This is a genomic window from Pseudoxanthomonas suwonensis 11-1 (genome assembly GCF_000185965.1).
Classification (GTDB): domain Bacteria; phylum Pseudomonadota; class Gammaproteobacteria; order Xanthomonadales; family Xanthomonadaceae; genus Pseudoxanthomonas; species Pseudoxanthomonas suwonensis_A.
The window spans coordinates 2,738,112-3,185,497 of record NC_014924.1; the positions used below are offsets into that span (position 1 = coordinate 2,738,112).

Consider the following 447,386-nt stretch of genomic DNA (forward strand, 5'->3'; position numbering starts at 1 on the left):
GCGCACGCCCTCGCGGCGGATCTCGGCGGTGTCGCCCTCTTCCAGGAAGATCACCCGGCGGGTGGCGGAGATGATCGCGGAGACGTCGGAGGCCAGGAAGTTCTCGCCCTCGCCCAGGCCGACCAGCAGCGGGCAGCCCATGCGCGCGCCGACCAGGCGGTCGGGCTCGCGGCGGCTGACCACGGCCAGGGCGTAGGCGCCGGTCAGTTCCTTGACCGCCGCCTGCAGCGCGACCAGCAGGTCCTGGCCGGACGACATGTGGTGGTGGATCAGGTGGGCGATGACCTCGGTGTCGGTCTGCGACTCGAACACGTAGCCCAGCGAGGTAAGGCGCGCACGCTGCTCCTCGTGGTTCTCGATGATGCCGTTGTGGACCAGGGCCAGCTCGCCGTGGCTGATGTGCGGGTGCGCATTGGCCTCGGTCACGCCGCCATGGGTCGCCCAGCGGGTGTGGCCGATGCCCAGCACCCCGTGGAAGTCCTCGTGGACCGCGGCATGCTCCATCTCCGCCACGCGGCCGGTGCGGCGCACGCGGCGCACGCTGTCCGGATCCACGACGGCGATGCCGGAGGAGTCATAGCCACGGTATTCCAGCCGCTTGAGGCCCTCGACCAGGACCGGAACCACATCGCGATCCGCGATCGCGCCAACGATGCCGCACATGCCGTTCTTCCAAGCGGTGACAGGTCCGCGATTCTACCGGAGCGCACGGGCGGGCCGGCGGACGCGACACCAGGACGCACAGTCGGCGGTCAGGCGGGCGCGGGCCGGCGGGAACGGCAGGAACGGCGATGGCGCCGGTGGCCCGCCCTCCCCTCCCGGCCCAGGAGAGCCGGCGGAGGGGGTCGAGGCCCTGGCGGCCTGCAGCGGGCCTGTTGGGGCCCGGGTGCGCAATGCGCAGGGCCGCAGCCCTGCGGACCGCCCTTTCGCGCAAGGCAGGAAGCCTTGCGGGCGGAGCTCCGGGCCTTGCGTGCAAAGAAAGAAGCTTCGCGGTTGGAGCTCCGGGCTTCGCGCGCAAGGCAAAAAGCCTTGCGTTTGAAGCGTCCGGCTTTGCGCGCAGAGCTAAAAGCCTTGTACCTGGAGCTCCATGCCTTGCGTGTGCAAGGCAGATAGCCTCGCGCTCGGAGCTCCGGGCTTTGCGTGCAAGGCAAAAGGCTCCGCGATTGGAGCCCGGGGCTTTGCGCGCAAGGCAGGAAGCCTTGCACCCGGAGCTCCAAGCTTTGCGTGCAAGGCAGGAAGCCTTGCGGTTGGAGTTCCGGGCTTTGCACGCAAGGAAGAGCCTCGCGGGGCAGGACTTCCAGCCCCCACCGGTGTCCGGCCTGGGGCCCGGATGGTGTCCGCCCAGGTGTCCGGCGGACACAGCGGACACTCCGCACCCGTCGCGAACCCTTTCCAATCAAAGGCTTGGAGTTGGCACGGGACCTGCAACAGGGAACCCGGACACCAACACGACCACCCGCGCCCACATGATCCCCGACACCTCCGCCCAGGACCGCCCCCTCTCTTCCGCAGCCGGCAGCCGTCCGGCGTGGCGCCGCTGGCTGCTGCCGGCGGCCGGCGCGGCGGTCGTGCTGGCCCTGGCCGGCTGGGTGGTCTCCGGCTGGAGCGCCGGCTCGCGCTCCTACGACGGCTCGCGGATCCGCATCGCCGAGGTCAAGCGCGGCGACCTGGTCCGCGACATCTCCGCCGACGGCAAGGTGATCACCGCCAACAGCCCGGTGCTGTACGCCATCGCCGGAGGCACCGTGAGCCTGAAGGTGGTGGCCGGCGACGTGGTCGAGAAGGGCCAGGTGCTGGCGGTGATCGACAGCCCCGAGCTGCACAGCAAGCTGGTGCAGGAGGAATCGACCCTGGCCAGCATGGAGGCCGAGGCCAGCCGTGCCCAGCTGGATGCGCGCATCGCCAGCCTCAATGCGCGCAAGGCCCGCGACCAGGCCCTGATCGACCACACCGCAGCCCAGCGCGACCTGGAGCGCTACGAGCGCGCCCATGCCGGCGGCGCGGTCTCCAACAACGAGCTGGCCCGCGCCCAGGACGAGCTGAAGAAGGCCCGGATCGGCCTGGAGGCCGCGCGCAGCGATGCCGGCCTGCAGGAACAGGGCGCGGCGCTGGATGCGCGCAACAAGCGCCTGCTGGCCGACCGCCAGAAGGCGGTGGTCGATGAGCTGCGCCGCCAGGTCGACCTGCTGACCCTGCGCGCCCCGTTCGACGGCCAGGTCGGCCAGGTCCAGGTCTCGCAGGGCACCAACGTGGCGATCAATGCGCCGATCCTGGGCGTGGTCGACCTCAGCGAGTTCGAGGTCGAGATCCGGGTGCCGGAGAGCTTCGCCCGCGACCTGGGCATCGGCGTGCCGGCGCAGGTCACCAGCCAGGGCAAGGCCTGGCCGGCCAAGGTCTCGGCGGTGTCGCCGGAAGTGGTCAACGGCGAGGTCACCGCCCGCCTGCGCTTCGACGGGGGCCAGCAGCCGCCGGGCCTGCGCCAGAACCAGCGCCTGTCCACGCGGATCGTGCTGGACACCAAGAAGGACGTGCTGATGGTCGAGCGCGGTCCGTTCGTCGAGCAGGGCGGTGGCAACTCCGCCTGGGTCGTGGAAGGCCGCAGCGCGGTGCGTCGCCCGGTGCAGACCGGCGTCAGCAGCCTCGGCTACGTGGAGATCGTCGACGGCGCGAAGGAAGGCGACCGCATCGTGGTCTCCGGCTCCGACCAGTTCGGAGATGCAGAAAGGGTCGCAATCAATTGATTGCTCGTGGTTGGTGATTCGGGATTCGTAACAGCAGAAGCAACTGCCACCCGCTCACTCCCGGCCACCAGGCGAATCACCAATCACCAATCACCAATCACCAATCACCAATCACCAATCACCAATCACCAATCCCGAATCACGAATCACCAATCCCGAATCCCGAATCCCGAATCCCGAATCACCAATCACAAGGAACCTCCAATGCTGGAAATGCGCCAGGTCTCCAAGGTCTACCGCACCGCGATGGTCGAAACCCATGCGCTGCGTTCGCTCGACCTGCACGTCCGCGAGGGCGAGTTCGTGGCGGTCACCGGGCCTTCCGGCTCGGGCAAGACCACTTTCCTCAACATCGCCGGCCTGCTCGAGACCTTCAACGACGGCGACTACCTGCTCGATGGCGAGAACGTGCGCGGCATGTCCGACGACGCCCGCAGCAAGCTGCGCAACCGCAAGATCGGCTTCATCTTCCAGGGCTTCAACCTGATCCCCGACCTCAACCTGTTCGACAACGTCGACGTGCCGCTGCGCTACCGGGGCCTGTCGGCGGCCGACCGCAAGGCGCGGATCGAGAAGGCCCTGTCCCAGGTCGGCCTGGCCTCGCGCATGAAGCACTTCCCGGCCGAGCTGTCCGGCGGCCAGCAGCAGCGCGTGGCGATCGCCCGCGCCCTGGCCGGCGAGCCGCGCCTGCTGCTGGCGGACGAACCGACCGGCAACCTCGACTCGCAGATGGCACGCGGGGTGATGGAGCTGCTGGAGCAGATCAACGCAGAGGGCACCACCATCGTCATGGTCACCCACGACCCGGAACTGGCCGCGCGCGCGCAGCGCAACGTGCACATCGTCGACGGCGTGGCCACCGACCTGTCGCTGGAGCCGCGCCACGGCCGCCTGCGGGCCGCCAACGCCTGAGGAGGCCGCCATGTTCGCCTACTACTTCAACCTGGCCCTGCGCAGCTTCCGCCGCGACAAGGCCCTGACCGCGCTGATGGTGCTGGCCATCGCCCTGGGCATCGGCGCGTGCATGACCACGCTGACCGTGTTCCACGTGCTGTCCGGCGACCCGATCCCGACCAAGAGCGACCGCCTGTTCTACGTCCAGCTCGACCCGGCCGAGATGATGGGTTACACCCCCGGCGAGGAACCCTCCGCCCAGGTCACCCGCTACGACGCCGAGGCCCTGCTGCGCGAGAAGCGTGGCCTGCGGCAGGCGATGATGACCGGCGGCAACGTCTCGGTAACGCCCGAGCGTGACGGCCTGCCGCCGTTCCTGGGCACCGCGCGCTACACCAGCGCCGACTTCTTCCCGATGTTCGAGACCCCGATGCAGTACGGCCAGGGCTGGAGCGCCAACGAGGACGAGGCCCATGCGCGGGTCGCGGTGATCTCGAAATCGCTCAACGAGCGCGTGTTCGGCGGCGGCAACAGCGTCGGCAAGCAGCTGCGCCTGGACCAGGCCGACTTCACCGTGGTCGGCGTGATCGACGAATGGCGGCCCACGCCGCGCTTCTACGACATGTACAGCGACCAGTACGGCCAGCTGGAGGACGTGTTCCTGCCCTTCAGCACCTCGCGCGACCTGAAGATGTCCCGCAGCGGCAGCATGGACTGCTGGGGCGACAGCGGCGGCGATGCGACCACGATCAACGCGCCCTGCGTGTGGATCCAGTACTGGGTCGAGCTGGAATCGGCCGGCAAGGCCGGCGAGTACCGCGACTACCTGGTCAACTACTCCGACCAGCAGCGCGCGGCCGGCCGCTACAAGCGCCCGACCAACGTGCGCCTGCGCAACGCGATGGAACTGCTGGAGTTCAATCGGGTCGTGCCTCGGGACGTGGTGATGCAGCTGTGGCTGGGCTTCGGCTTCCTGCTGGTGTGCCTGGTCAACACCGTGGGCCTGCTGCTGGCCAAGTTCCTGCGCCGCGGCAGCGAGATCGGCGTGCGCCGCGCCCTGGGCGCCTCGCGCAAGGCGATCTTCGCCCAGTGCCTGGTCGAGGCCGGCACGGTCGGACTGGCCGGCGGCATCCTCGGCCTGGTGCTGTCGCTGCTCGGCCTGTGGGGCGTGCGCCAGCAGCCGGCCAGCTACGCCGAGCTGGCCCACCTGAACCTGGGCATGCTGCTGCTGACCTTCGTCCTGGCCGTGGTCGCCAGCGTGCTCGCCGGGCTGCTGCCCGCCTGGCGCGCCATGCAGGTCACGCCCGCCATCCAGCTCAAGAGCCAGTAACGGGCCGGCCGGCCCGCGCCCCAACGGAGACCCACATGGACATCCGCCCCATCCTTTCCACCCTGCTGCGGCACCGGACCGCCGCCTCGCTGATCGTCATCGAGGTCGCGCTGACCTGCGCCATCATCTGCAACGCGCTGTTCATGATCAGCGACCGCATCACCGAGGTCCGCGAGACCAGCGGCCTGGTCGAGGACGAGCTGGTGCGCATCCAGATCACCAGCGTCGGCAACGACCCCGAGGAGGACGCGCGCACCCGCAGCGACCTGGCCGCGCTGCGCGCCCTCCCCGGGGTCAAGGCCGCCACGGTCACCAACCAGGTGCCGTTCGTGAACTCGTCCTGGAACAACGGCGTGCGCCTGGACGCCGACCAGCAGCAGGTCACGATGAACGCGGCCATGTACATGGCCGAGGAACAGTTCCTCGAGACCCTGGGCCTGAAGCTGGTCGCCGGCCGTGCGTTCACGCCTGACGAGTACAAGGACGCCGCCAGCCTGATGGCGGGGCTGTCCGAAGGCAGCCTCCCCTCGGCGATCGTCACCCGCAAGATGGCCGAGCGGCTGTGGCCGGGCGAGGACCCGATCGGCAAGGGCTTCTACAGCGGCGACGAGCAGCCCACCCGCGTGGTCGGCGTGGTCGAGCACCTGGTCCGGCCCAGCCAGCTGGGCGGCCCCAGCGCGCGCGAGTACTCGATGATCCTGCCGCTGCGCCCGCACTACAACATCGGCGGCAACTACGTGATCCGCACCGATCCCGACCGCCGCCAGGAGGTGCTGGAGGCGGCCAGGAAGGTGCTGCAGGCCAATGGTGCCGACCGCATCATCCTGGAGGACCAGACCAAGACCTTCGAGGAGCTGCGCTCGGAGTACTACCAAGGTCCGCGCTCGATGGCATGGCTGCTGGGCATCGTCTGCGTCGCCCTGCTGCTGATCACCGCGCTGGGCATCATCGGCCTGGCCAGCTTCTGGGTGCAGCAGCGCACCAAGCAGATCGGCATCCGCCGCGCGCTTGGCGCCACCCGCGGCCAGGTGCTGCGCTACTTCCAGACCGAGAACTTCCTGCTGGCCTCCATCGGCATCGCCCTGGGCATGCTGCTGGCATTCGCCATCAACCAGGTGCTGATGGGCAAGTACGAGCTGGCGCGGCTGCCGCTGTACTACCTCCCCGCCGGCGCGGTGCTGCTGTGGGTACTGGGCCAGCTGGCGGTCTACGCCCCCGCCCGGCGTGCGGCCTCGATCCCGCCGGCCACGGCGACCCGCAGCGTATGAGCCGCCGCGCGCGCCAGCGGACGGCACGCAACGACCGCGCGACCCTCTGGTACGCGGTCGCCGCGGCGGCGGTCGCCGTGGTGTGGCTGGCCTGCGTGTTCCCGGCCTCCACGCCCGGCGCCGCCACCGACCGCCCTGGCGCTCCCCGCCTCGCCGACGCCGGGCACGACCGCGGGTCGGATCGCGGCCACCCGCCGGCCGCGAGCAGGTAGCCTTTGCGGCACGCAAACAGGATCCGTCCCGAATACATGTCCACCATCCTGGTCATCGACGACAACCCGGCCGTCGCCACCGCGCTGGAAGTGCTGTTCTCGCTGCACGACATCGCCACCGTGCATGCCATTGGCCCGGAGGAAGGGCTGGCCCTGCTCGAGCGCGAGCCGGTGGACCTGGTGATCCAGGACATGAACTTCACCGCCGACACCACCTCCGGCGACGAGGGCCGCGAGCTGTTCGCCGCGATCCGCGACCGCCACCCGGACCTGCCGGTGATCCTGCTCACCGCGTGGACCCATCTGGAAAGCGCGGTGGAACTGATCAAGGCCGGTGCCGCCGACTACGTGGCAAAGCCCTGGCAGGACGCCAAGCTGCTGGCCACGGTCAACAACCTGCTGGAGCTGTCCGAGGCGCGGCGCGAGCTGGACCAGCGCCGCCACGGCGAGCGCCGCCGGCGCGAGGACCTCACCCGCCGCTACGACCTGCGTGGCGCGGTATTCGCCGACCCGGCCAGCGAGCGGGTGGTTGCGCTGGCCTGCCAGGTGGCGCGCTCGGAACTGCCGGTGCTGATCACCGGACCCAACGGCAGTGGCAAGGAGAAGATCGCCGAGATCATCCAGGCCAACTCGCCGATGCGCGACGGCCCGTTCGTGACCCTCAACTGCGGCGCGCTGCCGGCCGACCTGATCGAGGCCGAACTGTTTGGCGCCGAAGCCGGCGCCTACACCGGCGCCAACAAGGCGCGCGAGGGCAAGTTCGAGGCCGCCGACGGCGGCACCCTGTTCCTGGACGAGATCGGCAACCTGCCGGCCGCCGGGCAGATGAAGCTGCTGCGGGTGCTGGAGACCGGCCGCTTCGCGCGGCTCGGCTCCAACCGCGAACGCCAGGTGCGGGTACGCGTGGTCAGCGCCACCAATGCCGACCTGCCGGCGATGATCCGCGAGGGCGGGTTCCGCGAAGACCTGTACTACCGGCTCAACACCATCGAGCTGTCGATGCCGCCGCTGGGGGAGCGTCCCGGCGACGTGCTGCCGCTGGCCGAGCACTTCGGCGCCGGCGGCAAGCCGCTGTCGCCGGCGGCGGTCGCGGCGCTGCAGCGCCATTCCTGGCCGGGCAATGTGCGCGAGCTGCGCAACGTGATCCAGCGCGCGCAGCTGCTGGCGACCGGCCCGCGGATCGAGCCGGACGACCTGGCCCTGCCACGCGCGCAGGCCACCCGCCCGGGACCGGCGCGCGAGCCGGAACGCGAGCAGATCGAGGCCGCCCTGCAGCGTGCCGGCGGGGTGATCGCCCAGGCCGCCGCGGAACTGGGCATGAGCCGCCAGGCGCTGTACCGGCGCATGGAGCGCCATGGCCTCAAGAGTCCCTGACGCCCGATGCTCCGCCGCACCCTGACCCTGCGACTCTTCCTGCGGCTGCTGCCGGTACTGGCGCTCGCCGCGGCGCTGCCGTGGGCCTTCGCCTACTGGATCAACCACGGCTGGATGCTGGCCGCGCTGTCGGTCGCGATCCTGCTGGCATTGATGTGGTGGAGCCTGCACCGCGCCCTGGCGCCGCTGCGGGCCCTGTTCCGCGCACTTGCCGGCAGCGTCAATACCTACCGCGACGGCGAGTTCAATTTCGGCGTGCACTGGGAGAGCCGCGACGAGGTCGGCGACCTGGTGCGCGCCCACTCCGCGCTGGGCGAGGTCCTGCGCCAGCAACGCCAGGAACTGGCGCAACGCGAGCTGCTGCTGGACACCATGGTCCAGAACACGCCGGTGGCGATGGTGCTGTGGGCCGAGGGCGGCGATGGCCTGGCGCGGGTGGTCTACGCCAACCTCGCCGCGCGCAAGCTGCTCAACGACGGGCGCAAGCTCGAAGGCCAGCACATGGACCAGGTGCTGGAAGGCCTTCCGGCCGAGCTGTGCGAGGCCGTGGCCCGTGGTGGCGACAGCCTGTTCGGCGTGCGCGGCGAGGACAGCGGAGACGGCCCGGAAGAGGAGGAAGAGGTCTACCACCTCTCCCGCCGCCGCTTCACCCTCAACGGCCGCCGCCACGAACTCCTGCTGCTGCGCCTGCTCACCCCCGAGCTGCGCCGCCAGGAAGTGCAGACCTGGAAGAAGGTGATCCGGGTGATCAGCCACGAGCTCAACAACTCGCTGGCACCGATCGCCTCGCTCGCCCACTCCGGCGCCGAACTGGTGCGGCGCGGGAAGTACGAGCGCCTGGGCGAGGTGTTCGCCACGGTCGAGGACCGTGCCCGCCACCTGGAAGGCTTCATCCGCGGCTACGCACGCTTCGCCAAGCTGCCGCAACCGCAGCTGCAGGCGGTGGACTGGGCCGATTTCCTGGCCCGCCTGCAGCGGCAGATCGGCTTCGAGCTGGACGGCGAGGCGGCCGACCTGCGCGCCCGGATCGACGTGGCGCAGATGGAGCAGGCCATGCTCAACCTGCTGAAGAACGCGCACGAGGCCGGCCAGGAAGCCCAGCCGGCGCAGGACGAGGTGCGCGTGCGCCTGCGCCGCCTGCCCGGCTGGACCCGGCTGGAAGTGCTGGACCGCGGTCCGGGCATGAACGAGGCGGTGCTGCAGAACGCGCTGCTTCCGTTCTATTCCACCAAGCGCAACGGCACCGGCCTGGGCCTGGCCCTGTGCCGCGAGATCATCGAGGCCCATGGCGGCCGCCTGTCGCTGCAGAACCGCTCCGACGGCGGCCTGTGCGTGGCGGTGATGCTGCCGGAGCCGTAGGTCGCGGGCGCTGGTGCGGCCGCGGACGTCGGCATTACCCGGGTTGTCCCAGCCTGCGCTGCATCACCACCCGCAGGCGCATCGGGAAGCCGAGGCCGTGCTCCTCCGCGAGCGTGGCGCGCAGGCCGGGCGTGTATCGCGCCGGCTCCAGCACCTCGAACCCGGCGCTGGCATAGAAGGGCGCGTTCCATGGCACGTCGCGCAACGTGACCAGGGTGATGCGCCCGAAACCTTCCCCTGCCGCGCTGGCGCAGGCACGTTCCAGCAGTGCGCGGCCCATGCCGCGGCGCCCGTGGTCCGGATCCACGTCCATCTGCACCAGGTACGCCTCGCCGTCGACGCACGAGTAGAGCGCGTAACCCACCGCCCGCCCGTCGGACTCCGCAACCCACAGCCGCCCGCGGGCCGCTGCTTCGACATGGTCATCGGCCGCCAGGGTGCTGCGCGCGAACACCGGGTAGGCCTCGTGCCCGCGGAGCAGCTCGCAGGCGCGCCCCCGATGGCGACCAGGGTCGCGGCGTCGGCGGCGCGGCCGGGACGCAGCGACCACCCGGTCACTTCTTCTTTTTCTCCGGCCGCTTCCAGCCTTCGACGATGGACTGGCGCGCGCGGGAAATGGTCAGGGTGTCGGCCGGGGCATTGCGCGTGATCACCGAGCCGGCGCCAATCGTCGCCCCGGCGCCGATCTCCACCGGCGCCACCAGCGAGGAATTGGAACCGACGAAGGCGCCATCGCCGATGACCGTGGCCGACTTGTTCACCCCGTCGTAGTTGCAGGTGATGGTGCCGGCGCCGATGTTCACCGCGGCGCCGATCGTGGCATCGCCCAGATAGGCCAGGTGGTTGGCCTTGCTGCCCACGCCCATCACCGTCTTCTTGGCCTCGACGAAGTTGCCGATGCGCACGCCGTCGGCCAGCACGGTGCCCGGGCGCAGGCGCGCGAACGGGCCGACCTGGGCCGCACCCTCGGTGACCACGCCTTCCAGGTCGCAATGCGCCAGCACCTCGGTGCCCGGGCCCAGGCGCACGTCCTTGAGCCGCACGAACGGGCCGATGCGTACGCCGTCGGCCAGGTCGACCTCGCCTTCCAGCACCACGTTGACGTCGATCTCCACGTCGCGCCCGACCCGCACCGTGCCGCGCTGTTCGACCCGCGCCGGATCGAGCAGGCGGGCGCCGGCCAGGCACAGCTCGCGCGCGCGGCGCAGCTGCCAGGCGCGCTCGAGCTGCGACAGCTGCCAGGGATCGTTGGCGCCCTCGGCCTCGATCGGGTCCTCGACCCGCACGATTTCCGCCGGGTTGTACTCGGCCGCGGCCATCGCGAACACGTCGGTGAGGTAGTACTCGCCCTGCGCGTTCTCGTTGGACAGGCGCGACAGCCAGCGCTTCAGCGCGTCGGACTCGGCGGCGATGATGCCGGTGTTGACGATGCCGATGCGGCGCTGCTCCTCGCTGGCGTCGCGGTGCTCGACGATCTCCGCGACCCGGCCCTGCGGGTCGCGCACGATGCGGCCGTAACCGGTCGGGTCCTCCGGCTCGGCCACCAGCACGCGCAGCAGGCCGTCGGCCTGCAGCAGGCGGCGCAGGGTGTCGGCCGAGGTCAGCGGCACGTCGCCGTACAGCACCAGCACGTCGGCCAGCTCGGGGATCCCGGGCATGGCCTGCTGCACGGCGTGGCCGGTGCCCAGCTGCCGGGCCTGCTCCACCCACACCAGGTCGTCCTGGCCGGCGAAGGCATCGCGCACCGCGTCGCCGCGGTGGCCATGGACCACGTGGATGCCGGCAGGCTGCAGCCGGCGCGCGGTGTCGATCACGTGCGCCAGCATCGGCCGCCCGCCCACCGGCTGCAGCACCTTGGGCAGGTCCGATCTCATGCGCTTGCCCTCGCCGGCGGCAAGGATCACCACGTGCAGGGGCTGGGTCATGGAGCGGCGCTTCTCTATGCGGAAAGCGGTGATTCTATCCCTCCCGGCACGTTGCCCCCACGGTTCACGTGGCGCAAAGGTGCCCGGTTTAGACTCGCGCCCATTCCGCCGACGGATCCACCCGTGCCGATGCTCCTCCTGCGCCAGGGCAGCCAGTACCTCGCCTTCGGCCTGCTGCAGCTGCTGGTCGACTGGGCCATGTTCGTGGCCGCGACCGCGCTCGGGCTGGATGCGGTGCCGGCGAACCTGCTGGGCCGTACCAGCGGCGCCATGATCGGGTTCTGGCTCAACGGCCGCTACACCTTCGCCGGCGAGGAAGGTGCCCGCCTGGGCTGGCAGCGCTTCCGCCGCTTCGGCGTGCTGTGGATCGCCATGACCATCACCAGCACGGTGCTGGTGCACGAGGTCGAACGCCAGCTCGGCCTGCATTCGGCATGGCTGGCCAAGCCGCTGGTCGAAGGCGGCCTGGCGATGGCGACCTTCTTCCTGCTGCGCCGCCTGGTCTACCGCTGAGGCGCGTCAGCGCTCGAGGAAGTTCTTCAGCAGGGCGTGGCCGTGCTGGGTCAGGATCGATTCGGGGTGGAACTGCACGCCCTCGACCGGATGTTCGCGGTGGCGCAGGCCCATGATCTCCTCCATCGATCCGTCCGGGTTCTCGGTCCAGGCGGTGATTTCAAGGCACTCCGGCAGCGAGGACTTCTCCACCACCAGCGAGTGGTAGCGGGTGGCCTCGTAGCCGTCCGGCAGGCCGGCGAACACGCCCTTGCCCTGGTGCCGGATCGGCGAAGTCTTGCCGTGCATGATGTTGCCGGCGCGCACCACCTTGCCGCCGTAGGCCTGGCCGATGCCCTGGTGGCCCAGGCACACGCCCAGGATCGGCGTGGTCGCGCCCAGCCTCTCGATCACCTCCAGCGACACGCCCGCCTCGTTGGGCGTGCACGGACCGGGCGAGATCACGATCTGCTCCGGTGCCAGCTTCCGGATCTGGTCGACGCTCATGGCGTCGTTGCGCACCACCTCCACCTCGGCGCCCAGCGCCTGCAGGTACTGCACGAGGTTGAAGGTGAAGCTGTCGTAGTTGTCGATCATCAGTAGCATTGCGACGGCCTCACTCGACCAGGGTGTAGATGATGTAGACATCCTGGGCGAGCTCGATGCTGCCCTCCTTCAACACCGCCGGGGCCGCGGCGGCGCGGCTTCCGGTCACCGCGATACTGTCCAGTTCGACGCCTCCGCCTGAAGTGGCGTACCGGACGTTGAAGCCCTGGTTGGAGATGTTGTGGACGGTACCGAGGCGCCTGCCGACCGAGGCGGCCATGGCCTCGGCGGTGCCGCGCGCGTCCTCGACAGCGGCCGCCAGCAGCTCCTTGCGCAGCTCGTCGGCGCGGGAGAGCTGAAACCCGCCAGTGCTGAGCTGGAGCTGGGGGGCCGCGGGCAGCGACGAGATCATCGCCTGCAGGTCGGCGAGCCTGCGGAACCTGAGCTTGATCCGGCGCTCGTAGGTGTTGCCGAGGAACACCTGGGTATCGTCCCGGTCGTTGTAGCGGTACTCGGGCTCGACGTCGAGGTTGGAGATATCGATGTCGCGGCCTTCCAGCCCCAGCCCCTGCGCCAGCTCCAGCACGCGCTGGGCCAGCGACTCGATCTGGCGCTGGGTCCTGGCCGCGTCCTTGCTCGTTTCCGACAGGGTGATGTGGAGCGGGAAGATGTCCGGCACCACCTCCGCCTTCGCCTTGCCATGCACGGCGATGAAGGGCGCGCCGCTGATCGATTGGGCCTGCGCACCCAACGCCAGGAACGACAGCAGTAGCGCGGCGATGATTCCTTTCATGCTGGGCCTCCGCGGTGAAGTCTTCATAGTCCCTGCGCCGCCTGCGCCACCGCGCGGAACAGCGCGCGGCCCTTGTTCATGGTCTCGTCCCACTCCTTCTGCGGATCGGAGTCGTAGACGATGCCGGCGCCGGCCTGCACGTGCAGGCGGCCGTCCCTGATCACGGCGGTGCGGATGGCGATGGCGGTGTCGGCATCGCCGTGCCAGCCGATGTAGCCGATGCTGCCGGCGTAGACGTTGCGCTTGATCGGTTCCAGCTCGCGGATCACTTCCAGCGCGCGGATCTTGGGCGCGCCGCTGACGGTGCCGGCCGGGAAGGTGGCGCGCAGCACGTCGGCATAGCTCAGGCCCGGCAGCAGCCGCCCGGTGACCTCGCTGACGATGTGCATGACGTGGCTGTAGCGCTCGATCACGAAGCGCTCGCCGACCTCGACGCTGCCCGGCTCGGACACCCGGCCGACATCGTTGCGACCCAGGTCGATCAGCATCACGTGCTCGGCCAGCTCCTTGGGATCGGCCAGCAGCTCCTGCTCCAGGGCCAGGTCCTCGGCCGGGGTGGCACCGCGCGGACGGGTGCCGGCGATCGGGCGCACGGTCACTTCACCGCCCTGCAGCCGCACCAGGATCTCCGGCGACGAACCGACCACCTGCACTTCGCCGGTATCGAGGAAGTACATGTACGGCGACGGGTTGAGCGCGCGCAGGGCGCGGTACACGTCCACCGGGCGGGCGTTGAACGGCACGCTCAGGCGCTGGCTCAGCACCACCTGGAACACGTCGCCGGAGCGGATGTATTCCTTGGACTTCTCCACCGCCTCGATGAAGCCCTCGCGGGTGAAGCCGGAGACGAAGTGGCTCTCGTCCAGCACGTCGCGGCTGATCGGCGCCGGGTACTGGCCGGGCTGGCGCAGCTTTGCCACCAGCGCGTCCAGCCGCTCCTGCGCCGCTTCCCAGGATCCGGACTGGCGCGGATCGGCATGCACGATCAGGTACAGGCGGCCCTTGAGGTTGTCGAAGACGGCCAGCTCCTCGGACAGCATCAGGTAGATGTCCGGGGTGCCGATCTCGTCGCGCGCGGTGTTGCCGGCCAGGCGCGGCTCGATGTAGCCGATGCACTCGAAGCCGAACCAGCCGACCAGGCCGCCGGTGAAACCGGGCAGGCCTTCCAGCTGCGGTACCGAATAGGAGGCGCGCAGGGCCTCGACCTCGGCGAACGGATCGGCGACCTGGCGGGAGTCGACCACGCGGCCGTCCTCGCGGGTTTCCATGGTGTGGCCACGGAAACTGACGGTGCGGCGCGCCGGCAGGCCGATGATCGAGTAGCGGCCGAAGCGTTCGCCGCCCTCGACCGATTCGAAGAGATAGGTATGCGGGGCGTCTGCGAGCTTCAGGTAGACCGAAAGCGGGGTGTCGAGGTCGGACAGGACCTCGCGGACGACGGGGACGCGGGTATGGCGGGCTTCAGCGGCGTGGCGCTGGAACTGTTCGGACGTGATCAAGGCAGGCTTCCTTCCGGCAATACGGGGCATGGCAAACGACGGCATGGGGCCGCCATCGCCAGGCCTGGCGAGCGGAGGAGCGGTGGAGCCTGATCGTCTGGCCGAACATGCCGCCCACTTTACCCGCAACCGCGGGCGTTCGCAGCCGCCCCGGGGCTCAGGACGGTTGCGCGAGCAACGGGCTTTGCGGCGGCAGGTGCATGCGCAACCGGCCCGGCACGCAGTCGACGCGGAAGCGGCGGGCCTGCAGTGGCTCGCCGTCGAGGTTGAGGGTGAACGGGCCAGCCAGGCCTTGCAGTTCCACCCATGGTAGGCGCGCGCGCACCGCGCTGCGTTCCAGCGCGGCACGCTGGCCATTGCGGACCAGGGTGCCGAGGGTGGCCGCCAGTTCGCCCGACAGCTCGGGGATCACGGTCAGCTCCAGCAGGCCGTCGTTGACCAGCGCCTCCGGGCACAGCTCGCGGCCGCCGCCGGCCTGGCGTCCGTTGCCCAGGCCCAGGGCAATCAGGCCGCCCTCCCAGTCGAAACCGTCGCCGTGCACGCGCACTTCGACCGGCTCGATCCGGCCCAGCTTGGCGATCCCGGTGACCAGGTAGGCCAGGCCGCCGAGCAGGCTCTTCAGGCCCTCGTCGGTCTCCACCGTGACCTCGGTGCCGAAGCCGCCACTGGCGAGGTTGGCGCACCAGTGGACCCGCTCGCCGGTATCGATCCGCAGCAGGTCCACCGGCACGGGCGGCGCCTGCAGCGCCAGTTCCAGCGCCTCCTCCGGAACATCGGGAATCCCGGCGGCGGTGGCGAAGTCGTTGGCCGTGCCCAGCGGCAGCAGGGCCAGCGCCGGCAGCGATGCGGCATCACCCGGCTGCGCGGCCAGGGCCTCCGCAACCTCGCTGAGGGTGCCGTCGCCGCCAGCGGCGACGATGGTGCGCGCCCCGGCCTCCAGTGCCTCGGCCACGTAGCGGGCGGCGTCGCCGTCCTCCCAGGTCACCCGTACCGCCACGGGATGCCCCTGGCCGCGCAGCGCGGCAACGGCCTCGCGGACGGGATCCTCGCCAGCGGACTTGCCGTTGAGGACCAGCCACAGGCCGGGGGAACTCAGGTCGGGAGCAGGCATGCACGCACCACGTGGGGAAACGTGCGAACGCTAGCAACGCGCCGACGGAGCAGGCGTGAAGCCGGCCCGGGACCGGTGGAGGCGCAGGGTTCCGGCGCTCCCCGGGCTACCAGGTACGGCGATGCGGGGCGATCAGCCGCGCGTGGCGGCGACCGCGGCCTTCATCCGGCCGACCACGTCGGCGTAGTGCTCGCGGGTGCGCGGCTCGGCGAAGATCGCCGAGCCGGCGACGAAGGTGTCGGCGCCGGCGGCGGCGATCTGGCCGATGTTGTCGGCCTTGACCCCGCCGTCGATCTCAAGCCGGATCGGCTTGCCGGTCTTGTCGATCATCGCCCGCACCGCGCGCAGCTTGTCCAGGGTCGAGGGAATGAAGGCCTGGCCGCCGAAGCCCGGGTTGACCGACATCAGCATCACCAGGTCCAGGTCCTCCAGCACCCAGTCCAGCGCCTCGACCGGGGTGGCCGGGTTGAGCACCAGGCCGGCCTGGCAGCCGTGCGACCTGATCAGCTGGATCGTGCGGTGGACGTGGCGGCTGGCCTCGGGATGGAAGCTGATGAGGTTGGCGCCGGCGGCGGCGAAGTCCGGGACGATGCGGTCCACCGGCTCGACCATCAGGTGCACGTCGATGAAGGCCTGCACGCCATGCTTGCGCAGCGCCTGGCAGACCATCGGGCCGATGGTGAGGTTGGGCACGTAATGGTTGTCCATCACGTCGAAGTGCACCCAGTCGGCGCCGGCGGCCAGGACGTTGTCGACTTCCTCGCCGAGGCGGGCGAAATCGGCCGAGAGGATGGACGGGGCTATGACGGTGGGCTGCATGGCTCGGCTCGGTCGGGATGCGGGGGCGGCGCGCCTCAGCGGCGCTTGCGCAGGGCGCGGATGCGGTCGTAGGCGGCGTTGATCGCGGCGGCGCGCCGTTCGGCCTGCTCGCGCTGCTCCGGTTCGGCGCCGGCGACGCGGTCTGGGTGGTACTGCGACATCAGCCGGCGGTAGGCCTGGTCGATCTCCGCATCGCTGGCATCGCTGGTCAGGCCCAGCTCGGCATAGGGGTTCTCGCGCCTGCCCAGGCCGAACCAGTCGATATCGAACGCATGGCCAATGAGCAGGCCGATGACCGCGCCGAACAGCGGATTGGGCCGGAACAGCAGCGCTCCGGCGACCAGCCCCAGCAGTTTTCCGTACCAGCGATTCATGCGGCGGCGCGCCCTGGCGGGGTCCACGACGGGAGCGGGCGATTGTACGGCACAGCCGGCCCTGCTCGCCGTACACTGTGCGACCGGCCGCCGCCCGGGTACCGTCCGCGGCGACCCTGTCAACCTGAGCACTGCCCGGAGACTGCGTTGTCCACGACCCTGCTCCAGTCCGATCTTCCCGGCCTGCCGCTGCGCCACCGCGGCAAGGTGCGCGACGTGTTCGACCTGCCCCGCGAATGCATTCCGGAGGCGGCCCTGGCCGCTGCAGGCCCCGGTGCGGTGTCGGCCGACGGCTACCTGCTGATGGTGGCGACCGACCGCCTGTCCGCGTTCGACGTGGTCCTGCCCGACCCGATCCCGGGCAAGGGCGAGATGCTGTGCCAGATCTCCAACTTCTGGTTCGGCAAGACCGCGCACCTGATGCCCAACCACCTGACCGGCATCGACGTGGCCGCGGTCCTGCCCGAGGGCGTGGACCCGGCGCTGTACGCGAAGCGCGCGGTGGTGACCCGCAAGCTCAAGCCGGTACCGGTGGAGGCCATCGCCCGTGGCTACCTGATCGGCAGCGGCTGGAAGGACTATCAGCGCACCGGCAAGGTCAGCGGCATCGCCCTGCCCCCGGGCCTGCGCCAGGCCGAGCAGCTGCCGGAGCCGATCTTCACCCCGTCGACCAAGGCCGCCGTCGGCGACCACGACGAGAACATCGACTTCGACGCCATGGTGCGCGCGGTCGGCGCCGACCTGGCCGAGCGCGTGCGCGACGCCACCCTGCGCCTGTACCGCTTCGCCGCCGCCTACGCGGCCGAGCGCGGCATCCTGCTGGCGGACACCAAGTTCGAGTTCGGCACCGACGCCGACGGTCGCCTGTACATCATGGACGAGATGCTGACCCCGGACTCCTCGCGCTACTGGCCGGCCGACGAGTACCAGGTGGGCACCAGCCCGCCGAGCTACGACAAGCAGATCGTGCGCGACTACCTGGAGACCCTGGACTGGGGCAAGACCCCGCCGGGCCCGACCCTGCCGGCCGAGGTGATCGAGCGCACCCGCGCCCGCTACGCCGAGGCGCTGCAGAAGCTGGCCGGGATCAGCGTCGACTGAACCGCAGGCCGGGCCGCCACGCGCGGCCTGGCCCCGCCCCGCCCGGGCTATGCTCGGGCCCCGGGGACCGTCCTGGTCCGGGAGCATCCATGGAAGCCACCGTCCAGCGGAAGATCGACCGCTACTTCGCCAGCTATTCGGACGACCACCGCGATCCTCTGAACCAGCGGATCCACCTGGTGGCGGTGCCGGCGATCCTGTGGTCGGTGGTCGCCCTGGTGTGGTGCGTGCCCTCGTTCGGCACCTGGACCCGCACCGGGATCTGGGCCGCGCTGGCGATGTTCGGCGCCTGGTCCTTCTACAACCGGCTCTCGCGCCGCCTCGGCCTGGGCATGCTGGCGTTCTTCTTCTTCTGCGGCTGCGTGTGCCGGCTGGTCGAGATACGCCTTGGGCTCAACGCGCTGCTCGCCGGCGCGGCCACGGTGTTCGTGGTCGCCTGGATCGCCCAGTTCATCGGCCACCACCATGAAGGCCGGCGCCCGAGTTTCCTCACCGACCTGGTCTACCTGCTGATCGGCCCGGCCTGGGTCATGGCCAAGGCCTACCGCCGCCTGGGCTGGAAGTACTGAGCGTTCCATCCGGTCCGCGGCTGCGGCCACGCAGCGGCCACCCGGCCCGCTGTTAAACTCCCGGATCCGCCTCGACGGTCAAGACCGCAACGGATGATCCCGTTCCTGGAAGTACTCCTCGCCCTGCCCTTCCTGGCAGCGGCGCTGCTGGCCCTGCTGCGCCCACGATCGCGCGCGGCCGCCGCATGGATCGCCGGAGCAGCCCCATTGCTGGGCCTTGCCGTACTGGGCTGGCTGGCCCCCTCGATCCTGCAGGGCTGGATCGTCCGCGGCGAACACGCCTGGATCCCGCAGATAGGCCTGGACTTCGACCTGCGCCTGGACGGCCTGGCCTGGATGTTCGCCGGCCTGGTGCTGGCGATCGGCGCGCTGGTGGTGCTGTACGCGCACTACTACCTGTCCGCGCGCGACAGCGCGGTGCGCTTCTTCAGCTACCTGCTGCTGTTCATGGGCTCGATGCTGGGCGTGGTGGTGGCCGGCAACCTGCTCCTGCTGCTGGTGTTCTGGGAACTGACCAGCATCAGCTCGTTCCTGCTGATCGGCTTCTGGACCCACCGCCAGGACGCGCGCGAAGGCGCGCGCATGGCCCTGGCCATTACCGGTGGCGGCGGCCTGGCCCTGCTCGGCGGCGTGCTGCTGATCGGGCGCATCGTCGGCAGCTACGACCTGGACGCGGTGCTGGCCTCCGGCGAGCTGATCCGCAACAGCGAGCTCTATCCGTGGGCGCTGGGCCTGGTCCTGGCCGGCGTGTTCACCAAGAGCGCGCAGTTCCCGCTGCACTTCTGGCTGCCGCACGCGATGGCCGCGCCCACCCCGGTGTCGGCCTACCTGCACTCGGCGACCATGGTGAAGGCCGGCGTGTTCCTGCTGGCGCGGCTGCATCCGGCGCTGGCCGGCAGCGACCTGTTCTTCTACGTGGTCAGCGGCATCGGTGCGGCGACCCTGCTGCTGGGTGCCTGGTTCGCGATCTTCCAGCATGACCTCAAGGGCCTGCTGGCCTACTCGACCATCTCCCACCTGGGCCTGATCACCCTGCTGTTCGGCCTGTCCACGCCGATGGCGGTGGTCGCCGGCGTGTTCCACATCCTCAACCACGCCACCTTCAAGGCCTCGCTGTTCATGGCCGCCGGCATCATCGACCACGAGACCGGCACCCGCGACATCCGCCGCCTGGGCAACCTGAGGAAGGCGATGCCCATGACCAGCGCGCTGGCGGTGATCGCCTCGCTGGCGATGGCCGGCATCCCGCTGCTCAACGGCTTCCTGTCCAAGGAAATGTTCTTCACCGAGGCGCTGGACATCCGTGGCCACGGCTACATGCGCCTGGCCATCGCCGTCGCCGCCCTGCTGTACGGCATCTTCGGCGTGGCCTACAGCCTGCGCTTCGTCTACGAGACCTTCTTCGGCAAGGGTCCGCGCAACCTGGACCGCGAGCCGCACGAGCCGCCCCGCTGGATGAAGATCCCGGTCGAGGTGCTGGTGGTGCTGTGCATCGCGGTGGGCGTGTTCCCGGCCTGGACCATCGCCCCGGTGCTGCATGCCGGCGCCGGCGCCATCCTCGGCGCGGACATGCCCGAGTACAGCCTGGCGGTGTGGCACGGGCTCAACGTGCCGCTGCTGATGAGCCTGTGCGGCATCGTCGGCGGCATCGCCCTGTACTTCGGCCTGCGCCGCCTGTTCGACCTGCACGCCATCGTGCGCGGCTCGCTGGGCCGCAACGTGTTCCGCTGGAACATGGAAGCGCTGTACGCGCTGGCCAACCGCTTCACCACCCGGATCGCCAACGGCAGCGTCCAGCGCAGCATGCTGCTGCTGGTGCTGGCGGCCCTGTTCGCCGGCGCCGCCCCGTTCGTGGATTCGCTGGGCGGTGGCGACCTGCCGGCGCTGCGCGCGCCGTCGTCGATGCCGCTGCTGGGCTGGTTCCTGTGGTTCGTGATGGTGGCCTGCACCGCCTGGACCATCCGCCTGTACCGCCAGCGCCTGCTGGCCCTGCTGGTGGTCGGCGGCATCGGCCTGATGGTCAGCATGGCCTTCGTGTTCCTGTCCGCCCCGGACCTGGCCCTGACCCAGCTGCTGGTGGAGATGGTCAGCCTGGCCTTGCTGCTGCTGGGCCTGCACTACCTGCCGCCGCGCTCGCCGCCGGAACGCCGCCCCGCGCGCCGCTACCGCGACATCGGCATCGCCGCCGCCGCCGGCCTCGGCATCGCGCTGCTGGCGTACGCGATGATGACCCGCGACCCGAGCCCCGACGCGGCCAGCGTGGAGATGCTGGCGCGCTCGCTGCCGGAGGCCTACGGCCGCAACGTGGTCAACGTGATCCTGGTCGACTTCCGCGGCTTCGATACCTTCGGCGAGATCACCGTGTTCGGCGTGGCCGCGCTGATCGTGCACGCCCTGCTGCGGCGCGCGCGGATGGCACCGGAAAAGGTCATGTCCGGCGGCCCGGTGAAGCTGCCGGTGCCGGCCGACCTGGCCCAGCTGCTGTTCCCGCTGACCCTGACGGTGTCGGTGTTCCTGTTCCTGCGCGGCCACAACGCGCCCGGCGGTGGCTTCATCGCCGGCCTGGTGCTGGCGGTGCCGCTGCTGATCCAGTACGTGATCCAGGGCGCAGCCTCGGTCGAGTCGCGTTTCGGCTTCGACTACATCCGCTGCATCGGCGTGGGCCTGATCGTGGCCGCGGTCAGCGGTGCGGCCTCGCTGGCGTTCGGCGTGCCGTTCCTTGCCAGCGGCCACCTGGAGCTGGAGCTGCCGCTGGTCGGCACGTTGGAACTGGCCAGCGCCATGGGCTTCGACACCGGCGTGTACCTGGTGGTGTTCGGCGGCGCCATGCTGATCCTGTCGATGCTCGGCACCATCCGGCCCTCGCGCACCACCGTGGCGCGGCAGGGCGTGATCGAACCGGGGCAGCGCTCCACCCGCACCGGGGAACTTGGTTGATGCAAAGGAAGGATTCCTGATGGAACTGGCGATGGCGAGCGCAATCGGCATCCTCACCGCGGCGGGCGTGTACCTGCTGCTGCGGGCGCGCAGCTTCGACGTGATCCTCGGGCTGACCCTGCTGTCCTACGCCACCAACCTGCTGATCTTCTCCAGCGGGCGGCTGGTGACGGGCAAGCCGCCGGTGCTGCGCGATGGCATCCCGGCCGATCCGGCGTACTACACCGACCCGCTGCCGCAGGCCCTGGTGCTGACCGCCATCGTGATCGCGTTCGCCATGACCGCGGTGATCATCGTGCTGGCCATCCGCAGCCGTGCCGACAACCACAGCGACCACATCGACGGCAGCCGCGCCGAGGCCGAGTTCCAGCGCCGCGAGCAGCTGCGCCACGAGGAGTCGCGCCTGGCCGCGCACGCGGCCGAGCTGGTGGCGGGCAACGAATCGGTGCCGGCACGCGGCGCGATGCCGGAGCCCGGCCACGAGGGCCGCGCATGAGCGCGCACCTGCCGCTGCTGCCGATCCTGGTGCCGCTGGTGGCCGCGGCGCTGGCGCTTATGTTCGAGCATCGCCGCTTCGGCATGGCGCCGCAGCGGATCGTGGCCTGGATCTCGATGGCGCTGATGCTGGTGCTGGCGGCGATGCTGGTCGGCCGTGCCGGCAGCGGCGAGATCGGCGTGTACCTGCTCGGCGACTGGCCGGCACGGCTGGGCATCACCCTGCTGGTGGACCGGCTGGCGGCGCTCATGCTGCTGGTGGCGGCGCTGCTGGGCATCGGCTGCCTGCTACACGCCTGCGCCGGCTGGGACCGGCGCGCGCCGCATTTCCATGCCTTCTTCCAGATCCAGATGATGGGCATCAACGGCGCCTTCCTCACCGGCGACGTGTTCAACCTGTTCGTGTTCTTCGAGATCCTGCTGATCGCCTCCTACGGCCTGATGCTCAGCGGCGGCCGCGGCGAGCGAATGCGCGCCGGCCTGCACTACGTGTCCTTCAACATCGCCGCCTCGACCCTGTTCCTGATCGCCCTGGGCCTGGTCTACGGCCTGCTCGGCACCCTCAACATGGCCGAGCTTGCGGTGCGCGTGGCCGAGGCGGCGCCGCAGGACCGTGCCCTGGTCCAGGCCGCCGGCGGCCTGCTGCTGGTGGTGTTCTGCGCCAAGGCCGCGCTGCTGCCGATGTACCTGTGGCTGCCCGAGACCTATACCCACGCGCCGGCGGCGGTGGCGGCGCTGTTCGCGGTGATGACCAAGGTCGGCCTGTACGCGGTGCTGCGTGTCGGCAGCCTGGTGTTCGGCCTGGCCGGGCCGCTGGCCGGTTTCGCCTGGCCGGCGATGCTGGTGCTGGGCGCGATCACCCTGGTGCTGGCGGCGCTGGGCGTACTGGCCGCGCGCCGGCTGCGCTCGCTGGCCGCCTACCTGGTGCTGTCCTCGGCGGCGACCCTGTTCCTGTCCTTCTCCCTGGACACCGCCGGCACAGTCGGTGCCGGCCTGTACTACCTGGCGCACAGCACCTTCGCCGGTGCCGCCCTGTTCCTGCTGGCCGACCTGGTGCGCCGCCGCCGTGGCGCCGCCAGCGACCGCAAGGACGTGGTCGCCGCCCTGCCCGGCTCCGCCGTGCCGGCCGCCCTGTACCTGGTGGCGGCGGTGTCGCTGGCCGGCCTGCCGCCGCTGTCGGGCTTCATCGGCAAGCTGGTGATGCTGGAGGCTGTGCCGGAAGGCCCGCGCACGTTCTGGGTCTGGCTGCTGGTGCTGGGCAGCAGCTTCATGATGCTGGTCGGCCTGGCCCGCGCCGGCACCCGCCTGTTCTGGCGCCAGGAGCTCTGGCCCGACGCCACCGACGCACAGGTCGCGCAGTACGTGCCGCGCGAGCAGATGCGCGAGGCGCCCAGCCGGCCACTGGAAACCGCCGCCATCGTGCTGCTGCTGGGCTATGGCGTGGCCATGGTCCTGGCTGCCTCGCCGATGCTGGAATACACCCGCGCCACCGGCGCGCAGCTGCAGGCGCCGGAAGCCTACGTCGAGCAGGTCCGAGCCGCCGTGCCGCAGTCGAGGGCGCCATGAACGCGAAGAAGAAGCCCCTGTTCCGCCGGATCGTCCCCTCGCTGCCGCTGGCGGCGACGGTGTTCGTGTTCTGGCTGCTGATGAACTCCGAGCTCAGCGTCGGCCAGGCACTGATGGGCCTGCTGCTGGCGCTGGTGATCCCGCCCTTCGCCGCGCGCCTGGACCGCGAGTTCGCCCGCATCGGCCGGATCAGCGGGATCCCGCGGATGTTGTGCGTGCTGGCGCTGGACGTGGTCCGCTCCAACGTCACCGTGGCCCGCCAGGTGCTGGGCCCGGAGGAGGAGATCACCCCCGGCTTCATCTGGCTGCCGCTGGACATCCAGAACCTGCATGGCATCGCCGCCCTGACCAGCATGATCACCCTGACCCCGGGCACGGTCTCGGCCGCGCTGTCGGACGACCGCCGCTACCTGCTGGTGCACGTGCTCAACCTCAAGGACGCGGACACCGTGATCCAGGAGATCAAGACCCGCTACGAGGCGCCGCTGATGGAGATCTTCCCGTGACCCCGCAGGCACTGGTCGGCTGGGCCATCGTCGGCGCCATGCACGTGACCGCCTTCGCCATGCTGCTGGCGCTGTACCGGCTCCTGCGCGGCCCTTCGGTGCCGGACCGCATCCTCGCCCTGGACACGCTGTCGGTGGCCGCGATCGCCCAGCTCATCCTGCTGGGCATGCACCTCAATACCGCGATCTACTTCGAGGCCGCGCTGATCATCGCCATGCTCGGCTTCGTCAGCACCGTGGTGCTGAGCAAGTACGTACTGCGCAGGGACATCGTCGAATGAGCTGGGTCATCGCCATCTTCCTGGTCTTCCTGCTGGCCGCCGGCTCGTTCTTCATCGTGGTCGGCTCGCTGGGCATGGTGAAGCTGTCGGAGTTCTTCAAGCGCCTGCATGCGCCAACCAAGGCCAGCACCCTGGGCGTGGGCTGCGTGCTGCTGGCCTCGGTCGGCTACCACTGGCTGGCCGAGACCGATCCGCAGCCGCGCGAACTGCTGATCACCGCGTTCCTGTTCATCACCGCGCCGATCGGCGCGCACCTGATGGCCAAGGCGGCGCTGTCGCTGCACATGGCCGAACGCCCGGCGCAGCCGGGCAGCGAACCGGTGGGCGAAGGCCGCGGACCCGACGCAGACGCCTGAGCCCCGCTCAGAGCAGCAGCAGCTCCAGCACCACCCAGGCCACGAACACCAGCACCAGCAGCCCGCCCTCGCCGCGCGAGAGGCGACGGTCGCCACGCAGCATCGGCCACGCCAGCAGCGCCAGCACCAGCAGCGCCGGCAGCTCCACCCGCACGAACGAGGCCGGCAGCGCCAGCGGCTGCACCAGGGCCGTGCCGCCGATCACCAGCAGCAGGTTGCACAGGCTGGAGCCGAACACGTGGCCGGCGATCAGGTCGCCCTGGCCACGACGGGCAGCGGCGATGGCCGCGGCGATCTCGGGCAGGGTGGTGCCGATGGCCACCGGCAGCAGGCCGGCCAGCAGCGGGCCCAGGCCCCAGGCCTCGCCCAGTGCCAGGCCGTTGCCGACCACCCAGCGCGCGCCGAACCACAGCAGCGCCAGGCCGATGGCCAGGCGCACCACGTTCTGGGCGGTCATCGTGGAGGTGACCGCATGCTCGGCGAGCGCTTCCCGCACGTCGGGCGCCTCGGCCGCGCCGCGGCGCAGGACGAAGGCCAGCACCGCGACGAATCCCGCCACCAGCACCAGGCCATCGACGCGGCCAATGCGGCCGTCCAGGCCAAGTCCCACCATCACCACGGCCGCCAGCACCACGGCCAGCAGCTGCGGCAGCAGCAGGCGCGCGCGCAGCAGCAGCGGTGCGACCAGCGCGGCCAGGCCCAGGCTCAGGCCAAGGTTGGCGATGGTGCTGCCCATGGCATTGCCCAGCGCCAGGTAGGGCTGGCCGATCCAGACCGCACGCAGGTTGACCACCAGCTCCGGCAACGAGGTGGCGAAGGCCAGCAGCAGGACGCCGGCGGTGAACGGACGCAGGCCCAGCCGTTGCGCCAGGCCGGACACGCCCTTGACCGTCGAATCGCCTCCCAGGGCCAGCATCAGCAGGCCCAGCGCGAACCATCCAAGTGTCGCCGCCATCGCAATCCCTCCCTCCGGAGGACCGATTCTATGCGGCCCGGGCAACCGCCGGGCGCCGCAGCGGGATCAGCTGCAGCCTTCGACGTAGTCGGCCTGCGGCGGCACGCCCACCCGCCAGCGCTGGACCTTGCCCTCGGGCGAGACCTCGAACACCAGCACGGACGGACTGTCGTCCGGCACTACGCGCAGGTACAGCGCGCCCTCGACGTACTTGTGCGGCCGCTCCTCGACCTGGCCGGGATAGAGCGCCTGGATCTCCGCCGCATCCATGCCGATGCGGCCACCGCCCGGAGCGACCGCGCCGGACTGGTCCACGTCCACCCGCACGAAGTGGCCGCCCTCGATCATGAAGGCGGTGCCATGGCCCTGCTCGGGCCGCGGCTGCGGGAACAGGTAGTAGCAGGCCTGCGGATCGTTCGCGTCGGGCTGGCCTTCCAGCTGTCCACGCCAGGCCTGGCGCAGCTCGTCGGCAGTGGCGCCAAACGGTACCGGGCCGAAGCCGTCGAAGCTGGTGGCCAGCGGCACCAGCGCCGAGGCCGCATGCGGGACGGTGGCCGGCGGGATCACCCCGCCTTCGTCGTCCGCATCCACCGCGTGCTGGTGGTCGTCGGCCTGGTCCCAGGCCGGTTCATGCGCCGCGGCTTCCTGTGCGCTGGCGTCGGTGTCCGGTGGCCGGGTGCAGGAGGCAAGCCCCAGGGCCAGCATCAGCAGGCAGGCATCGATCTTCCTGGTCGACGACGACATGGCTCCCCCTGGACACGACTTCATCCACGGAGGCTGCCCGAGCACCTGTCAACGGCGGGCGAAAGTGGCGGGTGACGGCCAGTGCCGCCACCACGCCGCTCCGCGGCCCGGCCCAGTGGCCCGGCCGCGGGATATCCGCGTCAGGCCGGCGGGCTGAAGTGCTTCCGCAGCCCCGTCCAGCACTGCAGGTATCCGCGCTGGCGGTGCGGCGCGTCGATCGCCTGCGCGGTAGGACGCAGCACGGCGCGGGTCTCGAACATGAAGGCCATGGTCCCGCTGATCACGTCCGGCTGGGACAGGTCTGCGCTGGAGGCTTTCTCGAAGGTCGCCGCGTCCGGGCCATGCCCGCTCATGCAGTTGTGCAGCGAGCAGCCGCCGGGCACGAAGCCGTCCGCCTTGGCGTCGTACGCGCCATGCACCAGGCCCATGAACTCGCTGGCCACGTTGCGGTGGAACCACGGCGGACGGAAGGTGTCCTGCGCCACCAGCCAGCGCGGCGGGAAGATCACGAAGTCCATGTTGGCCGTGCCCGGAGTGTCGCTGGGCGAGGTCAGCACGGTGAAGATCGACGGATCCGGGTGGTCGTAGCTGATCGAGCCGATGGTGTTGAACCGGCGCAAGTCGTAGCGCCACGGCACGTGGTTGCCGTGCCAGCCGACCACGTCCAGCGGGCTGTGGTCGATCGGCGCGCGCCACAGGTGTCCCTGGAACTTGGCCACCAGCTCGAAGTCGCCCTCGAGGTCCTCGTACGCGGCCACCGGCGCCTGGAAGTCGCGCGGGTTGGCCAGGCCGTTGGAACCGATCGGCCCCAGGTCCGGCAGGCGCATGTGCGCGCCGAAGTTCTCCAGCACGTAGCCGCGCCCGGCGCCGTCGGGCAGTTCCACCCGGAAGCGGATGCCGCGCGGCACCAGCGCCACCTGCTGCGGCTCGACCTCGATCACGCCCAGCTCGGTGGCGATGCGCAGCCGGCCCTGCTGCGGCACCAGCAGCAGCTCGCCGTCGGCGTCGTAGAAGTAGCGGCCGGCCATGTCGCGGTCGGCCGCGTACAGGTGCACGCCCACGCCCGCCTGCGCCGCCGCCGAGCCATTGCCGGCCACGGTGTACAGGCCTTCGATGAAGTCCGCGGACGCTTCGGGCAGCGGCAGCGGGTCCCAGCGCAGCTGCTCCGGGGTGACCGGGCCATTGCCGAAATCGTTGTGGAAGCGCGGCTGCGCGAACGGCGCGAAGCTGCCATGCACCGAGGCCGGGCGGATGCGGTAGAGCCAGCTGCGCCGGTTCTGCGCGCGCGGCGCGGTGAACGCGGTGCCGGAGATCTGTTCGGCATAGAGCCCATGGGCCACCCGCTGCGGCGAGTTGCGTCCCTCCGGCAGCGTCCCCGGGATCGCCTCGCTGGCGAACTCGTTGCCGAAGCCGGTCATGTACTGCAGTTCAGTCACAGCGTTCATCGTTGTTCGCCCTTGCAAGCCCCTCCCCATCCCGGGGAAGGGCTTTCCCGTCCTGCTGTCAGAGAACCCCGCGCCGCATCTGGTCGCGCTCGATGCTCTCGAACAGCGCCTGGAAGTTGCCCTCGCCGAAGCCTTCGTTGCCCTTGCGCTGGATGATCTCGAAGAAGATCGGGCCGATCGCGTTCTGGGTGAAGATCTGCAGCAGCTTGCGCTTCTTGGTCTCCGGGTCGGCGTCGATCAGGATGCGGTTGCGGCGCAGCCGCTCCACGTCCTCGCCATGCTCGGGGATGCGCTGGTCGATCACGTCGAAATAGGTGTCGGGCGTGTCGAGGAAATCGACGCCGGCCTCGCGCATCTTCTCCACCGTCACGTAGATGTCGTCGGTGAAGCAGGCGATGTGCTGGATGCCCTCGCCGTGGTACGCATCGAGGTACTCGTTGATCTGCGACTTGGGATCGGACGACTCGTTGAGCGGGATGCGCACCATGCCGTCCGGCGCGGTCATGGCCTTGGAGAACAGGCCGGTCTTGGCACCCTTGATGTCGAAGTAGCGGATCTCGCGGAAGTTGAACAGCCGCTCGTAGTAGTCCGCCCACTTGGACATGTTGCCCTGGTACAGGTTGTGGGTCAGGTGGTCGATGAAGGTCAGGCCGAAACCGGCCGGCTTCAGCTGCACGCCTTCCTCGTACACGTAGTCCGGGTCGTGGATCGTGCCCTTGGCGTCGTAGCGGTCGACCAGGTACAGCATGCAGTCGCCGATGCCCTTGATCACCGGCGCGGCCACGGCCTTGCTGAGCTCGTCCTCGGCGCCGAACGCCTCGGCGCCGTTCTTCAGCGCCTGGGTGCGCGCCCAGTCGGCCAGCTTCTTGACCCGGATCGCGAAGCCGCAGGCGCTGGGGCCGTGCTTCTCGGCAAAGCGTGCCGCGAAGGAGTCCGGATCCTCGTTCAGCAGGAAGGTGCAGTCGCCCTGGCGGTAGGTGCTGATCGGCCGGGTGCGGTGGCGCGCCACCTTGGTGAAGCCCAGCTTGCGGAAGTAGTCGTGCAGCTGGCCGGCCTGGCCTGCCGGGGCGGCGAACTCGACGAACTCGAAGCCGTCGATGCCCATCGGGTTCTCGAAAGTGGTCACCGACATGCCCGGGGTCGGGGCGGTGGCGGACGAAAGGACTTGCGGTTGCACGCTCATGATGGCTTCCTGATCGCTCCCCGCCGGGGAACGGGGTCTTTGGGATAGACCCCTTTATAGTTACGTGTGCAACCACATGCAAGGTGCCCTGCCGCAATGACTGCAAATGCCAGCCAAGACGTAACCGGGTCCGCTAATGCAAGGGACGCTGCCGGCCACGCCCAGCTCGAACTGGAACGCTTCCTGCCGTACCGCCTCAGCGTGCTGTCCAACCGGGTCAGCCAGACGATCGCCGACATGTACCAGAAGCGTTTCGGCCTGGCGATCACCGAGTGGCGCGTGATGGCCGTGCTCGGCCGTTTCCCGGATCTTTCCGCCAACGAGGTCGCCGAACGCACCGCCATGGACAAGGTCGCCGTCAGCCGCGCGGTCGCGCGCCTGCTCGAGCGCAGCCTGATCAAGCGCGAGATCCACAGCGACGACCGTCGCCGCTCGGTGCTGTCGCTGTCCGAGGTCGGCTACACCGTCTACGACGAGATCGCGCCGATGGCGCTGTCGGCCGAGGCGCGCCTGGTGGCGGCGCTGGACGACGGCGAGCGCGAGGTGCTCGACCGGTTGCTGACCAAGCTCGCGGGTCCGGGCCTGACCGCCCTGCGCGACGGCAACTGAGCACCACGCGCGGAGGGGACCGCGCGGTAGACGCTGTTGGGGGGATGAAACGGGGGGGGAATCGGCCGATGCCGGTTCAGGGCGCCGGGGGCGCCCAGGTCTCGAGGAATTCCCGGATCTGCTTCACGTCGGCGCGGCCGTCGCGCAGCAGCGCGTCGCCCGCACTGGCGTGGAGCACCCGTGCGTCGGCGTCCAGCACCACCAGGTGCGGCGCCGGCGCCTCCGCCGCGTCGGCGTAGGCCGCCACGAACCCGGCATTGCCGGGCGCACTGCGGTCCACCCGCACCCACACGAACTCCGCGTTGCGCCGCGAGCGCAGGGCGGCATCGCCCTCGATCCCGGCGGCCAGCGCCTCGCAGGGCCCGCAGCCGGGCTGCCCAAACTCCAGCACGATGCGGCGGTTGCCGCGTCGCGCCTCGACCTGCGCGGTTTCCAGGTCATCGGCCGCGCTGCGGGACGGATCGAACGCCGCCCGCAGCCCGGCCAGCGCGGCGACGTCCGCCGCCGCGCGGGTGTTGCCCGACGCCACCTTCTCGCTGGCGTCGTGGGTGTGCGCCTGCTGCGGCGTGGTGTCGACCGGCTGTGCCGGACCGGCCGGGTGCGGGGATTCGAGCCCGCAACCGGCCAGGGCCAGCAGTACCGATGCCGTCATCGCGCCGCGCGCACCCATCACTTCACTCCGTGCATCAGCTTCTGGATCAGCGGCGCGATCAGGAACAGCAGCACGCCGGCGCCCAGCAGCGCCCAGAAGCCGAAGGTGTAGCCGGCCAGCGCCGAAGCGGTGGTCATGCCGCCTTCGCCGCTGACGCTGGAGGCGAAGATGCCCGACAGGTTGTTGCCGATGGCGATCGACAGGAACCAGCCGCCCATGGCCAGGCCGGTCAGCTTGGCCGGTGCCAGCTTGGTGGTCATGGACAGGCCGATCGGCGACAGGCACAGCTCGCCCACCGACTGGATCACGTAGACCATGAACAGGGTCCAGAACGGGATCTTCAGGGTTTCCGGGTCGACCAGGCTGGACAGGGCGAACATCAGCAGCAGGAAGGCCAGGCCGTTGAACACCAGGCCCAGGCCGAACTTGCGCGGGATCGAGGGGTTGGCGCGCCCCATCGCCACCCACAGCCAGGCCAGCACCGGGGCCAGGGTGATGATCGCGATCGAGTTGACCGACTGGAACCAGCCGACCGGGAAGATCCAGCCGCCGAAGTCGCGGTCGACGATGTTCTGGGCCAGGAAATTGAACGAGCTGCCAGCCTGCTCGAAGAACATCCAGAACAGCACGTTGAAGCCGAAGATGATCAGCATCGCGATCACCATGTCGCGCTGCACCTTGCCCTCGCGGATGCCCTCGACCAGCAGCATGATCGCCGGGGCGACGAACAGGGCGATCAGGATCCAGTTCAGCGCGCCTGCCGGGATGGTCAGCAGCCAGTAGTAGACCGGCACGGCGACCAGGGCGCCGACGATGACCATGGCCACGCGGCCCAGGCCGGTGGCATTGGCCGGCGGTGCGCCGATGCCCTTCAACTGGGCGCGGCCGAACCAGAACCACAGCAGGCTGCACAGCATGCCGATGCCCGAGGCGATGAACACCACCTTGTAGGCCGGCAGTTCCGGGGTGCCACCGAACATGCGCTCGGCCAGCCAGCCGGTCAGGATCGGGGCGATGAAGGCACCGAGGTTGATGCCCATGTAGAAGATGGTAAAGCCCGAATCGCGACGGTCATCGCCGGTGGCGTAAACCTTGCCGACCAGGGTCGAGATGATCGGCTTGAACAGGCCGTTGCCGACGATGATGGTCGCAAGGCCCAGCTTCAGCCAGGTGTCGCTGGGGATCATGATCAGGAACAGGCCCAGCGCCATGAAGAAGGCGCCGACCAGGATCGAACGCTGGTAGCCGATCAGCTTGTCGGCCACGTAGCCGCCGAAGATGGCCGCGGCATAGACCAGGGCCAGGTAGGCGCCGTACAGCTCGCTGGCCGGGCCTTCGCCGGTGGCGCTGCCGTTGTGGAACTGGGCCACGATGTACAGCACCAGCGCCCAGCGCATGCCGTAGAAGGCGAAGCGCTCCCAGAACTCGGTCATGAACAGCATCCACAGCGGACGCGGATGACCCAGGGTCTGGGCGAATTCGGGAAGGGAGGGTGGCGTCTGCGGCGGGGCCGCGACCTTGGGCTCGACGACGTCGGCGCTCATTGGGATCCTTGCAGGTACGAACGGGAATGCACGGCGCTGTGCGCCGGAACCGGGCGAGAATCACCGACCGGCACCGCATCGTCAATGCACGGGCGCGCCGAAACCACCCCGTAACCGGCGCGATTCTCCTTTTGAATCAGCATGTTGCATCGGAAACGGCCGCGTATAGCCGGAGCGCCCTTGACGCTGCCTGAAGCGGCCAGGACGGGCGCCCCGCCCGCCCCGTGGCTCAGGTGCCGATGCTGGTGCGGACCTCGAACAGCTCCGGGAAGAAGCTCAGCTCCAGCGCCTCGCGCAGGAAGCCCACCCCGCTGGACCCACCGGTGCCGCGCTTGAAGCCGATGATGCGCATCACCGTGCGCATGTGGCGGAAGCGCCAGGTCTGGAACTGGGTTTCCAGGTCGACCAGGTCCTCGCACAGCGAGTATTCGCGCCAGTAGCGGTCGGTGTCCTCGTAGATGCGTTCGAACACCTGGCGCAGCGCCGGGTCGCTGACGTGCGAGCTGCTCCAGTCGCGGCCCGGCTGCAGGTATCCGGCCGGTATCGCATGGCCGAAACGTGCCAGGTACAGCAGGAACTCCTCGTACAGGCTGGGCCGTTCCAGCTCGGCGCGCAGCGCCACCTGGCCCTGCGGGTCGTGGGCGAACACCTTCACCATGTCCGCGTTCTTGTTGCCGAGCAGGAACTCGATCGCGCGGTACTGCAGCGACTGGAAGCCGGACGACGGACCCAGCAGGTCGCGGAAGCCCATGTACTCCGACGGCGTCATCGTCTCCAGCACCGACCACTGCTCGACCAGCTGGCGCAGCACCTGCTTGCCGCGGGCCATCACCTTGCGGGTCTGCCAGACCTGGTCCTGCTGCAGGAAACCGCGCGCGGCCAGCAGTTCGTGCATCAGCAGCTTCAGCCACAGCTCCGAGACCTGGTGCTGGATGATGAACAGCATCTCGTCGTGGTGAGCGGGATCGGACAGCGGCTTCTGCGCCGACAGCAGCTGGTCCAGTTGCAGGTAGCCTGAATAAGTCATGCGGCCCTGCAGATCCGTGTGGATCCCGGGTTCGAGCGAGCGCTGGTTCTTGTCGAGGGTCATCGGTCGCAACAGCAACGCGCGCGTGCCGCGCAAGGCCGGCAAGGGTAACGCAGCACCATCGCCCGGGTGATGGCTGGCGCTGTCATCGGTTCAGGGGAACTCGCGGCGATGCGGCAAGTCCATGTCCTGCAAGCGTTGTTGCGCTGCACGGCGGGTTTTCGCAAGCAAGTCCGTACCATGTGCAACTTTCCTGTCCGCCATCGCGTGCAAGGGTGACTCCCCCGATGACACTCGCCGCCAGTTTCGAAATCCATTACCTGCAGTACCTCGACGAGGAAGGACGCCAGGTGCGCGAATTCCCGCAGGCGCTGCGCGATCCGGCGGCGCTGCTGCCGCTGTTCAAGCGCATGCTGTTCGTGCGCGCGTTCGACAGCAAGGCCATCGCCCTGCAGCGCACCGGCAAGCTGGGCACCTACGCGCCCAGCCTGGGCCACGAGGCGACCCATGTCGGCATCGGCGCCTCGATGCGCAGCGGCGACGTGTTCGCGCCCAGCTACCGCGAGATCGGCACCATGTTCGAGCGTGGCGTGCGTCCGCGCGACATCCTGATGTACTGGGGTGGCGACGAGCGTGGCAGCGACTTCCCGCGCGACAGCGACGCGGTGGCCGACTTCCCGATCTGCGTGCCGATCTCGACCCAGTGCCTGCACGCGGCCGGCACCGCGCTGGCGTTCAAGCTGCGCGGCCAGCCGCACGTGGCCGTGGCCACCTGCGGCGACGGCGGCACATCCAAGACCGACTTCTACGCCGCGCTGAACTCCGCCGGCGCCTACCAGCTGCCGCTGGTGCTGGGCGTGGTCAACAACGGCTGGGCGATCTCGGTGCCGCGCAGCGCGCAGACCGGTGCCCAGACCCTGGCGCAGAAGGGCATCGCCGGCGGCCTGCACGTGCTGCAGGTCGATGGCAATGACCTGGTCGCCGTGCTCGACGCGATGGGCCAGGCCATGGAGCGCGCGCGCTCCGGCCAGGGCGGCTCGGTGATCGAGTTCCTCACCTACCGCCTGTCCGACCACACCACCGCCGACGACGCGCGCCGCTACCGCGAGGACGCCGAGGTCAAGGCCGCCTGGCAGCGCGAACCGATCGCGCGCCTGCGCACCTGGCTCACCGCCCAGGGCGCGTGGAGCGAGGCCGAGGAAGCCGCGTGGAAGATCGAATGCGAGCGCGAGGTCAACGCCGAGGTCGACGCCTACCTGGCCACCACCGCGCAGCCGGTGGAGGCGATGTTCGACTACCTGTACGCCGATCCGCCGGCGGACCTGCTCGCGCAGCGCGCCGCCGCCCTCGCCCTGGAGCAGCGCCATGGATGACATCCGCAGCCACCGTGCCGACAGCAGCCTGGCCGGTGTCCACGCAGCCGCCGGTGCCGGCGACAGCGCGCCGGCGCCCGCTCCCCGTGGTGGAGACCAGCCGATGAGCCAGACCCCGACCGCGACCCCGATCACCCTGATCGAGGCGATCACCCGCGCCCTGGCCTGGGAGCTGGAGCACGATCCGTCCGTGCTGGTGCTGGGCGAGGACGTGGGCGTGAACGGCGGCGTGTTCCGCGCCACCGCCGGCCTGCAGCAGAAGTTCGGCCCGCAGCGCGTGCTCGACACCCCGCTGGACGAGACCACCATCGCCGGCCTCTCGGTCGGCCTGGCCGCGCAGGGCATGAAGCCGGTGGCCGAGGCCCAGTTCGACGGCTTCGTCTACCCGATGCTCGACCACCTCATCTGCCACGCCGCGCGCCTGCGCAACCGCACCCGTGGCCGCCTGCACTGCCCGATGGTGCTGCGCGTGCCGTGGGGTGGCGGCATCCGCGCGCCGGAGCACCACAGCGAAGCCAACGAGGCGATGTTCACCAACGTCCCGGGACTGCGCGTGGTGATGCCGTCCTCGCCGCAGCGCGCCTACGGCCTGTTGCTGGCCGCGATCCGCGACGAGGACCCGGTGATCTACATGGAGCCCAAGCGCATCTACCGCCAGTACAAGGAACTGGTGGTGGACGACGGCGAGGCGCTGCCGCTGGACGTGTGCTTCGTCCTGCGCGACGGCACCGACGTGACCCTGGTTGCCTGGGGCGCGCAGGTGAAGGAAGCGCTGGAGGCCGCCGAGGCGCTGGAAGCCGAAGGCATCAGCGCCGAGGTCATCGACGTGGCCACCCTGCGTCCGCTGGACTTCGCCACCATCGCCGAGTCCGTCTCGCGCACCGGCCGCTGCGTGATCGTGCAGGAAGCCCCGCGCACCGCCGGCTTCGGCGCCGAGATCGCCGCGCGCCTGGCCGAGGAGTCGATGTACGACCTGGTTGCCCCGGTGCAGCGCGTGACCGGCTGGGATACCCACATCCCGCTGTTCCGCCTGGAAATGAAGTTCCTGCCCAGCGTGGAGCGCATCGTTGCCGCGGCCCGCGCGGCGATGGCCCACGGCTGATCCGGGACCGCGTGCGGCCCCGGCCGCCGCGGTCCGTTACCTTGAAGACCCGGACGGCATGCCGCGGCCCCGAGCCGCGGCGGCACGCCCCCGCCCGTCGATCCGCGTGATCGACCGACCGATCGAGAGAGTTACGCGATGAGCCAGACCAAGACCTTCCACCTGCCCGACCTGGGCGAGGGCCTGCCGGACGCGACCATCGTCGAGTGGTTCGTCAAGGAGGGCGACATCATCCGCCTGGACGAGCCGCTGGTCTCGATGGAGACCGCCAAGGCGGTGGTGGAAGTGCCCTCGCCGGTGTCCGGCAAGGTCCTGCGCCTGGCCGGCAAGGCCGGCGACGTGGTGGTCACCGGCGCGATGCTGGCCGAGTTCGAACCCGATGCCAGCCTGCCACAGCGCGCCGAAGGCCATGACACCGGCCACCACCACGGCGCCCCGGCCAAGCCCGCCAAGGCCACCGCCAGCGACGACTGCGGCGAACTGCCGGTGCAGCCGGCGCCGTCGGAAGCGCGTGGCGGGGACGCCGGCACCGTGGTCGGCGCGATGCAGAGCTCCGACGCCGTGCACGCCGAGCGTGCGATTGCGGTCGGCGGGGTCAAGGCCATGCCTGCGGTACGTGCACTGGCGCGCAAGCTGGGCGTGGACCTGGCCCGCGTCCCCGCCACCGGTCCGGACGGCACCGTCAGCCTCGCCGACGTGAAGCAGGCCGCGGCCGATCCCGCGCGCCTCCTCCCCTCCACCGCCAACACCCAGGGTCGGACGGCGCAGGCGCCAGCTCCGGCCGCCGCTTCGGCGCCCGCTCCCTCCGTGCAGCAGCGCACTCCCGTCTCCGCCGCCGGCCGCCCGATGCGTACCCGTCCGCCGGGCGCCGACGCCGGTGCCGCCGCCAGCGGCCAGCCCGAGCAGCTCAAGGGCGTGCGCCGCAACATGGCGCGGGTGATGGCCGATGCGCACAGCAAGGTCGTGCCGACCACCCTGGTCGACGACGCCGACCTGCACGCCTGGATCGGCAAGCAGGACATCACCGCGCGCCTGGTCCGAGCGATCGTGGCAGCGTGCAAGGCCGTGCCCGCGCTCAATGCCTGGTTCGACGGCGAGGCGCTGGCGGTCACCCGCCATCCGCACGTGGACGTGGGCATCGCCGTGGACACCGACGACGGCCTGTTCGTGCCGGCGCTGCGCAACGCCGACATGCTCGATGCCAACGGCATCCGCGCCGGCATCAACCGCCTGCGCGCGCAGGTCGAAGAGCGCAGCATCGCCGCCAGCGAGCTGTCCGGCTACACCATCTCGCTGTCCAACTTCGGCATGTTCGCCGGCCGCTACGCCACCCCGGTGGTGGTGCCGCCGTGCGTGGCCATCGTCGGCGCCGGCAAGCTCAGCCACGACGTGGTCGCGGTCATGGGCGGCATCGAAGTCCACCGCCGCCTGCCGATCTCGCTGACTTTCGACCACCGCGCAGCCACCGGCGGCGAAGCCGCCCGCTTCCTGCGCGCCCTGCTCGACGACATGGCCCTGCCGAACTAGGGCCAGCGTCACTGCAAGCAAAAAAAAACCGAAAAACCGGGGTCAGAGTGCAATTTCCCAGGCCGGCGCCTACGTGGCAGCCGCGGCGGATGGCAGGAAATTGCACTCTGACCCCGGTTTTCTTTGCTTCGACGGAAATTGCACTCTGACCCCGGTTTTTTGCGGGCGCGCGGGGGTATCTTCGGGGCTGGTCCCGCAGCCGGAGCAAGCCGATGCCGCACCACAGCCGCCTGAGCACCCTGGTCCTGGACTGCCACGTCGACGACCTGCAACCCGCGCTGGAGTTCTGGAGCGCGGCGCTGGGCAAGCCGGTCGCCACTCCTGACGAGGATGGCGATGGCCGCTACGGCGTGCTCGCCACGGACGAGGACGAGCCGATCATCCTGCTGCAGAAGGTCGAGCACGAATCGCGCGTGCACCTGGACATCGAGAGCGACGACATCGATGCCGAGGCCGACCGGCTGGAGCGCCTGGGCGCGCGCAAGGTCGCCTTCGTCAAGCGCTGGTGGGTGATGGAAGCCCCGACCGGGCACCGCTTCTGCGTGGTGCGCCCGCAGCGCGAGCGCTTCGGCAGCCACCTCAACCGTTGGGACTAGCCTGGACCAGCGCCGCTCAGCCGCGGCGGCGGCTGCGGTCCAGCCAGATCTCCAGGCCCTGGGCGTTGAGTTCGATGTCCATGCCCAGCAGCTCCAGCACGCCCGCATCGTCCATCGGCACGCCATGGGCCTGGGCGCGCTCGAGGTAGTACTCCGACAGCGCCGCGACCAGCGCGCGGTGGCGGTCCGGGCCGCCATCGCAGGCCTGGGCCAGCGAGACCATGGCGTCGATCTGCTCGTGCAGGTCCGCGGCCAGGCGGCGGACTTCGGTGACCAGGCCGTAGTGGGTCAGGTACATCAGCTGCGGCGCGGTCTCGAGCATGCGCCGGATCGAGGCCTGCAAGGCCTCCGGCTCGAACTGCACCGGGGAGGACGTCGGCAGGATGAAGGCGCCGGCGGCGCTGTCCAGCTGCCGGTAGGACAGGCCGAAGGTGTCGCCGGCGAACCAGCCGCGGCTGCGCTCGTCCCAGATGCACATGTGGTGGCGGGCATGGCCGGGTGTGTCCAGGCAGCGCAGCGCGCGGCCTGCCAGGTCGATGACGTGGCCATCTCCGGCCACCACCACGCGCTCATCCGGCACCGGCACCAGCTGGCCGTAGTGGCGGGCGAACTCCTCCTCGCCGTACACCGCGGTGGCACCGGCGACCAGGCGCTGCGGATCGACCATATGCGGGGCCGCGCGCGGATGCGCCACCAGCTTCGCTTTGGGCAGCTGCTGCATCAGCAGGCCGGCGCCGCCGGCGTGGTCGAGGTGGGCGTGGGTCAGGACCAGCCAGTCCACCGCCTCCGGCCCGAGCCCGGCATCGGACAGGGCCTGCAGCAGCAAGGGCACGCTGTGGTTGGTGCCGCAGTCCACGAACGCCGCCCTGCCCTGCTCGACCACCAGGTAGGCGGCACCGAAGGAAGGCCGGACGTACCCGGTGTCGAGGGTATGGATGCCGTGGCTGGCCGCCAGCTGCTGCTGCCGCATTTTCGGGACTGCCTGGGGGTGATGCGGGCAGCCTAGTCAGGCCCCATCACCGGCACGATCCGGCTTTGGTCGTAGTGACACCGGCGCCGGGTGCGGCCGGTCACGTTTCGTGCCGGCCCGGCCTGCCTTCTCAGCCCCGGGTCCAGCCCTGGGACAGGCGCATGCGCAGCGGGATGGCCACCGCCAGCACCGCCAGGAAGGCGCCGTAGGCGTAGAGCACCGCCAGCACCTGGCGCCAGATCGGGCCGGCGCCACGCCAGGCCAGGCCCTCGTGGTAGCCCCAGTGCATGCCGGCCACGCTCAGCACCAGCGCCAGCAACAGGACCACCAGGTCGAACCTGCGGCGCGCGGCCGGGCGCGGCGTGCGCGGGAACAGCCAGTACAGGCCGCCGAGGACAGCGAACCAGGGCAGGAACAGCAGCAGCGACAGCCAGGCCATCAGCCGGCCTCCGCCTCGGACAGCTGGCGCAGGGCCTCGATCACCACGTCGACCCCGGCCACGTCCGCGCCCAGGGTGCCCACGCGCTCGCCCATCAGGCCGACCGCGCCCTGCTCCAGCGCATGCAGCGCGTTGATGCCCTCGCGGCGCAGCCGGGCGATGCGCTCGCCAGCCTCGCGCGGGGATCCGGAGCCGTCGCCCTGCAGCAGCACGCGGCCTTCGGCATCGACCAGCTTGAAGTGGAAGCGGCCATCGGCCTCGCGGTACTGCTTGAATTGCGGCAGGCGCGCGGCGGGCTTTTTCTTCTTCTCGACAGACTGCGTGACCGCCACCTGGAAACCACCCAGGCCGACCGCACGCTGCAGGCCGTCCAGCAGCGGCACGGTGGTCTCGCGCGCCTTGCGCGCGCCCTCCTGCAGGATCTCCTCCAGCTGCGCCGGCCTGGCGATCAGCTGCGCGTACTGCTCGCGCATCGGCGCCACAGCGTCCTCGATGCGGGCCACCAGGCGCTGCTTGGCATCGCCCCAGCCAATGCCCTCGGCGAAGGCGTGGCGCATCTCCTCGGCCTGCTCCGGCGTGGCGAAGGCCTGGTACAGCTGGAACACGGCCGAACCCTCGGTGTCCTTGGGCTCGCCGGGCGCGCGCGAGTCGGTGACGATCGACATCACCAGGCGCTTGATCTCCGCCGGCGGCGCGAACAGCGGGATGGTGTTGTCGTAGCTCTTGGACATCTTGCGGCCGTCCAGGCCCGGCAGGGTGGCCACGTTCTCGTCGATCTGCACTTCCGGCAGCACCAACGGCTCGCCGGACTGGCCGGTGGCCTGGCGCCAGGCGTCGCCGTAGAGGTGGTTGAAACGCTGGCCGATGTCGCGCGCCATCTCGATGTGCTGGATCTGGTCGCGGCCCACCGGCACCTTGTGCGCGCCGAAGGCGAGGATGTCGGCGGCCATCAGCACCGGATACATGTACAGCCCGGCGGTGACGCCCGCATCGGCGTCCTCGCCTGCCTCGGTGTTCTTGTCGACCGCGGCCTTGTAGGCGTGCGCGCGGTTGAGCAGCCCCTTGGCGGTGACGCAGGTCAGCAGCCAGGTCAGCTGCGGGATCTCGGGGATGTCCGACTGCCGGTAGAACACGACCTTTTCCGGATCCAGGCCGCAGGCCAGCCAGGTCGCGGCGATCTCCAGGCGCGAGCGGGCCACGCGGCGCGGGTCGTCGGCCTTGATCAGGGCGTGGTAGTCGGCCAGGAAGAAGAAGCTCTCCACCCCGGGCGCGCGCGAGGCGGCGACGGCGGGACGGATGGCACCGGCATAGTTGCCCAGGTGCGGGGTGCCGGTGGTGGTGATGCCGGTGAGGACGCGAACGGTCATGGTGCACGCAGTCGGGGAAACGTGCCGATTCTACCCCTGCCCGGCCTTGGCCACCCGCGCGCCCTTCCTCCCCGGGAAGCGGACAGGAAAAAGCCCGGGCCGGCGGCTCGCCGTGGCCCGGGCCTGGGTCGCCACTGCTTAGTGGTGGTACTTCTGGTCGAGGGTCTTCTCGAAGTCGCGGATCTCGCGCTCGGCGTGATCCTTCTCCCAGCCATAGCGCTCCTGCAGCTTGCCGGCCAGGTACTCGGCATTGCCCTCGGCCACGTCGAACACGTCGTCGGTGAGGTCGCCCCACTTGGCCTTCATCTGGCCCTTAAGCTGCTTCCAGTTACCAGCGATGATGTCGCGGTTCATACGTGCTCCTTGTAGTCGGGGGTTAGGCACCCGGTTTCGTTCCGGGTTGGACACAGCTTCGCAGCGGCGGCGTTCGCCGGCGGTCCAGCCGCCGTCAATGCGAAGTTAGGTGGCTGAACGCTGGCCTGTATTAACGCTGGCCTGTAGTGATTCCTTCCCATGAAGAATCCGCACCGCCTTGCGGCGCGGACAACAAAAGGCGGAGCCATCACTGGCTCCGCCCGCTTGCAACTCCATCTGCGCACTTCCTCTGTGCCCGGCGCTTCCTGGCGCTTACCGGTTCCTCTCGAACTCCTCAGCTCAGCACTTGCCGTCCTTGCAGTCCTGGGCCTTGTCTTCGAGCTTTTCGCCGCCCTTCTGGATGTCCTTGCCGGCGCCGGCCATGGTGTTGCAGGCGGTCAGGGCGGAGATCGAGAACAGGCTGATGAAAGTCAGGGCAACGATGCGCTTCATAGGGGCTCCCATCGGATGTCATGCCCGCACGGCATGTGCGGGGCTGGGCGCCACTTTTCCCGGTCGCCCGTCGTCCCGGCGTGAACCCTTTGCTGACGTTTCAATCACGCATCAGGGTGGACTTGCCGAACAGGCTCTCGACCAGGTCCACCGCCAGCTCGGCCGTCGCGTTGCGCGTATCGAGCACGGGATTGAGCTCGACGATGTCCAGCGAACCCAGGCGGCCGGTGTCGGCGATCATCTCCATCACCAGCTGCGCCTCGCGGTAGTTCACGCCGCCCGGCACGGTGGTACCCACGCCCGGAGCGATGCCCGGATCGAGGAAGTCCACGTCGAAGCTGACATGCAGGTGCGTGCCCTCGTCCACGCCGTCCAGCGCCTGCTGCATCACCGCCTTCATCCCGACCTCGTCGATGTAACGCATGTCGTAGATGTCCAGGCCATGCTGCTTGACCAGGCGCTTCTCCTCCGGATCCACCGAGCGGATGCCGATCTGCCGCACCTGCGCCGGGGTGATCGCCGGGCCTTCGCCATCGAGGCTGACCAGTTCGCGCGGGCCGATACCGCACAGGCAGGCCACCGGCATGCCATGCACGTTGCCCGAGGGCGTGACCTCGCTGGTGTTGAAGTCGGCATGTGCGTCCAGCCACAGCACGCGCAGCTGCTTGCCGGTCTCGCGGCAGTGGCGCGCCACCGCGCTGATCGAACCCATCGCCAGGCAGTGGTCGCCGCCCAGCATCACCGGCATGCGCCCGCGGCGCAGCTCGGCCAGGCTGGCCTGCATCAGGCTGCGATTCCACTGCACCACCTGCTCCAGATGGCGGTACCCGGCGACCGGAGGCTGCCAGGGATTGGGCGGGCCGGACAGGTTGCCGGTGTCCAGCACCTCCACCCCGCGCGCGGCCAGTGCCTCGCCGATCCCGGCGATGCGCAGGGCGTCGGGGCCCAGGGAGGCGCCACGGTGCCCGGCACCAACGTCGGTGGGAACGCCGATCAGGGAAACAGGGGGATAGCTGCGAGGCATTGACGGTATCCGTTGAAACTTTCCCGCAGTCTAGCGGGGAGGCTTCGGGACCACGCGCCGCAGCGCAGCAGACGCTGGTTTCACGGCCAGACTGCTATCCAAGACGCCATGACCACCACCACCTGCCTGCCCCCTGTCGCTCCCGCGGCCCGTGTCCCGGCCGCGGTCGTCCCGGCGGCCACTACGGCCAGCGACGAGCCGCCGCCGTTCAACGTGCCGCTGACCCTGCTGGCCGAGGCCGACGGCCGGACCGACATCCTCCACGGGTTCCACGACCTCCACGGGTTCCACGACGGCGAGGCCTGGTACGCCTACGACCTGCCGTCCCAGGGCCAGTGGCGTGTGGTTGCGTGGCAGGCGGGCTACCGCTGGCCGCCAGGCCTGCCCGATGGCGTGCGCCTGTCGCGTCCGGCGCCGCTGTATGCGGCCTGCGGCCTGCTGCCCTGAGGCAGGCTGGAAGCAGGCGCGCGGAAGATTGGTGCCGCTTGTCCGAATCGAACGGACGACCTACGGTTTACAAGACCGTTGCTCTACCAACTGAGCTAAAGCGGCAGGGGCGGCGATTCTAGCGCAGCCGCTCAGCTGCCGGTGCCGCGCACCCGGCTGCAGTTGATCGCGCGGGCGTCGCCCGCGACCTGGCGGACCTTCGCTTCCTCGGTGGTGGCCAGCAACAGCCACCAGCGCGGCGGCTGGCCGCGTCCCATCTCGCGCAGCTCGGCCGGGAATCCCAGCTGCTGCATCGCGGCCACGCGACGCTCGGCCATGTCGCGGTTGCGGAAGGTGCCCAGCGCCACGGCGTTGGCTTCGGCACCCTGCTGCAGCACCAGCATGTCGTTGAAGCCGGCCTCCTGCAGGCGGGCCACGGTCGCCTGGGCCGCCTCGCGGCTGGCCACCGGCGGCAGCAGCACGCGGTACATCTCGGCCTCGCCCGCGTCCTCCTCCAGGCGCGAACGTTGCAGCAGTGCGCCCAGGCGCGACTGCAGCGCGGCGGCCTCGTCGCGACCGGCGAACGGACCGGTGCGCAGGCAGACGGTCGCAGGCGCGGCTGGCACGGGTGCTGCCAGTGCGGTGCCAGGGGCGGGGGCAGGCGCGGAGGCCGCTGCGGGCACCGGGGCGGGTGCGGGGCGCGATCCGGGATCCAGCGTGCGCACCAGCTCCAGGGTGGCCACGCCGGCCGGCGGTTGCGGGACCGCGGGCGCGGCCGGCTCGGGGCGCAGCAGCCACCAGGTGGCGACGCCGAGATTGAGGACGGCGAGCAGGACGATGAGGGCGCGGACGATCATGACCCCGATTCTAGGGGAGCGCGCCGGCGCGCGGCCGGCCGCCGGTCAGCGCGAGGCGTCCGCTTCGCCGGCCCAGATCGCCAGGCCTTCCAGCACCAGCGACGGACGCAGCCGTGCCTGCGGCAACAGGGGTGCCAGTGCCTCGGCGCCACCGCCGTGCAGCAGAAGCGCCGGGTCGCGGCCCAGCAGCTGCCTGCCCTGTTCCAGCGAACGCAGCACCAGGGCCACGGCGGCACCGTCGCAGCCGGAGGCCAGGGCGTCGTCGGTATCGTCGGCGAATTCGCGGTATTGCCCGCCCTGCGCCGGCAGCTGCGCGGCACGCGCGTGCAGGATCTCGCGCATCAGCGTCGGCGAGGGCGCGATGCGGCCGCCGTGGTGGCGCCCGCTGGCATCGAGCAGGTCGATGGTCAGCGCGGTGCCGATCCCGGCCAGCAGCACGTCGCCGCCGTCCTTGTGCGCGGCCAGCAGGGCCAGGAAGCGGTCCACGCCGAAACGCTGCGGCTGCGGATAGGCCACCTGCACCCCGGCGCACCCGGCCTGGCTGCGGGCGACATGGACCTCGTCGAAGTTCGCGTGCAGCCGCTCCAGCACCGCCGCGGTCAGGGCCTGGCTGGCGACGCTGGCGACGAAGGCGCGGCGCCCGCGCGGCACCGGCGCCTGGTGGATGTCCTCGCCATGCGGCCAGGCCTGCACCTGCCCAGGCGCACCGCCGCTCCACGGCGCGGCCTTGAAGCGCGAGTTGCCGAGATCGAACAGCCAGTCGCTCATTGCCGCCTCACGCTCACTTCGCCGGCGTGTACCCGGCGCTCGCCGTCACCGGTGGAGACGCGCAGGGCGCCGTCGGGGGCCAGGCCAAGCGCGCGCCCCTCGAAATCGCCGCGGCTGTCCAGCACCCGCACCGGATGCCCGGCCAGCGCGTCCAGTGCCGCATAGCGCGGCAGGAACGGCGCCAGGCCCTCCCTGTCGAACAGTTCCAGCGCCTGCAGCAGCGCGTCCAGCACGGCGATGGCCACCGCGTTGCGCGAAGGCACGCGGCCGCCGCCCAGCCGGCCCAGGTCGGTCCAGGGCTGGTCGATATCGTCCGTCGGGCCGAGGTCGACGTTGATGCCGATGCCGATCACCGCGTGCACCGGGCCGCCGTGCTCGCCGCCGCCTTCCACCAGCAGGCCGGCCAGCTTGAGGCCGCCGGCGACCAGGTCGTTGGGCCACTTCAGGCCCACCATCGGATAGCCGCAGGCACGCAGGGCCTCGGCCACCGCGACGCCGGCCACCAGGCTCAGGCCGCCCAGCCGGGCCAGGCCGCCCTGGAAGCCGCGCCGTACCGACATGCAGACCTGCCCACCCAGCGGCGACACCCAGCGCCGGCCGAGGCGGCCGCGGCCGGCGTTCTGGCGCTCGGCCAGCAGGACCTCGGTGCCGGCCTGCAGCGGACGCCGCAGCAGCTCGGTGTTGGTCGAATCCAGGCTCCAGGCCACGTCCAGCGCGTGCAGGCCGGAAGCGGCTGCAGGCGAGAGGCCTGCGCGCAGGCGCACCGGGTCGAGCAGTTCCAGCGGGGCGTCCAGCACGTAGCCACGGCCCGGGCGGGCTTCGATCCGCGCACCGGCCGCGCGCAGTCCCTCGATCCGCTTCCAGACCGCCGCGCGGGTGATGCCCGCGTCGCGCGCCAGTGCGTCGCCCGAGCCCCCCCCCGCTGCCAGCCGCCGCAGCAGCTCCCGATCGTCCACAACCGCTCCATCCATCCTGCAAGGGCGGGATTATCCGGCATCGGCGGCCGCCGCGCCCGTTGCGCGGGGCGGTTCCGCGTTATATTCGACGCCTTGCCGGCCGTCCGGAACGACCCATGCGCCGTTACCTCACGCTCCTGCTGCTGACCTGCCCCACCCTGTGCCTGGCCGCGCCCGGAGTCCCGGAACCGGACCAGAAGCAGGGCGCCTGCGTATACGCCCGCCCGGCCGCGACCGTGGCCGAGCGCGCTGGCGAGGAAGCCCCGCAGGCGCGTCCGGCGGTACCGCCGGTGGCCCGCACCACTCCGCGCCAGGCGACGTCCGGCGGCGGTGGCGGCGATGCCTCCGACGCGGTCGTGCCGCGCGCCCGCAGTGGCCGCTGGCACAGCTTCCTGCCGGGTATGTTCCGCTGATCTCCAGGCTTTCGCGCTGGCTGCGCATCGGCGCGGCACCCATCGACGACGACCTCTGGCAGCAGGCCTGCCAGGCCCTGCCGTGGGCACGCAGGCTCGACGACGCGCGCCTGGCCCGGCTGCGCGGACTGGCCGCGCGTTTCCTGCACGAGAAGACCATCACCCCGCTGGGCGGGCTGGAGCTGGCGGACGGCGACCGGGTGCTGCTGGCGGCGCTGTGCTGCCTGCCGCTGCTGGAGTTCGGCGAGCAGGGCCTGCGCGGCTGGTCGCAGCTGCTCGTCTATCCCGACGCGTTCCGCGTGCGCCGCAGCCACGTGGATGCCGCCGGCGTGCTGCACGAATGGGACGACGAGCTGGCCGGCGAGGCCTGGGACCACGGCCCGCTGGTGCTGTCCTGGGCCGACGTCCGCGCCGACCTCGAGGAGCCGGACGCCGGCTACTGCGTGGCCGTGCACGAGATGGCGCACAAGCTGGACGTGCTCGACGGCGAACTGGACGGCACCCCGCCCCTGCCCGGCGCCTGGCACCGGCAGTGGGCACGCGATTTCCAGCGCGCGTACGACGCCTTCTGCGCGCAGGTAGACGCCGGCGCCGAAACCGCGATCGATCCCTACGCGGCCGAGGCACCGGAAGAGTTCTTCGCGGTGGCCACCGAGTACCACTTCTCCGCGCCCGCGCTGCTCGAGGAAGAGATGCCGGAAGTGGCGGCGCACCTGGCCCGCTTCTACGGCCCCTCGCCCCTGCGCACCGCGTAGCCCCTAACAGCTTGTTGAAATTCTCCCGCGCCAGAGCTTGCTTTCAAGCCCTCTGTTTGCGATATCGACCTCAGCCATAGTGGAGGGCGTGGGATGCGCGGTGCAGACGTCACTCAGGAATCGTTGTTCACGGTCGCCAAGCTCGCCGACTTCGTCCCGGCGGACCATCCGCTCCGATCCATTCGGGAGCTGGCCGATGAGGCGCTCAGGCGCATGAGCGGCCTGTTTTCGGCGCTGTACGCCGATACCGGCCGCGCCTCCATCGCGCCGGAGAAACTGATGCGGGCGCAGCTGCTGCAGCTGTTCTACTCGATCCGGAGCGAGCGGATGCTGATGGAGCAGCTCCACTACAACCTGCTGTTCCGCTGGTTCGTCGGTATCGCGATCGACGAGCCGGTCTGGGATCACTCCGTGTTCTCGAAGAACCGGGATCGCTTGAACGGAAACGAGGTGGCGAGCGAGTTTCTGGCCGAGGTGGTGCGGTTGGCGGAAAAGCGGGGCCTGATGTCGGACGAGCATTTCTCGGTCGACGGCACGCTGCTGCAGGCGTGGGCCTCGCACAAGAGCTTCCGTCCCAAGGATGGGACGCCGAAGGACCCACCGGGTGGTGGGCATCGCAACGCCCAGCCTGATTTCAAGGGTCAGAAGCGTCGCAACGACACGCACGAATCGGCCAGCGATCCGGACGCCAGGCTTTACCGCAAGGGCAATACCGGGGCGCAGCTGAGCTACCAGGCCCATGTGCTCATGGAGCATCGCAGCGGCCTGGTGCGTGCAGCGTGTGTCACGCAGGCCAGCGGCCATGGTGAGCGTGACGCGGCGTTGGCGATGCTTGGTTCGCTGCGCGGCCGACGACGGCGCACGCTGGCCGCGGACAAGGGGTACGACACGGCGGACTTCGTCGCGGGCTGTCGGGCCATGGGTATCACCCCGCACGTTGCGCAGAACACCTCGCACCGCCGCAGCGCCATCGATGGCCGCACTACCCGACACGCCGGGTATGCGATCAGCCTGCGGACGCGCGCCTGGATCGAAACGCACTTCGGATGGCTCAAGGCGGCTGCCGGAATGCGTCAGGTCAAGCAGCGCGGCCTTACGAAGGTCGAGGCGCTGTTTCAGCTGGCGATGGCGGCGAGCAACCTCGTCCGCCTGCCGAAGCTGATCGCCGCGGGGGCCGCGTGATGGCGGCCCCGGCGGGGAAGGTGCGCCTGGAAGCCCGAAAGCGGGCTTGTTTCAGAGCGCGGGACGCGCTTGCGGAGCGCTTGAGCAGCGAGAAATCCGCGCTGCCGACCGAGTCGGGGGCTTCGCCGGGTCGAATTTCAACAGGCTGCTAAGCCCGCAAAGCGAAGCGCATCCGGGCCACGCGCTTACGAATCCCGAATCCCGAATCCCGAATCCCGAATCACCAATCCCGAATCCCGGCCGTCAAAGCCCCGGCGGCAGCGTCACTTCGAACCGGGCGCCGCCCAGTTCCTGGGAACGGGTGACCTGCAGCTCGCCGCGGTAGTCGCGTACCAGGTCCTGCACGATGGACAGGCCGATGCCGTGGCCCTGCACCCGCTCGTCGCCGCGCACGCCACGCTGCAGCACCTTGGCCACGTCCTCCGGGGCGATGCCGGGACCGTCGTCGTCCACCGCCAGCAGCAGGCCGGCACGGCGGTTGGGCGAGGTCACAGGGCCCGGGCGCGCGGTCAGCACCACGCGGTGCTTGGCCCACTTGAAGGCGTTCTCCAGCAGGTTGCCCAGCAGCTCCTGCAGGTCGCCGGCCTCGCCGTAGAAGCGGGCGTCGGCGGCGATGTCGAACTCGCACAGCACGCCCTTGCGCGTGTAGACCTTCTCCAGCCCGCGCACGATCTCCTCGGCGGTGGACTCGATCGGCACCGGTGCCGAGAACAGCTTGTGGCCACCGGAGGCGGCGCGCGCCAGCTGGTAGGAGACCAGGTCGTTCATGCGCCGCAGCTGGGTATCCAGTTCCTGGCGCAGTGGCGTGTCCGCGGCACCGGAGTCGAGCTGGGTACGCAGCACCGCCAGCGGGGTCTTCAGGCTGTGGGCCAGGTCGGCCAGGGTGTTGCGCTGGCGCTCGAGGTTCTCGCGCTCCGAATCGATCAGCGCGTTGATGCTCTCGGTCAGCGGTTCCAGCTCGCGCGGGTGGTGGCCGCTCATGCGCTGCAGCTGGCCGCGCTGGACCCTGGTCAGCTCGGTGATCACCCGCTGCAGCGGGCGCAGGCTCCACTGCAGGATCACCGCCTGCAGCAGCAGCAGGATCAGGCCGGCGCTGCCGAGGTTCATCCACAGCGCGCCGCGGAACACGCGGACCTGGGCATCCAGGGTCTGCGTGTCCTCCATGACGTAGATGGTGTACGGGAATTCGGCGTCCGGCCCGCGCTCGCCCCAGACCAGGCCGATGCCGTAGCGGTAGACCTCGCCGCGGCTGCCGTCGATCTGGGTGACCGGCAGCGGCCCCTCGAAGCGTTCCTCGCGCGGGTTGAGGGTGGCCTCGCCCTCCGGCAGCAGCGGGCCCTCGGCCGACATCGAGGCCCAGCGCCCGTCAGGCAGCACGACCTCGGCGTAGAGGCCGCTGCCGGGGCGGTGGAAACGGGGATCGGGGCCGACCTCGGGGGTGTACAGCGAACCGTCGCGGCCGAAATCGATGTTGTCCGCGTACGCCATGGCGTAGGCCTTCAGCCGCTGGCGCAGGTTGTTCTGCGCGGTCTCGGCGAAGGAGCGGTCCAGGGCGACGCCGGCCAGCATCAGGAATGCGACCAGGCCGATGGAGGCCGCCATCAGCTGGCGGGCCTTCAGCGATCGCGGCCGCCAGGGGCGGAACCGGGGCCTGTTGCTCCCTTCCACGAGACCCCGCTAGCGCGGCTCAGCCGTCGGTGCGCGGGATCGCGAAGCGGTAGCCGCGGCCACGCACGGTCTCGATCGGCTTGAGCTCGCCTTCCGGATCCAGCTTCTTGCGCAGGCGGCCGATGAAGACCTCGAGCACGTTGGAGTCGCGGTCGAAGTCCTGCTGGTAGATGTGCTCGGTGAGGTCGGCCTTCGAGACCAGCTCGCCGGCGTGCATCATCAGGTACTCGAGGACCTTGTACTCGTAGCTGGTCAGGTCGACGTTGCTGCCGCTGACGGTGACCGTCTGCGCGGCGAGGTCCAGCGCGACCGGGCCGCACTCCAGCACCGGCTTGCTCCAGCCCGCGGCGCGGCGCACCAGCGCGTTCAGGCGCGCCAGCAGCTCTTCGACGTGGAACGGCTTGACCAGGTAGTCGTCGGCGCCCTGCTTGAGGCCCTCGACCTTGTCCTGCCAGCTCGAGCGGGCGGTGAGGATCAGCACCGGGAAGTTCTTGCCCTCGTCGCGCAGCGCCTTGATCAGCTCCATGCCCGACATCTTGGGCAGGCCCAGGTCAATGATCGCCACGTCGAACGGGACCTCGCGTCCCATGTAGAGGCCTTCCTCGCCATCCTGCGCGGCATCAACCGCGAAGCCCTCGCGCTTGAGGCGGGCGGCGAGGGTCTCCCGCAGCGGGGCCTCGTCTTCGACCAGAAGGATTCGCATGCACTCTCCCTGAGTTGCAGTCAGTAGGTTGCCGGCAGCTGCCGGCTCCCCATGGTCCAGCGGTTTTAGTGATCGTCGCGTCGCGACGACCTGCGGCTGCGTTCGCCAGGACCGGGGTCATCCATATAGCGGACCCGGCCGCGATCGTCCATGTACTTCACGCGGGTGATGTTGCGGCCCTCGTACGGGACCAGCTCGGCGCCGAGGATCTGGCCGCCGGTGGAACGCTGCACCCAGCGCACCGCCTCGGAAACGCTGCGACGCGATTGGCGCGCCTCCGCGTTGGCATGGGGCTCGCGCGACACCGGCCGCTCGCCATGGGGCGCGGGCCGTTCGCCGCGGGGGACCGGACGTTCGCCACGGGGCGGGCCGCCGCGCTCGCCGATTCCCGGCCCGGCCACGGTCGGCTGGGCAGCTGCCAGGACCGGCAGGCCAGCCAGCAGGAGGACGGTGAGGAGACGGCGCGAGGCAGACATCATTGCAATCCTAACGAACGGCGCGGGTCTTTCATACGGCCTGCACACGCGGGACTGCATGTGCGGCCAAGGCCCTTGGCTGGACTGGCATGGTCGTTAGAAGGCGGTGAATCCGGTCTGAACTTATCCACACCCTCGGCGGGCGCCGTTCAGCCACGAAAACCACTGGTTTTCAGGCCTCCGCGGGAAACGGACCCCGATCAGCCGGCGGCCAGCGCCCCGGCGGTGGCGTCCAGGGCCTGCTCGACCAGGTCCCAGCCGGCGCCCGGGCGGTGGGCGCCCTCGCTGAGCACCTGGCGGAACAGGCGCCCGCCCGGCTGGCCGTGGAACAGGCCCAGGACGTGGCGGGTGATGTGCTTGAGCGCCAGCCCGGAGGCCAGCTGCGCCTCCACGTAGGGGCGCAGCCGGCGCAGCAGGCTTGCCCGGTCGGCCAGCTCGCCGCCGTACAGGGCCACGTCCAGGCGGTGCAGCAGGTAGGGGTCGTGGTAGGCCGCGCGGCCCAGCATCACCCCGTCCACGTGGGCCAGCTGCTCGTGGACCTGGGCCTCGGATGCAATCCCGCCGTTGACCAGGATCTCCAGCCCCGGGCGCTCGCGCTTGAGCCGCCAGGCCCAGTCGTAGCGCAGCGGCGGGACCTCGCGGTTCTCCTTGGGCGAGAGCCCCTGCAGCCAGGCGTTGCGGGCGTGGACCACGAAAGTCCGGCAGCCGGCGGCGGCGACCGCGTCGATGAAGGCCGCGAAGCGCTCGTACTCGTGGTCCTCGTCCACGCCCAGGCGGCATTTCACCGTGACCGGGACATTGCGGCCGCTGGCCGCGGCGCCCTCGATCATCGCCGCCACGCACTCGGCCACCAGGCTCGGCTCGCGCATCAGGCAGGCACCAAAGCGCCCCGCCTGGACCCGGTCCGAGGGGCAGCCGCAGTTGAGGTTGACCTCGTCGTAGCCCCACTCGGCGCCGATGCGGGTGGCATTGGCCAGCGCCCCGGGCTCGCTGCCGCCCAGCTGCAGGGCGACCGGGTGCTCGACCGGATCGAAGCCCAGCAGCCGCCCGCGGTCGCCCAGGACCACGGCGTTGGCGTGGACCATCTCCGTGTACAGCCTCGCATGCGGCGCCAGCAGGCGGTGGAACACCCGGCAGTGGCGGTCCGTCCAGTCCATCATCGGGGCGACGGACAGGCGGGCGGAGGCGGCGTAGGAGGCGGGGACGGCAGGCATGGCAAGAACCGGCGGGGGGCGGGGATTGTCCCCCATCCCCCGCGGCTTGCCCAACCGGATGGCTGAACGGCGCCGGCGTCGACAGTCGCCCCCGCACCCGGCCGGCCCACGGAATACCGGCCGGGTGCGGGACCGCGCTGCCCACCCTGCCCGCTACCAGCGGTACTCGATGCTGGCCGAGTAGAAGCCGCCGTCGGCCGAGACCGGGCCATTGACCGGATACGAGTAGTACTGGCCCGGCTGGGTCAGGACCGCCGGCAGCCTGTCGGGCAGCTGGTTGAACAGGTTGCTGGCGGTCACCGCCAGGCGCAGGTGGTCGTTGAGCTGGAAGCCGATGTCCAGGTCGGTGATCCAGACCGGGTCGAGGGTGTAGGCCACCTCCTCCGAGGCCGGGCGGCCGACCGGGACGCCGTAGCGCTCCAGCGAGCCGTAGCGGGTGAACCGCAGCAGGGTGCTCCAGCGGCCCAGCTCCCAGTCGGCGCTGAGGATCTGCTTGCTCTTGGGTGACAGCAGCAGCAACAGGTTGGAGTTGCCGCGGCTGAACACCGGCACGTCGTAGTCGGCCAGCACCGCCGGCGTGGGCGCCACGCTGCGCAGCTCGCCGCGGGTCCAGTTGCCGGCGGCGGTCCAGCGTACCGAGCCGAAGCGGCCCAGGTCGCTGGAAGCCTCGAACGTCGCCTCCACGCCCTCGTTGCGGGTATTGGCCGCGTTGAGCAGGTAGGAGACCGCGTCGGCGCGCCCGTAGCCCAGCGACTGCAGCAGCGGCAGCGCACCGGGATAGCTGTCGCCGGAGATCGAGGTGGAGGTGGCGATGCGGTTGTCCACGTCGATCCGGTACACGTCCAGCGCCGCGCTGGCGCCGTCCCAGGGCTGGAACACCAGGCCGATGCTGTAATTTTCCGACTCCTCCGGTCTCAGCGGCCGCGCGCCCAGCGCCTGGGCCTGCGGCGAGCCCACCTGCAGGGTGTAGGTCACGCCGGCCGGCGAGTTCTGGGTGAACTTGTGCGCCTGGGCGGCCAGTGCCGGCGCCTGGAAACCGGTGCTGGCGGTGCCGCGCAGCGCCCAGCGCCGGCCCAGCTCCACGCGCGAGGACAGGCGCCAGGTCGAGGCGGTGCCGAAATCCTCGTAGTCCTCGTGGCGGGCGGCCAGGTCCACGGTCCAGCGCTCCACCGGGTTGAGGGACAGGCCGGCGTACACCGCCCAGTTGTCGCGCCCGACCTCGACCGCGTCGTCTGGGCTGAAGCCGGCCAGCGCCTGCGAGTAGCCCACCGCGCGGCTGTACGGCTTGCCGGCGTTGGGGCCGTCCAGGATCAGCCCGCCGCCGTGGGTGTAGGACTGCGGATCGCCGGCCCACTTGCGGTAATCCTCCTGGCGCGCCTCCGCGCCCAGCGACAGTTCCAGCGGACTGGCCAGGCCGACCTCGAAGCCGCGGCGCAGGTCCAGGTTCCAGGTGGTGGCCGCGTAGCGCACCTTGCCCAGGTAGAAGCTGGTCTGGCTGTCCAGGCCGAAGGTCGGGTTGATGGAGTCGTGGATATAGGCGCGGATCGCGTCCTGGCCGTGGGTCACGCTGGTTTCCCACTGCCAGTCGCCGGCCAGGCTGCCGCGCAGGCCGATGGTGCCGCCCACGCTCTGCTCGCGGATCTCCTCCTTCGGCTGGAAGCCGTCCGGATGGATCACGCGCACCACATCGTCGCGCCACACCGGGCGGAAGAACTGCGGCGCCCAGGCCTGGCGGCGGGCGTGGTTGAAGAACGCGAACAGCTCGGTCGATTCGCCCAGCGGCGTACCGGCATTCGCGGTGAAGCCGCGCAGCTCGGACTTGCGCCGGCCGTTGATCGGCCAGCGCCACCTGCCGCGGTCGACCTCGTGTTCGCGCGGGTCCAGCGTGGCGCCTTCCGGGATCTGCGGCCGCCACACCGAGCCTGTGGGCACCACCGGGTTGCCGTCGGCATCGCGCAGGAAGAACAGCGGATAGTCCAGCGGCACGTCGGTGCTGGTGATGGTCGGGTCCTGGTCGTCGTACTGGATCGCGAAGTTGATGTAGCCCTCCTGGCCCAGGCCGAACCCCGCCCTGGCGGTGAGCGTGTGCAGCTCGCCCTCGCCGCCGTCGTTGACGCCGTAGCGGTAGGCCACCTCCCCGCCCTCGGCCTGCTGGCTGGTGATGATGTTGACCACGCCGGCGATGGCGTCCGAGCCGTAGATCGCCGAGGCACCATCGCGCAGCACCTCGAGGCGCTGGATCGCACCGGTCGGGAAGGTGGCCAGGTCCACCGGCGCCTGGCCGGTAAGACCGCCGGCGCCGAACAGCGCGGTGGTATGCCAGCGCTTGCCGTTGACCAGGACCAGGGTGTGGTTGGGACTGAGGCCGCGCAGCTGGCCGACGCGGATCATGCTGCCCAGGTCCGAGGCATTGGCCCGCACGGGGGTGTTCCAGGCCGGCAGGGTGTTGTTGAGCGCCTCGAACAGGTCGGTGCGGGTGGTGCTTTCCAGTTCCTGGGCGCTGATCACGTCGATCGGCGCCGGGCTGTTCTCGATGGTGCGGCCGGTGGCACGCGCGCCGGTCACGGTCAGGCGGTCGAGGGTGGTGGCCACGCCGCTGCCGCTGGCATCCGGCTCGATCTTGGTTTCGGCGTGGGCTGGCGGCAGGAAGAGAAGCGCAGTGATCGAAAGGGCCAGTGCGCTGGCCCGGGGGAGCTTGTTCATTGGGGGCATCCGTGGGGGTGGGCCGTGGCGCCTGGGAGGGGAGCGGCGCCACGGCCCGTCAAAGGGGAGGAAGTGGTCAGCCCTGTGCGGCAGCCTCGGCGGCGCGCAACGCGCGCAGGAAGTTGCCGCCCCAGATCGCGGCGACCTGCTCGCGGGTGTAGCCGCGGCGCAGCAGCTCGGCGGTGACGTTGGCCGCGTCGGCCTCGCTGTCGAAGCCCTCGACGCCGGCGCCGTGGTCGAAGTCGGTGCCGATGCCCACGTGCTCCACGCCGATGCGCCTGGCGATGTAGTCGATGTGGTCGACCAGGTCGGACAGCGTGGCCGGCTGCTCGTTCTTCTTCAGCGCGTCGAGGAAGCGGTCGCGCGTGGCGGTGTCGAGCGCCTCGGATCCCTCGTTGGCGACCGTGAACTGCGCCGGCAGCCCGACCTCGCTGCGCAGTTGGCCGATGCGCTCGCGCCAGGCGTCGTCGGGCCCGCGCAGGTACGGCTTGAACGGCGTCACCAGCACCACCCCGCCCTTGGCCTTGACCAGGTCCAGTTCCTCGTCGGAGAGGTTGCGGCCGTTGTCCACCAGCGCGCGGGCATTGGAATGGGTGGCCACCACCGGCGCGCGACTCAGCTCCAGCACCTGCTTCACCCCGGCGGGGGTGAGCTGGGAGACGTCGATCAGCACGCCGAGATCGTTGAAGCGCGCCACCGCCTGGCGGCCGAGTTCGCTCAGGCCGCCATGGCGTTCGGCCACCCCGTCCTGCGGACGCGAGGAATCGGCGAAGGCGTTGTGCCCGGCATGGGTCAGCCCGGCCACGCGCACGCCGGCCTGGTGGAAGCGGTCGAACGCGGCCAGGTCGGTGCCGAGGATGCGCGCGTTCTGGAAGCCCAGCAGCACCGCGACCTTGCCCTCGCCATGCAGGCGCTCGACGTCGCCGGCGCTGCGCGCCAGTTCGGCCTGGCCGTTGGAGCCGGCGATCCACTCCTGCACCGCCGCCAGTTTGGCGTCGGCATCCTGCCTGGCCTTGGCCAGGCCCTGGGCATCCTCCGGGCCGGGGCCGACCGCGATCGAGAACACGATCGCGTCCACCCCACCCTGGCGCACGCGCTCGAAGCTGGTGCGCTTGCCGTCGCCTTCCAGCCAGTAGCGCTTCGGCGTATCGGGCAGCAGCACGTCGGCATGGCCATCGAGCACCAGCACCTCGCGGTGGACCGCGGCCGGGCCGGCGGAGGCGGTAGCGCCGGGGGACTGGCCAGGCGCGGCGGTGGGCTCCGGGTTGGCGTTCTTCTCGCCGCAGGCGGCCACCGCCAGCGACAGGACCAGGGCGGCGATGGTGCGGGACAGCGGCAGCGGGCGATGCAGGTGCAGTGCGGACATGGGGATTCCCGTGGAGAGGTTTCAGGCAAGGCGATCCCGTGGCTGCCCGCGGCGGGCAACCAGGACGAGCACCAGGGCATGGGGCGCGGCGCGCCCGGGTCAGTGCGTCGGCGCGTGCGCGCGGCTACATCGCGCTTGGGCTGCCGGGACCTGCAGCAAGGCGCGTGGCAGGAACGTAGGCATCAACGTGCGGCCGTGCCCGCGTAGGGATCGGGTTCGGCCAGCAGCTCGTCCAGCAGGGCGTTGAACCTGGCCACGTACTGCTCGTAATACTCGCCGGTCACGGTGCCGGTATAGCCGGTGTAGATCTCGCGGACCTCGCCTCTGCGGTCGATGATGATCGTGGTCGGGAACGCGGCCATGTAGTTCAGGCCCCGCAACCGTTCGGTGGCGAGTTTCTTGTCGGCCAGGCCGCCGTAGACGATGTCGTAGCGGATGTCGAAGAAGTCGCGGAACCGGCCCAGGCGCTGCTGGAAGTACTCGAAGCTGTCCTCCTGCTCGAAGGCCACGGCGATGGCCTCCACGCCGCGCTGCTGGTTCTGCCGGAACCACGGCGCCAGGAACTGTGTCTGGTCGGTGCAGTTCGGGCACCAGGTGCCGATCACCTCGACGATCACCACCTTGCCGCGGTACTTGTCGTCCCTCAGCGAGACCGGACGGCCCTGCAGGTCGGGGAAGCTGAAGTCCAGGGTGCGCTGGCCGTCCTTGAGGTAGGTCAGGCGGTAGGGATCGGGCAGCTCCACCTCGTCGCTGCGGTGGCCCTCGAACTTGGCCACGTTGTAGATGCCGAAGTTGATCGCACCCTGGATCTGGCCGTCCTCGATGGTGCCGCGGATCAGCACCGGGCTGGGGCCGCTGAAGTGCGACAGCCAGAAGCGGTCGCCCTGCACCACGCCTTCCAGCTCGCGGGTGTCGCCGACCACGGTCATGAACACCCCGGTCAGGCGCGTGCCTTCCTGCTTCAGCAGCGCGACCTGGTTCTGGCCGGCACTGCGGTCACGGTTGAGGATGGCCCACTTGCCGTCGAGGCTGGCCTCGCTGCCGATGTCCCTGCCGGGCTGCACGAAGCGCCACTCCCGGCCGTGCTCGGCGACGAAGGCCAGGTCGTTGGCGCCGTTGCGCCTGGGCACCAGGTCCCGGTAGTGGCCCACCAGGCGCCTGCCGCCGGAACCCTCCTCCACCCGTGCCTCAAGCGCGGCGTCATAGGTGTTCATCAGCGCGCGGATGCTGCCGTCGGGCTGGCGCTCCACCACGAAGTGGTCGCGGCGGCTGCCGTTGATCAGGGTCAGGCGCGGAGCTTCACTGTCCAGCCCGGTGAGTTCGAAGTTGAACGGCAACACCTCGCCATTGACGGCGAATTCGCCGCGCCAGCGCCCTTCCGCCGGCTGCGGCGCGGCGGCCAGCGCCTGCGCGGCGCACAGCGCCAGCATCAGGCCAAGGCCGTGGCGGAGGATGGAGCGGTAGGCGTGGCGCATGTCGATTCCCGTGACGGAGGTCGGGCAGCGGGCGGGGTCATGGGCGCGGCGGAACGCGACCTCTGGCTGCCCTGCGAATGTAGGCAGCGCGTGCCGGCGCCTCCAGATGCCAGGGACCTGAAAGTGATGACGATTGCTCCACAGGACATGAGGCGGCGGCATTGGAGTGGCTGGCGGGAGCCGTGCCTCCGGGGGGCGGGAACTGCGGCCCGACATCCCGCCGTCGTCCCGGCGCGCTTCCAGCAGACGAATGCCTGGTCACGCGGGCTCCAGTGCCTTTCGCTCCCATGGCATTGATCCCGGCGATCGGCAGCGCTCGCGGATTGGAAGCGCTGCAGCACCGGAAGTTGCCGGGTCCCGGCCTGCGCCGGGCCGACGGGGGTCGGGTCTACTGGGCGCGGTTACCGCGGCCGTGGCTGTCGGGCAACGGCGCCGGATGGCCCAGGCGAGCTACTGCCGCCCGCTTTCCACGAACTCGCGTTCGCGCTGCTGCAGGGCGCGGCGCAGGGCGGCGTCGGGTTGCAGGTCGCGGCCCCAGCGGCGGTAGCTGTCGGCCATCGACAGGCGCAGCGCGTAATGCGGATCTGCCGCGTTTTCCGCGCGCAGTTCGGCCACCACCCCGGTCCAGCCGCCTTGCCTGCCCAGCCGTGCGCGGGCACGCACCACGCTGCGGCAGTCGCTCTGCAACGCGCGGGCGAGGAAGCAGGCGTACCAGGCGTCGCCGGCGTTCCAGCCGGGCTGGGCGAGCAGGCCACGCACATAGGCGCGCGAGGCGCCGGCGTAGCGCTCCACCTCGGCGGCGAAGGTTTCCGGATAGGTGGAGGCGTAGCGGTCGATATCGGCCAGCTGGCGGTCGAGCCAGGCATCGCCGGTGTCGTAGTGCGGGCGTTCGGACGCCTCGCTTGCCGGCCCAGGCGAGGCCTGCGCGTGGGCGGTGGGCAACACGCCCATGCCCAGGCAGGCGGCCAGCAGCAGGATCGGCAGCGTGGTGCGACTCATGGCCCCATTGTGCCGCGAGGGCGCCACCGCGCGAACCCGGCGGGCCATGGGCTCAGCCGGCCGCCACATCCGCCACGATCCCGGCGATGGCTTCGGGGAGTTCCGCCGCGCTGGCCACGGTCCGCACGCGCGGGTGTTCCTCGGCCAGGCCGTGCTCGGCCTCGTGCGCCCAGGTGATGGCATAGGGCACGTGCACGCCCCAGCCGCCCAGGCGCACCACCGGTTCGATGTCCGAGCGCAGCGAGTTGCCGACCATCACGAACTGCTGCGGCTCGATCCCGAACTCGGCCAGCACCCGCGCATAGGTGGGCGGATCCTTCTCGGACACGATCTCGATGCGCGGGAACAGGTCAGCCAGTCCGGAGCGGGCGATCTTGTCCTCCTGGTGGAACAGGTCGCCCTTGGTCACCAGCACCACCGGCCAGCGCGCGGCCACGGCCTCGACCGCCTCGCGGATGCCGTGCAGCAGTTCGACCGGATGGCCCAGGGTGTCGCGGCCGATGTCCACCACCTGCTGCAGGTCGCGGGCGGAGATGCGGGCATCGGTCAGCTCGATGGCGGCCTCGATCATCGACAGGGTCATGCCCTTTACGCCGTAGCCGAACACCTTGAGGTTGCGGCGCTCGACCTCGAGCAGGTGGCGCAGGGTGCGTGCGTCGTGCAGGTCGATGTAGCGGCCGATGATCTCCTCGTAGCGCTTCTCCGCGGCGCGGTAGTAGTCCTCGCTGCGCCACAGGGTGTCGTCGCCGTCGAAGCCGACCAGGCGGATGTCTTGCATGGGAGGTCCTGTGCGCGGGCGCCGTCACGGCGGGCGTGCAGGATAGCGCGGGCCGGGCCGGCACGAAAAAGGGAAGCGGGCCGTAGCCCGCTTCCCTGGTCACTGCCATGGTCCAGCCTGGCTGAGGCTGTTACGGCGTGGCGCTGCCGCCCTGCTGCTGGTTCTGGATGAAGGTGCGGTACTCCTCGGCGGTCAGTTCGCCGTCGCCGTCGGTATCAGCGGTGGCGAACACGCCCGAGAGCGCGGCATGGGCCTTGGCCTCGTCGCGGCTGATGCTGCCGTTGCCGTCCTTGTCCAGGTCGGCCCAGCTCTGGCCCTGGCCGCTGCCGGACTGCGGTGCCTGCGTGGCGGCGGGGGTGCCACCCTGGGTCGGGGCCGGCTGGCCGGTGGGCTCGGTGCTCTGCGCGAACGCCAGCGGCGCGGCGGCAATCATTCCCAGGAACAGCAGGCCGGTCGGGGTGCGGGTGTTGAGCTTCTTCATGTAGGCGTACTCCGTCGGTGGAAGACGTGACTGCTTGCTGCAGAACACGAGTGCACCTTGCGCCGCTCGCGATGAACCGGAACGCGGCCGAGACCAGGCATCAAACATCGCTTTAACCACCCGCGCGCCGCGGCGTTGTAGCCGCTGGTTAGGGATCCGTGTGGACGGAGTTACATGCGCCTTGGAACGTGCGCCATGCCGCGCTTATGCGGCCTGGTCCGGGCCGTTTCCAGCATCGTGCGGGGCATTCCGGTGGCTGAACAGCCACCAGCCCAGGACCGCGCCGGAGACCGCACCGATCACTTCCAGCATCACCCGGGTGCCGAGGTTGTCGGCGTCGTGGATGCCCTGCAGCGCCAGGCGCGCGTACAGAGGCGACTCCAGCTTGACCATGCCGATGTAGAACAGGTTCCAGGTGTCCAGGCCCGCGGCGATCACGGTGGCGATCACCGCGCCCCAGCCGAGCTGGTGCCCGATCTGCATCCCGGTGCGCCGCCCCAGCCACGACCACAGCCCATACACCAGCACGCCGATGAGGAAGGCGATCAGGCCGGCTTCGAGGCAGCCAAGCAGGCCGGTATGCAGGGGCAGGTTCATCGGACGGGCAGGACCTTGGGGCAAATGGCCGACAAGTCTAGCCGCCACGCGCGTCCGGCGTTCAGTCCCCGCCCTCGCGCCTCGCTGCCAGCGAGGCCTGGCCCCCGGCGTCCACGGCCACGTCCAGCAGGATCGGCTGGCAGCAGACCTGGCAGTCCTCCACGTACTGCTGGTCGCCGGCGCCGGCATCGACCGCGGTGTCGAACGACTCGCCGCACCACGGGCACTGCACGGTCAGCCACTCTTCCATCACATACCTCCGCCATGCGTCCTTCAGCGCACCGGCACGTCGTAGGCGGTGCACGGATCCGGCTCGGGCTGGAAGGTGTAATGCCACCACTCCTGCGGGTAGTTGCGGAAACCCCGCGCCTCCATCGCCGCAAGCAGGCGCTCGCGGTTGGCCTGCTGCTCCGCGCCCACCGGCGCGCCGGTATGCGCAGCCGGGTCGAAGAAGTCGAACGGCGTGCCCATGGACAGCGGCTCGCAGCCGGCATCGCTGCAACGGACCAGGGTCAGGTCCACGGTGGCGCCGCGGCTGTGGCCGGAGGTATCGGCGATGTAGCCGGGCACCAGGCTGTGCTTGTCCACCCGCGGATACCAGCGGGCCTTCTGCCGCGGATCGTCGGGCTCTTCGGCCCAGTCCATGAACGCCTCCACCGCGGTCACCGGGCGGTAGCAGTCGTAGACCAGCAGGCCCAGCCCTTCGGCCTGCAGGTCCAGCTGCACCTGGGCGAGGGCCCCGGCCACCTGCGGCAGCAGCAGGCAGGCGTCGGCCTCGTAGCCGGGCACGGGGGCGCCAGTGAAGTTGTTGGGGCCGGAGTAGCGCGCCTCGACCCGGATGCCGGGCCCCAGCGTGCGCACCTCGGCCAGCCCGGCCTCCGCGGCCGTCTCCGCCGGCGACACCTGCACCTCGCAGGCCATGGCGGCCGGCGCCAGCAGCAGGAGTGCCAGCAGGCGGGAGCGCATGCGGCGGGCCTCAGGGGCAGGCGCGCGCATGGACGAAGGCGAGGTCCTGGTAGTCATAGCTGAAGTCCGCTTCCGGATCGACCTTGGACAGGCGCAGGGTACCGCCCCTGCGCTCCGGCGGGTGCAGCCAGGCCTCCGCGTCGACGCCATCGTCGTCCCAGTCCACCAGCCAGTCCCCGCCCACCCGCATCAGTCGTCCGCGCATGCGTGGCGAGCGCGCCGAGGCGAAACCGATGCCGTCCCCGCGCGGGCACAGCGCCACCTCGCCGAACCAGGGATCGCGCCACACGCCCAGCAGCCCGGCAGCTTCGCGGCGGGTGGCGGGACGGCGCGAGCCGGTGTCGGGCAGCGGCTCGGCCTCGCGCCGCAGCGACCGCTCCTGGTCCAGCAGCGCGGCGTAGTGGGCCACGTCCAGCTTCGGGTCGGGGCGGGTGTAGCGCTTGGCCAGCACCTGGCCGAGCACGGTACGCGCGTCCTCGGCCTCGCCATTGATGAGGATCACGATGCCGGTGCGCAGGTCCGGCAGCAGGATCACCGAGGAATACATCCCGGACAGGGTGCCGGTATGGGCAACCTTCCAGTGGCCGTCCACGTCGGACAGGCGCCAGCCATGGCCGTAGGCGTGGAAGTGGCTGTTGTCCCATTCGCGCATGCGCACGCCGACCGGCATCGGCATGTGGCCGGTCCACGCCGCGCGGCGCTGCTCCGGCGACAGCCAGGGATGGGCTGGATCCAGCCAGGCGCCGATCCAGCGCAGCATGTCGTCCAGGCTGCAGCGGATGCCGCCGGCGGCCATCGAAGTGATGTCGGGGACCTCGCCGCGCTCCGCATCGCGCGCGACGTTGCGCCCGTCCACCCGCCGGTGCGGGCGCGCGATCGGCCCGGCCTCGTCGACGTTCCAGCTGCCGACGCGGCAGCCCTGCATTCCCAGCGGCGCGAACACCTGCTCGCGCACCAGGTCGGCGTAGGGCTTGCCACCCGCGGCCGCGGCGACCTCGCCCGCCACCACGTACAGCAGGTTGTCGTAGGCATAGCCGGAACGGAAGCTGGTCACCGGCTGCAGGTGCGCCAGGCCGGCGATGATGTCGGCGCGGGTGAAGTCGTTGGGCTCCGGCCACAGCATCAGGTCGCCGGCCCCCAGGCCCAGGCCGCTGTTGTGCACCAGCAGGTCGCGCACCTGCATGTGCCGGGTCACCCACGGATCGTGCATCCGGAACCGCGGCAGGTGCCTGGTGACCGGGTCGTCCCAGCGCAGCCTGCCCTGGTCGGCCAGCCGGGCCAGCACCGCCGCGGTCATGGCCTTGCTGTTGGAGGCGATCCTGAACAGCGCGTCCGGCGTCACCGGCTCGCCGCTGCCGGCGGCCAGTTCGCCGCGGGTGACCACCGCCGCGACCTTGCCGTCCTCGACCACGCCGACGGCGATGCCCGGCAGGTCGTAGCGCGCGACCGCCTGGTCGACGGCCTGTTCGACGAAGGCCTGGGCTGGCGCCGGCTGCGACGCCATCGCCGGGATGCAAAAAAAAGCGGCCGCCAGGGCAGCCGCAGGAGGGAGGAAGCGGGACATCGTGTGCTCCTGGGCCAGGCCCGCCCGGATGGACGGGCCCGGCACCGGTACATCAGAAGTTCCAGGTGACCAGCAGCTGGGCGTAGCGCGGCGACTGCCAGCGGGTGCCGGTGCCGAAGGTCGGGCGGTAGTCGCCCGGCTGCTTCTCGTAGCGGGCGCGCACGTTGATCACTTCCTGGTCGTTGAGCAGGTTGTAGACCGACAGGCGCACCTTCAGGTCGGTGCTCTCCACCGGCAGCTGCCAGGTCACGCTGGCGCCGACGTCGTAGATCCACGGCATGCGGCCGAAGGCGCCGCGCGGCGAGTACTCGTACTGGCGCTCGCCATTGGGCGCGTTGCAGTTGGCCACGCAGATCCAGCCGGTGCCGCCGCCGCTGCCCTCGCTGGTGTAGCTGGCGACCGAATCCTCGCCCGGCCAGGAGGTGCCGAAGGCGGTGATCGGGCCACCGGACATGGCGGTCACGGTGCCGCCGAACAGCCACTGCTCGTTGAGGCGGTAGCTGCCACGCAGCTTGACCTGGTGGCGGTGGTCGTTGAACAGGTCGCCGTAGCGCTGGTTGTTGGCCGGGTGGTCCCAGTGCTGGACCATGCCGGTATCGCCGTAGTTGGTGTCGGAGTTGACCGGGCCCTCGTGGTTGCCCGACAGCTTGGACCACAGGTAGGAGGCGTTGAACGCCCACTTGTCGTCCCAGGCGCGGTCGATCTGGAACTCCACGCCCTTGTATGTCCGCTCCGGCTTGAAGTAGCCGATGACCTGGTTGCTGCCGGCCATCATGTAGCCCTCGCGCGAGGTGTCGATCGTCACCCAGCCGTCCTGGGCGCAGCCCATGTCGGTGGTGCCCCACAGGGTGACCTTCTCGCCCGGGTTGGCGATCGGCCACAGGTTGCCGTGGCGCACGCCGCACAGGGCGTTGATGCGCATGTCGTCCACCGCGTGGGTCATGTCGCGGTAGGTGGCGTTGACGCCCCAGGACCAGGCCTGGTTGATCATGCTCTGGAAGCCGAGGATGAACTCGTCCTGGTACATCGCCTCCAGGTCGCGGTCCACGCTCTGGCGCAGGTCGCCGACGCCGATGTTCATGTCGTCGTCGACGCGGCCGATCTGCGCGCCCAGCACCGGGTTCATGTAGGCCGCGCCGGTGACCGGGTTGGTCGCCGGGGACCAGCCCTCCAGCACGTAGTAGGTGTATTCGTCGACCAGGCCGCCGGCGAAGGTGTAGTTGATGATGTTGTTGACCGGCAGGTAGTAGCGGCCGGCGTTGCCGAACAGCTTGGTGCGGCCGTCGCCGCGCACGTCCCAGGAGAAGCCGATGCGCGGGGACACCAGGTCGTCGAGCTTGATGAAGCTCGAACCGGTGGCGGTCTTGTAGTCCAGGCTGTCCACGCGCACGCCGAGGTTCAGCAGCAGGTTCGGGGTGACGCTCCAGTTGTCCTCGATGTACCAGGCATTGGCATCGGTATCGAACACGCCGCCGTCGCGGCGCTCGCGGCCCATGGCAACCTCGGTCACGCCGGCCGGCACGGTGGCGCCATTGCCCAGCACCGCGCCCGGCGTGTAGGAGTAGATGGTGAAGCGCTGCGCCGTCGGGCCCGGGTAGAAGGTCGTGCGGTCGGTGGTCATGGTCTCGGTGTCCAGGCCGAACCGCAGCAGGTGGTCGCCGAGGGTCCACTCGAAGTCCAGGCGGCCGACCTCGCGCTCGTCATGGTGGTCGACCACCGACGCCGAGGAGCTGGGATGGCAGCTGACCAGCGGCCGGCCCATGTCGTTGTAGATCGCGTTGTAGCTGGAATTGATGATCACCTGCGCGCACTGCTCGTCCGACGGCGAGGTGACCACGCTCTTGCTGCGGTTGGTGCCGTACATCGCCTTGGCGACGAAGTTCTCGCCGAAGCGGCCGGTCCAGGTGAGCGAACCGCTCTTGCCGCCGCTTTCGGAGGTGCTCACGCCGCTGAGCGCACCGCGCTCGCGGCCATCCCAGTCGTAGCCGTAGGTGGTGGTGTCGGTCTCGGCCTCGTCGGAGAAGGCCAGCAGCTCCAGCAGGTGGTTCTCGTTGATGTTCCAGTCGAGCTTGGCGCCCCAGAAGCCGTTGTTGGCGTCGCCCTTGTTCCAGCTGGCGCCGGAGCTGAGGGTGTAGCCGGAGTCGACCTTCTGCTGCTCGTACATGGCGAAAATGAACAGCTTGTCGCGGACCAGCGGGCCGGACGCCCAGGCATTGCCCTTGATCAGGTCGCGCTCGTCGCGGCTGGAGCGGTAATCCACCGGCACCGGGTTGCCGGCGCCGTCCACGTCGTAGAAGCGGTGGTCGTCGGCCTTGGAACGGAAGGCCTCCGGCTCGAAGGTGAACTCGACGCCGCCCTTGAGCTCGTTGGTACCCGAGCGGGTCACCGCGTTGATCACGCCGCCGGTGCTGCGGCCGAACTCCACCGAGTAGCCGCCGGTCTTGATCTGGAACTGGTCGAAGAAGGCGAACGGCGCGCTGGAGAAGCTCTGCCGGCGGTAGAAGTCGGTGACGTTGAGGCCGTTGATGTAGACCGAGTTCTCGGCGATCGACGAGCCGCCGAAGGAAATGCCGCCCAGCGAGGAATTACCGCCGATCACGCCCGGCGCCAGCATCGCCACCGAGGCCAGGTCCGGGGCCACCGGCAGGCGCCCGATCTCCTCGCGGTTGACGTTGGTCGCCGTCTCGATCGAGAACACGTCGACGCGGTTGACCACGCGCGACCCGACCACCTCGATCGTATCCAGGTTGGCCACGGCACCGTCGCTGCCGAGGTTGACCGAGGTCGTGCCACCCAGCGACACGCTGACCTCGACCGGCGCGCCTACCGGCTGGCCATCGCGCAGCACCTGCAGGCGGTAGTTGCCGACCGGCAGCTGGCTCAGGCGGTAGCTGCCGTCGTTGCCGGCAGTGACGGTACGGCTCAGGCCGGTCTGCTCGCTGGTCAGCACCAGCTGGTCGCCGGCAGCCGCGCGTCCGGCCACCGCGCCGGTCGCGCTCTGCGCCATCGCCAGCGGAGCCATGCTGCCCATGCACGCGCCCAGCGCAACGGCCAGGGCCGCCTTCCTCAGGATCCTGCTGTTCATCCCCGTGTCTCTCCCACAGTGGTGTTGGTGTGTTCCCCGCCCGTCCGTCCGCCGTCAGGCGGCAGCATCCGCCACTGGAACCGGTAGTCCCACTGGTCGAAATAGAGGTTCCCGCCGCGCCATTCGGCCTCGCCACGCTGCGAGTCCACGGTCTCGGAGCGGAAGTGGGTCTTGGCGGGCACGAAGTCGCGGGCGTAGTCGTCGTTGAAGGCGATGCGGTAGGCGTCCAGGCCGCCCAGGTAGAACCAGCGCAGCGCCGGGTCGTCGCTTTCCAGCCGGCCGGTGGTCACGTCCATCGGCAGCCAGCCGTAGGGGGCCAGGTACAGCCAGCCCCAGTCATGCATGTTGTCGTAGCCGACGTCCTCGTCGGAGTAGGTCCAGCCGGACTGCCAGCGCGCGGGAATGCCGTTGAGCCGCAGCAGGCTGACCAGCAGCAGCGTCTGCTGGCCGCAGTCGGCATGGCCGGCACCGAGGGCGTAGTCGCTGATGTTGGAGATGGTCGAGTACTCGCGCGCGCCGGCCCAGGGAATCCGGTCCACGGCCGCGAACAGCTTCTGCGCGATCCGGTACGGGTTGGTCTCCCCGCCCACCACCTGTCGCGAGAACGCACGCAGCCGCGGGGTGAACACCACGTGCGGCGCGCGCTCGGCCAGGTACGGCGCCAGCGCCGGGTCGTCGCGCTCCACCGGCACCACCTTGTCCGGGTCGACCGGGACATGCCGGGCATGCACGGTCAGCTCGTAGGTGATGGAGAACGCGGTCGGCTTGCCGGCCTCCGCCTTGCCTTCCAGGTAGACCGTGCGCATCGGTGCGTCTTCCGGCGCGACCTGGCCGCCGGCCGGCGAGGTGCCGACCAGGTGGATGCCTTCCTGCTGCCCGGGTATCGCCCGCGGATACGGGATCCAGGCACGTATCGTCTCGCCCGCGGGCACCGCGTCGGCATCGACCACCAGCGACTGGGTCACCTCCAGCCGGCGCGGAGCCACGCTGGTGGCACCGGAGGCCGCTGCGGCCAGCACTTCGGCATGGTGCGGATGCAGGCGTTCGAACGGACCTTCGCTAAATGGCTTCACCGGCGGTGCGCGGCGTGCCGCGGCCTCGGGACTGAGCCGGAACAGGTTGGACACCGCGCGCTTGAACCAGCGGCGCTCCCCGTCGATGTCCATGTGTTCGACCAGCCCGGCGGCATCCCAGGCCTCGAACTCGGCCTCGCGCAGGTCCGGCACCTGCCGCCGCAACTGCGCCAGCACGGCTTCGCGGTCGAGGCTGAAGTCCAGGCGGATGCGGCGCATGCGCTCGCGTTCGAACTCCAGCGCGCGGCGCTCCCCGGCCCCCATGCCGTCCGTGGCCAGCCGCGCGGCGATGCGCGACTCGGCCTCGGCGAAGCGTCCCGCGTCGACCGCGGCAACCACCTGCGGCAGGTCGTCCGGGGTGGCGGCCATCGCGCTCCCCAGCACGAGGCCCAGCAGCAGCCCGGCGCCAGCGAGAGGCAAGCGCCCGCCGCGGACCTGGGTCCGCGCTTTGGCGAGTGCCGCTGGTTGGCGAAAGCTGGCTTCCACGACGACACTTCCCGCGTGCGGTGGTGTTGCCGATGTAACACGCGCTGCGGGCCGGGTCAATAATTTATTCTTGACGCCGCAAATAACTGGAATAACTATTCTTGACGAACACGCCCCAGGGGAGTCGCCCACCATGAAAGTCCGCGACGCGCGGAGCACCCCGGTTCGCAGGCGCCTTGCCTGGGCGGGCCCGATGCTGGCAGCCCTGCTGCTGCCGGCCACCGCCTGGTCCACGCCGGCGCAGGCCGACGCCCCGACGTCGGTCATCGGCGTGCGCCAGTCCCAGCTCGATCCCGGTTACTGGATCGCCCGGCTCGAACAGCCGGACCGCGTCATCCTCGACCGCGAGGGCATCGCCGCGCAGAACGCGCGCATGCGCGCCGAAGACGCTTCGATCCAGGACATCGCCGCCCTGCCCGATCCGCTGCCGCGCGGGTTCGTGCGCGCACAGGTCGAAAAGCTGTCCTCGCCCCCCGCCCGCAGCCTCTACGACGGGCAGGGCAAGGAGGTACCGCCGCGCACCCTCGCCAACCTGCAGCGCGAGCTCGCGCTGGACGCGATCCCCGCCAGCCGTCCGCTGCAGTACGGGCTGGTCGTGCACCGCGCCGCGTTGCGCGCGTTCCCGACCTCGCTGCGGGTGTTCTCCTCGCCCGGCGACACCGATATCGACCGCTTCCAGGAATCGGCGCTGTTCCCGGGCGATGCGGTGGCGGTGCTGCACGAGAGCCGCGACCGCCAATGGCTGTTCGTGGCCTCCGAGCGCTACAGCGCCTGGATCGAGGCGCGCCATGTCGCCCTTGGCAAGCGCGAAGAGGTGCTGGGCTACGCCAGCCGCGCCCCGTACATCGTGGTCACCGGCGCCACGGTCCGCACCACCTACACCCCGGACGAGCCGCGGGTCTCGGCCCTGCAGCTGGACATGGGCCTGCGCCTGCCGCTGCGCACCGGGCTGGATCCGTCGCAGGCCGTGAACGGCCAGCATCCCTACGCGTCGCACGTGGTCGACCTGCCCGCGCGCCGCGCCGACGGCAGCCTGGAGTTCGTGCCGGCGCTGGTCCCGCGCTCGGCGGACGTCGCCGACGACTACCTGCCGCTGACCCCGGCCAACCTCGTCACCCAGGCCTTCAAGTTCCTGGGCGAGCGCTATGGCTGGGGCCATTCCTACGACGCGCGCGACTGCAGCGGCTTCGTCTCCGAGATCTACCGCAGCTTCGGCATGCTGGTCCCGCGCAACACCCGCGACCAGGCGGTGAGCCCGGCGCTGGACCGGATCGCCTTCGAGCCCGGCGACGATGCCGCGCGCCGCCAGGCCGCGGTGCGCGGGCTGCAGGCGGGCGACCTGGTCTACATCCCCGGCCACGTGATGATGGCCATCGGCCACGAGGACGGGATGGCCTACATGATCCACGACACCAGCGGCGGCGGCTGGCGCGGTGCCGACGGCAGCCGCGTGCGCGCCGGCCTCAATGGCGTCTCGGTGACCCCGCTGGACCCGCTGCTGTTCAACGACAACGAGACCTACGTGGACCGCATGACCAGCATCCAGCGGGTCCGCCCGCGTACTTCTCCCTGAGAGCCCAAGTGAAGATCACCGACATCGAACTGCGCATGCTGCGCGTGCCGCTGAAGACCCCGTTCAAGACCGCGCTGCGCACGGTCGACACGGTGGAGGACATCGTGGTCCTGGTGCGCACCGACACCGGCCATACCGGCCATGGCGAGGCACCCGCCACGGCGGTGATCACCGGCGACACCCACGGTTCCATCGCCGAGGCGATCGAGCGCTTCATCAAGCCGCGCCTGATCGGCCAGGAGATCGCCAACCTCAACCGCATCTGCGGCCTGGTCCAGGGCGCGCTGGAGCGCAACACCAGCGCCAAGGCGGCGGTGGAGATCGCGATCTATGACCTCTGGGGCCAGCTGTACGACGCGCCGCTGTACAAGATGCTCGGCGGTGGCGACCCGGTGATCACCACCGACATCACCATCTCGGTGGACCACATCGACAAGATGGTGGCCGACTCGATCTCGGCGGTGGAGCGCGGCTTCGACTCGCTGAAGATCAAGGTGGGCAAGGACATCGGCCTGGACATCGAACGGGTCAAGGCGATCCACGCCGCGGTCGAGGGCCGCGCCCTGCTGCGCCTGGACGCGAACCAGGGGTGGACTGCCAAGCAGGCCGTATACGCCATGCACGCGCTGGAGAACGCCGGCGTGCTGCTGGAACTGCTGGAACAGCCGGTCAAGGCCGCCGACATCGAAGGCCTGAAGTACGTCACCGACCGCGTCCATACCCCGGTGATGGCCGACGAGAGCGTGTTCGGCCCGGAACAGGTGTTCGACCTGATCCAGCGCCGTGCCGCCGACATCATCAACATCAAGCTGATGAAGACCGGCGGCCTGTCCAATGCCATCCGCATCGCCGACATCGCCTCGATCTATGGCATGCAATGCATGATCGGCTGCATGATCGAGTCGGCCATCTCGGTGGCCGCGGCGGTGCACCTGGCGGTGGCCAAGTCCGACGCGATCAGCAAGGTCGACCTCGACGGCCCCTCGCTGGGCCAGTTCAACCCGGTCGAGGGCGGGGTCATCTTCAACGAATCGGAGATCAGCATCACCGACGCGCCGGGCCTGGGCATCCGCGAGATCCAGGGCCTGGAGCCGCTGGCGCGCTGAGCGCCGGTTGCCAGGCCACGGCCCCACGGATGAATATCCCCGCCATGCCGCCACTGGTAAAGATCCGATCCGAACGCGACCAGATGTCGGCCATCGAGCGCCGCATCGCCGATTTCATCCTCGAGAACGCCCACCTGCTGCGCGACTACTCCTCGCAGCAGCTGGCCAGCGCGCTGGGCGTGAGCCAGTCCTCGGTGGTCAAGTTCAGCCAGAAGTTCGGCTTCCGTGGTTACCCGGACCTCAAGTACTCCATCGGCCAGGCCCTGGCCCGCAACGGCGGCGACGCCCCGGCCGGCGCCCCGCCGGAAACCGATGACGCCTACGTCCGCTTGGAGGAAGGCCTGCGCCGGAGCAAGACCGCGGCCGAGGAGGAAACCCGGCTGATCAACCCGCGCGAGCGGATCGAGGCCATCGTCGGCCTGGTCGATGGTGCCGGCAAGGTGTTCGTCTGCGGCCTGGGCGACGACGGCCTGTTCGCGCGCGAGTTCGCCATGCGCCTGTCGCTGCTGGGCGTGCTGACCGTGCACCACGCCGACCCGATCCTGATGATGGCCAACCTCTCGGCGGCGCGGCCCGGCGACGTGCTGCTGCTGTTCTCCGAGTTCGGCCAGCTGCCGCAGCTGTGCCAGCTCAGCCGCCAGTTCCAGGCCTGCGAGGGCAAGGTGGTGTCGATCACCCGGCACACCGCCAACCCGCTGCGCGCGCATGCCGACGCGACCCTGGTGGTGTCCGCGCACGATCCGGCCCCGCACGTGGCCCAGCTGCTGTACCGCTCCTCGCTGCAATACCTGCTCGACTTCCTGTTCGTGCTGCTGTGCCAGGCCAACCCGGACCGGCACCGCCAGCTCAACATCAACCTCGAGCGCATCCAGCACCTGCTCGATTCCTGAAGGCGCCCATGACCCAGTCCCGCAGCCCCCGCCCCCGCCTGCACCCGCTCCTGCGCCTGCTGGCCGTGGCCGCGCTGCTGCTGGCCGGCGCCACCGTGCTGGCGGCGCTGCCGTCCTCGACACCCGGTCCCAACCAGCTGGTGGTGGTGACCACCGCCGACTGGGACGCCACCACCGGCACCCTGCGCTACTACGAGCGCGCCGCACCGGATCAACCATGGCGCGAGCGCGGGGAATTCGCGGTAAGCATCGGCCGCAACGGCGCAGCCTGGGGCGAAGGCCTGCACGCGGCCGCGGACCAGGGCGAGGGTCCGCTCAAGCGCGAGGGCGACGGCCGCAGCCCCGCCGGCATGTTCACCCTCGACACCGCCTTCGGTTACCGGGCCGCCGGCCAGGTCGACACCGCCATGCCCTACCGGCAGATGGATGCCAGCCACTGGTGCATGGATGTGCCGGATTCGCCGCATTACAACCGCATCGTCGATGCCCGCGAGGTCGGCGCAGCCGCGGTGGCCGGCTCGACCGAGCCGATGCGCCTGGACCTGCACGCCAATGGCGACCCGCGCTACCGCCTGGGCCTGGTGATCGGCCACAACCCGGGCAATACGCCCGGCACCGGCAGCTGCATCTTCGCCCACCTGTGGCGCCAGCCCGGCGAGACCACCGCCGGCTGCACCGCCATGGCCGAGGACGACATGCGCCGCCTGCTGGCCTGGCTGGATCCTGCGGCGCAGCCGCGCTTCGTGCTGCTGCCGCGCGCCGCATACGCGCGCCTGGCGCCACGCTGGCAGCTGCCCGAAGCGGGATCGGCCCGATGAAGCTTCCCGGCGCAACCGCGCGCGTCCTGCTGGCGCTGGCTGCCGGCGCCATCGTCGGCCTGGCCCTGGCCCAGGCCAGCGCCGCTGGTGCGGCAACCGCGGCGGCCATCGCCCAGCCGATCGGCAAGCTCTGGCTGAGCGCGTTGCAGATGACCGTGGTGCCGCTGGTGCTGGCCCTGGTGATCCTGGGCGTGGCCAACGCCGCCAATGCCGCCGCCTCCGGCCGGGTGGCGCGGCGGGCGATGTTCGTGTTCGTGGTCCTGCTGTCGCTGTTCTCCGGCTATGCCGCCCTGGCCGCGCCGGCGGTGCTGGCCTGGGTGACACCGGATGCGCAGCTGGCCGCGACCCTGCAGGGCAGCGCCGCCGGGATCGAGGCCGGCGCTGCGCCTTCGCTGGCGCAGTGGGTCGCGAACGTCATTCCCTCCAACGCGATCATGGCCGCGGCCCAGGGCGCGATGCTGCCGCTGGTGGTGTTCGCCCTGTTCTTCGGCTTCGCCCTCACCCGCATCGCCGCCGAGCGCCGCGCCCAGGTCATCGGCCTGTGCCAGGGCATCGCCGACACCATGATCGTGATCGTGCACTGGGTGCTGCTGGCCGCGCCGCTGGGCGTGTTCGCGCTGATGCTGGCGGTGTGCGCGCAGGCGGGCCTGGGCGTGGTCGGGGCGCTGGCCGGCTACATCGGCCTGCAGTGCGGGCTCTACATCGGCGCAATCGCGATCTGCTACGTGCTGGTGGCGCTGTTCGCCGGGCGCTCGCCGCTGGCCTTCGCCAAGGCCACCCTGCCGGCCCAGGTGGTGGCGGCCAGCACCCAGTCCTCGCTGGCCACCCTGCCGGCGATGCTGGAGAGCGCACGCGAGCGCATGGGCATCACGCGCGCGGTGGCAGGCCTGGTCCTGCCAATGGCGGTGACCCTGTTCCGCATCACCAGCCCGATCCAGTACGTGGTCGCCGCCTGCTTCGTGGCCTGGGCCTACGGCATCGAGCTGAGCGCCCTGCAGCTGGCTGCCGGCGCGGCGCTGGCGGTGGTGATCAGCCTGGGCTCGGTCGGCCTGCCCGGCCAGGTCAGCTTCATGGCCACGGTGCTGCCGGTGACCCAGTCCATGGGCCTGCCGGTCGAACCGCTGGGCCTGCTGCTGGCGGTGGACACCATCCCGGACGTGTTCGCGACCACCGGGAATGTCACCGGCGACCTGGCCGCGACCACCATCGTCGCCCGGCACAGTCCCGACGCCATCGACGCCGCGGATACGGACGCAAGCGAGGGCTGAACGACCCGCGGCACCCGCTCACGCGGGTGTCACCGCCGCCGCCCCACCTTCCTGCTTCTGACCGACAGAAGAGGAAGCCGGCGATGAAGCAGCGGCGCATCTACAGCACCCCCAACCTGGCCGCGGCGCAGGCCGCCATCAGTGCGGCACGCGATGCGGGCATCGACCGCGACTGCCTGTCGCTGATCGCGCGCTCCGATATCGAGATGGATGCCGTACCCGACGACCTGCGCGAGGCCAATACCGACATGGTGCCGGCCGCGATGCGTGGCGCCGCCGGCGGTGGCGCGCTGGGTCTGGTCGCGGGCCTGCTGGCGGTGGCCGTGCCGCCGCTGGGCATCACCCTGGCCGGCGCGGCGCTGATGACCGGCGTCGGCGCGGCGGTGGGCAGCTGGTCGTCGGCCCTGATGGGCGCGACCGTGCAGGACCCGGTGCGCCGCAAGTTCGAGGACGCGATCGAAGCCGGCCAGGTGCTGGTGGTGATCGACGGCGAAGAGCAGGCACTTGCGGTGGCCGATGCCGCAATCACCCGGACCGGCGCCACCCAGATGCCGTACGAAGCCTCCACGGCGACCAGCTGAACGCCTAACACCGCGATCACCCGCTGGCGCGGCCTGCTTAACGCCGCGCCCGATAGCTTGGGCACTCCCCCAACCGAAGAGGAGAAACGCCGATGAGCACGCCCGGCTACCAAGTCCCAGGCCGCACCGCCACCGAGCAGTTCCCCGACTCCGGCTACTGGAACCAGCAGTACCGCAGCGAGCCCTACTACCTCGAGGGCGATACCTATGACGACTACTCGGCCGCGTACGAGACCGGCTACGCCTTCCGTCGCCGCGACCCTGCCGCCGAGTTCGCCGCCGCGGAGGACCAGCTGCGTCGCGAATGGGAGGGCCGCAAGGGCAACTCGCGCCTTGACTGGTCGCGTGCGCGCCTGGCGATCCAGCGCGCGTGGGAACGCGGTGCCGATCCACACGGCACCTGATCCTTGCCCAGCAGGTCGCATATACGACCGCCGGCCGGCCCCTCGCCGCCCGGCGGTCGTCGCGTTTACGGGGACAGCAGTTCGAACGCCGCCGGCTCGCCCGTCACCGACGAGGGCGCGACCCACGCATCGAACCAGCCCGGCTCGGCGCCATGGGTGCCATCGGCGCGCGTGAATGCCAGGTCGACGCGTGACAGGCGGAATTCCACCTCGCGCGACTCGCCCGGCTGCAGCAGCAGCTTGATGAAACCCTTGAGCTCGCGCACCGGGCGCACCCGGCTGGCGACGCGGTCGTGCACGTACAGCTGCACCACCTCTTCCACCGCGCGCTCGCCGGCATTGCGCACGGTGGCACGTACCACCACCTCGCCATCCCAGGCCAGCGCCGGCGCGTCCACCGTGGTCGCGCCGTACTCGATGCGGCCATAGGTCAGGCCGTGGCCGAAGGGATAGAGCGCCTGGTGCGGGTATTCGCGCCAGCGCGCCTTGAACTCTTTCATGTCCGCAAGCTCGGGGCGGCCGGTGCGCGGATGGTTGTAGAAGTACGGCTGCTGCCCGGAGTCGTGCGGGAAGCTGACCGGCAGGCGGCCGGAGGGACTGTGGTCGCCAAACAGCACGTCGGCCACGGCATGGCCGGTCTGGCTGCCGAGGAACCAGGTCACCAGGATCGCCTGCGCGTCGCGTACGGCGCCCTGCAGCGCCAGCGCGCGGCCGTTGCGCAGCAGTACCACCACTGGTTTGCCGGTGGCGGCGACCGCATCGGCCAGCGCCTGCTGTACCGGCGGCAGCTCGATCCGCACGCGCGACTGTGCCTCGCCGCTGTAACGCTGCGGCTCACCCAGCGCCAGCACCACCACGTCGGCCTCGCGCGCGGCGGCGACCGCCGCCTCGATGCCGCCCTCCAGTGGCGCCTCCAGGCCGCAGCCATCCACCACCTGCAGCGCGGCGCCCTCCGGCAGCGCTGCACGGATGCCGGCCTCCAGGCTGACGTAGCGGCTGCGGTCGCCGAACAGGGTCCAGCAGCCTTCGATGTTGTCCATGTCGCGCGCGAACGGCCCCATCAGGGCGATGCGTGCGTCGCGACGCAGCGGGAGCACCCCGCCCTCGTTCTTCAGCAGCACCATCGAGCGCCGCGCGGCGTCGCGCGCCAGCGCCTCGTGCGCTGCACGCAGCGAGGTATCGGCCTCGCGCGCCGGATCCAGCGAACGGTAGGGATCGTCGAACAGGCCGATCGCCGCCTTGAGCTGCAGCACCCTGCGCACCGCGGCATCGAGCTGTTCCACCCGCACCCTGCCGGACTCCACCAGCGCCGGCAGGTGCGCGGCGTAGTAGCCGCTCTGCATGCTCATGTCCATGCCGGCGACAAAAGCAAGTTCGGTGGCATGGGCCTCGTCGGCGGCATAGCCGTGGGCCAGCAGCTCCATGTCGGCGGTGTAGTCGGACACGACCACGCCGGGGAAACCCCACTCGTTGCGCAGCACCCCGGTCAGCAGCGCGTGGTTGGCGCTGGCCGGGATGCCGTTGATGTCGTTGAAGGCGGTCATCACCGCCAGCGCGCCGGCATCGACCGCGGCCTTGAACGGCGGCAGGTGCACGTCGCGCAGGGTGCCTTCGGAGATCTCGACGAAGTTGTAGTCCAGGCCCGCGGTCACCGCGCCATAGGCGACGAAATGCTTGGCCGTGGCCAGCAGCGAATCCGGCGCGCGCAGGTCCTGGCCCTGGAAGCCGCGCACCCGGGCGGCGGCGAACTGGCAGCCCAGGTACACATCCTCGCCCGCGCCCTCGGCACCACGGCCCCAGCGCTGGTCGCGGGCGATGTCCACCGCCGGCGCATAGGTCCAGTGGATGCCGGCGGCGGTGGCCTCGATCGCGGTGGCACGCGCGGTGCGCTCGGCCAGGCCGGGCTCGAAGCTCGCGGCCTCGCCCAGCGGGATCGGGAACACGGTGCGCATGCCGTGGATCACGTCCGCGGCCAGCAGCACCGGGATGCCCAGGCGGCTCTCCTCCACCGCCACGCGCTGGATCTCGCGTCCGGCCCCGGCGCCCACGCCGTTGAACAGGGTGCCGACGCGGCCCGCGCGCACCTGCTCCAGGACCTCGGCGGCGTTGCGCACGTTGGTCTCGGGATTCACGTCGGGGGCGAAGGGACGGACCATGTCGGCGAACACGCCGAGCTGGCCTGCCTTCTCCTCCAGCGTCATCCGCTGGATCAGCGATTCGACCCGCGGGTCGGCAGGAAGGGTGTTGGACATCGGTGCAAGCGCTGCGGGGGTGGCGCGATTCTAGCGGAGCGGGCCGCCGGCGCCGTTGACGCCCCTCACGGATGGCACCCAAAAGAAAAGGCGCGGAGCCCGAGGCTCCGCGCCGCTGCGGCAACCAGTCGGTGCCGCTTAATACCTGGAGAGGTAGAGGACTTCGGTATGGACAGGACTTACTTGCCGACCTTCAGGCGGCTGGTGTCGACCTTGCCGACGCCGTCGATTTCCGAGGCGATGCGCTTGGCCTCGTTGACCTGGGCCTGGCTGTCGACGTTGCCGGTCAGGAAGACCACGCCGTCGACGGTGTCGACCTCGATCTTGGTGCCGGACACGTCGCTGTCGGCCAGCAGGCTGGACTTCACCTTGGTGGTGATCCAGGTATCGGTCACCGGCTGGTTGGAATCGGCATCGGCGGCCGGCTTCTTGGACGGATCGTTGTCCTGGGCCATGGCGGCGCCGGAGAACAGCACGGCGGCGAGGGTGGCGGCGAGGATGGAAGCGTTCTTGCGCATGGTGGACCTCCTTGGTGATCGGGGCGCCAGTCTCCGCCAGCGCACCGTTCATCACCGGTGTACGCGGCGCAACGGGTTCGTGATTGGTTCACCGGCCTCAACGGCTTGCGATGGGATGCTGCCGGCGGTCCAATCACCAACTGTCTGCTTCAGGAAAGCCGCATGTCATCCAAACAGTTGAACGTCGCCGTGGTCGGTTACGGCCTGGCAGGACGCGTGTTCCACGCACCACTTGTGGACTCGACGCCGGGGCTGCGCCTGCACAGCATCGTGTCCAGCCGCTCCGGCGAGATCGCCGCCGACCATCCCGGCGTGCGCATCTGCGCCGATGTCGGCGAGGTGCTCGAAGACGGGTCGATCGACCTGGTGGTGGTGGCCACGCCCAACGACAGCCATGCGCCGATCGCGCGCGCCGCGTTGCAGGCCGGCAAGCACGTGGTGGTGGACAAGCCCTTCGCCCTGCACCTTGGCGAGGCACGCGAAGTGGCCGAAGCCGCGCGCCAGGCCGGCAAGGTGCTTTCGGTGTTCCACAACCGCCGCTGGGATGCGGACTTCCTTACCCTGCGTGCCCTGCTCGGGTCCGGTGCGCTGGGCGAGGTGGCCGAGCTGCACTCGCACTTCGACCGCTTCCGCCCGCAGGTGCCCGACCGCTGGCGCGACCGTGCCGGCCCCGGCGGCGGGCTGTGGTACGACCTCGGCCCGCACCTGGCCGACCAGGCGCTGCAGCTGTTCGGTCCGCCCCTGGCGGTCAGCGCCGACCTGGGCATGCAGCGCGACGGCGCCACCGCGGTGGACTACTTCCACGTGCAGCTGCGCTACCCGCGCCTGCGGGTGCTGCTGCACGCCGGCTCGCTGGTACCCGGTGCCGGCCTGCGCTTCGCCGTGCATGGCAGCGGCGGCAGCTGGTTCAAGCACGGGCTGGACCCGCAGGAGGACGCGCTGCGCGCCGGCCAGCGCCCGGGCGACGGAGCGTGGGGCCGCGATCCGCGACCCGGGACCCTGCTGCGCGTCGGCACCGATGGCGCGGTGGCCGCGGATCCGGCCGCGCCGGTACTGGATGGCAACTGGCCGGCCTATTACGCCGGCGTGCGCGACGCGATCCTGCACGGCCGCCAGCCTCCGGTCACCGCGGACAGCGCGCTGCTGGCGATGGCGCTGATCGAGGCCGGCCAGCGCAGCGCCGCGGAGCGCCGCGAGGTCGACTTCGACTGGGCAGGCTGAGCGCGGCTCAGCCCGGGCGGATGCCGTGCCCGCCGAAACCCTGGCGCAGCGCGGCCAGCATCTTGTCGGCGTAGGAATCCTTCTCGCGCGAACGCAGCCGCTCCAGCAGCGACAGGGTGATCACCGGCGCCGACACGTCCAGCTCGATCGCCTCGGCCACGGTCCAGCGCCCCTCGCCCGAATCCGACACGTACGGGGCGATGCCTTCGAGCGTGGGGTTCTGCTCCAGCGCGTCGGCGGCCAGGTCCAGCAGCCAGGAGCGGACCACGCTGCCGTGCTGCCAGATCTTCGCCACCTGGGCCAGGTCCAGGGCCATGGCTTCCTTGCGCTGCATGATCGCGAAGCCTTCGGCGTAGGCCTGCATCATCCCGTACTCGATGCCGTTGTGGACCATCTTGGTGAAGTGGCCGGCGCCGCTCGGGCCGACATGGCCCCAGCCGCGGTCCGGCGCGGGCGCCAGCGTCTCGAACACCGGGCGCAGCAGTGCCACCGCCCCGGCCTCGCCGCCGATCATCAGGCTGTAGCCCTCCTGCAGGCCCCAGACGCCGCCACTGGTGCCGCAGTCCAGGAAATGCACGCCGGCGTCGCTGCAGCGCGCGGCGCGGCGCTCGCTGTCGTGGTAGTTGGAGTTGCCGCCGTCCACCACCACGTCGCCGGGCTGCAGCAGCGGCAGCAGCTGGTCCAGGGTGAGGTCCACCGGCGCGCCGGCCGGGACCATCAGCCAGACCACGCGCGGCACCGGCAGCGCCGCGACCAGTTCCGGCAGCGACTGCACCGTCTCCAGTTCCGCGACCTCGCCGCGCGCCCCGGCGCGGTCGAACCCGACCACCCGGTGGCCGCCGCGGGCCAGCCGCAGCGCCATGTTTCCGCCCATCCTGCCCAGTCCGACCATGCCGATATCCATGGGTCCTCCATGCCGTGGGTAAGGACTCCAGCCTCGCACAGCCGGAGCCCGGCCTCCGTGGAAAGCTCCGTCCCGCGCCGGTCGCCGGGCTAAATCCGGGCCGGGCCGGGCCGCTAACGAGGCGTTACCCCAACCGGGCCCGACGCCCGAGAGCCATGCGCATGTCCTTCCGAGAACGTGGTGCCGCAGGCGGCCAAGCCGTCCCGCGCACCGCCCCCGGCGCCGCCGCCGTTCCCGACGCGGGCAGCGTGCTGCCCGTGTTCGCCCATGGCATGGCCACCCTGCCGGGCGAACTGGGCGACCTCGGCCGGCGCCTGGCCTCGGCCACGGATGCCGCCGACTGGGCGACCGCGGCACGCGTGCTGCGCCAGTTCCTGGACAAGTACCTGCGCGACTTCGCCGCGGCCCTGGACGCGCCCTCGGCTGTGGAAGCCGAACAGCTGCGGGACCTGCTGCGGCAGGCGGTGGGCGTGGCCCTGGCCTCGCTGCTGCGGCCGCTGCCGTCCCTGGCCGACGAATCCACCGCCCTGGCGGCCGACCTCAGGCGCTGGTCGCCGGGCGCGGACCTGTCGCCGCTGGCGGCGCGGGTGCGCGAGCTCTGCCACCAGGTCGGGGTCCACGCCGGCGAGGCCGCCGAGCAGCAGGAGCTGCTGCTGGAGCTGTTCGACCTGCTGCTGGAGAACCTGTTCGAGCTGCTGGAGGACGGCAGCTGGCTGCGCGGCCAGGTCGCCGCGGTACGCGGCCTGCTGTCCGGCAGGCCCGACGCCCAGGCCATGGAGGCCACCCGCCAGGGCCTGCGCGAGCTGGCCTACCAGCAGGGCCTGCTGCGCAAGGGCATCGACCAGACCAAGGACGCCATGCGGGTGATGATGGCCTCCTTCGTCGAGGGCCTGGACGGCATGGCCGCCCACACCGGCGAGTTCCAGGACCGCCTGCAGGCGCACATGGCCGCCATCAGCGAGGCCCGCACCATCGCCGACCTCGGCCACCGCCTGGAGGACGTGCTCGACGACACCCGCCGGCTGCAGGCCCAGGCGCTGCGCTCGCACGAGCAGCTGCAGGCCGCGCGCGCGGACGTGGAGGCGGCCGAGGCGCGGGTGCGCGAGCTGGAGTCCAGGTTGCGCGACATTGGCGAGCTGGCCAGCAGCGATCCGCTCACCGGCGCGCTCAACCGCCGCGGTCTGGAGGAGCTCTATCCACGCCTGCTGGACCAGGCCGAGCGCGAGGGCTGGCCGCTGGCGGTGGCGGTGCTGGACCTGGACGAGTTCCGCAAGCTCAACGGCACACATGGCCACGCCGGCGGCGATGCCGCCCTGCGCCACGTGGTCGAGGTGCTGCGCGAGCGCCTGCGCAAGGACGACGTGCTCGCCCGCTTCGGCGGCGAGGAATTCGTGGTGCTGATGCCGCGCTCCACCCTCGAGCAGGCCGCCGCCCTGCTGCAGCTGCAGCAGCGCGCGCTGGCCGCGCGGCCGCTGCTGCACGAAGGCCGCCGCATCGAGGTGCGCTTCAGCGCCGGTGTGGCCGTGCGCCAGCTCGGCGAGGACCGCGACCACCTGCTCAACCGCGCCGACCGCGCCATGTACCGGGCCAAGCAGGACGGCCGCAACCGCGTGGTCGCGGTGCACTGAGCCTCAGCGCGGGCGCCCGGCCGGGCGCTCGTCGCCGTCGGGGGTGTACGCCGGCGGCGTGTAGAAGTTCACCGTCTTCAGCGCGGTGCGGCCGGTGTTGCGGATCCCATGCTCCTCGCCACGTTCGATCAGCAGCAGGCTGCCCGGACCCAGCCGCTGGCGCTTGCCGCCCACCACCGCCTCGCCGGTGCCCGACACCACGTAAAGCCACTGGTCGGCGCTGCGGTGGCGATTCCCCTCGCCACCCTCGCTGGCACCCGGCTCCAGCACCATCTGCGCCGCCTGTACCCGGCGGTGGTCGAAAAGCACGCGGAACCCGCGGCCGAATCGCAATTTCTGGTGGCGGTGGCTCGCGCCGACCTTGGCCGGGGCGCGGTGAAGCGGCCGTCGCCCACGAATGCGGAAGCGTTCACGCTGCCTTGCACGCCGCCACGGCCCAATCACCGCATCCCCCACCCCCACGGGCCACGCCGATGCCTTTCCGGCTGGGTTTCCAGATCGCCTACCGCTTCGACCAGCCCACGCCCATGGTGGCGATGCTGGACGTGCACGACAGCCACGCCCTGCGCCTGCTTTCCGGGCCGGCGGTATGGACCTCGCCGCAGGTGCCGCTGCATCGCTACCGCGACCGCTTCGGCAACACCTGCACCCGCCTGCTGGCCCCCGCCGGCCTGCTGGTGCTGCGCGGTGACGTGCTGGTGCGCGAAGTCGGGACGGGCGGGCTGGTGCATGAGGGTCCGCGCGGTCCGCTGCCGCAGGAGGACCGACAGTTCCTCCAGCCCAGCCGCCACTGCGAGGTGCGGCCGCTGGCGCGCTACGCGCAGCTGCGCTTCGCCGACCTGCCTTCCGACCGCACCAGGGTGCAGGCGATCTGCGCCCATGTCGCACGCGCGATCGAGTACGACCCGGACAGCACCGACTTCAACCGCACCGCCCTGCGTGCGCTGCAGGAAGGCCGCGGCCTGTCCCGCGACTTCGCCCATGCCGCCATCGCCCTGTGCCGCGGCGTCGGCATCGCCGCCCGCTACTGCACCGGCTACCCGCCGGCCACCGCCGGTGGCCTGCATCCGGAACCGCGCTTCGCCGCCTGGATCGAGGCCTGGGTCGATGGCCGCTGGCAGGCTTTCGACCCGCGTGGCGGCGCGGCCTGCCCCGAGCGCGTGCCGGTCGCACGCGGACGCGATGCCGCCGACGTGGCCACCAGCTGCACCTTCGGCCTGTGCGAGCCGGAGGGGATGGAAGTGTGGTCGCTGGGCGTGGCTGGAACCGAAGCTTCCGGCGCAACGGTGGACGTGGCCACGCTTGCCCTCGCCTCCTGAACCGCGGCACCCGTTTCACGCTTCCTCGCCCTGCCCTTGCCGCTGCCCTTACGCCCGGCATGCGCAGATGGCGGGCACGGCCACTGTGCCCCCACCCCGAGGAGGAAACCCGATGAACAAGACCACCCCGATGTTCGCCCTGGTCCTGGCCGGCAGCTTCGCCTGCGGCAGCGCAATGGCCGGCGACACCGCCGCCGACAATCCGCACAAGCCCAGCAGCACCGCCAAGGTGCAGAAGCTGGACGTCGATGGCGATGGCCGCCTGAGCCTGGCCGAGTTCACCGCCAGCGGGCAGAAGACCGCCGACGACTTCGCCAAGTACGACGTCAACGCCGACGGCTACGTCACCGACGAGGAACTGGAGGTCGGCAAGGAGCGCGGAATGGTCCCGGGCGAGAAGAAGGATGCGCGCGGCAAGGCGCACCCGGTCCCGACCACCAATCCGAAGTCCCCGAACCCCACCGACACCGTCGGCAACTGATTCGCCAGGCCGCGCGTCCCCGCACGGGCGCGCGGCCGCACGGAGGCAGACATGACCCGTCCCAGCAGCCCGCCCGAGACCCACAGCACCCGCGACAAGCGCCCAGCCGCGGACCAGGACAAGCCCCATACCCCGGACAAGTACGCCAACGACGAGGCGCACCACAAGGGGCCGGACATGCCCGACACCGACCCGGAGCGCAACCATGCCGTCCCGGAGGACTACGAGCGCCTCCCGCCGGACCGTCCGCGGCGCTGACCGGAACCTAACTCTTCGCCCGTTACCCTCGCTCCACCTGCGACCCCGGCCGCTGCCAGGAGGAACGCCATGGAGACGATGGAGCTTCACCGTGGGCGCCTGATCGACCACGTCCAGCTGGTGGTCCGTGACCTCGACGCCAGCAAGCGGTTCTATACAGCCATCGCCGGAGTGCTGGGCATCCCGGTCGGTGGCAGTGGCGCGGGATATTTCTGGATCGACGAACTGTTCGTGTCCAGCATCGACAGCGAGGCGGCCGCCGGCGAACCCACCGGCCGCCACCACCTGGCCTTCCAGGGCCGTGACCGCGCCATGGTCGACGCCTTCCATGCCGCCGCGCTCGCCGCCGGTGGCCGTGACAACGGCGCCCCCGCCCTGCGTCCCTACCACCCGGACTACTACGCGGCCTTCGTGCTGGATCCGGACGGCAACAACATCGAGGCCGTGTACCACGGCCCGGCCGAGCGCAGTGATGCTTCGGTCCGCATCCGCTTCGAGGGCTGAGCGCGGGCGACCGCGCCAGCAGGCACAAGCAGGCAAGCGGCCCCGCGCCGCCCATCAGGGAGGATCCCAATGAAAGGCCAGACCGCTCTTCCGCAGGCGCTCTACCAGGCCAACCTCGAACTGCAGGCGCGCATCGCCGACCTGCTGCAGGACAGCAGCCGGCAGTGGCTGGGGTTCGGCCAGCGCCTGGTCGAGGAAGGCGTGCTCGAAGGCAATGCCGGACTCGAAGCCCTGGGCCGGCAGGACTGGCAGAAGCTGGCATCGCTGCCGGTGGATGCGTTCTGGCGCCAGCTGCAGCAGCGCTTCGGCGACCAGCAGGCAGCCGCCCAGGTCTCGGTGGCGGTACAGGCCGCCTTCGCCCGTGGCCTGCAGGATGCGATGCGCGACTGGCGTCGCGACACCGCCGCCGCGCTGGACGAGGCCGGTCTCGGCTTCCCGGTCGACAACCCGATGTGGGGCGCGCTGTTCCAAGGCTGGGACGCGTTCCCGCCCGGGCTGGTGCCCGGTTTCCCCGGCCATGTCCCACCCGCGCCTCCCAAGGCCAGTCCAGCGGGTGGCACGCCGGCCGCACCGCGTGCACGTGCCAGCAAGAGTGCGCCGCGTGCGCGCAAGGCACCGGCGGGCAAGGCCAAGCCTGCGCGGCCGGGCAAGTCCCGGGCCTGATACTTCCTCTGCCCAAGCCCCTCCCCCACCGGGGGAGGGGCTTGCAGGCTCAACGCCCCTTCTTGTTCCCCTGCACTTCCTGCTGCTTGCGCACCCACTGCATCTGCTCGAGGAAGGTGGTGGTCCAATACTTGTCGCGGTTGGCGGCCAGGAAGGCGAGCAGTTCCTCGTGCGCTTCCTTGGACACCGACAGGTAGTCGCCGCCCACGCCGTGGAAGGTGAAACCGACCATCGTGCCCTTGCGCCCGGCCTGCTCGACCAGCGCGATCAGCTGCTTGCCGGTGACCTCGGTGGGCACGGCCGCCGGCACCGCGGCCGGATCCAGCGCATGCATGTCCGGGACCACGTCGCCGCCGACCATCTTGATGCCGGCGAAACGGTCGGCGACGGCCTTGATGTAGTCGCCGTCGGACGCGTTGCGGTCGCCGCACGGCGCGGTGTAGGTACGCGGACCGGTGTAGCCGTCCAGCGCCTGCAGGAATACGTCGGCGACCTCCACCTGCTCCTTCATCTGGGCCACGCTGAGGCGGTCCAGGTCCTGGTGCGGTGGCACGAACTCGCGTCCCGGCCCATGCGCCGAGCAGGGATGGATGATGCTGTGGTTGCCCAGCTCGTGGCCCATGCGCGCCACCGCGCGCCACTCCTCCATCCGCGTCCGCACCGACTCGCGCGCCGGCACGATGTAGAAGGTGCCCTTGAGCCCATGCTTCTGCAGCGCCGGGACCGCGTTGTCCAGCTGCGAGTCCAGCGCGTCGTCGTAGGCCAGGCTCACCGCGGCCTTGCGGCCCTCCGGCCAGGTGAACTTCTGCTTCGCCGCCAGTGGCAGCGCCAGCGATGCCAGGCACAAGGCCAGGCAGATCCTGCTTGCGTGCATTCTTTCCCCTCTCCAGCTACAGGCCACGGCCCTCCCGCGCCTTCGCCGCAAGTCTAGCCGCAGCTGCACGCGCCTCTGCGACACTCCGGGGTATGCTCCGGCGGTCGCTCCAGGAGGCCGTCCCCATGCCCGTCCGTATGTCCCGGAACCTGCTGCGCCTGTGCGCGTTCCTGCTGCCGCTCGCCCCGCTGCCGCTGCTGGCCCAGGCGCCTGCGGAGCTGGCGCTGCCGGAGCCGGCCCTGTTGTGGCAGACCAAGGGCTTCGCCGGGCCGGAGTCGGTCGTGTACGACGCAACGCGCGACCGGCTCTACGTGTCCAACATGGCCAGCACCGGCGATGACGCGACCCCGGGCGACGGCTTCATCAGCCGCCTCGACGGCGAAGGCAGGATCCTCGACCTCAAGTGGGTCGAAGGCCTGCACAACCCGAAGGGCCTGGCCCTGGCCAATGGCCGGCTGTACGTGGGCGACGACGATGCGCTGGTGGAGATCGACCTGGAGGCCGGTGCCATCGTCGCCCGCCACCAGCCGGCCGATGGCGGGCCGGGCCAGTTCAACGACTGCACCGCCGACGACGCCGGCAACATCTACGTCTACAGCCGCCGGCTCGGCACGATCTACCGGCTTTCGGCCGAAGGCTTCGCCCCCTGGGTCGAGGTGGACGTGGAGCACACCGGCCACTTCAACGGCCTGCGCGCCGACGGCACCCGCCTGCTGGCCGGCAGCTGGGAAGTCCCGGCCACCGGCGAGCGCGGCCACCTGAGCACCTACGAGCTGGCCGATGGCAGCGCCGGCCGCATCGGCACCGCGCCGATCGGCCATATCGACGGCATCGAGCCGGACGGCCACGGCGGCTGGACCATCACCGACTTCACCCCGGGCCAACTGCTGCACGTGGCCGCCAACGGCAGCACCACGCCGCTGCTGACGCTGGAGCGCGGCAACGCCGACCACCTGTACGTGCCGGAGAAGCAGCTGCTGGTGATACCGCTGCTGCGCAGCGACCGCGTGCTCGCCTTCCGCTGGTCGCCCCACGCCGAGGGCACGCCCGCCGAGTGATGCCTGGCTAGTCGGCCTCCGCCGGGCGCCGCGGGATGCGCCGGCGCGGTGGCTGCGGCTGGCGCTCGGCCATCTCCCGCACGCGCGTGCCCGCGTTGCGCACCAGGTCCGGCAGCAGGTGGGTCTCGGGCAGCAGGTGCCAGTATTTCTGCGGCATCTCCTGGCGCATCATCCGCGTGTTGAGCCGCGCCGGATTGAAGATGTTGGCGTAGTAGGTGCGCCACAGGCCGTCGTGCGCATCCGCGGCCGGCACCTCGGCGCGCAGTCCGCCGGGACCGGCCCACAGCTGTTCGCCGTCCCAGCGCGCGCTGCGGTACGGGGTGACGATGGTCCAGCGCATGCCGGCGAAGCGGCGGGCGAAGAACGGCGCGACCCGGTCGACGATGCAGTGCTCCGGCTCGAACCAGGCGATGTAGGTCTCCTCCTCGCCCGGCACCGCGCGGAAGCGCACGAAGGCCTTCATCTTGTGGGTGTCGCGGCGCACCGACTTCTCCAGCACCCGGGCGCGGACCACGTCGGCATCGGTGCTGCGCTCGAGCAGGTGGCGTTCGCCGCGACCGATCCGCCACAGCATCCGGTACAGCAGCGCATGCCGCTGCGGATCGCGGTGGCACAGAACGCGCGCGGCCAGGTCCAGGAACGCCGGCGGCACCGTCAGCGGTGCCACCACCTCGGCCGCTGGCGCCTCATCCAGTCCGGGCCACGGCAGCAGCCCGCCTTGGGCATCGCCGTTCCAGTCGACCTGCTCCGGCGCCAGTCCGGCCGCCCAGGCGCGGCGCGCGGCCGCGCGCCAGGCCACCACGTCCCAGCCTGGATCGACGTTGGCGCGGAAACCGCTCACCCGAACAGGTCGGCCTGGCGAGGTTGCGGTGCCAGCTGCGCGCGCAGCCGCGCCGGATCGTCCAGGCGTGCGCGCGGATGGTGGTCCAGCACGCTCACGAACGGCAGCAGCTTCTTCAGCGGCGCACGCAGGCGACCCAGGTCCTCCAGCCGCAGCCGGCCGTGGCGGCGCGCGCTCACCAGCCTGTCCACGTTGCGCGCGCCCAGGCCGGGCACGCGCAGCAGCATCTCGCGCGGCGCGGTGTTGAGGTCCACCGGGAAATGCTGGGGATGGCGCAGCGCCCAGGCCAGCTTGGGATCGATGTCCAGGTCGAGCATGCCGCCGCCGGGCCTGGGGCTCTCCGGCACGATCTCCTCCACGCCAAAGCCGTAGAAGCGCAGCAGCCAGTCGGCCTGGTACAGGCGGTGCTCGCGCTGCAGCGGCGGCGCGCGCGGCGGCAGCTGGGCCGAGGCGTCGGGAATCGGGCTGAAGGCCGAGTAGTAGACCCGGCGCATGCGGAAGTCGCCATACAGCGCGCTGCTGGTGCGCAGGATCACTGCATCGTCCGCGCCATCGGCGCCCACGATCATCTGCGTGCTCTGCCCGGCCGGCGCGAACCGCGGCAGGCGCCGGCGCGACCCGGTCTTCACCACCCGCGCGGCCTTGCGCGCCTCGGTGTTCTCGTCGATCCGCCAGCGCAGCTCGCCCATCGCGTCGCGGATGCCATCGGCGCGCTTCTCCGGTGCCAGCTGGGCCAGGCCCTCGGCCGTGGGCAGCTCGACGTTGATGCTCAGGCGGTCGGCATAGCGGCCGGCCTTCTCCAGCAGTTCCGGCGAGGCCTCGGGAATGGTCTTGAGGTGGATGTAGCCGGCGAAATGGTGGTCCTCGCGCAGGCTGCGCGCCACCTCCACCAGCTGCTCCATGGTGTAGTCGCCATTGCGGATGATGCCGCTGGAGAGGAACAGCCCCTCGATGTAGTTGCGCTTGTAGAAGTCCAGGGTCAGCTTCACCACCTCTTCGGTGGCGAACCGCGCGCGGCGTACGTTGCTGCTGGCGCGGTTGATGCAGTACGCGCAGTCGTAGATGCAGAAGTTGGTCAACAGGATCTTGAGCAGCGACACGCAGCGGCCATCCGGCGTGTACGAGTGGCAGATGCCCATGCCCTCGGTGCTGCCCACGCCCTTGCCGCCACGCGAGTCACGCCGGCCCGCACCGCTGGAGGCGCAGGATGCGTCGTACTTGGCCGCGTCGGCGAGGACCGCGAGCTTGTCGGTCAGCTCCATGCGGCCACCGTGGATGGTGGCCGTCTCAGCTGGTGAGACGCGGGGAGATGCCCGCTTAACCGTTCAAGGCCGGGGTGAAGACGCCCGGCCTGGAGGACTCAGGGCAGGTCGCGGCGCACGTACACCGGATCACCCGGGACATCGGTGCGCACCGTGGTGGCCGCAGGCACGGCAGCGACCGGTGGCGTGGTCAGCAGATCGTTGGTGCGGCGCTGTTCGGCGATCAGCTGGCGCAGCAGCGGCTTGATCCCGAACACCGCGAACGGCACCAGGATCCAGAGGATGGTCAGGATCAGGGCGAAGATGGCGCCCGCGATCATGAGCGCGTCCATGCCGGTCGCGGCGGCGTCCTGGGTGATGGTCGACAGCATGGGCTGGCTCCTCGTAGGCCAGGCACCATGCCCGGCGGGGAACCCATGCTTGGCCAGCGCTCGTCCACGGGCGGTGAACCGCGCATGCGCGCCTTCATCCGCTGCACGCAAGGCGTGCGGCGGCGGGAACCAGGCTTCATGGGACAACGCGCCCACCGGGGGCGCGTGGATCAGCGGCTGCGCTCGCGACGCAGGGCGTAGGTACCGAGGCCGACGATGGCGGCAAGGCCGATGGCGAGGAACACGAAGACAGGCGTCAACGACATGGAAGCTCCCTTTCGATCTGGACGGGCCCGCGTGGCGGGCGACGGGATGCTGCGTCGCGACCTTCCCCTTGCCCGGCCGCGCGGCCGGGTGTGACGTTCCGGCCGGCAACCCTTATACCCGCGTGCCGGGGCCCCGCCACGCTGCACTGCACACAGCGATCGGCGCCTGCGTATTCAGGGTGACAGGCGCAGATGGTCGTCCAGTTCCGGGCCACCACCGCGGTCGCCGCTGCCGGCGGCCACGTGCACCGCGCCTTCCAGCACCGTGGCCTGGGTGCCATGGCGCCCGCGCGGCAGCGGCGCCAGCGTGATCCACTGGCCACTGGCCGGGTCGTAGGCTTCGACCTCCGAATGCGCCGGCACCTGGCGCGCACTCTCGCCCCCCATCACCAGCAGTGAACCATCCAGCGCCACCGCACCGGCACCGGCTCGCGGGGTCGGCAGCGGCGCGTCCAGGGTGGTCCAGCGCGCGGCGGCGAAGTCGTACACGTCCACCTGCGGGATGGTCAGCGACAGGGTGTCGCCGGTGTCGTGCGAGGTGCGGCGACCGCCGGCGGCATACAGCCGGCCATCGAGCACCGCGGCGTGGAAGTGGTCGCGCGCATGCGGCGCGTCGGCCAGCTGCTCCCATTGCCCGGTGGCCGGATCGAACGCATCCAGCCACGGCACGTAGCCGCTCATGTGGCCGCGGGTGTTGCCACCGACCAGGTAGATCCGTCCGCCGTGCGACACCACGCCCGCCGCGCCACGACGGCGCTGCGCCGGGACTTCCGCGCCCTGGCTCCAGCGGTCGGTCGCCGGGTCGTAGACCAGCACGTGGGCCAGCGGCTGCTCTTCCGGGAAGCCGCCGGTGAACGCGCCCAGCACGTACAGGCGACCCTCGTGCGCGACCGCCTGGAAGTGGTGGATCTCCAGCGGCGGCGCGGCGCCCTGCTGCCAGCGGCCGGTCGCAGGATCGAAGATGTCCAGCGGACGCTGGTCGCGGCCGCCCAGCAGGTACAGCCTGCCGTCCACCGCGACGAAGGCGTTCTCATGGCGCGCGGTTGGGGCACCCCCGCCGGCAGCCACCGGCGACCAGCCCAGTCCGGCGGGACCGGCCCAGGCCGTTGCCGACGCGACAAGCGCGAGTCCTGCAAGGAAATGGATCGCGGCGGAGCGCGGACGGAAGAGGCGAGGCCTGGCCATGCGGAATCCCGGGATCGGCGCGGAGCGCGCCGCGGCAAGGTGGCCCGGAACCGGCTGCAGGTCAAACCCGCCCGATGGCCAAGCCGATGGACGGAAGGCGAGACGGTCCCGGCCGGAGCCGCAGGGGATGACCGGGTGCCTCAGCGCCTGCCGCCGGGGCGGGGACCGGGGGCCGGCCGGTAGCTTTCGCCGTACGGGCCCCAGCCCGGAGCATGGTGGCCGGGCGGCAGCGGCCCGAACACCGGCCCGTAGGGCATCGCCGGACCGTCGTAGTTGCCGACGTTGAGCTGCAGGTTGACCGTGCCGGAGCCGCCGTCCTCGGTCGCGTATTCCTTGCAGTAGTTGACCGTGGCCGCCTGCCAGTTGAGGTTGCCACCGCGCTTCGCATAGCCGATCCCGGCCTCGAACTCGCCGGTGATGTCGGTTTCCTTGCCGTCGGGCGCGGTCGGGCAGGCGTGGCGCCGCTTTGCCAGCAGGTTGCCGCTGTCGGCCGGTACGCCCGAGGTATCGCCATACCAGGTGCCAGGCGGATCGTTGCGGTAGCCGGCGCGCTCGGACTGCGGCAAGGACAGGTCCAGCGCGGTGCGTTCGTCACCCTCGCCCACCGCCTGCGCGCTGCCAGCCTCCATCGCCGGCGGCTCGTCGGCCATGGCGCGCGGAGCGGTGGCCACGAGGGCCAGGCCAAGGCAGGCGGTCAACAGGTGGATGCGCATGGGACGGTCTTCCAGGGCGCCGTGTGTGGTCGGCATGCACCACACCCTAGCAGCGATGGCTTGAACGGTGGATGGCTCCGCCCGTGCCGGACATGGCAACGGGCGGCAGGGCCGCCCGTTGCGCGTCGCGATGCCCGCGGCCTCAGCGGCGCAGGAAGTCCAGCAGGTCCTGGTTGAGCCGGTCCTTGTGGGTGTCGGTGATGCCGTGCGGACCACCCGGGTAGACGATCAGCTCCGCGCCCTCCACCAGCGCCGCCGAAGCGCGGCCGGAGCTGTCGATCGGCACGATCTGGTCGTCGTCGCCGTGGATCACCAGGGTCGGCACGTCGAACTTCGCCAGGTCACCGCGGAAGTCGGTGGCCGAGAACGCGGCGATCGAGTCGTAGGTGTTCTTGTGCCCGCCCTGCATGCCCTGCGCCCAGAACGACTGGACCAGGCCCTGGTTCGGCGTCGCACCGGACCGGTTGAAGCCGAAGAAGGGACCGGAAGCGATGTCCAGGTACAGCTGCGAGCGGTTGTCGATCGAGGCCTTGCGCAGGCCGTCGAACACCTCCAGCGGCAGGCCGCCCGGGTTGTCTTCGGTCTTCAGCATCAGCGGCGGCACCGAGGAGACCAGCACCGCGGCCCTGACCCGCGAGGTGCCGTGGCGGCCGATGTAGCGCGCCACCTCGCCGCCGCCGGTGGAGAAGCCGACCAGGGTGGCCTCGCGCAGGTCCAGCGCCTCGATCACCGCGGCCAGGTCGTCGGCGTAGTGGTCCATGTCGTTGCCGTCCCAGGGCTGGCTGGAACGGCCGTGGCCGCGGCGGTCGTGGGCCACGACGCGGTAGCCGTGGTCGGCCAGGAACAGCATCTGCGCTTCCCAGCTGTCCGAGCCCAGCGGCCAGCCATGGCTGAAGGTGACGACCGGGCCGTCCTTGGGGCCCCAGTCCTTGTAGTACAGCTGCACGCCATCGGCGGTGGTCACGTAGCTGGCGGTGCGCGACGCGGAAACGTTGGTGTTCATGACAGTGCTCCAGGGGATGGGGAGTCCGGCGCGGTGTGCTGCCGGTGGAGCTACTGTGCGTCCGGAAGCCAGTGCGGAAGCGACGCCGGGTCCGGGAAACTTCACCGGGAGTCCGCGATGCCCTGGATGCGCCTCGTGCGTGGCGGGACGCCGCATCCCGCGGGAACGCCGCCCCGCTTGCCGGTGCGACGGATCGCCTGGCGGCCAGCACCGCCGCGCCCGCAGGAAGCAGGCGCGACGGATGCCGGCTGCCGGCTCAGTAGTAGCCGACCGCCTCGGTGAAGCTGGCGAGCAGCTTGCCGAACATCTCGATCTGGCTTTCAAGATGGGTCCTGGCGTCGGTGTGCAGGACCTCGAAGTCGTACTGCACGTACGGGTCCATCTCGTCGTCCAGGTGCATGCGGACGTAGCGGTACTGCTTGTTGAAGGCATTGGCCACGCGGTAGGTGGTGCCGTTCTCCAGGTCCACCGCGGTTTCCAGCTGCAGCGATCCGCAGCGGCCGTCCTGCTTCTTGCAGTCGTAGAAGTTCAACTGCGCGTGCAGGCCGTCGATGACGAACTGGATCTGCGGATCGCCCACCGCGTCGGTGCCCAGCTGCGGCTGCAGGTCCATCGCCCGCATCACCGCCAGTGCCTCCTTGCCGCTGATGCGCTCGGCCGAAGCCTCGCCCGCCAGCAGCGGCGAGGCCAGCACCAGCGCCACGCCCAGCAGGCGCGTCTTTGCCTTGTCCAGCATGTGTAACCCCCTGTCATGTAGTGGCTGCATGCCACCGTCCTGCGAATGCCCGCGGACCGGGCCGGTCCGTGGCTCCCTTGGCGGGAGGATACTCCCGGGCATGGGGGGCGTCAGCTGCGCGGATCTGCCGGGATCGGAAACCGTGCTCCCACCCCCGGCAGCACCAGGAACGCTCCGGCGGCGATCCGGACCAGGGATGCGGGCAGTTCAAGGGCCAGGTCAGGACCGGCGCCAACGGCGGCCACAGGATGTAGACCAGGTCGCCCCCCTCCACGACCGCCCACAGCACGACCCAGCGCCGGGCGCGCCAGCTCCCCCGCCGCAGCCACCTGACCATGCAGGTCACGAATACACCCAGGATCACCAGCGCGATGGCGGTCCCGACCACCTGCGCCAGCCACTGGTCATCTGGCGCGCGCGCGATCCTGACCACCCATCCCGGCCACTGCAGAACGACGGCCGCCACATAGCACCCCACCGCCAGTCGCAGCCAGGTGGACACCCGATCGCGCGGTTCCAGTACCTGGGCTGTGGCCGCAGGTGCCTGATAGGGGTCGTGTTCCGCTTCCATGCTTCGTTTCGTGCAGGCGGGACCGGCCCCCAGTCTTCCACGCCAGCGCAACCTCCGGCCAGCCATGCTGGGTACCGTCCGTCAGGAGCAACCGCGCATGACCCCACTGGACAAGCCCATCCGTCGCGAACTGGCCATTGGCGACGACCTGTACACCCTCACCATCAGCCCCGAGGGCCTGAAGCTGGTGCCCAAGGGCAAGCGCAAGGGACTGGAGCTGGCCTGGACCGACCTGGTCAGCGGCGACGCCGCGCTGGCTTCCGCCCTGCAGGCCTCGCTGCAGCGCTGACTGGCGGCGCTTCCAGCAGGGGCGAATCGTCCGCGCCGGGAATCCGCTCGCCCGCCTCCAGCCCGCAGCCAGGCCAGCGCGCCCGGTTCCATGCCCTTGAACTTCGGCGCATCGGCCAGCGGCGCAACCAGCAGCCGTCGCGGCACGGTCCGGCGCTTCACCGCGTGGTACAGCTGCGAGCGCGTGCGCGGGGTCGCGGCCAGGTAGAGGCCGCTGCCGAGCCGACGGATGCCGGGCAGGTCGATCCGCCCAGCGTCGGGTTCGACGAATACGAGGTAAAGGGCACTGGATTCCATGCACCGACCTTTGCAGCCGGCGAGGCTTGCGCGCGTGAAGCGACGGCTCGTTGCCCTGGAGCAGCTGGCCCGCCACGCGGAGCGGGACGGGCCAGCCGGGTCGATCAGCGCGGGTTGCAGTTCAGCGCGCGGGGACTGGTCGGGAAGTCGACGTTGACCGCGCGCCCGAGGAGCGTCTGTTCGCCCACCAGGCGCGCGACCGTGGCCGCGGCCGCCCCGGGATCCTTGCACTCGGTCTGCACGTAGGACACCGAATACACGTCCTCCGACAGCACGGAGGGTTCCGCCGAGGGGTTGTCGGGATCGGCGCGGTACAGGCGAACCATCACCGTGACCTTGGGATTGATCCACGTGCCCTTGGAGCGGCCCAGGGCATTGGGGGCATTGTCGGCCTCCTCGCACTTGAGCATGCCTTCCTGCTCCTGGCAGGTCGTCCCCATCGCACCCACGATCAGCTTGCTGTCCTCGCCCATCCGCCCCTCCTCGGAGGAAATGCCGATCCGGGCCTGGTAACGCGGCGTCCCGCCCGCCGGCCACGCGCTCTGCAGGTCGGCCTTGGGCAGCACCTTGCGCAGGCCTTCCAGGTAGGCGGCGGCGACCTTGTCGCCATGGCCGGTGCCGCCATCGTCAACGACCGACACCGCAATGCCGGATTGCGGCGCGTGCTCGTTGAGTTCGACGAAGCCTGCGCGCTTGCCGACGGCGCGTTCGTAGGTGAGCGACGCGGAGCCGCGCACAGCCACCAGTTCCTTCAGCGGATTGGCCTGTGCGAATGCGGCCGACGGCAGCAGCACCAGGACTGCAACCAGGAAAAAGGCTCGGGTCTTCATGGTTCCCTCCATCATGGGTGGCGCTGCATCGCGCCGGGTGGCCATTCCGTGTCCATCCCACCTTTCCGGACCACGCCTGGCCGTTCTCCCTGCGCATCACACGCGCACGTGCATGCCTGCGCAGGAACCCGCCGGGGAGCGCCCCGGCGCGCCCACTTTACGCTGTAAAAACCGAAGTGCACGCGCCATTCGACCGGATTCCACGCACGCCCGATCCATACGCATGGGTGTGCTTGGAAAACCCGCCTGCGCGTGCGAATCCGCATGCGGACGCGAACGGCACAGCACGCCGCCGCATGGTCGCTACACGTAGCCGTTGCGGACGGACCCTTGCTGCAGGCCAGCATCCGCGGCCGACGAAGATGCCGCGGCGCCTGCCTCAATCGCCAGCGGGTGCTGGCGCAGCCGGCTGCCACAACCAGCGCAGTACGTCCGGCAGCAGGCGACCGCCGTGGTCATCCGAGTGCCCGCCCTCGCCCCACACATGGGCGACTTCGTAACGCGGGCCGGTGCTGCCATTGCGGTCGGCCTCGGCGTTGGCCCACTGCAGCGCGGCGAGCATCTGCTGGTTGGCGAGGAACCAGTTGCCGTGCTCGTTGTCCAGGTCGTTGCGCCCGTCCTGCAGGAAGATGCGCAGCGGACGCACGGGACTCTTGCGGATCAGCGTGGGGTAGAGGTCGCCACCGGGCACCAGTGCGCTTGCCTCCATCGCCGGCTGGTAGCCGATGGAGACATAGCTGCCGATGAAGCTGATCACGTTGCCGAAGGCCTGCGGCCGGTGCCAGGCCACGGTGAACGCGGCGATCGCCCCGCTGCTGGTGCCGCCGATCGCGCGCCGCGCCGGATTGCTGCTGATGCGGTACTGGCGCTCGACCAGCGGCAGCAGCTCGTCGACCAGCATGCGCGTATAGGTGTCGTCGAGCGCGTCGTATTCCTCGGCGCGATGGTCCGGGTTGGCATGGCCGATGGAATCCGGCCAGTGCGCGGCGCGATGGCCCGGGGTCACGAACACGCCGATGGTCGGCGGGATGTCGCCGCGCTGGACCAGGTTGTCGAGCACGTCCGGCACGCGCAGCGAGCCCTCCGGATTGGTCGCGCGATGGCCGTCATGGAACACCAGCAGGTTCGCCGGCTGGCTGCCGTCGTAACGCGCCGGCACATGCACCCAGTAGCGGCGCACCGTGCCCGGGATGACCCGGCTGTGGAACTCGAACGGACCTTCCAGCCGGCCCTGGGGCACGCCGGCGTGACGCTGCGAATCGGCGGTCAGCTCGTAGCGGCGCGGCGCGGTCCCGGCGGCGGCCGTGGCCGCGAAGGCTAGCAGCGCCAGCAGGCAGGTGCGGACGGCAAGGCGGTATCGACTCATGGCGTATCCCCGGCGTGGCCGCGCAAGGGTAGCGCGCATCACCGCTGCGCGCCGGCCATGGATGGAGCACACCGGCAGGCGCAGGGCCTGCCGGCGTCGCCGCTCAGTTGCCGAGCAGCTCGACCTCGAACTTCAGGGTCGCGTTGGGCGGGATCACGCCACCGGCACCGCGCGCGCCATAGCCCAGGTCCGGCGGGATGACCAGCACGCGGGTGCCGCCGACCTTCATCCCGGCCACGCCCTCGTCCCAGCCCTTGATGACCATGCCGGCACCCAGCGGGAAGATGAAGGGCTCGTCGCGATCCTTCGAGGAATCGAACTTCGCGCCCTGCTGCCCGTCCTGGTAGAGCCAGCCGGTGTAGTGCACGGTCACGTTGCGGCCGGGCGCCGCCTCGGGGCCGTTGCCGACGACGGTGTCCTCGTACTGCAGGCCGGAGGCGGTGGTGGTGAATGCCATCGGGGGAATCCTTGTTGTATGCGTGGGCGCGCCACGGGGCCGCACAGTCTAGCGGCGCCGCGCCCGCCTGCTCAGCCCGGCGACTGGCCCGGATCGCGACCGGCGTTCTTCAGCAGCCAGCCCACGCGCTGTCCGAGCCACAGGCCGCACGCGCCCACGACCCAGGCGTAGGCCGGGTAATCCACCCCCAGCGCCAGCAGGACCAGCAGCAACGCGGCCGGCGCCAGCGCCATGCCGATGCGCACGCCACGGCTGCCGCGATGCGGACCCAGGAACGCGTGGTCGCCACGCCTGCGCGTCACCACGACGACCACGGTCATCGCCGCGACGCCGACCAGGTAGGCCAGCAGCATCCGCGGCGCGGTGTCCGGCGAGAACTTCAGCGCGCAGAGCATGACCCCCGCCACCGCCGCCAGTTCGATCCTCACCCCTTGCCAGATGGTCTCGCGCAATTCCATGTACGCCTCCGTTCGGCAAACGACCTGGAGGAATGTTAGCGCCGGACTGGAAAGTACCGGTGGGCCGGACTGGCCGCCGCGACGTCTCCTCAATCCGGCCGGAACTCCAACTCCCGCCGATAGGTAAAGCCCGCCGCCCGCCCAGGATCCGGCGGGAACAGCGACAGGTAGCCCGCCGCGATCGCGCGCTCACGCATGCGCTCGCCAACGCCCTCGGCGACCTCGACCTCCACGTCCGTGACCTTGCCGGCCGGATCGACATGGATCAGCCAGACCAGGCGGCCGATGAACTCGTCCGGTGGAATCGACGGATCGTAGTTGGGCCGCCCGAGGACATAGGGCACCGACGAAGGCCGGTAGAACGGCGCTTCCTCCAGCGTCCGCGCCACTTCGATATGGCCTTCGCCCAGCGCTTCCGGCTTGCCGTCCAGGTACGCCCGCCAGGTCCAGCGCCCGGGTTCGCCATCGCCGAGCGCAACCGTGTAGCAGCGCTTCTCACCGTCGAAATCCGGCTCTTCCCGGCGCACCACGACCTTGCCCGTGGGATCGGCCCCTTCGAGTATCAGCCCCTTCGGCCTGGCATCGGGCGGCAAGGCGAACACGCACACCGCATGCGCACGTTTGCCGTCGGCAACGAAACCCAGGGTGGGCTGGCGCGCGATCGAATCCGGAGCCGGGAGTTGCCACAGGAATTCCAGGCCTGCATGGCGCGCTTCCGGCACGGCGGCTGCGGTGTCGTCGGCAATGGCCGGCATCGGCAGTAGCGCAAGCAGCAAGGCGGTTCGCAACATCCCTGTCTCCCCCGATGCGGCCCAACGCCGCCACACGCAGCCTAGCGCAGCCCCTACGGCTCACGCCTCCTCGATATACCCATCCGCCACGGCGCGCTGCGGGTCGGCGAATATCGCCATCGCCGTGGTCATGCGGCGGAAGCCATGCTTCGCGTAGAAGGCTTCGCGCCCGGGCACCGCGTACAGGATGATCTTGCGGTGGCCGCGCGACAGCCCGATCAGCCGCCGCAGCAATTCCCCGCCCAGCCCCGTGCCCTGGCGCCGTGGATGGACCACGATGTCGCACAGGTAGGAACAGTCCGCGCCGTCCGCGACGGCACGGCCGGCGGCGACGATCCGCCCCTCCTCCAGCGCCAGGCACTTGAACATGCTGTTGCCGTAGGTGGTGCGCAGCCAGTCCGCGCTCTTGTTGCCCAGCGGCGCGATGCGGTACAGCTCCGACAGCTCGTCCCAGTCGATGCCCTCGGTGGACTGGGTCCATTCGATGGTCATGGTTCCTCCGTGCGTGGAAGACCCGCACCCGGGAAAGCTGTCCGCACAGCGCGAGCGATGCTGTGCCGGGGTTCACTGTCCCGGGCAGCGGATGACGCGCAGCATTCAGGGCGTGGTTGCCGGAACCGCATCGCCGTAGGCGGGTTGCAATGCACGCCCGTGGATGAAGTCGACCATCAGCCGCAGGTAGCCATCCGGTTGCCGGGTCGACAGGCGTTCGCCCTGCGGGTCGACCTCGAACTCGTACATCCCGTGCTCGGCCTTCGGGAAAACCGCGGTGGTGATCGGCCTGCCCGCGTGCTGCAAGGCGGCCAGACGCCGCAGCGTCTCGCCCGGCGGGGCATCGCGGTCCTCGCCGCCAAGCAGCCACAGCTGCGGGACGTCCAGCGTTTCCAGCACCGGCATGGGGTCGTAGTGGGCCGGGACACCACGCACCAGCCCAGGCGCATCGCGACGGATGGTGGCCTCGTCGCTGGCCAGCAGGTAGCCGGTGAAGTTGCCACGCACCACCGGATACCAGGGCGCGCCACCATGCTTCGCCTTCACCGCGGCCAGCTCCTCGTAGCCGTCGGTGAAACCGCTGTCGATCAGGGTGGCCGTGGCATCCGCGATCTCCATTGCCCCGGCAAGTGCATCGGCATCGAACCCGGCGCGGGCGATATCGGCGGCAATCGCCTCGCGGTCCTCTTCCAGCGGCGACACCGCCAGGCCGAAGCTGACCACCACGAAGTCCACCGGCACGATGCGCGCGGCCAGCGGCGCGACCCAGCCGCCCTGGCTGCCGCCCTGGTAGCCAATGCGGGCAGCGCGGTCGCCGGCCAGGCGCCTCGCCTCGCGCATGGCGTGGATCGCATCGACCGCAAGCGTCAGGTAGTCCTGGGTGTAGCGGCCTTCCGATGCGCCGGTGCCGCGCTTGTCGTAGGCGAACACGCCGATTCCGGCGGCGGCGAACTCGCGTTGCAGCGAGTAGGCCTGCAGCGCGGAATGGTGTTCGGCGCCGTGCACCAGCACGACCACCGGGACCTGGCCGTCGCCGGGCGGCATGGTCAGCCGGCCGGCCAGTTCCACGCCACTGGCCTGGAACCGGGTATCCACCTGCTGCAGCGGCAGGCGCGTGCCGTTGATGCCATCGAAGCGCACGCCACGGCATCCGTCGAAAGCGACCGCGTGCCCGTCGGCCCGCCCGGTCCAGCCAAGCGTGCTGGCCCAGCCGCCTTCGGCCGTGCGCGTGAGCGCGCCGGTGCGGCCATCCGGCAGGCGCCAGCGCAACTGCCCTTCCGCGCCGGGCGCGATATCGAGCACGCGGCCATCCTGGAGACGCCAGCTGCCGGTCCTGCAGTCGCCTTCGGCCGCCGCGGCCGACATGGCCCATGCCAGCAGCATTGCCAGGAGGATCCATTGCGGGGAGATGCGCTTCATCGTCGCACTCACCTTTGCCAAGGGGACCACAGGCTCGCACCCGCGCGGGGAAGTGACTACCTCTGTGCGACGGAGCGCCCGATGCGACGACGGAACCAGCGCACAGGCGCATGGGACGACGTGGCGACGCAGCGGACCTGCCGGAGCTTCGCGCGTCTTGTTCGTATCGACTCATGCGGGCAGCCGAAGCTCTCTTCGACCCTCTTCCCCAGGAGATTGGTTGGGGAGAAGGCCGCCGAAGCAAGCGACACCAATGCACACGGCGATTCCGGTTCCCAGGCAGCCTCCCGAAAAAGCAGAAAATGCGGTGGAAAACATGCATGAAAAAGGGAGGCGCGCTGCGCCTCCCACATCCAAGTTATACGCCCACCGGGGACTTGCGGCAACGCCGTGCCGAGGGTGCAGGATCGCCGGCCTGCCGATACGGCAGCTTCGTGGAGCAGGCCATGCAACCGATGACGATCCACTACCACGGCACCCGCGCCGACCTGGTTCCCGGCGACAGCATCGTGCCAGGCCATCCCTCCAACTACGGCAGGCGCAGGCACTCGCGCTATGTCTACCTGTCCGAACTGCTGGAGCCGGCGATCTGGGCCGCCGAGCTGGCGGTGGGCGAAGGTCCCGGACGCATCTACATCGTCCAGCCCACCGGCTCGCTGGAGGACGATCCCAACCTCACCAATACCCGCTATCCCGGCAACCCGACCCGCTCGTACCGCTGCGCGCATCCGCTGCGCGTGGTCGCCGAGGTGCGCGGCTGGATCGGCCACACGCCCGAGCGCATCGCGCAGATGCGCGAGTTCATCGCCACGCTGGGCGATCGGGCCGACCCGATCGAGGACTAGACCGCACATCGGGACCCAGGTGCATGCCTGCGCTCGCGTCCATTACCCTCCGCGATCTTCCGCGCGAGGGAACGCAGATGGAACTGATGGATGTGGTCCGGTTCCAGGTTGGCCTGCTGGGCCTTGGTGCCGACAGCGACCGGGACTTCAACCGCGGCGGCGTGCTGCTTGGCAGTACGCAGGAGGACAGCTTTTACCTCAACGCGTTCTATCCGCTGCAACGGGACTTCCGCTACGAGGTCGCGTTACTGGAGCGCCTGCGCGCGCATTACGCGGGGATTGGCCGCGACGGCTACCTGGTCCGTTACTGCCCTGCTGGCACTCCGGATCATGACTGCGCCGTCATCCATGTCCCTGCCGATGCGTGCGCGGGTGCCATCGAGGCAGGCGGACAGCGGTTCGCCTGCGTGGAGACCGACGACGCGGCGCTGTGGTGCCGTACCTACGTGGCCGGCAGCCCATGGATGGCACTCGAGCGTTTCGAGCGCAGCACGGCGCGGCTGCGCGCGGCGCACGAACTCCGCATGTACCTGTTCACCGTCGACGGACTCGCGGTTGGCGCCGGGGGTCTGGTCGCGATGGGCCGCAACGCATGGCTGGCCAACGGGTATTCGGTGGCCAAGCAATACCGCGGCGACGTCCTCGGTCGTGCGCGCCTGGTGCGCATGTCGACCACCGGCGATGTCGCCGCGCTCACCAGCTTCCGCTTCGCGCGGGTTCTGGCGCGGGCCATGCCCTCGGTCTCGATCCTGGGCAGAATCGGCTACCACCGGCTCGCCACCGCGGTGCCCGAAGCGGAGGAAGTGGGTGACGGCGAGATGACGTGAGCCCGCCTCACCGCGCCTTCGAATGCCACAGCGCGTTGACGATGATCCAGCGCTCGCCGAAGCGGCCCATGTGGAAGAAGTCCACGAACCAAGGCGTCTCGGCGCGCACGATCGCGGCCTCGCCGGCGACGTCGAGCACGGTGCAGGAGCGGTCCCACTGCTCCCTGGGCATCTTCAGCACGCCCTGGCGGGTGAGCTCGACCAGCTCGTCGCGGCCCATGCGGCGCAGGCCCAGGGTCTCGTCGGCGGTGGCGCCGAGCACGCGGCGCTTGGCCAGGTCCGGATGCAGCGCGCGGGCGACCCGAGCCGGATCGCCTTCCAGCTGGCCATCGAGGTAGTCGAAGCAGGTGGCCTCGATCGCGGCGCGGGTGGCCGGATCGACAGCGGGCCCGGACGGCGCGCCGGCGACGGCGGCGGCCAGGAACAGCGGCAGGACAGGCATGGGCGTCACCCTCGGGAAGGTGGCGCGACGTTACGGCTGCGGGCGCGGCGGCCTCATGTGCCGACCGGCACGGGTCCGGCGGCGCGTTTGGCCGCTGGCAAGCCTGGCGCCGGGATCAGTCCCGCTGCGCCAGGCAGGGCGTGCCCAGGCAGGTGCCAGTGGACATGTCCAGGATCAGCGACTGCCCGGGCGAGCCTCGCGGGTACGGCACGCGCGCGTCGAGGATGAAGGCCGCGGCGTGGTCGTCGTTGAGGTCGGCCGGGAACTGCATCTCGCCCTGGATGGTGTAGACCGGCAGCGCGCGCAGGCGACGGTCCATCAGTTCAGGCGCGTCCTCGCCCGCGGCCACGTAGCGGCGCATCCACGCATCCAGCTCGGCCGCCGAGGCGGGCTTGAGCGTGCCGGCACGCAACAGCATCAGCAGCCCGGCCTGTCCGGCCAGCGGCACCTGGATATCGGACGTCTGCTGCTCGACCAGCAGCGGGATCTCGAAATGCGGCGCGGGCGCGGCTGCTTCCTCGCCGACCAGCTGGACCGAATCCACCCAGTCGGTGCCTTTGACGACCGGCGGATCCTCGCTGTCCAGCCACAGGGTGGTGACCGGCGACGGGCGGCCCGGGGCCAGGCCCAGCACCGCCTCATCGGCAGCGGGCTGGCCAGTGTCCGGGGGCCGGACGTGGCCACCGACCCGCAGCGCATCCGCTTCCGGCGGACGGCACAGCGCCATCGTGATCACCAGCGCAAGACCCGCCAGCAGTACCCATCCCATCTCCGTGGCGATGTTCCTGCAAGCCGGGGCGACCGTACGTTGATCGTCCATCGTGCCTCCTGGTCGCGCGGGACACGGTCCCTGTCACCGCTGCGACGAGCTGCCATTGTCCGCACGCGTGGGCGCGGTGCGGGCGCCCGGGGATGTCCCGGCGATGGCCGCGTGCGCCAATGGCCGACGGCACTCCAGCGGCGCCGGCCTCCTGCGTATGTGTCCCCTTCCGGGCGGACGTCCTGCCACGACGGCGCGCATTCCCCGCGCCGCATCCCGGAATGGCCGCCACCCCCTCCGGCAGCGATGGGCCAAGGATCGCACGGGAGAATGGTTTCAGCGAGCCTCCCGGGACAGGCGGCCGCATCCGGATGACCGCCGGAATGCCTACGGCCCGGTACGGCCCCCAGAAAAACCGGGGTCAGAGTGCAATTTCTCCCCGGGACAAAAACCGGGGTCAGAGTGCAATTTCTCCCCGGGACAAAAACCGGGGTCAGAGTGCAATTTCCCTCCCGAAGATCCTGATTCCCCGGGTGTAGCGTGGCGAAATAAAACCGGGGTCAGAGTGCGATTTCGCCCGGGCGATGCCGCGGACATGGGGCCGTTCGAGGCGAAATCGCACTCTGACCCCGGTTTTTGCCCTGACCCCGGTCTTCGAAATTGCACTCTGACCCCGGTTTTCGGTTTCGCTCGCGCGGCAGTGGATGGGGGCGATGCCCTAAGATCGGCGGGCCAAACTTCGGGGGTGGATGCGTATGGGCATGTTCTCGTGGACCGAGCGGTCGCCGGCCGTGCTGCAGGGCGGTGGCGTGATCGGACCGGACGAGCGCCTGCCCTGGCCCCAGACCGGCCTGATGGGCGTGCAGCACGTGATCGCCATGTTCGGCTCGACCGTGCTGGCGCCGATCCTGATGGGCTTCGATCCCAACCTCGCGGTGCTGATGAGCGGCACCGGCACGCTCATCTTCTTCCTCATTACCGGCGGCAAGGTGCCCAGCTACCTCGGCTCCTCGTTCGCCTTCATCGGCGTGGTCAACGTCGCCACCGGCTACGTCGCCAGCCAGGGCGCCAACGCCAACATCGGCCTCGCGCTGGGCGGGATCATCGCCTGCGGCCTGGTCTACACCCTGGTCGGCGTACTGGTGCACCTCATCGGCACCGGCTGGATCGAGCGGCTGATGCCGCCGGTGGTGACCGGCGCGGTGGTCGCGGTGATCGGCCTCAACCTGGCCTCGATCCCGATCAGGAACATGGCCGCCAGCAACTTCGATGCGTGGATGCAGGCGGTGACCTTCCTCTCGGTGGCGCTGGTGGCGGTGTTCACCCGCGGCATGGTCCAGCGCCTGCTGATCCTGATCGGCCTGGTCATCGCCAGCCTCATCTATGCGGCGCTGACCAACGGCCTGGGCCTGGGCAAGCCGGTGGACGTGAGCGCGATCGTCGCCGCGCCCTGGTTCGGCCTGCCCTCGCTGCACGCGCCGGTGTTCGAGGGTCGCGCGATCATGCTGATCGTGCCGGTGGTGATCATCCTCGTCGCCGAGAACCTGGGCCACATCAAGGCCGTCACCGCGATGACCGGCCGCAACCTGGACCGCTACATGGGCCGCGCCTTCATCGGCGACGGCGTGGCAACCATGGTCTCCGGCGCGGCCGGTGGCACCGGCGTGACCACCTATGCCGAGAACATCGGGGTCATGGCTGCCACCCGCATCTACTCCACCGCGGTGTTCGTCTGCGCGGCGGTGATCGCGGTGCTGCTGGGCTTCTCGCCCAAGTTCGGCGCGCTGATCCAGGCCATCCCGCTGCCGGTGATGGGCGGCGTGTCGATCGTGGTGTTCGGCCTGATCGCCATTGCCGGCGCGCGCATCTGGGTCGACAACCGGGTGGATTTCTCGGACACGAAGAACCTGATCGTCGCCGCCATCACCCTGATCCTGGGCACCGGCGAGTTCACCCTGAAGTTCGGGGAGTTCGCGCTCGGCGGCATCGGCACCGCCACCTTCGGCGCGATCCTGCTGCATGCGTTGCTGTCCCGGGCGAGGAAGTCGTAGCCCTCCAAGGGCGAGGCGCGCCTGCGGGACATCCGCTTTGCCACAACCCCGAGCCCCGGGTGCGCTGCGCTTACCCCGGCTACAACGTGTAGAGCCCGCGTCCGGGTCGCCTCCATTCCCCGGTAAAGTGGAACGCTGCCGCGCTCCCCTTCCCCCACGAGGACCAGGCGTATGTGGACCCTCCGGCTTTTCGCTGTTGCCGTCGCCGTACTGGTCGCAGGCAATCCTGCTACCGCACAGGAGAAGCAGGCCTCGCCGCGCGAGGACGCCGTCGGCGTCATCCGCGAGCTGCGCCGCATCGTCGCGCCGACCGGCGTGGAGCGCTACGAGTACCTGCCCATCGGCGGCATCCGGCAGTTCGTGAGCATCCGCGGCCAGGACCGGGCCAACCCGGTGCTGCTGGTCATCCACGGCGGCCCCGGTTTTCCCACCAGTGGCATCGCCTGGTGGGCCACGCGCGGGCTGGAGGAGTACTTCACCGTGGTCCACTGGGACCAGCGCGGCGCCGGCAAGACCTACCTGGCCAACGATCCAGCCACGGTCGCGCCGACGATGCAGCGGCAGCGCTTCGTCGACGACACCGAGGAGCTGGTCGACTGGCTGCGCCGCGAGTTCTCCCAGGACAAGGTGTTCGTGCTTGGCACCTCGTGGGGCAGCTACGTGGGCCTGGAGTTCGCGTTGCGCCGCCCGGAATGGCTGCACGCGTACATCGGCATGGGCCAGGCCGTGAACAGCCCCGAGAGCGAGCGCCGCGGCTACGCCTACGCGCTGGAACAGGCGCGCCGCACCGGCAACCGCGAGGCCATCGCGCAGCTGGAATCGATCGCGCCGTACGCGAAGGACGGCGAGCCGATCCCGCTGGAGGACATCATCATCGAGCGACGCTGGTCCGACCGCTTCGGCGGCGTGATGGCCTACCGCGAGGGCCAGGTCGACGGCATGGCCGTGCGCCTGTCACCGGAATACAGCGACGAGGAGGCCGCGCGTGCCTACGACGGCAACGGCTGGTCGCAGGATTTCCTGCTTGCCGACGTGCTCGGCCTGGACCTCAGCCGCCACACCCGCCTGCGCTGCCCCCTGGTCATCCTCGCCGGCCGCCACGACCGCAGCGTCAACTCGCACGTCGCCCGCGAGTGGTTCGACCGTGTCGATGCTCCCTACAAGCACTTCGAGTGGTTCGAGCATTCCGCGCACGAGATCCTGGCCGAAGAGCCTGGCAAGCTGCTGCTGACCCTCGTACAGCACGCACGGCCGCTGGCGAAGGATGCGCCGCTGAAGTAAACGGAAGCTCTGCTAGCGCACGGCCCGCATCACCCGCTCCACGATTGCCGGCATGCCTTCCCGGGTAACGGTCACCGGTGGCACCAGCTCAGGGATTTTCGCTTTGCATGGCACCGTCATCTGCCCGCCGTCGAGCAGGTCCAGTGATAGCTGCCCGCCCGCGCATGCCTGGCGCGCCTCGACCAGAGCAGCGGTTGGCTCACCGTGCTGCAGGTCATGGCCATTGAAACCCGTGACCTTCGGATCGCCGTCGAGCCACTTGCAGCGCCGGCCGGTATCAAACACCACGTGGTCGGGATGCTCGTAGTACCCGTAGGGCGGACCATCGCAGGCCGTGGCAAGCAGACCCACGTACACCGCGTTCCTGACTTTCGAGCGAAACCCTTCCGACGACGGATCACGTCCGACGGCATAACCGAGATCCTCCAGGACCTTCTCCAACTGGTCCGGCGACAGCACCTCCCGGATCCACCTCGTGTCGCCGTCACTCCTAGCTGCAGCCGCAAGATCCACGACGCCATGCCGGCCGTCAGGCGCCGTGAACACTTCCCGCCAGACATCAGCGATGCTGCGGCCATTCCCACTCGCACGCTCGGCGACCAGCCAGTTGGCCAACAGCCCGCAATCGTATGGGGTCCGGTCGATTCCGGCGGGACGCGACGAGGTTTGCGCAGGCAACCGGCCCAGGCAACGGCCTGCCGTGGCAAGCAGCCTCTCCGCAGCCAGATGGGTGCTGATGCTTCCGCTACCCAGGCCGATGGCCAGGGTATGGAACTCGGCAAAACCTTCAGTCAGCCAGGCTGGGGCGCCATCGGCTGCCGGGTACTTCCACGCATTCCAGAGATGCAGGATCTCGTGGACCAGGAACGTATCCAGCTCCCTGCCAAGCTCCTCGCTCTCGCTGCTCCAGCCCTGTCCACTGAAGACCAGGAACAGCATCTGTCCGCTGCTCCACCCACGCCAGCGGGTGCCGTCCGGGCGCGGATCGTGGAATACGTGGATCAGCGAACCCTGGTGGGGCAGCGCCCCGTACATCGCGGCTGCATGACGGAAGGCCGTGTCCGCTGACTGGCCAAGCGCGCTCACGATCCAGGGCGGGGTACCGGGCTGGGCACGGATCCGTGAACCGGCGGACGGTTGCTCGAATGACCCGATCACCACATACGGCTCGCTGTCGCGCCATTCGTCCTCCCGGTACAGGCGACCGTCAGCGCACGAGCCTCTCTCCGTGCAGAAGGCACCCGCATCGACCATGACCATCGCGATGCCCGCCGGCACCAGGTGCGGCAGGTAGACCGCGAACGTATCCGGGTTACCGAGGAGCACTGGATACGTGCGGTCAACCGTGGGCTGGTCCCACGGCAGCTCGAGAGCCAGCTCCGAAAGACAGCTTCCCGCGTCGGCTTCCAACGCTCCCTCCATCCATCGAGCGCCTTCAATGTCACCCCACGCGGCGCTGCGATCTCCAGGATAGCCCTCGGCAAACCTCCACACCGGTTCGCATATCGGGCGCGACAGCTCGATGCGGACGCGGTCTGGCTCCGTGCCGGGAGACAGGCGCAAGGAAATGTCGGCGGATTGCGCGGCGGCCAGGGCGGGCAGCAGCAGTCCGGAAGCTAAGAAGCGCTTGGCGGTCCGCAGTCCAACTGCTAACAGAGGCATGATCCAAACGATGAACCTGCCACACAAACCTGCAGGCCTGCCGGAGCACCTCAGATCCACCGCTCCTCCCGGATATGCGTAACGGGTTGCGTAAGTTTGTCACCCAGCAGGCTCGTCCTGCTGCCAAAATCAACAGCTACAGGCTATATCGCTTCCTACGGCGGTGGCGGAAGCGCACCGGGATGGTTGCGTTGTATAGCGGCTATCTCCGGACTTCGCATCCCGGAAGTCATCCGTGCCAGATTCGTTGCAATGACTAGCATCATGTTGGCATTCAACATGGCACTTGCCAGCTGATCCCAGTTCTCCGGAGAGTTAACCTGACCAATGGCGCGAATGCCTCCGTGAACATAGGAATTCATCGCACGCCATGTTTCATCCTTGAGCATCCTTAGGGGTCGCCAGACAAATTCTGGACAGCGATTGGAAATCTCTTCCAACATGCGTCCTACCGATGGCCCCATCTGCGTCTCGCCGCTTGAGCTGATCGCTTCCGCGGTTAGCGTGAGGAAAGCCGCGACCCATTCCTCTTTTGCTCCTTCTTTTACCCAGATCGCCCGAACCAGTGCCTCAAAGCATGGCCTGACCAAGGTCAAAGCAGGCACATCCAGGCCCAGGCGCAAGAGCGCGTACTGGGCCCGAACGTCATCACGCACGATCCTGCAGAAGCTGTGCGCAATGAAGGCGCGCCGCTCGGATATGGCGGGGAGGTCCTCCCACAGTGGGAGGATGCTTCCGTGCAAGCGCTCCGTGGCGTCCAGGACCAGCAGGAGACTGCTCCCCGGGCCTGCTTGCGCCTGTGAGCTCACTGCGCAGCGCCGGGCACCGAATACTCGGCACCAAGCACGCACTCGCGCGCCTCTTGCTCGCTGTCGAAGTTGTCGACGGTGAGCACGCCCCAGCCCTTGCCGGTCACGCCGACCCAGAAGAAGCGGACCTCGCCGGCGGACACCTCGAACGGCATGAAGCCGCCCGCACCGGCGTTGATGCCGTCATGGCGCAGCAGCACGCCGTGTTTGCCAGGCTCGACCACGGTGTGCACGAAGCTGTTCTGGCGCAGGGTGCCGATGGCCTCGTTGTCCACGTAGACGACGGTCTTGACCCCGCGGGCCACCAGCACGGCCGGGATCCGGCAGACGTAGATGCTGGCCTTCCCGGGCACGGGCTCGAAACGCTTGAGCTGTTCGGAAACCGAAAGGCTACCGGCCTGGTAGGTGGCACAACCGGACAGGAATACACTTGCCGCCAGTACGGCGGCCAGGATGCGACGCTTCATTTGCTCCCCTTGATCGAGCCCGCTCCCTGCGGGCAGGCCAAGCTTAGCGCCGGGACCGGGGTCGCTCCCAGATGTCCCGGGACCTGCCCTGGTCCATGGAACTGCGGTCAGCAACAAAGCGCGCGGGACTGCACGTCCCGGCAGGTCACCCCGCCTGCACCCCCGCCTCGCGCATCCGCACCAGCTGGTTCTGCAGGGTGGCGACCTTGGAGCGCAGCTCCTCGTTCTCGCGCTCGAGCTGGGTGATGCGGCGCTGCAGGGTGCGCACGTCGGTGGCTGGCTCCGCGCCCTCGCCAGCCTCACCGCCCTCCGCTGCCGCACCCTCGCCCTCCGACCCGGCACGCGGACGCTTCTTCGCCTCGCGCGCGCGCTTTGCGGCCTGCTTCAGCTCGGTCTTGCCGCCCTGGGCGGCGTTGCGCTGTTCCTCGACCGGCAGGCTGGCGACCGCGGCGGCGGCGCTGATCGAGATTTCGCCGGCCTTCAGCGCTTCCACCACCTCGGGCGCGGCCTGGGTGTGGATGCGCTCGATCATCGCGACCTGGTTGGCGCTGAGCTTGGCCTCGCGGGCCAGTTCGGCGCGGCTCACCGGCACCGGGTCCCACGGCGGCAGGTCGTCGGGCTCCGCCTTGGCCTTCAGGGCCTCGGCGGCTTCCGCGGCTTCGGCCTCGGCCGCTTCGGCGGCGGCAGTGGCGGCCTGGGCGGCGCGCAGGGCCTCCAGCTCGGCCTCGCGCTGGGCCTGCAGGCGACGGGCCATGATCTCGCGCTTGCGCAGGGCCAGCACGCCGCGCTGGTAGTCGGACACGCTGCGCCGGCCCAGGTGCTGCTCGATCATCCACAGGTGCACGTCCTCCATCGACTGGAAGCGCGTGTTCTGCACCGTGTTGAAGGGGATGCCGTGCTTCTGGCAGATGCCGTAGCGGTTGTGGCCGTCCACCAGGATGTCGCCCCACAGCACCAGCGAATCGCGGCAGCCTTCGGCCAGCAGGCTGCGCTCCAGTGCCTCGTACTCGTCGTTGGTCAGCGGATCGATATAGGCCTTGAGCTCTTCGAGTACGACGATGTCCATGCACTGCGGGCGAAAACGGGGGCGCGCATTGTAGTGCCTCGGTCCGGCCACCAGTAGCCGATTGACGGATGCGGCAAACGGTGCGCAGTGCGGTTTGCGCAATGAAAAAGGCCAGGACTTGCATCCTGGCCTTTGCGTGGGTCAGCGTCGGCGAAATCGCACTCTGACCCCGGTTTTCAGCCTTCCCAGGTGCCGCCGCCCATCTGGCAGCTGCTCGGCAGGGAGGTGAGGCCGTCGCCGCTGCGCTCGTAGTAGGAAGCCGACAGTCCGGGCTGGCCGAAGATGCCCTTGCAGCTGCCCTGGTTCGGGCTGGGGCAGGCGTCCATCCAGGTGACCTCGCCGGCCTTGCCGCTGCCGATCTTCGCCGAGCCCTCGGCCAGCGACTCGCACAGCTTGCGGTGCATCTCCTCCGACACGCTTCCGTCGGCCTGCAGGCAGTCGCGCGAACGGATGCGCTCGCCGAACAGCTCGAACTCGCCGGCGATCATGCAGGCGCGGGTCTTGCCGCCAGTCGTGGCGACGGGTGCAGGCGCGGCGGCGTCGCTGGACGCGGCCTCTTCGGCCGGCGCGGCGGCATCAGCCGGCACGGCCTCGGCCTGGCCGGTCTCGCCCGCGTTGGCCGGCGCCGTGTCCTGCGCGCAGCCGGCGGCGGCCAGGGCCAGGATCATCGCGGCGGCAAGCTTTCCCCTATGCAGCATTGGCACTACTCCCCTTTGGAAAGCGGGCAATCCTGCCATCACGGCTCATGGTCGCCAAGGACTTGCCGACGAGCTGCATGGGGCCGGCTGCCCGGGCCAGTGCCGGCCACCCAACCACAAGGCTCCGGATCCCGACCACCGGGCTCGGAGGCTTGCATGCAAGGCTCCGGGCCTTGCGCTTCGGGCCCGGAGCCTCGTGCGCAAGGCTCCCCTGCCTTGCGCGCAAGGCAATGAGGCTTGCAACGGCAAGGCTCGGAGCCTTGCGCGCAAGCCCCGGAGCCCGGAACGCAAGGCTTTTTGCTTCAAGCACAAAGCTCGGAACCTTGCGCGCAAGGCTGGTGAGCTCCGAGCGCAAGACTTCGAGCTTCGGAAGTCGAAGCTCGGAGCTCCAAACGCAAGGCTCGGAGCTCCAGGCGCAAGGATCGGAGCCTTGCACGCGAGGCTCCAGGCTTTGCGCGCAAGGCAAAAAGCCCCGGCGTTGGAGCTGCTGAGCTTCGAAGTTGGAGCTTGGAGCCTTGCGGATGGAGCCCAGGGCCTTGCGATTGGGGCTCCGAGGCTTGCGCGCCGAGGGTGTCAGGATTTTTGTGTGCAGGGCCTACCCTTGAAGGCAGGAGGAGCAGGCCATGGCCAAGAAGAAGGCCCCGTTAGCTGGGGTGGAGGGGCAGGCGGCGGTGAGGATCCCGCCGGAGCTGCTGGAGCAGCTGGTACCGGGGCCGATGACCCCGGAGGGGTTGGAGGCGGTGTTCCGGGGGTTCAAGAAGGCCTTCCTGGAGCGGGCATTGAACGCCGAGCTGGAGGCCCACCTGGACGCGGCAGAGGTCCCGGGCAACCACCGCAACGGCCGCACTGGCAAGACGGTGCTGACCGATGAAGGGGCGGTACGGCTGGATATTCCCCGCGACCGGGCCGGCTCGTTCGAGCCGCAGCTGGTGCCCAAGCACTCCCGTCGCTTTGCCGGTTTCGACGACAAGATCGTGTCGATGTACGCACGGGGGATGAGCGTGCGCGAGATCCAGCAGCACCTGCGCCAGATGTATGCCGTGGAGGTATCGCCGGACCTGATCAGCCGGGTCACCGATGCGGTACTGGAGGAGGTGGCGGCGTGGCAGGGCCGGCCCTTGGAGGCGGTCTATCCGCTGGTGTTCTTCGATGCACTGCGGGTCAAGATCCGGGCCGATGGGGTCGTCCACAACAAGGCGGTGTACCTGGCCCTGGGGGTGCAACGCGACGGCACGCGGGACGTGCTGGGCCTGTGGATCGAGCACACCGAAGGCGCCAGGTTCTGGTTGCGGGTGTTCACCGACCTGCGCAACCGCGGAGTCAGCGACATCCTGCTGGGCGTAGCCGACGGCCTCAAGGGCCTACCCGAAGCGCTGGAGGCGGCGTTCCCGCGGACCACGCTGCAGACCTGCATCGTGCACCTGATCCGCAACAGCCTCGGTTACGTGCCCTGGCGCGAGCGCAAGGCCATGGCGGGCCTGCTGCGCCCGATCTACACCGCCCCCAACGCCGAGGCCGCCGAAGCGGCCTTGCAAGTCCTCGAGGACAGCCCGCTGGGCCAGCGCTACGCCACCGTCGCCCCTGCCTGGCGGCGTGCGTGGACGCAGGTGGTGCCGTTCTTCGCCTTCCCTCCCGAGGTGCGCCGGATGGTCTACACCACCAACGCCATCGAAAGCGTCAATGCGCGGCTGCGCAAAGTGATCAAGACCCGCGGCCACTTCCCCACCGACGAGGCGGCCACCAAGCTGATCTGGCTGGCTCTGCGCAACATCAAGACAGTCTGGAACAAGCCTCCGGTTCACTGGACGGCAGCCATGAACCAGTTCGCGATACTGTTCGGTGACCGCATCGAGCGGGCGGCACCTTGATTGCTGCCCTGCACACAAAAAATCGGACACTCCCCCGGAGAGCATGATCGTCCAGCCGCCTACATCCTTCCGGCGGGTTGCGTCCACCAGTTCCAGCCCCTCGGGCAGTTCCTGTCCGATCTGGACGTCACCGGCCAGGACAAGGCGGCGCTTGTGGACGAAACGGCCGATGCCCAGCGACAAGTGCTTCTTGGATTTGCCTTCGGCGTCGCCACGCCAGATCTCGCCTGCAACTCCACCGGCGAACCCATTCAAACCACTGGTCACATCGAAGACGCCGATATACGGGCCAACCACCCAGCCCCAGGTCCGGACAACCTTCTTTTTCGAATCGGTACAGGCCATGTCACAGATGTCATATGCCACGCCACCACCAGCATGCACCTCCAGGCCCAGGACCGCGTTGCTGCCTGTCGCGGAAGCGTCGAGGGTTCCGTTGCTCCGCAAACGCACGTCACCGGAATCCTCGATGACGTCCTGGGAGTAATGCAGGTAGTAGATCGCGGGGTTGAACGTCACCCCGTTGAAGCCAGAAAGCCCTTCATTCGCACGCGTGGTCGCCGTATCCCCCTGTTCCGCCCCCGCCGCCAGTACATGCCCTGCAGGCGCGAGAAATCCAAACATCACAAGCAACAAACGGGAAAAGCTCTCCATCCTGTCCCCCTTGGCTGTTGGACTACCTGTACTTCGCAAACGTCGCGACCAGCTCCGGACACACCCGCAGCGCACCTGCACCGGTGCGCTGCGAATGCCGGTTACGCAGGGTCGCGGCGGGCGTTACTGGCGTTTCAGTTGCGCCAGGATCTCGTCGGCGTGCTTCTCATGCAGGCCACCTGTTGTTCCCCAGGCGGTGGCATTGGTGGATTCGACCTCGAACGAGGCGAGCACGGCGCCGGCCGGATCGAGCACGCGGACATGGCTGATGATCTTGTCCCGTCCGGCCATGATGCCGACCAGGGCCCGCGCCGCTCCATGCCGCACGTAGTAATGGGTCACGGTGACCTCCACCGCACCAGCGGACGCCCCCTGGTCGACCAGGCCCGCCGAGAACAGCCGGTTCCGGATCACGCGGTCGAGCTCCGCGACGCCTTCGGCATTGTCGCCACCGCGGTCCACCAACCGGTAATCGAACGTCTTCCCCTGCAGTCCAGAATGCGCCTGGTGGACACGACTCGTCGTCGAACAGGCTGCCAGCAGCACCACTGCAATCAATACAAGAACGCGCATATCCCCTCTCCTTCCGTGAAAATGGAGACACGACCCTGATACCGGGTGATCCGGCGGATCGTGCGTCTCTCATCAACCCCTACTTCCCCTGCGGGCGCGGTCCGATTGCGCCGCACCCACGCATGTCGGCACCCGGGGGCGGTCGGCTTGCCCGACCTGCCAGGACAGGCCGCAAGGCTGCCTCCCCGCTGCCGATGCGGCGAGCCTACTCCAGTATCCGCAGCTGGCGTATTCCGCTGATCGGAAGGCCTCCGCGCCCGCGGCAAAGGATTTGTGTAATGTCCGCATCGCCCCTTCCGAAGGAGTCGCCCATGCATTCCCGGCTTTCCGCCTGCCTGCTGCTGCTCCTGACCGGTACGGTCGCGGGCGCGGCCCATGCCCATTTCGCCGTGGACTTCAGCGATAGCCACACCTCCCGCTACGGCCCCGGCGAGATCAAGAGCGCGCCATGCGGGCGACCCGATGGCGAGCGTGGGGAGAACGTCCATACCTACGCCCCCGGCCAGACGATCAAGCTGTCCTGGGTGGAGTACGTCGCGCACCCGGGCTATTTCCGCATCGCCTTCGACAACGACGGCGACGACGACTTCCGCAACCCGGCCAGCATCGCCCCGGCCAGCCGCACCTGTGCCGAGGGCGAGCCCAACTGCGGCGACGGCGACTTCTACAACAACGCCACCGTGCTGGTGGACGACTTCGGCCGCCACGACGTGGCCGAGAACGGCAAGGCCTACTCGCTGGACCTCAAGCTGCCCGACGTGGAATGCGACAACTGCACCCTGCAGATCATCCAGCTGATGACCGAGGCAGGTAAGGCGCCCTACGACCCTTCGGCCGAGGACGCGGACGACATCTACTACCAGTGCATCGACCTGAAGTTGCAGGCGAGCAGGTAAGGGCAGGGATGGACGCGAGCGTGAGGTCGCCGGCTGGCGGAGCCGCGGCGCGCACCGGCACTGGGCCACCGCGGATGCCGGCGTTCTGGAAGGCGGTGCTGGTCGCGCCGCTGGCGGTTCCGGTGGCCCTGTGCATCTGGATCGCCGCGTCCTGGCAACTGCACCTCCGGCAAGCCGATTTCTATCTCGCAGCGGGCATCGTCGTGGTCGTCGGCACGGTGTGCGGCGCCATCGCCATGGCGGTGCTCGGCCTGCCCTACCTGCTGTGGCTGCGCGCGAAGGACAGGTTGAGCTGGCTGGCGGTGTGCGCTGGTTCGACGCTTGCCGGCATTGGCATGGCGGCTCCTTTCTGGATCCAGGTCTCGCGGCAATCAGCGCTCGAATCCGCCCTGGTCGGCACCGGCGCCGGCCTGCTGGTTGGGGTGGTGTTCTGCCTGGTCGCGGGTTTGCCGGTCTGGGGCCGGCAAGTCCAGGGCGTAGCCAGTTGCGAGTAGCCCGGACAACGCCGCAGGCCGCATCCGGGGAATCGGCGGGCGCGCTGGGCAGGCAGGCGGAGTGAAAACCGGGGTCAGAGTGCGATTTCCCGCCGGAAAATCGCACTCTGACCCCGGTTTTCTATATCGCGGGAATTGGACTCTGACCCCGGTTTTACTCGGCGCTCGAATCCGCCCTGATCGGCACCGGCGCCGGCCTGCTGGTCGGCGTGGTGTTCTGCCTGGTCGCGGGCTTGCCGGTATGGCCGCGTCGGTTGGGCCAGAGCGTTGGCAGTTGCGAGTAGCGAGTAGCCGGATAAGGCCGTAGGCCGCATCCGGGGAATCAGCAGGCGCGCCGGGCAGGCAGGCGGCATGAAAACCGGGGTCAGAGTGCGATTTCCCGCGGAAAATCGCACTCTGACCCCGGTTTTTACATCGCGGGAAATTGGACTCTGACCCCGGTCTTTAGAACTTCTCGCCGACGGGGAGGTAGCGCCAGGCGCCGGGGGGCATCTTGGCCAGGGGGATGCGGCCGATGCGCAGGCGGCGGATGGAGACGACCTCCAGGCCGACCTGGGTGCACATGGCGCGCAGCTGGCCGGGGCGCGGGCCCTTGAGGGCGAAGCGCAGGCGGGTCTCGTTCTGCCAGCTCACCTTGCCCGGCGGCAGTTCAAGGCCTTCGAAGGTCAGGCCGTGGCTGAGGCGGGACAGGCCCCAGGGTTCCAGGGAACCTTCGACCTCGACCACGAACTCCTGCTCGATGGTGGCGAAGTCCTCCACCAGCCGGCGGCGCACGCGGCCGTCCTGGCTCAGCACCACCAGGCCGCTGGCTTCCGGCTCCAGCGGCACCAGCGAGGCCAGGCGCTGGAAGTTCTTGCGCAGGGTGCGGATGTTGCTGGTGTCGCCTTCCCAGCGCTCCTGCGGCGGCAGCAGGGTGGCCAGCGTGTCGGCGACGGCCTCCAGGTCCACGCCGGCCGGCTTGTGCAGCAGGAAGGTCGCCGGTTCGACCGGCTGCAGGCGGGCCTTGGGGTCGATCTCCACCCGCTCGCTGGTGACCATGTGGCCGGGCAGCTCCACCACCTGGCCGTCGACCTTCACCCAGCCGCCCTCGATGTACTGCTCGGCCTCGCTGCGCGAGCACTGGGCCAGTTCGGCCACGCGTCGGGCCAGGCGGATGGGGTTGGACATGAACGGCGCGCCACGGGGTCGGGGGTCGCGCAGTGTATCGTTCGCGCACTCCGGCGCGCCGGCGCCGGCTTTCCCGGCCCCCTGCGCCATCGCCAGTTTCCCCAAGAGGTGCCATGAAAACTCCCGCCGGCCTGCAGGCGCTGATCGACGACGGCGTGATCGACGCCGTGCTGCGCCCGCTCAAGAGCGGCAAGGAGGCGTCCGTGTACGTGGTGCGCGCCGGCGACGACGTGCGCTGCGCCAAGGTCTACAAGGACATGGCCCAGCGCAGCTTCCAGCAGCGCGTGCAGTACCAGGAAGGTCGCAAGGTGCGCGGCAGCCGCGAGGCGCGCGCGATCGGCAAGGCCAGCAAGTACGGCCGCAAGCAGCAGGAAACGGCCTGGAAGAACACCGAGGTCGATGCGCTGTACCAGCTGCGCGAGGCCGGCGTGCGCGTGCCCGAGCCGCATGGCTACTTCCACGGCGTGCTGGTGATGGAGCTGGTGGTCGATGCCGCCGGGCATTCGGCGCCGCGCCTGGGCGAGGTGGAACTTTCACCGGAGCAGGCGCGCACCTTCCACGCCTTCCTGGTGCGGCAGATCGTGAAGATGCTCTGCAGCGGCCTGGTCCATGGCGACCTCTCGCCCTACAACGTACTGGTCGCCGCCGATGGCCCGGTGGTAATCGATTTCCCGCAGGTGGTCAGCGCCGCCGGCAACAACGCCGCGCGCACCATGCTGCTGCGTGACGTCAACAACATCACCGCCTGCCTCGGCGGTTGGGCGCCCGAGCTGCTGGACACCTGGTACGGCGAGGAGATGTGGGCCCTGTTCGAGGCCGGCGAGCTGCGCCCGGACACCGGACTGACCGGCGTGTTCGAGCATGACGAGTCGGCGCCGGACATCGACGGCGTGCGCCACGCCATCAACGATGCCCGAGAGGAAGCGCTGATCCGCCAGCAGGGACGGGAAGCGGCGGCGGAAGAGGATTGATCCGTAGCCCGGATAAGCCCGAAGGCCGCATCCGGGGTCTCGTCATCGGGCGATGCAAACCCCGGGTGCGCTCCGCTTACCTGGGCACATGGCGTCAGGCGCCGCCCTGCCGCTTCTCCGCGGTGTCGCCCGTCTCCGGGTTGGACAGCTTTCCCGGATGCGCGTCCTCGCACTTGGGCGGCGGCGACTTCTCCTGCCGCGACTTCTGAATGCTGTCAGGGGTCTGGGGCGTGCCCATGGCGTGGCTCCTTGTCTTGGGTCGGGCACTCCAGCCTGCGCCGAAGACGGTCATGCGCGTGTGCAGCGGCGTAGCCCTGATAAGGCCGAAGGCCGCATCGGGGGTCCCGGCCACCGGGGCGCGCGAATCCCGGGTGTGCTCCGCTTACCCGGCTACGGAAGTCACCCCGATCAGACTCGCCCGACCTACTACGGCCGCAATGCTTCCAGCCTGGCCCGGTTGTCGACCACTTCGGTGTGGGTAACCAACCCGTTCGCCACGGTGATGTGGATCTCGCGCTCGTAGATCGATCCGAATCCCATATGCACGTAGTGCACTAGCCTGCCGTCCGGAACGACGAGGGTGCCGCTGTACCAACTGGCGAACAGCGGATCCGGATTTTGCAACCGGTACTTCCCCTCCAGTCGCCACAGGAAAAGACGGCCGTTATCGAGCACCCAGGTCCCCACGTACTCCCGCCAGCAGGCGGTGGAGTACCAGACCCCCCTCCCCGGGTTCTCCACCTCTACGATGCCAAACGACCCCACCGGGAAATCCGGGCAGCTCATCATGCTGCGGGGGTGGCCATCGATCATTAGGTTTTCATGCGTTTGCGCTGTCATTGCTCCCCCTCGCCGCGTGCCGGGGCGGCCCCACGCCAAGCATGCCACCAGCACGACCCACGGGGAGGCTTTCCTTCTCCGCTAATGCGGCAGGATCGACTCACGTCCTTGGAGAGCACTGAGTCAAGCGTGCGCAACGCCTCCTCGACTGCTAAATTTTCAAAGCGACCAAACTCAGGGAAGGGGATTACCGATGGGCATACATACAACAAGGGACTTTGAGCGACTAATGGCCGACCCCAGACTCGCTGAGTTAAATGAACTCCAGCGGGGGGCAAGCGATGCATTCGACCTGATTGAACTGAGTGAAAACCAAAACAGCAACATCCTTGCCTGGCTTTTCGATTCGCGAGAGGGACATGGGCAGGGCGACGAGATCCTGCGCGACCTGTTGCTGTATGCATCCAAGCGTGCCATGACAATTGAGCCGACGAAGTCGAGATGGCTCGGACAAACCCAACCGTCGACACGGCGATTCTTCGAACGCTGGACGCCTTCAAGAATACGAACTACGTCATTTTGCGGCGCGTTTGCAGTGCGTGAGTTCGGCTTTGATCGGCAGGGTCGATCAGATCTCGCGATCATCGACGAGCACAATCAACTCATCGTAGTTATTGAGAATAAGACGAAGACAAAGCACACCGAGGCTCAACTCAACCGCTATCAGAAAGCCTTCGAGGATGCGATCGAGAAGAACAGGCGATTAAGCAAATTCGTCATTGCCTTCATTGCGATGAGCGAGGATTTTGACTATGACGAAGAAGGGAAGCAACCATGCGCCGACACGTGGCTTCACGTCGGATACGGCTGGCTGAAGGCATCGGCCGATCGCGCCGTCAGGCAAGTTGAGCGTGGCAATGCGTCCGCCCAACTAGTTGCGAGCTACTGCACAGAGCGGACTCAATGGGAAGATCCGCTTGATCGAAAACGAACACTAATAGCAGCTGCACTCCTCCGCGACTATCCCGAAGCAATTCGAGAGTTGCATAGATTCGTTGGGCCCAGGATGACAGCGGCCTGGTTCGAGCATGAGGAGCAACCCAGCAGCGCCATGCTGTTCATTCTCCAAAATCGCGGAACCGCAAAACTCCTGTCAGAGTTGGAGCGGCCGGAGGCAATCGCCATACAGATAATGGCGCTACTGGAATTGGAATCTGATGATGGCGTGGAATCTCGCAGGAGCGGGATAAGTATCCGGGCACCCCATGTCGAACATTTGAGTAGGGATAATTGGTGGGTTTCATACTTCAATATCGAGCACTCAAGGGCCCCAGATGAAACTACCAATGAGGTTCGATACAGAGTTACGCTTGTGCTGAAGCCTGAAAAGTTTCATAACAAGACGGACGCCGCCCATTTCCGAGCCAAGTACGCGATGATTAATAGCGCTTTCGGAAGTAACTCGGACCGCACGCGCACGGTTCAACTTGGAGATGGATTAACGCAGAGCGAGGCATTGGACCTTCTCCAAAGGACTTATAGAAAGCTCAGCGCCGCTTAATGACATCGTAAAAATGCCCTCAATCTGCAACGGAACAGATCTGAGCCCGTAGCCGGATAAGGCCGAAGGCCGCATCCGGGGCCCGGTCGTCAGTTGTCGCGAATCCCGGGTGCGCTTCGCTTACCCGGGCTACGGGGCGTCAGGCGCCGCCCTGCCGCTTCTCCGCGGTGTCGCCCGTCTCCGGGCGACGTCCCCCCATCTTTGAGTAGCAGGTCGATTTGGAGTCCAATCCCCAACGAGACGGAGATTGGACGTGAAGAAGCGCTTTTCCGAAGAGCAGATCATCGGCTTCCTGCGTGAAGCCGAAGCTGGCCTACCGGTCAAGGAGCTGTGCCGCAGGCACGGCTTTAGCGAGGCCTCCTACTACCTGTGGCGCAGCAAGTTTGGCGGCATGAGCGTGCCAGAGGCCAAGCGGCTCAAGGAGCTGGAGTCCGAGAACACGCGGTTGAAGAAGCTGCTGGCCGAGCAGCTGTTCGAGAACGACGTCATCAAGGACGCCCTGCGAAAAAAGTGGTGACCGCACCGGCGCGCAGGACGCTGGTGCGGCATCTGGTGGATCGGGGGCTGAGTGAGCGACGGGCGCTGGCGATGGTGCGGATGAGCGCCAGCGCGCTGCGCTACGTCCCGCGTCCGGATGGCAACGTCGAGCTGCGCGAGCGGATCCTGGCGCTGGCGCAGCGACACAAGCGCTATGGCGTCGGGATGATCTATCTGAAGCTGCGGCAGGAGCAGTGGCCGGTGAACTACAAGCGGGTGGAACGGCTGTATCAGGAGGCCAGGTTGCAGGTGCGCCGGCGCAAGCGGAAGAAGGTGTTGCTGGGCGAGCGCCAACCGTTGCTGCGGCCGGAAGCGGCCAACCAGGTCTGGTCGATGGACTTCGTGTTCGACCGCACCGCCGAGGGGCGTGTGCTCAAGGCGTTGACCATCGTCGACGATGCCACGCACGAGGCGGTGGCGATCGAGGTGGAGCGGGCCATCTCCGGCCACGGCGTGGCCCGGGTGCTGGATCGGCTGGCGCTGACCCGCGGCCTGCCGCAGGTGATCCGTACCGACAACGGCAAGGAGTTCTGCGGCAAGACGATGGTGGCGTGGGCCCACGAGCGCGGTGTGCAGTTGCGCCTGATCCAGCCAGGCAAGCCGAACCAGAACGCCTACATCGAGAGCTTCAACGGCCGCCTACGGGACGAATGCCTCAACGAGCACTGGTTCCCGACGCTGCTGCACGCCCGCACCGAGATCGAAACCTGGCGCCGGGAGTACAACGAGGAACGACCGAAGAAGACCTTGGGCGGTCTGACGCCGGCCGCTTATGCCGAACAGTTGGCGGCCAAAGCCGCTACGATGAAACCCGGACTCTAAAGAGCCCCGCTACTGAAAGCGGGGGGACGTCGGCGCCCCACTCGGAGCCGGAAAGTACACTCTGACCCGTGTTTCGCCACCAAAACACCTGCAGGGCGACACCCTCACCGCTCTTGCGGCCGCCACCCAGACAAGTACTTACACGCAAGCTCAAGGGATTCGTCAACCTGCTCCTTACCAGAATCCTTGAGAGCATCAATACGCCGCCGAAGCTCGTCCTCACCTCCAAGGATCTTCACGAGCGTTTCCCATGCTAGTCGCGTCGAGCGACGGACCGCTCGATTCCCCGCGGTCATACTCACAGCTTCGCTCATAGCGGATCTCAACAACGCCTCCGTCATCTCTATCGAGTCGGGCAGCCCCAACACCGGATCATGAGGCCCTGCCAAGTCCCTTTCCATTAATAGGACCCTAAGAACGTCCCACTCTTCCGCAAGAAGATCTGGGGCATTTGCATGCACGGCCGCCCGCCACTCCAGTTCCAACTGTCTAGCGGCGTCTTCGGAGACAAGACGATGCCCGACACCGTCTCGATATCCAACCATGCTAATAAGTCGGAGCTTTGATGATAGCGTTTCGACACGAGGGAGAATATCGCGAACTACTTTCTCAACGGCTGCATGAGATTCAAGGCGTCGAATCAGACGATACACGACCCTGCCAACGACCAGAGAAGCATCCCGTCCAAGCGGGGAGCGCTCTAGCCCATGAACCTTCGGAATTAGATTCAGGAGCACAACGCTTGCCGGGACCATGTGTTGCGATTCGAACTGATCTTCGAACGCTTCCAACGAAGAGACGACACCCAAAAGACGCTCATTGGGGATCGAGCGAAGGAATTCATCAAATTCAGATTCATCTCCAATCTTTCTCCATGCAGAATCAGCATCTGTAAATGATTTCAATCCCTCACTGGCGAGGCGCTCAAGATAGAACCTAAGAACATCCTCATGTGCCACACGGCGCCTTGCCAACCAACCATTCTTGAAATCAACACCGTAAGCAGATCCTCCAACATACTTCTGTGCCGCAGGAAACAGCCGCTTAATCATACTAAGGACAACATCTCTGTTATTACCGGAACTATCCAATAGCTCTCGGATTTGATCCGCCGCATATTGCGAATCGGAACTGGGTAGATCCGCCCCCGTCAAGACGGGGGCATAGGCATGCAATCTATCAAATACGTCAGGAATAAAAATACGCACCGCCTCCAAGCCGAGCACATCAGCTATAGCAACCCGCCCTTCAAGCCCGTGAGCGGATGAATAAGCCGCTAACGAATATCGACGCACATCCCGCATATTTTTTATTAGCGGCCTGACGATCTCCGCATAAATGTCAAGCCATGCATCACGATCAATACTTTCAACACCCGGGGCATCACCCAGCGAATCACCAAGCACACCGATTATCTGCGTGTCCATAACCTGCTCCGGGATCCTCGGCAGATCGAACCCCAGATTGACTATCTTCTCTAGATACTCCCTTCCAGGCAGGCCACCCTCCCCCAGCGCGCACTCCACCATCAATCTATCAAACGCTAGCAAGTAGATGATTCTTGGGAATCTAGCAGTGAGCCGAACCAACTTAAAAATATCTCTAACTTCCGTATGTGTCAGGCGATCTATGTCATCAAGAATAACTACAATTGGCTCATCAAGACCTTTCAATGCCTCTTGAATCCTTCGGCGACGCTCATCAGCCGAACCCGCACGCCCACGCAAGATCCTAGAGATTATTTCAAATGCAGCCTTCAACCTAGCGAGCCAAGGCCCAACCAATGGAACCCACGCCAGACCCGAGATAAGTTCGCCATAGTCATCAATTAGTTCACTTATCTCTCCAAAATCCTTCTGCTTCAGCTGGGCAGACAGCTCGGAAAAGAACGCTTGCACAAGCTGATCCGCACCGCTAAACATCCACGGATTAAATTCAAGCACCGGGACGCCACGCTCCCTGATGCATTCCTTCGCCAGATTGATGAAAGATGTCTTACCTGAACCCCAAGGCCCCAGCACCGCCGCGACAACTCCATTATCCGAATCCAGCCCAAGAATGTTCTCGGCGAAAAGCTGTGCTTGCGAGGCTCTACCAAGAGCATCAGCCCTAGCAGAGGTGATTGGATTGTCGACAGGCAGCTTGCGATTTGCGCTCATATTCCAAGCAGTCAAATAAGAAGTTACCAAGAAAAAAGGCCAGGCTCACTTCTGAACTCTGGCCTTTCCCTTAGCAGCTAAGCATCCCTCACCCGCACTTGCTATACCCACAGTTCAAGCACGTCGCGCAGCCATCCATGATCACCAGCGCCTTGGTGCTGCACTTGTGGCACATGGTGGCGCTGGGCGGGAAGCTGGTGCCTTCGCCGGTCACGGCGACGTCTTCCTCGCGGGCGGTGGTGGCGGCGGTGCCGTTGACGGCGGCGCTGGCGCCCTTGGCGCGCTCTTCGTACTGCTTGCGCTTCTCGGCGATCAGGGCCTTCTGGTGGGCGCTCATCTCCGGGTCGTGGATCAGGCCGATGGACTTCATGTGCTCCTCGACCACGGCGCCGATCTCGGCCACCAGGGAGGGCATGTACACGCCGCCGGCCTTGAAGTAGCCGCCGCGCGGGTCGAACACGGCCTTCATCTCCTCCACCAGGAAGGTCACGTCGCCGCCCTTGCGGAACACGGCGGACATGATCCGGGTCAGGGCCACGATCCACTGGAAGTGGTCCATCGACTTGGAGTTGATGAACACCTCGAACGGGCGGCGCAGCTCGTGCTCGGTGCCGGCGTTGAGCACGATGTCGTTGATGGTCACGTACATGGCGTGCTCCACCAGCGGCGACTTGATCTTGTAGGTGCTGCCGATCAGGACGTCCGGGCGCTCGATGCGCTCGTGCATGTGGATGACGTTGTCCTTGGCCTCGCTGCTGGCCGCTTCGCGATCGGCGACGGGCGCCGGCGCGGCGGTCTCGCGCGCCTTGTCGTCCGGGGTGACGACGGCGTAGCCCTTGATTTTCCTGTCGATCTTCACGGCCATTGGGGCGGATCCTCTGCTCTTTACGTTCTTGTATGGGTGTCGGGTTCGCGGCGGGGCCGCTGGCTCCCCCGCCTGGACGGGGGAGCGGGGGTCTTACCTGGCCTTCTTCGCCTTGACCACGGTCTTCTTCGTGGCGCGGGCGGGGGCGGCCTTCTTCGCCACGGTCTTCTTTGCGACGGTCTTCTTCGCAGGCGCCTTGGCGACGGTCTTCTTCGCGGCCTTGGCGACGGTCTTCTTCGCGGCCTTGGCGACCTTTTTCGCGGCCTTGGTCGCCTTCTTCGTAGCCTTCCTGGTCGCGGCGGCCTTCCTGGCGGCGACGACCTTGCGGGCGACGGCCACCTTCTTGGTCGCGACCTTCTTCGCCGCGGTCTTGCGGGCCTCGCCGCGGGCGGCGATGCGGCCACGGGCGGTGGCGGCCTCGACGGCGGCGTTGGCCTTGGCCTGCTCGAGCTTCGTGCGGGTGTTGGCCACGGCCTTCTTGGCCGCCTTCTTGGCATTGCCGCGCGCCTGCTCGGCGGCGGCCTTGGCCTTCTTCGCGGCGTCGGCGGCCTTCTTCTTCGCCGCGGCGGCCTGCGTGCTGGCGGTCCTGGCGACGGCAGCCGCCTTTTCCTTGGCCTTGTCCTTCGCCCTGGCGGCGGCGGTGGTGGCCTTCTTCGCTGCGCCCGCAGCCGTCTTCGCGACCGTGGTGGCCTTCTTCGCCACCTTGGCGCGGGTGGTGGCAACGGTCTTCTTCACCCGCTCGACCACCGGCTCCGCCGCCGGTGCGGCGGGTCCGGCGTCATTGCCGGTCAGCGATTCGGGGGCCTGGGCCTCGGTGGTCGCCGGGGCGTCGGCCGCGGTGGAAACTTCGGGGGTCTTGGCGGCGTCCTCGCTCAGGGTCGCCGTCACACCATTGCCATTGCTCATGGGGCCCTCCTGGGGCTCGCTGTGCGTGGTCATCGGGACAAACTCGCTGGATCCGGGCGCCGTGTGGTCAGGAAGGTCGTGGCGGGCGCCCGGAACAGCGCGCGCCACGGCCCGTTACGTCAGAACTTGCCGTAGTAGCCTTCCTTGAGGGCATCGAACAGGTTGGCGGCGGTGTGGGTCTCGCCGTCGTATTCGATCTCCTCGTTGCCCTTGACCTCCACCACCGAGCCGTCTTCCAGCTCGAAGCGGTACAGGGTGTTCTCCAGGTCCTTCTCCTTCACCAGCACGCCCTGGAAGGCGGCCGGATTGAAGCGGAACGTGGTGCAGCCCTTGAGGCCCTGCTGGTGGGCGTAGCGGTAGATGTCCTTGAAGTCCTCGTACGGGTAGTCCGTGGGCACGTTGGCGGTCTTGGAGATGGAGCTGTCCACCCACTTCTGGGCGGCGGCCTGCACGTCCACGTGCTCCTTGGGCGAGATGTCGTCGGCGGAGATGAAGTAGTCCGGCAGCTGCGCCTCCGGGTCGTCGGAGAACGGCATCGCCTTGGGGTTGACCAGCTCGCGGTAGGCCAGCAGCTCGAAGCTGTAGACGTCCACCTTCTCCTTGGACTTCTTGCCCTCGCGGATCACGTTGCGGCTGTAGTGGTGCGCGAACGAGGGCTCGATGCCGTTGGAGGCGTTGTTGGCCAGCGACAGGGAGATGGTGCCGGTCGGGGCGATGGAGCTGTGGTGGGTGAAGCGGGCGCCGGTCTCGGCCAGCTCGTCCACCAGGTCCGGGGCAACCGAGGCGATGCGCTGCATGTAGCGGCTGTAGCGCGCGTGCAGCACCTTGCCCTCGATCTCCTGGCCCACGCGCCAGCCGTCCTTCGCCATTTCCGGGCGCTGGCGCAGCATCTGCGGGGTCACGGTGAAGGTCTCGTCCATGATCGGTGCCGGGCCCTTCTCCTTCGCCAGCGACAGGCCCACTTCCCAGCCGGCCACCGCCATGTCGCGGGCGACCTGCTCGGTGAAGCCCAGGCTGTCGGCCGAGCCGTACTTCATGCGCAGCATGGTCAGGGTCGAGCCCAGGCCCAGGAAGCCCATGCCGTGGCGGCGCTTGCGCATGATCTCGTTGCGCTGCTGCTCCAGCGGCAGGCCGTTGACCTCGACCACGTTGTCCAGCATGCGGGTGAACACGCGGACCACTTCCTTGTACTCCTCCCAGTCGAAGGAGGCCTTGTCGGTGAAGGGGTCGCGCACGAACTTGGTCAGGTTGACCGAGCCCAGCAGGCAGGCGCCGTACGGCGGCAACGGCTGCTCGCCGCAGGGGTTGGTGGCGCGGATGTTCTCGCACCACCAGTTGTTGTTCATCTCGTTGACGCGGTCGATCAGGATGAAGCCCGGCTCGGCGTAGTCGTACGTCGAGACCATGATCATTTCCCACAGGTGCCGCGCCTTGATGTGGCCGTAGATCTTGCAGGCGACCATGCCGTCGTCGCGCACGATGTAGGCATCGTCGTGGGCCGGCCAGTCGCGCCAGACCACCTGGTCGGCGTTGGACAGGTCGATGTCGGCCTCTTCCTTCCTGTTGACCGGGAACACCAGCGGCCAGTCGCCGTCGGCGTCGACCGCTTCCATGAAGCCGTCGGTGATCAGCAGCGAGAGGTTGAACTGGCGCAGGCGGCCGTCCTCGCGCTTGGCGCGGATGAAGTCCTTAACGTCCGGGTGCGAGACGTCGAAGGTGCCCATCTGCGCGCCGCGGCGGCCACCAGCCGAGGACACGGTGAAGCACATCTTGTCGAAGATATCCATGAAGGACATCGGACCAGAGGTGTAGGCGCCGGCGCCGGCCACGAACGCGCCGCGCGGGCGCAGGGTCGAGAACTCGTAGCCGATGCCGCAGCCGGCCTTCAGGGTCAGGCCCGCCTCGTGGACCTTCTCCAGGATGCCGTCCATCGAGTCGCCGATGGTGCCGGACACGGTGCAGTTGATGGTGCTGGTCGCCGGCTTGTGTTCCTGGGCGCCGGCGTTGGAGGTGATGCGGCCGGCGGGGATCGCGCCGCGGCGCAGCGCCCACAGGAAGCGCTCGTACCAGTAGGTACGCTTCTCTTCGGTCTGCTCGGCATCGGCCAGGGCACGGGCAACGCGCTGGTAGGTGCCGTCGATGTCCGCATCCAGCGGCTCCCCCTGCTTGGTCTTCAGGCGGTACTTCTTGTCCCAGATGTCCTGGGACGCCGGCTGAAGCGGGATCTCCGCGACGGGTTTGTCCGTATTGACCACTTCGAGGCGCACCGTACTCATGCTCTTGGGAACTCCTTCCGCACCGTAATCCAGTTGGGGCCGGAGGGTGCGAAGGGAACGGAAAGCCCCGGGCGACGCACTAGGCGCCGCCTGACGGAGTCAGGCGCCGGGTTTGTCGCGACCGAGGCCGCATCCGTACGCAGTTTCCTGTCCCATCCGCTCGCCGCTCCGGCGTTTGGGCCCGCAGTGTTTGGCGTATTCACAAACACCATCACTGGGGCCAGCGTTGTGTTCGACCGCTATATCTAGTGGCACGACAGGGGACCCACGCTAGGGGTACGCCACAGCCGTGTCAACTGTGAACCGACAAACGTCGCAACGACGGACCCGGCGGTCCGGGCGGGGGCGTACGGAACAAATGGAATGCGCAGGTCAAGGGGTACTTTCACCACCGGTTTAGTGGCCGGGCCGCACACTCGTTCAGCTTGATGAGGGCTGCTCCCGCCCCCATGGGAGCGGAGTCTCCACACCGTCCACGCCTGCAAGGAAAACGCATGCGCCGCGCGACCACTCTTGTTGCCCTGACTGCCGCCGCCGCCTTCGGTGGCTTCTCCGCCACCGCCGTGCGCGAGGCCCTGGACAACCGTGCCCACGCCGCCACGGCCCCGGTGCCGATGGCCCCCGCCCCCGTCGCCTCGCTGCCCATGGCCGGGGCCGGCGCCCTGCCCGGCGCGGTGGAAGGCCAGCAGCTGCCCTCGCTGGCGCCGATGCTGCAGCGCGCCATGCCGGCGGTGGTCAGCATCCACACCAAAACCCGGGTGCAGGTGCGCAACCCGTTCTTCGACGACCCGTTCTTCCGGCGCATGTTCCCGCAGGTGCCGCAGGAGCGGATCAACGAGTCGCTGGGCTCGGGCGTGGTGATCGACGCCCAGCGCGGCTACGTGCTGACCAACCACCACGTGATCGAGGGCGCCGACGACGTGTCGGTGTCGCTGGCCGACGGCCGCACCTTCAGCGCCGAGTTCCTCGGCTCGGACGCGGACACCGACGTGGCCCTGATCCGGATCCCGTCCGGGAACCTGACCGAACTGCCGCTGGGCGACAGCAGCCGGCTGCAGGTGGGCGACTTCGTGGTCGCCATCGGCAACCCGTTCGGCCTGAGCCAGACGGTCACCTCGGGCATCGTCTCGGCGGTGGGCCGCAGCGGCATCCGTGGCCTGGGCTACCAGAACTTCATCCAGACCGACGCCAGCATCAATCCCGGCAACTCCGGCGGCGCCCTGGTCAACCTGCGCGGCGAGCTGGTGGGCATCAACACCGCCTCGCTCAATCCGCGCGGCTCGATGGCCGGCAACATCGGCCTGGGCCTGGCCATTCCCTCCAACCTGGCGCGCGACGTGGTCCAGCAGCTGGTGACCACCGGCGAGGTGCGCCGCGGCACCCTGGGCGTGGACACCCAGCCGCTGGACGCGCGCCTGGCGCGCAGCCTGGGCCTGCCCGAGACCCAGCAGGGCGCGCTGGTGGCGCGGGTGCACGCCAACTCCGGCGCCGCCGCCGCGGGCCTGCGCCCGGGCGACGTGATCGTCGAGGCCGGCGGCCAGCGCATCACCAGCCCGATGGCGCTGCACAACTTCGAGGGCCTGCAGCCGGTGGGCACCAAGGTGCCGCTGCAGGTGCTGCGCGACGGCCGCACCATCACCCTCAACGCGACCCTGCGCGAACAGCCGCGCAGCCTGGCCGGCGATGCGCTGGACCCGCGCCTGGCCGGCGCCACCCTGGCCGAGCTGCCGGAAACCCTGCGCCAGGCCCGCGGCCAGGGCGTGCTGGTGGAGAAGGTCGCCAGCGGCAGCCGCGCCGCGCAGAACGGCCTGCGCCCGGGCGACGTGATCACCGCCACCAGCGCCGGACAGGTCTCCGACCTGGCCTCGCTGCGCTCAAGCCTGGCCGAGCCGCCGCGCCAGTTGGTGCTGCTGATCGAGCGCGGTAACGTGCGTGGACGGCTGGTACTGCAGTAAGCCGCGCAACCGTAACGGACCCTACACCGCGGGCGTGGTCAGATGGCCGCGTCGAATCCGCCCCCCGGCACCCCACACAGGAGAATGCAGATGAGCCCGAACCCCAGCGAGAACATCAAGGAAAACCTCAACGAGGCCGGTGCGCACCTGAAGACCGCCGCCGGGGCCGCGAGCGAAGCCGTGCGTGGCGCGGCCTCCGCCGCCGGCGAGGAACTGCGCCTGGGCAAGGCCAACGTCAAGGCCGAGCTGGCCGACACCGCCCTGGCCGGCATGGCCGCTGCCGAACTCGGTGGCGAAGCCGCCCGCGAACAGGTCGACGCGCTGCTGGACAAGGGTCGTGACCTGCTGGACAGCGCTTCGGACCTGATCCGCGAGCGTCCGCTGGCCTCCTTCGGCGTCGCCTTCGCCGCCGGCTGGCTGGTGGCTGCCCTGAGCCGCCGCGACCGCTGACGGCACGCCCGTGAGCGAAGGGGAACACACCGGGGACGCCGGCCAGCAGGCCGGCCAGACCCCACCGCTGGACGAGAGCATCCGCCAGATCGGCGCCAAGGGCCGCGAGGCCCTCGGTGCCACCGGCGACTCGCTGCGGGCGCTGCGCGCCCTGCTGTCCGCCGACATCGCCATGGCCCGCTCGGCCATGGGTCGGGCCCTGGCCTGGACCGGCGTGGCGGTGGTGTTCGGTGCCTCGGCCTGGCTGCTGGCCACCGCCGCGGCGGTGGCGCTGATGCAGCGGCTGGGCCTGTCCTGGCTCAGCGCCCTGTGCGTGGCCGCCCTGTTCAACCTCGCCGTCTGCGGCCTGGCCGCATGGCGTACCTCGCGCTTCTTCGACTACATGGGCCTGCACGCCACCCGTCGCCAATTGAGCCGGATGGGTCTGTTCGAGGACGTGGACTTCGACGAGGACGACGCGTCCGTGCCGACACCGCCGGCTTCGGCGCCGGTGCCGCCGCCTGCTTCGCCGGAGGTGCCGCGATGAGGTTCGAGACCCTGCGCCAGCGCGTCGAGCGCACCGAGGCGCGCGTGCAGCGCTGCATGGACCGCGCCGAAAGCAGCCGCACCGAACTGCGGCAGATGTGGAAGCTGGGCTGGACGCCGCCGCGGATCATCATCGCCGGCGCCGTGGCGGGCTTCCTGGTCGGGCGCGCCGAGCCGCTGTCCAAGGTCGGCGGCACCCGCTGGCTGCAGCTGATCGGCACCGCGTCGAGCATGATCGCCTCGATCCGCGCCGCGGCCGCTTCGGAGACCGCGGAGGACGCGGCCCAGACCGCGGCCGCTTCGGAGACCGCGGAGGACGCGGCCCAGACCGCCGCCGCCGAGGCCGCGGTTGCAGGCACCGAGGCGCAGGCTGCCCCGACCTACGGCCATGCCGCGGCGCCCGGACGCGTGCCGACCGGTACCGCACCGGCACCGGCGGAAGCGGCCACCGAAATCTCCGAACGCTGACCGGCGCCCGATCCGACCGATCCGCTCCAGCCCCAGCCAATCCAAGCCACCCCAACGCCACGCCGGCACTGCGCCGCGCCCGAGGCCGCATGTCCGTCCCTCCGTCCAACCCGCCCACCCCCGAGCTCCCGGTCGCCGCAGACGTCGAACCGCTACCGGTTCCGATCGACGCCAACCAGCCGCACGGGCGGCCGCGCAGTCCTTCGGCGCTGCTGGTGCTGGCGACCCTGGCGGTGGGCTACACCCTGTGGGCGGCGCAGGAGGTGATCCTGCCGGTCCTGCTGGCGATGTTCTTCGCCCTGGTCGGCAATCCGCTGATCCGGCTGCTGCGCAGGCTGTGGATCCCGCGCTTCATCGCCGCGCTGCTGGTACTGCTGCTGGGCCTGGCCGGCACCACCACCCTGGCGGTGCAGCTGGTCGCCCCGGCCACGGCCTGGGCCGAGCAGGCCCCGCGCGAGGCGCGCAAGATCGGCCGCGAGCTGCAGAACCTGACCAGGCCCATGCACGAGGCCAACCGCATCGCCGAGGACATGGCCCGCGCCGCCGCCGGCGAGGCCAACCGCAAGGTCCAGGTGGTGCGCACCCGCGTGGACGATCCCTATGCGGTGCTGACCCGCACCCCGCGCCTGCTGGCGGCGGTACTGGCGGTGATCCTGCTGACGTTCTTCTTCATGGTCTATGGCGAGAACCTGCAGCGGAACGCGATCGCGCTGTTGCCAGGACGCCAGCAGAAACGGTTCACGGTGGACATCCTGCAGTCGATCGAACGCGAGGTCTCGCGCTACGTGCTGACCATCAGCCTGATCAACGCGGTGGTGGGCCTGCTGTTCGCCGGCATCCTGGTGCTGCTGCGCTTCCCGCTGCAGGAGGCGCTGCTGTGGGGCACGATGGTGATGCTGCTCAACTACGCGCCCTACGTGGGCCCGCTGATCGGCATGATCGCGATGCTGCTGGTGGGCTTCATCCGCTTCGACGAGACCCTGGCCTCGGTGACCCCGGCGGTGCTGTACCTGGTGCTGCACATGATCGAGGGCCAGCTGGTCACCCCGATCATCCTCGGCCGCAGCATGGCGCTGTCGCCGCTGGTCCTGATCCTCGCGCTGATGCTGTTCGGATGGCTCTGGGGCCTGGTCGGCCTGCTGCTTGCGGTGCCGCTGCTGGTGTGCGTGAAGCTGGTGCTCGAGCAGGTCGAGGGCATGCAGGGATGGGCGAAGTTGCTCGAGTAGGATGGCTCTTAAGTACGCCGCCCATGAGGAGCTTCGACGAAACAATACGCCAATTAAGCGCCGCAAAGATGGTCCTCGAGTAATCAATTTTATTCATGGCACATTCGACATTCCCGATAGCCCTCTTCTTCGGGCTCTAGCAATACATGTTGCATTTGCAGGATTTCTGTTCGTGTTGTTCCACGAGCTTGGACACCTGTCGCAAGGACACTGTCGCATGCTTGCACGCGGCAATTTTGCCGACTTCTCACTTGGCCACGACGAGAAAGAGGAAGCCGCCGAAGCCACGCCCGAGCATCGTTCGATGGAGTTGATGGCAGACCTATTCGCGACGCGCGAGCTCGGCATCTATGCTGAGTACAAGCGCCTCATGGCGCAGGCGTCGCCGGCGCGTTACGGCGTTTTCAGTGCCATAGAAGAGTTGTGTCATGACGGCAACCAAATGACGGACGTATGGGCCTACGGTGGCATGACGTTGACTTTTTACCTAACGTCCTCGTCGTCGATGCGGCATCCTCCGCGAGAGACGCGATTCTTAGCCGCGCTACTCGCATCGAAAGTCTTCTACCCAGGTGGAAAATCTGGAATGGGTGCCGAGCAAATGAAAAGCGTCTGCGCAGTCGTCAACTATGGAGCCGAAGTTGCGGAAGCTGCGATTAGCCCCGCAGAACATTTCATGCCCTTAACCGCGCCCATTTCTGACGAGGAGCAGCGCAGACGCCTCAATGCTGAGATCCTGGCGTTGATAGCCACCTTCGAGACTTTGAAGCCTAAGCTTCAGACCGTTAGTCACGCTCCCAAAGCCTTTTTTGACTTCGACATCCTAGAGAGCCAAGAACACGGTCACTTGTCAGAAAGGCATTTGCAGTGAGGAGAGACCGTCCGAGGCTCCTTAAGGGCCACATCTTGCCTGTCTCGACAAATGATCAATGCTGGAGGGTATACCCACCCCTGTGCCGCAAACTCCGCGGCTGGCGGGCGAAGGTCAGGGCTAATCAGGCCGGCTACTCCTTGACCTCAGGCGCCCGGAACTGCTGTCCGCCAAGGCGGTCCGATCCCCGAGCCCCAATGCTGGGCGTGAGCTCCCAATGGATATGTTGCAGCGTAGCGCGGATATCTCCTTTTTGGGGCACATTAGTTTGATGCGTACTTGCCGTAGGTCTCTGCCCTTCGGGCTGGTTGTTATAACCCGCGAATCCACCAACAACTCCGCTTGCGCCATCCCTTCACGCCGTGCCCTTTAAAACTTACTCTCAGCCGTCAACGTCCCATGACGTCGTCCACAAGCTCTCTCATGCGGTCACTCGTTGGCTCGGGCTTGATTTCCGCAGCGAGGACGGGGCAGCGATTGCCTTTACCGTAATCGCAGACTACATCGCGAAGCTTCTCGCAGACGGCACGCGTCGGCTGCAGGCGACACTCGTACTTCTCGGCCAGCGTCTCGCTGAGGTCCGCATAGTTGCTGCAGAAATACGAGTAGTTGCGCACCGCTGTCTTTGACAGCCGGATCTCCGACGACTTGATGTCAAAACGCTTGTTCCAGTCGCCTTCATCGGCAAACGCGCTGACGTAGGCCAGCGCGAAGTGGCAGGTGCGCGGGTCGAGCGTGTAATCGAGCCCCTGGAACGCCTCCACAATATCGAGCTTCTTCAAAATGACGCCGAAGAACTGGTTTTCCTGGATTTGCATGCCGCCTTCGGCGAACAGCCGGATCACGTGCAGGTCCTCGCGCCTTATCGCCTCGCTGAAGTCGGACTGGTTCCAGCTCAGCCCGAGATTTGCGATCTCCTTGCGTGGATCAATGCTGTTTTCTAGCTTCGCAGCTGCCGTGTTCCGCTCGACCTGTCGGGTAACGTCAGTGAGCGCCTCGACTGCCGCGGTCGTCCGCCGCTGTTCCTCCATGATGCCGGCGACAACCTGCATGTCTGAGACGATTGCGGATCGGCTGGCGAGCAGCCCGCCAGCATCCTTCTCGTGGTAGGCAACGACGCCGGTGAAAAGGCACGACACCACGAAGACCAGCACTACATGGAGGCCGTGCTGTGCCCAGACTGGGCGTCCGCGCCACCACGACGCGAAGAACCGCCGATCGATCTTTTCCAGTAACCCGAATAGCCTTCCGTTCGAGAGCCAGATCGCGATCGCCAATCCGAGGCCTGCGAAGCCCGCCAACAGCAACGCCATCCATCCACCCTTTGGCGCTAGGAAGTCGCCGATGGCAGCCACGAAACCGCTGAAGGCCGCTGTAGCCCCTAGCTCGGATACGCGCCGGTCGATCCGCAACGTGGGCCTTACAGGTCCGTCGACCCTCTCTTTTTGCATCTTGCACTCCCCTGAGCCCAATCATGTGGGCAGCCTCGTCCCGGAATCAACCTCATCATCTGAGGGTTATGTCGGGTTCTACCCCGAAATCACGGACGGTTGTAAAAGGGTTGAGAACTTCTGGTCTTGCCTGGCCACCCTTCGTCGCATCCTCGGATTGTGGAACCGCTCGATCTATTCGAACACATCGGCCCGTGCGGCATCGAGCGTCGGGTAGGTCATGCGGTAGACCCGCTCGCGCTTGAGCAGGCCGAAGAAGCCTTCGCATGCTGCGTTGTCACCGCAATGGCCCACCGCGCTCATCGAGCACACCAGGCCGTTGGCCGCCAGGTAACGCTGGTAGTCGCCGCTCCGGAACTGGCTGCCGCGATCGGAACGCAGGATCACCGGGTCGCTGCCCTGACGCTGCCAGACCGCCATCTGCACGGCCCGGATCACCATCTGCCGATCCTGCCGGTGGTGCATCGACCAGCCCACCACGCGCTGGTCGAACAGGTCCAGCACGATGCACAGGTACAGCTTGCCCTGCCGGGTCTTGAGTTCGGTGATGTCGGTGACCCACTTGGTCTCCGGCTCCAGCGCAGTGAAGTCCCGTTCCAGCAGGTTGCGCACGCCCGGCGGCGTCAGCGCGGGCCGGCCACGCTGCCCACGCCGCTTCGGCCGCGGCCAGCCCTGCAGGCCATCTTCAGCCATCAGGCGCGCCACCCGGTTCAGGCTGACGGGTTCGCCGGCATCGGCCAGATCTTCCTGCATCCGGCCGGCGCCCAGCGTGCCCCGGCTGTCTTCATGCAGCTCACGGATGCGGTCGAGCAAGCGCTCGTTGTCGAGCTGGCGGGTGCTTGGCAGGCGCTTGCTCCAGTCGTAGTAACCACTGGCCGAGACCCGCAGGCAGCGGCACATCAGCCGAACCGGGAACTCATCGCGGCAACGTTCGATCGCCCGATACCTCAGGACGATCCCTTGGCAAAGAACGTCGCCGCTTCTCTTAAAAAATCCCGCTCCTTCTTCACCCGGGCCAACTCGCGCTTGAGCCGGGCCAGCTCCTCGTGCCGGGGCGTCCCGGGGCGTCCCGGTGCCACCGAAGGCCACCTTGCCCTTGGCTGATCAAAGTAACCAAAAGAAAGCACAGCCCGAACCGGTCGGCGCAGCCGGCCGGTTCGCGACCGGGCGTGCTTTCTTCTTGGTTACTTCTTCTTTGCAGGAGCAAAGAAGAAGTAACTCGCCCAAGCCGCGAAGCGGATGGCGAAAGCTTTTGCTCCTGAACCTTCACCTCATCGGGCGAGGCCACATCCGGCATGCAAGCCGCCCTGCCCCTCCCCCAACCCCTCCCGCTTCCATGGCGGGCCTTATAGGAGCGAAAGGGAGCGTTCCGCCCATGCCCGGGGCGGGAGGCCTACAATGGCCGCCGTGAGCTTCAGCGTCCGCGCCATCACCCTCGACCTCGACGACACCTTGTGGCCGTTCGCGCCGATTGGCGCACGGATCGACCAGGTGCTGTACGAGTGGATGCTCGAACACAGCCCGGCCACCGCGGCGATGTACCCGGTGGCGGCCATGCGCGAACTGCGCGAGCGCTCCTTCCGCGACAACCCCCACCTGCACCACGACCTCTCCGCCCTGCGCCGGCTGGCCCTGGCCGAGGCGCTGGAGGCCAGTGGCGCTTCGATGGACCTGCTGGAACCGGCCTACGAGGCGTTCTACGCCGCGCGCAACCAGGTCGAGTTCTATCCGGATGCGGTCGATGCCCTGGCCCGGATCGCGGCCAAGGTGCCGGTGGCGGCGGTGAGCAACGGCAATGCCGACCTGGACCGGATCGGGCTGATGCAGCACTTCGCCTTCCAGCTCGGTTCGCGCGAGCACGGCTACGCCAAGCCGCACCCGAGCATCTTCCACGCCGCCTGCGAGCGCCTGGGCTGCGGCCACGGCGATGTGCTGCACGTGGGCGACCACATGGAGATGGACGTGGCCGGCGCCGCGCGCGCGGGCCTGCGCAGCTGCTGGATCAACCGCACCGGCGAGACCTGGTCGCACCCGGAGCTGGAACCGGACCTGGAATTCGACACCCTGACCGCGCTGGCCGACTGGCTGGACGCACACCTGGCCGCCTGACGGCCGAAACCGGACTGATCGTATGAACCCCTACGCCTCCCCCGGCACCCCCGCCCTGCCCCTGTACCTGCTCGACCGCGCCGGCTACCCGGCCTGGCGCGACGCGCAGCCCGCCAACGTCGCCGCCTGGCTCAAGGCCCAGGGCTTCGACGCCGCCCCGGGCAGCACGGTGCTGCTGCCGGGCAGCGACGGCATCGCCGGCGCGGTGCTGGGCGTGGGCGACCGTCTCGATCCTTACGCCTACGCGCACGGTGCGCAGGTCCTGCCCGAGGGCGCGTGGGCACCGCAGGGCGAACTGCCGGCGGAACAGCTGGCCGCGCTGCAGCTGGGCTGGGGCCTGGGCAGCTACCGCTTCGAGCGCTACAAGCGCGGCGGCCGCGCCCCGGCGCAGCTGCTGCTGGAAAACACCGACGCCGAGGCGCTGGACGTGCTGGCCGCCTGCGCCCGCGTGCGCGACTGGGTCAACACCCCGACCGAGGACATGGGCCCGGACCACCTGGAAGCCATCGCCCGCGAGCTGGCCCAGGCCCACGGCGCCGAGGTCGAGGTGGTCGCCGGCGATCAGCTGCTGGAGAAGAACTTCCCGGCCATCCACGCCGTCGGCCGCGCCTCGCACCGCGCGCCGCGCCTGATCGCGCTGCGCTGGGGCGATGCCTCGCACCCGCACGTGGCGGTGGTCGGCAAGGGCGTGTGCTTCGACACCGGCGGCCTGGACATCAAGCCGGCCGACGGCATGCGCAACATGAAGAAGGACATGGGCGGCGCCGCGCATGCGCTGGCCCTGGCCGGGCTGGTCATGGCCCGCAGGCTGCCGCTGCGCCTGACCCTGCTGGTGCCGGCGGTGGAGAACGCGATCGGCCCCAACGCGCTGCGTCCGGGCGAGGTGATCGCCACCCGCAAGGGCCTGAGCGTGGAGGTGGACAACACCGACGCCGAAGGTCGCCTGGTGCTGTGCGACGCGCTGGCCTACGCCGCCGAGCAGAAGCCGGCGCTGGTGCTGGACTTCGCCACCCTGACCGGCGCGGCACGCATCGCCCTGGGCCCGGACCTGCCGGCGCTGTTCGCCAACGACGACGCCCTGGCCGAGGGCTGGCTGGCCGCCGGCCGCGACACCCGCGACCCGGTGTGGCGCATGCCGCTGTGGCGCCCCTACCTGCGCTACCTGTCCAGCAATGTCGCCGACCTGGCCAATGCCGGCTCGCGCATGGCCGGTGCGGTGACCGCGGCGCTGTACATGGAGCGCTTCCTGCCCGAGGACCTGCCGTGGGCGCACCTGGACACCTACGCCTGGAACGACAGCGCGCGCCCGGGTCGTCCGGCCGGTGGCGAGGCCCTGGGCCTGCGCTCGGCCTACGCCCTGCTCAAGGCGCGCGTCGGCGGCTGAGCCTCGACGCACATCCGCAGTACCGGGGGCCGCGCAGGAATGCGCGGCCCTTTCTGTTTGCGCGGTCCGCCGAAGGCGGGCGGCCGTGGCATGCTGCCTGCCGCGCGCTCATGGGGATCGCCCGCCTGGGCGGCCGTGCGCGGACTGACGCGAAGGAGCCGGGATGCCCGACACGCTGGGGGAGCGGGATGCTTTCGATGATCGCGATGGGACGGGCAGGGTCGCCGCCACCGGTCGTCGCACTGGCCACGGGCTCCGATCTCCCGTGGCTGCTGGTGCTGCTCGCCGTCGGCGCGCTGGTGTACCGGGTGATCCAGTCCAACCTCGAGCGCCAGCGCAACGAGTCGATCAACGACCGCCTGCGGCGCCTGGGCGCCGGCCACGCCCTGGTGGCCGACATGAAGCTGCGCTGGAACCCGATCCTGCTGGTGCTCGCGGGCCTCGCGTGCGCCTGGTTCGGCTGCCTGTCCATGGCCGACAGCGAGCCTGGCATCGGCATCCTCATGCTGCTGCTGGGCGCCTGGCTGGCGTGGGCCGCCTGGGACAACGCGCGGCGAAAGGCCGGGCCGCCGTTGCGCATGGACCGCCATGGGCTGCACTCGTCCGAATTCGGGCTGATCCCCTGGTCCGAGGTGGTCGGCATCGACTTCCAGCGCGTGGAGAAGGGCAACGCCTGTCTCCACCAGCTCGGGCTGTGCGTACGCGATCCCGGCCGTTACCTCAGGGATGCCCCGCCGCGGGTGCGCCGGAGACATGCCAGCCTGGAGCGCGCCCGGACCGGCTGCCTGTGGCTGCAGCTGGACATGCTCGACAAGCACCCTGACCTGATCCACCGCGCCGCACTGCAGTTGCGCCGACGCGATCCGGGTCCATTCCTCAAGGAGTGGAGCCGGGAGATGGACGACAGCGTGGTCGAGGCGTTCCTGGAGGCACGCGTGGCGGACCAGGGCACGCGTGGATTCCATGGAACGCGGGGAGCGCAGGGCAGCCATGGCCATCGCCACGGCCAGCTGCGCGCGGGACCGGCACCGATGGACGGGGTGCAGGACCGGGCCGAGCAGCGCTTCCGCCGGGCCATGGCCACGCATGAGCGGCGCACGGCCCGCAAGAAGAAGGACGAGCGCTTCGTCGGCGGGATCACCTTCGCCCTGGTCCTGCTGTACGCGCTCTGGCGCCTGCTGGGGTGAGTCCGCCCCCCGCCTGCGGGAAGCCGTTGAAGGCCCCGTTGGCCGGGCGCATGATGGGCGCTTCCAACGCATGGAGGCGCGGGAATGCTCAAGCTCGGACGCTTGCTGTTCGGAGCCGTCGCCACCCTGGCCGGACTGGCCAGCGCGGTCCTGGCGGCCATGTGGCTGGGCCAGCGCCACGCGGGCGATCCCATCGGTCCCTGGCCCCTGTTTACGGCGATCGGCATCGCCGTGCTCGCCCTGCTGCTGCGCCATCTCCTGGTCCAGGTCATCCGCGCCCGCGGCGACCGCGCACTGGAGGCCGCGCGCCGCGGCGAAACCTTCACCAGCGGAAGCAGCCTGACCGTCCCGGCCGGATGGGTGGCGCTGGCACTGCTGGCCGGCTGGCTGGCCTGGTCGAACGGGGAGCAGGCGCGCAATGCGGCGCTGTTCTTCGCCGGGTTCTGCGTGTCGATGGCGGCGATGTACGGCTGGAAGCCAATCCTGCGGATGCTCCGGTCCGAGCCGCTGCTGCGGATCGACGGCGACGGCATCGAACACCTGCGCTACGGCCCGATCGCCTGGCGCGACGTGGCCGGGATCCAGCTGGAGCGGCGCCGCGTGCGCGGCCAGCCGCGCCACACCTTGTGGCTCGCGGTGCGCGACGTGCGCCGCTACCTGGACGATGCGCCGGCCACCGCGCTCACCCTGGTGACCATCGCCCGGGTCCCGGGCACCGGGGAGTTCGCGCCCCTGCCCTTGCCGCTGGACCTGTTCGCCGAGGATCCGGAGGTGATCCAGCGCGTGGCCCGGGCCCTGCGCCAGCGCCACCCGGCCCTGTTCCTGGCGCAATGGAGCCCGCACATGGCACCGTCCCAGGTCGCCTCGGCACTGCAGCGCGAGGCCGCCGCGCGCGCCGGCGGCGAGGCGGCCGCGACTCTGGTCACGGTACCGGCGAAGACCGAGGCCAAGGTGGGCGCGCCGGCAATGGAAACGCTGCGCGCACGCGCCGAGGAGCGGCGGATGCAGTCACAGCGACGGGCGCTGGTGCTGCTGGGCGCGTTCGGGGTGCTGGGACTGCTGGGCCTGGGCCTGCGCTACCTGGCCTGAGGCGGACGCCGCCCTTCGGGCAATCCGCGCCGCCTGCCGGAAACCTGGCCCCAGTCGTGGGAATCGGCGGCAGGTGCCATGCCATGCTCGCGTTGCACGTCGCCGGGATGGCGCGTGGATGGATCGACGAGGGAGAGCAGGATGCTCAGGCTTGGGAAAGGTGTGTTTGGCGCAATCGCGGGCGCAGCCGCGTTCGGCATGCTGGTGATGTGGCTGGACTGGGTGCAGCAGCGCAGCGCCGGCGTGGCGCTTCCCTTCCCGACCCTGGTGCGCCTGGCCGCCTGCGCGGCCACTTTCGGCCTGGCCCTGCTGGGCGTGCACTGGATGAGCCGCCGCCAGCAGGCGGCCGATGCCCTGGAACTGCAGCAGGTGCGCGAAGGCCGGGGTTTCGAGGCCGACGGCGGCGCGACCTGGTTCCTGTTCGCGGTCCCGGCCTGCCTGGTGGCCGGCGCCGGCGGTGGCTGGGCGCTGCGCCACGGTGCCGCGGCAATGGCCGTGCTGGCGCTGGCCCTGCTGCTGGTGTTCCTGGTGCTGGGCTGGCACATCGCCCAGCTGATGCTGCGCCCGGGGCCGATGCTGCGCATGGACCGCCTCGGGATCACCTCGGCGCAGTACGGACGCATTCCCTGGCGCGAGGTGGTCGGGATCGAACTGCACCAGATGCACGCACGGGGCGCCACCCTGCACGTGCTGCGGCTGTGCGTGCGCGATCCGGGCCGCTACCTGCTGCGCGCACCGGCACCGACGCGCTGGCTGCACGGGCGGCGCCTGCGCGCGGCCCGCGTGGGCGCGCTGCCGATCGCGCTCAACCTGCTGGACAAGGATGCGGGCCTGGTCCACCAGTGCGCGCTTGCCCTGCGCAGGCAGGACCCCTCGCCGTTCGTGCCTGGCTGGAATGCACGCATGGAGGCCAGCGAGGTCGAGGCGATCCTCGAGCAGCGCGGCCTGGACGAGGAGCGCGAGCGCATCATCCTGGAGCTGCAGTCGCTGGGCGAGGACGGAGTCGAACTGCCCGCGCACCTGACCGGGCGCATGGCTGCGCACCGGGCGCGCAGCGAAGCGGCCCAGCCGCTCCTGCGCCAGGCCCTGGCCGCACATGTGCGGCGGACACGCAGCGACGCGCGCGCCATGCGCATCGCGATGATCGGTCTGGTCGGACTGGTGGTGCTGGCGGTGGCGCTGCGGCTGGCGGGGTGAGGCCGCCGCGTTACCCGGCCACCGCCACCCGGTCGCGGCCCGTACGCTTGGCCTGGTACAGCGCCGCGTCGGCGCGGCGCATCAATGCAGTGCCGTTCTCGCCTGGCTGCCAGGTGGCCAGGCCGACGGAGACGGTGACCGCCGGCAGTTCCTGGCCCAGGTGCGGAACCCGCATCTGCCGCGCTGCGGCGACGATGCGGTTGCCGCAGGCCAGCGCGGTGCCGGTGTCGGCCTCGGGCAGGATCAGGGTGAATTCCTCGCCGCCGTAGCGGCAGGGAATGTCCTCCGCGCGCGCATGCTGCTGCAGCAGCTGGCCAAACGCGGCCAGCAGCGCATCGCCGCCGGCATGACCGTGCAGGTCGTTGAATGCCTTGAAGTGGTCCAGGTCCAGCATCAGCAGGCTCAGCGGCAGGCCGCGCCGCTCGCAGCGGGCCAGCTCGCGCGCCAGCGATTCCTCCAGGTAGCGCCGGTTGTACAGCCCGGTCAGCGGCTCGCGGATGGACTGCAGGCGCAGGCGTTCCTGCAGGTTCAGGTTGTGCAGGGCCATGGACAACTGCTCGGTCGCCGACTGCACCAGTGGCATGCGCCCTTCCGGCAACGGGCCGTGCGTGGAAATGTAGATGAAACCGAGCTGGGTCCCCTGCGCGGCGAGCGGCACGCAGGCGGTGGACACGCCGGCGTCCACGTCCTCCGCGACGTGGGCGCAGCGCGGCCCGGGCTGTTGCGGGCCGCAGAAGTTCGAACGGCCACGGCGCAGCGCCCAGCACTGCGAGGGCAGCACCAGCTGCGCGCCGGAGGCGGCATGCACGCCCCAGTGCGCCTGGGCCTCGGCGTAGTCGGCCGAGGCACGCATCCGGTACAGGGTGCCGCCGGAATCCGGGAGCAGCCGCACCAGCAGCCGCGCGGCCAGGTCCACCGCCTCGTCGGTGCTGCTGCAGCTCAACAGCAGGCCGCCGTAGCGGTTGAGCTCGGCCAGGCCGGCTCCACGACGCTCCAGCTCGGCCCCGACTCGCGCAGGCGCGCGTTGGCGTCCGCGCTGCCGCGTTCGGCATGCGCGCGGCGACGGATCTCGCGGCCCATGCGCAGGTAGACGAGGGTGACCACCAGCAGGCCGAAGGGAATGCCCAGCACGGCCAGCGCGCGCAGCAGGTCGGCGCTGCGGCGGCTGGAACGGTCGCGCTCGGCCAGCAGCTGCTGCTCGCGCTCCAGCAGCTGCCGGGCCTGGGCGCGGATCGAGCCGGACAGCTTGAGCACCTCGTCGCCGATGGCCGACTGCGCGGCGGCCAGGCCTTCCTGGTGGTAGCGCTGCAGGTTGCGGTCGATCTGGCCCAGGCGCTGGTCGCCCAGCGGGCGCAGGTGGCCGACGCGGCGCTGCTGCTCCGGATTGTCGGCCACCAGCCGCGCCAGCTCGTCCAGCAGCGGCGCCAGCTGCTGGCGGTTGGCCCGGTACTCGGCGAGGTAGTCGACGTTCCCGGTCAGCAGGTAGCCCCGCTGCGCCGCCTCGGCCTCGCGCAGGCGCACCTCGTAGGCATCGATGTGGGCGATCACCTGGCGGGTATGGGCAACCTGGTTGGCGTCGGCGATGAACCGCTGCGCGCCCAGCAGCACGCCCAGGGGATGGCCACGAACACCACGATTGCCAGCAGCAGCCCGGCCTGGCTTGCCTGGCGCCTCTTTCCGGTGGCCTCGGCGCCCACGCTCACAGCAGGCCCCGCTGGCGGGCGATGCGGTGGGCTTCGACGCGGTTGGCCGCGCCGAGCTTGCCGATCGCCTCGGACAGGTAGTTGCGCACGGTGCCGTGGGACAGGCCCAGGCGCTCGGCGATGCGGGTCGAGGACAGGCCTTCGCCGGCCAGGCGCAGGACCTGGCGCTCGCGCTCGTTGAGCGGGTCGGCTTCGGTCCAGGCTTCCAGCGCCAGCTCCGGGTCGATCGCGCGGCCGCCGCGGTGCACGGTACGCAGGGCCTCGGCCAGGCGCTCCGGCGGGGCGTCCTTGAGCAGGTAGCCACGCACCCCGGCATCCAGGGCGCGACGCAGGAAGCCGGCGCGGGCGAAGGTGGTGACGATCACCACCTTCACCGGCAGCTCGTGGCGGGCAATGCGCGCGGCCAGGTCCAGGCCGCCGAGGCCGGGCATTTCGATGTCGGTGACCAGCAGGTCCGGCTGCAGGCGCTGCAACTCGCGCCAGGCCTCCTCGCCGTCGGCGGCCACCCCGGCGACCTCGATATCGGCCTCCATCCCCAGCAGCGCGGCCAGCGCGCCACGGACCATGGCCTGGTCTTCGGCCAGCAGGACGCGGATCACCGGTGGCGGCAGGTGGTGGACATGGCGTGCAAGTTACCAGAGCCGTCCGCGCCGCCCGCAGTAGCCGGGCCGCTCAGCCCTGGGCGGTGGCGGGCTCGGCCGGCGCCAGCGGTTCGCGCGCGGCTGCCTCGCGCAGCGGCACCTCGGCCAGCACGCAGGTGCCGCGCGGACTGGCCGGTTGCAGCAGCAGGCGGCCACCGAGGCCGTCGATACGTTCGCGCATGCCGGTCAGGCCGTTGCCGGGACGGATCGCACCGCCGCGGCCGTCGTCCTCCACCCGTAGGCGGCAGGTCCCGTCTTCGACCTCCAGCGCGACCTGCACGTTGCGCGCGCGGGCGTGGCGATGGACGTTGGTCACCGCCTCGCGCAGGCACAGCGCCAGCGCAGTCTCCAGCTCCGGCGGCAGCTGCGAGGCATCGTTGCGCAGCAGGTGCAGGCGGATGCCCTCGCCCTGCAGCAGCAGCCCAGCGGCGGCGAGCTCGGCGGCGAACTGGGCCGAGCGGATGCCGCTGACCGCCTTGCGCACCTGCGACAGGGCCTGGCGGGCAACGCCGCCGAGCTCGTCGATCTCGCGCCGGGCCGCGGCCGGGTCGCGCTCCAGCAGCTTGCCGGCGAGGTCGGCCTTGAGCGCCACCAGCGACAGGGTGTGGCCAAGCAGGTCGTGCAGGTCGCGGCCGATGCGCTCGCGTTCGGCGGTGGTGGCCAGGCGGCGCACCTCGTCCTGCGACAGCTGCAGGGCCTGCTCCTTGCCCTCCAGCACCCGCTGCAGCTGCACGACCAGGCCGACGGCCAGCGAGGTGAACGGCATCCACACCATCGCCGACCACGGGTAGCCGAAGTAGCGGGTCACCGCCACGAACAGCGCGTTCAGCGCCAGCAGCGCAAGCGGATAACCCCACCAGCTGCGCCAGCGGGCCATGCCCAGGAAGATGCAGCCGAACATGAAGTAGCTCATGCCCGCCGGATACCAGGGCACCAGCACCAGGCACAGGGCGGCCAGGCCCAGGGCGAAGATCGCCACCCGCCGCGCCGGCGCGAGGACGCTGGCGGTGTAGAGCGCCAGGAAGAGCGGGTAGGAAACCAGGGTAAGTGTCGTCCAGCGGCGGTCATAACCGTCGGGAGTGAACACCGGGACGATGAACACCCAGATGGACCAGACCACATGGACGTACTCCGACCACGCCGGGCGACCGCGGCGCATGGCGCAGCCGGCCATGGAATCGGGAGCCGGGCGCAGCATGCGGCCCAGCATGGTTCCGGCGGTTCCGGTGGTGGCAGTGGACATCGCGTTCTCCCTGGCGACGCAGCGATGGTACGCCGCCGGTTGTCTGGGGGCGCCACGGGGCCGGCTGGGAGTCCGGCGCCGTGGCGCGAAGTGGCCAGTGCCCGGGCCACGGTGGCCAGTCTCCGCGCAGGCGCCAGCGCCGGCCATGCACGCCTGCCACGAAGGACAGGTGACAGCTGTCACTGGGCGCGCGACCGGCGCCGGTCCAGAGTTCGCCCCGCGCCGTCCATCGCGCCGCGGGCCGCTTCCATCGCCCGCAACGCGTCCTCCGCCACAAAGTGACTTCCGGCAACTCGCGCCGGGCAGGCTTAGGCTGGACACTTCCGACGGCTCCTATGCACGGGATTGCAATGAACGACAACGCTGAACTGCTCAAGCAACTGCGCATCGAGCGCAACCAGCCGGAAAAGAAGACGCCTGGCCCGCTGCAGGTGGTGATCCCGCTGGCGATCGCCGGCGTGGTGCTGCTGTCCATCGCGATCGCGTGGTGGCTGCTGCGCGGCAACGGCGGCCCCGAAGTGCGCACCGCCCAGGCCGCGCCGCTGTCCTCGGGCCCGTCCGCGGCCTCGGTGCTCGATGCCAGCGGTTACGTCGTCGCCCGGCGCATGGCCACGGTCTCGGCCAAGGTCACCGGACGGGTGCAGGAAGTGCTGATCGAAGAAGGCATGCGGGTCGAGGAAGGCCAGGTGCTGGCGCGCCTGGATCCGGTCGATGCCGATGCCAGCCGCGCCCTCGCCACCTCGCAGCTGGCCGCCGCGCGCAGCCAGATCGACAACGTGCAGGCGCAGCTGCTCGAGGCCGAGGCCAATGCCACGCGCCTGCAGAAGCTGGTGGGCAACCAGCTGGTCTCGCGCGCCCAGTACGACCAGGCCGTGGCCCAGCGCGACAGCCTGCGTGCCCAGCTGGCCACCGTGCGCCGCCAGGCCCAGGTTGCGCAGGACCAGCTGCGCATCGCCGGCCACGGCGTGGACAACACCGTGGTGCGTGCGCCGTTCTCCGGCGTGGTGATCGCCAAGGCGGCGCAGCCGGGCGAGATCGTCTCGCCGCTGGCCACGGGCGGCTTCACCCGCACCGGCATCGGCACCATCGTCGACATGGATTCGCTGGAGGTCGAGGTCGACGTGGGCGAGGCCTACATCGGCCGGGTCAGGGCGAAGATGCCGGTGGAAGCGACGCTCAACGCCTATCCGGACTGGAAGATCCCGGCCGAGGTGATCGCCACCATCCCCACCGCCGACCGCGGCAAGGCCACGGTCAAGGTGCGCATCGCGCTCAAGGAGAAGGACCCGCGGATCGTGCCGGACATGGGCGTGACCGTGAGCTTCCTGGAGCAGGCACCGGAGAACGACGACGAGCCGCGCACCGGCGTGCGCGTCCCGGCCGAGGCGCTGGTCGAGCGCGATGGCCAAGCCCTGGTGTTCGTGCTCGGCGACGACGACCGCGTCAGCGAGCGCCAGGTCCAGGCCACGGCTTCCACCGGCAGCACCCGCGACATCACCTCCGGCCTGGCGCCGGGCGAACTGGTCGTGCTCGATCCCCCGGAAGAGCTGGCCGACGGCGACCGGGTGAAGCCCGCCGGTTCCAACTGACACAGCCGCACCGCGGCGCCCTCCCCTGGCCCGACGGCCACGCATTCCAACGAGGCAAAGCCATGGCAACCCTGGTTTCGATCCGCAACCTCACCAAGACCTACCAGCGCGGCCCGGAGAAGGTCGAAGTGCTGCATGGCATCGACCTGGACATCGCGGAAGGCGATTTCGTCGCCCTGATGGGACCGTCCGGCTCGGGCAAGACCACCCTGCTGAACCTGATCGGCGGCCTGGACACGCCCACCTCCGGCAGCATCGAGGTCGCCGGCCAGCGCATCGACCAGCTCGGCAGCGGCCAGCTCTCGCACTGGCGCAGCCAGAACGTCGGCTACGTGTTCCAGTTCTACAACCTGATGCCGGCGCTGACCGCGCAGAAGAACGTGGAGTTGCCGCTGCTGCTGACCAGGCTTGGCACCGCCCAGCGCAAGCGCAACGCGCAGATCGCGCTGCAGCTGGTGGGCCTGTCCGAGCGCGTCTCGCACAAGCCCAACGAGCTGTCCGGCGGCCAGCAGCAGCGCGTGGCGATCGCCCGCGCGATCGTCTCCGACCCGACCCTCCTGATCTGCGACGAGCCCACCGGCGACCTCGACCGGCAGTCGGCCGAGGAGATCCTGGGCCTGCTGCAGGCGCTCAACCGCGAGCACGGCAAGACCATCGTGATGGTCACCCACGACCCCAAGGCCGCCGGGTATGCCACCCATACCCTGCACCTGGACAAGGGCACGCTGGTCGAGCAGGCACCCCAGGCGGCCTGACGGCGCGGAGGACATGCGATGAAATACCTGCACCTGATCTGGGCGGCGCTGTTCCGGCGCAAGACCCGCACCTTCCTCACCCTCGCCTCGATCCTGGCCGCGTTCCTGCTGTTCGGCATGCTCGACGGCATCCGCACCGCGTTCGCCGACCTGGGCCGCAACTCCGACGGCGCGCAGCGCCTGCAGACCACCTCGCGGTTGTCGATGATCGAGAGCCTGCCGATGTCGCTGGCCAACCGCATCGAGCGGCTGGACAACGTCGAGGCGGTGACCTGGGCCAACTGGTTCGGCGGCGCCTACCAGAACCCGCGCAACCAGCTGTTCACCTTCGCCGTGGCGCCCAACTACCTGGACCTGTATCCGGAGATCGAAGTCGATCCGGCGCAGCGCAAGGAGTGGGACGCGACGCGTACCGGCGTGCTCGTGGGCGAAGGCCTGATGCGCCGCTTCGGCTGGAAGGTCGGCCAGCAGATCCCGCTGCAGTCGACGATCTTCCCCAACAGCGACGGCACCCTGAACTGGTCGTTCGTGATCTCCGGCACGCTGCGCGCCAAGGACGGCAAGAACGCCGGCTTTACCGAGAACATGCTGCTGCTGCACTACAAGTACTTCGAGGAGTCCACGCCGTACGTCAACAGCGACGTGGGCTGGTACATCAGCCGCGTGGCCGACGTGCGCCGCAGCGACGCGGTGGCCAAGGCGATCGACGCGCTGTCGGCCAACTCGCCGCACGAGACCAAGACCATGAGCGAGGCGGCGGCGATGGCCTCGCAGCTCAAGCAGATGGCCGACATCGGCCTGATCGTCGGCTCGATCATGGGCGCGGTGTTCTTCACCCTGCTGCTGCTGACCGGCAACACCATGGCCCAGGCGGTGCGCGAGCGCACCTCGGAGCTGGCGGTGCTGCGCACGATCGGCTTCACCGCGCAGTCGGTGCTGGGCATGGTGCTTGCCGAATCCGTGCTGCTGGTACTGCTGGGCGGCGTGCTGGGCCTGGGCCTGGCCACGGTGCTGGGCCAGATCGTCAATGCCGTCGCCGGCGGGATGATCAACCTGCCGACCATCGGCCTGCAGAGCTGGCTGCTCGGCCTGGGCCTGATGGTGGCGATCGGCCTGCTGGTCGGCGCGCTGCCGGCGATCCGGGCGATGCGCCTGAACATCGTCGATGCACTGGCCGGACGCTGAGGGGAATGATGATGAACCTGATCAAGAAGATGCTCCGTGGCGCCCTGGCCGCGCTGGTGCTGGTGGTGTTCCTGGTGCTGTGGGTCCTGGCCCCGTGGCAGGTCCTGCTGCCGGTGGCCGTGCTGTTCGCGCTGTGGATGCTGCTGACCCGCAGCGGCCGCCAGGCGGCCTCGGTAACCACGGTCGGCGTGAGTACCCTGGCCCAGCGCCTGGGTTCGTCCTCGGTGGTGGTGATCGGCATCGCCGGCGTGGTCGGCGTGCTGGTCGCGCTGCTGGCCATGTCCGAGGGCTACCGCCAGACCGTGGGCAATACCGGCAACGACGAGACCGTCATCGTGCTGCGCGGCGGCTCCTCGGCCGAGCTGATGTCGGTGCTGGAGCGCGAGGCGATCAGCACGATCGAGCGCGCGCCCGAGGTCGCCCGCGACGCCGAGGGCCGGCCGCTGGCCTCGCCGGAACTGCTGGTCGCCGCCAACCTGCCGCTGCGCGAGGGCAAGGACGACGGCAGCGTCACCCTGCGCGGCGTCGGCCCGATGGCGTGGCAGGTGCGTCCCAACGTCAGGCTCGTCGAGGGCCGCCAGTTCGAGCCCGGCCGCCGCGAGCTGGTGGTCGGCAAGGGCACGCAGCGCCAGTTCAAGGACCTGGACGTGGGCAAGACCGTGCGCATGGGCAGCAACACCTGGACGGTGGTCGGCGTGCTGGAGTCCGGCGATTCGACCGAGTCGGAGATGTGGGCCGACGCGGAGATCGTCTCCACCACCTACCGCCGTGGCAGCAGCCGCGCCAGCGTGATCGCCAGGCTGACCAGCGCCAAGGCCTTCGACGCGTTCAAGGCCACCCTCGCCGCCGATCCGCGGCTGAAGGTGGAAGCGACCACCACCCGCGAGTACTTCCGCCGCCAGTCCGAGGGCCTGTCGAAGGTGCTGCGGGTGATCGGCATCGTGGTCGGTTCGATCATGGCCGTCGGTGCGGTGTTCGGCGCGCTCAACACCATGTTCGCCTCGGTCGCCTCGCGGGCGCGGGAAATCGCCACCCTGCGCGCGATCGGTTTCCGCGGCATGCCGGTCGTGGTGGCGGTGATGCTGGAGACCATGCTGCTGGCGGCGCTGGGCGGCATCATCGGCGGCCTGCTGGCCTGGCTGATCTTCAACGGCTACACCGCCTCGACCGTGGCCGGCGGCGTGGCCCAGCTGACCTTCGAGTTCAAGGTCACCGGCGCACTCCTTTGGGAAGGCCTGAAGTGGGCCCTGGCCATTGGCTTCATCGGCGGCCTGTTCCCCGCCCTGCGCGCGGCCAGCCTGCCGGTGACGGAGGCGCTGCGGGCGGCGTGATGGCATGGCGCCACGTGTGGGCTTGTGGCGCCGCCCGTGGTTTTGCCTGCCGACATATCGCTGTATCAGACGCCCGGCCCGTGCCGGGCGTCTTCTTTTGGGTCAGTGACGCCGCGTAGCCCGGACAAGGCCGCAGGCCGAATCCGGGGAACTGCCCGCATTGAAAGCCCCCCCCCGGATGCGCTTCGCTTATCCGGACTACGGTGCAACGGCGGCGCAAAAAAAACGCGCCACCCGGAGGCAGCGCGTTCTTCATTCCGGGCGGTCGGAAGCCACGCAGGTTCCCGACCATCTCCCGCCCCCCCCGGAGGAGAGGGCCACTGGCATCAGGCCTTCTTCAGCGCGGCCAGGATGCGGGCGGTGATCTCGTCCATGGTGCCGACGCCATCGATGCGGGTCAGCGTGCCGCGGTTTTCGAAGAAGCCGATCACCGGGGCGGTGGAGTCGTTGTACACCTGCAGGCGCTTGCGCACCGACTCGGGATTGTCGTCGGCGCGGCCTTCGGCCTGGGCGCGGCCGGCGATGCGCTCGACCAGGAGGTCGGTCGCCACGTCCAGCTGCACCACCGCGTCCAGCGGCTGGCCGATCTTGGCCAGCAGCCCGTCCAGGGCGTCGGCCTGGGCGAGGTTGCGCGGGTAGCCGTCGAGGATGAAGCCCTTGGCCACGTCGTCGCGGCCCAGGCGGGACTCGAGCATGCCCAGCAGGATGTCGTCGGAGACCAGCTCGCCGCGCGCCATCACTTCCTTCGCCTGCAGGCCCAGCGGGCTGCCTGCTGCCACTTCGGCGCGCAGCAGGTCGCCGGTGGAAATATGCGGGACGCCCAGCGTTTCCTTCAGGCGCGTCGCCTGGGTTCCCTTGCCGGACCCTGGCGGGCCAAGTAGCACTAGTCGCATCAATCGACTCCCTGGATGAATGTTCCGTCGGGCCCCGGGGGCGCTAGACTCCCGTCCCTGTCGGCGCGTTGCGCCGCACCAATCGACCGGCACTTTACCGCATCAGGGCCGGCCGACCCAAAATTCGTTCCCCCGTTCCAGGAGTCGTCCATGGCCCGCGCCAAACCCGAAGGCACCCTGCTGTACGCCCAGTCCGGCGGTGTTACCGCCGTCATCAACGCCACCGCCGCCGGCGTGATCGCCGAGGCACGGGCGCGGGGCGTCAAGGTGCTGGCCGCGCGCAACGGCATCCTCGGCGCCCTGCGCGAGGAGCTGGTGGACACCTCGAAGGAGAGCGCCGCGGCGATCGCCGGGCTGGCCTCCACCCCGGGCGGCGCGTTCGGCTCGTGCCGCTACAAGCTCAAGTCGCTGGAAGACGACCGCGCCCGCTACGAGCGCCTGCTGGAGGTGCTGCGCGCCCATGACGTGCGCTACTTTCTCTACAACGGCGGCAACGATTCGGCCGACACCGCGTGGAAGGTCTCGCAGCTGGCGAAGGAGTTCGATTACCCGCTGGCCTGCATCGGCGTGCCCAAGACCATCGACAACGACCTGGCCGTGACCGACACCTGCCCGGGCTTCGGCTCGGCCGCCAAGTACACGGCCGTGTCGGTGCGCGAGGCGGCGCTGGACGTGGCGGCGATGGCCGAGACCTCAACCAAGGTGTTCGTCTACGAGGCCATGGGCCGCCACGCCGGCTGGCTGGCCGCCGCCGCGGGCCTGGCCGGCAAGAACCCCGACGAGGCGCCGCAGATCATCCTGTTCCCCGAGCGCGCCTATGACGAGGCCGCGTTCCTGGCGCAGGTGGAGAAGGTGGTGAAGAAGGTCGGCTGGTGCGTGGTCGTGGCCAGCGAAGGCATCCGCGACAAGGACGGCAAGTTCGTCGCCGACGCCGGTGGCGGCACGGACGCGTTCGGCCACACCCAGCTGGGTGGCGTTTCGTCCTATCTGGCCGGCAAGGTCAAGGATGCGCTGGGCTACAAGGTCCACTGGACCCTGCCCGACTACCTGCAGCGTTCGGCCCGCCACATCGCCAGCAAGACCGACTGGGAACAGGCGCAGGCGGTGGGCAAGGCCGCGGTGCAGTACGCGCTCAAGGGCCAGAACGCGGTGATGCCGGTGATCGTGCGCAGCTCCTCGGCCCCGTACCGCTGGAAGATCGAGCCGGCGCCGCTGCACAAGGTCGCCAACCACGAGAAGACCATGCCGGCCGGCTTCATCCGCAAGGACGGTTTCGGCATCACCGCCAGGGCGCGTGAATACCTGGAGCCCCTGATCCGCGGCGAGGCCCCGCTGGCCTACGGCCGCGACGGCCTGCCCAAGTACGTGACCCTCAAGAACACGCCGGTGAAGAAGAAGCTGCCGGCCTGGGAAGGCTGAGCACAGGAAGGGGCGTCGCGAGGCGCCCCTTCTTCGTTACGGAACCCGTCGTTGCGGAGCCCGGTGCCTCAGCCGCAACGCCCCGAAGGCGCCTTCAGCACGGCGGTGAACTGCGGCAGCGCCGAAGCGGCGGACACGGCCTGTTCGCGCCCCTGTTCCAGGTAGACCCGGGCCTGGCCCTGGCCGTCGCGCGCGCCCGGGGCATTGCCGCCCTTGCGCCACACCTGGACCTCGGCCTCGCGGCCGGCGCAGCGCGCTTCCGGGATGCGGATCACGTCGCTGAGGGTCCAGCCGGAGGCCGCCGAGGGCCTGGCCTGCGCGGATTCGACGAAACGCGCACGCGCCTGGCAGGCGCCACCGAGCGGGACCACCTGCAGGTCGTAGGCATCGGCCGCGCCGGGCTCGGCGTAGCGGCCTTCCAGGCGCACGCAGGCTTCCGGGATCTGGCGCACGGTGTGGACCGCGCCGGGCTGCTGCGGCGCACCGGTGCGCGGGGCCGGGGCTTCGGCCTGCGGCTGCGCGCGCAGCGGCATCACCACGGCCGCGGCGGTGGCGAGCAGGACCAGGAGCAGGGACTGGCGGAAGGCGGCGCGGCTGCGCACGGCCTGGACGCTGGCGGCACGAAGGGGACGCAGGGGGTGGCGATTCATCGGGCAGTCGGCGGGTCTGGGGTGCATAGCGTGACCCGGCCTAGATGAACGTCGTGTGGCCTTCCGGGCCCGGCTGTGGTCATACTCGGCCCACTCCACGGAAAGTCGAACACGGTGCGACGCGTCTCGGTAACGGGTCCGTTCCAGTGCTTCATGGCTCGCCAGGCGTGGTCCCTCCCTGTTCGACCCCGGTCGGACGGCATCTACACACCCTGGGAGGGGTCATGCTGGAACAACACGGCTTGTCACTGGCGCTTCTATGCGCCGTCCTCGCGATCCTCTACGGCATCATCTCGGCACGCTGGATCCTGGCGCAGCCTGCAGGCAACGAACGCATGCAGCAGATCGCCGCGGCGATCCAGGAAGGGGCACGTGCCTACCTCAACCGCCAGTACCTGACCATCGCCATCGCCGGCGTGGTGCTGTTCGTGCTGGTCGGCCTGTTCCTGAGCTGGTACACCGCGATCGGCTTCGCCATCGGCGCGGTGCTTTCCGGCCTTGCCGGCTACATCGGCATGAACGTCTCGGTACGCGCCAACGTGCGCACCGCCGAGGCCGCGCGCCGTGGCCTCGGCCCGGCGATGGACGTGGCGTTCCGCGGCGGCGCCATCACCGGCATGCTGGTGGTCGGGCTGGGCCTGCTGGGCGTAGCCGGCTACTTCTGGCTGCTGCAGAAGCTGGGCCTGTCGCTGGCCGACAACCTGCACGCGCTGGTCGGCCTGGCCTTCGGCTCCTCGCTGATCTCGATCTTCGCGCGCCTGGGTGGCGGCATCTTCACCAAGGGCGCGGACGTGGGCGCCGACCTGGTCGGCAAGGTCGAGGCCGGCATCCCCGAGGACGACCCGCGCAACCCGGCGGTGATCGCGGACAACGTCGGCGACAACGTCGGCGACTGCGCCGGCATGGCCGCGGACCTGTTCGAGACCTACGCGGTGACGGTGATCGCCACCATGCTTCTGGGCGGGCTGATGCTCGACCAGGTGGGTGCCAACGCGGTGCTGTACCCGCTGGTGCTGGGCGGCGTGTCGATCGTGGCCTCGATCATCGGCGCGTTCTTCGTGCGCACGAAGGAAGGCGGCTCGATCATGGGCGCGCTGTACAAGGGCGTGATCGTCTCCGGCGTGCTGGCGGCGATCGCGTTCTGGCCGGTGACGACTTCGCTGATGGGCGATTCGCCGGTCGGCGCCAGCAACCTGTTCGGCTGCGCCCTGATCGGCCTGGTGCTGACCGGCCTGATCGTGTGGATCACCGAGTACTACACCGGCACCCAGTACGGGCCGGTGCGGCATGTCGCGCAGGCCTCGACCACCGGCCACGGCACCAACATCATCGCCGGCCTCGGCGTGTCGATGAAGTCGACCGCCTGGCCGGTGGTGGCGGTATGCGCGGCCATCTGGGGCGCGTACGCGCTGGGCGAGCTGTACGGCATCGCCATCGCCGCCACGGCCATGCTGTCGATGGCCGGCATGGTGGTGGCGCTGGATGCCTACGGCCCGATCACCGACAACGCCGGCGGCATCGCCGAGATGAGCGAGCTGCCGCCGGAGGTGCGCGCGGTGACCGATCCGCTGGACGCGGTGGGCAACACCACCAAGGCGGTAACCAAGGGCTACGCGATCGGTTCGGCGGCGCTGGCGGCGCTGGTGCTGTTCGCCGACTACACCCACAACCTGCGCGCGGCCAATCCCGGCACGACCTACGCCTTCGACCTGTCCGACCACACGGTGATCATCGGCCTGCTGATCGGCGGCCTGATCCCCTACCTGTTCGGTGCGATGGCTATGGAGGCCGTGGGCCGCGCGGCAGGCGCGGTGGTGGAGGAAGTGCGCCGCCAGTTCCGCGAGATCGCCGGGATCATGCAGGGCACGGCCAAGCCGCAGTACGACCGCGCCGTGGACATGCTGACCAGGTCGGCGATCCGGGAAATGATCGTGCCCTCGCTGCTGCCGGTGGTTGTTCCGGTGGTGGTCGGCCTGCTGCTGGGGCCGAAGGCGCTGGGCGGCCTGCTGATCGGCACGATCGTCACCGGCCTGTTCGTGGCGATCTCGATGACCACCGGCGGCGGCGCCTGGGACAACGCCAAGAAGTACATCGAGGATGGCAACTTCGGCGGCAAGGGCTCGGAAGCGCACAAGGCCGCGGTCACCGGCGACACCGTCGGCGATCCCTACAAGGACACCGCCGGCCCGGCGATCAACCCGCTGATCAAGATCATCAACATCGTGGCGCTGCTGCTGGTGCCGCTGCTCTGATCATGGGTGGATGTTGAACGAAGAAGCCCCGGGCATGCCGGGGCTTTTTCTTTCTCCCGCTCCTCTGGGGTGAGGTGCACGCTTGCGTGGGTGGGGCGCGAAACGGGGCTGGAGAGAGTCGGAGTCGCGCATCAGATGTGTAGCCCGGACAAGGCCGAAGGCCGCATCCGGGATCCTCCAGGTCGCCAGGCCATCGCGGGGATCCCGGATGCGCTTCGCCTATCCGGGCTAGGGGGCATCTGCAACCAGGCAACGCCCCACCCTTACCCCAGAAGGAATTACTGCCCCGCCATGAACGCCTCGATCTCATCCGCCGAGCGGGCGAGGCCTTCGGTGAGGATGCGATGGCCTTCGGCGGTGACGACCACGTCGTCCTCGGTGCGGATGCCGATGCCGCGCCAGCGGGTGGGGACGCTGGTGTCGTCCGGCATCACGTACAGGCCGGGCTCGATGGTGAACACCATCCCCGGCTCGAGCAGGCGCGACTCGCCGTCGATGCGGTAGTCGCCGACGTCGTGCACGTCCAGGCCCAGCCAGTGGCCGCTCTTGTGGCGGTAGAAGCGCTTGTAGGCCTCGCTGGCCAGGTTCTTCGCCAGCGTGCCCTTGAGCAGGCCCAGCCGGAGCAGGCCCTCGGTCAGGGTCTCGACCGCGGCCTCGTGCATGGCCAGCCACGGCTCCCCCGGGCGCGCCTTGGCCAGGGCCGCGGCCTGGGCCTGGCCGACCAGGTCGTGCAGCGCGCGCTGCTCCTTGCTGAACCGGCCATTGGCCGGGAAGGTGCGGGTGATGTCGGCGGCGTAGTTGCGGTACTCGGCGCCGGCGTCGATCAGCACAAGGTCGCCGTCGTGGATGCGCGCGTTGTTGGCGATGTAGTGCAGCACGCAGCCGTTGCCGCCGGCGCCGACGATGCTGGCGTAGGCCGGCCAGGCGTCGGCGGCGCGGAACACGCGCTCGACCTCGGCCTGCAGCTCGTACTCGTGCATGCCCGGGCGCACCGCCCGCATCGCCGCCTGGTGGGCCTGGACGCTGATCTCCGCGGCCTTCTGCATCAGCCGCAGTTCCTCGCGCGACTTGAACAGGCGCTGCTCGTGCAGCAGGTGGCCCAGCTCCAGGAACTCGTGCGGCGGCTGCGCGCCGTGGCGCACCTGGGCGCGCACGCGGTTGACCCAGCCGATCAGCTTGAGGTCGAACTCGGCGTCGCGGCCGAAGTGGTAGTAGACCCGCGAGCGCCCTTCCAGCAGGCCGGGAAGGATGTCGTCCAGGTCCTCGATCGGGTAGGCGTCGTCCATGCCGAAGGCCTCGACCGCGCCTTCCTGGCCGAAGCGCGGGCCGTCCCAGGCCTCGCGCTCGGGATCGCGCTCGCGGCAGAACAGCAGGGCTTCGCCGTGCTTGCGGCCGGGCACCAGCACCAGCACCGCCTCCGGCTCGGGGAAGCCGCTGAGGTACCAGAAGTCCGAGTCCTGGCGGTACGGGTAGTGGGTGTCGTGGCTGCGCACGCGCTGCGGCGCGGCCGGCAGCACCAGGATGGCGTCGTTGCCGGCCATGCGCATGAGCTGGCGGCGCCGGCGCGCGAACTCGGCGACGGGGATGCCGGTGACGCTGCGCATGTCAGTTGAAGCTGCGGCGGTGGCGCGGCCCGAGCACGCAGTCGCCGTGCAGCAGCAGGGTCGCCACCCGCACGAACTCTTCCAGCTCGGAGAGCGAGGCTTCGTCCTCCTCGTCCTCGTCGATGTCCTGGACCTGGGCGCCGGCCAGCTTGCCGAGGTCCTGCAGCGCCTCGCTGCCTTCTTCCGACAGTGGCGGTTTGGCGCCGGCGGCCAGGCCGAAGGCGCCGAGGAAGCCGCGGCACCAGTCGAACAGGGCCTGGGCGCGGTCGCGGGTCGCGGACTCGTCGTCCACCAGCAGCAGCTGGAAGGCGAAGTCGCCGTCCTCCAGCTGGGCCGCGGTGCCCTCGCGCAGGCGGTCCAGGGCGCTGCCGGCGGCCGGGGCGGCCAGGGAGGCGTCGGCCATCACCCTGGCGGTCCAGTCGCGGGCATCGGCACCGCCTCCGGCCAGCCAGCCGCACAGGGCCCCGTGCAGTTCGGCGGGCGTGGCGGCCAGGCCAAGCTCGCGGCTGGCCGCGGCGACCTCCTGGATGGTGGGCAGTTGCGACATGTCTGGACGGGGTCTGGAGGGGCGGCAAGTGTATCAATCCGCCCGCGACGGCCCGGTGGCCGGCCGTCCGGGTTCGCTTGACCGGCGCGCGGGGCGCTGCCTATCGTGGCTCCCCATGGAACCCACGCCCGACGTCAACGCCCGCATCCGCGCCCTCGCCGCGCGTGTGGAGGCATTGGCCGACCGCTGCCAGCGCCTGGCGGACGAGAACCGCAGCCTGCGCCTGCAGCAGGAGCAGCTCATGGGCGAGCGCGCGCAGCTGCTGCTGAAGAACGAGCAGGCGCGCTCCCGGGTCGAGGCGATGATCGCGCGGCTGCGGTCGCTGGAGCAGCACACGTGAGCACCGAGCCGGTAGAAGTCCGCATCCTGGACCGCGAGTACACCGTCGGCGTGCCGGCGGGGGAACGCGACAGCCTGCAGGCGGCCGCCCGCATGCTGGATTCGCGCATGCGCGAGATCCGCGGCAGCAACCGCATGGTCTCGCTGGACCGGCTGGCGGTGCTGGCCGCGCTCAACCTGGCCCACGAGCTGCAGCAGGCGCGCGAGGAGCGCGATGCGCGCGAGCGCGAGCTGACCCGGGTGCTGGACAGCCTCGACCGCCGGCTCGACGGCCTGCTCGGCGCGGGATCGGAAAAGCCACAAGACTGAATGCGCGTTGCGATTGACCGCGCCTTCCACGGCTGAACCCGGCATTGCCGAAATCTCGCAATTTCACGCCGCGCAGCCTATGCAGCCCCTGCGGCATGGCTATAATCACCTCGCGTTCTCTGCCGTGTTCGACAGCTGGCAAAACATTCGCCTTGTCCCTTAAAAACGACACCGGGGATGCGACGACGCCGGGTGTGCATGTCCGCCATGTAGCGGGAAGCCCGAAGGTTTCCGACCGTTCCCACTTGAACCTCGGGTTCAAGGTCGTTTCGCCGCATCGGCATGGTGGAGAACCATTCTTCCGACGACGCCTCCCACGGGAGGCGTCGTTTTTTGTGCGGCGGGCCACGGCATCCGGGCTTGGCGCGCCCGCCGGCGGCGGCGATCATGCAGCGCCGCACCGACCCGGACCGCCATGACCCAGGACCGCCCCACCCTGCGCCGCGAACTGCGCGAACGCCGCCGTGCCCTGGCGCCGGCCGCGCGCATCGCCGCCGCACAGGAACTGGCCGCACGCATCCTCGCCCTGCCCTTCCTGCCCGAGCGCGGCTACGTGGCCGGGTACTGGGCGATGGATGGCGAGATCGGCCTGCACGTGCTGCAGATGCAGCTGCCGCAGGGCCTGGTGTGGTGCCTGCCGGTGCTCGATGGCGAGCGGCTGCGCTTTGCGCCGTGGCGCTCGGGCGATCCGCTGGTGACCAACCGCTTCGGCATCCCGGAGCCGGACGTGGAGCCGTCCTCGGCGCTTGCGCCGGAGGAAATGGCGCTGGTGGTGATGCCGCTGGTGGGCTTCGACGCCGCCGGCCAGCGGCTGGGCATGGGAGGCGGCTGGTATGATCGCAGCTTCGCGTTCCGCGGCACCCGCAGCGCGCCGCCATGGCTGGTCGGCGCAGGCTTCGACGTGCAGCAGGTGGACGCGCTGGAGGGGGCCGCGTGGGACGTGGTCCCCGACGCCATCTGCACCCAGTCCCGGACCCTGCTGCGCACCAGCGCCGGCAGCCCGCAGCACGAGAAAGACCCCGGATGAGCCCCCGCACCCGCTACTGGCTGATGAAGTCCGAACCGGACGCGTTCTCCATCGACGACCTCGAGCGGGTCGGCACCGAGCCCTGGAACGGCGTGCGCAACTACCAGGCGCGCAACTTCATGCGCGACGGGATGAAGGTCGGCGACGGGGTGCTGTTCTACCACTCCAACACCAAGGTGCCGGGCATCGTCGGGATCGCCAAGGTGGCCAGCGAGGCCTACCCGGACGAGACCCAGTTCGATCCAAGGTCCGACTATCACGACCCCAAGGCCACCCGCGAACAGCCGCGCTGGTTCCTGGTGGACGTGTCCTTCGAGCGCAAGCTGGGGCGCACCATCCCGCTGGACGAGATCAAGCAGCACGCCGACGAGCTCGGCGAAGGCTTCCCCCTGGTCGCGCGCGGCAACCGCCTCTCCGTGTTCCCGGTCACCGCGGCCCAGTGGAAGCTGTTGCTTTCGCTGGAAAAGCGGTGATTCGGGATTCGTGATTCGGGATTGGCAAAAGCAACAAGCTGCCCCAGAGTCACAGTCACGAATGCCCATCCACTAATCCCCAATCCCGAATCCCGAATCCCATGTCCGAAGCCAAACGCCTGGCCGGCGAAAAGGCCATCGATTACGTCGAGGACGGCATGATCGTCGGCGTGGGCACCGGCTCGACGGTGGCCTACTTCATCGAGGCGCTGGGGCGGATCAAGGGCCGCATCGCCGGCGCGGTCTCCAGCTCCGAGCAGAGCACGAAGCGGCTGAAGGAGCTGGGTATCGAGGTGCTCGACGCCAACGCCGCCGGCCCGCTCAAGCTGTACGTGGACGGCGCCGACGAGTGCGACCCGCACAAGCGCCTGATCAAGGGCGGCGGCGCCGCGCTGACCCGCGAGAAGATCATCGCCGAGGCCAGCGAGACCTTCGTGTGCATCATCGACCCGGCCAAGCAGGTGCCGGTGCTGGGCCGCTTCCCGCTGCCGGTGGAAGTGATCCCGATGGCGCGCAGCCTGGTCGCCCGCCGCATCCTCGCCCTGACCGGCGGCCAGCCGGTGTGGCGCGACGGCGTGGTCACCGACAACGGCAACTGGATCCTGGACGTGCACAACCTGTCGATCACCGATCCGGTGGCGATGGAGACCGAGCTCAACCAGATCCCCGGCGTGGTCAGCGTCGGCCTGTTCGCGCGCCGTCCGGCCGACATCGTGATCGTCGGCGGCGAACCGCCGAAGGTGCTCTGACCGCCATGGCAGTCCCGGCGCGGCGGCCTTGACCCGGGCGCCGGCCTGGCCCACCTTGCGGACCAGCCCCCCATCCGCGCCGGCCCCATGACCCGCATGTCCCGAATGCTCCGCCGCCTGGCCATCCTGTCCGTGCTGCTGACGTGCAGCGCCGTCGCCCAGGCCGCCGCTGCCGGCGCGCCCTGGGTGGAACTGGCCGGCAGGCGTATCCCGGTCGAGCTCGCCGACACCCCCGAGTCCCGTGCCCAGGGCCTGATGTACCGCGACCGGCTGGCGCCGGGCCACGGCATGCTGTTCATCCACGACCGCCAGGAACCGCTGGCGTACTGGATGAAGAACACCCGCATCGCGCTGGACATCCTGTACTTCGACAGCGCCCGCCGCCTGGTCTCGCAGCAGCGCGGGGCGGAGCCCTGCCGCAACCCCCGGGCCTGCCCGATCTACCCCAGCGACGCCCCGGCCCGCTACGTGCTGGAGCTCAATGCCGGCGAGGCCGCCGCCCTGGGCCTGCAGGACGGCATGGAACTGCGCTTCGGGCCGGGCATCCCCAACGACTGAACGGCTGGCATTTCCTTCACGCCAAAGTGCCGCGGGCGGGCTTGATTGTCGCAGCGCAGCACGCCAGTCTTGGGGCATGGGGAACACGCACATCCAACTTCCCGACTGGAACACCCTGGCAGCGATGGACGATGGCGCGCTGCCGCTGCTGCCGACTGCCCTGCTGATCGCCCGTGACGAATACCCGGGCCTGGATCCGGCGGCGTACGACGCCCTGGTCCAGTCGCATGCCGACCACCTGCGCATCGAGGTCGCGGCGATCGAGTCGACCGCGCTGAAGATGGCGGCGATCAACCGCCACCTGTTCGAGGAGGTCGGCTACACCGGCAACCACGACGCCTACTACGATCCCCGCAACAGCTACCTCAACGAGGTGCTGGAACGGCGCCTGGGCAACCCGATCTCGCTGGCGGTGGTGCAGATGGAAGTCGCCCGCCGCCTGGGCATCCCGCTGGACGGGGTGTCCTTCCCGGGGCACTTCCTGGTGCGGCTGCCGGTGGACGGCGGCCTGCTGGTGATGGATCCGTTCAACGGCGGCCGCCCGCTGGCGGTGGAGGAGCTGCGCGAGCGCGCACGTCCGCACCTGGGCGGCGAGGCGCCGGACGACAAGGTCCTGCTGCAGATCCTCACCCCCGCGCCGCACCGGGCGATCCTGGCGCGGGTGCTGCGCAACCTGCACGGGCTCTACGCCGAGGCCGGGGAATGGGACCGCGCCGCGCGCAGCGTCGACCGCGTGCTGCGGCTGATCCCCGAGGAAACCGATGCCCTGCGCGACCGCGGCCTGGCCTACCTGGAACTGGGCCACCTCGACGGCGCCCGCCGCGACCTGACCCGTTACCTGCAGCTGTCGCCGGAGGCGTCCGACGCCGAGGACATCCGCGAACGCCTGATCGACGCGGCAGGTCGCCGCGCCGTCCTGCACTGAGCCTTGCCGCGCCGACCCACCGGGCGCGGCAGCCGGCTCAGATCTCCATCATCTCGAAGTCGTCCTTGGTGACACCGCAATCCGGGCAGGTCCAGGTGTCCGGGATGTCTTCCCAGCGGGTGCCCGGGTCGATGCCCTCTTCCGGCAGGCCGTCGGCTTCGTGGTAGATGAAGCCGCATACCACGCACATCCAGCTGCGGTAAGGGGCGTTGTCGGTCTCGCTCATCGGATAATGCAGGCCTGCGGTTGGGGCGCCATTGTCCCACAGCCCGGTATGACGGAATCGCCATGAACCCTGCTTCGCCCCACGCCGCCCGCGGCCTGTACCTGATCACCCCGGACGAGCCGGATACCACGCGCCTGCTGGCGCGGGTGGAACCGCTGCTGGGCGCCGGCGTGGCCTGGCTGCAGTACCGCAACAAGACTGCCGGCCCCGCGCTGAAGCACGAACAAGCCGCGGCCTTGCAGGTCCTGTGCACGCGCGCCGGGGTGCCCCTGCTGGTCAACGACGACGCGGCCCTGGCCTCGGAGATCGGCGCCGCCGGCGCCCACCTGGGCGAGGAAGATGGCGCCCTGGCCACGGCCCGCGCCCTGCTGGGCCCGCGCGCCATCCTCGGCGCCTCCTGCTACGACAGCCTGGACCTGGCACGCGCCGCGGTGGCCGCCGGCGCCAGCTACGTGGCCTTCGGCGCGTTCTTCCCGACCACCACCAAGGTGGTGACCCGCCGCGCCACGCCCGGACTGCTGCGCGAGGCCGCGGCGCTGGGCGTGCCCCGGGTGGCGATCGGCGGCATCACCCCGGACAACGGCCGCGCCCTGGTCGAGTCCGGCGCCGACCTGCTGGCGGTGGTCGGCGGGGTGTTCGAGGCGCCCGATCCGCTGGCTGCCGTGGCGGCCTACCGCCGCTGCTTCGAGCCTGCCGCCCGCTGACGGCCCGCGTGGGGCGGGCCCGCGTGGCGGGGCCTACAATGTGCGCTTTCGCCGCACTGGAACCGCCCCCGATGAACCACGACCGCTCCCACGCCCTGTTCTCCCGCGCGCAGCAGCTGCTGCCGGGCGGCGTCAACTCGCCGGTGCGCGCGTTCAAGTCGGTGGGCGGCGAGCCGTTCTTCGTGCAGCGCGCCGATGGCCCGTACCTGTTCGACGTCGACGGCAACCGCTACATCGACTACGTCGGCTCCTGGGGCCCGATGATCGTCGGCCACAACCACCCGGCCGTGCGCGAGGCGGTGCAGCAGGCGATCGCCGATGGCCTGTCCTACGGCGCGCCATGCGCGGCCGAGGTCACCATGGCCGAGACCATCACCCGCCTGGTGCCGTCCTGCGAGATGGTGCGCATGGTCAACTCCGGCACCGAGGCCACGCTGTCGGCGATCCGCCTGGCGCGCGGCGCCACCGGCCGCCAGCGCATCGTCAAGTTCGAGGGCTGCTACCACGGCCACGGCGACTCGTTCCTGGTCAAGGCCGGCAGCGGCATGCTGACCCTGGGCGTGCCGACCTCGCCGGGCGTGCCGGCCGGCCTGAGCGAACTCACCGCCACGCTGAGCTACAACGATTTCGAGGGCGCAACCAGGCTGTTCGATGAGATCGGCAGCGAGATTGCCGCGGTGATCATCGAGCCGGTGGTCGGTAATGCCAATTGCATCCCGCCGCGCGAGGGCTACCTCCGGCACCTGCGCGAGCTGTGCACGAAGCACGGCGCGCTGCTGATCTTCGACGAGGTGATGACCGGTTTCCGCGTCGCCCTCGGCGGCGCCCAGGCGCACTACGGAATCACCCCCGACCTGACCACCTTCGGCAAGATCATCGGCGGCGGCATGCCGGTCGGCGCCTATGGCGGCCGCCGCGAGCTGATGCAGCAGATCGCCCCGGCCGGCCCGATCTACCAGGCCGGCACGCTCAGCGGCAACCCGGTGGCGATGGCCGCGGGCCTGGCCATGCTGGAACTGATCCAGGCGCCGGGCTTCCACGAGCGACTGTCCGCCGCGACCGTGCGCCTGTGCGAGGGCCTGGAGGCCGCCGCGCGCGAGGTCGGCGTCGCCGTCACCACCAACCAGGTCGGCGCGATGTTCGGCCTGTTCTTCACCGACCAGAAGGTGGAGACCTACGCCCAGGCCACCGCCTGCGACACCGCCGCGTTCAACCGCTTCTTCCACGGCATGCTCGAGCGTGGCGTGTTCCTGGCGCCGAGCGCCTACGAAGCCGGCTTCGTTTCGAGCGCGCACGACGATGCGGTGGTGGAAGCGACCCTGGCCGCCGCGCGCGAGGCGTTCCGGGACCTGGCTGGATGAGCGGACCGCAGCGGCCCGATGCGGAGGTGCAGGACAGCACGCCCGCCGAAGGCGCCAGCCTGTTCGAGCGCGAGTACCTGCCGGCCTCGACCGAGGGCGCGCGCTTCCGCTGGTTCCGGCGGATCTTCCACCACGACGCACCGGACGAGCGCAATTTCGACCTGGTCCTGATCCTGGTCATCCTGGCCAGCGTGGTGGTGGTGCTTCTGGACAGCATGCCCTCGGTCAAGGCGCGCTGGCATGCGTGGCTGTACGCGGCCGAGTGGCTGTTCACGCTGGCCTTCGCGTTCGAGTACGGGGTGCGGCTGTGGGTGGTGAAGCGGCCGCTGCGCTACGCCTTCAGCTTCTTCGGCATCATCGACCTGCTGGCGATCCTGCCGACCTTCCTTTCGCTGCTGTTCCCGGCCACCGCCTCGTTCGCGGTGATCCGCGCCCTGCGCCTGCTGCGCGTGTTCCGGGTGCTTAAGCTCGTGGAGTATTCCAGCGAGGCCGGCGTGCTGGTGCAGGCGCTGGTGCGCAGCCGGCGCAAGATCTCGGTATTCATCGCCGCGCTGCTGACCATCGTGGTGATCTTCGGCGCGCTGATGTACGTGGTCGAGTGACCGGAGAACGGCTTCACCAGCATTCCCGCCGGCATGTACTGGGCGATCGTCACCGTCGGCACGGTGGGCTTCGGCGACATCGCGCCGGCCACCGCGTTCGGCCGCTTCGTGACCTCGCTGCTGATCGTGATCGGCTACAGCATCATCGCCGTGCCCACCGGCATCTACACCGCCGAACTGGCGCGCTCGCTGCAGCCGCGGCGCCGCCACGTGCGCTGCGGCACCTGCGGCCTGCCCGACCACGAGGCCGATGCCTGGCACTGCCGCAAGTGCGGCACGGTCCTGCCGCGCGAGCAGTAGGCCGCGCCGTGGCCGGGCGTCCGACGTGATCCGTCCCCGCGTCCGCCAGCTGCTGCTGGACTTCGACAACGTGCTCGCGCACTACCGGCGCGAGCAGCGGGTGGCGCGGCTGGCGGCCCATGGGGGCACCGGCTTCGAGCGGGTCTGGCAGGCGCTGTACGGCTCAGGGCTGGAAGCGCGCTACGACGCCGGCGAGGTTTCCACGGCCGACTACCTGCAGGCACTGGGCGAAGGCATCGGCACGCCCGTGGGCGAGGACGCGTGGCTGGATGCACGCATGGCCGCCACCCGCGCCGATGCCCGGGCGATCGCACGCCTGCTGGCGCTGGATCCGGCCTTGCCGATGGCGATCCTGACCAACAACGGCGAACTGATGGCGCGCGCGATCCCGCGCATCGTCGCGCCGCTGCTGCCGCGTCTGGACCGCCGCGTGCTGTGCAGCGGCAGCCTGGGCTGCCGCAAGCCCGACCCGCAGGTCTACCTGCGCGCGCTCGAACGCCTGGGCTGGAACGCCGGCGAGACCCTTTTCGTCGACGATCTGTTCGTCAACGTGCAGGGCGCGCGCCGCGCCGGCCTGCAGGCCGACAGCGTGCGCGATGCGCGCGCACTGGGCCGTGTCCTGCAACGCTTCGGCCTGGCCTGAGTGCACGCCCCTCTCCACGGCGAGAGGGGACGCCACCAACCGCGTCGACATCAGCGGACGCGTAGCCCGGATAAGGCCGAAGGCCGCATCCGGGACGCGCCATGGCCCAGCCCGCGGAGATCCCGGATGCGCTTCGCTTATCCGGGCTACAGGGCCTACCGGGCTGGGCGCCTCCCCCTCTCCCCCTGTAAAGGGATGGTAGTGACGGTCGCCCCCCTCGCCCGCGCCACTGACCGCGTCGACACCAGCAGATGAGTAGCCCGGATAAGGCCGAAGGCCGCATCCGGGACACGCCATGGCCCAGCCCACGGGGATCCCGGATGCGCTTCGCTTATCCGGGCTACGGGGCTGTTGTGAGCCATCGCTCCGGCACGGCACTGGGCGTGCCAGGGGCGTTGCATCAGCGCCGGTGAGCGCACGCGGTAGCGGCGCCCGGCGACATCAGGAGTGCGCGCCCTGCTCCAACTGCTGCCGTAGCGTCAGCGCCAATGCGTCAAGCTGTTCGCGCGGCGCCGGCACCGGGGCACCGGCCGGATAGACGTCCAGCAGGCCATCGCCCATGCGGCGTGGATGCACGTGCAGGTGGAAGTGCGGCACTTCCTGGCCGCCGGCCTCGCCGTTGGACTGCCACAGGTTCAGGCCATCGGGATCGAGCGTGCCGCGCAAGGCCAGCGCGATGCGGTGCGCCACCCGCATCAGGTGGGCGGCGGCGTCCTCGTCCAGGTCGTAAAGCGTTTCGGCGTGCAGGCGCGGGATCACCAGCACATGACCGGGCACGGCCTGGCGCAGGCCCATCAGCGCCACCACGTGGGCGTCTTCCCAGACGACACTGGCCGGCGCGTGGCCGGCCAGGATCTGGCAGAAGACGCAGGCCGCCATCCGTCAGCGCGGGGCGACGAAGGCGGCGATGGCCGCGCGCAGGCGCTTCAGCCCTTCGGCGACGTCCTCGCTGGTGATGTTCAACGCCGGCACCAGGCGCAGCACGTCCGGGCCGGCCTGCAGCAGCAGCAGGCCCTCGTGGGCGGCCAGGTCGAGGATCTCGCCGGCACGGCCGGCGTACCCGGGCTTGAGCACGGCGCCGAGCATCAGGCCGCGGCCACGCACCTGGGCGAACACGCCGAACTCCTCGCCAATGGCGGCCAGGCCCTCGCGCAGCGCCTGCGACTGGCGCGACACGTTGGCGGCGATCTGCGGCGAGGCCAGCTTGCGCAGGGCCACGCGTGCCACGGCAGCGGCCAGCGGGTTGCCGCCGAAGGTGGTGCCGTGGGCACCGAAGCCCATGGCGTCGGCGACCTTGGCCCCGGCCAGCATCGCGCCGATCGGGAAACCGCCGCCCAGGGCCTTGGCCAAGGTGACGATGTCCGGGACCACGTCGTCCTGCCAGTGCGCGAACAGGGTTCCGGTGCGGCCCATGCCGGCCTGGATCTCGTCCAGCACCAGCAGCGCACCGTGCCTGTCGCACAGCGCGCGCACCTGCTTGAGGAAGCCGGAGGCGGCCGGCATCACGCCGCCCTCGCCCTGCACCGGCTCCAGCATCACCGCGGCCACGTCGCCGGCGGCCATCGCCGTCTCCAGCTGCACGATGTCGTTGAAGTCCACGTAACGGAAGCCGCCAGGCAGGGGCTCGTAGCCTTCCTGGTACTTGGGCTGGGCGGTGGCGGTGACCGCGGCCAGGGTGCGGCCGTGGAAGCTGCCGCGGAAGGTGACGATCACCCGCTGCTGCGGCGGACGCCCTTGGGCAGTGGCCCACTTGCGCACCAGCTTGATCGCAGCCTCGTTGGCCTCGGCGCCGGAGTTGCAGAAGAACACGCGCTCGGCGAAGCGGCTGGCGCCCACCAGCTCCTCGGCCAGGCGCAGCGGCGGCTCGCTGAAGAAGATGTTGCTGGTGTGCCAGAGCTTGCCAGCCTGCTCGACCAGGGCCGCGTGCAGGTCCGGGTCGTTGTGGCCCAGTCCACATACGGCGATGCCCGCGCCGAAGTCCACGTACTCGCGGCCCTCGCTGTCCCACAGTCGCGCGCCCTGGCCTCGCTCCAGCACCAGCTCGCGCTGCCGGTACACGGGCAGGAAGTAGCGGTGGCCGAGGTCGATCAGGGAGGCGGTGTCGCCGGCAGCCGGCGTCGTGGCGTTCATGGCAATGGGATGTCCGTGGAAAGAGGCCCGGCGGAGGCCGGTGCGCCATTATCCGCCTCGTTCCGCGACGCTGCCACGCCGGGGCCGCCGGGTACCGTGCTCGCGTACCATCGGAGGCTGTCGCGCCCCGGCGCCCCGCCCCCATCGACCGACGCCATGTCCCGCATTGAAACCCTCGCCGCCCGTGCCGGCAGCCGTCCCGACCCGGCCAGCGGTGCGCTGTCGCCGCCGCTGCAGCTGGCCACCACCTTCGAGCACACGCCCGACGGCCAGCTGCCGCAGGGATTCCTCTACCAGCGCTACGACAACCCGACCCAGCAGGAGACCGAGCAGGTGCTGGCGGCGCTGGATCGCGCGGCGCGGGCGCTGCTGTTCCCCACCGGCATGGCCGCGGGCGCCACCGCGCTGCAGGCGCTGCCACCGGGCAGCCACGTGCTGCTGTGCGACGACAGCTACTTCACCTTCCGCGTCCTGGCCGCGCAGCAGTTCCCGCGCTGGGGCCTGGAATGCACGATCGTCGACTTCACCGACCTGGATGCGGTACGCGCCGCGCTGCGGCCCGACACCGCACTGCTGTGGGCGGAGACGCCCTCGAACCCGCTGCTCAAGGTCAGCGATATCGCCGCGCTGGCGGATATCGCCCACGGCGCCGGCGCGCGCCTGCTGGTGGACAGCACCTTTGCCCCGGCGGTGATCCAGCAGCCGCTGGCACTGGGCGCGGACATCGTCCTGCACTCGGCCACCAAGTACCTGGGCGGACATGGCGACGTGATGGGCGGCGTACTGGCCTTCGCGGACGACGACGAGCATGCCGCGGCCTGCCACCAGCTGCGCCTGATGGCCGGCGCCACCGCCTCGCCGTTCGCGGCCTGGCTGATCCTGCGCGGCGTGCGTTCGCTGCCGGCGCGGATGGACTGGCACTGCCGCAACGCGCGCCGGGTGGCGGAGTTCCTCGCCGGCCATGCGAAGGTGTCGGCGGTGCACTACCCCGGGCTGGCTTCGCACCCGCAGCACGCGGTGGCCGCGGCACAGATGCGCGACTTCGGCGGCATGCTGTCGTTCGAGGTCGCCGGCGGACGCGAGGCGGCGCTGGCCGTGGCTTCGCGCATGCAGCTGTTCACCAATGCCACCTCGCTGGGTTCGACCGAATCGCTGGTCGAGCACCGCGCCTCGATCGAGGGCCCGGCCTCGACCACGCCCGGCGGCCTGCTGCGGCTGTCGGTGGGCCTGGAGCACGCCGACGATCTGGTCGCCGACCTGGAGCAGGCGCTGGCGGGCGGCTGAGCGCGTCCGCACGGGCCCAGTACGCGGCACCACCGGCCGGCAAGCGCGGCCGACGCGCGGAAGGCACATCCCGCGCGCAGGCTGCGCCGGTGGTTTGACCGTTCACATGCCGGCCCGCACAATCGCCGCCGAAGGGGAGTAGCTCCCAGCGTGACGGCCGTCATTTCGGGCATTCCGATGCCCCGGTCCCACGGCGGCCCAGGGCCGTGAGCAAGACCTTCGCCGCGACGGCGAAGGTGTGTCCCCGGTTCCCAGAGCAGGGTTCCGCGCCGCCAGCTTCCGCGGCCGTCCTTACTCCTGCCCGGAACATTGATGATGGAAACGATAGGCAACGTCTGGCTGTGGGCCGGATTCTCCGGCCTGGTGCTGCTGGCGCTGGTGGCCGACCTGCTGCTGATGCGCCACGGCGGCGCGCACAAGGTCACGTTCAGGGAAGCGGCGTGGTGGAGCCTGGGCTGGGTGGCCCTGGCCCTGCTCTTCAACCTCGCCCTGTGGTGGTACGTCGGCCAGTCGGCCGGTCCGGAAGAGGCACGGCGCATCGGCCTGGAATTCCTGACCGGCTACCTGGTCGAGAAGGCGCTGGCGGTCGACAACATCTTCGTGTTCCTGATGCTGATGACCTACTTCGCCGTGCCGGAGCAACTGCGCCAGCGCGTACTGGTGATCGGCATCCTGCTGGCGATCGTGCTGCGCGCGATCCTGATCTTCGCCGGCGCCGCGCTGCTGGCCCAGTTCCACTGGCTGCTCTACGTGTTCGGCGCCTTCCTGCTGCTGACCGGCGCGAAGATGTGGAGCGCCGCGGGCGAGGAGCCGGACCTGGGGAAGAATCCCGTACTGCGCTGGATGACCACGCACGTGCCGTTCGTGCGCCGCTATCACGGCAATGCGATGTGGCTGGGCCACGGCAGCCGGCGCAGGTTCACCCCGCTGTTCATCGTGGTGGTGATGATCGGCATCACCGACGTGATCTTCGCGGTGGATTCGATCCCGGCGATCTTCGCCATCACCCTGGACCCGTTCATCGTGCTGACGTCCAACGTGTTCGCGGTGCTGGGGCTGCGCGCGATGTTCTTCCTGCTGGCGGGGATGGCCGAGCGCTTCCACCTGCTGCCCTACGGCCTGGCCGTGGTGCTGGTGTTCATAGGCGCCAAGATGCTGCTGGTCGACCTCTACAAGATCCCGGTGCTGTGGTCGCTGGGTGCGGTCGGCACGATCCTGGCAACGACCATTGCCCTCAGCCTGGCACGGCCGGCACGGGCCGCTGCCGACTGATGCGACGGTCCGGCGGGGACGCGTGCCCCGCCGGACCGCACTCGTGTGCTTACCAGGTGCCGGTATTGGGCATCGACGCCCACGGCTCGGCCGGCGCCAGGGCCTCGCCCTTCTGCAGCAGCTCGATCGAGATCAGGTCCGGGGTGCGGACGAAGGCCATGCGGCCATCGCGCGGGGGACGGTTGATGGTCACGCCCAGCGACTGCAGGTGGGCGCAGATGGCGTAGATGTCGTTGACCTCGAAGGCCAGGTGGCCGAAGTTGCGCGCGCTGCCGTAGTCCTCTGGCGCCGAGCCATCCTCGGGCGGCCAGTTGTACGTGAGCTCGATCTCGGCCTCCGGGTTCTCCGGGGCGCCGAAGTAGACCAGGGTGAAGCGGCCGGCCTCGCTGTCCATGCGCCGGGTCTGCTTCAGGCCCAGGCCTTCGGTGAGGAAGCGGCTGGTCTTTTCCAGGTCGTGGACCCGGATCATCGCGTGCAGGTACTTCATGGTGCATCCAAGGCAAGGTGGGGCCGCCATTGTAGGAGCGCGCGCGGCGACCGGGGTCGCGGGCGCGCAACGCAGCGTGCGCCTCAGTCCAGGAACAGGTCCGGCAGCAGCGGGCGCGAGGGATCGACCGCGTAGTCGGAAAGGTCGGTCACCCCGGCCTCGGCCAGCACCTCGTCGTCGATCAGGAAGCGGCCGCTGAAACCGGCCGCCTCGCGTACCAGGATGGCGTGGGCGGCGTCGGCCATGATCTCCGGGCGACGGCCGTTGGCCGCATCGACGCCGGGGATCATGTTCAGCGCGTCGGTGGCGATGAGCGTGCGTGGCCACAGCGCGTTGACCGCCACGCCCTGCGGCCCGAACTCGGCGGCCAGGCCCAGGCTGACGAAGCTCATGCCCATCTTGGCCAGGGTGTAGCCGGTGTGCGGGCCCCACCACTTCGGGTCCAGCGAGGGCGGCGGGGCCAGGGTCAGGATGTGCGGGTTGGGCGCCTTTAGCAGGTGTGGCAGGCAGGCCTGGGCGCAGAGGAAGCTGCCGCGCGCGTTGACCTGCTGCATCAGGTCGAAGCGCTTCATCGGCGTGTCCAGGGTGCCGCGCAGCCAGATCGCGCTGGCGTTGTTGACCAGGATGTCGATGCCGCCGAAGGCGTCGACCGTGGCCGCGACCGCGGCGTGCACCTGGTCCTCCTCGCGGATGTCGCACTTCAGCGCCAGGCCGCGGCCACCGGCCGCGGTCACCGCCTCGGCGGCGGTGTGGATGGTGCCGGGTAGCCTGGGGTTGGGCACCGAGGACTTGGCGGCGATGGCGACGTTGGCGCCGTCGCGAGCCGCGCGCAGGGCGATGGCCAGGCCGATGCCGCGCGAGGCACCGGTAATGAACAGGGTCTTGCCGGCGAGGCTGGTCATGCGCGTCTCCAGTGATGCGGGGGGCGCATTGTCGCCCGCATGCGTGGCGACGTGGGAGGGCGGCCGCGGCGCGGGGGCGCCGGCCGGCAAGGACGACGGGCCTACTGTGCCGCGTCGCCAGCTTCGGCCGCGCCAGCCGCTTCCACGCCTGCGGAGGTAAGCAGCCTCAGCGTGGGCAGGCCCGATACCGGATGCGGCTCGACCATGTGCGCCAGGTCGGCCACCGCCTCGCGCACCTGGTCCAGTGCCGGATCGGCATCCGCACGCGGGCGCCAGGTGGCGAGCACGTCGAACACCGCCGGGCTGAAGTGCAGGGTCTGCGCGGTGCCGATCCACAGCGGCTCGAAGCCGGGGCGCAGCTGCACCGGCGCCGGCCACAGGCGCAGCGCGGTGCGGCGCTGGGGATCGTCGCCCTCGCGAACCATCAGCAGGGTCTCGGTGCGTGCGCCCAGGGTGGCCGGCAACACCGGCACGCCGGCCGGCCAGTTGTCTTCGTCGAACATGTTCAGCGCCTGCGCCCAGCGCGCCTGTGGCTGCACCTTCCAGCCCTGCGCCTCCAGGCGCTGGCGCAGCGGTTCCAGCGGGCCGGCGACCTGCACGTCCAGCGGCCAGCGCTGGGTGTCGTCCAGCTCGTTGCGGCGCGCCGGCTGCCGGGCCCAGCCGGTGGTCCACCAGTCCTGCATCTCCTGGATCTCGACCGTCGGGGCCGGCGGCTCGAACTTGGCCAGCTTGGCCTCGATGTTGCGCGGCGCATACCACAGCGCGGCCACGGCGAAGGCGCCGTAGAACACCACGGCCACCGGCTTGACCCAGAACGAGCGGTTGAAACGGCGGCGGTAGGCGATGCCCAGCACCAGCAGCCAGACGATGCCCAGCAGCATCCCGCCGACCACGTCGCTGAGCCAGTGCGCGCCCAGGTACAGGCGGGCAAAGCCGATGATCGTCACCACCAGGCCGGAGACGAGGTAGGGCCAGACCCGGTCGCGGCCGGGCATCTCGCGCGCGATCAGCACGGCGAAGAAGCCGAAGGCAATGGTCGACATGGTCACGGCGATGGAGGGGAAGCCGAAGCCGCTGCTGGCGGTCGGCGGCCGCACCACGTTAATGGTCGCGCCCAGCAGCCAGGTCAGGGCCAGGCCGAAGGCCAGCGCGGCCAGCCAGTGCGCGGCCGCCATCCAGCGCTGGCGCCAGATGAAGTAGCCCAGCACCAGGGCACAGGCCGGGGCCAGCACCGGCCAGTCGCCGATCGAGGCGATCGCGGCCAGCGGGTAGTCGGCCAGCGGGTTGCGCAGGGCCAGCATCAGCTCGTGCACGGCCAGGTCCACGCCCAGCGGCTCGCCATGGCCCAGCACCACCACCAGCAGGGCGAACCAGACCCAGCCGATGGCCAGCAGCAGCACGGCCAGCAGGGCCAGCGGCACCGACTCGCGCCGGGTCGGATCGAACACGGCGGCCGAATGGCGGCCCAGCACCGGGTGCCGGTGCGACCACTCCAGCACCCGCGCCAGCAGCGCGTCGGCGTGGTCGGCGAACCAGCGATAGGTGTAGAGCACCACTGCCCACGCCAGGGCCAGCACCACCAGCAGCAGGCCCAGCACCACCACCAGGTGGCCGGCCACCGCGGCGACGGCGTCGTAGGCCTGGCCCAGCATCCAGCCCGGCAGCAGGAACAGCACGCCCCAGGACACGCAGGCCAGGCCCGAGGCGACCAGGTAGCGGCGCACCGGCATCCGCGCCATGCCGGCGATGGCCGGCACGAACGGGCGGATCGCGCCGACGTAGCGGGCCAGCAGGATGGCGCTGAAGGCGTTGCGCCGGAACAGGTTCTCGCCGCGCTCCAGCAGCTGCGGGTAGCGGCTGAACGGCCACACCCCGCGCAGGCGGTCGCCCCAGCGCAGGCCGACCCAGTAGCTGATGGCATCCCCGGCCAGCGCACCAAGCGCGGCGCTGGCCACCGCATAGGGACCGGAGATCTCGCCCATGCCGATCAGCACGCCGACCGCGAACAGCAGCGGCAGCGCCGGGACGATGGCACCGACGACGATGAGTGCGTCGCAGAACGCGATCGCGAAGATCACCAGGCCGGCCAGGAGCGGGTTCTCACCGATCCAGGCCAGCATGGCTTCCATCCAGGAAGAATTCATCGCGGGATTATAGGAGCGCCGTCACAACCGCCGCTGTAGGGCAGCCCCGGACAGCCGGGGTCGGGGTGGGACAGCCCGGAGGACGGGGGGCGGGGCCTCAGCCCCCACCCCACCAAGCCCAGCCCTCAGCCGGCATCGCCCTCGGGGGCGTCGGTCGCCGGAGCCGTCTCGCTGGTCGGGGCGACCGGCACCTCGGCCGGCACGGGCGCGGTGGCCGGACCGTCCACCCGCGACACCCGCCAGACGATGTTGGCCAGGTCGTCGGCGATGACCAGGGCGCCGCGCGGATCCACGGTCACCCCCACCGGACGGCCACGGGTGGTGCCGTCGTCGTCGCGGAAGCCGGTGGCGAAGTCGATCGGATCACCGGCCGGGCGGCCATTGCGGAACGGCACGAACACCACCTTGTAGCCCACCGGCTCGGATCGGTTCCAGCTGCCGTGCATGCCGACGAAGACGCCCTCGGCGTACTCCGGCCCCATCACCGGGCTGGAGAAGTCCAGGCCCAGGGCGGCCACGTGCGCGCCCAGGGCGTAGTCCGGGGTGATCGAGGCGGCGACCTTCTCCGGGTTCTCCGGCTTGACCCGCGTGTCGACGTGCTGGCCCCAGTAGGCCCACGGCCAGCCGTAGAAGCCGCCCTCGCGCACCGAGGTCAGGTAGTCAGGCACCAGGTCCGGGCCGATCTCGTCGCGCTCGTTGACCACCGCCCACAGCTGGCCGCTGCCGGGCTGGATCGCCAGCGCGGTGGGATTGCGCAGGCCGCCGGCGTATTCGCGGTGCATGCCGGTCTGGGTATCGATCTCCCAGACCACGGCGCGGTCCTGCTCGGCGGTCATGCCACGCTCGGTGATGTTGCTGTTGGAGCCGATGCCCACGTACAGGAAGCGCCCGTCGGCACTGGCGGTCATCGCCTTGGTCCAGTGGTGGTTGATCTCCGACGGCAGCTTCGTAAGCACCTGCGGCTTGCCGGCCCGGGCCTGGGTCATGCCCGGCTGGTAGTCGAAGCGCACCACGGCGTCCTGGTTGGCCACGTAGAGGTTGTTGCCGACCAGCGCCAGGCCGTAGGGCGCGTCGAGGTCCTCGGCGAACACCGTCTGCAGCTCGTACTCACCGTCGCCATCGGCATCCCGCAGCAGGGTCAGGCGGTTGCCACTGGGCACCTGGGTGGTGCCGGCGGCCTTGATCGGACCGGCGATCACGTCCTTGGGCTTGAGCGCGGGCGCGTTGCCCCCGCGACCCTCGGCCACCAGGATGTCGCCGTTGGGCAGGACCAGGGTCTGGCGCGGGATGCGCAGGTCGCGGGCGATGGCACGGACCTCGAAGCCCTCCGGCACGACCGGCACCTGGTCGCCCCACTCGGACGGGTCGGCGATCTTCATCGACGGCAGCAGGCCGCGCTTCGGTTCCGGCAGTTCCGGGTTGGCACCGTGCTGGAGCGGGCCGGGTTCGGGATTGCAGGCCGCCAGCACGACGGTGGCACAGGCGGCGGCGACAAGCTTCAGGCGGTTCATCGCACACCTCCGGCGCGCAGCGGCCAGGCCGCGAAGAAAATGGAAACCAGCGCGACCGCGAACACCAGCACCGACAGCACCAGCGCCATCGGCATCGCGGCCCAGGCGTCGCGCGCATGGACCAGGGCATTGAGCAAGGCGAGGATCCACGCCACCGCCCACAGCAGGCAGTGCAGCGCCGAGCCGCGGGTGCGGCGCGAGGGCACCAGGCCCAACAGTGCGCAGACCAGCGCGGCGGCGGCGAACACCAGGCCGCCGACGTTGAGCCAGGCGGCGAAGTTGATCCACTGGATCTCGTAGGTCCGCGCGTAGGCGATGTCGGCCAGCAGCGTGCCGAGGATCAGCGACAGGGCGCCGCCGAGCAGCAGCGCGTGGACGGGATGGAAGGCGGGTGCATACCGGCCTTCGACGGTTGCGACCATGGCAGGTCCTCCGTGGTGGACGCCGCGGCGTCGGATGGGCGGGAACGGCTTTCAGCCGAGGCCCATGGTCGCCGCACGTGGCTCACGGCCGCGTGTAGCCGCGGCCCGCGGACGCAGCGTCCTATTCCTCGTCCATCCAGACAAGCAGGTGCTGCAGCCGCCGGTGCGGATCGTCCTCCTGCAGCAGGGCGAGGCGCTGCTCCTCGGTGATCGGCAGGATCTCGGCCAGGCGCCAGCCCACCCAGTCCGCATCCTCGAGCAGGCGCAGGTTGGGCGCATCACGCATGCCGCCGACCTTCTGCAGCAGCTCGCCCAGCAGGGTGCCCAGCACTGCGTGCTCGGGCAGCAGGCGCGGCCCGGTGCCCTCCTCCTCCGGCCCGTCGCACCAGCGCACATGGCCGACCAGCAGGCCGTTGTCGCGGGCACTGGTGCGGCATACGCGGAAGCGGCGCGCGCCGCGCACCGACAGGGTCAGCACGCCACCGGGCTCGGTGCCGAAATCCTCGATGATGGCCTCGACCCCGAATGCCGCCGGCGTGGCCGGCGCACCGCTCTCCTCGCCCTCCAGGATCAGGCACACGCCGAACCTGCGACCGGTGCGCCCGCATTCGCCCACCAGGTCCAGGTAGCGCCGCTCGAACACGCGCAGGCCCAGCGGGGCGCCGGGCAGCAGCACGGTATGCAGCGGGAACAGCGGCAGGGATTCGGTACTGGACACGTTGCTCGGGCTATCCACTCGCCGGCAGGGTAACGCCGCCGCGGCAAGACGGCGTCACGACGGCCTTCAGTCGCGCGACTCCAGCATCGCCACCAGGCGACGCGGCGCGGCATCGAAGCCGCCGTTGGACATGAACACCACATGGTCGCCGGCGCGCACCAGGTCCTGCAGCGTGGCCAGCAGGGCATCGGTATCCGGAACCGCCTGCGCCTGGCCGCGCACCGCGGCCACCACCTTGCCGGCATCCCAGGCCAGTTCCGGGCGGTGCAGGAACACGACCACGTCGGCCAGGTCCAGCGACGGCGCCAGCGCATCGGCATGCGCACCCAGGCGCATGGAATTGCTGCGCGGCTCCATCGCCACCACGATGCGTGCATCGCCCACCTTCGCGCGCAGGCCTTCCAGCGTGGTGCGGATCGCGGTGGGATGGTGGGCGAAGTCGTCGTACACGGTGATGCCTGCCGGCTCGCCCAGCACTTCCAGGCGGCGCTTGACGCTGTGGAAGCCGGCCAGCGCCGGTGCCACGTCCGCCGGGGCAACGCCCACCGCGTGCGCCGCGGCCAGCGCCGCCAGCGCGTTCATCACGTTGTGCCGGCCCAGCAGCGGCCAGAGCACGGTCGCCACCTCGCGTCCGTCCTGCAGCACCACGAAGGCGCTGCCATCGGCCGCCAGCAGGCGCGCGCTCCAGTCGAAGCCGCTGCCACCGCCGGCACGGGCGATGGCCACGTCGGCGCCTTCCAGGCCGAAGGTCTCCAGCGGGGTCCAGCAGCCCATGGCCAGCACTTCGGCCAGGTGCGCGTCCTCGCCGTTGACGACCAGGCGGCCGGCCCGCGGCACGGTACGCACCAGGTGGTGGAACTGGCGCTGGATCGCGGCCAGGTCCGGGAAGATGTCGGCGTGGTCGTACTCGAGGTTGTTGAGGATCGCCACCGTCGGCCGGTAGTGCACGAACTTGCTGCGTTTGTCGAAGAACGCGGTGTCGTACTCGTCGGCCTCGACCACGAACTCGCGTCCGCTGCCGATCCGCGCCGAGGTGCCGAAGTCCTCGGCCACGCCGCCGACCAGGAAACCCGGATCGCGCCCGGCCGCCTGCAGCAGGAAGGCCAGCAGGCTGGTGGTGGTGGTCTTGCCGTGGGTGCCGGCCACCGCCAGGGTGGTGCGCCCGGGCAGCACGCGCTCGGCCAGCCACTGCGCGCCGGAGGTGTAGCGGCGGCCGTCGTCCAGCACCTGCTCCACCGCGGCATTGCCGCGCGACAGCGCGTTGCCGATCACGACTTCCTCCGCCGCGGCGGAGATGTGCGCCGGGTCGTAGCCCTGGCGCAGGGTGATGCCCAGCTTCTCCAGCTGGGTGGACATGGGCGGATACACCGCCTGGTCGCTGCCTTCGACGTCGTAGCCGAGTTCGCGCGCCAGCGCGGCCACGCCGCCCATGAAGGTGCCGGCGATCCCGAGGATATGGATGGTGGTCATGCCGCGATTGTCGCCCACCCGCGCAGGCTTTTGGGCCGGGCCTGGTTCACGCACCCGGGCGGCGGCGCGAATGCCACAGGCCTTCGCCGGCGTACAGCGCCAGGCCCAGCCAGATCGCGCCGAAGCCCAGCGCGCGGTCCAGGCCGAACGGCTCGTGGAAGAACCACACGCCCAGCAGCAGCTGCAGGGTCGGGGCGATGTACTGCAGCAGGCCGACCACGCTCAGCGGGATCCGGCGCACGCCGTAGGCGAAGCCGACCAGCGGCACCGCGGTGACCACGCCGCCGAACACCAGCAGCAGGTCGGTGCCCCAGCCCCAGCCGCTGGCGAAGCTGCCGCCGTGGCCGGCTTCGGCCCACAGCACGTAGGCCAGCGAGGGCAGGAACAGGTACAGGCTCTCCAGCCCCAGCCCGGCCACCGGGTCCACCGCCACCAGCTTGCGCACCAGGCCGTAGAGGCCGAACGAGGCCGCCAGGCCCAGTGCGATCCACGGCGGCGAGCCGGCATTGAGGGTCAGCCAGGCCACGCCCAGAGCCGCGCAGCCGACCGCGATCCACTGCGCGCGGCGCAGGCGCTCGTGCAGCACCAGTACGCCGAGGACCACGTTGACCAGCGGGTTGATGAAGTAGCCAAGACTGGTCTCGACCACGTGGCCGGCGTTGACCGCCCAGATGTACAGGCCCCAGTTGAACGCGATCAGCACCGCGCTCAGGGCCAACGCTGGCAGCACGCGTGGCTGGGCGGCGAGCTTGCGCAGCCAGCCGAAGCCGTTGCTGAGCATCAGCCAGGCCACCACCAGCAGCGCGCTCCAGACCACGCGGTGGGCCATGATCTGCATGGCCGGCACCATCTTCAGCAGGTGCCAGTACACCGGCACCACGCCCCACAGCACGAAGGTGCCGGCGGTGACCAGCAGGCCTCGGCGGTCGACGGCGGGAGCCTCGGGTGCGGCGCTCATCGGCGCAGCACCCGGGCCATGGTGATGGTCACCACGCCGGCCAGGATCACCGCCATCGCGCCGATGTCATGCGCGCTGAAGCGCTCGCCGGCCAGCCAGGCGCCCAGGAGCACGGCGATGGCCGGATTGACGTAGGCATAGCTGCTCACCAGCACCGGGCGCACGTTGTGCAGCAGCCAGACATAGGTGCTGAAGGCGATGATCGAGCCGAATACCGCCAGGTAGGCCAGGGCCAGTGTGCCCTGCAGGGTCGGCGCCTCCGGCAGCGACTCGCCGCGCAGCAGGCCGGCGGCGACGATCATCACGCCGCCGCACAGCATCTGCCCGGCCGCGGCCATGAACGGCGGCGGCAGGTCGCGTCCGCGCGACCACACCGAGCCGAAGGCCCAGCCGATCGGCGCGATCAGCAGGAACACCAGGCCTGCCGGGCTCGCGGTCAGGCTGCTGCCGGCATTGAGCCAGACCACGCCGGCAAAGCCGATGGCGATGCCCAGCCATTCGATCCGGCTGGGGCGGTTGCCGTACATCAGGCCGAACACGCCCATCCACAGTGGGACCGAGGCCACCGCCACCGCGGCCAGGCCGGAGGACACGCTCTGCTCGGACAGGACCACGAAGCCGTTGCCCAGCAGCAGGAGCAGCAGGCCCATCACCGCCAGGTTCTTCCACTGCGCGCGGGTCGGTGCCGGCACGCCGCGCCAGCGCAGGAAGGCGTACATCGCCCCGCCGGCGACCACGAAGCGCGCGCCGGACACCGCCAGCAGCGGCGGCCAGCCACCTTCCAGGGCGAAACGGATGCCCAGGTAGGTCGAGCCCCAGACCACGTAGACGATGGCCAGGGCAAAGACGACGGCCAGCCCGGCGGCACGTGCCGGGGCTTGCGCGGAGGCGCTCATGGGGGATCCGGGGAGGAAGCAGGTCGGCAATTCTAGCGCCGCACCCCCGGCCCGAAGCGTGCCGAAGGTGACAGAAACAGGTGGCGTGGCTGCCAAAACAGCGTTCCGTCCATGGCGGCTGAAGCCTCCCCAACGCCTTGCCCCCGGTGGCTTGCCCGGCCAAAGGCCCGGGCGCATATTCGACTGCAAGCGAACAATCCCGGAACGGACCATGAAATACAGATCGATGATCCTGCTGTTGGCCTTGGCCGCCATGCCGGCGACGGTGCTGGCGGGCAGCAACGTCACCGACCCGGACGCCCCGCGTGCCCTGCAGGGCGATGGCCCGGTCACCGTCACCTGGACCGACCCGGCCGGGTTCTCCGACCTGCGCTACAGCGGCAACCGCTGGGAGGCCGAGAAGGGCGACTGGGTGGCCGAGCTGGCCAGGCACCTGCAGAAGAGCGCCGCAAAGCGCCTGCCCGAGGGCGCGCGCATGGAGGTGACCATCACCGATATCCAGCGCGCGGGCCGCTACGAGCCCTGGCACGGCGCCGACCGCGACCACGTACGCATCCTGCGCGACAACTACCCGCCGATGATCGAACTGCAGTTCAAGCTCACCAGCGCCGATGGCCAGGTCCTGGCCGAGGGCCAGCGCAAGCTGCGCGACACCGCCTACCTGCAGCGCAGCTCCGGCCTGGACAGCGACAACCTGCGCCATGAGAAGCGCATGATCGACGACTGGGTGAGGAAGGAACTGAAGGCGGGTTGAGGCCTTCGGATGGCGAGATACGAAAACGGCCATCCTTCCGGGTGGCCGTTTTCGTTCGGGGATGCGGATCGCGCGACCGGCATGGCCGGGTGCATTTCCGACCCTCATCCCCTTCCGCGCGGGGACAGCGGAATCCAGGGTCAGAAATCCGGAGCGAGCGCCTGTTCGATCTGCTCGCGGCGCAGGTTGGTGTAGTTCTTCGGCACTTCCACCAGCAGGCGGCTGCGGACTTCCTCGTGCAGCAGCGGGCGCATCTGGCCCAGTGTCTGCGGGTCGGCCGCCAGCACCAGGTGCTGGAAGCGGCTATGCAGCGCGTGCTCGTTGAGTCGGCGGGCCATCTCGCGGGCGAAGCCGGCCTCCTCGGCCTCCTTGGCGTTCACCTCCGGCGGCAGGATCGCCGGCATCTCGCCCTCCTTGGGATCCAGGGCGATGGCCGCCTCCTGGTGCAGCACCACCTGGCCGTTCTCGCCGCCGATGTTGGTGAACAGCCGGGCCGAGGCACCATCGGCCACCAGCACCCACGTACCACGGGGAATCCTTCGCATGTCGCCTCCTGCTTCTGGGAATCGCCCGGCCAGCCTAGGCAGTGCCGCGTTAGCGTCCTGCGCAGACTATGTAACGGCGTCGTCCCGCCGCAGGCGGTTCACCCGCCGCGCCGGCTGGTGCATGCTGGCGCCCTTCCCCTGCCGGAGCCGCCGATGAGCCGTTTCGACCTGACCCCGCCCGACGAGGCGCAGCTGCAGGCGCTGGCCGCCGCACTCTCGCCGGAGGAGCGCCACGTGCTGCTGCAGCATGGTACCGAGCGTCCGTTCTGCGGCGTGTTCCTGGACAACAAGCGCGAGGGCACCTACGTGTGCCGGCTGTGCGGGCTGCCGCTGTTCCGCTCCTCGGCCAAGTTCGATTCCGGCACCGGCTGGCCGAGCTTCTTCGAGCCGTACGACGAGGAACACATCGCCTGCATCCGCGACACCAGCCACGGCATGATCCGGACCGAGATCGTGTGCGCGCGCTGCGGCGGCCACCTCGGCCATGTGTTCCCGGACGGCCCGCCGCCGACCCACGAGCGCCACTGCCTCAATTCGGTGTCGCTGGGTTTCGTCGACGACGGCGAACCGCTGCCGGATCCGCTGCGACGCGGCGGCGCCGAAGCCGGGCCGGCCTGAGCCGGCCTTCGCCACATCCCCGCCATCCACGGAGGCGTTGCATGAAGTTCCTGTTGCTGGTGTACATCGACCAGGACCTGCTGGGGCAGCTGCCGCCGCAGGAATACGACGACCACATGCGCTACTGCGTGCGCAAGGCCGACGAACACATCGCCAGCGGGGTCCTGCTTGGCGCCAACAAGCTCGAGCCGCCTTCGACCGCGCGCACGGTGCGGGTACGTGATGGCCAGACCCGGGTCTACGACGGTCCCTTCGCCGAGACCAAGGAAGTGCTCGCCGGCTACAACCTGATCGAGGCCGATTCGCTGGAACACGCGGTCGAACTGGCCAAGGAGTTCCCGTGGACGCGCTACGGCGCGATGGAAGTGCGCGCGGTGGCCGACCTGGAAGCCGAGCGGGTGCGCGTCGGCGCCTGAACAAGGCGCCTGCGCTTCACGCTGCGCCACGCGCGCGGCCGCTAGCGTCGCGGGACCTTTCCTGCGTGGGTGGCTCCATGGCGATGCGCATACTGGTCCTGCTCTCGGCGCTGGCGATGCCAGTGGTGGCGTACTTCGCCCAGCGCGGCGTGTTCGGGCCGGACAACAGCGAGATCTCGGCGCGCTACCCCACCCTGCTGGTGGCGGCCGGCTATGCGTTCTCGATCTGGAGCCTGATCTTCCTGCTGGACATCGTGCACGGCGTGCGCCAGCTGCGCGCGCCCTGGAACCAGGACCCGCTGCTGCGCCGGATCGCTCCGGCCACCGTGATCGGCTTCATCCTCACCACGGCCTGGATGCCGCTGTTCGCGCAGGGCATGTTCGCGCTGTGCCTGGCGATCATCTTCGGCGCGCTGCTGGGCCTGGCCTGGGTGGCGGTGCAGCTGTCCGATGCCTACGAACAGGGTGGCGAACACCGCTGGTCGTGGCTGGCAATCTCGCTGCATGCCGGCTGGCTGTCGCTGGCGGCGTTCCTCAACCTGGCGCAGTCGGCGCTGGCCTTCGGCTGGACCCACGAGCAGGCACAGCTGGTGCCCTCGCTGCTGCTGCTGGCCGCGGCCACCGCCCTGCTGCTGTGGCTCAATGCGCGCATGCACGGCAACCCCGCCTATGTCGCCGCCGCCCTGTGGGGCCTGGCGGCGGTCTGGGTGCGCCAGTCCGGCTCGGAGCTTGCGGGCTCGGACGTCACCGCCAGGGTGGCGGTCGCCATGGCCTTGCTTCTAGTGGTGCAGACCATCTGGCTGCGCCGGCGCGCACGCCGCGTTGCACTGACCTGACGCGCGGCATCAGGCGCAGTCGCCGCCGTCGGCCGCGGCAACGCACTGGTCGAAGTCACCGGGCAGGTCCGGCACCACGCGGCGTGCGCCTACGGCGAGGCGGAAGCGCTCCAGCTCCAGCCGCCGGCACTGGCTTTGCGCACCAGCGTCGCTTCCCTCGCAGGCATCCCGGTACAGCAGGTAGTGGCAGTTGCCGCTGCCGCTGGACAGGCAGTCGAAGGTCGCCCGGCCACCGGCCAGGGTGGCCTTGCTCAGCAGCAGGCCCTGCCCGGCCTCGCGGGCGAAGCTGATGCGGGTCTGGCTGCCGGGGCCATCGCCCCCGAGCAGCGACAGCAGGCAGGCAAGCAATGCGGCCAGCACTTGCATGGTGGCACTCCCAGGTTGGTCAGGTTGGATGCGGCCGGCGGGTGCCGGGGACTACATGCCGCGGAACAGGGCCATGAACGGCGCGCTTACGGGGAGGGTCTCGCTGCGGTTGCGCAGGCGCAGCTGGCCCTTGCCGCTGTCGTCGCGCAGCACCGACTGCACGGCCGCCAGGTTGACGATGGTCGAGCGGTGGATCTGGCGGAACCGGTTGGGATCCAGCACCGCCAGCAGTTCCTTCAGCGGCGTCCGCAACAGCGCCTCGCCCTCGGCGGTGACCACCACGGTGTACTTGCTGTCGGCGCGGAAGTAGGCCACGTCCTCGAGCATGATCAGCCTGGTCTCGCGGCCGTTGCTGGCGGTGATCCAGGCCAGCGGCGGCGGGGCAGAGGGGGAAGGCGGACGCCGCGCCAGGTGCTGCAGCAGTGCGTCCAGCGTGGCCTGGTCGGGACCACCGCCGGCAGCGCGCGCCTGCAACCGCTGCACCGTGGCCTGCAGGCGCTCCGGTGCCACCGGCTTGAGCAGGTAGTCGACCGCGCCCTTCTCGAAGGCCTCGATCGCGTACTGGTCGTAGGCGGTGACGAACACCACCTGGGTACGCGGACTCGATCCGGCAAGCGCGGCGGCGACCTGGATCCCGGTCAGGCCGGGCATGCGGATGTCGAGGAAGGCCACGTCCGGCTGGTGCGCGGCGATCGCTTCCAGCGCGGAGGCGCCGTCCTCGCATTCGGCCACCACCCGCAGTCCCGGCCAGGCCTCGCCCAGCTGCTGGACCAGCGAGGCGCGCAGCAGCTCCTCGTCCTCGGCGACGACGCAGTCAACCATGGTGGATCCCTCCATCGACGGCCGCGGCCGGCACCGGCGGCGGTTGGACCGGCGCGGTGGCCGGCGCCGGCGCCGGTACGGCAATGGTGGCCGCCACGCCGCTGGGGAAGTTGGACACGATGGAGAACGAGGCGGCATCGCCATAGGTCAGGCGCAGCCGCTCGCGCACGTTCTTCAGGCCGATCCCGGTACCGGCGCTGGCGCCGTCGCCGAAGCCGCAACCGTCGTCGGCCACGGTGACGGTGACCTGGTCGTCGACCTGGCGCGCCAGGATCCAGATGGTGCCGCCGCCGGGCTTGGGCTCCAGGCCGTGCTTGATCGCGTTCTCGACCAGGGTCTGCAGCATCATCGACGGCAGGGTCACCTGCTTCAGCGCATCGGGAATCTCGACCTGCAGCTGCAGCCGCGTACCCATCCGGATCTTCAGGATCTCCAGGTAGGCGCGGGTGCGCTCCAGCTCCTCGCCCAGGGTCGAGAGCGTGTCGTGCTCGCGCGGCAGCGAATGGCGCAGGTACTGGATCAGGTGGCCCAGCATCTGCTCGGCGCGCGGCGGATCGGTGCGCGCCAGCACCTGGGCGTTGGCCAGGGTGTTGTAGAGGAAGTGCGGTTCGACCTGCGCCTGCAGCAGGTTGAGGCGGGCCACGGTCAGGGCGTTGTCGGTGGCCTCGCGTTCGGCCCGCGCCTGCTCCTCGCGGCGCTGGGCGGCGGCCTTGCTGGACAGCGCGCGCAGCACGCTCTCGGCGTTCTGGTAGTTGCTGCCCTCGTCCAGCGCGAACAGGTCCACCCAGTGCGCGGCGTCCGGCTCGCACAGCACGGTCACGCCCACGGTGCCGTTGCCCGGGTGCACGGTCGCGAGTACCCGGTCATGGGTGACGGCGAAGCGCGCCAGCAGGTTCCAGCGCGAAGGCCGGGCACCGCCGAACGGATCCGAGCGCCGCACCCGCGCCTGCACCTGCAGGCTGCCGGGCGAGGTTTCCACGTCCCCGGAGCGCGGGAGGTGGTGCAGCACCTCCGCGACCAGTTCGTAGGCCTCGACGGTTTCCATCGGCAGTTCGATCCGCCGCTGCTGGCGGTTGGCCAGCACCGCCGCATCCAGGCGACCGGCAAGCAGGCTGACCCGGCGCACATGGGTGATCGCGCCGAGCAGGGCCAGGGCCATCGCGCCCACGGCCAGCAGCGCGAACACGCCGCCGATGCCGTCGAACAACCAGCCCCAGAGGGAGCCGGCAAGCAGGACCGCCACCGCCCAGGCGAACAGGATGCGCACGATCAGGATGAGGCTGGAGGACACGGTGGGCGGCTCGCTATTGGATGCGGCCGAGGATAGCGGCCGCGCCAGCGGGCGGAACCCGGCATGCGACGAAACCCGGCATGGGCCGACGAAACGGGGGAAGCCGGCCCTCTCTCCGGGCCGGCAGGCCTGGCCTGGCTACAGGTCGCGCGGCCCGGCCGAGGTCGCGTCGCGGATCCGCTCCCAGACATGGGCGAACACCTGCCCGGCCTCGGCCTCGCTCAGCAGGCTCAGGGCCACGCTCTCCCGGCGCAGGAACAGGGCCAGGCCCTCGCCCGGTTCGACCCGCGGATGGTTGAGGTAGACGTCGTAGGCCGCGCACAGCACCGGCCAGTAGCGGGCGAAGCTGCGCATCGCCCGTGCCCGTGGCAGCGACTGGTAGCGGTGGCGCCAGTGGTCGCGTTCGCGGTCGATGTCGATCATCACCGCCGGGCGTACCGGCTGGGGTACCTCGGGCATCTTGGTGTTTCCTGTTGCTGGCGCCCTCCCCCGTCGCCAGGATTCCAACCCCTGGGCAGAGAATCCCAGCGCAGCCGTCACCCGGCAGTGAAACCAGGAACAGGAAACGCAGTCGCGGTTGAACGTTTAAGCCAGTGCGTTCAACCCAGCGCCTGGCCGGCGGCGTGGCCCGAGGCCCAGGCCCACTGGAAGTTGTAGCCACCCAGCCAGCCGGTCACGTCCAGGACCTCGCCGACGAAGTGCAGGCCCGGCACCTTGCGCGACTCCATCGTGCTGGAGGACACGCCGTTGGTATCCACGCCACCGAGCGTGACCTCGGCGGTGCGGTAGCCCTCGGTACCGCTGGCCACCAGCGGCCAGGCCGGCAGCACCTCGGCCGCCTTGCGCAGCTGCGGCACGTCGAGCTGGCGCATCGGCCGGTTCTGCAGCCACAGCTCGCACAGGCGCTGGGCGAAGCGCCGCGGCAGCACCTCGGACAGCACGGTCTTCAGCTCCGCGTCCGGGCGCGCCTTCTGCTGCGCCCGCAGCCACTCGCCCGCATCGCGACCGGGCAGCAGGTCCAGCAGCAGCTCGTCGCCGGGCTGCCAGTAGGAGGAGATCTGCAGGATCGCCGGACCGCTCACGCCACGGTGGGTGAACAGCATGGCCTCGCGGAAGCTGCGGCCGTTGCAGCGCGCCTCCACCTCCAGCGCCACGCCGGAGAGGTCGGCCAGGCGTTCCTGGTGGCGGCCCGACAGGGTCAGCGGCACCAGGCCGGCGCGGGTGGGCAGCACCTCGTGGCCGAAGCGCCGCGCCAGCTCGTAGCCGAAGCCGGTGGCGCCCATGCTCGGGATCGACAGGCCGCCACTGGCGACCACCAGCGAAGGCGCGGCGAACCGGCCCTGGGTGGTGCGCAGCAGGAAGCCGCCGCCATCGGGCTGCTCCACCGCCTCGACCGTGCAGCTGGTGCGCAGCTCCACGCCGGCAGCCGCGCACTCGTCCAGCAGCATCTTCACGATGAGCTTGGAGGAGACGTCGCAGAACAGCTGCCCAGGAGCCTTCTCGTGGTAGGCGATGCGATGCTTCTCGACCAGGTCGATGAAGTGCCACGGCGTGTAGCGCGCCAGCGCCGACTTGCAGAAGTGCGGGTTGGCGGAGATGTAGTTGGCGGGCGTGGTGCCGGTATTGGTGAAGTTGCAGCGCCCGCCACCGGACATGAGGATCTTCTTGCCCGGCTTGTTGGCGTGCTCGACCACCAGCACGCGCAGCCCGCGCTGGCCGGCGGTGAGCGCGCACATCAGCCCGGCGGCGCCGGCGCCAATGACGATCGCGTCGTAGCGGACGGGTGCCTCGGCCATCAGCCGCGCTTCGACTCCGGTGCCATCCGCGGCACCGGCTGCAGCACCGCCTCGGCGCCGCGCTCGTCCAGCACGCGCACCTCGCCGTCCTGCACCTGCACGTCCAGGCGCAGGCCGCGGGAGTACATGGCTACCAGCGGCTCCAGCTGCGCGGCCGGCAGGTCGAGCACGGTCAGGTTGCGATGGCGCGACAGCGCGCCTTCGTTGCGCTCCCACCACAGGTCGGCGGCGCGGCCGCCGTAGTTGAGCACCACCACCTGGGTGGAGCGGTTGCAGGCCTTGCGCACCCGCGACTCGTCCGGCTGGCCCAGCTCGATCCACAGGTCGATGTCGCCGGTGTAGTCGCGCAACCACAGGTCCGGGTCCTCGTCCGTACTCAGGCCGCGGCCGAACTCCAGCCGGTCCTGCGCGTACAGGGCGAAGGCCAGCACCCGCACCATCAGCCGCTCCTCGGTCTCGGACGGATGTTGGGCGAGGGTCAGCGAATGGGATGCGTAGTAGTGGCGATCCATGTCGCTGATCTGCAGGTCCACGCGGACCACGGTGGCCTTGAGCGCCATGGGATATGCCTCCGGTGCGGCGACGGGGCTGTGCCGCGGGAGGCGCATGATACGCGCCCCGGGGTATCCTTCCCGCACCGCGCCGGCGGTTCCGGCACGCAACAGAAGCTTTCGACGATGACCGATACGCCCCCCGACCGCCTCGCCCTGGATCCGCGCAGCCCCTTCTACGACGCCGCCATGCTCGACCGTGGCGTGGGCGTGCGCTTCAACGGCCAGGAACGCGACAACGTCGAGGAGTACTCGGTCAGCGAGGGCTGGATCCGGGTCCAGGTCGGCCGCTCGCGCGACCGCCGCGGCAACCCGATGACGATCAAGGTCAAGGGGACGGTCGAGCCCTACTTCCTCGTCGCGAAGGAATAAGCGGGCTTCCCGCCGCCCACGCGGCGGGCTGGGCCGCCGGCCCCGGCTTCTCCCGACCGCGAAGGTCCTAACCGCGGCAGTCCTGCAGCTTCTGCCGCGCGTACCACAGCGCGCGACGCGCCTGGTTCCAGGCCGTGTCGGCGGTGGACGGCAGCTGGTGCTTCGCGCGCACCGGGTCCGCTCCCTTGGCCAGGGCGTGCTCCACCGCCTGCAGCTGCGCCAGCGCCTCGCGCACCGGTTCCATCAACTTCTCCAGCCGCTCGCGCGGGCAGCGGCCGTGCCCGCGTTCCAGCTCGGCCACCTGCCCGCGCAGGGCGCGGCTGGCGCTGCCATCCAACCCGGGTGCCGGCTCGTCGCTGACCGGCGCCGCCTTCCAGGCATCGCCGGTAGCCTCGCTGCCCAGGTCCGAGGGACGTTCGTGGCGGGCCGGGTTGAACGCCACCTGCGGCGGCGGCCGCGCCTCGGCGTGCTGGATGTCCTTGCCCATCAGGAACTCGGCGACCTTCTTCTGGCCGCGGGCGATCGACTGCGCCGCCACGTCGCCGACGCTGCCGTCGCTGATCCAGTCGCCTTCGAAGCGGGTCCCGCGGTAGTCCACCGGGTTGTGCGGATCCAGCGCCCGCTCGCCCTTGCCAGGCACCGGCGTGGTCGCGACCACGCCGTCGGGCACCAGCACCCGCCCCTCGGCGTCGTACAGCAACGGACCGCGTGCGGCAGGCACCGCGGGCGTGGTCGCCGGACCAGGGCCGACGGGGCTTGCCGCTGGCGTCAGCGATCCGCGCGATGCGGGAGCCTGCGCGACCTCCCGGTCGGCCGGGACCGTCGGCAACCGCGGGACCACGGCCTGGCCCGGCCGCAGCGTGAACCTCACCTCCAGCCGCCCATCCTCCGTGGCGGGTTCCGGATCCGTGGCCGGGGCACGCAGCAGCAGGACCGCGAACAGCAGCAGCACCGCCACGGTCAGCAGCGCGGATACGGCGTGGGCCAGGAACTGCCTGTCGAGGGGATGGCGCAAGCCGGCGGGAGGGAAACGGGGGACTCCAGCAGACCGCGTCCGGGGCCCCGCGGTTCCCGGCCACGGCCGCCCGGACCGCCGCCGGTCGGGTGGCCGCCGGCGTGATCACCGCGCCCACACCGGATGTGCCAGCATCGCCGCGTCTCCCCCGCCAGCGCCACGCATGACGCCTTCCCAGAACCTCGTCCCCGGCACCGAGTTCCTGCGGGACGGCGGCTACTCGGCCCGGCGGGTGGCGGAGCACGACTGGTCGACGCACCCCCTGGGTCCGCCTGCGGGCTGGCCGACCGAACTCAAGACCTCGCTGTCGATGATGTTCGGCTCGCGCTTCGCCATGTGCCTGGGCTGGGGCCCGGACCTGCTGCTGTTCTACAACGACGCCTACCTGCCGGTGCTCGGGGTGAAGGAGCCGACCGCGCTCGGCCGGCCGCTGGCCGAGGTCTGGTACGAGCTGTGGGAGGACGTGCGCGCGATGGCCGAGTCGGCCATGTCCGGCACCGCCACCTGGGTGGAGGACATGTACCTGCGCTTGGAGCGCAAGGGCGTGGCCGAGGACACCTGGTGGACCTTCACCTACAGCCCGGTGCGCCAGGCCGACGGCAAGGTCGTGGCGATGCTCGCCATCACCCACGAGACCACCCGCCGGGTCGTGACCGAGCGCCGCCTGGCCGACGAGCGCGCGCGCCTGGCGCGGATCTTCGACCAGGCCCCGGCGTTCATGGCGATGCTGCGCGGGCCGGAGCACCGCTTCGAGTTCGCCAACGCCGCCTACCTGCGCCTGGTCGGTCGCGACGACCTGGTCGGGAAGCCGGTGGCCGAGGCGCTGCCGGAAGTGGTGCGCCAGGGCTGGATGCCCGTGCTGGACGAGGTCCTCGCCAGTGGACGCGCGCACGTGGAGAACGACGCGCGCTACACCGCCGAGCCCGAGGGCGGCACGCCGCAGACGCATTACCTGGACTTCGTGTTCCATCCCTTCACCGACCAGGACGGCAGCGTCGGCGGCATCGTCGTGGTCGGCATGGACAACACCGAGCGCACCCGCAACGAGAAGGCGCTGCGCGAGCGCGAGTCGGAGCTGGAGGCGCTCAACAGCGACCTGGAACGGCGGGTGGCCGAGCAGGCCCGGGAGCGCTCGCTCAACTGGCAGGTCACCCCGGACATGCTCGGCGTGCTCAACCGCGACGGCATCCTCGAGCGCAGCAACCCGGCCTGGGAGCGCGTGCTGGGCTGGACCCGGGAGGAGCTGGCGCTGATGCCGATACGCGCCCTGCTGCATCCCGACGACCGCGAGTCCGCCGCCGCCGCCCGCGAGCGCCTGCATGCCGGCGAGCCCCTGCTGGGTTTCGAGTGCCGCATGCGCACCAGGGACGGCGGCTACCGCACCCTTTCATGGGTGGCCACGCCGCAGGAAGGCAGGTTCTACTGCAGCGCGCGCGACGTCACCGCCCATCGCATGGCGGTGGCGGCGCTGGCCGAATCGCAGGCGCAGCTGCGCAACCTGTTCGAGACCAGCTTCCAGCTGCAGGTCATGTGCGCGCTGGACGGCACCCTGCTGGATGCCAACGAGACCGCGCTGGCGATGATCGGCGCGCGCCGCGGGGAGGTGGTCGGCCGCCCGTTCTGGGACACGCCCTGGTTCAGCGGGACTCCGGGCATGCCGGAGCGGATCCGCGCGGGCGTGCTGCGCGCCGCCGCCGGCGAGCTGGTGCACGACGAGCTGGAGGTCGACCTGCCTGGTGGCCACCGCGTGCTGGAGCTGTCGCTGCGCCCGTTCCATGGCGCCGACGGCCGCATCACCGGCGTGGTCCAGGAAGCGATCGACATCACCCAGCGGCGCACCGCCGAGGAGGCGCTGCGCCAGTCGCAGAAGCTGGAGGCGATGGGCCAGCTCACCGGCGGCGTGGCCCACGACTTCAACAACCTGCTGGCGCCGATCATGGCCGCGCTGGACCTGGCCGCCGATCCCCAGGCCAACCCCGAGCGCCGCGCCCGCACCGTGGCGGTGGCGCAGCAGTCCGCCGAGCGCGCGGCGATGCTGGTGCAGCGCCTGCTGGCGTTCGCGCGCAAGCAGCCGCTGCAGACCGTCGAGGTGGACGTGCCGGCGCTGCTGGAAGGCATCGGCGGACTGATGCGCTCCAGCTTCGATCCGCGGATCCGGGTCGAGGTCGATGCCGACCCGGGCACGCCCCCGGCGGTGGGCGACCGCAACCAGCTGGAGATGGCCCTGCTCAACCTCGGCGTGAATGCACGCGACGCCATGTCCGAGGGCGGCACCCTGACCCTGGCCTCGCGCGGCGCCGAGATCGTGGACGGGATCGCCAGCAGCACGTTGCGCCCGGGGCAGTACGCGGTGATCACCGTCGCCGACACCGGCGTGGGCATGGACGCGGCCACCCGCGAGCGCGCGATCGAGCCGTTCTTCTCCACCAAGGGCATCGGCAAGGGCACCGGGCTGGGGCTGTCCATGGCCCATGGCCTGGCGCTGCAGCTTGGAGGCTGCCTTCACATCGACAGTGCCCCGGGTGAAGGCACCATGATCGAATTGTGGCTGCCGGCCGCCAGCCGGCCCTGATCCGACCGGAGAACCCCGTGGCAAGTGTTGCACCCCCGTCCCAGCCCCGTATCGCCCTGGTCGTCGACGACGAACCGGGCGTGCGCATGTGTACCGCCGACGTCCTGCTGGACATGGGTTACGAGGTGGTGGAGGCCGGCTCGGCCGAGGAAGCCCTGGCGGAACTGGACCGCGGGCTGCATCCCAGCCTGCTGGTGACCGACCACCTGATGCCGGGCATGTCCGGCGCCAACCTCGCCCGCGAGGTCATTACACGCGACCCGGGCACCGCGGTGATCGTGGTTTCCGGCTACACCAATGTCGAGCTGGACCCGGCACTGGTGCGCCTGTCAAAGCCGTTCCGGCTCAATGACCTGCGGGAGTGCGTGGTCGCCGCTACCGCGGCGCGGGATTCGGGATTCGTGATTCGTGATTCGTGATTCGTGATTCGTGATTCGGGATTCGGGATTCGGGATTCGGGATTCGGGATTCGGGATTCGGGATTGGGGATTACCGGACGTTCGTCCGTTGAAAGCCGGGATTGGTGATTGGGGACGGTCGGCGTTGTCGGGGCGATTCGTTTTTCACGGCTGCCGACTGGCTGGATTACGCCGGCACCGGGCGTAGCCCGGATAAGGCCGAAGGCCGCATCCGGGGATGGGCGCCAATCACGTCTTCGCGTGACCGGGATTCCCGGCCCCGGGTGCGCTTCGCTTACCCGGGCTACGCAGGTCACGACCGGTAGCGCCTGCAGAGCCGCGTGCAGCGGGCCCGGGGGCCAAAACGAAAGCGGCCGGCGCAAGGCCGGCCGCATGGGTTTGGAGCGGTAAAGGCTCAGCCGGCCAGGTCGACCACGTCGAACTCGGCGACCGGGTCGACGTCGGCGTCATAGTCCACGTCGTCGCGCTCGAAGCCGAACAGGCTCAGGAAGTCGTGCTTGTAGGTGGCGTAGTCGGTGACCTGGAACAGGTTCTCGTTGGTCACGGTCGGCCACAGGTCGCGGCAGGCCTGCTGCACGTCGTCGCGCAGCTCGCGGTCGTCCAGGCGCAGGCGGTTGGACTCGTCGGGCGGCGGCGGGTTGTCGCTGTACAGGTGCTCGCGGAAGGTGCGCTCGAGCTGCTCGATCGGGCCCTCGTGCAGGCCCTTCTCCTTCATGATCCGGTAGACGATGGCGATGTACAGCGGCATCACCGGGATCGCGGCGCTGGCCTGGGTCACCACCGACTTGAGCACGGCCACGTTCGCCGAGCCGCCCGTGGGTTTGAGCTTCGCATCGATGGCGTGCGCGGCGCGGTCCAGGTCTTCCTTGGCCTTGCCCAGGGCGCCATGCCAGTAGATCGGCCAGGTGATCTCGGTGCCGATGTAGCTGAAGGCCACCGTCTTCGCGTCCGGGGCCAGCACGCCGGCCTTCGAGAGCGCGTCGATCCACAGCTCCCAGTCTTCGCCACCCATCACCCGGATGGTGTCGGCGATTTCCTGCTCGGTGGCCGGCTCGACCGTGGCCTCGATCACCTGGTCGCGGTTGGTGTCGACCGCGGTGGCCTTGTAGGCCTGGCCGATAGGCTTGAGCGCGGAGCGCTTGAGCTCGCCGGTATCCGGCAGACGGCGCACCGGCGAGGCCAGCGAGTACACGACCAGGTCGATCGGGCCGCCCATCTCGCCGATCAGCTCGATGGCCTTGGCGCGGACCTCGTCGGAGAAGGCGTCGCCGTTGATCGAGCGGCTCCACAGGCCGGCGGCCTTGGCTTGGCGGTCGAACTCGGCCGAGTTGTACCAGCCCGGGTTGCCCGGCTTCTTCTCGGTGCCCGGCTTCTCGAAGAACACGCCGAGGGTATCGGCGCCGTAGCCGAAGGCGGCGGTGATGCGCGCGGCCAGGCCGTAGCCGGTGGAGGCGCCGATCACCAGCACCCGCTTCGGACCGCCCTCGTGCCTGCCCTGGGACTGCACGTAGCGGATCTGGTCCTGCACGTTCTTCGCGCACCCTTCCGGGTGGGCGGTGGTGCAGATGAAGCCTCGGACTTTGGGATGGATGACCACGCGGACTCTCTCTGAAGCGGACAAGGACGCAGGCGCGCACGGGCGCGCCGGCGGAAGCGCCACAGTCTAAGTGGTCCGGCCGGAAAACGGCCCTTCAGGGGCGTATGGAACGCGGCCGCCAGCGGCGGGCCGCCGGCGAGGCGCTCAGGCCGCGGGGCAGCAGGCCTCGGCCCGCAGGCGGCGGGCGCGGGTCCGCGCGGCCCACCAGTACAGGCCCAGGCCGGCCACCGCGGGGATGGCACCGACCGGGCCGGTCGAGGTCCAGCCGAAGCCGGCGCTGATCGCCATGCCGCCGAGCAGCGGGCCCAGGGCATTGGCGGCGTTGAACGCGGCGTGGTGCGAGGCCGCGGCCAGGGTCTGGGCACCGCCGGCCACGTCCATCAAGTGCGACTGCAGGATCGGGCCCAGCGCACCCATCGCGCCGATGCACACCGTGGCCAGCAGCAGGCTCCACGGTGCCTGCGCCGCCAGCGGGAACAGCAGCAGCATCACCAGCGCCCAGCACAGGACCACCGGGACCGCGCGGAAACGCAGGCGGTCGAACAGCCAGCCGCCGACCATGTTGCCGATAAGGCCACCAAGGCCGAATCCGGCCACGCCCACCGGGATCCAGGCCGGAGCCACCCCGGTGACCTCGACCATGGTCGGCGCCAGGTAGCTGAACACGCTGAACATGCCGGCGAAGCCGATCGCGCCGATCAGCAGGCCCTGCCACACCGGCAGCCGGTTGAAGGCGCGCAGCTCGTCCATCACCCGGGTGCGCGGCGCCTTGCCATTGGCCGGCAGGTACAGCGCCAGCAGCAGTACGGTCACCAGCGAGACCACCGAAACCATGGCGTAGGTCCAGCGCCAGCTGGCCAGCTGGCCCATCCAGGTCGCCAGCGGGGTGCCGAGCAGGATCGCCAGGGTCAGGCCCAGCATGCTCAGGCTTACCGCGCGGCCGCGTGCCTCCGGCGGGGTGATCGCCACCGCAGTCAGCGCCGCCACGCCGAAGTAGGCGCCATGCGGCAGGCCGGCGATGAAGCGGAACAGCATCAGGCTCATGTAGTCCGGGCCCAGCGCGGTGGCCAGGTTGCCGGCGGCGTAGAACGCCATCAGCGCCAGTAGCAGGGCCTTGCGGCTCAGGCGCCCACCCAGGATCGCCAGCAGCGGCGCACCGACCACCACGCCCATCGCGTAGGCACTGATCAGGTGGCCGACCTGCGGCTCGCTGACCCCCAGCTCGGCCACGATGTTGGGCATCAGGCCCATGCTGGCGAACTCGCTGGTGCCGATCGCGAAGCCGCCCAGGCTCAGGCCGGTCAGGATCAGGGCGCGCTGGCGCGCAGGCACGGCCAGCGCCGGGGCGCCCGCGGGGGCGTCGGGGATCAGGGGAGCAGACATGCGCCCATTATGCTGCATTGCACAACGAGGCGCAGCTGGGCGGAGTGCGTGGAGCGGCTCCTGAAGGGCCTCTATTCAGGAACAAGCGTCCCCTGCCCGGGAACTGCGGCCCGGCCCCGCCCGGGCTTGACCCCGATCAATGCCGCCACGGCGGCGGCGGCCGAGGATCGACCCATGGCGGCAGGCCGCCGCCAGTGGAGAAGCGGGATGGATATTTCCTTCATGGGCCTGGGCCACGTGCTCCTGCTGTTCGCCCTGCCGGCGGCACTGGCCGGCGTCGGCAGACTGGTCTCGCCGGGGCACCGCGGCTTCGAGCCGGGCTGGTGCGGGGTGCTGTTCATCGCCCTGTGCGCGGCGATCGCGGCGCAGGCGGTGCTGGCGCGGGTCGCGGTCTAGCCACACCCGGCTACAGCCTCACTCGTACAGCCGCTGGCAGACGCTGCACCAGAACGCGCGCCGGCGCGCCTGGCCCAGTTCCTTGCGGTAGCTCAGTTCCGTGCCGTCGCGCGGGCAGGTCTTCTTGGCATGCACCTGCCAGTGCTTGCGCAGCACGTAGGCCTTCTTCCACTCCAGGAAGTCGAAGCTGTACTGCCGCGCCTCGGCCACCAGCTGGCCCAGCTTGCGCGGCGGCAACGCGCCGATGCGGCTCTCGGGGTGCACCCGGATCCGGTGCAACACCTCGTTCTTGATGATGTTGCCAACGCCGGCAAACACGTCCTGGTCCAGCAGCGCGTCGGCGGCCAGCGCCTGCGGACGCGCCCGCAGCTTGCGCCGGGCCGCGGCCGGGTCCCAGGCGTCGTTCATCACGTCGGCGCTCCAGTCGTACACCTCGTCCAGCGGCTGGTCGATGAAGCGCACCGAGCAGGCGTAGAAGTTCAGCTCGCCACCGCGGCTGAACTCCAGGCCCAGGCGCGCAGGCGTGGGCTTGCGCTCGTTGATCCGGTAGCTGCCGAACAGCATGAAATGGATGCGCACACTGAAGTCGTCGAACGCCAGCAGGAAGTGCTTGCCCCAGCTGTGCATCGCCACCAGGCGCCGGCCGGCGATGCGCTGGATCGGCTCGCGGCTGTTGCCGTGCACGGCGCGCACCTTGCGCCCGACGAAGCCCGCGGCGGCTTCCCTGAGGATGACGATGGTGGGGCCTTCGGGCATGTCCCGGAGTATCCCGGGCAGCGCTGAGGCGGACGTCAACCCTGGCATCCGTACAGCTTCGCGCCAGCGACGCGTGCGAAAATACGCGCGATGAACTACCTCGCCCACCTCCACCTGGCCGCGCCGGATCCGGAGGCGATGCTGGGCGCCCTGCTTGGGGACTTCGTGTTCGGCCTGGCGGCGCTGGCCGACTACAGCGCGGTGGAGCGGCGCGAGATCCTGGTCCACCGCCGCATCGACCGCTATACCGACGACCATCCGGTGGTTACCGGGGCGCGTGCGCTGTTCGCGCCCGGGCTGCGCCGCTATGCCGGCATCGCCCTGGACGTGTATTACGACCACCTGCTGGCGCGCAGCTGGGAGCGGCACTCGCACGAACCGCTGGACCACTTCACCGCGCGCTTCTACCAGCACCTGCTGGCGCAGCGCGCGCGCCTGCCCGGGCGGCTGCAGGACCTGGCCCCGCGCATCGCCGCGCACGACTGGCTGGGCTCGTACCGCCAGCGTGGGAACGTCGACCTGGCCGTGACCCGCATCGCCACGCGGCTGTCGCGCAACGGCGAGCGCCTGGTCGCCTGCCTGGACGATCTGCGCAGGCACGAGAAGGCGATCGACGCCGGATTCGAGGCGTTCTTCCCGCAACTTCAGGCCTATACGGTGCAGGCACGCGCATCGCTGGTGGAGGCCGGGGCCGGGTCCTGACGGCAGTCTTGCCGCCTCCATCGCATGGCCGGTGCGACCATCGCCCGGTCCCGCGTCCTGGAGGCCCTTCATGCCACGCCATCCCGCCCGCCGGTTCCTGTTCGTGCTGCCTCTCCTGCTTGGCGCCTGCGCGGCGCAGCCGCCCGTAGCCCACCGCCCCGCGCAGGTGCAGCCCGCCGTCGTGGCGGACACTCGGGCCGTGCGCACGCCCGACCGGGCCTGGCCGAACGTGTTTGCCGCGGTGCAGGAAGCGCAGCTGTTCGAGGACCAGAAGTTCTTCGTCGACGCGGTGCCGCGCAGCGACCCGGCCACGGTCGAGGCCGCATACGCGCGTGACCACGTCGCGCCGGGTTTCGACCTGGGTGCCTTCGTCGAAAGGCACTTCGTGCTGCCGGCCGCAGCCGCCGGCACCGATATCCCCCGGCGCGACAGCCTGCGCGCGCATATCGACGCGCTGTGGCCGCTGCTGACCCGGCGCAGCCCCGAGCCGCTGCCGCACGACAGCCTGCTGCCGCTGCCGCAGCCCTACGTGGTCCCGGGCGGACGCTTCCGCGAGGTCTACTACTGGGACTCGTATTTCACCATGCTCGGCCTGGCCGAAAGCGGGCAGCACGCGCTGGTGGGGCAGATGCTGGACAACTTCGCCCACCTGATCGACCGCTGGGGCCATATCCCCAACGGCAACCGCAGCTACTACCTGAGCCGTTCGCAGCCGCCGTTCTTCTCGCACATGGTCGAGCTGGAAGCGCGCGCCGATCCGGCCGTGGCCACGCGCTACCTGGCCCAGCTCCGGCGCGAGCACGCGTTCTGGATGGATGGCGCCGAAGGCCTGCGCCCGGGCCAGGCGCATCGCCGCGTGGTGCGGCTGGAAGACGGCAGCCTGCTCAACCGCTACTGGGACGACCGCGACACGCCGCGCCCGGAGTCGTACATCCAGGACCGCGAGACCGCGGCCGCCTCCAACCGCCCGGCCGCCGAGGTCTACCGCGAACTGCGCGCCGGCGCCGAGAGCGGCTGGGACTTCTCGAGCCGCTGGCTGGACGACCCGATGCGCCTGGACACGATCCACGTGACCTCGCGCGTGCCGGTGGACCTCAACAGCCTGCTGCACCACCTGGAAACCACCATCGCCGGTGCCTGCGAACAGGCCGGCGACGCCGCCTGTGCCCGCGACTACACCGCCAGGGCGCAGGCCCGCGCCGCTGCGATCGAGCGCCACCTGTGGAGCGAGGACGGCTACTACGGCGACCTCGACCTGCGCGACGGCAAGGTACGCGCACAGCTGACTGCCGCCACGCTGTTCCCGCTGCATGCCGGCATCGCCTCCCCGGAGCGGGCCAGCCGCACCGCCGCCGCCGTACGCGCGCAGCTGCTGAAGCCGGGCGGCCTGCTGACCACCGCCATCGACAGCGGCCAGCAGTGGGACGCGCCCAATGTGTGGGCGCCGCTGCAGTGGATCGCGGTCGACGGCCTGCGCCGGTATGGCGACGACGCGCTGGCCCGCGAGATCGCCGCCGCCTTCGTCGGCAACGTCCGCACCCTGTTCGAACGCGAGCACAAGCTGGTGGAGAAGTACGACGCCGATGGCGCCCTGCAGGGCGGCGGTGGCGGCGAGTACCCGCTGCAGGACGGCTTCGGCTGGTCCAACGGGGTGGCGCTGGCGCTGATGGCGCTGTATCCAGGCCTTGGCGAGACGCCGGTGTCGATCCACGAGGGGCCCGCGCGTCGCACCGAGGACACCCCGGCCCAGTGAGCCCCGCATGAGCCTCGCCCTGTACGCCCATCCGTTCTCCTCCTACTGCCAGAAGGTCCTGGTGGCGCTGTACGAGAACCAGGTCCCGTTCGAGTACCGGAACCTGGAGCAACCGGGGAACATGCAGGCGCTGCGGGCCCGCTGGCCGATAGGCCGCTTCCCGCTGCTGGTCGACGGCGAGCGCAGCCTGCCCGAGGCCAGCGCCATCATCGAATACCTGCACCTGCGCCATGCCGGGCCGGTCCGGCTGCTGCCCGACGATCCGCTGCAGGCGCTGGACGTGCGCCTGCTGGACCGCTTCTTCGACAACTACGTGTCCACGCCGCAGCAGAAGCTGGTGTTCGACGTCCTGCGCCCGGAGGGCGAGCGCGATCCGCATGGGGTGGCCGAGGCCCGGCGCCTGTTGGAGACCAGTTACGCCTGGCTGGAGCAGCACCTGGCCGACGGCCGCCCCTGGGCGGCCGGGCAGGACTTCAGCATGGCCGACTGCGGTGCCGCCCCGTTCCTGTTCTACGCGGACTGGAGCCACCCGATCCCGTCCGGATGCACCCGCGTCCATGCCTACCGCGCGCGCCTGCTCGCAAGGCCGTCGATGCGGCGGGCGGTGGACGAGGCGCGGCCCTACCGCCACTACTTTCCACTGGGCGCGCCGGACCGCGATTAGCAGCCTCCGGAGGCTGCGGGATAGCCGGTTGCTGCACCGCAGCTGGGTTGCACCCGGAAGCGATGTTAGCGTTCACATCGACTCTGAGGGGAGCTTCCGCAATGACGCAACGCCGCCGCCAGGCATCGATCCGCACCCGTTCCATCCTCGCCGCCGCACTGGTCGCGGCCCTGCCTTCGGCCCTGGCCGAACCGCTCAAGCTCAACGAACAGGAGTACTTCAGCCGGCCCGGCCTGGACGTGCTGGTGTTCAACAACTACTACGACGGCCTGTTCTCCGATGCCAAGCACGCCGGCGTGGAGCTGATCCACCACGGCGTGCGCACCGCCACCAATGGCGACGTGCGCCTGTCGCCCACGCCCGAGCAGTGGGACCCGGTGGCGCTGATGCTCGACCGCAAGGTCGATGCGCGCACCGGCACCGTCACCACCCGCATGGGCTATCCGAACGAGAAGTTCGAGTACAGCATCCAGGTCTCGCCGCAGGGTGACGGCGTGCGCATCCAGGTGCTGCTCGACAAGCCGCTGCCGAAGTCGCTGCAGGGCCGCGCCGGCTTCAACCTGGAGTTCCTGCCCTCGGCCTACTTCGGCAAGTCCTGGGCGGCCAGCGCCGCGCAGGGCGAGCGCCACGGCCAGTTCCCGCTCTACCCGGCCGGCCCCACCAGCCGCGGTGCCGACGGCAAGCCGGTGCGCATGCCGATCACCAGCGGCCAGCGCCTGGTGCTGGCGCCGGAGGATCCGCAGCGCCGGGTGACCATCAGCAGCAACAGCGGCGAGCTGGGCCTGTACGACGGCCGCAACCAGGCCCAGAACGGTTGGTTCGTGGTCCGCACCCTGCTGCCGGCCGGCAAGCGCGGCGCGGTGCTGGACTGGACCGTGGAAGGCCACACCCTGCCGGGCTGGACCCGTGAGCCGGTGATCGGCCATTCGCAGGTCGGCTACCACCCGGCGCAACGCAAGGTCGCGGTGCTGGAGACCGATCCGCGTTCCCCGGCACCGGGTGCGGCGCGCCTGCTGCGCATCGGCGCCGACGGCAGCGAGACCGAGGCGCTGTCCGCGACCCCGGCACAGTGGGGCCGCTACCTGCGCTACCAGTACTACACCTTCGACTTCTCCTCGGTGCGCGAGCCCGGCCTGTACCAGATCGAGGCCGCTGGCCAGCGCACCCACGCCTTCCGCATCGCCGAGGACGTGTACGCCGAGGCCTGGCATCCGACCGCGGACGTGTTCTTCCCGGTGCAGATGGACCACATGTTCGTCAACGAGGCCTACCGCGTCTGGCACGGCCGCCCGCACATGGACGACGCCCGCCAGGTCGCGCCCAACCACGAGCACTTCGACCTGTTCGCGCAGGGCCCGGAGCTGGATTCGCCGTTCCAGCCGGGCGAGCACATCCCCGGCCTGAACTACGGCGGCTGGTTCGACGCCGGCGACTTCGACATCCGCACCCAGACCCACTACGCCACCGTGCTGTCGATGGTCGATACCTGGGAGCGCTTCCGTCCGCTGCGCGACGAGACCACCATCGACCAGCAGCGCAAGCACGTGGAGATCCACGTGCCCGACGGCAAGCCGGACCTGGTGCAGCAGATCGAGCACGGCACCCTGGCCCTGATCGCCCAGCACCGCGTGTTTGGCCACGCCATCCCCGGCATCGTCGAGCCGGACCTGGGTCAGTACACCCATCTGGGCGATGCCTCGACCAAGACCGACGGCAAGGTCGACGACCCGAACGACCCGGACTCGCCCAGGGACGACCGCCTGGCCTTCACCAGCAATACCACCGCGCTGAACTACGGTTCGGCCGCGGCGCTGGCCGCCGCCAGCCGCGCCCTGCGCGGGCACAACGACGCGTTGGCCCACGAGTGCCTGGAGACCGCGCGCAAGGTCTGGGAGTTCGAGCAGTCGCGCGAGCCCAACCTGTTCCGGGTGGGCAACACCACCGGCGGCCACCCGGACGACGAGCAGCTGCGCGCCGCCGCCCAGCTGCTGGTCACCACCGGCGACGCGCGCTACGCCGAGGCGATCCGTGCGCTGTGGCCGAAGGTCGAGGAACGCTTCGGCTTCAACATCCCGGCGCTGATGGCGGCGCTGCCGAAGATGGACGACGCGTTCCGCGCCCAGGTTCGCGCCCGCGCCGAGCGCCTGCGCCAGGAGATGGCGCCGATGACCGGCGAGAACCCGTACGGGGTGGTGATCACCCGTGGCGGCTGGGCCGGCAACGGCGCGGTGGTGGGCATGGCCATCGCCAACTACCACCTGCACAAGGCCTTCCCGGACCTGTTCGACGCCGAACCCACCCTGCAGGGCCTCAACTACCTCTACGGCACCCACCCGGACTCGAACCTGTCCTTCGTGTCTGCCGTCGGCGCCCGCTCCAAGCAGGTCGCCTACGGCAACAACCGCGCCGACTTCAGTTACATCGCCGGCGGCGTGGTCCCGGGCGTGCTGGTGCTCAAGCCCGACTTCCCGGAGAACAAGGAGGACTGGCCGTTCTTCTGGGGCCAGAACGAGTACGTGATCGACCTCGCCGCGCACTACATGTTCCTGGTCCACGCGGCCCAGGACGTGCTCAAGCCGGGCGATGGCAAGCAGGGCGGCCAGCCCTGATGCAAGGCGGGCGGTGCCAACCGGCACCGCCCGCTTCGTTCTACCCGGTCCCGCTTCCGCGGCTCAGCCGGCCGGCTTGCCGCCCAGGTGCCGCGAGAGGAAGGCCAGCAGCCGGGCGTAAAACTCGCGGCGGTGCTCAATCGTGTAGAAGCCGTGGCCCTCGGTCGGGTAGTACAGGGTCTCCACCGGCACGCCGGCCTTCTGCAGCGCCTTCTCCATCTGCCTGCTGTGCGCGATCGGCGCACGCTCGTCGGCGCCGCCGGCGGCGAGGAACACCGGCACCTTGATCCGGTCCGCCAGGTTCACCGGCGAAAGCTGCTCCAGGTCCTCGCGCGCGCCCATCCAGTCCAGTGCCCAGGTGCGGCTGACGCGACCGCGCCTGGAAGCGTCGCGGTGCATCATCGGCAGGTCGTAGACGCCGACATAGCCGGCCGCGCAGCGGTACAGGTCCGGATCCTTCGCCACGCCCATCAGCGCCGCATAGCCGCCGTAGCTGGCGCCGTAGATGCAGATGCGCCGCGGATCGGCGATGCCCTGGTCGATGGCCCAGCGGGTCGCGTCGGCCAGGTCGTCCTGCATGGCCCCGCCCCATTCCTGTGCGCCCGCCAGCTGGTGCGCGCGCCCGTAGCCACCGGAGCCGCGGTAGTTCACCCGCAGCACCGCGTAGCCGGCCTCGGCCAGCACCTGGGCGTCGTCGTCGAACCCCCAGCGGTCCTGGACCCCGAACGGGCCGCCGTGCGGCAACACCACCATCGGCCGTGGGCCTTCGGCGCCGTCCTTCGGCTCGGTCAGGTAGCCGTGCAGCTCCAGGCCATCGCGCGCCTTGAAGCCCACGAAGCGCGAATGCGGCACCTGGGAAGGCCTGAACCAGCTGCGGCGGCTGGCCACCCGCTCGGCGCTGCGGGAGACGGTGTCGAACAGGAAGTAGTCGCCGTTGTTGCGGTCGCTGTACACGTACACCAGCGCCTCGCGGCCATCGGCGGTGACCGAGGTGATCCGCAGCGCATCGCCCTCGAAGGCCTTCTCCAGCATCCGGTACAGGCGGGCGGTGGGGGCCTGCTCGTCGAAGAAACGGTAGCGGACCCGGTCGGTCATGTACGCGGCGCCTATCGGGGTGCGACCGTCGAGGTCATGGATGATGTGCAGCGGCTCGACCACCTCGTCGCGCAGCAATTCGGTGTATTCGCCGGTCTCCGGGTCCCAGGTGCCGAGCGAATCCGGCCCCTCCCTGTGCTCCATCTGCAGGTAGGCCAGGCGGCCATCGGGGGTGAAGCCCCGCGCGAAGGCGCGTACCTTGGCGGTGGCCTCGTCATGGACAAGGCGCCACTTCGCCTTGTCGTCCTCGCGGTAGTAGAGCTTGTTCGAGTTGTCGCGGCCGACGCCGTGGGCGAAACGCACCTGGCCGTCCACATCGGTGGTGAACGAGGCATACGGCAGCGGCCCGGAGGCCAGGTGGGTGCGCCGCCGGGTGTAGAGGTCGAGCCGCTCGATCTGCGACACCGGATCGCTGGTCTGCGCCACCGACTGCACCAGGATGAAGTTGCGCTCGGTGGGCATCGGGTCGAGCATGAACACCGATCCCTCCAGCTCGTAGCGCAGGTGCGAGACCAGCGGATTGCTCTCCTGCAGCCCGTACGGGCTGGCCAGCAGCTTGGCGTAGCTGCCGTCGGCATTGACCGCATGCAGCTCGCCGATGACGCCCGGCTGGTCGCGCGAACCGTAGCGGTGCGCCATCGACACCACCACGCGCTCGTTGTTGGCCCACCAGAAATCGTCGACCTCCGAGCCGACGCCACCGGCGACCTTGGCGGTCGGCTGCAGGTCATTGCGTCGCACCACCGCCAGGACGGTGCGGTCCTCCATCGGCACGGTGATCGCGAAGTACGCGCCATCCGGCGAGATCTTCACCCGCTCGTAGCTGTCACGCCGCAGGTAGGGCTCCAGGTCCACCGTGGCCGTGCTGGCGCCGGCCGCAAACGCAAGCATCCATCCCGCCGCCAGGGCGGCAGCCATCCTTGCCAGTCCGCGCATTCCCTTTCCCCGTCTGTTTTCCCCGCCGGCATGGTGGCAAGCGGACGGCACGACTGTCCATGCCGGTGGTCGGGACGCGGGCGCGGCTCAGCCTGCCGGACGCACGGGATCGCGCTGGAACACCACCCGTTCCGGCCGGTGCAGGGCGAAGCCCTGGGCCAGGTCGACGCCGCGCTCGCGCAGCAGCGGCAGCATGCGCGGGTCGTCCACCCATTCGGCGACCACGCGCAGGCCGCGCTGGTGGCCGATCTGGGCGATGGCGCTGACGATGATGCGCGAGACCGGATCGGTCTCCAGGTCGCGGATGAAGGCACCATCGATCTTGATGATGTCCACCGGCAGGTTCTTGAGGTAGCCGAACGAGGACATGCCGGCGCCGAAATCGTCCAGCGCGATCCGGCAGCCGGCCGCGCGCAGGCGTTCGATCACCGGCACCACCCGGCGCAGGTTGCGCACAGCCACCGTCTCGGTGATCTCCAGGCACACCCGCCGCGGCTCGACCCGGTACTCGGCGATGCAGCCGAGGATGTAGTCGGCCAGGCCCTGGTCCTCGATGCTGGCGCCCGAAAGGTTGATGGCGAAGGTGCGCAGCTCGGCGCCGCGCGGATGCAGGCGGTTGGCGTTGGCCAGCGCGGTGCGGATCACCCATCGATCGATCACCGGCATCAGTCCGTAGCGCTCGGCCGCCGGCAGGAAGGCGCCCGGCATGACCACGTTGCCGTCCTCGTCGCGCAGGCGCAGCAGCAGTTCCAGGCGCGGTGCGTGGTCGCCCGGTTCGGGCGCCAGCGGCACCACCTCCTGGTAGTCCAGCAGCAGGCGGTCCTCCTCCAGCGCGCGGCGCAGGCGGGTGGCCCACTCCATCTCGCCCTGGCGGCGGGTGGTGTCCACGTCCTCGCGGTAGATGTGCACGCGGTTGCGGCCGTTCTCCTTGGCCTGGTAGCAGGCGCTGTCGGCCCAGGCCAGGATGTCCTTGAGGGTCGCGCCCGTCTCCCCGGCCACCACCACGCCGATGCTGGCGCTCACGGTGTAGGTGCGGCCCTCCCAGGGGAACACCACGTTCTCGATGCAGTCGCGCATGCGCTCGGCCAGCGCGCGCGCCTGGGCCGCGCCGGTGGCCGGGGCCAGCAGGCCGAACTCGTCGCCGCCGAGGCGGGCCAGCAGGTCCTGCGGCCGCAGCTGCTCGCGCATGGCGTGGACCAGCTCCACCAGCAGCTGGTCGCCGGCCATGTGCCCGGAGAGGTCGTTGACCAGCTTGAACTGGTCCAGGTCGATGTACAGCACGGCGAAGCTGGCCGACGGATCCTTCTCCAGCGTGGCCAGCGCCTTCTGCAGGCGGCGCTCGAACTCGCGGCGGTTGTACAGCCCGGTCAGCTCGTCGTGCGCGGCCTGGTAGCCGAGACGCTCGGTCAGCTTGCGCTGCTCGCTGACGTCATTGGCCACCATCAGCAGGTGCGGGATGCCGTCGACCTCCACCCGCGCCAGCGAGGCATGGGCCCAGAACGGCTCGCCGGCGCCCGGCACGATCAGCGCCTCGCGCCCGCTCCAGTCGCCGCCGGCCCTGGCGATCTCCAGCGCGTCACGGCCCTGGGCCGGGTCGGCAAACAGCGAGGGCAGCGGCTCGCCGCCGGCCACCCCCAGCTGCCGGCGCGCGGCCTGGTTGGCATAGGCGATGGTGCCGTCGCGCGCATCGGCCAGCAGCACCAGCGCCGGCAGCAGTTCGTTGAGCGCGCGGAAGCGGGCCTCGCTCTCGCCGAAGCGCTCGCCCATGCGCAGGCCCATCTCCACCGCGCGCCGGCGGGTGTTGGCCAGGGTCCACAGCAGCAGGGCCAGCAGCAGGCTGATCACGGTGCCGGTCAGGCCCACCATCAGCACGCTGGTGTAGCTGGTCTTGCCCGCGCGCGGCCACATCGACAGGTGCCACTGGCGCCCGCCGAACATGATCCGCCGCTCCTCGGCATCCGCCGGCGCCACCAGGCCGGGCTCGGAGGCGTAGATCACGCCGGCCTCGCCGGGCACGTCCGGGTCGCACAGCTCCACGTGCATGAACTCGAGGATCCAGCCCTCCAGGGCGCCGCGCACCATCGGCTCCAGGCGCAGGCTGATGGCCAGCGCGCCCATCTCCCGGGCACGCCGCTGGGCCACCGTCGCCGGCGCCGCGCCATGGCTGTACACCGGCAGGCGCACGGTGACGCCCAGCACCGGCTGGCCCGGGCGGTCCTTGAACTGCACCAGGTGGAACGGCGCGGACATGGCCACCGTGTCGGTGTCGCGGGCGCGCTGCAACGCCTTGAGGTTCTCGACCTGGGAGCTGCTGTCGAAGCCGATCAGCATCTCGTTGCCGGCCATCGGCGTGACCAGCTCGTACGGATAGGACGGGCCCGGGTGCAGGCGGGCGAAGGCCGTGACCACGTGGCCGTGCATGCGCTCGTTGGCGCGCAGGTTCTGCTGGTAGCGGTCGAAGATGGCCTGGTCGACGTGGTCGCTGCCCAGGAACACGGTCTGCATCGCGCGCAGCGCCTGGGCGGCCAGGTCGAGGTCGGCGCGCAGGCGCTCCTGGGCGAAGCCGGCCATCGAGACCTGCATCGCGCGCATGTCGGCCCGGACCGAGCCCATCTCGCGGCGGACGGCCTCGGCCGTGCACAGCAGCCCGGCCAGCAGCACCAGCAGCGCCCAGGTTCCGGGCGCCAGCCGCGATGCGCGCAGGGTCTCGGCGTCGCTGGACGGCATCGCGGTGGGATCCTGCATCGTCATCCCTGCAATCCTGCATGGCCTCGTCGGAACGGCGGGTCGACGCGACTCGGCACGGGGCAAACCCCGCCTTCCGGCGAAGTGCCCGGCCACGTATGTCTCTATCGGCCCCCAGGGCGCCATTCTTGACCGGATCGCCCCGGCGCGCATCCCCCCGTGCGCTGCAGGCCCCCGGCCCTCCGGTTACGATGCCCCGCCCGAACTGCGGCCCGCCCCCGCCCCTCCATGTCCCGCGCCCCGGCCCCCCTGCTTACCCTCGACCTCGCCCAGGCCCTCCTGAAGGCCCGCGACGCCGGCGCCGACGCCTGCGAGCTGTCGCTGGACCTGGGCCGCAGCCGCACCCCGGTCGTCCCCGGTGCCGGCGCCTGGAGCTGGGGCGGCCGCGACTGGCCCTACCCGGGCAAGCTCCGCGACCGGACCATCTACTGGTTCGACGGCCAGGACTGGGAACCGGTCTCGCGCTACGCCGGCTCGCTGATCAAGCTGGTGCCCACGCCCTGGGGCGCGCCGACCTTCGAGATCGACGGCATCAAGATGCTGCCCACCGCGAAGGAGTCGCCGCTGGAGGACGCCCGGCGCAAGGTCGCCCTGGTCCAGCCGCGCGGCCGCAGCATCCTCGATACCTGTGGCGGCCTGGGCTACTTCGCCGCATGCTGCCTGGAGGCCGGGGTGGCGCGGATCGTCTCGTTCGAGAAGAACGAGAGCGTGCTGTGGCTGCGCACCCTCAACCCGTGGTCGCCCGACCCGGAGTCGCCCGAGGCCGGCGGCCGCCTGGAACTGAACCACGGTGACGTCTCCAAGGAGATCGCCGGCCTGCCGGATGCCTCCTTCGACGCGTTGCTGCACGATCCGCCGCGCTTCGGCATCGCCGGCGAGCTGTACTCGCAGGAGTTCTACGGCCAGCTGGCGCGGGTGCTGCGCCGCGGCGGACGCCTGTTCCACTACACCGGCAGCCCCAACCGCCTGACCAGCGGCCGCGACGTGCCGCGCGAGGTGGCCAGGCGCCTGGAGAAGGCCGGCTTCCGCGCCGAACTTGCGCTGGACGGGGTCCTGGCGACGCGGCGCTGATTCAGCCGGCGCGCAGCAGGCGCGCGACATGGGCCAGTGCCACCCCGGCATCGCCCACCACCAGCGGTGCGGGAACCGAGAGCATCAGGTTCAGCGGCAGCCCGAACTCCTCGATGTTCCAGCCATGCACGTCGAGCAGGCCGTCGCCCCCGATGGCCTGCGGATGGCGCAGGCGGATGCGCTGGGCCAGGCTGCCCTGCTCGGGGATGTAGCCGTACACCGGCTTGCCCTTGGCCACCGCGTAGCCGACCTCGAAGCAGGTGCCGCTGTCCGGTTCCGGGCCACGGAAGAAGTCGAGGTTGGCCAGCACCGCGTCGGCACGCTCGATCAGGGCGATGTTGTTGCGGTAGATCCACGCCGCCTGCCCGGCCGGATCGGTGATGTCCGCCGGCACGTCCTGGTCCAGCGGGAACAGGCCTTCGAAGCCGTGGCGCGCGCACAGCGCCTTCAGTTCCTGCCCGCGACGGGTGGCGTCCGGGCGGAAGACATCGGGGCCTGCGAGATAGAGCGATCGGATCATCGGAAAAAAAGCGCGCGCCGGTTGGCGCGCGAAAGCAGGAACCTGGCACGTCGCCCGGCCGAGGGATCCGGAGAGAGAGGGACCGGACGACGTGCCGCTGCAGGTCAGTTGACGGGTGGCCGGTACACCAGCACCGGCAGGTCGGAATGGGTGAGCACCTTGGCGGTGACGCTGCCGAGCACCAGCGCCTTGATGCCACGCCGCCCATGCGAGGCCATCGCCACCAGGTCGCAACCACGCTCGCGCGCGGTCTGGATGATGGCCTCGTGCGGATCGTCGGCGCTGAGCGATACGACCTCGAAGGCCACCCCCGAGTTGGCCGCCAGTTCGTTGGCGTGCGCGACGCGGCGCGCGGCCTCCTCGCGGGCGTACTTCTCGTAGGCATCGCGGGTGGCGGCGACCTGCTCGGGCTCGTAGGCCACCACCTGGAAGGGTTCGATCACGGTCAGCACGGTGATGCGTGCACCCAGGCCCTTGGCCAGCCCCAGCGCCTGCTCCAGGGCATGGTCGGACAGCGGCGAACCATCGGTCGGAACCAGGATATGCGTGTACATGGCATTGCCTCCTTACCAACGTCTGGCAAGTGTCGGCCGTGCCCGGCGTGGCGTCCTTGATCCGGATCAAGCCGGATCCAGCCGGACCAGGACGCCACGTATCCACCCTCAGCCTGCGGCGCGACCGTCCTGCACGCCCAGCAGGGTCTCGCCCTGGGCATCGGTCTGGCAGGTCCAGGCGCTGCGCAGCTCCTGGCGCTGGACCCGCACCTCGACGCCGGCCTGGGTGCGAGCGGTACCCGTCACCACCAGCTCGTTCTCGGGCGTGCTGGACAGACGCGCGACTTCGGCCACGCAGGTGCGCTGTGCGGCGGGATAGCGGTCGGGCGAGGCGACGCCATCGCCGGAGCCGGAGCCGGCGGAAGCGGCGGCGGAAGCGGAGGCGGAGGCGGAGCCAGCGTCGGCGGAGGCGGCACCGGCCGCCCCAGCGCCAGCCGTGGGCATCCCACTGCTATCGGCGCTGGCGGTCGCCGGGGCAGCCGGAACGGTATGTGCGGCCTGGATGGTGCCACCGTCGGTGGTCTCCGGGCCGGCGTCGCGACCACAGGCCGCGAGCGAGAATGCGGCCGCCATGGACGCGACGAGGATCATCGGACGGGTCATGTGCATCCTCCCGGTCAGTGCGGACGCGCCACGCCACGCAGCAGCTCCTGCGAGGCCTGCGGGTCGTGGCTGTGGGCGAAATTGGCCAGCGAGACGATGCCGACCAGGCGCATGTCACGGTTCAACACCGGCAGGCGACGCTTCTCCAGGCCGGCCATGTTGGCGGCGACCTCGTCCAGGTCCTCGTCCTCGAAGCAGTATTTCACCTCGGGGGTCATCACCTCGCGTACCTCGGCCTTCGCGCCGAGCCCTTCGCTGATCCCACGCAACACGAGGTCACGGTCGGTGACGATGCCAACCAGGCGGTCGTTCTCGCCCACCGGCAGGCAGCCGACGTCGCGCGCCGCCATCTGCCGGGCAGCCTCCTGCAACGAGGTGGACGGGGAAACGACGCAGACATCGCGGCTCATGACATCGCCGATACGCATGGCAAGGCTCCTGTAGTGATAGACAGCGTCCATCGTCGGCATGCACGGATTAACCCGCCGGCAAGAAGCGCGCATGCACCTCGTTAAGTAACGGCCGCAACCCTGACACTGCCGTGACGAGCGCGCGCGGAGAATCCAGCGCATGGACAACAAAGCCGCCATCGACGCCGAACTGAAGCGGCTGGAGCAGCTGATCCCGGGCCTCAAGGACCAGGGTGACGAAGCCGCCGCACTGGAGCGCTTCGCCGAAGCCTCCGCCCCGCTTACCCGCAACGCGCCCGCCGAGCACGAGGCCTACATCACGCAGCGCCTGCAATGCATGCTGGTGGAAGCCGGCCTCGTTGCTGGCAGCCCGGAAGGCGAACCCTGCGCCCGCGGCGAGGACGCCGCGCCGCCTGACACCCCGCGCGGAGACGAAGGATGACCAACCCGAACTCCCGCCGCCCGCTGCGGATCATGGCCATCATCATCGGCAGCGCAGTGGTGCTTGGAGCGCTGCTGCTGTGGATCTTTTTCGACCTTGGGATCGGGGAGATGTGATGGAGCGGGGATTGGAGATTCGTGATTCGTGATTGGTGATTGGTGATTGGTGATTGGTGATTGGTGATTGGTGATTGGGGATTCGTGATTCGTGATTGGTGATTGGTGATTCGGGATTCGGAAGAGCAGGAGCTCGTTCATGGCTCACCGACCGGAAACCCCATCACTCTTGGCATGTCGGGATCCCTACCCTCTCCCATAAGGACGGGACTTGTCAGTGCCCTGGGCTGGCCAGCGTGCTGGCTGCCCGCTCCGGGGCCTGCCCGCCCGAAGCCAGCGTCACGGTGCGCGGGGTGTGTGCCGGCAGCAGGCCGGCCCAGCGGGGGAACTTGCGCAGCACGTGGTAGAGCAGCACCTGCGGTACCGGCCAGCGCGGGCGCTGGTCCAAGCCTTCCAGCGTCACCTCCTCACAATGGTCCATCCACAGCTGTTCCAGCGAGGCCGACAGTTCCCCGTTGAAGCCGCGGTCGCGGACCACCAGGTTGGCTTCGAGGTTGAGCGAGAGGCTAAGCGGGTCCAGGTTGCTGGATCCAACCGTGGCCCACTCGTCATCCACCACCGCGACCTTGCCGTGGAACGGGCGGGTGCAGTACTCGCGGATGCATACGCCGTCGCCGATCAGCTGCCGGTACAGGGTGCGCGCGGCCATCATCACCGAGGGCATGTCCGGCTCGCCCTGCAGGATCAGGCGCACGTCCACGCCGCGCCGGGCGGCCCCACGCAGGTCCGTGAGGAAGCCATGGCTGGGGAAGAAGTACGCGTTGGCGATCACGATCCGCCGTTTCGCGCCACGGATGGCCTCGCGGTAGACCTGCTCGATATCGGTGCCGTGGCGCTGGTTGTCGCGCACGATGAATGCGGTCTCGGCGGCCCCCTGGGCGTCACTGGCAGCCGTCGCATCGCCCTGGGCGTCCCCGACGCCCTGGTCCAGCACGAAGCGGTGGATATCGCCCACCACCGGACCGCGGACCTCGACCGCATAGTCCTGCTTGGCCTCCGGCCCACTGCGCAGCAGGTGGTCGGCCGAATAGTTGATGCCGCCGACGAAGGCGGTGGCGCCATCGATCACCAGCAGCTTGCGGTGCATGCGCCGGAACAGCTTGAGGCGGATGCCCATCGGCTGCGCGCCCGGATCGAAGCTGCGCACCTCGATACCCGCCTCGGCCATGGGCGCGAGGAACCCGTCCGAGAACGGCGGCGTGCCGTAGCCATCGACCAGCATCGACACGCGCACGCCGCGCCGGGCGGCGGCCACCAGGCGCTGTTGCAGCTCCCTTCCGACCTCGTCCTCGAACAGGATGAAGGTCTCCAGCAGGATCTCGCTGCGCGCGGCCTCGATCGCCTCGAACACCCGCGGATAGAAACCCTCGCCGTTCTCCAGCAGGCGCACGCTGTTGCCCTTGTGCCAGCGCAGCTTCATGCCGCTTCCCCCGATAGCCGCGCATGCAGCGGCAGGTGGTCGGACAGCCGCGTCCAGGGCCGGCCGCGTGGGGTGGCGACCTCGTGCACCTGCAGGCCACGCACGTAGATCCGGTCCAGCGGCAGCAATGGCAGCAGGGCCGGGAAGCTGCGCGCCAGCCGCCCGCGCTGCTGTTCGAAGGCCTCGACCAGGCCGCAGTCGAGCAGCTGGCGATGGGCGGCGCCACGCCAGTCGTTGAAATCGCCGGCGACCACCACCGGCGCGTCGGCCGGCACCTGCTCGCGCAGCAGCGCGCCGAGCAGTCCGACCTGGCTGCGCCGATGCGCATCGCGCAGTCCCAGGTGCACGCAGATGGCGTGCAGGTGCTGCGGATGGCCCGGCAGTTCCAGTTCGCAATGCAGCAGGCCGCGGTTCTCGTGCCCGGCCACGGAAACATCGTGGTTGTCGTGGCGCACGATCGGCAACCGCGACAGCAGGGCATTGCCGTGGTGGCCGTGCGGGTAGACCGCATTGCGGCCATACGCGAACTGCGGCCACAGCGTATCGGCCAGGTACTCGTACTGGGGCGTCTCCGGCCACTGGTGCACGCTCCGCTCGCGGTCCGCGTGCCGGCCCTGCACTTCCTGCAGGAATACGATGTCCGCACCCACGCGACGGATGGCCTCGCGCAGCCGCGGCAGCACGAAGCGACGCTGCAGCATGTCGAAGCCCATGTGGATATTGGCCGTCAGCACGCCGAAACCCGGCAACGGCGCGGGGCGATCCTTGCCTGCGCGTTCCATGAGGGCGACCTCAGCCGGCGTCGCTGCCGTCGTCCGTGGCGCGATCCTTCGGGTTGCCGGCCTTGTCCAGCCCATCGGTGGTCGAAGCCTTGCCACCGGCCTGGCCGTAGCTGCCGCTCTGGCCGAAGTTGGGTTGGGTGCTGCCGTCACGCTGCGGCTGGTCGCCCGGCTCGCCCTCGCCCAGGCTTCCGCCCTTGCCGTGGCCGCGCGGATGGAAGCCTTCGTCGCTGCGCTGCTCCGGCAGTTCGGCCGAGGGGTCGTTGCGGCCGTGGCCGGTCGGATCGGCGTCGGGACCGTCGCCGCGATAGGCGGACTGGCGTTCGTCGTGGGTTTCCAGGGGCTTGGTCATGGGTGCATACCGTCATGGGGGATACGCGCGAGACTGCGCCGCCGGCCATGAAACGCATGTCGAGTGGATGAACATTTTCCGGCTGGTGTTCATCCGGACGCGCGCCGTGACATCGCATGCACCGCCGGGTCACGCGCGGATAACCGCGCCACAGCCAACCTCGCAGCTCCTTCCCCACGACACAGGAGCTGCACCATGGGACTCATGCGCACCGTAGCCGTCGCCGCGCTCGGCGTGGTCGCCTACAAGGCCTGGAAGCGCCACAAGGCCGACAGCTGGGATAGCCAGACCGGGCAGGATGACGGCGGCACCACCCCGCCGCACGGCGATCCGCGCAGCGAGGACCTCGGCACCCCGGCCCAGGCCAGCGCCGGCAACGACGTGGTTAGTCTCGGTGGCATGTCCGAGACCGGAACGATCGACGGCGAGGAGACCGAACCGCCGCGTCCCGGCCAGTCGAGCCCGGGGTTCGGCGGCTGATCCTCAAACCTCCGCCACGCACGGGACCAAGGTCCCAGACGAAGACGCCGGCTTTCGCCGGCGTCCCTGTATCTGCAGTTCGCCTGCGGTCCCGCTTACCAGGGCAGCGGCGTGCCGTTGGCGTGCCAGAAGCTGCCGCTGTCGGCCAGGCCCAGGCTGTCCAGGCGCGCGACCAGGTTGGACGCGGCCTCGTCGGGGCCGATATCGCCGTGGCCGCCGAGCATGTCGGTGGCCACGCGGCCCGGATGCAGCAGGAACACGGCGATGTTGCGCGGCGCCAGGTCCACCGCCAGCGACTTGCCGATCGCGTTCACCGCCGCCTTGGAGGCGCGGTAGCCGTAGTAGGCGCCGGAACCGTTGTCGGCCACCGAGCCCATGCGGCTGGTGATGATCCCGACCTTGCCGCCGTCGGCCAGCAGCGGCTGCAGCGCCGCGGCCACCCGCAGCGGGCCCAGGGTGTTGACCTCGAACTGGCGCTGGATGCGCGTGAACGCGTCGGCATCCATCGCATCCAGGGTCTCGTTGGTGAAGATGCCGGCGTTGAGCACCAGCACGTCGATGCGCCTGCCCTGCAGACGGCCCGGCAGCGCGGCCACGGCGGCTGCGTCGGAGACGTCGACGCCGTCCACCACCTCGGCACCAGTGGCACGCAGCGACTCGCTGGACTGGCGACAGACGCCGATGACGTCCTCGCCGCGGGCGCGCAACTGCTGCGCCAGCGACAGGCCGATGCCGCGGTTGGCGCCGGTGATCAGGTAGGTGGCCATGGGTACTCCTTGCAATACGTGGGGGCCGACATTCTAGGCCAGCCCCCGCGCATGGCCTGCTTATTCCTGGGCCGGACCGCGTACGTGGCGGGCGATGTCGCCATCGGCCCACAGCAGCTCCACCGCTACCGGCACGCCTCCGGCGCCGCGGTCGAAGCGCACCCGCCGGGTGGGATCGGATTCGAAATGGAACAGCCCACCCTCCAGCGCGCGCAGCCGCTGCGGCGGACGCCGCCCCACGCGCAGCTGCAGCCCGTCGGCCAGTGCCTCGATCCGCACCGTGCCGTAGTCGCCGGCCAGCGCCTGCCTGGTCGCCGCGTCCGGCGCCGGGGCGCGGTTGCGCAGGGCTTCCAGTGCCCAGCGCGCGGCCTCGCCACCCTTGCCGTCCTCCAGCAGCTGCGCCAGCGCCAGTTCCTGCGCGCGACCCAGGGCTTCGCTGGACTCGACCTCCACCTGCGGCCGCACGCCCGTGCCTTCCCAGTTGCGCCCGGTAATCGGGCTGACCGGCGAGCCGGTGGAGACGAACACGCTGAAGCCGCCGCCAATGTCGAACGGCCGGCCGGGATTGGCCGCGCCGCCGGTCCGCTCGCCAACCAGTACCGCGCGCTTCGCGTTGCCCAGGGTGTAGGCGAAGGCCTCGGCCGCCGATCCGGTACGGCCGCTGGTCAGCACGTACAGCGGCATCGTGGTGCGCGGCGCCGGGTACTCCTGCGGGGGAGCCTCGGAAGCGCCGCCCTCGCGCCAGCGGAAGGTGTTGTAGATGTCCGAGCCATGCTCGACTAAGGCACTGGAGAGATAGCCGACCATCGCCGGCGAGCCGCCGCCGTTGTCGCGCACGTCCACCAGCACCGCGTCGGCGTGCGCCAGCAGTTGCAGTGCCGCATCGATCGCCTTGCGCGCCGGGTCGGCCGGATCGTCGAAGTCGATATCGGCGAAATAGCCCAGCTCCAGGTAGCCGACGTTGGCCGGCAGCAGCTGGACCTTGCGGATGCCGAAGTTGCTCCTGGCCGGGTCGGGTACCGGCCCGCGCACCGGGCCAGCCGGTTCCTTGCCGGGCGGCGACCAGCGTACGGCGAAGTGGCGATCCATCGGCCTGAGCCGGGCACTGAGTGCGGTGGCCAGTTCGCGCGGATCGGCCAGCTGGTCGAACGCGCCGAATCCAGTGGCGCGGCGCAGCTCGCCGGCGATCCGCGCCCCCTCGCTGGCGTCGAAGTACGACGCCTCGATGGTCGCGGCCACCCGTTCGGACACCTCGCGCGGCGGTTCGGCCGCCAGCAATGGAACCGGCAACAGGGCACAGGCGCAAAGCAGCAAAGCGGCGCATCGGGACATCGGCCTGGCTCCGTTGGTTGGTCGCCCGATCCTGCGCCGCCCCCGGCGCCGGCCGCAGTGCCCGAAGTCATGGATCCGCGCGCGGTTGCCAATCCTTCATGCATGGCTGACACCAGCCACACGGACGCTAAACAACCGCTTTGCAAAGGTGTGCGCACCCGCCCCACGGGGCCATTGCCGGAGACGAAACATGAGCAACGAACCCCGCGACCTCAACCGTGATCCGGTGACCGGCGCCCCCGGCGCCCATCCGGTCGGCGTCGGCGTAGGCGGCACCGGTGGTGCCGTGGCCGGCGCTGCCGTCGGCTCCATCTTCGGTCCGATCGGCACCCTGGTCGGTGGCGCGGTCGGCGCCATCGCCGGGGCCGCGGCCGGCAAGCAGGTGGCCGAGCGCCTGGATCCCACCGGCGAGGCCGAGTACTGGCGCGTCGAGTACGCCAACCGCCCGTATACCGATGCGAACTTCGACTACGACAGCGACTACGCCCCGGCGTACCGCTACGGCCTGGAAGTGCGCGAGCAGTCCGGCAGCCGGCGCTGGGACGACCATCTGGAAGCGGAAGTGCGTGGCGGCTGGGAAACCTCGCGCGGCACCTCGCGCCTGACCTGGGAGCAGGCCCGCGATGCGGTCAAGGACGCCTTCGACCGTTCCGACCGCACCTACCGCGCCTACGAGGCCGCCGACGGCTACTACGCCGACCAGTACGAAGCCGCCGACTACTACCTCACCGACTACGACTACACCGACTATCGCCCCGCCTACCGCTACGGCACCCGCGCCCGCAGCAACCTGCACGGCCGGGTCTGGGACGCGGAGCTGGAGCGCGAGCTGGAGCATGGCTGGGACACCGCCCGCGGCACCTCGCGCCTGGAGTGGAACGAAGCACGCGACGCGGTACGCGATGCCTGGGACAGCGCCGAGCGGCTGTGGCCCTCGGATGGTGACGTGCGGCGTTAAGCGCCGCTGGCCGTGCGCACACGGAAAGGCCCCGCACTGCGGGGCCTTTCTTCCTGCCGTGTTGCCCGAACCTACGGGGCGGCCTGCGAGCACCAAGGGCTCACTACCGGTGTTCCGGGCGCGCAACCCGGTGTCGGCGGTTTTGCCTGAGCGCTGATCACCGGTTGGTCAAGGCGCAGGGGCGCTCAGAAGCAGTAGTCCCCGTGTACGCCGAGAGAAACGCCGGTGCAGGTTTCTTCAAGGCGGATCCCAAACAAACAGCGGGAGGCCCCAATCGCGCCTCCCGCCGCCCCCATTTCAACCTGGCTGGCTTAGCCCAGATCGACCTTGGCTACCTTGTCCTTGTAATCCTTTTTCGGGTCGATGCCCATCAGCATCTTCACCCCGGCCAGCATGCTGTTCTCGTTGAGCCACACCTCGCCCTGGTCCGGATCGAGGCGCAGCAGGACCAGCTTGGGATCGTCCTTGCCGGTGTACCAGGCGGCGACGAACGGATTCCACAACCGCTCGACCACCGCGCGGTCGGTATCCACCGACAGCTGGCCGCCGATGCTGGCGAACAGGTCATGGCCCTTCGCCACGAACGCAGCGGTGGCGCGCCGGGGGCTGGCCAGGTCGCGCACCAGGGCATTGTCGATCGAGGTGAAGAACCAGATCGGGCCATGCGACTCGTGCTCCAGCTGCGCGGTCATCGGCCGGGTGTGCCCGTCCTCCAGCCCGTCCACGCCAAGCATCACGGTCATGTCGGACTTCAGCGCCTTCCAGAATTTGCGTTCGAGTTCCTCGGGGGTGGACATCACTTGCTCCTGCGGTGGCCGAAGGCGGCCGTTGGGTTTGATGGATGGCGGGCGCCTTAGCGCCAGACGCGCTCGCAGCGGGTTTCGACCACGCGCTCGCCGTTCCTCTCCTGGCTGTTGCCCTGGACATTGCGGCCGACGGCACCGCCGGCGACCGCGCCGCCGACCGTGGCCAGCTTCTTGCCGTTGCCGCCGCCGACCTGGTTGCCGATCAGGCCACCAATCACCGCACCGGCAGCCGTGCCGGCGATGCGGTTGGGATCCTTGCTGGAACGGGCGACCTCGACCTTCTCGCAGACCACGCGGCTGCCGTCGCTGAAGCGGCGACCCTCGTCCTGCGGGCCATGGGTCTGGGCGCTGGCCAGGGCGGAAGCGGCCATCAGCGGCAGGGCGGCCAGCACGGACAGGTTGGAAAGCTTCATGGGAGGTCCTCCGTTTTCGGTGGACCTCAGGCTTCCGCATCGACCCGCAAACCGCGGTGAAAAACCGCGTATCCAAGCGGCCACAGGGCAGGCGGGATTCATCGTGGTGAGGCGGATGCCAAGAACGTGCCCCGGACGTGGGCGTCAGAAAAACCCGATACCGCGATAGGCCGGAGTCGTAGAGCATGGCTGCCACGGGGGACCACCAACGGATGGGGTTTTCATGCACACAGCATCTCCGCGCGTCGCGGGAGACGGGCAGGCCTATGGCGCCGGTCCGTCAGGCGGTTCCCCGGATGACAGGCGCCACACCCGGCGGGCTCCCGCATGGGCCTGGGCCCTGGCCGTGCTGGGCGCGGTCGCATTCGCCTGGGGTGGGGCCTGGACGGCCGGCCACGAGGTCGCCGGACTGGCGGCCACCACCGACTTCGACGGCAGCGACAACGTCTTCCTCGGCCTGCTGTTCGGCCAGGGCGCGCTGGCGGCCACGTGGCTGGCCAGGGGCCGGGCCGCTCTCCGCCGGCGCCGCCAGCTGGTGGCGATCGCCCTGGGACTGCTGGCGATCTCCAGCCTGCTGTTCGGCGCCCGCGGCACGATCTTCATGCTGCTGGTGGAAGTGGCGATGCTCGCCTCCTTCCCCCGCCACGGACATTACTGAGGCACGGCGCCGCCGGGCGTGGTCAGTCCGTCGCGCCGCGCACCACGACCGCTTCCGGCGGCATCTCGTCGTCCGGCTCTTCCGGCGGCTGCGAGATCGGCTCGGCCAGGGTGACCACCGTAGTGTGGCGGCCGCTGGCCTTGGCCTCGTACAGGGCCTGGTCGGCGCGCAGCAGGGCCTCGGTGGGCGGCTTGCCGGCCTGCGGATACAGGTAGTGCAGGCCGATGCTGATGGTCAGGCGGTTGCCGGGCACGTGCGAGCCGGCGTGCTCGATGCCCAGGCTGGCGATGTCGGCATGGATCGCGGCCAGGGTGGTCTCGACCTCGGCCAGGGTGGCGTCGTACCAGACGCAGACGAATTCCTCGCCGCCGTGGCGGGCGACCATGTCCAGCGGCCCGCGCGCATGCGCGCCCAGCACCCGGCCCACCGCGCGCAGCACCCGGTCGCCGGCCGGATGGCCGTAGCGGTCGTTGTAGGCCTTGAACCAGTCCACGTCCATCAGGGCGATGCCCAGCGGCCGCTGCTCCCCGCGCGCCTGCTGCCAGACCGCGTCGATGCGCTCGGCGAAGGCGCGGCGGTTGGGCAGGCCGGTGAGGTAGTCGCGTTGGGCCATGCCGCGCAGCTGGCGCGCCATCAGGAAGTTGCCGCGCCCCTCCTGGTCCAGCACCCAGGCGGTGATGATGCCGATGATGTTGGTGGTGACGATGAACATCGTGCGCACCACCAGTATGTCCTGCGGCAGCCCCACCCAGGCCTCGGCCAGCGGATAGACGATGGTGGTGGTGGTGCCGCAGACGATGGCGGTCCGCAGGCGCATGGCGCCGCAGCCGTACATGTACATCAGCACCAGCAGCACGCCTTCGTAGTCCAGCGGCAGGCCCTGGTAGCGGCTGCGCACCACCAGGGTGACCGCGCCCAGCGCCGCGCACAGGCAGGCGGCACCGGCGATGTGGTGCAGGATGCTGCGCCACTGCTGGCGGTAGGAGGCGGCCAGCAACAGCAGCAGGGGCATGACCATCAGCGAAAGGCGCAGCGCCACCACCTCGGCCATGATCGGCTTCGGCGCCACGAACAGGTCCAGCACGGTGTAGCCGAACAGCACCACCACCGCCGCACCAAGCGCGCCACGGATGCGCTTTACCTGGGCCGCGTCCTGGAACGCGCGGTACTCGGCCTCCAGCCCCGGCTCGAACCGCCGGAACAGCCCAAGGCGCCGGGGCGCCGGGGCGCCGGGGCGCCGGGGCGCCGGGGCGCCGCCAGGGAATCGCCATCACTGTCGGTGCGTTGTGCAGTGGAGTTCATCAAGGCTGGTCGCTGGAAGGGATCGTGGGCGTCGGCAGGCGTGGTCCGCCACCGTCGATAACGGCCCTCCCCCCCTGCAGAATTGAACCCGGCGTATGGGGAACGTTCACGGAGGTGATAGCGGCCACAGTCCTGAGGCGTGTCGGTCTCCCCCTCCGTATGGCGGGCCAGAGTTCGGTTCCCCCCGGCGGGGGATGAAGGGGGTGTTTGCGGGCCACGGGTTCACGCTTCCCCTGAGCGCCCTGGCCCTGGCCCTGGCCCTGGCCCTGGCGCGGGCGCGGGCGCGGGCGCGGGCGCGGGCGGGCGCGGGCGTGGAGCGGGGAGAGGTTTTGGGGTGAGAGGGCTGTTTCAGCGCCGCCGGACGAGCGTCGCGCAACCTTCGATATGCAGGGCGGGGTAACAGGCGCCGCCAGCCTCGCAAGCTCCCTACACTCTCCCCCTCCGCGGAGGGAGGGCCAAAGGCGTAGCCCGGGTAAGCGCAGCGCACCCGGGGTCTTGTCCATCTACGACAAGCAACGCCTGACGCACCCAGGTCATGCGTGCCACGCGCAGGGATTGTTCGGTCCCGGCACGGTGAAGGGCCGCATCTGCGGAGCAGGGTCAGGGCTGAGGGTCGGTTACCCAGTGCCGCCGAACGCCCGTCGCGCCCGTCGTCGATACACACGCCGGCTAACAGCGCGGGCATCCAGCCTCGAAAAGCTCCCTACCTTCTTCCTCTCCCTCTCCAGGGGGGAGGCTTATAGGCGTAGCCCGGGTAAGCGCAGCGCGCCCGGGGCATTGTCCATCCACGACGAGTAACGCCCGGGGCTCCCAGGTCATGCGTGCACGCGCATGGATTGTTCCCCCCCGTCGGGGCGGGGGGTGCGTTCGCGGACCACTGGTCCGCGCACCCCTGATCGCGCGCGTGGGGGTTAGGGGTGAGGGTCGGTTGCCCGGCCCCGCCGGACGAGCGTCGCGCCAATCTTCGACACCCGGGCCGGGGTAACAGCGCGGGCACCTTCAGCCTTGCAAGGCCTCCTACCCGCTCCCCCAGCCACTCTGGAGGGAGTTGGCCAAAGGCGTAGCCCGGGTAAGCGAAGCGCACCCGGGGTGTGGCCACGCAGGCAGTGATGGTCCAACTCATTTGGTGTGTGGACGCACGCACAGACCCCGGAGGCGGCCTGCGGCCTTTTCCGGGCTACGGCTGTCTACTTCCTGCATTCATAGCTTTCCGCTGAAGCCGCATCCCCACCCATGTAATGCGCATGGGTCGGGTACGGGCACAGCGGGCGCTCGCCTTCCAGCGCGGCACCGCGGGCGAGCACCTGGCCGGGCGTCTGGCCCTGCTCCACCCATTCCACCAGCGGGGTCAGCAGGTCGAACTGGTCGCGCGCGGTACCGCCGCCGCAGTGGCCCATGCCGGGGACAAAGTAGAACCGCGCCGCATCGTTCCAGGCCTGGGCGCCATTGGCGGCCTCGGCGCGCTTGAAGTAGTCCAGCGTGTCCCAAGCCGAGAACCAGGGATCGCTGACCCCATGCGCGTACATGGCCTTGCCGCCGCGACCGAGGAAGCTGCCGAGGTTGGTCCAGGCATTGGTGTCGGTGAGCATCTGCACCGCGTCGGCACGCACCCGGGCGGCGGTGGCGTCGGGATCGAAGCCCTCGGCCTTCGGCATCACCGCGGCGAGGATGTCCGGCCCTTCCGTCGGCAGGAAGCCGGGGATGCCCGGGCCCTCGTAGACAATGCCGGTGTCGTAGGGGTAGTCGACATACAGCGGCGCACCGGAGGCATCACGCGGCGCCTTGAACGCCTGGTCCAGGGCGGTGACCTGGGCGGCGGAGAGGCAGCCGTCCTGCTTGCCTGCCTTGCACTGCAGCTTCTTCGGCTCGAAGCGGCAGGCCAGCACGTTCTCGATCACCCCGTCTGCCAGGCCGTCCAGCGCGTCGCACTGGGCCAGCAATTCCTTGAGGATGAGCGACTTGTCGCCACCCGAATAGGTCTGCGCCAGCAGCGGCCTGCCCTGCGCATCGCGCGGCGCGGCCGACATGAATTTCGTGCGTGCGTTGGCCAACGCCAGGTTGGAGAAGCCGGTGCGCATCGCCGGGGCCACCGCGATCACGCCGTCGAACAGCTCCGGATAGCGCTGGGTCGCCAGCATGGTCTCGCGGCCACCGGTCGAGCAGCCGGCCATGTAGGAATGATGCGGCGCCTTGCCGTAGTAGCGCTCGACCAGCAGCAGCGCGGCCTGAGCGGTGGTGCCGACCGAGGCGTGGGCGAAATCCAGCGCGGCACGCTGGTCCTGCATGAAGGAGGCATCGAAGCCCTCGCCCTCGTGGCCGCTGTCGGTGGAGACCACGGCGAAGCCGCGGGCCAGCGCGGGTGCATCACCGGCGGCGGTCGTGCCCAGTGCCGGCGCGATCGAGCCATTGAGCCCGCCACCGCCCTGGAACAGGAAGCGCCCGTTCCAGCCTTCCGGCAGCGCCAGCTCGAACCCGATGCCGTAGCGCGTGCCATCGACCGCGGTGCGGTCGTTGATCCGGCCGGAGACCTTGCAGTAGGCCGGCAGCTCCACCGCGATCGGCGGCAGGTACGACGCCGCCCGCACCGTCCCCGGAGGCGCGACCGGCACCCGCTCGGCGCCAGTCACCTCCAGCTTCAGCCGCGCATCCCTGAACCCGACCAGCTCCGCGCACGCATCCGCGCCCTTGCGCGCCGCCAGCGCATCGCCCGCCACGCCACCCAGCACCACCAGCCCCAGCAGGGCCACTCCCTTCACCTGCATCGCTTCCTCCCCAGGGCCGCCCGCGACGGGCGGCTGCACCGCCCAATCTTATCGGCCCCCGAAAACCGGGGTCGAAAACCGGGGTCAGAGCGAAAACCGGGGTCAGAGTGCAATTTCCCGAGCATCGACCCAGGCAAAAACCGGGGTCAGAGTGCGATTTCTCCCTCGGACCGCTACGGCCCGCCCTTTGGCCGGACCGGAAATCGCACTCTGACCCCGGTTTTTTCTCTCGCCTACTCGCACCCCACCCCGTCATTGTCGCGGTCCAGATGCGTCCCATAGCCGGGTTCCCCACGCCGGACTGGAGCGGCGCCGGCGGCCCGCGCCTCGGCGCAATTGCGGTACGTGCGACCGCTGCCAGGTGCGGCCTTGGCCGGGGTCGCGCGCACGGCCTGTGCCTGGCTGGCTGACTGCGCCCCGGCGGCGGACCGCGGTGGCAGTGGTAGCCACCGTTCTTGCGGTCGTTGTGGCAGCCCTTGCTGTTGAGGCCGCCGGGATGGGCTTGGGCCAACGGCGCGAGCAGCAGCACGATCAGCCCCCACCCTCCGGCCCGCGTTGCGGACCTACGCATGTCTTCCATGGCTCCCCCCTTGCAGGCCCGTGATCCGGCGCCGGCTGCAGCAGACGCCAGTACCGCGTGCAATGCAAGCCGCATTGGCCTTCATGGGGATCGGGGGGCAAGCGCCGCTGGGCTTGACCCATGTCAGCGCGCGCGCCGACGCGGCCCGGCACAGTGCAGCCACGCCCGGGCGGCCCTCGGCCGTCCAGGTCGCAATAGTCACGAATGCGAGAAAGGCAGTCCCCCCCACAATGAACATGGATCGCTACCACCGCGACCACGCGTCGATCCTGCAACAGATCGACACCCTCCGGTCCCTGTCACGGGCCGGGATCGACGCCAACGCAGAACACATCAGCCAGGCGATCGTCGAAACCGCCAGCCTGATCAAGTTCCATCTGGCCGCCGAGGACCAGGTGCTCTATCCCCGGCTCGCCACTTCCGCCATGCCGGAAGTGGCCGCCATCAGCGCCCGCTACCAGTCGGAGATGCAGGGCCTGTCCCAGGCCTTCGGGCGCTTCGTCGAGCGCTGGCGGGTACCGGCACGGCTGCAGGAGGACCCGGAAGGCTTCCGCCGCGACGCCAACACCGTCCTGCGCGCCCTCTTCGAGCGCCTGTGCCGCGAGGACCGCGAGCTCTACCCCGCCGCCGCCGGGCTGTAGAAGCAAAACCGGGGTCAGAGTCCGATTTCCCGCCCGACCGGCTTCCGAGGCGACGGGCAACGTCGGGAAAATTGCACTCTGACCCCGGTTTTCGCCTCCCTCGATGCCGACGAACGGTCAGCCGATTCGGCAACGCCAGGCGTAATGTCGAGCTTGGGGCGACCGGCCCCGCTGCAGGAGCGGACCATGGCGTTCAGTACCGCAGGAAGAACCGGACCACTGGCCGAGATCAACGTGACCCCGCTGATCGACGTCATGCTGGTGTTGCTGATCATCTTCATCGTGACCGCGCCGATGGTCACCCGTCCGATCCCGCTGCAGCTGCCACAGCGTTCGGAGCGGCCCGTTGACCGGCCCGATCCACCGCCACCGATCGCCCTGCACCTGGATGCGGCCAACCAGCTGACCTGGGACGGCACACCGGTCGCCATGTCCCAGCTGCAGGGCCGTCTGCAGGAACAGGCCGCCGAGCATGCCGGCAACCTGCCGCAGCTGCGGATCAGCACCGACGCCAACGCCGAGTACGAGGGACTGGTGAAGATCCTCGCCGCGGCCGAGGCCAGCGGCATGAACCGGATCGCGCTGGAGCACTGACGCGCCAGCAAGACCAGAAACCGGGGTCAGAGTGCAATTTCTCTCCGTTCGGTCCGCGCACGCCTGCGCCGCCGGAGAGAAATCGCACTCTGACCCCGGTTTTCTGCGCGGCCGCTATGGCACCGGCGGCAGCTCCGGGGCATCGAGTCCGGCGAAGGGGTCCGCCCAAGGCTGCAGCGCTTCGATGCGGGCGTACCAGGCGCTGATCGCGGGATAGTCCCGCAGCGGCAGGCCGGCAATCCCGTGGTGCGGGAGGAAGCTGGCCATGCGGAAGTCGGCATAGGAGATGCCATCGGGCAGGAGCCATGGCCGCTCGGCCAGTTGCGAATCCAGCAGGGGGGCGCTTTCGGCGAACAGCTCCAGGCCCTTCGCCACCTCTCCGGCCTCGACCCGGCCCAGGCCATAGCGCTGCTTGGTCACGTATTCGAACTGGACCATGTCGCAGGCGCGGACGAAGTTCTGCTTGCCCCAGCTGATCCACTGGATCATCCCCGGCTCGGCCAGCCCGGTCCGCCAGAACTGCGAACCCACCTCGCGCGACAGCCGGCAGGCGATGGCGTCGGCCTCCCAGAGGCTGGTGCCGTCGTCGTAGACGAGGATGGGCACCCGCAGCGCGGGGTTGAGCGGGCGGTAGCGCTCCGCCTGGCCGGGCGCCAGCGGCGCGGCGAACTCGAACTCCACCGGCGCCCGCAGGAAGCGCGCGGTCGCCACCGCCAGGCGCGGGTTCGGGTTGCGGCTGTAAAGCAGCTTCATGCAGCCGTCCCCCGCTGCGCCCGATGCCATGCGACCAGGGCATTGGCATGCCCATGCCCCAGGCCGTGGGTCTGCTTGAGCAGGGCGACCTGGTCCATGTGCTTCAGCCCGGCGGTCTGGTCCAGCACCGACAGCCAGTGGGCGACCGGCTTGCCGTAGCTGCGTTCGATCGACGGGAAGTACGAGGCGGGGCCCTTGGCCGGTGTCTGCGTGCTCATGGCGAACTCCTTGCTTGGGAATCGCCAGTACGACGCCCAGGCCACCCCCGGATCGACACGAAAACCGGGGTCAGAGTGCAATTTCCGGGATTCCCGACATCCCCGGCCGTACTCGCCCGACAGACCTGGGCTTGGCGGCCATCGACACTGGGGCGGTTCCACCACGCCCAGCCCCTCCATGCCCCGCCGCCCCCGTCTCGACCTTCCCGGCGTCAGCCAGCACCTGATCCAGCGCGGCAACGACCGCCAGCCCTGCTTCTTTGCCGACATCGACCGCGTCCGCTACCTGCATGACCTGCGCGAACTCGCGCGCACGCACGACTGCCAGGTCCATGCCTACGTGCTGATGACCAACCACGTGCACCTGCTGCTGTCGCCCGCGCGGGTGCGGGCGGTGTCGGCGCTGATGCAGTCCCTGGGCCGACGCTACGTGCGCTACTTCAACGACCGCTACCAGCGGACCGGCACCCTGTGGGAAGGACGCTACCGGTCCTGCCTGGTCGACTCCGAGGATTACCTGCTGCGCTGCTACCGCTACATCGAACTCAACCCGGTGCGGGCGGGCATGGTGGTCGATCCTGCGGACTATCCGTGGTCGAGCCACGGCGCCAATGCGCTGGGCCGCCCGGATCCGCTGGTGCAGCCGCATCCGCGTTATCTGGCACTGGAGCGGGACGACGATACACGCCGCGCCGTCTATCGCTCACTGGTGACACGTGGCCTCGAGCCGACCGAAGTCGAGGAGATCAGGCGCGCGATGGGAACCCAGCGCGCATTGGGTAGCGACGACTTCCGTGAGGACATCCAGCGCAGGCTTGGGCGACGCGTGGCCCCAGGCCGGCCCGGCCGCCCTCGGAAGCAAAAGCCAAAACCGGGGTCAGAGTGCAATTTTCCGCTCGAGAGCCTTCGGACACCCCAGGCGAGTCGGCACGAAATTGCACTCTGACCCCGGTTTTTGGCTGGCCGCCTACGGCCGCTTCTCCACACGGTACCGGAACCGGTAAACCTCGTCGTTCCAGTTGGCGACCACCTCGACGTCGTAAGGCATGCGGCCACGTGCGCGGCCGACGACGATCTGGCCGCCCCAGGATTCCTGCGGGCCGACGGTGGTGGTCTGCAGGATGGTGTGGCCGAGCCGGTCGAGGGTGGCGTGCAGCTCCTGGTCGATCAGGTACACGCCGCCGACGGTGATCGCGGTGGCGGCTGCCGTGCCCATCGCCGCGGTGGCCGGGTCGTAGTAGGTGGCGCGCGCCGGGCGCGGGCCGCGCGGGGTGTAGATGGTGGTGTCGACGGTCTTGTAGGCCTCGTTCGTGGCCGCCACCGCGGTGGCCACGCCGGTCAGTGCCACGGCGAACGCCGCCCAGGTCGCGGCCGATTCGGCCTCGCGCTCCAGGTCCTCGTACGAGTACACCGGCACCCAGGCCCCGCCCACGCGGGCGCTGAAGTTCTCCGAGCCGAAGTCCACCGGTTCGTCGAGCTTGTTGTAGCCGGCCACGGCGAAGCTGATCCGCCCGTTGACCTCCACGCCCAGCGGAGTGACCTGCACCGCGCCGTTGCGCAGCTCCAGGTCGGTGGTCGGCCGCCCGTTGTGGAAACTGACCTGGGCGCCGTGGGCCTCCAGCGGCACGATGGTGTAGCGGGTAGTGGTGCACGCACTTAGCGCGAGCGCGATCGCCGCGCCCGCCAGCAGCTTCCCGGACATGCTTCCCCCTGGCCCGCCAATGTTCGTTCCGGCGACTCTATGCGTTGCCGGGGGCCCGGTGAAGCCGGCGCCCGGCAGGCGTTTGGCCGCCGTATGGGTCGAAAACCGGGGTCAGAGTGCAATTTCCCCTCGACTGGAGCCGACCGCCCGGGCCGCACCCGGGAGAAATTGAACTCTGACCCCGGTTTTCCCGCGCCGCCTACCGCGCGCTGGTCATCGCCGGGCTGGACCCTGACGAAATCGGGCAGATCCGCGCGACGCTCCAGCGCCAGCACGTTCTCGGCAACGACCGCTTCCGCCAGGCCATCGAGCGCCAGCTGGGACGCCGCGCCGGCCCGGCCAGGATCGGACGGCCGCCGAAGCCAGGCAGCCCGCAGGAAAGTGCACTCTGACCCCGGTTTCAACCCGTCGCCACGGCGAGTGCCCCCCGGCTCGGCCTGCTGGCGCCGGATCCCGGTCGTCGCACGCGACGCATATCCTTGCGACATCGCATCGCAACCGCCAACGGAGCACAGAATGCCCTTGAAGCACGCCGCCGCCGTCCCGTTCGTCTTCGCCGCGCTTTGCACCGCTCTCCCGGCATCGGCCAGCGAGGCGGCGCCGAAGCGGCCCTCGGTGCAGACGCTGGAGCGCATCATCGCCTCGCGCACGCCGCAGACCCGCGTGGACGCGCCGGACCACGAGCGCATCACCGCGCGCCGCATCGACATCGTCGACGAGGATGGCGTGATCCGGATGACGCTGGCCGGCCGGACCCCGGCCCCCATCATCGACGGCATCCAGTACCGGCGCGCGTTCGACGTGGCCGGCATGGTGCTGTACGACGACAAGGGCAGCGAGCGCGGCGGCTTCGGCACGGCCGACGTGGAGGCTGGCATGGCCGTCCTGGCCCTGGACCACCCGGCGATGGATGCGGTGGGCTGGCGCGTGTCGCCGGACGGCTCGGTCGCGTTCTCGATCAACCAGGCACCCCCACTGGTGCGCGAACCGGCACTGGACAACCGGCTGATCCCCGGCGTGGCGGCCCCGACCCGGATCCGCATGCAGGTGGCGGCCGACGGCACGCCCAGCGTCGCCCTCAACGACAAGGCCGACCGCGCCCGCCTGCGCCTGACCATCACCGACGCCGGCTACGGCGCCATCGAGTTCCTCGATGCGGAGGGCAAGGTCGTCCATACGATCGCGCCGGAAGCGGGGCTTCGCTGATTACCGGCAACCGGGGCGGCAAACAGCTGCTGCAGCGGGAGCACGGGCCTTGCGGTCTACCGCCGCGTCCGTCGCCAGGGATGCCGGGCGGGGCGCGCACTCTGACCCCTGTTTTCGACGCCCCGACTCGCCGCGCCGCCTACCGCGCGCTGGTCATCGCCGGACTGGAAGCTGCCGGGATCGAGCAGATCCGTGCGACGCTCCAGCGCGACGACCTCGGCAGCGACCGCTTCCGCCAAGCCGTCGAGCGCCAGCTGGGGCGCCGCGTCGGGCCGGGCCGGGCCGGGCCGGCAAGGATCGGCCGGCCGCGGAAGCGGAGAAGCTTCGAGGAAAGGGCGCTGTGACCGGGCTTCTGAGGAACGTGCACTCCGACCCCGGTTTCACTGACCCCGGTTTTCAACCGTCCGAGCGCAACCGCACAGGTGGTGGCGCATCCGGTGGCTGCACCTGGTAGACCACCTTCACCAGCGAGGCATCGCCGAGCTGGAACAGCAGCAGCGCCACCTGCGTGTCCGCCACCTGCCAATGCACGCGACGGCGCTCGAACGGCTCATCCTGCTGCGTGCTGCCCGCTGGTGCACCGTGCTGGGCCTCCAGCGCCGCGGCCACGTCCTGGAACACCTGCAGGTCCGCGCGCCCGGCCCGCGCGGCCCGTTGCACCAGATCCACCTGCACAAGCGCGCCGCCGGCGAAGAAGTACGAAGCCTGGAACCGGTGGCCGGCCACCTCCACGCCCTCCACCCGCAGCCCCTCGCTCTCGCCACCGGCCAACTCATCCGGGCTCTCCGGCACCCGGGCCTGCGGCACCTTCGCCTGGACCTGCGCCAGGTCCATCCCGTAGGCCGCCCCGCCCCACAATGCCTGCGCAGATGCCGCCGACGCCTGCAGCGCGATCGCTAATATCGTCAAGTGGATCACGGTCTTCATGGTCCCTCCGTGGATGGGCGGTTGCAGCCGCCAGAGTTTGGCGGGGGGACGTCGCCAGAGATCAAGCAGCCCCCTATGTGTGCCGGTCGAAATCTGCCTGTAGTTCCAAGTGGTTGCAACGATTGTTCTGACTCTCGTCCTTAGCTGGCACGCGCCGTCACGTCCATCAAGGCGTTTCGGCTCACCTTCATCCCCAAGTACAGATAAGACGCAGCAGGGCGTTCAGGACCGTGTGCCCCCCTGGGCGTCTCTGCGAAGAAGGGGTCGAGGACGGGGTCAGGTTCGCTTCGCTCCAAAGAGAAAAAGGCGGCCATGAGGCCGCCTTTTCCGTTCTAGCTACCGCTACAGATCAAACCCCAACAGGATTCGCCTTCTCCGGATCGATCTTGTACAGCTTGATCGCCCTGGCCACGTCCTTGCCGGTCATCTTGCCGTCCTTGGCCAGGGCCGCGATCGCCGCGTGGGCGATGTAGTAGCGGTCCACCTCGAAGAAGCGGCGCAGGTTGGCGCGGGTGTCGGAGCGGCCGAAGCCGTCGGTGCCCAGGACGGTGTAGCTCATCGGCACGAAGGCGCGGATCTGGTCGGCGAACACGCGCACGTAGTCGGTGGCGGCGATCGCCGGGCCCTGGCGGCCTTCCAGCAGCTCGGTCACGTAGGCCTTGCGCGGGGCCTTGGCCTCCGGGTTCATGCGGTTCCAGCGCTCGGCGTCGTAACCGTCGCGACGCAGCTCGTTGAAACTGGGGCAGGACCAGATGTCGGCGGTGACGCCGAAGTCCTTGTCCAGCAGCTCGGCGGCGGCGATGGCCTCGCGCAGGATGGTGCCGCTGCCCAGCAGCTGCACGCGCAGCTCGCCCTTCTTCGGCTTGCCGGCATCCTGCAGCAGGTACATGCCCTTGATGATGCCCTGCTCCGCACCGGCCGGCATTTCCGGATGGGCGTAGTTCTCGTTCATCAGGGTGATGTAGTAGTACTCGTCGATCTGGTCCTCGAGCATGGCCTTCATGCCGTGCTGCAGGATCACCGTCACTTCGTAGCCGAAGGTCGGGTCGTAGGAGCGCACGTTCGGGATGGCGCCGGCCAGCAGGTGGCTGTGGCCGTCCTCGTGCTGCAGGCCTTCGCCGTTGAGCGTGGTGCGGCCGGCGGTGCCGCCGAGCAGGAAGCCGCGGGTACGCATGTCGGCGGCCTGCCAGGCGATGTCGCCCACGCGCTGGAAGCCGAACATCGAGTAGTAGATGTAGAACGGCAGCATCGGCACGTCGGACACCGAGTAGCTGGTGCCGGCGGCCATCCACGAGGCGATCGCGCCGGGCTCGCTGATGCCCTGCTGCAGCACCTGGCCGGCCTGGTCCTCGCGGTAGTACATCAGCTGGTCGGAGTCGACCGGCTTGTACTTCTGGCCGAACGGGGCGTAGATGCCGATCTGGCGGAACAGGCCTTCCATGCCGAAGGTGCGGGCCTCGTCGGCCACGATCGGCACCAGGCGCGGACCCACTTCCTTGTCGCGCAGGGCGATGTTGAGGGTCTGCACGAAGGCCATGGTGGTGGAGTAGCTGCGCTCGCCGCTGGACTTGAGCAGGCGCTCGTACTTGTCCAGGCCGGGCACGGCGAAGGACTTGCTGGCCTTGCGGCGACGCTGCGGCAGGTAGCCGCCGAGGGCGGCGCGGCGCTCCTTGAGGTACTGCACTTCCGGCGAGTCCTCGCCGGGGTGGTAGAACGGCACCTGCTCGGCGTCGGCCAGCTGCTTGTCGCTGATCGGGATGTTGAAGCGGTCGCGGAACGCGCGCACGGCGTCGTCGTCCAGCTTCTTGGTCTGGTGGGTCGGGTTGAGCGACTCGCCCGCCGAGCCCATGCCGTAGCCCTTGACCGTCTTGGCCAGGATCACGGTCGGCATGCCCTTGGTGTTCACCGCCTGGTGGTAGGCGGCATAGACCTTGTGCGGGTCATGGCCACCGCGGTTGAGGCGCCAGATGTCCTCGTCCGACAGGGACGCGACCATGGCGGCGGTCTCCGGGTACTTGCCGAAGAAATGCTCGCGGGTATACGCGCCGCCGAAGGCCTTGCAGTTCTGGTACTCGCCGTCGACGGTTTCCATCATCAGCTTGCGCAGGACGCCGTTGGTGTCCTTGGCAAGGAGGGGATCCCAGTACGAGCCCCACAGCAGCTTGATGACGTTCCAGCCGCCGCCGCGGAACACGCCTTCCAGCTCCTGGATGATCTTGCCGTTGCCGCGCACCGGGCCATCCAGGCGCTGCAGGTTGCAGTTCACCACGAAGATCAGGTTGTCCAGGCCCTCGCGGCCGGCCAGGGCGATGGCGCCCAGGGTCTCCGGCTCGTCGGACTCGCCGTCGCCGATGAAGCACCAGACCTTGCGGTCGGACGGCTCGATCAGGCCGCGGTGCTCCAGGTACTTCATGAACTGCGCCTGGTAGATCGCGCCCAGCGGGCCCAGGCCCATGGACACGGTCGGGGTCTGCCAGTAGTCCGGCATCAGCCAGGGGTGCGGGTAGGACGAGATGCCGCGGCCGTCGACTTCCATGCGGAAGTTGTCCAGCTGGTTCTCGCTGATGCGGCCTTCCAGGAAGGAACGCGCATAGATGCCCGGGGCGCTGTGGCCCTGGATGTAGAGCAGGTCGCCCGGGTGCTGGTCGGACGGGGCGCGCCAGAAGTGGTTGAAGCCCACGTCGTACAGGGTCGCCGCCGAGGCGAAGGAGGCGATGTGGCCGCCGAGGTCGCCCGGCTTGCGGTTGGCCCGGACGACGGTGGCCATCGCGTTCCAGCGGATGATCGAACGGATGCGCCACTCCAGCTCCGCGTTGCCGGGGCTCTTGGCCTCCTGGTGCGGCGGGATGGTGTTGACGTACTCCGTGGTCGGGGAGAACGGCAGGAACGCGCCGGACCGGCGGGTCAGCTCGACCATGTCCTCCAGCAGTGCGTGCGCACGCTCCGGGCCATCACGGTCGATGACCGCCTTGAGCGACTCGATCCATTCCCGGGTCTCTACCGGATCCGGATCGTTCTGCAGCACATCGTTCAGCCAGTTCATATCACTCCCATTGCCGCGCGTGGGGACGCGACGTGACGTTGTTCTTGTGGACCGGGGAGTTTAACGCACGGGTGCCACGCGACGCTTCGCTACGGAGGCGTATGTAGCAGGACGCTGAGTCCCCGGATGTTGCGCTGCGACAAGGGTTTGCGGAGGTTTGGAGGTGCGCGGCAGGTCGGGCTTTCGGCTTCGGATGGGTGGCGATATTGGTATCCGTGGCAACCAATCCGGTGCGTGGTTGGAGGGCGCTGCGACCAGTGCAAACGGCGAGCCTGCGGAAAGCGAGGCATATCAAGCCTCGGGCGGCGCAAGTCCGAGCCTATCCGGCGCTGTCGTGCCTGCCTTGGGACGGGATCCGCCGCCCTCCACACGCCACGAGCCCGGGGGCGGGAGCACCTGACAAACCCGCAAAGCGGATCGGAGGGAGGCCCGGAGACCGGGCAGGTATGCACAAACGCATGAATACGTATGCCATCCGGTCCTGAACGATTCGGGCCGGATCACCCCCGCATCGCAACGCTGAAACGCGGTTCAGCTGCGCCGGGAAAACACACGCGTCCTTAGCAAACCCCGCCATACGATCCAGTCTGGTCCTACCCCCGGGACCTCCGCGGCGCCCTCCCCCAGGCCCGCGGGTCTGGAGAGAAGCAGTGATGAGCCAGCTCAGGATCGACCCCACGCCCCCGCAGAACGGAGTCCAGCGCATTGCCGTTAGCGGCCGCCTGGATACCGGCAGCCACTCCGAACTGGACCACGCCATCGACCCGCTGCTTGCCGACGAGCGCGTGTCCTCCGTGGTGCTGGACCTGGAAGGCCTCAACTACATCAGCAGCGCCGGCCTGCGCTCGCTGTCGCGCGTCCGCCGCGCCCTCGCCCGCCGCCACCGCAGCGTGCTGCTGATCAACCCGCAGCCGCAGATCCAGAAGGTCTTCGACGTCGTCGACGCCGTTCCCCTCAAGGACGTCTTCGCCTCGGTGGAAGAAGCGGACCAGTACCTGGATGCGATGCAGCGGAAGCTGGTGGCGAAGGTGGCCGCCGCTCAGGTACAGGCGTAGCCGTCAGGCCGCTCTTGGTTCCGCGCTCTCTCTTGGCAGGTCTTTTCCAGGACCCCCAAGAGCGCGGGCACCCACGACCTTTCAGTACCTTGGACGGCCCCCCAGCGTTCATTCAGATGGCCCCACATCGCCAGCTGCGCTCAAGTCACGCCGGTCCTGAATATCGACCTGCGGACCAGTTCAACAGTCGTGCCTATCTGTCCGACGACCGCGGCAACCGAAGCCAGGACCACGACGATGTCAGCGATGTTGATGACCCTCACCCGCTTGGTTTCCAGGTCCACCATGGCCAGGTAATCAGTCACACCTCCAAGCGCGACATACTCGGCTGCATTCAGTAGTGCAATGGCGACCAACGCGGCTGATGCCAGGAATCCCAGGCGCACCATCCAGTGATGACCAAGTCCGGGCTGCGCTCGGCCTACCCAGAAGAAAAACGAACAGAAGATCGAAGCAATCAACAGGGCGATCAGTAGCCAGGCGATAGCGCTCCACCCGAACAGCATCACCCTCGTTTCGTTGATCGTGTGCGTCAAGTACAGCGGCCCCGCCAAGTGGATAGTGCTGTCGACCTCGAGGCCTAGCCGGGCCCACGCGCGAATGGCGATCTCGAGAGCAACAAACGAGCCGACAACAAGCAAAGCTGTCCTAGCCATACGTCCTCCGTAAGGCACGCTGGCGAAGCCACCGTGCCCCTAGCGCGTCACCTTACCCTTGCTGTGACCTCGACTTTGACGCCCTTGTCGGTCACCTCGGCGGAACCAGAGCAACCCTTCGAGACTCCATAGGCGCCACGGTGCCGATGGCAGCAACTACCACGACCGCGACCACGACGGCTCCGACGACTAGCGGTGCAACACCACGCCGCACCGGACGAGCACCCTCAGCAACGGGTGATGGGAAAGCTGCTCCCGGAAACTACGGCGAGACTCCGCTCGCCGGACGGCCACCGTCCCTGCTGCACGGCTCCACGCGACTGGATCGATTGCGACATAGGCAGCGGGTGGCGGCATGTCATCCATACGTACTCGATTCAGGAGGGTTCGCTCGCCCGCCGCCACCGCAGCCTCTTCTGGTCAAACCGCAGCCGCGGATCCAGAAGGTCTTCGACGTCGACGACACCGCCTCCCTCAAAGACATCTTCGCCTCGGTGGAATAGGCAGACCAGCGCTTGGACGCAACGCAGCAAAAGCTTGTGGCGGAGGCTGCCAAGGCCTCATAGCGACAGGAAGTTTTGTGCGGCCGCGCCGCCTGAACGCTACAAGAAAAGCCCGTACCCCTTAGTTCCATACCAGAGCAAGACCAAGAGATTCACGATCCCGTGGACCAATGCTCGCTGCAACGTGCTTACGCGCCATTTCAGTGCAAGCATGCATAGGGCCAGCGAGAAGACCACTGGCCAGAACAGTGGGCCGGCATGGACAAAGCCAAATACAAGCGACACGAGAACGGCTGCAGTTAGGCCGTTCGTGAGCCGCGATAGCCCATCAAGCAAAAGTCCTCGCACGACCTTCTCCTCGTAGATCGGCGCGGTGACCACGGCACCGACCAAGGTCACCGCCACCGCCGTGATAGAGAGCTGAGAGACATCGAGGAACTTCGTTCTACCCCAAGCGACTGCAGCCACCCAGAAGGCGGCTAGGCCGATCGCTGCAACCACGAGCCAGATCACGAGGCTAATCGACCACCTACGAGATTCCTTCTCTGGATAGAGCCAGAGCAAGACCAGCGCGAGTGTGCCCTCGCACACAGGCTTTCCCCAGGCGAGCTCAATCGCCTCAGACAGCCACAACCCAAGCCCACCTATTAAGGTGACCAAGAAGCCAGAAGCAACTAGCTTCCAACTGTGAATATCTGGCCCCGCCATTCGGTCACCATGAGGGAAGGGGCACGAAGCCCCTTCCCCGCAAAACTCACCTTTCGGAATTCTTGATGTAGCGCTCAATAATGCCGGGAACAGTAAACGGACTCGCCGCCAATGCCCTGTAGGTGATCGACGCGAGGTCGCTCCAGCTTGATCCCGCTCCGTTGCAAGTAATGTAGCTTTCCTTCGTGCCAATCTTGAAGGTTGCGCCTGCGCCGACGACGCCGACGCGTATTTCGATGCGATGCAGAGAAGGGTTGTTGAAAAGAGAAGCTCAATACAAGGGGCGAGCCGCATAGCGGTTGATTTGACGTGCCTCCAGCAACGCAGAAAACCTGTCGAGGGGATTAGTGACCGACCGGAGCGGGAAGCTCCAGGTTCAGCACGGTTAGGGTCGGCGACTCGTCGAGTTGGAGACCACAGCCGTACGCTTCCGAGAACATCGCAAGCATCGACTCACCACGCACCGCCCGCTCCTGCCACGCGTTCCGGCCAAGCCTCGACTCGAGCATCTCGGCAACTTTCACCCCCGAAGTAAACAATCGATAGCCGACATCGTCGGCAAAGAGCCGGGAACGAAATGATTCGTACTCGGCCAACGAACCTTTGAACGCCGTGGTGTAGGCATAGAACTCTGCCGGCCATTCCCAAAAGGCTTTGTAGGTGAAGTAGGTCCGCGCTCCACCTTCCATCGATCCGATCGCAGCAGCGAGTTCGTCACATGCGGGAGAAGTATTTCCCCCAGTTGCACTGCGATGCATCTCGTCCACCGCGTCATAGACCCGCGACAAGCGCTCATCCATCGAGTACGCCTTGACCACGCGCTCGTCAATTTCGGTATATGAGAATGGAATCCGCGATCCGTAGTACTGCGCGGCAAGATGGAATGATTCATGCGCAGCGAGGAAGTCCAAGGCTTCCTCACCACCTGTGATCCCAGGCTCCAGGCCCAGAACCACGACCAGGTGATCGTCAGCTTGCCCCATACGAAACTCGTGGCGATCTCGCGACACACGGAGTAGCGAAGTACGGGAATCACTCGCGCCGACGTACACCAGTACGAAAGCGTCCTTCGAAGGCCAACGAATTCGGTCCGTCTGGGTCCAGGCGGCGGAATCGATCGCGACTTGTGCTACTGGTGGTGGCAACCCATCCATCTTGCAGTCTCCGGATGCGCACATGGAACGGGCGCGCAGGACTCCTGCGCGCCCCTTTCGTCAGTTCCTTGCCCGCTCTTCTGCCGCGCGAAGATCGCCACAGGTCGTCTCAACCGTGGCCCCCTGGGTGGTGGTAGCGTCGCCACCGATTCCGCCCACCCTGCCGCCGACAGTGGCGGTGGCACCGTAGCTGATGGTCACCTTTGTGCTATCGGGAAGTCCACGGCAGTTCTGGAGGGCCGCTTGGCGGGCGGACGAGCCAGACTGGTTGGAGGTGCCGCTGCTGCGATTGTTTCCGCCAGCAACGGAGTGGATCTCCTGGACTTTCAAGCTGCGCATAAATCCTCCTTGATGTGCGCGGGGACGGCCTATTCCGCCCCCGGAGGCAATTTATCCACCGAACAAGTGCGGTCAATCCCGGAAATCCCGATCTTCCTGTCAGGCTTTTCCGAGTTCCGCTATACCAGTCCAGTTACCCCGCCCCCTCTTCCAGCTGCTGGCGGAGCTGGGCTCGACCGCCACGACGGCGCCACTTCGCGGGCCATTCCCAGAGAACCTTGCGGGTAGAGCAAGCTCGGGTGGCGTCACCCAAGCCACTGGAACGCTCCTCAAACGGCGCACTTACCCCCAACCTGCGCGGCACGCTCCCCGGCATCCACCTCGTGATTGTGTCGTGGCACGCGGCGAAGCCAGGTCCCGCTAGGCGGCGCTGGACTGCCTCCGGCCAACTTCCGCACGCCTGACGTAGTCAGACGCTCATCTGGCCGGATGCCTTCCACGAAGTGCCGATGTGCATAAGCTGACGGGACGCTACTCGCACTCCTGCGAGAGCTGCGCGTCGGTCTCTGCGGCGATCTGTGCGATATGCACGATGCTCGCCCTGTGATGCCACGCGTACAGGAATCCTCCAAGAACCATCAGGATCGCCAGATAGCCGCTGCGCTTCATGGTCTGCTCCTTTGGGAGATGGTCCGGCCCGGGGAGGGCCGGACCGGTTCATCAATGCTGACTCACGTAGTGCCAGATCGCGCCCATGACCAGTCCTGTCGGGCTGATCGCCCCCAGCACCCTGGCCGGCGTTGAGTTCAGGGAGTGCCACGCCTTTCCGACCGCCTTGCCGATCGCTCGATCAGCGTCTGCGTTGGTCGGCGCCTCCGCGCCCCCGCTGCCGCCCGTGACGTATGCGGATTCCGAAGTAGAGAGCGTACGCATGGCTCAGTCCTCGCACTCGCTGGAAAGGCGTTCATCCTCCTCCTTGGCCGCCTGACCGATTGCCAGCAGGGATGCCCGGTTGGCATGCGCCCATGCGATGGCTGCACCGAGGGCGAGGACGATGCGGACACCGCCTCCGACATGTTCCAGTTCAACGCTACTCAAAGTTCTCATGGCACTTCCTCCTTGAAGTGGCTGGTTGATGAGAATGCGCCTTGGCGCGCCCTGAGCATGCTTCTGCCACTGGCAGATTCAATCAGAGGAATCCAATCCCGGATGTAGGATTTTTACTACACGAGCGGCGAAGGCTTGGGCAACTACGGGTCCAGCCCGGACGGATATGCCGCCATGCCCGTTAAGCCCAAATAAAAAGGGCAGGAGCTCCCGCTCCTGCCCGTGTCCATTCAACCGGTCAGCTTGAAGGGTTGCCTCAGCCCCCCCGGCCCTCCTCCATCTGCTGGCGGATCTGGGCGTCGACCGCGGCGATGGCGGTCATGTTGAGGATGCGGCGCGGGGTGGCGCTGGTGGTGAGGATGTGCACCGGCTTGCTGATGCCCATCAGGATCGGGCCGATGGCGATGCCGTCGGTGAACACTCGCACCAGGTTGTAGGCGATGTTCGCGGCTTCCAGGTTCGGCATCACGAACAGGTTGGCGCGGCCCTTGAGGGTGCTGTTGGGCATGATCTTGCCGCGCAGGATCTCGTCCCACGCGGTGTCGCCCTGCATCTCGCCGTCCATGTTCAGGCGCGGGCTGCGCCTGCGCAGGAGCTCGCGTACCTGGCGCATCTTCACCGCGTCCTTCGACTCGTGGCTGCCGAAGTTGGAGTGCGACAGCAGGGCCACGTTCGGCTCGATGCCGAACAGGCGCATGCGGAACGCGGCCTGCAGGGTGGCCTCGGCGATCTGCTCGGCGGTCGGGTCGTCCTGGACGTGGGTGTCGACGAAGAAGAACACGCCCTGCTGGTTGATCACGCCGGTCATGGCCGAGGTGGACTGCACCCGCGGCTCCAGCGGGATCACGCTGCGCACGTAGCCGAGCTTCTTGTGGAAGCGGCCGACGATGCCGGTCAGCAGCGCGTCGGCCTCGCCCCGGGCGACCATCACCGCGCCGATCAGGGTGGTGCGCGAGCGCATCAGGGTCTTGGCCGCGGCCACGGTGACGCCACGACGCTCGGTCAGGGCGTGGTAGTGCTGCCAGTAGTCGTTGAAGCGCGGGTCGTCGTCCTGGTTGGTGATCTCGAAGTCCACGCCGGCCTGCATGCGCAGGCCCAGGCGCTGGATGCGGCTCTCGATCACCTCGGGGCGGCCGATCAGGATCGGGAAGGCGAGCTTCTCGTCGATCACGGTCTGCACCGCGCGCAGCACCACTTCCTCCTCGCCCTCGGCGTAGGCCACGCGCTTGAGGTCGGAGCGGGCGCGGTCGTAGACCGGCTTCATCAGCAGGCTGGAACGGTAGACGAACTGCCCCAGCTTCTCGCGGTAGGCCACCATGTCCTGGATCGGACGCTCGGCGATGCCGGAGTCCATCGCGGCCTGGGCCACGGCCGAGGACAGCTCGACCAGCAGGCGCGGGTCGAACGGGCGCGGGATCAGGTATTCGGGGCCGAAGTTCGGGACCTCGTCGCCGTAGGCGCTGCCCAGGTCCGAGGCCTCCTTGCGTGCCAGCGCCGCGATGGCGTGCACGCAGGCGATCTTCATCTCCTCGTTGATGCCGGTCGCGCCGACGTCCAGCGCGCCACGGAACAGGTAGGGGAAGCACAGGGCGTTGTTGACCTGGTTCGGGTAGTCCGAACGGCCGGTGGCGATGATCGCGTCCGGGCGCACGCGGCGCGCGTCCTCGGGCAGGATCTCCGGGTACGGGTTGGCCAGGGCCAGGATCACCGGGTTGGGGGCCATGGTGGCCACCATCTCTGGCTTGAGGATGCCGCCGGCCGACAGGCCCAGGAAGATGTCGGCGCCCTTGATGATGTCCTCGAGGGTGCGGGCGTCAGTGTCGCGCGCGTAGCGCAGCTTGTCCGGGTCCAGGTCGGTGCGGCCGGCGTGGATCACGCCGCCGCGGTCGAAGGCCAGGATGTTCTCCGGGCGCAGGCCCAGCTTGACCAGCATGTCCACGCAGGAGACGCCAGCGGCGCCCATGCCGGTGGTCGCCAGCTTCACGTCCTCGATCTTCTTGCCGACCACGTGCAGGGCGTTGACCACCGCCGCGCCGACGATGATCGCCGTGCCGTGCTGGTCGTCGTGGAACACCGGGATGTTCATCCGCTCGCGCAGCTTGCGCTCGACGATGAAGCACTCCGGCGCCTTGATGTCCTCGAGGTTGATGCCGCCGAAGGTCGGCTCCAGCGAGGCGATGATGTCGACCAGCTTATCCGGGTCGTTCTCGTCGATCTCGATGTCGAACACGTCGATGCCGGCGAACTTCTTGAACAGCACGCCCTTGCCTTCCATCACCGGCTTGCCGGCCAGCGGGCCGATGTTGCCCAGGCCCAGCACCGCGGTGCCGTTGGAGACCACCGCCACCAGGTTGCCGCGCGCGGTCAGCTCGCTGGCCTGCTTCGGGTCGGCGACGATCGCCTCGCAGGCGTGGGCCACGCCCGGCGAATAGGCCAGGGCCAGGTCGCGCTGCGTGAGCATGGCCTTGGTCGGCGAGACCTTGATCTTTCCGGGCCGCGGCGAGCGGTGGTATTCGAGGGCGGCCTGTTTGAAATCTTCCTGTTCGGACATCGATCGGGTTCGGCGCGAGCGCAAGGGGCCTCGATTCTAAGCGTTCCGGTGCTCCGGCGGCCCCTTGCGCGCCGCGCGGTGCAGGCGCCGTTGCGACTTCGGACTTACGGTGCAGTGCAACAAAACGCGGCCTGGCCGGCTGAAAACCCATGACAGCGCTCGTCACGCACGATGCGGCGGATCAGCGCGCGGCGCCGTCGTCGATGCGGTCGATGCGGATGCGGTTGGCGAACAACGAGAACGCCAGCAGCCCGGCCAGGCCGCCAGCGCGCTCGATCCAGGGCGGCAGCCACTGCGGCGGCGCCAAGGTGCCATCGGTGAACAGCGGTTCGAATCGGACCACGTCGTCCAGGGTCATCTTGCCGGCCATCAGCCAGCGGCACAGGACCAGGCGGTCGCGCTGCAGGGCCAGGCGGAAGAAGGTATGCACGCCGAGCAGGCCGCGCAGGTACACCGTGTCCTTGGTGAAGGCGCAGCCGCCGGACAGCGGCACGCCGCGGAACACGCGCTGGGCCGAGGCGAAGCTCTCCTCCTCCGGCTGCCCGGCGCCGAGGAAGTAGCCGAACACCTGCAGGAAGTCGGCGCCGTCCAGGGCCATGGCCACCGCCTCGGTACGCAGGCTGATCCGCTTCATGCGGCCGATGTCGATGCTGCCGGTGATCTGCTCGGCGAAGGTCGCCAGGCCTTCCTGGGTGGCGGTGACGCGCGGCGAAGCCAGGGCCAGGCTGGGCAGCACGGCCTGGTTGCGGCCGTTGAGCGCGGTCAGCGAATGCACCAGGGCCTCGTGGTGGAACAGCTGGCGGCGGTCGTAGTCGCTGAAGGCGGCGCCGGCGCGCAGGCGGATGCGGGTGGCGCCGGCGGCGGCCTTGGCGATCAGTCCCAGGTCCAGCTCGACCTGGACCACGCGGCCGCCGAAGAACTCGTCCAGGTCGCCCTGCAGCTGCAGGGCCAGGGCGGTGGCAGAGACCGGCACCTGCTCGGCCGGCGAGAACAGCTCGTGGTCCAGCTCGCTGGCCAGCTGGATGAAGTGGTGGGCGGCCTCGCGGGTGGTGGGGCCTTCGCCCGGCAGCGGCTGGTCGGGCCGGCCGAACAGGGCCACGGATTCGGCGCCGGCCCGGGTGGTGCCCAGCGCCTCGAGCAGGCGCGCGGCCGCAGCCCAGCTGGCGGCCGATTCGCGCAGGTAGATGCCCAGCGGGTGGTCGGGATCGGCGGCGTCGGCGATGGCCTGCAGCTCGGCGCGGGCGTCGCTGAAGTCCAGCTTCGGGTATTCGACCCGTGGCAGGCCGGCCCTGCCCTGGCGCCAGGCGGCGAGGAATTCCTCCTGCACGCTGGCCGGCCAGCTGGCCAGGCCGAGCAGGCGGATGCCACGGACGGCGCGGACCATGCGCTGGTCCAGTGTGGCGTGGTGGGCGATGGCGTCGGTCATCGGCGGCTCCGCGGTGCGTCCGCCAAGGGCGGACCGCAGGCACCGTACCGCAACCGGCTAGCGTCGCGGGCGCGATCCGGGGCGCCTGGGCCCACGACCCAGGCCGCGCCCCTCGGCCTTCTGTGCCATGCGCTGGGCCAGGCGCTCGGCGGCGCCGGCCACCTCGTCGCGCAGCTTGAGGTAGTTGGCCACCCGCCCGGGATCCACCTCGCCGGCCTCGATCGCCGCCTGCACCGCGCAGCCAGGTTCGCTGTCGTGGGCGCAGTCGTTGAAGCGGCACTGGCTGGCCAGCTCCTCGATATCGCCGAAGGCGCCGTCGGCCAGCTCCTCCTCGCCGGTGGGCTTGAGCTCGCGCATGCCGGGGGTATCGACCAGGCAGGCGCCGGAGGGCAGCGGGACCAGGGCGCGGTGGGTGGTGGTGTGGCGGCCGCGCGAGTCGCTGGCGCGGACCTCGCCGGTCTTCATCCGCTCCCGGCCCAGCAGGCTGTTGGTCAAGGTGGACTTGCCGGCACCGGAGGAGCCGACCAGCACCGCGGTGCAGCCCGGGGCGAGCCACGGCGACAGCGCGGCCGCGGCCTGCGGGTCCTTGGCGTTGAGCGGCAGCACCGGCACGCCCAGGGCGCGCAGGTCCTCCAGCGCTTCCAGCGCCAGCTCGGGCGCCTCGCCGTTGAGGTCGGCCTTGGTCAGCACGATCACCGGCTGCACGCCACCGCCACCGACCAGCAGCAGGTAGCGCTCGATCCGGCGCGGGTTGAAGTCGGCGTCCAGGCCGCAGACCACGAAGGCGGTATCGACGTTGGCCGCGATCACCTGTTGCTGGTAGTGCTCGCCGGCGGCGGCGCGCTTGATCGCGGTGCGCCGCGGCAGCAGGGCGAGGATGCGGCGGCCATCGTGCAGCACCCAGTCGCCGACCGCGGCGCGCTCGTGCAGCGGCACGCCATCGGCGGTGAACACCGGGCGGCGCTGCCATTCCGGCGGCGACTCCACCCGGAACGGCACGGTATCCGGCGCATCGGACAGGGCATAGCCGGTGCGGTGCTGCTCGCTCACCCGTGCCGGGCGGCCTTCGGGATGGCGCTCGAACAGCGCCTGCCAGGCAGGGGCCGCGGGTGGGCCGGCCCAGGGCCAGCCGATGCGCTGCAGCGTGGGGTAGTCGGGTTCGGGGGATGTCATCGGGGCGCATTGTAGTGCCCGGCCCGCGCAGCCGAGCGCCACGCGTGGATGGGCGCGCGATGGCGGGATCACAGGTGTCCACCGGGCGCCGTTGCAGGCTGATGGCCGTTTCGCCCGAAACGACCGCCCCGCCTCGCTCGGTGACGCTCCCGGGGCGGTTATTTCCGATACCATGCCAGACCCCACTCCGCCCCGTTGGGCCCTGCCATGTCGTCCACCGAAAAAACGCTTGCCGTGCGCGAGCGACTGTCGGAAGTCCGCTACGAGATCCGAGGTGAGCTCAACCGGCGAGCCCATGCCCTCGAGGCGGCAGGACGCGAGCTGATCAAGCTCAACATCGGCAACCCGGGCGCATTCGGCTTCCGCGCGCCCGAGCACCTGCAGCAGGCGATCATCCGGGACATCGACAGCACCGACCCGTACACCCACCAGCTCGGCCTGCCGGCCGCGCGCGAGGCGCTGGCTTCGGCCTACCGCAAGCGCGGCGCGCCGCACGTGGATACCGACCGGGTGTTCGTCGGCAACGGCGTGTCCGAGCTGATCGACATGACCCTGCGCGCCCTGCTCAACCCGGGCGACGAGGTGCTGGTGCCGTCGCCGGACTACCCGCTGTGGTCGGCGGCGACGATCCTCAACGACGGCCGTCCGGTGTACTACCGCTGCGCCCCGGAGAACGGCTTCATGCCGGATCCGGTGGAAGTGGAGGCGCTGGTTTCCGCGCGCACCCGCGCGATCGTGCTGATCAACCCGAACAACCCCACCGGCGCGGTCTACCCGAGGGAACTGCTGGAGCGCCTGGTCGCGGTCGCGCGCCGCCACAACCTGCTGCTGCTGGTGGACGAGATCTACGACCAGGTGCTGTACGACGGCGCCGCGTTCGAGCCGACCGCGCCGATCGCCGGCGACCACCCGTGCATCACCTTCTCCGGCCTGAGCAAGGTGCACCGCGCCTGCGGCTGGCGCGTGGGCTGGGCGATCCTCACCGGCTCGCACGAACGCACCGCCGACTACCGCAACGCGCTGGACCTGCTGTCGGGCCTGCGCCTGTGCGCCAACGTCGGTGGCCAGTACGCGATCGAGGCGGCGGTCAACGGCCCGGACACCATCAGCGCGCTGTGCGCGCCGGGCGGCCGCCTGTACGAGACCCGCCGCGCCGTGGTCGAGGCCTGCGCCGCCAGCGAGCACCTGCACCTGATCGAACCCAAGGGCGCGCTGTACGCGTTCCCGTCGGTGGTGGGCGCGGCCGCGCGCGGCTTCGACGACCACCAGTTCGCGCTGGAGCTGCTGGAGACCGAGGACGTGCTGATCGTCCCCGGCTCGAGCTTCAACGTGCCCTACCGCGACCATTTCCGCGTGACCCTGCTGCCCGAGGCCGGGCTGATGCGCGAGGTGTTCGCGCGCATCGACCGCGCCCTGTCGCGGCGCGCGGAGATGAACACCAAGGTCGTGCCGATCAAGGCGCGGAACGCGGCGGCCTGAGCGTGGCGCAAGGCTTCCTCGCCCTGGGCGATTCGTACACGATCGGGGAAGGCATCGCGGAGGACGGGCGCTGGCCGGTGCAGCTGGCCGCGGCGCTGCGCGCCGAAGGACTGGACCTGCCCGCGCCGCGGATCATCGCCACCACCGGCTGGACCACGGATGAGCTGGACGCCGGCATCGATGCCGCCCACGCGCAGTCGCCGATCGCGACCGACCACGCCCTGGTCAGCCTGCTGGCAGGCGTGAACGACCAGTACCGCGGGCTGGAGCCTGGCGGCTTCCGCACCCGCTTCGCCGCCCTGCTGCGGCGCGCAGCCGGATTCGCCGGCGGTGATGCGGCGCGGGTGCTGGTGCTCGCCATCCCGGACTGGGGCGTGACCCCGTTCGCCTTCGCCCAGGGCCGCGACCGCGACCTGGTCGCCAGCCAGATCGATGCCTTCAACGCCATCTGCCGCGAGGAAACCGCGCGTGCCGGGGCACACTGGGTCGACATCGGCCCGGTGAGCCGCGAACGTGGCGGCAAAACCGCGATGCTGGCCGACGATGGCCTGCATCCGTCGGCCACCATGTATGCCCTGTGGTCCGCGCTGGCACTCCCGGCCGCGCGGGCCGCACTGCAAGGCAGGAGACCTTCTTGAACGCGATGCCCCGACCCCAGCCGCGACCGCTGTCGCGGGACACCGCCGAACGCATCGCCCGTGCGTTCCTGCCCGGCACCCTGCTGGGCAACCGGTACCACTACTACTACGCGCGGGCGAAGCTGCGCAGCGACCCGCTGTATCCGGGCGTGTGCGAGGCCCTGCGCGACGCCGCCGGGCCGCTGCTGGACCTGGGCTGCGGCATCGGCCTGCTGGCCCATGCCCTGCACCACGAGGGCATCGCCCTGCGCTACTTCGGCGTGGACAACGACCACCGCAAGATCGCCTCGGCGCGCCGCGCCGCCGACCGCGCCGGCCTGGACGACGCCGGCTTCGAGACCCTGGACCTGTCGCAGGCCCTGCCGCCGCACCGCGGCAGCGTGGCGATCCTGGACGTGATGCAGTTCCTGCAGCCGCAGCGCCAGGCCGAGGTGGTCGACGCCCTGGTGGGCATGCTCGAGCCGGGCTCGAAGCTGGTGATCCGCACCGGCCTGGACGACGGCAGCCGCAGCGCGCGCATCACCCGCACCACCGATGTGTTCGCGCGCCTGGTCGGCTGGATGAACGCTGCCCCGATCCACTATCCCGAAGCGGAGATGCTCAAGGCCCGCTTCGACGCCGCCGGCCTGCGCAGCGAGTTCTCCCCGCTGGCAGGCGATACGCCCTTCAACAACTGGCTGGTCGTGGCCTGCAGGGATTGAGGGATTCATGGCCCCTCCCCAGCGGGTGAGGGCTTGAGGAAAGGGCCGGGTGCTGGCGCTGCTTGAATGCACCGGCCGGATCGACATTCCGGTATTGCGAAGGCGCGGCGGCGAGCGCCTTGTCGCGGGTCCAGGTATTGGTCGGCTCCCGACCCTCACTCCCGCCGCCTCTCCCGCGGGGCGAGGGGAGTACCCAGGCCGGAAATCTCCTACTGGACGTCGCGGCTTGCGCTGATAGCGCCCCACCCGTCTCCACTGGCAGGCTGCTTCCAACGTCATCGCGCACCGAGAGGCCGCCATGCCGTCCACGCTCTTCCTCATTCAGTGCCTGTTCCTGGCCGGTGGCCTCGCGCTGCTGGGCTGGGGTTATCTGCGCCGTTCGCGCAACGCGATGCTTGTGGCGGCGCTGTCGATGTTCCTCGGTGGAAGCTTCGCGGAGCTGGCGGAGCGGACACCAGGGATCCTGCGCATCGCCATCGAGACCAGCCACGCGCTCGACCAGGAGGACGCCGCGGTGGCGGCGCGCCGGGCCGAGGATGGGTAAGTCTGTTCAAACCGGCGAGGCCCGATCTGCGCGCCCACCCGGGAGACCGCAGCCACGGCCTGCGGCGCGGCGGCACCAACTGACGCGCGCCCAGGCGAATACCGGGCTCAACCCGTCTCAGTCTGGAATAACGCTCGCGTAGCCCTGCTCGCGCAGCAGGCACAGCGCGGCTTCGAGGATCTCGACGCTCTTCCCGTGCGGGGCGCCTTCATGCAGCAGGATGATCGCGCCGGGGGCCAGGCCGCGCTGGATGCGCTGCAGGACCCGGACCACGTCGCCATCCACCGCATCGAAGCCGCGGGCGCTCCAGGCGGCGCGGGACAGGCCCAGCCTGCACAGCGGCGCGGCGATGAAGGGGTTGGTGTGGCCGGCCACGGCCCGGAACCAGCGCGGCGGGCGCCCGGCCAGTTCGGTGAGCGCGGCCTGGGCGCGCTCCAGCTCGTCGGCCATGGCACGCGGACCCAGGGCCCAGAAGCGGGCCTGGGGATGGCTCCAGGTGTGGTTGGCGACCTCGTGGCCGCGGCGGACGATCTCCTGCACCAGTTCCGGCCGCGCCCGGGCGCGCTCGCCGACCAGGAAGAAGGTGGCGCGCATGCCGTGACGGTCCAGCGCCTCGAGCATGGCCGGGGTGTCGTCGGAGGGACCGTCGTCGATGGTCAGCCAGACCGCGCGCTCGTCGCCGGGCAGGCGCGAGACCGCCGGCGCGTAGAGCGTGGCCCGCGGCAGGAACACCGGGACGATGAAGGCCGCATGCGACAGCAGCAGGGCCGGCAGGCCCCAGCGCCAGCCTGCGGCGAGCCACAGCACGGCCACCGCGAGCTGCGAGGCGACCAGCCAGGCCAGCCAGGCGTAGGGGCGATCCGGGGCGCGATGCAGTGTTGCCGGGTGGCTCATCGCCGCATGATGCCACGGGGCGTAGAATGGAAACCCCTGAAAATCCTGCCGTGAGCCCCCGCATGTCCCTGGATCCCGCCCTGCGTTCGCGCATCGAATCGCTGCTGCAAGCCAACCGCGTCGTGCTGTTCATGAAGGGCCAGCCCGGCATGCCGCAGTGCGGCTTCTCGGCCAAGGCCACCGGCGTGCTGGAAGACCTCGGCGTGGAGTACGCCCACGTCAACGTGCTGGCCGACCAGGAGATCCGCGAGGGCATCAAGGTCTACGGCAACTGGCCGACCATCCCGCAGCTGTACATCGACGGCGAGCTGGTCGGTGGTTCGGACATCATCGAGCAGCTGGCCGCCAGCGGCGAGCTGTCGCAGATCCTCGGCCTGCCGGCCCCGGACCGCACCCCGCCGCAGGTCACCGTGACCGAGGCCGCCGCCGCCCAGCTGCGTGGTGCCCTGGCCAGCGAGCCGAACGCGGCGCTGGCGCTGTCGATCGACGCGCGCTTCCAGCCGCGCTTCCAGATCGTGCCGCGCAGCGATAACGCGATCGCGGTGGAGACCGGTGGCCTGCGCATCCAGTTCGACCTGGCCAGCGCCCGCCGCGCCAACGGCATCACCATCGACTGGGTCGACGACTTCCGTGGCCAGGGCCTGGCCATCGACAACCCGAACGCGCCCAAGCCGGTGCAGCCGATCACCCCGGCCGAGGCAGAGCGCCAGGTCGGCACCGGCGAGCTGGTGCTGGTGGACGTGCGCCCGCCGGAAGAGCGAGCGATCGCCTCGCTGTCGGTGACCCACCGCACCCTGGATGGTGACGGCCGCGCCGCGCTGGACGCCCTGCCCAAGGACACCCGCCTGGCCTTCATCTGCCACCACGGTGGCCGCAGCGCGCAGGCGGCCGAGGAGTTCCGCGGCAAGGGCTTCACCGCGGTGTTCAATGTCGAAGGCGGCATCGACCGCTGGGCCCAGGAAGTGGACGGCAGCATCCCGCGCTACTGAGTCGCGGATCGGGTCGCCCGGCTTGCCGGGTCATGCACGAGTGTAGGGAGGGCGGCGAAAGCCGCCCTCTTCCGTTTGGGGCGACCTGATCCCGCTGCGCCCGGTCGGCTCAGAACCCCCCGCCGGCATCCAGCCAGGCCTGCTCCTCCGCCGTGCTCACCCGCCCCAGTGCCTGGTTGCGGTGCGGGAAGCGGCCGAAGCGCGCGATCACGTCGCGGTGGGCGATGGCGTAGTCCAGGTAGGTCTTGTCGCCCAGCGCGGTGAACAGCTCGACCGAATAGTCCTGGTCGCCCATGTCCTCGGCGTGTTCCAGCGGCAGGTAGAAGAACGCGCGCAGGGCCGGCTCGACCGGCTGGTCGTGGCCGGCCTCGATCGCCCGCAGCGCGTAGCGGCGCGCCAGGCCATCGGTGGCGAAGGCGTGGCCGGTGCCGCGGTAGATGTTCCGCGGGATCTGGTCGAGCAGGATCATCAGCGCCAGCGCGCCGTCGCTGGCCTGCAGCCAGTCCTCGTGCTCGCCGCGCGCGGCGGCCATGTGCGCCTGCTCGAAGCGCGCGCATTCCCGGTCAAAGGCGGCATCGCCCGCGAACCATGCGCCGGGGCCGGCCTTGCGCCAGAACCCGACCGCTTCATCTGCCGTCGTCATCGCATCCTCCATTGCAGGTGTCCGGGCAAGCATGCGCCATCGCCCGTCGGCGCGGCGACATGGCGCGCCGCGGCGTGGCCATCGGGCGTGCACGGCGCATCATGGCGATGGATCTGCCGGAGGACTTACGGATGACCCCACGCTGGTACTTCGATTTCGTCTCGCCCTTCTCCTACCTGCACTGGCAGAAGATGCGCCCGCTGGTGGAGGCCGGCCGGGTCGAAGCCGTGCCGATCGTGTTCGGCGCGGTGCTGTCCGCGCGTGGCGTACTGGGCCCGGCCGAGATCCCGCACAAGCGCGAGTTCATCTACCGCCAGGCGCTGTGGCAGGCGCGGCGCGAGGGGGTGCCGCTGTTGTTCCCGCCGGGGCATCCGTTCAATCCGTTGCCGGCACTTCGGTTGTGCGTCGCAGCAGGAATCACCCCCGGATCGATCGATGCGATCTTCAATTCGATCTGGCGCGACGGCCTCGATGGCAGTGCCGCCTCGCTGACCGCGACCGCCCATGGCCTGGGCATCCGGGACATGGCCGCGATCGAGTCGCCGCAGGTCAAGCAACGCCTCCGCGAACTCACGGATTCCGCGCTGGAAACAGGGGTTTTTGGCGTTCCTACCCTGCAGGTCGAGGGCGGGCTGTTCTGGGGCAACGACAGCCACGACCTGATGATGGCGGTAATGGAGGAGCCGGGCATGCTCCGGTCCGGTCCGCTGGCCGACATCGGAATGTTACCGCTAGCTTTGGAACGCAGGCGTTGACCGTGACTTCCAGCTAGTCGCGCAGCCCGAAATTCTGCGATAGGGTTCACGCGCTTCACGTGCTGCACGCCTCGGGAGGGCCCATGCGCATAGGAATCGTCGTGGATTCGGCCTGCGACCTGCCGGCCTCCTTCATCCGCGAGCACGGCATCGTGGTCATGCCAATCACGGTCCGGATCGGCAACGCGGTTCTTGAAGACCATCGCGACGAGGAAGCCACCCTCGCCTTCCTGCATGCACACGTCGCCGAGCGCGGGCACGAGGCCGAAACCACGCCGCTGAGCGTGGAGCGGATCCGCGACCTGTTCCTGAAGCAGCTGGTGATCGACTACGACCACGTGTTCTGCCTGACCATCTCGCGGCTGCGCAGCCAGATCCACGAGAACGCGACCCAGGCCAGCTTCGCGATCCTCAACGACTACAAGCCCACGCGCCAGGCCGCGGGGCACAATTCGCCGTTCGCGCTGCGGGTGATCGACACCCTCAACTGCTTCGCCGGCCAGACGATCACCGCGGTGGAAGCCGTGCGCATGCGCGCCGCCGGCGTGGGCGTGGCGCAGATGCGCGCGCGGCTGGAGGAGCTGGCCCGCAACACCTGCGGCTTCATGATCCCGCGCGACCTGTACTACCTGCGCAACCGCGCCCGCATGAAGGGCGACCGCAGCGTGGGCCTGCTCAGCGTCGCGCTGGGCAGCGCGCTGGACATCAAGCCGGTGGTCCGCGCCTTCCACGGCGAAACCGAACCGGTGGCGCGCATCAAGGGCTTCGAGACCGCCACCGAGAAGATGTTCGAGATGGCCTGCCGGCGCGTGCGCGCGGGCCTGATGACCCCGACGGTGAGCGTCTGCTATGGCGGCGACATGGCCGAACTGCCTGGCATCCCCGGCTACGCCCGCCTGGTCGACACCTGCCTGGACCACGGCGTGGAAGTGTTCGAGAGCATGATGAGCCTCACCGGCATGGTGAACGTGGGCAAGGGCGCGGTGGCGGTGGGCTTCGCCTCGACCGAGCACGGCTTCGACTGAACGGCCCCACGGCTGCTTCGCACCGGCGTTGGTAGATTGAGGGCCCCTGGACAAGGAGCCGCCCATGACCACCTACGTGATCCGCCTGCCCGACCCGGCCACCGCACGCGGCAGCGAGCCTTCGCTGTCGTTCACCGCCAACGGGTACGAGGCCTTCGCCGAACAGCTGCAGGATGCGCTGCGCTCGCCGGCGCTGTTCGAGCGTTGGCGGCAGGCGCAGCCGGAACCGGACGAGGTGGATCCGGCCCTGGGCAGGACCGATCCGCAGGCCAGCGTCGAAGGCCGCCGCGAGGACCTGTCGGTGTACCTGACCGCGACCACGACCCTGCCCGGCGAGATCCTGCGCCAGCGCCTGCGCCTGCTGGCCGGTTCGAACTGGGAACTGCGCGATGTGCGCTGAAACCCGGCCCGGCCTGGCGGGCTGATGGCCCGGCGGATTCCCGTCCTGCTGGCGTGGAGCGGCGGCAAGGACGCGGCCTGGACCCTGCACCTGCTGCGGCAGTCGGCCACCCATGCGGTGGTCGGCCTGCTCTCGACCGTCAGCGAGGGTCGCGCCTCGATGCAGGGCGTGCGGGTGGAGGTGCTGCGCGCGCAGGCGTCGGCGGCAGGCCTGCCATTGGTGGAGGTCGCGATCCCGCCCGCGTGCGACAACGCCACCTATGCCGCGGCAATGACCGCCGCCCTGGACGAGGCGGCCCAACGCTGGCCCGGCCTGCGCACCATGGCCTTCGGCGACCTGTTCCTGGAGGACATCCGCGACTGGCGCCGGCAGCAGCTCGAGCCCCTGGACTGGGAGCTGCTGACCCCGCTGTTCCGCTTCGATACCGCCCTGCTCGCCCGGCGCATGATCGATGGCGGGCTGAAGGCGCGCGTGTGCTGCGTCGATACGCAGCAGCTGGATGCGCGCTTCGCCGGTTCTGCGTTCGATGCCGCCTTGCTGGCGGAACTGCCTGCGGGCGTGGATCCCTGCGGCGAGAACGGCGAGTTCCACACCTGCGTCTGGGATGGACCGATGTTCTCCGCGCCGCTGCAACTGCAACACGCCGGCGACAGCCTCGACGCCGCCCGCTTCGCCCGCACCGACTTCACGCTGGCCTAGAGCAAGCCCCAAAAACCGGGGTCAGAGTGCAATTTCCGTCCCGAAGGAAAACCGGGGTCAGAGTGCGATTTCTGTCAGATAGACCGTGGTCAAGGGGGCACGGCCGGGAAGAAATTGCACTCTGACCCCGGGTTGGCAGCCCGGCCGACCCGGAAAAACGCACTCTGACCCCGGTTTTGGCGGCCGGCCTGAACTGGGAATCGCACTCTGACCCCGGTTTTCAGAAGCCGGTGGCGGCGGCGGGGTCGCACTCGCGGCGGAGGAAGTCCAGGGCGGCGTGGACGCGGCTGGCGATCTCGCTGCCTTCCAGGTGCAGCTCGGCGTCGTGCTGCTCGCCGGCGAAGCGCAGGTAGACCCGCGATCCGTCCTGGCGCAGTGCGCGGATCGAGCCGAAGTGAAAGCCATCCGGGCTGCCCACATGGTCGTCGCCGACCATCCGCGCGAAGTCGGATTCGGTGGAACCGCCGGAGGCCGGGTCACGCACGACCAGCCAAGTGTTGGCGATCTCGCCGATCAGGTAGGAGCGGCAATGCCCAACCGGATCGGCGTCGACGATCGGCGGTACCGGATCGAACCGCGCCTGCAGTCCCTCGCGCCGGGCCTTGGCGATTACCTCGGCCATCATCGTCGACACGTAGCGGTTGCCCGGCAGGACCTGGCGCAGGAACTCCTGGGCGCTGGCCACGGTGCGCTTCGGCCCATCGGTTGCGGCGGCGCTGGCAGGCAGCACCAGCAACAACGCGGCCAGCATCATCCCCGGCTTGAGCATGATCCCCCTCCCCCTGTCCGGTATCACGTGGCGGCACCATGCCATGGCGCCGCCGCGTTTTCATGCTGCAGCGCTCAATGGCCGCCGCAGCAGCCGTCCGCCTCGCAGCCACCGTGGTGCCCCAGCAGGGCCGCGGCATGGTGCGCGACGTGATCGCCGATGAAGCTGGAGATGAAGTAGTAGCTGTGGTCGTAGCCCGGCTGGATGCGCAGGGTCAGCGGATGGCCGGCCTCGGCCGCCGCGGCCTGCAGCAGCTGCGGACGCAGCTGGCCTTCTAGGAACTCGTCGTCCCCGCCCTGGTCCACCAGCAGCGGCAGCTTCTCGCCTGCCTCGCGCAGCAGCTCGCAGGCATCCCACTGCCGCCACGCGCCGCGCTCCTCGCCCAGATAGGCGGTGAAGGCCTTCTCGCCCCACGGCACCTGGCTGGGCGCGACGATCGGCGAGAACGCCGAGACGCTGCGGTAGCGGCCGGGATTGCGCAGCGCACATACCAGGGCGCCATGGCCGCCCATCGAGTGGCCGCTGATCGAGCGCGCGGTGGTGACCGGGAAGTGCGCCTCGACCAGCGCCGGCAGCTCGTCCACCACGTAGTCGTGCATGCGGTAGTGGCGCGCCCACGGCTCGCGGGTGGCGTTGAGGTAGAAGCCGGCGCCCTTGCCCAGGTCGTAGCCCTCGGCATCGGCGACGTCCTCGCCGCGCGGACTGGTGTCCGGGCAGACGATGGCGATGCCGTGCTGGGTGGCGTAGCGCTGCGCGCCGGCCTTGGTGATGAAGTTCTGCTCGGTGCAGGTCAGGCCCGAGAGCCAGTACAGCACCGGGACCGGGCCGTGCGCGGCCTGCGGCGGCAGGTAGATGGCGAAGCTCATCGTGCAGCCGAGCACGGAGGATTGGTGGCGGTAGACGTCCTGCCAGCCACCGAAGCAGGCGCGATGTTCGATGCGTTCCATGGGTACTTCTCCTTGATGCGTTTCAGGCCGGCGCGGCGGATGCGCCCTGCATGCGCGCCGAGTCCAGGATGGTGTGGGCGGATGCGCGCGGCACTTCGCTGGCCAGGGCAGCGGCGACGTCCTCCGCGGCGATGGCGCGCAGCCGGGCCGGCAGCAGCGGGCGCAGCCAGCGGTCCAGGGTTGCGCCGAGGTGTTCGCCGCGGCGGTGCGGCTGGCCCAGCGCGCCGCGGTCGCCCAGCAGCAGCGTCGGACGCGCGATCACCAGAGCATCCAACGGCAAGCTCGCCAGCGCCTGCTCCAGTTCGCCCTTGGTGCGGCTGTAGAACACCCGCGAGTGCGGAGCGGCGCCCATCGCGCTGACCAGGCCGATGCGGCACACGCCCGCCTGTACCGCGGCACGGGCCACGGCGAGGTTGGCGTCGAAGTCCACCGCGCGGAAGGCCTCGCGCGAACCGGCAATGGAAATCGTGGTACCCAGCGCCAGGTAGGCCTCGTCGGCCATCGGCAGGACCGGCAGCGCGGTGAAGTCGACCACGTGGACCTGCAGCTTCGGATGCCCCAGGCCCAGCGGACGCCGCACCAGCGCATGCACCACGCCTACGCCCGGATCCGCGCACAGGCGCGCGACCAGCGCGCGCCCGACCAGGCCGCTGGCGCCGGCGACGAGCACGCTGCGCGTGCCCGCCGTGGCCTTTCCGTCGCTACCGGCCGCATCCATTGCTCAGTAATGGATCACGGTGCGGATCGACTTGCCTTCGTGCATCAGGTCGAAGGCCTCGTTGATGCGCTCCAGCGGCAGGGTGTGGGTCACGAACGGCGCCAGCTCGATCCGGCCGGCCATCGCGTCTTCGACCATGCCCGGCAGCTGGCTGCGACCCTTCACGCCACCGAAGGCGGTGCCCATCCACTTGCGCCCGGTCACCAGCTGGAACGGACGGGTGCTGATCTCCTTGCCCGCGCCGGCCACGCCGATGATCACGCTCTGCCCCCAGCCACGGTGCGCGCATTCCAGCGCCGCGCGCATCACCTCGACATTGCCGATGCACTCGAAGCTGTGGTCCACGCCCCAGCCGGTCATCTCCACGATCACCTGCTGGATCGGCTTGTCGTGGTCCTTCGGGTTGACGCAGTCGGTGGCGCCCATTTCGCGCGCCAGCTCGAACTTGGCCGGGTTGGTGTCGATGGCGATGATGCGGCCGGCCCTGGCCTGCTTGGCGCCCTGGATCACCGCCAGGCCGATCGCGCCGAGGCCGAACACGGCCACCGAATCGCCTTCCTGCACCTTGGCGGTGTTGTGCACCGCTCCAATACCGGTGGTCACGCCACAGCCCAGCAGGCAGGTGTGCTCCGGGTTGGCCTCCGGGTTGACCTTGGCCAGCGAGACCTCGGCGACCACGGTGTACTCGGAGAAGGTCGAGCAACCCATGTAGTGGTAGATCGGCTGGCCGTTGTAGGAGAAGCGGGTGGTGCCGTCGGGCATGACGCCCTTGCCCTGGGTGGCGCGCACGGCCACGCACAGGTTGGTCTTGCCGCTCTTGCAGAACAGGCACTGGCGGCACTCGGCGGTGTACAGCGGGATGACGTGGTCGCCCGGCTTGACCGACGTCACGCCCTCGCCCACCTCGACCACGATGCCCGCGCCCTCGTGGCCCAGCACCGCCGGGAACACGCCTTCCGGATCCTCGCCGGACAGGGTGAAGGCATCGGTGTGGCACAGCGCGGTGTGGGTGATCTTCACCAGCACCTCGCCGGCCTTGGGCGGGGCGACATCGATCTCGACGATCTGCAGCGGCTGGCCAGCAGCGAAGGCGACAGCGGCACGGGACTTCATGGGGAAACTCCTTGGGACGGCAACTAAGGTTGGACCGCCGGCCATGCCGGCGGCGGGGGATTCACTTGAGGTAGGAACGCACCAGCGCGGTGACCTCGGCGACCCGCGCCTGGCGCTGGTCGGCCGAGCCGGCGGCCTGGCCGAAGGTCTCGCGGATGTGCGCTTCCATGACCTCGGACATCAGGCCATTGACCGCGCCGCGGATGGCGGCGATCTGCTGCAGCACCGGCGCGCAGTCCGCACCGGCCTCCAGCGCGCGCTCCAGCGCCTCGGCCTGGCCGCGGATGCGGCGCACCCGGGCCAGCACGCGCTTCTTTTCCTCGGGACTGTGCGGCATGCCTCGGACCTCGCGGCTGATACTGGGGGATAGTATCAGCCGACACCGGATCGCGCCCATGCCGGCCCATCCGCTAAAGCCCGGTTGCGTATGGCCGATACCCTCCCGGTCCCCTGCAACCCTCCCCGCGATCCACCCCTGATGTACAGGACCGTTCCCATCGACCAGCTGCGCCCCGGCATGTACGTGCAGCGGGTCAATGGCGCCTGGCTCAAGCACCCGTTCTGGCGGACCTCGTTCCTGGCCAGCGAACGCGAGATCGAGCGCCTGCGCGACAGCGGCATCCAGTCGGTGGACATCGATCCGTCGCGCAGCGAGGACTGGGACGCGGAGGCCGGGGTGGAGAACGCGCCGGCAGAAGCCGACGCGGCTGCGGCCATTCCGGATCCCATGGCGCCGGCCGAAGCCGTGGCCGTCGCCCAATCCGTCGCCGCGCCCGCGGCACCGCCCGCCGCGACCCGCCGCGTGATCGTCCCGCAGGTCGCGCTGGACGCCGAGCTGACCCGTGCCCGCCGCATCTGCCACGAAGGCAGGGAAGCGGTAGAGGCGATGTTCCAGGAAGTGCGCATGGGCCGCATGGTCGACGCCGGCGAGCTGGTGCCGCTGGCGCAGGAGATCAGCGCCTCGGTCGGCCGCCATCCCGGCGCGCTGATCGGCATCGCCCGGCTCAAGACCGCCGACGACTACACCTACCTGCACTCGGTGGCGGTCGGCGCGCTGATGTCCAACCTCGCCCGCCACCTGGACCTGGACGAGCAGGCCTGCGCCGACGCCACCCTCGGCGGCCTGCTGCACGACCTCGGCAAGGCCTGCATCCCGCTGGAGATCCTCAACAAGCCCGGCCGCCTGGACGATGCGGAAATGGCGCTGATGCGCGAGCACCCGGCGCACGGCGCGCGCCTGCTGCGCGAGGCGGGGGTCGAGAACGAGACCATCCTGCACATGGTGCTGTACCACCACGAGCGCATGGACGGCGCCGGCTATCCCGCCGGCCTGGCCCCGGATCAGATCCCGCTGCTGACCCGCATGAGTTCGGTGTGCGACGTGTACGACGCGGTGACCTCCACCCGCGCCTACAAGGACCCCTGGGATCCGGCCGAGGCGCTGCGCTGCATGGTCTCGTGGAAGGGCCAGTTCGACATGATGGTGTTGAAGGCATTGATCGCCAGCCTCGGCATCTATCCGGCCGGCAGCCTGGTGCGACTGTCCAGCGACCGCCTCGCGGTGGTGCTGGAGCAGCGTCCGGGCAACCTCACCCGCCCGCTGGTGCGCGTGTTCTATTCGGCACGCCTGCGCAGCCACGTGCTGCACGTGGACGTGGACCTGTCCGCGCCCGGTTGCAGCGAGAGCATCACCGGCATCGAATCGCCGGCCGCGTGGGGCTTCCGCGACCTGCACAAGCTGTGGGCCCCGTGATCGCGGCCTGGCACTTCGGTTTCGCCAAAAACCGCTTGGAATAACGGGTTTTTCAGGTTTCCTGAGCAACCTTCGCGACATCTATATAGTCCGCTGCTCCCCCGTTCCATCACACTGCAAGGAGCAATCGTGACTGATATCCCCCGCCTGCCTTCCCTCGTTCCCTTCCTGTGCGGCGCGGCCGTGGTGCTGGCCGTTTCGGCCTGCGGCGACAAGACCCCCGCGAGCGTGCAGGAAGCCGCCGGCGCACTCACCGGTGGCAAGTCGCTGGCCTTCGACGACGGCGCCGACGTGTGCTTCCGCGAAGTCTCCGCGCTGCTGCCGGCGGAGACCAAGGTGCAGGAGATCTCCTCCTACTTCGGCGAGGACGGCAAGCTGCAGGTCTGCACCGTCGACTACCAGGACCCGCAGGATCCGCGGAAGCTGGTCGGCCAGCGCTTCGACGCGCACAGCGGCAAGTTCAGCGAGCCGTACCAGATCGAGCTGTCGGTCAGTGGCAATGCCGCCGACTTCCGCCTGGAGGATTACCTGGTGCCGCTGTCGCAGGTCGACACCAGCGGCCTCGGGGCCACGGTCGAAGGCCTAAAGCCTTCGCTGGACGAGGTCTATGGCAGCTACCGCTGGGTGAGCGTCAACCTCGAGTCGCCCGGCCCGTTCAACCAGGTGCATACCCTGCGCCTGAACCTGGAAGGCCGGCTGGCGGCGAACGACGTCAGGAACACCGGCTCGGCCTGGCTGGCGCTGGGCGGCAACGAGGTGGTCAGGAACGCCCTGCTGCCGTGATCCATCCCTGGCCCCGGTGCAATACCGCGGCCACTGCGGCGGCGTGCCCACGGGCGCGCCGCCGTCCCCGCCGGGATCAGTAGGCGAACTCGCGGAAGACCGGGTCGACGCTGCCCTGCCACGGGCCATGGAACAGCTCGAGCTTGCGCTCGGCAGGGGTCTGTCCGGACTCGGCGATCTCGATCAGCGAGTCGAGGAAGCGCGACTCGTCGATGCCGTCGGCGTTGAGCGCGGCACGCCGGCGCAGGCCGGCGGCGGAGATCCTCAGCGATTCGATCGCCAGCTCGCGCACCGTGGCGCCACGGAACGGCAGCTTTAGCGCGTGCTTCGGCACGCCATCGCGCAGGGCGTGACGCTCCCCGGTGCTGAAGTCCTTCACCAGGTCCCAGGCCGCATCCAGCGCCGCATCGTCGTACAGCAGGCCGACCCAGTACGCCGGCAGCGCGCACAGCCGCGCCCACGGGCCGCTGTCGGCGCCGCGCATCTCCAGGTACTTCTTCAGCCGCACCTCGGGGAAGGCGGTGGTCATGTGGTCGGACCAGTCGCGCAGGGTCGGCAGCTTGCCCGGCAGCGCCGGCAGGCGGCCATCCATGAAGTCGCGGAAGCTCTGGCCGCTGGCATCCACGTACACGCCGTCGCGGTAGCTGAAGTACATCGGCACGTCGAGCAGGTAGTCGACGTAGCGCTCGTAGCCGAAGCCGTCCTCGAACACGAAGTCGAGCATGCCGGTGCGGTCCGGATCGGTATCGGTCCAGATGTGCGAGCGGTAGCTGAGGTAGCCGTTGGGCCTGCCCTCGGTGAACGGCGAATCGGCGAACAGGGCGGTGGCCACCGGCTGCAGCGCCAGCGACACCCGGAACTTCTTCACCATGTCCGCCTCGGAGGCGAAGTCCAGGTTGACCTGCACGGTGCTGGTGCGGGTCATCATGTCCAGGCCAAGGTCGCCGACCCTGGGCATGTAGGCGCGCATGATCCGGTAACGGCCCTTGGGCATCCACGGCATCTCGTCGCGGCGCCACTTCGGCTGGAAACCCATGCCCAGGAAACCCAGCTGCAGCGGATCGGCGACCTGGCGGACCTCGTCCAGGTGGGTGCCGACCTCGACGCAGGTCTGGTGGATGTTCTCCAGCGGCGCCCCGGACAGTTCCAGCTGGCCGGCCGGCTCCAGGGTCACCGAGGCACCATCGCGCAGCAGGGCGATGGTGCGTTCGGGCTGGCCGTCCACGCTCTCGCGCACCGGCTCCCAGCCGAAGCGGACCAGCCCGGTCAGCAGCGCCTCGATGCCGCGCTCGCCATCGAACGCCGGCGGCCGCAGGTCGTCCAGGCGGAAGCCGAACTTCTCGTGCTCGGTGCCGATGCGCCACGCCACGCGCGGCTTCTCTCCGGAAGCCAGGTAGTCGACCAGCTGGTTGCGGCCGGTGACCGGGGTGTCGGCGACGTGGCTGGGACTCGACAAGGGCAGGCTCTCGCGCGGCGCAGGGGTGGTATCCGGCGCTGGCCGGCAGGGTGCGAACTATATCCTGACCACCGTTGCACCGAAGTACCGGCGGTGGCCCTCAGTATCCCGCGCGCAGGCGCTGCTGCGAAGCCGGCCGTACACTTCGCGCACCCGCCCGCAGGCCCTACCCGGACAGTGCCCATGCCCCGAAGCCGCCACGTCGAATCCCACCGCAGCGCCCGCGCCGGCTGGCTGCGCGCGGCGGTCCTGGGTGCCAACGACGGCATCGTCTCGATCGCGGGCCTGTTGGTCGGCGTCGCCGCCGGTGGCGGCACCCCGGGGGCGATCCTCTCGGCCGGCATCGCCGGCACCGTGGCCGGTGCGATGTCGATGGCCGCCGGCGAGTACGTCTCGGTGCGCTCGCAGGCCGACATCGAGGAAGCGGACCTGGAAACCGAGCGCCGCGAACTGCGCGAGCTGCCCGACGCCGAGCTGGCCGAGCTGGCCGGCCTGTTCGAGAAGCGGGGACTGTCGCCGGACCTGGCCCGCCAGGTCGCGGTCCAGCTGACCGCCCATGACGCGCTGGCCGCGCATGCGCGCGAGGAATTAGGCATCAACGAGGTGGTCAGGGCGCGCCCGCTGCAGGCGGCGATGGCCTCGGCGGCGGCGTTCTGCGCCGGCGCGGCCCTGCCGATCGTGGTGACCCTGCTGGCCCCGCCGCAGGGCGTGACCTGGACGGTGACCATCACCACGGTGGTCGGGCTGTTCGGGTCGGGCGCGCTGGCGGCCTGGGCCGGCGGCGCCAACCCCTGGCGCGGCGCGCTGCGGGTCGGCGGCTGGGGCGCGGCGGCGATGGCCGCGGCCCATCTCATCGGTGGCCTGTTCAACGTCGCCGTCTGAGCCGGCAACGGCTGGCACCTGGTTGGTCCCGCGCGGTTAGTCCTGCGCGGGCGCCGGCAGCAGCTCCAGCCAGCCGTTGACCACGGCGCGGGCCTCGTCCACGCCCTGCTTGTTCTCGCTGGAGAAGGCCTGGACCCCGACCCCGCCGGCACCGGCGGCCGCCAGCTCGCGGCGCACGGCGGCCACGGCCTGGGCCTGCTGGCCGCGGCCGAGCTTGTCGGCCTTGGTCAGCAGCGCATGCGCCGGCAGGCCGCGGGCGACCGCGTAGTCGATCATCTGCCGATCGTAATCCTTGAGCGGATGGCGGATGTCCATCACCACCACCAGGCCGCGCAGGGCCTCGCGGGTGCGGAACCAGTTGTCGAGGAAGCGCTCCCAGTGCGCCTTCAGGTCCATCGGCACCTTGGCGTAGCCGTAGCCGGGCAGGTCGACCAGGTAGCGCTCCGGCGCGACCTCGAAATAGACCAGCTGCTGGGTGCGGCCGGGGGTCTTGGACACGCGGGCCAGGGCGTTCTGCCGGGTCAGGGCGTTGAGCGCGCTGGACTTGCCGGCGTTGGAGCGGCCGGCGAAGGCAACCTCGAAGCCGCCATCGGGCGGCAGCTGCGCAGGCGTGTGCGCCGAGCCCAGGTAGCGGGCCTTTTCCAGGGGATTGGACATGGGCCATAGGATCGCATGCCGGGCGCCGGCGCGGGGCGATCCGATGGACGGGCGGGGGCCGCGCAAGGGTTTCGTTGACCGTCGCTGCCCGGCACAGGGATAATCCCGACGTTTCGCGGCTGTTCACGCCGCGCCGAATCGGGTTCCTGGAGCTCTAGCATGCGCCACGCTCGCGTTATCGCCCTTGCCGGACTGGCCGTCGCGGTCACTGCCGTCGCCGCCTACGCTGCACAGACCACGGTGGTGCCGATCCCGGACAACGAGCCGGTGCAGGAACAGCCGCTCGAGGTCGACCTGGCCAAGACCCACTGGGGCGATGCCGAGAACGGCGCCACCGTGGCCGCGCCCTGCGCCGCCTGCCACGGCGCCGACGGCAACCCGACCGACCCGATGTACCCGCGCATCGCCGGCCAGAACGAGCGCTACATCGCCCGCCAGCTGGCCCTGTTCGCCTCCGGCGAGCGCCACAGCGGCCTGGCCGCGGTGATGATGCCGTTCGCCCAGGCCCTGAGCCCGCAGGAGATGCGCGACGTCGGCGCGTTCTTCGCCAGGCAGAAGTCCGGTGCCGGCGTGGCCGACGACACCGAGATCGCCGCCGGCCCCTACGCCGGCATGAAGTTCTACGAGGTCGGCCAGAAGCTGTACCGCAGCGGCGACGCCGAGCGCGGCATCCCGGCCTGCATGGCTTGCCACGGCCCGAGCGGCGCCGGCAACCCGGGCCCGTCCTACCCGCACGTGGGTGGCCAGATGTCCGAGTACACCGCCCGTCGGCTGGAGGAGTACCGCGCCGGCGTGACCAGCGAGCGCGAGCCGGCCCTGTTCCACATCATGTCCAGGGTGGCCTCGAAGCTGACCGACGAGGAGATCGGCAGCCTCGCCAGCTACCTGCAGGGCCTGCACGACCGCGCCGACGACGTGGCCGCCGCGCAGACCGCCAGCGCCCAGTGAACTTCCAGCCGCCTGCGGCGGTCGTAGCGAGCGTGGTCCCTCTCTGATTCTGTTCGCGCCGGCCCCCGTGGCCGGCGTCGTTTTTTCCGGAAGGCGACTTCCGGCGGCCCCGGGAATCCTGCGATGAAGTACCTGCTAGCCGCACTGCTGACGCTCCTGATGTCCTGCGCACCTGCTGCCGGGGCCGCCGAGCTGCGCGAGGGCGAGGACTACGTGCGCATCGAGGCCGGCGCCTGGGCGCCGCGCGCCGGCCGGATCGAGGTGGCGGAGGTGTTCGCCTACACCTGCCCGCACTGCGCCAGCTTCGAGCCCTACCTGCAGCAGTGGAAGCGGCGCCTGCCGGCGGACGTGGACGTGGTGCCGGTGCCGGCGGCCTACGGCGGCGGCCCGACCGAGGCCTGGGCGCGCGCCTTCCTGGCGTCCCAGCGCCTGGGCGTGGCCGCGCGCAGCCATCCGGCCCTGTTCCAGGCCCTGCACGAGCGCCGGACACTGCCGCGCAACCCCACCGCCGCCGAGCTGGGCGAGTTCTTCAGGGCCTACGGCGTGGATCCGGAGCGCTTCCGCGCGACGATGGCCTCGCCCGAGGTCAATGCCCAGCTGGAGCGCATCCCCGACTGGCTGCGCGCGATCGGCCTGGAAGGCACCCCGACCCTGGTGGTCAACGGCCGCTATCGCGTGCGCGGGCGCGACTTCGACGACGCCCTGCGCATCGCCGAGGCCCTCATCGCCCGCGAGCGCGCCGCCGCCCGCACCCAGACTTCCCGTTGACGGCCGCTGGCCGATCCTCATCATCCCCGGAGACATGAAATGAACATGCGCCACCTCCTGCCCCTGCTCCTGCTGGCCAGCCTGGCGGCCTGTTCCAGGGAAGGTTCCGCCCCGGAGCCGGTCCAGGCCCCGACCGAGGCCGCCGCTCCCCAGGCTCCGGCCGAGCCGGCCCAGCCGCAGGTGGGCGCGGATGAAACGGCCCCCGCCGAGGAAGCAGCGTCCGACACCACCGCCCCGGCGGCGCCGGCTCCGGCCGCCCCGACCGGCCCGGCCCCGGTCGCCGGCGTGGACTACAAGGTCATCGAGGGCGGCCAGCCGTTCCAGCCGGTGGCCGGCAAGATCGAGGTCGCCGAGGTGTTCGGCTACACCTGCCCGCACTGCGCCAGCTTCGACCCGATCCTCGAGTCCTGGCGCGCGCGCCAGCCGGCCGACGTGAGCGTGGCACTGGTGCCGGGCGCCTTCGGCGGCTACTGGACCCCGTATGCCCGCGCGTTCTTCACCGCCGAGGCCCTGGGCGTGCTGCCGAAGACCCACGCGGCCACCTTCCGCGCCATCCACGTCGAGCGCAGCCTGCCGGTGAACGCCAACGTCGGCGCCAGCGACCTGGCCCCGTTCTATGCCAAGCACGGCGTGGACGCCAAGCGCTTCACCGACACCTTCAACAGCTTCGGCATCGATGCCAAGGTCAACCGTGCCCGCCAGTTCGCCTCGCGGTCCAAGGTCGACGGCACCCCGGCGCTGGTGGTGGCCGGCAAGTACACGATCAACGTCGACCAGCACGGCTTCGAGAAGATGCTGGCCACGGCCGACTGGCTCGTCGCCCAGGAGCGTGCCGGCGCGCGTTGAGCGCCGGTAGCACGCCCATGGATACCCCGCCCGTGACCGACATGCAGTCCGGAGAACCGGGCGGGACCATGCTCGAGGCGGGCGCGCCGCCCACGCGCCTGCTGCGGGTACTGTCGGCCAACATCCAGGCCGGCTCCAGCACCCGCCGCTACAGCGACTACGTCACCCGCAGCTGGTCGCACGCGCTGCCGGCCGGGCGCAAGCGCACCAGCCTGGACGCGATCGCGCAGCTGGCCGCCGCCCACGACATCGTCGGCCTGCAGGAAGCCGATCCCGGCAGCCTGCGCTCGGGTTTCACCAACCAGACCCATTACCTGGCCCAGCGCGCCGGCTTCCATTACTGGACCCACCAGCCCAACCGCAGCGTCGGCGGCGTGGCCTCCAGCGCCAACGGGCTGCTGAGCAAGCTGGAGCCGGTGCGGATCAGCGACCACGCCCTGCCCGGCCGGATCCGCGGCCGCGGAGTGCTGCTGGGCCACTTCGGCGACGGCCGCGAGGGCCTGACCGTGGCGGTGGCGCACCTGTCGCTGGGCGCGAAGTCGCGCATGTCGCAGCTGTCCTTCATCGCCGAACTGCTGCAGGATCACCCCAACGCGGTGCTGATGGGCGACTTCAACTGCCTGCCCGACGTGCCGGAGATGGAGCTGCTCTACCGCACCACCAGCCTGCGCCCGCCCGAGTGCGTCGTGCCGACCTTCCCCAGCTGGAAGCCGCAGCGCGCGATCGACCACATCCTGGTCAGCGGCGACCTGCGTTGCGCCGGGGCCAAGGCGCTGCCGGCGGCGTTCTCCGACCACCTGGCGCTGGCGATGGACATCGAGGTGCCGGAGCGCAGCCTGCGCACCTGAGCAGGCGCGTGCGACGCCTCAGAAGCCGTAGCGCAGGAACCCGCCGTCCACCGCGATGCATTCGCCGGTCACGTACGAGGACGCCGGCAGGCACAGGTAGGCGACCGCCCCGGCCACTTCCTCCGGTTCGCCGATGCGGCGCATCGGGGTGCGCTCGAGCACCTGGTCGTAATAGTCCGGATCGGCCAGCGGCCCGGAGGTGCGACGGGTGCGGATGTACCACGGCGCGACCGCGTTGACCCGGATGCCGTCGGCGGCCCATTCGCAGGCCAGGTTGCGGGTCATCTGGTGCATGGCCGCCTTGGTCATGCCGTAGACCACGCCGCTGCGCACGTGGGTCAGGCCGGACACGCTGCCGACGTTGACGATGGCCGAGGAGGCGTGCCGTGCCAGCAGCGGGTGCGCGTAGCGCGACAGCTCGAAGGCGGAGAACAGGTTGGTCTCGAAGATCGAGCGCCACTCGTCCTCGGTGTAGTCCACCGCCGGGCGGGTGACGTTGCCGCCGGCGTTGTTGACCAGGATGCTGAGGCCGTCGCCCTGGTCCTCGGCCCAGTCCAGGATCGCCTGGCGGTCCTCGTCGTCGGCCACGTCCGCGGCCATGGCGCGGAAGGACTGGTCCGGATACAGCGTCTCCAGCTCCTCCACCGTGTCCTGCAGCGGATCCTCGTTGCGCGCCACCAGCAGCAGGTCCGCGCCCAGCGCGGCAAGCTCGCGTGCGATCGCCAGGCCGATGCCCGCGCTCGCGCCGGTCACCAGGGCCAGCTGTCCATCCAGTCGCCAACGGTTCGTAGCCATGCGGCGTAGGATACCCGGCGGGCCTTGCGAGGAGTGCGGCATGGATCTCCACCTGCGATCCGTCGTTCGATCCTTCCCCGCGCGCACGTGGCGCACACCGGCATTGGCGCTGGCGTGCCTGCTGGCGCTGGCCGCCTGCCGGCCGGAACCGCCGCCTACCGAGCGTCCGCCAGAGCCGAAGGCCGCGGCGGCGACCGACCCGCACGCCGAAGACCTGCGCTGAAGCTTGCGGAAGCCGGAAAGAAAACGGCCCCGCCAGGGCGGGGCCGTCGATGCTGCATCGTGCGGCGGCTTACAGGCCGCAGAAGCAGTAGGCCAGCGACTTCACCGGCGCACCGTCGCGCTCGCTGACCGCGTTCTCGACGAAGCGCAGCTGCGCCTCGGTCTCCGGCATGGTCCGCGCCAGCACCGCGCGGGCGAAGCTGGTGTCGTCCAGCAGGGTCGCGGCGACACGGCTGCCGGCCATGCCGGCCAGGAACTGCGCGAACGGCGACGGATCCTTCTCGACGTAACGCACGCGGTACTTGCCTTCCTCCAGGTCCACGCGCGAGGCGGCGTCGGCGATGGCGTCGGCCAGCCCGCCCATGGCGTCGACCAGGCCGCGGTCCAGCGCCTGCGCGCCGCTCCACACGCGGCCGCGGGCGACCTGGTCGATGTCCTCGACGCTGCGCTCGCGGGCGTCGGCGACCTTGCCGATGAAGTCGGCATAGCCCTTGTTGATCACCGACTGGATCACGCGGCCCACTTCCGGATCCAGCGGGCGGGTCACGTCGAACGCGCCGGCGTAGCGGGTGGTGCCCACGCCGTCGGTGTGCACGCCGATCTTGTCCAGGGTGCGGGTGAAGTTCGGGACCAGGCCGAAGATGCCGATCGAACCGGTGATGGTCGACGGGTCGGCATAGATGCGGTCGGCATTCATGCTGATCCAGTAGCCGCCCGAGGCGGCCAGGTCGCCCATCGACACCACCACCGGCTTGCCGGCGGCCTTCAGCAGCGCGACCTCGCGGCGGATCTGCTCGGAGGCGAACACCTCGCCGCCGGGCGAATCCACGCGCAGGACCACGGCCTTGATGTCCTCGTCCTCGCGCGCCTGGCGCAGCAGGGCCGAGGTCGACTCGCCGCCGATGGTGCCGGCCGGCTGGTCGCCGCCGGTGATCTCGCCCTCGGCCACGACCACGGCCACCTGCGGGCGCTTGTCCAGCGGCAGGGCCTTGCTGCGGTCCAGGTGCTGCAGGTAGGCACCCAGGCCGATGTTGCGGAAGCCCAGGTCGTCATCCTCGTCGGCAACGCCGCGTTCGACCAGCAGGTCCCGCACTTCCTCGCGGGTCTTCAGTCCGTCGACCAGCTTCAGCTGTTCGGCATGGCGGGCGATGTCGCCGCCAGCGGCCTCGATGCCCGCGGCCAGCTGGTCGATCTGCGCGGCCAGCTCGGCCTTGTCCAGCTTGCGCGCCTTGGCCACGTCGTCCAGGTAGCGGTTCCAGATGTCGTTCATCCAGTACAGGTCCGCTTCCTTGGACTCGGCCGAGGCCGCGTCGAGGATGTACGGCTCGGCTGCGGACTTGTACTCGCCGACGCGGAACAGGTGCACGTCCACGCCCAGCTTTTCCTGCAGGCCCTGGCGGAAGTACTGGCGGTAGCGGCCGATGCCCTGCAGCAGCAGGCTGCCCATCGGGTCCAGGTAGACCTCGTCGGCCTGCGCCGCCAGCAGGTACTGCGACTGGCCCAGGTTCTCGGAGAACGCCACCACCTGCTTGCCGGACGCGCGCAGGGTGCCCAGCGCCGCGGCCAGCTCGCGCAGCGAGGCGTAGCCGGACGGCTGCAGGCCGTCCAGGCGCAGCAGCACGCGCTCGATGTTCTTGTCCTCGCGCGCGGCCTCGATCGCGCGCAGCAGGTCGCGCAGCTGCACTTCGCCGGAATCCTGCGAACCCATCGCCTTGGCCAGCGCGCGGCTGACCGGATCGGTGCTGAACTGCTCGACCAGGCGGCCCTGCGGCGCCAGCACCAGGGTGGTGCGTTCCTTCATCGGCTGGGCACCGCTGCCACGGCCGAGGGCAACCACGAAGCTGACGAGGACCAGGAACAGCAGCCCGAAGAACAGCAGGTTGAGGATCAACCGCCGGGTGAAGTTCATCACGTCCCACAGCCCCACGAAGAAGGCGGCGATCGGGTTGCGGCGGGGCGGCAGCGGCGGCGGAATCATTCAGTCACTCCAGCGGGGGACGGCATTTCGGGGATTGTCGCGAGGCAGCATAGCCGGGCGGCGCGGTGGATTCATGCGACTTAAGTAACCGTGCCGGAGGTCGTGCCGGCAACGGGGACGGCAACCGGCGGCGGCAGCCGGCGCAGGCTGTGGGACAGGCGCCAGCCCATCAGCACCGCGGCGGTGGTGAGGCCCAGGATCAGGCCGGTCCACATGCCCTGCGGACCCTGGCCCAGGCCCAGCCCCAGCCAGGCGCCCAGCGGCATGCCCACGCCCCAGTACGAGACCATGGCCAGGAACATCGGCACCCGGGTGTCGCGCAGGCCGCGCAGGGCGCCGGCGGACATCACCTGGATCCCGTCCGGGAACTGGAAGGTGGCCGCGTACAGCAGCAGCACCGAAGCGGTCGCGGCGACCGCGGCGTCGCGGGTGTAGATGGCGACGATGGCGTCGTGCCCCAGCAGCATCACCAGCGCCGAGCAGGCCTGCGTGGCCAGGACGATGGTGTAGCCGGCACGCGCGGCGCGACGCACGCCCAGCGGGTCGCCGGCGCCCAGCGCGCGACCCACGCGCACCGTGGTCGCCTCGGCCAGGCCCATCGGCACCATGAAGCACAACGCGGAGACGTTGATCGCGATCTGGTGCGCGGCCGCCGGCACCTCGCCCAGGCGCGCGATCAGCAGCGCGGTGGCGATGAACAGCCCGCCCTCCATCAGCACGGTCACCCCGATCGGCAGGCCGGTGGCGAGCAGGCCGCGGATGTCGGCCCAGCGCGGCGGATCGAAGCGCGCGAACAGGCCCAGCGGCGCGAACCTGCGCGAGACCGCCAGGTAGCCGGCGAAGCACAGCGCCTGCAGCCACATCACCACCGCCGAGGCCGTGCCCAGGCCGGCAGGCCCCATCTCCGGCAGCGGGCCGACGCCGAAGGTCAGCGCATAGCCCAGCGGCGCCAGCACGCCCAGCCCGGCGAAGCCCAGGACCATGGTCGGCAGGGTCCAGTGCAGGCCTTCGCTGAGGTAACGCATGCAGAAGAACAGGATCAGCGCCGGCACGCCCCAGCGGATCGCATGGGCGAAGGCGATCGCCCCCGGCACGATCTCCGGGGCGATGCCGAACCGGGCCAGGCCCAGCGGCGCCAAGGTCAGGAAGGCGAACATCAGCAGGCCCAGGCCCAGCGCCAGCCACAGCGCCTGGCGGAACAGCGGCGCGATCGCGTCGCGGCGGTTGCTGCCGTCCAGCTGCGAGACCGATGCGGTCAGCGCGATCAGGGTGCCGATCGGCACCATCATCGGCAGCCACAGCAGCGCGGTACCGACCGTCACCGAGGCCAGGGTCTGGGTGCCGTGGCGTCCGGCGATGACGTTGTCGACGAAGCCGATCAGCCCGGTGGACACATGGCCCAGCACCAGTGGCAGGGCGAGGGTGACCGTGGCGAGCAGCTCCTGGCCGAAGCGGCGCTCCGGCAGGGAATGGGAAGACATGGATGCGCTGGGAAGCTGCGGCCGTGCCGGGGGCACTGGCACCGGGCTCCGCGGGGTGGCTATGTTAACCGCCCCCCGCCACCCCCGACCACGCCGTGCACGAAGGCCATCCAGGCGCCTGCGCCAACTGCTCCACCCCGCTGCAGGGCGAGTACTGCCACCTCTGCGGACAGCATGCGCACAGCCCGGTGCGCAGCTTCGCCCATGCCGTGGAGGAGGTGTTCGAGTCGTTCTGGCACCTGGACGGACGCATCTTCCGCACCCTGCGCCAGCTGCTGGTCCCGGGCCTGCTGGCCCGGGACTACCTGGCCGGCAGGCGCGCGCCGTACGTGGCGCCGATGCGCCTGTTCGTGGTGCTGTGCGTGCTGACCTTCTTCGTCGGCCGCGGCGTGATCCACTTCGGCGACGACGGCAGCGGCGACGCGGCGGTGAAGGTGCAGATGGTCGACCAGGGCGTGGCGCAGGCGACCACGGCCGAGGAAGTCGAGCGCGTGCGCGAAAAGCGCGTGGCGGAACTGGCCGAGGCCCGCGACCAGCTGCCACCCCTGATGGGCCCGATGCGCGGCGGCTTCGACCGCACCATCGAAGAGCTCCACGCCCAGGCCGACGCGCGGGTGCGGGAACTGGGCGGCACCCCGACGCCGCGGCCGGTGGCGGACGCCGGGCCGGAACCCACCACCTGGCTCGAAGCCCAGGACCAGCGCATGCGCCGCAACGTCGCCCGCCTGCAGGACGACCCGGAACTGCTCAAGCACGCGTTCCTGGGCAGCATGCCCAGCGCCCTGTTCCTGCTGGTGCCGGTGTTCGCCCTGCTGCTGAAGCTGGCCTACCTGGGCAGCGGCCGGCTGTACCTGGAGCACCTGGTGGTGGCGCTCTTCAGCCACGCCTTCCTGTGCCTGGCCCTGCTCGGGCAGATGCTGCTGGCGCTGCTTTCGCGCTGGACCGGCGCCTACGTGCCGCTGGTCGCCACCGGCCTGACGCTGCTGTCGCTGGCGCTGTGGTTGTGGATGCCGGCGTACCTGCTGCTGATGCAGAAGCGGGTCTACGCCCAAGGCTGGGTGCCGACGGTGCTGCGCTTCATCGGGGTCGGTCCGGTGTATTCGGTGCTGGTCGGCCTGGTGGTGGCCGTGGTGTTCCTGCTGAGCCTGGCGCGGATCTGACCGGGGCCTGGTCGCGCCGGCGCTCAGCGCCGGGCGGCTTCCTCCAGCCACGCCTTGCGGCGCTCCGCCGGGATCGCCAGCAGTTCCTGGCGCAGCTCGATGCGCCCGGCCGGAGACTGCCGGCGCAGCACGTCGGCAAGATGGATACGGTGTTCGGAGTCCATGGCCCGCAGCACCGCCAGCAGGCGGGTGCGCTCCTCCCCGGGTACGTGGCCCAGCCACGGCTGCAGGCGCGGCCAGTCGCTGCCCAGGCGCGGGCCCAGCAGCCAGCCGCGGCGTTCCATTCCGTCCAGCCCGGCAAAACGCTCGCGCAGCGCGGCCTGTCCGTCGGCGGGCAAGGCGGCGAACTGCACCGCGGTCTCGCGCAGCTGGGCCTGCTCGGCGGCATCGAGTCCACGCCAGGCCTGCACGGCCAGCGAGCCGGACAGGTCATCGACCACGGCGGCGGGTGGCACGCCCTCCCCTTCAGCCTCGCGCTCGATCCGCGACTCCGGTGCCCCGGCGGCATACCAGGACAGCAGGGCCAGGTCCGCGACCACGGGGTCGGCCGGAGGCTCGTCCAGCGCCGGCGGCACCGGCTCGCCGGCGACCGCGGGTGGCTCGGCCTCGGGCAGGGGCTCGACCAGGATCGGCCCACGGTCGCGCACACGCATGTCGTCGGTTTCGACGGTTTCTTCCTCGTCCAGTGCCGGCAGCAACGCCGAACCGGCCGACGGCTTGAGCCACCACCACAGTCCGCCGGTGGCAGCGGCCACCAGCAGGATCAGCAGCAGGGCCACCAGGCCCGGCCGGCGCGGCCGCGCCGGTGCCGAGGCACGCGCGCGCGGCGATGGCGCCGGCTCCGTCGTGGGCGGCACTTCCGGGCTGCCATGGCCGGCCAAGGCGGTTTCACGCAGGGCGGCGATGCGCTCGAGGCGGCTCTCCGGCAGCTCGCGGGCGGCGACCTGGATCGCGTTGGCCAGACGGTGCCAGGCGGCGGCGTCGACCTCGCCGCGGGCGTCGCGCGGGCAGGCCGCGGCCAGGCGCTCGCGGTAGGTGTCCAGCGACACACCCATGGCATCGGCAGCCGGCTGCTCGTCCAGCCCACCGGCCAGGCGCAGCAGCAGGGCACGGCGGTCGGCAGGGGCAGGGGTCGCCAGCAGGTCGATCTCGCCAGGCCACTCGCCGCGGCCGCTGTCCAGCGGGCAGGCGGCGAGCAGGCGCCAGTAGCGCCCCGGCCAGTCCGCCATCGGCAGCTGCGCGGCCTCGGCCTGGAAGGCGCGGGTGGCCGCGGCCAAGGCCTGGTCGGCGGCTTCGGGATCGCCGCCCTGCAGCCACAGGAACACCCACGCGCGGCGCTCGCTGCCCCTGAGGAAGGCGGCCAGGGCCGGCGGAACATCGCTTGCGGGGTGCTGCACTGGAGGTCCGGGGTTGCGGGCGAAGGTCGGGATGATATGCGCCAGCCGGTCGAAACCGAGCCTTGACGACAGCCCGGTCAGGCGCTCCCCCCTGTCTTTCCGGGGCTTGCGCCCGATCAGGTTGTGCACAGCGCAAAGAACGTTGCTGGAAATCCGCGTGCAATCAGGACTGACACTGGCCTTCACCTTGGTTCCACGACCAAGTGGCTGATTTTTCTTGCTTTTTGCATGTGGCGTTTTTTTGACCAACCTGAGCGGCACGTCGCTCTGGCCGCATTTGCGGCGTGAAGCCACAGCGTCATGCACAAACTTATCCACAGTTTGTGTGGATAAGGTTGAATCTCCAACTGTGACGGTGGTTTACGTGGCCTTTAGAAAGGTACCGATAGCAATCCGCCGCAGGACAGCAATCCCGTCCGCCGCGGCCGGGCCTTAGACTTCCTGTCATGCCCCCAACCGCTTCCACGGCGGCGTGCCTCCGGGTCGCCCTGCCCGTGCCCCTGCCGCGCCTGTTCGACTACCTGCCTCCGTCCGGCGAGACGCCGGCGGCCACGGACGTGGGCCGGCGGGTGCGGGTGCCGTTCGGCCAGCGCGAGCTGGTGGGCGTGGTGGTCGGCAGCGGGCCGGCCGAGGTCGGCGATGGCCTGCGCCAGGCCCTGGCCTTCCTGGACCCGCAGCCGCTGCTGCACGGCGAGCTGCTGGATTCGCTGCGCTGGCTTGGCCGCTACACCCATGCCCCGCTGGGCGAGGTGTTCGCCACCGCCCTGCCCAGCGTGCTGCGTGCCGGGGAGCCGCTGCCGGAAACCCATGCCTGGGCCTGGCAGCTGACCGAGGCCGGGCGCACCGGCCTGGCCGGCCTGCGCAGCGGCACCCGTCCGCAGCGGCTGGCCAGCCTGCTCGGGGACGGCCCGGTGGACGAGGACCGGCTGGCGCTGGAGCTGGACGAGTGGCGCGAGGCTGCGCGCTCCCTGCTCAAGCGCGGCTTCGCCGAGCGGGTCGCGGTGCCGGCCAGCGCGGTGGCCCCGGCGCCGCAACCCGGTCCGGTGCCCAATCCCGAGCAGGAGGAGGCGATCGCCACCCTGCGCGCCGCCAGCGGCTTCAGCCCGGTGCTGCTGGAAGGCGTCACCGGCAGTGGCAAGACCGAGGTCTACCTGCATGCCATCGCCGACTGCCTGGCGCGCGGCCGCCAGGCGCTGGTGCTGGTGCCCGAGATCGGACTGACGCCGCAAACCCTGGCCCGCTTCCGCGCCCGCCTGGGCGTGCCTGTGCATGCGCTGCACTCCGGGCTCGCCGATGGCGAGCGCGCCCGGGTCTGGGCGGCGGCCTGGCGCGGCGAGGCGCGGGTGATCGTCGGCACCCGCTCGGCGGTGTTCACCCCGCTGCCGCAAGCCGGGCTGATCGTGGTCGACGAGGAACACGACGGCAGCTACAAGCAGCAGGACGGCATCCGCTACCACGCCCGCGACTTCGCCCTGGTGCGTGGCAAGGCGCTGGACGTGCCGGTGCTGCTGGGCAGCGCCACGCCCTCGCTGGAAACCCTGCACAACGCCTGCGCCGGGCGCTACGGCTACCTGCGCCTGCGTCGTCGTGCCGGCGATGCGCGCCCGCCGAGCGTACGCATCCTCGACGTGCGCAAGCGCCCGCTGCAGGCCGGGCTGGCGCCGGAGACCCTGCAGATGGTCGAGGCCGCGCTCAAGGACGGCGGCCAGGTGCTGGTGTTCAAGAACCGCCGCGGCTATGCGCCGGTGCTGCTGTGCCACGACTGCGGCTGGAGCGCGCACTGCCCGCGCTGCAGTACCGAGGTGCAGTCCACGCCGCTGACCGTGCATGCGGGTGGCGGACGCCTGGTCTGCCACCACTGCGGCCACCGCCAGCCGCGCCCGCTGGCCTGCCCGGACTGCGCCAGCCTGGCCCTGCAGCCGCAGGGCGTCGGCACCGAGCGCCTGGAGGAACTGCTGGCCGAGCGCTTCGCCGGCTGGCCGGTGCTGCGCATCGACCGCGGCACCACCGCGCGCCGCGAGGGCCTGCAGAAGCTGCTGGCCCAGCTCGGCGACAGGCCCGGCATCCTGGTCGGCACCCAGATCCTGGCCAAGGGCCACGACCTGCCCAACCTCACCCGGGTGGTCGTGGTCGGCGTGGACGAGGGCCTGTTCTCCTCCGACTTCCGCGGCGGCGAGAAGCTGGCCCAGCTGCTGGTGCAGGTGGCCGGCCGCGCAGGCCGTGCGCGCAAGCCCGGCGAGGTGTGGTGGCAGACCCACCATCCCGACCACCCGCTGCTGCACGCGCTGATCAACGGCGGCTACGAATCCTTCGCCGCGGCGGAGCTGGTCCAGCGCGAGGCGGCGTCTTTCCCGCCGTATGCGCACCTGGCGATGCTGCGTGCCGAAGCCAGCCAGGTCGAAGCAGCCTCGGCCTTCCTGCGCGCCGCGCGGCATGCGCTGGAGGATGCGGCCTGCGCCGGCGGCAAGGCGCCGGAGGTGGAGCTGCACGGCCCGATCACCGCGCCGATGCCGCGCCGCGCCGGCCACTACCGCATGCAACTGCTGGTCTCCTCGCCGCGGCGTGGCGCGCTGCATGCGTGCCTGGATGCCGCGCTGCCGGGGCTTTACGCACTGCCCGAGGCGCGGCGCACGCGCTGGTCGCTGGACGTGGATCCGGTGGACCTGTACTGAGCAGCGGCTACATCCGGCACTTCCAGCGCTTCATGCTGGCGACGATCGCCTCGGTACTCTCGGGTTTCGCACTCAATGCGCCGCGGAGTTCCCCGCACGCCTTGCGCCTGGCGGCCTCCTGCATGCGGCCGCCGAACGAGCTGTCCTGCATCCGCAGTCCGGGAAGATGGCTGGGCGGCACGAACGGATCCGCGTCGCCATGCGCGAACAGGTCGCGACGGAAGTTGTCGTCGCCGCCATTCCCGCCGGGCTGTCGCATGAGCCACCCCTCGGGCAGGTCGAGGCTCAAGGCTGGTACCCGGGACGGCTCCGGGGCTGCAATGGCCGTCTGCCCCGTGGTTGCAACAGCCGCCGCAGGCGAAGGCCCGGGGGCAGCCTCCGCTTTGATTGGCGGGATGGCCGCCCGCGGCCGCGGACGTTCGGACCAGCTGATCCGCATCCGCTCCAGCGGTTCACGCGGCGTCGTGTCCTCGCCTCCCCGGCCGCTGGAAAGCAGCAGCACGATCGGGCCATGCACCGCCACCGCCAGCGCCATGGCCAGCCAGCGCCATTGCGGCGGCTCCTCGTCACCGGCGTGCGTGGCATGCCGCGGGCTTCCCTGCGTGGCTTCCATGGATGTCCGTCTCCGGCGTCCTGCACCGGCATGACTGACCGCCGCGGCGGCCCATGGTTCCCGCGTGCGGCGTGACCGCGCTGGTCAGCCGGCCTTCTTCTTCGCCGGGGCGCGGCGCCTGGGCTTCTCGCGCACCCACAGGGTCTTGCCCTCCTCGCGCATCTCGAACAGCGCGGTGGCCTTCACCAGGTCGCTGAGCTTGCGGTACCCGTAGTTGCGCGGATCGAACGAGGCCTGGTTGCCGATCTGGCTGCCGACCACGTCCAGCCGGGTCCAGCCGTCGTCGCCGCTGCCGGCGTCCACCGCGCTGCGCAGCATCTGCACCAGGCGCGCGTCGTTGCGCAGCTCCTGCGCGTCCTTCGGCGTGGTGCTGCCCGACTGTTCGCTGTCGGCAGCCGGCCGGCCCAGCGCCTCGACGTAGGTGAACTTGGAGCAGGCATTGACGAAGGGCGACGGCGTCTTCTTCTCGCCGAAGCCGTAGACCTTCATGCCGTCGGTCAGCAGGCGCATCACCAGCGGGGTGAAGTCCGCGTCGCTGGAGACGATGGCGAAGCCGTCGAGGTTGCGCGCGTACAGCAGGTCCATGGCGTCGATCACCATAGCCATGTCCGAGGCGTTCTTGCCGCTGGAATAGGCGAACTGCTGGATCGGGCGGATCGCGTATTCGTGCAGCACCGCTTCCCAGCCCTTGAGGTTGGGGCTCTTCCAGTTGCCGTAGGCGCGGCGGACGTTGGCCACGCCGTGGCGGGCGACCTCGGCCAGCACCAGGTCGATCTTCGACGCCGGCGCGTTGTCGGCGTCGATCAGCAGGGCGATGCGCTTTTCGGGTTCGGCCATGGCGGTACCTCTGGATGATGCCGGGAGTCTGGCACACGACCCGTCGCCGCGTCGCCGACACCGGGCCGCGGCCCATGCCATCATCGGCCCATGGCCGTGACCCGTGAACTCACCCCCGCCCGGCGCCTGCGCAGCATCTTCAGCGGCTCGGTCGGCAACCTGGTGGAGTGGTACGACTGGTACGTCTACGCGGCGTTCTCGCTGTACTTCGCCGAGGTGTTCTTCCCCGGCGGCGACCGCACCAGCCAGCTGCTGAAGACCGCGGCCATCTTCGCCGTCGGCTTCCTGATGCGCCCGCTGGGCGGGTGGCTGCTGGGACGCTATGCCGACCGCCACGGGCGCAAGGCGGCGCTGCTGCTTTCGGTATGGATGATGTGCAGCGGCTCGCTGCTGATCGCGCTCACCCCGGGCTACGCGAGCATCGGCATCGCCGCGCCTGTGCTGCTGGTGCTGGCGCGGCTGCTGCAGGGCCTGTCGGTCGGCGGCGAGTACGGCACCTCGGCGACCTATCTCAGCGAGATGGCCAGCCGCGAACACCGCGGCTTCTGGTCCAGTTTCCAGTACGTGACCCTGGTGATGGGCCACCTGCTGGCGCTTGGCGTGCTGCTGGCGCTGCAGGCGCTGCTCGATGCCGAACAGCTGCGCGCCTGGGGCTGGCGCATTCCGTTCGCGATCGGTGCCCTGGCCGCGCTCGTGGCGATGTGGCTGCGGCGGACCATGCTGGAGACCGAGTCGTTCGTGCGCAGCGAGGCCGACGGCTCGCCGGCGCACCAGCGCCGCCAGGGCACGTTGCGCCTGCTGCTACGGCACCCGCGTGCGCTGCTGAGCGTGGTCGGCCTGACCATGGGCGGCACCCTGGCCTTCTATACGTACACGACCTACGTGCACAAGTTCCTGGTCAACAGCGCCGGCCTTCCCAGCGAGAGCGCGGCGCGGGTCAATGCCGGCACGCTGTTCGTGTACATGCTGCTGCAGCCGCTGGTGGGCGCGCTGTCCGACCGCGTCGGCCGGCGACCGGTGCTGATCGCCTTCGGCGTGCTCGGCACCCTGCTCACCGTGCCGATCCTCGACCGCCTGCAGGATGTGCAGACCGCCGGCGAGGCGTTCTGGCTGGTGCTGCTGGCGCTGGTCGTGGTCAGCGGCTACACCGCGATCAATGCGGTGGTGAAGGCCGAGCTGTTCCCGGTGGAGATCCGCGCCCTGGGCGTGGGCCTGCCCTACGCGCTGACGGTGGCGATCTTCGGCGGCAGCGCCGAATACATCGCCCTGTGGTTCAAGCAGCACGGCATCGAGCGCGGCTTCTACTGGTACGTCACCGCCTGCATTGCATGCTCGCTGCTGGTCTACCTGTGGATGCCCGATACCCGGCGGCATTCGCGCATCGACGAAGACCCCGCCTGACCAACCCGACCGACTGGAGTCCCCGATGAGCGCAGCCCGTCCCGATCGCCCGCACCTGGTCGTGATCGGAGGCGGCTTCGCCGGGCTCTGGGCCACCCGCGCGCTGGCCTGGTCGCCGCTGCGCATCACCCTCGTCGACCGCAGCAACCACCACCTGTTCCAGCCCCTGCTCTACCAGGTGGCGACGGCCGGGCTTTCCGCGCCGGATATCGCGGCCCCGCTGCGCCATATCCTGCGCCGGCAGCGCAACGTCGGGATCCGCCTGGGCGAAGTGGAGGCGATCGATCCGCAGGCGCGCACGGCCACGCTGGCCGACGGCAAGGCGTTGCATTACGACTACCTGCTGCTGGCCACCGGCGCGACCCATGCCTACTTCGGCAACGAACAATGGGCGCAGCACGCGCCCGGGCTGAAGTCGCTGGACGACGCGCTGGAACTGCGGCGCAAGCTGCTGCTGGCGTTCGAGCGCGCCGAGGCCTGCGACGATCCGGCCGAGCGCGCGGCCTGGCTGGAGTTCGCCATCGTCGGCGGCGGGCCGACCGGCGTGGAGCTGGCCGGCACCCTGGCCGAGATCGCGCGCCATACCCTGCGCGACCAGTTCCGCAACATCAACCCGGCCACCGCGCGCGTGCGCCTGATCGAGGCCGGACCGCGTGTGCTCGCGTCCTTCCCCGAAGACCTGTCGGAGAAGGCTCGGCGCCAGCTGGAGAAACTGGGCGTGGAAGTCAGCACCGGCGTGCCGGTGACCGACATCAATGCCGGCGGCTACCGCCTTGGCGACACCTACGTGCATTCGCGCACCATCGTCTGGGCCGCCGGCGTTGCCGCCTCGCCGCTGGCGCGTTCGCTGGGCGTGCCGCTCGACCGCGCCGGGCGCGTGCCGGTCGAACCGGACCTGTCGGTGCCCGGGCATCCGGAAATCTTCGTCGGCGGCGACCTGGCCGCGGTGGAACAAGCCGACGGTTCGCCGGTGCCGGGCGTGGCGCCGGCGGCCAAGCAGATGGGCCGGCATGTCGCCCGCGCGATCCAGGCGCGGCTGCAGGGCGCGCCGGCGCGGCCGTTCCGCTACCGCGACTTCGGCAACCTGGCCACGATCGGGCGCATGGCCGCGGTGGTCGACATTCACGGCATCCGGCTCTCGGGCGTGCTGGCCTGGTGGTTCTGGCTGGCCGCGCACGTGTTCTTCCTGATCGGCTTCCGCAACCGCCTGGTGGTACTGCTCAACTGGGCCTGGGCCTACTGGAGCTACCAGCGCGCGGCGCGGATCATCCTGGGCCGCGAGCCCGGCAGCGCACGCGACGCGCCGCCACCGCCATAGCGATCCTCAGTTGCGGTCGTCCGGCAGGTGCGCGGCCGGGAGGTGCCAGCCGTGGCGGATCGCCATGTAGCGCAGGCCGAAGCAGACCAGCGCGCCAACCGCCATCGCCGGCGTGCGTGGCAGGTCGAACACGTCGGCCAGCGCGACCACGCCGCCACCAACCAGGGCCGCCACCGCGTACAGCTCGGCCTTGAGCACCACCGGGATGCGCGCCACCAGCACGTCGCGGGCCACGCCACCGCCGATGCCGCTGAGCATGCCCAGCAGGGTCGCGGCGAATGGCGAGAGTCCGTAGTCCAGCGCCTTGCTGGTACCCAGCACCGCGAACAGCGCCAGCCCGGCGCCGTCGAACACCTGCACCGGGTTGCGCATGCGCTCGATGGTCTCGTGGCGGTAGAAGGTCACCACGCCGGCGAGCATGGCCACGGCCAGGTAGCGCCAGTCGGCCAGCGCCGCCGGCGGCTGCGCGCCGATCAGCACGTCGCGCGCCAGGCCGCCGGATACCGCCGCCGCGCAGGACAGGACCAGCACCCCGAACACGTCCAGCCGGTAACGCACCGCGAGGGTGCCGCCGCTGAGGGCGAACACGAAGGTGCCGAGCAGGTCGAACAGCAGCAGGAGCAGGCTCACGGCGCGTCAGGTCCAGGAGGTACGGGGCAAGCATCGCAGCGGGCTGCGGCGGTGTCATGCCGGGGCCACGGGCCGCACAAACAAAACGGCCCGGGAAAACCCGGGCCGTCCGTGACGCGCGCTGGTGGAGGCTTCAGGCCGCCAGCAGCGCGCGCATCTTCTTCATGGCATTCGCCTCGATCTGGCGGATGCGCTCGGCGGAGACGCCGTACTCGTCGGCCAGCTCCTGCAGGGTCACCTTGCTCTCGTCGTCCAGCCAGCGGCGGGCGATGATGTCGCGCGAACGCGCATCCAGGCTGGCGAGGCCGTCGCGCAGCAGGTCGAGCTTGTGGCCCTCGCTGTCCTCGCGCTCCAGCGCCTGCGACGGATCCTCGTCCATCGAGACCAGGTAGGCGGCCGGCGACGGCGGCGCGTGCTCCTCGTCCTCGTCGGCCGGGGCGTCGAAGCCGATGTCGCGACCGGACAGCCGCGACTCCATCTCCAGCACCTCGCGCTCGGACACGTTGAGGTCCTTCGCCACGGCGCTGACCTCGGCGGCGTTCATCCAACCCAGGCGGGTCTTGGCCTTGCGCAGGTTGAAGAACAGCTTGCGCTGGGCCTTGGTCGTGGCGACCTTGACGATGCGCCAGTTCTTGAGGATGAACTCGTGGATCTCGGCGCGGATCCAGTGCACGGCGAAGCTGACCAGGCGCACGCCCAGGTCCGGGTCGAAGCGCTTGACCGCCTTCATCAGGCCGATGTTGCCTTCCTGGATCAGGTCACCCAGCTGCAGTCCGTAGCCGTTGTAGCCGCGGGCCACGTGCACCACGAAGCGCAGGTGCGAGTGCACCAGCTCGCGGGCGGCGTCCAGGTCTTCCTGGTCGCGGTAGCGGCGGGCAAGGGCCTGTTCCTCCTCGACGCTCAGCACCGGGATCTGGTGCACGGCGCCGATGTAGGCCTCCAGCGACCCGAGGGGGCTGGGGACCGGCAGGTTGTTGGCGACGAGCTGGGTGGAACGGATGGTCTGGGTCATGTCTGGCATCTTAGCAATCGGTGGGTTGGACTGCTAACGCCGGATTTGGTTCCCCGGCATTGCGGTAGCGGAACGACCCCTGTTCAGGAAATCGCAAGGAAAACAGCAGCTTGGCACTTGCCCATCCGAGGCGCCTATTGTCGTTGTCGCGCAGGGGCCGCGACAGGCATGTGACCCTCGCGGCCGGCCACGGGTTCCCGGGCCGCCTGGAACTTACTGGCCCGGCAGCGCCGGCAGGTCGAACACCAGCACTTCGGCGTCCTCGCCGGCCCCGATCAAGACCTCGGCCTCGTCCCGGTAGCGCAGGGCATCGCCCGCCCCAAGGCGCTGGCCATTGACCGTGGCCGCGCCGCGGACCAGGTGGACGTAGGCCAGCCGGCCCGGAGCCAGGGCCAGGCGGGCCTGCTCGGAACCGTCGAACAGGCCGGCATACAGCCGGGCGTCCTGGTGCATCTTCAGCGAGCCGTCGGCACCGTCGGGCGAAACCACCAGGCGCAGGCGACCGCGCTTTTCGGCCGGGTCGAAGCGCTTCTGCTCGTAGCCCGGGGTGATCCCGGTGCGCTCGGGCAGGATCCAGATCTGCAGGAAATGGGTGGCACGGTCCGGCTCCGGGTTGAACTCCGAGTGGGTCACGCCGGTGCCGGCGCTCATGCGCTGCACCTCGCCCGGCAGGATCCGCTCGACATTGCCCATCGAATCGCGGTGGGCAAGCGCGCCCTCCAGCACGTAGCTGATGATCTCCATGTCCTGGTGGCCGTGGGTGCCGAAGCCCTGGCCGCCGGCGACCCGGTCCTCGTTGATCACCCGCAGCGGACCCCAGTGCACGTGCTCCGGGTCGAAGTACCCGGCGAAGGAGAAGCTGTGCCATGAATCCAGCCAGCCGTGGTTGGCGTGGCCGCGCTCGGCGGCGGGTCGCTTGGTGATCACAGGGCACCTCCGGGGGTCATGTGGGTGTCGTTCGACCTGTCGGCGCGGTCGCGCCGCCAGGCATCGAAGCTGAAATCGCCGGCGCCCTGCGCTGCCAGCAGCACCAGGCCACCGCCCAGCAGCAGGCTCCAGCCCAGCCAGAGCACCTGCTCTGGTCCGGCCATGTCCAGCAACGCAAGCGCGGGCACCAGGACCAGCGCGGCCAGCAGCAGGGCCGCCGTGCGCGACCAGGCGCCGGCCAGCAGGGCGGCCGACGCCAGCAGCTGCAGGGCCGGCATCAGCAGGGCCAGGCCCGACCCGCCAGCGGCCAGCCGCTCCCAGCCGTCGGCGGCAAGCACCAGCGACAGGGCGATGCGGGCAAGCAGGACATATAGATGGTGCATGGCGACCTCGTGGCGGAACCCAAGGCTGGGTTCCGATGGCCGACAGCATGATTGATAACGCCCGCGCAATAAACAGGCCGTCAGAACACTTATCGTTCTATCTGTACAGCGTGTTCGGCCAGCATGGCCTCCACTTCCGCCCGCGGCGGCAACGACCAGTCCACCGGCGCCTGGCCGCGGCGGGCCAGGTACTCGTTGGCGGCAGTGAAGTGGCCGCAGCCGAAGAAGCCTCGATATGCGGACAGCGGCGAGGGGTGCGGCGCCTTCAGCACCCGGTGCCGGCGCGAGTCGATGATCCGGCCCTTGGCCTGGGCGTAGCTGCCCCAGAGCATGAACACCAGGCCCTCGCGCTCGCGGGCCAGGGTCTCGATGGCGTGGTCGGTGAAGCCTTCCCAGCCCTTGCCCTGGTGGGCGCCGGCCTTGCCCTGCTCGACCGACAGCACCGCGTTGAGCAGCAGCACCCCGCGCCGGGCCCAGGGCAGCAGGCAGCCATGGTCCGGCCGCGGCAGCCCCAGCTCGGTGCCGATCTCCTTGAAGATGTTCTCCAGCGACGGCGGCACCGGCACCCCCGGCAGCACCGAGAAGCACAGGCCATGGGCCTGGCCGGGCCCGTGGTACGGGTCCTGGCCGAGGATCACCACCTTGACCTGGTCGAACGGGGTGGCATCGAAGGCGGCGAACAGGCGCGGGCCCGGCGGATAGACCTGGGCCCCGGCGGCCTTGCGCTGGCGCAGGAACGCCGACAGCTCGCGCATCTCCGGACGCAGCAGCCAGTCGCCGATGCGCGCCTTCCACGAAGGCTCGAGGCGGATGACGGGTTCCCCTGCCATGCCCGGTTCCAGCGCCGCGGCCGCCAGGCGCGGCCTAGCGCTCCTCCAGCCGCGCCAGGCGCAGCTGGAACAGCACCTTGGTGACCAGCAGGCGCTCCTCGATCGGCTTCTGCACCAGGTCGTTGGCGCCGGCGCGCAGCAGCCCGGACTGGTTGTGGCGGTTGGCGTCGCCGGTCATCACCAGCACCGGCAGGCGGCGCTTGCCGTAGTCGAAGTCGATGCGGATGCGCTCGACCACGTCGCGGCCGCTCAGCTCGCCCTTGAGGGTGACGTCGGTCAGGACCAGGTCGATGCGCGGCACCCGGCCCAGCGACTCGGCGGTCAGCAGCGCGAACGCCTCCTCGGCGGTGAGCACGTGCACCACTTCCAGCTGCTGGCGCTCGAGCATGCGCTTGGTGGCCTCGGCCACCACCCGGCTGTCCTCGATGTAGAGAACGCGCGCGCCGGGGATCGGCTGCGGCTGCACGTAGCCGCTGATGAACTCGGCCAGCGCCTCGTGCCCCAGCGACTTGTCGAAGTAGTCGGTGACGTATTCGGTGAAGCGGCGCTCGACCAGGTGCTGCTGGGCGTCGCCGGAGACCACGATGATCGGCACGTAGGCCTGGGCCGCGGCGCGCACGCTGCGTGCCAGCTCCATGCCGTCGCCGTCGGGCAGCGAAAGCGCGGTGGTGACCAGGTTGACCGGTCCGTCCTCCAGCGCCTGGCGTGCCTCCTCGATGCTGGAGCAGCCCACGACCTCCACGCCCGGCAGGTCGCGCACCAGGACATCGGCGATCAGTTTGCGGACCAGCTTGGATCCATCGGCGACCATCACCCTGGGGTTGTCGCTGATCAGGTACTTCAGGTCGTGCGAGGCCATCAGGTCTCCGTGGGACGGGTCTGGCGCAGGAAATGACCGGTGACCGCCCAGGCCCCCAGCCACCCCATGAGAACGGTGCCCACCAATACCATCGACGAGTGCAGGGCATCCAGTCCCTTCAAGGCGAAGTGGCTGCCATAGCTCTCGCTGAGCGCGGCCAGCGGCCCGCCCAGGGCGGCACCGGCGCCGCCGATCAGCGCCAGCGCGACCACGCCGGCACCGAGGCCGTACCAGGCACCGAGGTAGAGGAACGGACGGCGGATGAACCCATCGCTGGCGCCGAGCAGCTGCAGCACGCCGATCTCCTCGCGCCGCGACTGGATGTCCAGGCGCACGGTGTTGCCCACCACCAGCAGCGCGCCCAGGCCCAGCAGCACCGACAGCACCTGGACCACGCGCTGGCCGAAGCGCAGCCAGGCATCCAGGCGCTGGCGCCAGAGCGCGTCGTGCTGGACCAGGTCGGCCTGCGGCATCGCCTCGAGCTCGGTCGCCAGGCGCGACTCGTCGCCCTGGCCGGTGGGAGTCACCACCAGCAGGGTCGGCAGCGGGTTGTCGCCGAGCGCGTCGATCGCCTCGCCCAGCCCGGCCTCGCGCAGCTCGGCCAGGCCCTGCTCCGGCGCGCGCACATCGACCGAGGCCACGTCGGCGCGGGCGCGCAGCTTCTCCGCGACCAGGGCCGCGGCCGGCGGGGCCACGTCCTGCCTGAGGAACAGGTTGATCTCGCGCGACTGCTGCACGCTGCCGGCGAAGTGGCGCAGGTTGTCCATCACGATCGACAGGCCCAGCGGCAGTGCCAGGGCCATGCCCATCACCGCGATGGTCAGCAGGGTCGCCCACGGCTTGCCCGCGGCGCGGCCGGCGCTGAAGGCCAGGCTGTGCAGGTGCTGGTCGAACCACACGCGCAGGCGCGAGGGCGCGGAGGGGGCGGTCGCCTTCTTCGCGGTACTCATTCGGCCAGGTCCTGCGGGGAGATGTCGTCGACCAGGCGGCCGTGGTCCAGCACCAGCACGCGCTTGCGCATGCGCTTGAGCAGGGCCAGGTCGTGGCTGACCACCAGCACGCTGGTGCCGCGCTCGGGCAGGCCGGCGAACAGCTCCATGATCTCGGCGGCCAGGGTCGGGTCGAGGTTGCCGGTCGGTTCGTCGGCCACCAGCAGCGGCGGCTCGGCGATGATCGCCCGGGCGATGCCGACGCGCTGCTGCTCGCCGGCCGACAGCTGGGTCGGCAGCGCCTTCTCGCGGTGGCCCAGGCCCATGCGCTCGAGCACCGAGCGCACCCGCTTGCCGATCTCGGCGCGGCGGGTGCCGCGCAGGATCAGCGGCAGGGCCACGTTCTCGCCCACGGTGCGGTCGGTCAGCAGGCGATGGTCCTGGTAGACCACGCCGACCTGGCGCCGGTGCAGGGCGACCTTGCCGCCGCGCACGCGCTGCAGGTTGCGCTCGCCCAGCAGGACCGCGCCGCGGCTGGGCCGCTCGGACAGGTGGATGAGCTTGAGCAGGGTGCTCTTGCCGGCGCCGGAATGGCCGGTGACGAACAGCATCTCGCCTTCGTCCACGGCGAAGCTGACGTCGACCAGTGCCTGGTGCCCCCCCGGGTACTGCTTGCTGACGTTTTCGAATCGCAGGACGGTCATGCCGCGATTATGCGGGGGCGCGCACGGCGAAGCGACCGTGGCGGCGACGGCCGCAGGAATCGTCGCTCCAGATGCACGTATCCCCGGACGTGGCGGCCACGACCGGGGATACGGGGGCAACGCGATTGGCGCCCTTGCGGGCGCGCGGGGTCAGCCGCCGACCAGCGAACGCAGCTTGCGGCCGATGCGGCCCAGCAGCGACTCGCGCTTGCCGGCGTCCCTGGGCTGCGCCTGGGCGCCGCCTCGGTTGGACGGAGCCGACTGGCGGATCGCCGGCACGGCCGACGGATTGGCCTGGTCGGCGGCGGCCGGCGCGGCGGCGCCATCGACCGGCTTGCCCTTGCGGCGGCGGCGACGCTTGCGCGGGCCGCGCTCGCCCTCGGCAGCCGGCGCGGACCCGGCGGCCGGAGCCTGCGCGGCGCGCGGGGCCTCGGCCACGGCGGCGGCCGGAGCGACGGCCTGGGCCTCGCCAGCGGCGGTGGGGGCAGCGCCCTCGCCCTGCGGCTTGCGGCGCGGACGGCGCTCGCCTTCGCGACGCTCGCCGCTACGGCCACCACCACTGCCGGAGCCGCTGCGGCCGCCACGCGAACGGCCGCCACCGCGGCGTTCCTCGTCGGCGGCGCGCTGCTCGCGGGCCTCGCGGAAGATCTGGCCGATACTCTCGTCCTCGCCCTCGTCGCCTTCGGCGCGCACCCGCTCCGGGCGCGGCAGCGGGGTCAGCAGCTCGGCGGTGACCGGCTCGGAGGGAATCTTCTGCTCGATGTAGGCCTCGATGTCCGGCAGGCTCATCGCGTAGCGCTCGCAGGCGAAGCTGATCGCATCGCCCTCCTCGCCCAGGCGCGCGGTGCGGCCGATGCGGTGGACGTAGTCCTCGGCGTCGAACGGCAGGTCGTAGTTGTAGACGTACTTGATGCCGTCGATGTGCAGGCCGCGGGCGGCCACGTCGGTGGCGACCAGGATCTCCAGCTGGCCCTTCTGGAAGCGGTTGAGCAGGGTCTCGCGCTTCTTCTGCGGCACGTCGCCGGAGAGCACGCCGACCCGGTAGCCGGCCTTCTCCAGCGCGCGGGCCACGCGCTCGACGAACACCTTGGTGTTGACGAACACCATGGTGCGGGCGCCCTCGCTGCGCGACAGCAGGCCCAGCAGCAGCGGCAGCTTCTCCTCGTCGGAGGGGTAGTACAGGCGCTGGCGCACGCGCGCGGCGGTGATGGTCTCGGTCTCGACCACCAGCTTCTCCGGCTCGTTCATGTGCTCGTAGGCCAGCTCCAGCACGCGGTGGCTGAGGGTGGCCGAGAACAGCAGGGTCTGGCGCTCGGTGCGCACCGGCATGCGCCGCAGCAGGAAGCGGATGTCCTTGATGAAGCCGAGGTCGAACATGCGGTCGGCCTCGTCCAGCACGCACATCTCGCAGGCGTGCAGCGAGACCACCTTGTGCTGCTTGACGTAGTCGATCAGGCGGCCGGGGGTGGCGATGATCACGTCCACGCCCTGCTGCAGCAGCTCGCGCTGCTTGTCGTAGTCCACGCCGCCGTAGACCAGTGCGAAGCGCAGCCCCAGCTGGGAACCGAACTTGACCGCGTCCTTGTGGATCTGGATCGCCAGCTCTCGGGTCGGGGCCAGGATCAGGGCGCGCGGGTCTTCCGGCTTGCGCTCGGCCAGCGCCGGGCGGGTCAGCAGGCGGTTCATCACCGCGACCAGGAAGGCCAGGGTCTTGCCGGTGCCGGTCTGGGCCTGGCCGGCGACGTCGCCGCCGCGGAGGGCCACCGGCAGGGTCAACGCCTGGATGGGGGTGCAACGGGTAAAGCCCGCCGACTCGAGCCCGGCCAACAGCTCCGGGTGCAGGTCGAAGGAGGAAAAAGTCACATCGGTCAGCGGCTTGTCGCTCATCATCCAGTCTTCATGTGGCCTGTCCCAGCGTGTCCGGGCAGGCGGCCTTTGGCGGCCTTGCAAATACGTTCCCGGCCGCCGCACACTGCGCCGGCGCCGGGCCGCGCGGCAGTCGGTGGGACGGTGTAACCCACTTGACATCTCCGCGGAACGCCCCAGTTTACCCTAAGCTGCCCCCTGCCCCGTGGAGGGCGGTTCGCAAACCCGCGGAGACACAAGTGAACGACAAGGTGATGCATATCGGCGATGCCGATTTCGACAGCGCCGTGCTGCAATCCCAGGAACCGGTGCTGGTGGACTTCTGGGCCGAGTGGTGCGGCCCCTGCAAGATGATCTCGCCGATCATCGACGAGCTGGCCGACGCCTACGACGGCAAGGTCAAGGTGGCCAAGGTCAACATCGACCAGAACCGTGCCACGGCGATCAAGTACCACGTGCGCTCGATCCCGATGCTGCTCCTGTTCAAGGACGGCCAGGTCCAGGCGACCCAGGTCGGTGCCGTCGGCAAGGGCCAGCTGACCCAGATGATCGACAAGACCCTGGCGGCCTGAGGCCGCCCGCCGGGCAGGCCCAGCAGCCTGCCTGGCCCCGGGGCCTGAACGTGGCCCCACCAGTCCCTGGCGGCGCTTGCCGCCGCCGGGACGCTGGTGCTAGTGTCGGCGGGTCCGGTCGTCCTGCGCGACCGCCGTACCGCCGCAAAGCGAGATGGCCCCCGAGGGCCCACGACGCCGGCGCACCCCACCCAATCGAGTCATCCGCCCGCTTCCGGGCGCTCGCATCTGCCAGCGAGGAATTCCAGTCTTGTCCGAGAACACCCAGCCTGAAGCGCCCGGGAGCGACGACGCACCCGCCGAGAAGCGCGCGCGCAAGCGTGTGGCCAAGCCCGCCGAAGCCGCTTCCCCCGCCTCCGAATCCACTCCCGCGACCCCGCCGGTCCAGGCTGCGCTGCCGATGCCTTCGGCGCCGTCCGGCGGCGAGTCCGCGCCGGCTGCCAGCGCCCCCGCCCCCCAGGGCGCCGGCCAGGGCAAGCCGAAGGACACCCAGGACGCGCCTGCCCAGCAGGGCGGCGGCCAGCAGGGTGGCCAGCAGAACCCCAATAACCAGAACGGCGGCCAGAATGGTGGCCAGAACGGCAACGACGGCGACCGCGAAGGCGGCCGCAACCGTCGCGACCGCTTCCGCAACCGCCGCGATCGCCAGCGCGAGCGCTTCCGCGACGACGGCGGCATGCAGGACGACGGCGCCCAGAACCAGCCGCACGTCCCGCGTCCGCATCCCAGCGTGCCGGAAGGCTTCCCCCAGTACTCGCTGGGCGACCTCAAGCGCATGCCGGCGCACAAGCTGCTGGAGATCGCCGAGCAGCTGAACATCCACGAGGGCGTGGCCCGCGCGCGCAAGCAGGACGTGATCTTCGCCCTGCTCAAGGTACTGACCCGCCACGGCGAGGGCGTGCAGGCCGACGGCGTGCTGGAGATCCTGCCGGACGGCTTCGGCTTCCTGCGCGCGGCCGAGGCCAGCTACCTGGCCGGCCCGGACGACACCTACATCTCGCCCAGCCAGATCCGCCGCTTCAACCTGCGTACCGGCGACCACCTGTCCGGCCGCATCCGCTGGCCCAAGGACGGCGAGCGCTACTTCGCCCTGTCGGTGGTGGACACCATCAACGGCGAGCCGCTCGAGGCGAGCAAGAACAAGACCCTGTTCGAGAACCTCACCCCGCTGTTCCCGCGCCGGCGCTTCCGCCTGGAGCGTGGCGACGGGTCGACCGAGGACATCACCGGCCGCATCCTCGACCTGATGGCGCCGCAGGGCAAGGGCCAGCGCTCGCTGATCGTCTCCCAGCCCAAGGCGGGCAAGACGATGATGATGCAGCAGGTCGCCACCGCGATCACGACCAACCACCCGGACGTGCACCTGATCGTGCTGCTGATCGACGAGCGTCCGGAGGAAGTGACCGAGATGCAGCGCACCGTGCGCGGCGAGGTCATCTCCTCGACCTTCGACGAGCCGGCCGCGCGCCACGTGCAGGTCGCCGAGATGGTGATCGAGCGCGCCAAGCGCCTGGTCGAGCACAAGAAGGACGTGGTGATCCTGCTCGACTCGATCACCCGCCTGGCCCGCGCCTACAACAACGTGGTGCCGTCCTCGGGCAAGGTCCTGACCGGCGGCGTGGACGCCAACGCCCTGCACCGCCCGAAGCGTTTCTTCGGTGCCGCGCGCAACGTCGAGGAAGGCGGTTCGCTGACCATCATCGCCACCGCGCTGATCGATACCGGCAGCAAGATGGACGAGGTGATCTACGAGGAGTTCAAGGGCACCGGCAACTCCGAGGTGCACCTGAGCCGCCGCATCGCCGAGAAGCGCGTGTTCCCGGCCATCGACATCAACCGCTCCGGCACCCGCCGCGAGGACCTGCTGATCGAGCCGGAACTGCTGCAGAAGATCTGGATCCTGCGCAAGCTCCTGCATCCGATGGACGAGATCGGCGCGATGGAGTTCATGCTCGACAAGATGAAGAACACCAAGTCCAACGACGAGTTCTTCTCCTCGATGAAGCGCTGAACCATCCGGCGAACGGAAAAGGAAACGCCCCGCAATGCGGGGCGTTTCCTGTTGGGGCCCCGGCTGATGCCAGGGCCGCTGCTCCCGTTACAGGCCGATGCCCGCCGGGGTCAGCATCACGCCGGACTTCTGGCCGACCGGGTTCACGCTGCCGCCGGTCATGGCTTCCAGCGGACGGTCCTGCTCCTCGGTCGGCACCCAGTCGACCTTGCGGCGCGGACCGGGCACGTAGGCCTGCCACTCGCCGTAGCGGTTGCGCTGGTTGAAGCTGTAGGCCACCGGCACCCGCAGCAGCCAGGAATCCTGCCCGCCCTCGTCGCCCTGGGTGGGCACGTTGAACCTCCAGCCGCGGGCGGCGCGGACCGCGCTGCGGGCGAAGATGTCGCGCCACTTGTCGGCATCGCGCTCGGGCAGGAAGTGCAGGTTGACCTGCTCGTCGGCGGCATCGAGCACCTTGCCGTCGCGGCCGACCTTCAGCACCAGGTAGACCGTCGCCTCCACGCCGACCTCGGCCGCGGCCTCCGGATACGGCGGCGGCGGCATCCGCGCGCCGGTGATGTCGTAGCCGCCACCGCGCTCGGTCGGGAAGAAGCTGGCCGACTGCAGGACGATGCGCATGCCGCCGTCGTCGCTGGGCTTGGCCACCAGGTACAGGCCCATGCGGTTGCGCAGTGCGACCGGCTTGCCGTCGACCACCGGCGGATCGAACTGCCAGCGCGGGATATGGAAATCGAGGAAGCGGCGCACTTCCTTCGGCAGGCGATCCCCACCGGTGAGCTCGTACTCGAGGGGCTTGCCCTCCGGGCCCACCAGGATCGTGCCCGCCACCTGGATGCCGGCCTCTGCCTCCGCATCGGTGCTTGCCGGCTTCTTGGCCGCCAGCGCGACCGCGCTGACCGCCCACAACGCGCATACCAACCACCACGGACTGCGATTACGCATGTCGAACCCTCCCCTTGGCTCCGGCTGGAGTCTAGCGCGACTGCGGCGGCGCGACAGGTAGCGGTAACGGACGCAAGCAACCGGTCAGGTGCCGGCCTGGCCCGGGAGCAGTTTCAGCTGGCCTTCCTGGCCGGACAGATAGAGCGTGTCGGAGGCCAGGGCTTCGAGCGGCTCCCTGGCGCCGGCCGCGTCGACCCACGGCACCTGGCGACGCGGTCCCGGGACGTAGGCCTGCCACCTCCCGTACTGGTTGGCCAGCCTGGGCGCCTTCCACTCGTGGTACGCCACCGGGACGCGCACGGTCCAGTAATCGGCGACCGCTTCCTCGCCGCGGACAGGCGGATCGAAGGTCCATGAGCGTGCCGCGCGCAGGGTGGGCTGGGCGAAACGCTTGCGCTAGGCGTCGGCCACCTGGGCATCGGGGACGAAATGCAGGTTGACCTGCTCGTCCAGCGCCTCCAGCACCTTTCCATGCGGCCCGATCTTCAGGACGACATACACCACGGCGCCGACATCGCCCGCGACCGAGTCGGGAAGGGTGGGGAACGCCGGCGGTTTCATCCTGCGGGGACGGATCTCGTATGGAGTCTTCGCCGCCGAAGGCCTGAACGAGGCACCAGCCAGCTGGAAGCGCATGCCCTCGCCCTCCCGCACTGCCTTCAGGTGGATGTCCATCAGGTTGTCCAGGGCAACCGGCTTGTTGTCCAGCAGCGGCGGATCGAATTCCCAGCGCGGGATATGGAACTCGAGGAACCTGCGCACGTTCTCCGGCAGCTTTTCCGGATCCTTCAATTCGTATTCGCGGGGCTTTCCGTCGGGACCGACGATGATCCGGCCCGAGACCAGCATGCCGGCCTCCGCCTCCGGCGGCGGCGCGCCCTTCCCGGCAAAGGCCACTGCCGCAACCGCCTACAGCACGCACACCACCCACCACGGACTGCGCATGTCGATCCCTCCATTGGATGCGGGCCGGAGTCTAGCGTGCCTCCGGCGGGCGGGCGGAAGTCGCCGGATGCGCACACGGCCGGCCCCGTGGAGCGATAATCGGGGCGATCAATGGACACTCCACTGCCCGGCAACCTGAGCTTCGAACTCGCCCTGGTGCTGCTGGCAGCCACGATCATCGCCGTGCCGCTGTTCCGGCGGCTGGGGCTGGTAGCGGTGCTGGCCTACCTGGCCACCGGCGTCGCCCTGGGGCCGGACGTGCTCGGCGCGGTCAGCGATCCGGAGCGCATCCTCGGCGCATCCGAGCTGGGCGTGGTCATGCTGCTGTTCGTGATCGGCCTGGAGGTCTCCCCGGCGCGGCTGGGCCTGCTGCGGCGGCCGGTGTTCGGCGCCGGCGGCGCCCAGGTGTTCGTGTCGGCGCTGTTCCTGGGCGCTGCCCTCTTCTTCTACGGGGTGCATTGGAAAGGCGCGCTGGTGGCCGGCATCGGCCTGGCGCTGTCCTCCACCGCGGTGGGCCTGCAGATGCTGGCCGAGCGCCGCGAGCTGGCCAGCGACCATGGCCAGCTTGCGTTCGCGATCCTGCTGTTCCAGGACCTGGTGGCGATCCCGCTGCTGGCGATCATCCCGCTGCTGGGCGGGGTCAAGGACGAGAGCCTGACCTGGTCCATGGCCGGCCACGCCCTGGGCGCCCTGGCCCTGGTCTGGTTCGGCGGCCGCCTGCTGATGCGGCGCGGACTCAAGGTGGTGGCCAGCATCCGCACCCCCGAGGTGTTCACCGCCACCGCCCTGCTGGCGGTACTGGGCAGCGCCTGGATCATGCAGCAGGCCGGGCTGAGCCCGGGCCTGGGCGCGTTCATCGCCGGCGTGCTGCTGGCCGATTCCGAATACCGGCACGAGCTGGAATCGCAGATCGAGCCGTTCAAGGGCCTGCTGCTGGGCCTGTTCTTCATCGCCGTGGGCATGGGCATCGACCTGGACCGGATCGTCGCCGAGCCCTGGCTGATCGCCGGCGGCGTGGGCCTGTTGCTGCTGGTGAAGTTCGGCGTGCTGTTGGGCATCGGCAAGGTGGCGCGGCTGCAGCCGGGGCACAGCCTGCTGCTGGGCGGCACCCTGTGGCTGGGCGGCGAGTTCGCCTTCGTGGTGTTCCACGAGGCCCTGCGGGTGCGCCTGGTCACCACCGCCGAGTACGACCGGCTGGCGGCGATCGTCGGCGTGTCGATGGCGCTGATGCCGCTGCTGCTGATGGCGCTGGGCCACTACCGGCGCCAGCGCAGCGCGCGCCGCCCGGAGCCGGCCGAGCCGAAGTACGACAACCCCGCGCCGGGCTCGGAGAAGCCCCGGGTGCTGATCGCGGGCGTCGGCCGCTTCGGCCAGATCGTGGTGCGGCTGCTGGCGGCGCAGAAGATCCCCTACGTGGCCCTGGATCGCAGCCCGGAACGGGTCGAGGACGTGCGCCGCAGCGGCGGCCGCATCTTCTATGGCGACCCCACCCGCTCGGACCTGCTGCGCGCCGCCGGCGCCGAGCATGTGAAGGTGTTCGTGATCTGCACCGACGAGCCGGAGACCACCCTGCAGGCGGTGCGCCTGATCCGCCGCCAGTACCCGCAGGCGCGGGTGCTGGCCCGCGCGCGCGACCGCAACCACGCCTGGCGGCTGATGGACCTGGGCACCCAGCCCTACCGCGAGATGCTGGGCACCAGCCTGGAAGTGGCGACCCGCGTGCTGTGCGAGCTGGGCGTGCCGGAGGAACAGGCGCGCGACCACGCACGCCGCTTCCGCGCCCACGACGAGGCGCTGCTGCAGGAGCAGTACCTGGTCTACGACGACGAGGCCGCGCTCAAGCGCAGCACCCGCCAGGCACGGGCGGAACTGGTGCGGCTGTTCGAGGCCGACGCGGAAGACCCGGCGGTGAGCGCGGGCACGGCCACGGCGCCGCAGGCACCGCGTCCTTCCGATACCGACTGAGAGGGATCCCGCGATGGCGCCAGCGCGGGTGCGCCGGCACCGCGCTCAGGTGCGCGGCTGGTTGAGGAAGCGCGCCATCGACAGCCCGCCGTTGTGGTGCGCCGGCACGAACTCGGCGGCGACGTCGACGAAACCCCGCATCACCGCGATGTCGCGCGGGCTGCGGTTGAGGGTGTCGCGCAGGTCCGGATCGGCGCCGGCGCGCAACAGGCGCTGGACCACGCCGCCAAGGCCGTGCAGGGCGGCCAGGTGCAACGGGCCGAAGCCACGCGGGTCCTGGGCATCCAGCGAAACGTCCTCTTCCAGCAGGCGCTCGAGGCCGGCCAGGACCACGGCCTCGTCGCAGGCGCTGCCCGGCTCGGCGCGCGCGCCCAGCAGCAGCAGCAGCGGGGTGACGCCGCCAGCGGCCGGCTGGTCGGCCTCGGCGCCGGCCAGCAGCAGGGTGTCGAGCAGGGCCAGCAGGCGCGGGCGGTCGCGGCCGGTGAAGCCATACAACGCGGCGCAGTGCAGCGGTGCCAGGCCCTGGCTGTCGCCGGCGGAGATGCTGGCGCCGGCGGTCAGCAGGCGCGCCGCGATGTCGGCCAGGCCCAGGGCCGAAGCCAGCATCAGCACGGTGACGCCGCCCGGCAGGCGGTGTTCGAGGTCGGCGCCGGCATCCAGCAGGGCGGCGACCACCCCGGCGTGGCGCATGCTCACCGCCGCCGACAGCGGGGTGGCGCCGCTGTTGGCCGCGTGCTGCGGATTGGCCCCGCGCGAAAGCAGCAGGTCGACCACCGCGGCATGGCCACCACCGGCGGCGCGCAGCAGGGCGGTGCAGCCCTGGGCGTCGGTGGAATCGACCGCGAAACCGAGGTCGAGCAGGCGGCGCACGGCGTCGGCATCGCCGGCCATCGCCGCGGCCGGCACGTCGGCCGGGACCAGCGGCCGGCCCGGCAGCTGCCAGCCGCGCCAGTCGAGCCAGTCGGCCAGGTCGCGGCGGCCACTGGCCAGGGCCACGCCCAGTGGGGTCTGGCCATCGGCGGCGCGGGATTCGGGCGAGGCGCCCTGGGCGACCAGGCGCAGCAGGGCCGACTCGCGGCCCAGCGCGGCGGCCAGGTGCAGCGCGGTCATGCCGTGGCTGTCGCGGGCCTCGCGGTCGACGCCGGCCTCGAGCAGGGCCTCGAGCAGGCGCAGCCAGCCCAGCCGCACCGCCAGCGACAGCGGCGGATCGCCGGAGGGCGAAGCCAGGAACGGATCGGCACCGGCCCCAAACAGCTCCAGCGCCAGCTGCTCGTGGCCGCGGGCGGCCTCGTCGCGCGAAACGCACGCGGCCAGGAACCGGGCCAGGCCACCGGCGCCCGCGGGCGAGGCGCCGTGGCGCAGCAGCTGCTGGATCGCGGCCGCGGCTTCGCCGCCGCGCGCCAGCAGTGCCGACATCACGGTCTGGCCCTCGACCATCACTTCCGGATCGGCGCCCTGCTCCAGCAGCCAGGCCACCGCGGTCGGACGCGACTGCAGCTCGCGCTCGTGCAGCAGGCCACCCAGTTCGGTGGCGTTGCACAGGCGGGCGAGCGCCGGCAGGCCTTCCATGCGCGCGGCCAGCAGGCCTTCGCGCACCAGCGCCAGCGGCGGGCGCGCCTCGGCCTCGGCCGGGGCGGCGGCAACCGCGTCGGCCACCGCCAGCGGCAGCGGATAGAACGGATCCAGCGCGGCGACGATCGCCCAGCGCCCGGCCTCGGCGGCGGCATCCACCGGCAGGCGGCCATTGGCGTCGGGCACTTCCGGGTCGACCCCGGCCTCGAGCAGGCGCCGCACCAGCGGCAGCGAGGCGCGCTCGGCACCAGCGGCCAGCCCCAGCGCGTTGCGGCCCTCGGCATCGGTCGCGGCCACGTCCACGCCGGCGGCCAGCAGCTGCTCCAGCACTTCCAGGTGCAGGCCGCGGGCGGCCTCCAGCCAGGGCGTGCGCCCGGCCTGGTCGGCGCGGTGCGGGTCGGCGCCAGCGGCCAGCAGCGCGGCGACGATGCCGGCGTGCCCGGCCAGCGCGGCCTCGTGCAGGGCGGTGCGGCCGGTACGACCGGTCGCGGCGACCCGCGCCTTGAATTTCAGCAACAACTGCACGCCGGCCGCGTCGTCCTCGTCGCAGCCGGCGGCCGCGAGCAGGGCGGGCTGGCCGCCGGCCGGCTCCGGCCTGGCGCCGCGCTCGAGCAGGAACTTGGCCAGGCGCCAGTTGCCGGCGGCGCAGGCCACGCCCAGCGGCGACAGGCCATCGTTGTTCAGCGCCTCCAGCTCGGCGGCGGCGTCGCGCAGCAGCGCGGCCACGCCCGGGTCCGTGCTGCGCGCGGCATGGTGCAACGGGGTATTGCCCTCGGCGTCGCGGGCGCGCGGGTCGGCGCCGTTGGCCAGCAGGGTCATCACTGCCTCGGGGCGGCCATGCCAGCTGTCGCGGGTGGCGGCCAGCAGCGGGCCGGTGCCGTCGGCGGGGTTGAGGTCTACGCCGGCGCCGATCAGGGCGCGCAGCAGGCGCAGGTCCGGCAGCACCGCGGCCAGCACGGCCAGGCTGCGGCGGTCGCGGCCCTCGTCCGGCGGCGGCGCGTGCGGGTCGGCGCCGGCCTCCAGCAGCTGCAGGGCGTGGTCGACGCGGCCGGCGCGGGCGGCGGCGTACAGCGCCTCGACCAGGGCCTGCGGATCCTCCGGTGCCGGCGGCAACGGTTCGGGCTCGCTTTCCAGCAGGGTCGCGGCAGCGAGGAAATCCAGCGGCGCGGCGCGCTCGGCCGGGGCCGGGGTCGCCTGCAGCCACAGGTGCAGCGGGATCGCGGCCAGCGCCCAGGCCACGGCCAGGCCCCAGCGCGCGCCACCGGCCAGCAGGCCCGGCCAGGCCAGCAGCAGCCAGCCGCCCAGCAGCAGGGCGATCGCCAGCGCGGCGCCGAGCCCGGCCCAGGTGTCGGCCTGCTGCTGCGGCAGCCGGCGCCAGGCGGCGGCGAAGGCCGCGCCCTCGCCCTCGACCGAGCGCCAGGCCGGCCATACCCGCCACAGGCCCAGCACCAGCAGGCCGGCCAGGGTGCTGGTGCCCAGCGCCGCGCCGAGGCTGGCATGCCCCTGCAGCGACTGCAGCGGCCAGGCCAGCAGCAGCGCGGCCACGGCAAGGCCAGCGCCCCAGGCCAGCAGCAGGCCGGGCAGGCCGGCAAGCGCGGCGCGCGGGTTTGCCGGCAGCGGCCGGGTACCGCGCCACCAGGACAGGCCGGTCGCCAGCAGCGGCTGCGCGAGCAGGCCGGCCAGCACCGCGACCACGCCGCCGAACCCGGCCAGCACCGCCAGCAGCACGCCGGCGGCGAGCAGGCCCGGTAGCAGCAGCGGGCGGGCAGCGGGCTTATTCATCGCCGGCACCCGCGCCAGCGTCCACGCCGGGGGTGCCCGGCACGGGCGGGAACTGCACGTGGAACCCCTGCGCGGCCAGGTTGGCCCGCACCACTGCCGCATCGGCGCGCGCGAGGCGACGCTCCGGGGCCAGGACGACTTCCAGGACGAAATCCAGCTGGCCAAGACCCTGCACCAGCGCCGCGGGCAGGCGAGCGAACCCGTCGCGTTCGGCAAGGAAGACGTAGGTGTCGGCTCGGCGGCGGCTCTTGTAGACGTAGGCTTGCATGCGCGCGTGTCGCGCCCGGCCCCGGGGGAACGTAAGAACCCGTGGATTGTGTAGGAAATATCGCAGCCTAGGAAGCGCGGAAACGCGCCCGCCTCCCTTCACGCGGTTCAGCTGCGCCAGCACGCGAGGGCAACGGCCTCAATGGCTATACTCCCGCGCCTGTTGCCACATGATGCTGCCCTTGGCTAATCCATCCCGTCCGGCGCCGATCGCGCCCGTGGCCATCACTGCCTTCACCGCGACCACAGCGCTAGGACCGGGGCTGCATGCGCAGTACCAGGCGCTCGGGCAGCGCCGCACCGGCCTGCGACCGAACGACCTGCCCGGCCGCCCGCTGGAATGCTGGATTGGCCGGGTCGAGGGCGTGGAGGGCGTCGAACTGCCGGCGGAGCTCGACGGCTGGCAGTCGCGCAACCACCGCCTGGCCTGGCTGGGACTGCAGCAGGACGGCTTCCTCGAGGCCGCCCGCGCGGCTGTCGCGCGCCATGGCGCGGCGCGCGTGGCGGTGGTGATCGGCACCTCGACCTCAAGCATCGGCGAGACCGAGGACGCGTATGCGCGGCAGGAGGACGGCCATTTCCCGGCCGACCTGGCGCGGCTGCACGTGCACCGCCCCGATTCGGCCTCCGGCTTCGTGCGCCTGGCCACCGGCGCCACCGGCCCGACCCTGACCGTGGCCACCGCCTGTTCCTCCAGCGCCAAGGTGTTCGCGCATGCCGCGCGCCTGCTGCAGGCCGGGCTGGCCGACGCGGCCATCGTTGGCGGCGTGGACACCCTGTGCGGCAGCGTGCTGTACGGCTTCAACGCGCTGCAGCTGGTCTCGGCCAACCCGTGCCGCCCGTTCGACGCCGCGCGCGACGGCCTGTCGCTGGGCGAGGGTGCCGGCTTCGCCCTGCTCGAGCGCGAGCCCGCCACTCCGGTGCGTGCCTGGCTGGCCGGCTACGGCGAATCCTCCGACGCGTACCACATGTCCTCGCCGCACCCGGAGGGCCTGGGCGCACGGCGGGCGATGGAGGACGCGCTGGCCCGCGCCGGCCTGTCGGCCGATGCCATCGGCTACCTGAGCCTGCACGGCACCTCGACCCCGGCCAACGACACGGTCGAGGCCGGTGCGGTGGCGGCGCTGTTCCCCGCCGGGCTGCACGCCAGCTCGACCAAGGGCTGGACCGGCCACACCCTCGGTGCCGCCGGCATCGTCGAGACCGCGTTCGCGCTGCTGGCGCTGGAACACGGCCTGCTGCCGGGCACCCTCAACAGCCACGTGCCGGATCCGGCGTGCGGCCCCCAGATCCGCTTCGAAAACGCCCGCGCCGACATCGCCCACGCGATGAACAACGCCTTCGGCTTCGGCGGCAACAACTGCTCGCTGGTGTTCTCGCGCCCATGACCACGACCCTTACCGCCGCGATCGAAGGCATCGGCCTGTGGGCCCCGGGCGTCCCGTCCTGGGAGGCCTTCGCCGGCCTGCGCCGCGGCGAACCGGCGCCCGAGGGCGCACCCACGCGCCCGGCGCCGGCCCTGCTGCCGCCCAACGAGCGCCGCCGCGCGCCGGACACGGTGCTGGTCGCGCTGCAGGCGGCCCAGGCCGCGTGCGAGGCCGCCGGCCGCGAACCGGCCGCCCTGCCCTCGGTGTTCGCCTCCACCTACGGCGACCTGGCCATCACCGACAACGTCTGCGCCACCCTGGCGCGGGCGCCGACCGAGGTCTCGCCGACCCGGTTCCACAATTCCGTGCACAACGCCGCCGCCGGCTACTGGACCATCGGCACCGGGGCGATGGAGCCGGCCACCGCGATCAGCGCCGGCCCCGGCACCTTCGCCATGGGCCTGGTCGAGGCGCTGGCGCAGCTGGAAGCCGGCGCCGATGCGGTGCTGCTGGTGGCCTACGACGGCCCGGCCACCGGCCCGCTGCGCGACGTGCTGCACAGCGACGGCCTGCTCGGCGTGGCCCTGGTACTGGTGAAGCCGGGCGCGAATGACCGCCTGCGCATCGCCCTGGAAGGCTCCGGCTCCGGCAGCCTGACCGCGCCCCCGGCCGACATCGGCCACGGGAATGCCATGGCCACGGCCCTGGCCCTGCTGGAAGCGATCGCCACCGGCACCACCGGCGTGACCCTTGAGGACGGCAGCCACGGGCTGCGCATCGGACTGGCCCATGGCTGACCCACGCACCACCGCGGTCGTGATCCCGGCGCTCAACGAGGCCCTGCGGATCCGCGACGTCGTCACCCAGACCCTCGCCCACCTGCCGTGGGTGATCGTGGTCGACGACGGCTCCACCGATGGCACCGCCGACTGCCTGGCCGACCTGCCGGTCACCGTGGTCCGCCATGGCCTGCGCCGTGGCAAGGGCGCGGCCCTGCGCAGCGGCTTCGCCGAGGCCCTGGCCAGGGGCGCGACCGGGGTGCTGACCATCGACGGCGACGGCCAGCACGATCCCTCCGACCTGCCGCGCCTGCTGGCCGCGGCCGGGCGCCATCCCGGCCACATCATCATCGGCGCGCGCCTGCGCCACCGCGCCCAGGCCCCGCGCCTGCGGCGCATGGCCAACGCCTTCGGCGACTGGGGCGTGAGCTGGGGTGCGGGCTACCGCATCGCCGACACCCAGAGCGGCCAGCGCTACTACCCGGCCGGGGTGATCGCGATGCAGGACGTGCCCGGCGAGGATTTCGTGTTCGAGGCGCAGATGCTGATCTCGGCCTCGCGCCAGCTCGGCGTGCGCAGCGTGGCGGTGCCGGTGGAGACCCGCTACCGCGGCCAGGACGGGGGCCCGCTGCGGCGCAGCCACTTCCGCCCGCTGCGCGACCTGTACCGGATCACCTCGCACGTGGTGCGCCAGGTGATCGCCCACGGCGACATCTGGCGCGAGTACGGACGGGTGCGGGCACGCCCGCCGGTGATCGACGCCACGCCCTGAAGCGGACTGTTTCAGGGCCAACCGTGTTTGGCCTGTCGCCCCGCCCGGGGCTATAAGGGCCACTCCGCACCAGGGGAAGTGCAATGACGGGGCTGTTGCTGTTCCAGATCGCCGTGGTGCTGGTGGCTGCGCGCACCTGTGGCGTGCTGCTGGCCCGCCTGGGCCAGCCGCCGGTGATCGGCGAGATGGCTGCCGGCGTGCTGCTGGGCCCGGTCGTGTTCGGCGCCGCCCTGCCCGAGCTGCATGCCGCGCTGTTCCCCGCCGCCTCGCTGCCGGGCCTGTCGGCGCTGTCGACCCTGGGCCTGGTGCTCTTCATGTTCGTCATCGGCGTGGAGATGCGCGCGCCGGAAGGCGCGCGGGCGCAGGTACTGGCTGCCGCACGGGTGGCGGGCCTGTCGGCGCTGCTGCCATTCGCGCTGGCGCTGGCGGTGGCGCCACTGCTGCACGGGATGCTGGCGCCGGAAGGCGTGGCCTTCTGGCCGTTCGCGCTGTACCTGGGCGTGGCCCTGTCGGTGACCGCGTTCCCGGTGCTGGCGCGGATCCTCAAGGACCGCGGCATGCAGCACACCGCGGTCGGGCGCCTTTCGCTTTCGGCCGCCGCGCTGCTGGACGTGGGCGCATGGATCGCCCTGGCCCTGCTGGTGGCGCTGACCACAGGCGAGGGCGCGGCCGGCCTGCTGCGCACGCTGGCCGGGCTGGGCCTGCTGCTGGTGCTGGTGTTCGGCGTGCTCAAGCCGCTGTTCGCCGGGCTGCTGCGTCGCCACGCCTCCGACGGCCGGCCCTCGGGCACGGTGCTGGCCGCGCTGCTGGTGGGCCTGTTCGCCTGCGCCGCGGCCACCGAGTGGCTGCACCTGCACCCGGTGTTCGGCGCCTTCCTGTTCGGCGCCTGCCTGCCGCGCGACGACCGCCTGATGCATGCCCTGGTCGAGCGCATCGAGCACCTGGCCCTGGTCCTGCTGATGCCGCTGTTCTTCGCCGTGGCTGGCATGGGCACCAGCGCCGATGCGTTCACCGCCACCGGCGCCGGCGCCCTGCTGCTGATCCTGGCGGTAGCGGTACTGGGCAAGCTGCTTGGCGGCGGGCTCGGCGCGCGCCTGTCGGGCTACTCCACCCGCGACAGCCTGGCCGTGGGTTCGCTGATGAACGCCCGCGGCATGATCGAGCTGATCGTGATGAAGGTGGGCCTGGACGCCGGGCTGATCGGCCCGGAGCTGTTCACCCTGCTGTTGCTGGTGGCGCTGTGCACCACCCTGATGACCGGACCGCTGCTGGCCCTGCTCGCACGCCGTGGCAGCGCCGCCAAGGTGGAGGCCGCGGCGGCCGCGCCACCGGAAGGACACCGCCACTGAGGCTGGGTTTTCACCCCATGCCGCCGTTGACCCCGATCACCTGGCCGTTGACGTAACCGGCGGCCTCCGAGCACAGGAAGGCCACCAGCGCCGCGACTTCCTCCGGACGCCCCGCGCGCGCGGCCGGCACCATCTGCCTGATCGCCTCGGGACTGAAGCTGCCCTCGGCCATCGAGCCCTGGATCACGCCCGGTGCCACGACATTCACCGTGATCCCGCGGCTGGCCATCTCCCGCGCCAGCGACTTCGACGCGCCATGCAGCGCGGCCTTGGCCGCGGCGTAGTTGGTCTGGCCGCGGTTGCCCAGCACCGCCGCCACCGAGGACACGCTGACGATCCGCCCCCAGCGCCCGCGCGCCATCGGCAGCAGCAGCGGCCTGGTGACGTGGAAGAAGCCGTGCAGGGAGACGTCGATCACCCGCTGCCACTGCGCATCGCTCATGCCGGCCATGGGCGCGTCGTCGTGGATGCCGGCGTTGTTGACCAGCACGTCGATCCGGCCTTCGGCCAGCAGGGCCTCGATCGCCGCGGCGGTGGCGGCGCCGTCGGCCACGTCGAAGGCCACGGCCCGCGCACTGCCGCCGCGTTCGCGGATCGCCGCGGCCACCGCTTCGGCGCGGTCGATGTTGGTGTTGGCGTGGACGATGACCTCCATGCCGGCATCGGCCAGGGCATGGCAGGTCGCGCCGCCGATGTCGCCGCTGCCGCCGGTGACCAGGGCGCGGCGCTTGGGAGTCGTTGGATTCATCGCGCCATTCTGCCAGCGCGCGCGGCGCCGGCGTCAGGGACCGGCGAGCGCGCTGCCGAGCATGGCCGCGGCGCGGCCGCTGGCGATCACCGCATCGGCATGCAGGATGCGGAACGCATACTGCTGGCTGGCCTCGCTGGCGGCGAGCAGCTCGGCCTCGCATTCCAGCGCCCCTGGCAGGTCGTCGATGCGGGTCACCGCCAGCTCGATCCCGCGCAGCGCCACCAGCACGCCGGGCGCGGCACGCCCGCCCTCGCCGCCAGCCAGCAGGCCGCCATGCACGGCCATGGCCTGGGCGCCGTACTCGCACAGCGCCAGCGCCGGCAGGCGTCCACGCGCGCGCAGCGGATGCATCGGGTCTTGGTGGTTCCAGGCGCGCACGCGGATGCCGCGTTCGTCCCAGGACACGACCTCGTCCCACAGGCACATCCGGCCCTGGTGCGGGACCAGGGCGAGGATACCTTCGCGGCCGGGCAGCGGCCGGTTCATCGCGCCTCCTCCGGGCTGCGCGCGACCAGCACCGCCAGCACGAAGTTGAACACCACGCCCAGGGCCACGGTGCTGCCGATCGCGCGCAGTACCGGGATCGAGGACAGCGCCAGCAGGCCGAACACCAGGGTGGTGGTCAGGCTGCACACGATCACCGCGTGCAGGGTGCGCAGCTGGTCGGCGCGGTCGTCGCCGGCGTGGTCGAAGAACAGCGCGTAGTCCAGGCCCAGGCCGGCGGCCAGGATCAGCGAGACCAGGTGGAACAGGTTCAGCTCCACGCCGAAGGCGCGCAGCACGGCCAGGATCAGCAGGGTGGTCAGCGCCATCGGCGCCAGCACCCGCAGCACGCGGCGGCGGTCGCGCAGGGCGACCACGACCACGCCGGCCAGCAGCAGGGCCGCCACCGCCAGCGCGCCAAGCAGGCGCAGGCGCCACTGCGCGACCAGCGACTCGGAGGCCTGCTTGAGGTCCAGCAGCTGCGCGCCGGTGTTCTCCACCGCCGAGGCCAGCGCCTGCGGATCCTCCAGCCCGGTCAGCGAGACCAGCGCGGTGGCGTGGCCTTCGCCGCGCACCAGCAGGCCACCGACCGCCAGTTCCAGCGGCGTGCCGGCCAGGTCGTCCACGGTCAGCGGCGGCGCCTCGCGGGCGGCGGCCACGTCCTCGAGGAAGGGCTCGAAGGCGTCGGGCAGGAACGGCGAATCCTCCAGCGCCTGTTCCAGCGAGGCGCGCAGGGTGTCCGCGTCGGGCAGCTTCGCCTGGCGCGCGCGCTGCAAGGCGGCGCTCGGCAGGTAGCGCGCGGCCAGGTCGTAACCGGCCAGCACGCCTTCGGCTTTCAGCTTCTCCAGCACCGGCAACAGGCGTTCGGAACGGAACAGCGCCGCCTCCACGTCGGTGTCCTGGACGGCGAGCATGTAGCGCACGTCCGGCGCGCCCAGCTCGGCGCGCAGCTGCGCATCGCGCTGCAGGTCGGCCGCCGGCACCGGGGTCAGCCGCGACAGGTCGTTCTGCCAGAACGCGCCCGGCGCGAACAGCACCACCGCCAGGGCGACGAGCGCGAGCCCGGCCAGGGTGCGGCGCGGGCGCGGCAGGCCTTCCAGCCGGCGCCAGATGCCGTCCAGCCGGGCCGAACCGGCCGGATCGCGGCGCATCGGCGTCACCAGGCGAGGCAGCAGCCAGCGGGTGGTCGCGGCGGCCACGGCGAGGCCGGCGATGGTGAACACCGCCAGCTGCTCCAGGCCCTGCACGCCGGAGAACAGGAAGGTGGCGTAGGCAATGCAGGTGGCCAGCACGCCGGTGACCAGGGTCGGCCACAGCGCGCGCACGCTGGCGACCGGCGACTGCCCGGGGCGCAGGTGGCTGAAGAAGTGGATCGGATAGTCCTGGGCCACGCCAATGAGGGTGAAGCCGAAGGCCAGGGTGATGCCGTGCACGCCATCGAACAGCAACGCCACCGCGCCAAGGCCGGCGAGCCCGCCGCTGGCCAGCGGCAGCGCGCCCAGCAGCGGGATGCTCAACCGCCGGTAGGCCAGGCCCAGCAGCAACAGCAGGCCGATGGTGTCGACCGTGCCGATCCACGACACCTCGCGCTCGGTGCGCTCGCGGATGGAGACGGCGAAGGCGCCGGGGCCGGACATCTCCAGGCGGGTCGCGGCGCCCTCCGGACGGGTGGCATCGAACGCGGCCTGGATCGCGGCCACCGCTGCCTGCTGCCCGGCGCTGTCGAAGCCGGCGGCGGCGGTCTGCACCAGCAGCAGGGCCTGCTCACCGGCGCGGTCGAACCACACGCCGTGGCGGCGCTGCGGCGCCTGCGCCGGCTGCCAGGCCTCGGCCAGGCGCAGGGTTTCCAGGGTCGGGTCGGAAGGCACCAGCGGCTCGACCAGGTCGGCCGCGGGCGAGCCCAGGTCCTGCAGGCGCTGCCCGAGTTCGGCGTGCAACGTGCCGGCATCCAGCGACTGCGCCTGCGGCGAGGGCGACAGCAGGTAGCGGTAGGGCCGCAGGTCCTCGGGCACTGCGTCCAGGCCGGCGTCCTCGCCATTGGCGACCAGGGCGATCTCCGGGCGCGCGGCCAGTCCGGCCGCCAGCGCGCGCGAATGCGCGGCCGCGGTTTCCCCGTCCGCGCCGGACACGGCCAGCAGCAGCAGGCGCGAGCCCGGGCCCTCGCCCAGCTCGTCCACCAGCAGTACCTGGGCCGGGGTGCGCGGGGTGGGCAGGAAGCGGCGCAGGTCCTCCTCCATCTTCAGGCCGCGCGACAGCAGCAGGCCGCCCAGGGCCAGCAGCACGATCCAGCCCAGCAGCAGGACCAGGCGCGCCCGGTCCCGCGGTTCGAAACGCAGCATCCGCGCCTACTCCGCCTTGCCGTGGCAGAGCGTGGCCAGCGCCTGCATGTCCTCGATGCCGGCGGCAGCGGCCGCGGAGGCCGCCATCAGCGTGCGCTGCGGTTCGCCACGCACCGGATGGCTCTCCACGCACAGCAGGTCGGCGCCCTGGCCGTGCAGGTCGATGCGCTGCAGCGAACGCGCCAGCCTGGCGTCGCGCGGCTGCAGGCGCAGGGTCCAGGCCTGCAGCGTGCCCTGCGACTGCACCGAATAGGTCTTCTCCAGGCGCGCGGTGTCGCCGGCCAGCAGTGCGCCGAAGCCGTTCTGGATCGCCTCCAGCTCCGGCACCTGGTGCAGCGAGACCTTGCGCGGGGCGCGCCCGGCGCGCTCGATCACCGCCTCGCCCGCGGACAGGGTGGTGGTCTCTACATAGGGCACGCGTACCTCGCGCACCAGGTCGCCGTTGGCTTCGCGCCGGTACTCGCCCTCGATGCGCAGCGGCTTCTTCAGCATCGGCGACTGCCGCACCTCGACGAACGGGGTCTGGCTGGGCGCGGGGCGGGCCACCGCGCGCAGGATCACCGCTGCGTCCGGGCCGGTCTCAGCGGCCAGCGCCGCCGGCAGCGCCGTCGCGCACGCCAGCAGCAGCGCGGGGAGCAGGCGCCGCGACGCCGGTCGGGTCGGATGGGTCATGGTCGTTCCAGAAGTCGTAGAAGTTGAACCAGTTGTAGGCCGCGTCGCGGGCATGGTGTTCCAGCCGCGCGGCGTAGGCGGCCACGCGTTCGCGCAGCCATTCGGCGCGGCCGGCGCGGGCCGGTGGCGGATCGGCCAGCGGATCGAGGAAGGGCTCGAAACGCAGGTCGTAGCGGTTGCCGCCGCGGTACAGGCCGAAGCACAGCAGCACCGGCGCGTGCAGGGCGATGGCCAGGCGCCAGGGCGTCAGCGGCAGCTGCGCCGGATGGCCCAGGAACGGCACGGCCACGGTCTCCTCGTGGCCATGCACCCGGTCCACCAGCAGCGCGACCAGGGCGCCGGCCTGCAGCGCGTGCTGGATCTCCAGCGCGATCACCGGGCCAGGCTGGGCGCCGTCGATCACCCCGGCGGCCAGGGCCGGGTCCAGCGAGTCGAAGATCTGGGTCAACGTGGGGTTCTGGCCGCGGTCGAGCACGATCCGCACCTGCAGCCCCGGGCGCCGCCGCGACAGCACGCGCAGGGCGTCGAAACTGCCCAGGTGCGAGCCGAACAGCAGCGCGCCGCGGCCCTGGTCCAGCAGCGCTTCCAGGTGTTCCAGGCCCTGCACGTCGATGTCGAACACCCCCATGCGTCCGCCGAGCAGGAACACCCGGTCCAGGATCGTCGCGGAGAAGGTGTGGATATGCCGGGCCACCGCCCACAGCGAGGCCGGCCGCCCCTGCACCCGCGACAGCCAGGCGCGCGAGGCGCGGCGCTCGGCGGCGCGCACGCACAGGAAGTAGGCCACGATCGGGTACAGGCACAGGCGCGCCGCGCCACGGCCACCGCCGCGGGCGATCGCCAGGATCAGCCGCACCATCGCCGGGCTGCCGCCCTCCGGGCGCTGCTTCCAGGACGGACGCACCTTCGCCTCAGCGGCCATCGGCGGCCCCTGCGCGCAGCTGGCCACTGGCCAGCACGGTGTCGCCGCGGCGCACCTGGAAGCGCCACGCCGGGGCCTCTCCCTCCAGCACCACCTCGGCTTCCTCGCCCGGCAGCAGCGGGTGCAGGAACTTCACCTGCGGCAGCTGCAGCGGGCCGCGCGCGCCATGGGCGGCCTCGACCGCCTCCAGCACGCGCTCGAGCAGGACCACGCCCGGCACCAGCGGGCGGCCGGGGAAGTGCCCGTCCAGGCAGGGATCGTCAGCGGGGATAGTGAAACGCATCGCGCAAGGATAGCCCGCCGCGGGCGCGGCTCAGCCCAGCAGCTCGCGCCAGAACCGCGGACCCAGCGCCGCCATCTGGCGGATGAAGTCCAGCCCGTTGCGGTAGGGCTGGCGCGGGAAGCGGCGCTTGCGCCAGGCGAACTCGCCGAGCATGAAGCCGCCGACCACGCCGTAGTTGAGCAGGTTGGCGAACCAGGACCATGCCTCCGGGGTCACCACCACCGGCGGCGTGCGCCCCAGCGCGTGCAGCACCCCGCCCGGCACCGCCCACAGCGCCAGCAGGGCGTTGGCCACGGTCAGCAGGGCCAGGACCCCGGCCCAGCCGGCGGTGAGCCGCCGCGCGTACGCGGCCAGGTCGTCGGTGTACGCCTGCCCGGCACGCTCGTGCAGGGCGCGGACGATGCGGGCGATCAGCGGGGTGCGCCCGCCCCACAGGCTGCGCGCGAACCACCACGCCAGCCAGCCGGTGAACAGCACGGGCGGGGCCAGCAGCAGCAGTTGCGGCCAGGGGCCGCCGTCGATCCAGGCCAGCCCGGCCAGCAGCACCGCCAGCAGGGCCAGGGCCCAGAACCGGAGGCGCAGTAGCGGGGCGGCCAGCAGCAGCAGGACCAGGTCGGCCAGGGCCAGGCTGGCCCAGGGCGCGCCCTTCACCGTGGCGGCATGGGCCAGGAACGGATAGGCCACGCACAGCAGCAGCTGGACGGGCAGCAGCAGGGCCGGGCCGGCGCCGGTGGCACCGGGACCGCGCGGGGCTTCAGCCGGCGCGCTGCGACTGGACATGGGCCGCCAGCGCGCGCAGCGAGGCGAAGATGCGGTGGTTGTCCTCGCCGTCCGAGCGCAGCTGCACGCCGTAGCGCTTGGCCACGGCCAGCGACAGCTCCAGCGCGTCGATCGAGTCCAGGCCCAGGCCATCGTTGAACAGCGGCGCCTCCGGGTCGATCCCGTGGGGGTCGACGCCCTCCAGGTTCAGGCTCTCCACCAGGAGTTCGGCCAGTTCACGCTCGGCTTCGGTCTGCGACATCGGGACTTCCAGGGTCATACAGGGCCGGCAACGATCCGGCATCGTCCGCCCGGGTGCAAGTCCGGTCGCCACGGGGCGGGCGTGATGACCGTCGCGCTATCATGCCACCCCGTCCAGTAGACCCGGCTGCCACTGCATGATCCCGAACGACCCGACGCTCCCTCCCACCGCGCCTGGGGCGCCCACGGAGGCAACGAACGTGGTCGACACGGATGTGCTGGTGATCGGCGGCGGCCCCGCCGGGACCACCGCCGCGACCTTCCTGGCCCGCCGCGGCCGCAAGGTCGTGCTGCTGGAGAAGGACGTGCACCCGCGCTTCCACATCGGCGAGTCGCTGCTGCCGATGAACCTGCCGATCCTCGAGCGCCTGGGCGTGCTGGAGCAGGTGCGCCAGATCGGCGTGTACAAGCCCGGCGCCGACTTCCCGATGCGCGGCAACGCCGACAGCGTCAACGTGTTCCGCTTCGACCGCGCGCTCAACCCGCGCTTCGGCCATGCCTACCAGGTCAAGCGCGCCGAGTTCGACACCATCCTGTTCGACAACGCCATCGCCAGCGGCGTGGACGCGCGCCAGCAGGTCAAGGTCGAGCAGGTCGAGTTCGGCGCCGACGGCCGCCCCGCCCTGGTGCGCGCGCGCCAGGCCGACGGCACCGCGCTGGCCTTCCGCCCACGCTACCTGGTCGACGCCAGCGGCCGCGACACCTTCCTCGGCAACAAGCTCAAGCTGAAGAAGAAGAACCCCAGGCACCAGTCGGCGGCGATCTTCAGCCACTTCCGCGGCGTCACCCGGCGCGAGGGCGAAGCCGCCGGCAACATCACCGTCGAGCGCTTCGCCCACGGCTGGATGTGGCTGATCCCGCTGACCGGCGACATCATGAGCGTCGGCGCGGTGTGCTTCCCCGAATACCTGAAGACCCGCACCGGCGACAACGAGTCGTTCCTGATGCAGACCCTGCGCGACACCCCGTCGGTGTGGGCGCGCATGGCCAATGCCGAGCGCGTGGCCCCGGTGCACGCCACCGGCAACTACTCCTACACCTGCGAGCGCATGCACGGTCCGGGCTGGGTGATGGCCGGCGATGCCTTCGCCTTCATCGATCCCGTGTTCTCCTCGGGCGTGTACCTGGGCATGAACAGCGGCGAGCAGGCCGCGGCCACGGTCGACGCGATCCTGTCCGAACCATCGCGCGAGGCCGCCGAGCAGCGCGCCATGGACCGCCGCCTGCGCCGCGGGCTGCGCTACTTCTCCTGGTTCATCTACCGCTTCACCACCCCGGTCATGGAGCACCTGTTCGCGAACCCGCGCAACCACTGGCAGCTGGAGCAGGCCGTCATCTCGATGCTGGCCGGCGACGTGTTCGACAACACCGCCGTGCGCTGGCGCCTGCGCGCGTTCCGCGTGGTCTACAACCTGACCGCGATCAGCATGGCGCCGAAGGCGCTGGCCGGCTGGCTGCGCCGGCGCCGCCAGGTGGGCCAGCGCTTCAGCGGCGACACCCTGCAGGGAGGCAACCCGTGAGCCGCCCGCTGCCGCTGCCCGGTTCCGACGCCCGCCTGCACGTCGGGTATGCGCCCGCGCCTACCCTGCAGGCGCAGCTGGACGACCCGCGGGTGCTGGCCGTGTTCGGTTTCGGCGCGGACGCCCCCGGGCACGCCGACCCACGCTTCCTGCGGGTGCCGCTGCGCCCGCTGCAGGACGAGGCCGTGGTCGAAGTCTGGCGCACCGCCGGCCCGGTCGAACACGGCCGCGACGGCGACGTGGCCTGGGCCAGCGACGGCCGCCTGCTGTTCGGCGCCATGGAAGTGGCCGAGCCCGACGGCGGCGACATCGAGGCCGCCGCGCGCCATGCCTACACCCGGATCGGCGCGTTCCTCGCCGGGCTGCCGGCCTGCCACCTGCTGCGGGTGTGGAACTACATGGATGCCATCACCCTCGGCGAGGACGACGAGGAGCGCTACCGCCGCTTCTGCGTCGGCCGCGTCTCCGGCCTTGGCCAGCTCGATGCCGCCCGGCTGCCGGCGGCCACCGCGATCGGCCGCTGCGACGGCCAGCGCGTGCTGCAGGTGTACTGGCTGGCCGCCACCGGTCCCGGCACCCCCCTGGAAAATCCTCGCCAGATCAGCGCCTACCGCTACCCGCGCCAGTACGGCCCGCAGCCGCCGAGCTTCGCCCGCGCGATGCTGCCGCCCACCGGCAGCGACATGCCGCTGCTGCTGTCCGGCACCGCGGCGATCGTCGGCCATGCCTCGCAGCACGCCGGCTCGATCCGCGCCCAGGTCGAGGAAACCCTGGCCAACATCGGCGTGCTGATCGGTTCGGCGCGGCGCATCCGGCCCTCGCTGCCGGTCGCGCCGGACGCCGCCACCCCGCTGAAGGCCTACGTGCGCCATCCGGAGGACGCGGCCGAGGTCGCCGCGGCGCTGGATAGCCACCTGGGCCGGCAGGTGCCGCGGCTGCTGCTGCACGCCCAGGTCTGCCGGCGCGAGCTGCTGGTGGAGATCGACGGCGCCCACGGCGTGCCGCAGGTCTGAAAGTCCAGCCAGGGCATTGCGGGCCCGCGGCACGCGTGGCCTGATGGCGGCCGCCAATGCCAGCCACCGGAGAGCCCCGTGCACCGCATCCGCCTGCGTCCCTGCCTGTCCGCCCTGCTCCTGGCCTGCGCGGCCTTCGCCGCCAGCGCCGCGCCGGCCCCGTTCGATGGCCGCGCCGGGGTGGCCCGCGTCGACAAGGCGCGGATCGACGCCGCGCTTTCCGGGCTGGTCGAGTCCGGCCGCATCGTCGGCGTGTCCGCCCTGGTCTGGCAGGACGGCCGCGAGGCCTACCACGGTGCCTTCGGCCTGGCCGACCGCGAGGCCGGGCGGCCGATGGCGCGCGACACCCTGGTCCAGGTCTTCTCGATGACCAAGCCGGTCACCGGCGTGGCCCTGATGCAGCTGCATGAGCAGGGCCGCTTCGGCCTGGACGATCCGGTCGCCCGATACCTGCCGGAGTTCGCGGCGGTGAAGGTCCATGGCGGCACCGATGCCCAGGGCCAGCCGCTGCTGCTGGACCCCCAGCGTCCCATCACCATCCGCGACCTGCTGCGGCACACCGCGGGCATGGCCGGCGGCGACGCGCCGGAGCCGGTCGGCGGCTACTACCGCGCCGCCGATCCGGACAACCTCGACAACACCCTCGAGGAAGCGGTGCGGCGCATGGCCAGCGTGCCGCTGCTGTACCAGCCGGGCGAGCAGTGGTTCTACTCCCCCGCGGTGGACGTGCAGGCGCGGCTGGTCGAGGTGCTGTCGGGCATGCCGTTCGAGCGCTACCTGCAGCGCCACGTGTTCGGCCCGCTGAAGATGAAGGACACCCGCTACACCCTGCGCCCGCAGGACCGCCCGCGCATCGCCGCGATGTACCGGCGCAGCGACGATGGCGTGCTGACCCGCGTCCCCGACGAGCAGGCCTATGCGCTCATCGGCCGCCAGCGCGCGCTCACGCCGGGCAGCTGGGGCCTGGTGTCCAGCCTCGACGACTACATGCGTTTCGCGCGCATGCTGCTGGGTGGCGGCGAGCTGGACGGCGTGCGCCTGCTGCAGCCGTCGACGGTGCGGCTGATGGCCACCGACGCGCTGCCGGGCAACATCGGCCCCGGCGAGCGTTCATGGCTGCCGAGCAAGGGCCAGGTCGGCTTCGGCATCGACTTCGCCGTGCGCATCGCGCCGCCGGCGGATGCGGAGGAGGCCTCCGGCGAGATCGGCGAATTCTTCTGGGATGGCGCGGCCAACACCCTGTTCTGGGTGGACCCGGCCAACCAGCTGGCGGCGGTGCTGTTCACCCAGTGGCTGCCGTTCGGCAAGGTGCCGCTGCACAAGGACTTCCGCGACGCGGTCTACGCCGACGACAGCAGCGCCGCCGCGCCGCGGCCCTGAGTGGGCGCGCCGGCGCCCTCCTTCAGTCGGCGACGGGCGTGCAGTTTTCCTGTTCGCGCCCGATCGGGTTCCAGCGCGAGCGCGGCTTGCACGGCGGCAGCTTCGGCGCCTGCGCCGCCGCCCGCGCAGCGGCCTCGGCGCGCGCGGCCTGCAGCCGCTGCGCCTTGAGCCTGGCCAGCTCGGCGCGAATCTGCGGCAGGGCCGCCAGCGCGGCCTTCTCGCCCTCGAGGATGGCCTGGTTGCGACGGGTGAAGTCGGCCGAGCCGTAGTCGGTCACGTCCGGGCGGATCACGATGTCCGCGCGCGCCAGCTCCTGCTCGCCCAGGCGCTGGCCCATGATCGAGATCGACTGGTTGACGATGCCCAGCATGCCGTCCGGGCGCTTGCCGCTGGCCTTGCTGGAGATGTCCACGGCGATGACGAAGTCCGCGCCGAGCTGGCGCGCCGCGTCCACCGGCACCGGGCTGACCACGCCGCCGTCCACGTACTGGTACTGGCCGATGGTCACCGGCTCGAACACGCCCGGCACGCTGCTGGAGGCGCGCACCGCCTGGCCGGTGTTGCCGCGCACGAACACGGTGCGTTCGCCGGTCTCCAGGCGGGTGGCGACCGCCGCGAACGGCATGCGCAGGCGCTCGATCGGGCGCTTGCCGACCTGGGCGTTGACGTAGTCCTGCAGGGCCACGCCCTGGACCAGGCCGCCGGAGAACAGGCGCACGTCGCGGATCCTGCCCTCGTCCAGCGCGACCGCCTTCTCCTGCAGCTGGAACGGATCCATGCCGCTGGCGTAGAGCGAGCCGACCACGCTGCCGGCGCTGGTGCCGGCGACCACGTCGGGCTTGAGCCCGTTGGCCTCCAGCATCTTGATCACGCCGATGTGGGCAAAGCCCTTGGCCGCGCCACCGCCCAGCGCCAGGCCGATCTTCGGCGGCGCCACGACCGGGTCGGGCACGACCGGGGCCACCGGCTGCGGCGCGGTGGGACGGGTGTTCCCGCCGCCGCATGCCGCCAGCAGTGCACCGGCCAGCAGGGGCAGGAGCAGGCGCCGGAGGCGCGGGCGGGACGGATTGGCCTGGGTCTGGGTCACGGTGGCGGGTACGCGCGGACGTGCGGGAATGCCGGCCGATTCTAGGCGGCGTTCCCTGACCCGGACCCGACGGTGCAGGTGCCCGGCCCCGCCAGCGCCTCCAGCAGGGCGTCGCGGCACAGCTTGCCGGTGGCATTGCGCGGCAGCTGCGGCAGCAGGCGCACGCGGCGCGGCAGGAACACCGGATCGACGTTCGCGCGCAGGGCGGCGACGATGTCGGCCGGGGCCAGGCCAGGCGCGACCGCCAGCGCGGCGATGCGCCCCACCCCGCCCTCGCGCCCGGGCTCCAGCTGCACCACCACGCCGTCCTCGACGCCGGGCACGGCCAGCAGGCGGCGGGTAAGGTCGCCCAGCGAGGCGCGCTTGCCGGCGATCTCGAGCAGGTCGGCCTGGCGTCCGCACAGGCGGAAACGGCCATCGGGCTCGACCTCGAAGATATCGGCCAGCGCCACCGGCACCGGCAGGTGCGGGGCGTGGACCAGGGTGCCGTCGGGCTGCGGGCTGACCCGCACGCCCGGCAGCGGCGTCCACAGCGGATCGCGCGCGGTGCGGCGACGGGCGAACACGCAGGTCTCGGTCGAGCCGAACACCTCGCGCACCTCGCCGCCGTAGCGGTCCTCGGCCTCGGCAGCCAGTTCCTGCGGCAGCGGCGCGGTGGCGGAGACGATCCCGGCCAGTGCCGGCAGGGACACGCCCGAGCGCAGCAGCGCGCGCAGGTGCACCGGCGTGGTCACCAGGATGCGCGGCCCGGTGGCCTGCTCCAGCGCCCCGGCCACGTCGGCCGGCAGCAGCGGCCGGCCCGCGTGCACCGCGGCACCGCCCAGCAGCGGCAGCAGCACGCTCATCTCCATGCCATACATGTGCTGCGAGGGCACGGTGGCCACGACCTGCGGCTGCTGGTCGCCCCACAGGTCGGCCAGCGCGGCCAGGTTCTGCCCGGTACCGGTGGCGAACGCGCCCCAGGTCTTGGAATGGGCCTGCGGACGGCCGGTGCTGCCGGAGGTGTAGCCGATCGCGGCCAGGTCGCCACGACGCACCAGCGGGGTGGGCCCGTTCGCCGGGGCCAGCTCGGCCGCGGTTTCCGGTCCGGGCACGTCCATCCCGCATTCGCCGCCCAGGCGGTAGGCGCCACCATCGGCGTGGGCCTGGATCACGTCGGCCAGGGTCTGCGGCGCGCCGGACGGTGGCAGCAGGGCGACCTGCCCGCGCAGCGCGGCGGCGCAGAAGCCCAGCAGGAAGCGGTAGCGGTCCTCGGACAGGTGGGCCACACAGCGCGCTTCCGGCAGCCGCTCCGCCAGCGCGCGGGCCTGGGCGAGGAACTGCCCGAGGGTTACCCGGGTGCTGCCGTCGAACACGACGACGCGCGCCGGATCCCCGGCGACGAGAGGCAGGTCTTCGACCGCGGGAAGGGCTGGCTGGATTACGGCTGACATCAGGCTCGGGAGTTCCTGCGGCAGTCCCCGCCGCCGCACAAGGCGCACAGGATCGCCCCCAGCCGCCGCTGCGGCAAGCGCGCCCACCCATGACCTCCAGCCGTGGGGCGCCCCGGAGGGGACTGCTACCCTGCGGCGCCAGTCCATATGCCGGTTTTGTCCATGACCCAGCCTTCCCCGCGGGCCGCACTGCGCCTGCTGCCGCTGCTGCTGGCGGCCCTGCCCCTGGCGAGCTCCGCCCAGGCCCCGTCCGGCGGCGATTTCACCCTCGAGCAGGCGATGGCCGAGCCGGACTGGATCGGCCCGCCGGTGGAAAAGGCCTGGTGGAGCTGGGATGGCCGCGAGGCCCAGCTGCTGCTCAAGCGCGAAGGCTCCCCGGTGCGCGACACCTGGCGCCAGCCGGTGGCCGGCGGCGCCCTGCAGCGGGTCCCTGATGCCGAGCGCGCCGCCCTGGATGCGCCGGATCCGGCCTACGACCCGCAGCGCCGGCGCATGGCCTTCGTCCGCAACGGTGACGTGTTCGTACGCGACCTGGCCAGCGGCCGCCTGGTCCAGCTCACCCGCACCGCCCAGGCCGAGTCGCAGGTCCGTTTCGCCGCCGACGGCGGCGTGCTCTGGCGCGCGGGCAACGACTGGTTCCATTGGCGCGCCGACGGCACCACCGCCCAGGTCGCCAGCCCGCGGGCCGAGCGCGATCCGGCCGCGCCGCCGGCCGCCGACGCCCTGCGCGAGCAGCAGCTGCGCACGCTCGAGACCCTGCGCCGCGACCGCGAGCGCCGCGAGGCCCAGCGCGCGCAGGAGGACGCCTGGCGCAAGGCCGACCCGACCCGCGCCGCCGCCCCGGTGTTCCTCGGCGACGACGTCGAGATCGTCGACACCAGCCTCTCGCCGGACGCGCGCCACCTGCTGGTGGTGACCAGGAAGAAGGGTGCCGACGGCGGCCGCGAAGGCAAGATGCCGACCTACGTCACCGAGTCCGGCTACGAGGAATTCGAGGACGTGCGCACCCGCGTCGGCCGCAACGACCCCGTCCCGCATGCGCTGTGGCTGGTCGACGCGGTCGAGGGCCGCGCCCGCGAACTCACGTTCGACGCCCTGCCCGGCATCGCCAGCGACCCGCTGGCGGCGATGCGCAAGGCCGCCGGGAAGGAGCCGCTCAAGGGCAACCGCCCGCTGCAGGTCGGCGGCGAAGGCGCCGGCGCGGCGATCCGCTGGAGCGACGACGGCCGCAACGTGGCGGTGATGCTGCGCGCGATCGACAACAAGGACCGCTGGATCGCCTCGGTCGACCTCGACCAGGCCCGCCTGCAGCCGCGCCACCGCCTCACCGATCCGGCCTGGATCAACTGGAACTTCAACGAGTTCGGCTGGCTGCCCGACAACCAGACCCTGTGGTTCGTGTCCGAGGAGAGCGGCTACGCCCACCTCTACACCCAGTCCGGCAACGGCAGGCCGCGCCAGCGCACCTCCGGCCGCTGGGAGGCCTCGGCGCCGGTCCCGACCGCCGACGGCCGCGGCCTGCTGTTCCTGTGCAACCGCGCCTGGCCGGGCGACTACGAGGTCTGCGCCCTGGACCTGGGCAGCGACCAGGTCCGCGAGGTCACCGCGCTCGATGGCGTGGAGGACTTCGTGCTCTCGCCCGACGGCCGCCAGCTGCTGGTGCGCTACTCGGGCAGCTGGCTGCCGCCGCAGCTGGCGGTCGCGCCGCTGGACGGCGGCGAGGCCAGGGTCCTGACCGACACCCGCAGCCCCGCGTTCAAGGCCCGCGCCTGGACCGCGCCACGGATGGTGCAGGTGCCGTCGAAGCACGGCGCCGGCAGCGTCTGGGGCAAGTTCTACGGGCCGAAGGACTACGAGCCGGGCCGCAGGTACCCGGTGGTGATGTTCGTGCACGGCGCCGGCTACCTGCAGAACGTGCACGCGCGCTGGCCCAACTACTTCCGCGAGCAGATGTTCCACCACCTGCTGGTCGAGCAGGGCTACGTGGTCCTGGACCTGGACTACCGCGGCAGCGAGGGCTACGGCCGCGACTGGCGCACCGCGATCTACCGCCGGATGGGCCACCCGGAGCTGGAGGACTACCTGGATGGCCTGGACTGGGTGGTGGCCAACCACCAGGGCGACCGTGACCACGCCGGCATCTACGGCGGCAGCTATGGCGGCTTCATGACCTTCATGGCCCTGTTCCGCAGCCCGGGCACGTTCAAGGCCGGTGCCGCGCTGCGCCCGGTGGTCGACTGGACCCAGTACAACCACGAGTACACCTCGAACATCCTCAACACCCCGGAGCTGGACCCGGAGGCGTACCGCAAGTCCTCGCCGATCGAATACGCCGAAGGCCTGCAGGACCACTTGCTGATCGCCCACGGCATGATCGACGACAACGTCTTCTACCGTGACTCGGTGGTGCTGGCGCAGAAGCTGATCGAGCTGCGCAAGGACAACTGGGAGCTGGCCTCCTATCCGCTCGAACGCCACGGCTACGTGCGTTCGGACTCCTGGTTCGACCAGTACCGGCGCATCCACAAGCTGTTCGAGCGCACCCTCAAGGAGCCGGCGCGATGAGCAGCGCCGGGCTGATCCGGACCGTGGCCGCGGTCATCCGCGACCCGGCCGGGCGCGTGCTGCTGGTGCGCAAGCGCGGCTCGACCACCTTCATCCAGCCCGGCGGCAAGACCGAGCCGGGCGAGTCGGCGCTGCAGACCCTGGCCCGCGAGCTGGAGGAGGAGCTGGGCGTGGTCCTGCGCGTGGACAGCGCGCACCGCCTGGGCGAGTTCGAGGCCGACGCGGTCAACGAGCCCGGGCGCCGGGTGCGCACCGAGGCCTATGCGGTCGAGGTCGACGGCCATCCGCAGGTCCGGGCCGAGATCGAGGAGCTTGCCTGGGTGGTGCCGCAGGCGCCGTTCCCGGTGAAGGTCGCCCCGCTCAGCGCCGGCCACGTGCTGCCGGCCCTGCGCCGGGCGATGGCCGCCGGCGAGCTGGCCTGAGCGACGCCCCGGCTGGGGCACAATGACGCCATCGACCGGGGATCGACGATGCAGGCACCACCGCCGCTGCCGCGCAGCAGCTTCATCACCACGCTGGGCCGGATCTCGCTGCTGCTGGCCTGCCTCACCCTGGCCGGGGCCTTGGGCCAGGCGGCGGTGGCCGTGGCCATCAGCGACGCCACCGTCGCCCGCCTGGTGGCCGAACCGGCGATGCCACCGATGCTGGGCTGGATGCTGGGGCATCGCCGCCTGCTGTCGCTGCTGGGCCTGCTGCTGGCGCTGCTGTTCCTGGCCTCTTCCTGGGGCCTGCTCAAGCGCCAGGAATGGGCGCGCTGGGGCTTCATCGCCTTCCTGCTGGTCACCGCCGCGCTGAACTTCGCCGGCCTGCCCCTGGCCGGGCAGGTCATCGACGGCATGACCGGCGCCTTCCCCGCCCAGTTCCTCGATACCCCCGAAGGCCGCGATTTCATGGTCCAGATGCGGGCCAACCGCATCGTCTCGATGGCCATGGCCACGGTCACCGCGGTGGCTTTCGCCTGCCTGCACGGCTGGCTGGCCTGGAAGCTGTGCACCCCGCAGGTGCGGGCCGAGTTCACCCCGGGCGCCGGGGACGCTTGATCCCGATCAAGGGCGGTGCCGCATGGCCCGCTAGAATGCGCCCATGGATCCGAATTTCGAACTCGTCAGGGACTATCTGACCGGCCTGCAGGACCGTATCTGCGCGGCGATCGAGGCCGCGGACGGCCAGGCCCGGTTCGTCGAGGACACCTGGACCCGCCCGGCCGAGGCCGCTGGCGGCTCCCATGCCGGCGGCGGGCGTACCCGGATACTGCGCGACGGCGCGGTGTTCGAGCAGGCCGGCATCGGCTTCTCCGACGTCTCCGGCAGCCGCCTGCCGCCATCGGCCAGCGCCGCCCGCCCCGAGCTGGCGGGCGCCTCCTGGCGCGCCACCGGCGTCTCGCTGGTGTTCCACCCGCGCAATCCCTACCTGCCCACCACCCACGCCAACGTGCGCCACTTCCAGGCCCGGCGCGACGGCGAGACCGTGGCCTGGTGGTTCGGCGGCGGCTTCGACCTGACGCCGTTCTATCCGTTCGACGAGGACGTGGTGCACTGGCACCGCACCGCCGCCGACCTCTGCGCCCCGTTCGGCGCGGACCGCTACGAGCGCCACAAGCGCTGGTGCGACGACTACTTCTTCCTCAAGCACCGCAACGAGACCCGCGGCGTGGGTGGCCTGTTCTTCGATGACCTGCACGAGGACTTCGAGCGCGACTTCACCTACCTGCGCGCGGTCGGCGACGGCTTCCTCGATGCCTACCTGCCGATCGTGGAGCGTCGCAAGGACACCCCCTATGGCGAGCGCGAGCGCGAGTTCCAGCTCTACCGCCGCGGCCGCTACGTCGAGTTCAACCTGGTCTACGACCGCGGCACGCTGTTCGGCCTGCAGAGCGGTGGCCGGACCGAGTCGATCCTGATGAGCCTGCCCCCGCGCGTGCGCTGGGAATACGGCTTCCAGCCGGAGGACGGCAGCGCCGAGGCGCGCCTGCACGACTACCTCGTGCCACGCGACTGGCTGGCGCGCGAACCGGCCTGACCCGCGCCGGTAGATCCACCAGGGGAAAGCGGCCGGGAAACGGCCGCCGCGGGAGTTCCGGACCGTTCCGGAAAGAGGCATGGGACGCCAGCTGCGCCGTGCGCGGCACGGCCGCGCGCGCAGCTGCAGGAACGGGACCCGGAAATAAGAAGCCCCGCCAACCAGGGGGAGGTTGGCGGGGCCGGGGAACGGCGGCTTGGGGAGGAGCCCCCGTTCCAGTAGATCTGCTCCAGGGGAAGGGAGAGATCCGCGACAGGCGTTGCACCTGTCGAGGGCTATCTAACCACGGGCAACATTGGTATTGCGTGAAGAAGCGTTACTGGAACCGGTTTTGTTTAGTCCGGATTCAGTGGCCCGAAACGGTTTCCGAATGAAGCATACAGATTCGGGTAAAAACCACGTGAAACACAGGTCAATGTGCTTCGTCCCAGTTGTTACCGATACCAGTATCGACGACCAGCGGAACGCTCAGGTCGCCCGCCGCTGACATCAGTTCCGGCACCCGCGAAACCAGTTCCGGCACGAACTCCTCGTCGGCCTCGAATACCAGTTCGTCGTGCACCTGCAGGAGCATGCGCGCGCGCTGGGCATGGTCGGCGATCCAGGCATCCACCGCGATCATGGCGCGCTTGATGATGTCCGCTGCCGTGCCCTGCATCGGCGCATTGATCGCCGCGCGCTCGGCGCCGGCACGCTGGGCGGCGTTGCGGGCGTTGATGTACTCCAGGTGCAGGCGGCGGCCGAACACGGTTTCCACGTACCCGCGCTCGCGCGCCTGCTCGCGGGTGCGCTCCATGTAGTCGCGCACGCCCGGGTAGCGGCTGAAGTACAGGGCGATGTAGTCCTGGGCCTGGCCGCGGTCGATCCCCAGCTGCCGCGCCAGCCCGAACGCGCCCATGCCGTACATCAGGCCGAAGTTGATCGCCTTGGCGGCGCGACGCTCGTTGACCGTGACCTCCTCGAGCGGGCGGCCGAACACCTCCGCCGCGGTGGCGCGGTGGATGTCGGCGCCGGAGGCGAAGGCGCCCAGCAGGCCCGGGTCCTGGGACAGGTGGGCCATGATCCGCAGCTCGATCTGCGAATAGTCGCAGGCGACCAGCTTGCGCCCGGGCGGGGCGACGAAGGCGCGGCGGATGCGGCGGCCGTCGTCGGTGCGGATCGGGATGTTCTGCAGGTTCGGGTCGGACGAGGACAGGCGGCCGGTGGCGGCGCCGGCCTGGTGGTAGCTGGTATGCACCCGCCCGGTCTCCGGATTGACCATCTCCGGCAGCTTGTCGGTATAGGTGCTGCGCAGCTTCGCCAGGCCGCGGTACTCGAGGATGATCCGCGGCAGCTCGTGCAGGTCGGCGATGGCCTCCAGCGCCTCCTCGTTGGTCGAGGGCTGGCCCTTGGGGGTCTTCACCAGCGCCGGCAGCTTCAGTTCGTCGAACAGCAGCGCGCACAGCTGCTTGGGCGAATCCAGGTTGAAGCTGCGCCCGGCCAGCGCAGTGGCGCGCTCCTGCGCCTCCAGCATGCGCCGCGACAGGTCCGCGCCCTGGCGGCGCAGCTCGTCCATGTCCACCAGCACGCCGTTGGCCTCGATCCGCTCCAGCACCTGCACCAGCGGCATCTCGATGTCGCGGTACACAGCCTGCAGCTGCGGCTCGGCCTGCAGGCGCGCGGACAGCACGCGGTGCAGGCGCAGCGTGATGTCGGCGTCTTCGGCGGCATAGCGGGTGGCGTCGTCCAGGGCGCACTGCGAGAACGGGATCTGCCTGACGCCCTTGCCGCAGATGTCCTCGTACTTGACCGTGGTGTAGCCGAGGTGGCGCAGCGCCAGGCTGTCCATGTCGTGGCGGGCGTTGCCGGAATCGAGCACGAAGCTCTCCAGCAGGGTGTCGTCGGCATAGCCGGCCACGGCCACGCCATGGCGGCGCAGCACGTGCAGGTCGTACTTGCCATGCTGGCCGATCTTGCGCACCGCCGGGTCGGCCAGCAGCGGGCGCAGCAGGTCCAGCGCCTGTTCGTAGCCGAGCTGGGCCGGGGCGCCGGGGTAGTCGTGGCCCAGCGGCAGGTAGGCGGCGCGGCCGGGCTCGGCGGCGAAGCTCAGGCCGACCAGGCGCGCGCGCATCGGATCGAGGCTGTCGGTTTCGGTGTCCAGGGCGAAGCTGCCGGCCGCGCGCAGGGTAGCGATCCAGGCCTGCAGCTGTTCCACCGTGGTGACGGTCTCGTACTGCCCGGGCGCGGCCAGTGCCGGATCCAGCCCTTCCGGCGCGGCGGCCGTGGCGGTGGCGAAACCGGTGCCGCGGGCGCGACCGGGCTCCTTCTCCGCGACCTCGGCGCCGACCGTGCCGCCTTCCAGCTCGCGCAGGGCCTGGTTGAAGCCGTAGCGGGCGTACAGCCCGCGCAGCTGGTCCACGTGGCGCTCGCGCAGCACCAGCGCCTCCGGGCCCTGTTCCAGCGGCACGTCGGTGCGGATGGTCACCAGCTCGCGGTTGAGCGGCAGGCGGTCCAGGGCCGCGCGCAGGTTGTCGCCGATCTTGCCCTTGATGCCCGGGGCCGCGGCGATCACGCCCTCCAGCGAGCCATGTTCGCCGATCCACTTGGCCGCGGTCTTGGGCCCGCACTTCTCCACGCCGGGGACGTTGTCGATGGTGTCGCCCATCAGCGCCAGCAGGTCGACGATGCGGCCGGCCGGCACCCCGAACTTCTCGATCACCGCCGCGTCCGAATCCATGCGGCTGCCGGTCATGGTGTTGACCAGGGCGATCGAGCCGCCGCCGTTGCCGTCCGGTGCGCGCACCAGCTGGGCGAAGTCCTTGTCGCCGGTGGAGATGGTGACCTCCATCCCGGCATCGGCGGCCTGGGTGGCCAGGGTGCCGATCACGTCGTCCGCCTCGACCCCATCCACGCGCAGGATGTCGATGCCCAGCGCATGGACGATGTCGCACATCGGCTGCACCTGGGCGCGCAGCTCGTCGGGCATCGGCGGGCGGTTGGCCTTGTACTGCGGGTACAGGTCGTCGCGGAAGGTCTTGCCCGGGGCGTCGACCACGAAGGCGACGTAGTCGGGCTTCTCCTTGAGCGTGGCCCGCAGCATGTTGACCACGCCGAACAGCGCGCCGGTCGGCTCGCCGGCGGCATTGGTCAGCGGCGGAAGCGCATGGAAGGCGCGGTAGAGGTAGCTGGAGCCGTCGATCAGGATGAGGCGTTTCATCGCTGCATTCTAGCGGCCCGCTCCGGTACGGGCCGGGAATGGCGGACGCGGACGCCGGACCGCTGCGTCCCGCCGCCGTGCGGCCCCAGCCGGGGCGCCGGCTGCCGCATAATTGGGCGGTCCCCACGGAGAACCGCCATGCGCAAGCTGTTCCTGATCGCCGCCACGCTGGCCGCCAGCCTGCTCGCCGCCGGTTGCGCCACCACCGGTACCTCCGATGCGCCCGTGGACCTCACCGGGGCCGAGGTCGCCAGCCGCGTGCTGGACAACGGCGACAAGGTGGACGAGTACCGCGTCAACGGCCAGCTGCGCATGGTCCGGATCACCCCGGTGCGCGGCCCGGCGTACTTCCTGTACGACCGCGATGGCGACGGCACCCTGGACCGCAACGACGCCGAGAACCTGCCCCAGGTCTACTGGAAGCTGTTCTCCTGGTAGGAGCCGACGGCTCCTGGCCTCTCAGCCCGGCTCCAGCCCGGGCGCGCCCGGCCCCTCGGCCGCCAGCACGTCGCCGGGATTGCGCAACGGGCAATCCTTCAGCGAAAGGCAGCCGCAGCCGATGCAGCCGTCCAGCTGGTCGCGCAGGCGCTGCAGCCGCACGATCCGGGCGTCCAGGTCGCCCCGCCACTGCCGCGACAGGCGCTGCCAGTCGGCCCGGGTCGGGATCCCGTCTTCAGGCAGGGTCGCCAGGGCCTCGCCGATCTCCGCCAAGGGCACCCCGGCGCGCTGCGCCACCTTGATCAGCGACACCCGCCGCAGCACGGCGCGCGGGTAGCGGCGCTGGTTGCCGGCGTTGCGGGTGCTGCGGATCAGGCCGCGCGCCTCGTAGAAATGCAGCGCCGACACGGCGACGCCGCTGCGCGCGGCAACCTGGCCCACGCTCAGCCAGTCGCTGCCGCGCGGTTGCGCGGCATGGGGAGTCCCGCCCATCGCTTGACCTCAATCAAGGTTGAGGTCCTAGCCTGCCACACCCCCGACGACGCCATGCTTCCCATGCACGAACAGACCCTGCGCCTTGCCCTGCTCTACGGCAGCGACCGTCCGCTGCGCTTTTGCGACACCGTCGCCAACTGGACACTCCAGCGCGTGGACGCGCTCGGCGGCTGGAAAACCGACCGCCTCGATCCGGCCACGCCTGCCGGCCGCCACGGCCCATCTCTGGTACGCAAAGTCCGGACAGCGGACGCATTCCTGGTGGTGACCCCGGAGTACAATCACGGCTACCCGGCCGCGCTGAAATCGATGATCGACGCGGTCTACACCCAGTGGCAGGCCAAGCCGGTCGCCTTCGTCTCCTACGGCGGCCATTCCGGTGGCCTGCGCGCGGTGGAGCAGTTGCGCCAGGTGTTCGCCAGCCTGCATGCGGTGCCGCTGCGCGACGGGGTCGGCTTCGCCAATGCCCAGGCCCGGTTTGCCGCCGACGGCAGCCTGCCGCGCGAGGATCCCGCGTACGAGGCGATGCGGCTGGCCCTGTGGCGCCTGGGCTGGTGGGCCAGCGCGCTGCGCAACGCCCGCCAGGCCACCCCTTACGACGCCGCCGCCTGAGCGGCCCACGCCAGAGTTCCGATGGACGCACCCGCCAACCCGACCCCGTCCCGCCGCAGCTGGCTGTTCCGCTGGTTCGAACGCCGCATCGACCCGTATCCGCCGGCACCGGTGGTGCAGCCGCCGCGCAGCCTGTACGCGTTCTGCCGCCACTACACCCGCGGCACCGAGCGCTGGCTGCTGCTGATGGCGCTGCTGACCACCGCCATCGCCGTCACCGAGGTGGCGTTGTACGCGTTCACCGGCTCCATCGTCGACCGGCTGTCCAGCCACACCCCTGCCACCTTCCTGGCCGAGGAGGGCTGGAAGTTCGCCGGCATGGCCCTGGTGGTGCTGGTGGTGATGCCGACGCTGAACCTGCTCAGCTCGCTGGTGATCCACCAGACCCTGCTGGGCAACTTCCCGATGCGCATCCGCTGGCGGGTGCACCGCTACCTGCTGCGCCAGTCCATGGGCTATTTCCAGGACGAGTTCGCCGGGCGCATCGCCACCAAGCTGATGCAGACCTCGCTGGCGGTGCGCGAGACGGTGATCAAACTGCTGGACGTGGGCAACTACGTGGTCGTGTACTTCGGCGGCGCGCTGCTGGTGGCGGCCGCGGCCGACTGGCGGCTGATGCTGCCCTTCGCCGGCTGGCTCATCGCCTACGCCGCCCTGCTGCGCTATGCGATCCCGCGCCTCAACAGGGTCGCCCAGGAGCAGGCCGACGCGCGTTCGACCATGACCGGCCGGATCGTGGACAGCTACACCAACATCGCCACGGTGAAGCTGTTCTCGCACTCGCGCCGCGAGGAGTCCTACGCACGCGAGTCGATGGACAGCTTCCTCGGCACCGTGCACCGGCAGATGCGCCTGGCGACCTTCGTCAACGTCAGCAACGACACCCTCAACATGCTGCTGCTGTTCGCGGTGGCCGCCACCGGCATCGGCCTGTGGATGCAGGACGCGGTGAGCGTGGGCGCGATCGCCGTGGCCATCGCCTTCGTGCTGCGCCTGATGGGCATGTCGCAGTGGATCATGTGGGAGATGTCGGCGTTGTTCGAGAACATCGGCACGGTGCAGGACGGCATCAACTCCATCGCCCTGCCGGCTACCGTGGACGACAGGTCCGGCGCGAAGGCCATCGGCCCGGTGCGCGGCGACATCCACTTCGACCACGTGACCTTCCACTACGGCAAGAAGGGCGGCGTGATCGAGGGCCTGGACCTGCACGTGCGCCCGGGCGAAAAGGTCGGCCTGGTCGGCCGCTCCGGCGCCGGCAAGTCGACCCTGGTGAACCTGCTGCTGCGCTTCTACGACCGCGAAGGCGGCGCGATCCGGATCGACGGCACCGACATCGCCACGGTCACCCAGGATTCGCTGCGCGCGTCCATCGGCATGGTCACCCAGGACACCTCGCTGCTGCACCGCTCGGTACGCGAGAACATCATGTACGGCCGGCCCGACGCGACCGAGGAAGAGATGGTCGAGGCCGCGCGCCAGGCCAATGCGCACGACTTCATCATGGAACTGGTCGACGCCAAGGGCCGCCGCGGCTACGACGCCCAGGTCGGCGAGCGCGGCGTCAAGCTCTCCGGCGGCCAGCGCCAGCGCGTCGCCATTGCCCGCGTGCTGCTGAAGAACGCGCCGATCCTGGTGCTGGACGAGGCCACCTCGGCGCTGGACTCGGAGGTCGAGGCGGTGATCCAGGAGAACCTGTACCGGCTGATGCAGGGCAAGACGGTGATCGCCATCGCCCACCGCCTGTCGACCATCGCGGCGATGGACCGGCTGGTGGTGATGGACCAGGGCCGGATCGTCGAGCAGGGCACGCACGAGCAGCTACTGGCCGCCGGCGGGCTGTACGCGCAGCTGTGGCAGCGCCAGTCCGGCGGGTTCCTCGAGCTGGAGGCGGAGGCCGCGGCGCCCTGAACCGGCGCCGTGCCCCGCTACTGCGCCGCCGCCTCGCGCCGGCGCTGGGCGCGGCCCAGGGCCACGCCGGTGCCGGCCCAGACCAGGGCCACGCCGGCGCCGATGAACAACGCCAGCGACGGGTGCTCGCCCAGCAGGTCGAGCATGCGCTTGACCCAGGCCGAGAGCGCGTCGCCGCCGCGGTAGACCGCGGTGTCGATGAAGTTCTTGGCCTTGTACTTCTGCGCCGCCGGCACGACCGTGTAGAGCATTTCCCGGCCCGGGCGCACCAGCGCGTACTCGCCGGCGCGGCGGGCGACCATCACCACCACGAACACCGCGAACACCGGCGCCAGCGCCAGCCACAGGAAGCCGGCCGCCATCACCAGCGGCACCGCCACCAGCAGCACGCCCACGCCCAGCTTCCTGGCCACGTGGCCGGTGACGAACAGCTGGGTGAGGATGGCCAGCACCTGGACCACGGTATCGATCAGGCCGAACACCCGGGTCTGCTGCTCGCGGTGCGGGAACAGCTCGGCCACCAGCCGTGCCTGCTCGAAGTACAGGAAGGTGGTGACCGTGGTCAGCAGCACCACGAACAGCGAGATGCCCAGCAGGAAGGGCGAGCGGAACACGTCGGTGGCACCCTCGAACGGGTTGCCGCCCAGCCGCTTCGGCGGCGGTGCCGCCGCGCGCTCGTGCGCCGGCAGCGGGTGGCGGTCGCGCCAGCGGTGCAGCCACAGCGCGGTGGCGGCGCTGGCGCCGATCAGCAGCGAGGACAGCAGCAGCAGGCCGCCATGCCCGAGCGGGCCGACCAGCAGCGTGGTCAGCACCGGTCCGACCAGGCCACCGGCGCTGGCGCCGGCAGCGACCAGGGCGAACAGGCGCCTGGCTTCCGAAGGCGCGAACACGTCGGCCAGCACGCTCCAGGCCAGCGAAATCAGCAGCAGGTTGATCACCGACACCCAGATGTAGAACGCGCGCCCGACCCACACGCTCTCCGGCTGCAGCAGCAGGCTGGCGCCGAAGCCGAGCAGGCTGGCGACCACCGCGCCGAACACCCAGGGCACGATGCGCCGCCGCGGCACCTTCGATGCGATCCAGCCGAACAGCGGCAGCACCGCGAGGGTCGCGACGAAGGTGCCGGTGAACAGCCACTGCAGGTTGTCCACGCCACCGGCCACGCCGAAGGTCTCGCGCACCGGCCGCAGCATGAAGTAGCCGGTGAACAGCAGGAAGAACATCGCCAGGCCGGCGCCGACCGCCGGTGCCTCGTGCGGCTGCACGCCGGACAGGCGCGACAGCCAGGGCTGGTGGGTGGAAGTCCCGGTGTCGCGTGTCATCGGGCGCGGCTCAGGCGGAGAACCGGCGCAGCAGCTCCTGCTGCTGTGGTGTATCCAGCAGCGGTCCGGTACCGGCCTTGAGCTGGTCCAGCTGGCGCTCCGGCTTGCCGGTGGCCGGGATCACCACGGTCACCGCCGGATGGCTGATCGCGAACTTCAGGAACATCTGCGCCCACGAAGTCACGCCGACGTCCGCGGCCCAGGCCGGCAGCGGGGTGTCCCTGACCTTGGCGAACAGGCGGCCATCGTCGAAGGCGCGGTTGATGATGACGGCCACGCCGCGGTCCAGCGCCAGCGGCAGCACGGTCTTCGCCGCGGCGGCGGAGTTGACCGAGTAGTGGATCTGGATGAAGTCCAGCGCCTCGCTGCGCAGGACCTGCTCCAGCTCCGGCAGGCCGGCGTCGGTGTAGTGGGTGACGCCGACGTACTTCGTCCTGCCCTGGGCCTTGAGCTCGCGCGCATACGGCAGCTGGCGCTTCCAGTCGCGCAGGTTGTGGACCTGCAGCAGCTCGACATGGTCGGTGCGCAGCCGGCGCAGCGATTCGGCCCATTGCGCCTCGGCGGCCTCGCGGCTGTCGGCGGCGATCTTGGTGGCGAGGAAACACTGCTTGCGCCAGCCGCCATCGGCCAGCAGGCTGCCAAGCACGGTGTCCGAACGCCCGTAGTTGGGCGAGGTGTCGATCACCCGCCCGCCGCCTTCGAAGAAGTGCTTCACCACCCGCTGCAGCTGCGCGTACTCGGCCGAACCGGGGTCGACGTCGTAGCTGCCGGAGGTACCAGCGCCGATCACCGGCAGCAGTTCGCCGGTGGACGGGATCGGGCGCGTCAGCAGCGGCGAGGCCTTGGTTTCGCCTGCCGCCGCCCAGAGGCGGCCGGGCGTGCCCAGCAGGGAGGCACCCGCGACGGCCGAGGTGGCCAGCAGCGAGTGGGCGAGGAAACGGCGGCGAGAAGGCATGTTCATGGCACGGACTCCCGTTGGCGGCTCGCGATCCCGGTCGATCCTACCGCCGGTTGCCCACCCCGCATGTGCATATCGGCAGGTGGCCGCGATGACGCGCGGCAACACCCGCAGCGGCTAGGCTGGATCGCAGCCACCCCGCACGAGCCGATTCCGCACGTGATCCCGCTTCCCGACCCGAACTGGCAGGTCCTGCCGCGCGCCTTCTACCAGCGCCATCCGGCCGAGGTCGCGCCGGAGCTGCTGAACAAGATCCTGGTGCGCGAAGACGGCCGCGCCGCGCGCATCGTCGAGGTCGAGGCCTATGGCGGCAGCGAGGACCCGGCCGCGCATTCCTTCCGCGGCCGGACGCCGCGCACCACGACCATGTTCGGCGAGGCCGGCCACCTGTATGTCTACTTCACCTACGGCATGCACTGGGGCAGCAATGCCGTGTGCGGCGAGGTCGGCCAGGGCTTCGGCGTGCTGCTGCGCGCAGCCGAGCCACTGCTGCGACTGGAGCTGATGCGCGCCGCGCGGCCACGGGCGCGGCGCGACCGCGACCTGGCCAGCGGCCCGGGCAAGCTGTCGCAGGCCTTCGGCATCACCGGGCAGTTCGACGGCGCCGACCTGGTCGATGGCGACCTCGGCCTGTGCATCGCCGGCGACGGCACGCCGCCGCCGGACGCCCCGGTGGTCGGCCCGCGCATCGGCATCAGCCGTGCGGTCGAGTTCCCCTGGCGCTGGCACGTGCCCGGGCACCTGCACGTCTCGGTGCCGCCGCGACGCCGCTGAGGCCCGAGCCACAGGCCGTTCCGACCGTCGGCGCCGATGGCCTGCGTGGTATCCTGTCCATCCTCGTTTGGGGAGTAGCCTGCCCCGCCGCAATGGCAGGGCGTCCGCGTCAACACACTCGGCCCGTGGCCGTGGCGCGGACACCGCAAGGACTGGCGAGACCAACGGTTGGCTGACGCGTCCGGGGCTGGGCGCCAGCCGGCCGTGTCCGTTGTCCAGCCTGGTATTCCCGATGCGCCCGCTTTCCATCCTCATGATCGGCCTGGCCATGTCCACCGATGCCTTCGCCGCGGCCGTGGGCAAGGGCGCGGCGATGCAGCGCCCCGGCATTGGCCTGGCCCTGCGCACCGGGCTGCTGTTCGGCGTGATCGAGGGCATCACCCCGGTGATCGGCTGGCTGCTGGGTATCGCCGCGGCGCGTTACATCACCGCCTGGGACCACTGGATCGCGTTCGGCCTGCTGGTCCTGCTGGGCTTGCACATGATCTGGCACGGCATCCACCCGGACGACGACGAGGACGGCGGAAATCCGGCCCGGCGCCACGGCTTCTGGAGCATGGCGCTGCTTGCCCTGGGCACCAGCATCGATGCGATGGCGGTGGGCGTGAGCCTGGCCTTCCTGGATGCGCCAATCGCGGTGGTCGCCCTGGTCATCGGCCTGTGCACGATGGTGATGGTCACCATCGGCATCCTGCTCGGGCGCGTGTTCGGTGCCCTGGTCGGCCGGCGCGCGGAGCTGGCCGGCGGCATCGTGATGATCGTCATCGGTGCCGCGATCCTGCACGAGCACCTCGGCGGCGCGGCCTGACGGCCGCGTACGCTCAGCGCACGACCAGCACCGGCACCGTCGAACGCGCCACCACCGCTTCGGTCTGGCTGCCCAGCAGCACCTTGCCCAGGCCGCGACGGCCGTGCGAGGCCATCACCACCAGGTCGGCGCCCTGCTCCCCGGCCGCATGCACGATGGCGTCGGAAGGATGCCCGTCGGGCACGTGCACAGTGGTGCATTCCACGCCGATCGATGCGGCCTGCGCGGCCGCGTCGGCGAGGATGCGCTGGGCCGAACGCTCGCAGCCCTCCTTGTACTGGCGCTGCATGTCCGGATCGGCCGACAGCGCCAGGGCATCGTCGAACGCGGGCATCCACGGCTCGGTCACGGTCACCACCACCACCTTCGCGCCGACCGCGCGCGCCAGGTCCAGCCCGTGGTCCAGGCCCTTGCCGGCCAGCTCGGAACCATCGGTGGCGATCAGGATGCGTCGGTACATGGCGGCCTCCAGGCGCGTGGACTGCCCATATTGCACATGCCCGGGCGTGATGGCGGCAGATACGCCGCCATCGCTCCCCTGCAGGGCGGCCCGGATCAGACCGGCTGCAGCTTGGCGAAGGCCAGCACCAGCCACTTGCTGCCGGCGGCGTCGAAGTTCACCTGGACGCGGGCGTGGGCGCCGCTGCCTTCGTAGTCGGTGACCACGCCGCGGCCGAAGCTGGGATGCATCACCGCCTGGCCCAGGGCAATGGACGGGGCCTCGATCGCCGGATGCACCGAGGTGCGCGGGGCCGCGGCCAACGGCCGCGCCACCTGCACGCGCGGGCGCACCTCGTTGAGCAGGTGGCCGGGGATCTCACGCAGGAAGCGCGAGGGCATGCCGTACATGTCCATGCCGTGGATGCGGCGGCTTTCGGCGTAGGTCATCACCAGCTTCTGGCGGGCGCGGGTGATGCCCACGTAGGCCAGGCGGCGCTCCTCCTCCAGCCGGCCCTGTTCCTCGGTGGACTTGCTGCTGGGGAACACGCCCTCTTCCACGCCGACCAGGAACACCAGCGGGAACTCCAGGCCCTTGGCCGAGTGCAGGGTCATCAGCTGCACGCCATCCTCGTCGGCCTGGGCCTGGCCTTCGCCGGCCTCCAGCGCCGCGTACGACAGGAAGGCGACCAGCTCGCTCATGCTTTCCTGGTCGTCGTCCAGCTCGGCACGCGAGAAGCGCGAGGCCACCGACACCAGCTCGTCCAGGTTCTCCAGGCGCGACTCGGCGTCGAGCTGGCCGCGCGCCTCGCTGGTCCAGTGCTGGCGCAGGCCGGAACGGGCGAGCACGTGGTCGACGCGGTCCTTCAGCGCCAGGTCGGCGGTTTCCGCGTCCAGCGCCTCGACCAGGCCGAGGAAGCCGGCGACCGCATTGCGCGCACGCGCGGCCAAGGCGTTCTCCGCGACCAGGGCGGTGGCCGCATCCCACAGCGACTGCGAACGTTCGCGGGCGCGGCGGCGGACCTCGTCCAGGGTGCGGTCGCCGATGCCGCGCGCCGGCGTGTTGACCGTGCGCTCGAACGCGGCGTCGTCGGCGCGGTTGGCGACCAGGCGCAGGTAGGCCAGGGTGTCCTTGATCTCGGCGCGCTCGAAGAAGCGCATGCCGCCATACACGCGGTATGGCACCTGCTCGGACAGCAGCACCTCTTCCAGCGCGCGCGACTGGGCGTTGGAGCGGTACAGCACCGCCGCCTCGCGCCAGCTGCCGCCATCGCGCACCCACTGGCGGATGCGCTCGACCACGAAGCGGGCCTCGTCCATCTCGTTGTAGGCCGCGTACACGTCCACCGGCTCGCCCTCGCCGCTGTCGGTCCACAGCTGCTTGCCGATGCGGTCGGGGTTGTGCGCGATCACCGCGTTGGCGGCGCCGAGGATATTGGCGGTGGAGCGGTAGTTCTGCTCCAGGCGGATGGTCTGCGCGCCGGGGAAATCGCGCAGGAACTGCTGCACGTTCTCGACCTTGGCGCCGCGCCATCCGTAGATGGCCTGGTCGTCGTCGCCGACCACGAACACCCGGCCGGTATCGCCGGCCAGCACCCGCACGAAGGCGTACTGGATGGCGTTGGTGTCCTGGAACTCGTCGATCAGCAGCTCACGGAAGCGCGTGCGGTAGTGCTGCAGCAGGGCCGGGTTGTCGCGCAGCAGCTCGTGGGCGCGCAGCAGCAGCTCGGCGAAGTCGACCAGGCCGGCGCGGTCGCAGCGCTCCTGGTACAGCTCGTAGGCGCGGCGCATGGACTCGGTCCACGGGTCGTTGACCGCCTGGATGTGCTGCGGGCGGCGGCCCTCGTCCTTCTGCGCGTTAATCCACCAGGTGATCTGGCGCGGCGGGAAGCGGCCCTCGTCCAGCTCCAGCTGCTGCACCACGCGCTTGACCAGGCGCTGCTGGTCGTCGCTGTCCAGCACCTGGAACGATTCAGGCAGCCTGGCCTCGTTCCAGTGCAGGCGCAACAGGCGGTGGGCGATGCCGTGGAAGGTGCCGATCCACATGCCGCGGCTGCCGTTGCGCAGCTGCATGTCGGCGCGGGAACGCATCTCGCCGGCGGCCTTGTTGGTGAAGGTGACCGCGAGGATCCCGTGCGCCGGCACGCCGTGGACCTCGTTGAGCCAGGCGATGCGGTGGGTGAGGACGCGGGTCTTGCCGGAGCCGGCGCCGGCCAGCACGAGGTAATGGCCGGGCGGGGCCGAGACGGCCTCGCGCTGGGCGCTGTTGAGGCCGTCGAGAAGGTGGGAGACATCCATGCGCGCATTTTACGGGGAAGCGGGACGCAGGCCGTGAGACGCGCGGCCGTGGAGGGGGGGGCGGCCGCCGGCGGAGCATGGAACGCAGTCCTGGCGGGGCTTCGCGGCCTCTCCGGGACACATGAACGGCGAAGGGCCGCCCTGCGGCGGCCCTCCGGCATTCCTGTCCCGCGCGGTCGCGACGGGCGGCGCGACGGCTCAGTGGCCGGCGTGCTCGCGCTTGTGGCTGTTGTGGGTCATCAGCTTGTCGGTCCAGGCGATGCCGATGGCCGAGAGGATGAAGACGATATGGATGATGGTCTGCCACAGCACGCCATCGGTGGTCAGCGCGTTGCAGCGGGCGGCCCCGACGTTGGAGGCGGCAGTGGCGACCAGCTCCGGCGGGCAGAACGGCAGGCCGTTGAGGGTGCCGGCGGCGATGAAGGTCTTCAGCAGGTGGATCGAAGAGATGCCGATGATCGCCATCGCCAGCTTCACCTTGAGCACCGAGGCGTTGACGTGGCTCAGCCACTCCGGCTGGTCCGGATGGCCCTCCAGGCCCAGGCGCGAGACGAAGGTCTCGTAGCCGCCGACGATCACCATCACCAGCAGGTTGGAGATCATCACCACGTCGATCAGGCCCAGCACGATCAGCATGATCTGCTGCTCGCCCATGCTCGGCGCGTCGTGGACCAGGTGCCAAAGTTCCTTGGCGAACAGGAACACGTAGACGCACTGCGCCAGGATCAGGCCCAGGTATAGCGGCAGCTGCAGCCAGCGCGAGGCGAAGATCAGGGACGAGAGCGGGCTGAGCGGGCGGGGCGTATGGGGCTGCGTCATGGGGGGCTGCGCTGCGTGAAAAGACGGCGCAGGGTAGCGGCGGGCCGGGCCGGCTGCCAAGCGGCGGGAGCATCGGCGGCGCAGGCAAGCGCGTGGCCGGCGGGGCCCGCTGGCCACCCCGGAAGCCGCTCCCGCCGCGGCTGCAACGGAGCGGCCCATCCCGCCTACCGGTCCCTGCCCCGCTCCGCCCTACACTCACCGGTACCCGACGCGGAGGCACCCAATGATCGAGCTCTACTACTGGCCCACCCCCAACGGCCACAAGATCACCCTGTTCCTGGAGGAAGCCGGCCTGCCCTACACCATCAAGCCGGTGGACATCGGCAAGGGCGACCAGTTCAGGCCGGAGTTCCTGGCGTTCTCGCCGAACAACAAGATGCCGGCGATCATCGACCGCGAGCCCAACGACCTGGGCGAGCCGATCACGGTGTTCGAGTCCGGCGCGATCCTGCGCTACCTGGCCGACAAGACCGGGCGCTTCGGCGGCGAAGGCCTGCGTGGACGCGTCGAGGTGGACCAGTGGCTGGCCTGGCAGATCGCCGGCCAGGGCCCGATGACCGGCCAGTACGGCCACTTCACCGTGTATGCGCCGGAGAAGATCGACTACGCCATCGACCGCTACACCCGCGAGGTGCAGCGCCTGCTGGGCGTGCTCGACAGGCGGCTGCAGGGCCGCGCCTTCATCGCCGGCGACCAGTACACCATCGCCGACATGGCCGCCTATCCCTGGATCAATCCGTACACCAGGGCCCCGCTGGACCTGGAGCCGTATCCGGAACTGCGCCGCTGGCACGCCAGCATCGCCGGACGCCCGGCCACCCAGCGCGCCTACGCCCTGACCCAGCAGGTCAACCCGAACGCAGGCAAGCCGCTGACCGAGGAGGAACGCAGGCAGCTGTTCGGGCGCTGAGGCGCATTCAAGGCAAAACCGGGGTCAGAGTGCAATTTCCCGGACTCCCAGGCGCACGCGTTCACGGCGCATGGAAATTGCACTCTGACCCCGGTTGTTTCTACTTCGCTGCGCACCCGGCACTGGCTGCGCGACTTACGGCTCCCCCTCGTTCTCGGCCCAGACCTGGGCCGCCGCGGTATGCATCTGGAAGCCGCGGAAGAACGCACCCATGAGGGCGTGCCAGTTCGGGCGTGGCTCGCCCTCCCAGCCGAGCACCCTAGGCCGGAGCAGGCCGAAGTCCTGGCCGGGCTGTGCACGCCGGTACGGGAGCGCGATAACCAGGGTCGACCGGGGTTCCCGGTAGCAGCGGACCATGGCGATCAGCGCCTCGGCCGTGCCCCCGTCCGATTCGAACTGGCCGTCATGCACCAGGATCGCGCGCTCGACCCCGTGCGGGTTGGCGTCCAGGTGGGCACAGGCCCTGGCCACGGCCTGTTCCGGGTCGTCGCCGCGGAAGCGGAGGATGTCCTGCCCTTGCACCGGCGTGTCCTGGCCGAGCAGCGGCACCAGCGGCTCGCCCTCGGCGATGAACCAGAGGCCATGGGCGGCGTAGAAGCCTCCCAGTTCGGCTGCGCGTTCCATACGCAATCTCCCGGGCTGACTGGATGAATGCCCTCCTGGGCGACCGGAGTCTGCTCCCGGGCTGGACGACGGTCAATTCCGTCCGGCCGTGGCCCCGCCGGGGGCCCACGAGGCAAAAAACCTCGCCTTCCACGTTCCGGGCTTCGAGCGCCAGGCAGATTGCCTTGCGCGCAAGGCTCCGGACATCGCCGCGGCGAAGCTCCGGGCCTGGAACGCGAGGCAATCCGCTCCGGCATCAAGGCAGTTCGCTCCACGCGCGAGGCTCCGCGGCTTGCGCACGAGGCTCCGGGCATCGCCGCGGCGAAGCTCCGGGCCTCGAAGACAAGGCGGATTGCCTGGAGCGCAATGCACGGGAATATGAAAAGCCAGGAAAAAAGCTGCACGCGCAAGCCTCCGGACCTCGCGCCCCAGGCTCCATCGCTTCGCACGATGGCCGCAGGCGATGGCTGGGCACCCGGCCGACCGGGTCCCGGCCGGGCGCGCATCGCCCGCCGGCCGTTCGCGGCGCGCGACCGGGCGTACGCCGTCCTTCCGGACGCCGTCCTCCGCCAACGGTCGGGCAGCCCGACGCCCCGGCCACTGCCCGGGCCACGGACCGCGGCGCTCGGCTGCCTGCCGCGGCTCCGGCCGCCGTCTGCCTACAATGCCGGCCCCGCAGCCCTTATCCCCCGCGCACGCGCCCTGCCCGCTCCGCCGTCCGGTTCCGCCCGCTGCTGGTTGCCGTCGCGCTGGCGGCGCCGTCCATCCACGCCACCGCTTCGACCGCTTCCACCTCCGCCGCACCCCGCGCCGACGCGGTACTGCGCGGCCGTCTGTTCGACGCACGCAGCGGGAAGGTGGTGGCGCCGGGTGTGGTGGTCGTGGCCGGCGGCCGGGTCCAGTGCGCCGGCACCCCGCGCGACTGCCCCGCCCCGGCCGCCCCCCCCGGTGCACGACTACGGCCAGGCGATGCTGCTGCCGGGCCTGATCGACCTGCACGTGCATGCGCGGCCGCATTACATCGGCGCGTTCGTGCCCTCCGGCGGGCTGGGCTTGAACATTCCCCGCCGCCGGCCGCGTCGCCGCCGATCCGGCAACGACATCCGCCTGCCGGGCGCGGTTCGCCCGAATGCGGTCTGGAGTTACGACTTCGTCCACGACCAGATGGTCGACGGACGCGCCTTGAAGATGCTGTGCGTGATCGACGAATACACCCGGGAGTGCCTGGCGATCGAAGTCGGGGCAAGCCTGCGGGCGCAAGACGTGATCCTTACCCTGTCGCGACTGATGCGGATCTACGGCAAACCGGCCTTTGTCCGCTCCGACAAAGGCGCCGAGTTCACCGCGGCCAAGGTGATGCGCTGGCTGCGCGACGCGGCGATCGGCCCGGCCTTCATCGCGCCGGGTAGCCCCTGGCAGAACGGGTTCGTCGAGAGCTTCAACGGCAAGCTTCGGGACGAGCTTCTGAACCGGGAATGGTTCCGCAGCCGCGCCGAAGCGAAGGTGCTGATCGAACGCTGGCGGCAGTTCTACAACGAACAGCGGCCGCACAGCGCCCATGGCTACAAACCGCCGGCAACCGTTCGCCGGAACTGGTCCGAACCCGATACCATCCACCCCGGACTCACTGCCTGATTGGCTACAAGTTCCATACTCAGGTCAGGACATCTGAACCGCCGCCAGATCGCCAAGCTCACCGGCGTAGCGCCGATGAACCGCGACAGCGGCCAGGGGCAGGGCAAGCGCCGGATCAGAGGAGGCCGGTCCCCGGTGCGCGTCGCGCTCTACATGGCCACGCTCTCCGCGGTGCGATGGGACCCGTTGATGAAGGCGCACTACCAACAGCTCAGGGCGCGCGGCAAGCTGGCCAAAGTGGCGCTGGTCGCCTGCATGCGCAAGCTGCTGGGCATCGTCATTGCGAGGCGTCGCGACGAGCTTCGAGCGGAGGGCCTAGTGGTCCTTTAGGCGACCCGTTCAAGACAGTTGCTGAATTAAGCCGCGCCGGGAAGCGGCGTCGTCTTGAACGAATAGTTAGACTGCTTTTCGATGAATATGCCGAATGGCAAACCGTGATTCGTCGACTGGATCGGGAGCGAATTGGTCGAACATAGGGAACGCTCCAATCGGTAGCGGGTGTGCCGCGTTGGGGTTGTGGTAGACGCCGAAGTCATTGTCGTGAAACCGATCGACGTTGAAAAAGTCCATCGCGGAATAGATAACCGCAGAGCAACCTGTTTCACCAGGGCCGAAAAATGGCGATGTTCCAACACTTACGCCGGACACCTTAATGACGCTCGGCGTGTACACATTGAATTGATCCAGTACTTTTCCGGAATCCCGGTCAATGCTCAGCGTGAGGTTGCCCACGCCGTAAAGCGCCCGCGAGGGATAGGAAGGCTCGGTTCCGAACTTCGCGTGGGGCACTTGCGACGAATTGATGCAGATGATGTATCCATCTTCCGGTGAGATCCGGCCAGCAGCGAGCCCTCGGCGGTAGTGACAAAGCTTTTCGCTAAGCGCCGACGCGATCCTCAGGACGATCCGATCGATGGGAACTGTTCCGGCTTGGCCGTACTCGATAGGTGGCACTGCATCTGGCCCGGTGCCCGCCTTAGGGGATACCGCCTCCATCCAGAAGCGCCTCCCGTTTGAGGTGATGTAGAACTCGGGTCCCGCGTCGCCCTCTTTCACCACTTTGAGACCCGCGGCGAGCAGCTCGGTGCACAGCAGCATTTCCCAGAATCGGGCGTGGAAATCGAATCGCAGCGAACTGAGGAAAGCCCTATCAGCGTACGGTGCGTACTTTTCCCACATGGCCTCGGCTTTGGCGCGATGCACGGTAGCGTGCGGCAGGAACGCGCACTTGTAGTCCGCGCAGGCGGGAGCATTCTCGTCAAATAGCGGAGTAGTCATAAAAGCCGCCTAACGTTCGACATGAGCGGCATGACCCGGCTTGCCGGGGCATGTCCGCTCGATGGAGGGGTTAGGCGGCTCTTTGCGCACGGAGCTACCTACACAAGCTGTCGATCTGCTCGGAAAAGCTAGGGTACGCTTCGTTTGCCCTTGCGAGCACCTCTGCAGCCGAGAGCTTGGCAATCCCCGAGTTCTCTTGGGCAAACAAGGTGAACTGAGCATTTGGCTTGCTATCTGGGCTTGGATAGGCGACAGCCTCATATGGACCCACACCATCTGCTAGTAGCCAAAGGTATTCGTCCAAATTGAGCGCCACAACACCCTTCTCGCCTTCCGAGCCAAGAAACACTACGGGCTGCTTCTCAATCGGTTGGTCCGGGAGAACAAGCCAGAAGGCAGCGTAGCCACCAGTACCGTCTTGCCCAAAGACCCGGAACTGCGAGCCGTCGATCGCGGCATTGCCTGTCCACGCTTTGAACCAGCTCGCATTCTCTTCCGCTGGGAAGAAGCTTTGGTACGGCTCAAAATCATATCCGTCGCCGTCGTCGTAATCGAACTCAAGTTGGTGGAGCTTGCGCAGCAGCGGCGGGAATGTGGTGTCCCAATTGCTCAATGGCCTCTCCTCAAGATGGTCTGAGCTGCCTAACACCTGAATTAAGCCGCGCCGCGAAGCGTTGTCGGCTTGAATGAATTGTTAGGCGCTTCTCCGCAGTCTTTGTCCGTACTCATCGATCCGCAGATACTTCCTGAACTTTGCTAAAAACTTGTCTCGTTTTAAGCTTGAGACATGGTCGATTTGTCGTATGCCATTCAGATGGTCAATCTCATGCTGAAAGCAAACGGCAGAGAATCCTTCCGCATGGACTTCGTGGGTAACAGCGTCTAGATCCGTGAATCTTACTTTCACTTCTAGTGCTCTCGGAACCGTGAAATAGATTTCAGGCATGGAAAGACAGCCTTCTCCTTCCAGCTCTTGGATCTCGTCTGACTGCCAAATTATCTCGGGATTGATGAAGACCTTGTGCGACGCGTGAGGCTCGTCTAGTGGAATGTCAGCCACAAGAATTCGTCTCAACTCTCCAATTTGTACGGCGGCAAGACCGGCCCCATCAGCGTCTTGCATTGTCTCAAGCATGTCGGAGACAAGATCGCGTACGGAGTCATCAATGGTCTCGATCTCGGCGGATTTCTGCCGCAGAAGAGGGTCTGTGATTGGAAGGATTGGTCTGATTGCCATATGAGAACCTGAGAACTCTGGTAGAAGCGCCTAACGCCTAAGTTAAGCCGAGACGCGCAGTGGAGCGAAGCACATGGCAAGCTGTACCTGCCATGTGCTTTGCGGAACGAAGCGGCTTCGGCTTGAACGCATTGTTAGGCGGCACCGGCATCAGGTTACTCCACGTGGCAAGTCGCGGAGGGGCACAAGGCTCAATGCACTCTTGGCAGCGGAAGATGGTGCAGCACACTTTGTCTTGAAAACGACCAATCGCTTTAGACCGCTAATTTTCCGAACAAAATCCCAGTCATGAACTGGGGCGCACGCCTCAATGATAATTGCTTCAACGCTTTCCGGAATTGAGTCGTATGCGAACTTGTCCCTACCGACGTTCTTGAGCTCTAACTGTTTAAGGGACCGCAGTGGGGGTAACGCCCGCAGGTTTCGCGCGTATATTATTTCCAGGTCAACCAAGTGATTCATATCGTGAATAAAGTCAATAGACTCGGCGAAATACCTCACTAACTGCAGCGTCTCAACGCTTGGCGGCAATGGGAATGGGCTAGCGTTCTTGGCGCTGCCAATTTCATAAAGATACGCACTTTTCAGCGCATCCAAGGACTCGAGTCCTGAAGATTCGGGGTGCCATTGATAGCAAATCGTCTGTAACGATGTGAAGATCGTGAAATCTATAGAGAGCTTCCGGCCGACTATGCGGAGATACTTAGCGTGGCTGATTGGCAATAGCTTTGTGCAAGAGAGAGTTCTCGAGAAGTCTACGAACTCGAAATGCTCAACTCCGGTCGCATCTTCAAGAAACCCCCAGTCCGTAACATCCTCTCCTCGAATGAAGAGCCCCGCAGGCACCCCTTGATTTAGGAGTTGGCGTGCAAAGCAGGTGGCTTCGCGCTCACGCCCCGGCAGCACATGAACCAAATGCTGGTCGTGGCATCTGAAGTCATCAACTCGTAGTAAGTCCGTCATGCCGCCTAACGCCTGAATTAAGCCGCGCCGCGAAGCGGTGTCGGATTGAATGAATTGTTAGGCTTCTTTGCGACGAACCAATAGATCCAAGAGATTATTATTGCCTGCAAAGGACCACGGACTAATAGATAAATTGGCCCCCACTCATTCCCACTCATCGGGATGTGCTTGAAGGCGGCATAAATATTGGCAGGGAAAAACACGACAAGAACAACGATTGCAATAACACCGGAGAACCACCTGGTCTTCTTCAAGAAAAATCCAGCAGCAATAACAAACTCTAGAACTCCTGTTGCATATATCAGAAAAGTCCTTTGAGGCACCCAATCAGGAAGCATCCAAGTTAACTGCTCTGTTTGCACGAAGTGCCCTATGCCCGTGAAAATGAACAGAGTTCCCGCCCCCCAAGCGGCAGCCGATCTGATGTTAATCGTACGACCACCAGTGAAAAAAGAAACTGAGCGAGCCAGAAGATACGGTCCTGTGAGCAGGATCAACATGATCACAATGTTTGTCATTGCCGAGTCCTTCCAAGAAGCTTAACGCCTGAATTAAGCCGACCCGCGAAGCGGGTTCGGCTTGAATGAATTGTTAGGCATCACTGCTTGCCAGTGAGATGTCGATTTCCGGATACCTAGCCGCGAACCTGTCCCTGTTGCGGGGTGGGAGGCGGCTAAGGGACTTGGCAAGTGATGTCCTGATAAAGACATAATCACTAGCGAATAGTTGTGCTGCCTTGGCAGCTCCGAGTGTCCGGTACAAGTACGAGATGATGTCATACGTCTCTCTTGCGTCGATGCTCGGCTCAGCTAGCTTTTTGTGATTTTTCTTAACGTATTGGTGCACAGCATCAGTTGCGCGCTCATCTCCGTAAGCTGCAATGGCCCAAAGGGCATACGACTTTGCACGATATGAAGGGTCCAGTAACTTCAGGGCGTAATACTCAGTTTCAGAGGATCTGGAAATGCGGGCGATGGTCAGCATCGCCGTTGCTTTTACGTCCTGGGATGGGTGCGTTGCGAGGCTTTTAAGTGATGGGATTGACCGTGGAGTACCACAATCGCGCAATGCGATAACGGACCAATACACATCCATCTTTGTCTCATTCTTCTCGATCAGATTTACGAAGAAATCCTCTGACCATGAAAAGTCCTTGTGACGCCTGCCGAGTGTCTTGGCAATGTCGCGCTTGTCGCCTGGGGAAATCGAGAATGCCATGGGTGATGCCTAACGCCTGAATTAAGCCGCGCCGCGAAGCGGCGTCGGCTTGAATGAATTGTTAGGCCTACGTGTGACCATGATGGAATGACCCAGTGGTGTCGGATGTTGGATCCGACAACTCCATGTCGAATGCTTGTCGAATCCGGGCGAGCGTATCTGTTGAATCGAGGCCATACTGCTCCTGCAGCGCGTTTGCGGCATGACGCGCAAGGTCTGACAGAAGAATGCCCCAAGACGCAGGCTCGTCACGGCCGCTGTCATGCCACAGCCCAATGTTGAGTGTGCAATGCAGGCCCTTCTCTGCGGCCCAAGCGCTGACAAGTTGCCTTGCCGATTCATCGCGCTGCGCTGCTGGTGGAATGACTAGAGGCTTCATAAGTAGGCCTAACGCTTGAGTTAAGCCGCGCCGCGAAGCGGCGTCGGCTTGAACGAATTGTTAGACATTATTTGCCGACTACCTTGGTGATCTCGCCTTTCACGTAGTGAACAAATTCTTCCAACTGATCTGCGCGCGAGGCCAAGCGATCTTCTTCTTGTCCAAGATAAGCCTGTCTAGCTTCAAGTATGACGGGCTGATACTGGGCCGGCAGGCGCTCCATTGCCCAGTCGGCAGCGACATCCTTCGGCGCGATTTTGCCGGTTACTGCGCTGTACCAAATGCGGGACAACGTAAGCACTACATTTCGCTCATCGCCAGCCCAGTCGGGCGGCGAGTTCCATAGCGTTAAGGTTTCATTTAGCGCCTCAAATAGATCCTGTTCAGGAACCGGATCAAAGAGTTCCTCCGCCGCTGGACCTACCAAGGCAACGCTATGTTCTCTTGCTTTTGTCAGCAAGATAGCCAGATCAATGTCGATCGTGGCTGGCTCGAAGATACCTGCAAGAATGTCATTGCGCTGCCATTCTCCAAATTGCAGTTCGCGCTTAGCTGGATAACGCCACGGAATGATGTCGTCGTGCACAACAATGGTGACTTCTACAGCGCGGAGAATCTCGCTCTCTCCAGGGGAAGCCGAAGTTTCCAAAAGGTCGTTGATCAAAGCTCGCCGCGTTGTTTCATCAAGCCTTACGGTCACCGTAACCAGCAAATCAATATCACTGTGTGGCTTCAGGCCGCCATCCACTGCGGAGCCGTACAAATGTACGGCCAGCAACGTCGGTTCGAGATGGCGCTCGATGACGCCAACTACCTCTGATAGTTGAGTCGATACTTCGGCGATCACCGCTTCCCTCATGATGTTTAACTACCATTAGACCCCCAGCGGGGGGCGTAGCACCGAGTCTGCTGGGGGACGGAGGGGCGGTCAACGGTGCGGCAGGCTTTCCCGATCAACGGCTTGTTGGCGCTCTCACCTTCCTCGCCGGATAACGCGCCCGGGATATACGGCGACCACACCGCGATATTGATTATGGCGGTGCGCTCGCCGGCGTAACGGCAGGCCACTGCTGCCTGGCCCGGGTCGCGGTTGCATCGCCTTGCCGCCCATCGCGCTAGTGCCCGCCCGCGGCTCGTCCGCACGGCCACCCCGCCTACAATTCCCGCATGACCTTTCCACGGACCCCTGCATGCGCCTGTCCCTGTTCCCGGCCCTGTCGCCGCTGCTCATTGCTGCTGCCATGACCCTGCCCTCTGCTCCCACCGCCGCCGCGCCTGCGCCGGAGAAGCTCACCCTGGAGGCCATCACCGGCAGCGCGCCGCTGTCGGGGCCCACGCTGATGAAGCCGCAGGTGTCGCCGGACGGGGCGCGGGTGACCTTCCTGCGCGGCAAGGACAGCGACCGCAACCGCCTGGACCTGTGGGAATACGACGTGGCCAGCGGCCAGACCCGGCTGCTGGTGGATTCCAGCGTGGTGCTGCCGGGCGGGGAAGTGCTCAGCGAGGTCGAGAAGGCGCGGCGCGAGCGCCAGCGCATCGCGGCGCTGTCGGGCATCGTCGATTACCAGTGGTCGCCCGATGGCAAGGCGCTGCTGTTCCCGCTCGGCGGCGAGCTCTACCTCTACGACCTTGGCAGGCAGGGCAGCGAGGCCGTGCGCAAGCTGACTTCGGGCCAGGGTTTCGCCACCGATGCGCGACTGTCGCCGCGCGGCGGCTTTGCCAGCTTCGTGCGCGAGCGCGAGCTGTGGGTGATCGACCTGCGCAGCGGGCGCGAGATCCGGCTGACGCACGACGCCAGCGAGACCATCGCCAACGGCGTGGCCGAGTTCGTGGCCGACGAGGAGATGGGCCGCCACACCGGCTACTGGTGGGCGCCAGACGACAGCGCGATCGCCTTCATCCGCATCGACGAATCGCCGGTGCCGCTGCGCCAGCGCCACGAGGTGCACGCCGACCGCACCGTGGTCGTCGACCAGCGCTACCCGGCTGCCGGCGACGCCAACGTGCGCGTGCAGCTGGGCACCATCGCCCCGCGCGAGCGCGCGAAGCCGCGCTGGATCGACCTCGGCAAGGATCAGGACATCTACCTGGCCCGGGTCGACTGGCGCGATCCGCAGCGCCTGGCCTTCCAGCGCCAGTCGCGCGACCAGCACCTGCTCGAACTGGTCGAGGCCGACCTGGCCAGCGGCCGCCAGCGCGTCCTGGTCACCGAGACCTCCGACACCTGGGTGCCGCTGCACAACGCACTGCGGTTCCTGCCCGACGGCCGCTTCCTGTGGTCCTCCGAGCGGAGCGGCTTCCAGCACCTGTACATCGCCAGCGAGGACGGCAGCCAACTCACCGCGCTGACCTCCGGCGAGTGGGTGGTCGACGACCTGGTCGCGGTGGATGCCGGGGCCGGCTACGCCTGGTTCACTGGTACCCATGAGTCGCCGCTGGAGAAGCACGTCTACCGCGTGCCGCTGGCCGGCGGCGAGGTGGAGAAGCTGTCGCAGGAGCCGGGCATGCATGCACCGGCGTTCGCGCGCAATGCCAGCGTCTATGTGGACCACTGGTCCAACGAGTCCACTCCGCCGCAGATTGACCTGTTCCGCAACGACGGCGTGCGCCTGGCGACCCTGCTGCGCAACGACCCGGCCGATCCGGCGCATCCGTTCGCGCGCTACCGCGATGCGCAGCTGCCGCTGGAGTTCGGCACCCTCACCGCGGCCGACGGCAGCACCGCGCTGCACTACAGCCTGATCAAACCGGCCGGCTTCAACCCGAAGAAGAAATACCCGGTGGTGGTCTACGTCTACGGCGGCCCGGCCACCCAGACCGTGACCCGCGCCTGGCCCAGCCGCGCCGATGCACTGTTCAACCAGTACCTGGCCCAGCGCGGCTACGTGGTGTTCTCGCTGGACAACCGCGGCACCCCGCGCCGCGGCCGTGACTTCGGCGGCGCGCTGTACGGCCGCCAGGGCACGGTGGAAGTGGACGACCAGCTGCGCGGCATCGAGTGGTTGAAGTCGCAGCCGTGGGTCGATGCCTCGCGCATCGGCGTGCAGGGCTGGTCCAACGGCGGCTACATGACCCTGATGCTGCTGGCCCGCACGCCTGCCTATGCCTGCGGCGTGGCCGGCGCGCCGGTCAGCGACTGGGCGCTGTACGACACCCATTACACCGAGCGCTACATGGGCCTGCCGGCGGCCAATCCGGACGGCTACCGCGCCGCGCGGGTGCTGGAGCACGTGGAAGGGCTGGTCGGGCCGAAGGCACCGAAGCTGCTGCTGCTGCACGGCATGGCCGACGACAACGTGCTGTTCACCAACGCCACGGCGGTGATGTCGGCGCTGCAGAAGCGCGGCCAGCCGTTCGAGATGATGGCCTACCCGGGCGCACGCCACGGCCTGTCCGGCGCGGATGCGCTGCATCGCTACCGCCTGGCCGAGGACTTCCTGGGGCGTTGCCTCAGGCCCTGACGCGACGACGCGGCCTGGCGGCCGCGTCGCAGGTCCCGCACCGGACGACGCCGGCCATGGGCCGGCGTCGCTGCTTCAGTCGGCCGGTTCAGCTGGCTCGGGCTCGGACTCGGGCCCAGTGGCCGGCTGCTGCGGCGCCACCGCGCCCGGCGGCACCCAGATGGCGATGCCCGCGGCCTTCTTCTGCGTGGTCGGGATGCCCACGCTCAGGCCACCGGCGGTATGCCGGCCATAGCTGCCTGCGCCCACCGACATGCCCACCGGCGAGCCGGACGAGCCGACGCCGACCAGGACCACGCCGTTGGCGCCCAGCGCCGCGGCCTCGCGCTTGAGCCGGGCCACCGCCGCGTCGGTCTGGCCCTGGGTGCCGAAACCGACCGCGCTGGAAGCCTCCAGCTGGGCGATGTCCTGCGACCCGGCGGGCGGGGTCGAATAGACCTGCACCTCGGCGGGATCGATCGCCGGGCGCGGCTGGCCGAGCATGACCTTGGAGGTGCCCGCGCAGCCGGCGAGGAGCGCGGTGGCGAGCGAGGCGGCAATCAGCAGGTGGTGGCGGCGCATGGCGGATCCCCTGTGTCCGGTGGTGGTGGCCGCGATGTTCCCCTGCCCCGGGTGAATCGACCGCGAACCAGTTCCGGGCCTTCACGGCCCGCCACGGGAAGTAACCACGGCAACGGTCGCGGGCGCCAGGGCCAGCCGCTATCGTCGTCGCCCCGCGCGCCGGCCACTTGGCTGCAGCGCCCCTCCCCGCACTGGCCGCCCCCGCCCCTGATGATCGTCCGCCCCCGTCCACGCAGCTGGCAGCTGCTCTACATCATGCGTGGCTCGATCGTGCCGGCCATCGCGCCCAAGGTGGCGGCGATCTTCGGCCTGGGCGTGCTGACCTCGCTGTCGGCCGGGTGGCTGGCCGTGCCCGGCCTGGACGCCCTGGGCGTGGGACCTTTCACCCTGCTGGGCCTGGCCCTGTCCATCTTCCTCAGCTTCCGCAACAACGCCTGCCACGAACGCTGGTGGGAAGGCCGCAAGCTGTGGGGCCAGCTGGTGCTCGAAAGCCGCAGCCTGGCCCGCGAATGCAATGCCCTGCTGCCGGAAGACGAGGCCCTGCGGCGGCGGGCGCTGCGGCCTGCGATCGGCTTCGCGGCGGCACTGGCCGCGCGGCTGCGCCACCACGATCCGCGGGCCGCAGCCGCGCCCTGGCTGGAGCCGGACCAGGCGCCCGCGCTGGACCGCGCCAACATCCCCGATGCGCTGCTGGCGGTGGTCGCCGCCGAACTGGCCGTGCCGCTTCGCGACGGCCGCCTGCCGCCCTACCTGTACGCGATGCTCGAAGCACGCCTGACGGCGCTTTCCGGGGTCCAGGCCGGTTGCGAGCGGATCCTGGCCACGCCGCTGCCGTTCGCCTACACCCTGCTGCTGCACCGCTTCGCCTGGCTGTTCTGCGTGCTGCTGCCATTCGGGCTGGTCGGCGTGCTGGGCTGGGCCACGCCGCTGGTGTCGGCCCTGCTGGCCTATGCGTTCTTCGGCCTGGACCGGCTCGGCGACGAGCTGGAGGATCCGTTCGGGCTGGAGCCCAACGACCTGCCGCTGGACGCGCTTGCGCGGATCGTGGAGATCGACCTGCTCGACGGCCTCGGCGTGGCGCCGCTGCCAGCGCCATTGCAGCCGGAAGGCTATGTCCTGAGCTGAGTCGCCGCGGCGGCCGGTGGCGCTGCGCGGCCGGGACAATCTGTCCGGCGAGGCGCGGGCAGGCGGGGCGTATCATTCCAGGCCTGCAAGGAGCCACCCATGTCCTATCCGCTGATCCGCCCGCGCCGCATGCGCCGGGACGAGTTCTCCCGCCGCCTGATGCGCGAGAACGTGCTGACCACCAACGACCTGATCTACCCGGTCTTCGTCCACGAGGAGAAGGGCCGCAGCCCGGTGCCCTCGATGCCGGGCGTGGAGCGGCTGTCGATCGACGAGCTGCTGCGCGTGGCCGAGGAGGCGCTGGAGCTGGGCGTGCCGGTTCTGGACCTGTTCGGCGTGCCCGACCCGGCGGCCAAGACCGCCGATGGCCGCATCGCCTGGGACCCGGACGGCATCATCCCGCGCGCCATCCGCGCCCTGAAGGCGCGTTTCCCCGAGCTGGGGGTGATGACCGACCAGGCCCTGGATCCGTACACCACCCACGGCCAGGACGGGCTGATCGACGAGTCCGGCTACATCCTCAACGACGAGACCATCGAGGCGCTGGTCAAGCAGTCGCTGGTGCACGCCGAGGCCGGCGTCGACATCCTCTCGCCCTCGGACATGATGGACGGCCGCATCGGCGCCATCCGCGAGGCGCTGGAGGACGCGGGTTTCATCAACACCCGGATCATGTCCTATGCGGCCAAGTACGCCAGCGCTTTCTACGGCCCGTTCCGCAGCGCGGTCGGCAGCGCCGGCAACCTCGGCAAGGGCAACAAGTTCACCTACCAGATGGACCCGGCCAATTCGGACGAGGCCCTGCGCGAGGTCGAGCTGGACATCGCCGAGGGCGCGGACATGGTCATGGTCAAGCCGGGCCTGCCCTACCTGGACGTGATCCGGCGGGTGAAGGACGCCTTCGGCGTGCCGACCTTCGCCTACCAGGTCAGCGGCGAGTACGCGATGCTCAAGGCCGCTTCGGCCAACGGCTGGCTGGACGAGAAGGCCTGCGCGCTGGAAGCGCTGCTGGCGTTCAAGCGTGCCGGCGCCGACGGCGTGCTGACCTACTACGCCATGGACGTGGCGCGCTGGCTGCGCCAGGGCTGAGCCCCGCCGCCCAGCGCAGGCAACTCCCGGCGCTCAGGTGCCCGGCATGCAGCCGTCGGCCCCGCGCAGGGTCGGCGCGGCGACCCGGTACAGGTCGCCCTTGCCGGCCTTCGGTGCCGGCGCCGAGCCGGTGACCAGCAGGTCGGCCGGACGCGAGAGGTCGACCACCGGTGCCCGCGTGCTGCGCTCCTCGCTGTTGAACGACAGCCCCCACGGACCCTGTTCGGCGTAGGCCGCGCCCTGGCAGATGGCCAGGTACAGGCGCGCGTTGCCCGTGGCGCGGTCACGGCGCGCGAACAGCAGCGCGCGGCCGCCATCCAGCTCCATCACGTCCAGCTCGTCGGCCGTGGTGTTGATGCCCGGCAGGGCCCCGGACAGCTCCACGCTACCTTCGGGCCTGATACGCGCGGCGAACAGGTCCAGCCCGCCACCGGCGTTGTGGCCATTGCTGGAGAACAGCAGGCGGTCGTGTCCCGGGGTCGGCGAATGTTCGTCGCCCGGGGTGTTGAGCGCTGCCAGCGGCTCGGGCGCGCCCCAGCGCTGTCCGTCGAACGCCACCCGGTACAGGTCCAGCCCGCCGCGGCCACCCTTGCGCCGGGACGCGAAGTAGAGCCAGCGGCCATCGGGCGAGAACGCCGGCTCGGTCTCCGGGCCAGGCGTGTTGAACGGCAGCGGCTGCGGATCGACCCAGCGGATACCGTCGCGGCGCGCGATCCACAGGTCCATGCCGCCCGGGCCGCCCTCGCGGTCGCTGGCCCAGGCCAGCCACTGCCCGTCCGGGGAGATGCTGCCACGCAGCTCGTCGTCACGGGTGGAGGCGGTCCACAGGCCCTCGATGCCGAACTCGGCCAGCGCGGAAGCGGTAGCCGGCAGGAGTAGACTCAGGCAGAGGGCCGTCAACAGGTGGCGTCGCATGGCTTGGTCCGTAGGGCGGGCCAGGCAGTCTAGCCGCCGCCGGCCCACCCACCGCAACAACGAGGACGCCATGCCCGAAGCCCGCTATGCCGTGTTCGGCCACCCGATCGCCCACTCGCTGTCGCCGCGGATCCATGCGGCCTTTGCGCGGCAGGCCGGCATCGCCCTGCAGTACACGGCCATCGATGCGCCGCCCGGGCAGTTCCCCGACATCCTCGCGGCCTTCGCCACCGGCGGCGGGCGCGGCGGCAACGTGACCATGCCGCTGAAGGAACAGGCCTATGCCCTGTCCGCCACCCTCACCCCGCGCGCCCGCGCGGTGGGCGCGGTCAACACCCTGACCTGGCGCGACGGCCAGTGGCATGGCGACAACACCGACGGCGCCGGCCTGGTGCGCGACCTCACCGGCCGCCACGCGCTGGACCTGCGCGGTCGCCGTGCCCTGCTGGTCGGTGCCGGCGGCGCCGCCCGGGGCGTGGCCGCGGCCCTGCTGGATGCAGGCGTGCTGGAGCTGGCGGTGGTCAACCGCACCCCCGCGCGCGCCGACGCCCTGGTCGATTCGCTGGGCCAGCCCGGGCGCGCGTACTCGCGCTACTGGGACGACCTGTCCAACCAGGGCGACTTCGAGCTGATCGTCAACGCCACCTCGGCCGCGCGCGGCACCGGCGCCGGCGCGTTCACCGCACCGATGACCCTGGTCAACAGCCGCACCCTGGCGGTGGACATCAATTACGGCGAGGCCGCGATCCCGTTCCTGGCCTGGGCGCGCGCCGCCGGCTGCCTGCACGTGGTCGACGGCCTCGGCATGCTGGTCGAGCAGGCCGCCGAGGCGTTCGAGCTGTGGCATGGGGTGCGGCCCGACACCAGCCCGGTCTACGACGAGCTGCGTGCCGAGCAGGTGCGCCTGGTCACCGCGGACTGACCGGCGTGCTCACCCAGGCGTTGACCATGCTGGCCTACCAGCTGCCCGAACTGCTGGCGGCCAGCCTGGTGCTGGCCATGCTGCGCACCCGTACCCGCGCCGGTGCGCCCGGCCGCAAGCTGGCCGTGGCCGGGGCGGCGGTGGTGCTGGTGAGCACCCTGCTGCGCCTGCTGGCCGGCTTTGGCCAGGGCTGGGTGCTGGCCTATGGCATGTCCAGTGGCGGCGGTTCGCTGGGTACCTGGCTGGCGCTGTACAGCGTCGTCGCCCTGCTGCTGTCGGTGGCGTCGGCGGTCGGCCTGGCCCTGGTGGGCTGGGGCGCGCTGCGCGCGATAGCCGCCGCGGACGCACGCACGGCCTGAGTTACACGACTGCTCCTTGATGCCGTTGCAGCAGGCGGATGCCTGCACTGCAGCGCGATCATGAGCGCTCCATCGGCTGTCCAGGTACACCAGGCCGCGGACGGTGCAGGCGATTCATGCGCGATCGTGCAGCGTGTCACTGGTGAGCTGTGCAGGCTTACATCCCGCCTGTCATGCAGGGCTGGAAACCAGGCCCCTGTTGATACCTCTCCGAGACGGATGCCCCCTACGCGATCCAGCCGCATCCTGCCCCGCATTCCAAAGCTGCCGCCGCGCTACGCCGCGATCGTCATGCCGCTGTTGCTGTCGCTGCTGCTGTCGCTGCTGATGACCGCGGTCGTGTCGCTGATCTCCACGCTCAAGGCCACCGGGATGCCACCGGACCTTGCCACACGCTGGCTCTCCGCCTGGGCCCTGTCGTGGCTGGTCGCCTTCCCGGTGCTGCTGGTGGCGCTGCCGGTGGTGCGGCGGCTCACCGCGATGCTGCTGCGCCCGGCCTGAGCCGGCGCACCGGAACTGGCTGGATCAGGCCACCGGGCGGCGGTACATCGCGGCGCTGATGCACGAGAGCACGCTGACCACGAACCAGCCGAACGGGAACAGCGACAGGGTCACCAGCCACGTGATCGCGCCGGCGATGCAGGCAGCGAGGAACCACACCAGGGCCGACAGCACCCGCCCCTGGACCAGCTGGCCGAGACCGGGCACCACCAGGCTGCAGATGGCGGCGATGACATTGCCCGCGGAGCCGGGTCCGTTGCTCATTGCACAACTCCTTCGTGTGGATGGCTCCATCCTCGCCGACCAAAGCTGGCCCGCCAGTGAAGAAGGTCACGCACGCAGCTGATCCGTGTCCAACGATCGAATGCCAGTCAAACCACGAATCACGGCTTTCGCCGGACGAAGTCCGGTAATCCCCAATCCCGAATCCCGAATCCCGGCCTTCAACGGACGAATGTCCGGTAATCCCCAATCCCGGCTTCAAAGCACCCCATCCCGCTTCACCGCCAGATAGCGCTCCACCAGCGCGCCGGGCAGCTCGGTGGCGGTCACGTCCAGGGTCATGACCCTGTGGCGGCGCAGCGCCTCGTGCGCCTGCGCACGCTGCGCCAGGTAGGCGGCCGTGGCACCGGCACGGATCGCGCCATGCAGGTCGTCGGCCTCCTGGGCCAGGGCCTGGTCCAGCACCTGCTCGCGCAGGCTGGCCACGCACACCAGGTGGCGGCGCTGCAGCAGCCGCACCGCGGCCAGCAGGTCGTCGGCATCCTCGTCGCGCACGTTGGTGCACAACATCACCAGCGCGCGCCGGCGCTGGCGTGCCGCGAGCGCGTCGGCCAGGGCCAGGTAGTCGGTGGCCACCGGCTGCGGCTGCAGGTCGTAGCTGCCGCGCAGCAGTCCCTGCAGCGCGCCCGGGCCACGCCGCGGCGGCAGCCAGCGGTGGTTGGCGCCGGTGGCCATCAGGCCCACGGCGTCGCCCTGGCGCAGTGCCAGCCAGGCCACCACCAGCGAGGCATTGAGCGAGTGGTCGAAGTGCGACAGTCCGCCTTCGGTGGCGAGCATGCGCCGGCCGGTATCGACCACCAGCAGCAGCTGCTGGTTGCGCTCTTCCTGGTACTCGCGCGAGATCAGCTTGCGCGCGCGTGCCGTGGCCTTCCAGTCCACCTGGCGCAGGCTGTCGCCGACGCGGTACTCGCGCATCTGGCGGAAATCGGTGCCTTCGCCACGACGCCGGCGCATGTGCGCGCCGACCAGCAGCGAGGCCTGTTCGGCGCTGAACAGCGCCAGTTTCGCCAGCGGGGCGAAGTCCGGATATACCCGTACCTGCTGTGGCTCGCCCGCGATACGCAGCGTGCGCCACAGCCGCCACGGCGAAGGCAGGCGCAGGTGGGTGCCTTCCAGCACGAAACTGCCGCGCGCGGACGGCACCAGGCGATAGCGCACCCGTGCAACGCCATGCGCCGGGAGGACCAGGCGCAGCGGCAGGCCTTCGGCGCGCCAGCCCGGCGGATGCAGGTCCGCCAGTTCCAGCCGCAACGCACGCGGCGAGCGCACTTCCAGTTCCACCTCGCGCGGCACGCCCACCGGCAGCACCTCGACCAGGCGCCGCTCCACCTCCGGCGTCGGCAGCCTGCGCAGTCGCAGCGCATCCACCACGGCCAGCGATGCGACCACGGCGACGCCGGTCGCCCATGCCCACAGCGGTACCAGGCCCGCGACCGGCAGCACGCCGGCAAGCGCGCACAGCACCAGCAGCACCAGCAATGGAATGCCGGGCCTCATCGCGCCTCCGCTTTGCAGGGCTGGCAACGCGCGGCGCTCACTTGCGCGGCGCCTCCACCCGGGCCAGCAGCGCGCGCAGCACGTCGTCCGGCGACTGGCCGTCGATCTGCAGCTCCGCGGCCAGGGCGATGCGGTGGCGCAGCGCCGGCACCGCGACCGCGCGGATGTCGTCGGGGGTGGTGAAGTCGCGGCCTTCCAGCACCGCCTGCGCGCGCGCCGCGCGCACCAGGGCGATGCTGCCGCGCGGACCGGCACCCAGCGCGATGCCGGGCCACTGCCGGGTCGCGGCAACGATCCGCACCGCGTAGTCGAGCACCGCCGGATCGACGGTGACCTGCGCCACGCCCTGCTGCATCGCCACCAGCTCGGCGGCACCGACCACCGGCACCACCTCGTCCAGTTCGAAATCGCCACCGCCGCGGCCACCTGTGACCTCGGCCACCATCCGCACCTCGTCGGCGTGGCGCGGATAGCCGATCAGCAGCTTGAACAGGAAGCGGTCCAGCTGCGCTTCCGGCAGCGGATAGGTGCCTTCCTGCTCCACCGGGTTCTGCGTGGCCAGGGCCATGAATGGCCGCTCCAGCTGGAAGGACTCGCCCTCGATCGTGACCTGGCCTTCCTGCATCGCCTCCAGCAGCGCCGACTGGGTCTTGGCCGGGGCGCGGTTGATCTCGTCGGCCAGCAGCAGGTTGGTGAACACCGGGCCGCGACGGATGCGGAAGTCGCCCTTCTCCGGGTCGTACACGGCGTGGCCGCTGATGTCGCTGGGCATCAGGTCCGGGGTGAACTGCACGCGTGCGTGTTCCAGCGCCAGCGCCCGTGCCAGCGCGCGTACCAGCAGGGTCTTGCCCAGGCCGGGCACGCCCTCGATCAGCACGTGGCCGCCGGCCAGCAACGCGACCAGCACCTGGTCGAGGACGTCGTCCTGGCCGATGAAGGCGCGCGCGACCTCGGCGCGGATCGCGGCGACGCGACCGGCGAGGGCGTCGCCGGTGATGGGCGGCAAAGCGGGGGTGTCGGTCATAGCCGGTTCCTCATCTGGACCAGGGTGCGCATGCGCGCGTGGAATTCCTGCCGGTCCGCCGGCGCCTGCAGCGCCTCGCGTACCAGTTCCTGCGGAAGCTGCAGGCGTTCTGCGATCGCGGCCACGCGGGCGGAAGCGGACAGTGCATGGCTGGCCGGGTCGCGCCGGCGCAGGCGGGCGAGGAAGGCCTCGCGCATCGCCGCGTGCAGCACCCCGAGGTGGCCGCGGCGATACAGCAGCTCGCCGCTGGCCTGGACATGTTCGAGCAGCGAGCGACGCTCGCCCGGCGGTGAGGGCAGCCAGGGTCCGAAGCGCTGGCCGTGGCGCCACAGCCCGGCCGCCAGCGCCAGCAGCAGGGGCAGCCATACCGGCCAGGCGCGGCGCAGCAGCCGCAGCCATGGCGGAAGCGGCTGCTCCATCCGCACCAGGTGGAAGCTGCCGCGTCCGTAGTTGGGGCCGAGCACCTGCCGGGCCAGGGCCTGGTGCGGCACGTCGCGCAGCTTGGTGGTCTCGAGGAAATCCAGATCGGCCAGCAGGTCGACATGGCCACGACCGCGCTGCCAGCGCGCATACACCAGTCCCGCTTCGGGGTCGCCCCAATGCAGCCGCGGCGGGTACGCCGCGCCGGGGGTGAAGCGGCGTCCCCGGCAGAACTCGACATGGTCCGGCTGGCCGGGCACGCGCAGCTGTTCGCAGCGTGGTGCGCGCAGCGCATCGCGCAGGCCCAGCGCGGCCAGCAGCGGCACCTCGCCGGGATCGCCACCCCGCGGCGGCGTGCGCAGCACCAGGTGGCCTCCGCGCTCGACCCAGGACAGCAGGATCGCGGCCTGCCTGGCGTCGACCGTCGCCGGGTCGCCATGCAGCAGCACGGTATCGCGCGGACTACCGACCACCGCGGCCGCCGCCAGTCCGTCGTGCGCATGCACCTGCATGCCGTCGGCCTCGAGCACGCGGCGCAGGGTGTAGAGCGGGTCGCTCGCGGCTTCGCCACCGGGCGGCAGCGGCAGGCGCTGCTCGACCTTCTCGAAATGGCGCTGGAACCAGATCGCGCCCACCAGCAGCACCAGCGGCAGGCCCAGCAGGATCGCGCCGACGAGGATTCCGCGCTGGCGGGCGTTCATGCGCGCCACCCCCAGCAACGGGTCGCCTCGTCGAGCAGCTCGTCGAACCCGGCCTGGTCCGGCAGGCTGCCGGCGTAGGCGGCGTACTGCCAGGCGCGCACGGTGCGCGAGAACACCGTGCGCCCGGCCTCCGGGGCCAGCGCCGCGGCGGCGCGCAGGCATTGGGCTTCCGTGGCGCCGGGCGGCAGTTCGACCCGGGCGCGGCCCGCCATCGCTTCCACGCTGGCGCGGTACAGCAGGGCCAGGGCCGCGCGCGGCTTGCCCGCGGCCCACAGGCGGCGGGCGGCAGCGGGAATGTCGTCCGGCAGGATCTCCGGCGGCATCGCCTCGTCCATCTCCACCCGTGCGGGCCGCTCCTTCGTTCCCCCAGCCGGCAGGACGCCCCGCAACCAGGGCAGCCAGTACCGGGCGGTCAGCGCCAGTACCAGCAGCAGCGCGGCCAGCAGCAGCCACAGGCCGAACTCGGCGATCCAGGCGACCACTGCGGCCACGCCATCCAGCCACTTTGGCAGCTTCATCGGTTCCGGCGGCGTGGCCGGGTTGCGCGGCTGCCAGCGGGTGACGACGCGCTCGCGGGCCAGCAGCGGATCCCGGTGGGCGCGGGTCGCGGCACGGCGGAATGCCTCGTCTTCCTGCAGCTGGTCGCCGAACACCTGCGGCAGGGTGGGCTTGTCGTCTCGGCCGTCCTTGGCCTCGGTGGCCTTCCCGGCCCGGGTGCCGTCGCCTGCATCGGGCTCTCCGGCGCGGGCGGCCAGCGGCAGCGCCACGAGCAGGGCCAGCAGCAATGGTGCGCCTTGCGCGAGCAGGCGCTGGCGCAGGCGGCGGAACGCCAGCTCCACGTCCCAGGCCTCGCTCTCGCTGCGCCGGTTGAGGTACAGGCCGAAGCCGGCAGCCACGTAGAACGGGCCCATCACCGTGGCCGCGATCCACAGCACCGTGCCCAGCACCAGCCACATCCAGTACGGCGGCGGCCAGCTGATCGACTGGCCCAGCGCGCGCAGCAGCGACTTCAGCAGCTCCGGCGGCACGAACAGCAGGACCAGGGCCACGCAGCCCAGGGCCAGGGCGAACTCGAACGCCACCGACACCGCGGTCAGCACGCAAGCCTGGGTATAGGCATGCCCGGCCACCGCGTGGCGACGGGCGGCGCGCAGCTCCCCGGTATTGCCCTCCAGCAGGTCCACCGGCACCAGCAGCGAGCGCGCCGGGCTGCAGCGCCGCCACAGCAGGTGGGCCGGCAGGGTGCCCGGGGCGAAGCGCGGCTGCGCGCGCAGGCTGGCGACGGTACCCGGCACCTGGCCGAACACCGCGCGCGAAAGCACGTACAGCGGGATCCGCTCCAGCGCCGGCTTGGACCACCAGGCCAGCACGATGCCGAACCATGGCATGCCAAGCAGCCAGGCCAGCCCGTGCGCGATGGCGAAGGCCAGCAGCATCACCAGCAGCCACGGCCGCCACACCGCCGCCGCATGCCGGCGCAGCAGCGCGGTGCCCAGTTCCATCGCTTCCCACGATGAACGCGGGCGCAGGTTGACCTGCAGGTCCTCAGGCCGCATCGGGATCCTCCCCGCCGCGTCCACCACGCCACAGCCAGGCCAGCACCGCCGCCCACAGCAGCCCTGCCACGCTGAAGCGCAGCAGGTCCGGCAGCCAGGCGATGGAGGACCAGAACGCCTCGATGAAGGCCGCGCCCAGCAGCATCAGGGCCACGCCCAGGCTCAGGCGCGCGCCGATCCTGCCGGCGTGCACCAGGGCGTCGCGGCGGCGGCGGTTGCCCGGCGCGACAAGGGCCAGGCCCAGGCGCAGGCCGGCGCCGCCGGCGATCACGATCGCGCTCAGCTCCAGCGCGCCGTGGGTGCAGATGAAGCGGAACAGCGGCCCGCCGTGGCCCACCGCCTGCAGGTAGCCGGCGACGGTGCCGATCGAGATGCCGTTGAACACCAGCACGAAGATCGTGCCCACTCCCGCCAGCAGGCCGCCGGCGAAGGTGCGCAGGCCGATGCTGACGTTGTTCATGATGTAGTGGCCGAACATGCGCCAGTCGTCGCCGCTCTCGCGGCCCAGCGCACGGTCCGGATCGCTGCTGTCGTACATGCGCTCGAACTGCGCGACCTGGGCCGGGTCGAGCACGTGGTTGACCAGCTCCGGGCGCCACAGCATCAGCAGGTACATCGCCAGCAGCGGCAGCGCGAACAGCGCCAGCGAGGTCCACATCAGCGCCGCCTGCGAGCGCACCAGGCGCGGGAAGCCGGCGGCCACGAACTCCAGCGCCGGGCGCCAGCGCGGCGGCGGCGCGCGGTAGAGCACGGCGTGGCCGTCCTGCATCAGCTGCTGCAGGTGTTCCAGCAGCGGTGAGCTGTAGTCGCGGCTGCGCGCCAGCGCCAGCTGCTGGCACAGGCGCCGGTAGCGCGCCGGGATCTCCTCGTCGGCCACCACCTGGGGCTGGCCCGGGCCCGCCTTGCCGCGGCCGCCGCCGCGATGGCGCAGCCACTGCTCGAAGGCTTCCCACTCGGCCTGGTGGCGGGCGACGAACTGCTCCTGCCTCATCGCCGCCCCAGCAATCCGTTGGCGATGCCATAGAGGCGATGCACGCCGTCCATGCCACCGCTGCCGGTCAGCGGCCGCAGCAGTCCGGCCAGCTCCACCTGCCGCGCGGCCGAAAGGCGCCCGGCACGCTCGCCAAAGGCGACGATCGCCGCCTGTTCCTCGACCCGCAGCGGCTGTCCCGCCGCCAGGGCCGGCACCGCCGGCACCTGCACCACGGCCGCGCGCGGTGGCACGTGCACGACCACGGTATCGGCGACCAGGTCGCCGAGGCGGCGGCCATGGCGGTCGCACAGGCTGGTGACCAGGCCGGCGGCATAGCCGAACGGCAGCATGTCCACGGTGCGCAGCAGGTGGCGCACGATCGCCGGCAGCCAGCCCACCGGGGCGCCATCGCCGCCGACCACGCGCAGGCCGAGCACGCGCTTGCCGGGGGTCTGCCCGTTCCAGGCGACCTCGAACACGATGGGATAGGCCCAGACCACGACGAACAGGCACACCAGGTAAAGCCCCTGCCCCAGGCCGCCAAGCAGGGCCAGGATCGTGCCGAGCACCGAGAGGACGCCCATGCGCACGCCGAAATCGATCAGCCAGGCCAGGGCGCGCGGCACCGGGCCGGCCGCCGGCAGGTGCAGCGGCACGCCTTCGGGCGTGACCACTTCGCGGTAGGTGTCGAGCAGGCGCACGGGCGCAGTCGCCGCGGTCGCGGCTTGCGTGGTGGTACCGGTCATCGCCGGCGCTCCTGCCGGCGGGCTGCCTGTGGCGGCATGGGTTCCCCACTCCTTTCCCCGGCGCCGAATGTAACCGGCCGGGCACGGACCTGCCCAGCCATGGGACTACACTGGCCGCATGCATCCGCCGGCTACCCCCGCCTTCGCCTGCCGCAGCGGCTGCGCTGCCTGCTGCACGGCGCCGTCGATCTCATCGCCGATCCCCGGCCTGCCGCGGGGCAAGCCTGCGGGCATGCCGTGTCCGCAGCTGGACGAGGCCCTGCGCTGCCGCCTGTTCGGCCGACCGGAACGGCCCGCGGTCTGCGCCTCGCTGCGCCCGGGTCCGGAGATGTGCGGCGCCAGCCGCGCCGAGGCGATGGCGGTGCTGGCCGCGCTGGAGGCGGCCACCGCTCCGGCTCAACCGGCCGCGGCCATGCCCAGGTAGTTGTCCTTCAGCCGCACGTAGTGCGCGGCGGAGTAATGCAGGCTCTCGATCTCGCGATCGCTGAGCCTGCGCACGAAGCGTGCAGGGTTGCCCAGCCACAGCTCGGCCTCGCCCACCACCTTGCCCGGGCCGACCACCGCGCCGGCGCCGACGAAGCCGTACTTCTTCACCGTGGCGCCGTCGAGGATGCACGCCCCCATGCCGATCAGGCACAGGTCCTCGATGGTGCAGGCATGGATGATGGTGCCGTGGCCGATGGTGACGTCCGCGCCGACCAGGGTCGGGTAGCCGCCCTTGTTGAACGGGCTGTGGTGGCTGGTGTGGACGATGGTGCCGTCCTGGACATTGGTGCGCGCGCCGATGCGGATGTGGTTGACGTCGCCGCGCAGCACGCAGCCGGGCCACACCGAGACATCCTCGGCCAGCTCCACGTCACCGATCAGGACGGCGGCGGGATCGACGTACACGCGTTCGCCCAGCACGGGGCGCTTGTCCAGGTAGGGACGCAGGGAATTGGCGTTCATGCGGGCATTGTAGGCTGCCGCTCCCCTGCCACTACACTCCGGCGATGGCATCCAACACCGACCCCGGCACCATCGCGGCCAATGCCGCCACCACCTCCGCCACGACCGTGGCCGCAGCCGCCCAGGTGCAAGGCGGCGATCGCGCGCCGCCTGCTTCAGCCCCGCCGGCCACACCGGTGGACCTGGCCGCGCAGCTGGAGCTCCTGCGCCGGGCCTGGCAGGCCGCGATCCCCGGCTACGCCCAGCGGCGCGACGACCTGCTGCGCCTGCGCGCGGCGCTGAAGCGCCGGCTGCCGGAGATGGCCGACGCCATCGCCGCCGACTTCGGCCACCGCTCGCGCCACGAATCGCTGCTGGCCGACGGCATGACCGTGCTGGCCGCGATCGACCACCTGCTGCGCCACCTGCGCCGCTGGATGAAGCCGCAGCGTGTTTCCGCCGGCTGGCGGCTGTGGCCGGCCCGCGCGCAGCTGCGCCACCGGCCGCTGGGCGTGATCGGGGTGATCGCGCCCTGGAACTACCCGGTGAACCTGGCGCTGGTGCCGCTGGCCACCGCGATCGCCGCCGGCAACCACGTGTTCCTCAAGCCTTCCGAGCTGACCCCGCATACCTCGCGTTTCCTGCGCGAACTGCTGGCCGAGGCGTTCCCGGCCGGGCGCGTGGCGGTGGCCGAAGGCGACGCCTCAGTCGGCGCCGCCTTCGCCGCGCTGCCGTTCGACCACCTTGTATTCACCGGATCGACCGCGGTCGGACGCAAGGTGATGGCTGCCGCGGCCGCCAACCTCACCCCGCTGACCCTGGAGCTGGGCGGCAAGTCGCCGGCGATCGTCTGCGCGGACTATCCAGTCGAGCGCGCGGCCGCGCGCCTGGCCAGCGGCAAGTGGTTCAACGGCGGCCAGACCTGCATCGCCCCGGACTACGTGCTGCTGGTCGGGCGCGGGCGCCGCGACGCCTTCGTCCAGGCGCTGCGCGAGCAGGTCGCGGCGCGCTATGGCGACCTGCGCGATGGCGCGGAGGACTACACCCGGGTCATCGACGCGCGCCACTTCGCGCGCCTGCAGGGCTACGTCGACGAGGCACGCGGGCAAGGCTGCGAGGTGGTGGTGCTGGCCGAAGGCCACGATCCGCAATCGCGCCTGTTCGCACCGACCCTGGTGCTGGAGCCGGGCGACGACCTCGCGGTGATGCAGGACGAGATCTTCGGCCCGGTGCTGCCGGTCCGCTGCGTGGATACGCTGGACCAGGCGCTGGAGGAAGTACGCGCCCGCCCGCGCCCGCTGGCGCTGTACCCCTTCAGCCACGACCGCGGCGAGGTCGAGCGCATCCTCGACGGCACCCTCGCCGGCGGCGTCACCGTCAACGACGCGCTGCTGCACTTCGCCGCCGAAGGCCTGCCGTTCGGCGGCGTCGGTGCCAGCGGCATGGGCGCCTACCACGGCCGCGCCGGGTTCGACTCCATGGGCAAGTTGCTGCCGGTGCTGTGGCAGCCGCGGATCAGCGCCAGCGACTGGCTCAAGCCGCCCTACGCGCGGATCGCCAGGCTGTTCGACTTCCTGGTTCGCTAGCGCCACCTCGCGGCCGCGGCGGTGCGGGCGTCGCGCGGTGCTGCGGGCATGGCCGGTCGAGAACCGCCCATGCCGTTCGTCGCAGTGATGGAACCAATACAACAGAAGCGCATGACGACCGCTGCCGCCTCCGCCAAAGCCAGCCGCCGCGAATGGATCGGCCTGGCCATCATCGCCCTGCCCTGCCTGGTCTATGCGATGGACCTGACCGTGCTGAACCTGGCGCTGCCGGCGATCAGCGCGCAGCTGGATCCCAGCGCCAGCCAGCTGCTGTGGATCGTGGACATCTACGGCTTCCTGGTGGCCGGGTTCCTGATCACCATGGGCACATTGGGCGACCGCCTCGGCCGGCGGCGACTGCTGCTGGCCGGCGCGGCGGCGTTCGCGGTCGCATCGGTGCTGGCGGCGTTCGCGCGCAGTGCGGAGATGCTGATCGCGATGCGTGCCCTGCTCGGCGTGGCCGGCGCGACCCTGGCGCCTTCGACCCTGTCGCTGATCCGCAACATGTTCCATGACGAGCACGAACGGCAGTTCGCGATCGGCGTGTGGATCGCCGCGTTCTCGGTCGGCGGCGCGGTCGGCCCGCTGGTAGGCGGCGTGCTGCTGCAGTGGTTCTGGTGGGGCGCGGTGTTCCTGGCCGCGGTGCCGGTGATGGTGCTGTTGCTGCTGCTGGGGCCACGGCTGCTGCCCGAATACCGCGACCCGGAAGCGGGACGGCTGGACCTGGCCAGCATGGTGCAGTCGCCGGGCGCGGTGCTGGCGGTGGTCTACGGCCTCAAGCGGATCGCCGAGTACGGCCTGGACCCGCGCGGCATCGCCATGCTGCTGGTCGGCGTCGCGCTGGGCGTGCTGTTCGTGCGCCGGCAGCGACACCTGGCCTATCCGTTCCTGGATGTCACCCTGTTCCGGCGTCCGGCGTTCTCGGCGGCGATCGTGGCCTATGCCCTGACCGGCCTGGCGATGATGGGCGTGTACATCTTCATGACCCAGTACCTGCAGCTGGTGCTTGGCCTGACCCCGCTGCAGGCCGGTGTCGCCACCATCCCGTGGTCGGTGTGTTTCACCGTCGGCTCGCTGCTGGCGCCGCGGCTTGCGCGGCACTGGGGCGCGCGCCGGGTGATGGTGCGCGGCCTGCTGCTGGCGGCGGTGGGCTTCGGCATCACCGCGATGGTGGTGCCGCCCTACGGCCTGTGGTTCCTGGTCGCGGGCATGATCGCCATGAGCATCGGGCTGGCCCCGGTGATGACGGTCGGCAACGAGCTGATCATCACCAGCGCACCGCCCGAGCGCGCCGGCGCGGCCTCGGCACTGTCGGAAACCAGCGCCGAACTGAGCGGCGCGCTGGGCATCGCCGTGCTCGGCAGTGCCGGCATGCTGCTGTACCGCATGTGGCTGGGACCGGCGGTGCCGGCCGCTCTCGATCCGGCGGACGGCGTGCGTGCCCTGGCCACCATCGGAGGTGCGATGTCGGTGGCCGGCGGACTGGCCGACGACGGCGTCTTCGCCGAGGCCGCGCGCGCCTCCTTCACCAATGCCATGCGCGCGATCGCGGTGTTCGGCGCCGTGATGATGCTGGCCGCCGCATGGATGGCCGCGCGCCTGATGCGCGATGGCGGCGCAACTCCAGTTGCGGAGACGGGACTGGATGACGTGGCCGGCGCCTGAGCCGGCCCGCGGTCACGCGCTTTCCGGGAAGGCGCGGTCAAGCCACGCCGGTACCGGCAACCCCTTGCCGCGCAGGAAGGCCGGATCGAGCAGCTTGCCCTGGTAGCGGGTGGCGGCGTCGGCGAGCACGGTCACGACGGTGTGGCCCGGACCAAGCTCGCGCGCCAGTCGCACCGCGCCGGCGATGTTCACCCCGCTGGAGCCGCCCACGCCCAGGCCTTCGCCGGCCAGCAGATCGTGCACCCACGGCACCGACTCGCTGTCCGGGATCGACCAGGCATGATCGACCGGCGCGTCCTGGAAGTTCGCCGTGACCCGGCTGGAGCCGATGCCCTCGGTGATCGAACCGCCCTCGGCCTTCAGCTCCCCGGTATTGATGTAACTGGCCAGCGCCGAGCCGGCCGGATCGGCCAGGGCGATGGCGACCCCCGGGTTGAACCGCTTCAGCGCGCGGCCCACGCCGGCCAGCGTGCCGCCGGTACCGGTCGCGCAGACGAAGCCGTCGACCCGGCCACCGGTCTGCTCCCAGATCTCCGGGCCGGTGGTGGCCTCGTGGAAATCGCGGTTGGCGGTGTTGTCGAACTGGTTGGCGAACCACGCGCTGCCCGGCGCCTGCGCGTTCATCGCTTCGACCAGGCGCCGCGCCTGGTGCGCGTAGTGGTCCGGGTTGGCATAGGGCACCGCCGGCACCAGCCGCACCTCGGCGCCGGTCACGCGCAGCGCATCGATCTTCTCCCGGCTCTGGGTGGCCGGCATGGTGATGATGGTGCGGTAGCCACGGCTGGCCCCAAGCAGGGCCAGGCCGATGCCGGTATTGCCGGCCGTGCCCTCGACGATGGTCGCGCCCTGGCGCAGCGCACCGCTGCGCTCGGCATCCAGCAGCAGCCCCAGCGCGGTGCGGTCCTTGATCGAGCCGCCGGGATTGAGGAACTCGGCCTTGCCGAGGATCTCGCAGCCGGTCAGCTCCGAGGCGCGGCGCAGGCGGACCAGCGGGGTATGGCCGATCGCGGCGGCCAGGTCGGGACAGGTGCGCATATGTATGCCTGTGGATCGCGGTGGCCTGGAGCGCAAGGTCCGGGCCGGACGCGCATGATCGCGCGCATCCCGGTGCACGTGTCCAGCCCTGCGCGCGACGCCAGCCGGACCGCATTGCCGCGAAACCGGGATAATGCCCGCGCATCCACTGCCCCACGCCGCCCATGAAAGTCGCTTCCTGGAACGTCAACTCCCTCAACGTGCGCATGCCGCACCTGGAACAGTGGCTGCGCGCGTTCGCGCCGGACATCGTGGGCCTGCAGGAAACCAAGCTGGAGGACCACAAGTTCCCGGATTCGACCCTGGCGGCGCTGGGCTACCGCAGCGTGTTCTCCGGGCAGAAGACCTACAACGGAGTGGCCATCCTCTCGCGCGAGGCGCCGCGTGACGTGCTGGTCGGCGTGCCGGGCTTCGAGCACGAGCACAGGCGCGCGATCAGCGCGACCATCGGCGACCTGCGCGTGGTCAACCTGTACGTGGTCAACGGCCAGGACGTGGGCACCGACAAGTACGAGCTGAAGCTGGCGTGGCTGGCCGCGGTGCGGACGTGGCTGGAACAGGAGGCGCGCGAGCATCCGAGGCTGGTGGTGCTGGGCGACTTCAACATCGCCCCGGACGAGCGCGACGTGCACGACCCGGCGGTGTGGAACGAGACCCACATCCTCACCTCGGCCGCCGAGCGCGCCGCGCTGCGCGACCTGCTGGCCCTCGGCCTGCACGACGGCTACCGCCTGCTGCACGACGAAGGCGGGGTGTTCAGCTGGTGGGATTACCGCATGGCGGCTTTCCGCCGCAACCTTGGCCTGCGCATCGACCTGACCCTGGTGTCCGAGGCGCTGCGTGGCCAGGTCGTGGCGGCGGGCATCGATCGCGAGCCGCGCACCTGGGAGCGGCCGAGCGACCACGCCCCGGCATGGATCGAACTGGGCGCCTGAGCAGCGCCTGGAAAAGACAAAGGCCCGGGAAACCCGGGCCCTTGCCTCCTCGTCGTCCCTTGGTGCTGCGTCAGCGGACGCGCCCGCGGGTGAACAGGTTGACGATCGCCAGCAGGATCACCGCGCCGATCAGCGAGAACAGGAAGGTGCGGATGGTGATGGCCTCGTTGATGCCACCGCCGAAGATCCAGCCGGCCAGCACCGCGCCGATGATGCCGACGATGATGTTGAGCAGGATGCCCTGCTGCGCGTCGCGACGCATGATCAGGCTCGCAAGCCAGCCAACGATACCGCCAACGATCAACCAGATGATGATGCCCATGTTGTCCCTCTCCTTGTGTCCGCCGATGTCCCGCGGAAGCGGGTATGTGGGCCAATCACACGCCCACCGCCGTGAAGCGGCCGTGCAAGGACAGGACGCAGCACGCGCAGGCGTCGATGCGGCAGGATGCACGCATGGATGAGGCCTGGCAGTTCGGACCGGTGCAGGTGCAGGCGTTGCCTTACGTATCGGGGCAGCGCGGCGAGCCGCAGGTGCACGCCAGCCTGGCGCGCTGGCTGCAGCGCGCGCCGGAAGAACCCTTGCCGATCGAGCGCGACGTGCACGGACGGCCGCGCCTGGTCGCGCCATACACCGGCTTCGATGCCGGCTGGAGCCACAGCGGCGAACGCCTGCTGCTGGCGGTGGGTCGCGACGTGGTGCTGGGCGTGGACCTGGAGCGGCTGCGCCCGCGTCCGCGCGTATTGGAGCTGGCGCGGCGCTTCTTCGCCCCGGCCGAGGCCGACTGGCTGCAGTCGCTGCGCCCGGAACTGCACGAGGGCGAGTTCGTGCGCCTGTGGTGCGCCAAGGAGGCGGTGCTGAAGGCACATGGCCGCGGCCTGGCCTTCGGCCTGCACCGGTTGGAGTTCCACGCCGGGGAGCCGGGCGCGCCCTTGCGCCTGCAGGACTGCGACCCGGCGCTGGGTGCGGCCGGCGACTGGCAGCTGCACGAGTGGATCCCGGAGCCGGGCTACCACGCCGCCCTGGCCTGGCACCCACGCGACTAGCCGCGGCGGGCGATAATCGCGCCCATGGATACGCCCATGGATACCCCCCTCCCCGAACCGCTGCGCCAGCGACTGGCCGACGGCCTGGCCACGCTGGGCCTGGACCCGGCCCTGGCTGCGCCCCTGCTTGACTACCTGGCGCTGCTGCTGCGCTGGAACCGGACCTACAACCTGACCGCCATCCGCGACCCGGAGGAGATGGTCACCCGCCACCTGCTCGACTCGCTGGCCATGCACCCCTACGTGCGTCCGGGCGCGCTGGCCGACCTGGGCACCGGCCCCGGGCTGCCCGGCATCCCGCTCGCCATTGCCCGCCCGGACGTCCAGGTCACCCTGGTCGAGAGCAACGGCAAGAAGGCCCGGTTCCTGCGCGAGGCCGTGCGCCAGCTCAAGCTGGGCAACGCCCGGGTGCTGGAATCCCGGGCCGAGGCGGTGGCCGAACCCGGCGCTTACGCCCAGATCACCGCCCGCGCCCTGGACACCCTGGCCGGGATCCTGGAGGTCGGTGGGCACCTGCTGGCCGCCGAAGGCCGCCTGCTGGCGATGAAGGGGGTGGACCCGGTCGAGGAGATCGCCGCCCTGCCCGCCGGCTGGGCCGCGCTGGCGGTGCATCCGCTGGCCGTACCCGGGCTGGGGGCCGAACGGCACCTGGTGGAGGTGGGCCGGGCGGTGTGAAATCCGCATAATGGTCCGTTCCGGACCACCTGCGTCCCCTGTCCCGAGGCAGCCGCCCATGGCCCGCATCATCGCCATCGCCAACCAGAAAGGTGGCGTCGGCAAGACCACGACGGCCGTCAACCTGGCCGCAGCCCTGGCCCGCGCGCCGCGCCGGGTGCTGCTGGTCGACCTCGACGCACAGGGCAACGCCACCATGGGCAGCGGCGTGGACAAGCGCGAGCTGGAGGCCTCCAGCTGCGACGTCCTGCTCGGCGAACGCGACGCCCGCTCCACCGTGGTCCGCACCGCCGAGGACTTCGACCTGCTGCCGGGCAACATCGACCTGACCGCGGCCGAGATCCAGCTGATGGACGTCGACGGCCGCGAGCAGAAGCTCAAGGCGGCGCTGGAGCCGCTACGCGACGACTACGACTTCATCATCATCGACTGCCCGCCGGCGCTGTCGCTGCTGACCCTGAACGCGCTGACCGCGGCCGATTCGGTGATCGTGCCGATGCAGTGCGAGTACTACGCCCTGGAGGGCCTGAGCGCGCTGATGGAGACCATCGACGCCCTGCGCCAGCGGCTCAACCCGGCACTTGAGATCGAAGGAGTGCTGCGGACCATGTTCGACGTGCGCAACAACCTGGCCAACGCCGTGTCCGCCGAGCTCACCGAGCACTTTGGCGATCGCGTGTTCCGTACCATCGTGCCGCGCAACGTGCGCCTGGCCGAGGCGCCCAGCCATGGCCAGAGCATCGTCGGCTACGACCGCGCCTCGCGCGGCGGCGTGGCCTACCTGGGCCTGGCCGGCGAGGTGATCCGGCGCCAGGCCGCGCGTGCCCAGCAGCACCCGGCCCATCCCGTCCACGCCGCGGAGGCCGTCTGATGGCTACCGCCAAGAAGCGCGGCCTCGGCCGCGGCCTGGAAGCCCTGCTCGGCCCCAAGGGCGCCGCGGCCGCCGCCGCGTCCCCGGCCGCCACGCTGCCGGAACAGCTCGAGCAGCCGCAGCCGGGCGACGTCCTGCGCACCCTGCCGGTAGGCCAGCTGCAGCCGGGCAAGTACCAGCCGCGCCGCGACATGGACCCGGCCAAGCTGGAGGAGCTGTCGGCCTCGATCCAGGCCCAGGGCGTGATCCAGCCGATCGTGGTGCGCGAGATCGGCCCGGACCGCTACGAGATCGTGGCCGGCGAGCGCCGCTGGCGCGCCTCGCAGCTGGCCGGCCTGGCCGAGGTGCCGGTGGTCCTGCGCGAGCTGGACGACCGCACGGTCATCGCCATGGCGCTGATCGAGAACATCCAGCGCGAGGACCTCAACCCGCTGGAGGAGGCCCAGGCCCTGCAGCGGCTGATCGACGAGTTCGCCCTGACCCACGCCGAGGCCGCCGCCGCGGTCGGCCGCTCGCGCGCGGCGGTGTCCAACCTGCTGCGCCTGCTGGACCTGCCGCCGGCGATCCGCGCCCTGGTCGAGGCCCGTCGCCTGGAGATGGGCCACGCCCGCGCCCTGCTGACCCTGTCGCCGGACCTGGCCAGCAAGCTGGCACACGAGGCCGCCGAGAACGGCTGGTCGGTACGCGAGGTCGAGCACCGCGCCCAGCAGTTCGCGGCCGGCAAGGTCCCGGTCACCGGCAATGCCGCGCGCAAGGCCAAGGCCAGCCGCGAGCAGCAGCCGGACATCGCCTCGCTGGAAACCGAGCTGTCCGAGTCGCTGGGTGCCAAGGTGGCCATCGCCCATGGGCGCGGCGGCAAGGGCAAGCTGGTGATCCACTACACCGACCTGGACACGCTCGACGGCGTGCTCGAGCGCCTGCGCGCCCAGCGGGGCTGAACCATGCGGGACGCCGGATTCCCCACCACCGGCGCTTCCGCGACAATGCCGCCAGCTGACACAGGCTCCCCCACCCCATGACCGTCCTCGTCACTGGCGCCGCCGGCTTCATCGGCGCCTATACCTGCCAGGCCCTCGCCGCCCGCGGCGAACACGTCATCGGCCTGGACAACTACAACGACTACTACGACCCGGCGATCAAGCGCGACCGGGTCGCGGCGCTGTGCCCGCAGGTGGACATCCGGGCGCTGGACCTGGCCGACCGGGACGGCCTGGCCGCGCTGTTCGCCGAGGTCCGACCGGTCCGGGTGGTGCACCTGGCCGCCCAGGCCGGCGTGCGCTATTCCCTGCAGAACCCGCATGCCTACGTGGCCAGCAACCTCGAAGGCTTCGTCAACATGCTGGAGCTGTGCCGGCACGGCGGGGTCGGGCACCTGGTCTACGCCTCCAGCAGCTCGGTCTACGGCGACTCGGCCACCCCGCCGTTCTCCGAGGAGCAGCGCATCGACCGCCCGCGCTCGCTGTACGCAGCGACCAAGGCCGCCAACGAACTGATGGCCTACAGCTACGCCCAGCTCTACGGCCTGCGCGCCACCGGCCTGCGCTTCTTCACCGTGTACGGTCCCTGGGGCCGCCCGGACATGGCGCCGCTGCTGTTCTCGCGCGCGGTGCTGGCCGGCCGCCCGATCGAGGTCTTCAACCAGGGCCGGATGCGCCGCGACTTCACACATGTTTCTGACATCGTCGCCGGCATCCTTGGCGCGCTGGACCGTCCAGCGGGGAACGACTTGGCGTTGCACGAGGTGTTCAACCTCGGCAACCACACGCCGGTGGAGCTGGAGCGCTTCATCGGCGTGATCGAGCAGGCGGCCGGCGTCCCCGCACGGAAGGTCTACAAGCCGATGCAGCCCGGTGACATGATCGAGACCATGGCCGATACCCGCCGCGCCGCCGAGGCCTTCGGGTACGAACCACGCACCCCGATCGAAGCCGGCCTCCCGCCGGTCGTGCACTGGTGCCGGGAGTATTTCGGGAACCACGCCTGACCCCAGCCTTGCGTCCACGTACGTCGCACCCCGAAGGCCCCATGACCGAGCCCCAGATTTCCGTCGTAGTTCCGGTCCACAACGAACGCGACAACATCGCCCCGCTGGTGGGCGAGATCACCGCCGCCCTGCGCGGGCGCCTGCCCTTCGAGATCGTCTACGTGGACGACCACTCGGCCGACGATTCGCTGGCCGTGCTGAGGGCCCTCAAGGCCGGGGTACCGGAGCTGAGGGTGCTGCACCACGTGGCCCAGAGCGGACAGAGCGCGGCGGTGCGCACCGGGGTCAAGGCCGCGCGCGCGCCATGGATCGCCACCCTCGACGGCGATGGCCAGAACGACCCTGCCGACATCCCGAAGCTGGTCGCAGCGCGCGAAGCCGCCGATCCGCAGGTGAAGCTGTTCGCCGGCTGGCGGGTGGACCGCCAGGACTCCGGTTCCAAGCGCTGGGCCAGCCGCTGGGCCAACCGCATCCGCTGCCGCCTGCTGCGCGACGAGACCCCGGATACCGGCTGCGGCATCAAGCTGTTCGAGCGCGAGGTGTTCCTCGACCTGCCCTACTTCGACCACATGCACCGCTACCTGCCCGCGCTGGTCCAGCGCGCGGGCTGGAAGACGGTGAGCGTGCCGGTCGCGCACCGCGCCCGCACCTCGGGGGTGTCCAAGTACAACAACCTCGGCCGGGCACTGGTGGGCATCCGCGACCTGCGCGGCGTGGCCTGGCTGATCGCCCGCAGCCACCGCACCCGCGTGGAGGAGTTCTGAGATGCTCGACCAGCCGCTGGAATGGCTCTACTGGACCGGCCTGCACGTCACCGGCTGGAAGCTGATCGGCTACACCGGCGCACTGATGTTCGGCGCCCGCTGGCTGGTCCAGTTCGTGGCGTCCAGGCGCGCCGGGCGGCCGGTGATCCCGCGCCTGTTCTGGTACATGAGCGTGGCCGGCAGCCTGATGACCCTCAGCTACTTCCTGTTCTCGTCCAAGCAGGACTCGGTGGGCGTGCTGCAGAACATCTTCCCGGCCTTCACCGCCCTCTACAGCCTGCACCTGGACATCCGCCACCGCGGCTGGAAGGGCGACAAGGCGCCGATGTAGCCCGAAAACCGGGGTCAGAGTGCGATTTTCGCCGGCGCGGCCGGCACGCCGCCGCCCCACCGGACGGGAAATCGCACTCTGACCCCGGTTTTTTGTTCCCCCCAGCCAGGCGCCAGCGACTCCGGACGGGGACGAAAACCGGGGTCAGGGTGCCTTTTCCGGGCCTGGAGGCCCGGGACCCGGCCCAGCCTGGGGAAAAGGCACTCCGACCCCGGTTTTTCCCGGTTGCAATCAGGGACTTGCCCGCGCATAATTGGCGGCTCGCTGCGTCCGGCACATGCCGGATCCGGTCCCGGAACGCGATCCGGCGCCGCCCGTGCAGTCGAATTCCTTTCCCGCATCGCGTTCGGCCAGTCCACCAGGACCCGGCCGCGGGGCCGCCGTCTCCCGGGCTATGGGCGACACCAGACCTTTCGAGGTGCGTATGTCCCGCGTTTGCCAAGTTACCGGCAAGGGCGTGCAGACCGGCAACAACGTCTCGCACGCAAACAACAAGACCCGCCGCCGTTTCCTCCCCAACCTGCACGAGCGCCGCTTCTGGGTGGCCTCCGAGAACCGTTGGGTGAAGCTGCGTGTTTCCGCTGCTGCCCTGCGCACCATCGACAAGAACGGCATCGACTCCGTTCTGGCCGAGCTGCGTGCCCGCGGCGAAAAGATCTGAGGAGTAACCGACCATGGCTTCCAAGCGCGACAAGATCCGCCTGATCTCCTCGGCCGGCACCGGCCACTTCTACACCACCGACAAGAACAAGAAGAACACGCCCGGCAAGATGGAGATCAAGAAGTACGATCCGACCATCCGCAAGCACGTGATCTACAAGGAAGGCAAGATCAAGTAACTGGTCGCCCTCCTGTTCTGGAAGAAGCCCGCCACCCGGCGGGCTTTTTCTTTGCGCGGCCGGCGACGGTTTCGCCCGGTACAATCGGCGGATGCATCGTGACCACGACATCGCCATCGTCGGCGGCGGAGCCGCCGGGACCCTGGCGGCGATCCACCTGCTGCGCCGGGCCGCGCCCGGCCTGCGGATCGCGATGTACGAGCCGTCCCTGCACCCGGGCGAAGGCGTGGCCTATTCCACCCGTCGTCCCGAGCACCTGCTCAACGTGCCGGCCGGGAAGATGTCGGCCCTCCCGGACGAACCGGGCGACTTCCTGGCCTGGCTGGCCACCCGCCGGGAATACGCCGGCGCCGGCGACCAGTCCAGCCGCTACCTGCCGCGCCGCGACTACGCCGCCTACCTGGCCCAGCGCCTGGAAGAAGCCCGTACCGGCAGCGCGGCCACCTTCGAACTGCACCACCACCGCATCACCGCCCTGCACCGCAGGGCCGATGGCCTGCGCCTGGAATGGTCCGGTGGCAGCGCCACCGCCGGCCGCGTGCTGCTGGCCACCGGCAATGCGCCGAGGCCACTGCCGGCCCGTGGCGCCAGCGCCCTGGGCGCACCGCGCCTGCTCGAGGCCTGGGACAGCGAAGGACTGGCCGCGATCGCGCCCGACGCGCGGGTGTGCATCGCCGGCACCGGCCTGAGCATGGTCGACGCTGTCCTGACCCTGGCCGCCTGCGGCCATCGCGGCCCGGTGCACCTGCTCTCGCGCCACGGCCTGCTGCCGCTGGCGCACGCCCCGGATTCGCCGGTCGACACCGGCCTGGAGGTCGACGCGCTGCTGGCCCTGGACCTGCGCGCACGACTGCGGGTCCTGCGCCAGCGCGTGGCCGAAGCCGCGGCCGGCGGCCGGCCGTGGCAGGCGGTGCTGGAGCGCCTGCGTCCGCGCGTCCAGGCGCTGTGGCGCTCGCTGGACGCCGCAGACCAGCGCCGCTTCCTGCGCCATGTCGTGCGCTACTGGGACATCCACCGCCACCGCATCGCGCCCGAGGCCGATGCCGTGCTCCAGGACCTGGTCCGCAGCGGCCGCCTGCAGCTGCACCGCGCGCGCCTGGACCTGGTCACCAGCGGCACCCGCTGCGTGCACATCGGCGCGCGCGACCGCCACGGCGCGGTCGTGGCACTGGATGTCGAGCACGTCATCAATGCCACCGGCGTGGAGATGCGCGTGCAGGCCATGCGCAACCCGCTGCTGGAACAGCTTCTGGGCGACGGCCTGGCCGTTCCCGGCGCGCATGGCATCGGCCTGGCCACCGACATGGACGGACGCATGCGCGATGCCAGCGACATGGCGCGCGACGACCTGCGGGTGGTCGGCAGCCTGCGCATCGGCGAGGCCTGGGAAAGCCTGGCGGTGCCGGAGCTGCGCCAGCAGGCGCAGGCCGTGGCCGAGGCCTGGACCGGAGTCGCCGTCGCCGCCTAGGCGGTCGCGTCGATCGCCTGCAGCGCCGCGTCCAGCTGCGCCTGCGGCTCCAGCGCCACCGCGATCGGGACCACGTCGTCCTCCCCCACTGGCGGCTCCAGGGTCGCGAACTGGCTGTCGAGCAGGGTCACCGGCATGTAGTGCCCGCTGCGCTGGCGCATGCGCGCGGCAATCAGTCCGGCGTCGCCATGCAGGAACAGGAAGCGCAGCGGCAGGCCGGTGGCGCGCAGCATTTCGCGGTGCCGGCGCCGCAACCCCGAGAACGCCAGGGTGACGCGCTCGCCGGCGGCGACGCGCCGCTGCAGGTCAGAGGCGATGCGCTGTACCCAGGGCACCCGCATCTCGTCGGTCAGTGGCTGGCCGGACGCCATGCGCGCCCGCGCCTCCTCGCTGTGGAAGTCGTCGGCGTCGAGGAAGGTCGCGTCCCAGGCCTCGGCCAGCGCCTGCGCCAGCGTGGTCTTGCCGCTGCCGGACACGCCCATCACCACCGCGACCTGTACCGGTGCGCTCATGCCGCGCTGTACCCGGCCAGCGGCAGCTCCACCCGCACGCGGTAGCTGCGACCGGACTCGACCGGCTGCAGCAGGCCATCGGCAAGCAGCTCGCCATCCACGTGCACGCGCATCGCCTGCACGCCCGCCACGCGCTCGACCTCCAGCTCGACCTGTGCGCCGCGGAACCGCCGCGATGCCCTGGCGGAGTTCCAGTGCGAGGGCAGCTGCGGCGCGATCCGCAGGGCTTGGCCTTCGCCACGCAGGCCGAACAGGTCCTCGACCAGGCAGCGGTACAGCCAGGCCGCGGTGCCGGTGTTGAACAGCTGGCTGGAGCGGCCGGCGGTGCGCGGGTGCAGGCGCCACGCGCCGCGGTAGTAGTTGGGCACGAACACCGGCAGCTGGCCGCGCTGCAGGCAGTCCTGCGGATCGGGTCCCGGCAGCATCGCCCGCAGCACCTGCCAGGCGCGGTCGCTCTCGCCCGCGCGGTAGAGCGCGTGCAGGTAGAACGCGGCGGCGTGGTTGTACACCGCGCCATTCTCGGCCGAACCGGGGAACTTCTGGGTCAGCCGTCCCACGTCCTCGCGCATGCCGGTGTACGGCGGATCCAGCATCGCCGCGCCGTAGGGCGAGACCAGCTGGTCGTCCACCGCGTGCAGCAGCTTCGAGCGCCGCGCCTCGTCGGCGGCACCACTGAGCATCGCCCAGCTCTGCGGGTTGAGGTAGATGCGCCCTTCGCTGTCGGCGCGCACGCCGAACACCACGCCGTCGTCGGTGATGCCGCGGCCGTACCAGTCGCCGTCCCACAGGTGCTGGTTGACCGCTTCGTTGAACGCGTCGGCACCCTCGCGGAACGCCGCATCCGGACGGCCGCGGCGCGCGCTGATGTCGGCCCACAGGCGCAGCGCGTGCGCGGTGGCCAGCGACAGCCAGCCGGACACGCCGCGGCCCTTCCAGCCGACCATGTTCATCGGGTCGCACCAGTCGCCCTGGGCGATGTAGCTGAGCCCGCGTTCGTCGCGCTGCGCCAGCAGCCAGTGCATGGCGCGGTCCACGCGCTCGGCCACGGTAGCGCTGTGGCCGTCGCTGCCGGCCACGACCTCATCGAGGATGGCGTCGTCGCCGGTCTCGTCCAGGTAGGCCTGCAGGCATACCGGCAGCCACACGCAGTGGTCGGTATGCGGCACCTGGTTGATGTACTTCAGCTCCGCGCCGTCCACCAGCAGGATGCCGTCGGGCATGGCCCCGTCGGCGGCCTGCTGCGACAGCGCGTGCAGGAACGAGGCACGCGCGGTGGACGGCCGCAGGTAGGCCATGCCCATGTGGTCCTGCAGGAAGTTGCGCGTCTGCGGATCGGTGGTCAGGCGGTTGGAGTCGCCGTGGTAGTAGACCTGGCGCGGCAGCCAGCGGTTGGTGAAGTGGTCCAGCCAGGCATCTGGCGACTCGATCCGCACGCAGCCGGCGCCCTCCCCGAGGTAGCGCGCGGTCGCGGCTTCGGCCGCGGCGAAACCTTCGGCGGACAGGTGGCGTCCGCGCAGTTCGCGCACCTCGGCCTCGTCATGCGCCGGTCCGAACAGGAAACGCAATTCCTCTTCCTGGTCGGCTTCCAGCACCAGCCGGTACTGCAGGGCCGTGGTCGGGGTTTCGTACAGCGCATCGCCACAGGCCAGGGTCTCGCGCCTGACCACCGAATCGGGCGCGTGCAGGCCACCCTCGCCCTCGAACGCGGACTGGTTGGCCTCCCATGCATCGGGCGCGCGCTCGTGCAGCAGCACGGTCAGGTCCTTGAAGTCGCGCTGGCGGAACCAGTCGGCGACCTTCTGGTACGGGGTGACGCTGCTGCAGACGATGCCGCCCAGCTCCGGGCTGTAGCGCCCGGCCTGGTTCATCCATGACATGTAGCCGACCGGGAAATACGGGTAGACGCTGATCCGGCGCCTGCGCCCGGACACGTTGCGCACGCGCACGCTCCACAGCTCGGCCACGTCCTCGGCCGCCAGGCGCACGCGCATTTCCAGCTCGATGCCATGGCAATGCACCGTCCAGGCCACGTCGCCGGCGCCCACCGAGAACGCGAACTCGTCCGGCACCCGGTTGACCGGTGCATGCGGCGCCGAGAACAGGCTGCCGCTGTCCTCGTCGCGGACATAGACGAAGCGGCCGGGATGGTGCGCGTAGTACGGCTGCTCCGGCTGCATGAAGGTCCTGGCCTCGAGTGTCGGCGCGTGCGCGTACTTGGCCGGCTCCGGCTGCATGAACTGCGCGGTGGCATAGCCGCGGCAGTTGAGCTGCAGCAGCATCTTGCGGTTCCACAGGAAGGTCGACGCCTGCGGCATCGCCGTCGGGCTGGCCAGCACGAAGCGCCGGCCCTGGTCCACGAATGCGCCCACCCCGGGCACGCTGTCCCTGTTCTCCACGCCGCTCATGCCTGTGCTTCCCGCCTCGCCTCGAGTTCAACCTGGATGCGCGCCAGTTCCTGCGCGTCCAGCGGATAGAAATGCATCACCCACGCCGCGACCAGCGCCACCACGCCCGGGATCACCGTCAGCAGCAGGGCGATGCCCAGGCGCGACGCGTCGGACTGCGCCTGGTTGGCGACATAGCCCATCGCCGCCAGGGTCCAGGCGATGCCGGCCGAGGCCATCGCGCCGCCCATCTTCTGCGAGAAGGCGGCGGCGGCGAAGGTCATCGCGGTGGCGCGGCGGCCGGTCTTCCACTCGGTGTAGTCGGCGCAGTCGGCGTACATGGAGAAGGCCAACGGCGACTTCGGGCCCAGCAGCAGGCCGACCAGGGTGTTGAGCCCCAGCATCACCCACACCTGCTCCGGCGGGACGAAATACATCGCGCAGCTGAGCACGCCCACGGCGGCCATCAGCAGCATCAGCAGGCTCCGCTTGTCGATGAAGCGGGTCATCAGCGGGGTCAGGGCCGCGCCCACCGCCAGCGCGACCGAGTAGGCACCGAGGAACAGGCCGGTCAGCTCCGGGCGCTCGACGTGGTACTTGAGGTAGTACACCAGCGAACCGCTGCGCATGACGATGGTGATCATGATCACCAGGGCCAGCACGAACAGGACCAGCCACGGGCGGTTGCCCAGCAGGTCCATGATGTCCTGGCGCACCGCGCTCTGCTGCTGGGGCGGTGGCTGGATGCGCTCGCGGGTGCTGGCGAAGACGGTGGCGAAGCAGGCGATGGCGACAAGGCCGTACAGGCCCATGGTCAATTGCCAGCCCAGCTGTTCGTCGCCGCGCCCCAGCCACTGCACCAGGTCCAGGGTGAAGTAGTTGACCGCGGTGGTGCCGGCGAAGGCGGCGATGAAGCGGAAGCTGATCAGGGTCGTGCGCTGCTGGCTGTCGGCGGTCATCACCCCCGACAGCGCCGAGTACGGCATCGCCAGTACGGTGTAGGCGATCATCAGCAGGGTGAAGCTGGCATACGCCCACAGCAGGCGCCCGCCGCCGTCGAGGTCCGGCACGGTCCAGGTCAGGACTCCCATCACCGCCAGCGGCAGCGCGCCGTAGAGCATGTACGGGCGGAAGCGGCCGAAGCGGGTGCGGGTGCGGTCGGCGATCGCGCCCATCAGCGGATCGGTGATCGCGTCCACCAGCCGGGTGACCAGCATCATCGTGCCCACCGCCGCGGCCGCCAGGCCCATCACGTCGGTGTAGAAGATCAGCAGGAAGGCCGAGATGTTGGCCCAGTAAAGGTTGAAGCCGAAATCACCGATGCCGTAGCCGGCCTTCTCGCGGAACGAAAGGCGGGCGGACGGATCTGGCGCGGGCGCTCGCGCGGCCCCGGCCACGTTCTGGTCGTGCTGCATTCCCTCTCCTGATGCAGGGACGCCTGCGGGCGTCCGGTGGCACGTGACAGCGTTGTCAGCTTGCTTGGAACCCGGCGCCCGCGCAAGCGCCGCACCATGCGCCGCAGTACACTCGGCGACCGGGTGAGGGGAGGCGATCGGGTTGGTCTCGAGCTGGATCCTGCTGCTGGTTTCCGTCGGCTACGCCGCGCTGCTGTTCACGGTGGCGTGGTGGGGCGACCGCCGGCCCATGTATCCCAACCGCCCGTGGCTGCGGCCGGTGGTGTACAGCCTTGCGCTGGCGGTCTACTGCTCGTCGTGGACCTTCTACGGCGCGGTCGGCAGCGCGGTGCGCAACGGCATCGGCTACCTGCCGATCTACCTGGGCCCGATCCTGCTGATGCTGTTCGGCTGGCGCATCATCGAGCGCCTGGCGCTGATCGCGCGCAGCCAGAACGTGGTCTCCATCGCCGACTTCATGTCCGCCCGCTACGGCCGCTCGCGGCGGCTGGCGGCGCTGGTGGCGGTGATCGCCCTGGTCGGCATCATTCCCTACGTGGCCCTGCAGTACAAAGCCGTGGCGATGAGCCTGGCGGTGCTCTCCGGGCAGCATGTCGAGCAGGCCGCGGTCGCCACCGACCCGGCGCTGTACGTGGCCCTGCTGATGGCGCTGTTCGCGGCGCTGTTCGGTACCCGCCAGGTCGATGCCACCGAGCACCACCACGGCATGATGCTGGCGATCTCGCTCGAGTCGCTGGTCAAGCTGGTGGCGCTGATCGCGGTGGGCGTGTTCGCCTGGGCGTGGCTGCGCGGCAACGAGATGCGCGTGACCGGTGCCGCGCGCGAGATGTTCCTGCATGCGCCGCCGATGGGCTTCGTGGCCCAGACCCTGCTGAGCTTCCTGGCGATCGTCTGCCTGCCGCGCCAGTTCCAGGTGGCGGTGGTCGAATGCGGCGACGTCGGCGACATCCGCCGCTCGCGCTGGATGTTCGGCGGCTACCTGATGATCGTCACCCTGATGGTGATCCCGATCGCCACCGCGGGCCTGTCGCTGTTCGGCGGCGATCCGCGGGTGGCCAGCGACACCTTCGTGCTGGCCCTGCCGCTGGCCGAGGGCAACAGCGCGCTGGCGCTGGCCGCCTACGTCGGCGGCTTCTCCGCGGCTACCGGCATGGTGATCGTGGCCAGCATCGCGCTGGCGACCATGGTCTCCAACGACCTGGTGATGCCTGTGCTGCTGCGCGGCGGCTGGGGCGAGCGCCACGCCGCCGCGGACGTGGCCTCGCTGGTGCTGTGGGTGCGCCGCCTGGCGATCCTGATGCTGTCGCTGTGCGCCTACGCCTACTACCGCTGGATCGGCGGCGACACCGCGCTGGCCGCCTATGGCGTGATGGCCTTCGCCGCGGTGGCGCAGTTCGCGCCCGGGCTGATCGGCGGCCTGTACTGGCGTGGCGCCAGCCGCCGCGGCGTGGAGTTCGGCCTGGTCGTCGGCTTCGCCACCTGGATCTACACCCTGCTGCTGCCGGCGCTGTCGCGCTCGGGGCTGTTCGATGGCGGGTGGATGGAGACCGGTCCCTTCGACCTGTACTGGCTGCGCCCGCAGCAGCTGTTCGGCCTCAGCGGCTGGGACGCGCTGACCCACGGTACCTTCTGGTCGCTGCTGCTCAATGCCGGCGTGATGATGGTGGTTTCGGCGCGCTGGCGTCCCAGCGTCGACGAGCGCCTGCGCATCGCTCCCTTCCTCGACCCGTATGCGGAGCGGCAGACGCTGTCGCGCAGCGAATGGTCCGGCAATGTCAGCGTCGGCGACCTGCTGAGCCTGGCCAAGCGCATCGTCGGCGAGCGCCACGCCCGCCGCGCCTTCGCCGAGCAGGCGCACGACCTCGGCGGCGAGCTGCAGCCCACCAGTGCCGCCGACCGCGCCTGGATCCAGTTCACCGAGCGCCTGCTGGCCGCCTCCATCGGCGCGGCCTCGGCGCGCCTGGTGCTGACCTCCGTGCTGCGCGGCTCGGGCATGCACCTGGACGAGGTGATGGCGCTGCTGGACGAAGCCGGCCAGGAGCTGCGCTTCAACCGCGAGATCCTCTCCACCACCCTGGAGAACATCAGCGCCGGGGTCAGCGTGGTCGACCCGGAGATGCGCCTGGTCGCCTGGAACCGGCGCTACCAGCAGATGTTCGGCTACCCCGCCGGCATGCTCTACGTCGGCCGCCCGGTGGCCGACCTGATCCGCTACAACGCCGAGCGCGGCGAGCTGGGCGAAGGCAGCATCGAGCAGCACGTGCGCAAGCGCATCGAGCACATGCGTGCCGGCACCCCGCACGTGTTCGAGCGCGTGCGCGCCGACGGCACGGTGGTCGAGATGCGCGGCCAGGCCCTGCCCGGCGGCGGCTACGTCACCAGCTACAACGACATCACCGCCTACAAGCACGCCGAGCAGGCGCTGCGCGAGGCCAACGAGAACCTGGAACAGCGCGTGGCCGAGCGCACCCGCGAGGCCGAGGAGGCGCAGCAGTCGCGCACCCGCTTCCTGGCCGCGATCAGCCACGACGTGCTGCAGCCGCTCAACGCCGCGCGCCTGTTCGCCTCGGCCCTGCGCGAGGGCGGCCAGGACGCGGCCGAGCAGCGCCACCTGGCCGAGCGCGTGGATGCGTCCCTGCGCGCGGCCGAGGAACTGCTCGATGGCCTGCTCGACGTCTCGCGCCTGGACACCGGCGCCCTGCAGGCGGAGATCTCCACCTTCGACGCCGGCGAACTGCTGCGCGAGCTCGCCGCGCAGTACGCACCGGTCGCCGCCGGCCGCAGCCTGGACCTGCGGGTGCACGCCCGCCACTGCCCGGTGCGCAGCGACCGCCGCCTGCTGCGCCGCGTGCTGCAGAACTTCCTGGCCAACGCCCTGCGCTACACCCGCCAGGGCCGGATCGTGCTGGGCATGCGCGTGCACGACCAGACCGTGTACCTGCAGGTGTGGGATACCGGCCCCGGCATCCCGCCGCAGCACATGCGCCAGATCTACGAAGAGTTCCAGCGCTACCAGCAGCCATTCGACTGGGGCGAGCGCGGCCTCGGCCTGGGCCTGTCGATCTGCCAGCGCATCTCGCGCCTGCTGGACCATGGCCTGGATGCGCGCAGCAAGGTCGGCCGCGGCAGCATGTTCTCGATCGCCGTGCCGCGCAGCGCCCAGCCCGCGACCACGCCGGCCCCGGCGATCATGCTGCCCGGCGACAACACCCTCGCCGGCCTGCGCGTGCTGTGCCTGGACAACGACCGCGAGATCCTCGACGGCATGCGCCTGCTGCTGGCGCGCTGGCAGGCGGTCGCGATCCCGGCCGCCACCGTGGACGAGGCACTGGAGCGGATGGCCGACAGCGCGCCGCAGGCGATGCTGGTGGACTACCACCTGCACGACCGCCTCGATGGCCTCGACGCGCTGGACGCGCTGCGTGCCGCCGGCGGCGCCATCCCCGGCGCCCTGCTGACCGCCGACGGCCGCGACGAGCTCAAGCGCCAGGCCCGCATGCGCGGCTACCGGCTGCTGACCAAGCCGGTGAAACCCGCCTCGCTGCGCGCCTGGCTGGCGGCACAGGTACCGGCCCCGGCACGGGTGTGAACCGGGCGCACGGATCGGCAACGGCCGGGTTGATGCGGCCACGGCGCTGGCTTACCGTGGCCGCGTTCCCGACCGCACGTCCATGACCGGCTTCCTGCACCGCCTCTCGATCCTGCTGCTCGCCCTGTCCCTGGTGACGGGTGGGCTGGCTGCGCAGGCGATACATGCACCCGCCGACGTGGTTGCCTCACCGGCGCAGGCAGCGGAGGTGGATACCTCTACAACGCACGGCTGCCACGACGACCCGGTGGGCGCCGCGGATACGGGACACGCGCTGGCTGGATCGCCGATGGACTGCTGCGACCACCATGGTCCGGGGGACACCGCTGGCTGCGCCCTGGCCTGTGCCGGTTCCCTGGCTGCGGTCGTCACCGCACCGCTCCAGGCTACCGCCGCCGTGTACCCGCACATCGCGCCGCCCGCCGCACCCGCGCGTAGGGATCCGGAGTACACGCCGACGCCACCGCGACGGCCTCCCATCGCCTGAGCCACGCCGAGCGAAACCGCGCGACCGCAGCGTGCGTCGCGCCTCCCCTGCGTGCGCCACCGGCGCCCCGACCGGATCCATGAACATGCCCGTTTCCCGGGAGCTTCCTCCTGTCCTGCCGGCCTCGCCGGCACGCCGCCGCTTCGTCCAGGGCCTGGCCCTGGCCGGCGTGGCCGGCAGCGGCCTGCTGCGCGCGCCCGCGCAGGCCATGACCCCGGCCACCCTCAGTGGTCGCGAGTTCGACCTTGCCATCGGCCCGGCCATGCTCGACATCACCGGCCGTCCGCGTCCTGCCGTGGCGGTCAACGGCTCGGTGCCGGCACCGCTGCTGCGCTGGCGCGAGGGCGACACCGTCAGCGTCCGCGTCAGCAACCACCTGCCAGATGCGCCCAGCTCCATCCACTGGCATGGCCTGCTGCTGCCGGCCAACATGGACGGGGTACCCGGCATGAGCTTCGACGGCATCGCCCCGGGCGAGAGCTGGCTCTACCGCTTCACCCTCAGACAGTCCGGCACGTACTGGTACCACAGCCATTCCCTGTTCCAGGAGCAGGCCGGCCTGTACGGGCCAATCATCATCGATCCGCTGCAGCCGCCGCCCTACCGGCATGACCGCGAGCACGTGCTGCTGCTGTCGGACTGGACCGACCTGGCGCCCGATGCGCTGTTCCGGCGGCTGAAGAAGGCGCCGACCTACGACAACCTGTACAGGCGCACTGCCGGGGATTTCCTGCGCGATGCGCGGCGCGACGGCCTGCGCGAGACCCTCGCCGACCGGGGCATGTGGGGCCGCATGCGGATGACGCCGACCGACCTGTCCGACGTCAACGGCAACACCTACACCTACCTGCTCAACGGCCAGCCGCCGGCGGCGAACTGGACGGGGCTGTTCCGTCCCGGCGAGAAGGTGCTGCTGCGCCTGGTCAACGCCGGCGCGATGACCTACTTCGACGTGCGCATCCCCGGCCTGAAGATGACCGTGGTCGCCGCCGACGGCCAGTACGTGCATCCGGTGACGGTGGACGAACTGCGCATCGCCGCGGCCGAAACCTACGACGTCATCGTCGAGCCTTCGGGCCAGGATGCCTACACCATCTTCGCCCAGGACATGGGCCGCACCGGCTACGCGCGCGGCACCCTGGCCGTGCGCCATGGCCTGGCCGCGCCGGTTCCCGTACCCGATCCGCGGCCGCTGCTGACCATGGAGGACATGGGCCATGGCAGCCATGGCGGTGGCCATTCGATGGAAGGTGGCTGCGGCGCGGCGATGATGGCCGAAGGTGGTTGTGGCGCGGTGATGCATGCCACGCCGGCCGCGCGTGCCGGCCATGCCGCGGTCGCAGCCCATCCTGCCAGCGAGGCCCGCAATCCGCTGGTGGACATGCAGTCCTCGCCCAGTGGCCCGCGCCTGGAGGATCCGGGCATCGGCCTGCGCGACAACGGCAGGCGCGTGCTGGCATACGCCGACCTGCGCAGCCTGTTCGAGGATCCGGATGGGCGCGAACCGGGACGCGAGGTCGAGCTGCACCTGACCGGGCACATGGAGAAGTTCGCCTGGTCGTTCAATGGCGTGCCGTTTGCCTCGGCCGAACCGCTGCGCCTGAACTACGGCGAGCGCATGCGCATCGTGCTGGTGAACGACACGATGATGCAGCACCCCATCCACCTGCACGGCCTGTGGAGCGACCTCGAGGACGCCCGTGGCGAATTCCAGGTCCGCAAGCACACCGTGGACATGCCCCCCGGTACCCGCCGCAGCTACCGGGTGCGCGCGGATGCGCTGGGCCGCTGGGCCTACCACTGCCACCTGCTCTACCACATGGAGGCGGGGATGATGCGCGAGGTGCGCGTGGAGGAATCCGCATGAGCCGCACCTCGACACTGCACCTGCTGTCCGCCGCCGTGCTGGTGATGCTGCCCGGTTACGCCGCCGCGGCAGCGCAGGAGGCCGGCCATGCCGGGCACCACGACCACGCCACGCATCGCGAGGCGGGGGCACCGGCATCCGCTGGTGATCCCCATGCCAGCCACGCGCATGCGGCGCACCAGGCTGAAGCCGCTCCGGAACAGAGCCATGCCGACCATGCCGCGCATGCGGATCACGCGGCCATGCAACATCCGCGTCCGGTGCAGACGGTGCCGACGCACCCGCCAGGCCATGCACACCACGGCAACCCGGCTGCAGAGGAGCCGGCGGCCGGAGTGCACCGCCACGCCACGCATGCGGCGCACCCGGTGCAAGATTCGCCCCGCGAACCGGTTCCCGCGCTGACCGATGCCGACCGCGCAGCGGCCTTCCCGCCCCTGCAGCATGGCCATGTCCATGGCGGCGGCATCAACAGCCTGGTGCGCTTCGACCGGCTGGAGGCGTGGGACGCGGACCAGGGCACCGGCCAGGCCTGGGAGACCAGGGCCTGGATCGGCGGGGACGTGCAGCGGCTGTGGCTGCGCAGCGAGGGCGAGCGCGACGACGGACGCACCCATGCCGCCGACCTGGAGCTGTTCTACGGCCGGGCCATCAGCCCGTGGTGGGACCTGCTGGCCGGTGTGCGCCAGGACTTCGGCCATGACGGCCGCACCTGGGCGGCACTGGGCGTGCAGGGCCTGGCACCGTACAAGTTCGAGGTGGCGGCCACGGCCTACCTGGGCAGTGGCGGCCAGACCGCGCTGCGCACCGAGGTCGAGTACGAGCTTCCGCTGACACGCAGGCTGCTGTTGCAACCAAAGCTGGAGCTGGAACTGCATGGCCAGGACGATGCCCGCCGCGGTATCGGCGCGGGCCTCTCCACCGCTGGGGCGGGGCTGCGGCTGCGCTGGGCGGTCACGCCGCGGTTCGCGCCATATATCGGCCTGGTGCACGAACGCAGCTTCGGCGATACCCGCCGCTATCGCACGGGCGAGGGCGACGCGGCAGGCGATACCCGCTGGGTCGCCGGCCTGCGCTGGTGGTTCTAGGCCTGTCCCGTGGGGCGGGGTGTTTCCGCACTTCCGCCCTTCGGCGCTGGCCGCCGGTGGCTGTCCAGTCGGCCGAGCAGGTCGACGGCGGCCTCGTAGGCATCGTGAAGCTCGTCCAGGTGCGCGGGATCCTGGTCGCGACGGTACGCGTGCAGCGCGAACCCGATCATGTTGATCCGGTTGCGCAGCTCGTGCAGCAGCAGCTCCTCATCCTGGGGCCGGCTCATGGACCAGTCCTGCCTCGTTGCATGTCGGGGGCGCCGCGCAGCCTGCATCTTGCACGGCGGACTGGAATGATCGCCCCGGGGCCGTGACGGCATCGCCAAGCACCGCTGCGCATCACGCCAGGACAACGCCAGGCGCGCATCGCCTTTACCGCCTGGCACCGACACTCGGTGGCTCCCCCAAGAGACGGAGCACCCCGATGGCCCTGCCCGAGTACCCGAAGCCGCCGTTCAAGCGCCAGCAGCAATCCTTCCCCGGCAAGACCTCGCGCATGGATCCGCGCCCGGACCATGGCGAGGACAGCTACGAAGGCAGCGCCCAGCTTCAAGGCAAGCGCGCACTCATCACCGGTGGCGACAGCGGCATCGGCGCCGCCGTGGCGATCGCCTATGCACGCGAAGGCGCGGACGTGGCCATCGCCTTCCTGCCCGGCGAGCGTGACGACGCCATGCATGTGCAGGAACAGATCGAGGCTGCGGGCCAGCGCGCCCTGCTGGTGGAGTGCGATATCAGCGACGCCCACCAGGCGGCCGACCTCGTCGAGCAGGTTCGCAGCGCGTTCGGCGGGCTGGACATCCTGGTCAACAACGCCGCCTACCAGCGCTACTTCGAGAGCTTCGACGACATAACCCTGGACGAGTGGCGGCGCACCTTCGAGACCAACGTGCATGCCGTGTTCAACCTGGTGCGGCTGAGCCTGCCGATGCTGGAGAACGGCGGCTGCGTGATCAACACCGCCTCGGTGAACTCCAAGAAGCCCAAGCCCAACATCCTGCCTTACGCGGCCACCAAGGGCGCGGTGGCCAACCTGACCATCGGCCTGGCCGGCCTGCTGGCTGATCGCGGCGTACGCGTCAATGCGGTGCTGCCGGGGCCGATCTGGACGCCCTTCATTCCGGCCGGCATGTCCGAGGAGGAAGTGGAAACCTTCGGCGACCAGACCCCGTTCGGGCGGCCCGGCCAGCCGGCGGAACTGGCCTCGGCCTACGTGATGCTGGCCAGCGACAAGGCCAGCTATACCTCGGGCGCACTGCTGACCATCTCCGGCGGCGCAGTGGTGGTGTAAGCCGGGTTGCCGCTCAGGCCCGCCGCTCGCCGGCGGGCTCGCGGCGGATGGCCAGGCCGCTGATCCCGTATTGCGGCAAGCGGGTCACGCCACCCGTGCCGCGGAACAGGCGCGGACTACCGCGGCGATGGCTGCGCTGGCATGGCGGCATCCCGTCGGGCACGTGCTCCTCCAGATCGCGCCAGCCCACCATGGTCCACTGGCCGCCCGTGGAGGGCAGTTCCGGCGACCACCAGCAGCAGCCGTCGAAGGTGCCGCTGAACCAGGTCGTGTAGCCGTCCTCGTCGCGGGCATGGATTGCCAGCAGCGCGCGCAGCGGCGGGACCACATCGACGCTGCGGCAGCAGGGGCAGTCGCCCAGGAGCTCGAAGCTGCGCACGGGCATGCGGGCACTCATGACAGTTCCCCATGGATGCGGCCGGCGTGGCCCGGCTGGTCGAGGGTGCCCCGCGGATCAAGCGGCGGTGCATCAAGCTGCTGCCGGCCTGCCTGGAGCGCTGCCATGCGCTCGGCAAGCGCCGGCGCCAGGCGGCTGGCCAGCGAATTGAACTTGGACATCGCGCCCACCTGGGTGGCCCGGCCGCCGTGCGTGGCGGCATGCAGAATGGCCGCCGCAACCCGCGACGGTTCGATCATCGGCGAAGGCAGCTTCGGCTCGCGGTCCATGTAGTTGCGCGCATGCTGCGGGAACGGGGTGTCGGTGGCGGTAGGCTGCACCAGCACGATCGACACCGGGCTGTCGTCGACGCGCTCCTCCTCCACCCGCAGTGCGTCGGTGAATCCCTTGACCGCGTGTTTGGACGCGGCGTACATGCCCTGCAGCGGGAGCACCGCATCGGAGACCTCGCTGCCCAGGTTGACCAGCACGCCGCCACTGGCGCGCAGGAACGGAAGCGCGGCCAGCGAGCCGTTGACCACGCCCCAGAAGTTGATGTCGAACAGGCGCCGGCTGTCTTCCTCGCTGACCTCTTCCAGCCGGCCGTAGATGGACACGCCAGCGTTGTTGACCCAGGTGTCGATGCCGCCGAAGCGCTGGTGCGCCAAGCGCGCGACCGCGTCGACATCCTCGCGCCGCGACACGTCGCACTGGGCCGCCAGCGCCTGGCCCCCGGCACTGGTGATCGTGGCCACCGCTTCCTGCAGTACGTCCAGGCTGCGTGCGGCCAGGACGACGCGCGCCCCCTGCTCCGCGGCCGACAACGCGGTACACAGGCCGATGCCACTGGAGGCACCGGTGACGACGATGACCTGCTGGTCGAGGGGTTTGTGCTGGGCCACGGGAAGCTCCCGGAAACGGCGGGGCGGCCATTGGGCCCGCTACCGCGCCATCCCGACGTGAAAACATGCACCCCGCAGCTGCACTCCCTGCACAAGCTGAAGCGCTCAGGCGAATGGCACCGTGCGCGCCACCATCATGTAGAAGATCGCCAGGAACGAGACCAGTGCCGGAAAGCCCAGGGCGGTCCACGCACCGAGCACGCGTGCGTACTGCACGGGCAATTCCCGGCCCTGCCCGGCGGCGGACACCGCGATATTTCGCAGGCGCATCTGCAGCCACACCACCGGCAGCCAGCAGGCTGCGGCGATCACGAACAGCACGATCGACCAGTACAGCCAGGGAGTGGAGAGCGGGATGTTGCGCCCGTGCGCGAGATAGAGCCCGCTCAGCGGCTGGAACACGATGGTGGTGGCAGTGAAGATCCAGTCCGCCACCACCACCAGCTTCGCCACCGGCGCGATCACCTTGGGGTCGCGGGTCCGGCTGATGAACAGCAGGTAGAACGCGGTGCCTACGCCCGTGCCGAACAGGAACGTGGACGAAAGCACGTGCAGGTACTTAACGGTGGTCAGGTCCATGCGGTCGGTCCAGGAGGATGAGGGCCAGGATCGCTCCGGCAATCGGGATGTTCTTCAGCAGCGGCCCGAAAGGATGCAGCCAGAACTCCGGTAGCCAGATCGTGATCAGCACGGTATAGCCGGCCATCAGCAGCAGCTGCGCGAGATAGACCAGCCGCCGCCACGGGAGCACCAGCATGCCCAGACCGAGCAGGCCATCAAGCACGGCCCCCGACCACAGGGCGAACATGGCCGGGCCATCGTGCAAGCCAAGCCGCGCCAGCAGGGCCAGGCTGTCCTCGCGCGGATAGCCCCACAGCGAGACCCAGGCCGTGCCCAGCCACATCGCCGCCAGCGTGAGCCGGAGCCACAGCAATGCGCGCTGCAGGCGCAAGGCCGCGCCCGCCTCCACATCGTGGGCATCCACGAACAGCGCCGGATCCCTTGGTGGGCGGCCCAGCAGGTTGGTGATGCCGGCGGCATCGCCGGTGTTCCCGGCCTCGAGCATGCGCAGTGAATCCGGCCCCACCAGCCCGCCGGTCAGGCGCGCGGCCAGGGGCAGCAGCGGGCGCAGCGGCGCCAGCGGCAGGTGGACGACCCGTGGAGCCTGGCCGTGCGCGGCGCCAAGCAGCCGCAGGTACTCGCGCAGCGGCAGCGGCCGCGGGCCCACGGCATCCAGTACCGCCGGCGGATCCGCGCAGGTGGCCACGCGCGCGACCGCCTCGGCGAGGTCCTCCACGTGCACCGGTTGCACCAGCTGCCCGCCGCCACCAGGCAGGGGTAGCAGCGGCAGCCGTGCCAGGCGCAGGAAGAAGCGGGTGCTGTTGCCTTCGGGCGAGTACACCAGCGACGGACGGACGATGGTGACCGGCACCGGCAGCTGGCGCAGCAGCACCTCGGCGCGTCCTTTGGAGTCGAAGTACGCGGTCGCACCACCCAGCTCCGCCCCCAGTGCCGACACGTGCACCAGGCGGCCGACACCGGCCTGCACCGCGGCACCGAACAACGCTGCAACCGCCTTCACGTGCACCGCATCGAAGCCCTGCTCTGCTTGCGCCTGGAAGATGCCGACCGCATTGACCAGCACATCGTAGCCCTGCAGCCGCCGCACCAGCTCCGCGCATGGAGGCATGGCATTGAAGTCCAGTTGCACGCCCGATGCCGGAGCGCGTCCCGCGAGGACCACCTCATGACCCGATTGCCGCAACCTGCGCACCACCGCCCCGCCGATCATTCCGCTGCCCCCGGCCACCAGCACGCGCAGGCGGGTGGATGGCGTGCCGTCCTGCTGCGTGCCCTGGGCTCCGGCTCGGTGGCCAGCATCGCTTCCACCCTGCTGGTGTCCGCCCACAGCCGGCAGCGCGCCGGGTCCGTGCCCGCTGGCACCAATGCCGCCAGCCAGTGGGTCTGGGGCCGGCCCGCGCGGCACGCGGACGAATGGTCGCTGCGCCACACCCTGCTTGGCTACGCCATCCACCACGCCAGTTCGCTGATGTGGGCGGCCGGCTACGAGGCCTGGGGACGCAAGCGTCCCGCCGATCCACCGCTGCTGCGCGGCGCCGGCATGGCCGCGCTGGCCTACGTGGTCGACTACCACGTGGTGCCGCGCCGGCTCAGCCCCGGCTTCGAGAACCGCATCGGCGGCGCCGGCGTGGCCGCGGCCTATGCCAGCTTCGCGCTGGGCCTGGCCCTGTGCGACCTGGTGGCGGCGCGGCGGCATCGCTCAGGCACCCCGCGCGCGCAGCACCGCGCCGAACTCGTGCAGCCACGGCGCAACGCACAGCAACAGCGCAGGCAACAGCGCGGCCAGCCATAACCGCGGAAGTGCGGGATCCAGCTGCAGCGGCCAGCCTGCCTCCCGGGCCGCGCCACCCTGCACCAGCACCACCACGCCCAGCGCGATCCACGGCGCCATGTCCATCACGCTGTGCACGTGCTGCTCCAGCGGCGTGATCGTGCGCCTTCCAAAGGCGGACAGCGTGTCGATGTAGCCGGCGACGGCGTGCAGCAGCACCAGCACTCCCAGCAGCAGCCGGAGCCCCAGGCCCGGGGCGAACAGCAGCCATGAAAGCACGACCAGGCCGAGCAGGCCCAGCTGCACCCCATGCATGACCGATTCGCGCAGCCCGGAGGTATGCGGCAGGTCGGTGCGCCGGTGCTGGGTGAAGTCGACGAAGCCGGCGGCCAGCCATGCCAGGTACCCGGCGAAGGCCCAGCCGCCGACGGACATCAGTCCTCGTCCTCCAGCGCATACGGTTCCAGCGGTGCGTTGGCCGGCCCGTTGAGGACCACGCCGGTTCGCGCTTCGAAGCGCGAGCCATGGCAGGGGCAGTCCCAGGATTTCTCCTCGCCACTCCAGCGCACCACGCAGCCCATGTGGGTGCAGCGGGCGCTGTGGGCGTGCAGCGATCCGTCGCCGGCGCGGTACACCGCCACCCGGTGCAGGCCACGGCGTAGCACCGCACCCGTGCCGGGCGCGATCTCCTCGACCTTCGACACCTGGGCAGGCCGTACCCAGTCGCGGTACTGCATTACCGCGTTGGCGTTCTCCCGGATCCACTCGCCGCCGGCACGCACGGGCTGGCGTCCCGGGTCGTAGAGTGCGCTCCATGGGTTGTCGCGCCCCTGCACCAGGTCGGCCACCAGCAGGCCACCCAGGGTGCCGTGGGTCATGCCGTTGCCGGAATCGCCGGTGATCAGCCACACGTTGTCGTGGTGCGGGTCGGCGCCGATGAAGGCCAGGCCGTCGGCCGGCTCCAGCACCTGGCCCGACCAGGCTGCGTGGAACGACTCCACCTGCGGGAAGCGCTCACGGGTCCAGTCCTGCAACCGCACGTAGGCTTCCGGATCGTCGTCCTGCCCGGTCTTGTGGTCCTCGCCGCCGACCAGGATCTCCATCCACGCCGGCTCGGCGGTCTCCCGCAGGCGCACGTAGTGGTAGGGATCGGCATCGTCCCAGATCAGCGCATCCGGCACGGTTCCGGCGGGCACGCGCCCGGCGACGACATAGGTGCGGTACGGCGCCTGCTTGGGGAAGGTAGCGGTGGTGCCATGGAACGGCACGTTGCCGGCGGCGACCACGGCACGTGCGCGCAGCACGGTGTCGTCGGCCAGGTGCAGCGGCGGCTCGTCGCCACCGGTGATGCGGCGTACATCGGCGCGCAGGAAGCGGCCGCCGGCATCGCGGACCTCGCGCGCTAGCGCCAGCATGTAGGCGCCGGCGTCGATCCGCGCCTGTGCCGCGAACCGGATGGCCGGCCCGAAGCGCGCGGGCAGGGCCTCGCCAGCCTCGCACCAGTGCACCTCGAGCCCGGATTCGCGTGCCGCCTCCATCTCCCGGCGCAGGCCTTGCTCGTCGCCAGTGTGCGAATAGAGATAGCCCGGCACCCGGCGGAAGCCGCAGTCGGGCACACCCGCCGCCAGCCCCTCGATCCAGTCGATCGCCACGGCGTGGCTTGCCGCCGCCAGGCGCGCGCCGTCCTTCCCATGGTGGCGCTGCAGCAGGGTGAAGCGATCATCGAGCGCGGAGGCCAGGTGGGCGGTGGTGCGCAGGGTTTCGCCCGCCCCCACGCCCTCGCGGTCGACCACCAGCACCTGCCGCCCCTCGCGCAGCAGGCACGCGGCGGTGGTCAGGCCGGCGATGCCGGCACCGACGACCACCACGTCATGCACCGCGCCAGCGGGAGGCAGGGTCTCGAACCAGTCGCTGGTGGCGTCGCCGACAGGCGACCAGACGGGGATGGTGCGTGCAGTGGACATGCGGACTCCTTGGCGACGGCGCGGCGCCAGCGCGGGCTGCGTCATGGCGGGCTGGCGGGAACCAACATCCGGCAGGCGCCGTGAAACATCCGTCGTGCCTGGCGCAGCCCGGCGCCGGGTGCAGCACTGGCTCAGCCGGTGCCCGCCCTGCAGCCGGCGCGGTCGCCCTCACGACGCGCAAGGTGGTTGTAGATCGTGCGCACGCTGATGCCCAGCGCACGTGCCGCGGCGGCCTTGTCGTTGCCGAAGTGGGCGAGCGTGGCATCCACGGCACGCTGTTCCATCTCGGCCAACGTCGTGCCGACGGGAAAGCTGATCCGTGCCGAATCGCCGTGCGCGGGCTGGCCCGCGCCGCCCATGGGTTCCACATGCAGCAGTGGCGAGCGCTGCAGCAGGTAGGCGGACTGCACCGCCGCGCGCAACTCGCGCACGTTGCCCGGCCACGGGTGGCGCAGCAGCACGCGGTCGGCGCAGGGAGCCAGGCGCTTGTCCTGGCCATGGCGCTCGTTGAGTTGCTGGACGAACAGTTCGGCGAGCGTGACCACGTCCTCGCCACGCTCGCGCAGCGATGGCACCCGCAGGGTCAGCGCGGATATGCCGTAGTGGAAATCCTCGCGCACCAGGCCCTCGGCCGCGTTCCGCGCCGGATCGCCTGCAGTGCAGAACAGCAGGCGCGGCCCTCCGCCTTTTCCGCCGTCTGCCCTGCCGCGGCCTTCAACGATCGCCAGCAGCCTTGCCTGCACATGGTGCGGCAGGCGTTCGATGCCATTGACCAGCAGGGTGCCGCCGTCTGCGCGGGCAAAGGCCGATGCGCCCGGATCGTTGGCAGTGCCAAACAGCGCCTCTTCCATCCGTTCAGGCACGAGGACGTCGCAGTCCAGCAGCACGAAGGGTCCCTTGCGGCCACTGGCCGCGTGGATCGCGCGGGCAACCGCGGCACGGCCGCTACCGCGCTCGCCGGCCAGCAGGACCGGCATGTCGCAGGCGGCCATCCGCATCGCCAGGTCCGAAAGCCGGCGCATCGCAGGCGAGGCCCCGGCCAGCTCATCGGCGCCGGCGGCTTCGCCAAGCCCGGGCCAGCTGCGTCGACCAATGCGCCGGAGCACCGCCTGCAACTGCTCGGGGCGGAACGGCTTGACCAGGTACTCCACCACCGGTGAGGCGATCGCGCGCACCGCGGTGTCGACGCTGGGACGGCCGGTGGCGACGACGATGCGGCCGTGGCGCGCCAGGTCCAGCCCGTCCAGCAATTCCATGCCGTTGCCATCGGGCAGGGTCAGGTCGAGCAGGATCAGGTCGGTGGCGTGGTCGCGCACGAAGGCGCGGGCCTCGGCAAGGCTGCCGGCCAGCTGCACGCCGCAGCCCTCGTCAGCCGCAAGCTTGCCGGCAGCGCGCGCGAAACCGGTGTCGTCGTCGACGATCAGGACGGTAGGGGTCATCTGCCACCTCGAGGGAATAAGGGCAGCATCGACCCGCACCGGTTAAGCGAAGGTGGGCGGGAGTGCACGGCCACGTCAAAACGTGACCGTGCATGCGCCGCTCAGCCGTACCTCAGCGGTGGTTCGGGGTCACCGCACCGGTTCGGTCGGCGGTGGCGTCGTTGCCGGATCGCTCGTCGGGTCGCGGCCCGGATCAACGCAGTTCGGATCGTTCTCCGCGCACGGCACCGTGCCAGGCGGGACGCCCTGCTCGGGCCTCTCCAGTGTTGGATCGGTGGGCGGCGGGGTGGTCACCGGCTCCGGGGTCGTGGTCGCGGGCGTGGTGCCATCGACGGGTGCGGGCGTCGTGCCGGTGTCGGTCCGGCCGGCGTCGTCGTAGCGTGGGTCGCAGGCGGCAGCTGCCAGGACGATTGCGGCGAAAAGCAGTGGGATACGCATGGCGGTCCGCCTCGGTGCCGCTTATGCGGCACACGCATCAGACTCCCTGCCCGTCCCGCTCCGTGTGAACGCCTGCCGCGCGCCTGCTGAAACAGCGTCAAGCCGCGCCTGTATGCGCTTTACGTCCCCTGCACGGGCGCGGGCCGAAAGTTCCGGCTCCGGCGTCCCGCCAGAACTACCGAAGTGCAGACATGCCACGCCTCCAGCCCTCCCCCCGCCCCGGCTCCCTGGACCCCGCCCGCCTGCGTCGCTACCTGCCGGAGCTGCTGCAGCAGCTGGTGCCTGACGCCTCGCCGCAGCCTGCACGCCCGGTGGCGTCCACGCCGGTCGCGCTGGCGACGCTGCGCACGGAGCGCGCGCGATGAGCGACCGGGAGCGGGACAAGGACGCGCACCGCGGCGAACAGCCCGGCAAGCACGAGAGCCGGGATCGCAACGATCCGGAGGTGCAGCCCGGCGCACGCACCGGTCGCGACGAGCCTCCCTACGTGCATCCGGAGCCGCCGCGTGGACGTGGCGAAGAATAGGGGACGCAAGGCCCCGGCCCTGCTGCTGGTGGACATGATCAACCTGTTCGATTTCCCGGACGGGTCGGCCATGGCCACCGCGGCACGGCGCATTACCCCTGCGCTGGCGCGCCTGCGCGACCGATTCGACCGCGCCGGCGCGCCGGTGATCCACGTCAACGACAACTTCGCCCAGTGGCGCGGCGAGTTCCGCGACCTGGTCGCTTCCTGCATGGATGCAGGCGGCATCCCCGCCGAGATCGCCACCCGCCTGGCACCGCAACCCCAGCACTACCACGTGCTCAAGCCCAAGCACTCCGCCTTCGCCAGCACGCCCCTGCCGGTGCTGCTGGCCAAGCTTGGGGTGCGCAGGCTGGTAATCACCGGCATCGCCGCCGATTCCTGCGTGCTGGCCACGGCCCAGGACGCCAACATGGCCGAGTACGAGGTCTGGGTGCCCAGCGACTGCGTGGCCTCGCGCCAGCCGCAGCGCAAGCGCGAGGCGCTGTCGCTGCTGTCGCGCTCGCTCAATGCACGCATCGTGGCGAGCAACCGCGTGCGCGGCCTCTTCCCGGAATAAAGCCTGGAACCACCCATGGAGAAACGGCCGCATCATGCGGCCGTTTCCGTCTTTGGGCTCCCGGCTTACTTCTCGACCGGCGTCGTGGTGCCGGCACCGGGTCCTGCGCCAAGATCGGCGCCGGTCACCGGATCCACGTCCGGACGCGAGGCGGTGCGCTCCACCAGGGCAGCCATCGCGGCTTTCTGGGTAGCCGACAGCTTCACCGCCGGCTGGCCGTCGCCGCCGTCCACCGCAGACTGCTGCTCGCGGTCGGCGACGACCTCCCACTGCGGACCGCTGTTCCACGGACCCTGGGCATTGCCCTCGCCCTGGGACATGTCGAAGTAGGTGTCGGTGAAGCGCGGGTCGCCCGGCAGCTTTCCGGGCGGGAAGTTGTCCTCGATCGAGTACAACGCCTTCTCGAACGACTTCTGGTGCGCCACCTCACGGGTCATCAGGAAGGTCAGCGCATCCTTGATGCCCGGGTCGTCGGTGACGTTGATCAGGCGCTCGTAGACGATCTTGGCGCGGGCCTCGGCGGCGATGTTCGAACGCAGGTCCGCCAGCGGTTCGCCGATCGTGTCGACGTACCCGGCATTCCACGGCACGCCGCTGGAGTTCACCAGCGCCGGGCCGCCACCGTAGAGGATCTGCTGGGTGTGGCTGGTACTGTTCTGGGTGAGGGTGCGCATCTCCATCGCCTCCTCCATGCCTTCCGACAGCACCGCCTTGGGGCCGCTGTTGAGCATGGCGATGATCGAGCCGATGATCTCCAGATGGCTCAGCTCCTCGGTGGCGATGTCGTAGAGCATGTCCTTGCGCCCCGGATCGTTGTCGCCCAGGGCCTGGGTGAAGTAGCGCATCGCCGCGGCCAGCTCGCCCTGCGGGCCGCCGAACTGTTCGAGCATCAGCGTGGCCAGGTCCGGATCGGGACGGGCGACGCGTACGGTGTACATCAGGCGCTTGTTGTGGATGAACATTGGGGGGCTCCGTGGTGCCTGTCGGGGGTGCGGGACCGGGATCCCGCGATGGGATCAGCGCTTGGCGGTTACGCCTTCGGTGGTCTCGCGGGCGAGGAATGCGGCGATCACCGACTCGTGGTGGTCCAGGAGCCACTTCGCCATAGCCTCCTCTTCCTCGAGGATCTGGCTGCAGACGGTCGCGATGTCCTCGCGCCCGGCCGCGCGTGCGGCGATCACCAGCGCGCGGTAGGAGGCGATCTCCATGTGCTCGAACGCGTAGCTGATGCCGATGCCCTTGGCGACTTCGTCGCTCATCATCGAGTTGCCTGCCGCATGCATCGCGGCCATCGCGTCGGCGAGCATGCCTCGCGCCACCGGGACCGCCCCGTCCAGCTGCTCGATGCAACCCTTCAGGCGGGAGGACTGCTGCTGGGTCTCGCCCACGTGGGCCTCGATGCGTCCACGCAGCCCGGGGTAGTGCTCCAGGCGGCCGGCCATGGCCTTGAGCATGGTTTCCGCTTCCTGCTCCATGGCATAGGCGTCCTTGAGCCACATCAATAGACGCTCGGTGGTGGATCGGGTCATGTCGCTTCCTGTCCGGTGCTGCGGTACCGCGGCACACGACCCTGCGCTTGCGCGGGTGCAAGGGCCGTGGTGCATCAATGCAGCCTTTGCAATGCAGTGCATTCCAGGCACCGGCGTCCACGTTTCCTTCACATCAATGACCAGCAGCTTGGCTATCTTGGACGCGGGATTTCACGCATCGCTCACACTGGGGAGCCGCGTCGATGCCGACGGAAGATTCGATCCTGGAAAACGTGTCCGCTTCCACCACGGTGGAGCGCAACCCGCACGTGGCCGTCCTCGAGTCCACGCCCGACCTGGCCTGCCTGTTCGATCGCCAGCACCGCTGCATCTACGCCAACCGCGCCCTGCTCGAGGCCCTGGGCCGTCCACGCGAGCAGGTGATCGGGCGTTCGTTGCTGGAGCTGGGCTATGTGCCCTGGCACGCCGCCATGCACGATTCGGAACTGGACCAGGTGTTCGCCACCGGCCGCCCACTGCGCGGGGATGCACGCTTCCGTGGCGCCCGCGGCGAGCGCATCCACGATTACATCCTCGCCCCGGTACCGGGCGAGGACGGCAGCGTGGAAGCCGTGGTCGCCACCATCCGCGACGTGACCGAGCGGACCGCACACGAGGACGTTGCCCGCCGCAACGAACGGCGCCTGCGCGCGATCGCCAGCGCCAGTTCCAGCGTGATCTACCGGCTCGATCCGGACTGGACCCGGGTCCAGACCCTGGTCGGCCCCGGCGTGGACAGTCCGCCGCCGCTTTCGCGCGTGGAAGTACAGCGCACCCGCCTGCATCCCGACGACCAGGAGCGGATCGCGCAGGCGATTGCCCGGGCCCGCGAGGAAACCACGGTGTTCGAGGCCGAGTACCGCTGGTTGCTGGGCGATGGCCACTACCACTGGCTGGCCTCGCGGGTGGTACCGGTGCGCGGCGACGACGGTGTCGTGCACGAGTGGGTCGGCGCCACCACCGACGTGGAGGACCGCCGCCAGCAGGAAGCGCATCGCCGCCTTCTGCTCGACGAACTCAATCATCGGGTCAAGAACACCCTGGCGGTGGTGCAGTCGATCGCGGTGCAGACCCTGGGCCGCACCAGCGATGCGCAGGCGATGGACCGGTTCCATGCACGCCTGCTTGCCCTGGCCAAGTGCCATGACCTGTTGACCGCCTCGCGCTGGACCGGCACCTGCCTGCGCGACGTGGTGGAGACCGCGATCGGCCCGGGCATGGGCCGCGGGCTGGAACGTTTCGTGATCGACGGCCCCCGCGTGCACCTGGCGCCGCGGCCCTCGCTGGCGCTGTCCATGGCGCTGCACGAGTTGTGCACCAACGCGGTGAAGTACGGCTCGCTGTCCGTGCCCGATGGCCAGGTCGCGATCCGCTGGCGCGTCGACGAGCGCGAAGGCGCGCGCCGCCTGCAGCTGGAATGGCGCGAGAGCGGCGGCCCGCCGGTGGCGAAACCCGCGCGGCGGGGCTTCGGCTCGCGCCTGGTGGAGCGCGGCCTGCGCCACGACCTGGATGGCGATGTCGTGCTCGCGTTCGAGGTTGCTGGCGTAAGCTGCCGTATCGACATGCCGCTGGCAGAGGAGACCTCATGAGTGGAGAGGCACGAACCGTGCGCGCCCTGGTGGTGGAGGACGAGTTCCTGCTGCTGGCGCTGCTGGAGGAACTGCTGCCGGACCTGGGCGTCGAGGTTGCCGTGTGCGCACGTTCCCTGGACGGTGCGCTGGCCGCCGCGCGGGAGACCGCCAGGTTCGACATTGCCCTGGTCGACGTGAACCTGGGTGGCGAGCAGTCCTACGACGCGGTCGAGGCCCTGCTCCAGGCCGGGGTGCCGACGCTTTTCATCACCGGCTACGGCAGCGGCAGCCTGCCGCCGCGCTTCGCGTCGGTGCCCGTGCTGGGGAAGCCGTTCGGCCGCGACGACCTGGCCCGTGCGATCGGCACCTTGACGGCCGGACAGGCGCAGGCCTGAGCAGACGGCCGCGCCAGGCCGCGCGGCGCGCTGCACCCACTGCAGCATCTGCATTCCGCGCGCGTGGGATTCACGTGCGCGCGCGCACCGGACCCGGACGATGGAGTCGCGCCTACACGGCGCGCACATCCAAGGAGGCGTATCCATGGCTGACGAACCCAGCACCGGCGTCGCCGAAATGAAGGCCGTGCTCCTGGACCTGCTACACCCCGGGAAGCCAGCCCACGGCGATGCCTCCGACCAAGGTAACCAGCCGATGGCAGGACGCGATACCCACGACAGCGAGCACGCCCACGTCCCCGGACGCGCCGGCGGGCGCCAGGACGAGAAGCTCAACACCACCGACGACCGCCCTGAGGAGTACGGCGCAGGTGCCGACCAGGCCGCACCCGCCAAGGACGCCGATTCGGGCAACTGGCCGCCCAAGGACTGGGACGAGAACGGCAACGCACGACGCCACGGCCAGTCCCGCGAGGGCAAGGGCCCGGGAGGCTACGAGGACCGCTCGCGCGAACTGCGTGACTATGGCCCCGGCCCCGAGGGCAGCACCGGCGAGGCCTGGCGCACGTACGAGAACCATGCCGACGGCGACGCCAGCCCGGATCAGCAGGACGGAAAGGAAAGGAAGAAGGAATAGGACGCCTGTAGCGCGTAGCCTGGAGTAAAACCGGGTCACGACGAGCCTTTCGGGCGTCCACGCTGGCGAAGGTGCGATACGCACTCAAGGCGAGCGTCCGGTGTGCGCGGCTGGGGATGCCGCGCATGTCTCCATCCCCAGTCCTTCCTGGACCGGGACCAGCTTTCCGGCGAAGGGGATCGCGCGGTTGTGCAGGGGATTCTGGCGCCCGAGGGGAATGTATCGGGGCCATGCACTGCTGGCCCCGTCATTATCGTGAAGACCGCCTATTCAGGCTGTCGGGCGCGGCCTGAATTTGTAGGGGAAACCCTTACATGCGCCGCGGATGGATTGTTCCAGCCGCGCGGCGCTGATAGCAGGTTCCGTTCACTTTCCGCTCATCACCCAGGCTGACAGCGATGGTCGGCGAGCCACGACGGAGAACGGTCCGAACGAAGGAGTCCCTGCGTCACGCGGAAAACGCGCGCGAAGCCCACGGATATTGCGCACCAGGCGTGCACCCTGGCATGCGGAGACAGGTGAACATCAACCCGTCCCGCCATGCCACTGGGATAGTCGCGAGTCCGCAAGAGAACATCCGCACGCGGGATGGTGGGCCCACCAGGATTCGAACCTGGAACCAAGGGATTATGAGTCCCCTGCTCTAACCGTTGAGCTATAGGCCCCCGCGGGTCCGGGAGTTTAGAGGCACCGACGCGGCGCGGCCAGCGGATCCCGGGAAAAACGAAGGCCCCGCGTGGGGGCCTTCGTCATGCAGCTGCATCCTGCGCCCGGGGCGCGTGCCTTACTCGATGTCGAGGAAGCTGCGCAGCTGCTCGGAGCGGCTCGGGTGGCGCAGCTTGCGCAGCGCCTTGGCCTCGATCTGGCGGATGCGCTCGCGGGTGACGTCGAACTGCTTGCCCACTTCCTCGAGGGTGTGGTCGGTGTTCATGTCGATGCCGAAGCGCATGCGCAGCACCTTCGCCTCCCTCGGGGTCAGGCCCGCGAGCACGTCGCGCACCGTCTCCATCAGGTTGGTGTTGGTAGTCGAGTCGATCGGGGACTCCACGTTGGTGTCCTCGATGAAGTCGCCCAGGTGCGAGTCCTCGTCGTCGCCGATCGGGGTCTCCATGGAGATCGGCTCCTTGGCGATCTTCATGACCTTGCGGATCTTGTCCTCGGGCATGTCCATCTCCTTGGCCAGCTCCTCCGGCGTGGCCTCGCGGCCGTACTGCTGGAGCATCTGGCGGGAGATGCGGTTGAGCTTGTTGATCGTCTCGATCATGTGCACCGGGATGCGGATGGTGCGCGCCTGGTCGGCGATCGAGCGGGTGATCGCCTGGCGGATCCACCAGGTGGCATAGGTCGAGAACTTGTAGCCGCGGCGGTACTCGAACTTGTCGACCGCCTTCATCAGGCCGATGTTGCCCTCCTGGATCAGGTCCAGGAACTGCAGGCCGCGGTTGGTGTACTTCTTGGCGATGGAGATCACCAGGCGCAGGTTGGCCTCGACCATCTCCTTCTTGGCCTTGCGCGCCTTGGCCTCGCCGTAGGCGAGCTGGCGGCCGATCTCGCGGATGTCGGACAGGTCCAGGCACATCGCCTGCTCGATGGCGATGGTGGCCTGCTGCTCGGCGATGATCTGGTCCTTGACGTCGCGCAGGGCCGAAGACCACTTCTGCTTGCGCTTGAGGACCTCGTCCACCCACTCCAGGTTGACCTGGTTGCCTTCCCACGCGCGGATGAAGTCCTTGCGCGGCATGCGGGCGACGTTGGTGGCCAGGTGCAGCACGCGGCGCTCGCGGTCCTTGATCTCGGTCAGCACGTCGCGCAGCTTGCGCACCAGCACGTCGGTCAGCGGCAGCGGCAGCTTGAAGGTCACGAACTGCTCGGCCATCTCGGCGCGCAGCTTGATCACCTTCTTGTCCTGGGCGCCGGCCTTGGCGTGGGCCTTCTTGAACTTGGCGAGGTCGGCGGCCAGCTGCTCCATGCGGCGGGCGACCTCGGCCGGATCCGGGCCGGTCGGGCCGGCCTCGGCCTCGTCGTCCTCGGCCACGTCCTCTTCCTCGTCCTCGCCCTCGGCATCGGCGTCGGCGGTGTCTTCGACCGGGGCCGGCGGCTCGGGGGTCTCGTCGAGCAGATCGTTGAAGCCGACCACGACTTCGGCCAGGCGCTTCTTGCCGGCCTTGTGCAGCTCGTACTCCTCCAGCAGCGCCTCGACCGACGCCGGCACCGAGCCCAGGGCGGCCTGGACCTGGCCCAGGCCTTCCTCGATGCGCTTGGCGATGGCGATCTCGCCCTCGCGGGTCAGCAGCTCGACCGTACCCATCTCGCGCATGTACATGCGCACCGGGTCGGTGGTGCGACCACCTTCCGAATCCAGCGCGGTCAGCGCGGCGGCGGCTTCCTCGGCGGCGGTATCGTCGATCTCGCGGTTGCCGGTGTTGCCGTCGTTGAGCAGCAGGGTCTCGACGTCCGGCGCAACTTCATGGACATCAATGCCCATGCCGTTGATCATGCCGATGATGTCTTCGATCTGTTCCGGATCGACCAGATCGTCGGGCAGGTGGTCATTGACCTCGGCATAGGTCAGATAGCCCTGCTCCAGGCCCTTGCTGATGAGCTGCTTGATTTCGGATTGGGCTGGACGTTCGTTGGCCATGTGCGGCGCCACCGGTCTCGAAGGGGTGAAGTGAACCTAGCATTATAACAGGCCGGCGGCTCCATGCCCCTTCCGGCCTTTCACATCAACGACTTGCGCCACCTGCCGTTCAGCCGTTCTCAGGCCCTCAGCAGGAAGGTCACCGGTCCGTCGTTGACCAGGCTGACCACCATATGGGCCCCGAAGCGCCCGGTTTCCACCCTCCCCGGGATCTGCCGGCCGCAGGATTCGACCAGCAGGTTGAAGACGCGTTCAGCCTCGGCCGGCGGCGCGGCCGTGCTGAAGCTGGGACGCATGCCCGAACCGGTATCCGCGGCCAGGGTGAACTGGCTGACCAGCAGCAGGCCGCCACCGGAGTCGACCAGCGAGCGGTTCATCTTCCCGGCCTCGTCGGAGAACACCCGGTAGCCCAGCAGGCGCTGCGCCATCCGCGCCACCTGCGCCTCGCCATCGCCCGGCTGCACCCCGACCAGGGCCAGCAGGCCCGGTCCGGTCTGGCCGACCACTTCCCCTTCGACCTCGACCGAGGCACGGGTGACGCGCTGGATCAGGGCAAGCATGCGGGGCGGGGCTCCTTGGTCGACGGACGGCCAAGCATCGGGCCTGCGCCGCCGGCTGTCACCGGGTCCAGGGGCGGCGTGGCGGGCGGGTCGAGGGGGCGACCGGCTAGACTTCACCCATGTCAGCGCAACGCCGTGCCCGCTTCCTGTTCGCCCTCGCCTCGCTCCTGGGCATGCTTCCCTGGCCGCTGCTGTACCGCCTCGGCGACGGCGTGGCCGCGCTGTGGCGCTGGCGCAACGTGCGCGAGAGCCGGGTCGCCCGCCGCAACCTCGAACTGGCCTTCCCCGGGCTGGACGCGGCCGCGCGCGAGGACCTGCACCGCCGGATCCTGCGCACCACCGCCCGCCAGGCGCTGGAGACCATCAAGCTGTGGACCCGGCCGCCTGGGGAGAACCTGCGGCTGCTGCGCGCTCGCCATGGCGAGGCCCTGTACGACGCCGCGCTGGCCGCGGGCAAGGGCGTGATCGTCGCGGCCCCGCACTTCGGCAACTGGGAGCTGCTGAACCAGTGGCTGGCCTCGCGCGGCCAGATCGCGGTGGTGTACCGGCCGCCGGAGTCGCCCACCGGCGACGCGTTCCTGCAGATCGTCCGCGGCGTGGACAACGTGCGCCAGGTGCGCGCCGAAGGCCCGGCCGTGCGCCAGCTGTGGAAGGTGCTCAAGGAAGGCGGCGCCGTGGGCATCCTGCCGGACCAGCAGCCCAAGGCCGGCGACGGCGAGTTCGCCCCGTTCTTCGGCATGCAGGCGCTGACCATGACCCTGCTGTCGCGCCTGGCCGAGCGCACAGGCGCGCCGGTGCTGTTCGCCTGGTGCGAGCGCATCGGCGATGGCCCGGAGTTCGAGCTGCATGTCGAGCCGGCGCCCGCAGGGATCGGCGACCCGGATCCACGGGAGGCCGTGGCCTGCCTCAACGCCGAGGTCGAGCGCATCGCCCGGCGCTCGCTGGCGCAGTACCAGTGGACCTACAAGCGCTACACCCTGCGCCCCCCGGGCAGCGGCGAACCGAATCCGTACGGGAAGAACAGGCGCTGAGGTTCCAGGCGGGGCGGCGCCACGCCGGCCGTCCGCAGCGTCTGCCCAAGCGCCGCGGCAACGCTTAGGATCGGGGTCCCGCGATCCCGTGAAGACCCGCCGTGATTGAGCCCGCGTTCGAGCCGCCCGCCCTGCCCGCGTCCCCGGCACCCGGGGACTGGCAGCCGCTGCCCCGTCGCGGCGCACTGCTGTACGCAGGCGGCCTGGCGATCTCCCTGACCCTGCCGCTGGTGTTCGTGGCCGGAACCGTCGGGGCCAAGCTGCTGGATTCCCCGCGCTGGCTGCTGGTGGTGCTGGCGGCCGCGGCCGGCCTCCTCGTCGGTGGCGGCATCGGCCGCATGCGTCATCGCCGCATCGGCTGGAAGCTGGACGATGACGGTTTCGCCACCCGCCGCGGTGGCTGGTGGCGCAGCGAAACCCTGGTGCCGGTGTCGCGCGTGCAGCACCTGGACCTGGAGCGCGGACCGCTGGAACGACGGCTGGGCCTGGCCACCCTGGTGGTGCACACCGCCGGCACCCGCATGGCAGCAGTGAAACTGCCGCTGCTGGCGCTGGAGGATGCCGAGCTCCTGCGCGACCGCCTGGCCCGCCAGGTCGAACACGACGACGCCCTGTGAGCAGTCCCGACGCCATCGCCGCAGAAGCGCCCGAGCACCGGCTGCACCCGTGGTCGTGGCTGTTCGTGCTGCTGCAGCAGCTGCGCCAGTTCGTGGTGCCGCTGCTGGCGCTGCTGATCGCCGGGCGTCGCGACAACGGACCATGGGAGTACGCCGAGTACGCGCCACTGGCCGGCGTGCTGGTCCTGGTCGTGGTCTCGATCCTGCAGTACTTCACCTACCGCTACCGCATCGGCCGCGATGGCATCAGCGTGCGCAGCGGCCTGCTGCAGCGGAACCTGCGGCAGATCCCGTTCGCCCGCATCCACAACGTGGTCCTGCACCAGAGCGTGCTGCACCGGGTGTTCAACGTGGCCGAGGTGCGCCTGGAGGCGGCCGGCGGGCAGAAACCGGAAGCGCAGATGCGTGTGCTGGGCATGGACCAGGCGCTGGAACTGGAGCGCCTGGTGCGCGATCGCGGCGCGGCCCCGGCGGCCGCGGACGCGGAGACACAGGCCGCCGCGAAGCCGCCGCTGCTGGCGCTTTCCACAGTCGAGGTGGTCCGCCTGGGGCTCGTTTCCAACCGCGGCATGATCGTGTTCGCCGCCGGCTTCGGCCTGGTCTGGCAGGTGTTCCCGGAAAAGGCCGTGGCCGGCCTGCTGCAGGAATGGTTCCGCGGCGCGATGGGCTATGCCGGCGGGCTGCACCTGGGCTGGATGGCGATGGCGGCCGCCGGGCTCGCGTTCGCCACGGTGTTCGTGCTGGTGCTGCGGCTGCTGTCCGTGGTCCTGGCCCTGGTCCAGTACCACGGCTTCCGCCTGGTCGAGGACCAGCGCCGGCTGACCGTGGAGCGCGGCCTGCTGGCCCGCATCCGCACCAGCGTGGCGCCACGCCGGATCCAGGCCTGGCATATCGAGGAGACCCTGCTGCACCGCTGGTTCGGGCGCCGCGCGCTGCGAATCGATACCGCCGTCGGCGGCCAGGAGAACGATCCGCGCAAGCTGCGCGAGCTGGCCCCGATCGCCAGGTCGGAAACCTGCGACGAACTGCTGCGCCACCTGGTACCGCAGCTGGAGTGGCCGCCGCAGTGGCATGCCCTGCCGCGTCGCAGCTGGTGGCGGCTGTTTGCCGGCAGCGTGCCCTGGAACCTGCTGGTGGCCGCGGCGCTGTGCTGGAACTTCGGCCCGTGGGGCCTGCTGGTGCTGGCGTGGCTGCCGTGGTCGGCCTATGCCGCACGGCGCCAGGCCGGATGGATGGGCTATGCGGTGGATGCGCGCCAGGTCGCGGTGCGCGGTGGCTGGTGGTCGCGCTGGTGGCGGCTGGCCGAGGTCGACAAGATCCAGGCCCTGCGCCTGCAGCGCACGCCGCTGGACCGCTGGCTGGGCACGGCCAGCCTGCTCATGGATACCGCCGGTGCGGGGGCGATGTCGCCACCGCTGCGGATCCGCTTCCTGCCCGAGGCCGAGGCGCGCGAACTGCAGGCCAGGCTCGGCCGGCTGCTGGCGCAGCGGCGCCTGCGCTGGTGAGCGCAGGCGCGGCTCAGAAGCCCCAGTAACCCAGTTCGCGGCGGATCTGCAGCGCGCGCCAGCGTGCGGCCAGCGGCTTGCGCGCCAGGGTATGCAGGCCGGCCTGCAGCAGGGCCTCGGTGGCCTCGATCACCCGCTCCGAGGAACGGCCGTCGCGGTACGGATGGATCGCGTCGGCATAGCTGGCGATCGCCTCGCGCAGCGCCGGCTCCGGCGCGAATGCGCGGGCCAGCATAGCCGGCAGCGCCGCCGGATCATCGAAGTCGATCATGTGCGGCTTGGGCGCGCGGTTGCGGAAGGTCACCACCGGCTTGTGCTGGACCACGAACTCGGACACCACCGAGGTGGTGTCGGCCAGCAGCACGTCGGCGGCGCGCTGGGCGGTGACCAGCTGCTCGGGCTCGACGAAGGCGGCATTGGCGCCGGCCAGGGAGCGGTAGCGTTCGAACAGCTCCGGCGGGCACTTGGGATGCAGGGTCAGCAGCCAGTAGCGGCTGCCCTCGGCGACCTGGGCGGCGATGGCGTCGAACAGGTGCGGGGCCGCGCTCAGGCGCTCGGTGAAGGTCGAGGCGAACATCACCACCGGGCGCCCGGCGGCCGGCGCGCGCAGCGCCGCGGCCGCGCCGCCGTCGTCGCGGAACAGCGGGTCGAGCTTGGGCCAGCCGGTCTCGGTGACGGCGAAGTGGCCCTGCTCGCGGGCCAGGGCTTGGAACGGCGCGGTGGTCGCCGGCCCCTGGGTGCAGTAGAGGTCGAACAGGCCGCGCACGCGGAAGTGGCCGCGGCCGTCGGCACGCTTCTCCACGTTGAAGCCGTGGAACAGCTGGACCTTGGCGCCGGAGACGAAGGTCGGGACCTCGTTGGAGGCGCTGAACACCGCGCGCGGGCGCAGCCGTACCGCCTCGCGCACGCCTACCGCGCGCACCGGGCCAGGCAGGCGCAGGCCGGAGGCGCCAGCGGCCAGCAGCGCGTGCACGCCGTGGCCGCGGGCGTGCAAGGCGTCGGCCAGCGGCTGCAGAATGGGCAACCCGTAGCGCTCGGTCGCAAACAGCAGGTAGTCCGCCATCAATACTCCAGCCTCCCAGCCGGACCCCTCGCAAGGCGGCACCGTGCCGCTTTCGGCCTGCATTATCGCGTTCAACGAGGCCGGCCGCATCGGGGACTGCCTGGCCTCGCTGTCCTTCTGCGACGAGATCGTGGTGGTCGACTCCGGCTCCACCGACGCCACCGCGGCCCTGTGCGAGGCCGCCGGCGCGCGCGTGCTGCAGCGGCCGTTCGACGGCTTCCGCAGCCAGAAGCAGTTCGCGGTCGAGCAGGCACGCCACGACTGGGTGCTTTGCCTGGACGCGGACGAGCGGGTCGGCCCGGAACTGCGCGAATCGATCCTCGCCGCGCGCGCGGGTGGTTTCTCCGGCGCCGCCGGCTACCGCTTCCCGCGGCTGTCGGACTACTTCGGCCGCTTCCTGCGCCACGGCAACGCCTATCCGGACCGGGTGCTGCGCCTGTTCGACCGCCGCCGCGGCGGCTGGCGCGGCGAGCGCGAGATCCACGAGGCCGCGAGCGTCGACGGCCCCGTGCACGACCTGCGTGGCGACCTCATCCACTACCCCTACCGTTCGCTGGAGCAGCAGCTGGCCAAGACCCAGCGCTATGCGCGGATGATGGCCGAGCACGAATTCGCCCGTGGCAAGCGCGCGACCTGGACCAGGCTGGTGCTGGCGCCGGCCTGGCGCTTCTGGCGCGGCTACGTGCTGCGTGCCGGCTTCCTCGACGGCTGGCACGGCCTGGTCTACGCCTACGTGCGCGCCAACTACGTGCGGCAGAAGGCGATCATGCTGTGGCTGCTGCAGAACGGGCAGGCCGTCGCCGATCCACCGCGCGAGTGAGGCATCCACGCGCCATCGAGTACGCGACCAGGTGCTGACAACCCTGGGTTACCAGCCTTCTCCCTTGCCCCTCTCCCAAAGCGAGAGGGGTTCTTGCTGCATTGCCGGAGCGGGGGCTGCAGGTCAGCGCGGCGGCGCCGCCAGCTCGCGCGCGTCGAGGTAGCCGTCGCCGTTGGCGTCCTGGCGGACGAAGCGCTCGGCCAGGCGGCGGCGGTGTTCCTCGAGGCTGATCGGCTTGCCCTTGCCGCCGGGCTGCTCCTCCGGGGAGAGGACGCCGTCGCCATTGCGGTCCATGCGCTCGAAGGCATAGCCCATCCAGGCCACGTACTCGTCCTGCGAAACCCGGCCGTCGCCGTCGGTGTCCATGCGCGCCAGGTAGTCGGAGGTACGCTCGACCTGGGCGGCGGCCGGTCCTGCGAAGGCAACGACCAGCAGGCCACATGACAGCAGGCCCGGGCGCTTCCGCCCGGGCCTGTCGATTGCATCGCGTGGGAGCTGCCGCATCAGTGCGCCAGGGCGTAGCCCTTGAGGCGCATCGAGTATTCCTGCAGCGCGCGGATGCCCGAGGCCTCGGCCTCCTGGCACCAGGCCTGCAGCTGGCGCAGGCGCTCCTGGGCGTCGTTGCTGCGCGCCTCGAGCAGGGCGGCCAGGCGGGCGCGATGCTCGACCAGCTCCTTGATCCGCGGACGCTGCTGCACCCATTCGCGCAGCTGCTCGCGCGCATCCGGCTTGAGCCAGCGGCCATCGTCGACCAGGCCACGGCGCATGCGGCGCGGCAGCAGCTCGCGCATGCGCGCACCGGCGGCGGCGGCTTCCTCGCGCAGGACCGGCATCAGCACGTTGCGCTTGTAGTCGGTCATGGCCTGGAAGCGGTGCGACAGCAGCGCGCGCAGGGTTTCGGTGTCCGGCGCGGCGATGTTCGGGCGGATGTCCAGGCTCGGCGCCACGCGCAGGACCTTGGCCAGGCCGACCTTCTCCATCGCCTTGATCGCCGCCCAGCCGATGTCGAACTCCCAGCGGCGCATCGAGAAGCGCGCCGAGGACGGGAAGGCGTGGTGGTTGTTGTGCAGCTCCTCGCCGCCGATCCAGAACGCCCACGGGGTGAGGTTGGTCGAGGTGTCGGCGGATTCGAAGTTGCGGTAGCCCCACCAGTGGCCGAGGCCGTTGACCACGCCGGCGGCCCAGAACGGGATCCAGGCCATCTGGATCGCCCAGATGGCGATGCCCGGCAGGCCGAACAGGACGAAGTTCACCAGCAGCAGCAGGGTCGGGCCCATGTTGGCGTGCGGGGTGTAGACATGGCGCTCGAGCCAGTCGTCCGGCGCGCCCTTCCCGTACTGCTCGATGCTGGCGCGGTCGGCGCGGGCCTCGCGGTACAGCTCCACGCCCTGCCAGAAGACCTTGCCGATGCCGCGGGTCTGCGGGCTGTGCGGGTCTTCCTCGGTCTCGACCTTGGCGTGGTGCTTGCGGTGGATGGCCACCCACTCCCGGGTGATCATCGAGGTCGTCAGCCAGGTCCAGAAGCGGAAGAAGTGCGAGACCACGGGGTGGAAGTCCACGCCGCGGTGGGCCTGGCTGCGGTGCAGGTAGAGGGTGACAGCGAAGATCGTCAGCTGGGTGAAGACCAGCAGCACGGCCAGCAGGCCAAGCCAGCCGAGGCCGGCAACGCCGGAAGTGAGGAACTGGATAACGGAATCGGACATTGCCGGTGGGACTCGAGGTAGCGGAACGGTCCGGACCGAGGCCCGGGCAAGGACATGATGGGCCCTCCTCCGGCAAACTTCATCCTGCACCGCACGGTCTGGTCCCTGGCGGCTGCCACCGTTCAGGAAACCTTGATGCCCCTGCCCGCCCCACAGGCCCCTTCCGACTCCCTCCCACCCCTGATCGAACTGGACCGCGCCAGCGTGGTGCGCGGCCAGGTCCGGGTGCTGGATGAACTGACCCTGCGCATCGACCAGGGCCAGCACACCGCGATCCTCGGCCCCAACGGCTGCGGCAAGTCGACCCTGATCAAGCTCATCACCCGCGAGCTCTACCCGCTGGCGCGCGCCGGGGATACCCCCGTCCGGGTCATGGGCCAGGCCCGCTGGCAGGTGGACCGGCTGCGCTCGCAGCTGGGCATCGTCACCGGCGACTTCGGCGCCACCCTGGGCCGGCTGGAGAACCTCACCGCCGAGGACGCGGTGCTGGGCGGGCTGTTCGCCAGCTTCGCGCTGCCGCCGTTCAGGGAGATCAGCGACGACCAGCGCGATCGGGCGGCCGAGGCCCTGGAACGGGCCGGCGCCCTGCCGCTGCGCCGGCGCTACTACGCCGAGCTGTCGGCCGGCGAGCAGCGCCGGGTGCTGATCGCCCGCGCCCTGGTCAACCGCCCCCAGGCCCTGCTGCTGGACGAGCCCAGCACCGCGCTGGACCTGGTCGCCCGCGGCCACCTGCTGGAAAGCCTGCGCGGCCTGGCCCGCGAGGGCGTGACCCTGGTCCTGGTCACCCACCACGTCGAGGAGATCGTCCCCGAGATCGGCCGGGTGGTGCTGATGCAGGGCGGGCGCATCCTCGGCGACGGTGCCCCGGCCGACATGCTGACGGGCGAGCACCTGTCCCAGGCCTTCGGCGGCCCGGTGCGGGTCTGGCAGGACCCCCAGGCCGACGGCGTGCGCTACCTGGCCGTGGCAGGCTGAGCCATGCCCGAGCTGCCCGAGGTCGAGACCACCCGCCGCGGCCTGGCACCGCACGTGGAGGGACGCCGGGTCACCACCGTCACCCTGCGCCGCCCCGACCTGCGCTGGCCGATCCCGCGGGAGGTGGTGGAGGAACTGCCGGGGCGGCGCATCGCCGCGGTCCGTCGCCGCGCCAAGTACCTGCTGCTGGACACCGACCGGGGCGACAGCGCCCTGCTGCACCTGGGCATGTCCGGGATGCTGCGGGTACTGCCGCCGGAAACGCCGGTGAACACCCACGACCATGTCGACATCAGCCTGGATTCGGGCCGGGTACTGCGCTTCACCGACCCGCGCCGTTTCGGCTGCCTGCTGTGGCAGCCGGCCGGCACCGTGCACGAACTGCTGCAGGACCTGGGTCCCGAGCCGCTGTCCGGGGACTTCGACGGCGACTGGCTATACGCCCGCAGCCGTGGCCGCAGCGCACCGGTGAAGGCATTCCTGATGGACCAGCGGATCGTGGTCGGCGTGGGCAACATCTATGCGGCCGAGAGCCTTTTCCGCGCCGGCATCTCGCCGCTGCGGGCGGCCGGCAAGGTCTCCCGTGCCCGCTACATCGCCCTGGCCGATGCGGTGAAGGAAATCCTCGGCTACGCCATCACCCGCGGCGGCACCACCCTGCGCGACTTCCTCAATCCGGACGGCGCGCCGGGATATTTCGAGCAGGAGCTGGCGGTCTACGGCCGCGGCGGCCTGCCCTGCCCGGCCTGCGGCACGCCGCTGCGCGAGGCCAGCATCGGCCAGCGCACCAGTGCCTGGTGCCCACGCTGCCAGCGTTGACGGCTGCAGGGGACGCCGCCACGGTTTGCTGAACAGGGAGATTCCGCCCCGCCTGCCGCGGCGGGCCGCCCGTGCGCCGGATGCTTAATATGGCGCGCCAATCCCCCTTACCGATCGCGCCCATGCACAGACGCCAGTTCCTGGGCCGCACGGCTGCCGTACTCGCCGCCGCGGGCCTGCCACTTCCGCTGTTCACCGCCGCCGCCGCGCCGGTGCCGTTGGGCAACCGCCATCCCTTCGACTATGCCTGGCTCAAGGGCCATGCCCGAGCCCTGGCCGGACGCCCGTACCAGCCGCGCAGCGGGTCGCTGCCGCCGTCGGTCGCGTCGCTGGACTGGGACCAGTACCAGTCGATCGGCTTCCGCCAGGACCATGCGCTGTGGGGCGACCTGCCAGGATCGAAGTTCCAGGCCAAGTTCTTCCACCTGGGCCTGTACTTCAAGCGCGCGGTGCGCATGTTCGAGGTCGCCGGCGGCCAGGCGCAGGAACTGGCCTACGACCCGGGCATGTTCGACTACGGCCGCAGCGGCCTCGACGGCAAGCGCCTGCCGAAGGACCTGGGCTTCGCCGGTTTCCGCCTGAACTCCACCGACGACCTGACCCGCGACTGGGCCGCCTTCCTCGGCGCCAGCTATTTCCGCGCGGTCGGCTCGAGCATGCAGTACGGCCTGTCGGCGCGCGGCCTGGCGGTCGACACCGGCATGCCGCGCCCGGAGGAATTCCCGGACTTCACCGCGTTCTGGCTGGAGCGCCCGCAGCCGGGCTCGGAGACCCTGGTGGTCTACGCCCTGCTCGATTCGCCCAGCGTCGCCGGCGCCTACCGCTTCGCCATCACCCGGGGCGAGCCGCTGGTGATGGACGTGGACGCGGCGCTGTACCCGCGCAAGGAGATCGAGCGCCTGGGCATCGCCCCGGCGACCAGCATGTACCAGGTCGGCGAGAACGACCGGCGCATGGACTGGGACTGGCGCCCGGAGATCCACGACACCGACGGCCTGGCCATGTACACCGGCAGCGGTGAATGGATCTGGCGTCCGCTGGGCAATCCCGAGCACCTGCGCTTCAACGCCTTCGCCGACGACAACCCGCGCGGCTTCGGGCTGCTGCAGCGCGACCGCAACTTCGACCATTACCAGGACGACGGTGTCTTCTACGAGAAGCGCCCGAGCCTGTGGGTGGAGCCCAAGCACGGCTGGGGCAAGGGTTCGGTGCAGCTGGTCGAGATCCCCACCGTCGACGAGACCTTCGACAACATCGTCGCGTTCTGGAACCCGCAGGCCAGGCCGCAGCCGGGCCAGGAGCTGCTGTTCGGCTACCGCCTGTTCTGGGGCGAGCACGCGCCTGCGCGTCCGCAGCTGGCCGAATGCGTGGCTACCCGCACCGGCCTGGGTGGGGTGATCGGCAAGAAGCGCGAGTACTTCTCCTGGCGCTTCGCGGTGGATTTCGCCGGTGGCGAACTGGCCGCGCTGGCCGCGTCCAATGCCGAGGTCGAGGCGGTGGTCGAAACCAGCCGCGGCCGCCTGGAGACCATCTCGGCGCGTCCGCTGCATGCCATCAACGGCTACCGCGCGATGTTCGACGTGGTGCCGCCGGACGAGTCCACCACCCAGGTCGACATCCGCCTCTACCTGCGCCACAAGGGCCGCGCCCTGACCGAGACCTGGCTGTACCAGTGGAACCCGCCGCCGCCGGCGCAACGGATCCTCTACTGAGGCAATGCCGGAAACGGGCCGCGCAATGCGCGGCCCGCCTGTTTCCATCCGCCCTCGCCGGGTACCGGCCTCAGGCCGGCAGGGCTTCCCGGATCAGGTCGGTGAACTGGCCGAGCCGGAACGGCTTCTGCAGGAAGCGCGTGCCGGCCGGCAGCGGCGCCAGCTGGTAGCGCGGATGCCCCGAGGCGAGGATCACCCGTGCCTCCGGGTGCCGCTCCAGCAGCGTCGCCGCCAGCGCCAGCCCGTCCACGCCGCCGGGCATGTGGATGTCGCTGAAGAGCACGTCGCACGGCCATTCCTCGAGGATGCGCAGCGCCGCGTTGCCATCGTCGGCCGTGCGCACCTCCATGCCCATGTCCTGCAGCACGTCGCACAGCAGGTCCCTCAGCTCGAACTGGTCCTCGACCAGCAGCACCTTCGCCGGCGCGCTCATGCCGCGCCGTCCCGCGCGGCCGGGCAGGTCGCCACGCGCTTGTTGTCCATGCCCATCAATGGTCCCCTGTCGCTTCGCTCAAACCCGCACAGCTTGGGGATCGCGCGTGAAGACGGCGTAGACAGCCGCCTCGCTACCATCCCGCGTTTTCACATGTACGGAGCCGCCAGGGGAGATGGACAACCAGGGGAACGTGACCGGACGTGATTCCGGCATTCTCGCCGTCGCAGTGCTGCTTGCCGCCGCGACCATCGGCCTGGAACTCGTCGTACCCCTGGGTTACACGATCTGGCTGGTCTATTTCCTGGCGATCGGCACGACCATCTTCCAGCGCCGCGCCTGGGTGCCGCTCGGCGTGGCCGGCCTGGCCTGCGTGCTGCTGGTGATCGGCTTCAATCTCGCCCCATCCAGCGACAACTCCGCCTTCTCCGTGGTCAACCGCTCCATGGGCGCGGTCTGTTTCGCGACCACGGCGCTGATCGTCAGCCAGGCCATCCGCACACGGCACCAGGCCGAGCGCGCGCTGTGGCTGCAGCAGGCGGACAACGCCGTGGCCCTGGCCCTGCAGGGCGACCTGAGCCCGGGTGCCGTGGCCGAAGCCGCGCTGCGCGAACTGTGCAAGCTCACCGGCGCCCAGACCGGCGTGCTCTACCAGCTGGGCCAGGAGCAGCTGACCCTGGTCGGCGGCGTGGCCCTGGCGCGCAACGTGCCCGAGTCCATTCCCTCCGGCGTTGGCCAGCTGTGGGAGATCGTCATCCGGCCCGAACCGCGCATAGTGCGCGGCCTGGATGCCGCCCACGTGGCGGTGGAGTCGGCCCTGGGTGAGAGCCCGGCGCGCGAGCTGCTGCTGGCCCCGGTCACCGCCGATGGCGTGGTCAATGGCGCGCTCGAGCTGGGCCGCACCACCCACCTGGCCAACCAGGAACTGGCGCTGGAGCTGATGCGCCGCTGCGCCGAGAAGATCGGCATCGCCCTGCGCACCGCGCGCCTGCGCGCCGAGCTGATCGAGCTGCTGGAGGAAACCCAGCGCCAGAGCGAGGAGCTGCAGGCGCAGCAGGAAGAACTGCGGGTGGCCAACGAGGAGCTGGAGGAGCAGAGCCGCACCCTGCAGCAGTCGCAGGCCAACCTCGAGGAGCAGCAGGCGGAGCTGGAGGCGACCAACGTCCAGCTGGAGGAGCGCACCCACGAACTGGAGGCGCAGCGCCAGTACCTGATCGCCGCCCGCGATGACCTGCTGCGCAGCCGCGCCGAGCTGGCCGCGGCCTCCCGCTACAAGTCCGAGTTCCTGGCCAACATGTCGCACGAGCTGCGCACGCCGCTCAACAGCGCGCTGATCCTGGCGCGGCTGCTGGCCGAGAACCGCGAAGGCACGCTCAACGAGGAGCAGGTCAAGTACGCGCGTGCGATCCACTCGGCCAACAACGACCTGCTGGCGCTCATCAACGACATCCTCGACCTGTCGCGGATCGAGGCCGGCCACGTCGAGCTGGTGGACGAGACCCTGCACACCCCGCAGCTGGTGGAGCGCCTGCGCGAGACCTTCGAACCGCTGGCCCAGCAGAAGGGCCTGGAGCTGCGCATGGAGATCGCGCCGGGCGCGCCGGCGCAGTTCCTCGCCGACGGCCAGCGCCTGCAGCAGGTCCTGAAGAACCTGCTGGCCAACGCGGTGAAGTTCACCGAGCACGGCTCGGTGGCGCTGTGCATCGAGGGCCATGGCGAGGGCCGCATCCGCTTCGCCGTCAGCGACACCGGCATCGGCATCGCCAGGGAACAGACCGAGGTGATCTTCGAGGCCTTCCGCCAGGCCGACGGCAGCACCAGCCGCCGCTTCGGTGGCACCGGCCTGGGCCTGGCGATCTCGCGCGACCTGGCCGAGCGCATGGGCGGCAGCCTCACCGTGGAAAGCGAACCGGGCCGCGGCAGCTGCTTCACCCTGGAGTTGCCGGTGGACGGCGCACCGGAGGCGGAAGCCCCGGCGCCCGCTCCCACCGAAACCACGCGGGCCAGGCCTGTGGCGACGCCCGGTCCGGCCAGTGCGCCCGCCCCTGCGACGCCGAAGACGCGCGAGGCCAGGCCGGCCGCGCCTGCGGCCGACGCCCCGGCCACGCAGGTGGCCGACGACCGCGACCAGCGCCGGCATCCGGGCCGCCTCATTCTGGTGATCGAAGACGACGCCGACTTCGCCCAGGCCATGGTCGCCCTGGCCCACGAGCTGGAATTCGACTGCGTGGTCGCCGGCACCGCCGAGGAAGGCCTGGCCCTGGCGGCCAAGCTGCAGCCCAGCGGCATCCTGCTGGACATCGGCCTGCCCGATGTCTCCGGCCTGAGCGTGCTGGAGCGCCTCAAGCGCGACCCGGCCACCCGCCACCTGCCGGTGCATGTGGTCTCGGCGATGGAGCGCAGCCAGGTGGCGCTGGAGCTGGGCGCGGTCGGCTACCTGATCAAGCCGGCCACCCGCGAGCGCCTTGCCTCCGCCATCCGCCAGCTGGAGGAAACCCACGAGCGCGACATGCGCCGCCTGCTGATCGTCGAGGACGACCGCGACCTGCGCGCCAACCTGCAGCTGCTGCTGGCGCGCGACCAGCTGGAGATCGTCGCGGTCGGCACCATCGCCGACGCGATCGCCGAGCTGGACCGCAGCACCTTCGACTGCATGGTCACCGACCTGTCGCTGCCCGACGGCAGCGGCTACGACCTGCTCGAGCGCATGTCCGGCAGCGAGACCGGCGCCTTTCCCCCGGTCATCGTCTACACCGGCCGCGCCCTGACCCGCGACGAGGAGCAGCGCCTGCGCCGCTACTCCAAGAGCATCATCATCAAGGGCGCGCGCTCGCCGGAGCGCCTGCTGGACGAAGTCACCCTGTTCCTGCACAGCGTCGAGGCCTCCCTGCCCGGCGACCAGCAGCGTCTGCTGCGCGAGGCGCGGCGTCGCGACGCGGTGCTCGATGGCCGCTCGCTGCTGCTGGTCGAGGATGACGTGCGCAATATCTTCGCCCTGTCCAGCGTGCTGGAGCCGCTGGGCGTGCGCCTGGAGATCGCGCGCAACGGCCGCGAGGCCCTGGAGACCGTCGGCCGCCAGGAGTTCGACCTGGTGCTGATGGACATCATGATGCCGGAGATGGACGGCCTGACCGCGATGCGCGAGATCCGCCGCAACCCGCAGTGGCAGGACCTGCCGATCATCGCCCTGACCGCCAAGGCCATGGCCGACGACCGCGAGAACTGCCTGGCCGCCGGCGCCAACGACTACATCGCCAAGCCGGTGGACGTGGACAAGCTGATTTCGCTGTGCCGGGTGTGGTGCGCGCGGCGATGAACCCGGCGGAGATCTTCGACCTGGAACTGGGAGTGCTGCTGGAGGCGATCTACCGGCGCTACCACTACGACTTCCGCGACTACGCGGCCTCGTCGCTGCGCCGCCGCGTGCGCCAGGCGATGGACCGCTTCGGCTGCGACACGGTGGCCGCCTTCCAGCACCGGCTGCTGCACGAGCCGGCGCTGTTCGCCCAGGCGATGCAGTACTTCACCGTGCAGGTCTCGGAGATGTTCCGCGACCCGGAATACTTCCGCGCCCTGCGCGAGCAGGTGGCACCGGTGCTGCAGACCTATCCCTCGTGCAAGGTCTGGGTCGCCGGCTGCAGCACCGGCGAGGAAGTGTGGTCGCTGGCGATCCTGCTGCACGAGGAAGGCCTGCTCGACCGCACCATCCTTTACGCCACCGACATCAATCCCGAGGCACTGGCCGCGGCCGAGGCCGGGCGCTTCCCGATCGACCGCATGGCCGGCTTCAGCCGCAACTACCTGGCCGCCGGCGGCCGCGCCTCGCTCTCGGACTACTACACCAGCGCCTACGGCGGCGCCCTGTTCGACCGCTGCCTGCGCCGCAACATCGTGTTCGCCGACCACAGCCTGGCCACGGACGAGGTGTTCTCGGAAGTGCACCTGGTGTCCTGCCGCAACGTGCTGATCTACTTCAAGCGCGCCCTGCAGGACCGCGCCATCGGCCTGTTCCACGAGGCCCTGGTGCACCGCGGCTTCCTCGGCCTGGGCAGCAAGGAGTCGCTGCAGTTCGGCGCGCACTCCGAGCGCTTCGAGGTCTGCTCGCGCGAGCACCGCCTGTACCGGAAGGTGGCATGAAGCGGCGCACGCCCCCACTCGCCGGCCGCTACGACGCCATCGTGATCGGCGCCTCCGCCGGCGGCGTGGCTGCGTTGCGGATGCTCCTCGATGCCCTGCCCTCCACCCTGCCGGTGCCGGTGCTGGTGGTGCAGCACCTGCCGCGCGACCGTCCGAGCCAGCTCGCCGAGCTATTCGCCCATGGCTGCCCGCTGCCGGTGGCCGAGGCCGAGGACAAGTCGCGGCTGGCCCCGGGCGTGGTCTGGATCGCGCCGCCGGACTACCACCTGCTGGTCGAGGACCGCGCCACGCTCGCCCTGTCGCTGGACGAGCCGGTGATGTTCTCGCGACCCGCCATCGACCCGCTGTTCGAGAGCGCCGCCGCGGTGTTTGGCGAGCGCCTGCTGGCCCTGCTGCTGACCGGCGCATCCAGCGACGGCAGCGAGGGCATCGCCGCGGTGCGCGCCGCCGGCGGCACCGCCTGGATCCAGTGCCCGGATGAGGCGGCGTCCTCGACCATGCCGGCATCAGCCCTTGCCCACGCCGGGGCCGACGAGGTCCTGACCCTCGACCAGATACGCGAACGCCTGCGGGGTTTCCATCCATGAACGTCACTCTCTCCGTCCCCGCCGCCAGCCAGGCACCGGGCAAGGTCAACGTCCTGGTCGTGGACGACGTGGCCGAGAACCTGGTCGCGATGCGCGCCCTGCTGCAGCGCGACGACGTGGAGGTGCTGTGCGCGTCCTCCGGCGCCGAGGCGCTTGAACTGCTATTGGGCCATGAGGTCGCGGTCGCCCTGCTGGACGTGCACATGCCCGAGATGGACGGCTTCTCGCTGGCCGAGCTGATGCGCGGTGCCTCGCGCAGCCGCGAGGTGCCGATCATCTTCCTCACCGCCTCGCCCAGCGACCCGCGGCGCGCGTTCAAGGGCTACGAGGCCGGCGCGGTGGACTTCCTGCACAAGCCGGTGGAGCCGCAGGTGATCGTCGGCAAGGTGAAGGTGTTCGTGGAGCTGTTCCAGCAGCGGCGCCTGCTGAAGGAACGCGCCGATACCCTGGAGCGGGCGCTGCAGCTCAACGAAACGATGATGGCCGTGCTCACCCACGACCTGCGCACGCCGCTGTCGGCGATGCTGGTGTGCGCGGAGAAGCTGTCGATGCAGCTGCCGGACGACGAGCGGGTGCAGCGCACCCTCGCGCACCTGGAGAACAGCGGCTGGCGCATGGCGCGCATGGTCGAGCAGCTGCTGGACTTCTCCCGCATCCGCAGTGGCGGCCTGCACCTGCAGCCGCGGCCACTGGAGCTGGCCGAGCTGCTGGCCGGCGCGGTCGGCGAGGTGCGCCGCGCCCATCCGGACGCGCGCATCGAGCTGCGGGTGGAGTCGCCGCTGGAACTGCACGCCGATCCCGACCGCCTGGCCCAGGTGGTGTCCAACCTGGTCGGCAATGCCGTGCTCCATGGCAGCGGTGGCGCGGTCGGCGTGGCCGCCAGCCTCGACGGCCGCGGGGTGCTGCTGCGGGTGTCGAACCCGGGCCGGATCGACGACGAGCTGCTGCCGCGGCTGTTCGAGCCGTTCAAGGGCTCGTTCCGCTCCAGCCACGGGCTGGGCCTGGGCCTGTTCATCGCCCAGCAGTTCGTGCTGGCGCACGGCGGGCGGCTGGAAGCGGTCAACCGCGATGGCGAGGTCCACTTCGAGGCCTGGCTGCCGGCGGTCGCCGGGACAGCCTGAGCCCCGCGGGACGGGGCGACCGCGTGGTTAGAGCAGCGGCGCCTGCAGCGGCTCGATCAGGCCTTCGCCGCGCATGACCTTCTTGAACTCGGGACGGCTGACCGAGACATAGCGCTCGTTGCCGCCGATCTCCACCTGCGGGCCGTCCTGCACGGCGCGGCCCTGGGCGTCCACGCGCACGTTCATCGTGGCCTTCTTGCCGCTGTGGCAGATCGTCTTGATCTCCTCCAGCTCGTCGGCCCAGGCCAGCAGGTACTGGCTGCCCTCGAACAGCTCGCCGCGGAAGTCGGTGCGCAGGCCGTAGCACAGCACCGGGATGCGCAGGCCGTCGACCACCTCGCTCAGCTGCCAGACCTGGGCGCGGGACAGGAACTGGGACTCGTCGACCAGTACGCAGCCGAGCTTGCCGTGGGCGGCGATGTCCTGCTCCACCAGCCGTTCCAGGTCGCTGTCACGGTCGAAGGCCGTGCCCTCGGCGCGCAGGCCGATGCGCGAGGCCACCACCCCGCCACGGCCGCCGCGGTCGTCCAGCCGCGGCGTCAGGATCAGGGTGCGCATGCCGCGCTCGCGGTAGTTGTACGCCGACTGCAGCAGCGTGGTGGTCTTCCCGGCGTTCATCGCCGAGTAGTAGAAGTAGAGCTTGGCCATGGGCGGGAATTCTAGCGCCCGCCCATGGCCGCGCGACGCCTCAGGGCCCTTCGCTGTCCACCATGGTCGGCATGCCGACGTCGACCTGCGGCACCTTGCCCCAGACCTCCGCCTGCCAGCGGTGGTAGGACTCCGGTTCCCAGTAGCGCTTGTCGTAGTACTGGGAACCCTTCATGACCTTGCGCGTGCCGTTTTCCTCGTAGGCGATCTCGAGGTTGTGGGTCATCGAGCCGGTACGGCTTCCGGTGGCTTCCTGCAGCTGGCGGCGCAGGTGGTCGTCCATGCGCGGCTTGGCCACGGCGTCGCCGTACTGGGCAAGCAACTCCTGCTGCAGCTGGGCCGAACGCTCGCGCTCCTCCGGGGTGAGGGCGGCGGCGAACTTCTCGCGCATCTGCACCAGCAACGGGTAGCCGCGCTCGGCCGCCACGCTCATCCAGGCGTGGGCGAGGGCGCGATCCGGCGGCTGGTTGCCGCCGTACCAGTAGATCTCGGCCAGGTAGCCCTGGGAGGGCTTGTCGGCATAGTGCGCGCCCAGAAGGAAGTTCTTGACGGCCCCCTCCTGGTCGTTGCGACGCATGGCGTTGACACCCCACTGCCGGTACATCATGTCCGGATGGGCGTCGAGGAAGCCCGGCACGCTCATGACCTGGCGGTCGCGATCGGTCAGCAGGGGGCCTGAAGCCTGCACGGGCAGGGCGAGGAGCAGGCAAAGGGCGAACATCAATGTACGCATTGGTCAGTTCCTTTGATGGGTGATTGCCGAGGATCCATTGGACGGGCCGGGGAGCGGGCCGCGCAAGGCGGCTGAAGGCAGGTGCAATCCGGCCGGATCTATGCTTGGACAGAAGGTTTACGGGCCCGGTGCCGGGACCTGCTCCGGGTCGCCGACGTCCACCTTCTCGCGCGGCGGGGCCTTCCAGACCTGGTCCTGCCACGCCCAGTAGTAGCCGGGTTCCCAGTACTCCCTGCGGTAATAGTCCTCCGCCCGCATCACCGCGCCCTTGCCGGCCATCGGGCCGGTCATCGGGATGATGCGGACGAAGCCGGATGAACCGGTGCGGCTGCCGGTAAGCTGGCGGCGCTCTCGCCGCAGGATCCGCTCCAGTCGCGGCTTTGCCACCTCGTCGCCGAACTCCGCCAGCAGGGCCTGGCCGCGGCGGATCGCGTCGTCCCGCTCGGCCGGCGACAGGTCGCCCCAGTAACGCTCGCGCAGGATCGTGAAGTTGGGATACATGCGTTCGGCGGCCAGGTCCATCCATGCGTACCCGATCGGGCGGTCGACCGGCACCCCAAGCCCCTTCCAGTGCATCTCCGCGAGCATCGCCATCGAGGCCTTGTCGGCGTAGGCGGCGGCCTTGCGGAAATGCCCCAGGGCCTCCCCGTAACGCTCGTTGTGGAAGGCGTGCAGGCCCTCGCGGCGCCAGCGGATGTCCGGGTGCGCGGCGAGGAAGCCTTCGGTCAGCAGTTCCGGCGCGATGTCCGGCTCGCCGACGAAGTTGCCGAAGGTGGGCCGCTCGACCGGCCCTTCCCATTCGAGCAGATGGACCGGCGGGTCCGTGGCCCGGGAGGCCGGCGTCAGGCAGGTGGCCAGCAGCAGCGCCAGGGGAATGGCGGCGCGGCGACCGGCGCGGTTGCGCTCGTTCATGTCAGTGCTCCCTGCAGATGAACGCCAGGTCCTCCAGACCCGGCGCCGCCAGACGGCGGCCGGCCGAACTTAGCAAAGGGCCGCCGGCGCTGCACCGGGTAGAATGGGCCGCCCGTTCCATCGTTCCTGCCGTGCTCAATCCTCCACAACGCGCCGCCGTACTGCATGACCAGGGTCCGCTGCTCGTGCTGGCGGGCGCCGGCAGCGGCAAGACCCGCGTCATCGTCGAGAAGATCGCCCATCTGATCGCCTCCGGTCGCTATCCGGCGCGGCGCATCGCGGCCATCACCTTCACCAACAAGTCGGCGAAGGAAATGCGCGAGCGCGTGGCCAAGCGCATCAGGGGCGACGCCGCCGACGGCCTGACCATCTGCACCTTCCACGCCCTGGGCCTGAAGTTCCTGCAGATCGAGCACGAGGCCGCCGGGCTCAAGCGTGGCTTCTCGATCTTCGACGCCGACGATGCCGCCGCCCAGGTCAAGGACCTGATGCCCGGCGCCAAGCCCGATGCGGTCGAGGACGTGCGCAACCTGATCTCGCGCGCCAAGAACGCCGGCCTGTCGCCGGAGCAGGCCCTGGCCGTGGCCCGCTCCACCCGCGAGATGGAGGCGGCCAAGCTCTACGCGCGCTACCAGGCGCGGCTGCAGACCTTCAACGCGGTCGACTTCGACGACCTGATCCGGTTGCCGCTGCAGATCCTGGAGAGCAACGAGGACGTGGTCCGCGCCTGGCGCGAGCGCATCGGCTACCTCCTGGTCGACGAGTGCCAGGACACCAACGACGCCCAGTACCGGCTGCTGCGCGCCATCGCCGGCCCGGCCGGCAACTTCACCTGCGTGGGCGACGACGACCAGAGCATCTATGCCTGGCGTGGCGCCAACCCGGAGAACCTGGACCAGATGGGCCAGGACTACCCGGACCTGCAGGTGATCAAGCTGGAGCAGAACTACCGCTGCTCCAACCGCGTGCTGCGCGCGGCCAACGCGCTGATCGCGCGCAACCCGCACAAGCACCTCAAGACCCTGTGGTCGGACCAGGCCGACGGCGAGCGCATCCGCGTGTGGGAGTGCCGCGACAACGAGCACGAGGCGGAGAAGGTCGCCGGCGAGATCGCGTTCCTGCACGAGGCCAGGCAGGTGCCGTGGAACGAGTTCTGCATCCTGTTCCGCAGCAACCACCAGTCGCGCCCCCTGGAGAAGGCGCTGCAACTGCTGCGCGTGCCCTACCACCTGACCGGCGGCACCGCCTTCCTGGAGCGCCAGGAAGTGAAGGACGCGCTGTCCTGGCTACGGGTGATCGCCAACCCGGACGACGATGCGGCCTTCCTGCGCGCGGTGCAGTCGCCCAAGCGCGAGGTCGGCGCCACCTCGCTGGCGCGGCTGGCCGAACTGGCCGCCAGCAGGAACATGCCGCTGTCGCGCGCCGCCCAGTCCATGGGCGCGCTGCAGCAGCTGCCGCCGCGCGCGGCCAACGGCCTGGGCGCGTTCAACGACGCCATCGACGACCTGCGCGACAACGCCACGAAGATGAGCGCGGCCGACCTGGTGCGGCGCCTGGCCGAGAAGTCGGGCCTGCTCACCGAACTGCGCGCGCAGTGCAAGGACGAGGCCTCGTTCCAGCGCCGCAAGGCCAACCTGGACGAGCTGGCGGAGTGGTTCGAAGGCGGCCCGCGCGGCGCCACCGCGGGCGACCTGGCCGCGCAGCTGGCCCTGCTCTCGCGCAACGACAAGGACGACGGCGGCAACCAGGTGCGGCTGATGAGCCTGCACGCGGCCAAGGGCCTGGAGTTCGGCTACGTCTTCATCATCGGCTGCGAGGACGGCACCCTGCCGCACGACGCGGCGATGGAGGAAGGCTCGCTGGAGGAAGAGCGCCGGCTGATGTACGTGGGCATCACCCGCGCCAAGAAGCGGCTGTGGCTCAGCTACAGCCGCGAGACCCGCCGCTTCCGCGAGAAGGTGCGGCTCAAGCCCAGCCGCTTCATCGACGAGCTCCCTGCCTCCGAGCTGCAGCGCGATGGCGCGGACCCGGTGGCCGACGCCATGCACAAGAAGGAACGCGCCAGCGCGGGTTTCGCCGCGATCCAGGCACTGCTGGACGACTGAGGCCCACGGGCCTCAGGCAGGCCCCAGCAGGCCTCAGTCCCAGGCCATCCGGTACCACGCCGAGGCCTGCTGGCCCGGCTGCAGCTGCGGCGAACCGAGGTTGAACGCATCGGCCGGGCCGGTCTGCGGCTCCACGCAGGTCGAATGCGCTGTGCCGTCGTACACCACCCAGTGGTCGCAGTCCGAAGTCAGGCGCAGGACCTGGCCGGCGCGGTGCAGCACCACCGGCGCGGTGTTGACGAAGCAGTCGTCCCACGGCCCCGGCCCAGGCGGGACCAGCGGCAGGGTGGCGACGTGGCTCTCGTCGCGCGGATACATCGCGGTGGGCTCGAACTCCAGCCGCTCCGGCTTGCGGAACCACGGGTGCCAGCCGAACACCACCGGCATCGCGCGCTCGCCGGCGGTGACGCTCATCTCCAGCAGCAGGCCGCGCGGCTCCAGCGCGATGCGCTGGCGGGCACGGCCGCCGAACGGCCAGCGCTCGTCCGCGGGCAGCTCCAGCACCAGTTCCAGCTCGTGTTCCGACTGCGCCGCGACCTGCCAGGGCAGGACGAAGCCCCAGCCATGGATCGCGTGGCCACCGAGGTTGCGCGGCAGCTGGTAGTCCTTGCCGGCGAAGGCGAAGCGTCCGTCGCGGACGCGGCCACACCACGGAACCATCGTGTACGAGCCCCAGGCGATCGCCGCCTCCGAGCCGTACTCGCCGTAGCCGACCAGCTGCTCGATCCCGTCGACGCGGATCTGGGCGATGCGGCCACCGGCCTGCGGCGCCACGTCGATCGACACGGCGCCGTGGGACAGCGTCAACAGCGGACCCGGGGGCAGCTCGGTGAGCGGCCCCGGGGCTTCGACCTCAGGCGCCATACGGATGCAGGGTGCGGATGCTGCCGTCGGCTTCGTACTGCAGCTCGGCGACCTTGATCGAACGCAGGTGGGTCACGCCGCCGGACAGCACGGAGTCGTGGTAGTACAGCCACCACTTGCCGCCGAACTCGACGATCGAATGGTGGGTGGTCCAGCCCACGACCGGGGTGAGGATCACGCCGCCGTAGGTGTACGGGCCATACGGGTTGTCCGCGATGGCGTAGCACAGGTGGTGGGTATTGCCGGTCGAGTACGACAGGTAGTACTTGCCCTGGTACTTGTGCATCCACGGGCCTTCGAAGTAGCGGCGCGCGTGGTCGCCGGCCTTCAGCGGCTGGCCGTCCGCGTCGAGGATCACCACCTCGCGCGGCGCCTCGGCGAACTGCTTCATGTCCGCGGTCAGGCGCGCGACACGCGCGCCCAGCGCCGGCTCGTCGTCGCCCGGCTCCTCGTTGGCCGCGTCGTAGCGGTTGTCGCGGTACTTCTGCAGCTGGCCGCCCCACAGGCCGCCGAAGTACATGTAGTGCTCGCCGTCGTCGTCGCCGAACACGGCGGGGTCGATCGAATAGCTGCCCTCGATCGCTTCCGGCTCGGCCTTGAACGGGCCTTCCGGGCGGTCGCCGATGGCGACGCCGATCTGGAAGATGCCGTCGGCGCGCTTGGCCGGGAAGTAGAAGTAGTACTTGCCGTCCTTGCAGGCCGCGTCCGGGGCCCACATCTGCTTGGCCGCCCACGGCACGTCCTTCACGTGCAGGGCCACGCCGCAGTCCTCGGCCGGTGCATCGGGCGAGTCCTGGCGGAAGACGTGGTAGTCCTCCATCTGGAAGTGGCCGCCGTCGTCGTCGAACGCGGCACCGGCCTCGATGTCGTGCGAGGGATAGATGTAGAGCTTGCCCTCGAACACGTGGGCCGACGGATCGGCGGTGTAGATATGCGTCACCAGGGGACTGGAGATGGCCTTGTCGGCCAGCGCCTTCAGTTCGGCCTCGGTGTATTCACGGTCTGCCATGGGATTCCTCGGAGTGCTTGCGATGGCTCAGGCCGGCTTGGCGACGCGGCGCGCGGCCAGGTCGCTTTCGATCTGCGATTCCATCGGCTTGTTGATCTTGTAGAAGAACAGCAGGGCCGCGGCCACCAGGAACGGCACCGAGCAGTACAGGCTCACCGCCAGGCGGATGCCGTTGACCGTGTCCGGTTCCTGCGCCGGCAGGTCGGCGTTGTAGCCGTAATGGGCCAGGATGCCGGCCACCAGGGCGCCGCCGACGCTCAGGCCCACCTTCAGGCCGCACAGGATCGCGGAGAAGATGATGGCGGTGGCGCGGCGGTGGTTCTTCCACTCGGAGTAGTCGGCCACGTCGGCCACCATCGCCCACAGCAGCGGGATGGTGATGCCGTAGAAGAAGCCGTGCAGGATCTGCGCACCGAACACCAGGCCGATGCGATCCGGCGGGATGACGTAGAAGGCGAGCATGAACAGGGTCGAGATGACCAGGAACACGCCGAACACGTCGCGCTTGCCGAAGCGGTCGGCCAGCTTCCGCGAGAAGCCGATGCCCACCACCATCAGGATGATGCCGCCGGCGTTGAACAGGCCGAAGGCGGAGGTGGTCGCGTCGCTCGGCAACTCGAAGCCGGCCAGGCCCATGCCGACCAGGGCCGAGTTGATCCCGCCCAGGATGCCGTAGAAGCCGATCGAGTCCAGGAAGCGGGCCATCGCCGGCTCTTCCAGGTAGTTCTCGAAGTAGTAGACGTAGGTGCCGCCCTTAAGCGCGAGGGTGGTGAACACCAGGATCGTCACCAGCAGCATGACCAGCCACGGCCGGTTGGCGGCCAGGTCGGCCAGGTCGCGGCCGATGCTGGACTTCTGCTCCTGTGCCGGGACGACGCGCTCGCGGGTGGTGAAGAAGGTGATCAGGAAGAACACGGTGCCGACCACGGCGAACAGCAGCATGGTGTTCTGGAAGCCCTGCACCCGATCGCCGTCGCCAAGGATGTTGACCAGGGGCAGCAGCAGGGCCTGGACCACGAGCTGGGCCACCATCACCGCCACGAAGCGATAGGCCGACAGGCTGTTGCGCTCGCCCATGTTGCCGGTCAGCACACCACTGAGCGCCGAGTACGGCAGGTTGTTGGCCGCGTAGACCAGCACCAGCAGGGTATAGGTGCCCGCCGCGTAGATGACCTTGCCCTGCGGGCCGAGATCAGGCGTGCTGAAGGCCAGCAGCGAGAGCACGCCGAAGGGAATGGCGGTCCACAGGATCCAGGGGCGGAACTTGCCCCAGCGGCTGTTGGTACGGTCGGCGAGCACCGCAACCAGCGGGGTGAACACGAAGGCGCCCAGCAGGCCGACCACGAAGATGATGGTGGCCGCGGTTGCGGCGGGGATGCGGTAGATGTCGGTGTAGAAGTACGCCAGGAACGTCATCAACGTCTGGAAGATCAGGTTCGCCGACAAATCACCCAGGCTGTAACCGATCTTCTCGCGTACGGAAAGGATCTCGCTGTTGCTGCTCATGCTTCCCCGGCTCGATGCTGAAGTGGTGGATGGGCGGCCATCCGGATCTGTCCCCGGCGGTGCAAACGCCATGCGACCGGCGCCGTTACCGCTACCATCGGTCCCGAAGCATACCCCAAGAACAGGCCTGCACAGGCGCGGTGACAGGCAGCCCGCGACGCACCTTGAACCGTTGCGCCACTGGCCCTGCGAAGGTGGCCCGAAACCCCTTGGTTTGCAGGGTTTTCGAGGCCCTGCAACGAAGACGGCCCACGCCGGTGCCGAAGCACCGGGTGGGCCGCAATCCTTATTGCAGTGCAACAATCAGAACGTGCCGCGGATACCCACGGTGACGGTGCGACCCGGGTCGTACATGTCGTTGACCGCGTTCGGGAACGCGAAGTACGAACGACGCTCTTCGCCGGTGAGGTTCAGCACGTTGAAGGTCAGCTGCGGCTGCGAACGGATGTTCTTCAGCGTGTAGCTGGCCGACAGGTCGAGCTGGCCACGGTCCTCGCCGTAGATCTGCGCGAACGGGATGCCCTGCTGGTTCGGGCCGGTGCCGGCGGCACCCTCGGCCCAGGTATAGGACAGGCGCACCGAGGCGACGTCGTTCTCCCAGTAGGTGGTCGCGTTCCACATCGACGGAGCCACACCGTAGACGTTGCCCGACAGCGCGGAAGCGTCCTTGCCCAGGGTCTTGATGTCCAGGTCGGTGTAGTTGGCCATGAAGCCCAGGCCCTGCAGCACGAAGCTCAGCGGCTGCACCCAGATCGCTTCCCAGCCGCGGATCTCCAGCTCGGCGTCGGCGTTGACCTGCTGCTGCACGTTGACCGTGGCCACGTCCGGGCCGCCACGGTTGTTCAGCGCCACCTGCTGGGTCGGATCCAGGTCCTCGAACGGAATGCCCAGGCTGCGGAACGGACGGGTGGTCACGCCCTGGAAGGTGTAGCCCTCCACGCGCTTGTTGAACAGGGTCAGGCCGACGAAGCCCTCGCCACCGGTGTACCACTCGCCACCCAGATCGAAGTTGGTGGAGATGTACGGCGTCAGGTCCGGGTTGCCCTGGTTGGCCACCTGGGCGGACATGTCGGTGAAGGTGGTGGCCGGCAGCATCGAGCTGGGGTTCGGACGGGTCATGGTGCGCGAACCGGACATGCGCAAGACCACGTTGTCGGCCACGTCCCAGGCGGCGCTGAACGACGGCAGCCACTCGCTGTAGTCGCCGGTCAGCGACTGCCACTGGCGCACTTCGCCGATGGTCACCGGGCCGGCCACTTCCTGGTCGGTCTGCACGTAACGCATGCCGACGTTGAAGCGCACGTTGCGGTCCAGCACCTCGGTCTCGCCGTTGACCTCGACGTAGGCGGCGAAGGTTTCCTCGTCGAATCCGCCGGTCGCACCGCCGGTGTTCGGGCCGCCGGACTCCGGAGCGGTGTCCCGGTAGAAGGCGTAGTTGGTGTCGTTCTTGAAGCGGTCGGCGTCGACGACGATGAAGCCGTGCGGACCACGGCGCAGGTAGCCGGCCAGGGCCGCGTCGGACAACAGGGCGGTGCCGCCGCCGTTGCAGGCCGGGCGCGGATCCGGGGTGCTGCCGTCAGCGTTCAGGCCACGGCACACCAGGTCTTCCCACGCACCGCTGTTGTCGAAGCCCTGGATGCGGCGCTGGTTCTGGTCCCACGCCACGCCGAGCTTGATGTTGTTGCGGTCCTCGCCCAGCTGCAGGTCGGCGCGGAAGCCGCTGGTCTCGGTGACGCGCTTCTCGTTCTGCACGTTCAGGCGGCCACCGGCCCAGGTCCAGCCCAGGTTCGGATCATTCAGATCCAGCGGGGTGTTCCAGGTCGGGGTATCACCGCTGTTGGTGTACTCGAGGGTGGTGAACGGCGAGTTGACCAGGATGGTCGGGGACTCGCGGAACATCCAGCTGCGGCTGGTGCTGGCCTGCACGTCCAGCTTGACGTTCTGGTCGTCGCCGAACCAGAAGGTCGCGCCCGGGTTGATCTGCCAGTACTGCACGTCCTCGATGTACTCGCGGTGCTCGAGGAAGAACTGCGCGTTGGTGAAGTCCGCGCGGGTGACGACGTTGTTCTCGTCCAGCTGCATGTTCTGCGGGATCATCTGGCCGTTGCGGCCGATGAGGTTCATGTCCACGCGGCTGTTGGTGCGATGGGCCTTGGTGTAAAGGGTGTCGAGCCTGAACTCCATGCTGTCGTTGGGACGCCACTGGAACGAGCCCAGGAAGCCGTCGCGGTCGCGGTCGCCGGACATGTGCACCGGGCGGCCCAGGCGCGGGATCAGCGCTTCACCGATCTGCGCGGTGGTCAGGCCCGGGTTGTTGGCCAGCAGCCACTCGGCGTCGATCGTCTCGCCCGGGGTCAGGCCGATGGCGGTGCCCGGCACGGTGTTCGGGATGCGCCAGCCGTTGCCACCGGTGACATTGCAGGGCTGGCCAAGGGACGGGAAGCCCGCCTGGTCGCCGTTGCCAAGGCACTGGTCGTTGGTCAGGTTGGGGTTGGTCCAGCCGATGGTCTCGTAGCCTTCCACGCCCAGCTTGCCGCGGGTTGAGGTCAGGCCGACCAGCGCGCCGAAGCGGCCGTCTTCGCTGTTCCAGTTGGCGATCACCGAGCCACGCGGGCTGGCCTTCTTGCTGTTGTCGTTGTAGTCGGCCTGCAGCGAGTAGGTGACGTGGTTGCCGGAGATGTCGAACGGACGCATGTTGCGCATGTCCACGACACCGGACGCGCCGCCCTCGGGCAGGCTGGCAACCGGCGACTTGTAGACCGTGATCTGGTTGAAGAACTCGGTCGGGAACATGTTCAGGTCGACTTCGCGGTTCTGGTTGGTCGCATCCAGGCCGATCGAAGCGGTGGCGACAGAAGCGCCATTGATCGTGGTCTTGGTGAAGCTGCTGGGCAGGCCGCGGATGGCGATGTTGGTGCCTTCGCCGTTGACGTCGCGGTTGAGCTGGATGCCCGGGATGCGGGCCAGCGACTCTGCGATGTTGGTGTCCGGGAACTTGCCGATGTCCTCGGAGAAGATCGAATCGGTGAAGCCGGTCGAGTCACGCTTGGCTTCGGTCGAGTACTGCAGGCTCTGGCGGAAACCGCGGACGGTCACCGCATCCAGTTCGACTGCTTCCTCATTGGCCGGCGCGGCGGCGGCCGGCGCGGCTTCCTGCGCGAGTGCGCTGCCGCTGGCAAGCGCCAGGCACAGCAGACCTAGTGCGCGCGACAGCTCGGTCTTGCAAGGCTTCCTGTTCACCGTACTCCCTCCCGTTACAGATGGTCCGGTGCGCGGCAATGGCGAGGGCCGCTGTACACCGGTGTCTTCAAATTTGGTATGTGGTTTATGCAAGCGGGGATATCGGTATTGGAATTGATGATACCGGTCCCACGAGCGGCGGCGATGGTAGCGCTCTCACAAAACGCAGTGCAAGGAACAGCACAACATCCACCTTCGATGTTGCGCCGCACGATGAAAACCGCTGTTTTCACGGGCGAAATCGCGATTCCGGAATGACAGCGCTGAGATGGCCACTTTCACGGAAGATGACGGGTGGTGGCAGATTTCGCGCTGTGTTAATGATAGCGATATCAAAGCAGGTGGCTTCGGGAAGGGGTATTTATGCTGCACCGCAGTAAATCCGTATTTATGTTGCGCCGCGTCATTCCGGCGCGCGGAGGTAACCGGTGACCGCGTCGACCCCGGCGGTCGCCGCCCGGGTCGGGAAGTTCCGCTGGCGCGTGTGCGCCATGCTGCTGGCCGCGACCACGATCAACTACATCGACCGCCAGGTGCTCGGCGTGCTCGCGCCGTTCCTGCAGGACGAGATCGGCTGGAGCGAGATCGAGTACGGCTACATCGTCATGGCGTTCCAGGCGGCGTACGCGATCGGCCTGCTGTGCGCCGGCGCGGTGATCGACCGCTTCGGCACCCGTATCGGCTATGCGCTGGCGATAAGCATCTGGTCACTGGCGGCAATGGGCCATGCGCTGGCAGCGAGCGTGCTGGGCTTCATCCTCGCCCGCTTCGCGCTGGGCCTGGGCGAGGCGGGCAACTTCCCGGCCGCGGTCAAGACCGTCGCCGAATGGTTCCCAAAGCGCGAACGTGCGCTGGCGGTGGGCATCTTCAATGCGGGCTCCAACATCGGCGCGATCGTCGCGCCGCTGATGGTGCCGATCGTGGCCGCAGCCTGGGGCTGGCAGGCGGCGTTCCTGTGCACGGGTGCCCTCAGCGCGATCTGGCTGGTGGTGTGGTTGACCCGCTACCGCCCGCCGGAGCAGCAGCCGCGCGTTTCGGCCGAAGAACTGGCGCACATCCGCTCCGATCCGCCGGAGAGCACGGTCAAGGTGCCGTGGCTGCAGCTGCTGCAGCACCGCCAGGCGTGGTCGTTCGTGGCCGCCAAGTTCATCACCGATCCGGTGTGGTGGCTGTTCCTGTTCTGGCTCGGCAAGTTCCTCGCCTCCGAGTACGGATTGTCGCTGGCGACGATCGGCCCGCCGATGATCGTGGTCTACCTGATGGCCGACGTGGGCAGCATCGCCGGCGGCTGGCTGGCCGGGCGCTTCATGCGCCTGGGCTGGAGCCTCAACCGCGCACGCAAGGGCGCGATGCTGGTCTGCGCGCTGTGCGTGGCACCGGTGGTGCTGGTGACGCAGGTCGACAACCTTTGGCTGGCGGTGGGCCTGATCGGCCTGGCCATGGCCGGCCACCAGGGCTGGTCGGCCAACGTGTTCACCCTGCCGTCGGACATGTTCCCGCGCCAGGCCGTGGCTTCGGTGGTCGGCATCGGCGGCTTCGCCGGCTCGGTCGGCGGCATGGCCATGTCCTTCTTCACCGGCGCGCAGCTGCAGTCCACCGGCAGCTACAGCACCATCTTCCTGATCGCCGGCTCGGCCTATGTCTTCGCCCTGGTCGTGGTGCACCTGCTGGCGCCCCGGCTGGAGCCGGCCCGTTTCGAACTCCCGCGCGCGAATGGCGCCTGAGCCATCGCGCGCAATGCTGACGCCACCTGCCGGCCTTCCGGCACGTGGCTGCCACCTAGAGGGATCCAACTGATGAACAAGCGTCACCTCGTCCTGCTGGGCCTGGCCTTGCTGTTGCCGGGAACGGCACTGGCCGCTCAGGACTGCCGCAGCCCGGCCGTGGTCTGCGAGACACGCACCTCCGGCAGCCTGGCCTTGATCGAACGCGGCACGCCGTTGCCGGTGCTGGTGGACGAGGGCGATTTCCAGGCGGTGAAGCTCGCGGCCGAAGCCTTGCGTGGCGACCTGGCAGCGGTCTCCGGCAAGGAGCAAGCCAAAGGCGCGCAGAAGCTGGCGATCATCGCCGGTACCCTGGGCCACAGCCCGCGCATCGATCGCATCGTCCGTGATCACCGGATTGATACCGGTGGCGTAGAGGGCGTGTGGGAGGCCTACCTGCTGCAGGTCGTCGACAGGCCCGAGCCCGGCATCGACCGCGCCCTGCTGGTGGTAGGCGCCGACCGTCGCGGCACGGCCTACGGCCTGTACGAGCTTTCGCGCCGCGTCGGCGTCTCGCCGTGGACCTGGTGGGCGGACGTGCCGCCACCGAAGCGCAGCAGCCTGCATATCGCCCCGGGCCGCTTCGTCGACGCGCCGAAGGTGCGCTACCGCGGCATCTTCATCAACGACGAGGATCCCGCGCTGGGTGGCTGGAGCAAGGCCAGCTTTGGCGGCACCAACCACCGTTTCTACGAGCGCGTGTTCCAGCTGATCATGCGCCACAAGGCCAACTACCTGTGGCCGGCGATGTGGCTGCCGCGCGCGTTCTACGACGACGACCCGAAGAATGCCGAAGTCGCCGACGCCTGGGGCGTGGTGATCGGCACCAGCCACCACGAGCCGATGATGCGCGCCCACGATGAGTGGTCGCGCTACGGCAAGGGTCCGTGGGACTACCGCCGCAACGCGAAGGTGCTGCAGGAGTTCTGGCGTGGTGGCATGGAGCGGCTGCAGGGCCGCGAGGCCGTGGTCACCCTGGGCATGCGCGGCGACGGCGACGAGCCGATGAGCGAGGAGACCGCCACCGCCCTGCTGGAGCAGATCGTCGCGGACCAGCGGCGGATCATCGGCGAGGTCACCGGCAAGCCGGTGGAACAGACCCCGCAGGTGTGGGCGCTCTACAAGGAAGTTCAGGACTACTACGACAAGGGCATGCGCGTGCCCGACGACGTCACCCTGCTGTTCGCCGACGACAACTGGGGCAACATCCGCCGCCTGCCCGATCCGGCCGAGAAGCGTCCTGGCGGCTACGGCGTGTACTACCACTTCGACTACGTCGGCGGTCCGCGCAACTACAAGTGGCTCAACACCACCCAGGTCGAGCGCGCCTGGGAGCAGATGCGCCTGGCCTGGGCGCACGGCGTGGAGCGGCTGTGGGTGGTCAACGTCGGCGACATCAAGCCGCAGGAACTGCCGATCAGTGCCTTCCTCGACCAGGCCTGGGATCCGGATGCCGCCGACCTGGAGTGGATCAAGGCCTATCCGGCGCGCTGGGCGGCCGAGCAGTTCGGCCCGGCGCACGCCCAGGCCATCGGTGACATCGTGACCGGCTATACCCGGCTCAACGCGCGCCGCAAGCCGGAGCTGATCGACGCCGAGACCTGGAGCCTGGTCCACGACAACGAGGCCGGGCGCGTGCTGGGCGAGTGGGACGCACTGGTGGCGAAGATGCAGGCGCTGGCGCCGAAGATCCCGGCCAGCCACCGCGATGCCTGGTACCAGCTGGTCGAATACCCGGTGCTGGCCAGTGCCAACCTCAACCACCTGCACGTGGCCGTGGCCCGCAACCGCCTGTACGCGGCGCAGGGCCGGGCCTCGACCAATGCCTGGGCGGCGAAGGCGCGCGAGCTGTTCGGCCGCGATGCCGAGCTGCAGCGCGTGTACGAGCAGGAGATCGCCGGCGGCAAGTGGATCCACATGATGAGCCAGCCGCGCATCGGCTATACCCACTGGCAGTCGCCGTCGCGCAACGTGCTGCCGGCGCTGGCGAGCGTCGACGCACCCGAGAAGGGCGCCACCGGCGTGGCGATCGAAGGCGATCCCGCCGGCTGGCCCGTGCGCCTGCGCGCGCCGCGCCTGCCGGAACTGGACCCGGTGGCCGCGCCGACCCGCGAGGTCGTCGTGTTCAACCGCGGCCAGGCGCCGATTCCGTTCACCGCCACCAGCCGCGCGTCGTGGCTGAAGGTCTCGCCGGCTTCCGGCGAGGTCACCGATGAGCAGCCGCTGAAGCTGGAGATCGACTGGGATGCGCTGCCGGAAGGTCGGCACGAGGGCGTCATCTACATCCGCGGCCAGGACTGGACCGAGGTCTACGTGACGGTGCCGGTGCACAAGCCGCCAATGCATCGCGGTGCGCGCGGCTTCGTCGAGGGCAATGGCGTGGTCGCCATCGAGGCCGAGCATTACAGCCGCGCGGTGCCGCCCCCGGGTGGCCAGTGGCAGGTGATTCCCAACCTGGGCCGCACCCTGTCCGCGGTCACGGCATGGCCGGCAACCGGCGAGCCGCTGTCGCCCGGCGGCGATGGCGCGCGCCTGGAATACCCGGTGGTGATGCACGAGGACGGCGAGATCGAACTGCGGGTACTGGTCTCCCCCACCCTCGACCTGCGCCACCGCGGCGGCCTGCGCTACGCCGTCTCGGTCAACGACGAGCCGCCGCGGCTGGTGAACATCCGCCTGGATCCCTCGCCCGGCGACCCCGACTTCACCGCCTGGGAAGCGGCGGTGACCGACAACGTGCATGCGGGCAGCTCGCGCCACCGCGTCCGCGCCGGCGCCAACACCGTCAAACTGTGGCTGGTCGACCCGGCCCTGGTGTTCCAGCGCATCGAACTCGTGCGCCGTCCCACTCCCACCACCCTCGGCCCCGGGGAAAGCGTGCGCCGCTGACGGCACGCGCGACCCCGACCGGACGCAACCACACATGGAAGACCCGATGAACGCCACCGGCCGCCCGCTGCACCTGCACCAGGACCGCCTGTTCCCGTCCGATCCGACCCAGCGCGCGATCGCCCGCCGCCTGTACGCGCAGGTGGCGGAGCTGCCGATCGTCAGTCCGCACGGGCACACCGATCCGTCCTGGTTCGCCGGCAATGCGACGTTCGCCAATGCCACCGAGCTGCTGCTGGTGCCGGACCACTACGTGTTCCGCATGCTCTACAGCCAGGGCATCGGCCTGGATGCGCTGGGCATCCCGCATGCCGATGGCAGCCGTGCCCAGGTCGACCCACGCCACGCCTGGCGGGTGTTCGCGGAGAACTTCCACCTGTTCCGCGGCACGCCGTCGTCGCTGTGGCTCAACCACGTGTTCCACGAGGTGTTCGGCCTGCGCGTGCGCCTGGATGCCGGTACCGCGGACCATTACTACGACACCATCACCGAAGCCCTGCAGACCGAGGGCTTCCGCCCGCGTGCCCTGTTCGAGCGCTTCAGGATCGAGGTGATCGCCACCACCGAGGGGCCGCTGGATCCGCTGGCGCACCATCAGGCCATCCGCGACAGCGGCTGGAATGGAAAGGTCGTCACCGCCTACCGGCCCGACGAGGTGGTCGATCCGGAGCACGAGTCCTTTGCCGAGGCACTGCAGCGCTTCGGCCATGTGACCGGCGAGGACGTGCACGGCTGGGACGGCTACCTGCGCGCGCACCGCAACCGCCGCGCCTTCTTCAAGTCCATGGGCGCGACCTCCACCGACCATGGGCACGAAAGTGCGCTGACCACCAACCTGTCGCACGCCGAGGCCGGGCGCCTGTTCGCGAAGATCCTCAAGGGCGGCTTCTCGCGCGAGGAGGCGGCACTGTTCCGCGGCCAGGTGCTGACCGAGATGGCGGGCATGAGCCTGGACGATGGCCTGGTGATGCAGCTGCATCCGGGCTGCTATCGCAACCACAACCCGCTGCTGTTCGCCCGCCACGGCCGCAATGTCGGCGCCGACCTCCCGCTGGCCACCGATTACGTGCACGCGCTCAAGCCGCTGCTGGACCGCTTCGGCAACGAGCCGGACTTCCGCCTGATCCTGTTCACCCTGGACGAGTCCACCTACTCGCGCGAGCTGGGCCCGATGGCCGGGCACTATCCCTGCCTGTACCTGGGCCCGGCCTGGTGGTTCCACGATTCGCCGGAAGGCATGTGGCGCTTCCGCGAGCAGACCCTCAGCACCGCCGGCTTCTACAACACCGTCGGCTTCAACGACGACACCCGCGCCTTCCTCTCGATTCCCGCGCGCCACGACGTGGCCCGGCGCATCGACTGCGCGGTGCTGGCGAAGCTGGTCGCCGAGCACCGCATGGACGAGGACGAGGCCGCCGAGGTCGCGGTGGACCTGGCCTACACCCTGCCCAAGCGCGCCTACAAGCTGTAACCCCCGCGTCCGCCCCCGTGGAGTCGCCTGCATGACGACCGAGTCGCCGCCTCCTGCGCGGCATCGTGCCCGCCGCTTCGCCGCGCTCCTGCTGGGCCTGGCGACGCTGGCGTCCGGGCTGCCGGCGGCGGCGGAAGTCGCGCCGCGTGAACGCATCCGCCTGGACCAAGGCTGGCGCTTCCACCGCGGCGATCCGACCGGGGTGGACGGTCGCCTGGACTACGACGCGCGGCCTCAGGTGCAGGCAAGCGCCGACGGCAAGGATGCCGACAGCAGGCCCGACGCAGCGGTCCGGGTGCAGGCCGACCGGCCCGTGCTCAAACCCTGGATCCTGCCGACGGCCAACCGTTTCATCCGCGCTCCCGCGCAACGCCACGTGCCTCCGGCCACGCAGCCGGACGTCGGCGACATCCCGTTCCTGCGCGCCGGCTACGACGACTCGGCCTGGCCGCAGGTCACCCTGCCGCACGACTGGGCCATCGCCGGCCCGTTCCTCGCCGACGGCCCCTACGGCGGCATGGGCCGCCTGACCAGCTGGGGCATTGGCTGGTACCGGCGGCAGCTCGACATCCCCGCCGACCAGCGCGGCCGTCGCATCTTCCTGAACCTGGACGGCGCCATGTCCTACGCCACGGTCTGGCTCAACGGCCGGCTGGTTGGCGGCTGGCCCTATGGCTACAACAGCTGGCGCGTGGACCTCACGCCCTACGTGGAGTTCGGCGGCAACAACACCTTGGCAATCCGTCTGGACAACCCGCCCGACTCGGCGCGCTGGTATCCCGGCGGCGGACTTTACCGCGACGTCTGGCTGGTCAGCACCGCGCCGGTGCATGTCGCACAGTGGGGCACCACGGTTACCACGCCGCAGGTGTCCGCCGAGGCCGCCGACGTCCACCTGCGGGTGGAAGTGGACAACACCACCGACCGCATGGTGAAGGTGGCGGTGGAGAGCGAGTTCTACGAGCTCGATGCGGACGGACGGCGCGGCGCCGCTCCGGTGGCACGCATCCCGCGCATCGGCTTCCAGATCGTGCCGGGGGGCAGCAGCGCTGCCGCGTCCGGCGCCACGATCGCGCGGCCGCGGCTATGGGGGCCGCCGCCGAACCAGCAGCCGCACCGCTACGTCGCCGTGACCACACTGCGCCAGGACGGACAGGTGGTCGACCGCTACGAGACGCGCTTCGGCATCCGCCAGGTCGGATGGGACCCGGACCGCGGTGTGGTGGTCAACGGCGAGCACATCGTGCTCAAGGGCGTGAACCAGCACCACGACCTCGGCGCGCTGGGCGTGGCCTTCAATGTCCGCGCGGCCCGGCGCCAGCTGGAGATCCTGCGCGGCATGGGCGCCAACGCCATCCGCCTGGCGCACAACCCGCCCGATCCGCAGCTGCTGGAACTCACCGACGCAATGGGCTTCCTGGTGATCGACGAGATCTTCGACTCCTGGGAGAAGAAGAAGACGCCGCTGGATTTCCACCTCGTGTTCCCGGAATGGCACGAGGCCGACCTGCGGGCGATGTTGCGCCGCGACCGCAACCATCCTTCCGTGATCCTGTGGAGCGTGGGCAACGAGGTCGGCGAGCAGTACGACGGCGAGGCCGGCGCGGCCATCGGCCGGCGCCTTGTGCAGATCGTGCGCGAGGAGGATCCCACCCGTCCGGCCACCGCCTCGATGAACTGGGCCAAGGCCGACATGCCGTTCCCTGCGGCGTTCGACGTCATCAACCTCAATTACCAGGGCGAGGGCATCCGCCAGGAGCCGGAGTTCGAGGGCACCGAGCGCATCCGCACGCCGCCCTCATATCCGGCATTCCGCACCGCCTTCCCGGACAAGGTGGTTTTCGGCAGCGAGACCGCCTCCGCGCTGAGCACGCGCGGCACCTACCTGTTCCCGGTAAGCGCGGCGCAGAGCGCGCCGGTGCGCGACCACAACGGCGGCGACTCCCGGCGCCGCCTGGTCAGCGCGTACGAGCTGCATGCGGTGGATTTCGGCTCCAGCGCCGACAAGGTGTTCGCCACCCTCGACCGCCATCCCTATGTGGCCGGCGAGTTCGTGTGGAACGGCTTCGACTACCTGGGCGAGCCCACCCCATACTACGAGTCGCGCAGCTCCTACAGCGGCATCATCGACCTGGCCGGATTTCCCAAGGACCGCTACTGGCTGTACCAGTCGCGCTGGCGCCCGGAACTGCCGATGGCGCACATCCTGCCGCACTGGAACTGGCCCGGCCGCGAGGGCCAGGTCACGCCGGTGCACGTGTTCACCTCCGGCGACGAGGCCGAACTGTTCGTCAACGGCATTTCCCAGGGCCGGAAGAAGAAGGGTGCCTACGAGTACCGCCTGCGCTGGGACGAGGTCGTCTACCAGCCGGGAACGCTGCGCGTCCAGGCCTGGCGCGATGGCAGGCCGTGGGCATCGGCCACGGTGGAGACCACCGGCGCACCCGCACGCCTGGCGCTGGAGGCCGACCGCTCGCGAGTCGGCAACGACGGCCGCGACCTGTCCTTCATCACCCTGCGCGTGCTCGATGCCAAGGGGCGCGCAGTGCCCGATGCCGATACCCGCGTGCGATTCCGCATCGACGGCGCCGCGGAACTGGTGGCCACCGACAACGGCGATCCGCGCGACCTTACCGCTTTTCCTTCGGCCGAACGCAATGCCTTCGGCGGCCTGGCCCTGGCCATCGTGCGCGGCCTGCCCGGCCGCAGCGGGACTGCGCGCGTGAGCGTGGAGGCCGACGGCCTGGAGGGCGCCGTGCTGGAGCTGCGCGTGGCTCCGGCCGTCGATGCACACTGAGCAGCCACGTCCGCGGCACCGTCATCCGTCGCGCCCCCAACGCGCAAGCCCACGCATAGATCCCGGAGGTCGCCCATGATCCGTCCCCGCACCGCCCTGCTCGCCGCGCTGGCCCTGGCCTGCGGCAGCGCGCTCGCCGCCCCGAAGACGCTCAAGGACGCCTACCGCGACGACTTCCTGCTGGGAACCGCGGTCAACGACGCCATCGTCACTGGCGAGGACGCGGCGCAGCAGGCGCTGGCGGTGCGGCACTTCAACGCGATCACCCTGGAGAACTCGATGAAGGTCGAGGTCCTCCATCCCGAACCCGGCAAGTGGGACTTCGAACGCGCCGATGCCTTCGTCGAGTTCGGCAGGAAGCACGGCATGTTCCTGGTCGGCCACACCCTGGTCTGGCACAACCAGACCCCGGCCTGGTTCTTCGAGGACGCCGGCGGCAAGCCGGCTGGAACCGAGGTGATGCGCGAGCGCCTGCGCCAGTACATCCACACCGTGGCCGGGCGCTATGCCGGCAAGGTGCAGGCCTGGGACGTGGTCAACGAGCAGATCGGCGAGGATGGCCAGTACCGTGACACCACCTGGGTGCGCGCCTACGGCGGGGACGGTGATGCGCTGATGCGCGACGCCTTCCGCTTCGCCGCCGAGGCCGCGCCGGGTACGGCGCTTTACTACAACGACTTCAATGCCTGGCGCCCGGAGAAGGTCGCCGGCATCGTGCGCATGGTCGGGATGCTCAAGGCCAGCGGCATCCGCATCGACGGGGTCGGCATCCAGGGCCACTGGGGCCTCAACTATCCCGCGCTGGCCGATATCGAGGCGGCGATCGACGCCTACCACGCCGCCGGGGTCGAGGTGATGGTCACCGAGCTGGACGTGGACGTGCTGCCGCTGACGAAGGAAGGCCAGATCATCGGCCAGGGCATGCTGCATCCGCAGTTCCAGCTGCCGGAGTTCACGCGCTTCCTCGATCCGTACCGCGACGGCCTGCCCGGCGAGGTGCAGCAGCAACTCGCCGCGCGCTACGCCGAGCTGTTCGCGCTGTTCCACCGCAAGCGCGACAAGCTCTCGCGGGTATCGGTGTGGGGCGTGGCCGACGACATGTCGTGGAAGAACGGCTATCCGATCCCCGACCGCACCAACTATCCACTGCTGTTCGACCGCGCGCGCCAGCCCAAGCCCGCGCTCGATGCGGTCCTCAAGGTGCCGCAGGGCCGGTAACGCCATCCGCGGCGGCGGCGAGCGCCCAGGCGTCGTCGCCTGTCCGGCCCGGCTGGCAGCGGAAGGGATGCGTCCATCCGCCCGCCTTGACCACGGCCACCTGGTCGGAATGATCGAAGGCGACCAGCACGTCGCGTTCCCGGTCCGGACCGCCATGCGGATCCGACCAGGGCAGCTGGCGCGCGGCGATCACCAGGAAGGGCGAGACCGCCAGCACCTCGCCGCTGCCGTCCCAACATCCGCTGTAGGCGCACAGGGACAGGCCGCCGTCGCTGGCGAAAGCCAGGTCCATCGGAGTAAATCCGCCTTCCCCGGTGGCGCCGCAGCTGTCGCCCGAGCAGGACACCTCCAGGTCGTTGAAGCAACGCCAGGTCTCCGCCTGGGCGCCGCCACAGGCCAGGACCAGCAATCCCAGCGCGCGCGTCGGCATGCGCATGCATCCCCCCTTCCCGTTCCGCCTGCGGCCGATGGTGCCGCGGTGCGCTCGCGTCCGCCAGCCTGAAGCAGACAGGTGGCCAGGCGCTGCGTCGCACATCCTGAGACCGGGAACCCGTACAAACCGCGCTCCACGATGGAGCCGCCATGTCCGCACTCGCCCCCCTGACCGCGTTCGACCGCCCCGCCCTGCCCGTCCCGGGGCCCGACGGCGCCAGCTTCGCCCTGCGCCTGGCCGGCAAGTACCAGGGGCGGGTCACCGGCCACTTCGTCCAGCCCGGTCGCGAGGGACGCTATGCACCCCTGCCGCAGGACCTGCCGCCACGCCTGGCCGCTGCCCTGCGCGCGCGTGGCGTCGAGCAGCTCTACGCGCACCAGGCCGAGGCCTGGGATGCGGTGACCGCCGGCGGCAACGTGGTGCTGGCCACGCCCACCGCCTCGGGCAAGTCGCTGTGCTACACCCTGCCGGTGGTCAGCGCGGTCATGACGCGCAAGGCCAAGGCGCTGTACCTGTTCCCGACCAAGGCCCTGTCGCAGGACCAGGTGGCCGAACTGCTGGAGCTCAACCGCGCCGGCGACCTCGGCCTCAAGCCGGCCACCTTCGACGGCGACACGCCGGGCGACCAGCGCCAGGCGATCCGCCTCAATGGCGACATCGTGGTTTCCAATCCCGACATGCTCCACCAGGGGATCCTGCCGCACCACACCAAGTGGGCGCAGTTCTTCGAGGGCCTGGAGTACGTGGTGATCGACGAGATCCATACCTACCGCGGCGTGTTCGGTTCGCACCTGGCCAACGTCCTGCGGCGGCTGAAGCGGGTGTGCGCGTTCTACGGCTCGAAGCCGCAGTTCATCCTGTGCTCGGCCACCATCGGCAACCCCAGGGACCACGCCGAGGCCCTGCTGGAGGACGAGGTACGCGCGATCACCGAGTCCGGCGCGCCCAGCGGCGACCGCCACGTGCTGCTGTGGAACCCGCCGGTGGTGAACCCGGACCTGGGCCTGCGCGCCTCGGCGCGCTCGCAGTCCAATCGCATCGCACGCGCCGCGCTCAAGGCCGGCCTCAAGACCCTGGTGTTCGCGCAGTCGCGGACCATGGTCGAGGTGCTGACCAAGTACCTGAAGGACGTGTTCGACAGCGACCCGCGCAAGCCGGCGCGGGTGCGCGCCTACCGCGGCGGCTACCTGCCCACCGAGCGGCGTGAGGCCGAGCAGGCCATGCGCGCCGGCCGCATCGACTGCATCGTCTCCACCTCGGCGCTGGAGCTGGGCGTGGACATCGGCAGTCTGGACCTGGTGGTGCTCAACGGCTACCCCGGCTCGGTGGCCGCCACCTGGCAGCGCTTCGGCCGCGCCGGCCGCCGCCAGCAGGCCTCGCTTGGCGTGATGGTCGCCAGCTCCGATCCGCTGGACCAGTACATGGTGCGCCACCCGGAATTCTTTTCCGCCGCACCGCCGGAGCATGCGCGCATCGCCCCGGACCAGCCGGTGATCCTGCTCGACCACATCCGCTGCGCCGCGTTCGAGCTGCCGTTCCTGCAGGGCGAGCGCTTCGGCAACGTGGAGCCGGAGGTCTACCTGCAGCTGCTGGCCGAGGATGGCGTGGTACATCCGGACGGCGGGCGCTGGGAGTGGATCGCCGACAGCTACCCGGCCAACGCGGTCAGCCTGCGCTCGGTGGCCGACGGCAACTTCGTGGTGGTCGACCGCACCGATGGGCGCCAGGTGATCATCGCCGAGGTCGACTTCAGCTCCGCGCCACTGATGCTGTACGAAGGCGCGATCCACATGGTCCAGTCCGTCCCGTACCAGGTCGAGCGGCTGGACTGGGAAGGGCGCAAGGCCTACGTCACCCGCACCCACGTCGACTACTACACCGACGCGATCGACTACACGAAGCTCAAGGTACTGGAGCGCTTCGACGGCGTGATCGCGGGCGCCGGCACCTGCCACCATGGCGAGGTGCACGTGGTCAGGCGCGTGTCCGGCTACAAGAAGATCCGCTACTACACCCACGAGAACATCGGCTACGGCCCGGTGAACCTGCCGGACCAGGAGCTGCACACCTCGGCGCTGTGGTGGCAGCTGCCGCAGGCCGAGCTGGAGGCGCGCTTCGCCAGCCGCCAGGACGCGCTGGACGGCTTCCTCGGCGCCGGCTACGCCCTGCACGTGGTCGCCAAGGTCGCGGTGATGGCCGAATCGGCCGACCTGCAGAAGGCGGTCGGCAGCGGCGACGGCGCCTGGTTCGCCAGCGGCGACGGCCGCGGCCAGCTGCGTGCACTGGACGGCAGCATGGTCGATCCCGACCGCCACGACAGCTTCGTGCCCACCGTCTACCTCTACGACAACTACCCCGGCGGCATGGGCCAGAGCGAGCCGCTGTGGAAGCGCCAGCGCGAACTGGTGGTGCGCGCACGCGAACTGGTCGAACGCTGCGACTGCCGTGCCGGCTGCCCGGCCTGCGTCGGCCCGGTGCTGGCCGCGCAGGAGGACGAGGAGACCACGCCCAAGGCGCTGGCGCTGCGCGTGCTCGGCGCGCTGGAGGCGGCATGAGCCTGACCCTGGCCAAGCTGCAGCAGCTCAAGCGCCAGGCCGGCGCCAGCACGCCACAGCGCGCGGCGTCGCCTGCCGCCCCAGCGGCGACCGACCTCGACCAGCTGCGCCGGCTGCTGCGGGTGCGTGCGCGTCCGCTGGCGGCGCCGGTCGGCGGCGACCGCAGCCTGCCCGGCACCGAGATCGCCAGGGGCCTGTTCCTGGTGGAGGAGCTCCTGCCGGCACCGGATGTGCCCGAGCTGCTGGATGGCACGTTCGACCGCGGCGAACCCATCCCCACCGGCGACGTGCTGTTCTTCGACACGGAGACCACCGGCCTGGCCGGCGGCACCGGCACCCGCGCCTTCATGATCGGCGCGGCCGACTGGTGCGGCGACCAGTTGCGCATCCGCCAGCTGACCCTGGCCAGCATGGGCGCCGAAGCGGCGATGCTCGACGTCTTCGCCGGCTGGCTGCAGCCACGCAGCATCCTGTGCAGCTACAACGGCAAGTGCTACGACGCCCCGCTGCTCACCACCCGCTACCGCCTGGCACGCCGCGCCACTCCGCTGGCCGGCCTGCGCCATGTCGACCTGCTGTTCCCCACCCGCCGCAGCTACCGCGGCGTGTACGAAAACTGCCGCCTGGCCACGATCGAACGCCACGTGCTGAAGATCGTGCGCGAGGACGACCTGCCCGGATCGGAAGCACCGGCCGCCTGGCTCGGCTACATCCGCGGCGGCGGTAGCGGACTGCTGCGGCGCGTGCTGGCGCACAACCGCCAGGACGTCATCACCCTGTCGCGTCTGCTGGCCAACCTCGCCGGTGCGAGCCGCGATGACGGAGCGTTAGCGGCACGTGAAGCCATGCTGCCGATGGAATGATCCATCGTGCCGGCGCGCCTGGCCGCTGGATTGCCGCAGGCTCCGCCGAGGCCGCATAGTGCGGACAACGGCGCCGCGGGCGCGCAGGAGCTGCACCATGCACACAGAAGGGCAGGATCCGGGCGGCGACGGTCCGCGGCACAGGGACGTGGTGATCCTGGGGGGAGGCCTTGCCGGCCTCACGCTTGCCCTGCAGTTGCGCCAGCGCAATCCCGGCCTGGCCATCACCGTGGTCGAGCGGCGCGCGCATCCGGTGCGCGAGGCGGCACACAAGGTCGGCGAATCCACGGTCGAGATCGGCGCGCACTACTTCGCCGACGTGCTTGGCCTGCGCGAGCACCTGGAAACCGAACAGCTGCGCAAGTACGGCCTGCGCTACTTCTTCAGCGAGGGCCAGCACCGGGTCGAGGACTGCAGCGAGATGGGCGTCAGCCACCTGTTGCCCACGCCGTCCTGGCAGCTGGATCGCGGCCGATTCGAGAACTTCCTTGGCGACAGGGTGCGCGAGGCCGGCGTCGAGTTCCTCGACCAGGCCGTGGTGCGCACCCTGGAGCTGTCGGAATCCGATGCGCCGCACCTGGTGAAGTTCGACCACGGCGGGCAATCACATACGCTCGCGGCGCGCTTCGTGGTCGATGCCTCGGGCCGTGCCGGCCTGATCAAGCGCAAGCTCGACCTGGCCCAGCCCAACGACCACGACGCCAACGCGGTGTGGTGGCGGATCGATGGCCAGACCGACCTGGACCAGTGGTCGGACGACCCGTGGTGGCGCCAGCGCTTCCAGCCGGCACGCCGGGTCAATTCGACCAACCACATGTGCGGTCCGGGCTACTGGTTCTGGCTGATCCCGCTGGCCTCCGGCTCGCATTCGCTGGGCATCGTCTGCGACGCGAAGATGCACCCGCTGGAGACGATGAACACCCACGCCAAGGCCATGGAATGGTTGCGCCAGCACCAGCCGCGCGTGCACGCGGCGCTGGACAAGCCCGGATTCGCCCTGCAGGACTTCCTGTTCCTGCGCCACTTCTCCTATGGCTGCAGGCAGGTCTATTCCGAACATCGCTGGGCGCTGACCGGCGAGGCCGGACTGTTCCTGGACCCGTTCTATTCGCCGGGCAGCGACTTCATCGCCATCAGCAACACCTACGTGTGCGAACTGGTGGAACTGGACCGTGCCGGCAAGCGCATCGGCCCCTACGCCGAGCTCTACCAGCAGCTGTACTTCTCCTTCTACGAGAACACGCTGACCCTCTACCAGGACCAGTACCCGATCTTCGGCCACCCGCAGGTGATGCCGGTCAAGGTGCTGTGGGACTACGCCTTCTACTGGGCGCTGCTGGCGCCGCTGTTCTTCAGCCGCCGCCAGGCCGACCTGCCCATTCTCTCGCGGCTCAGGCCCCACTTCGCGGAAGGGCGCGCGCTGAACCTGGCCATGCAGCACCTGATGCGCGAGTGGGGCACGCGCGACAGCACGCCGGACCTCGCCCAGTCCCGCGCCTACGACCAGTACGAGGTCCAGTGGTGCCGGGAGATGAATGGCGCACTGACCGACGAGCTGGACGACGATACCTACGTCGCCCGCACCGCACGCTGGGTGGGGGGCATGCGCCAGCTGGCGGCCGAGGTGCTGGCCCTGGCCCGCGATGCCTTCCCGGATATCGGAGACCATGGCCTGGACGCGCTGCTGGCCGGGCACGACATCGACGCCCATCCGGCGATGCTGCCGCCACACTGGTTCGCGCCGATCGAGGACGCCGAACCCGCCGCCGCCGAGGCCTGAGCCTGCCGGACGAGCGCGCGCCCTCCCGCCCCCGCGATGGTGGCAGTCCGCGCGGGGCCCACTGCACGTGCAAGGACGACTGCATTGCCTTGCCGGACCGCTGGAACCATCAGCGGCCGTGAGGCGACTCAGACCACCAGGTCCAGCAGTAGCACGCCGGCCAGGCCGACCACGGAGATGGTGGATTCCATCACCGTCCAGGAGCGGAAGGTCTGCGCCATGGACAGGTTGAAGAACTCCTTGAACATCCAGAAGGCCGAGTCGTTGACGTGGGAACCGAACACGCTGCCGGCGCCCACGGACAGCACCATCAGTTCCGGCGATACGCCGGTGGTCTCGACCAGCGGACCGACCACGCCGGCGGCGGTGATCACCGCCACGGTGGAGGAACCGATCATCACCCGCAGCAACGCGGTTGCCAGCCAGGCGAACAGCAGCGGCGGCATCTGCCACTGTCCGGCCAGGGCGGCGATGGTCGCACCCACCCCACTGTCCACCAGCACCTGCTTGAACACGCCGCCGGCGGTGATGATCAGCAGGATCACGGCGATGCCGCCGATCGCGGCATTGAGCCAGCGCGTCTGCGTCTCCAGGCCGACGCCGCGGCGGTGACCGAGGCACCAGAAGGCCAGCAGGGTCGACAGCAGCAGGGCGACGGTCGGGTTGCCGAGGAACAGCAGCGCGGTACGCGCCAGGCCTTCCGGCAACAGCCCATCGGCGATCACCGAGATGCTGATCAGCAACACCGGCGACAGCGCGATCAGGAACGAGCACAGCGCTCCCGGCGGTTCGCCCTTCGCGCCGTCCTCCGGCCCATTGAACAGGTCCGGCAGCGGCGGATTGATCGACTTCAGCCGTCGCGACAGCCAGGGTCCGGCGATCACCACCGCCGGCGCGGCCATCACGATGCCGTACAGCAGGGTGCGGCCCATGTCCGCGCCGAATGCATTCACCAGCACCACCGGCCCCGGATGCGGCGGCAGGAAGCAGTGTGTGGTGCTGAGCGAAGCCACGGTGGGAATGGCGAGCAGCAGGATCGGCAGGCCGGTGCGACGGGCCAGCGAGAAGATCAGCGGCACCAGGATGATGAAGCCGGCATTGAAGTACAGCGGGATGCCGACCAGGAAGCCGGTCAGCAGCAGCGCCCACTGGATGTTGCGCTCGCCAAAGGCGCCGATCAGGGTGGTTGCGATCTTCTCCGCTGCGCCGCTCTCCTCCAGCACCTTGCCCAGGATCGCGCCGAGCACGATCACCAGCGCCAGGCCCGCGAGCGTGCTGCCCACGCCGGTGTCGATGGTCTTCACCAGGTCCTGCGGCGCGATGCCCAGGGCCAGGCCCATCGGGATCGCCACCACCAGCAGCGACAGGAACGGACTCAGCTTGCGCGCGGTGAGGAAGATCTGCAGCGCGATCGCCGCGGCAATGATGAGGAACGTGAGCATCCAGCGACTCCCGGGAGTGAGGTGGTGCGACGTCCGGCCAGGGCCGGCGCGATCAGGCGGTCGTGCAGTCCTTGCCGCGCGGCGTCAGTCCCCTCCCGCCGCGCGACGCTGCGCCAGGGCCGCGCGGCCGGCGCGCAGGGTCTCGACGATGGCGTCCACGTCGTAGACGCAGCCGCCCCAGGTGCCGCCGCTGGCTTCCTGCAGCGCAGCCCACAGCCGGGTGTCGGCCGGCAGCTTCGGATGCGGGGCGATGGCCGGATGCACCGGCCGCGATGCCAGCACCGCTGCCGCTTCCTCCGGCGACAACGGGTTCGCCTCGTCGGTGCCGATGAAGTCGATGCTCCCCTGCAGCGTGTTGCGATCGATTACGATCCGCACCAGGTCGCCATCGCGCAGCCGGCCGATCGGTCCGCCGGCCAGCGCCTCCGGCCCGACATGGCCGATGCAGGCGCCGGTGGAAACGCCGGAGAAACGCGCATCGGTCAGCACCGGCACGTGCTTGCCCCAGGGCAGGTACTTGAGCGCGGAGGTGAGCTGGTAGGTCTCCTCCATGCCGGTGCCCGCCGGGCCGCAGCCAGCCAGCACCACGACGTCACCGGCCACCACCGCGCCCTCGCCCTTGGCCTTGATCGCGGCGATGGCCTCGTGCTCGCTGGCGAACACCCGCGCCCTGCCGGTATGGCGGTAGACGTTGTCCGCGTCGACCACCGAAGGATCGATCGAGGTGGCCTTGATCACCGAACCGTCGGGCGCGAGGTTGCCGACCGGGAACACCAGTGCAGACGTCAACCCGGCGGCACGGGCCGCGTCCGGACCCATGATCACGTTGCCGGGATCGACGCCATCGAGCTCGCGCAGCCGCTGCCGCGCGATGCGGCGTGCCTGGCTGTGCTCCCACCATTCCAGGTTCTCGCCGACCGTGCGGCCGCTGACCGTGGGGATGTCCAGGTGCAGCAGTCCCATGTCGCGCAGGTGCAGCATCACCTCCGGCACGCCGCCGGCCATGAACACCTGAACCGTGGGATGGTGGCGCGGGCCGTTGGGCAGCGCGTCGACCAGGCGCGGCGTGGCGCGGTTGGCCGCGGTCCAGTCGGCCACCGTCGGCGCGGTGAGCCCGGCGGCACGCGCGATTGCCGGCACGTGCAGCAGCAGGTTGGTGGACCCGCCGAAGGCGGCATGCACGACCAGCGCGTTCTCCACCGCCTTGCGGGTGAGGATCGCCGACAGCGGAGTGCCGGCCTGCGCCAGCCGCATCAGCGCCAGCGCCGAGCGCCGAGCCATGTCCAGCCACACCGGTTCGCCGGACGGAGCGAGCGCACTGTGCGGCAGGGCAATACCCAGGGCCTCGGCGATCACCTGCGAAGTCGCGGCGGTACCGAGGAACTGGCAGCCGCCGCCCGGCGAGCCGCAGGCGCGGCAGCCCATCGCCGCCGCGTGCTCGAGGTCGATCAGCCCATGCGCGTAACGCGCGCCGATGGTCTGCACCTTGGCCGTGTCCTCGGCGCCGCGCGCCGGCAGGGTCACGCCGCCGGGCACGATCACGCCGGGCAGGTCGCCGCAGCCGGCCAGGGCCAGCATCATCGCCGGCAGGCCCTTGTCGCAGGTGGCGATGCCCAACACGCCGCGACGCGTTGGCAACGAGCGCACCAGGCGGCGCATGGTCATCGCCGCGTCGTTGCGGTACGGCAGGCTGTCGAACATGCCGGTCGTGCCCTGGGTGCGGCCATCGCACGGATCCGAGCACATCACCGAGAACGGCAGGCCGCCGTGGCCGGCGAACGTTTCCGCGGCGGCGCGCACCAGGCGGTCGATCTCCCAGTGGCCGGTATGCAGGCCGAGTGCGACCGGCTGGCCGTCCCCGGCGCGCAGTCCGCCCTGGGTGCTGACGATCAGGTACGGATCGCGCGCGATCTCGCTGGCGCGCCAGCCCATGCCGGCATTCTGGGTCATGCCGAACAGGTGGCCGCTGGGCGCCTGGCGCAGGGTCGCGTCGTCGATCGGCAGGCGCCCGGGCGGACCCTCGCCGGAGGTACGGGTTGCCGCCAGGGCGGTTCCGTCGCCGAGGATCGCGTCGAGGGCGTCAGCCTGCATCGTTCACCTCATGCGTCGGCGGTGGTCCACTTGCCATCCACCAGGCGCCACAGGGAGCCGGTGGGATTGGCATCGCGCAGCGCCATCGGCAGGCGGTGCGAGCGCACGTTGTCGTAGCTGTGCAGCGCGCTGAAGCGCAGCAGCGAGGCCGGGATGCCGACCGCGGTGAACGCCGGATGCCCGGTGGCCGGATACGGACCGCCGTGGTTCTGCGCCGGCGACACCGCAACGCCGGTGGGCATGCGGTCGTTGATCAGGCGGCCGACGCGGTTGCGCAGCACCGGGGCGACCAGGTCGTACTGCGGATCGTCCGAACCGGCGGTATCGCTGTAGATGGTGCCGGTGAGGTTGCCCTCCAGCGCATGTGCGACCTGCAGCACCTGCTCGTCCGAGTCGGCCAGCACCAGCAGGCAGACCTGGCCGAAGGCCTCGTTCTGCAGCTCGCGCGGGGCTTCCAGGAAGCGCTTGCCGGACACCCACAGCAGGGTCGGCTGGAAGGCGTAGCCGGCCGCATCATCGGCGACGCCGCCGCCGGCCAGCAGCTCGGCACCAGCCGCGCGCAGCGAGGCCACTGCTTCGCCCACCGATTCGGGCGCACGCGGGGTCAGCAGCACGCCGGCGGGGGTGGCCGCGGTCAGGCGCTGCATCTCCTGCACGAAGGCGTCGGTGTGCTCGCCCGGCGGCAGCACGGTCACGCCCGGGCGGGTGCAGAACTGGCCGGCGCCCATGGCGCAGGAACCGGCCAGTTCCGCGGCGATGGCCGCGCCGCGCTCGCGCAGCGCGCCGGCCAGCACGAACACCGGATTGACCGAGGACATCTCCAGGTAGGCGGGCTTGCCTGCGGCATCGGCCGCGGCCTTGATCGCCATGCCGGCCGGACGGCTGCCGGTGAAGGCGATCGCCGCGGTGCGATGGTCGGTGACCAGGCGCAGGCCCAGCTCGTTGGAGGTGTGGAAGAACATCTGCACCGTGCCCGATGGCACGCCGCTGGCCTGCACCGCCTCGACCGCGGCCTGGGCCAGCAGCAGCGAGGTATGCGGATGCGCAGGATGCGCCTTGGCGATCACCGGGTTGCCCGCGGCAATGGCCGCGGCGAAGTCGCCACCGGACACGCCGTTAAAGGCGAACGGGAAGTTGTTGGGACCGAACACCACCACCGGGCCACCCAGCGGACCATGCATGGAGCGCAGGTTGTTGGCGGTGTCGATGGTCGGGCGCGCCCAGCTGCCATCACGCGCGGCCTGCGCGGCCTGGCGCAGCTGGCCGGTGGTGCGCGGCAGCTCGGCCTTGCGCAGGCGCGGTTCGACCGGCAGGCCGGTCTCGCGGTGCGCGGATTCGATCAGGGCCTCGGCGCGGGCCTCGATGCCGTCGGCGAAGGCCTCGAGGAACTGGGCGATGCGCTCGCCCGGCAGGCGCGCCAGCTCGACCGCTGCGCGCTTGCCGGCCTCGAGCATGGCGTCTAGGTCTTCCCAGCCGGAAACCGGATAGTCGTGGCTGTCCACTTCCAGCTTCTGCGAAGGGTTGTACGCGCGGAAGCTGCCGGCCGGCGAGGTCGACTCGACCCAGCGGCCGTCGATGAGGATGGGTTGCAGGTTCTTGCTCATTGCACGGGGTTCTCCAGGACCAGGCCGTCGATCTCGATGCGCACGACATCGCCGGACTGCAGGGTGAAAGTCTCGTCCGGCACGATGCCGGTGCCGGTAAACAGGAAGGCGCCGAAGGGGAAGGACAGCTCGCGGACCAGGTAACCGGCCAGCTCGTCCAGGCCACGCTTGATCTGCGAGGTGCGGGTCTGGCCGGCGAAGGCCTCCTCGCCACCACGCAGGATACGCAGGCCGATCGGGAGATCCGTCATCGCCGCGGCCGGGCACAGGCGGATCGCCGGGCCGATCGCGCAGGAGCCGTCATAGACCTTGGCCTGCGGCAGGTACAGCGGGTTCTCGCCCTCGATGCTGCGCGAGGACACGTCGTTGCCGACGCTGTAGCCGCGGATCGCGCCGCTGGTGTCGACCAGCAGCACCAGCTCGGGCTCGGGCACGTTCCAGTGGCTGTCGGCGCGCACGCGGATCGGCTGGCCGTGGCCCACGGTGCGCCAGCCGGCGGCCTTGAAGAACAGCTCCGGGCGCGCGGCGCCGTAGACCTTCTGGTACACGTCGGCGCTCTGCGACTCGGCCTCGCGCGCCATGCGGCTGCTGAGGTAGGTCACGCCGCTGGCCCAGGCTTCCTGCACGTCCTCGATCGGGGCCAGCAGCGGGCCATTGGCCGGCTCGCCGGTGGCCGCGCCGTCGAGCGCCGCCTGCGCGGCGGCGGCCGGCAGCGCCAGCCAGGCGGAAAGGCTGAAGCCCGCGGGCAGGTAATGGCCATCCAGTGCCCAGCGCGGGCCGTCGGAGGTGGCGTGGCGGGTGAGGCTGGCGGTCATGGTCACTCCACTGTTCGACGGTTGGGGAAACGGGCCGGTCAGGCCGCGGCAAGTACTTGGCGCAGGTGGTCGGGCGTGGCCGGTTCGAGCGCGGCGTAGGCATCGCGCAGCGCCGCGACGAAGCGCGCGTCGCCGGCCAGCGTACCGAACACGCCGTCCAGTGCGAGGAACGCGTTCACGTCCTGGGCTGCATCGCCGCTGCAGGCCGCGCCGATACGCGCCAGCCCGGTCGCCAGCGGATCGGTGATGGCCACGCCACGTCCGGCCTGGCGGCGCACGAACTGCAGCCAGCCGGCCACCGGCAGGCACAGGCGGGTGACCGCCCTGCCCGCGGCCAGGGCGTCGGCGATGGTGCCGAGCAGGCGCACCGGGATCTTCTGCGAACCGTCCCAGGCGATCTGCGCCAGCAGGTGGCGGATGGCGGGATTGCGGAAGCGCTCGAGGATGGCGCCGACATAGGCGCCCGGATCGAAGCCCTCCGGCACCTGCAGCGAGGGCACGATGTCCTGCCGCATCAGGCGCTCGACGAAGCCGGCCAGCACCGGATCGCGCATGGCATCGGCCACGCTTTCCAGCTCCATCAGCGAGCCCAGGTAGGCCAGCGCCGAATGCGGGGCGTTGAGCAGGCGCAGCTTGGCGCGGTCGTAGCCGGCGATGTCGCCGCTCATGACCACGCCGGCGCGCTCCAGCGGCGGGCGGCCGTTGCGGAAATCGTCCTCCACCACCCACTGGGTGTAGGGCTCGCGCTGCACCGGCCAGGCATCGGCCACGCCCAGCGCGGACTGCACCCGGGCGCGCACGC

Annotated in this window: 424 protein-coding genes, 2 tRNA genes, 1 other RNA gene and 10 pseudogenes (2 of these 437 cut by a window edge); 199 read left to right on the forward strand and 238 right to left on the reverse strand. The window is 70.1% G+C overall.

The features are described from left to right. Positions 1-663: the beginning of a glutamine--fructose-6-phosphate transaminase (isomerizing) gene (gene glmS / locus PSESU_RS12485; RefSeq protein ID WP_013536147.1), read on the reverse strand. It extends 1,170 nt beyond the left edge of the window; 663 of the gene's 1,833 nt are visible here — the first part of the coding sequence; the start codon lies at positions 661-663; its stop codon lies off the left edge, out of view. An 803-nt stretch (positions 664-1,466) separates the two neighbouring features. Here glmS and PSESU_RS12490 point away from each other — a divergent pair. The 7 genes from PSESU_RS12490 (at position 1,467) to PSESU_RS12520 (ending at position 9,178) form a co-directional block, all read left to right on the forward strand. Continuing rightward, positions 1,467-2,741 carry an efflux RND transporter periplasmic adaptor subunit gene (locus tag PSESU_RS12490; RefSeq protein ID WP_013536148.1) on the forward strand — a complete coding sequence of 425 codons (1,275 nt, stop codon included), beginning with the start codon at positions 1,467-1,469 and terminating at the stop codon, positions 2,739-2,741. A gap of 204 nt (positions 2,742-2,945) precedes the next feature. Further along, positions 2,946-3,653: an ABC transporter ATP-binding protein gene (locus PSESU_RS12495; protein ID WP_013536149.1), complete on the forward strand. Its 708-nt coding sequence runs from the start codon at positions 2,946-2,948 to the stop codon at positions 3,651-3,653. 10 nt (positions 3,654-3,663) lie between these two features. Next, a complete protein-coding gene (locus PSESU_RS12500) occupies positions 3,664-4,965 on the forward strand; it encodes an ABC transporter permease (protein WP_013536150.1) in 1,302 nt (433 codons plus the stop codon). Positions 4,966-5,000: 35 nt separating this feature from the next. Next, on the forward strand, positions 5,001-6,233 hold the full coding sequence (locus PSESU_RS12505) for an ABC transporter permease (RefSeq protein WP_013536151.1): 1,233 nt from the start codon (positions 5,001-5,003) through the stop codon (positions 6,231-6,233). Next, the gene (locus PSESU_RS15760) at positions 6,230-6,445 is read left to right on the forward strand and encodes a hypothetical protein (protein WP_013536152.1); all 216 of its coding nucleotides are present in this window, start codon (positions 6,230-6,232) and stop codon (positions 6,443-6,445) included. Before PSESU_RS12505 ends, PSESU_RS15760 begins: the two co-directional genes overlap by 4 nt. A 36-nt stretch (positions 6,446-6,481) precedes the next feature. Continuing rightward, entirely contained in the window at positions 6,482-7,819 is a 1,338-nt protein-coding gene (locus tag PSESU_RS12515; protein WP_013536153.1) for a sigma-54-dependent transcriptional regulator, read from the forward strand. Positions 7,820-7,825: 6 nt separating this feature from the next. After that, positions 7,826-9,178 carry a sensor histidine kinase gene (locus PSESU_RS12520; protein ID WP_013536154.1) on the forward strand — a complete coding sequence of 451 codons (1,353 nt, stop codon included), beginning with the start codon at positions 7,826-7,828 and terminating at the stop codon, positions 9,176-9,178. Positions 9,179-9,212: 34 nt separating this feature from the next. On the opposite strand, the gene PSESU_RS12525 is transcribed toward PSESU_RS12520, so the two are convergent. Both PSESU_RS12525 and glmU read right to left on the reverse strand, forming a co-directional pair. After that, positions 9,213-9,632, reverse strand: coding sequence for a GNAT family N-acetyltransferase (locus PSESU_RS12525; protein WP_233275223.1), 420 nt, complete (start codon positions 9,630-9,632; stop codon positions 9,213-9,215). A 100-nt stretch (positions 9,633-9,732) separates the two neighbouring features. Next, the gene (gene glmU / locus PSESU_RS12530; RefSeq protein WP_013536156.1) at positions 9,733-11,103 is read right to left on the reverse strand and encodes a bifunctional UDP-N-acetylglucosamine diphosphorylase/glucosamine-1-phosphate N-acetyltransferase GlmU; all 1,371 of its coding nucleotides are present in this window, start codon (positions 11,101-11,103) and stop codon (positions 9,733-9,735) included. Between the two features lie 129 nt (positions 11,104-11,232). Here glmU and PSESU_RS12535 point away from each other — a divergent pair, with 129 nt between their 5' ends. Further along, positions 11,233-11,616 carry a GtrA family protein gene (locus PSESU_RS12535; protein ID WP_013536157.1) on the forward strand — a complete coding sequence of 128 codons (384 nt, stop codon included), beginning with the start codon at positions 11,233-11,235 and terminating at the stop codon, positions 11,614-11,616. A gap of 6 nt (positions 11,617-11,622) precedes the next feature. Here the strand turns inward: PSESU_RS12535 and PSESU_RS12540 are convergent, their stop codons facing one another. The 6 genes from PSESU_RS12540 to PSESU_RS12565 form a co-directional block, all read right to left on the reverse strand. Beyond that, the gene (locus PSESU_RS12540) at positions 11,623-12,201 is read right to left on the reverse strand and encodes an anthranilate synthase component II (protein WP_013536158.1); all 579 of its coding nucleotides are present in this window, start codon (positions 12,199-12,201) and stop codon (positions 11,623-11,625) included. A gap of 10 nt (positions 12,202-12,211) precedes the next feature. Then, positions 12,212-12,934 carry an SIMPL domain-containing protein gene (locus PSESU_RS12545; protein ID WP_013536159.1) on the reverse strand — a complete coding sequence of 241 codons (723 nt, stop codon included), beginning with the start codon at positions 12,932-12,934 and terminating at the stop codon, positions 12,212-12,214. Between the two features lie 23 nt (positions 12,935-12,957). Next, positions 12,958-14,433, reverse strand: a complete 1,476-nt coding sequence (gene trpE / locus PSESU_RS12550; protein ID WP_041764145.1) for an anthranilate synthase component I — start codon at positions 14,431-14,433, stop codon at positions 12,958-12,960. A gap of 157 nt (positions 14,434-14,590) precedes the next feature. After that, the gene (gene yegS / locus PSESU_RS12555; RefSeq protein WP_013536161.1) at positions 14,591-15,544 is read right to left on the reverse strand and encodes a lipid kinase YegS; all 954 of its coding nucleotides are present in this window, start codon (positions 15,542-15,544) and stop codon (positions 14,591-14,593) included. Between the two features lie 132 nt (positions 15,545-15,676). Then, positions 15,677-16,363, reverse strand: a complete 687-nt coding sequence (rpe, locus tag PSESU_RS12560) for a ribulose-phosphate 3-epimerase (RefSeq protein WP_013536162.1) — start codon at positions 16,361-16,363, stop codon at positions 15,677-15,679. A 35-nt stretch (positions 16,364-16,398) separates the two neighbouring features. Further along, a complete protein-coding gene (locus PSESU_RS12565; protein WP_013536163.1) occupies positions 16,399-16,737 on the reverse strand; it encodes a J domain-containing protein in 339 nt (112 codons plus the stop codon). A gap of 147 nt (positions 16,738-16,884) precedes the next feature. Between PSESU_RS12565 and PSESU_RS12570 the strand changes: the two genes are divergently transcribed. From PSESU_RS12570 to PSESU_RS12605, 8 genes and pseudogenes are all read left to right on the forward strand, one after another. After that, positions 16,885-17,838, forward strand: a complete 954-nt coding sequence (locus PSESU_RS12570) for a phosphoribosylaminoimidazolesuccinocarboxamide synthase (protein WP_013536164.1) — start codon at positions 16,885-16,887, stop codon at positions 17,836-17,838. Between the two features lie 89 nt (positions 17,839-17,927). Then, positions 17,928-18,407 carry a DUF962 domain-containing protein gene (locus tag PSESU_RS12575; protein ID WP_013536165.1) on the forward strand — a complete coding sequence of 160 codons (480 nt, stop codon included), beginning with the start codon at positions 17,928-17,930 and terminating at the stop codon, positions 18,405-18,407. Between the two features lie 93 nt (positions 18,408-18,500). Continuing rightward, complete coding sequence (locus tag PSESU_RS12580) at positions 18,501-21,344, forward strand: monovalent cation/H+ antiporter subunit A (RefSeq protein ID WP_013536166.1); 2,844 nt, start codon at positions 18,501-18,503, stop codon at positions 21,342-21,344. A gap of 19 nt (positions 21,345-21,363) precedes the next feature. Continuing rightward, positions 21,364-21,717, forward strand: a pseudogene (locus PSESU_RS12585) (Na+/H+ antiporter subunit C); the annotation flags it as partial. A 119-nt stretch (positions 21,718-21,836) separates the two neighbouring features. After that, positions 21,837-23,405, forward strand: coding sequence for a monovalent cation/H+ antiporter subunit D (locus PSESU_RS12590; protein ID WP_013536168.1), 1,569 nt, complete (start codon positions 21,837-21,839; stop codon positions 23,403-23,405). Beyond that, the gene (locus PSESU_RS12595; RefSeq protein WP_013536169.1) at positions 23,402-23,911 is read left to right on the forward strand and encodes a Na+/H+ antiporter subunit E; all 510 of its coding nucleotides are present in this window, start codon (positions 23,402-23,404) and stop codon (positions 23,909-23,911) included. Before PSESU_RS12590 ends, PSESU_RS12595 begins: the two co-directional genes overlap by 4 nt. A 38-nt stretch (positions 23,912-23,949) precedes the next feature. Continuing rightward, positions 23,950-24,192, forward strand: a complete 243-nt coding sequence (locus PSESU_RS12600; protein WP_232207892.1) for a K+/H+ antiporter subunit F — start codon at positions 23,950-23,952, stop codon at positions 24,190-24,192. Then, positions 24,189-24,548 (forward strand): Na+/H+ antiporter subunit G, encoded by a 360-nt coding sequence (locus tag PSESU_RS12605; RefSeq protein ID WP_013536171.1) that lies wholly within the window; start codon positions 24,189-24,191, stop codon positions 24,546-24,548. Before PSESU_RS12600 ends, PSESU_RS12605 begins: the two co-directional genes overlap by 4 nt. A gap of 7 nt (positions 24,549-24,555) precedes the next feature. Here PSESU_RS12605 and PSESU_RS12610 read toward each other — a convergent pair whose 3' ends face one another. The 4 genes from PSESU_RS12610 to hppD all read right to left on the reverse strand — a co-directional run bounded on the left by PSESU_RS12610 (position 24,556) and on the right by hppD (position 28,875). Beyond that, complete coding sequence (locus PSESU_RS12610; RefSeq protein ID WP_013536172.1) at positions 24,556-25,503, reverse strand: sodium:calcium antiporter; 948 nt, start codon at positions 25,501-25,503, stop codon at positions 24,556-24,558. A 66-nt stretch (positions 25,504-25,569) separates the two neighbouring features. After that, on the reverse strand, positions 25,570-26,247 hold the full coding sequence (locus PSESU_RS12615) for a hypothetical protein (protein ID WP_013536173.1): 678 nt from the start codon (positions 26,245-26,247) through the stop codon (positions 25,570-25,572). Positions 26,248-26,387: 140 nt separating this feature from the next. Then, positions 26,388-27,692, reverse strand: coding sequence for a homogentisate 1,2-dioxygenase (gene hmgA, locus PSESU_RS12620; protein ID WP_013536174.1), 1,305 nt, complete (start codon positions 27,690-27,692; stop codon positions 26,388-26,390). Between the two features lie 58 nt (positions 27,693-27,750). After that, on the reverse strand, positions 27,751-28,875 hold the full coding sequence (gene hppD / locus PSESU_RS12625; protein WP_013536175.1) for a 4-hydroxyphenylpyruvate dioxygenase: 1,125 nt from the start codon (positions 28,873-28,875) through the stop codon (positions 27,751-27,753). A gap of 96 nt (positions 28,876-28,971) precedes the next feature. Between hppD and PSESU_RS12630 the strand changes: the two genes are divergently transcribed. Beyond that, positions 28,972-29,484 carry a MarR family winged helix-turn-helix transcriptional regulator gene (locus tag PSESU_RS12630; RefSeq protein WP_013536176.1) on the forward strand — a complete coding sequence of 171 codons (513 nt, stop codon included), beginning with the start codon at positions 28,972-28,974 and terminating at the stop codon, positions 29,482-29,484. Positions 29,485-29,560: 76 nt separating this feature from the next. On the opposite strand, the gene PSESU_RS12635 is transcribed toward PSESU_RS12630, so the two are convergent. The 3 genes from PSESU_RS12635 to PSESU_RS12645 form a co-directional block, all read right to left on the reverse strand. Next, on the reverse strand, positions 29,561-30,154 hold the full coding sequence (locus PSESU_RS12635) for a hypothetical protein (RefSeq protein WP_013536177.1): 594 nt from the start codon (positions 30,152-30,154) through the stop codon (positions 29,561-29,563). After that, positions 30,154-31,680 carry a peptide MFS transporter gene (locus tag PSESU_RS12640; protein WP_013536178.1) on the reverse strand — a complete coding sequence of 509 codons (1,527 nt, stop codon included), beginning with the start codon at positions 31,678-31,680 and terminating at the stop codon, positions 30,154-30,156. Before PSESU_RS12640 ends, PSESU_RS12635 begins: the two co-directional genes overlap by 1 nt. Before the next feature lie 229 nt (positions 31,681-31,909). Further along, positions 31,910-32,770 (reverse strand): tryptophan 2,3-dioxygenase, encoded by an 861-nt coding sequence (locus tag PSESU_RS12645; RefSeq protein ID WP_013536179.1) that lies wholly within the window; start codon positions 32,768-32,770, stop codon positions 31,910-31,912. Between the two features lie 224 nt (positions 32,771-32,994). On the opposite strand from PSESU_RS12645, the gene pdhA reads away from it, so the two are divergent. From pdhA to PSESU_RS12665, 4 genes are all read left to right on the forward strand, one after another. Next, positions 32,995-34,080: a pyruvate dehydrogenase (acetyl-transferring) E1 component subunit alpha gene (pdhA, locus tag PSESU_RS12650; protein WP_013536180.1), complete on the forward strand. Its 1,086-nt coding sequence runs from the start codon at positions 32,995-32,997 to the stop codon at positions 34,078-34,080. Next, the gene (locus tag PSESU_RS12655) at positions 34,073-35,182 is read left to right on the forward strand and encodes an alpha-ketoacid dehydrogenase subunit beta (RefSeq protein WP_013536181.1); all 1,110 of its coding nucleotides are present in this window, start codon (positions 34,073-34,075) and stop codon (positions 35,180-35,182) included. Before pdhA ends, PSESU_RS12655 begins: the two co-directional genes overlap by 8 nt. A gap of 138 nt (positions 35,183-35,320) precedes the next feature. After that, positions 35,321-36,709, forward strand: a complete 1,389-nt coding sequence (locus PSESU_RS12660; RefSeq protein ID WP_013536182.1) for a dihydrolipoamide acetyltransferase family protein — start codon at positions 35,321-35,323, stop codon at positions 36,707-36,709. A 212-nt stretch (positions 36,710-36,921) separates the two neighbouring features. Then, entirely contained in the window at positions 36,922-37,305 is a 384-nt protein-coding gene (locus tag PSESU_RS12665) for a VOC family protein (RefSeq protein ID WP_013536183.1), read from the forward strand. 16 nt (positions 37,306-37,321) lie between these two features. Here the strand turns inward: PSESU_RS12665 and PSESU_RS12670 are convergent, their stop codons facing one another. From PSESU_RS12670 to rocF, 6 genes are all read right to left on the reverse strand, one after another. After that, positions 37,322-38,275: an MBL fold metallo-hydrolase gene (locus tag PSESU_RS12670; protein WP_013536184.1), complete on the reverse strand. Its 954-nt coding sequence runs from the start codon at positions 38,273-38,275 to the stop codon at positions 37,322-37,324. Between the two features lie 130 nt (positions 38,276-38,405). Further along, positions 38,406-38,714, reverse strand: coding sequence for a hypothetical protein (locus PSESU_RS12675; protein WP_013536185.1), 309 nt, complete (start codon positions 38,712-38,714; stop codon positions 38,406-38,408). After that, positions 38,714-40,081, reverse strand: a complete 1,368-nt coding sequence (locus tag PSESU_RS12680; protein ID WP_013536186.1) for a tryptophan--tRNA ligase — start codon at positions 40,079-40,081, stop codon at positions 38,714-38,716. Before PSESU_RS12680 ends, PSESU_RS12675 begins: the two co-directional genes overlap by 1 nt. Positions 40,082-40,219: 138 nt before the next feature. After that, positions 40,220-40,435 (reverse strand): CsbD family protein, encoded by a 216-nt coding sequence (locus PSESU_RS12685; RefSeq protein ID WP_013536187.1) that lies wholly within the window; start codon positions 40,433-40,435, stop codon positions 40,220-40,222. A 300-nt stretch (positions 40,436-40,735) separates the two neighbouring features. Continuing rightward, on the reverse strand, positions 40,736-40,888 hold the full coding sequence (locus PSESU_RS12690) for an entericidin A/B family lipoprotein (RefSeq protein ID WP_013536188.1): 153 nt from the start codon (positions 40,886-40,888) through the stop codon (positions 40,736-40,738). A gap of 100 nt (positions 40,889-40,988) precedes the next feature. After that, on the reverse strand, positions 40,989-41,912 hold the full coding sequence (gene rocF / locus PSESU_RS12695) for an arginase (protein WP_013536189.1): 924 nt from the start codon (positions 41,910-41,912) through the stop codon (positions 40,989-40,991). Between the two features lie 108 nt (positions 41,913-42,020). Here rocF and PSESU_RS12700 point away from each other — a divergent pair, with 108 nt between their 5' ends. Next, positions 42,021-42,359, forward strand: coding sequence for a hypothetical protein (locus PSESU_RS12700; RefSeq protein ID WP_013536190.1), 339 nt, complete (start codon positions 42,021-42,023; stop codon positions 42,357-42,359). A gap of 29 nt (positions 42,360-42,388) precedes the next feature. Here the strand turns inward: PSESU_RS12700 and PSESU_RS12705 are convergent. The 4 genes from PSESU_RS12705 to PSESU_RS12720 all read right to left on the reverse strand — a co-directional run bounded on the left by PSESU_RS12705 (position 42,389) and on the right by PSESU_RS12720 (position 44,934). Beyond that, positions 42,389-42,464 (reverse strand) — tRNA-Thr (locus tag PSESU_RS12705). A 26-nt stretch (positions 42,465-42,490) separates the two neighbouring features. Further along, entirely contained in the window at positions 42,491-43,195 is a 705-nt protein-coding gene (locus PSESU_RS12710) for an SPOR domain-containing protein (RefSeq protein ID WP_013536191.1), read from the reverse strand. A 45-nt stretch (positions 43,196-43,240) separates the two neighbouring features. Continuing rightward, entirely contained in the window at positions 43,241-43,963 is a 723-nt protein-coding gene (locus tag PSESU_RS12715) for a type III pantothenate kinase (RefSeq protein WP_013536192.1), read from the reverse strand. Continuing rightward, positions 43,960-44,934 (reverse strand): biotin--[acetyl-CoA-carboxylase] ligase, encoded by a 975-nt coding sequence (locus PSESU_RS12720; protein WP_013536193.1) that lies wholly within the window; start codon positions 44,932-44,934, stop codon positions 43,960-43,962. The genes PSESU_RS12715 and PSESU_RS12720 overlap by 4 nt, the downstream gene beginning before the upstream one ends. A gap of 101 nt (positions 44,935-45,035) precedes the next feature. Here PSESU_RS12720 and PSESU_RS12725 point away from each other — a divergent pair, with 101 nt between their 5' ends. The 3 genes from PSESU_RS12725 to PSESU_RS12735 all read left to right on the forward strand — a co-directional run bounded on the left by PSESU_RS12725 (position 45,036) and on the right by PSESU_RS12735 (position 47,269). After that, the gene (locus PSESU_RS12725; RefSeq protein WP_013536194.1) at positions 45,036-45,332 is read left to right on the forward strand and encodes a hypothetical protein; all 297 of its coding nucleotides are present in this window, start codon (positions 45,036-45,038) and stop codon (positions 45,330-45,332) included. Beyond that, positions 45,299-46,087, forward strand: coding sequence for a zinc-dependent peptidase (locus tag PSESU_RS12730; RefSeq protein WP_013536195.1), 789 nt, complete (start codon positions 45,299-45,301; stop codon positions 46,085-46,087). Before PSESU_RS12725 ends, PSESU_RS12730 begins: the two co-directional genes overlap by 34 nt. A 93-nt stretch (positions 46,088-46,180) precedes the next feature. Beyond that, positions 46,181-47,269, forward strand: a complete 1,089-nt coding sequence (locus PSESU_RS12735) for an IS5 family transposase (protein WP_013535305.1) — start codon at positions 46,181-46,183, stop codon at positions 47,267-47,269. 243 nt (positions 47,270-47,512) lie between these two features. Here PSESU_RS12735 and PSESU_RS12740 read toward each other — a convergent pair whose 3' ends face one another. The 16 genes from PSESU_RS12740 to PSESU_RS12815 form a co-directional block, all read right to left on the reverse strand. Further along, positions 47,513-48,871, reverse strand: a complete 1,359-nt coding sequence (locus PSESU_RS12740; protein ID WP_233275224.1) for an ATP-binding protein — start codon at positions 48,869-48,871, stop codon at positions 47,513-47,515. Between the two features lie 85 nt (positions 48,872-48,956). Further along, entirely contained in the window at positions 48,957-49,640 is a 684-nt protein-coding gene (locus tag PSESU_RS12745) for a response regulator transcription factor (RefSeq protein WP_013536197.1), read from the reverse strand. Between the two features lie 65 nt (positions 49,641-49,705). Then, a complete protein-coding gene (locus tag PSESU_RS15765; RefSeq protein ID WP_049782457.1) occupies positions 49,706-49,945 on the reverse strand; it encodes a hypothetical protein in 240 nt (79 codons plus the stop codon). 371 nt (positions 49,946-50,316) lie between these two features. Further along, entirely contained in the window at positions 50,317-51,330 is a 1,014-nt protein-coding gene (gene dusA, locus PSESU_RS12755; protein WP_013536199.1) for a tRNA dihydrouridine(20/20a) synthase DusA, read from the reverse strand. Positions 51,331-51,483: 153 nt separating this feature from the next. Further along, a complete protein-coding gene (locus tag PSESU_RS12760; protein ID WP_013536200.1) occupies positions 51,484-54,033 on the reverse strand; it encodes a TonB-dependent receptor plug domain-containing protein in 2,550 nt (849 codons plus the stop codon). A 76-nt stretch (positions 54,034-54,109) separates the two neighbouring features. After that, positions 54,110-55,399: a dipeptidase gene (locus PSESU_RS12765; RefSeq protein WP_013536201.1), complete on the reverse strand. Its 1,290-nt coding sequence runs from the start codon at positions 55,397-55,399 to the stop codon at positions 54,110-54,112. Between the two features lie 182 nt (positions 55,400-55,581). Beyond that, positions 55,582-56,874, reverse strand: coding sequence for a peroxiredoxin family protein (locus PSESU_RS12770; protein WP_013536202.1), 1,293 nt, complete (start codon positions 56,872-56,874; stop codon positions 55,582-55,584). A gap of 450 nt (positions 56,875-57,324) precedes the next feature. Then, positions 57,325-57,873 (reverse strand): hypothetical protein, encoded by a 549-nt coding sequence (locus PSESU_RS12775; RefSeq protein ID WP_013536203.1) that lies wholly within the window; start codon positions 57,871-57,873, stop codon positions 57,325-57,327. Positions 57,874-57,925: 52 nt separating this feature from the next. Beyond that, on the reverse strand, positions 57,926-58,651 hold the full coding sequence (locus PSESU_RS12780) for an HAD family hydrolase (RefSeq protein WP_013536204.1): 726 nt from the start codon (positions 58,649-58,651) through the stop codon (positions 57,926-57,928). A gap of 130 nt (positions 58,652-58,781) precedes the next feature. Continuing rightward, positions 58,782-59,132, reverse strand: a complete 351-nt coding sequence (locus PSESU_RS12785) for an EF-hand domain-containing protein (RefSeq protein WP_013536205.1) — start codon at positions 59,130-59,132, stop codon at positions 58,782-58,784. A 204-nt stretch (positions 59,133-59,336) separates the two neighbouring features. Continuing rightward, complete coding sequence (locus tag PSESU_RS12790) at positions 59,337-59,729, reverse strand: hypothetical protein (RefSeq protein ID WP_013536206.1); 393 nt, start codon at positions 59,727-59,729, stop codon at positions 59,337-59,339. A gap of 61 nt (positions 59,730-59,790) precedes the next feature. Beyond that, a complete protein-coding gene (locus PSESU_RS12795; protein ID WP_013536207.1) occupies positions 59,791-59,979 on the reverse strand; it encodes a CPXCG motif-containing cysteine-rich protein in 189 nt (62 codons plus the stop codon). Between the two features lie 23 nt (positions 59,980-60,002). Continuing rightward, positions 60,003-60,695 (reverse strand): M15 family metallopeptidase, encoded by a 693-nt coding sequence (locus PSESU_RS12800; protein WP_013536208.1) that lies wholly within the window; start codon positions 60,693-60,695, stop codon positions 60,003-60,005. Between the two features lie 10 nt (positions 60,696-60,705). After that, positions 60,706-62,259 (reverse strand): serine hydrolase domain-containing protein, encoded by a 1,554-nt coding sequence (locus tag PSESU_RS12805; protein WP_013536209.1) that lies wholly within the window; start codon positions 62,257-62,259, stop codon positions 60,706-60,708. 52 nt (positions 62,260-62,311) lie between these two features. Next, positions 62,312-65,344 (reverse strand): TonB-dependent receptor, encoded by a 3,033-nt coding sequence (locus PSESU_RS12810; RefSeq protein WP_013536210.1) that lies wholly within the window; start codon positions 65,342-65,344, stop codon positions 62,312-62,314. After that, a complete protein-coding gene (locus tag PSESU_RS12815) occupies positions 65,341-66,786 on the reverse strand; it encodes a transglutaminase-like domain-containing protein (protein ID WP_013536211.1) in 1,446 nt (481 codons plus the stop codon). Before PSESU_RS12815 ends, PSESU_RS12810 begins: the two co-directional genes overlap by 4 nt. 310 nt (positions 66,787-67,096) lie before the next feature. Here PSESU_RS12815 and PSESU_RS12820 point away from each other — a divergent pair, with 310 nt between their 5' ends. The 7 genes from PSESU_RS12820 (at position 67,097) to PSESU_RS12850 (ending at position 73,543) form a co-directional block, all read left to right on the forward strand. After that, positions 67,097-68,476 (forward strand): SH3 domain-containing protein, encoded by a 1,380-nt coding sequence (locus PSESU_RS12820; protein ID WP_041764148.1) that lies wholly within the window; start codon positions 67,097-67,099, stop codon positions 68,474-68,476. An 8-nt stretch (positions 68,477-68,484) separates the two neighbouring features. After that, positions 68,485-69,582: a dipeptide epimerase gene (locus PSESU_RS12825; protein ID WP_013536213.1), complete on the forward strand. Its 1,098-nt coding sequence runs from the start codon at positions 68,485-68,487 to the stop codon at positions 69,580-69,582. Between the two features lie 44 nt (positions 69,583-69,626). Then, the gene (locus PSESU_RS12830) at positions 69,627-70,472 is read left to right on the forward strand and encodes a MurR/RpiR family transcriptional regulator (RefSeq protein WP_041764149.1); all 846 of its coding nucleotides are present in this window, start codon (positions 69,627-69,629) and stop codon (positions 70,470-70,472) included. Positions 70,473-70,480: 8 nt separating this feature from the next. Next, on the forward strand, positions 70,481-71,290 hold the full coding sequence (locus tag PSESU_RS12835; RefSeq protein ID WP_013536215.1) for a L,D-transpeptidase family protein: 810 nt from the start codon (positions 70,481-70,483) through the stop codon (positions 71,288-71,290). Beyond that, complete coding sequence (locus PSESU_RS12840) at positions 71,287-72,558, forward strand: dicarboxylate/amino acid:cation symporter (RefSeq protein WP_013536216.1); 1,272 nt, start codon at positions 71,287-71,289, stop codon at positions 72,556-72,558. Before PSESU_RS12835 ends, PSESU_RS12840 begins: the two co-directional genes overlap by 4 nt. An 83-nt stretch (positions 72,559-72,641) precedes the next feature. Then, positions 72,642-73,139 carry a hypothetical protein gene (locus PSESU_RS12845; protein WP_013536217.1) on the forward strand — a complete coding sequence of 166 codons (498 nt, stop codon included), beginning with the start codon at positions 72,642-72,644 and terminating at the stop codon, positions 73,137-73,139. A gap of 92 nt (positions 73,140-73,231) precedes the next feature. Beyond that, entirely contained in the window at positions 73,232-73,543 is a 312-nt protein-coding gene (locus PSESU_RS12850; RefSeq protein WP_013536218.1) for a hypothetical protein, read from the forward strand. 65 nt (positions 73,544-73,608) lie between these two features. Here the strand turns inward: PSESU_RS12850 and PSESU_RS12855 are convergent, their stop codons facing one another. Beyond that, positions 73,609-75,795 carry a glycoside hydrolase family 3 N-terminal domain-containing protein gene (locus PSESU_RS12855; protein ID WP_013536219.1) on the reverse strand — a complete coding sequence of 729 codons (2,187 nt, stop codon included), beginning with the start codon at positions 75,793-75,795 and terminating at the stop codon, positions 73,609-73,611. A gap of 179 nt (positions 75,796-75,974) precedes the next feature. Then, positions 75,975-76,313: a BON domain-containing protein gene (locus PSESU_RS12860; protein WP_013536220.1), complete on the reverse strand. Its 339-nt coding sequence runs from the start codon at positions 76,311-76,313 to the stop codon at positions 75,975-75,977. Between the two features lie 162 nt (positions 76,314-76,475). Here PSESU_RS12860 and PSESU_RS12865 point away from each other — a divergent pair, with 162 nt between their 5' ends. Further along, a complete protein-coding gene (locus PSESU_RS12865; protein WP_013536221.1) occupies positions 76,476-77,534 on the forward strand; it encodes an oxidoreductase in 1,059 nt (352 codons plus the stop codon). Between the two features lie 7 nt (positions 77,535-77,541). Here the strand turns inward: PSESU_RS12865 and gnd are convergent, their stop codons facing one another. Beyond that, a complete protein-coding gene (gene gnd / locus PSESU_RS12870; RefSeq protein WP_013536222.1) occupies positions 77,542-78,438 on the reverse strand; it encodes a phosphogluconate dehydrogenase (NAD(+)-dependent, decarboxylating) in 897 nt (298 codons plus the stop codon). Between the two features lie 161 nt (positions 78,439-78,599). Here gnd and PSESU_RS12875 point away from each other — a divergent pair, with 161 nt between their 5' ends. Then, the gene (locus tag PSESU_RS12875) at positions 78,600-80,066 is read left to right on the forward strand and encodes a GGDEF domain-containing protein (RefSeq protein ID WP_013536223.1); all 1,467 of its coding nucleotides are present in this window, start codon (positions 78,600-78,602) and stop codon (positions 80,064-80,066) included. A gap of 3 nt (positions 80,067-80,069) precedes the next feature. On the opposite strand, the gene PSESU_RS12880 is transcribed toward PSESU_RS12875, so the two are convergent. Continuing rightward, positions 80,070-80,339 carry a cupin domain-containing protein gene (locus PSESU_RS12880; RefSeq protein WP_081459343.1) on the reverse strand — a complete coding sequence of 90 codons (270 nt, stop codon included), beginning with the start codon at positions 80,337-80,339 and terminating at the stop codon, positions 80,070-80,072. A gap of 200 nt (positions 80,340-80,539) precedes the next feature. Here PSESU_RS12880 and PSESU_RS12885 point away from each other — a divergent pair, with 200 nt between their 5' ends. From PSESU_RS12885 to PSESU_RS12905, 5 genes are all read left to right on the forward strand, one after another. Continuing rightward, a complete protein-coding gene (locus PSESU_RS12885) occupies positions 80,540-81,385 on the forward strand; it encodes a transglutaminase-like domain-containing protein (RefSeq protein ID WP_013536225.1) in 846 nt (281 codons plus the stop codon). A gap of 112 nt (positions 81,386-81,497) precedes the next feature. Beyond that, positions 81,498-81,866 (forward strand): hypothetical protein, encoded by a 369-nt coding sequence (locus PSESU_RS12890; protein ID WP_013536226.1) that lies wholly within the window; start codon positions 81,498-81,500, stop codon positions 81,864-81,866. Positions 81,867-81,917: 51 nt separating this feature from the next. Further along, a complete protein-coding gene (locus PSESU_RS12895) occupies positions 81,918-82,124 on the forward strand; it encodes a hypothetical protein (RefSeq protein WP_013536227.1) in 207 nt (68 codons plus the stop codon). A gap of 69 nt (positions 82,125-82,193) precedes the next feature. Further along, positions 82,194-82,628, forward strand: a complete 435-nt coding sequence (locus PSESU_RS12900; RefSeq protein WP_013536228.1) for a VOC family protein — start codon at positions 82,194-82,196, stop codon at positions 82,626-82,628. A gap of 69 nt (positions 82,629-82,697) precedes the next feature. Then, the gene (locus PSESU_RS12905; protein ID WP_013536229.1) at positions 82,698-83,291 is read left to right on the forward strand and encodes a hypothetical protein; all 594 of its coding nucleotides are present in this window, start codon (positions 82,698-82,700) and stop codon (positions 83,289-83,291) included. 49 nt (positions 83,292-83,340) lie between these two features. Here the strand turns inward: PSESU_RS12905 and PSESU_RS12910 are convergent, their stop codons facing one another. After that, positions 83,341-84,165, reverse strand: a complete 825-nt coding sequence (locus PSESU_RS12910) for a polysaccharide deacetylase family protein (protein WP_013536230.1) — start codon at positions 84,163-84,165, stop codon at positions 83,341-83,343. Positions 84,166-84,290: 125 nt separating this feature from the next. On the opposite strand from PSESU_RS12910, the gene PSESU_RS12915 reads away from it, so the two are divergent. Continuing rightward, entirely contained in the window at positions 84,291-85,223 is a 933-nt protein-coding gene (locus PSESU_RS12915; protein ID WP_013536231.1) for an SMP-30/gluconolactonase/LRE family protein, read from the forward strand. A gap of 19 nt (positions 85,224-85,242) precedes the next feature. On the opposite strand, the pseudogene PSESU_RS12920 reads toward PSESU_RS12915, so the two are convergent. The 7 genes and pseudogenes from PSESU_RS12920 to PSESU_RS12950 form a co-directional block, all read right to left on the reverse strand. Continuing rightward, positions 85,243-86,064: pseudogene (locus tag PSESU_RS12920) on the reverse strand (TIGR03915 family putative DNA repair protein); the annotation flags it as partial. Then, positions 86,061-87,326, reverse strand: a complete 1,266-nt coding sequence (locus PSESU_RS12925) for a putative DNA modification/repair radical SAM protein (protein WP_013536233.1) — start codon at positions 87,324-87,326, stop codon at positions 86,061-86,063. The gene PSESU_RS12925 and the pseudogene PSESU_RS12920, both read right to left, overlap by 4 nt. 98 nt (positions 87,327-87,424) lie before the next feature. Continuing rightward, a complete protein-coding gene (locus tag PSESU_RS12930; RefSeq protein ID WP_013536234.1) occupies positions 87,425-87,697 on the reverse strand; it encodes a hypothetical protein in 273 nt (90 codons plus the stop codon). A 440-nt stretch (positions 87,698-88,137) separates the two neighbouring features. After that, the gene (locus PSESU_RS12935; protein ID WP_013536236.1) at positions 88,138-89,148 is read right to left on the reverse strand and encodes a Kelch repeat-containing protein; all 1,011 of its coding nucleotides are present in this window, start codon (positions 89,146-89,148) and stop codon (positions 88,138-88,140) included. A 140-nt stretch (positions 89,149-89,288) separates the two neighbouring features. After that, complete coding sequence (locus tag PSESU_RS12940) at positions 89,289-89,897, reverse strand: hypothetical protein (RefSeq protein WP_013536237.1); 609 nt, start codon at positions 89,895-89,897, stop codon at positions 89,289-89,291. Positions 89,898-90,003: 106 nt separating this feature from the next. Then, entirely contained in the window at positions 90,004-90,864 is an 861-nt protein-coding gene (locus tag PSESU_RS12945; protein WP_013536238.1) for an alpha/beta fold hydrolase, read from the reverse strand. Between the two features lie 256 nt (positions 90,865-91,120). Next, positions 91,121-91,600: a YbjN domain-containing protein gene (locus tag PSESU_RS12950; protein WP_013536239.1), complete on the reverse strand. Its 480-nt coding sequence runs from the start codon at positions 91,598-91,600 to the stop codon at positions 91,121-91,123. 668 nt (positions 91,601-92,268) lie between these two features. Here PSESU_RS12950 and PSESU_RS12955 point away from each other — a divergent pair. Further along, positions 92,269-92,460: a hypothetical protein gene (locus PSESU_RS12955; protein WP_013536240.1), complete on the forward strand. Its 192-nt coding sequence runs from the start codon at positions 92,269-92,271 to the stop codon at positions 92,458-92,460. A 400-nt stretch (positions 92,461-92,860) separates the two neighbouring features. Here PSESU_RS12955 and PSESU_RS12960 read toward each other — a convergent pair whose 3' ends face one another. From PSESU_RS12960 to PSESU_RS12990, 7 genes are all read right to left on the reverse strand, one after another. Beyond that, positions 92,861-93,631, reverse strand: a complete 771-nt coding sequence (locus tag PSESU_RS12960; RefSeq protein WP_233275225.1) for a hypothetical protein — start codon at positions 93,629-93,631, stop codon at positions 92,861-92,863. A 334-nt stretch (positions 93,632-93,965) separates the two neighbouring features. Further along, positions 93,966-94,952, reverse strand: a complete 987-nt coding sequence (locus PSESU_RS12965; protein WP_013536242.1) for an alpha/beta hydrolase — start codon at positions 94,950-94,952, stop codon at positions 93,966-93,968. Positions 94,953-95,055: 103 nt separating this feature from the next. Further along, on the reverse strand, positions 95,056-95,409 hold the full coding sequence (locus PSESU_RS12970; RefSeq protein WP_013536243.1) for an FKBP-type peptidyl-prolyl cis-trans isomerase: 354 nt from the start codon (positions 95,407-95,409) through the stop codon (positions 95,056-95,058). A gap of 71 nt (positions 95,410-95,480) precedes the next feature. After that, on the reverse strand, positions 95,481-95,867 hold the full coding sequence (locus PSESU_RS12975) for a hypothetical protein (protein WP_013536244.1): 387 nt from the start codon (positions 95,865-95,867) through the stop codon (positions 95,481-95,483). 89 nt (positions 95,868-95,956) lie between these two features. Next, positions 95,957-96,658, reverse strand: coding sequence for a hypothetical protein (locus PSESU_RS12980; protein ID WP_013536245.1), 702 nt, complete (start codon positions 96,656-96,658; stop codon positions 95,957-95,959). A gap of 60 nt (positions 96,659-96,718) precedes the next feature. After that, a complete protein-coding gene (locus PSESU_RS12985) occupies positions 96,719-97,150 on the reverse strand; it encodes a GNAT family N-acetyltransferase (RefSeq protein ID WP_013536246.1) in 432 nt (143 codons plus the stop codon). Positions 97,151-97,255: 105 nt separating this feature from the next. Next, entirely contained in the window at positions 97,256-98,569 is a 1,314-nt protein-coding gene (locus PSESU_RS12990; RefSeq protein WP_013536247.1) for an alpha/beta hydrolase family protein, read from the reverse strand. Between the two features lie 446 nt (positions 98,570-99,015). Here PSESU_RS12990 and arr point away from each other — a divergent pair, with 446 nt between their 5' ends. Together arr and PSESU_RS13000 are read left to right on the forward strand one after the other, a co-directional pair. Next, positions 99,016-99,414 carry an NAD(+)--rifampin ADP-ribosyltransferase gene (gene arr / locus PSESU_RS12995; RefSeq protein WP_013536248.1) on the forward strand — a complete coding sequence of 133 codons (399 nt, stop codon included), beginning with the start codon at positions 99,016-99,018 and terminating at the stop codon, positions 99,412-99,414. A gap of 77 nt (positions 99,415-99,491) precedes the next feature. After that, entirely contained in the window at positions 99,492-100,241 is a 750-nt protein-coding gene (locus PSESU_RS13000) for a hypothetical protein (protein ID WP_013536249.1), read from the forward strand. 7 nt (positions 100,242-100,248) lie between these two features. Here the strand turns inward: PSESU_RS13000 and PSESU_RS13005 are convergent, their stop codons facing one another. Both PSESU_RS13005 and PSESU_RS13010 read right to left on the reverse strand, forming a co-directional pair. Further along, positions 100,249-100,683: a nuclear transport factor 2 family protein gene (locus PSESU_RS13005; protein ID WP_013536250.1), complete on the reverse strand. Its 435-nt coding sequence runs from the start codon at positions 100,681-100,683 to the stop codon at positions 100,249-100,251. Positions 100,684-100,798: 115 nt separating this feature from the next. Further along, positions 100,799-101,503, reverse strand: coding sequence for a hypothetical protein (locus tag PSESU_RS13010; RefSeq protein WP_013536251.1), 705 nt, complete (start codon positions 101,501-101,503; stop codon positions 100,799-100,801). Between the two features lie 701 nt (positions 101,504-102,204). On the opposite strand from PSESU_RS13010, the gene PSESU_RS13015 reads away from it, so the two are divergent. Together PSESU_RS13015 and PSESU_RS13020 are read left to right on the forward strand one after the other, a co-directional pair. After that, on the forward strand, positions 102,205-103,494 hold the full coding sequence (locus tag PSESU_RS13015) for a solute carrier family 23 protein (protein ID WP_233275226.1): 1,290 nt from the start codon (positions 102,205-102,207) through the stop codon (positions 103,492-103,494). A gap of 171 nt (positions 103,495-103,665) precedes the next feature. Further along, positions 103,666-104,775: an alpha/beta hydrolase gene (locus PSESU_RS13020; RefSeq protein ID WP_013536253.1), complete on the forward strand. Its 1,110-nt coding sequence runs from the start codon at positions 103,666-103,668 to the stop codon at positions 104,773-104,775. A 12-nt stretch (positions 104,776-104,787) separates the two neighbouring features. Here PSESU_RS13020 and PSESU_RS13025 read toward each other — a convergent pair whose 3' ends face one another. From PSESU_RS13025 to PSESU_RS13040, 5 genes are all read right to left on the reverse strand, one after another. Next, positions 104,788-106,437, reverse strand: a complete 1,650-nt coding sequence (locus tag PSESU_RS13025) for a hypothetical protein (RefSeq protein ID WP_013536254.1) — start codon at positions 106,435-106,437, stop codon at positions 104,788-104,790. 155 nt (positions 106,438-106,592) lie between these two features. Then, positions 106,593-107,180, reverse strand: coding sequence for a DUF6988 family protein (locus PSESU_RS16275; RefSeq protein WP_155942773.1), 588 nt, complete (start codon positions 107,178-107,180; stop codon positions 106,593-106,595). Between the two features lie 62 nt (positions 107,181-107,242). Beyond that, the gene (locus tag PSESU_RS13030; protein WP_013536256.1) at positions 107,243-107,713 is read right to left on the reverse strand and encodes a DUF2846 domain-containing protein; all 471 of its coding nucleotides are present in this window, start codon (positions 107,711-107,713) and stop codon (positions 107,243-107,245) included. Between the two features lie 145 nt (positions 107,714-107,858). After that, on the reverse strand, positions 107,859-108,779 hold the full coding sequence (locus PSESU_RS13035) for a hypothetical protein (protein WP_013536257.1): 921 nt from the start codon (positions 108,777-108,779) through the stop codon (positions 107,859-107,861). 176 nt (positions 108,780-108,955) lie between these two features. Continuing rightward, a complete protein-coding gene (locus tag PSESU_RS13040) occupies positions 108,956-109,477 on the reverse strand; it encodes a hypothetical protein (protein ID WP_013536258.1) in 522 nt (173 codons plus the stop codon). Between the two features lie 623 nt (positions 109,478-110,100). Between PSESU_RS13040 and PSESU_RS13045 the strand changes: the two genes are divergently transcribed. After that, positions 110,101-111,345 carry an IS256 family transposase gene (locus PSESU_RS13045; protein WP_013536259.1) on the forward strand — a complete coding sequence of 415 codons (1,245 nt, stop codon included), beginning with the start codon at positions 110,101-110,103 and terminating at the stop codon, positions 111,343-111,345. Positions 111,346-112,122: 777 nt separating this feature from the next. Here PSESU_RS13045 and PSESU_RS13050 read toward each other — a convergent pair. Next, positions 112,123-112,572, reverse strand: a complete 450-nt coding sequence (locus PSESU_RS13050) for a DUF4410 domain-containing protein (protein WP_013536260.1) — start codon at positions 112,570-112,572, stop codon at positions 112,123-112,125. A gap of 311 nt (positions 112,573-112,883) precedes the next feature. On the opposite strand from PSESU_RS13050, the gene PSESU_RS13055 reads away from it, so the two are divergent. Further along, positions 112,884-113,468 carry an SCE4755 family polysaccharide monooxygenase-like protein gene (locus tag PSESU_RS13055; protein WP_013536261.1) on the forward strand — a complete coding sequence of 195 codons (585 nt, stop codon included), beginning with the start codon at positions 112,884-112,886 and terminating at the stop codon, positions 113,466-113,468. 74 nt (positions 113,469-113,542) lie between these two features. After that, positions 113,543-113,962, forward strand: coding sequence for a hypothetical protein (locus PSESU_RS13060; protein WP_013536262.1), 420 nt, complete (start codon positions 113,543-113,545; stop codon positions 113,960-113,962). Positions 113,963-114,406: 444 nt separating this feature from the next. On the opposite strand, the gene PSESU_RS13065 is transcribed toward PSESU_RS13060, so the two are convergent. Then, positions 114,407-115,129 (reverse strand): rRNA pseudouridine synthase, encoded by a 723-nt coding sequence (locus tag PSESU_RS13065; RefSeq protein ID WP_041764154.1) that lies wholly within the window; start codon positions 115,127-115,129, stop codon positions 114,407-114,409. 113 nt (positions 115,130-115,242) lie between these two features. Here PSESU_RS13065 and PSESU_RS13070 point away from each other — a divergent pair, with 113 nt between their 5' ends. Next, entirely contained in the window at positions 115,243-116,100 is an 858-nt protein-coding gene (locus PSESU_RS13070) for a PA4780 family RIO1-like protein kinase (protein ID WP_013536264.1), read from the forward strand. A gap of 94 nt (positions 116,101-116,194) precedes the next feature. Here the strand turns inward: PSESU_RS13070 and PSESU_RS16280 are convergent, their stop codons facing one another. Further along, complete coding sequence (locus PSESU_RS16280; RefSeq protein WP_013536265.1) at positions 116,195-116,338, reverse strand: hypothetical protein; 144 nt, start codon at positions 116,336-116,338, stop codon at positions 116,195-116,197. A gap of 188 nt (positions 116,339-116,526) precedes the next feature. Further along, positions 116,527-116,913: a hypothetical protein gene (locus tag PSESU_RS13080; RefSeq protein ID WP_049782358.1), complete on the reverse strand. Its 387-nt coding sequence runs from the start codon at positions 116,911-116,913 to the stop codon at positions 116,527-116,529. Between the two features lie 256 nt (positions 116,914-117,169). Here PSESU_RS13080 and PSESU_RS15980 point away from each other — a divergent pair, with 256 nt between their 5' ends. Both PSESU_RS15980 and PSESU_RS13090 read left to right on the forward strand, forming a co-directional pair. Further along, positions 117,170-118,441 (forward strand): PD-(D/E)XK nuclease family protein, encoded by a 1,272-nt coding sequence (locus PSESU_RS15980; RefSeq protein WP_162145833.1) that lies wholly within the window; start codon positions 117,170-117,172, stop codon positions 118,439-118,441. 253 nt (positions 118,442-118,694) lie between these two features. Further along, positions 118,695-119,800 (forward strand): IS3 family transposase gene (locus tag PSESU_RS13090; RefSeq protein WP_155942714.1). Its coding sequence is split into 2 segments (ribosomal slippage): positions 118,695-118,953 and positions 118,953-119,800, totalling 1,107 coding nucleotides; the frame shifts between segments, so codons are not numbered across the junction. 104 nt (positions 119,801-119,904) lie between these two features. Here PSESU_RS13090 and PSESU_RS15985 read toward each other — a convergent pair. The 4 genes from PSESU_RS15985 to PSESU_RS13105 all read right to left on the reverse strand — a co-directional run bounded on the left by PSESU_RS15985 (position 119,905) and on the right by PSESU_RS13105 (position 126,006). Beyond that, entirely contained in the window at positions 119,905-121,959 is a 2,055-nt protein-coding gene (locus PSESU_RS15985) for a KAP family P-loop NTPase fold protein (RefSeq protein ID WP_013536268.1), read from the reverse strand. Between the two features lie 88 nt (positions 121,960-122,047). Further along, positions 122,048-122,824: a hypothetical protein gene (locus PSESU_RS13095; protein WP_013536269.1), complete on the reverse strand. Its 777-nt coding sequence runs from the start codon at positions 122,822-122,824 to the stop codon at positions 122,048-122,050. 93 nt (positions 122,825-122,917) lie between these two features. Then, positions 122,918-123,730: a hypothetical protein gene (locus PSESU_RS13100; RefSeq protein WP_013536270.1), complete on the reverse strand. Its 813-nt coding sequence runs from the start codon at positions 123,728-123,730 to the stop codon at positions 122,918-122,920. Positions 123,731-123,849: 119 nt separating this feature from the next. Next, entirely contained in the window at positions 123,850-126,006 is a 2,157-nt protein-coding gene (locus PSESU_RS13105) for an adenosylcobalamin-dependent ribonucleoside-diphosphate reductase (protein ID WP_013536271.1), read from the reverse strand. Between the two features lie 494 nt (positions 126,007-126,500). Here PSESU_RS13105 and PSESU_RS13110 point away from each other — a divergent pair, with 494 nt between their 5' ends. From PSESU_RS13110 to PSESU_RS13135, 6 genes are all read left to right on the forward strand, one after another. After that, entirely contained in the window at positions 126,501-127,961 is a 1,461-nt protein-coding gene (locus PSESU_RS13110; RefSeq protein ID WP_013536272.1) for a Do family serine endopeptidase, read from the forward strand. 90 nt (positions 127,962-128,051) lie between these two features. Then, positions 128,052-128,411, forward strand: coding sequence for a hypothetical protein (locus PSESU_RS13115; RefSeq protein WP_013536273.1), 360 nt, complete (start codon positions 128,052-128,054; stop codon positions 128,409-128,411). A gap of 10 nt (positions 128,412-128,421) precedes the next feature. Further along, positions 128,422-128,937 carry a phage holin family protein gene (locus tag PSESU_RS13120; protein ID WP_013536274.1) on the forward strand — a complete coding sequence of 172 codons (516 nt, stop codon included), beginning with the start codon at positions 128,422-128,424 and terminating at the stop codon, positions 128,935-128,937. Next, positions 128,934-129,404 carry a hypothetical protein gene (locus PSESU_RS13125; RefSeq protein ID WP_013536275.1) on the forward strand — a complete coding sequence of 157 codons (471 nt, stop codon included), beginning with the start codon at positions 128,934-128,936 and terminating at the stop codon, positions 129,402-129,404. The genes PSESU_RS13120 and PSESU_RS13125 overlap by 4 nt, the downstream gene beginning before the upstream one ends. 89 nt (positions 129,405-129,493) lie before the next feature. Then, entirely contained in the window at positions 129,494-130,630 is a 1,137-nt protein-coding gene (locus tag PSESU_RS13130) for an AI-2E family transporter (RefSeq protein ID WP_013536276.1), read from the forward strand. A 217-nt stretch (positions 130,631-130,847) separates the two neighbouring features. After that, entirely contained in the window at positions 130,848-131,501 is a 654-nt protein-coding gene (locus tag PSESU_RS13135; protein ID WP_041764156.1) for a hypothetical protein, read from the forward strand. 389 nt (positions 131,502-131,890) lie between these two features. On the opposite strand, the gene PSESU_RS13140 is transcribed toward PSESU_RS13135, so the two are convergent. Together PSESU_RS13140 and PSESU_RS13145 are read right to left on the reverse strand one after the other, a co-directional pair. Continuing rightward, positions 131,891-132,814 carry a hypothetical protein gene (locus PSESU_RS13140; RefSeq protein ID WP_041764157.1) on the reverse strand — a complete coding sequence of 308 codons (924 nt, stop codon included), beginning with the start codon at positions 132,812-132,814 and terminating at the stop codon, positions 131,891-131,893. 216 nt (positions 132,815-133,030) lie between these two features. Beyond that, positions 133,031-134,053, reverse strand: a pseudogene (locus PSESU_RS13145) (IS3 family transposase); the annotation flags it as partial. A 306-nt stretch (positions 134,054-134,359) separates the two neighbouring features. Here PSESU_RS13145 and PSESU_RS13150 point away from each other — a divergent pair. From PSESU_RS13150 to PSESU_RS13170, 5 genes are all read left to right on the forward strand, one after another. Next, a complete protein-coding gene (locus PSESU_RS13150; RefSeq protein WP_041764996.1) occupies positions 134,360-135,061 on the forward strand; it encodes an HAD family hydrolase in 702 nt (233 codons plus the stop codon). 22 nt (positions 135,062-135,083) lie between these two features. After that, complete coding sequence (locus PSESU_RS13155; protein ID WP_013536280.1) at positions 135,084-136,445, forward strand: leucyl aminopeptidase family protein; 1,362 nt, start codon at positions 135,084-135,086, stop codon at positions 136,443-136,445. Positions 136,446-136,642: 197 nt separating this feature from the next. Beyond that, positions 136,643-137,632, forward strand: coding sequence for a hypothetical protein (locus PSESU_RS13160; RefSeq protein WP_155942774.1), 990 nt, complete (start codon positions 136,643-136,645; stop codon positions 137,630-137,632). A gap of 84 nt (positions 137,633-137,716) precedes the next feature. Next, on the forward strand, positions 137,717-138,721 hold the full coding sequence (locus PSESU_RS13165; RefSeq protein WP_013536282.1) for a hypothetical protein: 1,005 nt from the start codon (positions 137,717-137,719) through the stop codon (positions 138,719-138,721). A 141-nt stretch (positions 138,722-138,862) separates the two neighbouring features. Continuing rightward, on the forward strand, positions 138,863-139,918 hold the full coding sequence (locus PSESU_RS13170) for a hypothetical protein (RefSeq protein ID WP_013536283.1): 1,056 nt from the start codon (positions 138,863-138,865) through the stop codon (positions 139,916-139,918). A 10-nt stretch (positions 139,919-139,928) separates the two neighbouring features. On the opposite strand, the pseudogene PSESU_RS13175 reads toward PSESU_RS13170, so the two are convergent. From PSESU_RS13175 to PSESU_RS13185, 3 genes and pseudogenes are all read right to left on the reverse strand, one after another. Next, positions 139,929-141,615, reverse strand: a pseudogene (locus tag PSESU_RS13175) (sensor domain-containing diguanylate cyclase). 2 nt (positions 141,616-141,617) lie between these two features. After that, entirely contained in the window at positions 141,618-142,220 is a 603-nt protein-coding gene (locus PSESU_RS13180; RefSeq protein ID WP_013536284.1) for a response regulator transcription factor, read from the reverse strand. A gap of 73 nt (positions 142,221-142,293) precedes the next feature. Next, the gene (locus tag PSESU_RS13185; RefSeq protein ID WP_013536285.1) at positions 142,294-143,505 is read right to left on the reverse strand and encodes a sensor histidine kinase; all 1,212 of its coding nucleotides are present in this window, start codon (positions 143,503-143,505) and stop codon (positions 142,294-142,296) included. 350 nt (positions 143,506-143,855) lie between these two features. Here PSESU_RS13185 and PSESU_RS13190 point away from each other — a divergent pair, with 350 nt between their 5' ends. The 4 genes from PSESU_RS13190 (at position 143,856) to PSESU_RS13205 (ending at position 148,365) form a co-directional block, all read left to right on the forward strand. After that, complete coding sequence (locus PSESU_RS13190; RefSeq protein ID WP_013536286.1) at positions 143,856-145,094, forward strand: efflux RND transporter periplasmic adaptor subunit; 1,239 nt, start codon at positions 143,856-143,858, stop codon at positions 145,092-145,094. A 62-nt stretch (positions 145,095-145,156) separates the two neighbouring features. Then, positions 145,157-145,849: an ABC transporter ATP-binding protein gene (locus PSESU_RS13195; RefSeq protein ID WP_013536287.1), complete on the forward strand. Its 693-nt coding sequence runs from the start codon at positions 145,157-145,159 to the stop codon at positions 145,847-145,849. An 18-nt stretch (positions 145,850-145,867) separates the two neighbouring features. Continuing rightward, positions 145,868-147,034: an ABC transporter permease gene (locus PSESU_RS13200; RefSeq protein ID WP_013536288.1), complete on the forward strand. Its 1,167-nt coding sequence runs from the start codon at positions 145,868-145,870 to the stop codon at positions 147,032-147,034. A gap of 11 nt (positions 147,035-147,045) precedes the next feature. Then, positions 147,046-148,365 (forward strand): ABC transporter permease, encoded by a 1,320-nt coding sequence (locus PSESU_RS13205; RefSeq protein WP_155942775.1) that lies wholly within the window; start codon positions 147,046-147,048, stop codon positions 148,363-148,365. Positions 148,366-148,691: 326 nt separating this feature from the next. Here the strand turns inward: PSESU_RS13205 and PSESU_RS13210 are convergent, their stop codons facing one another. Continuing rightward, entirely contained in the window at positions 148,692-149,258 is a 567-nt protein-coding gene (locus PSESU_RS13210) for an adenylate kinase (RefSeq protein WP_013536290.1), read from the reverse strand. Between the two features lie 150 nt (positions 149,259-149,408). On the opposite strand from PSESU_RS13210, the gene PSESU_RS13215 reads away from it, so the two are divergent. Then, on the forward strand, positions 149,409-150,677 hold the full coding sequence (locus PSESU_RS13215) for a 6-phosphofructokinase (protein ID WP_013536291.1): 1,269 nt from the start codon (positions 149,409-149,411) through the stop codon (positions 150,675-150,677). Between the two features lie 68 nt (positions 150,678-150,745). Here PSESU_RS13215 and PSESU_RS13220 read toward each other — a convergent pair whose 3' ends face one another. Further along, positions 150,746-151,327, reverse strand: coding sequence for a hypothetical protein (locus PSESU_RS13220; protein ID WP_013536292.1), 582 nt, complete (start codon positions 151,325-151,327; stop codon positions 150,746-150,748). A gap of 224 nt (positions 151,328-151,551) precedes the next feature. Between PSESU_RS13220 and PSESU_RS13225 the strand changes: the two genes are divergently transcribed. Beyond that, positions 151,552-153,579 (forward strand): sodium-translocating pyrophosphatase, encoded by a 2,028-nt coding sequence (locus PSESU_RS13225; protein WP_013536293.1) that lies wholly within the window; start codon positions 151,552-151,554, stop codon positions 153,577-153,579. A 278-nt stretch (positions 153,580-153,857) separates the two neighbouring features. Here the strand turns inward: PSESU_RS13225 and PSESU_RS13230 are convergent, their stop codons facing one another. Continuing rightward, complete coding sequence (locus PSESU_RS13230) at positions 153,858-155,183, reverse strand: aminopeptidase P N-terminal domain-containing protein (protein ID WP_013536294.1); 1,326 nt, start codon at positions 155,181-155,183, stop codon at positions 153,858-153,860. A 1-nt stretch (position 155,184) separates the two neighbouring features. After that, positions 155,185-155,730 carry a UPF0149 family protein gene (locus PSESU_RS13235; RefSeq protein WP_013536295.1) on the reverse strand — a complete coding sequence of 182 codons (546 nt, stop codon included), beginning with the start codon at positions 155,728-155,730 and terminating at the stop codon, positions 155,185-155,187. Positions 155,731-155,845: 115 nt separating this feature from the next. Here PSESU_RS13235 and PSESU_RS13240 point away from each other — a divergent pair, with 115 nt between their 5' ends. The 8 genes from PSESU_RS13240 (at position 155,846) to PSESU_RS13270 (ending at position 160,110) form a co-directional block, all read left to right on the forward strand. Next, positions 155,846-156,070, forward strand: coding sequence for a TIGR02449 family protein (locus PSESU_RS13240; RefSeq protein WP_041764159.1), 225 nt, complete (start codon positions 155,846-155,848; stop codon positions 156,068-156,070). Next, on the forward strand, positions 156,067-156,378 hold the full coding sequence (locus PSESU_RS13245) for a cell division protein ZapA (protein WP_013536297.1): 312 nt from the start codon (positions 156,067-156,069) through the stop codon (positions 156,376-156,378). The genes PSESU_RS13240 and PSESU_RS13245 overlap by 4 nt, the downstream gene beginning before the upstream one ends. Before the next feature lie 113 nt (positions 156,379-156,491). Continuing rightward, positions 156,492-156,674, forward strand: a non-coding RNA gene (ssrS, locus tag PSESU_RS15990) — 6S RNA. A 119-nt stretch (positions 156,675-156,793) separates the two neighbouring features. Continuing rightward, on the forward strand, positions 156,794-157,405 hold the full coding sequence (locus PSESU_RS13250; protein WP_013536298.1) for a 5-formyltetrahydrofolate cyclo-ligase: 612 nt from the start codon (positions 156,794-156,796) through the stop codon (positions 157,403-157,405). After that, the gene (locus PSESU_RS13255) at positions 157,402-157,878 is read left to right on the forward strand and encodes an EVE domain-containing protein (protein ID WP_013536299.1); all 477 of its coding nucleotides are present in this window, start codon (positions 157,402-157,404) and stop codon (positions 157,876-157,878) included. Before PSESU_RS13250 ends, PSESU_RS13255 begins: the two co-directional genes overlap by 4 nt. 101 nt (positions 157,879-157,979) lie before the next feature. Then, positions 157,980-158,627, forward strand: a complete 648-nt coding sequence (gene rpiA, locus PSESU_RS13260; protein WP_013536300.1) for a ribose-5-phosphate isomerase RpiA — start codon at positions 157,980-157,982, stop codon at positions 158,625-158,627. An 87-nt stretch (positions 158,628-158,714) separates the two neighbouring features. Further along, on the forward strand, positions 158,715-159,185 hold the full coding sequence (locus PSESU_RS13265) for a DUF192 domain-containing protein (RefSeq protein WP_013536301.1): 471 nt from the start codon (positions 158,715-158,717) through the stop codon (positions 159,183-159,185). A 76-nt stretch (positions 159,186-159,261) separates the two neighbouring features. Then, positions 159,262-160,110, forward strand: a complete 849-nt coding sequence (locus tag PSESU_RS13270; protein WP_013536302.1) for a SirB1 family protein — start codon at positions 159,262-159,264, stop codon at positions 160,108-160,110. 37 nt (positions 160,111-160,147) lie between these two features. Here PSESU_RS13270 and PSESU_RS13275 read toward each other — a convergent pair whose 3' ends face one another. Next, complete coding sequence (locus PSESU_RS13275) at positions 160,148-160,336, reverse strand: rubredoxin (protein WP_013536303.1); 189 nt, start codon at positions 160,334-160,336, stop codon at positions 160,148-160,150. A gap of 62 nt (positions 160,337-160,398) precedes the next feature. Here PSESU_RS13275 and thiE point away from each other — a divergent pair, with 62 nt between their 5' ends. The 4 genes and pseudogenes from thiE (at position 160,399) to PSESU_RS13295 (ending at position 163,946) form a co-directional block, all read left to right on the forward strand. Further along, positions 160,399-161,040, forward strand: a complete 642-nt coding sequence (thiE, locus tag PSESU_RS13280; RefSeq protein WP_013536304.1) for a thiamine phosphate synthase — start codon at positions 160,399-160,401, stop codon at positions 161,038-161,040. Positions 161,041-161,111: 71 nt separating this feature from the next. Beyond that, on the forward strand, positions 161,112-162,401 hold the full coding sequence (gene hemL, locus PSESU_RS13285; RefSeq protein WP_013536305.1) for a glutamate-1-semialdehyde 2,1-aminomutase: 1,290 nt from the start codon (positions 161,112-161,114) through the stop codon (positions 162,399-162,401). Continuing rightward, positions 162,398-163,303, forward strand: a pseudogene (locus PSESU_RS13290) (ion transporter). The gene hemL and the pseudogene PSESU_RS13290 overlap by 4 nt, the downstream one beginning before the upstream one ends. 25 nt (positions 163,304-163,328) lie before the next feature. Then, positions 163,329-163,946, forward strand: coding sequence for an HAD-IA family hydrolase (locus PSESU_RS13295; protein ID WP_013536306.1), 618 nt, complete (start codon positions 163,329-163,331; stop codon positions 163,944-163,946). A gap of 441 nt (positions 163,947-164,387) precedes the next feature. Here the strand turns inward: PSESU_RS13295 and PSESU_RS13300 are convergent, their stop codons facing one another. Next, the gene (locus tag PSESU_RS13300) at positions 164,388-164,825 is read right to left on the reverse strand and encodes an HIT family protein (RefSeq protein ID WP_013536308.1); all 438 of its coding nucleotides are present in this window, start codon (positions 164,823-164,825) and stop codon (positions 164,388-164,390) included. A 3-nt stretch (positions 164,826-164,828) separates the two neighbouring features. Then, a complete protein-coding gene (locus PSESU_RS13305) occupies positions 164,829-166,076 on the reverse strand; it encodes an acetylornithine transaminase (protein ID WP_013536309.1) in 1,248 nt (415 codons plus the stop codon). Between the two features lie 156 nt (positions 166,077-166,232). Between PSESU_RS13305 and PSESU_RS13310 the strand changes: the two genes are divergently transcribed. Beyond that, on the forward strand, positions 166,233-167,360 hold the full coding sequence (locus tag PSESU_RS13310) for a trans-sulfuration enzyme family protein (RefSeq protein ID WP_013536310.1): 1,128 nt from the start codon (positions 166,233-166,235) through the stop codon (positions 167,358-167,360). A 315-nt stretch (positions 167,361-167,675) separates the two neighbouring features. Beyond that, positions 167,676-168,632, forward strand: coding sequence for a TerC family protein (locus tag PSESU_RS13315; RefSeq protein WP_041765002.1), 957 nt, complete (start codon positions 167,676-167,678; stop codon positions 168,630-168,632). Positions 168,633-168,681: 49 nt separating this feature from the next. Here the strand turns inward: PSESU_RS13315 and PSESU_RS13320 are convergent, their stop codons facing one another. The 9 genes from PSESU_RS13320 to yedA all read right to left on the reverse strand — a co-directional run bounded on the left by PSESU_RS13320 (position 168,682) and on the right by yedA (position 178,140). Beyond that, on the reverse strand, positions 168,682-169,119 hold the full coding sequence (locus PSESU_RS13320; RefSeq protein WP_013536312.1) for a VOC family protein: 438 nt from the start codon (positions 169,117-169,119) through the stop codon (positions 168,682-168,684). 83 nt (positions 169,120-169,202) lie between these two features. Then, entirely contained in the window at positions 169,203-170,021 is an 819-nt protein-coding gene (locus PSESU_RS13325; RefSeq protein ID WP_013536313.1) for an SDR family oxidoreductase, read from the reverse strand. A 101-nt stretch (positions 170,022-170,122) separates the two neighbouring features. Next, positions 170,123-172,165, reverse strand: coding sequence for a bifunctional DedA family/phosphatase PAP2 family protein (locus PSESU_RS13330; protein ID WP_013536314.1), 2,043 nt, complete (start codon positions 172,163-172,165; stop codon positions 170,123-170,125). Between the two features lie 125 nt (positions 172,166-172,290). After that, positions 172,291-173,676, reverse strand: a complete 1,386-nt coding sequence (locus PSESU_RS13335; protein WP_013536315.1) for a PQQ-dependent sugar dehydrogenase — start codon at positions 173,674-173,676, stop codon at positions 172,291-172,293. Next, a complete protein-coding gene (locus PSESU_RS13340) occupies positions 173,673-174,098 on the reverse strand; it encodes a DUF2231 domain-containing protein (RefSeq protein WP_013536316.1) in 426 nt (141 codons plus the stop codon). The genes PSESU_RS13335 and PSESU_RS13340 overlap by 4 nt, the downstream gene beginning before the upstream one ends. Positions 174,099-174,219: 121 nt before the next feature. Next, positions 174,220-174,816 carry an LON peptidase substrate-binding domain-containing protein gene (locus tag PSESU_RS13345; protein ID WP_155942776.1) on the reverse strand — a complete coding sequence of 199 codons (597 nt, stop codon included), beginning with the start codon at positions 174,814-174,816 and terminating at the stop codon, positions 174,220-174,222. A gap of 66 nt (positions 174,817-174,882) precedes the next feature. Then, the gene (gene mpl, locus PSESU_RS13350; protein ID WP_013536318.1) at positions 174,883-176,286 is read right to left on the reverse strand and encodes a UDP-N-acetylmuramate:L-alanyl-gamma-D-glutamyl-meso-diaminopimelate ligase; all 1,404 of its coding nucleotides are present in this window, start codon (positions 176,284-176,286) and stop codon (positions 174,883-174,885) included. A 46-nt stretch (positions 176,287-176,332) separates the two neighbouring features. Further along, the gene (rarD, locus tag PSESU_RS13355; RefSeq protein WP_013536319.1) at positions 176,333-177,244 is read right to left on the reverse strand and encodes an EamA family transporter RarD; all 912 of its coding nucleotides are present in this window, start codon (positions 177,242-177,244) and stop codon (positions 176,333-176,335) included. Then, positions 177,241-178,140, reverse strand: coding sequence for a drug/metabolite exporter YedA (gene yedA / locus PSESU_RS13360; protein ID WP_013536320.1), 900 nt, complete (start codon positions 178,138-178,140; stop codon positions 177,241-177,243). The genes rarD and yedA overlap by 4 nt, the downstream gene beginning before the upstream one ends. A 211-nt stretch (positions 178,141-178,351) precedes the next feature. On the opposite strand from yedA, the gene PSESU_RS13365 reads away from it, so the two are divergent. Next, the gene (locus PSESU_RS13365; protein ID WP_013536321.1) at positions 178,352-178,894 is read left to right on the forward strand and encodes a DUF3016 domain-containing protein; all 543 of its coding nucleotides are present in this window, start codon (positions 178,352-178,354) and stop codon (positions 178,892-178,894) included. 140 nt (positions 178,895-179,034) lie between these two features. Here the strand turns inward: PSESU_RS13365 and PSESU_RS13370 are convergent, their stop codons facing one another. Beyond that, complete coding sequence (locus PSESU_RS13370) at positions 179,035-179,439, reverse strand: host attachment protein (protein WP_013536322.1); 405 nt, start codon at positions 179,437-179,439, stop codon at positions 179,035-179,037. Positions 179,440-179,592: 153 nt separating this feature from the next. Here PSESU_RS13370 and msrB point away from each other — a divergent pair, with 153 nt between their 5' ends. From msrB to PSESU_RS13385, 3 genes are all read left to right on the forward strand, one after another. Next, entirely contained in the window at positions 179,593-180,057 is a 465-nt protein-coding gene (msrB, locus tag PSESU_RS13375; RefSeq protein WP_013536323.1) for a peptide-methionine (R)-S-oxide reductase MsrB, read from the forward strand. A gap of 41 nt (positions 180,058-180,098) precedes the next feature. Further along, a complete protein-coding gene (locus PSESU_RS13380) occupies positions 180,099-180,473 on the forward strand; it encodes a YciI family protein (protein WP_013536324.1) in 375 nt (124 codons plus the stop codon). Positions 180,474-180,550: 77 nt separating this feature from the next. Beyond that, positions 180,551-181,309 (forward strand): hypothetical protein, encoded by a 759-nt coding sequence (locus PSESU_RS13385; protein WP_233275227.1) that lies wholly within the window; start codon positions 180,551-180,553, stop codon positions 181,307-181,309. Positions 181,310-181,318: 9 nt separating this feature from the next. Here the strand turns inward: PSESU_RS13385 and PSESU_RS13390 are convergent, their stop codons facing one another. The 6 genes from PSESU_RS13390 to PSESU_RS13415 all read right to left on the reverse strand — a co-directional run bounded on the left by PSESU_RS13390 (position 181,319) and on the right by PSESU_RS13415 (position 186,144). Then, the gene (locus tag PSESU_RS13390) at positions 181,319-181,675 is read right to left on the reverse strand and encodes a hypothetical protein (RefSeq protein WP_013536326.1); all 357 of its coding nucleotides are present in this window, start codon (positions 181,673-181,675) and stop codon (positions 181,319-181,321) included. A 51-nt stretch (positions 181,676-181,726) separates the two neighbouring features. After that, positions 181,727-182,497 carry a LytR/AlgR family response regulator transcription factor gene (locus tag PSESU_RS13395; RefSeq protein WP_013536327.1) on the reverse strand — a complete coding sequence of 257 codons (771 nt, stop codon included), beginning with the start codon at positions 182,495-182,497 and terminating at the stop codon, positions 181,727-181,729. After that, positions 182,490-183,788 carry a histidine kinase gene (locus PSESU_RS13400; RefSeq protein ID WP_013536328.1) on the reverse strand — a complete coding sequence of 433 codons (1,299 nt, stop codon included), beginning with the start codon at positions 183,786-183,788 and terminating at the stop codon, positions 182,490-182,492. Before PSESU_RS13400 ends, PSESU_RS13395 begins: the two co-directional genes overlap by 8 nt. A gap of 138 nt (positions 183,789-183,926) precedes the next feature. After that, positions 183,927-184,247: a hypothetical protein gene (locus PSESU_RS13405; protein WP_013536329.1), complete on the reverse strand. Its 321-nt coding sequence runs from the start codon at positions 184,245-184,247 to the stop codon at positions 183,927-183,929. 140 nt (positions 184,248-184,387) lie between these two features. Beyond that, positions 184,388-185,584 (reverse strand): NAD(P)/FAD-dependent oxidoreductase, encoded by a 1,197-nt coding sequence (locus tag PSESU_RS13410; RefSeq protein ID WP_013536330.1) that lies wholly within the window; start codon positions 185,582-185,584, stop codon positions 184,388-184,390. Further along, the gene (locus tag PSESU_RS13415; protein WP_013536331.1) at positions 185,584-186,144 is read right to left on the reverse strand and encodes a YaeQ family protein; all 561 of its coding nucleotides are present in this window, start codon (positions 186,142-186,144) and stop codon (positions 185,584-185,586) included. The genes PSESU_RS13410 and PSESU_RS13415 overlap by 1 nt, the downstream gene beginning before the upstream one ends. A gap of 117 nt (positions 186,145-186,261) precedes the next feature. On the opposite strand from PSESU_RS13415, the gene PSESU_RS13420 reads away from it, so the two are divergent. Continuing rightward, complete coding sequence (locus PSESU_RS13420) at positions 186,262-186,507, forward strand: DUF3297 family protein (protein ID WP_013536332.1); 246 nt, start codon at positions 186,262-186,264, stop codon at positions 186,505-186,507. A gap of 67 nt (positions 186,508-186,574) precedes the next feature. Here PSESU_RS13420 and PSESU_RS13425 read toward each other — a convergent pair whose 3' ends face one another. After that, complete coding sequence (locus tag PSESU_RS13425) at positions 186,575-187,522, reverse strand: hypothetical protein (protein ID WP_013536333.1); 948 nt, start codon at positions 187,520-187,522, stop codon at positions 186,575-186,577. Positions 187,523-187,685: 163 nt separating this feature from the next. On the opposite strand from PSESU_RS13425, the pseudogene PSESU_RS13430 reads away from it, so the two are divergent. Further along, positions 187,686-190,070: pseudogene (locus tag PSESU_RS13430) on the forward strand (PAS domain-containing protein); the annotation flags it as partial. Between the two features lie 41 nt (positions 190,071-190,111). After that, positions 190,112-190,513, forward strand: a complete 402-nt coding sequence (locus PSESU_RS13435; RefSeq protein ID WP_013536335.1) for a response regulator — start codon at positions 190,112-190,114, stop codon at positions 190,511-190,513. A gap of 394 nt (positions 190,514-190,907) precedes the next feature. On the opposite strand, the gene fabV is transcribed toward PSESU_RS13435, so the two are convergent. Together fabV and PSESU_RS13445 are read right to left on the reverse strand one after the other, a co-directional pair. Continuing rightward, positions 190,908-192,110, reverse strand: coding sequence for an enoyl-ACP reductase FabV (gene fabV, locus PSESU_RS13440; RefSeq protein WP_013536336.1), 1,203 nt, complete (start codon positions 192,108-192,110; stop codon positions 190,908-190,910). 144 nt (positions 192,111-192,254) lie between these two features. Continuing rightward, complete coding sequence (locus PSESU_RS13445) at positions 192,255-193,493, reverse strand: MFS transporter (RefSeq protein ID WP_041764164.1); 1,239 nt, start codon at positions 193,491-193,493, stop codon at positions 192,255-192,257. A 207-nt stretch (positions 193,494-193,700) separates the two neighbouring features. On the opposite strand from PSESU_RS13445, the gene PSESU_RS13450 reads away from it, so the two are divergent. Beyond that, positions 193,701-193,889 carry a hypothetical protein gene (locus PSESU_RS13450; protein ID WP_013536338.1) on the forward strand — a complete coding sequence of 63 codons (189 nt, stop codon included), beginning with the start codon at positions 193,701-193,703 and terminating at the stop codon, positions 193,887-193,889. An 18-nt stretch (positions 193,890-193,907) separates the two neighbouring features. Here the strand turns inward: PSESU_RS13450 and PSESU_RS13455 are convergent, their stop codons facing one another. Continuing rightward, complete coding sequence (locus PSESU_RS13455; RefSeq protein WP_041764165.1) at positions 193,908-194,645, reverse strand: DNA-formamidopyrimidine glycosylase family protein; 738 nt, start codon at positions 194,643-194,645, stop codon at positions 193,908-193,910. A 90-nt stretch (positions 194,646-194,735) separates the two neighbouring features. On the opposite strand from PSESU_RS13455, the gene PSESU_RS13460 reads away from it, so the two are divergent. The 4 genes from PSESU_RS13460 (at position 194,736) to PSESU_RS13475 (ending at position 200,373) form a co-directional block, all read left to right on the forward strand. Next, positions 194,736-195,347, forward strand: a complete 612-nt coding sequence (locus PSESU_RS13460) for an ACP phosphodiesterase (RefSeq protein ID WP_013536340.1) — start codon at positions 194,736-194,738, stop codon at positions 195,345-195,347. 70 nt (positions 195,348-195,417) lie between these two features. Then, positions 195,418-197,100 (forward strand): alpha,alpha-trehalase TreA, encoded by a 1,683-nt coding sequence (gene treA, locus PSESU_RS13465; protein ID WP_013536341.1) that lies wholly within the window; start codon positions 195,418-195,420, stop codon positions 197,098-197,100. Positions 197,101-197,107: 7 nt separating this feature from the next. After that, a complete protein-coding gene (locus tag PSESU_RS13470; RefSeq protein ID WP_013536342.1) occupies positions 197,108-197,764 on the forward strand; it encodes a glutathione S-transferase family protein in 657 nt (218 codons plus the stop codon). A gap of 101 nt (positions 197,765-197,865) precedes the next feature. Further along, positions 197,866-200,373, forward strand: a complete 2,508-nt coding sequence (locus PSESU_RS13475) for a glycoside hydrolase family 9 protein (protein WP_013536343.1) — start codon at positions 197,866-197,868, stop codon at positions 200,371-200,373. 63 nt (positions 200,374-200,436) lie between these two features. Here PSESU_RS13475 and PSESU_RS13480 read toward each other — a convergent pair whose 3' ends face one another. Both PSESU_RS13480 and PSESU_RS13485 read right to left on the reverse strand, forming a co-directional pair. Beyond that, positions 200,437-202,359, reverse strand: coding sequence for an alpha/beta hydrolase family protein (locus PSESU_RS13480; RefSeq protein WP_233275228.1), 1,923 nt, complete (start codon positions 202,357-202,359; stop codon positions 200,437-200,439). 132 nt (positions 202,360-202,491) lie between these two features. Further along, positions 202,492-205,155, reverse strand: coding sequence for a bifunctional diguanylate cyclase/phosphodiesterase (locus PSESU_RS13485; RefSeq protein WP_013536345.1), 2,664 nt, complete (start codon positions 205,153-205,155; stop codon positions 202,492-202,494). A gap of 222 nt (positions 205,156-205,377) precedes the next feature. Between PSESU_RS13485 and PSESU_RS13490 the strand changes: the two genes are divergently transcribed. Continuing rightward, positions 205,378-206,220: a class I SAM-dependent methyltransferase gene (locus PSESU_RS13490; RefSeq protein ID WP_013536346.1), complete on the forward strand. Its 843-nt coding sequence runs from the start codon at positions 205,378-205,380 to the stop codon at positions 206,218-206,220. A 1-nt stretch (position 206,221) separates the two neighbouring features. On the opposite strand, the gene PSESU_RS13495 is transcribed toward PSESU_RS13490, so the two are convergent. The 4 genes from PSESU_RS13495 to PSESU_RS13510 form a co-directional block, all read right to left on the reverse strand. Then, on the reverse strand, positions 206,222-206,740 hold the full coding sequence (locus PSESU_RS13495; RefSeq protein ID WP_013536347.1) for a nucleoside 2-deoxyribosyltransferase: 519 nt from the start codon (positions 206,738-206,740) through the stop codon (positions 206,222-206,224). Positions 206,741-206,844: 104 nt separating this feature from the next. Further along, positions 206,845-207,294 carry a universal stress protein gene (locus PSESU_RS13500; protein WP_013536348.1) on the reverse strand — a complete coding sequence of 150 codons (450 nt, stop codon included), beginning with the start codon at positions 207,292-207,294 and terminating at the stop codon, positions 206,845-206,847. A 108-nt stretch (positions 207,295-207,402) separates the two neighbouring features. Continuing rightward, the gene (locus tag PSESU_RS13505) at positions 207,403-207,897 is read right to left on the reverse strand and encodes a hypothetical protein (protein ID WP_013536349.1); all 495 of its coding nucleotides are present in this window, start codon (positions 207,895-207,897) and stop codon (positions 207,403-207,405) included. Between the two features lie 14 nt (positions 207,898-207,911). After that, positions 207,912-208,325, reverse strand: a complete 414-nt coding sequence (locus PSESU_RS13510; RefSeq protein WP_013536350.1) for a CBS domain-containing protein — start codon at positions 208,323-208,325, stop codon at positions 207,912-207,914. A gap of 142 nt (positions 208,326-208,467) precedes the next feature. Between PSESU_RS13510 and PSESU_RS13515 the strand changes: the two genes are divergently transcribed. Then, positions 208,468-208,749, forward strand: coding sequence for a hypothetical protein (locus PSESU_RS13515; protein ID WP_013536351.1), 282 nt, complete (start codon positions 208,468-208,470; stop codon positions 208,747-208,749). A gap of 330 nt (positions 208,750-209,079) precedes the next feature. Here the strand turns inward: PSESU_RS13515 and clsB are convergent, their stop codons facing one another. Genes clsB through PSESU_RS13530 form a run of 3 tightly spaced genes read right to left on the reverse strand, consistent with a single transcriptional unit; the run spans position 209,080 to position 211,416 of the window. Beyond that, complete coding sequence (gene clsB / locus PSESU_RS13520) at positions 209,080-210,285, reverse strand: cardiolipin synthase ClsB (protein WP_013536353.1); 1,206 nt, start codon at positions 210,283-210,285, stop codon at positions 209,080-209,082. Beyond that, positions 210,282-211,067: an endonuclease/exonuclease/phosphatase family protein gene (locus PSESU_RS13525; RefSeq protein ID WP_013536354.1), complete on the reverse strand. Its 786-nt coding sequence runs from the start codon at positions 211,065-211,067 to the stop codon at positions 210,282-210,284. The genes clsB and PSESU_RS13525 overlap by 4 nt, the downstream gene beginning before the upstream one ends. A 10-nt stretch (positions 211,068-211,077) precedes the next feature. Then, positions 211,078-211,416, reverse strand: coding sequence for a hypothetical protein (locus PSESU_RS13530; RefSeq protein WP_013536355.1), 339 nt, complete (start codon positions 211,414-211,416; stop codon positions 211,078-211,080). A 204-nt stretch (positions 211,417-211,620) separates the two neighbouring features. Here PSESU_RS13530 and PSESU_RS13535 point away from each other — a divergent pair, with 204 nt between their 5' ends. Then, complete coding sequence (locus tag PSESU_RS13535; protein ID WP_233275229.1) at positions 211,621-211,896, forward strand: hypothetical protein; 276 nt, start codon at positions 211,621-211,623, stop codon at positions 211,894-211,896. A gap of 95 nt (positions 211,897-211,991) precedes the next feature. On the opposite strand, the gene PSESU_RS13540 is transcribed toward PSESU_RS13535, so the two are convergent. Continuing rightward, on the reverse strand, positions 211,992-212,663 hold the full coding sequence (locus tag PSESU_RS13540; RefSeq protein WP_013536357.1) for an SDR family oxidoreductase: 672 nt from the start codon (positions 212,661-212,663) through the stop codon (positions 211,992-211,994). A 60-nt stretch (positions 212,664-212,723) separates the two neighbouring features. Continuing rightward, complete coding sequence (locus PSESU_RS13545) at positions 212,724-213,995, reverse strand: S41 family peptidase (RefSeq protein WP_013536358.1); 1,272 nt, start codon at positions 213,993-213,995, stop codon at positions 212,724-212,726. A gap of 190 nt (positions 213,996-214,185) precedes the next feature. Here PSESU_RS13545 and PSESU_RS13550 point away from each other — a divergent pair, with 190 nt between their 5' ends. After that, on the forward strand, positions 214,186-214,953 hold the full coding sequence (locus tag PSESU_RS13550; RefSeq protein WP_013536359.1) for a glycine zipper domain-containing protein: 768 nt from the start codon (positions 214,186-214,188) through the stop codon (positions 214,951-214,953). A 311-nt stretch (positions 214,954-215,264) separates the two neighbouring features. Here the strand turns inward: PSESU_RS13550 and PSESU_RS13555 are convergent, their stop codons facing one another. Both PSESU_RS13555 and PSESU_RS13560 read right to left on the reverse strand, forming a co-directional pair. After that, positions 215,265-215,750, reverse strand: a complete 486-nt coding sequence (locus PSESU_RS13555; RefSeq protein WP_013536360.1) for a pyridoxamine 5'-phosphate oxidase family protein — start codon at positions 215,748-215,750, stop codon at positions 215,265-215,267. A 56-nt stretch (positions 215,751-215,806) separates the two neighbouring features. Beyond that, positions 215,807-216,172 (reverse strand): glycine zipper 2TM domain-containing protein, encoded by a 366-nt coding sequence (locus tag PSESU_RS13560; protein WP_013536361.1) that lies wholly within the window; start codon positions 216,170-216,172, stop codon positions 215,807-215,809. A 223-nt stretch (positions 216,173-216,395) separates the two neighbouring features. Here PSESU_RS13560 and PSESU_RS13565 point away from each other — a divergent pair, with 223 nt between their 5' ends. Beyond that, positions 216,396-216,830: a hypothetical protein gene (locus tag PSESU_RS13565; RefSeq protein WP_013536362.1), complete on the forward strand. Its 435-nt coding sequence runs from the start codon at positions 216,396-216,398 to the stop codon at positions 216,828-216,830. Positions 216,831-216,852: 22 nt separating this feature from the next. On the opposite strand, the gene PSESU_RS13570 is transcribed toward PSESU_RS13565, so the two are convergent. From PSESU_RS13570 to PSESU_RS16650, 4 genes and pseudogenes are all read right to left on the reverse strand, one after another. Next, positions 216,853-217,938 (reverse strand): GGDEF domain-containing protein, encoded by a 1,086-nt coding sequence (locus PSESU_RS13570; protein ID WP_233275230.1) that lies wholly within the window; start codon positions 217,936-217,938, stop codon positions 216,853-216,855. A 1,381-nt stretch (positions 217,939-219,319) separates the two neighbouring features. After that, on the reverse strand, positions 219,320-220,894 hold the full coding sequence (locus tag PSESU_RS13575) for a tannase/feruloyl esterase family alpha/beta hydrolase (protein ID WP_013536364.1): 1,575 nt from the start codon (positions 220,892-220,894) through the stop codon (positions 219,320-219,322). A gap of 233 nt (positions 220,895-221,127) precedes the next feature. Then, a complete protein-coding gene (locus PSESU_RS16605) occupies positions 221,128-221,436 on the reverse strand; it encodes an excalibur calcium-binding domain-containing protein (RefSeq protein ID WP_203415161.1) in 309 nt (102 codons plus the stop codon). Beyond that, positions 221,337-221,549: pseudogene (locus tag PSESU_RS16650) on the reverse strand (YHYH domain-containing protein); the annotation flags it as partial. The pseudogene PSESU_RS16650 and the gene PSESU_RS16605, both read right to left, overlap by 100 nt. A gap of 161 nt (positions 221,550-221,710) precedes the next feature. Between PSESU_RS16650 and PSESU_RS13580 the strand changes: the two are divergent. Both PSESU_RS13580 and PSESU_RS13585 read left to right on the forward strand, forming a co-directional pair. Further along, positions 221,711-222,115: a hemerythrin domain-containing protein gene (locus PSESU_RS13580; protein WP_233275231.1), complete on the forward strand. Its 405-nt coding sequence runs from the start codon at positions 221,711-221,713 to the stop codon at positions 222,113-222,115. Between the two features lie 186 nt (positions 222,116-222,301). After that, entirely contained in the window at positions 222,302-222,709 is a 408-nt protein-coding gene (locus PSESU_RS13585) for an ExbD/TolR family protein (RefSeq protein ID WP_013536366.1), read from the forward strand. A 114-nt stretch (positions 222,710-222,823) separates the two neighbouring features. Here the strand turns inward: PSESU_RS13585 and PSESU_RS13590 are convergent, their stop codons facing one another. Together PSESU_RS13590 and PSESU_RS13595 are read right to left on the reverse strand one after the other, a co-directional pair. Further along, positions 222,824-223,462 carry a glutathione S-transferase family protein gene (locus PSESU_RS13590; RefSeq protein ID WP_013536367.1) on the reverse strand — a complete coding sequence of 213 codons (639 nt, stop codon included), beginning with the start codon at positions 223,460-223,462 and terminating at the stop codon, positions 222,824-222,826. Next, a complete protein-coding gene (locus tag PSESU_RS13595) occupies positions 223,459-223,680 on the reverse strand; it encodes a DUF4287 domain-containing protein (protein ID WP_013536368.1) in 222 nt (73 codons plus the stop codon). Before PSESU_RS13595 ends, PSESU_RS13590 begins: the two co-directional genes overlap by 4 nt. A 178-nt stretch (positions 223,681-223,858) precedes the next feature. Between PSESU_RS13595 and PSESU_RS13600 the strand changes: the two genes are divergently transcribed. Further along, positions 223,859-224,626, forward strand: a complete 768-nt coding sequence (locus PSESU_RS13600; protein WP_013536369.1) for a transposase — start codon at positions 223,859-223,861, stop codon at positions 224,624-224,626. Between the two features lie 21 nt (positions 224,627-224,647). Here the strand turns inward: PSESU_RS13600 and PSESU_RS13605 are convergent, their stop codons facing one another. Next, on the reverse strand, positions 224,648-225,382 hold the full coding sequence (locus tag PSESU_RS13605) for a hypothetical protein (protein ID WP_013536370.1): 735 nt from the start codon (positions 225,380-225,382) through the stop codon (positions 224,648-224,650). Between the two features lie 516 nt (positions 225,383-225,898). Here PSESU_RS13605 and PSESU_RS13610 point away from each other — a divergent pair. After that, complete coding sequence (locus tag PSESU_RS13610; protein ID WP_013536371.1) at positions 225,899-226,588, forward strand: hypothetical protein; 690 nt, start codon at positions 225,899-225,901, stop codon at positions 226,586-226,588. Between the two features lie 396 nt (positions 226,589-226,984). On the opposite strand, the gene PSESU_RS15770 is transcribed toward PSESU_RS13610, so the two are convergent. Both PSESU_RS15770 and aceE read right to left on the reverse strand, forming a co-directional pair. Beyond that, on the reverse strand, positions 226,985-227,515 hold the full coding sequence (locus PSESU_RS15770) for a hypothetical protein (RefSeq protein WP_013536373.1): 531 nt from the start codon (positions 227,513-227,515) through the stop codon (positions 226,985-226,987). 349 nt (positions 227,516-227,864) lie between these two features. Continuing rightward, positions 227,865-230,558 (reverse strand): pyruvate dehydrogenase (acetyl-transferring), homodimeric type, encoded by a 2,694-nt coding sequence (gene aceE / locus PSESU_RS13625; protein WP_013536374.1) that lies wholly within the window; start codon positions 230,556-230,558, stop codon positions 227,865-227,867. A gap of 653 nt (positions 230,559-231,211) precedes the next feature. Between aceE and PSESU_RS13630 the strand changes: the two genes are divergently transcribed. Next, positions 231,212-231,613, forward strand: coding sequence for an STAS domain-containing protein (locus tag PSESU_RS13630; protein WP_013536375.1), 402 nt, complete (start codon positions 231,212-231,214; stop codon positions 231,611-231,613). 140 nt (positions 231,614-231,753) lie between these two features. Here the strand turns inward: PSESU_RS13630 and PSESU_RS13635 are convergent, their stop codons facing one another. From PSESU_RS13635 to rsgA, 8 genes are all read right to left on the reverse strand, one after another. Continuing rightward, on the reverse strand, positions 231,754-232,269 hold the full coding sequence (locus PSESU_RS13635) for a signal peptidase II (protein WP_013536376.1): 516 nt from the start codon (positions 232,267-232,269) through the stop codon (positions 231,754-231,756). Positions 232,270-232,871: 602 nt separating this feature from the next. After that, positions 232,872-233,480, reverse strand: a complete 609-nt coding sequence (locus tag PSESU_RS13640; RefSeq protein WP_041764176.1) for a CPBP family intramembrane glutamic endopeptidase — start codon at positions 233,478-233,480, stop codon at positions 232,872-232,874. Between the two features lie 344 nt (positions 233,481-233,824). Further along, positions 233,825-234,463, reverse strand: a complete 639-nt coding sequence (locus tag PSESU_RS16285; protein ID WP_155942777.1) for a hypothetical protein — start codon at positions 234,461-234,463, stop codon at positions 233,825-233,827. A 981-nt stretch (positions 234,464-235,444) separates the two neighbouring features. Continuing rightward, on the reverse strand, positions 235,445-235,582 hold the full coding sequence (locus PSESU_RS16290; protein WP_013536380.1) for a hypothetical protein: 138 nt from the start codon (positions 235,580-235,582) through the stop codon (positions 235,445-235,447). Positions 235,583-235,849: 267 nt separating this feature from the next. Further along, positions 235,850-236,020, reverse strand: coding sequence for a hypothetical protein (locus PSESU_RS16295; protein WP_013536382.1), 171 nt, complete (start codon positions 236,018-236,020; stop codon positions 235,850-235,852). Between the two features lie 256 nt (positions 236,021-236,276). Beyond that, the gene (locus PSESU_RS13655) at positions 236,277-238,571 is read right to left on the reverse strand and encodes an NADP-dependent malic enzyme (protein ID WP_013536383.1); all 2,295 of its coding nucleotides are present in this window, start codon (positions 238,569-238,571) and stop codon (positions 236,277-236,279) included. 181 nt (positions 238,572-238,752) lie between these two features. Next, complete coding sequence (locus PSESU_RS13660) at positions 238,753-239,997, reverse strand: flavohemoglobin expression-modulating QEGLA motif protein (protein WP_013536384.1); 1,245 nt, start codon at positions 239,995-239,997, stop codon at positions 238,753-238,755. Between the two features lie 57 nt (positions 239,998-240,054). Continuing rightward, positions 240,055-241,170 (reverse strand): ribosome small subunit-dependent GTPase A, encoded by a 1,116-nt coding sequence (gene rsgA, locus PSESU_RS13665; RefSeq protein ID WP_013536385.1) that lies wholly within the window; start codon positions 241,168-241,170, stop codon positions 240,055-240,057. A gap of 207 nt (positions 241,171-241,377) precedes the next feature. On the opposite strand from rsgA, the gene PSESU_RS13670 reads away from it, so the two are divergent. From PSESU_RS13670 to PSESU_RS16300, 4 genes are all read left to right on the forward strand, one after another. Next, positions 241,378-242,649 carry a pyridoxal phosphate-dependent aminotransferase gene (locus tag PSESU_RS13670; RefSeq protein WP_013536386.1) on the forward strand — a complete coding sequence of 424 codons (1,272 nt, stop codon included), beginning with the start codon at positions 241,378-241,380 and terminating at the stop codon, positions 242,647-242,649. A 2-nt stretch (positions 242,650-242,651) separates the two neighbouring features. After that, complete coding sequence (locus PSESU_RS13675; RefSeq protein ID WP_013536387.1) at positions 242,652-243,287, forward strand: SGNH/GDSL hydrolase family protein; 636 nt, start codon at positions 242,652-242,654, stop codon at positions 243,285-243,287. Between the two features lie 29 nt (positions 243,288-243,316). Further along, positions 243,317-243,988 carry a class I SAM-dependent methyltransferase gene (locus PSESU_RS13680; protein WP_041765029.1) on the forward strand — a complete coding sequence of 224 codons (672 nt, stop codon included), beginning with the start codon at positions 243,317-243,319 and terminating at the stop codon, positions 243,986-243,988. 298 nt (positions 243,989-244,286) lie between these two features. Continuing rightward, on the forward strand, positions 244,287-244,532 hold the full coding sequence (locus PSESU_RS16300) for a hypothetical protein (protein WP_013536389.1): 246 nt from the start codon (positions 244,287-244,289) through the stop codon (positions 244,530-244,532). Between the two features lie 117 nt (positions 244,533-244,649). Here the strand turns inward: PSESU_RS16300 and PSESU_RS13690 are convergent, their stop codons facing one another. Beyond that, positions 244,650-245,426 (reverse strand): polysaccharide deacetylase family protein, encoded by a 777-nt coding sequence (locus PSESU_RS13690; RefSeq protein WP_013536390.1) that lies wholly within the window; start codon positions 245,424-245,426, stop codon positions 244,650-244,652. Between the two features lie 62 nt (positions 245,427-245,488). Here PSESU_RS13690 and grxD point away from each other — a divergent pair, with 62 nt between their 5' ends. After that, a complete protein-coding gene (gene grxD, locus PSESU_RS13695; RefSeq protein WP_013536391.1) occupies positions 245,489-246,415 on the forward strand; it encodes a Grx4 family monothiol glutaredoxin in 927 nt (308 codons plus the stop codon). Positions 246,416-246,524: 109 nt separating this feature from the next. Here grxD and PSESU_RS13700 read toward each other — a convergent pair whose 3' ends face one another. Continuing rightward, the gene (locus PSESU_RS13700) at positions 246,525-247,058 is read right to left on the reverse strand and encodes a DUF924 family protein (RefSeq protein WP_013536392.1); all 534 of its coding nucleotides are present in this window, start codon (positions 247,056-247,058) and stop codon (positions 246,525-246,527) included. 131 nt (positions 247,059-247,189) lie between these two features. Here PSESU_RS13700 and PSESU_RS13705 point away from each other — a divergent pair, with 131 nt between their 5' ends. The 4 genes from PSESU_RS13705 to PSESU_RS13720 all read left to right on the forward strand — a co-directional run bounded on the left by PSESU_RS13705 (position 247,190) and on the right by PSESU_RS13720 (position 249,937). Further along, positions 247,190-247,813 carry a 2-hydroxychromene-2-carboxylate isomerase gene (locus PSESU_RS13705; protein ID WP_013536393.1) on the forward strand — a complete coding sequence of 208 codons (624 nt, stop codon included), beginning with the start codon at positions 247,190-247,192 and terminating at the stop codon, positions 247,811-247,813. Positions 247,814-247,896: 83 nt separating this feature from the next. Further along, entirely contained in the window at positions 247,897-248,838 is a 942-nt protein-coding gene (locus PSESU_RS13710) for a DegV family protein (RefSeq protein WP_013536394.1), read from the forward strand. A 64-nt stretch (positions 248,839-248,902) separates the two neighbouring features. Beyond that, positions 248,903-249,238, forward strand: a complete 336-nt coding sequence (locus PSESU_RS13715) for a hypothetical protein (protein ID WP_013536395.1) — start codon at positions 248,903-248,905, stop codon at positions 249,236-249,238. 24 nt (positions 249,239-249,262) lie between these two features. Further along, complete coding sequence (locus PSESU_RS13720) at positions 249,263-249,937, forward strand: hypothetical protein (RefSeq protein ID WP_013536396.1); 675 nt, start codon at positions 249,263-249,265, stop codon at positions 249,935-249,937. Positions 249,938-250,157: 220 nt separating this feature from the next. On the opposite strand, the gene PSESU_RS13725 is transcribed toward PSESU_RS13720, so the two are convergent. The 5 genes from PSESU_RS13725 to frmR all read right to left on the reverse strand — a co-directional run bounded on the left by PSESU_RS13725 (position 250,158) and on the right by frmR (position 253,821). Then, positions 250,158-250,706, reverse strand: coding sequence for a hypothetical protein (locus PSESU_RS13725; RefSeq protein ID WP_013536397.1), 549 nt, complete (start codon positions 250,704-250,706; stop codon positions 250,158-250,160). Between the two features lie 74 nt (positions 250,707-250,780). Beyond that, positions 250,781-251,653 carry an S-formylglutathione hydrolase gene (gene fghA, locus PSESU_RS13730; RefSeq protein WP_013536398.1) on the reverse strand — a complete coding sequence of 291 codons (873 nt, stop codon included), beginning with the start codon at positions 251,651-251,653 and terminating at the stop codon, positions 250,781-250,783. Between the two features lie 22 nt (positions 251,654-251,675). Continuing rightward, the gene (locus PSESU_RS13735) at positions 251,676-252,371 is read right to left on the reverse strand and encodes an NAD(P)H-binding protein (RefSeq protein WP_013536399.1); all 696 of its coding nucleotides are present in this window, start codon (positions 252,369-252,371) and stop codon (positions 251,676-251,678) included. Between the two features lie 3 nt (positions 252,372-252,374). Next, on the reverse strand, positions 252,375-253,484 hold the full coding sequence (locus PSESU_RS13740) for an S-(hydroxymethyl)glutathione dehydrogenase/class III alcohol dehydrogenase (protein WP_013536400.1): 1,110 nt from the start codon (positions 253,482-253,484) through the stop codon (positions 252,375-252,377). A 61-nt stretch (positions 253,485-253,545) separates the two neighbouring features. Beyond that, complete coding sequence (frmR, locus tag PSESU_RS13745) at positions 253,546-253,821, reverse strand: formaldehyde-responsive transcriptional repressor FrmR (protein WP_013536401.1); 276 nt, start codon at positions 253,819-253,821, stop codon at positions 253,546-253,548. Between the two features lie 141 nt (positions 253,822-253,962). On the opposite strand from frmR, the gene PSESU_RS13750 reads away from it, so the two are divergent. Together PSESU_RS13750 and PSESU_RS13755 are read left to right on the forward strand one after the other, a co-directional pair. Next, positions 253,963-255,237 carry an HD-GYP domain-containing protein gene (locus PSESU_RS13750; protein WP_041764181.1) on the forward strand — a complete coding sequence of 425 codons (1,275 nt, stop codon included), beginning with the start codon at positions 253,963-253,965 and terminating at the stop codon, positions 255,235-255,237. A 129-nt stretch (positions 255,238-255,366) separates the two neighbouring features. Continuing rightward, a complete protein-coding gene (locus PSESU_RS13755) occupies positions 255,367-256,020 on the forward strand; it encodes a hypothetical protein (RefSeq protein ID WP_013536403.1) in 654 nt (217 codons plus the stop codon). A gap of 76 nt (positions 256,021-256,096) precedes the next feature. Here PSESU_RS13755 and PSESU_RS13760 read toward each other — a convergent pair whose 3' ends face one another. Continuing rightward, on the reverse strand, positions 256,097-257,476 hold the full coding sequence (locus PSESU_RS13760) for a glutamate--cysteine ligase (protein ID WP_013536404.1): 1,380 nt from the start codon (positions 257,474-257,476) through the stop codon (positions 256,097-256,099). 183 nt (positions 257,477-257,659) lie between these two features. On the opposite strand from PSESU_RS13760, the gene PSESU_RS13765 reads away from it, so the two are divergent. After that, the gene (locus tag PSESU_RS13765; RefSeq protein WP_013536405.1) at positions 257,660-258,358 is read left to right on the forward strand and encodes a VIT1/CCC1 transporter family protein; all 699 of its coding nucleotides are present in this window, start codon (positions 257,660-257,662) and stop codon (positions 258,356-258,358) included. A gap of 36 nt (positions 258,359-258,394) precedes the next feature. Here PSESU_RS13765 and yihA read toward each other — a convergent pair whose 3' ends face one another. Further along, positions 258,395-259,015 (reverse strand): ribosome biogenesis GTP-binding protein YihA/YsxC, encoded by a 621-nt coding sequence (gene yihA, locus PSESU_RS13770; RefSeq protein WP_013536406.1) that lies wholly within the window; start codon positions 259,013-259,015, stop codon positions 258,395-258,397. Positions 259,016-259,174: 159 nt separating this feature from the next. Here yihA and PSESU_RS13775 point away from each other — a divergent pair, with 159 nt between their 5' ends. The 4 genes from PSESU_RS13775 to PSESU_RS13790 all read left to right on the forward strand — a co-directional run bounded on the left by PSESU_RS13775 (position 259,175) and on the right by PSESU_RS13790 (position 262,425). Then, a complete protein-coding gene (locus PSESU_RS13775) occupies positions 259,175-259,963 on the forward strand; it encodes a c-type cytochrome (RefSeq protein ID WP_013536407.1) in 789 nt (262 codons plus the stop codon). A gap of 123 nt (positions 259,964-260,086) precedes the next feature. Beyond that, positions 260,087-260,731, forward strand: coding sequence for a thiol:disulfide interchange protein DsbA/DsbL (locus PSESU_RS13780; RefSeq protein ID WP_013536408.1), 645 nt, complete (start codon positions 260,087-260,089; stop codon positions 260,729-260,731). 39 nt (positions 260,732-260,770) lie between these two features. Next, complete coding sequence (locus PSESU_RS13785) at positions 260,771-261,577, forward strand: thiol:disulfide interchange protein DsbA/DsbL (protein WP_013536409.1); 807 nt, start codon at positions 260,771-260,773, stop codon at positions 261,575-261,577. A 68-nt stretch (positions 261,578-261,645) separates the two neighbouring features. Then, entirely contained in the window at positions 261,646-262,425 is a 780-nt protein-coding gene (locus PSESU_RS13790) for an endonuclease/exonuclease/phosphatase family protein (protein WP_041765035.1), read from the forward strand. 18 nt (positions 262,426-262,443) lie between these two features. Here PSESU_RS13790 and PSESU_RS13795 read toward each other — a convergent pair whose 3' ends face one another. Continuing rightward, positions 262,444-263,220 carry an SDR family oxidoreductase gene (locus PSESU_RS13795; RefSeq protein WP_041764184.1) on the reverse strand — a complete coding sequence of 259 codons (777 nt, stop codon included), beginning with the start codon at positions 263,218-263,220 and terminating at the stop codon, positions 262,444-262,446. Positions 263,221-263,260: 40 nt separating this feature from the next. Here PSESU_RS13795 and PSESU_RS16305 point away from each other — a divergent pair, with 40 nt between their 5' ends. Continuing rightward, a complete protein-coding gene (locus tag PSESU_RS16305; protein ID WP_155942778.1) occupies positions 263,261-263,443 on the forward strand; it encodes a hypothetical protein in 183 nt (60 codons plus the stop codon). Between the two features lie 69 nt (positions 263,444-263,512). On the opposite strand, the gene sppA is transcribed toward PSESU_RS16305, so the two are convergent. Then, positions 263,513-265,420, reverse strand: a complete 1,908-nt coding sequence (gene sppA / locus PSESU_RS13800; protein ID WP_013536412.1) for a signal peptide peptidase SppA — start codon at positions 265,418-265,420, stop codon at positions 263,513-263,515. 80 nt (positions 265,421-265,500) lie between these two features. Beyond that, positions 265,501-266,901, reverse strand: a complete 1,401-nt coding sequence (locus tag PSESU_RS13805) for an MATE family efflux transporter (RefSeq protein ID WP_013536413.1) — start codon at positions 266,899-266,901, stop codon at positions 265,501-265,503. A gap of 95 nt (positions 266,902-266,996) precedes the next feature. Here PSESU_RS13805 and PSESU_RS13810 point away from each other — a divergent pair, with 95 nt between their 5' ends. Further along, positions 266,997-268,061 (forward strand): DUF3667 domain-containing protein, encoded by a 1,065-nt coding sequence (locus PSESU_RS13810; protein WP_013536414.1) that lies wholly within the window; start codon positions 266,997-266,999, stop codon positions 268,059-268,061. Between the two features lie 23 nt (positions 268,062-268,084). On the opposite strand, the gene PSESU_RS16495 is transcribed toward PSESU_RS13810, so the two are convergent. After that, positions 268,085-269,458, reverse strand: coding sequence for a hypothetical protein (locus tag PSESU_RS16495; protein ID WP_049782368.1), 1,374 nt, complete (start codon positions 269,456-269,458; stop codon positions 268,085-268,087). A 446-nt stretch (positions 269,459-269,904) separates the two neighbouring features. Between PSESU_RS16495 and PSESU_RS13820 the strand changes: the two genes are divergently transcribed. Beyond that, a complete protein-coding gene (locus PSESU_RS13820; RefSeq protein ID WP_013536416.1) occupies positions 269,905-272,130 on the forward strand; it encodes a primosomal protein N' in 2,226 nt (741 codons plus the stop codon). Positions 272,131-272,137: 7 nt separating this feature from the next. Here the strand turns inward: PSESU_RS13820 and PSESU_RS13825 are convergent, their stop codons facing one another. Both PSESU_RS13825 and PSESU_RS13830 read right to left on the reverse strand, forming a co-directional pair. After that, the gene (locus tag PSESU_RS13825) at positions 272,138-272,743 is read right to left on the reverse strand and encodes a hypothetical protein (RefSeq protein ID WP_013536417.1); all 606 of its coding nucleotides are present in this window, start codon (positions 272,741-272,743) and stop codon (positions 272,138-272,140) included. A gap of 84 nt (positions 272,744-272,827) precedes the next feature. Beyond that, positions 272,828-273,580 carry an NYN domain-containing protein gene (locus tag PSESU_RS13830; protein WP_013536418.1) on the reverse strand — a complete coding sequence of 251 codons (753 nt, stop codon included), beginning with the start codon at positions 273,578-273,580 and terminating at the stop codon, positions 272,828-272,830. A gap of 90 nt (positions 273,581-273,670) precedes the next feature. On the opposite strand from PSESU_RS13830, the gene PSESU_RS13835 reads away from it, so the two are divergent. Together PSESU_RS13835 and PSESU_RS13840 are read left to right on the forward strand one after the other, a co-directional pair. Then, positions 273,671-274,981 (forward strand): MFS transporter, encoded by a 1,311-nt coding sequence (locus PSESU_RS13835; RefSeq protein ID WP_013536419.1) that lies wholly within the window; start codon positions 273,671-273,673, stop codon positions 274,979-274,981. Between the two features lie 25 nt (positions 274,982-275,006). Then, a complete protein-coding gene (locus tag PSESU_RS13840) occupies positions 275,007-276,299 on the forward strand; it encodes an NAD(P)/FAD-dependent oxidoreductase (protein ID WP_013536420.1) in 1,293 nt (430 codons plus the stop codon). Positions 276,300-276,305: 6 nt separating this feature from the next. Here PSESU_RS13840 and PSESU_RS13845 read toward each other — a convergent pair whose 3' ends face one another. From PSESU_RS13845 to rhlB, 9 genes are all read right to left on the reverse strand, one after another. Then, complete coding sequence (locus PSESU_RS13845) at positions 276,306-276,929, reverse strand: trimeric intracellular cation channel family protein (RefSeq protein ID WP_013536421.1); 624 nt, start codon at positions 276,927-276,929, stop codon at positions 276,306-276,308. 133 nt (positions 276,930-277,062) lie between these two features. Then, positions 277,063-277,941 carry an RNA polymerase sigma factor RpoH gene (gene rpoH / locus PSESU_RS13850; RefSeq protein WP_013536422.1) on the reverse strand — a complete coding sequence of 293 codons (879 nt, stop codon included), beginning with the start codon at positions 277,939-277,941 and terminating at the stop codon, positions 277,063-277,065. Between the two features lie 213 nt (positions 277,942-278,154). After that, the gene (locus tag PSESU_RS13855) at positions 278,155-278,868 is read right to left on the reverse strand and encodes a pirin family protein (protein ID WP_013536423.1); all 714 of its coding nucleotides are present in this window, start codon (positions 278,866-278,868) and stop codon (positions 278,155-278,157) included. Beyond that, on the reverse strand, positions 278,865-279,251 hold the full coding sequence (locus tag PSESU_RS13860) for a hypothetical protein (protein ID WP_013536424.1): 387 nt from the start codon (positions 279,249-279,251) through the stop codon (positions 278,865-278,867). The genes PSESU_RS13855 and PSESU_RS13860 overlap by 4 nt, the downstream gene beginning before the upstream one ends. Positions 279,252-279,340: 89 nt before the next feature. Beyond that, complete coding sequence (ung, locus tag PSESU_RS13865; protein ID WP_013536425.1) at positions 279,341-280,081, reverse strand: uracil-DNA glycosylase; 741 nt, start codon at positions 280,079-280,081, stop codon at positions 279,341-279,343. A 34-nt stretch (positions 280,082-280,115) separates the two neighbouring features. After that, positions 280,116-280,940: a response regulator gene (locus PSESU_RS13870; protein WP_013536426.1), complete on the reverse strand. Its 825-nt coding sequence runs from the start codon at positions 280,938-280,940 to the stop codon at positions 280,116-280,118. Next, on the reverse strand, positions 280,940-281,890 hold the full coding sequence (gene ftsX / locus PSESU_RS13875; protein WP_013536427.1) for a permease-like cell division protein FtsX: 951 nt from the start codon (positions 281,888-281,890) through the stop codon (positions 280,940-280,942). The genes PSESU_RS13870 and ftsX overlap by 1 nt, the downstream gene beginning before the upstream one ends. After that, positions 281,887-282,573 (reverse strand): cell division ATP-binding protein FtsE, encoded by a 687-nt coding sequence (ftsE, locus tag PSESU_RS13880; protein ID WP_013536428.1) that lies wholly within the window; start codon positions 282,571-282,573, stop codon positions 281,887-281,889. The genes ftsX and ftsE overlap by 4 nt, the downstream gene beginning before the upstream one ends. A gap of 150 nt (positions 282,574-282,723) precedes the next feature. Further along, positions 282,724-284,460 (reverse strand): ATP-dependent RNA helicase RhlB, encoded by a 1,737-nt coding sequence (gene rhlB / locus PSESU_RS13885; RefSeq protein ID WP_041765041.1) that lies wholly within the window; start codon positions 284,458-284,460, stop codon positions 282,724-282,726. A 218-nt stretch (positions 284,461-284,678) separates the two neighbouring features. Between rhlB and trxA the strand changes: the two genes are divergently transcribed. Further along, positions 284,679-285,011 carry a thioredoxin TrxA gene (trxA, locus tag PSESU_RS13890; RefSeq protein ID WP_041764185.1) on the forward strand — a complete coding sequence of 111 codons (333 nt, stop codon included), beginning with the start codon at positions 284,679-284,681 and terminating at the stop codon, positions 285,009-285,011. A gap of 250 nt (positions 285,012-285,261) precedes the next feature. Continuing rightward, on the forward strand, positions 285,262-287,022 hold the full coding sequence (gene rho, locus PSESU_RS13895; protein ID WP_013536431.1) for a transcription termination factor Rho: 1,761 nt from the start codon (positions 285,262-285,264) through the stop codon (positions 287,020-287,022). Between the two features lie 87 nt (positions 287,023-287,109). Here the strand turns inward: rho and PSESU_RS13900 are convergent, their stop codons facing one another. The 3 genes from PSESU_RS13900 to PSESU_RS16315 form a co-directional block, all read right to left on the reverse strand. Beyond that, the gene (locus tag PSESU_RS13900; RefSeq protein WP_013536432.1) at positions 287,110-287,964 is read right to left on the reverse strand and encodes a TonB family protein; all 855 of its coding nucleotides are present in this window, start codon (positions 287,962-287,964) and stop codon (positions 287,110-287,112) included. A gap of 84 nt (positions 287,965-288,048) precedes the next feature. Then, positions 288,049-288,264, reverse strand: a complete 216-nt coding sequence (locus PSESU_RS16310) for a hypothetical protein (protein ID WP_155942780.1) — start codon at positions 288,262-288,264, stop codon at positions 288,049-288,051. A gap of 96 nt (positions 288,265-288,360) precedes the next feature. Continuing rightward, complete coding sequence (locus tag PSESU_RS16315; protein WP_155942781.1) at positions 288,361-288,813, reverse strand: hypothetical protein; 453 nt, start codon at positions 288,811-288,813, stop codon at positions 288,361-288,363. A 207-nt stretch (positions 288,814-289,020) separates the two neighbouring features. On the opposite strand from PSESU_RS16315, the gene PSESU_RS13910 reads away from it, so the two are divergent. Beyond that, positions 289,021-290,874: a monovalent cation:proton antiporter-2 (CPA2) family protein gene (locus PSESU_RS13910; RefSeq protein WP_013536433.1), complete on the forward strand. Its 1,854-nt coding sequence runs from the start codon at positions 289,021-289,023 to the stop codon at positions 290,872-290,874. Between the two features lie 45 nt (positions 290,875-290,919). Here the strand turns inward: PSESU_RS13910 and PSESU_RS13915 are convergent, their stop codons facing one another. Both PSESU_RS13915 and PSESU_RS13920 read right to left on the reverse strand, forming a co-directional pair. After that, complete coding sequence (locus PSESU_RS13915) at positions 290,920-294,228, reverse strand: ankyrin repeat domain-containing protein (protein WP_013536434.1); 3,309 nt, start codon at positions 294,226-294,228, stop codon at positions 290,920-290,922. After that, positions 294,221-294,496: a YcgL domain-containing protein gene (locus PSESU_RS13920; RefSeq protein WP_013536435.1), complete on the reverse strand. Its 276-nt coding sequence runs from the start codon at positions 294,494-294,496 to the stop codon at positions 294,221-294,223. The genes PSESU_RS13915 and PSESU_RS13920 overlap by 8 nt, the downstream gene beginning before the upstream one ends. Before the next feature lie 208 nt (positions 294,497-294,704). Here PSESU_RS13920 and PSESU_RS13925 point away from each other — a divergent pair, with 208 nt between their 5' ends. From PSESU_RS13925 to PSESU_RS13940, 4 genes are all read left to right on the forward strand, one after another. Continuing rightward, the gene (locus PSESU_RS13925; protein ID WP_041765049.1) at positions 294,705-295,883 is read left to right on the forward strand and encodes a beta-ketoacyl-[acyl-carrier-protein] synthase family protein; all 1,179 of its coding nucleotides are present in this window, start codon (positions 294,705-294,707) and stop codon (positions 295,881-295,883) included. After that, positions 295,880-296,659 carry a beta-ketoacyl synthase chain length factor gene (locus tag PSESU_RS13930; RefSeq protein WP_013536437.1) on the forward strand — a complete coding sequence of 260 codons (780 nt, stop codon included), beginning with the start codon at positions 295,880-295,882 and terminating at the stop codon, positions 296,657-296,659. Before PSESU_RS13925 ends, PSESU_RS13930 begins: the two co-directional genes overlap by 4 nt. After that, positions 296,652-297,413, forward strand: coding sequence for a glycosyltransferase family 2 protein (locus tag PSESU_RS13935; RefSeq protein WP_013536438.1), 762 nt, complete (start codon positions 296,652-296,654; stop codon positions 297,411-297,413). Before PSESU_RS13930 ends, PSESU_RS13935 begins: the two co-directional genes overlap by 8 nt. 83 nt (positions 297,414-297,496) lie before the next feature. Further along, complete coding sequence (locus tag PSESU_RS13940; protein WP_013536439.1) at positions 297,497-298,762, forward strand: cation:proton antiporter; 1,266 nt, start codon at positions 297,497-297,499, stop codon at positions 298,760-298,762. 10 nt (positions 298,763-298,772) lie between these two features. Here the strand turns inward: PSESU_RS13940 and fabG are convergent, their stop codons facing one another. The 8 genes from fabG to PSESU_RS13980 are packed head-to-tail and all read right to left on the reverse strand — an operon-like array spanning position 298,773 to position 305,233. Further along, complete coding sequence (gene fabG, locus PSESU_RS13945) at positions 298,773-299,510, reverse strand: 3-oxoacyl-ACP reductase FabG (protein ID WP_013536440.1); 738 nt, start codon at positions 299,508-299,510, stop codon at positions 298,773-298,775. 33 nt (positions 299,511-299,543) lie between these two features. Then, positions 299,544-299,987 (reverse strand): phosphotransferase, encoded by a 444-nt coding sequence (locus PSESU_RS13950; protein WP_041765052.1) that lies wholly within the window; start codon positions 299,985-299,987, stop codon positions 299,544-299,546. Between the two features lie 8 nt (positions 299,988-299,995). Beyond that, positions 299,996-302,332 (reverse strand): MMPL family transporter, encoded by a 2,337-nt coding sequence (locus tag PSESU_RS13955; protein ID WP_428992119.1) that lies wholly within the window; start codon positions 302,330-302,332, stop codon positions 299,996-299,998. A 9-nt stretch (positions 302,333-302,341) separates the two neighbouring features. Next, positions 302,342-303,007, reverse strand: coding sequence for a LolA-related protein (locus tag PSESU_RS13960; RefSeq protein WP_041764187.1), 666 nt, complete (start codon positions 303,005-303,007; stop codon positions 302,342-302,344). Further along, positions 302,916-303,911, reverse strand: coding sequence for an acyltransferase (locus PSESU_RS13965; RefSeq protein WP_428992120.1), 996 nt, complete (start codon positions 303,909-303,911; stop codon positions 302,916-302,918). The genes PSESU_RS13960 and PSESU_RS13965 overlap by 92 nt, the downstream gene beginning before the upstream one ends. Before the next feature lie 7 nt (positions 303,912-303,918). Next, positions 303,919-304,212 carry a polyketide synthase dehydratase domain-containing protein gene (locus PSESU_RS13970; RefSeq protein ID WP_013536445.1) on the reverse strand — a complete coding sequence of 98 codons (294 nt, stop codon included), beginning with the start codon at positions 304,210-304,212 and terminating at the stop codon, positions 303,919-303,921. Positions 304,213-304,242: 30 nt separating this feature from the next. After that, positions 304,243-304,923 carry a hypothetical protein gene (locus PSESU_RS13975; protein WP_041765055.1) on the reverse strand — a complete coding sequence of 227 codons (681 nt, stop codon included), beginning with the start codon at positions 304,921-304,923 and terminating at the stop codon, positions 304,243-304,245. 43 nt (positions 304,924-304,966) lie between these two features. After that, positions 304,967-305,233, reverse strand: a complete 267-nt coding sequence (locus PSESU_RS13980) for a phosphopantetheine-binding protein (RefSeq protein WP_013536447.1) — start codon at positions 305,231-305,233, stop codon at positions 304,967-304,969. A 136-nt stretch (positions 305,234-305,369) separates the two neighbouring features. On the opposite strand from PSESU_RS13980, the gene PSESU_RS13985 reads away from it, so the two are divergent. The 3 genes from PSESU_RS13985 (at position 305,370) to PSESU_RS13995 (ending at position 309,145) form a co-directional block, all read left to right on the forward strand. After that, on the forward strand, positions 305,370-306,752 hold the full coding sequence (locus tag PSESU_RS13985; RefSeq protein WP_013536448.1) for an NAD(P)/FAD-dependent oxidoreductase: 1,383 nt from the start codon (positions 305,370-305,372) through the stop codon (positions 306,750-306,752). Beyond that, a complete protein-coding gene (locus tag PSESU_RS13990) occupies positions 306,749-307,765 on the forward strand; it encodes a pteridine-dependent deoxygenase like protein (protein ID WP_013536449.1) in 1,017 nt (338 codons plus the stop codon). The genes PSESU_RS13985 and PSESU_RS13990 overlap by 4 nt, the downstream gene beginning before the upstream one ends. Positions 307,766-307,843: 78 nt before the next feature. Then, entirely contained in the window at positions 307,844-309,145 is a 1,302-nt protein-coding gene (locus PSESU_RS13995) for a serine hydrolase domain-containing protein (RefSeq protein WP_013536450.1), read from the forward strand. 22 nt (positions 309,146-309,167) lie between these two features. Here the strand turns inward: PSESU_RS13995 and PSESU_RS14000 are convergent, their stop codons facing one another. Continuing rightward, a complete protein-coding gene (locus tag PSESU_RS14000; RefSeq protein ID WP_013536451.1) occupies positions 309,168-310,232 on the reverse strand; it encodes a patatin-like phospholipase family protein in 1,065 nt (354 codons plus the stop codon). 41 nt (positions 310,233-310,273) lie between these two features. After that, positions 310,274-311,665 (reverse strand): AMP-binding protein, encoded by a 1,392-nt coding sequence (locus PSESU_RS14005; RefSeq protein ID WP_013536452.1) that lies wholly within the window; start codon positions 311,663-311,665, stop codon positions 310,274-310,276. A gap of 162 nt (positions 311,666-311,827) precedes the next feature. Between PSESU_RS14005 and PSESU_RS14010 the strand changes: the two genes are divergently transcribed. The 4 genes from PSESU_RS14010 to hemF are packed head-to-tail and all read left to right on the forward strand — an operon-like array spanning position 311,828 to position 316,249. Then, positions 311,828-314,230 carry a S9 family peptidase gene (locus tag PSESU_RS14010; protein ID WP_013536453.1) on the forward strand — a complete coding sequence of 801 codons (2,403 nt, stop codon included), beginning with the start codon at positions 311,828-311,830 and terminating at the stop codon, positions 314,228-314,230. Continuing rightward, a complete protein-coding gene (locus PSESU_RS14015) occupies positions 314,227-314,652 on the forward strand; it encodes an NUDIX hydrolase (RefSeq protein WP_013536454.1) in 426 nt (141 codons plus the stop codon). Before PSESU_RS14010 ends, PSESU_RS14015 begins: the two co-directional genes overlap by 4 nt. A 48-nt stretch (positions 314,653-314,700) precedes the next feature. After that, entirely contained in the window at positions 314,701-315,270 is a 570-nt protein-coding gene (locus tag PSESU_RS14020; protein WP_013536455.1) for a hypothetical protein, read from the forward strand. A 43-nt stretch (positions 315,271-315,313) separates the two neighbouring features. Then, the gene (gene hemF / locus PSESU_RS14025) at positions 315,314-316,249 is read left to right on the forward strand and encodes an oxygen-dependent coproporphyrinogen oxidase (RefSeq protein ID WP_013536456.1); all 936 of its coding nucleotides are present in this window, start codon (positions 315,314-315,316) and stop codon (positions 316,247-316,249) included. Positions 316,250-316,661: 412 nt separating this feature from the next. On the opposite strand, the gene polA is transcribed toward hemF, so the two are convergent. Further along, entirely contained in the window at positions 316,662-319,445 is a 2,784-nt protein-coding gene (polA, locus tag PSESU_RS14030) for a DNA polymerase I (RefSeq protein WP_013536457.1), read from the reverse strand. 138 nt (positions 319,446-319,583) lie between these two features. On the opposite strand from polA, the gene PSESU_RS14035 reads away from it, so the two are divergent. Continuing rightward, positions 319,584-319,883: a DUF2782 domain-containing protein gene (locus tag PSESU_RS14035; protein ID WP_013536458.1), complete on the forward strand. Its 300-nt coding sequence runs from the start codon at positions 319,584-319,586 to the stop codon at positions 319,881-319,883. 21 nt (positions 319,884-319,904) lie between these two features. Here the strand turns inward: PSESU_RS14035 and soxR are convergent, their stop codons facing one another. Beyond that, complete coding sequence (soxR, locus tag PSESU_RS14040; protein WP_013536459.1) at positions 319,905-320,375, reverse strand: redox-sensitive transcriptional activator SoxR; 471 nt, start codon at positions 320,373-320,375, stop codon at positions 319,905-319,907. Positions 320,376-320,429: 54 nt separating this feature from the next. Between soxR and PSESU_RS14045 the strand changes: the two genes are divergently transcribed. Next, entirely contained in the window at positions 320,430-320,990 is a 561-nt protein-coding gene (locus PSESU_RS14045; protein ID WP_013536460.1) for an NADPH-dependent FMN reductase, read from the forward strand. A 21-nt stretch (positions 320,991-321,011) separates the two neighbouring features. After that, positions 321,012-322,901 (forward strand): ABC transporter ATP-binding protein, encoded by a 1,890-nt coding sequence (locus PSESU_RS14050; protein ID WP_013536461.1) that lies wholly within the window; start codon positions 321,012-321,014, stop codon positions 322,899-322,901. 17 nt (positions 322,902-322,918) lie between these two features. Here PSESU_RS14050 and PSESU_RS14055 read toward each other — a convergent pair whose 3' ends face one another. Both PSESU_RS14055 and PSESU_RS14060 read right to left on the reverse strand, forming a co-directional pair. Next, positions 322,919-324,223: an NTP/NDP exchange transporter gene (locus PSESU_RS14055; RefSeq protein ID WP_013536462.1), complete on the reverse strand. Its 1,305-nt coding sequence runs from the start codon at positions 324,221-324,223 to the stop codon at positions 322,919-322,921. Positions 324,224-324,233: 10 nt separating this feature from the next. Next, entirely contained in the window at positions 324,234-325,184 is a 951-nt protein-coding gene (locus PSESU_RS14060; protein WP_013536463.1) for an aldo/keto reductase, read from the reverse strand. Between the two features lie 156 nt (positions 325,185-325,340). Here PSESU_RS14060 and PSESU_RS14065 point away from each other — a divergent pair, with 156 nt between their 5' ends. Further along, positions 325,341-325,955 (forward strand): DNA-3-methyladenine glycosylase, encoded by a 615-nt coding sequence (locus tag PSESU_RS14065; protein ID WP_013536464.1) that lies wholly within the window; start codon positions 325,341-325,343, stop codon positions 325,953-325,955. A 232-nt stretch (positions 325,956-326,187) separates the two neighbouring features. Next, positions 326,188-326,763, forward strand: a complete 576-nt coding sequence (locus PSESU_RS14070; protein WP_013536465.1) for a manganese efflux pump MntP family protein — start codon at positions 326,188-326,190, stop codon at positions 326,761-326,763. A gap of 13 nt (positions 326,764-326,776) precedes the next feature. Here the strand turns inward: PSESU_RS14070 and PSESU_RS14075 are convergent, their stop codons facing one another. From PSESU_RS14075 to PSESU_RS14085, 3 genes are all read right to left on the reverse strand, one after another. Continuing rightward, positions 326,777-327,223 (reverse strand): universal stress protein, encoded by a 447-nt coding sequence (locus PSESU_RS14075; protein ID WP_013536466.1) that lies wholly within the window; start codon positions 327,221-327,223, stop codon positions 326,777-326,779. Between the two features lie 95 nt (positions 327,224-327,318). After that, positions 327,319-329,499, reverse strand: a complete 2,181-nt coding sequence (gene uvrD, locus PSESU_RS14080; protein WP_013536467.1) for a DNA helicase II — start codon at positions 329,497-329,499, stop codon at positions 327,319-327,321. 198 nt (positions 329,500-329,697) lie between these two features. Then, positions 329,698-330,318 carry a TIGR00645 family protein gene (locus PSESU_RS14085; RefSeq protein ID WP_013536468.1) on the reverse strand — a complete coding sequence of 207 codons (621 nt, stop codon included), beginning with the start codon at positions 330,316-330,318 and terminating at the stop codon, positions 329,698-329,700. A 223-nt stretch (positions 330,319-330,541) separates the two neighbouring features. On the opposite strand from PSESU_RS14085, the gene PSESU_RS14090 reads away from it, so the two are divergent. Next, complete coding sequence (locus PSESU_RS14090; protein ID WP_013536469.1) at positions 330,542-331,228, forward strand: glutathione binding-like protein; 687 nt, start codon at positions 330,542-330,544, stop codon at positions 331,226-331,228. Positions 331,229-331,363: 135 nt separating this feature from the next. Here PSESU_RS14090 and PSESU_RS14095 read toward each other — a convergent pair whose 3' ends face one another. Then, positions 331,364-331,852 (reverse strand): hypothetical protein, encoded by a 489-nt coding sequence (locus PSESU_RS14095; RefSeq protein WP_013536470.1) that lies wholly within the window; start codon positions 331,850-331,852, stop codon positions 331,364-331,366. Between the two features lie 1,026 nt (positions 331,853-332,878). On the opposite strand from PSESU_RS14095, the pseudogene PSESU_RS14100 reads away from it, so the two are divergent. Both PSESU_RS14100 and PSESU_RS14105 read left to right on the forward strand, forming a co-directional pair. Then, a pseudogene (locus PSESU_RS14100) lies at positions 332,879-333,466 on the forward strand (IS3 family transposase); the annotation flags it as partial. 27 nt (positions 333,467-333,493) lie between these two features. After that, positions 333,494-333,796 (forward strand): annotated as a pseudogene (locus PSESU_RS14105) (transposase); the annotation flags it as partial. Between the two features lie 66 nt (positions 333,797-333,862). Here PSESU_RS14105 and PSESU_RS16320 read toward each other — a convergent pair. The 7 genes and pseudogenes from PSESU_RS16320 to aadA1 form a co-directional block, all read right to left on the reverse strand. Next, positions 333,863-334,744 carry a hypothetical protein gene (locus tag PSESU_RS16320; RefSeq protein ID WP_013536472.1) on the reverse strand — a complete coding sequence of 294 codons (882 nt, stop codon included), beginning with the start codon at positions 334,742-334,744 and terminating at the stop codon, positions 333,863-333,865. Positions 334,745-334,838: 94 nt separating this feature from the next. Then, a complete protein-coding gene (locus PSESU_RS16015; RefSeq protein ID WP_013536473.1) occupies positions 334,839-335,357 on the reverse strand; it encodes a hypothetical protein in 519 nt (172 codons plus the stop codon). Between the two features lie 81 nt (positions 335,358-335,438). Next, positions 335,439-335,981, reverse strand: a complete 543-nt coding sequence (def, locus tag PSESU_RS14110; RefSeq protein ID WP_013536474.1) for a peptide deformylase — start codon at positions 335,979-335,981, stop codon at positions 335,439-335,441. A 980-nt stretch (positions 335,982-336,961) separates the two neighbouring features. Then, entirely contained in the window at positions 336,962-337,462 is a 501-nt protein-coding gene (locus PSESU_RS16020) for a DoxX family protein (RefSeq protein ID WP_081459325.1), read from the reverse strand. A 73-nt stretch (positions 337,463-337,535) separates the two neighbouring features. After that, positions 337,536-338,162, reverse strand: coding sequence for a HEAT repeat domain-containing protein (locus PSESU_RS16330; RefSeq protein WP_155942785.1), 627 nt, complete (start codon positions 338,160-338,162; stop codon positions 337,536-337,538). Between the two features lie 67 nt (positions 338,163-338,229). Beyond that, positions 338,230-338,541 (reverse strand): DUF5076 domain-containing protein, encoded by a 312-nt coding sequence (locus PSESU_RS16655; protein ID WP_081459326.1) that lies wholly within the window; start codon positions 338,539-338,541, stop codon positions 338,230-338,232. A 20-nt stretch (positions 338,542-338,561) separates the two neighbouring features. Beyond that, a pseudogene (gene aadA1, locus PSESU_RS15780) lies at positions 338,562-339,400 on the reverse strand (ANT(3'')-Ia family aminoglycoside nucleotidyltransferase AadA1). A 382-nt stretch (positions 339,401-339,782) separates the two neighbouring features. Here aadA1 and PSESU_RS14115 point away from each other — a divergent pair. Further along, a complete protein-coding gene (locus tag PSESU_RS14115) occupies positions 339,783-342,002 on the forward strand; it encodes a S9 family peptidase (protein ID WP_041765082.1) in 2,220 nt (739 codons plus the stop codon). 75 nt (positions 342,003-342,077) lie between these two features. Here the strand turns inward: PSESU_RS14115 and PSESU_RS14120 are convergent, their stop codons facing one another. After that, positions 342,078-342,563, reverse strand: a complete 486-nt coding sequence (locus PSESU_RS14120; RefSeq protein WP_013536478.1) for a hypothetical protein — start codon at positions 342,561-342,563, stop codon at positions 342,078-342,080. Positions 342,564-342,773: 210 nt separating this feature from the next. Between PSESU_RS14120 and PSESU_RS14125 the strand changes: the two genes are divergently transcribed. Both PSESU_RS14125 and hemB read left to right on the forward strand, forming a co-directional pair. Continuing rightward, entirely contained in the window at positions 342,774-343,688 is a 915-nt protein-coding gene (locus PSESU_RS14125; RefSeq protein WP_013536479.1) for a bestrophin family protein, read from the forward strand. 99 nt (positions 343,689-343,787) lie between these two features. Continuing rightward, positions 343,788-344,777 (forward strand): porphobilinogen synthase, encoded by a 990-nt coding sequence (gene hemB, locus PSESU_RS14130; protein WP_013536480.1) that lies wholly within the window; start codon positions 343,788-343,790, stop codon positions 344,775-344,777. A 33-nt stretch (positions 344,778-344,810) separates the two neighbouring features. On the opposite strand, the gene PSESU_RS14135 is transcribed toward hemB, so the two are convergent. After that, a complete protein-coding gene (locus PSESU_RS14135; RefSeq protein WP_013536481.1) occupies positions 344,811-345,692 on the reverse strand; it encodes a TolB family protein in 882 nt (293 codons plus the stop codon). Between the two features lie 70 nt (positions 345,693-345,762). On the opposite strand from PSESU_RS14135, the gene aroE reads away from it, so the two are divergent. The 3 genes from aroE to PSESU_RS14150 all read left to right on the forward strand — a co-directional run bounded on the left by aroE (position 345,763) and on the right by PSESU_RS14150 (position 347,474). Continuing rightward, positions 345,763-346,614: a shikimate dehydrogenase gene (gene aroE, locus PSESU_RS14140; protein ID WP_013536482.1), complete on the forward strand. Its 852-nt coding sequence runs from the start codon at positions 345,763-345,765 to the stop codon at positions 346,612-346,614. Positions 346,615-346,619: 5 nt separating this feature from the next. Beyond that, positions 346,620-346,973, forward strand: coding sequence for a hypothetical protein (locus PSESU_RS14145; protein WP_233275232.1), 354 nt, complete (start codon positions 346,620-346,622; stop codon positions 346,971-346,973). Positions 346,974-347,192: 219 nt separating this feature from the next. Next, a complete protein-coding gene (locus PSESU_RS14150; protein ID WP_013536484.1) occupies positions 347,193-347,474 on the forward strand; it encodes a DUF2798 domain-containing protein in 282 nt (93 codons plus the stop codon). A 24-nt stretch (positions 347,475-347,498) separates the two neighbouring features. On the opposite strand, the gene PSESU_RS14155 is transcribed toward PSESU_RS14150, so the two are convergent. The 7 genes from PSESU_RS14155 to PSESU_RS14185 form a co-directional block, all read right to left on the reverse strand. Continuing rightward, complete coding sequence (locus PSESU_RS14155; protein WP_013536485.1) at positions 347,499-347,738, reverse strand: hypothetical protein; 240 nt, start codon at positions 347,736-347,738, stop codon at positions 347,499-347,501. A gap of 216 nt (positions 347,739-347,954) precedes the next feature. Further along, positions 347,955-349,253, reverse strand: coding sequence for a DUF58 domain-containing protein (locus PSESU_RS14160; RefSeq protein ID WP_013536486.1), 1,299 nt, complete (start codon positions 349,251-349,253; stop codon positions 347,955-347,957). Between the two features lie 37 nt (positions 349,254-349,290). Next, positions 349,291-350,277: an AAA family ATPase gene (locus PSESU_RS14165; RefSeq protein ID WP_013536487.1), complete on the reverse strand. Its 987-nt coding sequence runs from the start codon at positions 350,275-350,277 to the stop codon at positions 349,291-349,293. Next, the gene (locus PSESU_RS14170) at positions 350,274-351,398 is read right to left on the reverse strand and encodes a DUF4350 domain-containing protein (protein WP_041765088.1); all 1,125 of its coding nucleotides are present in this window, start codon (positions 351,396-351,398) and stop codon (positions 350,274-350,276) included. Before PSESU_RS14170 ends, PSESU_RS14165 begins: the two co-directional genes overlap by 4 nt. Continuing rightward, positions 351,395-352,954 (reverse strand): DUF4129 domain-containing protein, encoded by a 1,560-nt coding sequence (locus PSESU_RS14175; protein WP_013536489.1) that lies wholly within the window; start codon positions 352,952-352,954, stop codon positions 351,395-351,397. The genes PSESU_RS14170 and PSESU_RS14175 overlap by 4 nt, the downstream gene beginning before the upstream one ends. Beyond that, positions 352,944-353,945 (reverse strand): stage II sporulation protein M, encoded by a 1,002-nt coding sequence (locus PSESU_RS14180; protein WP_013536490.1) that lies wholly within the window; start codon positions 353,943-353,945, stop codon positions 352,944-352,946. The genes PSESU_RS14175 and PSESU_RS14180 overlap by 11 nt, the downstream gene beginning before the upstream one ends. Beyond that, positions 353,942-354,673, reverse strand: a complete 732-nt coding sequence (locus PSESU_RS14185; RefSeq protein WP_013536491.1) for an RDD family protein — start codon at positions 354,671-354,673, stop codon at positions 353,942-353,944. Before PSESU_RS14185 ends, PSESU_RS14180 begins: the two co-directional genes overlap by 4 nt. A gap of 118 nt (positions 354,674-354,791) precedes the next feature. Between PSESU_RS14185 and PSESU_RS14190 the strand changes: the two genes are divergently transcribed. Further along, the gene (locus tag PSESU_RS14190) at positions 354,792-355,097 is read left to right on the forward strand and encodes a YkgJ family cysteine cluster protein (RefSeq protein WP_013536492.1); all 306 of its coding nucleotides are present in this window, start codon (positions 354,792-354,794) and stop codon (positions 355,095-355,097) included. Here PSESU_RS14190 and PSESU_RS14195 read toward each other — a convergent pair. Beyond that, positions 355,070-355,621 (reverse strand): gamma carbonic anhydrase family protein, encoded by a 552-nt coding sequence (locus PSESU_RS14195; protein WP_013536493.1) that lies wholly within the window; start codon positions 355,619-355,621, stop codon positions 355,070-355,072. The genes PSESU_RS14190 and PSESU_RS14195 overlap by 28 nt on opposite strands. Before the next feature lie 44 nt (positions 355,622-355,665). On the opposite strand from PSESU_RS14195, the gene PSESU_RS14200 reads away from it, so the two are divergent. Both PSESU_RS14200 and PSESU_RS14205 read left to right on the forward strand, forming a co-directional pair. Then, entirely contained in the window at positions 355,666-357,186 is a 1,521-nt protein-coding gene (locus tag PSESU_RS14200; RefSeq protein ID WP_013536494.1) for a coniferyl aldehyde dehydrogenase, read from the forward strand. 111 nt (positions 357,187-357,297) lie between these two features. Next, positions 357,298-358,851 carry an MFS transporter gene (locus tag PSESU_RS14205; RefSeq protein WP_155942892.1) on the forward strand — a complete coding sequence of 518 codons (1,554 nt, stop codon included), beginning with the start codon at positions 357,298-357,300 and terminating at the stop codon, positions 358,849-358,851. 12 nt (positions 358,852-358,863) lie between these two features. Here the strand turns inward: PSESU_RS14205 and PSESU_RS14210 are convergent, their stop codons facing one another. After that, positions 358,864-359,886: a cysteine synthase A gene (locus tag PSESU_RS14210; RefSeq protein ID WP_013536496.1), complete on the reverse strand. Its 1,023-nt coding sequence runs from the start codon at positions 359,884-359,886 to the stop codon at positions 358,864-358,866. Between the two features lie 164 nt (positions 359,887-360,050). Between PSESU_RS14210 and xth the strand changes: the two genes are divergently transcribed. Beyond that, positions 360,051-360,821 carry an exodeoxyribonuclease III gene (gene xth / locus PSESU_RS14215; RefSeq protein WP_013536497.1) on the forward strand — a complete coding sequence of 257 codons (771 nt, stop codon included), beginning with the start codon at positions 360,051-360,053 and terminating at the stop codon, positions 360,819-360,821. Positions 360,822-360,891: 70 nt separating this feature from the next. On the opposite strand, the gene PSESU_RS14220 is transcribed toward xth, so the two are convergent. After that, entirely contained in the window at positions 360,892-361,143 is a 252-nt protein-coding gene (locus tag PSESU_RS14220; RefSeq protein WP_013536498.1) for a GlsB/YeaQ/YmgE family stress response membrane protein, read from the reverse strand. A gap of 116 nt (positions 361,144-361,259) precedes the next feature. Between PSESU_RS14220 and PSESU_RS14225 the strand changes: the two genes are divergently transcribed. The 10 genes from PSESU_RS14225 to PSESU_RS14270 all read left to right on the forward strand — a co-directional run bounded on the left by PSESU_RS14225 (position 361,260) and on the right by PSESU_RS14270 (position 368,800). Next, entirely contained in the window at positions 361,260-361,868 is a 609-nt protein-coding gene (locus PSESU_RS14225; RefSeq protein ID WP_041765104.1) for a 4'-phosphopantetheinyl transferase superfamily protein, read from the forward strand. A 36-nt stretch (positions 361,869-361,904) separates the two neighbouring features. Then, positions 361,905-362,543 (forward strand): 16S rRNA (guanine(527)-N(7))-methyltransferase RsmG, encoded by a 639-nt coding sequence (gene rsmG / locus PSESU_RS14230; protein ID WP_013536500.1) that lies wholly within the window; start codon positions 361,905-361,907, stop codon positions 362,541-362,543. A 58-nt stretch (positions 362,544-362,601) separates the two neighbouring features. After that, positions 362,602-363,414, forward strand: coding sequence for a ParA family protein (locus PSESU_RS14235; RefSeq protein ID WP_013536501.1), 813 nt, complete (start codon positions 362,602-362,604; stop codon positions 363,412-363,414). Further along, the gene (locus tag PSESU_RS14240; RefSeq protein ID WP_013536502.1) at positions 363,414-364,352 is read left to right on the forward strand and encodes a ParB/RepB/Spo0J family partition protein; all 939 of its coding nucleotides are present in this window, start codon (positions 363,414-363,416) and stop codon (positions 364,350-364,352) included. The genes PSESU_RS14235 and PSESU_RS14240 overlap by 1 nt, the downstream gene beginning before the upstream one ends. Before the next feature lie 77 nt (positions 364,353-364,429). Next, complete coding sequence (locus PSESU_RS14245) at positions 364,430-365,398, forward strand: SDR family NAD(P)-dependent oxidoreductase (protein WP_013536503.1); 969 nt, start codon at positions 364,430-364,432, stop codon at positions 365,396-365,398. 41 nt (positions 365,399-365,439) lie between these two features. Then, on the forward strand, positions 365,440-366,162 hold the full coding sequence (locus PSESU_RS14250) for a glycosyltransferase family 2 protein (RefSeq protein ID WP_013536504.1): 723 nt from the start codon (positions 365,440-365,442) through the stop codon (positions 366,160-366,162). A 1-nt stretch (position 366,163) separates the two neighbouring features. Beyond that, complete coding sequence (locus PSESU_RS14255; RefSeq protein WP_013536505.1) at positions 366,164-366,493, forward strand: lipid-A-disaccharide synthase N-terminal domain-containing protein; 330 nt, start codon at positions 366,164-366,166, stop codon at positions 366,491-366,493. Between the two features lie 424 nt (positions 366,494-366,917). Further along, positions 366,918-367,154 carry a 50S ribosomal protein L28 gene (rpmB, locus tag PSESU_RS14260; RefSeq protein WP_013536506.1) on the forward strand — a complete coding sequence of 79 codons (237 nt, stop codon included), beginning with the start codon at positions 366,918-366,920 and terminating at the stop codon, positions 367,152-367,154. A gap of 13 nt (positions 367,155-367,167) precedes the next feature. Beyond that, on the forward strand, positions 367,168-367,332 hold the full coding sequence (gene rpmG, locus PSESU_RS14265; protein ID WP_013536507.1) for a 50S ribosomal protein L33: 165 nt from the start codon (positions 367,168-367,170) through the stop codon (positions 367,330-367,332). A gap of 91 nt (positions 367,333-367,423) precedes the next feature. Continuing rightward, complete coding sequence (locus PSESU_RS14270) at positions 367,424-368,800, forward strand: FAD/NAD(P)-binding protein (RefSeq protein ID WP_013536508.1); 1,377 nt, start codon at positions 367,424-367,426, stop codon at positions 368,798-368,800. Here PSESU_RS14270 and PSESU_RS14275 read toward each other — a convergent pair. From PSESU_RS14275 to PSESU_RS14285, 3 genes are read right to left on the reverse strand one after another with little or no spacing between them, the layout of a single operon-like run. Next, positions 368,797-369,312, reverse strand: coding sequence for a gluconokinase (locus tag PSESU_RS14275; RefSeq protein ID WP_013536509.1), 516 nt, complete (start codon positions 369,310-369,312; stop codon positions 368,797-368,799). The two genes, PSESU_RS14270 and PSESU_RS14275, sit on opposite strands and share 4 nt — an antisense overlap. Next, positions 369,309-371,717, reverse strand: a complete 2,409-nt coding sequence (locus PSESU_RS14280) for a GH36-type glycosyl hydrolase domain-containing protein (RefSeq protein WP_013536510.1) — start codon at positions 371,715-371,717, stop codon at positions 369,309-369,311. Before PSESU_RS14280 ends, PSESU_RS14275 begins: the two co-directional genes overlap by 4 nt. Next, the gene (locus PSESU_RS14285) at positions 371,714-373,111 is read right to left on the reverse strand and encodes an MFS transporter (protein ID WP_013536511.1); all 1,398 of its coding nucleotides are present in this window, start codon (positions 373,109-373,111) and stop codon (positions 371,714-371,716) included. The genes PSESU_RS14280 and PSESU_RS14285 overlap by 4 nt, the downstream gene beginning before the upstream one ends. A gap of 142 nt (positions 373,112-373,253) precedes the next feature. On the opposite strand from PSESU_RS14285, the gene PSESU_RS14290 reads away from it, so the two are divergent. From PSESU_RS14290 to PSESU_RS14305, 4 genes are all read left to right on the forward strand, one after another. Beyond that, positions 373,254-376,700: a hybrid sensor histidine kinase/response regulator gene (locus tag PSESU_RS14290; RefSeq protein ID WP_013536512.1), complete on the forward strand. Its 3,447-nt coding sequence runs from the start codon at positions 373,254-373,256 to the stop codon at positions 376,698-376,700. Between the two features lie 82 nt (positions 376,701-376,782). Next, positions 376,783-377,187, forward strand: a complete 405-nt coding sequence (locus PSESU_RS14295) for a hypothetical protein (protein WP_041764196.1) — start codon at positions 376,783-376,785, stop codon at positions 377,185-377,187. Positions 377,188-377,272: 85 nt separating this feature from the next. Then, the gene (locus tag PSESU_RS14300) at positions 377,273-379,054 is read left to right on the forward strand and encodes a copper resistance system multicopper oxidase (RefSeq protein WP_013536513.1); all 1,782 of its coding nucleotides are present in this window, start codon (positions 377,273-377,275) and stop codon (positions 379,052-379,054) included. Then, entirely contained in the window at positions 379,051-380,142 is a 1,092-nt protein-coding gene (locus tag PSESU_RS14305) for a copper resistance protein B (protein WP_013536514.1), read from the forward strand. Before PSESU_RS14300 ends, PSESU_RS14305 begins: the two co-directional genes overlap by 4 nt. On the opposite strand, the gene PSESU_RS14310 is transcribed toward PSESU_RS14305, so the two are convergent. Continuing rightward, a complete protein-coding gene (locus PSESU_RS14310) occupies positions 380,139-380,369 on the reverse strand; it encodes a hypothetical protein (protein ID WP_013536515.1) in 231 nt (76 codons plus the stop codon). The genes PSESU_RS14305 and PSESU_RS14310 overlap by 4 nt on opposite strands. Before the next feature lie 197 nt (positions 380,370-380,566). Here PSESU_RS14310 and PSESU_RS14315 point away from each other — a divergent pair, with 197 nt between their 5' ends. Beyond that, positions 380,567-381,433 carry a glucose 1-dehydrogenase gene (locus PSESU_RS14315; RefSeq protein ID WP_013536516.1) on the forward strand — a complete coding sequence of 289 codons (867 nt, stop codon included), beginning with the start codon at positions 380,567-380,569 and terminating at the stop codon, positions 381,431-381,433. A gap of 13 nt (positions 381,434-381,446) precedes the next feature. On the opposite strand, the gene PSESU_RS14320 is transcribed toward PSESU_RS14315, so the two are convergent. The 4 genes from PSESU_RS14320 to PSESU_RS14335 form a co-directional block, all read right to left on the reverse strand. Next, complete coding sequence (locus PSESU_RS14320) at positions 381,447-381,830, reverse strand: hypothetical protein (protein WP_013536517.1); 384 nt, start codon at positions 381,828-381,830, stop codon at positions 381,447-381,449. Beyond that, positions 381,827-382,711 carry an SDR family oxidoreductase gene (locus PSESU_RS14325; protein WP_013536518.1) on the reverse strand — a complete coding sequence of 295 codons (885 nt, stop codon included), beginning with the start codon at positions 382,709-382,711 and terminating at the stop codon, positions 381,827-381,829. Before PSESU_RS14325 ends, PSESU_RS14320 begins: the two co-directional genes overlap by 4 nt. A gap of 105 nt (positions 382,712-382,816) precedes the next feature. Further along, positions 382,817-383,290, reverse strand: a complete 474-nt coding sequence (locus PSESU_RS14330; RefSeq protein ID WP_013536519.1) for a DUF2269 family protein — start codon at positions 383,288-383,290, stop codon at positions 382,817-382,819. After that, a complete protein-coding gene (locus tag PSESU_RS14335) occupies positions 383,271-384,503 on the reverse strand; it encodes an SDR family oxidoreductase (RefSeq protein WP_155942786.1) in 1,233 nt (410 codons plus the stop codon). The genes PSESU_RS14330 and PSESU_RS14335 overlap by 20 nt, the downstream gene beginning before the upstream one ends. Here PSESU_RS14335 and PSESU_RS16500 point away from each other — a divergent pair. Continuing rightward, positions 384,459-385,085, forward strand: a complete 627-nt coding sequence (locus PSESU_RS16500) for a hypothetical protein (protein WP_162145821.1) — start codon at positions 384,459-384,461, stop codon at positions 385,083-385,085. The genes PSESU_RS14335 and PSESU_RS16500 overlap by 45 nt on opposite strands. Here the strand turns inward: PSESU_RS16500 and PSESU_RS14345 are convergent. The 4 genes from PSESU_RS14345 to PSESU_RS16435 all read right to left on the reverse strand — a co-directional run bounded on the left by PSESU_RS14345 (position 384,993) and on the right by PSESU_RS16435 (position 388,905). Next, positions 384,993-385,499: a hypothetical protein gene (locus PSESU_RS14345; RefSeq protein WP_013536521.1), complete on the reverse strand. Its 507-nt coding sequence runs from the start codon at positions 385,497-385,499 to the stop codon at positions 384,993-384,995. The two genes, PSESU_RS16500 and PSESU_RS14345, sit on opposite strands and share 93 nt — an antisense overlap. Continuing rightward, on the reverse strand, positions 385,499-387,028 hold the full coding sequence (locus PSESU_RS14350) for an FAD-dependent oxidoreductase (protein WP_013536522.1): 1,530 nt from the start codon (positions 387,026-387,028) through the stop codon (positions 385,499-385,501). The genes PSESU_RS14345 and PSESU_RS14350 overlap by 1 nt, the downstream gene beginning before the upstream one ends. A 131-nt stretch (positions 387,029-387,159) precedes the next feature. After that, positions 387,160-388,467 carry a sigma-54-dependent transcriptional regulator gene (locus tag PSESU_RS15785; protein WP_013536523.1) on the reverse strand — a complete coding sequence of 436 codons (1,308 nt, stop codon included), beginning with the start codon at positions 388,465-388,467 and terminating at the stop codon, positions 387,160-387,162. Between the two features lie 129 nt (positions 388,468-388,596). Continuing rightward, positions 388,597-388,905, reverse strand: coding sequence for a hypothetical protein (locus tag PSESU_RS16435; RefSeq protein ID WP_013536524.1), 309 nt, complete (start codon positions 388,903-388,905; stop codon positions 388,597-388,599). A 191-nt stretch (positions 388,906-389,096) separates the two neighbouring features. Here PSESU_RS16435 and PSESU_RS16340 point away from each other — a divergent pair, with 191 nt between their 5' ends. From PSESU_RS16340 to PSESU_RS14365, 3 genes are read left to right on the forward strand one after another with little or no spacing between them, the layout of a single operon-like run. Next, complete coding sequence (locus tag PSESU_RS16340) at positions 389,097-389,270, forward strand: hypothetical protein (protein ID WP_013536525.1); 174 nt, start codon at positions 389,097-389,099, stop codon at positions 389,268-389,270. Further along, a complete protein-coding gene (locus PSESU_RS16440) occupies positions 389,267-389,431 on the forward strand; it encodes a hypothetical protein (protein WP_013536526.1) in 165 nt (54 codons plus the stop codon). The genes PSESU_RS16340 and PSESU_RS16440 overlap by 4 nt, the downstream gene beginning before the upstream one ends. Further along, entirely contained in the window at positions 389,412-389,990 is a 579-nt protein-coding gene (locus PSESU_RS14365; RefSeq protein ID WP_013536527.1) for an isochorismatase family cysteine hydrolase, read from the forward strand. The genes PSESU_RS16440 and PSESU_RS14365 overlap by 20 nt, the downstream gene beginning before the upstream one ends. Positions 389,991-390,055: 65 nt before the next feature. Here the strand turns inward: PSESU_RS14365 and PSESU_RS14370 are convergent, their stop codons facing one another. Beyond that, positions 390,056-390,952, reverse strand: a complete 897-nt coding sequence (locus tag PSESU_RS14370; protein ID WP_013536528.1) for a manganese catalase family protein — start codon at positions 390,950-390,952, stop codon at positions 390,056-390,058. A 54-nt stretch (positions 390,953-391,006) separates the two neighbouring features. Then, complete coding sequence (locus tag PSESU_RS14375) at positions 391,007-391,519, reverse strand: ferritin-like domain-containing protein (RefSeq protein ID WP_013536529.1); 513 nt, start codon at positions 391,517-391,519, stop codon at positions 391,007-391,009. A 203-nt stretch (positions 391,520-391,722) separates the two neighbouring features. On the opposite strand from PSESU_RS14375, the gene PSESU_RS14380 reads away from it, so the two are divergent. From PSESU_RS14380 to PSESU_RS14390, 3 genes are all read left to right on the forward strand, one after another. Beyond that, positions 391,723-393,108 (forward strand): sensor histidine kinase, encoded by a 1,386-nt coding sequence (locus tag PSESU_RS14380; RefSeq protein WP_013536530.1) that lies wholly within the window; start codon positions 391,723-391,725, stop codon positions 393,106-393,108. Then, positions 393,105-393,485 carry a response regulator gene (locus PSESU_RS14385; RefSeq protein WP_013536531.1) on the forward strand — a complete coding sequence of 127 codons (381 nt, stop codon included), beginning with the start codon at positions 393,105-393,107 and terminating at the stop codon, positions 393,483-393,485. The genes PSESU_RS14380 and PSESU_RS14385 overlap by 4 nt, the downstream gene beginning before the upstream one ends. Before the next feature lie 145 nt (positions 393,486-393,630). Next, positions 393,631-394,122, forward strand: coding sequence for a hypothetical protein (locus PSESU_RS14390; protein ID WP_013536532.1), 492 nt, complete (start codon positions 393,631-393,633; stop codon positions 394,120-394,122). Between the two features lie 589 nt (positions 394,123-394,711). On the opposite strand, the gene PSESU_RS14400 is transcribed toward PSESU_RS14390, so the two are convergent. From PSESU_RS14400 to dtd, 3 genes are all read right to left on the reverse strand, one after another. After that, positions 394,712-394,787, reverse strand: a tRNA-Ile gene (locus PSESU_RS14400). 119 nt (positions 394,788-394,906) lie between these two features. Continuing rightward, entirely contained in the window at positions 394,907-396,763 is a 1,857-nt protein-coding gene (rpoD, locus tag PSESU_RS14405; RefSeq protein ID WP_013536533.1) for an RNA polymerase sigma factor RpoD, read from the reverse strand. Positions 396,764-396,882: 119 nt separating this feature from the next. Then, a complete protein-coding gene (gene dtd, locus PSESU_RS14410; RefSeq protein WP_013536534.1) occupies positions 396,883-397,323 on the reverse strand; it encodes a D-aminoacyl-tRNA deacylase in 441 nt (146 codons plus the stop codon). Positions 397,324-397,442: 119 nt separating this feature from the next. Between dtd and PSESU_RS14415 the strand changes: the two genes are divergently transcribed. The 3 genes from PSESU_RS14415 (at position 397,443) to PSESU_RS14425 (ending at position 400,476) form a co-directional block, all read left to right on the forward strand. Then, a complete protein-coding gene (locus PSESU_RS14415; RefSeq protein WP_013536535.1) occupies positions 397,443-398,354 on the forward strand; it encodes a lauroyl acyltransferase in 912 nt (303 codons plus the stop codon). Between the two features lie 101 nt (positions 398,355-398,455). Continuing rightward, positions 398,456-398,971 carry a PH domain-containing protein gene (locus PSESU_RS14420; protein ID WP_013536536.1) on the forward strand — a complete coding sequence of 172 codons (516 nt, stop codon included), beginning with the start codon at positions 398,456-398,458 and terminating at the stop codon, positions 398,969-398,971. Next, the gene (locus PSESU_RS14425; protein ID WP_013536537.1) at positions 398,968-400,476 is read left to right on the forward strand and encodes a PH domain-containing protein; all 1,509 of its coding nucleotides are present in this window, start codon (positions 398,968-398,970) and stop codon (positions 400,474-400,476) included. The genes PSESU_RS14420 and PSESU_RS14425 overlap by 4 nt, the downstream gene beginning before the upstream one ends. A 13-nt stretch (positions 400,477-400,489) precedes the next feature. On the opposite strand, the gene PSESU_RS14430 is transcribed toward PSESU_RS14425, so the two are convergent. Next, entirely contained in the window at positions 400,490-401,542 is a 1,053-nt protein-coding gene (locus tag PSESU_RS14430; protein WP_203415206.1) for a CDP-glycerol glycerophosphotransferase family protein, read from the reverse strand. Positions 401,543-401,582: 40 nt separating this feature from the next. Here PSESU_RS14430 and PSESU_RS14435 point away from each other — a divergent pair, with 40 nt between their 5' ends. Beyond that, a complete protein-coding gene (locus PSESU_RS14435) occupies positions 401,583-402,359 on the forward strand; it encodes a glycosyltransferase family 2 protein (protein ID WP_013536539.1) in 777 nt (258 codons plus the stop codon). Between the two features lie 123 nt (positions 402,360-402,482). On the opposite strand, the gene PSESU_RS14440 is transcribed toward PSESU_RS14435, so the two are convergent. Further along, the gene (locus tag PSESU_RS14440) at positions 402,483-402,863 is read right to left on the reverse strand and encodes an EF-hand domain-containing protein (protein ID WP_013536540.1); all 381 of its coding nucleotides are present in this window, start codon (positions 402,861-402,863) and stop codon (positions 402,483-402,485) included. Further along, positions 402,863-404,062, reverse strand: coding sequence for a DesA family fatty acid desaturase (locus PSESU_RS14445; protein WP_013536541.1), 1,200 nt, complete (start codon positions 404,060-404,062; stop codon positions 402,863-402,865). The genes PSESU_RS14440 and PSESU_RS14445 overlap by 1 nt, the downstream gene beginning before the upstream one ends. A 135-nt stretch (positions 404,063-404,197) precedes the next feature. Here PSESU_RS14445 and PSESU_RS14450 point away from each other — a divergent pair, with 135 nt between their 5' ends. The 3 genes from PSESU_RS14450 (at position 404,198) to PSESU_RS14460 (ending at position 407,568) form a co-directional block, all read left to right on the forward strand. Further along, the gene (locus tag PSESU_RS14450) at positions 404,198-405,037 is read left to right on the forward strand and encodes an ABC transporter ATP-binding protein (RefSeq protein WP_013536542.1); all 840 of its coding nucleotides are present in this window, start codon (positions 404,198-404,200) and stop codon (positions 405,035-405,037) included. 3 nt (positions 405,038-405,040) lie between these two features. Further along, positions 405,041-405,856 (forward strand): bifunctional DNA-formamidopyrimidine glycosylase/DNA-(apurinic or apyrimidinic site) lyase, encoded by an 816-nt coding sequence (gene mutM / locus PSESU_RS14455; protein WP_013536543.1) that lies wholly within the window; start codon positions 405,041-405,043, stop codon positions 405,854-405,856. Positions 405,857-405,978: 122 nt separating this feature from the next. Further along, complete coding sequence (locus PSESU_RS14460; protein WP_013536544.1) at positions 405,979-407,568, forward strand: glucan biosynthesis protein; 1,590 nt, start codon at positions 405,979-405,981, stop codon at positions 407,566-407,568. A gap of 70 nt (positions 407,569-407,638) precedes the next feature. On the opposite strand, the gene PSESU_RS14465 is transcribed toward PSESU_RS14460, so the two are convergent. Further along, complete coding sequence (locus PSESU_RS14465) at positions 407,639-408,001, reverse strand: response regulator (protein ID WP_013536545.1); 363 nt, start codon at positions 407,999-408,001, stop codon at positions 407,639-407,641. A gap of 175 nt (positions 408,002-408,176) precedes the next feature. Between PSESU_RS14465 and PSESU_RS14470 the strand changes: the two genes are divergently transcribed. From PSESU_RS14470 to PSESU_RS14485, 4 genes are read left to right on the forward strand one after another with little or no spacing between them, the layout of a single operon-like run. After that, positions 408,177-411,317 carry a response regulator gene (locus PSESU_RS14470; RefSeq protein WP_013536546.1) on the forward strand — a complete coding sequence of 1,047 codons (3,141 nt, stop codon included), beginning with the start codon at positions 408,177-408,179 and terminating at the stop codon, positions 411,315-411,317. Next, positions 411,314-412,138, forward strand: a complete 825-nt coding sequence (locus tag PSESU_RS14475) for a CheR family methyltransferase (protein WP_013536547.1) — start codon at positions 411,314-411,316, stop codon at positions 412,136-412,138. The genes PSESU_RS14470 and PSESU_RS14475 overlap by 4 nt, the downstream gene beginning before the upstream one ends. Continuing rightward, complete coding sequence (locus PSESU_RS14480) at positions 412,135-412,725, forward strand: chemotaxis protein CheB (protein ID WP_013536548.1); 591 nt, start codon at positions 412,135-412,137, stop codon at positions 412,723-412,725. Before PSESU_RS14475 ends, PSESU_RS14480 begins: the two co-directional genes overlap by 4 nt. After that, positions 412,722-413,846 (forward strand): hybrid sensor histidine kinase/response regulator, encoded by a 1,125-nt coding sequence (locus tag PSESU_RS14485; RefSeq protein ID WP_013536549.1) that lies wholly within the window; start codon positions 412,722-412,724, stop codon positions 413,844-413,846. Before PSESU_RS14480 ends, PSESU_RS14485 begins: the two co-directional genes overlap by 4 nt. A gap of 27 nt (positions 413,847-413,873) precedes the next feature. Here PSESU_RS14485 and PSESU_RS14490 read toward each other — a convergent pair whose 3' ends face one another. The 3 genes from PSESU_RS14490 to PSESU_RS14500 all read right to left on the reverse strand — a co-directional run bounded on the left by PSESU_RS14490 (position 413,874) and on the right by PSESU_RS14500 (position 416,139). Then, positions 413,874-414,494: a thymidine kinase gene (locus PSESU_RS14490; RefSeq protein ID WP_013536550.1), complete on the reverse strand. Its 621-nt coding sequence runs from the start codon at positions 414,492-414,494 to the stop codon at positions 413,874-413,876. Positions 414,495-414,534: 40 nt separating this feature from the next. Continuing rightward, the gene (locus PSESU_RS14495) at positions 414,535-415,227 is read right to left on the reverse strand and encodes an SEL1-like repeat protein (protein WP_013536551.1); all 693 of its coding nucleotides are present in this window, start codon (positions 415,225-415,227) and stop codon (positions 414,535-414,537) included. Positions 415,228-415,344: 117 nt separating this feature from the next. Next, positions 415,345-416,139, reverse strand: a complete 795-nt coding sequence (locus tag PSESU_RS14500) for a sel1 repeat family protein (RefSeq protein WP_013536552.1) — start codon at positions 416,137-416,139, stop codon at positions 415,345-415,347. Between the two features lie 131 nt (positions 416,140-416,270). Between PSESU_RS14500 and PSESU_RS14505 the strand changes: the two genes are divergently transcribed. Beyond that, positions 416,271-418,244, forward strand: a complete 1,974-nt coding sequence (locus tag PSESU_RS14505) for a UvrD-helicase domain-containing protein (RefSeq protein WP_013536553.1) — start codon at positions 416,271-416,273, stop codon at positions 418,242-418,244. Positions 418,245-418,277: 33 nt separating this feature from the next. Here the strand turns inward: PSESU_RS14505 and PSESU_RS14510 are convergent, their stop codons facing one another. The 4 genes from PSESU_RS14510 to PSESU_RS14525 form a co-directional block, all read right to left on the reverse strand. Beyond that, positions 418,278-419,108 (reverse strand): aldose 1-epimerase, encoded by an 831-nt coding sequence (locus PSESU_RS14510; RefSeq protein ID WP_013536554.1) that lies wholly within the window; start codon positions 419,106-419,108, stop codon positions 418,278-418,280. Next, a complete protein-coding gene (locus PSESU_RS16505; RefSeq protein ID WP_013536555.1) occupies positions 419,098-420,117 on the reverse strand; it encodes a glycoside hydrolase family 43 protein in 1,020 nt (339 codons plus the stop codon). The genes PSESU_RS14510 and PSESU_RS16505 overlap by 11 nt, the downstream gene beginning before the upstream one ends. Positions 420,118-420,144: 27 nt before the next feature. Further along, positions 420,145-421,623, reverse strand: a complete 1,479-nt coding sequence (locus PSESU_RS16510; RefSeq protein ID WP_013536556.1) for an MFS transporter — start codon at positions 421,621-421,623, stop codon at positions 420,145-420,147. 303 nt (positions 421,624-421,926) lie between these two features. Beyond that, entirely contained in the window at positions 421,927-424,863 is a 2,937-nt protein-coding gene (locus PSESU_RS14525) for a TonB-dependent receptor (protein WP_013536557.1), read from the reverse strand. A 428-nt stretch (positions 424,864-425,291) separates the two neighbouring features. Between PSESU_RS14525 and PSESU_RS14530 the strand changes: the two genes are divergently transcribed. From PSESU_RS14530 to PSESU_RS14550, 5 genes are all read left to right on the forward strand, one after another. Next, positions 425,292-426,587 carry an MFS transporter gene (locus PSESU_RS14530; protein ID WP_013536558.1) on the forward strand — a complete coding sequence of 432 codons (1,296 nt, stop codon included), beginning with the start codon at positions 425,292-425,294 and terminating at the stop codon, positions 426,585-426,587. A gap of 72 nt (positions 426,588-426,659) precedes the next feature. Continuing rightward, on the forward strand, positions 426,660-429,515 hold the full coding sequence (locus PSESU_RS14535) for a glycosyl hydrolase 115 family protein (RefSeq protein ID WP_013536559.1): 2,856 nt from the start codon (positions 426,660-426,662) through the stop codon (positions 429,513-429,515). Between the two features lie 46 nt (positions 429,516-429,561). Continuing rightward, positions 429,562-430,986, forward strand: coding sequence for a glucuronate isomerase (gene uxaC / locus PSESU_RS14540; RefSeq protein WP_013536560.1), 1,425 nt, complete (start codon positions 429,562-429,564; stop codon positions 430,984-430,986). A gap of 31 nt (positions 430,987-431,017) precedes the next feature. After that, a complete protein-coding gene (galB, locus tag PSESU_RS14545; protein ID WP_013536561.1) occupies positions 431,018-433,783 on the forward strand; it encodes a beta-galactosidase GalB in 2,766 nt (921 codons plus the stop codon). A gap of 75 nt (positions 433,784-433,858) precedes the next feature. After that, the gene (locus PSESU_RS14550; RefSeq protein WP_013536562.1) at positions 433,859-435,001 is read left to right on the forward strand and encodes an endo-1,4-beta-xylanase; all 1,143 of its coding nucleotides are present in this window, start codon (positions 433,859-433,861) and stop codon (positions 434,999-435,001) included. Here PSESU_RS14550 and PSESU_RS14555 read toward each other — a convergent pair. After that, positions 434,979-435,437 (reverse strand): hypothetical protein, encoded by a 459-nt coding sequence (locus PSESU_RS14555; protein ID WP_013536563.1) that lies wholly within the window; start codon positions 435,435-435,437, stop codon positions 434,979-434,981. The two genes, PSESU_RS14550 and PSESU_RS14555, sit on opposite strands and share 23 nt — an antisense overlap. A gap of 146 nt (positions 435,438-435,583) precedes the next feature. Between PSESU_RS14555 and PSESU_RS14560 the strand changes: the two genes are divergently transcribed. The 3 genes from PSESU_RS14560 to PSESU_RS14570 all read left to right on the forward strand — a co-directional run bounded on the left by PSESU_RS14560 (position 435,584) and on the right by PSESU_RS14570 (position 440,632). Continuing rightward, the gene (locus tag PSESU_RS14560) at positions 435,584-437,989 is read left to right on the forward strand and encodes a DEAD/DEAH box helicase (protein WP_013536564.1); all 2,406 of its coding nucleotides are present in this window, start codon (positions 435,584-435,586) and stop codon (positions 437,987-437,989) included. Beyond that, positions 437,986-438,852 carry a ribonuclease H-like domain-containing protein gene (locus tag PSESU_RS14565; RefSeq protein WP_013536565.1) on the forward strand — a complete coding sequence of 289 codons (867 nt, stop codon included), beginning with the start codon at positions 437,986-437,988 and terminating at the stop codon, positions 438,850-438,852. Before PSESU_RS14560 ends, PSESU_RS14565 begins: the two co-directional genes overlap by 4 nt. A gap of 97 nt (positions 438,853-438,949) precedes the next feature. Continuing rightward, positions 438,950-440,632, forward strand: coding sequence for an NAD(P)/FAD-dependent oxidoreductase (locus PSESU_RS14570; protein ID WP_013536566.1), 1,683 nt, complete (start codon positions 438,950-438,952; stop codon positions 440,630-440,632). Positions 440,633-440,760: 128 nt separating this feature from the next. Here PSESU_RS14570 and PSESU_RS14575 read toward each other — a convergent pair whose 3' ends face one another. From PSESU_RS14575 to PSESU_RS14595, 5 genes are all read right to left on the reverse strand, one after another. Continuing rightward, positions 440,761-442,074 carry a gluconate:H+ symporter gene (locus tag PSESU_RS14575; RefSeq protein WP_013536567.1) on the reverse strand — a complete coding sequence of 438 codons (1,314 nt, stop codon included), beginning with the start codon at positions 442,072-442,074 and terminating at the stop codon, positions 440,761-440,763. A gap of 84 nt (positions 442,075-442,158) precedes the next feature. Continuing rightward, positions 442,159-444,165, reverse strand: a complete 2,007-nt coding sequence (locus PSESU_RS14580) for a YjhG/YagF family D-xylonate dehydratase (RefSeq protein ID WP_013536568.1) — start codon at positions 444,163-444,165, stop codon at positions 442,159-442,161. Between the two features lie 8 nt (positions 444,166-444,173). Next, positions 444,174-445,769, reverse strand: a complete 1,596-nt coding sequence (locus PSESU_RS14585; protein ID WP_013536569.1) for an aldehyde dehydrogenase (NADP(+)) — start codon at positions 445,767-445,769, stop codon at positions 444,174-444,176. Next, positions 445,766-446,584: a fumarylacetoacetate hydrolase family protein gene (locus PSESU_RS14590; protein ID WP_013536570.1), complete on the reverse strand. Its 819-nt coding sequence runs from the start codon at positions 446,582-446,584 to the stop codon at positions 445,766-445,768. The genes PSESU_RS14585 and PSESU_RS14590 overlap by 4 nt, the downstream gene beginning before the upstream one ends. A 38-nt stretch (positions 446,585-446,622) precedes the next feature. Further along, a protein-coding gene (locus PSESU_RS14595; RefSeq protein WP_013536571.1) for a mannitol dehydrogenase family protein crosses the window boundary here: on the reverse strand, positions 446,623-447,386 show its 3' portion. The gene runs 709 nt beyond the window's last position; only the last 764 of its 1,473 coding nucleotides appear in the window; its start codon lies beyond the right edge, outside the window — the gene reads right to left on this strand; the stop codon is at positions 446,623-446,625.

Bases quoted from the DNA above. Each gene is read 5' to 3' on its own strand.
- PSESU_RS12490 (WP_013536148.1), top strand. From the start codon at position 1,467: ATGATCCCCGACACCTCCGCCCAGGACCGCCCCCTCTCTTCCGCAGCC.
- PSESU_RS12495 (WP_013536149.1), top strand. From the start codon at position 2,946: ATGCTGGAAATGCGCCAGGTCTCCAAGGTCTACCGCACCGCGATGGTC.
- PSESU_RS12500 (WP_013536150.1), top strand. From the start codon at position 3,664: ATGTTCGCCTACTACTTCAACCTGGCCCTGCGCAGCTTCCGCCGCGAC.
- PSESU_RS12505 (WP_013536151.1), top strand. From the start codon at position 5,001: ATGGACATCCGCCCCATCCTTTCCACCCTGCTGCGGCACCGGACCGCC.
- PSESU_RS15760 (WP_013536152.1), top strand. From the start codon at position 6,230: ATGAGCCGCCGCGCGCGCCAGCGGACGGCACGCAACGACCGCGCGACC.
- PSESU_RS12515 (WP_013536153.1), top strand. From the start codon at position 6,482: ATGTCCACCATCCTGGTCATCGACGACAACCCGGCCGTCGCCACCGCG.
- PSESU_RS12520 (WP_013536154.1), top strand. From the start codon at position 7,826: ATGCTCCGCCGCACCCTGACCCTGCGACTCTTCCTGCGGCTGCTGCCG.
- glmU (WP_013536156.1), bottom strand. From the start codon at position 11,103: ATGACCCAGCCCCTGCACGTGGTGATCCTTGCCGCCGGCGAGGGCAAG.
- PSESU_RS12535 (WP_013536157.1), top strand. From the start codon at position 11,233: ATGCTCCTCCTGCGCCAGGGCAGCCAGTACCTCGCCTTCGGCCTGCTG.
- PSESU_RS12540 (WP_013536158.1), bottom strand. From the start codon at position 12,201: ATGCTACTGATGATCGACAACTACGACAGCTTCACCTTCAACCTCGTG.
- PSESU_RS12545 (WP_013536159.1), bottom strand. From the start codon at position 12,934: ATGAAAGGAATCATCGCCGCGCTACTGCTGTCGTTCCTGGCGTTGGGT.
- yegS (WP_013536161.1), bottom strand. From the start codon at position 15,544: ATGCCTGCTCCCGACCTGAGTTCCCCCGGCCTGTGGCTGGTCCTCAAC.
- rpe (WP_013536162.1), bottom strand. From the start codon at position 16,363: ATGCAGCCCACCGTCATAGCCCCGTCCATCCTCTCGGCCGATTTCGCC.
- PSESU_RS12565 (WP_013536163.1), bottom strand. From the start codon at position 16,737: ATGAATCGCTGGTACGGAAAACTGCTGGGGCTGGTCGCCGGAGCGCTG.
- PSESU_RS12575 (WP_013536165.1), top strand. From the start codon at position 17,928: ATGGAAGCCACCGTCCAGCGGAAGATCGACCGCTACTTCGCCAGCTAT.
- PSESU_RS12580 (WP_013536166.1), top strand. From the start codon at position 18,501: ATGATCCCGTTCCTGGAAGTACTCCTCGCCCTGCCCTTCCTGGCAGCG.
- PSESU_RS12590 (WP_013536168.1), top strand. From the start codon at position 21,837: ATGAGCGCGCACCTGCCGCTGCTGCCGATCCTGGTGCCGCTGGTGGCC.
- PSESU_RS12595 (WP_013536169.1), top strand. From the start codon at position 23,402: ATGAACGCGAAGAAGAAGCCCCTGTTCCGCCGGATCGTCCCCTCGCTG.
- PSESU_RS12600 (WP_232207892.1), top strand. From the start codon at position 23,950: ATGCACGTGACCGCCTTCGCCATGCTGCTGGCGCTGTACCGGCTCCTG.
- PSESU_RS12605 (WP_013536171.1), top strand. From the start codon at position 24,189: ATGAGCTGGGTCATCGCCATCTTCCTGGTCTTCCTGCTGGCCGCCGGC.
- PSESU_RS12610 (WP_013536172.1), bottom strand. From the start codon at position 25,503: ATGGCGGCGACACTTGGATGGTTCGCGCTGGGCCTGCTGATGCTGGCC.
- PSESU_RS12615 (WP_013536173.1), bottom strand. From the start codon at position 26,247: ATGTCGTCGTCGACCAGGAAGATCGATGCCTGCCTGCTGATGCTGGCC.
- hmgA (WP_013536174.1), bottom strand. From the start codon at position 27,692: ATGAACGCTGTGACTGAACTGCAGTACATGACCGGCTTCGGCAACGAG.
- hppD (WP_013536175.1), bottom strand. From the start codon at position 28,875: ATGAGCGTGCAACCGCAAGTCCTTTCGTCCGCCACCGCCCCGACCCCG.
- PSESU_RS12630 (WP_013536176.1), top strand. From the start codon at position 28,972: ATGACTGCAAATGCCAGCCAAGACGTAACCGGGTCCGCTAATGCAAGG.
- PSESU_RS12635 (WP_013536177.1), bottom strand. From the start codon at position 30,154: ATGGGTGCGCGCGGCGCGATGACGGCATCGGTACTGCTGGCCCTGGCC.
- PSESU_RS12640 (WP_013536178.1), bottom strand. From the start codon at position 31,680: ATGAGCGCCGACGTCGTCGAGCCCAAGGTCGCGGCCCCGCCGCAGACG.
- PSESU_RS12645 (WP_013536179.1), bottom strand. From the start codon at position 32,770: ATGACCCTCGACAAGAACCAGCGCTCGCTCGAACCCGGGATCCACACG.
- pdhA (WP_013536180.1), top strand. From the start codon at position 32,995: ATGACACTCGCCGCCAGTTTCGAAATCCATTACCTGCAGTACCTCGAC.
- PSESU_RS12655 (WP_013536181.1), top strand. From the start codon at position 34,073: ATGGATGACATCCGCAGCCACCGTGCCGACAGCAGCCTGGCCGGTGTC.
- PSESU_RS12660 (WP_013536182.1), top strand. From the start codon at position 35,321: ATGAGCCAGACCAAGACCTTCCACCTGCCCGACCTGGGCGAGGGCCTG.
- PSESU_RS12665 (WP_013536183.1), top strand. From the start codon at position 36,922: ATGCCGCACCACAGCCGCCTGAGCACCCTGGTCCTGGACTGCCACGTC.
- PSESU_RS12670 (WP_013536184.1), bottom strand. From the start codon at position 38,275: ATGCGGCAGCAGCAGCTGGCGGCCAGCCACGGCATCCATACCCTCGAC.
- PSESU_RS12675 (WP_013536185.1), bottom strand. From the start codon at position 38,714: ATGGCCTGGCTGTCGCTGCTGCTGTTCCTGCCCTGGTTCGCTGTCCTC.
- PSESU_RS12680 (WP_013536186.1), bottom strand. From the start codon at position 40,081: ATGACCGTTCGCGTCCTCACCGGCATCACCACCACCGGCACCCCGCAC.
- PSESU_RS12685 (WP_013536187.1), bottom strand. From the start codon at position 40,435: ATGAACCGCGACATCATCGCTGGTAACTGGAAGCAGCTTAAGGGCCAG.
- PSESU_RS12690 (WP_013536188.1), bottom strand. From the start codon at position 40,888: ATGAAGCGCATCGTTGCCCTGACTTTCATCAGCCTGTTCTCGATCTCC.
- rocF (WP_013536189.1), bottom strand. From the start codon at position 41,912: ATGCCTCGCAGCTATCCCCCTGTTTCCCTGATCGGCGTTCCCACCGAC.
- PSESU_RS12700 (WP_013536190.1), top strand. From the start codon at position 42,021: ATGACCACCACCACCTGCCTGCCCCCTGTCGCTCCCGCGGCCCGTGTC.
- PSESU_RS12710 (WP_013536191.1), bottom strand. From the start codon at position 43,195: ATGATCGTCCGCGCCCTCATCGTCCTGCTCGCCGTCCTCAATCTCGGC.
- PSESU_RS12715 (WP_013536192.1), bottom strand. From the start codon at position 43,963: ATGAGCGACTGGCTGTTCGATCTCGGCAACTCGCGCTTCAAGGCCGCG.
- PSESU_RS12720 (WP_013536193.1), bottom strand. From the start codon at position 44,934: ATGGATGGAGCGGTTGTGGACGATCGGGAGCTGCTGCGGCGGCTGGCA.
- PSESU_RS12725 (WP_013536194.1), top strand. From the start codon at position 45,036: ATGCGCCGTTACCTCACGCTCCTGCTGCTGACCTGCCCCACCCTGTGC.
- PSESU_RS12735 (WP_013535305.1), top strand. From the start codon at position 46,181: ATGCGCGGTGCAGACGTCACTCAGGAATCGTTGTTCACGGTCGCCAAG.
- PSESU_RS12740 (WP_233275224.1), bottom strand. From the start codon at position 48,871: ATGGCGGCCTCCATCGGCCTGGTCGCATTCCTGATGCTGGCCGGCGTC.
- PSESU_RS12745 (WP_013536197.1), bottom strand. From the start codon at position 49,640: ATGCGAATCCTTCTGGTCGAAGACGAGGCCCCGCTGCGGGAGACCCTC.
- dusA (WP_013536199.1), bottom strand. From the start codon at position 51,330: ATGCCTGCCGTCCCCGCCTCCTACGCCGCCTCCGCCCGCCTGTCCGTC.
- PSESU_RS12760 (WP_013536200.1), bottom strand. From the start codon at position 54,033: ATGAACAAGCTCCCCCGGGCCAGCGCACTGGCCCTTTCGATCACTGCG.
- PSESU_RS12765 (WP_013536201.1), bottom strand. From the start codon at position 55,399: ATGTCCGCACTGCACCTGCATCGCCCGCTGCCGCTGTCCCGCACCATC.
- PSESU_RS12770 (WP_013536202.1), bottom strand. From the start codon at position 56,874: ATGCGCCACGCCTACCGCTCCATCCTCCGCCACGGCCTTGGCCTGATG.
- PSESU_RS12775 (WP_013536203.1), bottom strand. From the start codon at position 57,873: ATGAGTCGCACCACGCTGCCGATCCTGCTGCTGGCCGCCTGCCTGGGC.
- PSESU_RS12780 (WP_013536204.1), bottom strand. From the start codon at position 58,651: ATGCAAGACATCCGCCTGGTCGGCTTCGACGGCGACGACACCCTGTGG.
- PSESU_RS12785 (WP_013536205.1), bottom strand. From the start codon at position 59,132: ATGAAGAAGCTCAACACCCGCACCCCGACCGGCCTGCTGTTCCTGGGA.
- PSESU_RS12790 (WP_013536206.1), bottom strand. From the start codon at position 59,729: ATGAACCTGCCCCTGCATACCGGCCTGCTTGGCTGCCTCGAAGCCGGC.
- PSESU_RS12795 (WP_013536207.1), bottom strand. From the start codon at position 59,979: ATGGAAGAGTGGCTGACCGTGCAGTGCCCGTGGTGCGGCGAGTCGTTC.
- PSESU_RS12800 (WP_013536208.1), bottom strand. From the start codon at position 60,695: ATGCGCTCCCGCCTGCTGGCACTCCTGCTGCTGGCGCCGGCCGCCATG.
- PSESU_RS12805 (WP_013536209.1), bottom strand. From the start codon at position 62,259: ATGTCCCGCTTCCTCCCTCCTGCGGCTGCCCTGGCGGCCGCTTTTTTT.
- PSESU_RS12810 (WP_013536210.1), bottom strand. From the start codon at position 65,344: ATGAACAGCAGGATCCTGAGGAAGGCGGCCCTGGCCGTTGCGCTGGGC.
- PSESU_RS12815 (WP_013536211.1), bottom strand. From the start codon at position 66,786: ATGGCCGCCACCCCGGACGACCTGCCGCAGGTGGTTGCCGCGGTCGAC.
- PSESU_RS12820 (WP_041764148.1), top strand. From the start codon at position 67,097: ATGCTGGCAGCCCTGCTGCTGCCGGCCACCGCCTGGTCCACGCCGGCG.
- PSESU_RS12830 (WP_041764149.1), top strand. From the start codon at position 69,627: ATGCCGCCACTGGTAAAGATCCGATCCGAACGCGACCAGATGTCGGCC.
- PSESU_RS12835 (WP_013536215.1), top strand. From the start codon at position 70,481: ATGACCCAGTCCCGCAGCCCCCGCCCCCGCCTGCACCCGCTCCTGCGC.
- PSESU_RS12840 (WP_013536216.1), top strand. From the start codon at position 71,287: ATGAAGCTTCCCGGCGCAACCGCGCGCGTCCTGCTGGCGCTGGCTGCC.
- PSESU_RS12845 (WP_013536217.1), top strand. From the start codon at position 72,642: ATGAAGCAGCGGCGCATCTACAGCACCCCCAACCTGGCCGCGGCGCAG.
- PSESU_RS12850 (WP_013536218.1), top strand. From the start codon at position 73,232: ATGAGCACGCCCGGCTACCAAGTCCCAGGCCGCACCGCCACCGAGCAG.
- PSESU_RS12855 (WP_013536219.1), bottom strand. From the start codon at position 75,795: ATGTCCAACACCCTTCCTGCCGACCCGCGGGTCGAATCGCTGATCCAG.
- PSESU_RS12860 (WP_013536220.1), bottom strand. From the start codon at position 76,313: ATGCGCAAGAACGCTTCCATCCTCGCCGCCACCCTCGCCGCCGTGCTG.
- PSESU_RS12865 (WP_013536221.1), top strand. From the start codon at position 76,476: ATGTCATCCAAACAGTTGAACGTCGCCGTGGTCGGTTACGGCCTGGCA.
- gnd (WP_013536222.1), bottom strand. From the start codon at position 78,438: ATGGATATCGGCATGGTCGGACTGGGCAGGATGGGCGGAAACATGGCG.
- PSESU_RS12875 (WP_013536223.1), top strand. From the start codon at position 78,600: ATGTCCTTCCGAGAACGTGGTGCCGCAGGCGGCCAAGCCGTCCCGCGC.
- PSESU_RS12880 (WP_081459343.1), bottom strand. From the start codon at position 80,339: ATGGTGCTGGAGCCGGGTGCCAGCGAGGGTGGCGAGGGGAATCGCCAC.
- PSESU_RS12885 (WP_013536225.1), top strand. From the start codon at position 80,540: ATGCCTTTCCGGCTGGGTTTCCAGATCGCCTACCGCTTCGACCAGCCC.
- PSESU_RS12890 (WP_013536226.1), top strand. From the start codon at position 81,498: ATGAACAAGACCACCCCGATGTTCGCCCTGGTCCTGGCCGGCAGCTTC.
- PSESU_RS12895 (WP_013536227.1), top strand. From the start codon at position 81,918: ATGACCCGTCCCAGCAGCCCGCCCGAGACCCACAGCACCCGCGACAAG.
- PSESU_RS12900 (WP_013536228.1), top strand. From the start codon at position 82,194: ATGGAGACGATGGAGCTTCACCGTGGGCGCCTGATCGACCACGTCCAG.
- PSESU_RS12905 (WP_013536229.1), top strand. From the start codon at position 82,698: ATGAAAGGCCAGACCGCTCTTCCGCAGGCGCTCTACCAGGCCAACCTC.
- PSESU_RS12910 (WP_013536230.1), bottom strand. From the start codon at position 84,165: ATGCACGCAAGCAGGATCTGCCTGGCCTTGTGCCTGGCATCGCTGGCG.
- PSESU_RS12915 (WP_013536231.1), top strand. From the start codon at position 84,291: ATGCCCGTCCGTATGTCCCGGAACCTGCTGCGCCTGTGCGCGTTCCTG.
- PSESU_RS12925 (WP_013536233.1), bottom strand. From the start codon at position 87,326: ATGGAGCTGACCGACAAGCTCGCGGTCCTCGCCGACGCGGCCAAGTAC.
- PSESU_RS12930 (WP_013536234.1), bottom strand. From the start codon at position 87,697: ATGCTGTCGACCATCACCCAGGACGCCGCCGCGACCGGCATGGACGCG.
- PSESU_RS12935 (WP_013536236.1), bottom strand. From the start codon at position 89,148: ATGGCCAGGCCTCGCCTCTTCCGTCCGCGCTCCGCCGCGATCCATTTC.
- PSESU_RS12940 (WP_013536237.1), bottom strand. From the start codon at position 89,897: ATGCCGACCACACACGGCGCCCTGGAAGACCGTCCCATGCGCATCCAC.
- PSESU_RS12945 (WP_013536238.1), bottom strand. From the start codon at position 90,864: ATGAACACCAACGTTTCCGCGTCGCGCACCGCCAGCTACGTGACCACC.
- PSESU_RS12950 (WP_013536239.1), bottom strand. From the start codon at position 91,600: ATGCTGGACAAGGCAAAGACGCGCCTGCTGGGCGTGGCGCTGGTGCTG.
- PSESU_RS12955 (WP_013536240.1), top strand. From the start codon at position 92,269: ATGACCCCACTGGACAAGCCCATCCGTCGCGAACTGGCCATTGGCGAC.
- PSESU_RS12960 (WP_233275225.1), bottom strand. From the start codon at position 93,631: ATGGCCACCCGGCGCGATGCAGCGCCACCCATGATGGAGGGAACCATG.
- PSESU_RS12965 (WP_013536242.1), bottom strand. From the start codon at position 94,952: ATGAGTCGATACCGCCTTGCCGTCCGCACCTGCCTGCTGGCGCTGCTA.
- PSESU_RS12970 (WP_013536243.1), bottom strand. From the start codon at position 95,409: ATGGCATTCACCACCACCGCCTCCGGCCTGCAGTACGAGGACACCGTC.
- PSESU_RS12975 (WP_013536244.1), bottom strand. From the start codon at position 95,867: ATGGAATTGCGCGAGACCATCTGGCAAGGGGTGAGGATCGAACTGGCG.
- PSESU_RS12980 (WP_013536245.1), bottom strand. From the start codon at position 96,658: ATGTTGCGAACCGCCTTGCTGCTTGCGCTACTGCCGATGCCGGCCATT.
- PSESU_RS12985 (WP_013536246.1), bottom strand. From the start codon at position 97,150: ATGACCATCGAATGGACCCAGTCCACCGAGGGCATCGACTGGGACGAG.
- PSESU_RS12990 (WP_013536247.1), bottom strand. From the start codon at position 98,569: ATGAAGCGCATCTCCCCGCAATGGATCCTCCTGGCAATGCTGCTGGCA.
- arr (WP_013536248.1), top strand. From the start codon at position 99,016: ATGCAACCGATGACGATCCACTACCACGGCACCCGCGCCGACCTGGTT.
- PSESU_RS13000 (WP_013536249.1), top strand. From the start codon at position 99,492: ATGGAACTGATGGATGTGGTCCGGTTCCAGGTTGGCCTGCTGGGCCTT.
- PSESU_RS13005 (WP_013536250.1), bottom strand. From the start codon at position 100,683: ATGCCTGTCCTGCCGCTGTTCCTGGCCGCCGCCGTCGCCGGCGCGCCG.
- PSESU_RS13010 (WP_013536251.1), bottom strand. From the start codon at position 101,503: ATGGACGATCAACGTACGGTCGCCCCGGCTTGCAGGAACATCGCCACG.
- PSESU_RS13015 (WP_233275226.1), top strand. From the start codon at position 102,205: ATGTTCTCGTGGACCGAGCGGTCGCCGGCCGTGCTGCAGGGCGGTGGC.
- PSESU_RS13020 (WP_013536253.1), top strand. From the start codon at position 103,666: ATGTGGACCCTCCGGCTTTTCGCTGTTGCCGTCGCCGTACTGGTCGCA.
- PSESU_RS13025 (WP_013536254.1), bottom strand. From the start codon at position 106,437: ATGCCTCTGTTAGCAGTTGGACTGCGGACCGCCAAGCGCTTCTTAGCT.
- PSESU_RS13030 (WP_013536256.1), bottom strand. From the start codon at position 107,713: ATGAAGCGTCGCATCCTGGCCGCCGTACTGGCGGCAAGTGTATTCCTG.
- PSESU_RS13035 (WP_013536257.1), bottom strand. From the start codon at position 108,779: ATGGACATCGTCGTACTCGAAGAGCTCAAGGCCTATATCGATCCGCTG.
- PSESU_RS13040 (WP_013536258.1), bottom strand. From the start codon at position 109,477: ATGCTGCATAGGGGAAAGCTTGCCGCCGCGATGATCCTGGCCCTGGCC.
- PSESU_RS13045 (WP_013536259.1), top strand. From the start codon at position 110,101: ATGGCCAAGAAGAAGGCCCCGTTAGCTGGGGTGGAGGGGCAGGCGGCG.
- PSESU_RS13050 (WP_013536260.1), bottom strand. From the start codon at position 112,572: ATGCGCGTTCTTGTATTGATTGCAGTGGTGCTGCTGGCAGCCTGTTCG.
- PSESU_RS13055 (WP_013536261.1), top strand. From the start codon at position 112,884: ATGCATTCCCGGCTTTCCGCCTGCCTGCTGCTGCTCCTGACCGGTACG.
- PSESU_RS13060 (WP_013536262.1), top strand. From the start codon at position 113,543: ATGCCGGCGTTCTGGAAGGCGGTGCTGGTCGCGCCGCTGGCGGTTCCG.
- PSESU_RS13065 (WP_041764154.1), bottom strand. From the start codon at position 115,129: ATGTCCAACCCCATCCGCCTGGCCCGACGCGTGGCCGAACTGGCCCAG.
- PSESU_RS13070 (WP_013536264.1), top strand. From the start codon at position 115,243: ATGAAAACTCCCGCCGGCCTGCAGGCGCTGATCGACGACGGCGTGATC.
- PSESU_RS16280 (WP_013536265.1), bottom strand. From the start codon at position 116,338: ATGGGCACGCCCCAGACCCCTGACAGCATTCAGAAGTCGCGGCAGGAG.
- PSESU_RS13080 (WP_049782358.1), bottom strand. From the start codon at position 116,913: ATGATCGATGGCCACCCCCGCAGCATGATGAGCTGCCCGGATTTCCCG.
- PSESU_RS15980 (WP_162145833.1), top strand. From the start codon at position 117,170: ATGGCCGACCCCAGACTCGCTGAGTTAAATGAACTCCAGCGGGGGGCA.
- PSESU_RS15985 (WP_013536268.1), bottom strand. From the start codon at position 121,959: ATGAGCGCAAATCGCAAGCTGCCTGTCGACAATCCAATCACCTCTGCT.
- PSESU_RS13095 (WP_013536269.1), bottom strand. From the start codon at position 122,824: ATGGCCGTGAAGATCGACAGGAAAATCAAGGGCTACGCCGTCGTCACC.
- PSESU_RS13100 (WP_013536270.1), bottom strand. From the start codon at position 123,730: ATGAGCAATGGCAATGGTGTGACGGCGACCCTGAGCGAGGACGCCGCC.
- PSESU_RS13105 (WP_013536271.1), bottom strand. From the start codon at position 126,006: ATGAGTACGGTGCGCCTCGAAGTGGTCAATACGGACAAACCCGTCGCG.
- PSESU_RS13110 (WP_013536272.1), top strand. From the start codon at position 126,501: ATGCGCCGCGCGACCACTCTTGTTGCCCTGACTGCCGCCGCCGCCTTC.
- PSESU_RS13115 (WP_013536273.1), top strand. From the start codon at position 128,052: ATGAGCCCGAACCCCAGCGAGAACATCAAGGAAAACCTCAACGAGGCC.
- PSESU_RS13125 (WP_013536275.1), top strand. From the start codon at position 128,934: ATGAGGTTCGAGACCCTGCGCCAGCGCGTCGAGCGCACCGAGGCGCGC.
- PSESU_RS13130 (WP_013536276.1), top strand. From the start codon at position 129,494: ATGTCCGTCCCTCCGTCCAACCCGCCCACCCCCGAGCTCCCGGTCGCC.
- PSESU_RS13135 (WP_041764156.1), top strand. From the start codon at position 130,848: ATGCTTGCACGCGGCAATTTTGCCGACTTCTCACTTGGCCACGACGAG.
- PSESU_RS13140 (WP_041764157.1), bottom strand. From the start codon at position 132,814: ATGGCGTTGCTGTTGGCGGGCTTCGCAGGCCTCGGATTGGCGATCGCG.
- PSESU_RS13155 (WP_013536280.1), top strand. From the start codon at position 135,084: ATGAACCCCTACGCCTCCCCCGGCACCCCCGCCCTGCCCCTGTACCTG.
- PSESU_RS13160 (WP_155942774.1), top strand. From the start codon at position 136,643: ATGATCGCGATGGGACGGGCAGGGTCGCCGCCACCGGTCGTCGCACTG.
- PSESU_RS13165 (WP_013536282.1), top strand. From the start codon at position 137,717: ATGCTCAAGCTCGGACGCTTGCTGTTCGGAGCCGTCGCCACCCTGGCC.
- PSESU_RS13170 (WP_013536283.1), top strand. From the start codon at position 138,863: ATGCTCAGGCTTGGGAAAGGTGTGTTTGGCGCAATCGCGGGCGCAGCC.
- PSESU_RS13185 (WP_013536285.1), bottom strand. From the start codon at position 143,505: ATGTCCACTGCCACCACCGGAACCGCCGGAACCATGCTGGGCCGCATG.
- PSESU_RS13190 (WP_013536286.1), top strand. From the start codon at position 143,856: ATGAACGACAACGCTGAACTGCTCAAGCAACTGCGCATCGAGCGCAAC.
- PSESU_RS13195 (WP_013536287.1), top strand. From the start codon at position 145,157: ATGGCAACCCTGGTTTCGATCCGCAACCTCACCAAGACCTACCAGCGC.
- PSESU_RS13200 (WP_013536288.1), top strand. From the start codon at position 145,868: ATGAAATACCTGCACCTGATCTGGGCGGCGCTGTTCCGGCGCAAGACC.
- PSESU_RS13205 (WP_155942775.1), top strand. From the start codon at position 147,046: ATGAACCTGATCAAGAAGATGCTCCGTGGCGCCCTGGCCGCGCTGGTG.
- PSESU_RS13210 (WP_013536290.1), bottom strand. From the start codon at position 149,258: ATGCGACTAGTGCTACTTGGCCCGCCAGGGTCCGGCAAGGGAACCCAG.
- PSESU_RS13215 (WP_013536291.1), top strand. From the start codon at position 149,409: ATGGCCCGCGCCAAACCCGAAGGCACCCTGCTGTACGCCCAGTCCGGC.
- PSESU_RS13220 (WP_013536292.1), bottom strand. From the start codon at position 151,327: ATGAATCGCCACCCCCTGCGTCCCCTTCGTGCCGCCAGCGTCCAGGCC.
- PSESU_RS13225 (WP_013536293.1), top strand. From the start codon at position 151,552: ATGCTGGAACAACACGGCTTGTCACTGGCGCTTCTATGCGCCGTCCTC.
- PSESU_RS13230 (WP_013536294.1), bottom strand. From the start codon at position 155,183: ATGCGCAGCGTCACCGGCATCCCCGTCGCCGAGTTCGCGCGCCGGCGC.
- PSESU_RS13235 (WP_013536295.1), bottom strand. From the start codon at position 155,730: ATGTCGCAACTGCCCACCATCCAGGAGGTCGCCGCGGCCAGCCGCGAG.
- PSESU_RS13240 (WP_041764159.1), top strand. From the start codon at position 155,846: ATGGAACCCACGCCCGACGTCAACGCCCGCATCCGCGCCCTCGCCGCG.
- PSESU_RS13250 (WP_013536298.1), top strand. From the start codon at position 156,794: ATGACCCAGGACCGCCCCACCCTGCGCCGCGAACTGCGCGAACGCCGC.
- PSESU_RS13255 (WP_013536299.1), top strand. From the start codon at position 157,402: ATGAGCCCCCGCACCCGCTACTGGCTGATGAAGTCCGAACCGGACGCG.
- rpiA (WP_013536300.1), top strand. From the start codon at position 157,980: ATGTCCGAAGCCAAACGCCTGGCCGGCGAAAAGGCCATCGATTACGTC.
- PSESU_RS13265 (WP_013536301.1), top strand. From the start codon at position 158,715: ATGACCCGCATGTCCCGAATGCTCCGCCGCCTGGCCATCCTGTCCGTG.
- PSESU_RS13270 (WP_013536302.1), top strand. From the start codon at position 159,262: ATGGGGAACACGCACATCCAACTTCCCGACTGGAACACCCTGGCAGCG.
- PSESU_RS13275 (WP_013536303.1), bottom strand. From the start codon at position 160,336: ATGAGCGAGACCGACAACGCCCCTTACCGCAGCTGGATGTGCGTGGTA.
- thiE (WP_013536304.1), top strand. From the start codon at position 160,399: ATGAACCCTGCTTCGCCCCACGCCGCCCGCGGCCTGTACCTGATCACC.
- hemL (WP_013536305.1), top strand. From the start codon at position 161,112: ATGAACCACGACCGCTCCCACGCCCTGTTCTCCCGCGCGCAGCAGCTG.
- PSESU_RS13300 (WP_013536308.1), bottom strand. From the start codon at position 164,825: ATGGCGGCCTGCGTCTTCTGCCAGATCCTGGCCGGCCACGCGCCGGCC.
- PSESU_RS13305 (WP_013536309.1), bottom strand. From the start codon at position 166,076: ATGAACGCCACGACGCCGGCTGCCGGCGACACCGCCTCCCTGATCGAC.
- PSESU_RS13310 (WP_013536310.1), top strand. From the start codon at position 166,233: ATGTCCCGCATTGAAACCCTCGCCGCCCGTGCCGGCAGCCGTCCCGAC.
- PSESU_RS13315 (WP_041765002.1), top strand. From the start codon at position 167,676: ATGGAAACGATAGGCAACGTCTGGCTGTGGGCCGGATTCTCCGGCCTG.
- PSESU_RS13320 (WP_013536312.1), bottom strand. From the start codon at position 169,119: ATGAAGTACCTGCACGCGATGATCCGGGTCCACGACCTGGAAAAGACC.
- PSESU_RS13325 (WP_013536313.1), bottom strand. From the start codon at position 170,021: ATGACCAGCCTCGCCGGCAAGACCCTGTTCATTACCGGTGCCTCGCGC.
- PSESU_RS13330 (WP_013536314.1), bottom strand. From the start codon at position 172,165: ATGAATTCTTCCTGGATGGAAGCCATGCTGGCCTGGATCGGTGAGAAC.
- PSESU_RS13335 (WP_013536315.1), bottom strand. From the start codon at position 173,676: ATGAACCGCCTGAAGCTTGTCGCCGCCGCCTGTGCCACCGTCGTGCTG.
- PSESU_RS13340 (WP_013536316.1), bottom strand. From the start codon at position 174,098: ATGGTCGCAACCGTCGAAGGCCGGTATGCACCCGCCTTCCATCCCGTC.
- mpl (WP_013536318.1), bottom strand. From the start codon at position 176,286: ATGACCACCATCCATATCCTCGGGATCGCCGGCACCTTCATGGGCGGC.
- rarD (WP_013536319.1), bottom strand. From the start codon at position 177,244: ATGAGCGCCGCACCCGAGGCTCCCGCCGTCGACCGCCGAGGCCTGCTG.
- yedA (WP_013536320.1), bottom strand. From the start codon at position 178,140: ATGAGCGCCTCCGCGCAAGCCCCGGCACGTGCCGCCGGGCTGGCCGTC.
- PSESU_RS13365 (WP_013536321.1), top strand. From the start codon at position 178,352: ATGAAATACAGATCGATGATCCTGCTGTTGGCCTTGGCCGCCATGCCG.
- PSESU_RS13370 (WP_013536322.1), bottom strand. From the start codon at position 179,439: ATGCGAAGGATTCCCCGTGGTACGTGGGTGCTGGTGGCCGATGGTGCC.
- msrB (WP_013536323.1), top strand. From the start codon at position 179,593: ATGAGCCGTTTCGACCTGACCCCGCCCGACGAGGCGCAGCTGCAGGCG.
- PSESU_RS13380 (WP_013536324.1), top strand. From the start codon at position 180,099: ATGAAGTTCCTGTTGCTGGTGTACATCGACCAGGACCTGCTGGGGCAG.
- PSESU_RS13385 (WP_233275227.1), top strand. From the start codon at position 180,551: ATGGCGATGCGCATACTGGTCCTGCTCTCGGCGCTGGCGATGCCAGTG.
- PSESU_RS13390 (WP_013536326.1), bottom strand. From the start codon at position 181,675: ATGCAAGTGCTGGCCGCATTGCTTGCCTGCCTGCTGTCGCTGCTCGGG.
- PSESU_RS13395 (WP_013536327.1), bottom strand. From the start codon at position 182,497: ATGGTTGACTGCGTCGTCGCCGAGGACGAGGAGCTGCTGCGCGCCTCG.
- PSESU_RS13405 (WP_013536329.1), bottom strand. From the start codon at position 184,247: ATGCCCGAGGTACCCCAGCCGGTACGCCCGGCGGTGATGATCGACATC.
- PSESU_RS13410 (WP_013536330.1), bottom strand. From the start codon at position 185,584: ATGGCCGAGGCACCCGTCCGCTACGACGCGATCGTCATTGGCGCCGGC.
- PSESU_RS13415 (WP_013536331.1), bottom strand. From the start codon at position 186,144: ATGGCGCTCAAGGCCACCGTGGTCCGCGTGGACCTGCAGATCAGCGAC.
- PSESU_RS13420 (WP_013536332.1), top strand. From the start codon at position 186,262: ATGACCGATACGCCCCCCGACCGCCTCGCCCTGGATCCGCGCAGCCCC.
- PSESU_RS13445 (WP_041764164.1), bottom strand. From the start codon at position 193,493: ATGTCTGCTCCCCTGATCCCCGACGCCCCCGCGGGCGCCCCGGCGCTG.
- PSESU_RS13450 (WP_013536338.1), top strand. From the start codon at position 193,701: ATGGATATTTCCTTCATGGGCCTGGGCCACGTGCTCCTGCTGTTCGCC.
- PSESU_RS13455 (WP_041764165.1), bottom strand. From the start codon at position 194,645: ATGCCCGAAGGCCCCACCATCGTCATCCTCAGGGAAGCCGCCGCGGGC.
- PSESU_RS13460 (WP_013536340.1), top strand. From the start codon at position 194,736: ATGAACTACCTCGCCCACCTCCACCTGGCCGCGCCGGATCCGGAGGCG.
- treA (WP_013536341.1), top strand. From the start codon at position 195,418: ATGCCACGCCATCCCGCCCGCCGGTTCCTGTTCGTGCTGCCTCTCCTG.
- PSESU_RS13470 (WP_013536342.1), top strand. From the start codon at position 197,108: ATGAGCCTCGCCCTGTACGCCCATCCGTTCTCCTCCTACTGCCAGAAG.
- PSESU_RS13475 (WP_013536343.1), top strand. From the start codon at position 197,866: ATGACGCAACGCCGCCGCCAGGCATCGATCCGCACCCGTTCCATCCTC.
- PSESU_RS13480 (WP_233275228.1), bottom strand. From the start codon at position 202,359: ATGCTTGCGTTTGCGGCCGGCGCCAGCACGGCCACGGTGGACCTGGAG.
- PSESU_RS13485 (WP_013536345.1), bottom strand. From the start codon at position 205,155: ATGACGATGCAGGATCCCACCGCGATGCCGTCCAGCGACGCCGAGACC.
- PSESU_RS13490 (WP_013536346.1), top strand. From the start codon at position 205,378: ATGTCCCGCGCCCCGGCCCCCCTGCTTACCCTCGACCTCGCCCAGGCC.
- PSESU_RS13495 (WP_013536347.1), bottom strand. From the start codon at position 206,740: ATGATCCGATCGCTCTATCTCGCAGGCCCCGATGTCTTCCGCCCGGAC.
- PSESU_RS13500 (WP_013536348.1), bottom strand. From the start codon at position 207,294: ATGTACACGCATATCCTGGTTCCGACCGATGGTTCGCCGCTGTCCGAC.
- PSESU_RS13505 (WP_013536349.1), bottom strand. From the start codon at position 207,897: ATGACCCGTCCGATGATCCTCGTCGCGTCCATGGCGGCCGCATTCTCG.
- PSESU_RS13510 (WP_013536350.1), bottom strand. From the start codon at position 208,325: ATGCGTATCGGCGATGTCATGAGCCGCGATGTCTGCGTCGTTTCCCCG.
- PSESU_RS13515 (WP_013536351.1), top strand. From the start codon at position 208,468: ATGGACAACAAAGCCGCCATCGACGCCGAACTGAAGCGGCTGGAGCAG.
- clsB (WP_013536353.1), bottom strand. From the start codon at position 210,285: ATGAAGCTGCGCTGGCACAAGGGCAACAGCGTGCGCCTGCTGGAGAAC.
- PSESU_RS13525 (WP_013536354.1), bottom strand. From the start codon at position 211,067: ATGGAACGCGCAGGCAAGGATCGCCCCGCGCCGTTGCCGGGTTTCGGC.
- PSESU_RS13530 (WP_013536355.1), bottom strand. From the start codon at position 211,416: ATGACCAAGCCCCTGGAAACCCACGACGAACGCCAGTCCGCCTATCGC.
- PSESU_RS13535 (WP_233275229.1), top strand. From the start codon at position 211,621: ATGCGCACCGTAGCCGTCGCCGCGCTCGGCGTGGTCGCCTACAAGGCC.
- PSESU_RS13540 (WP_013536357.1), bottom strand. From the start codon at position 212,663: ATGGCCACCTACCTGATCACCGGCGCCAACCGCGGCATCGGCCTGTCG.
- PSESU_RS13545 (WP_013536358.1), bottom strand. From the start codon at position 213,995: ATGTCCCGATGCGCCGCTTTGCTGCTTTGCGCCTGTGCCCTGTTGCCG.
- PSESU_RS13550 (WP_013536359.1), top strand. From the start codon at position 214,186: ATGAGCAACGAACCCCGCGACCTCAACCGTGATCCGGTGACCGGCGCC.
- PSESU_RS13555 (WP_013536360.1), bottom strand. From the start codon at position 215,750: ATGTCCACCCCCGAGGAACTCGAACGCAAATTCTGGAAGGCGCTGAAG.
- PSESU_RS13560 (WP_013536361.1), bottom strand. From the start codon at position 216,172: ATGAAGCTTTCCAACCTGTCCGTGCTGGCCGCCCTGCCGCTGATGGCC.
- PSESU_RS13565 (WP_013536362.1), top strand. From the start codon at position 216,396: ATGCACACAGCATCTCCGCGCGTCGCGGGAGACGGGCAGGCCTATGGC.
- PSESU_RS13575 (WP_013536364.1), bottom strand. From the start codon at position 220,894: ATGCAGGTGAAGGGAGTGGCCCTGCTGGGGCTGGTGGTGCTGGGTGGC.
- PSESU_RS13580 (WP_233275231.1), top strand. From the start codon at position 221,711: ATGGATCGCTACCACCGCGACCACGCGTCGATCCTGCAACAGATCGAC.
- PSESU_RS13585 (WP_013536366.1), top strand. From the start codon at position 222,302: ATGGCGTTCAGTACCGCAGGAAGAACCGGACCACTGGCCGAGATCAAC.
- PSESU_RS13590 (WP_013536367.1), bottom strand. From the start codon at position 223,462: ATGAAGCTGCTTTACAGCCGCAACCCGAACCCGCGCCTGGCGGTGGCG.
- PSESU_RS13595 (WP_013536368.1), bottom strand. From the start codon at position 223,680: ATGAGCACGCAGACACCGGCCAAGGGCCCCGCCTCGTACTTCCCGTCG.
- PSESU_RS13600 (WP_013536369.1), top strand. From the start codon at position 223,859: ATGCCCCGCCGCCCCCGTCTCGACCTTCCCGGCGTCAGCCAGCACCTG.
- PSESU_RS13605 (WP_013536370.1), bottom strand. From the start codon at position 225,382: ATGTCCGGGAAGCTGCTGGCGGGCGCGGCGATCGCGCTCGCGCTAAGT.
- PSESU_RS13610 (WP_013536371.1), top strand. From the start codon at position 225,899: ATGCCCTTGAAGCACGCCGCCGCCGTCCCGTTCGTCTTCGCCGCGCTT.
- PSESU_RS15770 (WP_013536373.1), bottom strand. From the start codon at position 227,515: ATGAAGACCGTGATCCACTTGACGATATTAGCGATCGCGCTGCAGGCG.
- aceE (WP_013536374.1), bottom strand. From the start codon at position 230,558: ATGAACTGGCTGAACGATGTGCTGCAGAACGATCCGGATCCGGTAGAG.
- PSESU_RS13630 (WP_013536375.1), top strand. From the start codon at position 231,212: ATGAGCCAGCTCAGGATCGACCCCACGCCCCCGCAGAACGGAGTCCAG.
- PSESU_RS13635 (WP_013536376.1), bottom strand. From the start codon at position 232,269: ATGGCTAGGACAGCTTTGCTTGTTGTCGGCTCGTTTGTTGCTCTCGAG.
- PSESU_RS13640 (WP_041764176.1), bottom strand. From the start codon at position 233,480: ATGGCGGGGCCAGATATTCACAGTTGGAAGCTAGTTGCTTCTGGCTTC.
- PSESU_RS16285 (WP_155942777.1), bottom strand. From the start codon at position 234,463: ATGGGGCAAGCTGACGATCACCTGGTCGTGGTTCTGGGCCTGGAGCCT.
- PSESU_RS16290 (WP_013536380.1), bottom strand. From the start codon at position 235,582: ATGAAGCGCAGCGGCTATCTGGCGATCCTGATGGTTCTTGGAGGATTC.
- PSESU_RS16295 (WP_013536382.1), bottom strand. From the start codon at position 236,020: ATGAGAACTTTGAGTAGCGTTGAACTGGAACATGTCGGAGGCGGTGTC.
- PSESU_RS13655 (WP_013536383.1), bottom strand. From the start codon at position 238,571: ATGTCCGAACAGGAAGATTTCAAACAGGCCGCCCTCGAATACCACCGC.
- PSESU_RS13660 (WP_013536384.1), bottom strand. From the start codon at position 239,997: ATGACCGACGCCATCGCCCACCACGCCACACTGGACCAGCGCATGGTC.
- rsgA (WP_013536385.1), bottom strand. From the start codon at position 241,170: ATGACATCCCCCGAACCCGACTACCCCACGCTGCAGCGCATCGGCTGG.
- PSESU_RS13670 (WP_013536386.1), top strand. From the start codon at position 241,378: ATGTCGTCCACCGAAAAAACGCTTGCCGTGCGCGAGCGACTGTCGGAA.
- PSESU_RS16300 (WP_013536389.1), top strand. From the start codon at position 244,287: ATGCCGTCCACGCTCTTCCTCATTCAGTGCCTGTTCCTGGCCGGTGGC.
- PSESU_RS13690 (WP_013536390.1), bottom strand. From the start codon at position 245,426: ATGAGCCACCCGGCAACACTGCATCGCGCCCCGGATCGCCCCTACGCC.
- grxD (WP_013536391.1), top strand. From the start codon at position 245,489: ATGTCCCTGGATCCCGCCCTGCGTTCGCGCATCGAATCGCTGCTGCAA.
- PSESU_RS13700 (WP_013536392.1), bottom strand. From the start codon at position 247,058: ATGACGACGGCAGATGAAGCGGTCGGGTTCTGGCGCAAGGCCGGCCCC.
- PSESU_RS13705 (WP_013536393.1), top strand. From the start codon at position 247,190: ATGACCCCACGCTGGTACTTCGATTTCGTCTCGCCCTTCTCCTACCTG.
- PSESU_RS13710 (WP_013536394.1), top strand. From the start codon at position 247,897: ATGCGCATAGGAATCGTCGTGGATTCGGCCTGCGACCTGCCGGCCTCC.
- PSESU_RS13715 (WP_013536395.1), top strand. From the start codon at position 248,903: ATGACCACCTACGTGATCCGCCTGCCCGACCCGGCCACCGCACGCGGC.
- PSESU_RS13720 (WP_013536396.1), top strand. From the start codon at position 249,263: ATGGCCCGGCGGATTCCCGTCCTGCTGGCGTGGAGCGGCGGCAAGGAC.
- PSESU_RS13725 (WP_013536397.1), bottom strand. From the start codon at position 250,706: ATGCTCAAGCCGGGGATGATGCTGGCCGCGTTGTTGCTGGTGCTGCCT.
- fghA (WP_013536398.1), bottom strand. From the start codon at position 251,653: ATGGAACGCATCGAACATCGCGCCTGCTTCGGTGGCTGGCAGGACGTC.
- PSESU_RS13735 (WP_013536399.1), bottom strand. From the start codon at position 252,371: ATGGATGCGGCCGGTAGCGACGGAAAGGCCACGGCGGGCACGCGCAGC.
- PSESU_RS13740 (WP_013536400.1), bottom strand. From the start codon at position 253,484: ATGAAGTCCCGTGCCGCTGTCGCCTTCGCTGCTGGCCAGCCGCTGCAG.
- frmR (WP_013536401.1), bottom strand. From the start codon at position 253,821: ATGCCGCACAGTCCCGAGGAAAAGAAGCGCGTGCTGGCCCGGGTGCGC.
- PSESU_RS13750 (WP_041764181.1), top strand. From the start codon at position 253,963: ATGTACAGGACCGTTCCCATCGACCAGCTGCGCCCCGGCATGTACGTG.
- PSESU_RS13765 (WP_013536405.1), top strand. From the start codon at position 257,660: ATGCCCCGAAGCCGCCACGTCGAATCCCACCGCAGCGCCCGCGCCGGC.
- yihA (WP_013536406.1), bottom strand. From the start codon at position 259,015: ATGTCCAATCCCCTGGAAAAGGCCCGCTACCTGGGCTCGGCGCACACG.
- PSESU_RS13775 (WP_013536407.1), top strand. From the start codon at position 259,175: ATGCGCCACGCTCGCGTTATCGCCCTTGCCGGACTGGCCGTCGCGGTC.
- PSESU_RS13780 (WP_013536408.1), top strand. From the start codon at position 260,087: ATGAAGTACCTGCTAGCCGCACTGCTGACGCTCCTGATGTCCTGCGCA.
- PSESU_RS13785 (WP_013536409.1), top strand. From the start codon at position 260,771: ATGAACATGCGCCACCTCCTGCCCCTGCTCCTGCTGGCCAGCCTGGCG.
- PSESU_RS13790 (WP_041765035.1), top strand. From the start codon at position 261,646: ATGCTCGAGGCGGGCGCGCCGCCCACGCGCCTGCTGCGGGTACTGTCG.
- PSESU_RS13795 (WP_041764184.1), bottom strand. From the start codon at position 263,220: ATGGCTACGAACCGTTGGCGACTGGATGGACAGCTGGCCCTGGTGACC.
- PSESU_RS16305 (WP_155942778.1), top strand. From the start codon at position 263,261: ATGGATCTCCACCTGCGATCCGTCGTTCGATCCTTCCCCGCGCGCACG.
- sppA (WP_013536412.1), bottom strand. From the start codon at position 265,420: ATGATTCCGCCGCCGCTGCCGCCCCGCCGCAACCCGATCGCCGCCTTC.
- PSESU_RS13805 (WP_013536413.1), bottom strand. From the start codon at position 266,901: ATGTCTTCCCATTCCCTGCCGGAGCGCCGCTTCGGCCAGGAGCTGCTC.
- PSESU_RS13820 (WP_013536416.1), top strand. From the start codon at position 269,905: ATGCCCCCAACCGCTTCCACGGCGGCGTGCCTCCGGGTCGCCCTGCCC.
- PSESU_RS13825 (WP_013536417.1), bottom strand. From the start codon at position 272,743: ATGGAAGCCACGCAGGGAAGCCCGCGGCATGCCACGCACGCCGGTGAC.
- PSESU_RS13830 (WP_013536418.1), bottom strand. From the start codon at position 273,580: ATGGCCGAACCCGAAAAGCGCATCGCCCTGCTGATCGACGCCGACAAC.
- PSESU_RS13835 (WP_013536419.1), top strand. From the start codon at position 273,671: ATGGCCGTGACCCGTGAACTCACCCCCGCCCGGCGCCTGCGCAGCATC.
- PSESU_RS13840 (WP_013536420.1), top strand. From the start codon at position 275,007: ATGAGCGCAGCCCGTCCCGATCGCCCGCACCTGGTCGTGATCGGAGGC.
- rpoH (WP_013536422.1), bottom strand. From the start codon at position 277,941: ATGACCCAGACCATCCGTTCCACCCAGCTCGTCGCCAACAACCTGCCG.
- PSESU_RS13860 (WP_013536424.1), bottom strand. From the start codon at position 279,251: ATGCACCATCTATATGTCCTGCTTGCCCGCATCGCCCTGTCGCTGGTG.
- ung (WP_013536425.1), bottom strand. From the start codon at position 280,081: ATGGCAGGGGAACCCGTCATCCGCCTCGAGCCTTCGTGGAAGGCGCGC.
- PSESU_RS13870 (WP_013536426.1), bottom strand. From the start codon at position 280,940: ATGGCCTCGCACGACCTGAAGTACCTGATCAGCGACAACCCCAGGGTG.
- ftsX (WP_013536427.1), bottom strand. From the start codon at position 281,890: ATGAGTACCGCGAAGAAGGCGACCGCCCCCTCCGCGCCCTCGCGCCTG.
- ftsE (WP_013536428.1), bottom strand. From the start codon at position 282,573: ATGACCGTCCTGCGATTCGAAAACGTCAGCAAGCAGTACCCGGGGGGG.
- rhlB (WP_041765041.1), bottom strand. From the start codon at position 284,460: ATGAGCGACAAGCCGCTGACCGATGTGACTTTTTCCTCCTTCGACCTG.
- PSESU_RS13900 (WP_013536432.1), bottom strand. From the start codon at position 287,964: ATGCGTAATCGCAGTCCGTGGTGGTTGGTATGCGCGTTGTGGGCGGTC.
- PSESU_RS16315 (WP_155942781.1), bottom strand. From the start codon at position 288,813: ATGCTGGTCTCGGGCCGGATCATCGTCGGTCCCGACGGAAAGCCCCGC.
- PSESU_RS13910 (WP_013536433.1), top strand. From the start codon at position 289,021: ATGGACACTCCACTGCCCGGCAACCTGAGCTTCGAACTCGCCCTGGTG.
- PSESU_RS13915 (WP_013536434.1), bottom strand. From the start codon at position 294,228: ATGAATAAGCCCGCTGCCCGCCCGCTGCTGCTACCGGGCCTGCTCGCC.
- PSESU_RS13920 (WP_013536435.1), bottom strand. From the start codon at position 294,496: ATGCAAGCCTACGTCTACAAGAGCCGCCGCCGAGCCGACACCTACGTC.
- PSESU_RS13930 (WP_013536437.1), top strand. From the start codon at position 295,880: ATGACCACGACCCTTACCGCCGCGATCGAAGGCATCGGCCTGTGGGCC.
- PSESU_RS13935 (WP_013536438.1), top strand. From the start codon at position 296,652: ATGGCTGACCCACGCACCACCGCGGTCGTGATCCCGGCGCTCAACGAG.
- PSESU_RS13940 (WP_013536439.1), top strand. From the start codon at position 297,497: ATGACGGGGCTGTTGCTGTTCCAGATCGCCGTGGTGCTGGTGGCTGCG.
- fabG (WP_013536440.1), bottom strand. From the start codon at position 299,510: ATGAATCCAACGACTCCCAAGCGCCGCGCCCTGGTCACCGGCGGCAGC.
- PSESU_RS13960 (WP_041764187.1), bottom strand. From the start codon at position 303,007: ATGACCCATCCGACCCGACCGGCGTCGCGGCGCCTGCTCCCCGCGCTG.
- PSESU_RS13970 (WP_013536445.1), bottom strand. From the start codon at position 304,212: ATGCGTTTCACTATCCCCGCTGACGATCCCTGCCTGGACGGGCACTTC.
- PSESU_RS13980 (WP_013536447.1), bottom strand. From the start codon at position 305,233: ATGTCGCAGACCGAAGCCGAGCGTGAACTGGCCGAACTCCTGGTGGAG.
- PSESU_RS13985 (WP_013536448.1), top strand. From the start codon at position 305,370: ATGATCCCGAACGACCCGACGCTCCCTCCCACCGCGCCTGGGGCGCCC.
- PSESU_RS14005 (WP_013536452.1), bottom strand. From the start codon at position 311,665: ATGTCAGCCGTAATCCAGCCAGCCCTTCCCGCGGTCGAAGACCTGCCT.
- PSESU_RS14010 (WP_013536453.1), top strand. From the start codon at position 311,828: ATGACCCAGCCTTCCCCGCGGGCCGCACTGCGCCTGCTGCCGCTGCTG.
- PSESU_RS14015 (WP_013536454.1), top strand. From the start codon at position 314,227: ATGAGCAGCGCCGGGCTGATCCGGACCGTGGCCGCGGTCATCCGCGAC.
- PSESU_RS14020 (WP_013536455.1), top strand. From the start codon at position 314,701: ATGCAGGCACCACCGCCGCTGCCGCGCAGCAGCTTCATCACCACGCTG.
- hemF (WP_013536456.1), top strand. From the start codon at position 315,314: ATGGATCCGAATTTCGAACTCGTCAGGGACTATCTGACCGGCCTGCAG.
- polA (WP_013536457.1), bottom strand. From the start codon at position 319,445: ATGAAACGCCTCATCCTGATCGACGGCTCCAGCTACCTCTACCGCGCC.
- PSESU_RS14035 (WP_013536458.1), top strand. From the start codon at position 319,584: ATGCGCAAGCTGTTCCTGATCGCCGCCACGCTGGCCGCCAGCCTGCTC.
- soxR (WP_013536459.1), bottom strand. From the start codon at position 320,375: ATGGGCGGGACTCCCCATGCCGCGCAACCGCGCGGCAGCGACTGGCTG.
- PSESU_RS14045 (WP_013536460.1), top strand. From the start codon at position 320,430: ATGCTTCCCATGCACGAACAGACCCTGCGCCTTGCCCTGCTCTACGGC.
- PSESU_RS14050 (WP_013536461.1), top strand. From the start codon at position 321,012: ATGGACGCACCCGCCAACCCGACCCCGTCCCGCCGCAGCTGGCTGTTC.
- PSESU_RS14055 (WP_013536462.1), bottom strand. From the start codon at position 324,223: ATGACACGCGACACCGGGACTTCCACCCACCAGCCCTGGCTGTCGCGC.
- PSESU_RS14060 (WP_013536463.1), bottom strand. From the start codon at position 325,184: ATGAACATGCCTTCTCGCCGCCGTTTCCTCGCCCACTCGCTGCTGGCC.
- PSESU_RS14070 (WP_013536465.1), top strand. From the start codon at position 326,188: ATGCGCCCGCTTTCCATCCTCATGATCGGCCTGGCCATGTCCACCGAT.
- PSESU_RS14075 (WP_013536466.1), bottom strand. From the start codon at position 327,223: ATGTACCGACGCATCCTGATCGCCACCGATGGTTCCGAGCTGGCCGGC.
- uvrD (WP_013536467.1), bottom strand. From the start codon at position 329,499: ATGGATGTCTCCCACCTTCTCGACGGCCTCAACAGCGCCCAGCGCGAG.
- PSESU_RS14085 (WP_013536468.1), bottom strand. From the start codon at position 330,318: ATGACGCAGCCCCATACGCCCCGCCCGCTCAGCCCGCTCTCGTCCCTG.
- PSESU_RS14090 (WP_013536469.1), top strand. From the start codon at position 330,542: ATGATCGAGCTCTACTACTGGCCCACCCCCAACGGCCACAAGATCACC.
- PSESU_RS14095 (WP_013536470.1), bottom strand. From the start codon at position 331,852: ATGGAACGCGCAGCCGAACTGGGAGGCTTCTACGCCGCCCATGGCCTC.
- PSESU_RS16320 (WP_013536472.1), bottom strand. From the start codon at position 334,744: ATGACTACTCCGCTATTTGACGAGAATGCTCCCGCCTGCGCGGACTAC.
- def (WP_013536474.1), bottom strand. From the start codon at position 335,981: ATGGCAATCAGACCAATCCTTCCAATCACAGACCCTCTTCTGCGGCAG.
- PSESU_RS16020 (WP_081459325.1), bottom strand. From the start codon at position 337,462: ATGACAAACATTGTGATCATGTTGATCCTGCTCACAGGACCGTATCTT.
- PSESU_RS16330 (WP_155942785.1), bottom strand. From the start codon at position 338,162: ATGGCATTCTCGATTTCCCCAGGCGACAAGCGCGACATTGCCAAGACA.
- PSESU_RS16655 (WP_081459326.1), bottom strand. From the start codon at position 338,541: ATGAAGCCTCTAGTCATTCCACCAGCAGCGCAGCGCGATGAATCGGCA.
- PSESU_RS14115 (WP_041765082.1), top strand. From the start codon at position 339,783: ATGACCCTGCCCTCTGCTCCCACCGCCGCCGCGCCTGCGCCGGAGAAG.
- PSESU_RS14120 (WP_013536478.1), bottom strand. From the start codon at position 342,563: ATGCGCCGCCACCACCTGCTGATTGCCGCCTCGCTCGCCACCGCGCTC.
- PSESU_RS14125 (WP_013536479.1), top strand. From the start codon at position 342,774: ATGATCGTCCGCCCCCGTCCACGCAGCTGGCAGCTGCTCTACATCATG.
- hemB (WP_013536480.1), top strand. From the start codon at position 343,788: ATGTCCTATCCGCTGATCCGCCCGCGCCGCATGCGCCGGGACGAGTTC.
- PSESU_RS14135 (WP_013536481.1), bottom strand. From the start codon at position 345,692: ATGCGACGCCACCTGTTGACGGCCCTCTGCCTGAGTCTACTCCTGCCG.
- aroE (WP_013536482.1), top strand. From the start codon at position 345,763: ATGCCCGAAGCCCGCTATGCCGTGTTCGGCCACCCGATCGCCCACTCG.
- PSESU_RS14150 (WP_013536484.1), top strand. From the start codon at position 347,193: ATGCCCCCTACGCGATCCAGCCGCATCCTGCCCCGCATTCCAAAGCTG.
- PSESU_RS14155 (WP_013536485.1), bottom strand. From the start codon at position 347,738: ATGAGCAACGGACCCGGCTCCGCGGGCAATGTCATCGCCGCCATCTGC.
- PSESU_RS14160 (WP_013536486.1), bottom strand. From the start codon at position 349,253: ATGAGGCCCGGCATTCCATTGCTGGTGCTGCTGGTGCTGTGCGCGCTT.
- PSESU_RS14165 (WP_013536487.1), bottom strand. From the start codon at position 350,277: ATGACCGACACCCCCGCTTTGCCGCCCATCACCGGCGACGCCCTCGCC.
- PSESU_RS14170 (WP_041765088.1), bottom strand. From the start codon at position 351,398: ATGAACGCCCGCCAGCGCGGAATCCTCGTCGGCGCGATCCTGCTGGGC.
- PSESU_RS14175 (WP_013536489.1), bottom strand. From the start codon at position 352,954: ATGCGGCCTGAGGACCTGCAGGTCAACCTGCGCCCGCGTTCATCGTGG.
- PSESU_RS14180 (WP_013536490.1), bottom strand. From the start codon at position 353,945: ATGAGGCAGGAGCAGTTCGTCGCCCGCCACCAGGCCGAGTGGGAAGCC.
- PSESU_RS14185 (WP_013536491.1), bottom strand. From the start codon at position 354,673: ATGACCGGTACCACCACGCAAGCCGCGACCGCGGCGACTGCGCCCGTG.
- PSESU_RS14190 (WP_013536492.1), top strand. From the start codon at position 354,792: ATGCATCCGCCGGCTACCCCCGCCTTCGCCTGCCGCAGCGGCTGCGCT.
- PSESU_RS14195 (WP_013536493.1), bottom strand. From the start codon at position 355,621: ATGAACGCCAATTCCCTGCGTCCCTACCTGGACAAGCGCCCCGTGCTG.
- PSESU_RS14200 (WP_013536494.1), top strand. From the start codon at position 355,666: ATGGCATCCAACACCGACCCCGGCACCATCGCGGCCAATGCCGCCACC.
- PSESU_RS14205 (WP_155942892.1), top strand. From the start codon at position 357,298: ATGACGACCGCTGCCGCCTCCGCCAAAGCCAGCCGCCGCGAATGGATC.
- PSESU_RS14210 (WP_013536496.1), bottom strand. From the start codon at position 359,886: ATGCGCACCTGTCCCGACCTGGCCGCCGCGATCGGCCATACCCCGCTG.
- xth (WP_013536497.1), top strand. From the start codon at position 360,051: ATGAAAGTCGCTTCCTGGAACGTCAACTCCCTCAACGTGCGCATGCCG.
- PSESU_RS14220 (WP_013536498.1), bottom strand. From the start codon at position 361,143: ATGGGCATCATCATCTGGTTGATCGTTGGCGGTATCGTTGGCTGGCTT.
- PSESU_RS14225 (WP_041765104.1), top strand. From the start codon at position 361,260: ATGCGGCAGGATGCACGCATGGATGAGGCCTGGCAGTTCGGACCGGTG.
- rsmG (WP_013536500.1), top strand. From the start codon at position 361,905: ATGGATACCCCCCTCCCCGAACCGCTGCGCCAGCGACTGGCCGACGGC.
- PSESU_RS14235 (WP_013536501.1), top strand. From the start codon at position 362,602: ATGGCCCGCATCATCGCCATCGCCAACCAGAAAGGTGGCGTCGGCAAG.
- PSESU_RS14240 (WP_013536502.1), top strand. From the start codon at position 363,414: ATGGCTACCGCCAAGAAGCGCGGCCTCGGCCGCGGCCTGGAAGCCCTG.
- PSESU_RS14245 (WP_013536503.1), top strand. From the start codon at position 364,430: ATGACCGTCCTCGTCACTGGCGCCGCCGGCTTCATCGGCGCCTATACC.
- PSESU_RS14250 (WP_013536504.1), top strand. From the start codon at position 365,440: ATGACCGAGCCCCAGATTTCCGTCGTAGTTCCGGTCCACAACGAACGC.
- PSESU_RS14255 (WP_013536505.1), top strand. From the start codon at position 366,164: ATGCTCGACCAGCCGCTGGAATGGCTCTACTGGACCGGCCTGCACGTC.
- rpmB (WP_013536506.1), top strand. From the start codon at position 366,918: ATGTCCCGCGTTTGCCAAGTTACCGGCAAGGGCGTGCAGACCGGCAAC.
- rpmG (WP_013536507.1), top strand. From the start codon at position 367,168: ATGGCTTCCAAGCGCGACAAGATCCGCCTGATCTCCTCGGCCGGCACC.
- PSESU_RS14270 (WP_013536508.1), top strand. From the start codon at position 367,424: ATGCATCGTGACCACGACATCGCCATCGTCGGCGGCGGAGCCGCCGGG.
- PSESU_RS14275 (WP_013536509.1), bottom strand. From the start codon at position 369,312: ATGAGCGCACCGGTACAGGTCGCGGTGGTGATGGGCGTGTCCGGCAGC.
- PSESU_RS14280 (WP_013536510.1), bottom strand. From the start codon at position 371,717: ATGAGCGGCGTGGAGAACAGGGACAGCGTGCCCGGGGTGGGCGCATTC.
- PSESU_RS14285 (WP_013536511.1), bottom strand. From the start codon at position 373,111: ATGCAGCACGACCAGAACGTGGCCGGGGCCGCGCGAGCGCCCGCGCCA.
- PSESU_RS14295 (WP_041764196.1), top strand. From the start codon at position 376,783: ATGACCGGCTTCCTGCACCGCCTCTCGATCCTGCTGCTCGCCCTGTCC.
- PSESU_RS14300 (WP_013536513.1), top strand. From the start codon at position 377,273: ATGCCCGTTTCCCGGGAGCTTCCTCCTGTCCTGCCGGCCTCGCCGGCA.
- PSESU_RS14305 (WP_013536514.1), top strand. From the start codon at position 379,051: ATGAGCCGCACCTCGACACTGCACCTGCTGTCCGCCGCCGTGCTGGTG.
- PSESU_RS14310 (WP_013536515.1), bottom strand. From the start codon at position 380,369: ATGAGCCGGCCCCAGGATGAGGAGCTGCTGCTGCACGAGCTGCGCAAC.
- PSESU_RS14315 (WP_013536516.1), top strand. From the start codon at position 380,567: ATGGCCCTGCCCGAGTACCCGAAGCCGCCGTTCAAGCGCCAGCAGCAA.
- PSESU_RS14320 (WP_013536517.1), bottom strand. From the start codon at position 381,830: ATGAGTGCCCGCATGCCCGTGCGCAGCTTCGAGCTCCTGGGCGACTGC.
- PSESU_RS14330 (WP_013536519.1), bottom strand. From the start codon at position 383,290: ATGGACCTGACCACCGTTAAGTACCTGCACGTGCTTTCGTCCACGTTC.
- PSESU_RS16500 (WP_162145821.1), top strand. From the start codon at position 384,459: ATGACCCGATTGCCGCAACCTGCGCACCACCGCCCCGCCGATCATTCC.
- PSESU_RS14335 (WP_155942786.1), bottom strand. From the start codon at position 384,503: ATGATCGGCGGGGCGGTGGTGCGCAGGTTGCGGCAATCGGGTCATGAG.
- PSESU_RS14345 (WP_013536521.1), bottom strand. From the start codon at position 385,499: ATGTCCGTCGGCGGCTGGGCCTTCGCCGGGTACCTGGCATGGCTGGCC.
- PSESU_RS14350 (WP_013536522.1), bottom strand. From the start codon at position 387,028: ATGTCCACTGCACGCACCATCCCCGTCTGGTCGCCTGTCGGCGACGCC.
- PSESU_RS15785 (WP_013536523.1), bottom strand. From the start codon at position 388,467: ATGACCCCTACCGTCCTGATCGTCGACGACGACACCGGTTTCGCGCGC.
- PSESU_RS16435 (WP_013536524.1), bottom strand. From the start codon at position 388,905: ATGCGTATCCCACTGCTTTTCGCCGCAATCGTCCTGGCAGCTGCCGCC.
- PSESU_RS16340 (WP_013536525.1), top strand. From the start codon at position 389,097: ATGCCACGCCTCCAGCCCTCCCCCCGCCCCGGCTCCCTGGACCCCGCC.
- PSESU_RS16440 (WP_013536526.1), top strand. From the start codon at position 389,267: ATGAGCGACCGGGAGCGGGACAAGGACGCGCACCGCGGCGAACAGCCC.
- PSESU_RS14370 (WP_013536528.1), bottom strand. From the start codon at position 390,952: ATGTTCATCCACAACAAGCGCCTGATGTACACCGTACGCGTCGCCCGT.
- PSESU_RS14375 (WP_013536529.1), bottom strand. From the start codon at position 391,519: ATGACCCGATCCACCACCGAGCGTCTATTGATGTGGCTCAAGGACGCC.
- PSESU_RS14380 (WP_013536530.1), top strand. From the start codon at position 391,723: ATGCCGACGGAAGATTCGATCCTGGAAAACGTGTCCGCTTCCACCACG.
- PSESU_RS14385 (WP_013536531.1), top strand. From the start codon at position 393,105: ATGAGTGGAGAGGCACGAACCGTGCGCGCCCTGGTGGTGGAGGACGAG.
- PSESU_RS14390 (WP_013536532.1), top strand. From the start codon at position 393,631: ATGGCTGACGAACCCAGCACCGGCGTCGCCGAAATGAAGGCCGTGCTC.
- rpoD (WP_013536533.1), bottom strand. From the start codon at position 396,763: ATGGCCAACGAACGTCCAGCCCAATCCGAAATCAAGCAGCTCATCAGC.
- dtd (WP_013536534.1), bottom strand. From the start codon at position 397,323: ATGCTTGCCCTGATCCAGCGCGTCACCCGTGCCTCGGTCGAGGTCGAA.
- PSESU_RS14415 (WP_013536535.1), top strand. From the start codon at position 397,443: ATGTCAGCGCAACGCCGTGCCCGCTTCCTGTTCGCCCTCGCCTCGCTC.
- PSESU_RS14440 (WP_013536540.1), bottom strand. From the start codon at position 402,863: ATGCGGCAGCTCCCACGCGATGCAATCGACAGGCCCGGGCGGAAGCGC.
- PSESU_RS14445 (WP_013536541.1), bottom strand. From the start codon at position 404,062: ATGTCCGATTCCGTTATCCAGTTCCTCACTTCCGGCGTTGCCGGCCTC.
- PSESU_RS14450 (WP_013536542.1), top strand. From the start codon at position 404,198: ATGCCCCTGCCCGCCCCACAGGCCCCTTCCGACTCCCTCCCACCCCTG.
- mutM (WP_013536543.1), top strand. From the start codon at position 405,041: ATGCCCGAGCTGCCCGAGGTCGAGACCACCCGCCGCGGCCTGGCACCG.
- PSESU_RS14460 (WP_013536544.1), top strand. From the start codon at position 405,979: ATGCACAGACGCCAGTTCCTGGGCCGCACGGCTGCCGTACTCGCCGCC.
- PSESU_RS14465 (WP_013536545.1), bottom strand. From the start codon at position 408,001: ATGAGCGCGCCGGCGAAGGTGCTGCTGGTCGAGGACCAGTTCGAGCTG.
- PSESU_RS14470 (WP_013536546.1), top strand. From the start codon at position 408,177: ATGGACAACCAGGGGAACGTGACCGGACGTGATTCCGGCATTCTCGCC.
- PSESU_RS14475 (WP_013536547.1), top strand. From the start codon at position 411,314: ATGAACCCGGCGGAGATCTTCGACCTGGAACTGGGAGTGCTGCTGGAG.
- PSESU_RS14480 (WP_013536548.1), top strand. From the start codon at position 412,135: ATGAAGCGGCGCACGCCCCCACTCGCCGGCCGCTACGACGCCATCGTG.
- PSESU_RS14485 (WP_013536549.1), top strand. From the start codon at position 412,722: ATGAACGTCACTCTCTCCGTCCCCGCCGCCAGCCAGGCACCGGGCAAG.
- PSESU_RS14490 (WP_013536550.1), bottom strand. From the start codon at position 414,494: ATGGCCAAGCTCTACTTCTACTACTCGGCGATGAACGCCGGGAAGACC.
- PSESU_RS14495 (WP_013536551.1), bottom strand. From the start codon at position 415,227: ATGCGTACATTGATGTTCGCCCTTTGCCTGCTCCTCGCCCTGCCCGTG.
- PSESU_RS14500 (WP_013536552.1), bottom strand. From the start codon at position 416,139: ATGAACGAGCGCAACCGCGCCGGTCGCCGCGCCGCCATTCCCCTGGCG.
- PSESU_RS14510 (WP_013536554.1), bottom strand. From the start codon at position 419,108: ATGGCGCCTGAGGTCGAAGCCCCGGGGCCGCTCACCGAGCTGCCCCCG.
- PSESU_RS16505 (WP_013536555.1), bottom strand. From the start codon at position 420,117: ATGGCAGACCGTGAATACACCGAGGCCGAACTGAAGGCGCTGGCCGAC.
- PSESU_RS16510 (WP_013536556.1), bottom strand. From the start codon at position 421,623: ATGAGCAGCAACAGCGAGATCCTTTCCGTACGCGAGAAGATCGGTTAC.
- PSESU_RS14535 (WP_013536559.1), top strand. From the start codon at position 426,660: ATGAACAAGCGTCACCTCGTCCTGCTGGGCCTGGCCTTGCTGTTGCCG.
- uxaC (WP_013536560.1), top strand. From the start codon at position 429,562: ATGAACGCCACCGGCCGCCCGCTGCACCTGCACCAGGACCGCCTGTTC.
- galB (WP_013536561.1), top strand. From the start codon at position 431,018: ATGACGACCGAGTCGCCGCCTCCTGCGCGGCATCGTGCCCGCCGCTTC.
- PSESU_RS14550 (WP_013536562.1), top strand. From the start codon at position 433,859: ATGATCCGTCCCCGCACCGCCCTGCTCGCCGCGCTGGCCCTGGCCTGC.
- PSESU_RS14555 (WP_013536563.1), bottom strand. From the start codon at position 435,437: ATGCGCATGCCGACGCGCGCGCTGGGATTGCTGGTCCTGGCCTGTGGC.
- PSESU_RS14560 (WP_013536564.1), top strand. From the start codon at position 435,584: ATGTCCGCACTCGCCCCCCTGACCGCGTTCGACCGCCCCGCCCTGCCC.
- PSESU_RS14565 (WP_013536565.1), top strand. From the start codon at position 437,986: ATGAGCCTGACCCTGGCCAAGCTGCAGCAGCTCAAGCGCCAGGCCGGC.
- PSESU_RS14570 (WP_013536566.1), top strand. From the start codon at position 438,950: ATGCACACAGAAGGGCAGGATCCGGGCGGCGACGGTCCGCGGCACAGG.
- PSESU_RS14575 (WP_013536567.1), bottom strand. From the start codon at position 442,074: ATGCTCACGTTCCTCATCATTGCCGCGGCGATCGCGCTGCAGATCTTC.
- PSESU_RS14580 (WP_013536568.1), bottom strand. From the start codon at position 444,165: ATGCAGGCTGACGCCCTCGACGCGATCCTCGGCGACGGAACCGCCCTG.
- PSESU_RS14585 (WP_013536569.1), bottom strand. From the start codon at position 445,769: ATGAGCAAGAACCTGCAACCCATCCTCATCGACGGCCGCTGGGTCGAG.
- PSESU_RS14590 (WP_013536570.1), bottom strand. From the start codon at position 446,584: ATGACCGCCAGCCTCACCCGCCACGCCACCTCCGACGGCCCGCGCTGG.